At 70.3% G+C, this 461,373-nt stretch carries 363 protein-coding genes, 3 tRNA genes and 10 pseudogenes (1 of these 376 only partly in view); 165 read left to right on the top strand and 211 right to left on the bottom strand.

Annotated elements, in window-relative coordinates; all coding sequences use genetic code 11:
• Positions 1 to 19: 19 nt before the first annotated feature.
• Genes ACFYRY_RS31040 through ACFYRY_RS31020 form a run of 5 tightly spaced genes read right to left on the bottom strand, consistent with a single transcriptional unit; the run spans position 20 to position 5,486 of the window.
• On the bottom strand, positions 20 to 817 hold the full coding sequence (locus ACFYRY_RS31040; protein WP_389152855.1) for a type III pantothenate kinase: 798 nt from the start codon (positions 815 to 817) through the stop codon (positions 20 to 22).
• Between the two features lie 4 nt (positions 818 to 821).
• The gene (nadC, locus tag ACFYRY_RS31035; protein WP_389152852.1) at positions 822 to 1,808 is read right to left on the bottom strand and encodes a carboxylating nicotinate-nucleotide diphosphorylase; all 987 of its coding nucleotides are present in this window, start codon (positions 1,806 to 1,808) and stop codon (positions 822 to 824) included.
• 5 nt (positions 1,809 to 1,813) lie between these two features.
• On the bottom strand, positions 1,814 to 3,562 hold the full coding sequence (locus tag ACFYRY_RS31030) for an L-aspartate oxidase (RefSeq protein WP_389152849.1): 1,749 nt from the start codon (positions 3,560 to 3,562) through the stop codon (positions 1,814 to 1,816).
• Positions 3,559 to 4,551 (bottom strand): pantoate--beta-alanine ligase, encoded by a 993-nt coding sequence (gene panC / locus ACFYRY_RS31025; protein ID WP_389152846.1) that lies wholly within the window; start codon positions 4,549 to 4,551, stop codon positions 3,559 to 3,561. The genes ACFYRY_RS31030 and panC overlap by 4 nt, the downstream gene beginning before the upstream one ends.
• The gene (locus tag ACFYRY_RS31020) at positions 4,548 to 5,486 is read right to left on the bottom strand and encodes a Rossmann-like and DUF2520 domain-containing protein (protein WP_389152843.1); all 939 of its coding nucleotides are present in this window, start codon (positions 5,484 to 5,486) and stop codon (positions 4,548 to 4,550) included. The genes panC and ACFYRY_RS31020 overlap by 4 nt, the downstream gene beginning before the upstream one ends.
• A 183-nt stretch (positions 5,487 to 5,669) precedes the next feature.
• Here ACFYRY_RS31020 and ACFYRY_RS31015 point away from each other — a divergent pair, with 183 nt between their 5' ends.
• The gene (locus ACFYRY_RS31015; protein ID WP_389152840.1) at positions 5,670 to 6,896 is read left to right on the top strand and encodes a threonine aldolase family protein; all 1,227 of its coding nucleotides are present in this window, start codon (positions 5,670 to 5,672) and stop codon (positions 6,894 to 6,896) included.
• A 20-nt stretch (positions 6,897 to 6,916) separates the two neighbouring features.
• On the opposite strand, the gene ACFYRY_RS31010 is transcribed toward ACFYRY_RS31015, so the two are convergent.
• Complete coding sequence (locus ACFYRY_RS31010) at positions 6,917 to 7,132, bottom strand: hypothetical protein (RefSeq protein ID WP_389152838.1); 216 nt, start codon at positions 7,130 to 7,132, stop codon at positions 6,917 to 6,919.
• A gap of 163 nt (positions 7,133 to 7,295) precedes the next feature.
• On the opposite strand from ACFYRY_RS31010, the gene ACFYRY_RS31005 reads away from it, so the two are divergent.
• On the top strand, positions 7,296 to 8,402 hold the full coding sequence (locus ACFYRY_RS31005) for a DUF5937 family protein (RefSeq protein WP_389152835.1): 1,107 nt from the start codon (positions 7,296 to 7,298) through the stop codon (positions 8,400 to 8,402).
• Between the two features lie 32 nt (positions 8,403 to 8,434).
• Here the strand turns inward: ACFYRY_RS31005 and ACFYRY_RS31000 are convergent, their stop codons facing one another.
• Both ACFYRY_RS31000 and ACFYRY_RS30995 read right to left on the bottom strand, forming a co-directional pair.
• Positions 8,435 to 9,106, bottom strand: coding sequence for a response regulator (locus ACFYRY_RS31000; RefSeq protein ID WP_389152832.1), 672 nt, complete (start codon positions 9,104 to 9,106; stop codon positions 8,435 to 8,437).
• Between the two features lie 65 nt (positions 9,107 to 9,171).
• Positions 9,172 to 10,371, bottom strand: coding sequence for a sensor histidine kinase (locus tag ACFYRY_RS30995; RefSeq protein ID WP_389152829.1), 1,200 nt, complete (start codon positions 10,369 to 10,371; stop codon positions 9,172 to 9,174).
• Positions 10,372 to 10,489: 118 nt separating this feature from the next.
• Here ACFYRY_RS30995 and ACFYRY_RS30990 point away from each other — a divergent pair, with 118 nt between their 5' ends.
• On the top strand, positions 10,490 to 11,530 hold the full coding sequence (locus ACFYRY_RS30990) for an SAM-dependent methyltransferase (RefSeq protein WP_389152826.1): 1,041 nt from the start codon (positions 10,490 to 10,492) through the stop codon (positions 11,528 to 11,530).
• Here the strand turns inward: ACFYRY_RS30990 and ACFYRY_RS30985 are convergent.
• Complete coding sequence (locus tag ACFYRY_RS30985) at positions 11,495 to 12,646, bottom strand: NADH-quinone oxidoreductase subunit D (RefSeq protein WP_389152823.1); 1,152 nt, start codon at positions 12,644 to 12,646, stop codon at positions 11,495 to 11,497. The genes ACFYRY_RS30990 and ACFYRY_RS30985 overlap by 36 nt on opposite strands.
• Before the next feature lie 31 nt (positions 12,647 to 12,677).
• Between ACFYRY_RS30985 and ACFYRY_RS30980 the strand changes: the two genes are divergently transcribed.
• Together ACFYRY_RS30980 and ACFYRY_RS30975 are read left to right on the top strand one after the other, a co-directional pair.
• Positions 12,678 to 13,181 (top strand): PH domain-containing protein, encoded by a 504-nt coding sequence (locus ACFYRY_RS30980; protein WP_389152821.1) that lies wholly within the window; start codon positions 12,678 to 12,680, stop codon positions 13,179 to 13,181.
• The gene (locus ACFYRY_RS30975; RefSeq protein ID WP_389152818.1) at positions 13,178 to 14,515 is read left to right on the top strand and encodes a PH domain-containing protein; all 1,338 of its coding nucleotides are present in this window, start codon (positions 13,178 to 13,180) and stop codon (positions 14,513 to 14,515) included. Before ACFYRY_RS30980 ends, ACFYRY_RS30975 begins: the two co-directional genes overlap by 4 nt.
• Here ACFYRY_RS30975 and ACFYRY_RS30970 read toward each other — a convergent pair.
• On the bottom strand, positions 14,512 to 16,029 hold the full coding sequence (locus tag ACFYRY_RS30970) for a hypothetical protein (RefSeq protein WP_389152815.1): 1,518 nt from the start codon (positions 16,027 to 16,029) through the stop codon (positions 14,512 to 14,514). The two genes, ACFYRY_RS30975 and ACFYRY_RS30970, sit on opposite strands and share 4 nt — an antisense overlap.
• Positions 16,030 to 16,235: 206 nt before the next feature.
• Positions 16,236 to 17,363, bottom strand: a complete 1,128-nt coding sequence (locus ACFYRY_RS30965; protein WP_389152812.1) for an alpha/beta hydrolase — start codon at positions 17,361 to 17,363, stop codon at positions 16,236 to 16,238.
• Between the two features lie 172 nt (positions 17,364 to 17,535).
• On the opposite strand from ACFYRY_RS30965, the gene ACFYRY_RS30960 reads away from it, so the two are divergent.
• The 6 genes from ACFYRY_RS30960 (at position 17,536) to ACFYRY_RS30935 (ending at position 22,776) form a co-directional block, all read left to right on the top strand.
• Positions 17,536 to 19,347, top strand: coding sequence for a phosphatidylglycerol lysyltransferase domain-containing protein (locus ACFYRY_RS30960; RefSeq protein ID WP_389152809.1), 1,812 nt, complete (start codon positions 17,536 to 17,538; stop codon positions 19,345 to 19,347).
• Positions 19,348 to 19,583: 236 nt separating this feature from the next.
• Positions 19,584 to 20,474 (top strand): dihydropteroate synthase, encoded by an 891-nt coding sequence (gene folP, locus ACFYRY_RS30955; protein WP_389152806.1) that lies wholly within the window; start codon positions 19,584 to 19,586, stop codon positions 20,472 to 20,474.
• Positions 20,471 to 20,974 carry a nuclear transport factor 2 family protein gene (locus tag ACFYRY_RS30950; RefSeq protein ID WP_356765475.1) on the top strand — a complete coding sequence of 168 codons (504 nt, stop codon included), beginning with the start codon at positions 20,471 to 20,473 and terminating at the stop codon, positions 20,972 to 20,974. Before folP ends, ACFYRY_RS30950 begins: the two co-directional genes overlap by 4 nt.
• Positions 20,975 to 21,266: 292 nt before the next feature.
• Positions 21,267 to 21,626 (top strand): dihydroneopterin aldolase, encoded by a 360-nt coding sequence (gene folB / locus ACFYRY_RS30945; RefSeq protein WP_356765477.1) that lies wholly within the window; start codon positions 21,267 to 21,269, stop codon positions 21,624 to 21,626.
• Positions 21,623 to 22,234, top strand: a complete 612-nt coding sequence (gene folK / locus ACFYRY_RS30940) for a 2-amino-4-hydroxy-6-hydroxymethyldihydropteridine diphosphokinase (protein ID WP_389152803.1) — start codon at positions 21,623 to 21,625, stop codon at positions 22,232 to 22,234. Before folB ends, folK begins: the two co-directional genes overlap by 4 nt.
• Positions 22,235 to 22,290: 56 nt before the next feature.
• Complete coding sequence (locus tag ACFYRY_RS30935) at positions 22,291 to 22,776, top strand: DUF3180 domain-containing protein (protein ID WP_389152800.1); 486 nt, start codon at positions 22,291 to 22,293, stop codon at positions 22,774 to 22,776.
• A 33-nt stretch (positions 22,777 to 22,809) separates the two neighbouring features.
• On the opposite strand, the gene folE is transcribed toward ACFYRY_RS30935, so the two are convergent.
• From folE to dacB, 6 genes are all read right to left on the bottom strand, one after another.
• Positions 22,810 to 23,415, bottom strand: a complete 606-nt coding sequence (gene folE / locus ACFYRY_RS30930; protein WP_389152797.1) for a GTP cyclohydrolase I FolE — start codon at positions 23,413 to 23,415, stop codon at positions 22,810 to 22,812.
• Positions 23,416 to 23,572: 157 nt separating this feature from the next.
• Entirely contained in the window at positions 23,573 to 25,612 is a 2,040-nt protein-coding gene (ftsH, locus tag ACFYRY_RS30925) for an ATP-dependent zinc metalloprotease FtsH (RefSeq protein WP_389153006.1), read from the bottom strand.
• Between the two features lie 208 nt (positions 25,613 to 25,820).
• Entirely contained in the window at positions 25,821 to 26,381 is a 561-nt protein-coding gene (hpt, locus tag ACFYRY_RS30920; protein WP_389153003.1) for a hypoxanthine phosphoribosyltransferase, read from the bottom strand.
• 60 nt (positions 26,382 to 26,441) lie between these two features.
• Positions 26,442 to 27,473 (bottom strand): tRNA lysidine(34) synthetase TilS, encoded by a 1,032-nt coding sequence (gene tilS, locus ACFYRY_RS30915; RefSeq protein ID WP_389152794.1) that lies wholly within the window; start codon positions 27,471 to 27,473, stop codon positions 26,442 to 26,444.
• Positions 27,474 to 27,666: 193 nt separating this feature from the next.
• On the bottom strand, positions 27,667 to 28,806 hold the full coding sequence (locus tag ACFYRY_RS30910) for a zinc-dependent metalloprotease (RefSeq protein ID WP_389152791.1): 1,140 nt from the start codon (positions 28,804 to 28,806) through the stop codon (positions 27,667 to 27,669).
• Between the two features lie 77 nt (positions 28,807 to 28,883).
• Positions 28,884 to 30,545, bottom strand: a complete 1,662-nt coding sequence (gene dacB, locus ACFYRY_RS30905) for a D-alanyl-D-alanine carboxypeptidase/D-alanyl-D-alanine-endopeptidase (RefSeq protein WP_389152788.1) — start codon at positions 30,543 to 30,545, stop codon at positions 28,884 to 28,886.
• A 79-nt stretch (positions 30,546 to 30,624) separates the two neighbouring features.
• On the opposite strand from dacB, the gene ACFYRY_RS30900 reads away from it, so the two are divergent.
• Both ACFYRY_RS30900 and ACFYRY_RS30895 read left to right on the top strand, forming a co-directional pair.
• Positions 30,625 to 31,116 carry an inorganic diphosphatase gene (locus tag ACFYRY_RS30900; RefSeq protein ID WP_355780971.1) on the top strand — a complete coding sequence of 164 codons (492 nt, stop codon included), beginning with the start codon at positions 30,625 to 30,627 and terminating at the stop codon, positions 31,114 to 31,116.
• A 113-nt stretch (positions 31,117 to 31,229) separates the two neighbouring features.
• Complete coding sequence (locus tag ACFYRY_RS30895) at positions 31,230 to 32,903, top strand: threonine/serine exporter ThrE family protein (protein ID WP_389153000.1); 1,674 nt, start codon at positions 31,230 to 31,232, stop codon at positions 32,901 to 32,903.
• A 42-nt stretch (positions 32,904 to 32,945) separates the two neighbouring features.
• Here ACFYRY_RS30895 and ACFYRY_RS30890 read toward each other — a convergent pair whose 3' ends face one another.
• The gene (locus ACFYRY_RS30890; protein WP_389152785.1) at positions 32,946 to 33,986 is read right to left on the bottom strand and encodes a DedA family protein; all 1,041 of its coding nucleotides are present in this window, start codon (positions 33,984 to 33,986) and stop codon (positions 32,946 to 32,948) included.
• Positions 33,987 to 34,127: 141 nt separating this feature from the next.
• Here ACFYRY_RS30890 and ACFYRY_RS30885 point away from each other — a divergent pair, with 141 nt between their 5' ends.
• Entirely contained in the window at positions 34,128 to 34,493 is a 366-nt protein-coding gene (locus tag ACFYRY_RS30885) for a YbjQ family protein (protein WP_389152782.1), read from the top strand.
• Between the two features lie 31 nt (positions 34,494 to 34,524).
• Here the strand turns inward: ACFYRY_RS30885 and ACFYRY_RS30880 are convergent, their stop codons facing one another.
• Entirely contained in the window at positions 34,525 to 35,286 is a 762-nt protein-coding gene (locus tag ACFYRY_RS30880; RefSeq protein ID WP_389152779.1) for a MerR family transcriptional regulator, read from the bottom strand.
• Between the two features lie 124 nt (positions 35,287 to 35,410).
• Here ACFYRY_RS30880 and ACFYRY_RS30875 point away from each other — a divergent pair, with 124 nt between their 5' ends.
• Together ACFYRY_RS30875 and ACFYRY_RS30870 are read left to right on the top strand one after the other, a co-directional pair.
• Positions 35,411 to 36,691, top strand: a complete 1,281-nt coding sequence (locus ACFYRY_RS30875) for an ion channel protein (protein ID WP_389152776.1) — start codon at positions 35,411 to 35,413, stop codon at positions 36,689 to 36,691.
• A gap of 30 nt (positions 36,692 to 36,721) precedes the next feature.
• Positions 36,722 to 38,134 carry a glutamate decarboxylase gene (locus ACFYRY_RS30870; protein WP_389152774.1) on the top strand — a complete coding sequence of 471 codons (1,413 nt, stop codon included), beginning with the start codon at positions 36,722 to 36,724 and terminating at the stop codon, positions 38,132 to 38,134.
• 67 nt (positions 38,135 to 38,201) lie between these two features.
• Here ACFYRY_RS30870 and ACFYRY_RS30865 read toward each other — a convergent pair whose 3' ends face one another.
• The 3 genes from ACFYRY_RS30865 to ACFYRY_RS30855 form a co-directional block, all read right to left on the bottom strand.
• Positions 38,202 to 38,963 (bottom strand): ABC transporter permease, encoded by a 762-nt coding sequence (locus ACFYRY_RS30865; RefSeq protein ID WP_389152771.1) that lies wholly within the window; start codon positions 38,961 to 38,963, stop codon positions 38,202 to 38,204.
• Positions 38,960 to 39,913: an ATP-binding cassette domain-containing protein gene (locus tag ACFYRY_RS30860; RefSeq protein ID WP_389152768.1), complete on the bottom strand. Its 954-nt coding sequence runs from the start codon at positions 39,911 to 39,913 to the stop codon at positions 38,960 to 38,962. The genes ACFYRY_RS30865 and ACFYRY_RS30860 overlap by 4 nt, the downstream gene beginning before the upstream one ends.
• A 94-nt stretch (positions 39,914 to 40,007) precedes the next feature.
• On the bottom strand, positions 40,008 to 40,649 hold the full coding sequence (locus ACFYRY_RS30855; RefSeq protein WP_389152765.1) for a PadR family transcriptional regulator: 642 nt from the start codon (positions 40,647 to 40,649) through the stop codon (positions 40,008 to 40,010).
• Between the two features lie 101 nt (positions 40,650 to 40,750).
• On the opposite strand from ACFYRY_RS30855, the gene ACFYRY_RS30850 reads away from it, so the two are divergent.
• Positions 40,751 to 41,404 (top strand): methyltransferase domain-containing protein, encoded by a 654-nt coding sequence (locus ACFYRY_RS30850; protein WP_389152763.1) that lies wholly within the window; start codon positions 40,751 to 40,753, stop codon positions 41,402 to 41,404.
• Between the two features lie 51 nt (positions 41,405 to 41,455).
• Here ACFYRY_RS30850 and ACFYRY_RS30845 read toward each other — a convergent pair whose 3' ends face one another.
• The 4 genes from ACFYRY_RS30845 to ACFYRY_RS30830 form a co-directional block, all read right to left on the bottom strand.
• Positions 41,456 to 41,752, bottom strand: a complete 297-nt coding sequence (locus ACFYRY_RS30845) for a transposase (RefSeq protein ID WP_389152760.1) — start codon at positions 41,750 to 41,752, stop codon at positions 41,456 to 41,458.
• 70 nt (positions 41,753 to 41,822) lie between these two features.
• The gene (locus tag ACFYRY_RS30840; RefSeq protein ID WP_389152757.1) at positions 41,823 to 43,253 is read right to left on the bottom strand and encodes a sensor histidine kinase; all 1,431 of its coding nucleotides are present in this window, start codon (positions 43,251 to 43,253) and stop codon (positions 41,823 to 41,825) included.
• Positions 43,250 to 43,954 (bottom strand): response regulator transcription factor, encoded by a 705-nt coding sequence (locus tag ACFYRY_RS30835; RefSeq protein ID WP_389152755.1) that lies wholly within the window; start codon positions 43,952 to 43,954, stop codon positions 43,250 to 43,252. The genes ACFYRY_RS30840 and ACFYRY_RS30835 overlap by 4 nt, the downstream gene beginning before the upstream one ends.
• Positions 43,951 to 46,176, bottom strand: a complete 2,226-nt coding sequence (locus ACFYRY_RS30830) for an MMPL family transporter (RefSeq protein ID WP_389152752.1) — start codon at positions 46,174 to 46,176, stop codon at positions 43,951 to 43,953. Before ACFYRY_RS30830 ends, ACFYRY_RS30835 begins: the two co-directional genes overlap by 4 nt.
• A gap of 203 nt (positions 46,177 to 46,379) precedes the next feature.
• Between ACFYRY_RS30830 and ACFYRY_RS30825 the strand changes: the two genes are divergently transcribed.
• From ACFYRY_RS30825 to ACFYRY_RS30790, 8 genes are all read left to right on the top strand, one after another.
• Positions 46,380 to 47,477: an amidohydrolase family protein gene (locus ACFYRY_RS30825; RefSeq protein ID WP_389152749.1), complete on the top strand. Its 1,098-nt coding sequence runs from the start codon at positions 46,380 to 46,382 to the stop codon at positions 47,475 to 47,477.
• A 53-nt stretch (positions 47,478 to 47,530) separates the two neighbouring features.
• Complete coding sequence (locus ACFYRY_RS30820) at positions 47,531 to 48,718, top strand: glycosyltransferase (protein WP_389152746.1); 1,188 nt, start codon at positions 47,531 to 47,533, stop codon at positions 48,716 to 48,718.
• Between the two features lie 215 nt (positions 48,719 to 48,933).
• Positions 48,934 to 49,353 carry a MarR family winged helix-turn-helix transcriptional regulator gene (locus ACFYRY_RS30815; RefSeq protein ID WP_389152743.1) on the top strand — a complete coding sequence of 140 codons (420 nt, stop codon included), beginning with the start codon at positions 48,934 to 48,936 and terminating at the stop codon, positions 49,351 to 49,353.
• A 103-nt stretch (positions 49,354 to 49,456) separates the two neighbouring features.
• Positions 49,457 to 50,335 (top strand): NmrA/HSCARG family protein, encoded by an 879-nt coding sequence (locus tag ACFYRY_RS30810; RefSeq protein ID WP_389152740.1) that lies wholly within the window; start codon positions 49,457 to 49,459, stop codon positions 50,333 to 50,335.
• 96 nt (positions 50,336 to 50,431) lie between these two features.
• Positions 50,432 to 51,331, top strand: coding sequence for an NADP-dependent oxidoreductase (locus ACFYRY_RS30805; RefSeq protein WP_389152737.1), 900 nt, complete (start codon positions 50,432 to 50,434; stop codon positions 51,329 to 51,331).
• Positions 51,332 to 51,923: 592 nt separating this feature from the next.
• Entirely contained in the window at positions 51,924 to 52,727 is an 804-nt protein-coding gene (locus tag ACFYRY_RS30800; protein ID WP_389152735.1) for a M20/M25/M40 family metallo-hydrolase, read from the top strand.
• Positions 52,728 to 52,789: 62 nt separating this feature from the next.
• Positions 52,790 to 54,268, top strand: coding sequence for a M1 family metallopeptidase (locus ACFYRY_RS30795; protein ID WP_389152732.1), 1,479 nt, complete (start codon positions 52,790 to 52,792; stop codon positions 54,266 to 54,268).
• Positions 54,269 to 54,276: 8 nt separating this feature from the next.
• Complete coding sequence (locus ACFYRY_RS30790; protein ID WP_389152729.1) at positions 54,277 to 55,362, top strand: alpha/beta hydrolase; 1,086 nt, start codon at positions 54,277 to 54,279, stop codon at positions 55,360 to 55,362.
• Positions 55,363 to 55,503: 141 nt separating this feature from the next.
• Here the strand turns inward: ACFYRY_RS30790 and ACFYRY_RS30785 are convergent.
• The 3 genes and pseudogenes from ACFYRY_RS30785 to ACFYRY_RS30775 form a co-directional block, all read right to left on the bottom strand.
• Positions 55,504 to 55,739: pseudogene (locus ACFYRY_RS30785) on the bottom strand (transposase); the annotation flags it as partial.
• Positions 55,697 to 57,157, bottom strand: a complete 1,461-nt coding sequence (locus ACFYRY_RS30780) for an aldehyde dehydrogenase family protein (protein WP_389152726.1) — start codon at positions 57,155 to 57,157, stop codon at positions 55,697 to 55,699. The pseudogene ACFYRY_RS30785 and the gene ACFYRY_RS30780, both read right to left, overlap by 43 nt.
• A gap of 111 nt (positions 57,158 to 57,268) precedes the next feature.
• Positions 57,269 to 58,093, bottom strand: a complete 825-nt coding sequence (locus ACFYRY_RS30775; protein WP_389152997.1) for a helix-turn-helix domain-containing protein — start codon at positions 58,091 to 58,093, stop codon at positions 57,269 to 57,271.
• 346 nt (positions 58,094 to 58,439) lie between these two features.
• On the opposite strand from ACFYRY_RS30775, the gene ACFYRY_RS30770 reads away from it, so the two are divergent.
• Complete coding sequence (locus tag ACFYRY_RS30770; RefSeq protein ID WP_389152723.1) at positions 58,440 to 58,934, top strand: ATP-binding protein; 495 nt, start codon at positions 58,440 to 58,442, stop codon at positions 58,932 to 58,934.
• A 92-nt stretch (positions 58,935 to 59,026) separates the two neighbouring features.
• Here ACFYRY_RS30770 and ACFYRY_RS30765 read toward each other — a convergent pair whose 3' ends face one another.
• Positions 59,027 to 59,293 carry a DUF397 domain-containing protein gene (locus ACFYRY_RS30765; RefSeq protein WP_356765514.1) on the bottom strand — a complete coding sequence of 89 codons (267 nt, stop codon included), beginning with the start codon at positions 59,291 to 59,293 and terminating at the stop codon, positions 59,027 to 59,029.
• Positions 59,294 to 59,720: 427 nt separating this feature from the next.
• On the opposite strand from ACFYRY_RS30765, the gene ACFYRY_RS30760 reads away from it, so the two are divergent.
• A complete protein-coding gene (locus tag ACFYRY_RS30760) occupies positions 59,721 to 60,239 on the top strand; it encodes a hypothetical protein (protein ID WP_389152720.1) in 519 nt (172 codons plus the stop codon).
• A 121-nt stretch (positions 60,240 to 60,360) separates the two neighbouring features.
• Positions 60,361 to 60,891, top strand: a complete 531-nt coding sequence (locus ACFYRY_RS30755; RefSeq protein WP_389152718.1) for a DUF4232 domain-containing protein — start codon at positions 60,361 to 60,363, stop codon at positions 60,889 to 60,891.
• 33 nt (positions 60,892 to 60,924) lie between these two features.
• On the opposite strand, the gene ACFYRY_RS30750 is transcribed toward ACFYRY_RS30755, so the two are convergent.
• Complete coding sequence (locus ACFYRY_RS30750; RefSeq protein WP_389152715.1) at positions 60,925 to 62,121, bottom strand: DUF2786 domain-containing protein; 1,197 nt, start codon at positions 62,119 to 62,121, stop codon at positions 60,925 to 60,927.
• A gap of 79 nt (positions 62,122 to 62,200) precedes the next feature.
• Here ACFYRY_RS30750 and ACFYRY_RS30745 point away from each other — a divergent pair, with 79 nt between their 5' ends.
• Together ACFYRY_RS30745 and ACFYRY_RS30740 are read left to right on the top strand one after the other, a co-directional pair.
• Entirely contained in the window at positions 62,201 to 62,971 is a 771-nt protein-coding gene (locus tag ACFYRY_RS30745) for a Clp protease N-terminal domain-containing protein (RefSeq protein WP_389152712.1), read from the top strand.
• A gap of 35 nt (positions 62,972 to 63,006) precedes the next feature.
• Positions 63,007 to 64,692, top strand: coding sequence for a bifunctional 3'-5' exonuclease/DNA polymerase (locus ACFYRY_RS30740; RefSeq protein ID WP_389152709.1), 1,686 nt, complete (start codon positions 63,007 to 63,009; stop codon positions 64,690 to 64,692).
• Between the two features lie 72 nt (positions 64,693 to 64,764).
• Here ACFYRY_RS30740 and ACFYRY_RS30735 read toward each other — a convergent pair.
• From ACFYRY_RS30735 to ACFYRY_RS30700, 8 genes and pseudogenes are all read right to left on the bottom strand, one after another.
• A pseudogene (locus tag ACFYRY_RS30735) lies at positions 64,765 to 66,750 on the bottom strand (BTAD domain-containing putative transcriptional regulator); the annotation flags it as partial.
• Positions 66,751 to 67,119: 369 nt separating this feature from the next.
• The gene (locus tag ACFYRY_RS30730; RefSeq protein WP_389152706.1) at positions 67,120 to 68,013 is read right to left on the bottom strand and encodes a glycosyltransferase family 2 protein; all 894 of its coding nucleotides are present in this window, start codon (positions 68,011 to 68,013) and stop codon (positions 67,120 to 67,122) included.
• 236 nt (positions 68,014 to 68,249) lie between these two features.
• Complete coding sequence (locus tag ACFYRY_RS30725; protein ID WP_389152703.1) at positions 68,250 to 68,447, bottom strand: hypothetical protein; 198 nt, start codon at positions 68,445 to 68,447, stop codon at positions 68,250 to 68,252.
• A 92-nt stretch (positions 68,448 to 68,539) separates the two neighbouring features.
• A complete protein-coding gene (locus ACFYRY_RS30720) occupies positions 68,540 to 70,021 on the bottom strand; it encodes a hypothetical protein (protein ID WP_389152700.1) in 1,482 nt (493 codons plus the stop codon).
• Positions 70,018 to 71,886, bottom strand: a complete 1,869-nt coding sequence (locus ACFYRY_RS30715; RefSeq protein ID WP_389152697.1) for a hypothetical protein — start codon at positions 71,884 to 71,886, stop codon at positions 70,018 to 70,020. Before ACFYRY_RS30715 ends, ACFYRY_RS30720 begins: the two co-directional genes overlap by 4 nt.
• A 1-nt stretch (position 71,887) precedes the next feature.
• Positions 71,888 to 75,895 carry a hypothetical protein gene (locus ACFYRY_RS30710; protein WP_389152694.1) on the bottom strand — a complete coding sequence of 1,336 codons (4,008 nt, stop codon included), beginning with the start codon at positions 75,893 to 75,895 and terminating at the stop codon, positions 71,888 to 71,890.
• A gap of 177 nt (positions 75,896 to 76,072) precedes the next feature.
• Positions 76,073 to 77,209, bottom strand: coding sequence for a serine hydrolase domain-containing protein (locus ACFYRY_RS30705; RefSeq protein WP_389152691.1), 1,137 nt, complete (start codon positions 77,207 to 77,209; stop codon positions 76,073 to 76,075).
• 75 nt (positions 77,210 to 77,284) lie between these two features.
• Positions 77,285 to 78,343: a LacI family DNA-binding transcriptional regulator gene (locus ACFYRY_RS30700; RefSeq protein ID WP_389152688.1), complete on the bottom strand. Its 1,059-nt coding sequence runs from the start codon at positions 78,341 to 78,343 to the stop codon at positions 77,285 to 77,287.
• 148 nt (positions 78,344 to 78,491) lie between these two features.
• Between ACFYRY_RS30700 and ACFYRY_RS30695 the strand changes: the two genes are divergently transcribed.
• From ACFYRY_RS30695 to ACFYRY_RS30675, 5 genes are all read left to right on the top strand, one after another.
• Complete coding sequence (locus ACFYRY_RS30695; protein ID WP_389152685.1) at positions 78,492 to 79,622, top strand: substrate-binding domain-containing protein; 1,131 nt, start codon at positions 78,492 to 78,494, stop codon at positions 79,620 to 79,622.
• A gap of 107 nt (positions 79,623 to 79,729) precedes the next feature.
• Positions 79,730 to 80,764: an ABC transporter permease gene (locus ACFYRY_RS30690; protein WP_389152682.1), complete on the top strand. Its 1,035-nt coding sequence runs from the start codon at positions 79,730 to 79,732 to the stop codon at positions 80,762 to 80,764.
• On the top strand, positions 80,761 to 81,543 hold the full coding sequence (locus ACFYRY_RS30685) for an ATP-binding cassette domain-containing protein (protein ID WP_389152679.1): 783 nt from the start codon (positions 80,761 to 80,763) through the stop codon (positions 81,541 to 81,543). The genes ACFYRY_RS30690 and ACFYRY_RS30685 overlap by 4 nt, the downstream gene beginning before the upstream one ends.
• Positions 81,544 to 81,559: 16 nt before the next feature.
• The gene (locus ACFYRY_RS30680; RefSeq protein ID WP_389152677.1) at positions 81,560 to 82,579 is read left to right on the top strand and encodes an aldose 1-epimerase; all 1,020 of its coding nucleotides are present in this window, start codon (positions 81,560 to 81,562) and stop codon (positions 82,577 to 82,579) included.
• Positions 82,580 to 82,894: 315 nt separating this feature from the next.
• Positions 82,895 to 85,315, top strand: a complete 2,421-nt coding sequence (locus tag ACFYRY_RS30675) for a serine hydrolase (protein ID WP_389152674.1) — start codon at positions 82,895 to 82,897, stop codon at positions 85,313 to 85,315.
• Positions 85,316 to 85,380: 65 nt separating this feature from the next.
• Here ACFYRY_RS30675 and bla read toward each other — a convergent pair whose 3' ends face one another.
• The 8 genes from bla to ACFYRY_RS30635 form a co-directional block, all read right to left on the bottom strand.
• Positions 85,381 to 86,319, bottom strand: coding sequence for a class A beta-lactamase (gene bla, locus ACFYRY_RS30670; RefSeq protein ID WP_389152672.1), 939 nt, complete (start codon positions 86,317 to 86,319; stop codon positions 85,381 to 85,383).
• A 276-nt stretch (positions 86,320 to 86,595) separates the two neighbouring features.
• Entirely contained in the window at positions 86,596 to 87,558 is a 963-nt protein-coding gene (locus tag ACFYRY_RS30665; RefSeq protein WP_389152670.1) for a TauD/TfdA dioxygenase family protein, read from the bottom strand.
• Positions 87,559 to 87,613: 55 nt separating this feature from the next.
• Positions 87,614 to 88,735 (bottom strand): homoserine O-acetyltransferase, encoded by a 1,122-nt coding sequence (locus ACFYRY_RS30660; protein WP_389152667.1) that lies wholly within the window; start codon positions 88,733 to 88,735, stop codon positions 87,614 to 87,616.
• 53 nt (positions 88,736 to 88,788) lie between these two features.
• Entirely contained in the window at positions 88,789 to 90,393 is a 1,605-nt protein-coding gene (locus ACFYRY_RS30655) for a long-chain-fatty-acid--CoA ligase (protein WP_389152664.1), read from the bottom strand.
• A complete protein-coding gene (locus ACFYRY_RS30650) occupies positions 90,390 to 91,133 on the bottom strand; it encodes an O-methyltransferase (protein ID WP_389152661.1) in 744 nt (247 codons plus the stop codon). The genes ACFYRY_RS30655 and ACFYRY_RS30650 overlap by 4 nt, the downstream gene beginning before the upstream one ends.
• A gap of 83 nt (positions 91,134 to 91,216) precedes the next feature.
• Positions 91,217 to 92,176 carry a 2OG-Fe(II) oxygenase family protein gene (locus ACFYRY_RS30645; protein ID WP_389152658.1) on the bottom strand — a complete coding sequence of 320 codons (960 nt, stop codon included), beginning with the start codon at positions 92,174 to 92,176 and terminating at the stop codon, positions 91,217 to 91,219.
• A 21-nt stretch (positions 92,177 to 92,197) separates the two neighbouring features.
• On the bottom strand, positions 92,198 to 93,070 hold the full coding sequence (locus tag ACFYRY_RS30640) for a CmcJ/NvfI family oxidoreductase (RefSeq protein WP_389152655.1): 873 nt from the start codon (positions 93,068 to 93,070) through the stop codon (positions 92,198 to 92,200).
• A gap of 9 nt (positions 93,071 to 93,079) precedes the next feature.
• Positions 93,080 to 93,793: a CmcI family methyltransferase gene (locus ACFYRY_RS30635; protein ID WP_389152653.1), complete on the bottom strand. Its 714-nt coding sequence runs from the start codon at positions 93,791 to 93,793 to the stop codon at positions 93,080 to 93,082.
• A 280-nt stretch (positions 93,794 to 94,073) separates the two neighbouring features.
• On the opposite strand from ACFYRY_RS30635, the gene ACFYRY_RS30630 reads away from it, so the two are divergent.
• Positions 94,074 to 94,817 (top strand): sulfotransferase family protein, encoded by a 744-nt coding sequence (locus ACFYRY_RS30630; protein WP_389152650.1) that lies wholly within the window; start codon positions 94,074 to 94,076, stop codon positions 94,815 to 94,817.
• A 78-nt stretch (positions 94,818 to 94,895) separates the two neighbouring features.
• On the opposite strand, the gene ACFYRY_RS30625 is transcribed toward ACFYRY_RS30630, so the two are convergent.
• From ACFYRY_RS30625 to lat, 3 genes are all read right to left on the bottom strand, one after another.
• The gene (locus ACFYRY_RS30625; RefSeq protein WP_389152647.1) at positions 94,896 to 95,882 is read right to left on the bottom strand and encodes a 2OG-Fe(II) oxygenase family protein; all 987 of its coding nucleotides are present in this window, start codon (positions 95,880 to 95,882) and stop codon (positions 94,896 to 94,898) included.
• A gap of 85 nt (positions 95,883 to 95,967) precedes the next feature.
• On the bottom strand, positions 95,968 to 107,088 hold the full coding sequence (locus ACFYRY_RS30620) for an amino acid adenylation domain-containing protein (protein WP_389152644.1): 11,121 nt from the start codon (positions 107,086 to 107,088) through the stop codon (positions 95,968 to 95,970).
• A 256-nt stretch (positions 107,089 to 107,344) separates the two neighbouring features.
• Positions 107,345 to 108,712 (bottom strand): L-lysine 6-transaminase, encoded by a 1,368-nt coding sequence (lat, locus tag ACFYRY_RS30615; protein ID WP_389152642.1) that lies wholly within the window; start codon positions 108,710 to 108,712, stop codon positions 107,345 to 107,347.
• A gap of 269 nt (positions 108,713 to 108,981) precedes the next feature.
• Between lat and ACFYRY_RS30610 the strand changes: the two genes are divergently transcribed.
• The 3 genes from ACFYRY_RS30610 (at position 108,982) to ACFYRY_RS30600 (ending at position 112,719) form a co-directional block, all read left to right on the top strand.
• The gene (locus ACFYRY_RS30610; RefSeq protein WP_389152639.1) at positions 108,982 to 110,175 is read left to right on the top strand and encodes an aminotransferase class V-fold PLP-dependent enzyme; all 1,194 of its coding nucleotides are present in this window, start codon (positions 108,982 to 108,984) and stop codon (positions 110,173 to 110,175) included.
• A 63-nt stretch (positions 110,176 to 110,238) separates the two neighbouring features.
• On the top strand, positions 110,239 to 111,174 hold the full coding sequence (locus ACFYRY_RS30605) for a 2OG-Fe(II) oxygenase family protein (protein WP_389152636.1): 936 nt from the start codon (positions 110,239 to 110,241) through the stop codon (positions 111,172 to 111,174).
• A gap of 6 nt (positions 111,175 to 111,180) precedes the next feature.
• Entirely contained in the window at positions 111,181 to 112,719 is a 1,539-nt protein-coding gene (locus ACFYRY_RS30600) for an aldehyde dehydrogenase family protein (protein WP_389152633.1), read from the top strand.
• Between the two features lie 76 nt (positions 112,720 to 112,795).
• Here ACFYRY_RS30600 and ACFYRY_RS30595 read toward each other — a convergent pair whose 3' ends face one another.
• Positions 112,796 to 113,584, bottom strand: a complete 789-nt coding sequence (locus tag ACFYRY_RS30595) for a BTAD domain-containing putative transcriptional regulator (protein WP_389152630.1) — start codon at positions 113,582 to 113,584, stop codon at positions 112,796 to 112,798.
• Positions 113,585 to 114,090: 506 nt separating this feature from the next.
• Positions 114,091 to 115,743 carry a penicillin-binding transpeptidase domain-containing protein gene (locus ACFYRY_RS30590; RefSeq protein ID WP_389152628.1) on the bottom strand — a complete coding sequence of 551 codons (1,653 nt, stop codon included), beginning with the start codon at positions 115,741 to 115,743 and terminating at the stop codon, positions 114,091 to 114,093.
• A 622-nt stretch (positions 115,744 to 116,365) separates the two neighbouring features.
• On the opposite strand from ACFYRY_RS30590, the gene mrdA reads away from it, so the two are divergent.
• Positions 116,366 to 118,468 carry a penicillin-binding protein 2 gene (mrdA, locus tag ACFYRY_RS30585; RefSeq protein WP_389152625.1) on the top strand — a complete coding sequence of 701 codons (2,103 nt, stop codon included), beginning with the start codon at positions 116,366 to 116,368 and terminating at the stop codon, positions 118,466 to 118,468.
• Between the two features lie 23 nt (positions 118,469 to 118,491).
• On the opposite strand, the gene ACFYRY_RS30580 is transcribed toward mrdA, so the two are convergent.
• From ACFYRY_RS30580 to ACFYRY_RS30500, 17 genes are all read right to left on the bottom strand, one after another.
• On the bottom strand, positions 118,492 to 119,172 hold the full coding sequence (locus ACFYRY_RS30580; protein ID WP_389152623.1) for a 4'-phosphopantetheinyl transferase family protein: 681 nt from the start codon (positions 119,170 to 119,172) through the stop codon (positions 118,492 to 118,494).
• A 15-nt stretch (positions 119,173 to 119,187) separates the two neighbouring features.
• Positions 119,188 to 120,234 (bottom strand): C45 family autoproteolytic acyltransferase/hydolase, encoded by a 1,047-nt coding sequence (locus tag ACFYRY_RS30575; RefSeq protein WP_389152620.1) that lies wholly within the window; start codon positions 120,232 to 120,234, stop codon positions 119,188 to 119,190.
• Positions 120,231 to 120,845, bottom strand: a complete 615-nt coding sequence (locus tag ACFYRY_RS30570; RefSeq protein ID WP_389152617.1) for a GNAT family N-acetyltransferase — start codon at positions 120,843 to 120,845, stop codon at positions 120,231 to 120,233. Before ACFYRY_RS30570 ends, ACFYRY_RS30575 begins: the two co-directional genes overlap by 4 nt.
• Positions 120,846 to 120,847: 2 nt before the next feature.
• Positions 120,848 to 121,111 carry an acyl carrier protein gene (locus tag ACFYRY_RS30565; protein WP_389152614.1) on the bottom strand — a complete coding sequence of 88 codons (264 nt, stop codon included), beginning with the start codon at positions 121,109 to 121,111 and terminating at the stop codon, positions 120,848 to 120,850.
• Complete coding sequence (locus tag ACFYRY_RS30560) at positions 121,101 to 122,630, bottom strand: AMP-binding protein (RefSeq protein WP_389152611.1); 1,530 nt, start codon at positions 122,628 to 122,630, stop codon at positions 121,101 to 121,103. Before ACFYRY_RS30560 ends, ACFYRY_RS30565 begins: the two co-directional genes overlap by 11 nt.
• Positions 122,627 to 125,956, bottom strand: a complete 3,330-nt coding sequence (locus ACFYRY_RS30555) for an amino acid adenylation domain-containing protein (protein ID WP_389152608.1) — start codon at positions 125,954 to 125,956, stop codon at positions 122,627 to 122,629. Before ACFYRY_RS30555 ends, ACFYRY_RS30560 begins: the two co-directional genes overlap by 4 nt.
• Complete coding sequence (locus ACFYRY_RS30550; RefSeq protein ID WP_389152605.1) at positions 125,953 to 128,232, bottom strand: class I tRNA ligase family protein; 2,280 nt, start codon at positions 128,230 to 128,232, stop codon at positions 125,953 to 125,955. Before ACFYRY_RS30550 ends, ACFYRY_RS30555 begins: the two co-directional genes overlap by 4 nt.
• Complete coding sequence (locus ACFYRY_RS30545; RefSeq protein ID WP_389152602.1) at positions 128,229 to 129,305, bottom strand: NAD(P)/FAD-dependent oxidoreductase; 1,077 nt, start codon at positions 129,303 to 129,305, stop codon at positions 128,229 to 128,231. Before ACFYRY_RS30545 ends, ACFYRY_RS30550 begins: the two co-directional genes overlap by 4 nt.
• Positions 129,305 to 130,624, bottom strand: coding sequence for a lysine N(6)-hydroxylase/L-ornithine N(5)-oxygenase family protein (locus ACFYRY_RS30540; protein WP_389152600.1), 1,320 nt, complete (start codon positions 130,622 to 130,624; stop codon positions 129,305 to 129,307). The genes ACFYRY_RS30545 and ACFYRY_RS30540 overlap by 1 nt, the downstream gene beginning before the upstream one ends.
• A 387-nt stretch (positions 130,625 to 131,011) precedes the next feature.
• A complete protein-coding gene (locus tag ACFYRY_RS30535) occupies positions 131,012 to 132,217 on the bottom strand; it encodes a saccharopine dehydrogenase C-terminal domain-containing protein (protein WP_389152597.1) in 1,206 nt (401 codons plus the stop codon).
• On the bottom strand, positions 132,207 to 133,271 hold the full coding sequence (locus tag ACFYRY_RS30530) for a saccharopine dehydrogenase (protein WP_389152594.1): 1,065 nt from the start codon (positions 133,269 to 133,271) through the stop codon (positions 132,207 to 132,209). The genes ACFYRY_RS30535 and ACFYRY_RS30530 overlap by 11 nt, the downstream gene beginning before the upstream one ends.
• 58 nt (positions 133,272 to 133,329) lie before the next feature.
• Positions 133,330 to 134,463, bottom strand: coding sequence for a cytochrome P450 (locus ACFYRY_RS30525; RefSeq protein WP_389152591.1), 1,134 nt, complete (start codon positions 134,461 to 134,463; stop codon positions 133,330 to 133,332).
• A 34-nt stretch (positions 134,464 to 134,497) separates the two neighbouring features.
• The gene (locus ACFYRY_RS30520) at positions 134,498 to 135,706 is read right to left on the bottom strand and encodes an acyl-CoA dehydrogenase family protein (protein ID WP_389152588.1); all 1,209 of its coding nucleotides are present in this window, start codon (positions 135,704 to 135,706) and stop codon (positions 134,498 to 134,500) included.
• Between the two features lie 54 nt (positions 135,707 to 135,760).
• Entirely contained in the window at positions 135,761 to 138,016 is a 2,256-nt protein-coding gene (locus tag ACFYRY_RS30515) for an iron-containing redox enzyme family protein (RefSeq protein ID WP_389152585.1), read from the bottom strand.
• Positions 138,013 to 138,984, bottom strand: a complete 972-nt coding sequence (locus ACFYRY_RS30510; RefSeq protein WP_389152582.1) for a 3-oxoacyl-ACP synthase — start codon at positions 138,982 to 138,984, stop codon at positions 138,013 to 138,015. Before ACFYRY_RS30510 ends, ACFYRY_RS30515 begins: the two co-directional genes overlap by 4 nt.
• Positions 138,981 to 139,850 (bottom strand): isocitrate lyase/phosphoenolpyruvate mutase family protein, encoded by an 870-nt coding sequence (locus tag ACFYRY_RS30505; RefSeq protein WP_389152580.1) that lies wholly within the window; start codon positions 139,848 to 139,850, stop codon positions 138,981 to 138,983. Before ACFYRY_RS30505 ends, ACFYRY_RS30510 begins: the two co-directional genes overlap by 4 nt.
• Before the next feature lie 47 nt (positions 139,851 to 139,897).
• Positions 139,898 to 140,683 (bottom strand): thioesterase II family protein, encoded by a 786-nt coding sequence (locus ACFYRY_RS30500; protein WP_389152577.1) that lies wholly within the window; start codon positions 140,681 to 140,683, stop codon positions 139,898 to 139,900.
• A gap of 482 nt (positions 140,684 to 141,165) precedes the next feature.
• On the opposite strand from ACFYRY_RS30500, the gene ACFYRY_RS30495 reads away from it, so the two are divergent.
• On the top strand, positions 141,166 to 142,020 hold the full coding sequence (locus tag ACFYRY_RS30495; RefSeq protein WP_389152574.1) for a LuxR C-terminal-related transcriptional regulator: 855 nt from the start codon (positions 141,166 to 141,168) through the stop codon (positions 142,018 to 142,020).
• A 148-nt stretch (positions 142,021 to 142,168) separates the two neighbouring features.
• Here the strand turns inward: ACFYRY_RS30495 and ACFYRY_RS30490 are convergent, their stop codons facing one another.
• Both ACFYRY_RS30490 and ACFYRY_RS30485 read right to left on the bottom strand, forming a co-directional pair.
• The gene (locus tag ACFYRY_RS30490; protein WP_389152571.1) at positions 142,169 to 143,131 is read right to left on the bottom strand and encodes a DMT family transporter; all 963 of its coding nucleotides are present in this window, start codon (positions 143,129 to 143,131) and stop codon (positions 142,169 to 142,171) included.
• A gap of 190 nt (positions 143,132 to 143,321) precedes the next feature.
• On the bottom strand, positions 143,322 to 145,676 hold the full coding sequence (locus tag ACFYRY_RS30485; protein ID WP_389152568.1) for an MFS transporter: 2,355 nt from the start codon (positions 145,674 to 145,676) through the stop codon (positions 143,322 to 143,324).
• A gap of 299 nt (positions 145,677 to 145,975) precedes the next feature.
• Between ACFYRY_RS30485 and ACFYRY_RS30480 the strand changes: the two genes are divergently transcribed.
• Positions 145,976 to 146,167, top strand: a complete 192-nt coding sequence (locus ACFYRY_RS30480; protein WP_389152565.1) for a hypothetical protein — start codon at positions 145,976 to 145,978, stop codon at positions 146,165 to 146,167.
• A 116-nt stretch (positions 146,168 to 146,283) separates the two neighbouring features.
• Here the strand turns inward: ACFYRY_RS30480 and ACFYRY_RS30475 are convergent, their stop codons facing one another.
• The 5 genes from ACFYRY_RS30475 to ACFYRY_RS30455 all read right to left on the bottom strand — a co-directional run bounded on the left by ACFYRY_RS30475 (position 146,284) and on the right by ACFYRY_RS30455 (position 152,834).
• A complete protein-coding gene (locus tag ACFYRY_RS30475) occupies positions 146,284 to 147,147 on the bottom strand; it encodes an alpha/beta fold hydrolase (RefSeq protein WP_389152562.1) in 864 nt (287 codons plus the stop codon).
• A gap of 164 nt (positions 147,148 to 147,311) precedes the next feature.
• The gene (locus ACFYRY_RS30470; protein ID WP_389152559.1) at positions 147,312 to 148,136 is read right to left on the bottom strand and encodes an alpha/beta fold hydrolase; all 825 of its coding nucleotides are present in this window, start codon (positions 148,134 to 148,136) and stop codon (positions 147,312 to 147,314) included.
• 81 nt (positions 148,137 to 148,217) lie between these two features.
• Entirely contained in the window at positions 148,218 to 148,652 is a 435-nt protein-coding gene (locus ACFYRY_RS30465) for a VOC family protein (protein WP_389152556.1), read from the bottom strand.
• Between the two features lie 38 nt (positions 148,653 to 148,690).
• The gene (locus ACFYRY_RS30460; RefSeq protein ID WP_389152553.1) at positions 148,691 to 152,020 is read right to left on the bottom strand and encodes a BTAD domain-containing putative transcriptional regulator; all 3,330 of its coding nucleotides are present in this window, start codon (positions 152,018 to 152,020) and stop codon (positions 148,691 to 148,693) included.
• 412 nt (positions 152,021 to 152,432) lie between these two features.
• Positions 152,433 to 152,834 (bottom strand): cupin domain-containing protein, encoded by a 402-nt coding sequence (locus ACFYRY_RS30455; RefSeq protein WP_389152994.1) that lies wholly within the window; start codon positions 152,832 to 152,834, stop codon positions 152,433 to 152,435.
• Between the two features lie 441 nt (positions 152,835 to 153,275).
• On the opposite strand from ACFYRY_RS30455, the gene ACFYRY_RS30450 reads away from it, so the two are divergent.
• Both ACFYRY_RS30450 and ACFYRY_RS30445 read left to right on the top strand, forming a co-directional pair.
• Positions 153,276 to 154,499: an MFS transporter gene (locus tag ACFYRY_RS30450; RefSeq protein ID WP_389152550.1), complete on the top strand. Its 1,224-nt coding sequence runs from the start codon at positions 153,276 to 153,278 to the stop codon at positions 154,497 to 154,499.
• Positions 154,500 to 154,968: 469 nt separating this feature from the next.
• Complete coding sequence (locus ACFYRY_RS30445) at positions 154,969 to 155,196, top strand: hypothetical protein (RefSeq protein ID WP_389152547.1); 228 nt, start codon at positions 154,969 to 154,971, stop codon at positions 155,194 to 155,196.
• A 30-nt stretch (positions 155,197 to 155,226) separates the two neighbouring features.
• On the opposite strand, the gene ACFYRY_RS30440 is transcribed toward ACFYRY_RS30445, so the two are convergent.
• The 3 genes from ACFYRY_RS30440 to ACFYRY_RS30430 all read right to left on the bottom strand — a co-directional run bounded on the left by ACFYRY_RS30440 (position 155,227) and on the right by ACFYRY_RS30430 (position 167,007).
• Positions 155,227 to 155,619, bottom strand: a complete 393-nt coding sequence (locus ACFYRY_RS30440) for a hypothetical protein (RefSeq protein ID WP_389152545.1) — start codon at positions 155,617 to 155,619, stop codon at positions 155,227 to 155,229.
• Between the two features lie 113 nt (positions 155,620 to 155,732).
• Positions 155,733 to 162,608 carry an RHS repeat-associated core domain-containing protein gene (locus tag ACFYRY_RS30435; protein WP_389152542.1) on the bottom strand — a complete coding sequence of 2,292 codons (6,876 nt, stop codon included), beginning with the start codon at positions 162,606 to 162,608 and terminating at the stop codon, positions 155,733 to 155,735.
• Positions 162,609 to 162,738: 130 nt separating this feature from the next.
• Positions 162,739 to 167,007, bottom strand: coding sequence for a LamG-like jellyroll fold domain-containing protein (locus ACFYRY_RS30430; protein ID WP_389152539.1), 4,269 nt, complete (start codon positions 167,005 to 167,007; stop codon positions 162,739 to 162,741).
• Positions 167,008 to 167,395: 388 nt separating this feature from the next.
• Between ACFYRY_RS30430 and ACFYRY_RS30425 the strand changes: the two genes are divergently transcribed.
• Positions 167,396 to 167,980, top strand: a complete 585-nt coding sequence (locus ACFYRY_RS30425; protein ID WP_389152536.1) for an acyltransferase family protein — start codon at positions 167,396 to 167,398, stop codon at positions 167,978 to 167,980.
• Positions 167,981 to 168,392: 412 nt separating this feature from the next.
• On the opposite strand, the gene ACFYRY_RS30420 is transcribed toward ACFYRY_RS30425, so the two are convergent.
• From ACFYRY_RS30420 to bldG, 12 genes are all read right to left on the bottom strand, one after another.
• Positions 168,393 to 168,572, bottom strand: a complete 180-nt coding sequence (locus ACFYRY_RS30420; RefSeq protein WP_389152533.1) for a hypothetical protein — start codon at positions 168,570 to 168,572, stop codon at positions 168,393 to 168,395.
• A gap of 442 nt (positions 168,573 to 169,014) precedes the next feature.
• Positions 169,015 to 169,091: transfer RNA gene (locus ACFYRY_RS30415), tRNA-Thr, on the bottom strand.
• Between the two features lie 150 nt (positions 169,092 to 169,241).
• Positions 169,242 to 170,777 carry an alpha/beta hydrolase gene (locus ACFYRY_RS30410; RefSeq protein WP_389152991.1) on the bottom strand — a complete coding sequence of 512 codons (1,536 nt, stop codon included), beginning with the start codon at positions 170,775 to 170,777 and terminating at the stop codon, positions 169,242 to 169,244.
• A gap of 245 nt (positions 170,778 to 171,022) precedes the next feature.
• Positions 171,023 to 172,228, bottom strand: coding sequence for a DNA polymerase III subunit delta' (locus tag ACFYRY_RS30405; RefSeq protein ID WP_389152531.1), 1,206 nt, complete (start codon positions 172,226 to 172,228; stop codon positions 171,023 to 171,025).
• Positions 172,229 to 172,369: 141 nt separating this feature from the next.
• Positions 172,370 to 175,678, bottom strand: coding sequence for a dTMP kinase (gene tmk / locus ACFYRY_RS30400; RefSeq protein ID WP_389152527.1), 3,309 nt, complete (start codon positions 175,676 to 175,678; stop codon positions 172,370 to 172,372).
• A gap of 136 nt (positions 175,679 to 175,814) precedes the next feature.
• On the bottom strand, positions 175,815 to 178,670 hold the full coding sequence (gene topA / locus ACFYRY_RS30395; RefSeq protein WP_389152524.1) for a type I DNA topoisomerase: 2,856 nt from the start codon (positions 178,668 to 178,670) through the stop codon (positions 175,815 to 175,817).
• 246 nt (positions 178,671 to 178,916) lie between these two features.
• The gene (locus tag ACFYRY_RS30390; protein ID WP_389152521.1) at positions 178,917 to 179,114 is read right to left on the bottom strand and encodes a hypothetical protein; all 198 of its coding nucleotides are present in this window, start codon (positions 179,112 to 179,114) and stop codon (positions 178,917 to 178,919) included.
• Between the two features lie 296 nt (positions 179,115 to 179,410).
• A complete protein-coding gene (locus ACFYRY_RS30385; protein WP_389152518.1) occupies positions 179,411 to 180,949 on the bottom strand; it encodes a methyltransferase in 1,539 nt (512 codons plus the stop codon).
• A 66-nt stretch (positions 180,950 to 181,015) separates the two neighbouring features.
• Positions 181,016 to 181,606 (bottom strand): small secreted protein, encoded by a 591-nt coding sequence (locus ACFYRY_RS30380; RefSeq protein ID WP_389152516.1) that lies wholly within the window; start codon positions 181,604 to 181,606, stop codon positions 181,016 to 181,018.
• 195 nt (positions 181,607 to 181,801) lie between these two features.
• A complete protein-coding gene (locus ACFYRY_RS30375; RefSeq protein ID WP_389152514.1) occupies positions 181,802 to 184,207 on the bottom strand; it encodes a sodium-translocating pyrophosphatase in 2,406 nt (801 codons plus the stop codon).
• A 275-nt stretch (positions 184,208 to 184,482) separates the two neighbouring features.
• Complete coding sequence (locus ACFYRY_RS30370) at positions 184,483 to 184,914, bottom strand: ATP-binding protein (protein WP_389152511.1); 432 nt, start codon at positions 184,912 to 184,914, stop codon at positions 184,483 to 184,485.
• A gap of 119 nt (positions 184,915 to 185,033) precedes the next feature.
• Positions 185,034 to 185,375 (bottom strand): anti-sigma factor antagonist BldG, encoded by a 342-nt coding sequence (gene bldG / locus ACFYRY_RS30365; RefSeq protein WP_006132569.1) that lies wholly within the window; start codon positions 185,373 to 185,375, stop codon positions 185,034 to 185,036.
• Between the two features lie 82 nt (positions 185,376 to 185,457).
• Between bldG and ACFYRY_RS30360 the strand changes: the two genes are divergently transcribed.
• Entirely contained in the window at positions 185,458 to 187,980 is a 2,523-nt protein-coding gene (locus tag ACFYRY_RS30360; protein WP_389152508.1) for a DEAD/DEAH box helicase, read from the top strand.
• 59 nt (positions 187,981 to 188,039) lie between these two features.
• Here ACFYRY_RS30360 and ACFYRY_RS30355 read toward each other — a convergent pair whose 3' ends face one another.
• The 6 genes and pseudogenes from ACFYRY_RS30355 to ACFYRY_RS30330 form a co-directional block, all read right to left on the bottom strand.
• Complete coding sequence (locus ACFYRY_RS30355) at positions 188,040 to 188,489, bottom strand: Rv3654c family TadE-like protein (RefSeq protein ID WP_389152988.1); 450 nt, start codon at positions 188,487 to 188,489, stop codon at positions 188,040 to 188,042.
• Positions 188,490 to 188,545: 56 nt separating this feature from the next.
• Positions 188,546 to 188,911, bottom strand: a complete 366-nt coding sequence (locus ACFYRY_RS30350) for a TadE family type IV pilus minor pilin (protein WP_389152505.1) — start codon at positions 188,909 to 188,911, stop codon at positions 188,546 to 188,548.
• Positions 188,898 to 189,107, bottom strand: coding sequence for a DUF4244 domain-containing protein (locus ACFYRY_RS30345; protein WP_389152985.1), 210 nt, complete (start codon positions 189,105 to 189,107; stop codon positions 188,898 to 188,900). Before ACFYRY_RS30345 ends, ACFYRY_RS30350 begins: the two co-directional genes overlap by 14 nt.
• A gap of 113 nt (positions 189,108 to 189,220) precedes the next feature.
• Positions 189,221 to 190,018 carry a type II secretion system F family protein gene (locus tag ACFYRY_RS30340; RefSeq protein WP_389152502.1) on the bottom strand — a complete coding sequence of 266 codons (798 nt, stop codon included), beginning with the start codon at positions 190,016 to 190,018 and terminating at the stop codon, positions 189,221 to 189,223.
• Entirely contained in the window at positions 190,015 to 190,881 is an 867-nt protein-coding gene (locus ACFYRY_RS30335) for a type II secretion system F family protein (RefSeq protein ID WP_389152983.1), read from the bottom strand. The genes ACFYRY_RS30340 and ACFYRY_RS30335 overlap by 4 nt, the downstream gene beginning before the upstream one ends.
• Positions 190,874 to 191,215, bottom strand: a pseudogene (locus ACFYRY_RS30330) (ATPase, T2SS/T4P/T4SS family); the annotation flags it as partial. The pseudogene ACFYRY_RS30330 and the gene ACFYRY_RS30335, both read right to left, overlap by 8 nt.
• 45 nt (positions 191,216 to 191,260) lie before the next feature.
• Between ACFYRY_RS30330 and ACFYRY_RS30325 the strand changes: the two are divergent.
• The 5 genes from ACFYRY_RS30325 (at position 191,261) to ACFYRY_RS30305 (ending at position 195,860) form a co-directional block, all read left to right on the top strand.
• The gene (locus tag ACFYRY_RS30325; protein WP_389152499.1) at positions 191,261 to 192,823 is read left to right on the top strand and encodes a recombinase family protein; all 1,563 of its coding nucleotides are present in this window, start codon (positions 191,261 to 191,263) and stop codon (positions 192,821 to 192,823) included.
• Positions 192,824 to 192,905: 82 nt separating this feature from the next.
• The gene (locus ACFYRY_RS30320) at positions 192,906 to 193,118 is read left to right on the top strand and encodes a hypothetical protein (RefSeq protein WP_389152496.1); all 213 of its coding nucleotides are present in this window, start codon (positions 192,906 to 192,908) and stop codon (positions 193,116 to 193,118) included.
• 134 nt (positions 193,119 to 193,252) lie between these two features.
• Positions 193,253 to 193,441, top strand: a complete 189-nt coding sequence (locus tag ACFYRY_RS30315; protein WP_119989729.1) for a hypothetical protein — start codon at positions 193,253 to 193,255, stop codon at positions 193,439 to 193,441.
• A gap of 1,660 nt (positions 193,442 to 195,101) precedes the next feature.
• Positions 195,102 to 195,353, top strand: coding sequence for a hypothetical protein (locus ACFYRY_RS30310; protein WP_389152493.1), 252 nt, complete (start codon positions 195,102 to 195,104; stop codon positions 195,351 to 195,353).
• Positions 195,354 to 195,371: 18 nt separating this feature from the next.
• Positions 195,372 to 195,860, top strand: a complete 489-nt coding sequence (locus ACFYRY_RS30305; protein ID WP_389152491.1) for a hypothetical protein — start codon at positions 195,372 to 195,374, stop codon at positions 195,858 to 195,860.
• A gap of 489 nt (positions 195,861 to 196,349) precedes the next feature.
• On the opposite strand, the gene ACFYRY_RS30300 is transcribed toward ACFYRY_RS30305, so the two are convergent.
• Positions 196,350 to 196,889: a hypothetical protein gene (locus tag ACFYRY_RS30300; RefSeq protein WP_389152488.1), complete on the bottom strand. Its 540-nt coding sequence runs from the start codon at positions 196,887 to 196,889 to the stop codon at positions 196,350 to 196,352.
• Between the two features lie 243 nt (positions 196,890 to 197,132).
• Here ACFYRY_RS30300 and ACFYRY_RS30295 point away from each other — a divergent pair, with 243 nt between their 5' ends.
• Positions 197,133 to 197,426 carry a hypothetical protein gene (locus ACFYRY_RS30295; protein ID WP_389152485.1) on the top strand — a complete coding sequence of 98 codons (294 nt, stop codon included), beginning with the start codon at positions 197,133 to 197,135 and terminating at the stop codon, positions 197,424 to 197,426.
• Positions 197,427 to 197,971: 545 nt separating this feature from the next.
• On the opposite strand, the gene ACFYRY_RS30290 is transcribed toward ACFYRY_RS30295, so the two are convergent.
• Positions 197,972 to 198,742, bottom strand: a complete 771-nt coding sequence (locus tag ACFYRY_RS30290) for an HNH endonuclease (RefSeq protein WP_389152482.1) — start codon at positions 198,740 to 198,742, stop codon at positions 197,972 to 197,974.
• A gap of 219 nt (positions 198,743 to 198,961) precedes the next feature.
• On the opposite strand from ACFYRY_RS30290, the gene ACFYRY_RS30285 reads away from it, so the two are divergent.
• From ACFYRY_RS30285 to ACFYRY_RS30275, 3 genes are read left to right on the top strand one after another with little or no spacing between them, the layout of a single operon-like run.
• A complete protein-coding gene (locus ACFYRY_RS30285; protein WP_389152479.1) occupies positions 198,962 to 199,204 on the top strand; it encodes a hypothetical protein in 243 nt (80 codons plus the stop codon).
• Between the two features lie 5 nt (positions 199,205 to 199,209).
• Positions 199,210 to 199,725 (top strand): DUF6879 family protein, encoded by a 516-nt coding sequence (locus tag ACFYRY_RS30280; RefSeq protein ID WP_389152476.1) that lies wholly within the window; start codon positions 199,210 to 199,212, stop codon positions 199,723 to 199,725.
• Positions 199,726 to 199,737: 12 nt separating this feature from the next.
• Entirely contained in the window at positions 199,738 to 200,586 is an 849-nt protein-coding gene (locus tag ACFYRY_RS30275; RefSeq protein WP_389152473.1) for a helix-turn-helix domain-containing protein, read from the top strand.
• Between the two features lie 931 nt (positions 200,587 to 201,517).
• On the opposite strand, the pseudogene ACFYRY_RS30270 reads toward ACFYRY_RS30275, so the two are convergent.
• Together ACFYRY_RS30270 and ssd are read right to left on the bottom strand one after the other, a co-directional pair.
• Positions 201,518 to 202,393 (bottom strand): annotated as a pseudogene (locus ACFYRY_RS30270) (TadA family conjugal transfer-associated ATPase); the annotation flags it as partial.
• A 182-nt stretch (positions 202,394 to 202,575) separates the two neighbouring features.
• Positions 202,576 to 203,688 (bottom strand): septum site-determining protein Ssd, encoded by a 1,113-nt coding sequence (gene ssd / locus ACFYRY_RS30265; RefSeq protein ID WP_389152470.1) that lies wholly within the window; start codon positions 203,686 to 203,688, stop codon positions 202,576 to 202,578.
• Between the two features lie 642 nt (positions 203,689 to 204,330).
• On the opposite strand from ssd, the gene ACFYRY_RS30260 reads away from it, so the two are divergent.
• Entirely contained in the window at positions 204,331 to 205,164 is an 834-nt protein-coding gene (locus tag ACFYRY_RS30260) for an HAD family hydrolase (RefSeq protein WP_389152467.1), read from the top strand.
• Positions 205,165 to 205,516: 352 nt separating this feature from the next.
• Here ACFYRY_RS30260 and ACFYRY_RS30255 read toward each other — a convergent pair whose 3' ends face one another.
• Positions 205,517 to 206,341, bottom strand: coding sequence for an oxidoreductase (locus ACFYRY_RS30255; RefSeq protein WP_389152464.1), 825 nt, complete (start codon positions 206,339 to 206,341; stop codon positions 205,517 to 205,519).
• Positions 206,342 to 206,441: 100 nt separating this feature from the next.
• Between ACFYRY_RS30255 and ACFYRY_RS30250 the strand changes: the two genes are divergently transcribed.
• Positions 206,442 to 207,422, top strand: a complete 981-nt coding sequence (locus ACFYRY_RS30250) for an ATP-binding protein (protein ID WP_389152461.1) — start codon at positions 206,442 to 206,444, stop codon at positions 207,420 to 207,422.
• Positions 207,423 to 207,512: 90 nt separating this feature from the next.
• Here the strand turns inward: ACFYRY_RS30250 and ACFYRY_RS30245 are convergent, their stop codons facing one another.
• The gene (locus tag ACFYRY_RS30245; RefSeq protein WP_389152459.1) at positions 207,513 to 208,781 is read right to left on the bottom strand and encodes a hypothetical protein; all 1,269 of its coding nucleotides are present in this window, start codon (positions 208,779 to 208,781) and stop codon (positions 207,513 to 207,515) included.
• A 282-nt stretch (positions 208,782 to 209,063) separates the two neighbouring features.
• Here ACFYRY_RS30245 and ACFYRY_RS30240 point away from each other — a divergent pair, with 282 nt between their 5' ends.
• From ACFYRY_RS30240 to ACFYRY_RS30215, 6 genes and pseudogenes are all read left to right on the top strand, one after another.
• Positions 209,064 to 211,466 (top strand): bifunctional SulP family inorganic anion transporter/carbonic anhydrase, encoded by a 2,403-nt coding sequence (locus ACFYRY_RS30240; RefSeq protein ID WP_389152456.1) that lies wholly within the window; start codon positions 209,064 to 209,066, stop codon positions 211,464 to 211,466.
• A 253-nt stretch (positions 211,467 to 211,719) separates the two neighbouring features.
• Complete coding sequence (acs, locus tag ACFYRY_RS30235; protein ID WP_389152453.1) at positions 211,720 to 213,678, top strand: acetate--CoA ligase; 1,959 nt, start codon at positions 211,720 to 211,722, stop codon at positions 213,676 to 213,678.
• A 216-nt stretch (positions 213,679 to 213,894) separates the two neighbouring features.
• A pseudogene (gene nhaA / locus ACFYRY_RS30230) lies at positions 213,895 to 215,345 on the top strand (Na+/H+ antiporter NhaA).
• Positions 215,346 to 215,457: 112 nt separating this feature from the next.
• Positions 215,458 to 215,949, top strand: a complete 492-nt coding sequence (locus ACFYRY_RS30225; RefSeq protein ID WP_389152450.1) for a phage holin family protein — start codon at positions 215,458 to 215,460, stop codon at positions 215,947 to 215,949.
• Positions 215,946 to 216,896, top strand: coding sequence for an alpha/beta fold hydrolase (locus tag ACFYRY_RS30220; protein WP_389152447.1), 951 nt, complete (start codon positions 215,946 to 215,948; stop codon positions 216,894 to 216,896). The genes ACFYRY_RS30225 and ACFYRY_RS30220 overlap by 4 nt, the downstream gene beginning before the upstream one ends.
• Positions 216,897 to 217,023: 127 nt before the next feature.
• Complete coding sequence (locus ACFYRY_RS30215; protein WP_356765746.1) at positions 217,024 to 217,209, top strand: hypothetical protein; 186 nt, start codon at positions 217,024 to 217,026, stop codon at positions 217,207 to 217,209.
• A gap of 53 nt (positions 217,210 to 217,262) precedes the next feature.
• On the opposite strand, the gene ACFYRY_RS30210 is transcribed toward ACFYRY_RS30215, so the two are convergent.
• The 3 genes from ACFYRY_RS30210 to nth all read right to left on the bottom strand — a co-directional run bounded on the left by ACFYRY_RS30210 (position 217,263) and on the right by nth (position 220,254).
• Positions 217,263 to 218,462, bottom strand: a complete 1,200-nt coding sequence (locus ACFYRY_RS30210) for a MarP family serine protease (RefSeq protein ID WP_389152443.1) — start codon at positions 218,460 to 218,462, stop codon at positions 217,263 to 217,265.
• 48 nt (positions 218,463 to 218,510) lie between these two features.
• Positions 218,511 to 219,206, bottom strand: a complete 696-nt coding sequence (locus ACFYRY_RS30205) for an NUDIX hydrolase (protein WP_389152980.1) — start codon at positions 219,204 to 219,206, stop codon at positions 218,511 to 218,513.
• A gap of 88 nt (positions 219,207 to 219,294) precedes the next feature.
• The gene (gene nth / locus ACFYRY_RS30200) at positions 219,295 to 220,254 is read right to left on the bottom strand and encodes an endonuclease III (RefSeq protein ID WP_389152977.1); all 960 of its coding nucleotides are present in this window, start codon (positions 220,252 to 220,254) and stop codon (positions 219,295 to 219,297) included.
• Positions 220,255 to 220,590: 336 nt separating this feature from the next.
• Here nth and ACFYRY_RS30195 point away from each other — a divergent pair, with 336 nt between their 5' ends.
• The gene (locus ACFYRY_RS30195; RefSeq protein WP_356765753.1) at positions 220,591 to 221,265 is read left to right on the top strand and encodes a Crp/Fnr family transcriptional regulator; all 675 of its coding nucleotides are present in this window, start codon (positions 220,591 to 220,593) and stop codon (positions 221,263 to 221,265) included.
• Positions 221,266 to 221,354: 89 nt separating this feature from the next.
• On the opposite strand, the gene ACFYRY_RS30190 is transcribed toward ACFYRY_RS30195, so the two are convergent.
• From ACFYRY_RS30190 to ACFYRY_RS30175, 4 genes are all read right to left on the bottom strand, one after another.
• Positions 221,355 to 222,185: an MBL fold metallo-hydrolase gene (locus ACFYRY_RS30190; protein ID WP_389152440.1), complete on the bottom strand. Its 831-nt coding sequence runs from the start codon at positions 222,183 to 222,185 to the stop codon at positions 221,355 to 221,357.
• Complete coding sequence (locus ACFYRY_RS30185) at positions 222,182 to 223,063, bottom strand: NUDIX hydrolase (RefSeq protein ID WP_389152437.1); 882 nt, start codon at positions 223,061 to 223,063, stop codon at positions 222,182 to 222,184. Before ACFYRY_RS30185 ends, ACFYRY_RS30190 begins: the two co-directional genes overlap by 4 nt.
• A 375-nt stretch (positions 223,064 to 223,438) precedes the next feature.
• Positions 223,439 to 223,906, bottom strand: coding sequence for a RidA family protein (locus tag ACFYRY_RS30180; RefSeq protein ID WP_389152434.1), 468 nt, complete (start codon positions 223,904 to 223,906; stop codon positions 223,439 to 223,441).
• Complete coding sequence (locus tag ACFYRY_RS30175; RefSeq protein WP_003967454.1) at positions 223,903 to 224,061, bottom strand: DUF4177 domain-containing protein; 159 nt, start codon at positions 224,059 to 224,061, stop codon at positions 223,903 to 223,905. Before ACFYRY_RS30175 ends, ACFYRY_RS30180 begins: the two co-directional genes overlap by 4 nt.
• Before the next feature lie 96 nt (positions 224,062 to 224,157).
• On the opposite strand from ACFYRY_RS30175, the gene ACFYRY_RS30170 reads away from it, so the two are divergent.
• On the top strand, positions 224,158 to 225,135 hold the full coding sequence (locus ACFYRY_RS30170) for an ArsA-related P-loop ATPase (RefSeq protein WP_389152431.1): 978 nt from the start codon (positions 224,158 to 224,160) through the stop codon (positions 225,133 to 225,135).
• Positions 225,132 to 226,580 carry an ArsA family ATPase gene (locus tag ACFYRY_RS30165; RefSeq protein WP_389152428.1) on the top strand — a complete coding sequence of 483 codons (1,449 nt, stop codon included), beginning with the start codon at positions 225,132 to 225,134 and terminating at the stop codon, positions 226,578 to 226,580. Before ACFYRY_RS30170 ends, ACFYRY_RS30165 begins: the two co-directional genes overlap by 4 nt.
• An 11-nt stretch (positions 226,581 to 226,591) precedes the next feature.
• Here the strand turns inward: ACFYRY_RS30165 and wblA are convergent, their stop codons facing one another.
• A complete protein-coding gene (gene wblA, locus ACFYRY_RS30160) occupies positions 226,592 to 226,930 on the bottom strand; it encodes a transcriptional regulator WblA (protein WP_353692857.1) in 339 nt (112 codons plus the stop codon).
• 409 nt (positions 226,931 to 227,339) lie between these two features.
• Between wblA and ACFYRY_RS30155 the strand changes: the two genes are divergently transcribed.
• A complete protein-coding gene (locus ACFYRY_RS30155) occupies positions 227,340 to 229,604 on the top strand; it encodes a transglycosylase domain-containing protein (protein ID WP_389152425.1) in 2,265 nt (754 codons plus the stop codon).
• Positions 229,605 to 229,898: 294 nt separating this feature from the next.
• On the opposite strand, the gene ACFYRY_RS30150 is transcribed toward ACFYRY_RS30155, so the two are convergent.
• Positions 229,899 to 230,363, bottom strand: a complete 465-nt coding sequence (locus ACFYRY_RS30150; RefSeq protein WP_356768176.1) for a GatB/YqeY domain-containing protein — start codon at positions 230,361 to 230,363, stop codon at positions 229,899 to 229,901.
• 94 nt (positions 230,364 to 230,457) lie between these two features.
• Between ACFYRY_RS30150 and ACFYRY_RS30145 the strand changes: the two genes are divergently transcribed.
• Positions 230,458 to 231,384, top strand: coding sequence for a metallophosphoesterase (locus tag ACFYRY_RS30145; RefSeq protein WP_356768174.1), 927 nt, complete (start codon positions 230,458 to 230,460; stop codon positions 231,382 to 231,384).
• Positions 231,385 to 231,550: 166 nt separating this feature from the next.
• Positions 231,551 to 231,624 (top strand) — tRNA-Pro (locus ACFYRY_RS30140).
• Positions 231,625 to 231,801: 177 nt separating this feature from the next.
• Here ACFYRY_RS30140 and ACFYRY_RS30135 read toward each other — a convergent pair.
• The gene (locus tag ACFYRY_RS30135) at positions 231,802 to 232,923 is read right to left on the bottom strand and encodes an FAD-dependent oxidoreductase (RefSeq protein ID WP_389152422.1); all 1,122 of its coding nucleotides are present in this window, start codon (positions 232,921 to 232,923) and stop codon (positions 231,802 to 231,804) included.
• Positions 232,924 to 233,175: 252 nt separating this feature from the next.
• Here ACFYRY_RS30135 and ACFYRY_RS30130 point away from each other — a divergent pair.
• Positions 233,176 to 233,736, top strand: a pseudogene (locus ACFYRY_RS30130) (nucleotidyltransferase domain-containing protein).
• Between the two features lie 588 nt (positions 233,737 to 234,324).
• The gene (locus ACFYRY_RS30125; protein ID WP_389152419.1) at positions 234,325 to 234,732 is read left to right on the top strand and encodes an NUDIX domain-containing protein; all 408 of its coding nucleotides are present in this window, start codon (positions 234,325 to 234,327) and stop codon (positions 234,730 to 234,732) included.
• Positions 234,733 to 234,941: 209 nt separating this feature from the next.
• Here the strand turns inward: ACFYRY_RS30125 and ACFYRY_RS30120 are convergent, their stop codons facing one another.
• Positions 234,942 to 235,622, bottom strand: coding sequence for a DUF4232 domain-containing protein (locus ACFYRY_RS30120; protein ID WP_389152416.1), 681 nt, complete (start codon positions 235,620 to 235,622; stop codon positions 234,942 to 234,944).
• Between the two features lie 359 nt (positions 235,623 to 235,981).
• Between ACFYRY_RS30120 and ACFYRY_RS30115 the strand changes: the two genes are divergently transcribed.
• Positions 235,982 to 236,869, top strand: coding sequence for an alpha/beta fold hydrolase (locus ACFYRY_RS30115; RefSeq protein ID WP_389152413.1), 888 nt, complete (start codon positions 235,982 to 235,984; stop codon positions 236,867 to 236,869).
• A 45-nt stretch (positions 236,870 to 236,914) separates the two neighbouring features.
• On the opposite strand, the pseudogene ACFYRY_RS30110 reads toward ACFYRY_RS30115, so the two are convergent.
• Together ACFYRY_RS30110 and ACFYRY_RS30105 are read right to left on the bottom strand one after the other, a co-directional pair.
• Positions 236,915 to 237,287: pseudogene (locus ACFYRY_RS30110) on the bottom strand (alkene reductase); the annotation flags it as partial.
• A 57-nt stretch (positions 237,288 to 237,344) separates the two neighbouring features.
• On the bottom strand, positions 237,345 to 237,827 hold the full coding sequence (locus ACFYRY_RS30105) for an ATP-binding protein (protein WP_389152410.1): 483 nt from the start codon (positions 237,825 to 237,827) through the stop codon (positions 237,345 to 237,347).
• 176 nt (positions 237,828 to 238,003) lie between these two features.
• On the opposite strand from ACFYRY_RS30105, the gene ACFYRY_RS30100 reads away from it, so the two are divergent.
• The 3 genes from ACFYRY_RS30100 (at position 238,004) to ACFYRY_RS30090 (ending at position 240,102) form a co-directional block, all read left to right on the top strand.
• Complete coding sequence (locus ACFYRY_RS30100; protein WP_389152407.1) at positions 238,004 to 238,483, top strand: helix-turn-helix domain-containing protein; 480 nt, start codon at positions 238,004 to 238,006, stop codon at positions 238,481 to 238,483.
• Complete coding sequence (locus ACFYRY_RS30095) at positions 238,456 to 238,674, top strand: DUF397 domain-containing protein (RefSeq protein WP_389152404.1); 219 nt, start codon at positions 238,456 to 238,458, stop codon at positions 238,672 to 238,674. The genes ACFYRY_RS30100 and ACFYRY_RS30095 overlap by 28 nt, the downstream gene beginning before the upstream one ends.
• 414 nt (positions 238,675 to 239,088) lie before the next feature.
• Entirely contained in the window at positions 239,089 to 240,102 is a 1,014-nt protein-coding gene (locus ACFYRY_RS30090) for a carbon-nitrogen hydrolase family protein (protein WP_389152401.1), read from the top strand.
• A 178-nt stretch (positions 240,103 to 240,280) separates the two neighbouring features.
• Here the strand turns inward: ACFYRY_RS30090 and ACFYRY_RS30085 are convergent, their stop codons facing one another.
• Positions 240,281 to 240,943: a hypothetical protein gene (locus tag ACFYRY_RS30085; protein ID WP_389152398.1), complete on the bottom strand. Its 663-nt coding sequence runs from the start codon at positions 240,941 to 240,943 to the stop codon at positions 240,281 to 240,283.
• 122 nt (positions 240,944 to 241,065) lie between these two features.
• On the bottom strand, positions 241,066 to 242,523 hold the full coding sequence (locus ACFYRY_RS30080) for an aspartate ammonia-lyase (RefSeq protein ID WP_389152395.1): 1,458 nt from the start codon (positions 242,521 to 242,523) through the stop codon (positions 241,066 to 241,068).
• Positions 242,524 to 242,693: 170 nt separating this feature from the next.
• Between ACFYRY_RS30080 and ACFYRY_RS30075 the strand changes: the two genes are divergently transcribed.
• The 4 genes from ACFYRY_RS30075 to ACFYRY_RS30060 all read left to right on the top strand — a co-directional run bounded on the left by ACFYRY_RS30075 (position 242,694) and on the right by ACFYRY_RS30060 (position 250,198).
• Positions 242,694 to 244,103 carry a dicarboxylate/amino acid:cation symporter gene (locus ACFYRY_RS30075; RefSeq protein ID WP_389152392.1) on the top strand — a complete coding sequence of 470 codons (1,410 nt, stop codon included), beginning with the start codon at positions 242,694 to 242,696 and terminating at the stop codon, positions 244,101 to 244,103.
• A complete protein-coding gene (locus tag ACFYRY_RS30070; RefSeq protein WP_389152389.1) occupies positions 244,100 to 244,876 on the top strand; it encodes an aspartate/glutamate racemase family protein in 777 nt (258 codons plus the stop codon). The genes ACFYRY_RS30075 and ACFYRY_RS30070 overlap by 4 nt, the downstream gene beginning before the upstream one ends.
• A 48-nt stretch (positions 244,877 to 244,924) precedes the next feature.
• Complete coding sequence (locus tag ACFYRY_RS30065; protein WP_389152386.1) at positions 244,925 to 245,611, top strand: GntR family transcriptional regulator; 687 nt, start codon at positions 244,925 to 244,927, stop codon at positions 245,609 to 245,611.
• Positions 245,612 to 246,163: 552 nt separating this feature from the next.
• The gene (locus tag ACFYRY_RS30060; RefSeq protein ID WP_389152383.1) at positions 246,164 to 250,198 is read left to right on the top strand and encodes an AAA family ATPase; all 4,035 of its coding nucleotides are present in this window, start codon (positions 246,164 to 246,166) and stop codon (positions 250,196 to 250,198) included.
• Positions 250,199 to 250,385: 187 nt separating this feature from the next.
• On the opposite strand, the gene ACFYRY_RS30055 is transcribed toward ACFYRY_RS30060, so the two are convergent.
• A complete protein-coding gene (locus tag ACFYRY_RS30055; RefSeq protein WP_389152380.1) occupies positions 250,386 to 250,883 on the bottom strand; it encodes a hypothetical protein in 498 nt (165 codons plus the stop codon).
• Between the two features lie 236 nt (positions 250,884 to 251,119).
• On the opposite strand from ACFYRY_RS30055, the gene ACFYRY_RS30050 reads away from it, so the two are divergent.
• A complete protein-coding gene (locus ACFYRY_RS30050; RefSeq protein ID WP_389152377.1) occupies positions 251,120 to 252,505 on the top strand; it encodes a serine/threonine-protein kinase in 1,386 nt (461 codons plus the stop codon).
• A 106-nt stretch (positions 252,506 to 252,611) separates the two neighbouring features.
• Here the strand turns inward: ACFYRY_RS30050 and ACFYRY_RS30045 are convergent, their stop codons facing one another.
• Positions 252,612 to 253,367 carry a TIGR03943 family putative permease subunit gene (locus tag ACFYRY_RS30045; RefSeq protein WP_389152374.1) on the bottom strand — a complete coding sequence of 252 codons (756 nt, stop codon included), beginning with the start codon at positions 253,365 to 253,367 and terminating at the stop codon, positions 252,612 to 252,614.
• The gene (locus ACFYRY_RS30040) at positions 253,364 to 254,383 is read right to left on the bottom strand and encodes a permease (RefSeq protein ID WP_389152371.1); all 1,020 of its coding nucleotides are present in this window, start codon (positions 254,381 to 254,383) and stop codon (positions 253,364 to 253,366) included. Before ACFYRY_RS30040 ends, ACFYRY_RS30045 begins: the two co-directional genes overlap by 4 nt.
• Before the next feature lie 183 nt (positions 254,384 to 254,566).
• Between ACFYRY_RS30040 and ACFYRY_RS30035 the strand changes: the two genes are divergently transcribed.
• Complete coding sequence (locus ACFYRY_RS30035; protein ID WP_389152368.1) at positions 254,567 to 256,486, top strand: NAD-binding protein; 1,920 nt, start codon at positions 254,567 to 254,569, stop codon at positions 256,484 to 256,486.
• A 66-nt stretch (positions 256,487 to 256,552) separates the two neighbouring features.
• Here ACFYRY_RS30035 and ACFYRY_RS30030 read toward each other — a convergent pair whose 3' ends face one another.
• Positions 256,553 to 258,388 carry a prolyl oligopeptidase family serine peptidase gene (locus tag ACFYRY_RS30030; protein ID WP_389152365.1) on the bottom strand — a complete coding sequence of 612 codons (1,836 nt, stop codon included), beginning with the start codon at positions 258,386 to 258,388 and terminating at the stop codon, positions 256,553 to 256,555.
• A 166-nt stretch (positions 258,389 to 258,554) separates the two neighbouring features.
• On the opposite strand from ACFYRY_RS30030, the gene ACFYRY_RS30025 reads away from it, so the two are divergent.
• On the top strand, positions 258,555 to 259,346 hold the full coding sequence (locus ACFYRY_RS30025) for an SURF1 family protein (RefSeq protein WP_389152362.1): 792 nt from the start codon (positions 258,555 to 258,557) through the stop codon (positions 259,344 to 259,346).
• A 126-nt stretch (positions 259,347 to 259,472) separates the two neighbouring features.
• Here ACFYRY_RS30025 and ACFYRY_RS30020 read toward each other — a convergent pair whose 3' ends face one another.
• The 4 genes from ACFYRY_RS30020 to ACFYRY_RS30005 form a co-directional block, all read right to left on the bottom strand.
• A complete protein-coding gene (locus ACFYRY_RS30020; protein WP_389152973.1) occupies positions 259,473 to 260,519 on the bottom strand; it encodes a hypothetical protein in 1,047 nt (348 codons plus the stop codon).
• A 125-nt stretch (positions 260,520 to 260,644) separates the two neighbouring features.
• Positions 260,645 to 261,328, bottom strand: coding sequence for a SigE family RNA polymerase sigma factor (locus ACFYRY_RS30015; protein WP_389152359.1), 684 nt, complete (start codon positions 261,326 to 261,328; stop codon positions 260,645 to 260,647).
• 491 nt (positions 261,329 to 261,819) lie between these two features.
• Positions 261,820 to 262,872: an aspartate-semialdehyde dehydrogenase gene (locus tag ACFYRY_RS30010; RefSeq protein WP_389152356.1), complete on the bottom strand. Its 1,053-nt coding sequence runs from the start codon at positions 262,870 to 262,872 to the stop codon at positions 261,820 to 261,822.
• Complete coding sequence (locus ACFYRY_RS30005) at positions 262,869 to 264,146, bottom strand: aspartate kinase (RefSeq protein WP_389152353.1); 1,278 nt, start codon at positions 264,144 to 264,146, stop codon at positions 262,869 to 262,871. Before ACFYRY_RS30005 ends, ACFYRY_RS30010 begins: the two co-directional genes overlap by 4 nt.
• Before the next feature lie 222 nt (positions 264,147 to 264,368).
• On the opposite strand from ACFYRY_RS30005, the gene ACFYRY_RS30000 reads away from it, so the two are divergent.
• Both ACFYRY_RS30000 and ACFYRY_RS29995 read left to right on the top strand, forming a co-directional pair.
• Positions 264,369 to 265,079: a response regulator transcription factor gene (locus ACFYRY_RS30000; protein WP_389152350.1), complete on the top strand. Its 711-nt coding sequence runs from the start codon at positions 264,369 to 264,371 to the stop codon at positions 265,077 to 265,079.
• Positions 265,076 to 266,464 carry a sensor histidine kinase gene (locus ACFYRY_RS29995; protein ID WP_389152347.1) on the top strand — a complete coding sequence of 463 codons (1,389 nt, stop codon included), beginning with the start codon at positions 265,076 to 265,078 and terminating at the stop codon, positions 266,462 to 266,464. The genes ACFYRY_RS30000 and ACFYRY_RS29995 overlap by 4 nt, the downstream gene beginning before the upstream one ends.
• Positions 266,465 to 266,478: 14 nt before the next feature.
• Here ACFYRY_RS29995 and ACFYRY_RS29990 read toward each other — a convergent pair whose 3' ends face one another.
• Positions 266,479 to 266,979 (bottom strand): SgcJ/EcaC family oxidoreductase, encoded by a 501-nt coding sequence (locus tag ACFYRY_RS29990; protein WP_389152344.1) that lies wholly within the window; start codon positions 266,977 to 266,979, stop codon positions 266,479 to 266,481.
• Between the two features lie 230 nt (positions 266,980 to 267,209).
• Between ACFYRY_RS29990 and ACFYRY_RS29985 the strand changes: the two genes are divergently transcribed.
• From ACFYRY_RS29985 to ACFYRY_RS29970, 4 genes are all read left to right on the top strand, one after another.
• Entirely contained in the window at positions 267,210 to 268,049 is an 840-nt protein-coding gene (locus tag ACFYRY_RS29985; protein ID WP_389152341.1) for a PhzF family phenazine biosynthesis protein, read from the top strand.
• A 193-nt stretch (positions 268,050 to 268,242) separates the two neighbouring features.
• Entirely contained in the window at positions 268,243 to 268,842 is a 600-nt protein-coding gene (locus tag ACFYRY_RS29980; protein WP_389152338.1) for a hypothetical protein, read from the top strand.
• A 1-nt stretch (position 268,843) separates the two neighbouring features.
• Positions 268,844 to 269,791, top strand: coding sequence for a hypothetical protein (locus ACFYRY_RS29975; RefSeq protein WP_389152336.1), 948 nt, complete (start codon positions 268,844 to 268,846; stop codon positions 269,789 to 269,791).
• Positions 269,788 to 270,438, top strand: a complete 651-nt coding sequence (locus tag ACFYRY_RS29970; protein WP_389152333.1) for a response regulator — start codon at positions 269,788 to 269,790, stop codon at positions 270,436 to 270,438. Before ACFYRY_RS29975 ends, ACFYRY_RS29970 begins: the two co-directional genes overlap by 4 nt.
• Here ACFYRY_RS29970 and ACFYRY_RS29965 read toward each other — a convergent pair.
• The 3 genes from ACFYRY_RS29965 to ACFYRY_RS29955 all read right to left on the bottom strand — a co-directional run bounded on the left by ACFYRY_RS29965 (position 270,431) and on the right by ACFYRY_RS29955 (position 272,115).
• Positions 270,431 to 271,090 carry a DUF5063 domain-containing protein gene (locus ACFYRY_RS29965; RefSeq protein ID WP_389152330.1) on the bottom strand — a complete coding sequence of 220 codons (660 nt, stop codon included), beginning with the start codon at positions 271,088 to 271,090 and terminating at the stop codon, positions 270,431 to 270,433. The two genes, ACFYRY_RS29970 and ACFYRY_RS29965, sit on opposite strands and share 8 nt — an antisense overlap.
• On the bottom strand, positions 271,083 to 271,682 hold the full coding sequence (recR, locus tag ACFYRY_RS29960; RefSeq protein ID WP_356768087.1) for a recombination mediator RecR: 600 nt from the start codon (positions 271,680 to 271,682) through the stop codon (positions 271,083 to 271,085). Before recR ends, ACFYRY_RS29965 begins: the two co-directional genes overlap by 8 nt.
• An 88-nt stretch (positions 271,683 to 271,770) precedes the next feature.
• On the bottom strand, positions 271,771 to 272,115 hold the full coding sequence (locus ACFYRY_RS29955) for a YbaB/EbfC family nucleoid-associated protein (protein WP_389152325.1): 345 nt from the start codon (positions 272,113 to 272,115) through the stop codon (positions 271,771 to 271,773).
• Positions 272,116 to 272,361: 246 nt separating this feature from the next.
• Here ACFYRY_RS29955 and ACFYRY_RS29950 point away from each other — a divergent pair, with 246 nt between their 5' ends.
• Positions 272,362 to 273,108: an SLATT domain-containing protein gene (locus ACFYRY_RS29950; protein ID WP_389152321.1), complete on the top strand. Its 747-nt coding sequence runs from the start codon at positions 272,362 to 272,364 to the stop codon at positions 273,106 to 273,108.
• A 50-nt stretch (positions 273,109 to 273,158) separates the two neighbouring features.
• Here ACFYRY_RS29950 and ACFYRY_RS29945 read toward each other — a convergent pair whose 3' ends face one another.
• Positions 273,159 to 274,694, bottom strand: coding sequence for a substrate-binding domain-containing protein (locus ACFYRY_RS29945; RefSeq protein ID WP_389152318.1), 1,536 nt, complete (start codon positions 274,692 to 274,694; stop codon positions 273,159 to 273,161).
• A 128-nt stretch (positions 274,695 to 274,822) separates the two neighbouring features.
• Positions 274,823 to 276,817, bottom strand: a complete 1,995-nt coding sequence (locus ACFYRY_RS29940) for a protein kinase (RefSeq protein ID WP_389152315.1) — start codon at positions 276,815 to 276,817, stop codon at positions 274,823 to 274,825.
• A gap of 259 nt (positions 276,818 to 277,076) precedes the next feature.
• On the opposite strand from ACFYRY_RS29940, the gene ACFYRY_RS29935 reads away from it, so the two are divergent.
• The 3 genes from ACFYRY_RS29935 (at position 277,077) to ACFYRY_RS29925 (ending at position 280,229) form a co-directional block, all read left to right on the top strand.
• A complete protein-coding gene (locus ACFYRY_RS29935) occupies positions 277,077 to 278,435 on the top strand; it encodes an aspartate aminotransferase family protein (RefSeq protein WP_389152312.1) in 1,359 nt (452 codons plus the stop codon).
• Between the two features lie 125 nt (positions 278,436 to 278,560).
• On the top strand, positions 278,561 to 279,259 hold the full coding sequence (locus ACFYRY_RS29930) for a GntR family transcriptional regulator (protein WP_389152309.1): 699 nt from the start codon (positions 278,561 to 278,563) through the stop codon (positions 279,257 to 279,259).
• Between the two features lie 319 nt (positions 279,260 to 279,578).
• Positions 279,579 to 280,229 (top strand): hypothetical protein, encoded by a 651-nt coding sequence (locus ACFYRY_RS29925; RefSeq protein ID WP_389152306.1) that lies wholly within the window; start codon positions 279,579 to 279,581, stop codon positions 280,227 to 280,229.
• Between the two features lie 3 nt (positions 280,230 to 280,232).
• Here ACFYRY_RS29925 and ACFYRY_RS29920 read toward each other — a convergent pair whose 3' ends face one another.
• The 3 genes from ACFYRY_RS29920 to ACFYRY_RS29910 all read right to left on the bottom strand — a co-directional run bounded on the left by ACFYRY_RS29920 (position 280,233) and on the right by ACFYRY_RS29910 (position 282,308).
• The gene (locus ACFYRY_RS29920; protein ID WP_389152303.1) at positions 280,233 to 280,526 is read right to left on the bottom strand and encodes a hypothetical protein; all 294 of its coding nucleotides are present in this window, start codon (positions 280,524 to 280,526) and stop codon (positions 280,233 to 280,235) included.
• A 200-nt stretch (positions 280,527 to 280,726) separates the two neighbouring features.
• Entirely contained in the window at positions 280,727 to 281,074 is a 348-nt protein-coding gene (locus ACFYRY_RS29915) for a hypothetical protein (RefSeq protein ID WP_389152300.1), read from the bottom strand.
• 193 nt (positions 281,075 to 281,267) lie between these two features.
• Positions 281,268 to 282,308 (bottom strand): LacI family DNA-binding transcriptional regulator, encoded by a 1,041-nt coding sequence (locus ACFYRY_RS29910; protein ID WP_389152297.1) that lies wholly within the window; start codon positions 282,306 to 282,308, stop codon positions 281,268 to 281,270.
• Between the two features lie 366 nt (positions 282,309 to 282,674).
• Here ACFYRY_RS29910 and ACFYRY_RS29905 point away from each other — a divergent pair, with 366 nt between their 5' ends.
• The gene (locus tag ACFYRY_RS29905) at positions 282,675 to 284,414 is read left to right on the top strand and encodes an RICIN domain-containing protein (protein WP_389152294.1); all 1,740 of its coding nucleotides are present in this window, start codon (positions 282,675 to 282,677) and stop codon (positions 284,412 to 284,414) included.
• A gap of 109 nt (positions 284,415 to 284,523) precedes the next feature.
• Here ACFYRY_RS29905 and ACFYRY_RS29900 read toward each other — a convergent pair whose 3' ends face one another.
• Positions 284,524 to 285,807, bottom strand: coding sequence for an adenylosuccinate synthase (locus ACFYRY_RS29900; protein ID WP_389152291.1), 1,284 nt, complete (start codon positions 285,805 to 285,807; stop codon positions 284,524 to 284,526).
• 195 nt (positions 285,808 to 286,002) lie between these two features.
• On the opposite strand from ACFYRY_RS29900, the gene ACFYRY_RS29895 reads away from it, so the two are divergent.
• Entirely contained in the window at positions 286,003 to 286,890 is an 888-nt protein-coding gene (locus ACFYRY_RS29895; RefSeq protein ID WP_389152289.1) for a diacylglycerol kinase, read from the top strand.
• 85 nt (positions 286,891 to 286,975) lie between these two features.
• On the opposite strand, the gene eutC is transcribed toward ACFYRY_RS29895, so the two are convergent.
• On the bottom strand, positions 286,976 to 287,728 hold the full coding sequence (eutC, locus tag ACFYRY_RS29890) for an ethanolamine ammonia-lyase subunit EutC (RefSeq protein ID WP_389152286.1): 753 nt from the start codon (positions 287,726 to 287,728) through the stop codon (positions 286,976 to 286,978).
• Positions 287,725 to 289,125, bottom strand: a complete 1,401-nt coding sequence (locus ACFYRY_RS29885) for an ethanolamine ammonia-lyase subunit EutB (RefSeq protein WP_389152283.1) — start codon at positions 289,123 to 289,125, stop codon at positions 287,725 to 287,727. Before ACFYRY_RS29885 ends, eutC begins: the two co-directional genes overlap by 4 nt.
• Before the next feature lie 162 nt (positions 289,126 to 289,287).
• Here ACFYRY_RS29885 and ACFYRY_RS29880 point away from each other — a divergent pair, with 162 nt between their 5' ends.
• On the top strand, positions 289,288 to 290,799 hold the full coding sequence (locus ACFYRY_RS29880) for an APC family permease (protein ID WP_389152280.1): 1,512 nt from the start codon (positions 289,288 to 289,290) through the stop codon (positions 290,797 to 290,799).
• Between the two features lie 111 nt (positions 290,800 to 290,910).
• On the opposite strand, the gene ACFYRY_RS29875 is transcribed toward ACFYRY_RS29880, so the two are convergent.
• Entirely contained in the window at positions 290,911 to 291,426 is a 516-nt protein-coding gene (locus tag ACFYRY_RS29875; RefSeq protein WP_389152277.1) for a GbsR/MarR family transcriptional regulator, read from the bottom strand.
• 73 nt (positions 291,427 to 291,499) lie between these two features.
• On the opposite strand from ACFYRY_RS29875, the gene ACFYRY_RS29870 reads away from it, so the two are divergent.
• The 3 genes from ACFYRY_RS29870 to ACFYRY_RS29860 all read left to right on the top strand — a co-directional run bounded on the left by ACFYRY_RS29870 (position 291,500) and on the right by ACFYRY_RS29860 (position 294,392).
• On the top strand, positions 291,500 to 292,426 hold the full coding sequence (locus tag ACFYRY_RS29870) for an ATP-binding cassette domain-containing protein (RefSeq protein ID WP_389152274.1): 927 nt from the start codon (positions 291,500 to 291,502) through the stop codon (positions 292,424 to 292,426).
• A complete protein-coding gene (locus ACFYRY_RS29865; protein ID WP_389152272.1) occupies positions 292,423 to 294,057 on the top strand; it encodes an ABC transporter permease in 1,635 nt (544 codons plus the stop codon). The genes ACFYRY_RS29870 and ACFYRY_RS29865 overlap by 4 nt, the downstream gene beginning before the upstream one ends.
• 74 nt (positions 294,058 to 294,131) lie before the next feature.
• On the top strand, positions 294,132 to 294,392 hold the full coding sequence (locus tag ACFYRY_RS29860) for a hypothetical protein (RefSeq protein ID WP_389152270.1): 261 nt from the start codon (positions 294,132 to 294,134) through the stop codon (positions 294,390 to 294,392).
• Here the strand turns inward: ACFYRY_RS29860 and ACFYRY_RS29855 are convergent.
• From ACFYRY_RS29855 to ACFYRY_RS29765, 19 genes are all read right to left on the bottom strand, one after another.
• Positions 294,375 to 295,592: a cytochrome P450 gene (locus tag ACFYRY_RS29855; RefSeq protein ID WP_389152268.1), complete on the bottom strand. Its 1,218-nt coding sequence runs from the start codon at positions 295,590 to 295,592 to the stop codon at positions 294,375 to 294,377. The genes ACFYRY_RS29860 and ACFYRY_RS29855 overlap by 18 nt on opposite strands.
• Before the next feature lie 86 nt (positions 295,593 to 295,678).
• On the bottom strand, positions 295,679 to 296,344 hold the full coding sequence (locus ACFYRY_RS29850) for a response regulator transcription factor (protein WP_356768031.1): 666 nt from the start codon (positions 296,342 to 296,344) through the stop codon (positions 295,679 to 295,681).
• Positions 296,341 to 297,699 (bottom strand): sensor histidine kinase, encoded by a 1,359-nt coding sequence (locus tag ACFYRY_RS29845; protein ID WP_389152266.1) that lies wholly within the window; start codon positions 297,697 to 297,699, stop codon positions 296,341 to 296,343. The genes ACFYRY_RS29850 and ACFYRY_RS29845 overlap by 4 nt, the downstream gene beginning before the upstream one ends.
• 128 nt (positions 297,700 to 297,827) lie before the next feature.
• On the bottom strand, positions 297,828 to 298,502 hold the full coding sequence (locus ACFYRY_RS29840) for a response regulator (protein ID WP_389152264.1): 675 nt from the start codon (positions 298,500 to 298,502) through the stop codon (positions 297,828 to 297,830).
• On the bottom strand, positions 298,499 to 299,944 hold the full coding sequence (locus tag ACFYRY_RS29835) for a sensor histidine kinase (RefSeq protein WP_389152261.1): 1,446 nt from the start codon (positions 299,942 to 299,944) through the stop codon (positions 298,499 to 298,501). The genes ACFYRY_RS29840 and ACFYRY_RS29835 overlap by 4 nt, the downstream gene beginning before the upstream one ends.
• Complete coding sequence (locus tag ACFYRY_RS29830; RefSeq protein ID WP_389152258.1) at positions 299,937 to 301,151, bottom strand: acyltransferase; 1,215 nt, start codon at positions 301,149 to 301,151, stop codon at positions 299,937 to 299,939. The genes ACFYRY_RS29835 and ACFYRY_RS29830 overlap by 8 nt, the downstream gene beginning before the upstream one ends.
• Positions 301,144 to 302,112, bottom strand: a complete 969-nt coding sequence (locus ACFYRY_RS29825) for an alpha/beta hydrolase (RefSeq protein ID WP_389152255.1) — start codon at positions 302,110 to 302,112, stop codon at positions 301,144 to 301,146. Before ACFYRY_RS29825 ends, ACFYRY_RS29830 begins: the two co-directional genes overlap by 8 nt.
• Before the next feature lie 343 nt (positions 302,113 to 302,455).
• Positions 302,456 to 303,403: an alpha/beta hydrolase family protein gene (locus tag ACFYRY_RS29820; RefSeq protein ID WP_389152252.1), complete on the bottom strand. Its 948-nt coding sequence runs from the start codon at positions 303,401 to 303,403 to the stop codon at positions 302,456 to 302,458.
• A gap of 367 nt (positions 303,404 to 303,770) precedes the next feature.
• Positions 303,771 to 305,012 carry a kynureninase gene (gene kynU, locus ACFYRY_RS29815; protein ID WP_389152249.1) on the bottom strand — a complete coding sequence of 414 codons (1,242 nt, stop codon included), beginning with the start codon at positions 305,010 to 305,012 and terminating at the stop codon, positions 303,771 to 303,773.
• Entirely contained in the window at positions 305,005 to 305,844 is an 840-nt protein-coding gene (locus ACFYRY_RS29810) for a tryptophan 2,3-dioxygenase family protein (RefSeq protein ID WP_389152246.1), read from the bottom strand. Before ACFYRY_RS29810 ends, kynU begins: the two co-directional genes overlap by 8 nt.
• Before the next feature lie 150 nt (positions 305,845 to 305,994).
• Positions 305,995 to 306,408 (bottom strand): DUF3151 domain-containing protein, encoded by a 414-nt coding sequence (locus ACFYRY_RS29805; RefSeq protein ID WP_389152244.1) that lies wholly within the window; start codon positions 306,406 to 306,408, stop codon positions 305,995 to 305,997.
• Between the two features lie 111 nt (positions 306,409 to 306,519).
• Complete coding sequence (locus tag ACFYRY_RS29800) at positions 306,520 to 307,986, bottom strand: MFS transporter (RefSeq protein WP_389152241.1); 1,467 nt, start codon at positions 307,984 to 307,986, stop codon at positions 306,520 to 306,522.
• 111 nt (positions 307,987 to 308,097) lie between these two features.
• Entirely contained in the window at positions 308,098 to 309,129 is a 1,032-nt protein-coding gene (gene fbaA / locus ACFYRY_RS29795) for a class II fructose-bisphosphate aldolase (protein WP_389152238.1), read from the bottom strand.
• A 157-nt stretch (positions 309,130 to 309,286) separates the two neighbouring features.
• A complete protein-coding gene (gene pyrE / locus ACFYRY_RS29790; protein ID WP_389152235.1) occupies positions 309,287 to 309,835 on the bottom strand; it encodes an orotate phosphoribosyltransferase in 549 nt (182 codons plus the stop codon).
• Between the two features lie 20 nt (positions 309,836 to 309,855).
• Entirely contained in the window at positions 309,856 to 310,644 is a 789-nt protein-coding gene (locus ACFYRY_RS29785) for an aldose 1-epimerase (RefSeq protein ID WP_389152232.1), read from the bottom strand.
• A 33-nt stretch (positions 310,645 to 310,677) separates the two neighbouring features.
• Positions 310,678 to 311,442, bottom strand: coding sequence for an SRPBCC family protein (locus ACFYRY_RS29780; RefSeq protein ID WP_389152229.1), 765 nt, complete (start codon positions 311,440 to 311,442; stop codon positions 310,678 to 310,680).
• An 89-nt stretch (positions 311,443 to 311,531) separates the two neighbouring features.
• Positions 311,532 to 313,169, bottom strand: coding sequence for a polyamine aminopropyltransferase (locus tag ACFYRY_RS29775; protein ID WP_389152227.1), 1,638 nt, complete (start codon positions 313,167 to 313,169; stop codon positions 311,532 to 311,534).
• Between the two features lie 109 nt (positions 313,170 to 313,278).
• Positions 313,279 to 313,836 carry a DUF2617 family protein gene (locus ACFYRY_RS29770; protein ID WP_356768002.1) on the bottom strand — a complete coding sequence of 186 codons (558 nt, stop codon included), beginning with the start codon at positions 313,834 to 313,836 and terminating at the stop codon, positions 313,279 to 313,281.
• A gap of 439 nt (positions 313,837 to 314,275) precedes the next feature.
• Positions 314,276 to 314,602, bottom strand: coding sequence for a hypothetical protein (locus tag ACFYRY_RS29765; protein ID WP_389152224.1), 327 nt, complete (start codon positions 314,600 to 314,602; stop codon positions 314,276 to 314,278).
• Between the two features lie 129 nt (positions 314,603 to 314,731).
• Between ACFYRY_RS29765 and ACFYRY_RS29760 the strand changes: the two genes are divergently transcribed.
• Positions 314,732 to 315,922 carry a pyridoxal phosphate-dependent aminotransferase gene (locus tag ACFYRY_RS29760; protein ID WP_389152221.1) on the top strand — a complete coding sequence of 397 codons (1,191 nt, stop codon included), beginning with the start codon at positions 314,732 to 314,734 and terminating at the stop codon, positions 315,920 to 315,922.
• A 158-nt stretch (positions 315,923 to 316,080) separates the two neighbouring features.
• Here the strand turns inward: ACFYRY_RS29760 and ACFYRY_RS29755 are convergent, their stop codons facing one another.
• A complete protein-coding gene (locus ACFYRY_RS29755; RefSeq protein ID WP_389152218.1) occupies positions 316,081 to 318,339 on the bottom strand; it encodes a restriction endonuclease in 2,259 nt (752 codons plus the stop codon).
• A gap of 852 nt (positions 318,340 to 319,191) precedes the next feature.
• On the opposite strand from ACFYRY_RS29755, the gene ACFYRY_RS29750 reads away from it, so the two are divergent.
• The 3 genes from ACFYRY_RS29750 to ACFYRY_RS29740 are packed head-to-tail and all read left to right on the top strand — an operon-like array spanning position 319,192 to position 325,173.
• Positions 319,192 to 320,349: an RNA polymerase sigma factor RpoD/SigA gene (locus ACFYRY_RS29750; protein ID WP_389152215.1), complete on the top strand. Its 1,158-nt coding sequence runs from the start codon at positions 319,192 to 319,194 to the stop codon at positions 320,347 to 320,349.
• Positions 320,346 to 323,396, top strand: a complete 3,051-nt coding sequence (locus ACFYRY_RS29745; RefSeq protein WP_389152212.1) for a helicase C-terminal domain-containing protein — start codon at positions 320,346 to 320,348, stop codon at positions 323,394 to 323,396. The genes ACFYRY_RS29750 and ACFYRY_RS29745 overlap by 4 nt, the downstream gene beginning before the upstream one ends.
• 22 nt (positions 323,397 to 323,418) lie before the next feature.
• The gene (locus ACFYRY_RS29740) at positions 323,419 to 325,173 is read left to right on the top strand and encodes a hypothetical protein (RefSeq protein WP_389152209.1); all 1,755 of its coding nucleotides are present in this window, start codon (positions 323,419 to 323,421) and stop codon (positions 325,171 to 325,173) included.
• Positions 325,174 to 325,292: 119 nt separating this feature from the next.
• Here the strand turns inward: ACFYRY_RS29740 and ACFYRY_RS29735 are convergent, their stop codons facing one another.
• From ACFYRY_RS29735 to ACFYRY_RS29725, 3 genes are read right to left on the bottom strand one after another with little or no spacing between them, the layout of a single operon-like run.
• A complete protein-coding gene (locus tag ACFYRY_RS29735; protein WP_389152207.1) occupies positions 325,293 to 325,859 on the bottom strand; it encodes a hypothetical protein in 567 nt (188 codons plus the stop codon).
• Positions 325,860 to 325,915: 56 nt separating this feature from the next.
• Complete coding sequence (locus ACFYRY_RS29730) at positions 325,916 to 327,574, bottom strand: DEAD/DEAH box helicase (RefSeq protein ID WP_389152204.1); 1,659 nt, start codon at positions 327,572 to 327,574, stop codon at positions 325,916 to 325,918.
• A 14-nt stretch (positions 327,575 to 327,588) separates the two neighbouring features.
• Positions 327,589 to 329,922 carry an ATP-binding protein gene (locus ACFYRY_RS29725; RefSeq protein ID WP_389152201.1) on the bottom strand — a complete coding sequence of 778 codons (2,334 nt, stop codon included), beginning with the start codon at positions 329,920 to 329,922 and terminating at the stop codon, positions 327,589 to 327,591.
• Between the two features lie 188 nt (positions 329,923 to 330,110).
• On the opposite strand from ACFYRY_RS29725, the gene ACFYRY_RS29720 reads away from it, so the two are divergent.
• Positions 330,111 to 330,347 carry a hypothetical protein gene (locus ACFYRY_RS29720; RefSeq protein WP_389152199.1) on the top strand — a complete coding sequence of 79 codons (237 nt, stop codon included), beginning with the start codon at positions 330,111 to 330,113 and terminating at the stop codon, positions 330,345 to 330,347.
• Between the two features lie 90 nt (positions 330,348 to 330,437).
• On the opposite strand, the pseudogene ACFYRY_RS29715 reads toward ACFYRY_RS29720, so the two are convergent.
• The 4 genes and pseudogenes from ACFYRY_RS29715 to ACFYRY_RS29700 all read right to left on the bottom strand — a co-directional run.
• Positions 330,438 to 330,746 (bottom strand): annotated as a pseudogene (locus tag ACFYRY_RS29715) (very short patch repair endonuclease); the annotation flags it as partial.
• Positions 330,747 to 331,150: 404 nt separating this feature from the next.
• Complete coding sequence (locus tag ACFYRY_RS29710; protein WP_389152197.1) at positions 331,151 to 332,434, bottom strand: DNA cytosine methyltransferase; 1,284 nt, start codon at positions 332,432 to 332,434, stop codon at positions 331,151 to 331,153.
• Between the two features lie 242 nt (positions 332,435 to 332,676).
• Complete coding sequence (locus tag ACFYRY_RS29705) at positions 332,677 to 332,913, bottom strand: DUF397 domain-containing protein (protein WP_389152195.1); 237 nt, start codon at positions 332,911 to 332,913, stop codon at positions 332,677 to 332,679.
• Positions 332,910 to 333,791 carry a helix-turn-helix domain-containing protein gene (locus ACFYRY_RS29700; protein ID WP_389152193.1) on the bottom strand — a complete coding sequence of 294 codons (882 nt, stop codon included), beginning with the start codon at positions 333,789 to 333,791 and terminating at the stop codon, positions 332,910 to 332,912. Before ACFYRY_RS29700 ends, ACFYRY_RS29705 begins: the two co-directional genes overlap by 4 nt.
• 221 nt (positions 333,792 to 334,012) lie before the next feature.
• On the opposite strand from ACFYRY_RS29700, the gene ACFYRY_RS29695 reads away from it, so the two are divergent.
• Together ACFYRY_RS29695 and ACFYRY_RS29690 are read left to right on the top strand one after the other, a co-directional pair.
• Entirely contained in the window at positions 334,013 to 335,353 is a 1,341-nt protein-coding gene (locus tag ACFYRY_RS29695) for a tetratricopeptide repeat protein (RefSeq protein ID WP_389152190.1), read from the top strand.
• Positions 335,354 to 335,408: 55 nt separating this feature from the next.
• On the top strand, positions 335,409 to 336,113 hold the full coding sequence (locus tag ACFYRY_RS29690) for a 2'-5' RNA ligase family protein (protein ID WP_389152187.1): 705 nt from the start codon (positions 335,409 to 335,411) through the stop codon (positions 336,111 to 336,113).
• Here the strand turns inward: ACFYRY_RS29690 and ACFYRY_RS29685 are convergent.
• Complete coding sequence (locus ACFYRY_RS29685; RefSeq protein WP_389152184.1) at positions 336,009 to 336,497, bottom strand: ATP-binding protein; 489 nt, start codon at positions 336,495 to 336,497, stop codon at positions 336,009 to 336,011. The two genes, ACFYRY_RS29690 and ACFYRY_RS29685, sit on opposite strands and share 105 nt — an antisense overlap.
• A gap of 539 nt (positions 336,498 to 337,036) precedes the next feature.
• On the opposite strand from ACFYRY_RS29685, the gene ACFYRY_RS29680 reads away from it, so the two are divergent.
• The 6 genes from ACFYRY_RS29680 (at position 337,037) to fxlM (ending at position 343,364) form a co-directional block, all read left to right on the top strand.
• Positions 337,037 to 337,177 (top strand): hypothetical protein, encoded by a 141-nt coding sequence (locus ACFYRY_RS29680; RefSeq protein ID WP_389152181.1) that lies wholly within the window; start codon positions 337,037 to 337,039, stop codon positions 337,175 to 337,177.
• A gap of 32 nt (positions 337,178 to 337,209) precedes the next feature.
• Positions 337,210 to 337,353, top strand: coding sequence for a hypothetical protein (locus ACFYRY_RS29675; RefSeq protein ID WP_389152179.1), 144 nt, complete (start codon positions 337,210 to 337,212; stop codon positions 337,351 to 337,353).
• 188 nt (positions 337,354 to 337,541) lie between these two features.
• Positions 337,542 to 337,745, top strand: coding sequence for an FxLD family lanthipeptide (gene fxlA / locus ACFYRY_RS29670; RefSeq protein ID WP_389152176.1), 204 nt, complete (start codon positions 337,542 to 337,544; stop codon positions 337,743 to 337,745).
• Positions 337,746 to 337,827: 82 nt separating this feature from the next.
• On the top strand, positions 337,828 to 340,878 hold the full coding sequence (locus tag ACFYRY_RS29665) for a lantibiotic dehydratase (RefSeq protein WP_389152173.1): 3,051 nt from the start codon (positions 337,828 to 337,830) through the stop codon (positions 340,876 to 340,878).
• On the top strand, positions 340,878 to 342,053 hold the full coding sequence (locus ACFYRY_RS29660; RefSeq protein ID WP_389152171.1) for a lanthionine synthetase C family protein: 1,176 nt from the start codon (positions 340,878 to 340,880) through the stop codon (positions 342,051 to 342,053). Before ACFYRY_RS29665 ends, ACFYRY_RS29660 begins: the two co-directional genes overlap by 1 nt.
• 87 nt (positions 342,054 to 342,140) lie before the next feature.
• On the top strand, positions 342,141 to 343,364 hold the full coding sequence (gene fxlM / locus ACFYRY_RS29655) for a methyltransferase, FxLD system (protein ID WP_389152168.1): 1,224 nt from the start codon (positions 342,141 to 342,143) through the stop codon (positions 343,362 to 343,364).
• A 467-nt stretch (positions 343,365 to 343,831) separates the two neighbouring features.
• Here the strand turns inward: fxlM and haaN are convergent, their stop codons facing one another.
• The 9 genes from haaN to ACFYRY_RS29610 form a co-directional block, all read right to left on the bottom strand.
• The gene (gene haaN, locus ACFYRY_RS29650) at positions 343,832 to 344,311 is read right to left on the bottom strand and encodes a cyclophane-containing RiPP N-acetyltransferase HaaN (protein WP_389152166.1); all 480 of its coding nucleotides are present in this window, start codon (positions 344,309 to 344,311) and stop codon (positions 343,832 to 343,834) included.
• 91 nt (positions 344,312 to 344,402) lie between these two features.
• The gene (locus tag ACFYRY_RS29645) at positions 344,403 to 345,563 is read right to left on the bottom strand and encodes an FxsB family cyclophane-forming radical SAM/SPASM peptide maturase (protein WP_389152164.1); all 1,161 of its coding nucleotides are present in this window, start codon (positions 345,561 to 345,563) and stop codon (positions 344,403 to 344,405) included.
• A gap of 13 nt (positions 345,564 to 345,576) precedes the next feature.
• Positions 345,577 to 345,780 (bottom strand): HaaA family cyclophane-containing RiPP peptide, encoded by a 204-nt coding sequence (haaA, locus tag ACFYRY_RS29640; protein ID WP_389152161.1) that lies wholly within the window; start codon positions 345,778 to 345,780, stop codon positions 345,577 to 345,579.
• 127 nt (positions 345,781 to 345,907) lie between these two features.
• Positions 345,908 to 348,676, bottom strand: coding sequence for a cyclophane-containing RiPP biosynthesis TPR protein HaaT (gene haaT / locus ACFYRY_RS29635; RefSeq protein ID WP_389152158.1), 2,769 nt, complete (start codon positions 348,674 to 348,676; stop codon positions 345,908 to 345,910).
• A 274-nt stretch (positions 348,677 to 348,950) separates the two neighbouring features.
• Positions 348,951 to 349,835: a hypothetical protein gene (locus ACFYRY_RS29630; protein WP_389152155.1), complete on the bottom strand. Its 885-nt coding sequence runs from the start codon at positions 349,833 to 349,835 to the stop codon at positions 348,951 to 348,953.
• Between the two features lie 513 nt (positions 349,836 to 350,348).
• Complete coding sequence (locus tag ACFYRY_RS29625; protein WP_389152152.1) at positions 350,349 to 350,903, bottom strand: Uma2 family endonuclease; 555 nt, start codon at positions 350,901 to 350,903, stop codon at positions 350,349 to 350,351.
• Between the two features lie 201 nt (positions 350,904 to 351,104).
• Positions 351,105 to 351,635, bottom strand: coding sequence for a YbjN domain-containing protein (locus ACFYRY_RS29620; protein ID WP_389152149.1), 531 nt, complete (start codon positions 351,633 to 351,635; stop codon positions 351,105 to 351,107).
• Positions 351,636 to 351,761: 126 nt separating this feature from the next.
• Positions 351,762 to 354,359 (bottom strand): ATP-dependent chaperone ClpB, encoded by a 2,598-nt coding sequence (gene clpB / locus ACFYRY_RS29615; RefSeq protein WP_389152146.1) that lies wholly within the window; start codon positions 354,357 to 354,359, stop codon positions 351,762 to 351,764.
• A gap of 327 nt (positions 354,360 to 354,686) precedes the next feature.
• Positions 354,687 to 354,983, bottom strand: coding sequence for a (2Fe-2S)-binding protein (locus ACFYRY_RS29610; protein ID WP_389152970.1), 297 nt, complete (start codon positions 354,981 to 354,983; stop codon positions 354,687 to 354,689).
• 405 nt (positions 354,984 to 355,388) lie between these two features.
• Here ACFYRY_RS29610 and ACFYRY_RS29605 point away from each other — a divergent pair, with 405 nt between their 5' ends.
• Complete coding sequence (locus ACFYRY_RS29605; protein WP_389152144.1) at positions 355,389 to 356,333, top strand: helix-turn-helix transcriptional regulator; 945 nt, start codon at positions 355,389 to 355,391, stop codon at positions 356,331 to 356,333.
• Here ACFYRY_RS29605 and ACFYRY_RS29600 read toward each other — a convergent pair.
• On the bottom strand, positions 356,296 to 357,333 hold the full coding sequence (locus ACFYRY_RS29600) for a LuxR C-terminal-related transcriptional regulator (RefSeq protein ID WP_389152142.1): 1,038 nt from the start codon (positions 357,331 to 357,333) through the stop codon (positions 356,296 to 356,298). The genes ACFYRY_RS29605 and ACFYRY_RS29600 overlap by 38 nt on opposite strands.
• A 291-nt stretch (positions 357,334 to 357,624) precedes the next feature.
• On the opposite strand from ACFYRY_RS29600, the gene ACFYRY_RS29595 reads away from it, so the two are divergent.
• The 4 genes from ACFYRY_RS29595 to ACFYRY_RS29580 all read left to right on the top strand — a co-directional run bounded on the left by ACFYRY_RS29595 (position 357,625) and on the right by ACFYRY_RS29580 (position 361,630).
• The gene (locus tag ACFYRY_RS29595) at positions 357,625 to 359,169 is read left to right on the top strand and encodes a circularly permuted type 2 ATP-grasp protein (protein WP_389152139.1); all 1,545 of its coding nucleotides are present in this window, start codon (positions 357,625 to 357,627) and stop codon (positions 359,167 to 359,169) included.
• Positions 359,166 to 360,101: an alpha-E domain-containing protein gene (locus tag ACFYRY_RS29590; protein WP_389152137.1), complete on the top strand. Its 936-nt coding sequence runs from the start codon at positions 359,166 to 359,168 to the stop codon at positions 360,099 to 360,101. The genes ACFYRY_RS29595 and ACFYRY_RS29590 overlap by 4 nt, the downstream gene beginning before the upstream one ends.
• Position 360,102: 1 nt before the next feature.
• Positions 360,103 to 360,945 (top strand): transglutaminase domain-containing protein, encoded by an 843-nt coding sequence (locus ACFYRY_RS29585; RefSeq protein ID WP_389152134.1) that lies wholly within the window; start codon positions 360,103 to 360,105, stop codon positions 360,943 to 360,945.
• A 115-nt stretch (positions 360,946 to 361,060) separates the two neighbouring features.
• The gene (locus ACFYRY_RS29580) at positions 361,061 to 361,630 is read left to right on the top strand and encodes a TetR/AcrR family transcriptional regulator (protein WP_389152131.1); all 570 of its coding nucleotides are present in this window, start codon (positions 361,061 to 361,063) and stop codon (positions 361,628 to 361,630) included.
• Between the two features lie 36 nt (positions 361,631 to 361,666).
• Here ACFYRY_RS29580 and ACFYRY_RS29575 read toward each other — a convergent pair whose 3' ends face one another.
• A complete protein-coding gene (locus tag ACFYRY_RS29575) occupies positions 361,667 to 362,773 on the bottom strand; it encodes a sugar ABC transporter substrate-binding protein (RefSeq protein ID WP_389152967.1) in 1,107 nt (368 codons plus the stop codon).
• 270 nt (positions 362,774 to 363,043) lie between these two features.
• Here ACFYRY_RS29575 and ACFYRY_RS29570 point away from each other — a divergent pair.
• Both ACFYRY_RS29570 and ACFYRY_RS29565 read left to right on the top strand, forming a co-directional pair.
• Positions 363,044 to 365,465, top strand: a pseudogene (locus tag ACFYRY_RS29570) (PA14 domain-containing protein).
• A gap of 627 nt (positions 365,466 to 366,092) precedes the next feature.
• Positions 366,093 to 366,467 carry a hypothetical protein gene (locus tag ACFYRY_RS29565; RefSeq protein WP_389152129.1) on the top strand — a complete coding sequence of 125 codons (375 nt, stop codon included), beginning with the start codon at positions 366,093 to 366,095 and terminating at the stop codon, positions 366,465 to 366,467.
• Positions 366,468 to 366,521: 54 nt separating this feature from the next.
• Here the strand turns inward: ACFYRY_RS29565 and ACFYRY_RS29560 are convergent, their stop codons facing one another.
• The 5 genes from ACFYRY_RS29560 to ACFYRY_RS29540 all read right to left on the bottom strand — a co-directional run bounded on the left by ACFYRY_RS29560 (position 366,522) and on the right by ACFYRY_RS29540 (position 371,840).
• Positions 366,522 to 366,974 (bottom strand): heat shock protein transcriptional repressor HspR, encoded by a 453-nt coding sequence (locus tag ACFYRY_RS29560; protein WP_389152126.1) that lies wholly within the window; start codon positions 366,972 to 366,974, stop codon positions 366,522 to 366,524.
• A gap of 5 nt (positions 366,975 to 366,979) precedes the next feature.
• Complete coding sequence (gene dnaJ / locus ACFYRY_RS29555; RefSeq protein WP_389152123.1) at positions 366,980 to 368,161, bottom strand: molecular chaperone DnaJ; 1,182 nt, start codon at positions 368,159 to 368,161, stop codon at positions 366,980 to 366,982.
• A gap of 42 nt (positions 368,162 to 368,203) precedes the next feature.
• Positions 368,204 to 368,863 carry a nucleotide exchange factor GrpE gene (gene grpE / locus ACFYRY_RS29550; RefSeq protein WP_389152120.1) on the bottom strand — a complete coding sequence of 220 codons (660 nt, stop codon included), beginning with the start codon at positions 368,861 to 368,863 and terminating at the stop codon, positions 368,204 to 368,206.
• Positions 368,860 to 370,725, bottom strand: coding sequence for a molecular chaperone DnaK (gene dnaK / locus ACFYRY_RS29545; RefSeq protein ID WP_389152117.1), 1,866 nt, complete (start codon positions 370,723 to 370,725; stop codon positions 368,860 to 368,862). Before dnaK ends, grpE begins: the two co-directional genes overlap by 4 nt.
• Positions 370,726 to 370,820: 95 nt before the next feature.
• Positions 370,821 to 371,840, bottom strand: coding sequence for an MraY family glycosyltransferase (locus ACFYRY_RS29540; protein WP_389152114.1), 1,020 nt, complete (start codon positions 371,838 to 371,840; stop codon positions 370,821 to 370,823).
• A gap of 265 nt (positions 371,841 to 372,105) precedes the next feature.
• Between ACFYRY_RS29540 and ACFYRY_RS29535 the strand changes: the two genes are divergently transcribed.
• Positions 372,106 to 374,403, top strand: a complete 2,298-nt coding sequence (locus ACFYRY_RS29535) for a heterodisulfide reductase-related iron-sulfur binding cluster (RefSeq protein ID WP_389152112.1) — start codon at positions 372,106 to 372,108, stop codon at positions 374,401 to 374,403.
• A 97-nt stretch (positions 374,404 to 374,500) separates the two neighbouring features.
• On the opposite strand, the gene ACFYRY_RS29530 is transcribed toward ACFYRY_RS29535, so the two are convergent.
• Positions 374,501 to 375,547, bottom strand: coding sequence for a hypothetical protein (locus ACFYRY_RS29530; RefSeq protein WP_389152109.1), 1,047 nt, complete (start codon positions 375,545 to 375,547; stop codon positions 374,501 to 374,503).
• A gap of 251 nt (positions 375,548 to 375,798) precedes the next feature.
• On the opposite strand from ACFYRY_RS29530, the gene ACFYRY_RS29525 reads away from it, so the two are divergent.
• The 4 genes from ACFYRY_RS29525 to ACFYRY_RS29510 all read left to right on the top strand — a co-directional run bounded on the left by ACFYRY_RS29525 (position 375,799) and on the right by ACFYRY_RS29510 (position 381,320).
• On the top strand, positions 375,799 to 377,271 hold the full coding sequence (locus ACFYRY_RS29525; RefSeq protein ID WP_389152107.1) for a VCBS repeat-containing protein: 1,473 nt from the start codon (positions 375,799 to 375,801) through the stop codon (positions 377,269 to 377,271).
• Between the two features lie 85 nt (positions 377,272 to 377,356).
• Complete coding sequence (locus tag ACFYRY_RS29520; protein ID WP_389152104.1) at positions 377,357 to 378,796, top strand: FG-GAP-like repeat-containing protein; 1,440 nt, start codon at positions 377,357 to 377,359, stop codon at positions 378,794 to 378,796.
• Positions 378,793 to 380,241 (top strand): hypothetical protein, encoded by a 1,449-nt coding sequence (locus tag ACFYRY_RS29515; protein WP_389152102.1) that lies wholly within the window; start codon positions 378,793 to 378,795, stop codon positions 380,239 to 380,241. The genes ACFYRY_RS29520 and ACFYRY_RS29515 overlap by 4 nt, the downstream gene beginning before the upstream one ends.
• 59 nt (positions 380,242 to 380,300) lie before the next feature.
• On the top strand, positions 380,301 to 381,320 hold the full coding sequence (locus tag ACFYRY_RS29510; protein WP_389152099.1) for a Yip1 family protein: 1,020 nt from the start codon (positions 380,301 to 380,303) through the stop codon (positions 381,318 to 381,320).
• A gap of 76 nt (positions 381,321 to 381,396) precedes the next feature.
• Here ACFYRY_RS29510 and ACFYRY_RS29505 read toward each other — a convergent pair whose 3' ends face one another.
• Positions 381,397 to 381,894, bottom strand: a complete 498-nt coding sequence (locus tag ACFYRY_RS29505; RefSeq protein WP_389152097.1) for a phosphoribosyltransferase — start codon at positions 381,892 to 381,894, stop codon at positions 381,397 to 381,399.
• A gap of 17 nt (positions 381,895 to 381,911) precedes the next feature.
• Positions 381,912 to 382,487, bottom strand: coding sequence for a dCTP deaminase (dcd, locus tag ACFYRY_RS29500; protein ID WP_356767943.1), 576 nt, complete (start codon positions 382,485 to 382,487; stop codon positions 381,912 to 381,914).
• A gap of 598 nt (positions 382,488 to 383,085) precedes the next feature.
• On the opposite strand from dcd, the gene ACFYRY_RS29495 reads away from it, so the two are divergent.
• Positions 383,086 to 383,159, top strand: a tRNA-Gly gene (locus ACFYRY_RS29495).
• Here ACFYRY_RS29495 and ACFYRY_RS29490 read toward each other — a convergent pair.
• Positions 383,111 to 383,650: a transposase domain-containing protein gene (locus ACFYRY_RS29490; protein ID WP_389152965.1), complete on the bottom strand. Its 540-nt coding sequence runs from the start codon at positions 383,648 to 383,650 to the stop codon at positions 383,111 to 383,113. The two genes, ACFYRY_RS29495 and ACFYRY_RS29490, sit on opposite strands and share 49 nt — an antisense overlap.
• 374 nt (positions 383,651 to 384,024) lie before the next feature.
• On the opposite strand from ACFYRY_RS29490, the gene ACFYRY_RS29485 reads away from it, so the two are divergent.
• A complete protein-coding gene (locus tag ACFYRY_RS29485) occupies positions 384,025 to 384,270 on the top strand; it encodes a hypothetical protein (protein WP_389152094.1) in 246 nt (81 codons plus the stop codon).
• 12 nt (positions 384,271 to 384,282) lie between these two features.
• The gene (locus ACFYRY_RS29480; protein WP_389152092.1) at positions 384,283 to 385,386 is read left to right on the top strand and encodes an amidohydrolase family protein; all 1,104 of its coding nucleotides are present in this window, start codon (positions 384,283 to 384,285) and stop codon (positions 385,384 to 385,386) included.
• Between the two features lie 168 nt (positions 385,387 to 385,554).
• On the opposite strand, the pseudogene ACFYRY_RS29475 reads toward ACFYRY_RS29480, so the two are convergent.
• Positions 385,555 to 385,701 (bottom strand): annotated as a pseudogene (locus tag ACFYRY_RS29475) (IS5/IS1182 family transposase); the annotation flags it as partial.
• Between the two features lie 117 nt (positions 385,702 to 385,818).
• A complete protein-coding gene (locus ACFYRY_RS29470; RefSeq protein ID WP_389152089.1) occupies positions 385,819 to 386,472 on the bottom strand; it encodes a TetR/AcrR family transcriptional regulator C-terminal domain-containing protein in 654 nt (217 codons plus the stop codon).
• Between the two features lie 127 nt (positions 386,473 to 386,599).
• On the opposite strand from ACFYRY_RS29470, the gene ACFYRY_RS29465 reads away from it, so the two are divergent.
• The 3 genes from ACFYRY_RS29465 to ACFYRY_RS29455 all read left to right on the top strand — a co-directional run bounded on the left by ACFYRY_RS29465 (position 386,600) and on the right by ACFYRY_RS29455 (position 389,621).
• On the top strand, positions 386,600 to 388,117 hold the full coding sequence (locus tag ACFYRY_RS29465) for an FAD-dependent monooxygenase (protein ID WP_389152086.1): 1,518 nt from the start codon (positions 386,600 to 386,602) through the stop codon (positions 388,115 to 388,117).
• 167 nt (positions 388,118 to 388,284) lie between these two features.
• Positions 388,285 to 388,683: a nuclear transport factor 2 family protein gene (locus ACFYRY_RS29460; RefSeq protein WP_389152083.1), complete on the top strand. Its 399-nt coding sequence runs from the start codon at positions 388,285 to 388,287 to the stop codon at positions 388,681 to 388,683.
• 71 nt (positions 388,684 to 388,754) lie between these two features.
• The gene (locus ACFYRY_RS29455) at positions 388,755 to 389,621 is read left to right on the top strand and encodes an alpha/beta fold hydrolase (RefSeq protein ID WP_389152080.1); all 867 of its coding nucleotides are present in this window, start codon (positions 388,755 to 388,757) and stop codon (positions 389,619 to 389,621) included.
• 52 nt (positions 389,622 to 389,673) lie between these two features.
• Here ACFYRY_RS29455 and ACFYRY_RS29450 read toward each other — a convergent pair whose 3' ends face one another.
• Complete coding sequence (locus tag ACFYRY_RS29450) at positions 389,674 to 390,612, bottom strand: MBL fold metallo-hydrolase (RefSeq protein ID WP_389152078.1); 939 nt, start codon at positions 390,610 to 390,612, stop codon at positions 389,674 to 389,676.
• A gap of 315 nt (positions 390,613 to 390,927) precedes the next feature.
• Between ACFYRY_RS29450 and ACFYRY_RS29445 the strand changes: the two genes are divergently transcribed.
• The 13 genes from ACFYRY_RS29445 to ACFYRY_RS29385 all read left to right on the top strand — a co-directional run bounded on the left by ACFYRY_RS29445 (position 390,928) and on the right by ACFYRY_RS29385 (position 408,547).
• Entirely contained in the window at positions 390,928 to 391,137 is a 210-nt protein-coding gene (locus ACFYRY_RS29445) for a hypothetical protein (RefSeq protein WP_389152076.1), read from the top strand.
• Complete coding sequence (locus tag ACFYRY_RS29440) at positions 391,124 to 392,524, top strand: amidase (protein ID WP_389152073.1); 1,401 nt, start codon at positions 391,124 to 391,126, stop codon at positions 392,522 to 392,524. The genes ACFYRY_RS29445 and ACFYRY_RS29440 overlap by 14 nt, the downstream gene beginning before the upstream one ends.
• A gap of 157 nt (positions 392,525 to 392,681) precedes the next feature.
• Positions 392,682 to 393,248 carry a TetR/AcrR family transcriptional regulator gene (locus ACFYRY_RS29435; protein ID WP_389152070.1) on the top strand — a complete coding sequence of 189 codons (567 nt, stop codon included), beginning with the start codon at positions 392,682 to 392,684 and terminating at the stop codon, positions 393,246 to 393,248.
• A gap of 287 nt (positions 393,249 to 393,535) precedes the next feature.
• A complete protein-coding gene (locus tag ACFYRY_RS29430; RefSeq protein WP_389152067.1) occupies positions 393,536 to 395,716 on the top strand; it encodes a PQQ-binding-like beta-propeller repeat protein in 2,181 nt (726 codons plus the stop codon).
• Between the two features lie 192 nt (positions 395,717 to 395,908).
• On the top strand, positions 395,909 to 397,258 hold the full coding sequence (locus tag ACFYRY_RS29425; protein ID WP_389152064.1) for an alpha/beta hydrolase family protein: 1,350 nt from the start codon (positions 395,909 to 395,911) through the stop codon (positions 397,256 to 397,258).
• Between the two features lie 258 nt (positions 397,259 to 397,516).
• Entirely contained in the window at positions 397,517 to 399,796 is a 2,280-nt protein-coding gene (locus tag ACFYRY_RS29420; RefSeq protein ID WP_389152061.1) for a HAMP domain-containing protein, read from the top strand.
• A gap of 15 nt (positions 399,797 to 399,811) precedes the next feature.
• Positions 399,812 to 401,308, top strand: a complete 1,497-nt coding sequence (gene pgsB, locus ACFYRY_RS29415) for a poly-gamma-glutamate synthase PgsB (RefSeq protein WP_389152058.1) — start codon at positions 399,812 to 399,814, stop codon at positions 401,306 to 401,308.
• A complete protein-coding gene (locus ACFYRY_RS29410; RefSeq protein ID WP_389152055.1) occupies positions 401,305 to 401,787 on the top strand; it encodes a poly-gamma-glutamate biosynthesis protein PgsC/CapC in 483 nt (160 codons plus the stop codon). Before pgsB ends, ACFYRY_RS29410 begins: the two co-directional genes overlap by 4 nt.
• A gap of 44 nt (positions 401,788 to 401,831) precedes the next feature.
• Positions 401,832 to 402,917, top strand: a complete 1,086-nt coding sequence (locus tag ACFYRY_RS29405; protein ID WP_389152052.1) for an NlpC/P60 family protein — start codon at positions 401,832 to 401,834, stop codon at positions 402,915 to 402,917.
• A gap of 74 nt (positions 402,918 to 402,991) precedes the next feature.
• Positions 402,992 to 405,049, top strand: a complete 2,058-nt coding sequence (locus tag ACFYRY_RS29400; protein ID WP_389152050.1) for an ArnT family glycosyltransferase — start codon at positions 402,992 to 402,994, stop codon at positions 405,047 to 405,049.
• 105 nt (positions 405,050 to 405,154) lie between these two features.
• Positions 405,155 to 406,219, top strand: coding sequence for a Rieske 2Fe-2S domain-containing protein (locus tag ACFYRY_RS29395; RefSeq protein WP_389152047.1), 1,065 nt, complete (start codon positions 405,155 to 405,157; stop codon positions 406,217 to 406,219).
• A gap of 182 nt (positions 406,220 to 406,401) precedes the next feature.
• Entirely contained in the window at positions 406,402 to 407,901 is a 1,500-nt protein-coding gene (locus ACFYRY_RS29390) for an MFS transporter (RefSeq protein WP_389152045.1), read from the top strand.
• A gap of 76 nt (positions 407,902 to 407,977) precedes the next feature.
• On the top strand, positions 407,978 to 408,547 hold the full coding sequence (locus tag ACFYRY_RS29385; RefSeq protein ID WP_389152042.1) for a TetR/AcrR family transcriptional regulator: 570 nt from the start codon (positions 407,978 to 407,980) through the stop codon (positions 408,545 to 408,547).
• Between the two features lie 8 nt (positions 408,548 to 408,555).
• Here the strand turns inward: ACFYRY_RS29385 and ACFYRY_RS29380 are convergent, their stop codons facing one another.
• Positions 408,556 to 409,113 (bottom strand): TerD family protein, encoded by a 558-nt coding sequence (locus ACFYRY_RS29380; protein WP_389152040.1) that lies wholly within the window; start codon positions 409,111 to 409,113, stop codon positions 408,556 to 408,558.
• Between the two features lie 117 nt (positions 409,114 to 409,230).
• On the opposite strand from ACFYRY_RS29380, the gene ACFYRY_RS29375 reads away from it, so the two are divergent.
• Positions 409,231 to 409,524 carry a hypothetical protein gene (locus ACFYRY_RS29375; RefSeq protein ID WP_389152037.1) on the top strand — a complete coding sequence of 98 codons (294 nt, stop codon included), beginning with the start codon at positions 409,231 to 409,233 and terminating at the stop codon, positions 409,522 to 409,524.
• Positions 409,525 to 409,562: 38 nt separating this feature from the next.
• Here the strand turns inward: ACFYRY_RS29375 and ACFYRY_RS29370 are convergent, their stop codons facing one another.
• Complete coding sequence (locus tag ACFYRY_RS29370) at positions 409,563 to 410,441, bottom strand: alpha/beta fold hydrolase (RefSeq protein WP_389152035.1); 879 nt, start codon at positions 410,439 to 410,441, stop codon at positions 409,563 to 409,565.
• Positions 410,442 to 410,468: 27 nt separating this feature from the next.
• Positions 410,469 to 411,170: an SDR family oxidoreductase gene (locus ACFYRY_RS29365; RefSeq protein ID WP_389152032.1), complete on the bottom strand. Its 702-nt coding sequence runs from the start codon at positions 411,168 to 411,170 to the stop codon at positions 410,469 to 410,471.
• Between the two features lie 123 nt (positions 411,171 to 411,293).
• On the opposite strand from ACFYRY_RS29365, the gene ACFYRY_RS29360 reads away from it, so the two are divergent.
• From ACFYRY_RS29360 to ACFYRY_RS29350, 3 genes are all read left to right on the top strand, one after another.
• Entirely contained in the window at positions 411,294 to 411,551 is a 258-nt protein-coding gene (locus ACFYRY_RS29360; protein ID WP_389152030.1) for a hypothetical protein, read from the top strand.
• Positions 411,552 to 411,829: 278 nt separating this feature from the next.
• Positions 411,830 to 412,675: a hypothetical protein gene (locus ACFYRY_RS29355; RefSeq protein WP_389152027.1), complete on the top strand. Its 846-nt coding sequence runs from the start codon at positions 411,830 to 411,832 to the stop codon at positions 412,673 to 412,675.
• A gap of 136 nt (positions 412,676 to 412,811) precedes the next feature.
• The gene (locus ACFYRY_RS29350; protein ID WP_389152025.1) at positions 412,812 to 414,974 is read left to right on the top strand and encodes a SpoIIE family protein phosphatase; all 2,163 of its coding nucleotides are present in this window, start codon (positions 412,812 to 412,814) and stop codon (positions 414,972 to 414,974) included.
• Positions 414,975 to 414,992: 18 nt separating this feature from the next.
• Here the strand turns inward: ACFYRY_RS29350 and ACFYRY_RS29345 are convergent, their stop codons facing one another.
• From ACFYRY_RS29345 to ACFYRY_RS29335, 3 genes are all read right to left on the bottom strand, one after another.
• Positions 414,993 to 416,177 (bottom strand): type III polyketide synthase, encoded by a 1,185-nt coding sequence (locus ACFYRY_RS29345; RefSeq protein ID WP_389152022.1) that lies wholly within the window; start codon positions 416,175 to 416,177, stop codon positions 414,993 to 414,995.
• 332 nt (positions 416,178 to 416,509) lie between these two features.
• Positions 416,510 to 417,673, bottom strand: coding sequence for a cytochrome P450 (locus tag ACFYRY_RS29340; RefSeq protein WP_389152019.1), 1,164 nt, complete (start codon positions 417,671 to 417,673; stop codon positions 416,510 to 416,512).
• Between the two features lie 113 nt (positions 417,674 to 417,786).
• Positions 417,787 to 418,563, bottom strand: a complete 777-nt coding sequence (locus ACFYRY_RS29335; protein WP_389152016.1) for a hypothetical protein — start codon at positions 418,561 to 418,563, stop codon at positions 417,787 to 417,789.
• Positions 418,564 to 418,989: 426 nt separating this feature from the next.
• Between ACFYRY_RS29335 and ACFYRY_RS29330 the strand changes: the two genes are divergently transcribed.
• Together ACFYRY_RS29330 and ACFYRY_RS29325 are read left to right on the top strand one after the other, a co-directional pair.
• Complete coding sequence (locus ACFYRY_RS29330; protein WP_389152014.1) at positions 418,990 to 419,601, top strand: RNA polymerase sigma factor; 612 nt, start codon at positions 418,990 to 418,992, stop codon at positions 419,599 to 419,601.
• A gap of 232 nt (positions 419,602 to 419,833) precedes the next feature.
• Positions 419,834 to 420,622, top strand: coding sequence for a hypothetical protein (locus ACFYRY_RS29325; RefSeq protein WP_389152011.1), 789 nt, complete (start codon positions 419,834 to 419,836; stop codon positions 420,620 to 420,622).
• Positions 420,623 to 420,661: 39 nt separating this feature from the next.
• Here the strand turns inward: ACFYRY_RS29325 and ACFYRY_RS29320 are convergent, their stop codons facing one another.
• Positions 420,662 to 421,399 carry a flavodoxin family protein gene (locus ACFYRY_RS29320; RefSeq protein ID WP_389152009.1) on the bottom strand — a complete coding sequence of 246 codons (738 nt, stop codon included), beginning with the start codon at positions 421,397 to 421,399 and terminating at the stop codon, positions 420,662 to 420,664.
• A 166-nt stretch (positions 421,400 to 421,565) separates the two neighbouring features.
• Here ACFYRY_RS29320 and ACFYRY_RS29315 point away from each other — a divergent pair, with 166 nt between their 5' ends.
• On the top strand, positions 421,566 to 422,984 hold the full coding sequence (locus tag ACFYRY_RS29315) for an MFS transporter (protein ID WP_389152006.1): 1,419 nt from the start codon (positions 421,566 to 421,568) through the stop codon (positions 422,982 to 422,984).
• A gap of 173 nt (positions 422,985 to 423,157) precedes the next feature.
• Positions 423,158 to 428,332 (top strand): hypothetical protein, encoded by a 5,175-nt coding sequence (locus ACFYRY_RS29310; protein ID WP_389152003.1) that lies wholly within the window; start codon positions 423,158 to 423,160, stop codon positions 428,330 to 428,332.
• On the opposite strand, the gene ACFYRY_RS29305 is transcribed toward ACFYRY_RS29310, so the two are convergent.
• From ACFYRY_RS29305 to ACFYRY_RS29290, 4 genes are all read right to left on the bottom strand, one after another.
• On the bottom strand, positions 428,319 to 428,972 hold the full coding sequence (locus ACFYRY_RS29305) for a DUF2637 domain-containing protein (RefSeq protein WP_389152000.1): 654 nt from the start codon (positions 428,970 to 428,972) through the stop codon (positions 428,319 to 428,321). The two genes, ACFYRY_RS29310 and ACFYRY_RS29305, sit on opposite strands and share 14 nt — an antisense overlap.
• A gap of 138 nt (positions 428,973 to 429,110) precedes the next feature.
• Positions 429,111 to 429,323, bottom strand: a complete 213-nt coding sequence (locus ACFYRY_RS29300; RefSeq protein WP_389151998.1) for a hypothetical protein — start codon at positions 429,321 to 429,323, stop codon at positions 429,111 to 429,113.
• Between the two features lie 235 nt (positions 429,324 to 429,558).
• On the bottom strand, positions 429,559 to 430,347 hold the full coding sequence (locus ACFYRY_RS29295; protein ID WP_389151995.1) for an Fpg/Nei family DNA glycosylase: 789 nt from the start codon (positions 430,345 to 430,347) through the stop codon (positions 429,559 to 429,561).
• A gap of 162 nt (positions 430,348 to 430,509) precedes the next feature.
• Positions 430,510 to 430,911 carry a hypothetical protein gene (locus tag ACFYRY_RS29290; protein ID WP_389151992.1) on the bottom strand — a complete coding sequence of 134 codons (402 nt, stop codon included), beginning with the start codon at positions 430,909 to 430,911 and terminating at the stop codon, positions 430,510 to 430,512.
• A gap of 216 nt (positions 430,912 to 431,127) precedes the next feature.
• Here ACFYRY_RS29290 and ACFYRY_RS29285 point away from each other — a divergent pair, with 216 nt between their 5' ends.
• The 4 genes from ACFYRY_RS29285 to ACFYRY_RS29270 all read left to right on the top strand — a co-directional run bounded on the left by ACFYRY_RS29285 (position 431,128) and on the right by ACFYRY_RS29270 (position 437,110).
• Positions 431,128 to 432,264 (top strand): sugar ABC transporter substrate-binding protein, encoded by a 1,137-nt coding sequence (locus tag ACFYRY_RS29285; protein WP_389151989.1) that lies wholly within the window; start codon positions 431,128 to 431,130, stop codon positions 432,262 to 432,264.
• 30 nt (positions 432,265 to 432,294) lie between these two features.
• Positions 432,295 to 433,071 (top strand): ATP-binding cassette domain-containing protein, encoded by a 777-nt coding sequence (locus ACFYRY_RS29280; protein WP_389151987.1) that lies wholly within the window; start codon positions 432,295 to 432,297, stop codon positions 433,069 to 433,071.
• Positions 433,068 to 434,450: a sugar ABC transporter permease gene (locus tag ACFYRY_RS29275; RefSeq protein ID WP_389151983.1), complete on the top strand. Its 1,383-nt coding sequence runs from the start codon at positions 433,068 to 433,070 to the stop codon at positions 434,448 to 434,450. The genes ACFYRY_RS29280 and ACFYRY_RS29275 overlap by 4 nt, the downstream gene beginning before the upstream one ends.
• 299 nt (positions 434,451 to 434,749) lie before the next feature.
• Entirely contained in the window at positions 434,750 to 437,110 is a 2,361-nt protein-coding gene (locus ACFYRY_RS29270) for a SpoIIE family protein phosphatase (protein ID WP_389152962.1), read from the top strand.
• 39 nt (positions 437,111 to 437,149) lie between these two features.
• Here the strand turns inward: ACFYRY_RS29270 and ACFYRY_RS29265 are convergent, their stop codons facing one another.
• The 3 genes from ACFYRY_RS29265 to ACFYRY_RS29255 are packed head-to-tail and all read right to left on the bottom strand — an operon-like array spanning position 437,150 to position 440,627.
• Positions 437,150 to 439,702, bottom strand: coding sequence for an FtsX-like permease family protein (locus ACFYRY_RS29265; RefSeq protein WP_389151980.1), 2,553 nt, complete (start codon positions 439,700 to 439,702; stop codon positions 437,150 to 437,152).
• Positions 439,703 to 439,707: 5 nt separating this feature from the next.
• Entirely contained in the window at positions 439,708 to 440,424 is a 717-nt protein-coding gene (locus tag ACFYRY_RS29260) for an ABC transporter ATP-binding protein (RefSeq protein WP_389151977.1), read from the bottom strand.
• Positions 440,421 to 440,627 (bottom strand): hypothetical protein, encoded by a 207-nt coding sequence (locus ACFYRY_RS29255; RefSeq protein ID WP_389151974.1) that lies wholly within the window; start codon positions 440,625 to 440,627, stop codon positions 440,421 to 440,423. The genes ACFYRY_RS29260 and ACFYRY_RS29255 overlap by 4 nt, the downstream gene beginning before the upstream one ends.
• 221 nt (positions 440,628 to 440,848) lie before the next feature.
• On the opposite strand from ACFYRY_RS29255, the gene ACFYRY_RS29250 reads away from it, so the two are divergent.
• Both ACFYRY_RS29250 and ACFYRY_RS29245 read left to right on the top strand, forming a co-directional pair.
• On the top strand, positions 440,849 to 442,162 hold the full coding sequence (locus ACFYRY_RS29250) for a sensor histidine kinase (RefSeq protein WP_389151971.1): 1,314 nt from the start codon (positions 440,849 to 440,851) through the stop codon (positions 442,160 to 442,162).
• 10 nt (positions 442,163 to 442,172) lie between these two features.
• Positions 442,173 to 442,832 (top strand): response regulator transcription factor, encoded by a 660-nt coding sequence (locus ACFYRY_RS29245; RefSeq protein WP_389152959.1) that lies wholly within the window; start codon positions 442,173 to 442,175, stop codon positions 442,830 to 442,832.
• Positions 442,833 to 442,930: 98 nt separating this feature from the next.
• Here ACFYRY_RS29245 and ACFYRY_RS29240 read toward each other — a convergent pair whose 3' ends face one another.
• Both ACFYRY_RS29240 and ACFYRY_RS29235 read right to left on the bottom strand, forming a co-directional pair.
• Positions 442,931 to 443,470 (bottom strand): hypothetical protein, encoded by a 540-nt coding sequence (locus tag ACFYRY_RS29240; protein WP_389151968.1) that lies wholly within the window; start codon positions 443,468 to 443,470, stop codon positions 442,931 to 442,933.
• A 102-nt stretch (positions 443,471 to 443,572) separates the two neighbouring features.
• Positions 443,573 to 444,328 (bottom strand): DUF4232 domain-containing protein, encoded by a 756-nt coding sequence (locus ACFYRY_RS29235; RefSeq protein WP_389151966.1) that lies wholly within the window; start codon positions 444,326 to 444,328, stop codon positions 443,573 to 443,575.
• Between the two features lie 214 nt (positions 444,329 to 444,542).
• On the opposite strand from ACFYRY_RS29235, the gene ACFYRY_RS29230 reads away from it, so the two are divergent.
• Both ACFYRY_RS29230 and ACFYRY_RS29225 read left to right on the top strand, forming a co-directional pair.
• The gene (locus ACFYRY_RS29230; RefSeq protein WP_389151963.1) at positions 444,543 to 445,880 is read left to right on the top strand and encodes a helix-turn-helix domain-containing protein; all 1,338 of its coding nucleotides are present in this window, start codon (positions 444,543 to 444,545) and stop codon (positions 445,878 to 445,880) included.
• A gap of 72 nt (positions 445,881 to 445,952) precedes the next feature.
• A complete protein-coding gene (locus ACFYRY_RS29225; protein ID WP_389151960.1) occupies positions 445,953 to 446,441 on the top strand; it encodes a DUF5990 family protein in 489 nt (162 codons plus the stop codon).
• Between the two features lie 10 nt (positions 446,442 to 446,451).
• On the opposite strand, the gene ACFYRY_RS29220 is transcribed toward ACFYRY_RS29225, so the two are convergent.
• From ACFYRY_RS29220 to ACFYRY_RS29210, 3 genes are all read right to left on the bottom strand, one after another.
• A complete protein-coding gene (locus ACFYRY_RS29220; protein ID WP_389151957.1) occupies positions 446,452 to 447,132 on the bottom strand; it encodes a response regulator in 681 nt (226 codons plus the stop codon).
• A complete protein-coding gene (locus tag ACFYRY_RS29215; RefSeq protein WP_389151954.1) occupies positions 447,129 to 448,364 on the bottom strand; it encodes a sensor histidine kinase in 1,236 nt (411 codons plus the stop codon). The genes ACFYRY_RS29220 and ACFYRY_RS29215 overlap by 4 nt, the downstream gene beginning before the upstream one ends.
• A gap of 118 nt (positions 448,365 to 448,482) precedes the next feature.
• Positions 448,483 to 450,699 carry an MMPL family transporter gene (locus ACFYRY_RS29210; RefSeq protein WP_389151951.1) on the bottom strand — a complete coding sequence of 739 codons (2,217 nt, stop codon included), beginning with the start codon at positions 450,697 to 450,699 and terminating at the stop codon, positions 448,483 to 448,485.
• A 523-nt stretch (positions 450,700 to 451,222) separates the two neighbouring features.
• Here ACFYRY_RS29210 and ACFYRY_RS29205 point away from each other — a divergent pair.
• Together ACFYRY_RS29205 and ACFYRY_RS29200 are read left to right on the top strand one after the other, a co-directional pair.
• Positions 451,223 to 452,767, top strand: a complete 1,545-nt coding sequence (locus ACFYRY_RS29205; protein ID WP_389152957.1) for an alpha/beta hydrolase — start codon at positions 451,223 to 451,225, stop codon at positions 452,765 to 452,767.
• 179 nt (positions 452,768 to 452,946) lie between these two features.
• Positions 452,947 to 453,516 (top strand): hypothetical protein, encoded by a 570-nt coding sequence (locus ACFYRY_RS29200; protein WP_389151948.1) that lies wholly within the window; start codon positions 452,947 to 452,949, stop codon positions 453,514 to 453,516.
• A 34-nt stretch (positions 453,517 to 453,550) separates the two neighbouring features.
• Here the strand turns inward: ACFYRY_RS29200 and ACFYRY_RS29195 are convergent, their stop codons facing one another.
• Together ACFYRY_RS29195 and ACFYRY_RS29190 are read right to left on the bottom strand one after the other, a co-directional pair.
• Positions 453,551 to 454,804 (bottom strand): RNA-guided endonuclease InsQ/TnpB family protein, encoded by a 1,254-nt coding sequence (locus ACFYRY_RS29195; protein WP_389151945.1) that lies wholly within the window; start codon positions 454,802 to 454,804, stop codon positions 453,551 to 453,553.
• Positions 454,805 to 455,186: 382 nt separating this feature from the next.
• Positions 455,187 to 456,275 (bottom strand): MerR family transcriptional regulator, encoded by a 1,089-nt coding sequence (locus ACFYRY_RS29190; protein WP_389151942.1) that lies wholly within the window; start codon positions 456,273 to 456,275, stop codon positions 455,187 to 455,189.
• 256 nt (positions 456,276 to 456,531) lie between these two features.
• Between ACFYRY_RS29190 and ACFYRY_RS29185 the strand changes: the two genes are divergently transcribed.
• The 5 genes from ACFYRY_RS29185 to ACFYRY_RS29165 form a co-directional block, all read left to right on the top strand.
• Positions 456,532 to 459,528, top strand: coding sequence for a hypothetical protein (locus ACFYRY_RS29185; RefSeq protein ID WP_389151940.1), 2,997 nt, complete (start codon positions 456,532 to 456,534; stop codon positions 459,526 to 459,528).
• A gap of 202 nt (positions 459,529 to 459,730) precedes the next feature.
• Complete coding sequence (locus ACFYRY_RS29180; RefSeq protein WP_389151937.1) at positions 459,731 to 460,087, top strand: PRC-barrel domain-containing protein; 357 nt, start codon at positions 459,731 to 459,733, stop codon at positions 460,085 to 460,087.
• Positions 460,088 to 460,104: 17 nt separating this feature from the next.
• Positions 460,105 to 460,278, top strand: coding sequence for a hypothetical protein (locus ACFYRY_RS29175; protein ID WP_389153017.1), 174 nt, complete (start codon positions 460,105 to 460,107; stop codon positions 460,276 to 460,278).
• Positions 460,279 to 460,624: 346 nt separating this feature from the next.
• Positions 460,625 to 460,828 (top strand): cold-shock protein, encoded by a 204-nt coding sequence (locus tag ACFYRY_RS29170; protein WP_356773866.1) that lies wholly within the window; start codon positions 460,625 to 460,627, stop codon positions 460,826 to 460,828.
• 258 nt (positions 460,829 to 461,086) lie between these two features.
• Positions 461,087 to 461,373 carry the 5' portion of a DEAD/DEAH box helicase gene (locus tag ACFYRY_RS29165; protein ID WP_389151934.1) on the top strand. It continues 1,360 nt past the right edge of the window, so the window shows 287 of its 1,647 coding nt (coding positions 1-287); its start codon is at positions 461,087 to 461,089; its stop codon lies beyond the right edge, outside the window.

Below are 461,373 nucleotides of genomic sequence, written 5' to 3'. Positions count from 1 at the left end.
CGCCGGCCCGCACCGCGGGTCACATCCGGGAGACGTTCCGCTCGTACACCAGGCGCAGGCCGATCAGCGTCAGCCACGGCTCGTGCTCGTCGATCACCGAGGACTCGCCGAGGACCATGGGCGCGAGTCCGCCCGTCGCGATGACCGTCACGTCCTCCGGGTCGTCCGCCAGTTCCCGGGCCATCCGGTTCACCACTCCGTCGACCTGGCCCGCGAACCCGTAGATGATCCCGGACTGCATCGCCTCGACGGTGTTCTTGCCGATCACGCTCCGCGGGCGCGCCACCTCGATCTTCCGCAGCTGTGCCCCCTTCACGCCGAGGGCCTCCACGGAGATCTCGATACCGGGCGCGATGACACCGCCGACGTACTCCCCGCGCGCGGAGACCGCGTCGAAGGTCGTCGCCGTACCGAAGTCCACGACGACGGCGGGCCCGCCGTACAGCTCGACGGCGGCCACCGCGTTGATGATCCGGTCCGCGCCGACCTCCTTGGGGTGGTCGGTCAGGATCGGCACGCCCGTCTTCACGCCGGGTTCGACGAGCACCGCGGGCACGTCGCCGTAGTAGCGCCGGGTCACCTCGCGCAGCTCGTGCAGCACGGACGGCACGGTCGCGCAGATGGCGATGCCGTCGATGCCGTCCCCCAGCTCGTCACCGAGGAGCGGGTGCATGCCCATCAGGCCCTGCAGCAGCACCGCCAGCTCGTCGGCGGTGCGGCGGGCGTCCGTCGAGATCCGCCAGTGCTCGACGATGTCCTCGCCGTCGAACAGGCCCAGAACCGTGTGTGTGTTGCCCACGTCGATCGTGAGGAGCATGGCGCTACTCCGCCTCGCGCAGGTCCAGGCCGATGTCCAGGATCGGCGAGGAGTGGGTGAGGGCCCCTACGGCGAGGTAGTCGACCCCGGTGTCCGCGTAGGCCCTGGCGTTGTCGAGGGTGAGCCGCCCGGACGCCTCCAGGGCCGCGCGACCTTGCACCTGGGCCACCGCCTCCGCGCACTCGGCGGGCGTGAAGTTGTCCAGCAGGATCAGGTCGGCTCCGGCGTCCATGACCTCGCGCAGCTGGTCCAGGGTGTCGACCTCGACCTCGATCGGGACCTCGGGGAAGGCCTCCCGTACGGCCTTGAAGGCCTGCGCGACGCCGCCCGCGGCGACCACGTGGTTGTCCTTGACCAGGGCCGCGTCGGACAGCGACATGCGGTGGTTGACGCCGCCGCCGCAGCGCACCGCGTACTTCTCCAGGGAGCGCAGGCCGGGTGTCGTCTTGCGGGTGTCGCGCACGCGGGCCTTGGTGCCGTCCAGGGCGTCCGCCCAGGCGCGGGTGGCGGTCGCGATGCCCGACAGGCGGCACAGGAGGTTGAGCGCGCTGCGTTCGGCGGTCAGCAGGTCACGGGTCCGCGTGGTGACCGACAGGAGCTTCTGCCCGGCCTCGACGCGGTCGCCGTCCTCCACGTGCCGCTCGACCTCGAAGTCGTCCGTGCAGACCACCGAGACGACGGCCTCGGCGACCCTGAGGCCCGCGACCACGCCGGCCTCGCGGGCGGTGAAGTCGGCGGTGGCGACGGCGTCCTCGGGGATGGTCGCGACGGTCGTCACGTCCACGCCGTGGGCGAGGTCCTCCTGGATGGCGACGTTGGCGAGGTCCTCGACCTCCACGGGGTCGAGTCCGGCGTCGGCGAGGATCTGGGCGAGCGCGGGGTCGAGCCCGCACTCCAGGTACTCCGCGCCGTCGAGGCCGGCGTCGGCGCCGCAGGCACAGCCGTCGCCGCAGCCGCCGTTCTGGGCGAGGGGAAGGTCGGGGGTGGTCACTTCTGTCACTGCTCCTGGAGGCGCTGCTGGTGCTGCCGGGTCGGGGGGAAGTCTGCGGTATCGGTGGTGTGTACGGCGAGTGTGCGGTCCGGATTCAGCCGTACGACGATGTGGCGGCGCCACCTGGTGTCGTCGCGCTCGGCGTGGTCCTCGCGCCAGTGGCAGCCCCGGGTCTCTTCGCGCAGCCGCGCGGCGGCGACCAGGACGCGGGCCACGCACAGGAGGTTGGTGGCCTCCCAGGTGTCGACGCCGGGCTCGGCGGTCTTGCCGTTCTCGTCGAGGGCGCCCCGGGCGTCGGTGTGCAGGCGCTGCAGGGCGTCGGCGGCGGTGGCCAGGGACTCCTCGGAGCGCAGGACGCCCGCGCCGCGCGTCATGATCCGCTGGATCGTGAACCTGGACTCCGGGGCGAGCAGGGGGTGGGCGGGCTTCTCGGGGTGCGCGACCGGGGCGGGCACCGGCGCGGGCAGACCGTTCACGGCGTGGTTGGCCACGATGTCGGCGGCGATGCGCTCGGCGTAGACCAGCCCTTCCAGGAGGGAGTTCGACGCGAGCCGGTTCGCGCCGTGCACGCCGGTGCAGGCGACCTCGCCGCACGCGTAGAGGCCGGGAACGGTGGTGCGGCCGTGCGCGTCGGTGCGGACGCCGCCGGAGGCGTAGTGGGCGGCCGGGGCGACCGGGACGGGCTCGTGGACCGGGTCGATGCCGTGCGCGCGGCAGGCGGCGAGGATCGTCGGGAAGCGGTGCTCCCACATCTCGGCGCCGAAGTGGCGGGCGTCGAGGAACATGTGCGTGGCGTCCTGCTCCTCCATGCGGCGCGTGATGCCCTTGGCGACGATGTCCCGCGGAGCGAGTTCCGCCAGTTCGTGCTGGCCGACCATGAAGCGCACGCCCTGGGCGTCCACCAGGTGGGCGCCCTCGCCGCGGACCGCCTCGGAGACCAGGGGCTGCTGGCCCTCCGCGTCCGCGCCCAGGAACAGCACGGTCGGGTGGAACTGCACGAACTCGAGGTCGGAGACCTCCGCTCCCGCGCGCAGGGCGAGCGCCACGCCGTCGCCCGTGGAGACGGACGGGTTGGTGGTCGCCGAGAAGACCTGGCCCATGCCGCCGGTCGCGAGGACGACCGCGGGGGCGTGCACGGCGCCCACGCCGTCGTGCTGGCCCTCGCCCATGACGTGCAGGGTGACGCCGGCGGTGCGGCCGTCGGCGTCCGTGAGCAGGTCCAGGACGAGCGCGTTCTCGATGGTGCGCAGCCGCCGCGCGCCGGTGGCCTCGGGCATCGCCTCGTTGACCGCCTCGACGAGCGCCCGGGAGATCTCGGCGCCGGTCGCGTCGCCGCCGGCGTGCGCGATGCGACGGCGGTGGTGGCCGCCCTCGCGGGTGAGTGCCAGTCGCCCTTCGGCGGACTCGTCGAAGTGGGCGCCCGTCTCGATCAGCCGGCGGACGGCGTCGGGGCCCTCGGTGACGAGGATCCGTACGGCCTCCTCGTCACACAGGCCGACGCCGGCGACGAGCGTGTCGTCCAGGTGCTGTTCGGGGGTGTCGCCCTCGCCGAGGGCCGCGGCGATGCCGCCCTGCGCCCAGCGGGTGGAGCCGTCGTCGAGGCGTGCCTTGGTGACGACGACGGTGTTCAGGCCGGCGGCCTCGCAGCGCAGGGCCGCGGTGAGACCGGCGACTCCGGAGCCGACGACCACGACGTCCGCGGTGATGGACCACCCGGGGGCGGGCGCGTGCAGTCGTATGCCTGTGCTGGTCACGAGGCGGCTCCGAAGGTGAGAGGGATGTTGTCGATCAGCCGGGTCGTACCGACCCGGGCGGCGACGGCGAGCACGGCCTCGCCGGTGAAGTCGTCCTCGATCTCGGTGAAGTCGGACGGGTCGACGAGCGCCAGGTAGTCCAGCGCGAGCGGCGGGTCCAGGCGGGCGGCGTCGTCGAGGATCAGGCGGGCGGCCGCGCGGACGGTCGCGGGGCCGCCGGGGGCGGCCTTGGCGACGGCGTGGGTGTCGGCGGCGGCCCGGGACTCCCCTATGGCGCTCAGGGCCTCGGCACGCGCTCGGGTGGCGGGCACCTCACGGGCCCGGGCGCGCAGCGCCTCCTGCGCCGCGTGCCGGTCGCTGCCCGCGAACAGCGCGCGGGACAGCGCGAGGGCGGTGCGCCGTTCGGCCGGTGAGAGGTAGCGGTTGCGGCTGGACAGGGCCAGCCCGTCCTCCTCGCGCACGGTGGGCACGCCGACGATCTCGACGCCGAAGTTCAGGTCCCGCGCCATCCGGCGGATCAGGGCGAGCTGCTGGGCGTCCTTCTGGCCGTAGAGCGCCGCGTCGGGGCGGGTGAGGTGGAGCAGTTTGGCGACGACGGTGAGCATGCCGTCGAAGTGGCCGGGCCGTGAACCGCCCTCCAGGCGCTCCCCCATGGGTCCGGCGCTGATGCGGACCTGGGGTTCGCCGCCCGGGTAGACCTCGTCGACGGCGGGTGCGAACACGACGTCCGCGCCCGACTCCTCGGCGATCTTGAGGTCGGCGTCCAGGGTGCGCGGGTAGCGGTCGAGGTCCTCGCCGGCGCCGAACTGGAGCGGGTTGACGAAGACGGTGACGACGACCTCGCCGTCGGCTCCGGCGATCTCCCGCGCGGTGCGGATCAGGGTGGCGTGCCCCTCGTGCAGGGCGCCCATGGTCATCACGACGGCGCGGCGGCCCGCGCGGGTACGTGCGTGCAGTTCGTCGGCGGTGCGCAGCAGGACGGTGGTCATCGGGCGTCCCCCTCGGTGCCGTCGGCCCGGTCGGTCCCCTCGGCGAGTACCCCGAGCAGGTCCTGCGCGAATTCCGGTTTCAGCAGGCCGTGGGCGAGGGCGCGGTCGGCCGTCGCGCGCGCCATCGCCAGGTAGCCGGCGACGGCCTGCGGGGCGTGCTTGCGCAGCTGTTCGACGTGGGCGGCGACGGTGCCCGCGTCCCCGCGCGCGACGGGGCCGGTGAGGGCGGCGTCGCCGGAGCGCAGGGCGTTGTCGAGGGCGGCGCCGAGCAGCGGGCCGAGCATCCGGTCGGGTGCCTCGACACCGGACGCGCGCAGCAGCTCCAGGGACTGCGCGACCAGCGTGACCAGGTGGTTGGCGCCCAGCGCGAGCGCCGCGTGGTAGAGCGGCCGCATCTCCTCGGCGATCCACTCGGGTTCGCCGCCCATCTCGATGACGAGGGCCTCGGCCGCCAGCCGCAGTTCCTCGGGCGCGGTGACGCCGAAGGAGCATCCAGCCAGCCGCTGCACGTCCACGGGGGTGCCGGTGAAGGTCATCGCCGGGTGCAGGGCCAGCGGCAGCGCGCCCACCCGCAGGGCGGGGTCCAGGACCTTCGCGCCGTACCGTCCGGAGGTGTGCACCAGCAGCTGTCCCGGACGTACGGCACCGGTCTCGGCGAGGCCTTCGACGAGGCCGGGCAGGGTGTCGTCGGGGACGGTCAGCAGCACCAGGTCGGCGCGCTCCAGGACCTCGGCGGGCGGGACGAGGGGCACGTCGGGCAGCAGCTGCGCGGCCCGGCGCCGGGAGGCGTCCGAGACCCCGGAGACGGCCACCGGACGGTGCCCGGCGAGCTGGAGGGACGCGGCCAGTGCGGGGCCCACGCGGCCGGCGCCGACGACACCGACGGTGAGCCGGGCGGGGCGGTCCTGGGGGTCTGGCTGTTGGAATGTACTCACGCGACGGCGGCCTTCCCGTTCCAGTCCGCTCTGGGTACCGGACGATTTCTCGTCATGTTAACGCGATTGGTTCGAGGGGCGTTCGGTTGTCCACAGGCTGTGGGTTACCGCACGCCGGGTGCCCACTGACGGACCGGCCGAAATCCGGATGCCCGCGTGGAGGGCCGCGGGCATGATCCGGGCATGAGTGACACGGCGGAGCAGACACCAGACGCGCACGGGCGGGCCGACGGGAAGGAGAACGAGGAAGAGCGGGAGCCGGTCTCCGAGGCGGACCGGCGTACCCGGCGCAGGCAACGGCGTATCGCCGCCCTGCGAGTCGCTGAACGCGCGCTCGCACGCCTGGGCGTCCACGGCACGCTCCGGGACCGTCTGGCCCTGCTGGACGCGGCGCCGGAGGTGTACGACCTGGACGAGGGCTCGGACATGTACGGCAACGGCGTGGTCGAGGCCCTGGAGGAGAAGGTCGCGGGCCTGCTCGGCACGGAGGCCGCCGCGTTCTTCCCGACGGGCACGATGGCCCAGCAGGTCGCCCTGCGCTGCTGGGCGGGCCGCACCGGTGACACGACGGTCGCCCTGCATGGGCTGGCCCACCCTGCGGTGCATGAACGTGACGCGTTCAGCCAGGTCAGCGGGTTGCGTCCGGTCCGGGTGACGAGCGAGCCCCGGTTGCCGACCGCGGACGAGGTACGCGACCTCGACGAGCCCTTCGGGACGCTGATGCTCGAACTCCCCCTCCGGGACGCCGGTTTCGTGCTGCCTTCCTGGGAGGAACTCACCGAGGTCGTGGCGGCGGCCAGGGAACGCGATGCGGTGGTCCACTTCGACGGGGCCCGCCTGTGGGAGTCCACCGTGCACTTCGACCGCCCGTTGGCGGAGATCGCGGCCCTGGCGGACAGCGTCTACGTGTCGTTCTACAAGTCCCTCGACGGGTACGGCGGCGCGGCCCTGGCCGGCCCCAGGACGCTGGTCGAGGAGGCCAAGGCCTGGCGGCACCGGTACGGCGGCACGCTCTTCCAGCAGTTCCCGACCGCGCTGGCGGCGCTGATCGGCCTGGAGCGGGAGCTGCCCCGGCTGCCGGAGTACGTGGCCCACGCACGCGTGGTGGCCGAGGCGCTGCGCGAGGGGTTCGAGGCGGCGGGGGTGCCGTGGGCGCGCGTCCACCCCGAGGTGCCGCACACCCACGACTTCCAGGTCTGGCTGCCGTACGAGGTCGATGTCGTCTCGGAGGCCGCGATCCGGCAGGCCGAGGAGACGCGGACCGTGCTGTTCGGCAACCCCTGGGAGGCGAGGGGCCCCGGCCTGGCGTGCACGGAGGTGTACGTGCGGGCGGCCGGCCTGGAGTGGACCCGCGACGACGTGAGGTCGGCGGTCGCGGACTTCGTCTCCTGGCTGGCCGGTCCCCGCTGACCGGGGAGGACGGCGGGCGGTCAGCAGGTGGAACGGGACCGAGAGGGCAGCCACCGGCGCACGGCGAGGCGTATCCGCCCGCGGGCCGGGCGCTCGGCGAGGACCGCCCGGAACGCGCGACGGTCCCGCAGTTCGCGGACGACCTGCCAGTCGTGGGTACCGGGCGCGGGCGGCGCCGGTTCGCCGAGCCGTTCGGCGCGGTAGGTGTCGAGGAGGTACTGCTGCGTGATGCCCATGGCCGACTGCCCCTTCTCGGGTTCTCGGGCTTCTCCGGACTGGGATCGGGCTCCGCGGCTGCCCGTCCGACCAGGCTGCGCCGGTACGGCGGTGACGTCGCGTCGATTGACGGGCGCCGTCAATCGGGCCGGTGTTGTCAGTGGCGGGAGGCACGATGAGGTCATGAGCGTGCGTATCGACATCGCGGAGCTGCGGCCGGAGCAGGTCGCCTTCGTGCTCTCGCCGCTGGCCGAACTCGGCATGGCGCTCCACGCGTTGTCCGAGCCGGGGCACCATCCCGCCCTGCAGGGCTGGGTGACGGGAGTGACCGCCCGGCTCGACTCGCACCTGGCCGACCGGATGTGCGAGGCCGACTTCCTGTGGCGGTCGACGTTCTCGGACCTCTTCCTGCCGTTCGCCGGCGTCCCGGGCCGCCGCACCCTTCCGGGCGCGAGCCTCGCCGAGGACCTTGCTCTGCTGGACAAGCTGTCGGACGAACAGTTCGTGGACGCGGCCCTGGAGTTCTCCTGCGCGATGCCGTACTCCTCGCCGGCGCCCCCGGTCCTCTCCGACGAGGCGTCGCGGCGACTCGCCCTGGAGCTGGCCATGTCGCGCGGGCCGCAGCAGGTGCGGTTCACCAAGCGCCTGCTGGCCGACCCGCCGTGGGTCCGGGCCTGGTTCCGGCAGTTCGTGGAGGACTGCGACGAGGCGTTCTTCGCGGAGGCCTGGACCCGGCTGCGGCACCAGCTCGCGGCGGACGCCCGCCACAAGACGGACCTGCTGCGGCACAGAGGCCTGTCCGAGGCACTGGCCTCGGTGTCGACCGCGGTGACACTCGACGAGTCAGCGGCCCGGATCACCGTCGACAAGCTGGGCGAGGGCCATTCGGCCACCGGGGACGGCGGGCTTCTGCTCATCCCGACGAGCCTGGGCTGGCCGCACCTGAGCGTGCTGCACCGGTACGGCTGGCAGCCGGTGCTGCACTACCCCGTCCATTCACCCGAGTTCGCCGCGCCGCCGTCGGTGGACCAGCTGGCGCTGCGGATGACCGCGCTCTCGCACCCGGTCCGGATGCGGATGTGCCGCCATCTGGCCCGCAGCGCGTACACCACGAGCGAGCTGGCCCAGGCGCACGGCATGACGGCCCCCGAGATATCCCGGCACCTGGGCGTGCTGAAGAAGGCGGGCCTGATCACCACGCGCCGCCGCGGCCGGTACGTCCTGCACCAGCTGGACGTCACCGTGGTGGCCCGGCTGGGCAGCGACTTCCTGGAGGGGATCCTGCGCTGACCGCTGACCGCTGACCACCGAACCGCCGACCGCTACCCGTGCCCGCCCGCGCGCACCAGCCCCGTCTCGTACGCGAGGACGACCACCTGCACCCGGTCCCGCAGCCCCAACTTGGTCAGGATGCGGCCCACATGGGTCTTGACGGTCGCCTCGGACAGCACGAGCCGGGCTGCGATCTCACCGTTGGACAGGCCCTGCGCGACCAGGATCATGACCTCGCGCTCCCGCTCGGTGAGCCGCTCCAGCCCCTGGTGCTGGGGCTCCTTGCCGGTGCTCGGCAGCATCGGCGCGAAGCGGTCGAGCAGGCGGCGCGTGGTCGACGGCGCCACCACCGCGTCGCCGCTGTGCACCGCGCGGATGGCCGACAGCAGTTCACCCGGCGGCACGTCCTTGAGCATGAAGCCCGAGGCGCCCGCCTTGAGCCCGGAGAACGCGTACTCGTCGAGGTCGAAGGTGGTCAGGATCAGCACCTTCGGCGGGTCGGACTCCAGGCAGATGCGTCGGGTGGTCTCCACACCGTCCAGCTTCGGCATCCGGACGTCCATCAGCACGACGTCCACGGCGGTCGAACGCAGCACCTGAAGCGCCTCCACGCCGTCGCCCGCCTCCGCGACGACGTCCATGTCCGGCTGGGCTGCCAGCACCATCCGGAACCCGGTGCGCAACAGCACCTGGTCGTCGACGAGCATCACGCGGATCGTCATCGGGGCCTCTTCCGTTCTCTGTCCATCGGGGTCGTTACAGGTGTCAACACGGTGCGGATGTCGGCTCAGTGCGCTGCTTTGAGCGGGAGCAGGGCGCTGATGCGGAATCCTCCGCCGGGGCGCGGGCCCGCGTCGAGGGTGCCGCCGACCATGCCGATCCGCTCCCGCATGCCGATCAGTCCGTGCCCCCGGCCGTCGACACCGCCCTCCTCGTACAGCTCGTGCGGTGCGCCCTTGCCGTCGTCCTCGACGAGCAGGCCGAGCCCGTCGTCGAAATAGACCAGCCGGACGCTGGCGCCCGCGTTGGGCCCGCCGTGCTTACGGGTGTTGGTCAGGGCCTCCTGCACGATGCGGTACGCGGTGAGCTCGACGCCGCTGGGCAGCGGGCGCGCGGTGCCCTCGACCTTGAAATCGACCGGCAGTCCGGAGTCGCGGCACTGCTCGACGAGGTCCTCGATCTGCTCCACGTCGGGCTGCGGGACGTACTCGCCGCCCTCCTGGTGCTCGCCGGTGCGCAGCACGCCCAGCAGGCGGCGCATCTCGGCGAGGGCCTGGCGGCCGGTGGAGGAGATCGTCTCCAGGGCCTTCTTCGCCTGGTCGGGGGCGGCGTCGAGGACGTAGGCGGCGCCGTCCGCCTGGACCACCATGACCGACACGTTGTGCGCGACGACGTCGTGCAGCTCGCGGGCGATCCGGGCCCGCTCGGCGGCGACCGCGACCTTCGACTGGGCCTCGCGCTCCTTCTCCAGGCGGGCGGCCCGCTCCTCCAGCTGCGCGAAGTACGCGCGACGGGTGCGGATCGAGTCGCCGAGCACCCAGGCGAGGGCGAACGGCACCATCAGGAACACCATCTGCGCGACGTTGCTCAGGGCGCCCTCGTCGGTCGGCCACCGCAGCTGCGCCACGGGTGCCGCGCACAGTCCCGCGGCCAGCGCGAGCCGGGAGGCCCAGCGGGCGCCCGTCGCGGCCACCGTGTAGACGATCACCAGCAGCGCGAAGTCGGCGGCCAGCGTCTCGACGTCCAGCACGACCTGCGCCACGCCGATGCCGAGGGCCAGCAGCAGCATCTTCTCCGGCATCCGCCGGCGCAGCGCTGTCACCAGGCTCAGCAGGAGCACGATCGGCACGATCACATAGAGGGAATCGGTGCCCGGGGAGGCCCGGCGGGCCTCTTCTCCCGCCACGGAGACCCCGAGGAGGAAGACGGCCCAGAAGCTGTCGAACCAGGTCGGGTGTCTGCGGAGGAAGTCATAGAGGCGTTGCACGTAACCCAGCGTAGGGAAGCCAGATGCGTGCAGGGGTCAACCGGAGGACCGATCCGTAGCTCCCGCGCGTACTCCGCAAGGTGGAGGCTCGGTTCCCCTGGGCGCTTAGCCTGACGACGTGACGGAGGAAAACGCGGGGCTGGACACGGACGGTTGGCGCGGCTGGCGGGCCGCCGGCCAGGCGGCGCTGTACGGGCCGGAGGGGTTCTACCGCAGGCCGGAGGGGCCGGCCGGGCACTTCCGTACGTCCGTGCACGCGTCGCCGCTGTTCGCGCGGGCGGTGGCCCGTCTGCTGTGCCGGGTCGACGAGGCGCTCGGCCGGCCCGCCCGGCTCGACTTCGTCGACATGGCCGCGGGGCGCGGCGAGTTGGCCGCGGGCGTGCTCGCCGCGCTGCCCGCCGAGGTGGCCGCCCGCGTGCGCGGGTACGCCGTCGAGATCGCCGGGCGGCCCGCGGACCTCGATCACCGGATCGAGTGGCTGGCCGAGCCCCCGGAGGGGGTCACCGGGCTGCTGTTCGCCAACGAGTGGCTGGACAACGTGCCCGTGGAGGTCGTCGAGGTGGACGCCGCGGGCGTACCGCGGCTGGTGCGCGTGCGGGAGGACGGGCGGGAGCGGCTGGGCGAGCCGGCCCGCGGCCCGGCGGCCGAGTGGCTGGACCGGTGGTGGCCGCTGCCGGCCGAGGAGGGGCTGCGGGCCGAGATCGGGCTGCCCAGGGACGAGGCGTGGGCGGCGGCGGTCGCCACCGTGGAGCGGGGGCTCGCGGTGGCGGTGGACTACGCGCACACGGTGGACACGCGCCCCCCGTTCGGAACGCTCACCGGCTTCCGGAACGGGCGGGAGACGTCGCCCGTACCCGACGGCTCGTGCGACCTCACGGCACATGTCGCGCTGGACGCGTGCGCACTGCCCCAAGGGCGCGTCCTGACCCAGCGCACCGCCCTGCACGCCCTGGGCCTCACCGGCGCACGCCCCCCGCTCGCTCTGGCGTCCACGGAGCCGACGGCTTACGTGCGCGCCCTCGCGAGCGCCGGGGAGGCGGCCGAGCTCACCGCGACGGGCGGGCTCGGCGACTTCGGGTGGCTGCTCCAGCCGGTCGGCATTCCGCCCGCGCCCCTGGGGGACCTACTTGTCGATGTCCCCGACCACGAAGAACAGTGATCCCAGGATCGCCACCATGTCCGCCACCAGCGTGCCCGGCAGCAGCTCCACCAGCGCCTGGATGTTGTTGTACGACGCCGAGCGCAGCTTCAGCCGGTACGGGGTCTTCTCGCCCTTGCTGACCAGGTAGTAGCCGTTGATGCCGAGGGGGTTCTCGGTCCACGCGTAGGTGTGGCCCTCGGGCGCCTTGAGGACCTTGGGGAGCCGCTGGTTGATCGGCCCCGGCGGCAGGTCGGCGAGCCGGTCGAGACAGGCGTCGGCCAGGTCGAGGGCGTTGTGGGTCTGCTCCAGGAGGACCTCGAAGCGGGCCAGGCAGTCGCCCTGGGTCCGGGTCACCACCTTCAGGGTGTCCTGGAGCTCCCCGTACCCGAGATACGGCTCGTCCCTGCGCAGGTCGAAGTCGACGCCCGAGGCGCGCGCGATCGGCCCGCTCACGCCGTAGGCGTGCACGGCCTCCGGCGCGAGGACGCCCACGCCCCGCGTGCGCCCCCGGAAGATCTCGTTGCCGAGCACCAGGTCGTCAAACCGGTCCATACGGGAGCGCACGGCGGCGACGGCGGCACGCGCGCGGGTGGCCCATCCGGCCGGCAGGTCCTCCTTGAGGCCGCCGACACGGTTGAACATGTAGTGCATCCGGCCGCCGGAGACCTCCTCCATGACGTTCTGCAGGACCTCCCGCTCCCGGAACGCGTAGAAGACCGGCGTGATCCCGCCGAGTTCCAGCGGATACGACCCCAGGAACATCAGGTGGTTCAGCACCCGGTTCAGCTCGGCCAGCAGGGTGCGGGTCCACACCGCGCGCGGGGGCACCTCCATGCCGAGCATGCGCTCCACGCCGAGGACCACGCCCAGCTCGTTGGAGAACGCCGACAGCCAGTCGTGGCGGTTGGCGAGCATGATGATCTGGCGGTAGTCACGCGCCTCGAACAGCTTCTCCGCGCCGCGGTGCATATAGCCGATCACCGGCTCGGCGTGCTGGATCCGCTCGCCGTCCAGGACGAGCCTGAGGCGCAGCACACCGTGTGTGGACGGGTGCTGGGGGCCGATGTTGAGCACCATGTCGGTGCTCTCCGCGGCGCCGCCGATTCCGACCATGGTCTCCGTCGTGGGAGTCATGGACTCAGTCTCTCCTACGTACCCTGACGCCATGGAGACGGGGAGCGCGCCAGACACGGGGATCACAGGGGACGAGCCGGTGTGGACCGGGCTGCCGCCGAGGCTGCTGAGCATGCGGCGGCTTCTGCTGGTGGTGTGGCTGGGGCTGCTGGCCCTGGGGCTGGGCCTGCCGCTCGGGCTGGCCGTCGGGCCCGCCTGGGCGGCGTTCGCGCTGCTGCCGCTGGTGCTCATGGCGTGGGGGTGGGTGATGCTCGGCCGCAACTGGCGTTCCTGGCGCTACGCCGAACGCGCCGACGACCTGCTGATCAGCCGGGGTGTGCTGTGGCGGGAGGAGACCGTGGTGCCGTACGGGCGGATGCAGCTGGTGGAGGTCACCTCCGGGCCTGTGGCACGCCACTTCCGGCTGGCGAGCGTGCAGCTGCACACCGCGGCCGCGGCGAGCGACGCGACCATCCCGGGGCTCGACCCCGCCGAGGCGGAACGGCTGCGCGACCGGCTCACCGAGCTCGGCGAGGCCCGATCGGCGGGGCTGTGAGCGCGCCGGGCGTCGAGGACGACGTACGCGAGAAGCGGCCCCTGACCGAACGGAGGCTGCACCCCGTGACGCCGCTCAGACGGGCGTGGGCGCCGGTCGCGGTGCTCATCGGGTGGGCGGCGCACGACCCCGACCAGACGCAGCGCCAGCTGGCCAGGCTGACCACCACCATGCTGCTGGTCGCGCTGGCCGTACTCATACCGGCCGCCGCCCTCTACGGCTTCCTGACCTGGTGGTTCACCCATTTCGCGGTGACCGACAGCGAACTGCGCATACGGACCGGCCTGCTGTTCCGGCGCACCGCGCACATCCGGCTGGAGCGGATCCAGGCCGTCGACGTCACCCAGCCGCTGCTGGCGCGGATCGCGGGCGTCGCGAAACTCAAGCTCGACGTCGTCGGCACGGACAAGAAGGACGAACTGGCCTTCCTCGGCGAGGACGAGGCGCGTGCGCTGCGCGCCGAACTCCTCGCACGTGCCGCCGGTTTCGCGCCCGAGACGGCGCACGAGGTCGGTGAGGCGCCCTCCCGCGAGCTGCTGCGGGTGCCGCCGCGGGTGCTCGCCGTCTCCCTGGTGCTGACCGGCGCGACCTGGGGCGCGCTGGCCGCCGCGCTCGTCGTGCCGCCGGTGCTGTGGCTGGCCACCCACAGCGTGTGGACGGTCCTCGCGACCGGCGTGCCGCTGCTGGGCGCGGCGGGCGCGAGCAGTGTGGGGCGGTTCGTCGGCGAGTACGACTGGACGGTCGGCGAGTCCCCGGACGGGCTGCGCATCGACCACGGGCTGCTGGACCGCACGCACGAGACGGTGCCGCCGGGGCGCGTGCAGACCGTACGGATCGTGGAGCCGCTGCTGTGGCGGCGGCGCGGGTGGGTGCGGGTCGAGCTGGACGTGGCCGGGTCGTCCAACTCGGTGCTGGTACCGGTCGCTCCGCGCGAGGTCGCCGAATCGGTCGTCGCCCGCGTGCTGCCCGGGGCGACCGTGCCGCCCCGGTCGGCGCTGTCCCGGCCGCCCCGGCGGGCCGGGCGGTGCGCGCCGGTGTGGTGGCGGGGATACGGACTCGCCGTCGACGACAGCGTGTTCGCGGCGCGGCACGGACTGCTGCGCCGCAGGCTGTCGCTCGTCCCGCACGCGAAGGTGCAGAGCGTACGGCTCACCCAGGGCCCGTGGGAGCGCCTGTGGCGAGTCGCCGACGTCGAGGTGGACACGGGGGCCAACAAGACGGTGACAGCCCGGTTGCGGGACGCCGAGGAGGCCGCGGAGCTGCTGCGGGAGCAGGCGGAGAGATCACGGACGGGACGACGTGACGCGCGGCCCGACCGGTGGATGGCGCCCTAGGACAGCGCGCTCCGCAGGCCCTTCAGGTCGATCTGTTCCGTCTCGTCGTGGGCCGTCAGGTCGATCACCTGGCTGACCGGCGGCGCCTGCTCGTCCGGCGTCTTGAAGTCCGCCTCGGCCTCGGCCTTGTGGAGGGCGAGCGCCTCCTGACCGACCACGTCGGCGAGGTCCTCGTTCTGCACGGCCTCCAGGGCGGCCGGCTCGGCCCCCTGCTTCGTACCGAAGAAGTCGAAGCCGCCCTCGACCGGGTGGCGTCGCGCGGGAGCCGACGGTACGACCGCCACCGCGGTCGGCGCGACGAAGTGTCCGGAGGACTGCGGGGTGGGCTGAGCCGCCCTGGCCGTGGTGGTTGCGGCGGTCGCGCGCTGATGCCCGTCGACCGCCTCGGGCTTCCCCTGGGCCTCGTCCTCCGGCGCGGCCTCCGGCTTGCCGTTCCCGACGGCACCGGCGGCGGCCCCCTCTGCGGAGCCGGTCTTCACCGACCCGCCGTCCGAGGCCGTCTTCTGCTCGCCCTTGCGGGTGTCCTTCGCCTTGCCCTTGGCGAGGCTCTTGGGCGGGGTGTTCTTGGACGCGATGAGGTTGGACGCGATGGTTTTGGACGCGTCGCTCTTGGCCTCGGCGGCCGTGACGGGCTCGACGTCGATGACGGGATCGGCGTCCACGACCGGCTCCACGTCGGCTTCCGGATCGACGTCCGCAGCGTCGACATCCGTGGCGTCGGCGTCCGTCGCTTCGACGTCCGTCGCTTCGGCGATCTCGGACTCGGCGTCGGTCGACTCCGCGTCCTCCGCTTCGGCCTCCGCCGTACGGTCGCCCTCGTCGCCCGCGTCGCCCTCGTCGCCCTCGTCGCCGAAGCGCGCCAGCGCGCCCTTCGCCCGCAGGTACAGCTGGGAGGCCGACGGTGAGAAGGCCGCGGGAGCCCCGGGCTTCCCGTCCGCGTCTTCCGTAACCCGCGCACCCTCCGCCGTACCGTCGGCCGCCGGCTCGGCCGGGGCTGCCACAGCCCCCGCCGCCTCAGCGGACGCGGCCGGCGCCGGCAACAGCTCGCGGGTCGGTACCGCGGTCTCTATCTCCAGCAGCCGGCGGCCCTCCAGGGCGCTCGCCCGCTCCGTCTCCGCCGTGGCGTACCGCCGCAGCAGTGCCGCGTGTTCGTTGCGCAGCCCCGCCAGCTCCGACCGCTTGGCCCGCAGCCGCTGCTCCAGCTTGACCCGCAGCTCGCGCGACTCGTCCAGGTCGGTCTCCAGTTCGGCGACCCGCTCCTCGTACCGCCACTCGTCGCTCGCCCGCGCGCGCGTGAGCTCGGCGACCTGCTTGCCCGCCTGCGTGTCCCAGTGGCGCATCACGACGGCGCCGACGATCGCCGTCACCGCGGCGGCCGCGGCCAGCCCGCGGAGCATCATCGGCTGGGTGAACACCCAGGGGCCGAGCGCGCAGAGGAGGGAGACGCCAGCGATCGCCGACGGGGGCAGCAGCCTGTGCAAGGGCGGGGAATGGCGGTGACGTCCACGTGGCATGGCCAGAAACTTACCGCGCGTAGGTGAATCATGGAGCCCCGGGCCGTAAAAACACAGCCATCCCGCAGCCTTCACACGTCATCAGGAATCAGATCCGCCACTGAATTCGGCGAGATCGACGGGATCGACGGGATTGGCGGGACGGGACCGGCAAGAAGAGGCCGGCAGAAGGGCCGCCGAGAAGGGCGAGATCCGCAAGATCGTTTTCAGTTGTCGCCCAGTCGTCCGCTGATCCACTCAAGCGTCGGCGGAATCTCCCGCCGCCAGGTGTTGAAGTTGTGCCCGCCGCTTTCGAGGATGATCGACGAGATACGGGTCAGCCTCGTGGCCTTCGCCCGCTCTATGAACTTCAGCGTGTCCTGGTAGTTCGACTCCCCGACCTTGCTGCTGGTGACGAGCAGTGAGGTGTCGGACGGGGGCATGTGCGTGAGGTACCACTCCAGGTTCGCGCGGTCACGCAGTGCCCTGTCGCCGTGGAAGAGATCGCCCGTGGTGGCGTCCTTGGGCGCGTCGTAGTACGCCGACAGGCCCGCCCCGGCGGCGTACACCCCGGGGTGGTGCAGGGCGATTTTCAGCGCGCAATAGCCGCCCGTGGAGTCGCCGATGATGCCCCAGCTGCCCGGTTTCCTGCCCACCCGGTAGTGCGCCAGTACGGCGTCGGGCAGGTCCTTGGCGAAGAACGACTCGGTCTGCGGGCCCCCCGGGATGTCCACGCACTCCGTATCCCGCGGCGGCGCCACGGTCGGCCGGAGCATCACCAGGATCATCGGCTGCATACGGCCGTGCTCGGCGAGTTCCAAAGCCGTGCGCGGGTAGTGGAGTTTGCTCACCAGCGCCTGTGCCGTGCCCGGATAACCGGTGAGCACGACGGCCGCGGGAAAGGTCCGGGTCCGGTATCGCGGCTGGAAGTACTCGGGCGGCAGGTAGACATACGCGCGGGTGGCGATGTTTGTCGTACGGCCCACGATGTCGACCTTCTCGACCTGCCCGCCCGTCGACGGCCGGAGCCCGGTCGCACCCCGCACCCTTCCCGTATCGATCACCTGGAGAGGCCCGCCCGGGGAAGCGCCGGCGGCGTGGTCGACGACCACACCCTGAGCGGTCTCCCTGCCTAACAGGTCCGCCCAGGAGGCGTAGAACCCGAAAGCCTGGTTGGCGGCGAGGCCCACCGACACGAAGAGCACCAGCTGGGTCGCGAGCAGCAGTCCCACCCGCCCGCCCACGGCTCGCCAGGACCGCCGCGCCAGCCGCGGCCACAGCCACACCGTGCCGACGAACAGCACAAGAGCCGCCAGGACCGCCAGTGCCAGCGTGTTGTTGCTTGTGAGACCCATTGGTTGCTTCCGCTTTCCTCGTCCTTTGACCCAGCTTTGGAGAGATGAGTGAACCTCTCCGTGCAAGACACCGTCCTAGAGGGCGCAATGTCGCCGGATGCCCGAATCGGTACCGGATCCAAGGTCTCTCGCAGAACTACGGGATGCGATGTCTGTCAGGACAGATGAGGAAATGTCGGGCCGGGTTCCGGCCCGATCACACCAGGTGGGGCGCCTGTTCCAGGGTCCGCGCCCCGAAGCCGTACCGTCCCTCGTCGGCAGAGCGTGTGCCCTCGTAGGCCTGCTGGACATCGCCGCGGGCGTCTTCCCTCGCTTCCGGCACAGCCGTATGCACACCCTCGCCGAGGTGCTGCCGGGCGCGCTCGGGCCGTTCGCCGCCGCGCTCTCGCTCAGCACCGGCGTCCTGTTGCTGCTGCTCGCCCACGGGCTCAAGCGCCACAAGCGCCGGGCCTGGCGCGCGGCCGTGGTGCTGCTCCCGGCCGGCGCGGTGGCGCAGTTCACGTACCGGCACTCGCTGGTGGGCGTGCTCATCTCGCTCGCGCTGCTCGCGCCCCTGCTGCGCCACCGGGACCAGTTCGTGGCCCTGCCCGACCCGCGCAGCCGGTGGCGCGCGCTCGCCAACTTCGTCCTCATGGGCGCCGGTTCCCTCGTCCTCGGGCTGCTCATTGTCAGCGTCCACCCGGAACGCATGGTCGGCGACCCGAGCCTGGCCGATCGCATCACCCACGTGCTGTACGGCCTGTTCGGTTTCGAGGGCCCCGTCGACTACCAGGGCGACACCTCGTGGACGGTCGCCTTCTCCCTGGGCGCCCTGGGCCTGCTCACCGCCGTCACGACGATCTACCTGGCCTTCCGGCCCGAACACCCCGCCGCGCGGCTCACGGAGGAGGACGAGGCCCGGCTGCGCGCCCTGCTGGACAAGCACGGCGGCCGTGACTCGCTGGGGCACTTCGCGCTGCGCCGCGACAAGGCCGTGGTCTTCTCACCCAGCGGCAAGGCCGCCGTGACCTACCGGGTCGTCTCCGGCGTGATGCTCGCCAGCGGTGACCCGATCGGGGACGTGGAGGCCTGGCCGGGCGCCATCGAACGCTTCATGGACGAGGCCACGGCCCACTCCTGGACGCCCGCCGTGATGGGCTGTTCGGAGACCGGCGGCGAGGTCTGGACCCGGGAGACCGGCCTGGACGCCCTCGAACTGGGTGACGAGGCGGTGGTGGACGTCGCGGATTTCTCCCTCGCCGGCCGCGCGATGCGCAACGTGCGACAGATGGTCAAACGCATCGAGCGGGCCGGTTACGAGACCCGGGTACGGCGCGTGGCTGACCTCGGGGAGGCCGAGCTGGAGCGCGTCCGGCGCGCCGCCGAGGACTGGCGCGGGACCGACACCGAGCGGGGCTTCTCCATGGCCCTGGGCCGGATCGGCGACCCGGCGGACGGCGACTGTCTGATCGCCACCGCCCACAAGGCGGACGCCCATCCCGGTCCGTACGGCGATCTGAAGGCGATCCTGCACTTCGTGCCCTGGGGCACGGACGGCGTCTCCCTGGACCTGATGCGGCGCGACCGCTCGGCCGACCCCGGCATGAACGAGCTGCTGATCGTGGCCGCCCTCCAGGCCGCCCCCCGGCTGGGGATCACGCGTGTGTCGCTCAACTTCGCGATGTTCCGCGCGGCGCTCGCGCGCGGCGAGAAGATCGGCGCGGGCCCGGTGCTGCGTGCCTGGCGCGGGCTGCTGGTCTTCCTCTCGCGCTGGTTCCAGATCGAGTCCCTGTACAAGTTCAACGCCAAGTTCCAGCCACGCTGGGAGCCGCGCTTCGTGGTCTACCGCGCCTCCGGCGACCTGCCGCGCATCGGCTTCGCCGCGATGCAGGCAGAGGGCTTCGTCAACCTCGCCCTCCCCCTGCCGCGCTTCCTGCGCAACCGCACGCCCCAGGCGCACGCCTGCGCCCACGGCGCGGAACGGAGCGTCAGAGCGGCGATCTGACGACGACCGCGACTGGTCGCCCGGCGGCGACGTGGGCGCCGCCGGACGAAGACCGCGCGGCCCGCTGCCGGTGAGCGGGGCGCGCGGCCGGTGAACGGGGCCCGCGGCCGGTGAACGGGACCCGAGACTGCAAGCCCCCGCCCCTCCCCCAGCCCAGGGGGCTGCCGCTCCAGCCTCACCCTCGCGTCGGCCGGGCCCCGGCCCCCGTGATCCCGCCCGGGGCCTACGCTGAACGTATGAGCAAGCAGAGCGGACGCGGGCGCGTCGCGGGCCTTCCGGAATGGGGCCGCTGCGCGGTCATGGGAGTCGTGAACGTCACCCCCGATTCCTTCTCCGACGGCGGCCGCTTCTTCGACACCCTGGCCGCCGTCAAGCACGGCCTCGACCTCGTCACCGAGGGCGCCGACCTGGTGGACGTCGGTGGCGAGTCCACCCGCCCCGGCGCCAGCCGGGTCGACGAGGCCGAGGAGCTCAAGCGCGTCATCCCGGTCGTCCGCGGTCTCGCCTCCGAGGGCGTCACCGTCTCCGTGGACACCATGCGCGCCTCCGTCGCCGAACAGGCCCTGGCGGCCGGTGCCTCCCTCGTCAACGACGTCAGCGGCGGCCTCGCCGACCCCGCGATGATCCCGGTCGTCGCCGACGCGCAGGCCCCCTTCGTCGTCATGCACTGGCGGGGCTTCCTGCAGGGCGGCAACGTCAAGGGCGTGTACGCGGACGTCGTGGCCGACGTCGTGGACGAACTGCGGGCCCGTGTGGATGCCGTCCTCGCCGGCGGTGTCGCCCCCGACCGGGTCATCGTCGACCCCGGCCTCGGTTTCTCCAAGGACGCCGAACACGACCTCTCCCTCCTCGCCCACCTCGACCGCCTGCTCGCCCTCGGGCACCCCCTGCTCGTCGCCGCCTCCCGCAAGCGGTTCCTGGGCCGCGTCCTGGCCGGCCCCGAGAGCGCGCCGCCGCCCGCCCGCGAGCGGGACGCCGCCACCGCCGCCGTCTCCGCGCTCGCGGCGCACGCCGGCGCGTGGGCGGTCCGCGTGCACGAGGTGCGCGCGACCGCGGACGCGGTACGGGTCGCGCGCGCCATGGAGGGGGCGCGCACCGCGGGCAACGGCGCTGAAGGACTCCGGTGAGCGCCCCCCACACGGACGTGGAAGAGGTCGAACTCGCCAACACCGCCTTCTACGAGGCCATGGAGCGCGGCGACTTCGACACGGTGTCCTCGATCTGGCTCACCCCTTCCGACCTGGGCGTCGACGAGGAGTACCACGACCCCGCCGACGTCGGCGTCATCTCCTGCGTGCACCCCGGCTGGCCCGTACTCACCGGCCGCGGCGAGGTCCTGAGGTCGTACGCGCTGATCATGGCCAACACGGACTACATCCAGTTCTTCCTCACCGATGTGCACGTCTCCGTCAGCGCCGACACCGCCCTGGTGACCTGCACCGAGAACATCCTCAGCGGCGGCCCCGCCCCCGAGGGCGGAGAGGAGCTGGGCCCGCTCGTCGGCCAGCTGGTGGTCGCCACCAACGTGTTCCGCCGTACACCCGACGGCTGGAAACTCTGGTCCCACCACGCCTCACCCGTTCTGGCCGAAAGCGACGAGGACGAAAGCGACGACACCCCCGCCTGAGTGGGTAGGCGCCCCACAGAGCCACCCAGAACCCCGCGCGGGAGCCACCCGTGCGGCTTGGCCCGGGACCAGAAGTGGTTGGAATCACGAACCGCCGGGTATGGGCGGCTACCAGCCCGTGAGCCGCCGGGTTCCCCAGGGGAAACGCACGATGAAACCTCCTGGCTCCGGCGCGGGCCCGCGCCCCCGCGGCCGGGCCCTGTCAGTGCTCGCAGGTAGATTCATCTGAGGCCGGTGTGCCGCCGCACCAGGTACGGACCGGCCGTGACCGACGACAGCAGGAGTGATTCGCGTGGATCGTGTCGCGCTGCGCGGCCTGAAGGCCCGCGGGCACCACGGTGTGTTCCCCAAGGAGCGCGAGGAGGGCCAGACCTTCATCGTGGACCTCGTCCTGGGCCTGGACACCCGACCGGCCGCCGCCGACGACGACCTGACGAAGACCGTGCACTACGGCATCGTGGCGGAGGAGGTCGTGGCCGTCGTGGAGGGCGAGCCGGTCAACCTGATCGAGACACTCGCCGAGCGCATCGCCCAGACCTGTCTCAAGCACGAACGGGTCGAGGAGATCGAGGTCCGCGTCCACAAGCCCGACGCGCCGATCACCGTCCCCTTCGACGACGTGACCGTCACCATCACCCGGAGCCGAGTATGACCGCGTTCTTCACCGAGGGTCACAGCGACCCGACCGTACAGCCGGTACCCGCCTCCGTCGTCGAGAAGGTCGACGCCGCCGACACCACCCTCCACAACCCGAAACGGGCGGTGGTCTCCCTCGGCGCCAACCTCGGCAACCGCCTGGAGACACTCCAGGGCGCCATCGACGCCCTGGAGGACACCCCCGGCGTCCGCATCAAGGCGGTCTCCCCGGTGTACGAGACGGAGCCGTGGGGCGTGGAGCCCGGCAGCCAGCCCTCGTACTTCAACGCGGTCGTGGTCCTGAAGACGACCCTGCCCCCGTCCTCCCTCCTGGAGCGGGCGCACGCGGTCGAGGAGGCCTTCCACCGGGTCCGGGACGAACGCTGGGGCGCGCGCACCCTCGACGTCGACATCGTCGCGTACGCCGACGTCGTCATCGACGACCCGCACCTCACGCTCCCTCATCCCCGCGCCCACGAACGCGCCTTCGTCCTCGTCCCGTGGCACGACGTGGACCCCGAGGCCCAGCTGCCCGGCCGCGGCCCGGTCGCCGACCTGCTCGACGCGGTCACCCGCGAGGGCGTGGAAGTGCGCAAGGACCTGGAACTCCGGCTGCCCGAATAGCCGTTAAGGTCAAGACGGCCACAGTCCGTGGGACCTCGGGGAGCTGAAGGGACACCGTGAGAGAGCTGCGCATCAGGGTGCTGATCGGCGTCTTCGCCATCGCCGGGGTCTTGTCCTGGGCGGGCGCCCGCCTGTGGAACTCGGTCGGGACCCTGCCCAGCGTCCCCCTGGCGGCGCCCATCGTCCTCGGCCTGATCGCGGTGGTCCTCCTGGCCACGGCGCTCTCCATCCGTGCCCGCCTCAAGGCGCAGCGCGAGCGGCGCCCCGAGGCCAAGGGCGTCGACCCGTTGATGGCGGCCCGCGCGGTCGTCTTCGGTCAGGCCAGCGCCCTGGTCGCCGCCCTGGTCTCCGGCATGTACGGCGGCACCGGGGTCTTCCTGCTGGAGTCGCTGGACATCCCCGCCCGCCGCGACCAGGCCATCTACGCCGGCTTCTCGGTCCTGGCGGGCATCGGCGTCATAGTGGCGGCCATCTTCCTGGAGCGTGTCTGCCGACTCCCGGAGGACGACGACCACAACACGGGTGCGGCTTCGACAACGTGACGACGGCTGGGCCTTAGTGCGCCTCAGCCTGCCTCAGCGGGCCATGATGAGGCTCATCGCCTCATTGCGGGTGGCCGCGTCCCGCAGCTGGCCGCGCACGGCCGACGTCAGCGTCTTGGCACCGGGCTTGCGGATGCCGCGCATCGACATGCACATGTGCTCGCACTCCACGACGACGATGACACCGCGCGGCTCCAGTATCTCCATCAGGGAGTCCGCGATCTGCGTGGTGAGCCGTTCCTGCACCTGCGGGCGCCGAGCGTAGACGTCCACGAGACGGGCCAGCTTGGACAGGCCGGTGATCTTGCCGGTGGTGGCGGGGATGTAGCCGACATGGGCGACACCTCGGAACGGCACGAGATGGTGCTCACACGTCGAGTACACCTCGATGTCCTTCACCAGCACCAGCTCGTCGTGCCCCGCGTCGAACGTCGTGGTCAGCACATCCTCGGGCTTCTGCGTCAGCCCCGCGAATATCTCCTGATAGGCCCGCGCCACCCGCGCCGGCGTCTCCCTCAGGCCCTCCCGGTCGGGGTCCTCGCCGACCGCGATCAGCAGTTCGCGTACGGCGTTCTCGGCGCGCTTCTCGTCGAACGCGCCGATGGAGCCCTCGCCGTCCAGCGTCACGGGGTCGGTCATGTGTGGTGCCTCGTTCCTGTGCCTGTAGCGCGTGTGAACCACGCACTTCCATCCCTAGGCATACGAAATGCCGCGCCCCCCAGGCTAGAACCTGGGGGGCGCGGCAATCCATCCCGGGCCCGCGGTGAGGCCACCGGGGTCCGAAGGACCTGGAGGGTCAGTTCTCCGGGCGGTCCTCAGGGGCCGGCTCGGCCGCCGGAGCGGGCTCCGCCGCGGTGGACTTCACGGTGGAGATCGCCGGAGTCGCGCCGTTGGCGCCGTTCGTCAGTGCGAGCTCCTTGGGGGAGAGCACCGGCGGACGGGTCGACGGCGTACGCCGGGAGGATCCGGTCCAGGCCGGCCGCGGGGGACGCTTGACGATGGGAGCGAAGATCTCGGCGATCTGCTCCTTGTTCAGCGTCTCCTTCTCCAGCAACTGCAGGACCAGCTGGTCGAGGACGTCGCGGTTCTCGACCAGGATCTCCCAGGCCTCGTTGTGCGCCGTCTCGATGAGCTTCTTGACCTCCTCGTCGACCAGCGCGGCGACCTCTTCCGAGTAGTCACGCGGGTGCGACATCTCCCGGCCCAGGAACGGCTCGGTGTTGTCGCCACCGAACTTGATGGCACCGAGACGCTCGGTCATGCCGTACTGCGTGACCATCGCGCGGGCCGTCGCCGTGGCCTTCTCGATGTCGTTCGCGGCACCGGTGGTCGGGTCGTGGAAGACCAGTTCCTCGGCCGCGCGGCCGCCCAGCATGTAGGCCAGCTGGTCCAGCATCTCGTTGCGCGTGGTCGAGTACTTGTCCTCGTCCGGCAGAACCATCGTGTAGCCCAGAGCACGGCCTCTCGAGAGGATCGTGATCTTGTGGACCGGATCGGAGTTCGGAGAGGCCGCCGCGACCAGGGCGTGACCGCCCTCGTGGTACGCGGTGATCTTCTTTTCCTTGTCCGACATGATCCGGGTCCGCTTCTGCGGACCCGCCACGACGCGGTCGATCGCCTCGTCCAGCATGTGGTTGTCGATCAGCTTCTGGTTGCCGCGCGCCGTCAGGAGCGCCGCTTCGTTCAGCACGTTCGACAGGTCCGCGCCGGTGAAGCCGGGGGTGCGGCGGGCGACGGCCGACAGGTCGACGTCCGGTGCGACCGGCTTGCCCTTCTGGTGGACCTTGAGGATCTCCAGACGACCCTGCATGTCCGGGCGGTCCACCGCGATCTGGCGGTCGAAACGGCCGGGACGCAGCAGCGCCGGGTCGAGGATGTCCGGGCGGTTCGTGGCGGCGATGAGGATCACACCGCCCTTGACGTCGAACCCGTCCATCTCGACGAGCAGCTGGTTCAGGGTCTGCTCACGCTCGTCGTGACCACCGCCGAGGCCGGCGCCGCGATGGCGGCCGACCGCGTCGATCTCGTCGACGAAGACGATCGCCGGGGCGTTCGCCTTGGCCTGCTCGAACAGGTCACGGACTCGGGAGGCACCGACACCGACGAACATCTCGACGAAGTCGGAACCGGAGATCGAGTAGAACGGGACCCCGGCCTCGCCCGCGACGGCGCGCGCCAGCAGGGTCTTGCCGGTGCCGGGAGGGCCGTACAGCAGTACGCCCTTGGGGATCTTCGCCCCGACCGCCTGGAACTTCGCCGGTTCCTGCAGGAACTCCTTGATCTCGTGGAGCTCCTCCACGGCCTCGTCCGACCCGGCGACGTCCGAGAACGTCGTCTTCGGGGTGTCCTTGGTGATGAGTTTCGCCTTGGACTTCCCGAAGTTCATCACCCGGGAGCCGCCGCCCTGCATCTGATTCATCAGGAACAGGAAGACGACAACGATGAGGACGAAGGGGAGCAGGGAGAGCAGGATCCCGACGAAGGCGTTCTGCTTGGTCGGCGAGACCGTGTAGCCCTTGGGGATCTGCTTGTCCTGGTACTTGTTCTGCAAGGTGCCGGCGAGGGTCGCGCCCTGGTCGCCGATGTAGCTCGCCTGGATCTTCGAGCTGCCCTCGACTTTTGCGCCGTCCTTGAGCTCGACCTTGATGGTCTGCTCATCGCCGGTGGTCAGCTTGGCCGACTCGGCCCTGTTGTCATTGATCGCCTGGATCACCTGGCCGGTGTCCACCGTCTTGTAGCCACCGGACGAGCCGACGACCTGCATCAACACGACCACGGCAAGGACGGCCAGCACGATCCACATGACCGGCCCACGGAAGTATCGCTTCACGTCCATCCATACGGAGCGGTGCCGCCCCGTCCCTCCTGCCATAGTGAGTTTGATAAAGACAGTTCTTCTGACGGTACCCCAGCATTGTGGACCGAAGCCGCACGGGAGGGCTGTCGAACCCGTCTGCATGCTCCAACGGCGCGAAACCCGCTGGGGTTCCCGATCGTCTTACAGGGCTTGAGCCGTCTGGCTCAGCCGCTGTCCACGCGCCCGCTCAACCGCCGTACACGTGGGGCGCGAGCGTACCGACGAACGGGAGATTGCGGTACTTCTCGGCGTAGTCGAGGCCATAACCGACGACGAATTCGTTGGGAATGTCAAAGCCGACCCACTCCACGTCGATGGCGACCTTCGCGGCGTCGGGCTTGCGCAGCAGGGTGCACACCTTGAGGGAGGCGGGCTCACGCGAGCCGAGATTGGAGATCAGCCAGGACAGGGTCAGGCCGGAGTCGATGATGTCCTCGACGATCAGGACGTGCCTGCCCTTGATGTCGGTGTCGAGATCCTTGAGGATCCGCACCACACCGGAGGACTGGGTGCCCGCGCCGTAGGACGACACGGCCATCCAGTCCATGGTGACGGGGGTGGACAGCGCCCGTGCGAGGTCGGCCATGACCATCACCGCGCCCTTGAGGACACCGACGATGAGCAGGTCCTTGCCCGCGTACTCCGCGTCGATCTTCGCGGCCAGCTCGGCCAGCTTCGCGTCGATCTCTTCCTTGGTGATGAGCACCGACTGGAGGTCGGAACCCATGTCTTTCGCGTCCACCCGCATCACTTTCGGTCGTCCAACCGGCTGAGCGGCCCCTCCACAGAGTCCTCGGAGAGGACGGGATCAGCCTTGCCGGATCACCAGTCTGCCACCCTGCCGCCGGGCGACGACCTTGCCCGGGAGATTGATGGCTCCCTGGCCTCGCCAGCCGGTGATCAGACGGTCGACTTCCTCGATGTGGCGGGCGAAGAGCGACCCCGCGGGGGCGCCGGCCTCGATGGCCGCGCGGCGCAGGACGCGGCGGCGCACGGCGGGCGGCAGGGCGTAGAGCTTGGCGCACTCCAGGCCGCCGGCGGCGTCCCGTACGGCGGTCTCGGCCTGGCCGGCCCAGGCGTCCAGGGCGTCGGCGTCGTCGCGGGAGAGCTGGGCCGTGCGCGCGAGGGCCTCCACGACGCCTTTGCCGAGCGCTTTCTCCAGCGCGGGCAGACCCTCGTGACGCAGCCGGGAGCGGGTGTAGGCCGGGTCGGCGTTGTGCGGGTCGTCCCAGACCGGCAGGGACTGGACCATGCAGGCCTTGCGGACGGTCTGCCGGTCCAGTTGCAGGAAGGGGCGGCGGTAACGGCGGGCCGCCCCCGGCCCCCCGGACACCGCCGCCATTCCGGACAGGGAGCGGATGCCGGAGCCGCGGGCGAGGCCGAGCAGGACGGTTTCGGCCTGGTCGTCCCGGGTGTGGCCGAGCAGGACCGCGGTGGCGCCGTGGCGTTCGGCGGCGGCGTCCAGGGCGGCGTAGCGGGCGTCTCGGGCGGCCGCCTCGGGGCCGCCTTCGCGGCCGACGGTCACGGCGCTGGAGTCGACGGGGTCCAGGCCGAGTTCGCGCAGCCGTAGGACGACCTCGTCGGCGCGCTGGTCGGAGCCGGGCTGCAGGCCGTGGTCGACGGTGACGCCTCCGGCCCGGATGCCGAGCTTGGGGGCCTCGAACGCCAGGGCGGAGGCGAGGGCCATGGAGTCGGCGCCGCCCGAGCACGCCACGAGCACGAGCGGCGACGGCGGGCGCTCGTGCGAGCTGGGCTCGGAGGTCTGGTGGTCGTTGAGGATGTCGTGGAGGACGCGGCGGACCGCCAGGCGTATCGCCGCGACCGCAGGATGGGGACCCATGTCCGGTTCCCTTCATGAAGTTTTCGGGGGGTGAGCTCGGGTTCGGTCACTCAGAGTGTGTAGATGGTGACAGAACCGGGCCGTTCCCCGAGCATTGCACGCCTACCCTTCGCTCACGGTCCCTCGGACGGGTGATTGAAGGGGCGTTCGCCTGCCGTCGGCCGGATTCGTTTCGCGACCGCCGTACCCGCGTTCACGACTCGGCCTTGCGGTGCACCCGCGCGACCCAGTCCGCCGGTTTGGCGATCTCCGCCTTCGTGGGGAGGGTGTTCGGGGAGGTCCACACACGGTTGAAGCCGTCCACGCCGACCTGGTCGACGACGGCCCGCACGAAGCGTTCGCCGTCGCGGTACTGCCGGAGTTTGGCGTCCAGGCCCAGGAGCTTGCGCAGCGCGAGGTCCAGTCGGGAGGCGCCCTTGGCGCGTCGCTGCTGGAACTTCTCACGGATCTCGGCGACGGTCGGGACGACCTCGGGGCCCACTCCGTCCATGACGAAGTCGGCGTGGCCCTCCAGGAGGGACATCACCGCGGTGAGGCGGCCGAGGATCTCCCGCTGGGCGGGTGTCTGCACGATCTCCACGAGGGACCTGCCGCCCTCGTCCTCCTCGCCCTCCGGGCGCCCGCCCGCGAGGGACTGGGCGGCGTCCCGGACGCGTTCCAGGACGGTCATGGGGTCGACCTCGGTCTCCCCCAGGAACGACTGGATCTCGCCCTCCAGGTGGTCGCGCAGCCAGGGCACGGCCGTGAACTGCGTGCGGTGGGTCTCCTCGTGGAGGCACACCCACAGCCGGAAGTCGTGGGGCTCCACGTCGAGTTCGCGCTCCACGTGGACGATGTTCGGGGCGACCAGGAGCAGTCGGCCGCCGCCGCTCGACGCGTCGGGGGCGCCGCCGGACGGGAGGTCCCGGGTGGCCGGGGCGAAGGTCTCGTACTGGCCGAGGACGCGGGAGGACAGGAAGGACAGGAGCATGCCCAGTTCGACGCCGGTCACCTTGCCGCCGACGGCGCCCAGGACCGCACCGCCGGGGGTGCTGCCCCGTCGTTCCTGCATCTTGTCGAGGAGCGGCTTGAGGATCTCCCGGAACCCGGCGACGTTCGCCCGGACCCAGCCGGGGCGGTCGACGACGAGGACCGGAGTGTCGTGCGACTCCTCCGTCGCCATACGAGTGAAGCCCCGGACGTGTTCCTCCGAGGCCTTGGCATGCCGGCGCAGTTCCGCGACGACGGCCCTGGCCTCGTCGCGGCTCACGTCGGGGCCCGGCCGTACGAGCCGGGTCGCGGTCGCGACCGCGAGATTCCAGTCGACCATCTCGGCACCACCGATGCTCGTCATGCGTCAACCGTACGTGAGCGGTCCCTGTTGGGGCAGGCCGTGAGGTGGCGGACCCCTCAGTGCGCGCGGGCGCCCGGTCACCGGCAACCGCATGCCGCCAGGGCGGTGGCCGCCCGGTCCAACGCCGCCTGGGCCGCCACCGGATCCGTCGTGCCCGACGCCATGAACGCGAAGGCCAGCAGACGGCCGTCCTGGTCGACCACCGTGCCGGCCAGGGTGTTCACGCCGGTCAGGGTGCCCGTCTTCGCGCGTACGAGGCCGGCCGCGCCGTTCGCGTAACGGCTGGCCAGGGTGCCGCTGAAGCCCGCCACGGGCAGACCGGTGAGGACCGGACGCAGGTCGGGGCGGGACGGGTCGCCGGCCTCGGCGAGCAGGGAGGTGAGCGTGTCGGCGGTGAGCCGGTCGGCGCGGTCGAGGCCGCTGCCGTCCTGGAAGTCGGCGCCCGACAGCGGGAGCCGGAGTTTCCTCAGCTGGGCGGTGATCGCGCGGTCGGCGCCGTCGAAGTCGGCGCGTTCGCCGGTCGCGAGGGCGGTCTGCCGGGCGAGGGCCTCGGCGATGTCGTTGTCGCTGTTGGTCAGCATGCGTTCGACGAGGGCGGACAGCGGGGGTGAGGAGACCGTGGCGAGGGACTGCGCCCGGGCCGTCGCTCGACCGGGGCGGGGGGCGGTCGTCCTGATCCCGTGGTCCTCGAGGAACGCGGCGAACTGCCGGGTCGCGTCCTTCTGCGGGTCCGTCACGCGGAGCACGGGGCCGCTGGTGGAGTCGTCCGTGCGGCCCTCGTCGGCCATCAGGGCGGTGACGGGGGCGAGGTTCTCGTTGACTCCGATGGGGTGAAGTACGGGGCCGGCGTACAGGGTGGTGTCGTACGACAGCGTCACCGTGCGGATGTCCCGCTTCTTCAGGGCGGCGGCGGTCTCGGCGGCGAGGGTGCGCAGGCTCGCCCAGCCCTCGGCGTCCTGACGGGCGGTGAGGGTGGGGTCGCCGCCGCCGACGAGGACGAGGTCCCGGCCGCCGGGTTCGAGGGCGGCCCGGGTGGTGAGACGGTGGTCGGCGCCCAGCGCGGACAGCGCGGCCACGGCGGTGGCGATCTTCGTGGTCGAGGCGGGAGTCAGGGCCAGGCCGGCGCCCACGCCGTAGAGCCGCTTCTTGGAGGCGACGTCCACGACCACGGCCGCCCGGCGGTCGCCGAGCGCGGCGTCCTTCAGGAGCGGGGCCAGGGTGCTGGACATGCCCTGCCCGGTGGGCTCGGACCTGACGGTGCCCGAGGTGCCGCCGAGGGCGGCCAGCACGGAGGCGGCGCTGGGGGCGGGCCGCGGTGCCCCGCCCGGCACACCGGAGGCCTCGTCGTGATCTGCGCCACCCGTGTGTTCCCGGGCCGCCGCCCGGTCCCGCTCGGCCGTACGCTGACCGGTGGAGTCCCAGGGTCCTGCCACGGTCACCACCGAGGCGGCCAGCGCCAGCCCGGCGGTGGCGGCTGTCGCGGTGTACTGCCAGGTCTTGGCGGTCTTCGGCCCCGGGATCCGGGCGAGCTGTGGACCCGCGGCCCGTGCCAGCCGCACGACCTGCGGTTTCGCGGCCTTCGCGGCGCGGGCGAGGCGGGGCCGTAGGGTGTCCGCGGTTCGCGGAACTCCGGTTTGTACGGCGTTCCTGGCACGCGCCAGACGGGGTCGTACGGCGTTCGCGACCCGCGTCACATGCGGTTTCGCGGCTCGCCAAGGCCTCAGCTCTGGCACGACCACCAGCCCCTTTCGCGATCACACACCTGCGTGAGGGACACTTAACCACCAGAACTATGTGTTGATCATGGAGGAGCCACCGGTGGAGTTCGACGTCACGATCGAGATTCCGAAGGGTTCACGGAACAAGTACGAGGTGGACCACGAGACCGGTCGGATCCGCCTGGACCGTCGCCTCTTCACCTCGACCAGCTACCCGGCCGACTACGGCTTCGTCGAGAACACCCTCGGCGAGGACGGCGACCCGCTGGACGCGCTGGTCATCCTGGACGAGCCGACCTTCCCCGGCTGCCTCATCCAGTGCCGCACGATCGGCATGTTCCGGATGACGGACGAGGCCGGCGGCGACGACAAGCTGCTGTGCGTGCCCGCGCACGACCCGCGCGTGGAGCACCTGCGCGACATCCACCACGTCTCCGAGTTCGACCGCCTGGAGATCCAGCACTTCTTCGAGGTCTACAAGGACCTGGAGCCCGGCAAGTCCGTCGAGGGTGCCAACTGGGTGGGCCGCACGGACGCCGAGGCCGAGATCGAGCGGTCGTACAAGCGGTTCAAGGAGTCCGGCGGCCACTGATCGCCGCTGCGCCCCGCGGGCCGCGTGACCCCTTCCAGGGGTGGCGCGGCCCGTTCGTGTGCCGGTGCGCATACTGAGGAACGCCGAACGTGTCGTACAGGGAGCACTACGCAGTGACGTACGGGGAGGACCGCAAACCTCAGTCGGACGAGGCGAAGGGTGTCTTCGACTCGGAGATCACATCCGAGTTCGCCCTTCCCGACGGGCTCGCCGTGCCCAAGGCCGGAGCCGAGTCGGAGACCACCTCCGAGTTCGCCATGCCCGACGGGCTCGACGTGCCGCAGGCTCCCGCCGCGGAGCCGGAGGGGTCGGCGTTCAGCCGGCCGAGGACCTACAGCTCCAAGCACGCCCCGCCCGCGTTCACGCCGCCGAGCGGCATACCCGTGGTCAGTCTGACCAAGGACCTGCCCTGGCAGGACCGGATGCGCACGATGCTGCGGATGCCGGTGGCCGAGCGGCCCGCGCCGGAACCGGCGCACAAGGCGGAGGAGGAAGAGGGCCCGGCCGTCCCTCGCGTGCTCGACCTGACGCTGCGTATCGGCGAGTTGCTGCTGGCGGGCGGCGAGGGCGCGGAGGACGTCGAGGCGGCGATGTTCGCGGTCTGCCGGTCGTACGGGCTGGACCGCTGCGAGCCGAACGTCACCTTCACGCTGCTGGCGATCTCGTACCAGCCGTCCCTGGTGGACGACCCGGTGTCGGCCTCCCGGACCGTGCGCCGCCGGGGCACCGACTACACGCGTCTGGCGGCCGTGTACCAGCTGGTGGACGACCTCAGCGACCCGGAGACGGCGATCTCCCTGGAGGAGGCCTACCGGCGGCTCGCCGAGATCCGCCGTAACCGGCACCCGTACCCCGGCTGGGCGCTGACCGGGGCGAGCGGTCTGCTCGCGGGCGCGGCCTCCGTACTGGTCGGCGGTGACCTGCTGGTCTTCGTGGCGGCCGCGCTGGGCGCGATGCTCGGCGACCGGCTGGCGTGGTTGTGCGCCGGGCGCGGACTGCCGGAGTTCTACCAGTTCACCGTGGCCGCGATGCCGCCGGCCGCGATCGGGATCGCGCTGACCCTGGCGGACGTCGACGTGAAGGCGTCCGCGGTGATCACCGGTGGGCTGTTCGCGCTGCTGCCCGGGCGGGCTCTGGTGGCGGGCGTGCAGGACGGTCTGACGGGCTTCTACATCACCGCGTCCGCGCGTCTGCTGGAGGTCATGTACTTCTTCGTGGGCATCGTCGCCGGAGTGCTGGTGATGCTCTACGTCGGCGTGCAACTGGGCGCCCATCTCAACCCCGACGAGGCGCTGACCAACACGCCGCGGCCGCTGTGGCAGATCGGCGCGTCGATGCTGCTGTCGCTGGCCTTCGCGGTGCTGCTCCAGCAGGAACGATCCACCGTGCTGGCGGTGACGTTGAACGGCGGTGTCGCGTGGTCGGTGTACGGCGCGATGAACTCCGCCGGCGACATCTCGCCGGTCGCCTCGACGGCGGTGGCGGCGGGGCTGGTGGGGCTGTTCGGGCAACTGCTGTCCCGGTACCGGTTCGCGTCCGCGCTGCCCTACACGACCGCGGCGATCGGGCCCCTGCTGCCGGGTTCCGCGTCGTACTTCGGGCTGCTGTCGATCGCGCAGAACGACATCGACGGGGGGCTGGTGTCGCTGTCGAAGGCCGCGGCGCTCGCCATGGCCATCGCCATCGGGGTCAACCTCGGCTCGGAGATCTCACGGTTGTTCCTCCGGCTGCCGGGTGCCGAGAGCTCGGCGGGCCGCCGGGCGGCCAAGCGGACACGAGGGTTCTGAGCCGCCGGGGGCCTGCCCGCTCGGGGGGGCGCTTCAGTAGCCCTAGTTGTTGTGCGGGTACTGCTGGTTGTTGTTGCCCTGCTGGGTGCCGTACGGCGGCTGCTGGTGGCCCTGGTGGTGGGGGTGCTGCTGGGGGTGCTGCTGTGCGTACGGCTGCTGCTGCGGGGCCTGGCCGTACTGCTGGCCCTGGTCGCCGTAGCCGTACTGCTGACCGCCCTGGTCGCCATAGCCGTACTGCTGACCGCCCTGGTCGCCGTAGCCGTACTGCTGCTGGCCCTGGTCGCCGTAGCCGTACTGCTGACCCTGGTCGCCGTAGCCGTACTGCTGCCCGCCCTGATCGCCGTTGCCGTACTGCTGCTGGGGCTGGGGCTGGTCGGTCGGGGGGATGCGGCGGAGTTGGGTGGTCGCGTCGTCCATGACCGGGGGGTGCTGCTGGGTGGGGGCCTGGGGCGGGGTCTTGCCGGACTTGGAGCGGGCCCGCAGGAACTCGATCAGGATCGGGACCACCGAGACGAAGACGATCAGGATCAGGATGAGCTCGATGTGCTTGTTGACGAAGTCGATGTTGCCCAGCCAGGAGCCGAGCAGGGTGACACCGGCGCCCCACAGGACCCCGCCGAGGACGTTGAAGGCGACGAACGAGCGGTACCGCATGCCGCTGACGCCGGCGATGATCGGCGTGAACGTGCGCACGATGGGCACGAAGCGGGCCAGGACCAGGGACTTCGGGCCGTACTTCTCGAAGAACTCGTGTGCCTTGGTGACGTTCTCCTGCTTGAAGAGGCGGGAGTCCGGTCGGTTGAAGAGCGACGGGCCGACCTTCTTGCCGAACATGTAACCCGCCTGGTCGCCCAGGACCGCGGCGACGCAGATGAGGGCGATCGCCCCCCACAGCGGGAAGTTCAGCTTGCCCGAGGTGATCAGCAGGCCGGCGGTGAACAGCAGCGAGTCACCCGGCAGGAAGAAACCGATCAGCAGTCCGGACTCGGCGAAGACGATGAGCAGGAGGCCCCAGATGCTGTAGGTGTCCAGCAGATAGTTGGGGTCCAGCCAGCTCGGTCCGAGAGCAAGCGTCGTCGTCACGGTTCCGGGCTCCTGAGGGGTGGAGGAAGGTACGGCGTCCTGGGTGGGGCCGCACACAAGTATCAACGCCACGCGCCGGCCCCAGGTTCCACAAGCGGCTTCAGGATGCACTGTGCGCCGACTGCGGCAAAGCTGTGAGCCATGGGCATCGAAGAATACGGCGGCGGCCAGGGACCCGAACCGGACGTCCTGGTGGTGACGACGAACGACGCACCCGGCTATCGGGTCCAGGAGGTACTGGGCGAGGTCTTCGGGCTGACCGTGCGCTCCCGGCACCTCGGAAGCCAGATCGGCGCGGGCCTGAAATCGATGGTCGGGGGCGAGTTGAAGGGCCTCACCAAGACGCTCGTGGAGACCCGGACACAGGCCATGGGGCGGCTGGTGGAGCAGGCACGCGCACGGGGCGCCAACGGCGTCCTTGCGTTCCGCTTCGACGTGACGGAGGCGGCGGACGTGGGCACCGAGGTGTGCGCCTACGGGACGGCGGTGGTCCTGGCCCGGGAGTGAGCCACCTGTGGTGTTCCCCCGGGCCGGGACATCAGGAGGCGCGGCGGGCGGCGTTCGCCGTGATCGCGTCCCTGAGGTGTTCGGCGAGCCCCGGGCGCATGGAGTCGTAGAACGCCTTGAAACGGTCGTCGGAGACGTACATGTCGGCGAGGCCCTGGTGGAGTTCGTACGAGCATGCGTAGAACCAGGTGCTGATGTGCTGCCGGTGTTCCTCGGCCATGGCCATGGCCGCTTCACCGGCCGGTGGTTCACCGGCGTCCATCAGGGCGCCGTAGCGCTCGCTCCAGGCGTTGACCTCGGCCTGCATGCGCTTCCAGTCGTCCTTGGTGTACCGGGCGGCCCGGCGCTGTGACTCGGCGTACGTGTCCGTGCCGCCCCAGCGCTGTTCCGCCTCCTCGACGTACTGTTCGGGGTCCTTGTCGCCGAAGACCTCGAACTTCTCCTCGGGTGTCAGGTTGATGCCCATCGTGCGTGCCTCCATGGCGTGCTCCACGGCCGCGGCCATCTTCTGCAGCTTCTCGATCCGGGCGGTCAGCAGGTCGTGCTGGCGGCGCAGGTGCGCGCGCGGGTCCGCGTCCGGGTCGTCGAGCAGGGCGGCGACCTCGTCGAGCGGGAAGCCGAGCTCCCGGTAGAACAGGATCCGCTGCAGCCGGTCGAGGTCGTCGTCGCTGTAGCGGCGGTGACCCGCGTGGCTGCGCTCACTCGGGACGAGCAGGGCGATGTCGTCGTAGTGGTGCAGCGTGCGCACCGTGACTCCGGCGAAGCCGGCGACCTGTCCCACGGAGTAGCTCACTTCGTCCGCTCCCTTCTCGGTACGCGCTCCACGCTGAGGCCTCACGTGGCGTGAGGTGCAAGCCGGAGTCCGCGGGCGGTTCCCTCCGGATGTTCTGTCGGTTTTGTCCGCTTATGGTGAGCCAGTGGCCCAGGACACCGCGCAGGCACCCCTCGCACCGCCGGCTCCGGCCCGTGCCCTGCTGCCGTTGATCCTCCCCGCTCTGGTGGTGGGCGTGGGCGCGAGTCTGCTCCTGGTCGGGGTGAGCGAGGCGGCCGAGGAGCTCCAGAAGGTGCTCTGGCAGACCGTGCCGGACGCCCTGGGGGTCGGCAGGTACTCGGTGCTGTGGATGCTCGTCATGCTCACCGGGACGGGCGTGGCGGTCGGGCTTGTGGTGTGGAAGGTGCCCGGGCACGCCGGGCCCGACCCGGCCACCACCGGGCTCGACGCGCCCGTGCTGCCGCCCGTCGTGCTGCCCGGTCTCGTGCTGGCGACCGGGCTGACGCTCGCGGGCGGACCGAGCCTCGGGCCGGAGAACCCGATCATCGCCGTGAACGTGGGGCTCGCCTTCTGGCTGGGGAACCGGCTTTTCCGGCGGGCGCCCGGCACGCTGTGGGTGGTGCTGGCGGAAGCGGCGACGATCGGGGCGCTGTTCGGCACGCCGGTGGCGGCGGCCCTGGTCATCTCCGAGGCACTGGCCGGCAAGCCCATGCGGGGAGCGCTGTGGGACAGCGTCTTCGCGCCGCTGGTCGCCGCCGCGGCCGGGGCGCTGACGGCCACTCTGGTGGCCCGTCCGGCCTTCGACCTCCATCTGCCCGCCCTCGGCCCGCCCGGCTGGGCCGACCTGCTGGCCGCCCTGGTGGTCGCGCCGCTGGCGGCACTGCTCGGCATGACCGCCGTGTACGCCTTCCCGTACGTCCACGGGGCGTTCGCCCGGCTCGGCCACCCGATGCTGGCCCTGCCGGCCGGCGGGCTGGTGCTGGGGCTGCTGGCGGCCCTGGGCGGTCATCTGACGCTGTTCAAGGGACTGGACGAGATCGCTGAGCTGGCCCGCGATCCCGGCGGCTGGTCGGCGGGACAGTTCGCGACGATGACGGTGGTGAAGCTGGCCGCGCTGCTGGTCGCCGCGTCCTGCGGCTTCCGGGGCGGGCGGATCTTCCCGGCCGTGTTCGTCGGCACCGCCTTCGGTCTCGGCGCGCACGCCCTGGTGCCGGCCGTCCAGCCGGCGCTCGGGGTCGCCGCGGGCGTCCTGGGCGTGCTCCTCGCCATCACCCGGCAGGGCTGGGTGAGCCTGTTCACGGCCGCCGTGCTGGTGGTCTCCCCCACGATCCTCGCGCTGCTCTGCGTCGCCTCGCTGCCGGCCTGGCTGCTGGTGACGGGACGACCGCAGATGCAGCTGCGCACGGACGGAACTCCGCTCCGCTGACCGCCGTTGACCCTCACAGGAGGCACGCCCATGCCGTTGCACGAAGGTCCCCAGAAGCCCGACGAGCGCCCCAGGTCCATCAACCCGTTCTTCGGGGAGGCGAACCCGGTCAGCGGTATGACCGAGGCCCCGCCCACCCACCGGCTCCCGGACGCTCCGCTGCCGCCGACGACCGCCTACCAGCTGGTGCACGACGAGCTGATGCTGGACGGCAACTCGCGGCTGAACCTCGCCACCTTCGTCACCACCTGGATGGAGCCGCAGGCCGGCGTCCTGATGGGCGAGTGCCGGGACAAGAACATGATCGACAAGGACGAGTACCCGCGCACCGCCGAGCTGGAGCGGCGGTGTGTGGCCATGCTCGCCGACCTGTGGAACGCGCCCGACCCGTCGGCCGCCATGGGCTGCTCCACGACCGGGTCGAGCGAGGCGTGCATGCTCGCCGGCATGGCGCTCAAGCGACGGTGGGCGCGGCGCAACGCCGACCGCTACCCCGCGCGGGACGTCCGCCCGAACCTGGTGATGGGCGTCAACGTCCAGGTCTGCTGGGACAAGTTCTGCAACTTCTGGGAGGTGGAGGCCCGCCTGGTCCCCATGGAGGGCGACCGTTTCCACCTGGATCCGCAGGCCGCCGCAGACCTGTGCGACGAGAACACCATCGGGGTCGTCGGCATCCTCGGCTCCACCTTCGACGGCTCCTACGAACCGATCGCGGACCTGTGCGCCGCCCTCGACGCCCTCCAGGACCGGACCGGCCTGGACATCCCCGTGCACGTCGACGGGGCGTCCGGCGCGATGGTCGCCCCCTTCCTCGACGAGGACCTGGTGTGGGACTTCCGGCTGCCGAGGGTCGCCTCCATCAACACCTCGGGGCACAAGTACGGGCTGGTCTATCCCGGCGTCGGCTGGGCGCTGTGGCGCGACAAGGAGGCCCTCCCCGAGGAACTGGTCTTCCGGGTCAACTACCTGGGCGGGGACATGCCGACCTTCGCCCTGAACTTCTCCCGCCCGGGCGCTCAGGTGGTCGCGCAGTACTACACGTTCCTGCGGCTGGGCCGCGAGGGCTACCGCGCCGTGCAGCAGACCACCCGGGACGTGGCCCTCAGCCTCGCCGAACGCGTGGCGGCGCTCGGTGACTTCCAGCTGCTGACCCGGGGCGACCAGCTGCCGGTGTTCGCGTTCACGACCGCGCCGCACGTGCAGACGTACGACGTCTTCGACGTCTCCCGGCGGCTGCGGGAGCGGGGCTGGCTGGTGCCCGCGTACACCTTCCCGCCGAACCGTGAGGACCTGTCCGTCCTGCGGGTGGTGTGCCGCAACGGGTTCTCGGCCGACCTCGCCGAACTGTTCATGGAGGACCTGAGCGGCCTGCTGCCGGAGCTGCGCGCGCAGTCGCAGCCGTCCGTTCGGGACAAGGGGGCGGCTACGGGGTTCCATCACTGACGGGACCACGGCACCGACGGGGCGTGCTCACCGGGGCCTGCCCCTCGGGGCAGGCCCTCGGACCGAGCTACCTGCTCAACGCCCCGAACCGCCGTACCGCCAGCGGGAAGAACACCACCAGCAGCGCGACCGGCCACAGCACCGCCGCCCCCACGTGCCCCGGCTCCGCGCCCGGCGCGCCGAGCAGGTCCCGTACCGCTGTCGCCGTCTGGGACGGCGGGTTCCACTCGACCACCGAGGCCAGCCAGCCGGGCATGGAGTCGGGGGTCGCGAAGGCGTTGGAGAGGAAGCCGACCGGCCAGACCAGGATCTGCACGGCCTGGACCATTTCCGGCTTGCCCGCCACCATCGCGAGGTGGATGCCGATCCACAGCATGGCGAACCGGAACAGCAGCAGCAGCCCGACGGCGCCGAGGAAGCCGGCCACGCCGCCGTGCGCACGCCAGCCGAGGGCGACGGCGACGGCGATCATCACCGTCAGGCTCAGGGCGGACTGGAGCATGTCGGCGACCGAACGGCCCACCAGCACCGCGCCGTTGGCCATCGGCATGGACCGGAAGCGGTCGATGACCCCCTTGTTGAGGTCCTGGGTGACGGCGAGCATCGTGCTCTCCAGCCCGAACGCCATGGTGAGCGCGAGCATGCCCGGGACCAGGTAGTCGACGTACTCGCCCTCGACGCCCCGGCCGCCACCGACGAGGTAGCCGAACATCAGCAGCAGCATCACGGGAAAGACCAGGCCCACCAGGACCTGCACCGGCTGCCGTGCCCAGTGGGCGAGTTCGCGCCGGGTCATGGTCCAGGAATCGGTCAGCGCGTAGGTGCTCACACGGCCTCCTTCAGTCGGTGGTCGTCGCCGGTGAGTTGCAGGAACACCTCGTCCAGCGTCGGGCGGCGCAGGGACACGTCCTCCGCCTCGATGCCGGCCTCCTCCAGGGCCCGTACGACACCGGAGAGGGCCGCCATGCGGTCGGTGACCGGGGCGCTGAGCAGCCGGCGGTCGGCGTCGACCAAGACCCCGGCGGCGGCGACCGGCAACAGGGCCACCGCCGCGCCCAGTTGACCGGCGTCCCGCAGGACCACGTCGATGCGGTCGCCCCCGGTCGTCGCCTTCAGCTCGTCCGGCGTGCCGTCGGCGACGACCCGGCCCCGGTCGACGACCGAGACGCGGTCGGCGAGCTGGTCGGCCTCCTCCAGGTACTGGGTGGTCAGCAGGACGGTCGTACCGCCGCCGACGAGGGAGCGGACCGCGGCCCACACCTCGGCGCGGCCGCGCGGGTCGAGGCCGGTCGTCGGCTCGTCCAGGAAGAGCACCTCCGGCCGGGTGATCAGGGAGGCGGCCAGGTCCAGGCGCCGGCGCATGCCGCCGCTGTACGCGCTGACCGGTTTGCGGCCGGTGTCGGCGAGGCCGAAGCGCTCCAGGAGCTCGTCGGCGCGCTCGCGTGCCCGGCGGGCGCCCAGGTGGTGGAGGCGGCCGAACATGTCCAGGTTCTGCCGGCCGGACAGCTCCTCGTCCACGGCGGCGTGCTGGCCGAGCAGGCCGATCCGCAGGCGTACGTCGTAGGCCGCTCGGACCACGTCGTGGCCCGCCACCTCGGCGCGGCCCTCGTCCGGGGACAGCAGCGTGGTGAGGACCCGCACGGTGGTGGTCTTGCCGGCGCCGTTCGGGCCCAGCAGACCGTGCACGGTGCCGCGGGCCACGCGCAGGTCGAGGCCGTCCAGGGCCGCCTTGTCGCCGTACCGCTTGTGTAATCCCTCGGCGACGATCGCGTCGGTCATCGGGCTCCCTTCGAGTCGGGCGAGCAACGTAGTAAAACTTGACTACTGACTGCCGACGGAGGGTATGCCCCTGTGTGCTGTTAGTCAAACTTGATTAGCCGGCGTCCGCCTGAGACCGCTCCCCCGTCGCGTACGGGTTCTCCTCACCGTCCGCCAGCACGCCGACGAACGGTTCCCCCTCCCCCGCGAAGGTGTACGCGCCGCCCCGGATGCGCTCGATGAGACCCCGGGTCCACTCGGCGCCGGTGTCGGCCGAGTGGACCCAGAAGTTCATGATCTCGCCGATGTGACCGAGCTGACCGGGGCCCTCCTCGGGCGTGTAGTACTCGGTGACCGACTTGCGCCACGCCTCGATGCTGCGGACCCGTTCCTCCAGCAGGCCGAGGACCTCCTCGCGGCCCAGGTCGACCATGGTGCCCAGCGCGGCGGTGAGCATGTCGGGCCGCTGGTCGTAGGCGGTGAGGTACTGGCGCACCAGCGAGAGGTACTCCTCGGTGCCGGCCTCGGTGATCTCGTACTCCGTCCGCGGCGGCCCCCCGGCCGTGGACGGCGCGATCTCGTGCTCGTGCAACAGCCCTTGCTTCGCCATCTGTTTCAGGGCGTGGTAGATCGAGCCGGGCTTGGCGTTGGACCACTCGTGCGCGCCCCAGTACTCCAGGTCGTTGCGCACCTGGTAGCCGTGGGCCCGCCCGTGCTGACGGACGGCGCCGAGCACGAGGAGACGGATCGCTGACATGCGGTCCAGATTAGGCCGCCGCATGGACGCACCACGGGTCAGCCCCAGGACGATCAGTAATTCTCCGGCTCGCCCCGGCGTCAGGAACTACTGTCGCGCGCATGGCTGAACCCGATGCGCTCACCGCGACCCGCGAGGCTTACGACGACGCCGCCCCCACGTATGCGGAGCTGTTCAGCGACTCGCTGCGGGACAGACCCCTGGACCGCGCGATCCTGGGTGTCTTCGCCGAGGTGGTACGCGCGGGTGGGAACAGGCCGGTCGCGGACCTGGGGTGCGGTCCCGGCCACGTCACCGCTCATCTGGAGGAGCTGGGGCTGACGGCGTTCGGTATCGACGCCTCCCCCGCGATGATCGAGTTGGCCCGACAGGCCTGTCCTGGCCTGCGGTTCGAGGTGGGCTCGATGGCCGCGCTGGACATCGCCGACGGCGCGCTGGGCGGCGTACTCTCACGCTGGTCCGTCATCCACACCCCGCCGCCGGAACTCCCCGGCATCCTGGCGGAGTTCCACCGCGTGCTGGCACCCGGCGGCCACCTGCTGATCGGCTTCTCGGCCACCGCCGACCCGTCTCACCCGACGCAGGTCTTCGATCACGCCGTCGCGCCGGCCTATCGGTGGTGGCCCGATCACCTCGCCGCGATGCTGCGCACCGCCGGGTTGGCCGAGGTGGCCCGGATGGTCCGGGAACCTCAGCCCACCGACCGACGGCAGTTCCGGGAGATCCACCTGCTCGCCCGCAGATCCGAGTCGTGATCAGGGCTCACCGCCCGCCACTCGCCATGACCCCGAGTAGGGCCCAGCCACCTACGCCGCGTCGGCAGGCTGGGCCGACAGCGTGGTGGAGATCCCCACCACGTAGTTCAGGCCGCGCTCCTGCAGTCCGTGCCGGAACGCTGCGGCGTCGCCGTATCCGGCGTCCGCGACGGCCAGCGGCACCTCAAGCCCCCAGGAACGGGTCTCATCGATTCCTGATGCTCGCGTCGGCCAAGGTGCCGGGCCAGGGCCGCCGGTGATTCCGGTGCGTGTAGTCGTGCTCGACACGGGTGCGGCATGAGGAGTGTGCTGTGCGCTGCTGCTCGCCCAAGGCCCGGTAGCCGGCATCCGCGGGGATCTCCATGAAGGCCATCGGCCAGAAGCTGGGCCAGGCCCGGTTGCCGGGCCTGGGGTGATGTCAGTGCAACTGCCTGGCCGGGGCGGGGGCGAGCAGGGTGACGGTCACGGTGGTACCACTTCCCGCGACCGAGGTGATGTCCACGTTCCCGTCGTGGGCGTGCACCACGGAGCGGACGATCGACAGGCCGAGGCCGGAGCCGCCGGTGCGGCCACGGCTGGTTCCGCTGCGCCAGAACCGGTCGTACACGCGGGGCAGGTCCTCGGGTGGGATGCCCGGTCCGGAGTCGGTGACCCGCAGGACGGCCCGTCCGTCACGACCGCACGTGAGAGTGACGTAGATCGAGGCGTCGGCCGGGGTGTGCTGGATGGCGTTGCCGATCAGGTTGTTGAGGACCTGCTGCAGCCGAGGGGCGTCCCCGGTCACGTGCACGGGCTCGGGGGCGTGCAGCCGGATGTCCCGGCCGGGGGCGATGATCCGGGCGTCCTGGACGATGTCCTTGGCGAGTCGGCGCAGGTCGACCGGTTCGCTCGCCAGTGGGCGGCCGGCGTCGAGCCGGGCCAGCAGGGCGAGTTCCTCGACCAGCAGGCGCATCCGGCCGACCTCGCTGTCCACGCGTTCCAAGGCCCGCTCCAGCCGGGCCGGTTCTTCGAGGGCGCCTTGGTGGTACAGGTCGAGCCAGCCGGAGATGGTGGCCAGGGGGGTGCGCAGTTCGTGCGAGGCGTCGGCGGCGAAGTTGCGTATGTTCTCCTCCGCGCGCCTTTGGGCGTCGAAGGCGTCGTTGACCGCGACGGCGAGACGATCGGTCTCGTTGTGCCTGTCGTAGGTGGGCAGGCGCTCCTGACGGGCCCCGGAGGCAATCGAGTCGGCCGCGTCGGCCATCTGTGTCAGGGGCCGCAGGCCGAATCGCAGGATCAGCAGCGCGGTGACATAGGCGAGGGTCAGCGTGATGCCCACGCTGCCTGCCTGCCTGGACACATAGTCGGTGACGGTGATCCGGTCGGCGTCGGTGCGCACCGTGAGGATGACAGCGGTGGCCTCGATCGAGCCCATCGGTGAGGTGATGGTCAGGCCACTGGTGGGGATGCGCCGGACGATGAGGTCGGGGACGTCCGTGCGGTCCTCGAACACGATCACTTGGTCGAGCCGGTCGGCGGTCAGTGTGTTGACCGCCGTTGGCACGTCTTCGCCGAACTGGGCGGCGATCTCACCGTCCGGTCCGATCACGGTGACTCCGAGAACCGGCGCGACCAGGCTGGACATCTGCATCTGCTTGATGGTCTGCGGACCCTTCGCGAGCGCGCGGTGAACGCGGTCCCCGGCGTCCCGCAGGCCGTCCTGCGCCCGGTGTTCCAGGTAGGCGCGCAGGGTCAGGGCTCCGGCGACCGAGTTGCCGACGAGTCCGGTCGTCAGCAGGACCAGGACCCCCAGCAGTATGCGGGCCCGGATGGTGACCGGCCGCAGTCGCAGGGTGCGGTGTGTCCCGCTCACCGGGCGGTGCGGCGCAGGCTGTAGCCGATGCCGCGGATCGTCTGGATCAGCGGCTCACGTCCGTCACCGTCGAGTTTGCGCCGCAGGTTGGACACGAAGCGCTCCACGACGACGGAGTCACCGCCGAAGTCGTACTGCCACACGGCCTCCAGGATCTGGGAGCGGGTCATGACGTACTCGGCGTGCGAGAGCAAGTAGAGCAGCATCCGGTATTCGGTGGGTGACAGGCCGATGAGGGTGCCGCCGCGGGTGACGGTGTGTCGTTTGTCGTCCAGTTCGAGGTCGGCGTAACGCAGGAGGTGGCTGTCGGGAGCGGGGCCGGCGCTGGTGCGGGAGCGCCGGATCAGGGCTTGGAGGCGGGCGCCGACCTCGATGACGCTGAACGGCTTGGTGACGTAGTCGTCGCCACCGAGGCGCAGTCCACGGACACGGTCCTCCACGGCGTCCCGGGCGGTCAGGAACAGTACCGGTGTGGTGATGCCCCGTGCGCGGATCAGCTGCAGCACGTCGAACCCGTCGCCGCCGGGGAGCCCCACGTCCAGGACGATGACGTCCGGCAGGCCGCGGGCCAGGCTGGTCAGGGCCTGCGGTACGTCCTGGGCGAAGTGCACCTCGAAGCCGGAGAATTGCAGGGCCGAGGCCATCAGGTCACGGATGTTGTCGTCGTCCTCGACGACGAGGACCGTGTCCGGGGATTTCATGCGGTTATGTCCTGCTCGGTCTGGGGTGAAGGCGCCGTGGAGGCGGACGCCGGTCGGTCATGATCCAGTCGTGCCCCCTCAACATCCAGGTCGGGCAGGTGCTTGTCCAGTCGCTTCGGCAGCCACCAGGCCCGGTGGCCGAGCAGCGTCAGGACGGCCGGGACCAGGGTGAGCCGGACCAGGAACGCGTCGAGGGCGACGCCCACCGCCAGGGCCAGCGCGATCGGCATCAGCGCGGGGTCCTTCTCCAGCAGGAAGCTGGAGAAGACCGCCACCATGATCAGCGCGGCGGCGGCCACCACCCGGGTCGCGTGCCGGGCACCGCCGATGACGGCGGCCCGGGGCTGCCGGGCGCGGACGTACTCCTCGCGCACCGCGGAAACCATGAAGACCTCGTAGTCCATGGCCAGGCCGAACAGGATGGCCATCACGACGACGGGGACGAAACTGGACACCGGGCCGACGGAAGGCACCCCGAGACGGTCCGCGAGCCACCCCCACTGGAAGACCGCGACGGTCACGCCGAGCGCGGCACCCACTGACAAAAGGAACCCCGCGGTCGCCTTGACCGGGATCGCCACGGAACGGAACGCGGCCAGCAACAGCAGCAGCGACAGCCCCACGACCACCACGGCGAACGGCAGCAGGGCGGCACTGAGCTTCTCGGACACCTCGATGCTCACGGCGGTCTGGCCGGTGACGGCGATGTCGCTGCCACTGCGCTCGGACAGCGGCGCGAGCCGGTCCTGCATCGAGTTGACAAGGTCGGTGGTCTCCGCGTCCCGGGGACCGGTCTCAGGAACGACCTGGACCCGCGCGACCGCGCCGTCCTGTGAGTACTCGGCGGGGCTGAGCCGGGCGACGCCGTCGACCCCTTCGAGCTCGGCGGCGACCTGCTCACCGGTGCTCTTCAGGGTGCCGTCCGGCGCGTCGCTCACCAGCACCACCAACGGCCCGTTGGCACCGGGCCCGAAGGCGTCGGCGACCTTGTCGTAGCTCTGCCGGACGGCGGTCGAGGCGGCCTCGCCGCCGTCGTCGGGCAGGGCCAGCCGCAGCTGCGTGGCGGGCAGGGCGAGCGCGCCGAGCAACAGGACGACCGCGACGGTGGAACGCCAGGGGTGGCGCACGACAATCCCGGCCCAGCGCACCCCCATGGGCGGCTTGGCGGCGGGGACTTCGGCCTGCCTCTCGCGGCGGGCGGCTCGCGAGTCCGCCGAAGGGCGCAGCCGGCCGCCGACCGCGGACAGCAGCGCGGGCATCAGGAACAAGGACATGACCACCGACGTGGCGACCGTGAGAGCGGCGCTGAGTCCCATGGCGGTGAGCGCGGGCACCCCGGTGATCGACAGACCGGTCAGCGCGATGATCACGGTCAGGCCGGCGAACGCCACGGCGCTCCCGGCGGTCGCGGTGGCCCGCGCGGCGGACTCCCCCACGCCCCGGCCCGCCAGCAGTTCCGAGCGGTGGCGGGCGAGGATGAACAGGGCGTAGTCGATGCCGACCGCGAGGCCCAGCATGAGCGCCAGGGACGGCGCCTTCTCATAGATGTCGAACCTCGCAGCCAGGCCGGTCAGCGCGGCCAGGCTGGTGCCCACCGCGAGCACCGCCATCAGCAGCGGCATGCCGGCGCTCAGCAACTGCCCGAAGGTCACGGCCAGCACCAGCAGCGCCACCAGCAGGCCGAGCGCTTCGGCCGGTCCGCCCGGTGATCCGGACTCCCGATAGGCCTCACCGCCGAACAGGACGTCGATACCGGCCGCACGGCTGCTCTCCGCGGTGTCCTTCAGCGCGTCGAGGACGTCTTCCTCGATGGCCTCGTGCCGTGCCGCCCCGAACCAGACCTTCGCCACCGCCGTACGCCCGTCGGGCGACACCGTGCCGCTGGCGGTGGGGTCGGTGACCGAGGTGACGCCCGGCACGGTGGCCGCGGCGGTCAGGGACCTGCCCATCGCCTCGGCCATGGCCGGGTCCTTGAACGTGGCGTCCTCGGGCGTCTCGAAGACGATCTGGGCGCTCTGGTGCTCGGAGGAGGGAAAGTGTCGGTTCATCTCGGTGAGGGCGCTCTGCGCCTGCGAACCGGGAATGTCCGTCTCGGCGGTGAACTCACCGGCGGCCCGGACGCCCAGTGCGATGACCGCGGCCATCAGCACCAGCCAAGCGGCCAGCACCGCGCGCCGTCGGCGCGCCGCGAACACCCCCCATCGGTACAGCAGTACAGCCATGGTCAAAGCCCGTCTCTGTGGTCGCAACGATCAGCGAAAGACCATGGAAATCCGGGGAGTTGACGGAACACCCGCGCACTCCTTGACGGTTTCCTGACGGTTTCGCGGAACGGGCGGGCTGAGCTTCCGATCCGTTCACGCGCCGCCCTACTGTCGACCGGGCGGCGCCACACGGGCGCCCGGCCCCGTCAAGGAGAGAAGCAATGCCCGTACACAAGCGCAGACTCAGCCGTCGCTCGTTCGGCGTCGCCGCCGCGGCGGGTGCCTCCGCCACCGTGGCCGCCGGGGCAACCGCACTCGCCACGACGCGGGACACCGAGAAGGCGCGGGACCGGCGGAAGTTCGAGCTCTCCGACGCCATCGACGTACACGCCCACTACATCACCCCCGCCTACCGGCAGGCGCTGATCGACGCCGGTCAGGAACACCCCGACGGCATGCCGAGCATCCCTGACTGGAGTGCCGCCGATGCGCTGAAGTTCATGGACGCCGCGCACGTCAAGTCCGCGGTCCTGTCGGTGTCCTCGCCGGGTTTCGCCCTCGGCGACGAGGCCACGACACGCCGGCTCGTGCGCCAGGTCAACGAGGAGGGCGCCGCCCTCGTCCGCCGCCACCCGCGCCGTTTCGGGCTGTTCGCCTCACTGCCGCTGCCGGACACCGACGCGGCGCTGGCGGAGACCCGGCACGCCTTCGACGCGCTGGACGCGGACGGCGTCGTCTTGGAGACCAACTACGAGGGCACCTACCTGGTGGACGCGGTCGATGACACCCTCTTCGCGGAGCTGAACCGGCGCAAGGCCGTCGTCTTCCTGCACCCGACCTCCCCCGCCTGCTGGGAGTCGACCGCGCTCGGCCGGCCGCGCCCCGTCATCGAGTTCCTCTTCGACACCACCCGCGCCGTAATGCAGCTCATCTACGAGGGGGTGCTCAGCCGGTATCCCGACATCCGCTTCATCGTCCCGCACGCGGGTGCGGCACTCCCCGTACTCGCCGACCGGATCGCGTCGTTCGCGACCATGGAGGACATCCCCCCGAAGGACGTCATCGAAGCGCTGTCGAAGCTGCACTACGACGTCGCTGGGTTCGCGCTGCCCCGGGCCCTGCCGGCGCTGCTGAACCTCGTGTCGGCCGACCGGCTGCTCTACGGCAGCGACTACCCCTTCACGAGCGCACCCGTGGCCACCGCCCTCGGCGTGAAACTGGCCGCCACCGACACCCTGGGCTACACCGAGAAGCGCCAGATGTTCTCCGGCAACGCCGCACAGCTCTTCCCCCGGCTGACCGGGACGAAGAAGAACTGAGCAGGACCCCGCGCATCGCACCACCCTACGATCATGAGACATCGAGGACAATCATGAGATTCCTGTTCAGCGCGGTCCCGGCCCACGGACACATCCTGCCGCTCGTACCGCTGATGGAGGCCGCGGCCGAGGCCGGCCACAGCGTCGCCCTGCTGACCGCCGGGGCCATCCAGCACGACATCGCACCGGAACTGCCGCCCGGGGTGCTGTTCCTGGCCGCGGGCAGCATGCCGGGCGAGTTCTCAGCGGACGCCGCCCGCCGCACCGGAGCCGACGTGTTCCACCCGACTCCGGCGGTCATCGGGGAGATCTTCGGCGGCTCCCGGCTGGACCTGGGCGGTGCCGAGTCCGTCGCCCGCGCCCGAGCGTTCGCCCCGGACCTCGTCATCGCCGAGGCGTTCGACGCCGTCGGCCCGCTGCTGGCGGCCCACCTGGGCGTCCCCTGGCACCAGGCGGGCCTGGGACCGGCCCTGCCGACCGTGATCCGGGAGGCCATCACGGGCGTGGCCCGGACCCGGCACGAGGAGGCCGGGGTGCGGGTCACCGAGGCGGAGAGCTACCTCGACCCCTGCCCCCCGCTGCTGCAGGACCCCGAGTTCCACAGCACCCTCCCGGTCCGGCCGGTACGGGTCCGGGCCCACCGGCGGACGAAAGGCTCGGCGTCACTACCGGCCTTCCACGCCCCGGACAAGCCCACCGTGCTGGTCACCCTCGGCACCATCTTCTCCGACCCCGCGGTGCTCGCCTCGGTGGTCGACGCGGTGGCCGGCCATGACGTCAACGTGCTGGCCACCCTCGGCTCCGCCCTCACCCTCGACGACGACACGGCGCCGGAACACGGCCGGGCCGCGCCGGCCGACGGAGTCCGCCCCAGTGGCGCGGAGGTCCGCCACGTGCCGTTCGTCCCGCTCGACGAACTCCTAGCCACCGCTGATGTGGTCGTCGCCGCGGGCGGGGCGGGCACCGTCCTCGGCGCGCTGGCCCGCGGTGTCCCCATGGTGCTCTGGCCCCAGGGCGCGGACCAGCCCCTCAACGCCGGCCGCGCCGCCGCCTCCGGCACGGCGATCAACGTCGGATGCGCCGAGGCCGTCGCCCTGGTGCTGCCCAGACTGCTGGAACCCGACAGCAGCTACCACCGCCGCGCCCGTGAGGCCGCCACCGAGATCGCCCGACGCCCCGACTGGGCGCAGGTGGTGGAAGACCTCACTTCCGAGGCAGCCAAGGCCGACGCCGGCCACTGACGGGCGACCGTAACGGAAAAGGGGTACGAGGCCTGGTCCGAAGGCCGTGTCGGAGGCGCCACCTGAGGGTGACGGGACAGGGTAAGTCGATCAAAGTGGCTGGGGGAGGAGTGCCAGGCCGGCCTCGCGGAGGTGCGCATCTCCTGGTGAGTGGCGTGGTCTGCCGACCCGCGACGAGTAGGCTGGTCGTTCGTGATCGGACCGGGGAGGTCGGCGTGGACTATGGCGACAAGCTCTTCTGGCTCTCGGTTGTGATTCAGCGCAAGTACGCGCAGATCTGCGCCGAGTTCGACCTGACCCCCTCGCAGGCCACGCTGCTCTGCGCAATCAGGAACGAGCCGCGGCAGATGGCTGACCTCGCCGCGTCGTTGGGTATGAACAAGAACGCATTGAGCCAGCTGGTCGATCGCATCGCGCGGCGCGAGTTGGTCGGCCGGGCAAGCTCGGCGCAGGACCGACGGGTGGTCATGCTCAGTGCGACGCCCACAGGGAAGGTGCTCGCCGAGGCCATTTACGCCGAGGTCGCCAAGCGCCTGCCCGAGATCGCGAGGAACCTCGACGCCGACGACCAGCGCGACTTCGAGCGCGTGGCCACCGCCATCGTGGACACCTCGGACCTCTCTTCGCCCACCTGAATCAACCGATCACATCGTGAGGTCCCGCTACACCCGCATCTTGACGAAGTTCATGCCGTGAACTAATTTCGTTCACGCCATGAACTAGTGAAGGGTGGCAGCGATGAGCACACAGACGACCGGCACGATCGCAGTCTTCGGCGCGACGGGGCGACAGGGCGGGGCGGCGGTCGACGCGCTGCTGGACCACAAGGCCACGGTGCGGGCCCTGGTCCGCAACCCGCAATCCGACCGGGCTCAGGCGCTGGCCGCCCGCGGCGTCGAGCTGGCGGCCATCCGGACCGACGACCCGGCGTCGCTGGCCGCCGCGCTGACGGCGGTCGAGGCGTTCTACTTCATGACCCCGGAAGCGAACAGCCTCGAAGAGGTCGAGACGGAGATCCGCATCGGTACCGCGCTCGTCGACGCGGCGGTCGCGGCACGCGTCCCGCACGTCGTGTTCAACTCGGTCTTCGGCGCGGACCGGGAGCGGGGTGTGCCGCACCACGACTCCAAGCACTCGATCGAGGAGCACCTGAGGAAGTCCGGCCTGCGGGCCGCGATGGTTCGCCCGACCCCCTTCATGGAGGAGATGGCACCGAGCCTGGAGCACGGAGAGATCGTGCTGAGGCTGCCGCTGCCGGAGGACGTCGCCCTGAAGATGATCTCGGTCAAGGACGTCGGCCGGGTCGCCGCCGCGCTCCTGCTCGACACAGCGGAGGCACCCGGCGGAGCCGTCGAGCTCGTCGGCGACGAGCTGACGGGCCCCCAGATCGCCGCGGCGTTCGGCGCGCGCGCCGGGCTCCCGGCACGGTACGAGGCCCTCCCGTTGAGCGTGCTTCCCAGCGACCTCGACAGGGCGATGTTCCGCCAGTTCGCGAAGGCGGCGGAACACCCGTCGGATCTTGCGGTGGTGCGGGCGATCGAGCCGGCCACCCTCGACCTGGCCGAGTGGATCCGATCCACCGGCTGGACCGCGCCCACAAACGTGGCTGGTTCCTGAGCCTCCGAGCCGGAACTAGTCGAAGTGCCGGTGCGGCCGCCACCGGTCCCGGCCAAGTTGATCTTTCACCTAGAGCGACGAGCACTGGAGCATGACATGAAGGCGATCACCTACACCGAGTTCGGCGGCCCGGAAGTCCTCCGCCTCGAAGAGGTCGATGAGCCGCACGCCGGACCCGGACAGGTGCGGCTGAAGGTCATGGCGGCAGCGGTCAACCCGCTCGACCTCAAGATCCAAAACGGGTGGAGGCCGCAGATGACGCCGCCGTTCCCGGTGATCCCCGGCGTGGAGGCGGCCGGCGTCGTCGACGAGGTCGGCGAAGGCGTGACCGGCGTCGCGGTGGGTGACGAGGTCCTGGGCTGGACCGTCACCGGCGCGTACGCCGAGCACGCGCTGGCCGTCGACTTCGGCCCGAAGCCCGCGGACCTCGACTGGGACCTCGCCGCGGCACTGCCCGTCGCCGTCGAGACCTCGGTCCGCGTGCTCGACGCCCTCCGCGTCGGGGAAGGCGACACGCTCCTGCTGCACGGAGCCGCGGGTGTGTCCGGCGCCGTCGGTGTTCAGCTCGCGGTCACCCGCGGCGCCACGGTCATCGGCACCGCCTCCCCCGGCAACCACGACTACCTGCGCTCGCTGGGCGCGATCCCGGTCGCCTACGGCGCCGGCCTCGCCGACCGGGTCCGCGAGGCCGCACCGCAGGGCATCGACGCCGTGTACGACGCCGCGGGGGCGGGCGACCTGGAGGTGTCGATCGACCTGCGCGGCGGCACCGACCGGATCATCACCATCGCCGATCCGAAGGCCGCCGAGCTGGGCGTCACCTTCTCCGGCCCCGGCGCCCCGTTCGGTTCCCGCCTCGGCGAGTACGCCCGCCTCGCAGCCGACGGCAAGCTCACGGTGCGCCTCGCGCAGAGTCTTCCGCTGGAGGACGCCGCGAAGGCGCAGGAGCTGAGCGCGAGCGGTCACGCCGCCGGGAAGCTCATCCTGCGGCCGTAGCTCAGTCACCGGCCGGCTGGGGAGGCACGACGGCAGCCCACCGGCCGGTCGTCACGGTCCTGGCGAACCCGGCCAGCTCGTCCGCCTCCACCGGTCCTGCCTGCCGCAGGTGGCCGGATCCCGCTCGGCCCCAGCAGCTCCACCGTGACCTGGGGGTCAAGGACCTGGACCGAGCTCAGGAAGACGTCCTCGATCTGTCTCGTCCGGGACTGACAGCAGACAGGCCGCCGCGCGAGCGTCCGAGACCGTCGGCCTCGGGGCGACGCCGCCGGGCGGTTCCTTCTGCGGTGCGGCCGGATACAACTCCTGGCACTTTGCCATCTCTTTACAACACGGTGCGCGGCAACCCCGTCTCTCCATCCGGAGTCCAGGGCATCGCAACCGCCCTGTTCGTGGACTCCCGCGCCCGGCACCCGGGCGCACCCGCCATCAACCCCCCTCGGAGAGACGCGCACCGATGCACCCGATCAGCACGCCAGGTCACCGTACAGCCGGCCCCCGCACGCCCCGGCCCCGCACATCCTCCCGCCTCCGCCGCGCGACCGCGGTCCTCGGCCTGTCTGCCGCCGTCGTGGCCGGCGCCCCCGCCGCCATGGCCGAACCCATTACGGACGTCACCCCGCCCGTCGTCACCGCCGACCAGGTCATGCCGCACCTGGGCGCCTTGCAGCGGATCGCTGACCGCGACGGCGGCAACCGCGCCCACGGCACCCAGGGTTACCGCGACTCGGTGGCCTATGTGAAAGCCGCGCTGGACAAGGCCGGTTTCCGAACCAGCCTGCACCGCTTCACGCACAACGGCGCCACCGGCTACAACCTCATCGCGGACTGGCCCGGCGGCGACCCCGAACACATCGTGTTCGCCGGGGCGCACCTCGACAGCGTGGAGACCGGCCCCGGCATCAACGACAACGGCTCCGGCTCCGCCGCCCTGCTCGCTACCGCCCTTGAGGTGTCCAAATCCGGCCTCAAGCCCAACAATCATCTGCGTTTCGCCTGGTGGGGCGCTGAGGAGCCCGGAATGGTGGGATCCAGTGCCTATGTGCGGGAGTTGCCCGCCGCCGAACGCGACCGGATCGACGTCTACCTGAACGTCGACATGGCCGGCACCAAGAACAACCGGCCCTGGCTCGTCGTCCAGGACGACCCTGCGGCGGCCGAGGCCTTCAACGCGTACTTCGCGGCCCGAAATCTGCGCACGGTGAAGATCGGCATCGGCGGCAGCGACCATGTCTCGTTCGGTGACGCGGGCATCCCGGTGGGTGGCTTCGCCACAGGGCTCGACGACTGCACTCACCAGGCGTGCGACCGCGTCGAGAACGTGGACCCGGTGACCGAGACGACCAGCACCAACGCGTTCATCAGCACGGTCTGGCAGCTCGCCGCGCGCCCCTGACCCAGTCCCGGCCTCTCGACACCTCCCCCTGAACGCCCTGAACGCCTTGAAGGAGCTGACGCATGCCTGCCCGCTTGAAATATGGCCGCCGCACCACCACCCTGGCCACGGCCCTGGCCGCCGGAATCGTGCTCACCGCCCTGCCCGCCTCGGCTGCTCCCGGCGGCTCCGGCGTCGGTGACCCGTACTTCCCCGACGACGGCAACTCCGGCTACGACGTATCCGAGTACGACGTCCGCGTGAACTACGACCCGGCCCGCCCCCGCCATCTGGAGGGCGATACCACGGTGCGGGCCGTCGCGATACAGGACCTGGACCGCTTTCACCTCGACCTGGAAGGCTTCCAGGTCACCTCCGTCACCGTGGACGGCACACCCGCCCGCGTGGTCTCCCGCGAGGGAGCGCACGAGCTCGTCATCACCCCCGCCCGGCCAATCGCGAAGAACACGCGCTTCTCCGTACGCGTCCGCTACTCCGGCGAACCGGTCGGCGAAGGCTGGCACACCCTCGCCGACGGCGGCGCGAACGTGTCGGGCGAGCCGCACGCCGCCACGGCCTGGTACCCGGCCAACGACCACCCCTCGGACAAGGCGACCTTCCGGCTCACGGCCACGGTCCCCACCGGCTGGACGGTGGTCGGCAACGGGCAGCCCGGCGACACGACCACCCAGCAGGGCACGAGCACGTTCCGCTGGTACGAGGACCGGCCGATGGCCACATTCCTCAGCACCATCGCCATCGACAAGTTCACGATGCGCACCTCGAAGCTCATCGACGGCACCCCCGTCATCAACGCCTACAGCCCCGGGTCCCGCATCGAGCCGGAGAAGGAGGCGCAGCTGCCGGAGATCATCGACTTCCTGGCCTCGAAGTTCGGCCCGTATCCCTTCTCCTCGGCCGGGGCGATCGTCATCACCGGCAACGAAGACGACAACGGCCCACTCGCCCTGGAGACACAGAGCCGCCCGACGTACCACGGGGGGTTCTTCGACATCTCCATGGTCCACGAGAACACCCACGCGTGGTTCGGCAACAGCGTCTCCATCTCCGACTGGCGCGACGGCTGCCTGGCCGAGTGCTTCGCCCAGTACGCCGTCCAGCTGTGGTACGAGAAGGACGGGGACAATCTGGACGAGACCTTCTACCGCGGCATGGTGGAGGAGAGCGCGGCGGACCCCGAGTTCTGGACGACGAAGCTGTACGACCCCGGCCAGGGCCGTGAACTGGACGGCGCCCTCTACAGCAAGGGGTCCATGATGCTGCACGCCCTGCGCCGTACGGTCGGCGACGCGGCGTTCTTCGGCACCCTCAAGCGCTGGCAGCGCGACCACCGCTACGGCAACGCGTCCTGGCCGCAGTTCGAGGCGCTCATCGAGAAGGTCTCCGGCAAGGACCTCACCGGCTTCTTCAGCGCATGGGTGCATGGCACCACCGTTCCGGAGAAGAAATACCTCTTCCCGGGATCCCTCGGATCGCTCGACCCGGCAGCCGGACACGCCGGCGCAACGGCCACGGCGCGCACTACGTCGAGCGGGTCGTGAGATCACCCATGAGAAACACGATCCGTCTGGCCGCCGCGCTGCTGCTCGTCTCCGCCCTGCTGTCGGTGGGCGCACAAGTGCCCGCCACGGCGCAGGACAGTGGCGGCTCGGTCGCGCTCGCCGAGTACGACCTGGGTGACACGGCGTTCACCGATTCCGAGTCCGGCACGGTCAGCGAGGTGCGCGCGAGGGTGCACTATCCGCGGCACCTCACCGGCAGGCTCCCCCTGATCGTCATGGCACACGGCTCCTGGTGGGCCTGTGACTCCCAGGACGCCTTTGACTGGCCCTGCACGGAGGGCTCGCGCCCGTTCCCGAGTTACCGCGGCTACGACTATCTGGGCGCCGCGCTGGCCGCCCGCGGTTTCGTCGTGGTGTCGATCAGCGTGGACGCCATCAACCAGACGTCCTTCGACTACGGCGACCGTGCCCGGCTGGTCAACGAACACCTGAGGCTGTGGCAGCAGTTGGCCGCGGGCAAGGGCGGCCCGCTGGCAGGACACTTCGTCGATCCGTCCGGGCGGCCGGTCGCACCGGACTTCACGGGCCATGTCGACATGACCCGCGTCGGTACCCTGGGACACTCACGTGGCGGTAAAGGCGTGATGTGGCAGGCATCGGACAAGCACCGGCGCGAATGGCCGGCCGGTGTGCGCGTCCGTGCGGTCCTGGGGCTGGCTCCGGTCAAGTTCGACGACCCGGAGGGCGACCACAGCGACACGCTCATCACCAAGCTGCCGTTCGCGGTGGTCACCGGCTCCTGTGACGGCGCCGTCCGCGAGGGGGGCCAGGAGTACCTGGACGACGTCACCGGGCTGAACACCGCGACGGACTACTCGATTTCGCTGAAGGGCGCGAACCACAACTACTACAACACGACATGGACGCCGCCGTACCTGTTCGGTGAGGACGACAGCACCTGCCCTGCCCAGGAACTGGCCCCCTCCCGGCAGCAGGACGCACTGACCGCCTACGCGACCGCGTTCTTCCGCTATGAACTCCAGGGCGACCGGGACGGGTTGCCGGTACTGAGCGGCGAACGGGCCCTGCCGGGCGTGACCGGGACGACGCGGGTGGTGCCGGCTCGTCGGTAATGCCCCGGGCAAGCCGGACAGGACGCACCGCCGACCGGTCACCGCTCACCACCGGTCGGCGGTTGCACCGGCGATCCGGTCTCCGGCTGCTCGGCTCCGGCCACACCGGTGCCAACGCCGTCGTCACCGCGCGGAAACCGACTCCCTCCGCCAGGCGAGCCGGCCCGGACGTGCGCCGGGTCCCAGGGACTGGTGGTGATGAAGTCGGCCAGTGCCTGACGATTGCCGTCCTCCCCGGGGCGGGCGGCCAGCGGCTCGACCGACTTGCGCTGCCCATCGGTCAGCAGCCCCCGCAGACAGACCTGCCCCCACCGACGCTGATCCTTGCGCCCTACTAGAAGGGGAACCCGCTCCGCCCGTGCTGTACCGAGATCCACTTCACCGTGGTGAAGGCGTCCGCCGTCGTGTCGCCGTTCAGGCGGCCGATGCCGGAGTGCTTCTCGCCGCCGAAGGGGACGACGGGCTCGTCGTGGACCGTGCCGTCGTTCACGTGGAACATGCCGGTGTCGATCTGCTGGGCGAACGCGACGCCCCGCTCGATGTCACCGGTGTGGACGGCACCGCTCAGGCCGTACGGGGTGTCGTTGACGAGGCGGACGGCCTCCTCCGCGCCGTCGAAGGGGATGAGGAAGACGACCGGCCCGAAGACCTCCTGCTGGAGCAGGGCGGAGCCGGCCGGGACGTCGGTGAGGACCGAGGGCTCCACCAGGTTGTTCGTCTTGGTGCCGTGCACCAGCGCCGTGGCGCCCTCGGCGATCGCCTGCTCGACGACCCCTGAGACGGCGTCCGCCTGCGAGGAGTTGATCAGCGGGCCGATGACGGTCTCGGGGTCGCGTGGGTCACCGGACTTGAGGGTCCTGACCTTGGCGACGAACTTCTCGGTGAACTCGTCCGCGATCGAACGGTCCACCAGGACCCGGTTGGCGGCCATGCAGACCTGACCCTGGTGGACGAACCGGCTGAAGACCGCGGCGTCGACCGCGTAGTCGACGTCGGCGTCGTCGAGGACCACCAGCGCGCTGTTGCCGCCCAGTTCGAGGATCGAGCGCTTGAAGTTCGCGGCGCAGACGGTGGCGACATGACGGCCGACCGTGTCGGAGCCGGTGAAGGAGATGACCTTCGGGACCGGGTGCTCGATGAAGGCGTCACCGATCTCGGCGATGTCCGTGATGACGACGTTGAGCAGACCGCCGGGGAGCCCGGCGTCCTCGAAGATCTTCGCGACCAGGGAACCACCGACGATCGGGGTGTTCTGGTGCGGCTTGAGGACGACGCCGTTGCCGAGCGCGAGCGCCGGGGCGACCGACTTGATCGACAGCAGGAACGGGAAGTTGAAGGGGCTGATCACACCCACGACGCCGACCGGCAGGCGGTAGAGCCGGTTCTCCTTGCCGTCGACCGGCGACGGCAGGATCCGGCCCTCGGGGCGCAGCGCCAGGTGGATCGACTCGCGCAGGAACTCCTTGGCGAGGTGGAGCTCGAAGGCGGCCTTCAGCCGGGTGCCGCCGAGTTCGGCGACGATCACTTCGCTGATCTCCTGCTCGCGTTCCTCGATCAGGCTCAGCGCCTTCTCGAAGACCCCGCGGCGTGCGTACGGGTTGGTCGCGGCCCATTCCTTCTGGGCGCGGGCGGCCGCCCGGTACGCCTCGTCGACCTCGTCGACCGTGGCTATGGTGATCGACGCCAGCTTCTCGTCGTCGTACGGGTTGAAGTCGATGATGTCCCAGGAACCTGTCCCCGGGCGCCACTCACCGGCTATGTACTGCTGAGCCAGGTCGGTGAAGTAGGACGACATGTGATCCCCAAGTCACTAGCAACGCATGATCGATACCTCGGTCTGATCACACGTCATCGTACTTGTGTGCCATGCGAGTTGGGGACAGAGTGCAACCTTCTGGGGATAACTCTAGGAAAGCTGGAGGAGGCCCCGGAGGAGGTCCCGGCTCTCGTCCGGTCCGGGACTGTCCTGCTGGAGTTCCTTCAGCGCCTTCTCGTACTGGGCCACGTCCTCGTGTTTGTCCAGGTAGAGCGCGCTGGTGAGCTGCTCCAGGTAGACGACGTCCGAGAGGTCGGACTCCGGGAAGGACAGGATGGTGAACGCGCCGCTCTCGCCGGAGTGGCCGCCGAAGCCGAACGGCATGATCTGCAGCCGGACGTTGGGGCGTTCGGAGATCTCGATCAGATGCTGGAACTGGCCGCGCATCACCTCGCGGTCGCCGTAGGGGCGGCGCAGGGCCGCCTCGTCGAGGACGACGTGGAACTCGGGGGCGCGTTCGTCCAGGAGGCACTTCTGCCGCTCCAGGCGCAGCGCCACGCGCCGCTCGACGTCCTCCGTGCTCGCGCCCTTCATGCCGCGCCGCACGACCGCGCGGGCGTACGCCTCGGTCTGCACCAGGCCGTGCACGAACTGCACCTCGTACGCGCGGATCAGGGACGCCGCGCCCTCCAGGCCGACATAGGTGGGGAACCAGCTCGGCAGGACGTCCGAGTAACTGTGCCACCAGCCCGCGACATTGGCCTCCTTGGCGAGGGAGAGCAGCGAGGCGCGCTCCGCGTCGTCCGTGATGCCGTACAGCGTCAGCAGGTCCTCGACATCGCGTGTCTTGAAGCTCACCCGGCCCAGTTCCATCCGACTGATCTTGGACTCGGAGGCGCGGATGGAATATCCAGCCGCCTCGCGCGTGATGCCGCGTGCTTCACGCAGCCGCCTGAGTTGCGAGCCGAGCAGCATCCGCCGCACCACCGATCCGGGCTCTCCCGCGCTCACGTTCGCCAGCCTCCCCAACCGTCTTCAGGTGCCGCAGTCTGCCACTAAAACACTTCGAGCAGTACTCGTCCGATTACAGAGAAGGAAAGAACCCGAAGTTTCCGCATGGACGTGGGGCAGGTTCTGGGAGGAGAACGGACAGGAGAGAGGGATGAAGATGGCAGAAAAAATGGCCAACAAGCGGCACAGGAGGCCTCAATTCGGTCACGTGCACGTGCATCTGCACCTTGCATCTGCACCGCGCATCCGAAACCATGGTCGTGCGCCACCGCTGCATCGCAACGACCGCGAATTCCCGGGAGTGCCTCGCATGGGAACGAATGGATCGACCATGCTCAAGCCTTTACGGCAGGGCCTTCCGCCGCTGGATCCCGCGGCCGTGTCCGACGCCGCCTCCTGCGCCCTGCCCGCGCGCTACGAAGCGGTGCGCGAGGCACGGCGGTTCACCCGCGGAACACTGGACCAGTGGGACCTCGACGAGCGCTTCGACGACGTGTGCCTGGTCGTCTCCGAACTGGTCACCAACGCCCTGCGGCACGCGCTGCCGGCCAGCGTCCCGCGCGCCGAGCAGTGCCCGCCCGTGCGGCTGCACCTGATGCGGTGGACCGAGCGGCTGGTGTGCGCGGTGCGTGACCCCAGCCAGGAGAGCCCGGTCGCGCGCGACACCGACGACTTCTCGTCGGAGTCCGGCCGCGGCCTGTTCCTCGTCGACTCCTTCAGTGACAGCTGGGGCTGGCACCCGCTCGCGAGCACGGTGGGCGGCAAGGTCGTGTGGGCCCTGTTCCGGCTGCCCACCGCCGAATGAACCCTGGCGGCACATCCTGACGTGCGAGTTCTACGCGCGTTACGGTCCGTCAGGCACCGCACGCCCTCCGTCGCGGCGACGCGGGGCGCAGATCAGCCCGCTATCAGGTGGTCGAACTCGCCGTCCTTGATGCCCAGCAGCATCGCCTCGATCTCGGCGCGGGTGTAGACCAGCGCCGGACCGTCGGGAAAGCGCGAGTTGCGGACGGCCACGTCCCCGCCCGGCAGGCGGGCGAACTCCACGCAGGACCCCTGCGAGTTGCTGTGCCGGCTCTTCTGCCAGGCCACCCGCAGATGGGCGGCGGCCATACCGTTGTACACGCCGGACGCGTCGGCAACGTCGTACACGTCGTGGTCCACAGGTCGCTCCCCGGTGGTGCACTGGCTGGTGAGGCCATTGATGCAGGTGGTCAATTGACCCGGATCATAACCTTGTTCATGTGCAGACGCATGAACGGATGCACTTGCAGATGCACGTGCACGCGGGGTGTCCCCGTGGTTACAGCTTCGGCGGTCGCCTCGCCGGCTCGCTCCGCCGACGCCACGCGCGCCCGGGCCTGCCCCCGGAAAGTTCCCCCTGCTGGAAGAGACGTACGTTTCGGCGTTCCTGTTCCGCCCTCGGGGGAGATCGTCCGGAATGGACCATCTCTCGGACACCGGTCGGCGACTCGAGGGACGGCGGCAACCTGAGGGGCCGGGTGCGGGGCTCCGGGGCTGAAGGTGTCCTGGTAGCTTGCTGCGGTCCTCCCGGCCAGCCGGGCCGACCGCTACAGCTTGGGAGCCTCCAGTGACCTGGTCGACGTGGGACACACACCGGCGGACACGGGTCGCGGCCACGGCCGCCGCCCTGGTGGGCGCGCTCGCGCTGACCGCGTGCAGTGGCGACAGCGGATCCGAGGACGAGCCCTCCCCCGGCTCCGGCACGTCCGCCTCCGCCTCCGCCTCGGGTGGCGCCGACACCGGCGGCGACGGCGGGTCCGCGGGCAGTTCGGGCGAGCTCCAGGGGAGCTGGCTCGCCACCACCGGCGGCAAGGCCGTGGCGCTGGTGATCACCGGCGACCAGGCCGCGCTGTTCACCACCGGCGGCTCCGTGTGCAGCGGCATGGCGAAGAAGGCGTCGAGCGCCCGCACCATCCGTCTCAGCTGCACGGACGGCAACAAGGACCGGGCCTCGGGCGTGGTCGACGCGGTGACCGGCACGTCACTGAAGGTGACCTGGAAGAGCGGCCTCGGTACGGAGGAGTACACCCGGTCGGAGGGCGGAACGCTGCCGAGCGGGCTGCCGACGGCGAGCCTGGGCTCGTGAACCGGCGCGGGGGCGGCGACCGCGGCGCCCACCCGCGTACCTGGCGCCCCCTTCGTACGTGACGTTCCCCTCGTACGGGATGATCCTCGCGTACCGCCGTCTCGCCCCCAGAGGACCCCACATGCGCGCCACTCCCCTCGCCGTCACCGCCCTCACCGCGGCCCTCCTGCTGACCGCCTGCGACAGCGGCGGCAGCGACGACACCGGCAGCACCTCCGGCAAGGCCGGGGGCGCCTGCGAGGTCGGTCAGCTGGGCGTGGAGGTCGGTCCGGCGAACGCCGCTCCGGCCGCCGGGGACACGGGCAACATCCCGGTCTCCCTCACCAACCAGAGCGCGCCGTGCGCCCTGAACGGCGCCCCCGGGGTCACCCTGAAGGCCGGCGACACCGTCACGACCGTCCCCGCGGCGAGCGGCGCCAAGCCGGAGAAGCTGACCCTCGCCAAGGGCGAGATCGCGACCTTCACTCTCACCTACGTGCGCGGTGGCGCGGACGGCGCGAAGAGCCTCGCCGCCAAGAACCTGGAGGTCAGCCTGCCCGGGGACGCCGACACCACCAAGAGCTTCCGGTGGTCGTACGGCGCGGTCGCGCTGAAGGGCGGCGGCAAGGCGCCGGACGCCTCGGTGGGGCCGTTCACTCGTGCGGGTGACTGAGACGAGGAACCTTCCCGGCGACGCGCGTGGGTGTCACCGCAGTGGCCGCCGGGACCTGACCTGGGCACGGTCGGCGGCCCGGGCGCCCTCCGTCCAGCCCGCCTCGTCGCTCACGCCGCGCAGTCGGGTCGTGCTGGTCTTCGGGAACATGCGGTCGAGGCGGTCGGTGACCGCGACCTCGCGGGAGGCGAGGACCGGGAGCAGGTCCTCGCTCACCGGGGTGGCGGCGGCCTCGCGCAGGCGGACGCCGACGCGGTGGGCGTAGGCGGCGAGGAACGACTGCCGGAAGGTCTTGGTGCGCTTGCGGCCGCCGGCGCGCTGGGCCGCCTCCGCCTTCGTCATCGCGGTCTGCGCCTGCACCAGCAGTGAGGTGTGGAGGAGTTCGACCGCCTCCAGGTCCGATTCGAAGCCGACGACGGTGGAGAAGCCGAAGGGCTCGTTCCACACGGCCCGGCAGTGGTTGGCGGCGGCGACCGCGTCCAGCAGCACCGCCTTCGCCTGCTCGTACGGCGGCTCGACCCCGATCCGGCAGGCGCCTGGCGCGTCCGCCGCGCGGGTCCCGTCCCGGTCCGCGATCAGCGCCTCGTCGACGCTGTGCCGGGCCATCAGCTGCTGCGCCCGCTCGCTGAGCGCCTCGGCCTCCGCCGGGAAGTCGGTCGCCTCCGCCTTGGCGAGGAGCCCGCGGATGCGCGTGAGCATGCGGGACTCGATGCCGCGCCCGGAGCCCTGGCCTGCCCCTGAGTCCCGTCGCGGCTCGTCGAGGGGTTCCAGCGCGGGCAGCCGCAGGAGCAGGCGGTACAGCTCCAGTACGGCGGTGGCGTGCGCGAAGCGGTCCGGGCGGGGCTCGGTGGCGACGGTGTCCGGGGACCCGTGGAGCTGGGCGAGTTCGGCGAGTTGGGCGGTCCAGCGTCGGCCGCGGGGGCGGTCGTTTCGGGACTGCGTGTGGATCAGCCCGGCCGCCAGGCGTACGTGGACGTCGTCCAGTTCGCGGCCCACGATCCTTACGACATCCGCGGGCTGCCAGCCGCGGCGCCAGGCGGACGCCATGAACTCCTCGCCGCGCCGGACCAGTTCGGCGTCCGCCGCGGGGTCGGCCGCGAGCAGGGAGGCGCCGGTGTCGAGGGCGGTGTCGGAGTCGGCGTACAGGGCGGCTCGGAAGGCGCGTTCGACGGTGCCGGCCGTGGCGGTGGAGTCGTCGGCCCCGCGGTCCGCGTTGTTCGTGCTGCTCACTCGGCGATCGTCTCATTCCCCTCGACCCAGGTGTCAACCCGAGGTTGACATGGCAGAGGTGTCAACTTACGGTTGACACATGACGACGAATCCGAACCCCACGTCATCCGTCCGCCTCGACGACCTCATCTCGGCCATCAAGAAGGTCCACGCCGAGCCCCTCGAACAGCTCCAGGACGCGGTGATCGCCGCCGATCACCTCGGGGAGGTGGCCGACCATCTGATCGGGCACTTCGTGGACCAGGCCCGGCGCTCGGGCGCCTCCTGGACGGACATCGGCAAGAGCATGGGCGTCACCCGGCAGGCCGCGCAGAAGCGGTTCGTACCGAAGGAGTCCACCGACCTCGACCCCAGCGCGGGCTTCGCCCGGTACACCCCGCGCGCTCGCAACGTGGTGATGTCCGCCCACAACGAGGCCGTCGCCGCGCGCAACGCCGAGGGCCGCCCCGAGCACCTGGTCCTCGGCCTGCTGGCCGAACCGGAGGGCCTGGCGGCCAAGGCGATCACCGCGCAGGGCGTCCTCCTCGACGCCGTACGCCAGGCAGCCGGCGCCGCGCTGCCGCCCGCCGCCGATGAGGCACCGGAACTCGTCCCGTACGGCTCCGACGCCAAGAAGGTCCTGGAGCTCACCTTCCGCGAGGCCCTGCGGCTGGGGCACAACTACGTCGGCACCGAGCACATCCTGCTCGCCCTGCTGGAGTTCGAGAACGGCGAGGGTGTCCTGTCGGGCCTCGGCGTCACCAAGCCGGCGACGGAGGAGAACATCGCCGCGGCGCTCCAGAAGATCAAGGTCACCTTCGAGGAGCAGGGCGAAGAGTCGGGCGGCGAGCAGGGCGAAGAGCAGGGCTGAAGACCATTGTCAGACCCCCCTGCCACACTCCCACCATGACCGACCGATGGGCTCTCGCTCCGGCCGAGGACGGGGGCGTGGAGTTCGCCCCCCTCGGTCCCGGTGGGGTGCTCGCCGGGCCGGTGCGGCGGGCGGTGGACGCCGCCGAGGCCGTGCGCGGCCTGCCGGAGGTCACGCGCTGGGTGTGGCGGTCGACGGCCGAGACGTATCCGCGCCTGCTCGCCACGGGGGTGCGAGTGGAGCGGTGCTACGACGTGGAGGACGCGGAGCTTCTCCTCCTCGGTCACGAGGGTCGCTACGGCGAACCCCGGTCGGCGGCCGCCGCCCTGGCCCGGCTGCGCGGCGGCCCGGTCCCGCCCGATCCGCCGCAGCGGTCCGCGGCACCGGGCTCGCAGTCGCCGCTGTTCGAGCCCCAGGACGCGCCCGTACCGCTCACCGAACTCGTCGAGGTGTACGCCGACCAGCAGCGGCGGCACGACATGACCGCGCATCCCGACCGCATGCGGCTGCTGACCGCCGCCGAGTCCGCGGGCATGCTCGTGGCGGCCGAGATGAACCGGTCCGGGCTGCCCTGGAGCACCGACGTGCACCGCGCGGTGCTGCACGAACTGCTCGGCGAGCGGTACCCCGGCGGTGGCGAGCCCCGCCGCCTGGCCGAACTCGCCGACGAGGTGTCCGCCGCCTTCGGCCGCCGGGTCCGCCCCGACCTGCCGGCCGATGTCGTCAAGGCGTTCGCAGGCGCCGGGATCAAGGTCAAGTCGACTCGGCGCTGGGAGATCGAGTCGATCGACCATCCCGCCGTGAAACCGCTGATCGAGTACAAGAAGCTGTACCGCATCTGGGTCGCCCACGGCTGGTCCTGGCTCCAGGACTGGGTGCGGGAGGGCCGGTTCCGGCCCGAGTTCCTGGCCGGCGGGACGGTCACGGGCCGCTGGGTGACCAACGGCGGCGGCGCCCTGCAGATCCCCAAGGTGATCCGGCGGGCAGTGGTCGCCGACCCGGGCTGGCGGCTCGTCGTCGCCGACGCCGACCAGATGGAGCCGCGGGTACTGGCCGCCATCTCCCGCGACCCCGGGCTGATGGAGGTCGCCGGCCGCGAGAGCGACCTCTACCAGTCCGTGTCCGACCGCGCCTTCTCCGGCGACCGCGCCCAGGCCAAGCTCGCCGTGCTCGGCGCGGTCTACGGCCAGACCTCCGGCGACGGCCTCAAGAACCTCGCCGCGCTCAGACGCCGCTTCCCGCGCGCGGTGGCCTACGTCGACGACGCCGCCCGGGCCGGCGAGGAAGGGCGGCTCGTGCGCACCTGGCTGGGGCGGACCTGCCCGCCGGTGGCCGGGGCGGCCGAGGACTCGGCGGAGGAGGCGGGCATCCCCCTCGCCGAGGAGGACTCCGAGGACCGTCAGTGGGTGCCGGGGTACGCCTCCACCAACGCCCGCGCCCGCGGCCGGTTCGCGCGCAACTTCGTCGTCCAGGGCAGCGCCGCCGACTGGACCCTGCTGCTGCTCGCCGCGCTGCGCCGCACCTGCGCGGACATAGCGGCGGAGCTGGTCTTCTTCCAGCACGACGAGGTCATCGTGCACTGCCCGAAGGAGGAGGCGGAGACGATCGTGGCGGCGATCCGGGAGGCCGCGGACCTCGCGGGACGGCTGACGTTCGGCGAGACTCCGGTGCGGTTTCCGTTCAGCACGGCGGTGGTGGAGTGCTATGCGGAAGCGAAATGACCTCGTGCGGCCCCAGGTGGCGGGCGCCTTTCCACGTCCTCAGCGTGTACCCGGGCGCTTCTCGCCGTCCTCGGCGAGTTCGCGGGCGAAGTCGCGGACCAGGTCGTGGGGGGTGTAGCGGCGGTACGCCGTCTCCTCCAGGAGGGCCACGTCGACGAGGCGGTCGAGGGCTGCCTCGGCGCGCTGCTCGTCGGTGCCGAGGAGACGGGCGAGGAGCGGGGTGCCGTACGCGGGGAGGTCGAGGGCGCCGATGCGGGACAGGGCGAACGCCGCGTCCCGGTCGGCCCGCCGGTCGGAGGCGGCGAGCGCGTCGTGGGCGACGGCCAGGGAGCGGCGGACGCTCAGGTCGTCGTACTCCAGATGGTGCAACCGCCCTTCCGTGGCGGTGAGTTGACCGGCGAGCGCGTCGGGGGTGAGGGCGCGGCGCGCCGCAAGGCGGGCGGCGACGATGCGCAGGGCCAGGGGGAGACGGCCGGTGAGTTCGACGAGGGGGTGGGGAGCGTTCAGGGCGTTGCGACCGGAGGCCGCTCGCAGGAGGGCCGCGCTGTCCTCCGCGCTCAGCGGGGTGAGCGGGAAGCGGTGGGCGCCGCCGTCGAGGGCGGTGAGCGGCGAGCGGCTGGTGACGATCACCGCGCACCCGGAACCCGCGGGCAGCAGCGGCCGTACCTGTGCGGCGCTCGCGGCGCCGTCCAGCACCATCAACGTGCGGGTCGGCGCGAGCAGCGAACGCAGCAACGCGGCGGCCGCGTCCGGGTGTCCGGGGACGGCTCGGGGCTCCGTGCCGAGGTCGCGGAGCAGGGTGGCTAAGGCCTGGACCGGCGTACGGGGGGCCATGCCGGGGGTGGCGCCGTGCAGATTGACGTAGAGCTGACCGTCGGGGAAACCTTCCCGCAGCTCATGCGCGACGTGAAGGGCGAGGGCGGTCTTGCCGACGCCCGCCATACCGCTGATCACGGCGACGGCACCGGTGGGGGTGCCGGGGGCGGTGGAGTGGGGGTCGGGGGCGCCGGGGGCGAGGGCGCGGCGTATGTCTTCGAGTTCGGTGGCGCGGCCGGTGAAATGGGCGGGGGGAGGGGGGAGTTGAGCGGGGCGGGGCCGGGGCTGGGGTTGGGGCCGGGAGTGGTCTTCGCGCGTAGCGTTTGTTCCGTCGGCGGGGGTGTGCGTGGGGGCGTCGGCCTGGTCCGCCGAGGTGGGTTCCCGGTTCTCGTCCGCGTCAGGGTCGGCGTCGGCGTCGGCGGAGTCGCCGGCACCATCCGCAGGTGCGAGCCTCACCGCGCCCCGGAGGATCTCGACGTGCGCTTCCCGTACCGACGGGCCCGGTTCGATGCCGAGTTCCTCGATGAGGCGGGTGCGCAGGTCGCGGTGGACGGCGAGTGCTTCGGCCTGGCGGCCGACGCGGTGCAGGGCGAGCATCAGCTGGCGGTGATAGGTCTCCCGCAGCGGATGTTCGACGGTCAGTGCCGACAACTCCGGTACCAGCGCGCCGACTCGGGTGCCGCCGAGGGCGAGCTCGGCGTCGTAGCGCCACTCCAGGAGCAGCAGCCGCGCCTCCCGCAGGCGCTGCGCGAAGGCGTACCCGCCCAGCTCGGCGGGCAGTCCGCTCAGCGGCTCGCCCCGCCACAGTGCGAGTGCCGCCGCGCACTCGCGCACGACCCGCTCCCAGTTCCGGGCGGCGTACGCGCCGCGGGCGGCGGCGACACGGCGTTCGAAGACATGGACGTCCAGCTCCCCCTGCTCGACGCGCAGCAGATAGCCGGGCGGCACCGCGCGCAGCCGTCCGGGATCGTCGAGCAGTCGGCGCAGCCGGGTGACGTGGTTGTGCAGCGAGGCCTGCGCCGACGCGGGTGGGGCGTCACCCCACAGCGCGTCCTTGAGTGACTGGACGGAGACGACGCGGCCCGCTTCGAGCAGCAGCGCGGCGAGCAGGACCCGCGCCTTGGGGCTCCGGATCGCCCGGAGGTCGGTGTCGGTACCGGGGGCACCGTTGTCGCCGACGCCGCCCTGGCCGTCGTACAGGACAGGTTGACCCAGCAGTCCGAACCGCAGTCCGAACCGCAGCCCGCACGCCTTCACGCCCCCACTGCCTTCCCGCACGCCTCGTCCGCTCGCGTCCCCGGCGGAGCCCCCCGGCTGGAATCCGCCGCTGCTCAGCCGTCCCGCACCATCGTCCGACGACTTCACAGGGACCGGCGGACAGCTGAACGGCGAACCGTTGGCGACATGTTAGCGATTCGTTGGCGTGGCCTGATGTGATCCCTGCATCGGAGCTGGCCCGACGGCGCGCGCGTACGACGCGCAACTCGGGGGAGTGTCGCCGTCGCGGCCGGGTTCGAGGACGCGAAGCGGGTCCCGGTCGTCGGAGGTGAGCGGCCGGGATCCGCGTCCGTGTGCGCCGCGGCCGACCGGACGCATCCGGCCGAGGCGGCGTCAGATCACCGGCGGACGGCCCAGGCGGGTCAGCCGCCACACCGTCCCCCAGCGCATCGGCCGCCGCTCCCCGGCGGGTTCCCGCAGCCCCTCGACGAAGCCGCCGAACCAGGCCCGCAGCCCGTCCTTGGACCGCACCCGCAGCAGGGTGAGCAGCGTCCACACGCCCAGATGCACGGGGATGAGCGCCAGCGGAAGCCGGCGGCGGACCAGCCAGACCCGGTTGCGGGCGTTCACCCTGTAGTAGATGGCGTGCCGGGCGGGCGAGGTCTTCGGGTGCTGGAGCAGCAACTCGGGCGCGTAGAGGATCCGCCAGCCGTGGTCGGCGGCCCGCCAGGCCAGGTCGGTCTCCTCGTGGGCGAAGAAGAACGCGGCCGGCCAGTCGCCGATCTGGTCGAGCATCGTCATGCGGAAGGCGTGCCCGCCGCCGAGGAACCCGGTGACGTAGCCGCCCCGCAGGGGGTCGGAGGAGCCGACCCGGGGCACGTGCCGCTGCTGGGTCAGACCGTGCTCGTCGGCGATGCGGAAGCCGACGATGCCGAGGCGCGGGTCGGCCGTGAACAACTCCCCCGCGTGGCGCAGCACATCGGGGTCGACGAGCAGGCCGTCGTCGTCGAGCTCGACGACGACGTCGACGTCCGCGAACTCGCGGAGCCGGGCGAGCGCGACGTTCCGTCCGCCGGGGCAGCCGAGGTTCTCCTCGACCTCGATGGCGGTGACCTCGCCGGGCAACGAGAGCCGCCGGGCGAACTCGGGCAACCGGCAGCCGTTGCCGACGATCACGATCCGGGTGGGAGCGAGGTCCTGCTTGGCCACGGACTCCAGGAGCGCGTCGACCTCCGCCGGCCGGTTCCCCATGGTCACCACGGCTACGGCGACTCTCGGCTCCGCCACGTCCTCACCTCATCCCGCCCGCACCGATTGCGCCCGCGATGCTAGCCGTTCACAGTAAGGACTGTCTGAGTACGCCTGTTTGTCCATGGGCCGGGTCGGACACTGGTACGCGGGCACTGCGGGCACTGCGGGCGCATCGCCGCGGACATGACGACGGGGCCGCAGCCGACCCTTGTCGACCGCGGCCCCGTCCGGTGTTTCCCGTCGCGCCGGTGTTCTTCTCGTCGTGCCGGTTTCTACCGGCGGTGGGAGCGTCCGCCCCGCAGTACCCGCGCGATCTCCGCGATCTCCTTCAGCAGGTGACGTGGCAGCTTGTGCCCGGCCGCGACGGTGGACATCACCGCCCGCACGATGAGCACCGTGGCCGTCGCCACGATGAGAAGTCCTACGAGGGTGACGACCACCCCTGCTGCCACGATCAGCTCCGTCGACATCCTGCCAGCCTCCGCTCGGTCCCGCGCCGTCCAGCTCTCTCGTGCTGGACTCGCGTTCCCAAGCGGGTTCTTGGGAGCGGGAGGCAACGGCATCAGCGCCCGAAGTTGCGGCGCAGTCGCCCCCATTCCGCCAGGGTCGGCCGCCATTCGGCGGCGTGCAGGCGTGGCTGCGTCGGAGCGGGCGGGGTGGTGTCGTGCAGGCCCCGCAGCCGGTCGGCGAGGGTACGGGCGGCGGCGGCCAGCGGACGCATGCGCACGCTCAGCGGATCCTCGGGCGAGCGGGGGTGCAACGAGGTGTCCGCGTCGACCAGTTGCGCCCATTCCGCGAGGTCACGGGCCTCCCGGCGGGCGACGAACTCACGCAGTTCGCAGAGGTAACGCACGGCCTGCCGTTCGGTCTTGGCCCGTTCGGCGGCCTGACCGAGGCGGGCCGGTCCCGCGTGGTCCGGGTGGAAGACGTCCACCATCAGCTCGTCGGCGTCAGCGTCCGACAATCCGTTGAGCGTGGCGCTGCCGAGCCATTCGGTCCGAGTCGCCCCCCGTTCGGCCCGGAGGCCGCCGACCGCCACGGGGAGCGGACTGTCCGGGGCGTACACCCGGAAGGCCAGTCGCTGGTGGGCGGGCACGTCGAAGGCGGCCTCGGCCCGCACCGAGACGACCGGGCGGCCGTGCTCCTCCCGCCGGACGCGCCACCAGACGTTTCCCTCACCGCTGCTGAGCAGCCCGGGCGGCACCTGGGCCCAGTCGGTGTCCGCGCGCCGCCAGCCGACCCGGCCCGGGTGGCCGAGGACCGCGTGGGCGGGTCGCAGCAGCCGCCGCAACTGGGCGTCGAGATCCGCGGCGAGATCGTACGGACGTCGGTCCCTGCCACGGGCCCGGCCGGCGAGTTCCCGCAGCTGCCCGTGGAGCGGATGGCCGCCGAGCAGGTCGTCGGCGTGCTCCAGCGCCTCGGCGACGAGTTCGACGACCCACTCCTCCCCGGGCAGCGGCCGGTCACGCAGCACGGCGTGCGCGATCTGGACCAGCCGTGGGGCGCTGTGGGCCAGGTATGCGCGGGCGGTGTCGCAGGCGTCCTCGACGATGTCGTCGAGGTCCATCAGCAGCACCGACGCCTCGATGCCGAGCAGGTCGGTGTCGAGGGGCCGCGGGGACCACCGCGCCAGCCACAGCAGCGTGGCGAGGCGGGCGGCGGCGAGGTGGGCGGGGCCGGGCACGTACGGGGCATTCCGGCGGGCGAGGACGTGGTCGGCCGGTGCTCCCGGGGGAACGAGGGCGTGGCCGGCGTCGGCGAGGGCGTCCGCGGCGGCCTGGGTCGTGTCGTCGCCCAGGGTGAGCGGCAGGATCGCGCCGGTGCGGTCGGGGCCGTCCAGTTCGGCGTAGGGCGGCTGGTCGGGGGCGAAGGGGTCGAACACGAGCAGTCCGCTGAGTGCGGGCAGCGGGGCGCTGAAGGGCGCGGGCGCGGGCGGGGCGCCGACGCGCAGGGTGCCCACGGTGTCGACGGTGATCTCCGTCGAGGGGTGGTGCCCGTCGAGCCGCCGTGCGAAGGCGGTCGTCGGGGGGTTGACGTTCGTCATCGTGCCCCTCCCGGGCTGTGGAGTGTGCGGAACCGGACTACGAACTGACGTGCCTGGTCGAGAGAGACGGCGGGCATCGCGGGTGCGGTGCCGTACTGGTCCCGGTAGCCGTCGTAGAGCGACTGCCAGGTGTCGGCCGCCCAGGCGTGATGCCGTGGGTCGGTCAGTCGGTCGAGGTAGAGGTGGGCGGACTGGCCTCGCAGGCCCTGTTGTTCCAGGCCGCGCGCCAGTGCCTCGGCGACGGTGGCCCAGGGTTCGTTCGCGACGGCCGTGGCGGCGTCCTCCACCGAGGGGGCGGGGTCGGCGACCAGGTCCATGTCGGCGTCGCCGTCGATGACGGGGTCCGGGGAAGGCCTGCTCGGGTCGAGGACCGCTTTGACGACCGACGCCTGCCTCATGAGGAACTTCCACGAGGCGCTCATGATCAGGGTGTTCCACAGGTCTTCCGGCTCCACGGCCGTCCCGATCAGCTCCTGCTTGTGCAGTACGCCCCACAGGGCGGCGCCGAACTCACGATCGGGGTCCTCCAGCGCCGCGCGCACCGACGGGTGCTGGGCTGCGCCGAGCCGGAGTGTCTCGCGCACGTAGGGCTGGCGCAGGGCCTGGCGGGACAGCTGCCGCAGCCGACGCGGGACGGTGCCGTTCGGCCCCCCTCCCTTCCACTCGTACGCCGTCTCGGGGACGAGCGCGCCCGCGAACACCGGCCCCAGGCACAGGATCGCGCGCAGGACGTCGTCCTGGATGCCAAGGGGTTGGCAGGAACGGACGGCCTCCTCATGGGCGATCTGACGTGTCGTCCGGTGGGCGACGTGCGGATGCTTCTGCAACTGGCCGAGTGGGGAGTGCAGGCGTTCCCGCAAGGATCGGTCCAGGGGCGGGACCGACGGGAGCACGGCCTCCCGCCTCCGCTCGTCCCCGGTGGAGGTGGAGCGTCCGGTCGCGGCCGAGTCTCCGGTCGCGGTCGATTCACCGGTTGGGTTCGATTCCCCGGTCGAGGTCGAGGTGTCCTTCTTGGACCGCCAACCCGCCTCCACCGGACGGGGTTTGGGCGGCTCGGCGTGCCGGGACAGACCGAGTTCGTCGGCGTGGGCGAGGTACGTCCGCCAGGGCCGCGACTTGGCGTAGGCGTCCCAGAGTTTGCCCGACTCCGTGCTCCTGTACGGCTCGTCGAGCAGGGCCTGGACCAGGCTCTGGGGCGAGGGGGAGGGCGAGGACGCGGGCGCCGGTGTCACCGGCGTCACCGGCGGGTCGGTCGCGGGAGCCCACGTCTCGTCGATGATCGCCTGTAACTGGGCGACGGCCGCGGGGTCCAGGCACAGCGCCCGGAGGGCTGCCGGGGTCGGCGGTGGCGTGTCGGGGTCGCCGTGCAGGACGGTCGCCATGAGAGCCTCGCAGACCGCCTCGGTGACCTGACGGCCGTGGCGGGCGCTCGCTTCCCAGGCCAGCCGGTAGGTCCGCTCCCCGAGCGGGGCGAACTGGGAGTCGGCGTCCTTGCCGGTGCGCAGCCGCTGGTGCGCCGCACGCAGCCCCTGGTGCCAGTCGCCGGCCGTGTCGAGCCGTTCGGCCTGGGACAGGACGGCCTCCGCGACGGCGTCGGCCTGGTCGGGGGTGAGCAGCCCGCTCCCCGCCGAGGTCACGACCGGGGCGAGGTCCTCCCTGACCTCCAGGACGGTCAGCCGCAACAGGCTCTGCCACAGTCGCTTGGTCACCCGCTCGCACGGTGAGGTGCTGCCCGGCTTCTCGGCCAGCTTTCTGCGGGTGGCGAGCGGCAGCATCAGCCACGCCCGGGTCGCCGCTTCCTTGGCCGACTCGCCCTGCCCGGCCCGTCCGTCGCGACTCGTCGAGTCGCCGCGGTCTGCGCTCATCTCATGCCTCCTGTGGTGCCTCGGTCGCGGCGGCGCTCAGTCCTACCAACGCCCGCAGCGCTCCACGGACCTCCGCGAGGTAGCGGGTCGGGGTGAAGGGCTGGTGCAACGCCCCCTCGACGCGGGCCGGGTCGCCGCCGACGGTCTCGACGTGGACGCCGTAGGGCAGGCCGAGCCGGTGCAGGGCGGTGAAGTGCTGGCTGGGGGCGTAGATCGGGGTCGTGACGATCAACAGCCGGGCGCCCCTCGGCAGTTGTTCGAGGCGCTCGGCGAAGAACGCGTACGTGTCACCGGTGTGCGCGCGCCGGACGGCCGGGTCGGAGGAGGGGGCGGCGGCCACCCGGATGGCGAGCCCGTCGGGGCGCCGGTAGTGGTGTACGCCCCAGGTGCCGCCGATGTCGTCGTGCCGCTCGCCCTCGACGTGCTCCGGGGACTGAAGGTCGAAGGCAAGCCGGGTCCCCAGGTCGAGGGCCTCGTACTCCTCCGTCAGATGAGGGTGACCGATCTTGCGGGCGAGCAGGAACTCGTCCTCGCTCGGGTTCTTCTCCGACTTCTTGAAGGGACGGTGGGCGCCGAGCGCCACCACGCTCCCGGTGTGCACCGTGCCGCTGCTGAGAAGTTCCGCGGCGAAGGCGGGCCGGTTGAAGCAGGCGCGTACGAGACCGCCGAGCAGGAGGACGTGGTCGTAGTCGCGGTGCCGCGGGGGCGGGCAGCCGTGCAGTCCCAGTGCCCCGGTGGCGGCCAGCACGATGTCCCGCGCCTGGGCCGTCATGTCCAGCTCGAAGCCGTCGTTGCGCTCCTGCCCCTCGGGACGGTCCTCCCAGCGGGCGCTGAAGGCGTGCAGGCGGGTCACCCGCTCGGTGAGCGGCACGGACGGGTCGAGGAGGAACTTGTCGTCACCGTCGAAGGCGGTGACCAGGGTGCGCATGGCCTCGGAGCCGATCCACGCCTCGATGCCGGCGGAGACGTTCTGGACGGTGGGCAGCGGAACGGGAGGGAAGGACGGCAGGGGGGAGGACGGCGTGGACGGCTTGGAGGAGGACGGCATGGGGTTGGCCTTGTCTGTGAGCAGGTGGGGTGCCGCTTCGGGGAGCGGCTGAGGTGTGGCTTCCGGGACCGGGGGAGATGCCGCGTGGGAGAGAGGTCGGGTTGCGGCTTCTGCTTGTGCGTCTGCTTCCGCTTCTGCGTCTGCTTCGGTGCGCGGGTGGGGTGCCGCCGGCAGCAGGGTGCCGGTGTCGCGTTCCGTGCGGTACTGGCCGAACAGGGTGTCGGACCGGTCCGATGCCCGTCCGGTCGCGGCGGCCCGCAGGTCCAGGCGCGCCAGGGCGATCTTCGCGACCAGCGCCGCGGACTTGACGGTGTTGGGGCCGTCCGTCCGGCCCTCGACCTCCTGGCGCAGCCGCATGGCGTCATGGGCGTGGTCGGCCGCCTGGCGCAGCCAGTCGGAGCGCTGCTGGGTCGAGGCGGGCAGCAGCGTGGCGCGGTAGTAGAGGACGATGGCGAAGCCGTTGATGCAGGTGACGACCTCTTCCAGGTGGCGGGTGCGGTAGCGGGCCTCGCGGATGGCGAGGACCTCGGTGTAGACCTTCCAGGCCTCGTCGAGACAGGCGGAGCGCTGGTGCGGCTCGCTGGCCTTCGCCAACTCGATCTCCAGGCCGGCCAGGTTGAACCGGCTGCGGTCGACGTCGGGACTGTCCGTGCGTTCGCCGATGATGTCCAGCCGCTGGCGAGCGCTGGCCAGCAGGATCCGCTTGGCCTCCTGGAGCAGGCTCCGCCTGCGTCCGGTGTCCCGGTGCTGGAGTGCCCGCCTGCGCAGGAGCAGCCCGTACAGGGCCTCGGCCCGGGCCGAGGTGAGCAGGAAGGCCTCGCGCAGGGCCGGGACGTCCGGCGGGTCGGCGCACAGCCGGCGGCAGTACACCATCCAGTCCATCGCCTCTTCCAGCTGCTCGACGGTCGAGTCCCTGGTACGGAACACCGCACGGGCCTTGCCGCGCAGGCAGTTGACGATGATCAGGCGGAACGCCGGTGACACCGGCCGCTCGTGCGCCGACGTCCACTCCCCCGTCCGGTCGAGGACCGCGTCGTAGAGTCCGGCGGCCATGGTGTGGTCGTGCCGCTCCACCAGCCCGCCCAGGGCGTGCAGGGCCCGGGTGTCGTCGCGGGCGCGCAGCAGTTCGGCCATCACGTCGACGTCCTCGCGGCTGAGCGCGAGCGCGTGCGGGACGGCGACGGCCTGCGTGGTCGGGTCCACGTCCACCCGCCCCTGGCCGTCCGCGTACTGGATGTGCCGGCCCACGGTGTCGAGGCGGGCGAACAGGTCCTCGACGACCGCCTTGGCCACCTGGGCCGCGGTCTGCGGGCCGTGACGCCGTACGTCCGCGCGGACGGCGTCCCTGAACAGTCCGTGCAGGGTGATCCGCCCGTCCCGCAGATCCACCAGGCCCAGCCGGTGCAGGCGTTCCGCGGCCCGGCGGGTGGTCCCGTCCCCGGGGCGATCGGCGCCGTCGGTCTCCATCAGGGCGGCGGCGACGCCCCGGACCAGGTCGGCGTCCAGGTCCACCGACGGCAGCCACGCCAGCGCCTGGGCCACGTACCAGGCGGCTCGCCCCTCGGCGCCGCCCGCCTCCTCGACCGCCCGCCGGACGGCGGTCCAGAACGCGGTCGGGGCGTGGTCCACGCACCCGCGCGCCCACCAGTCCGCCCCGGTCTCCTCCCGGAACCTGCGGCTGGCGGCGACCAGGAGGGGGCGGCCGGCCAGCAGCGCGCTCGGGGCGTCGGCGTCCAGTTGCTCGGTGACGTCCTGGTCGGACAGCGCGGACAGCTCCACGCACTGCATGCCCGCGCGCCGGGCCCAGGCGCGGTTGGTCGTGGTGATCAGCAGCAACTGGCCCTTGTCGGCGGAGGGTTCGGGCCAGCCGCGCAGTTCCTCCGGTGACACCTCCACGTTGTCCAGGACCACCACCCACGAGCCGGGCGCCTCCCGCAGCCGGGCCAGCGCCAGTTGGGCGTGGTCGCCGGTCGTGACGGCCTCGGCGGCGGCCGGGTCGACGCCCGTCTCGGCGATCTCCGCCCGGCCCAGGGAGGTTTCCAGCACCCGCCGGTCGTGCGCGTCGAGGAACCAGCCCGAGCCGTACTGCGCACGGGCGGCGATCTCGTGGGCCAGCATCGACTTGCCGCTCCCGGGCTCTCCCAGGAGGACGACGGTGCCGACGGCCCCGGTCAGCCGTTCCATGACGTTCGCGCGGCTGGCGTACGACACGAACGGCGGCCGGGAGGGCAACCGGCGGCTGATGACCGGGCGTTCACCGACGGGCACCGGGGCGAACGGGGGCCACCCGTCCGCCTGCAGCGCCACCACGTCGATCAGCACACAGTCCCGGTAGTCGTCGCTGAGCAGCTGCGACCTCCCCTCGGCGCAGGCCTCGGCGAAGCCTCCCCCGCTGTGGTTGCCCTCCGTCCGGCAGGCGACGGTGACGTCCACCGCGACGGCGTCGCGCAGCAGCGACGCCCCCACCGGGGCCCGCTTGTACACATGCCGGGGCAGGGTCGGCGCGTCCATGCAGCGTACGGGCGGGTCGACACCGTCGCGTCCGGTGCCGGCCGCGAGGTCGACGAGCAGCACCGCGTGCTCGTCCCCGGCCCGCTTGAGGATCGCGAGGTAGGGGCGCAGTCCGGCGTGCAGGCACATCGAGGCGAAGAGCAGGCTGATGTCCAGGCAGGTCGCGCAACCGCGGTCGACCAGACCGGAGTCGCGCACGATCTGCTCCGGCCCCGCGTGCCAGGGCTGCACCTCGTAGAAGATCCGCCGGGCGCGCAGCGCCTCGTACAGGTTGCCCAGCAGGTCGCGCGGGTTCCGGTTGCGCTGCTCGAACGTGTCCTGGAACCAGAGCCTGAGCCGGATCAGTTCGGCGATCTCGGCGTTGGCGTACTGAGCGAGTCCCGGGTACCCGTGTTCGTCCAGCGACCACGGCCCCCACTGCGGCCCACTCCTCCACTCGGTGTCGTCCACAAGGCGTCCTTCCTCGCGTCCTCGTCCCCGGCACCCTGATGTCCCGCTCCCAAAAAGCGGCGTACGGCTCCCGGCGGGTCCCGGTTCCTGTTGCCTGTTCCTGGTGCCTGTTCAGGCCCGTCCCGATGCGGCGGCGCGGTGGGTGGTGAGGGGCCGGTGCCTGCCGTGTCCGCCCGGTCAGGTGCCGGGCGTCGTCCGTACGACGGTGTCGTCCCGGTGGCGCTGGAGCAGCGCCCAGGCGCGTGTGTGCAGGTCTTCCCGGGCCTCACGCAGGCGGGGTCGCGGCCTGCCCGCGTGTACGGCGTTGGAGAGGACGACCGTCCAGGCCCGCGAGACGGGATCGACCGCGATCGACGTTCCCGTGAAGCCGGTGTGGCTGCGTGAACTCGCCGGCCACGCCGTCCCGACGTGGTCCCACTGGGCGTCCCCGGCTGCCACCCACGCCAGGGCCCGGCGGCCCCCCTGCCCGTCGTGGGTGTGCAGGGCCATCGCCTCGGCGGCCAGCGGGTGGGGCAGCAGCAGCGGTGCGTGCTGGGACCACTGGGCCGCGTAGCGGGCGGTGTCCGAGAGGGTGACGAACAGGCCGGCGTGTCCGGCGACGCCGCCCATGGCCGCGGCGTTCTCGTCGTGCACGCTTCCCTGAAGCGCCACGCCGTCGACCACTTCGGTGGCGGCCACGTCGGGCTCCGGGCCGGGCAGGAACCCCGACCGGTCCATTCCCAGTCGCGCGAAAAGCCCGTCGGCCGCCTCCGCCAGGGACCGGCCGGTGCTCCGCCGCACCATCTCGCCCAGCAGGATGAACCCGAGGTCGGAATACCCGAACCGCTCTCCCGGCTCATGGACCAACGGTTCCGCGACGACCGCGGCCAGGACCTCCGCGTACGTTCCGCACCGCCGCCAGAACTCCCGGTGCGCGGGGAGTCCGGAGGTGTGCGTCAGCAGGTGGCGCACGGTGACGGCGGCCTTGTCGGCGCCCAGCTCCGGCAGCCGCTGCCGCACCGGCGAGTCGAGGTGTACGACGCCGCGGGCGTGCAGGGTCAGCACCAGCGGCAGGGTGACCATGACCTTGGTCAACGAGGCCGCGTCGAAGAGTGTGTCGCGCCCTAAGGCCCGCCGCGCGCCGCCGTACCGGCAGGCATCCCCCGTCCAGTGTTCGAAGACCACACGGTCCCCGACCCCGACGGCCATCGCCACCCCCGGCAACACGTCCCGCGCCGACCACCGATCCAAGGAAGCCCGCAGTCCCGCGACTTCCCCGCCGGTTCCAGGCAACGCCCGCTCCGCCAACGACATACCGAACTCCCCCCAGAGCACGAGGAGATGATGCTACTGGCCGAAACACGCCATTCGGGGCACATCGAAAAAACGGGAGAAGCAGAGCGGGCCCGTTCAGATGGGGCGAGAGCCCCCGGCCGCGATCTCGCCCGAGCCCCGCTGGATCAGCCGGGTCGGCACGGTGACGGTGCGGGTGGGGGACGGGTCGCCGTCCAGTCGGCGGAAGAGCATGTCGGCGGCTGTCCGGCCCAGTTGCTCGACGTTCTGGGCGATGACGGAGATGCCTGGGCTGAGGAGGTCGGCCAGGGGGAAGTCGTCGAAGCCGACGTGGGCGACGGTGTCCTGGAGGCCGAGGGCACGCAGGGCGCGCACCGCCCCAATGGTGACGAAGTTCTGGCTGGTGAACAGCGCGGTGGGCGGGTTGGGCAGGGACAGCAGCCGCTCGGTGGCGGCGATCGCGGACTCCTCGCTGGCCCCCGTGTGCCGGACGATGTCGTCGTCGTACTTGATGTGCGCCACTTCCAGGGCGTGCCGGTAGCCGTCGAAGCGCTGGGCGGCGGTGGGGATGGACGCCCGGTCGCCGAGGTAGGCGATGCGGCGGTGGCCGGTCGCCAGCAGGTGGTTGACGGCGGTGACGGCACCCTGGCGGTTGTCGGAGACGACGGCGTCCGCGTCGAACAGGCCCGCCTCGCGGTCGACGAAGACCATGCAGGTGCCGGACCGCTGCTCGCTGATCAGGTAGCTCTGGTCGCGTCCCGCCGGGACGATCACGAGTCCGTCGACCCGCCGGTCGATGAGCGCCCGGGTCAGCTCCCGCTCACGGGCCGGGTCCTCGTCGAGGCTGCCGACCAGCACCAGCACTCCGCGTTCCCGCGCCACGTTCTCTACGGTCCGGGTCAGGGCGGCGGAGAAGGGGTTCGCGGCGTCCTCGACGAGCATGCCGATGGTGGCCGTACGGCCGTCCCCGCGGCGCAGGCTGCTGGCGGTCAGGTTGGGCCGGTAGCCGAGTTGGTCCGCGGCCTCGCGGACCCTGGCGGCGATCGCCGGATCGACCGTGGGGACGCCGTTGACCACGCGCGAGACCGTCTTGATGGCCACTCCGGCCAGCGCGGCAACCTCGCGCATGGTGGGCCGGCTGCGGGGCGACCGTGAAGGCGGCTCGTCCTGAGTCATCGTTGTCTCCAAGCGGTTTCACGTTACCGACTCGTTGCGTGGCCATGTCTACCAGTGTCTTGACGCGCTCGTCCATGGGGGACCACTATCCCGTCAGTCAACGTTGTCTCGGCATCGGCCGACGACGGTCCCCGGAAGGGTTTCCAGCATGAACATGCCAATCAACCAGGTGCCGGGCCGCCGGAGTCGGCGTACCACCGCGGCGATGACGGTCGGTCTGACGGTCTGCCTCACGGCGGCCCTCGGGGCGTGCGGCTCCGGCTCATCCGGCAGCACCTCGTCCGCCTCGGGCGGCGGCGACAAGGTCGGCGTCTCGCTGATCCTGAAGACGCTCACCAACCCGTACTTCGTGAGCATGCAGAAGGACGCCAAGGCTCAGGCCGCCAAGGACAACGTGGGACTCACCGTGGCGGCGGGCAGTACCGACGGGGACACCCAGACCCAGATAACCGCCATCGACAACGCCATCTCGCGCGGCGACAAGGGCATCCTGATCACCACCAACGGCGACGCGGTGAACGCCGCGCTGAACCGCGCCAAGCAGGCCGGCCTGTTCGTGATCGCCCTGGACACCGCGCCGAACCCGGCGAGCGTCGCGGACATCACCTACGCCACCGACAACAAGCAGGCCGGCAAGCTGGACGGCCAGTACGCCGCTGCCGCCCTGAACGGCAAGCCCGCGGTCATCGCCATGCTCGACCTGTTCAACAACCAGGTCGTCTCCGTGGACATCGACCGCGACCACGGCTTCCTGGAGGGCATGGGCATCGCCCCCGGCAGCAAGACCGAGAACGGCAAGGAAGCCAAGAGCGGCAAGTACACCGGCGGCAAGGGCGGCACGTACACCATCGCCTGCCACCAGCCCACCCAGGGCGCCATCGACGGCGGACGCACCGCGATGGAGAACTGCCTGTCCGCCAACCCCAACATCAACGTCGTCTACGCCATCAACGAGCCCGCCGGCGAGGGCGCGTACAACGCGCTGAAGGCCGCCGGCAAGGAGAAGAGCGTCGCGATCTACGCGATCGACGGCAGCTGCTCCGGCCTGAAGAACGTCACCAGCGGCAAGTTCGCCGCCGACGCCGTCCAGTACCCGGGCAAGATGGCGTCCCTGGGCGTGAGTTCGATCGCCAAGCTGGCCCGCGGCGGCAGCAAGCCCAGCGTCACCAACGGCAAGACCTTCTACGACACCGGCACCGCCCTGGTGGCCGCCAAGTCCGTGGGCGGCCTGACCGTGCAGTCCCCGTCGCAGGCCGCCTCCGCCTGCTGGGGCAGCTGACACACCGATCGCGTGCGACGCCGGCCGCCGCCGCCCCGGCACCGGCGTCGCACCCGCACCGCACGAGCCCATGAGCCCGTACCAGGGAAGAAACCGGAAGGACCCCTGTGACCACTCACGTGGACAGTCAAGCCACACCGGCACCGGCGGAGGAGTTCCTCAACCGGCCCGCCACGCCAGCCCAGCGCATCCACTCGGTGCTGCACCGTCAGCCGGCCCTCAGCCCGGCCATCGTCCTGGTGCTCGCTGCCATCGTGTTCTCCCTGGTGAACGAGCGCTTCTACGCGTTGCAGAACCTCTCGCTGGTCGCCCAGCAGGTCGCCGTCATCGGCTCACTCGCCGTCGGACAGACGGTGATCATCCTGACCGCCGGTATCGACCTGTCCATCGGCGCCGTGATGGTGCTGGCCTCGCTGATGATGTCGAAGCTGGTCGCGGACAACGGCTGGCCCGGCGGGCTCGCCCTGCTGGCCGGGGCGGTCGTGGCGATCGTCGCCCAGGCCGTCAACGGGCTGCTGGTGACCAAGATCAAACTGCCGCCGTTCATCGTCACCCTCGGCACCCTCAGCGTCTTCACGGCGATCACCCTCATCTACGCCAAGGGCCAGACCGTGGCCCTGCAGCCGGGCAACATCCTCATGTGGAGCGGCCAGACCGTCTCCGTCGGGCAGTTGAGCCTGACCAACGGCGTCCTGATCATGATCGCCCTGTACGTGGTGGTCGGCTACGCACTGCGCTACACCGCGTGGGGGCGCCATCTGTACGCCGTCGGCGACGACATCGAGGCCGCCCGGCTGGCCGGCATCTCCGTCAACCGGGTCCTGCTCAGCGCCTACATGCTCGCCGGGTTCACCATCGCGGTGGGCGCCTGGATCCTGGTCGGCCGGGTCGGCGGCGGCGACCCCAACAGCGGTCTCAACGCCAACCTGCAGTCCATCACCGCCGTCGTCATCGGCGGCACCAGCCTGTTCGGCGGACGCGGGGTGGTCTTCGGCTCGCTGATCGGCGCGCTGATCGTGCAGGTCTTCGTCAACGGCCTCGCGCTGGCCGGCATCGACCCCAACTACCAAGTTCTCGCAGTCGGCGTCCTGGTGATCGCTGCTGTCTCCGTCGACCAGTGGATCCGGAGTGTGAAGTCGTGACGACCGCCACCGCCCCCGTTCTCGAGGCCAAGGGCCTGGTCAAGGTCTTCGGCCGGGTCGTCGGCCTGAACGACGTCGACCTCACCCTCCACCCCGGCGAGGTCCTCGCCGTGATCGGCGACAACGGCGCCGGCAAGTCCACCCTGATCAAGTGCCTCTCCGGGGCTCTCGTGCCGGACCAGGGCAGCATCCTGGTCGACGGCAAGGAGATCAACTTCAAGCGCCCGCAGGACGCCCGCGACGCCGGCATCGAGACGGTCTACCAGACGCTCGCCGTGGCCCCGGCGCTGGACATCGCCAGCAACCTCTTCCTCGCCCGCGAGATCCGCCGCAAGGGGATCCTCGGCTCGGTGTTCCGGATGCTCGACACCGGCGAGATGAAGAGGCAGGCCGCCGACCACATCAAGCGGCTCGGCATCGGCACGCTGCAGAACATCAACCAGGCGGTGGAGACGCTCTCCGGTGGCCAGCGCCAGTCCGTGGCCGTCGCCCGGACCGCGGCGTTCGGCGGCCGCGTGGTGATCCTCGACGAGCCCACCGCCGCCCTCGGCGTCCGCGAGACCGGACAGGTCCTCAGACTCATCCGCGACCTGCGCGACCAGGGCCTCGGCGTCATCCTCATCAGCCACAACATGCCCAACGTCTTCGAGGTCGCCGACCGTATCCACATCCAGCGCCTCGGCGCCTGCGCGGGCGTCATCACCCCGCAGTCGCACTCCATGGAGGACGCGGTGGCCATCATGACGGGGGCGAAGAAGCTCGCCCCCGAGGCGAGCTGAAGGGGACATCGGCTCGATGACCGCCGAGTACCGGATCGCCGAGGACCTCCTCGGCGGCGAACCCACCCTGGTCGTCTCCGCTCCGAACGGCGGCGTCCGCGTCGTCCTGGCCCTGCGCGGTGCGACGCTGCTGAGCTGGCAGGTCAGGCGCGGGGCGGCCGGGGACACCGGGGCGACGGAGCTGACGGACGGCTACCGCGACGAGAAGGAGCTGCTGTCCCAGGACGGCGTACGGGCGGGCCTGCTGGCCCCCTTCCCCAACCGCGTCGCCGACGGCCGCTACCGTTTCCGCGGAGACGACCACGACCTGCTGCCCGGTCGCCGCACGGACCGCCTGATCTACCACGGGTTCGCCCGCGAGGCACCGTTCGAGCTCGTCGACGCCACCACGACAGCCGACTCGGCGCGGCTGCTGCTGCACAGCACCGCCATCCGGCCGGGCCGTTACCCCGGCTACCCGTTCGCCGTCGACCTCACGGTCGAATACACCGTCGGCGACCGCGAGTTGAGCGTCGAGATCCGCGCGAGGAACGTGGGCGACACCCCCGCCCCGTACGCGGCCGGCTGGCACCCCTACTTCACGCTGTCCCGGCCCATCGACGACCTGGTCCTGCGCATCCCCGCCCAGACCCTGATCCACACAGACGCGTCCCTCATCCCGCTGCCCGGCGAGGCCGCCCTGCTCCCCCTCGACGACTCCCCCGGCATGGACTTCCGGACGCCGAGACGACTGGGCCCCGCCGTCATCGACGCCTGCTTCACGGACCTGGCCCCGGGCCCCGACGGCCGGGCCGAGACCGTACTGAGCGACCCGGCGAGCGGGGACGAGCTGCGGGTGTGGCAGTACGGCGGACACATGCACGTCTTCACCGGGGACACCCTGGCCCGCGACCGCCGCACCTCCATCGCCCTGGAACCCGTCGAGGCGACAACCGACGCCTTCAACCGCCCCGAACACGCCGCCGCCCTGTCCCTGGAACCCGGTGGGCAGCGCCGGTTCGGCTTCGGCGTCAGATACGCCTCCGCGGGAATCTGACACGCCCGGTCGCGCGGAACACCCGTACCGGACAGGGACGGTCACGCGGGGTGGTCACGTCCGGGATGCCGGTCAGGAGGTGGCCGGGCGGTGCCGGTGCCACGTCGGTTTCCAGTCACAGCCGGTAGTGCTCGGCGCCGTCCTCGAACGGTGATCGGTTACGCTGGCCGCGCCGCCGCGTGGCGACCACCGACCCGACCCCTGGGCCCGCGGATCGCCCGGCGAGAATCACCGGCATCTGCGTCGGGTCACGTGACGTGCCCGTCCGCCCGTCACGTCGGACGCATGTGCCGCGAGCGCACGAGGGAGACAGCGATGGCGGACCGAACACCCGACACGAGCGTCCTCGACCAGGACGACCCGCCGGCGGAGCCCTCCGGCGCAGAACACGATCCGGGCGCGGACTTAGCCGAGGATGACAGCGGGCAGCCGCCCGGCGAGCCGACGCCGGAACGGAAGTCGGCGTCGGAACGGGAACCGACGGAGCCGCGGGACGAGGGGGACGAGGGGGAGCCTGACGAGCGGGAGACTCCGGAACAGGCTCAAGAGCCGGATGAGCCGGATGAGCCGGATGAGCCGGATGAGCGGGACGAGCGGGAGACTCCGGAGCAGGCACAAAAGCCGGACCAGCCCGACGAGCAGGACGAGCAGGGGCCTCCGGAGCAGGCACAAGAGCCGGACCAGCCCGACGACCCGAACACCCCAGAACCCCCGGACGAGCCGAACGAGCGGGACGAGCCGGACGAGCCGAACGAGCCGAACGAGCCGGACGAGCCGAACGAGCCGGACGAGCCGGACGAGCCGGAGACTCCGGAGCAGACGCAGGGGTCGAGCGCCGGGGTCGACGCGGAGCAGACGCCCGAGCCCGCGGCCGCCGACGGCGAGGGCGCCCCACAGGGGCCACCCGCAGCTGAAGACGAAACCGTCACGGGTGGTGCGGGTGGGAACAAACCGGCCAAAGGCGAAGCCGAGGCCGCCGCCGACGCACCGGCAGAGGAGGCGGCTGAGGCGGACGACGCCGTTGCCGGTGCGGAACACGACGACGCCCCGGATCAGGACACCGACGCCCCCGCCGACGAAGCCCCGGACACCGAGGACGACGGCACGTCACCGGACGAGAACGCCGACTCACCCTCCGAGGACGGCGGCGCGTCATCGGACAAGGCGGGCGAGGCGTCCGCCGAGGACGAGCCCGAGGAAGCCGACGCCGCTGAGGCGTCCGAGAACACCCGGACGGTCGCCTTGCGGCCCCCGCAGGTCGCGGCCGAAGTCGACAAGACCATGGCGATCAACATCGCCGACCTGCCGAGCGCCGAGCCGACCGCTCCCCCGGCCTCGCCACAAAAGCCGCAGGGCGCGAAGGACACGAAGGACGCGGAGGACGGCGCGGAGAGCGCGGAGGCCGCCAAGGACACCCCGGCCGCCGCCCCTTCCCCGATCGACCTGCTCGCGCAACTCACCAACACCCCGCCGCCACGGACCACTTCGGTCCGCACGCTGCTGCGCAGGGTCAAGATCTGGTCACCTCTGGTGGTCCTCCTCGTACTGGTGGCCCTCGTCGTCCAGTTGTTCCGCCCGCTGCCCGAGCCGTCCGTCGCCCTCGTCGCGAGCGCGTCGTCCTTCACCATCGGCGGGGACTCGTTCACCATGCCGTGGCCCGAGGAGGGGCAGGCCGCGGTCATGGTCGTGGGCTCGGGCACCGTCGGGACGTTCGGGGAGCAGAAACCCGTCCCGACGGCGAGCGTCGCCAAGATCATGACGGCGTACGTGATCCTTCGCGAGCACCCCCTGAAGAGGGACGAGCCGGGCCCGAGCGTCACCGTCGACGCCCGGACCGTGAAGGAGGGCAAGTCCAAGGACGAGTCACGCATCGAGGGACTGCGGGTCGGCCAGAAGTTCGACCTCCAGGACATGCTGAAGATGCTGATGATCCCGTCGGGCAACAACGTGGCCCGGCTGCTGGCCCGGTGGGACACCAAGACCGGGGACGAGACCGCGTTCGTCCGCAAGATGAACGACGCGGCAAAGGCGCTCGGCATGAAGAACACGACGTACACCGACCCCAGCGGTCTGGACAAGGGAACCGTCAGCACCGCCGTCGACCAGCTCAAGCTGGCCGAGGCGGTCATGCGGTTCGAGTCCTTCCGCCCGGTCGTCGCCATGGCCAACGCCGACATCCCCGGGGTCGGGCGCATCTACAACAACAACGACCGGCTGATCGTGGCCGGCCTCAGTGTCCGAGGCATCAAGACCGGCTCCAACACCGCCGCGGGCGGCACGCTGTCCTGGGCCGCGTACAGGACCGTGGACGGCGGGGACCGACTGATCCTGGGCTCGATGATGGACCAGCACGCCACAGGTGCGGACCCCAACGGCTCGACCAGCCTGCGGCTGGTGCAGGACAACAGCAAGAAGGTCATCAAGGCCGTCCGGGAGGCGCTCACCTCGGCGACGGCGGTGAAGAAGGGCCAGGTCGTCGGACACGTCGACGACGGTCTGGGCGGCCGTACGCCGGTGGTGGCCAAGAAGGACCTGAAGGCGGTCGGGGTACCGGGGCAGAAGCTGACGCTCACCTTCCGCGACGCGGGCCGGAAGCTCGCCGCCGGGACGAAGGCCGGCACAGTCGTCGGTGAGCTGGCGCTGGGTGGCGGCGCGGGGGCACTGCGCGTGCCGGTGGCGCTGCGGTCGGAACTCGGGGAGCCGTCCCTCGGAACGAAGCTGACGCGGATCGGGTGAAGCGAGCGGGTGCGGTCGGGCGCCGGTCGCGCCCGACCGCCCACGGCTGCACCGGCGGGCCCGGGTCAGGTCAGTGCGCCGGCGATGTGTTCGGTGGCCTCGGCGATCAGCGCCTCGTTGGGATCGGCCGCGCGTTCGGAGCGCTCGGACATGACGGCCATCACGAGGGGGGCGGAGCGGGGCGGCCACACGAGGGCGATGTCGTTGGCGCGGCCGTAGGTGGCGGTACCGGTCTTGTCGGCGACCCGCCAGTCATCGGGGAGGCCGGCCCGGATGCGGTTGCCGCCGGTGGTGTTGCGTACCAGGAGATCGGTGAGCAGGGATCGCTTCTCGGCGGCGAGCGCGTCACCCAGGACGATCGTGCGGTAGTCGGCGGCGATCGCCCGGGGCGTGGTGGTGTCCTCCGGCTCCCCGGGGCGGGCCCGGTTGAGCTCGGGCTCGTAGTGGTCGAGGCGGCTGACCTTGTCGCCTAGCCCTCGCAGGTAGGCGGTCAGCCGCCGGGGGCCGCCGAGGTCGCGCAGCAGCAGGTTGGCGGCCGTGCCGTCGCTGTACCGGATGGCGGCGTCGCACAGCTCACCGACGGTCATGCCCTTGGTGACGTTCTTCCGGGTGATGGGTGAGATGGAGTTGATGTCGTCCCAGCCGTAGGTGACACGCTCGTCCAGGCGACTGAGCGGGTGGCGATCGAGGACGGCGGCGACGGCGGCGGGCTTGAACGTGGAGCAGAACGCGAAGCGTTCGTCCGCCCGGTGGGCGATGGTCGCTCCGGTACCGGTGTGGAGGGCGTACACGCCGAGCCGGGCGTCGTGTTTGCGCTCGAGTGCGCGGAGCGACGGGAGGTCCAGGGGTGTCGCGGAGGCGGTGGGCGAGGCCGAGGAGCCCGCCGGCGCCCGGGACGCCAGGGCCGCCGATCGGTCACCCGTGCCGCCGCAGCCCGTCAGAGGCAGGAGGACCGCCGCGGTGAGGAAGGCGCGGCGGGACGGGCCGGATCGGTCTGGGGACATGCGGATTACCTGCTTTCGAAGCCGAGTCGTACCCTGCCTCGGCCTGGCGCGCGAACGGGGTTCGTCGCTGTTCTACGCGCCCAGGTCGGCGGAGTCCAACTAGGCCATCCTGCCGTGTGATTGACTCGCGCAGGCGTGCGAGATCCGGTTGGGGTCAGGGACGCATTCGACCAAGCCGGCGGGCGGGACGTACCGCATGAGACGTCCGGACCGCCGCCCGACCCGCCATGCCGTCGGCTGCCTTCCCCCTCCCCCCTCCCCCCGGAACGGGTCCTGTCAGGCCTCCGGGAGCGCGCCCTCGGTGGAGGCGCCGGAGGCGATGCCGTACGCCGGGGCGGGCACCGACGTGGGCTCCAGGAGCGTGGAACGGCGGCCGTCCACGCTGACCGGGACGTCGCCGTCGATGGTCACGCGGCGCAGCACTCGGGTGTGGTCGCCGGAATCGTCGACACCGTAGTGCTGGGTGGCCCGGTTGTCCCAGAGGGCGACGTCGCCGACGCGCCACTGCCAGCGGACGGTGTTCTCCGGGCGCTCGATGTGCGACTGGAGCACAGCGATGATCGCGCGCGAGTCGGCGCCGCGCAGACCGACCAGTTTGTTGACGAAGTTACCCAGGAGCAGGGTGCGTTCGCCGGTCTCGGGGTGAACGCGTACCACCGGGTGCTCGGTGCGGAACCTGGTGGAATGGAACACCTCGAAGAACTGCTTGATTTCGGGGAAGTCCGACTCGGGGCGCACGGTCGCGTAGTCGTAGACGTTGGTGTGCTCGGCGCGCAGATTCTCGGCCAGCAGCTTGAGCGGGGCGGGGAGTTGGGCGTACGCGGCGGCCGTGTTGGCCCACAGGGTGTTGCCTCCGTAGGGCGTGACGACCTCGGCGCGCAGGATGGAGAAGGCGGGGTAGGCGGGCACGAAGGTGACATCGGTGTGCCACTGGTTGGCGCGGCCGCCGTGGTCGTTGTCGACGGCGAAGGTGTACCTGCCGTCGACGGCGGGAACGGTCGGGTGGGCGACGGGCTCGCCGAGCAGGCGGCCGAACGCCTCGTGGCTGTCGGCGTCGAGGTGTTGCTGGTCGCGGAAGAAGACGACCTTGTGTTCGAGCACGGCGGCGCGGATCGCGGCCACGGTCGCCGCGTCCAGACCGCCGCCCAGGCGGACGCCGGAGATCACCGCGCCGATGCGGCCGCCGACCTTCTCGACGGTGACGGTACCGGGGGTCGCTGCGGGTGCGTTGGAGGTCACGGGAAAGATCCCTTCGCCAGGTCGGTTGGTTGCTGTCCGAGTGGGATGAAATCCGCTATCCGAGGGTCCGGCGCAGATGCGGCTCCACCAGGTGGGGCGCGAGCATGAAGCCGTAGTGTCCGAGGTCCGACTCCATGATCTCGACCTGGGCTCCCCGGATGCCCGCCGCCAGCTCGCGCTGCGTCTCGGGGGGATAGGCGCGGTCGGTGGAGAAGCCGACGACGTGGGTGGGGGCGGTGATCCGGGCGAGCGCGTCGTCGATGCTTCCCCTGCCGCGGGCCACGGTGGCGCGCAGGGCCGTCTCGGAGAGGACCAGGTTGCAGTTCGCGTCGAAGCGCTCCCAGACCTTGTCGCCCTGGGCCAGCACGTATGCGCGGAACTCCTCGTGGCAGCCGTCCGAGTCGTGGTACCACGACTGTCCGCCGAACCGGTCCTGCCAATAGCTCTCCGTGCCGTAGCGGATGTGCGCGAAGCTGCGGGCGAGGGAGACGCCGGTACGGGGGCCGCAGCCCTCGGGCAGGTGGTAGAAGTCGCCTCCGTGGAAGTGCGGATCCCGCCGGATCAGCTCCAGTTCCACCTGGGTGTGGCCGGCCTGTTCGATCCGGGTGGCCGCGGCCACGGCGATGAGAAGGAGCCGGCCCACGCGGTCGGGGCGGGAGACGGCCCATTCCAGGGCCCGCGCTCCGCCTATGGACATGCCGATGACGGCGTGCCAGCGCTCGATGCCCAGCGCGTCGGCCAGTGCGGCCTCGGCGTTGACCTGGTCCGCGACATCGAGCGCGGGGAAGCGTGAGGCCCAGGGGTCTCCCTTCGGGTCGAGGCTCGTGGGCCCGGTGCTTCCGTCGCAGCCGCCGAGGTTGTTGGCGACGACCACGTGGAAACGGTCGGTGTCGATCGCCTTGCCGGGGCCCACCAGGCTGTCCCACCAGCCCTCCGCCTGGTGCCCCGGCCCGGCGGGTCCCGCCGCGTGGCTGGTCATGCTCAGCGGCGGCAGGATCAGCACCGCGTTGCTCCGGTCGGAGTCGAGGGTTCCCCAGGCCTCGTACGACATGGTCACCGGCCCCAGCGACCGGCCGGAGACCAGCGTGAGCGGCGCGTCGGCCGAGTGGGTGGTGACGAACCGCCGGTTTCCCGGGGGGTCGCCGGGCTGCCATGCTCCGGTGTTGTTCAGGCGCACGCGGGTTCCCTCCGTGGCTGGGCCTGGGGGGTGTCCCCCTGGGGTCTGCGGGGTCAGTGGTCGGCGTAGAGACTGCGCAGCAGCTTCTTGTCGAACTTGTTGGTGGCCGTCTTCGCGATCTCGGGGACGAACTCGAAGCGGTCCGGCACCCACCACTTGGGCAGCCGGCCACGCAGGAAGGACCGCAGCTCGTCGGCTGCCGCCGTGGCGCCGGACCGCGCCACCACGACGGCCAGCGGCCGTTCCTGCCACCGGGCGTCCGGCACGGCGACGACGGCGGCCTCCAGGACGGCGGGGTGGTCCATGAGCGCGGACTCGACCGCTATGGAACTGATCCACTCACCGCCCGACTTGATCAGGTCCTTGCTGCGGTCGGTGATGCGGACGTAGCCGTCCGGATCGATGGTCGCGATGTCGCCGCTGCGCAGCCAGCCGTCGTGGAACTTCTCGGCGTTGGCGTCGGCGTCGGCGTTCTCGTAGCTCGTCGCCCCCCACAGCGATCTGACTTCGAGTTCGCCCTGGGTCACCCCGTCGTGCGGCAGCAGCCGGTCCTCGTCGTCGACCAGCCGCAACTCGACACCCGGTACGGCCAGGCCCTGCGTGTGGTGCAGTTCCAGCTGCTTCTCGGGAGGCAGGGAGTCGAGGCCGCTGCGGACGTTCGTCAGGGCGACCGTCGCCATGTTCTCCGTCATGCCGAGCCCCTGCTGCATGGTCACGCCTCGGTCGGCGTACCGGTGCACCAGGCCCTGCGGAATCGCCGAGCCTCCGCAGACGATGCGTTCCAGGGAGGCGAACGCCTCTTTCGGGGGGTCCATCTCGTCCAGGGCGAGCCAGAAGGTGGGCACGCCGGCCGACAGGGTGACCTGCTCCCGCTCCAGGGTCTCCGCGATGGCCTCGGGTTCCAGGTGCGGCCCGGTGAACACCAGGCCCGCTCCCGCCAGGGCCGCCGCGTAGGGCAGCCCCCAGGCGGTGGCGTGGAACAGCGGCGTCAGCGGGAAGATGACGTCGCGTTCACGGACCGCGAAGGCGTCCGCCGCGCACATCCCGAGGGAGTGCAGGACGAGCGACCGGTGGGAGTGGGCGACGGCTTTGGGGTTGCCGGTGGTGCCGCCCGTGTAGCACAGACAGGCGGTGCGGTTCTCCGCCACGTCGCGCGGCTCGACCTCAGCGGCCTCGGCCAGCAGTTGCTCGTAGGAGAGCGCGTCGGCGAACGCGGGGTGCACCTCGCCCCCGTCGGGGATGACGATGAACTCGCGCACCGACCGCAGCCGGGGCAGCAGCCGTGCCAACTGCCCGGTGAGGGAGGCGTCGACCACCATCACCCGGGCGTTCGCGTGGGCGACGACCCATTCGATCTGGTCGTCGGAGAACCGGACGTTGACCGGCACCAGGACGGCGCCCGCCATCGGGACACCGAAGAACCACTCCAGGTGCCGGGTGCTGTTCCAGGCGAAGGTCGTCACCGCGGAGCCCTGGACGACACCGAGTCGTCGCAGGGCGTCGGTCAGCCGGCGGACGCGTTCCTGAAGGGCCGCCCAGGACGTTCCGCGGGGCTTGCCGGCGAGGTCGACCTCGCGGACCTCCTTGGTGGGTGCCACGGTGGCCGCCCGCCGCAGCAGCATGCCCACCGAGAGCCCGATTCCGCCCTGCCGGGTCATGATGCAAGCTGGACGAGGGTCATGCCGTCGTGGACGGTGAGCAGCGCGGCGCGCACCCGGGGGTCCGCGACGACGTGCTTGTTGAACCTGACCACGTCGTGCGCCCAGTTGGCGAACATGCGCTCCACCCATTCCTCGCCGGTGACGGCCTCGTCGGCGGGCGGCAGGGAGCGCGGGTCGAGGACTTCACCGCCCCACATCGTGTTGTCGACGACCAGCAGACCGCGAGGCCGCAGCAGGCCGCGATCGAGGATGGTCTCGAAGTACGAGATGTAGTTCGGCTTGTCCGCGTCCAGGAAGATGAGGTCGAAGTCGCCTTCGACGGTCTGGAGAACGGACAGGGCCTCCTCCAGCACGGGCTTGATCTTGTACCCGTGCGGACTGCGTTCGAAGGCCCGCGTGGCCACGTCCTGGGCCCGCTTGTCCGCGACGTAGGTGTCTACGGTGACGACCTCGCCGTCCTTCGGCAGGGCCTCGGCGAAGGCGATGGCGCCGTGGCCGGTGAAGGTGCCCACCTCCAGCACCCGGTTCATGCCGCCCGTGGTGATCAGCATCTGGAGGAAGGACGTCTGGATGTGCGCGGTCGATATGTCCGCCCACTCGGGGGTGGCCCTCGCGGTTTCCTCGGCGATGTTCCGCAGCTCGGGCGAGACGGGGGTGGAGAGTCGCTCCGCGTACTCGCGGATCCCGTCCCGGAAGATCGTGGGCTTCTTGAAGACGGCGTCGGACCTGTGTTCCATGGCTTCTTCTCTCGACGTGTGAGGGAGTGTGGGCACGTGGGTCGGCACAGAGTGCGGCGAGTGGGGGCACCTCCCACGCCGGCCTAGGACGTGGAAGTCGCGTGCATGGTGACGTAGTTGGTCCCGATCCAGTCCCCGAAGGTCGCGCTCTCGCCGTCGAGGGTGTCGACTTCGAGGCCGTAGCTACGGGCCTTGGGGACCGAGAAGCTGAAGTCGGTGGAGGGGCGCAGGAAGAAGACGCTCGACGTGCGGGCGCTGCCCTCGCGCAGGCCGGCTTCCGGGGACCTGACATGGTGCCGGGGTGCGGGGACCGCGCCCTGGGTGACCAGGGGGGCGATGGCGCCGCACAGCACGACCACGGCGTTCGGGATGTGCGGCAGGTCCACCAGTTCGCCGTCGATCTCGGCCTGGAGGCTGACGAACCCGTTGGCGCACGGCGTCTGGTGGATCAGGGTGATGATGGACAGGTCGTAGTGCGGGGCCATGCGCCGCGGTTCGTGCTCGGCGGCGCGGTGCTCGGGCACCTCGGGGAAGTACCGCAGCCGCAGCACGGGGTCGCAGTCCAGCAGGGTGTCGATGTCCCTGCCGTCCGAGCCGTCGTACGTGCCGGTGGCCTCCAGGACCGCCTGGGCGGTCTCCCGGGCGGCGGTGTAGAGGCCGACGAAGTAGTCGGTCCAGATCTCCTCGAAGCGCTGCGAGGGGAAGAGGTTGTCGGCGACCCCCATCGAGTACGACATCGAGTAGTCCGTGTAGGTGCCCGTTCTGGTCACCTGGGCCGTGCTCTCAGCCTCCAGCGCGGAGTAACCACGGCGCATGGTCGGGTTCTTCGTCGTCACGGCCTTCTTCTCCGAAGGCGTGCCGTGCGCGAAGAAGTCCGTGGCCGCGTCGGTGGCGAGCTTGTGGTCCTGCTCCGGCACTCCGCAGTCGGTGAGGTAGAAGACCCCCGCCTCGGTCACACACCTGCGGAACTCTTCCTGGTCAACGCCCTTCTTCAGCGAGGTGAGGCTGAAGATGGGCACTCGGGGCACCGCCGTGTCCGTCATGGTGGCCCGCTCCTTCCCGGATCAGTCGTAGAAAAGTACGGCGCGCGTTTCCAGAGACGTTCGCAAATGTCCGGTGTCGGGTCCTTCCTCGTCGTAGAACGCGGTGTGCGGGCACAGGCCGGCCACGTCGGCCAGCCCGGGTCGGTCCGCTCCGTCCGCCGCGAGCGCCAGACTGCGGCTCGCGCTGTCGTAGCACTTGAAGAGGAGGACCTCGTCGGGTGCGAGCGACCGCCAGTAGTGCCAGCGGTGACGGGAGTTGTGTTTCACGGAGTAGCTCTCGCGGTCCTTGAGCCACTCCGGGAACTCCAGCCGGGTCGCCACCAGGTCGGCACCGGGGTCCAGCGACCGGTAGTCGCACAGGGCGAGGGGGTAGTTGCGGACGGGCCGCAGCAGGGGTCGCCAGGTGTTGATGATCTGGAACCTGCCGAAGCGGCGTCGCTCCGGGCCGTGCAGGGCGGCCCGGACCCGGGCGCTGTTCGGGCTCTGGTCGACGTGGACCCGCTGGTGGGGCGCCTGGTGGGGCGTCGCGCCGGAGGGGTTGGCGTCCTGGTGTCTGAGGGTGGCGTCGAAGAACTCCACCGCGTCGGCCCCGGTGACGGACGTCAGCAGCTCAGCGGTCTCCTGCCGGTACCGTTCCAGGGCCGTTTCGGAGTTCTCCGCCAGGGCGCGCTGGTCGGCCCGGGTGGGGACCGCGGCCTTCTCGAACCCCATGGTGTCGAGGGTGGGCCGCACGGAGCTGTCGCGCAGGTCCGTGACGGTCGCCTCGTGCGGGACCATACGGAAGTTGAGGATCACCTCGGGCGGACGGGACAGGGCGTCGACGCACCAGTCGCCGTCCGGGGGGCCGGAGGCCAGCGGTGCGGCATAGTGCAGGACGGTCGATACGGCTGACACGGCGGCCGGCTAGCCCTTCGCCGCCGAGCGGCGGAAGACGCCCCGGTCCAGCTGCGGGCTGGCGTTGGCGTACACCATGTCCATGGTCAGCACATCGCGGAAGGACGCCAGGTACTGCTCCAGCAGGGCCGGGCTGTAACGGTGCCAGTAGGGGATCATGTCCTCGATGACGAAGTAGTCGCCCTCGTGCAGCAGATGGTCGACCGCCCACCGCATGACGTTGAACGTGTCCGCGTGCGCGTCGTCGACGAGCAGCAGCGGATGGGCGACGTCGCCGAGGAGCTTCTCCAGCGTCCCGAGGTCGGTGCAGTCGGCTTCGTGCAGAGCGATGTCCGACATCTCGGTGGAGGGGATCTGGCAGCGGGAGAGATCCCTGTCGACCCCGATGACCTGGCAGTCGGCGCCCATGAGCCGGGTCAGGTCGCGGAACCAGACCAGGGAACCGCCGCTGTACACCCCCAGTTCGACGATGGTGCGGGGGCGGAACTCCCACAGCAGGTCGTGGAAGGCCGCCTGGGCCTCCGGGTCCTTGAGCAGCCGCAGACCACGCCACTGATAGCGGGAGAAGTCCGGGTAGCCCAGGTCGCGCGGTGCTTCGGCCCACCGGTCAAGGGGCCAGTCACGCGGCCGGTCCGTCAGCACCGGAGGACGGTATACCGGGTCGTCGCCCAGCCCTCGGAATGCGTTCAGATCCAGGAAGTTCTCGCGAGAGTAGTCGTTCAATGAGTTCTCCCCTGAGTTTGCGCCGCATTTCGGCCCTGCAACGCTAACCGGCACTACTCTTGACCTTCTCTCTAGACTCTCTCCGGGGGCTCTCCTGAATAACGCACAAAAGTGATCCGGCGGAAAATTCACATAGCGAAACCGCGCTCCGCGACGAGAGCTTCACCGCAGGTGAGAGCCCATGTCCGGCCCGATGTGCAGGTACTGACCCACCCCGTATCACCCGCCGGATTCGGACTGCATGCTGTTTCCTGTGCGATAAACATCCGTCAGCGGGGTAGTGTCTCGCCCGCACGGGAAAATTCCATTGCGCAGAAGGGAAGGATCACCCTTGGACGTGATAGGCCCCGGATATGGCCGTACCGGTACGTTATCGATGCAGGCGGCACTTCAGAGGCTCGGGTTCGATCCCTGTCACCACATGAGCGAACTGATTGTGAATCTTCGGCAGATGCCGCTGTGGCAGGAGGCACTCGCCACCGACCCGGTGGACGTACGGCCGGTGTTCGAGGGATACCGGGCCACGGTGGACTTCCCCGGCTGTGTCTTCTGGCGCGAGCTGACGGACGCGTGGCCCAAGGCGAAGGTCGTGCTGACCGTGCGGGACCCGCACCGCTGGTACGCGAGCGCCCAGAAGACCATCTTCTCCCGGCACATGCAGCAGCCGGGGGACCCCGACCCGGACGCCGCCGAGTTCGGCCGTTTCATGACCGAGGAACTGCGTCCTCGCATCCTCGACGTGGGCGGCGACCGGCCGTTGAACGAGATGGACGAGCATGAGGCCGTCGAGGCCTTCAACCGGCACATCGCCGAGGTGAAGGCCACCGTGCCGGCTGATCGGCTCCTGGTCTTCCAGGTGAGCGAGGGGTGGGGCCCGCTCTGCGACTTCCTGGAAGTGCCGGTCCCCGACGAGGAGTTCCCGCACGTCAACGAGGCGGGCAGCTTCCATGAGCGCAACCGGGGGCTCTTCGAGAAGCGACGTCGGTCACTCGCCGCGATGCGGTCCGGGTCGGCCGAGAGCTGAGCCGGCCCCCTCGGGCGCACGGGCGCACCACGGCCCCAGGACCCACCGGGTCCTGGGGCCGTGGTGCGGAGTCGGTCCTCAGGTCTGGCCGTTCTTGGCGATGAGGGCGTGGAAGCCCTGTTGGAGGTAGTCGCCGTACATGACCGGCGGGTTCAGCTCCTTGCCGGTGTCCTCGGGGCTGAACGGCTCCATCACGGCGCTGTGCCCGGCGTGCAGGAAGAACGGCAGGGACAGTCGCTCCGCGTTGATGAACTTCACCCGGTGGTTCGGCGCCGGGAAGTAGTCGTTGGTGAGGTACCCCATGTAGGTGCCGCAGTTCACCAGGAAGTCGTCCCCGGACGTGGGCAGGTCCTGCCAGCCGTCCACCGTCTCGACCTGGAGGTTCTGCACCTCGGTCTGGAAGAGCACGGTGATCATCGACACGTCCAGGTGGTCCTCGAAGCTGAGCTTCGTGCCGTCCGGCCCCGTCTTGACCGGCGGATAGTCCTCCAGGTGGGGGTAGCGGATCAGCGACACGGCGGACAGCGTGTCGGCCTCCGAGAGCGGGCCGTCGAAGAAGTCCTCGGGCTTGCCCAGGGCCAGCGCGAACCCCCGCATCAGCGCCTTGGAGAGCCGGAACATGTCCCGGTAGTACTGCTCGCAGAACGGCCGGAACCGCTCGTGCCGCTTCTCGTCCGGCCAGATGTTCACCTCGTGCATCGGCGCCCCGGACCTGATCATCGGGTGGTCCTCGGTGAACGACGGGTTCAGATAGCACCAGGACTCCACGGCCTTCTTGCCCTCGACGGCCATGTAATAGCCGTTGCGGACATGCGGGTTGTCCTTGTTGTACGCGTTGATCGCCAGGGCGTGCTTCTCCTCGGCGGTCATGGTCCGGTGGAACTCGTTGACCACGTCCTGGAGCAGCCGGACGTCGATGCCGTGGTGGGAGGCGTAGAAGAAACCGGAGCCCCGGCACGCCTTGTTGATCTCCTGCGCGACGCGCGTCCTCGCGTCCGGATCGCCGCCGAGGAGCGGCGAGATGTCGATCGTCGGCACGTGCGCCGACGGCATCAGGATGGGCATGGAATCCTCCACTGGCTTGGCACCAGGCGCTGGTGCCTGGACATGAGGTGCGGATGCGTTCCGGACGGTCCCGCGGTGCGCGCGTTCATCCGGCGTCCCGCAGCGACGCCGAGATCCGCTCGCACATGTCGGCGACCAGGCGCTCGTTCCGTACCCACGAGTGGTGGGTCTCGCCGCGCAGTGCGTGGACCTCGATCGACTCGGCCGGCAGGAGGGTGTCGAGAGCGTTGTACGGCGTCCGCCGGTAAAACTCGAAGAGCCGGTGCTGCTGGTCGTCGCGGACGATCTCGTTCGGTTCCTCCGCCTTGAACATCACCAGCCTGCCGAGCCGGTCGTCCAGGCGGTCGAGGTCCTCCCGGCTCGGCGTGTAGTGGTAGTTGATGGGGTCGAGGAGGTCCTCGACCCCGGCCAGGCCGATCTCGGCCGTCGCGTGCCGCATGTTGAAGTACGAGTCGATGACGAACAGGTTGTCGATCGTGTCTCCCGCGCGTGCCAGCTGCGCCGACACCTCCAGGGCCACGATCCCGCCGAAGCTCCAGCCGAGCAGGTGGTACGGCCCGGTCGGCTGCACCTTCCGCATGTGGTCGAGGTAGTAGCGGGCGACGGCCTCGAACGACTCCTTGGGCGTGTGCAGGTGCACGTTGTTGAACAGCACCAGCCGGTGTCCGGGCAGCCGCTGCGCGATATTGCTCAGGTAGCTCTCGGCCCCGCCCTCGCCGGGCGGGAAGACGAACAGGGTGTGCGCCGCGTGCTCCTCGTCGACGAGGATGTACGGCTCGAAGTCGTCCTCGGTGACCGCCTGCCGGCCCGGCTGCGCGAGGCCGGTCCCGGAGCGGGCCACGTCCGCCGTGTGGGCGGCGAGCCGCTCGAGCCAGGAGCGCAGTTCGCTGGTGAACCGCCGGGTGGTGTCCTCGTCCAGCCGGCTGTCGACCACGGTGACCAGACGGTCGCCCGCACACCGCATGGTCACGTCGACGCCGAACTGGTCCGCTCCCCGGTTGCCGTCGGCGATGTGGCTGCCCGACATGGCCGAGTCGAGCTGCCAGCCCGCCTGCCGCTGTGGCCCCTGCCCCGCCCCGTCGGCGAACCGGCCGAGGTAGTTGAAGCTGACCGGGGCGAGCGGTGCGCGCTCGCCGCCGTACCGGCCGAAGAGGGCGCCGTAGCCGATGCCGTGGTGCGGCACCCGCCGGCAGGCCTGCCTGGTGCCGATCACACTGCGCCCCAGATCCTCGGGGTCGCTCTGAAGGGCCAGCGGGTACATGGTGGTGAACCAGCCGACCGTGTCACGGACGTCGGGCGCCCCGGCGAAGCGTTCGCGGCCGTGGCCCTCGACCGTGACGTGGTTGGTGGCCCGGCCGGTGATCGCCCGGAGGGCCAGTCCGGTCGCGGTCAGCAGCAGCTCGTGCAGGGTGGTGTCGTACGCCCAGTGGCTCTCGGTGAGCAGGGTGTGGGTCTCCGACGGGCTCAGCGCGAATTCCTCGCGGAGTGTGGCCGCGCCCGGAGCGGCCGACAACTCGCCGCGCGCCGCGGCCAGTCCGCCCTGGACGTCCTGCCACAGCCGGCGCTCGTCCTCCTCGGGGGTGTAGCCGCGCAGCGCCTCACCCCACTGCCGGTAGCTGCTCGTCTTCTTCTCCAGCTCACCGCCGTGGTACAGGATCTGGAGGTCCTGGGCGAGGATGTGCCAGCTGACGGAGTCGACGATCAGGTGGTGCAGGGCGAACCAGACGCGTGCGGTGCCGTCCTCGAACCCGCTCAGGTAGGCGGCGCACGCGGTCGGGCCCTGCTCCAGGTCGAAGTCGCTCTGCCATCGGGCGAGGTGCCCGCGGATCTCCTCGGGGCGCAGTCCGCTCACGTCGAGTTCGTGCAGGACGACGTCCGGGGCGTCCTCGGCGTAGGACTGGGTGACCTTGTCCGTGTCGTCGCCGGAGCCGCCGAAGCCGCCGTAGCGCAGCCGGAACGCGTCGTGGTGGTCGACCAGCCGGGCCAGGGACTCGCGCAGCCTCGCCACCTCCAGCGGTGGCGTCCGGACGGCGAAGTTGTGGTTCCAGTGCTCGCGGTGGGCGAGCGGTTTGGCGAGGAACCACTCCTGCACCGGCAGCAGCGGGCAGTTGCCGCGCAGCGGTCCCTGCTCCGGCTCCTCGTGCTCCTCGTCCGTGCCGTCCCCGTCGTCCGCCCTGGACAGGACGTTGTCGACGAGTTGCCTGACGGTCGGGAAGTCGAAGACGTCCTTGACGCCGATCCGGCGGCCGGTCTCCCGTTGCACCTGACTCGCCAGGTGCAGGGCGCTGATGCTGTCGCCACCCGAGCGGAAGAAGTCGTCGTCGATACCGACCGCGCCTCCCGGCAGCCCCGCGCTCCACAACTGGCACAGCCGGGCCTCGGTACGGCTGCGCGGGGCCGCGTAGACGGCTCGCCGTGCCGCGAAGTCCACCGCCGGCAGCGCCTTGGTGTCGAGCTTGCCGTTGACGGTCATCGGCAGCCGGTCCAGGCGTACCAGCGTCGACGGCACCATGCCCGGCATCAGCCTGGCCCGCAGTCCGGCGAAGATCTCGTCCTCGTCCACGGGCGTGTCGCGGTCGGCCACGTAATAGCCGACCAGCCTCCGGCCGGCCGGTGAGCGCTCGTCCCCGGCCGCGACGACGGCGCACTCCCGCACGTGCGGGCAGCCGGCGAGGACGGCCTCCACCTCGCCGAGTTCGATGCGCAGGCCGTTGATCTTGACCTGGGCGTCGTTGCGTCCGACGTACCGGATCTCGCCGTCGTGGCCGCGGCGCACCAGGTCGCCGGTGCGGTACAGCACCCCGTGGCGGCCGTCGCGGCACTCGTCCTCGGTCCGGAACGGGTTCGGCAGGAACCGCTCACCGGTCAGCTCAGGCTGGTTGAGATAGCCGTCCGTGACGCACTCGCCGGCCACGTACAGCTCACCCACCGCGCCCGGCGGCAGCAGCCGCAGGTGCTCGCCGAGCACGTACAGCCGACTGTTGCCGAGCGGCTGCCCGAGGGCGTTCGCGTAGGGGGCGCCGGGCTCGAAGCGCCGGACGGTGTTGTAGACGGCGGTCTCGGTGGTGCCGTAGGCGTTCATGAGGAGGCCGGAGAACTCGCCGCGGATCTTGTCGAAGTGGCGCTCGTGGAACGCCTCACCGGCGACCAGCACACACCGCAGGTGCGTCAGACGCGAGAGGTCGAACTGGGTGATCTGCGTCGGCGTGCCGCTCAGGTACGTCAGCCCCGCTCGGTTCGCGTGGTCGTAGAAGGCGTCGTCCTCGGCCGGCGAGGACGAGGGCACGAGCAGGGTGTGACCGCCGAGGACGGACAGCGCCAGCTGTTCGACGGAGAAGTCGAACACGTAGTTGGCGAGGAACAGCACGCCTTCGCGCGTGCCGCCGGTGTCCTGGAAGTGGTGTTCAAAGAGCTGCTCACGGAAGCTGTGCACGGCGCGGTGCGGCACCAGGACGGCCTTGGGCCGGCCGGTCGTGCCGGAGGTGTAGATGGCGTACGCCAGGTCGTCGGCCGAGACCTCGGTGACCGGGTTCTCGGTGCAGCGGTAGCCCATCGGCAGCCGGTCGGCCTCCACCAGCTCCGCCTGTGCCGCGGCGGACAGGGTGCGCAGCCGGTCCGCGTGGGTGTGCTGGGTCACCAGGAGCCGCGCCCCCGTGTCCTGGAGCATGAACTCGATCCGGTCGTCGGGGTAGCCCGGGTCGATCGGCACGTACGCCGCCCCGGCCTTCCACACCGCCAGGATCGCGGTGACCATCACATCGCTCTTGTCCAGCACCAGGGCGACCAGGTCGTTCGGCCGCACCTGCACGACGCACCGCAGGTAGTGCGCCAACTGGTTGGCCCGCTCGTTGAGCTGCCGGTACGTCAACCGCGTGTCGCCGTGCACCAGCGCGATCCGGTCCGGGAAGGCGGCGGCCGTCTCCTCGAAGACGGCGTGCAGCGTCCGGGCGGGTCGGTCGGCGATGAGTGCCGGACCGGCGTCGGCCAGCAGCTCCGTCCGGGCCTCGTCGTCCACGCCGGTGACCTCCACCAGCCGGGCCCGCTCGCCCGCCGCGGCGAGCCGGGTGAACTCGCGCAGGACATGCTGGAAGGTGGCGATGAATCCCTCGGCGCTGGCGTCCTCGAACAGGGACGCGGCGTAGGTCAGGTTGCCCGCCAGCCCTCCGCCCGGGGTCTCGGTGAGGGTGGCCGACAGGTCGAACTTGGTGGCCGTCCAGCCGCCGGTGTCCGGTTTGTGGTCGATCAGCACCGGGTCCTGGGCGGCCACCGACGGGGCGTCGGCGCGGTCCGTGACGTTCTGCAGGGTGAAGTTGACCTGCAGAACGGGGTGGCGGCTCGGGTCCTTCTCCACGTCGAGTTCCTTGACGAGCTGCTCGAACGGCAGCTCGCCGTGCACCTGCGCCGCGACCACGTGCTCACCGACCGAGCGGACGTACTCCACCAGCGTGGCCTGCTCGTCGATCCGGACCCGCAGTGCGAGCAGGTTCGCGAAGAAGCCGACCGTGCGGTCGAACTCCGGGCGCCCGCGGTTGGCGGAGGGGGTGCCCACCACGATGTCGTGCCGGCCGGTGTGCAGGGTCAGCATCAGGCACCAGGCGCCGAGCAGCACGCTGTACAGACTCACCCGCGCCGACCGGGCCAGCGCCCGCAGCGCCTGAACGGTCTCGTCGTCCAGCCCGAACTCGATCTCCCGGCCGCGGTAGTCGAATCGGGCGGGGCGCGGGCGGTCCAGGGGCAGGGGGACCGCCTCGAACCCGGCCAGCGCGTCCGTCCAGAACGCGGTCAGTTCCGCCAGCCGCCGGCCGGTCAGGTACTGCCGCTGCCACACGGCGAAGTCGGCGTAGTCGCCGCGGACCGTGCCGAGGTCCGCCGCGGGCACCCCGCGCAGCAGGGCCGCCAGCTCCTGACGGAAGACGTTCCACGACCAGCCGTCGAAGCAGGTGTGGTGGAGCACGAGGCTCAGGTACAGGCTGTCGCGTTCCGTTTCGAGTACGAACAGGTCGGCCCGCACGGGCAGTTCCTCGTGCAGACGGAACACGTGGCCCTCGCACCGCACGAGCCGCTCGTCGAGCTCGGCGGTCTTCTCGACCGTGTGCGTGTCCGGGTGGAACAGAGCCAACGCCTCCTCCGCCGGCAGCGTGTGCTGCCGGCGGACCCCGTCCTGGTCCGTCCTGAGCAGGGTGCGCAGCGCGGGATGGCGCCGCAGCAGGGTGCGCAGGGCCTGGACCACCGTCTCCCCCGACACCCCGCCGTGCGTCGGGATCCGCAGCGCGAACGGGATGTTGTAGGCGGCGGTACCGCCCTCGAACTCGTCGATGAACAGCAGGCGTTCCTGAGCGAGCGACACCGGCGGGCGGCCGGCCCCCGCCGCGGCGCGCCCGGCCGTCCGCTCGGGGTGCGCGTCGTCCGGCTGCGCGGCCGTCTCCCTGATGTGCCGTGCCTGGGCGCCGAGGGACGTGTGCTGGAGCACGGTCTGGACGCCGAGGCCACGGCCGAAGCCGGTCGTGATGGCCTGCGCCAGCGCCATGGCACGGATGCTGTCGCCGCCGAGCGAGAAGAAGTCGTCGTGCACCCCGATGCGGTCCGGGGCGACGCCGAGCACCGTGGCCCAGATGCCGCACAGCTTGACCTCGACGTCGTCGACGGGGGCGACGTACTCGGTGCCGTCGCCCGCCGCGAAGTCCGTCTCGGGCAGCCGCCGCGTGTCCAGCTTGCCGCTGGGGGTCACCGGGATGTCGGTGATCCGCAGGATGCGCGCGGGCACGATGGCCTCGGGCAGTTTCCCGCGCATCCACTCCCGCAGGTCCTGCTCGTCGTGCTCGCGGTCGCTGATGTAGAACGCGACCAGGTACTTCTGCGCCGCCGTGACCCCGGCGCCCTGATGTTCACGGGCGATCACCAGGGACCTGGTCACGCCGGGGTGGTCCGTGAGGACCGCCTCGACCTCGCCGAGTTCGACGCGCTGGCCGCGGATCTTGACCTGGAGGTCGGTGCGGCCCAGGCACTCCAGCTCGCCGTTGGGCAGCCACCGCACCAGATCGCCCGTCCGGTACAGACGCGCGTTGCGCCCCGACGCCCGCTCCTCGGGCGTCTGGAACGGGTTGTCGACGAACCGTTCCGCGGTCAGCTCGCCACGGTTGAGGTAGCCGCGGGTGACACCGACGTCGCCGATGTACAACTCGCCCATGCCGCCGACCGGCACCCGCTTCATCGACTTGTTGAGCACGTACGCCGTGGTGTTCGCCACCGGGTGGCCGATGCTCTTGGTCGCGCGCCGCTCGTCCACCGCGGGGTACGGGCGTTTGTGGCTGGTGATCGAGATCTCCGTCGGGCCGTACCCGTTGATGACGGTGCCCGAGAAGGTCCCGCGGATCTTGTTGAACACCGGCTCGGTGAAGTCCTCGCCGATCGCGTCGATGCGGGTCAGGGACGTCGTCGTCGAGTAGTCGTACAGCGACAGCACCGACGGGGTCCCGGAGAGGTAGGTGACCTTCTCGTCGTTGATGTACCGGTACAGGCGCTCGGCGTCCGTACGCATCGTGTCGTCGAGCACCACCAGTTTCTGCCCGTTGAGCAGCGCGTCGGTCATCTGCTCGACGAAGTGGTCGAAGACGTAGTTGGAGAACGACAGCAGCGCCTCGTCGCCCTCGCTCTTGTCCAGCGAGAACAGCTTCGCCAGGGAGACCTGGAGGTTGACGACGCCGCGGTGCTCGACCAGGACGGCCTTGGGGTTGCCGGTGGTGCCCGAGGTGTAGATGGCGTAGGCCAGGTCGGTGCTGGTGACCTCGGTGACCGGGTTCTCCGACGACCGGTACCCCATCGGCAGGTGGTCGACCTCCACCACCGGCAGCCCCACCGCGGCCGGCAGCCCGCGCAGCCGCTCACCGTGGGCCCGGTTGGTCACCACCAGCCCCGCCCGGGTGTCCTGGAGCATGAACGCGATCCGGTCGTCGGGATAGCCCGGGTCGATCGGCACATAGGCCGCCCCCGTCTTCCACACCGCGAGGATCGCGATGATCATCAGCTCGCTCTTGTCCACCACCAGGCCGACCAGGTCGTTCGGCCGCAGCTGGACGACCGACCGCAGGTAGTGCGCCAACTGGTTGGCCCGCTCGTTGAGCTGCCGGTACGTCAGCCTCGTGTCGCGGTAGACCACGGCGATCTCGTCCGGCCAGGCCGCCGCCTGCTCCTCGAACACACCGTGCAGGGTCTTGTCCGCCGGGAACTCGGCCGCGGTGCGGTTCCAGTCGTCGAAACGCTCGATCATCGCCGGCGACACGAGCTGAAGACCGTCGACGGGCTGGGTGACGTCCCGCGCCACCTGGGCGAACAGGACGCGGGTGACCTCGAGCAGGGTGTCGATCGTGGTGTCGTCGAAGAGTTCACCCGCGTACCACAGGGTGACCGTCAGCTCGTCGCCCTCCTCACGCGCCACGACGGCCAGGGGGTAGTCGACCTTGTCGGCGTCGTACGCCTTCTCGAAGCGGAGGAGCTCGTCGTGCTCCTCGGCCTCCTCCAGGAGCCGCGGGTAGTTCTCCAGCACCAGCAGCGTGTCGAACAGCCGGCGCTTCATCCCGCCGGTCTGCAGCCTGCCCAGCTCGACCGTGCTCCTGCCGTTCATCGTGTTCACGACGGACTGGATGGCGCCGATGGCCTCGCCCACGCTCCGCCCGGCCTGCTCGTCGTGGTCGACCACCAGGGGCAGGGTGTTGATGTACAGGCCCACCGAGTTCTCGATGGCGTCGACGTGCAGGTTGCGTCCGGAGACGATCGTCCCCACCACCGTGGTGTTCCCGCCGCCGATCGCGTACAGCACCTTGTGCCACACGAACTGCAGCACCGAGTGCAGGGTGACGGAGTTGCCGGCACACATCGACTTCAGCTCGGCGGTCAGGTCCGCGCCGAGACCGAGCTTCTTCGTCCGGTGCTCGTGCACATGGTCGTAGTCACTCAGGTCGACCTGGTAGCGGAGCTCCTCCTTGAGCAGTCCGTCGAAGTCACCGCGTTCGTCGATGCGCTCGATCTGCTGGAGCCAGTGGTCGACGTGGTCGTCACGGTGCTCCTCCCAGTACCGCTGGGCCGCCACGTAGGAGTGGTCCACGTCCGGCTCGATCTCGGCGCCGCGCAGCAGGCCCAGGTACACGCGGTGCACCTCGTCGTGCAGGACCGGCAGGCTCCAGCCGTCCAGGACGAGGTGGTGGCAGCTGAAGACCAGCGAGTACAGGTCCTCGCGCTGCCTGATCAGGTAGACCCGGAACATCCGGCCCTCGGCCGGCTCGTACGGCTCCATCCGGTCCTGTTCCTGCACCTCCCTGATCCGGGCGTCCTGTTCGGCGGGGTCCGCGACGTCGGTCAGGTCGACGAACCGCCAGTCCAGGGGCCGGTCGTCGGGGTCGATGATCTGGAGGGGCTCCTCGGCCCACTCGAAGCGCAGCCGCAGCGCGGGGTACTTGTGCTGCGCGTGCTGCCAGGCCCGCTGCATCAGGTCGGGGCGGATCGGACATCGGTAGCGGTGCACCGACTGCATGACGTAGGCGTCGTCGCCGTTCCTGCGCTTGAGGGCGTGGTACAGCAGGCCCTGCTGGAGGCCGTTCGCGCGCAGCCGGACCGGCTCGCCCTCGGCCACGGACGCTTCCTGGGCCGCGCCCAGTCCGGGCTCGGGCCGTCTGTCCCGCTGTTGGTCCAGATGGGCCGCGAGCTCGGCCAGGGTCCTCAGGGTGAACACGTCCTCGACGCCGACGAAGACCCCCAGCCGCTGCCGCACGCGTGCGATGAGCAGGATGCAGGAGATGCTCTGACCCCCGAGCCGGAAGAAGTCGTCCTGGTCCGCGATCCGGGCCGCCGGCACCGCGAGGACCTCGCCCCAGATCTCGCGCAGCTCCTCCAGGACACCGCCCGCCCCGCCGCGCGGGCGGCCGGCTCCGGCGGCGGACGCGGGCGAGGCACCCGCGTGGGCGAGGTCCACGGCGGGCAGGGCACGCCAGTCCACCTTGCCGTTGACGTTGACCGGGATGCCGTCGAGCCGGACCATCCGGGCCGGGACCATGATCCGGATGAGCCGCTGCTCGAGGAAGGACAGCAGCTCCTCCTCGGTCACCTCAACCGACGGCTCGGTCGTGTAGTACCCGACGAGATGACGGTCCCCGGCCCCGCGCGACCCCTCGCGGGCCACCACGGTGCACTTGCGGACGCCCGGGTACTCGGTCGCCTGCGCCTCGATCTCGCCCGGCTCCACGCGGACGCCGTTCAGCTTGAGCTGGAAGTCGCTGCGGCCCAGGAACTCGACCTCACCCGACGGCAGGAACCGTGCCAGGTCACCGGTCCGGTAGAGGCGGGCGTTGCGGCCCAGCAGCTTCTCCCGCTCCGACTGGTACGGGTTGGGCGTGAACCGCTCGGCGGTCAGGTCGTCGCGGTTGAGATAGCCCGGAGCGATACCGCGGCCGCCGATGTACAGCTCGCCGATGGCGCCGATCGGCAGTTGCTTCAGGTTCTGGCTCAGCACGTACCACTTCACGTTGCGCAACGGCCGGCCGATGCTGCGGTCCGGCCGGTCGGTCACGCCCGGCGCGAACTCCTTGACGGCGGTGACGAACGCCGCCTCGGTGAAGGCGTACTCGTTGATGACGAGTCCGGGGAACCTCTCGCGGAGCTGACGCAGCCCGGCCGCCGTCAGCTCCTCACCGACCAGCAGCAGCTTCTTCAAGCTCGTACAACGACTCAGGTCGAAGTGCTGCAGCACCGATCCGGTGGCGTTGAGATACGTCACCCCGTGCCGCTCGATGTACGCGGGGAACCGGTCCGGGTCCAGCCTGATCTCCTCCGGGACGATCACCAGCGTCTGGGAGTTGACGAGCGCGATCAGGGTCTGCCTCAGGTGCGGTTCGAAGACGTACGAGGCGAAGAGCGCGACCCGCTCCTCATGGGGCCGGCGCATCTCATAGCGCTCGGACAGGTCCGTGATGCTGTTCACGACGCTGTCGTGGTACTTGGGGACGCCCTTGGGGACGCCCGTGGTGCCCGAGGTGTACGTGACGTAGGCGAGATCGCCGCTGCCCAGGGACAGCCGGGGGCTCTCCCGCAGCGCGCGCCCGGCCAGGTCCTGCTGTGCGAGCACCGTCTCGATCTCGATGACGCGCACCTCGGCGTGTTCGGCGCCGAGGATCTCCCTGAGCCGTGCCGCGTGGTGCCGGTTGGTGACGACGCCCTTCAGCCCGGTGTCACCGACGATGAAACGGATCCGTTCCGACGGGTACGCGGGGTCGATCGGCACATACGCCGCACCGGCCTTCCACAGCCCCAGGGTGGCCACCACACCCAGGTCGCTCTTGTCGAGGTACATCCCGACCAGTTGCTGCGGCCGCACCCCCATCCCGGGCCCGAGCAGCCAGTGGGCGAGCTGGTTGGACCGCTCGTCGACCTCGCGATAGGTCAGCCCGGTGTCGCCGAAGACCACGGCCTCGCGGTCCGGTGACCGGCGCACGGCGTCCTCGAACAGGTCGTTGAGCCGCCTGCCCTCCGGGAAGTCGCCGTCGGTGGCGTTCCACTCGTGCAGTTGCCGGCGCTGTGCCTTGGACACCAGTTCCAGGTCGGCGACGCGCTGGGCGGGACGGCCGAGGAACTGGCCGAGCACCTCACGGACGACGTCGAGCACACCGGCGATGGTCCTGTCCTCGAACAGCTCGTCCGCGCAGACCATGGTCCACTGAAGGTGTCCGTCCGCCTCGACGTCCCGGACCACCACCAGGAGCGGGGAGGGCGGCAGGTCGGCCAGGGCCACGTCGTGGTCGGCGAGCACCAGCAGCGCGTCGAAGTGACCGCGCCCCAGCACCTCGTCCCCGGTGACGTAGGCGTCCTCACGGCGCACGGCCTCGCCGAGTTCCCGCACCGCCTCACGGCAGGTGAGCCGGGCCTGCTCGATGTGGTCGACGATGACCGGAAGGACCCGTGGCCGCCGTACGCCGTCGCCTCCCGTGGCGTCGACCAGTGCCGCCACCGTCCGGTTCCCATGACCGTAGGCGCGCATGACGCCGTGCAGCGCGGCCAGCGCGAACGCGGCGACGGACACCCCGCTGTCCTCGCGCAGCGCCTTCTTCAGGGCGGTGTAGTCCTGCCCGCCGACGCGCAGGTCCTGGCGCCTCGTCGCACGTACGGTGGGGTCGTCGTCCCGCACCGCGATCTTGTTGCGCCACTCGTCCTTGAGGAGCATCTCCAGATCGCAACGCTCGCTCGATACTGCTGCAATGCGGGCAGACCAGTCCGCGGCAGTCGTCGGGTACGGTGCTGACTTCATACGTAGGCTCTCCGTCGTACAGGATCCGTGCGACGCACGGCGGTGGCCGGGGCCGCCACAGGGCCGCGAGGGTCAGAGAACGTGTCGGGCCGGAAGGGGTCCCGCGGGCGGACGCGCGTGCCGGGGCCGGCGGCGCGGGCTCGATCCGAGGACACCCCCTACGCCCCGTGCATCAGGGGGCGGGCGTCCGGAGGCTGCCTGCCAGTGCCTCGAGAGCCCGGTCGATCTCGCTCTCGCTGATCGTCAGCGGCGGGCGGAAGCGGAGGCTGCGCTCGCCGCACGGCAGAGCGATGACGTGGTGCTCGCGGTACATCCTGCGCAGGACCTCGTCACGCCGGCGACCGTCCGGCAGGGTGACCGCGCACATCAGACCCCGGCCGCGGGCGTTGTCCACCATGTCCGGGTACTCGGTGGCCAGGGCTTCGAGGCCGTCGCGGAGGTACTTGCCCCGCTGCACGACGGCGTCGAGGAGCTGGGTGCGCTCCATCGTCTCCAGGATCCGGGTGGCCCGGACCATGTCGGCGAGGTTGCCGCCCCAGGTCGAGCTGATCCGGGACGAGACCGCGAAGACGTTGTCCGTGACCTCGTCGACGCGTCCACCGCCCATCACGCCGCACACCTGGGTCTTCTTGCCGAACGCCACCAGGTCGGGCTGGAGGCCCAGTTGCTGGTACGCCCAGGGGGTGCCGGTGATGCCGCCGCCGCTCTGGACCTCGTCGAGCACGAACAGGGCGTCGTGCTCGTGGCAGAGCCGCTGCATCGCCTGGAGGAAACCGGCGCTGAGATGGTTGTCCCCGCCCTCGCCCTGGATGGGTTCGACGACGAAGCAGGCGATCATCGAGTCCGCGGCGCGGAAGGCGGCCTCGGCGGCGCGCAGGGCCCGCTGTTCGGCGTCCTGGTTGGAGCGGGCGTGTGCGGTGGGCGGATGCCGCAGCGCGGGGGACGGGATCCGGGGCCAGTCGAACTTGGGGAAACGGGCTGTCTTCGCCGGGTCGGTGTTCGTCAGCGACATGGTGTAGCCGCTGCGCCCGTGGAACGACCGCTCCAGATGCAGCACCTGGAGGCGGTTCACGGCGTCCTCGTCGAGACCGAGCCGCTGCGCCTTCCAGTCGAAGGCGGCCTTCAGCGCGTTCTCGACGGCCAGCGCCCCACCGTCCACGAAGAACAGGTGCGGCAGCAGCGGGTCACCGAGCACCCGGGCGAACGTGTCGACGAACCTCGCGTACGGGACCGTGTAGAGGTCCGGGTTGGACGGCTTGTTGACGGCCGCCGCGGCTAGTTCCCGCATGAACGCCGGGTCGTCGGTAATGCACGACGGATTGATACCGAGCGGCGCCGAGGCGAAGAAGGAAAAAAGGTCGAGATAACGGTCGCCCGTGACAGCGTCGACCAACTCGGTACCCTGACTCGCGGACAGGTCGAGAACGAAGTCGTAGCCGTCCACGAGCACATGACGCTGCAACGCACGGTGCACGTCCCGAGCGTTCGGATTTTCCGTTTCCACGAAGCCTGATTCAGGACAACGTCCCTGTTCACACATGTGCGAAGACTCCTGTAAGGCAGGAAGACTGGCCGGAACTATCGAGCACCGAGCGTGCCGTGGCAGTGAACTGGATATTCTGGACCGCCCACGCTAACCGGCATCCCTCTTGAGCCCCTCTCTCAGCTCTCTCGCATATCTCTCCGCAAAACTTCGATGCATTCCCCGAAGAATTCTCTTTTCGCGGTCACGGCACAGCTGCTATTGTCCGACGCGTCGATCAAATTCCGGCGGTACCGATATTCTCCGAGTGCGCGGGAGATCACGACATGGCCTTTGCCGACTGGGCTGACGCCCGCGGCCGCATGCTGCTCGACCCCACCGTCGTCAACCTCAACACCGGCTCCGCCGGACCGCTGCCGCGCAGCACCTTCGAACGCGTCACCGACCTGCGCACCCGCCTCGCCGGCGCGCCGATGGACTTCCTGCTGCGTGAGCTCCCCCCGCTGCTGTGGCGGGCACGCGCACACCTGGCCGGCTTCCTGGGCGGGGAGCCGCACCGTCTGGCGCTCACCACCAACGTCACCGGGGCCGTCAACCTGGTGGCGTCGTCGCTGCGTCTGTCCGAGCCGGGCGAGATCCTGCTGACCGACCACGAGTACACGTCGATGCGCTGGTGCTGGGAGCGGATGGCCCAGCGGCAGGGCCTGACGATCCGGACGTTCCGGGTGCCGACGATGCCCGCCGATCCCGGTGAGATCGTCGACGCCGCCGTCGCCGCCATGGGCCCACGGACCCGGCTGCTGTCCTTCAGTCATGTGCTGGCGACGACCGGACTGGTCCTGCCCGCCCGGGAGTTGTGCGAACAGGCCCGCCGCCGCGGGATCGTCACCGTGGTCGACGGGGCGCACGCGCCCGCGTTCCTCGACCTGAACCTGGCCGACATCCCCTGCGACTTCTACGCGGGCAGCGGCCACAAGTGGCTCCTCGCCCCCACCGGCGTCGGGTTCCTGCACATCGGTCCGGGGCAGGAGGACAGCCTTGAGCCGGCGCAGGTGAGTTGGGCGTACCGGCCACCGGCGCTGAGCCCGCCGGACGAGCCCGACCAGTTCGGCAGCACCCCGCGCCTGCGCAGGCTGGAGTGCGAGGGCACCCGCGATCTCTGCCCCTGGCTCGCCGTACCGGAGTCGATCGACTTCCAGGCGCGGCTCGGGCACGACAGGATCCGCCTGCGCAGACGCGAACTGGCCGACCACGCCCGACAGCGCCTGACCGGCTGGCAGGGACTGGAGCCGGCCACGCCCGAGTCGCCGGACCTGTCGGGCGGCATGGTGGCGTTCCGCCTGCCCGCCACGACGAACGCGGACGAGCTGCGCCAAGGGCTCTGGCGGCGCTTCCGGATCGAGACGGCGGTGGCCGACCGGCCGGAGGGGCCGTTGCTGCGGATATCGGCGAACTTCTACACCACCGAAGTCGAGATCGAGTACTTGGCGGACGCCCTGAAGGAGCTCGCGGCCGGCTGAGCCGTGCGCGTGTTCCCTCCGCGTCATCGACCACCCGGGTTACGTAAGGAGAGTTGAGTGCTGATGGATACGACGGTCCCCACGTTCGGCCTGACCGACCTTCAGGCGGGACTCCACCAGGACGAGTTCCGCCGGTGCCTGGCGGAGAAGGGCGTCTTCTACCTGACCGACAGCGGCCTGTCGGAGAGCGACCTGGCGTCCTCCAAGGAGCTCGCCGTCGACTTCTTCGAGCACGGCACACCGGAGCAGAAGCGCGCCGTGACCGCCAAGGACCCCACCGTCCGGCGGGGGTTCACGGGACTGGAGTCCGAGAGCACCGCGAAGATCACCAACAGTGGCTCGTACACCGACTACTCGATGTGCTACTCCATGGGGACCTCGGGCAACCTCTTCCCCACGGCGGACTTCGAACGTGTCTGGACGGGCTACTTCGACCGCATGTACGACGCCTCCCGGGAGGTGGCGCGCCAGGTCCTGAAGACGACCGGTACCGAACCGGACGGCGGTGTCGAGTCCTTCGTCACCTGCGAACCGGTGCTGAGGTTCCGGTACTTCCCCGAGGTGCCCGAGCACCGCAGCGCCGAGGAGCAGCCCCTGCGGATGGCGCCGCACTACGACCTGTCGACGGTGACGCTGATCCAGCAGACACCGTGCCCCAACGGCTTCGTGAGCCTCCAGGTCGAGGTCGACGGCACCTTCGTGGACCTGCCGGCCAGGCCGGACCGGGTGCTCGTCTTCTGCGGAGCCGTCGCGACCCTCGCGACCGGCGGACAGGTGAAGGCCCCGCGGCACCATGTCGCGGCGCCGCGCCGGGACCAGATCGTGGGCAGCAGCCGTACCTCCAGCGTCTTCTTCCTGCGCCCCAACGCGGACTTCGCCTTCTCGGTCCCGATGGCCAAGCAGTGCGGATTCGACATCAGCCTGGACGGCGACACCGCGACCTTCCAGGACTGGATCGCGGGCAACTACGTCAACCTCCGTACGAAGAGCAAGGCGTAGGTGGCCATGAGCGCAACGCCCGTCAGCAGCACCCACGGCATACGCGTCACGGCTCAGGCCGCCCTGACGCGTTGCGGCGTCGAACTCGCCGCGTTCAAGGGGGACGCCCTCACCGCTCGTACGCCGGTCACCGGCGCCGGTCTGTTCGGCCTGCGCGCCGATGCCCCGGCGGACGTCGACCAGGCGGTCGACGCCGCGCGGCAGGCGTTCCTCGTCTGGCGGACCACTCCGGCACCGGTGCGGGGCGCGCTGGTCAAGCGGTTCGGTGAGCTGCTCACCGAGCACCGGCAGGATCTCGCCGACCTGGTCACCGTCGAGGCGGGCAAGATCCGCTCCGAGGCGCTCGGTGAAGTGCAGGAGATGATCGACATCTGCGACTTCGCGGTGGGTCTGTCCCGGCAGCTCTACGGCCGCACCATGCCCTCCGAGCGCCCCGGCCACCGGCTGATGGAGACCTGGCACCCGCTGGGCGTGGTCGGTGTGATCACCGCCTTCAACTTCCCGGTCGCGGTCTGGGCGTGGAACACCGCGGTGGCCTTGGTGTGCGGTGACACCGTGGTGTGGAAACCGTCCGAGCTGACTCCGCTCACGGCGCTGGCCTGCACCGCCCTCCTCGATCGCGCCGCCGCGGAGATGGGCGCCCCGGCACACCTGAACCAGGTCGTCCTCGGTGCGGCCGAGGTCGGCGAACGAGTCGTCGACGCGCCGGGCATACCGCTGATCAGCGCGACCGGCTCGACCCGGATGGGCCGCGCCGTCGGGGCCCGCGTCGCGGCCCGGTTCGGTCGCAGCCTCCTGGAGCTGGGCGGGAACAACGCCGCCGTGGTCACCCCGTCGGCGGACCTCGACCTCACCGTGGACGCCACCGTGTTCGCCGCCGCGGGCACGGCGGGCCAGCGCTGCACCACGCTGCGCCGGCTGATCGTGCACGAGGACGTCGCCGACGCCCTCGTCGAACGGCTCGCCCGGGCGTACGGCCGGCTGCCGGTCGGCGACCCGTTCCAGGACACCACCCTGGTCGGGCCCCTGGTGAACGAGAACGCCCACGCCAGGATGCGTGCAGCCGTCGACCGCGCCACCGCGGACGGCGGCACCCTGGTCGTCGGCGGTGAGCGGCAGCTCTCCGAAGCGGCCCCGGACGCCTACTACGTCCGGCCCGCCATCCTCCGGATGCCCGGCCAGACCGAGGTGGTGCGCGAGGAGACCTTCGCGCCGCTGCTGTACGTCCTGACGTACCGCGATCTCGACGAGGCGATCCGGCTGAACAACGAGGTGACGCAGGGGCTGTCGTCCGGGATCTTCACCAGTGACCAGCGCGAGGCGGAGCGGTATCTGGCCTCCGACGGCGCGGACTGCGGCATCGTCAACGTCAACATCGGCACGTCGGGCGCGGAGATCGGCGGCGCGTTCGGCGGCGAGAAGGAGACCGGCGGCGGACGCGAGTCCGGCTCCGACGCCTGGCGGGCGTACATGCGGCGGGCGACCAACACGGTGAACCACTCCGGGCGCCTGACGCTGGCCCAGCGTGTCGACTTCGCCCCGTAGCCGAGCCGGCTCGCGACGGTGGCTGCCCAGCGGGTGGCCGCCGTCGCGGGCCGGGCGTCGGCCCACGTCCGGTGGCTCAGGCGGGCGTACCGACCCGTAGGAACTGTTCGTCCTGGCGCAGGATGGCCTGCATCATCCGGGTCATCCCCGCCCCCGGGTTGATCCCGATGTGCTCCCGCAGTTGCCGTTTCGCCCGGTGGAAGACCTGGATCGCGTCGGCCTGCCGGCCCTCGGCGTAGTACGCCTTCATGAGGCTGACGTAGAGGTCCTCGCGGAGGGGGTCACGGTCGACCAGTTCCGACAGCCGGGCGATCGCCTCGCTGTAGTGCCCGAGGCCCACGTCGATCAGAGCACGCAGTTCGACCGCCGCTGTCCGCTCCTCCTCCAGGAACTCCCCCTTCAGCCGCAGTCGGCCGGAGGTGACGTCGGCGAACGCCGGTCCCTTCCACAGCGCCAGCGCGGCGTCGAGCAGCTCGGACGCGTCTGTGTGCTGTCCGCCCGCGGACAGCACCCGGACACTGCGCACCATCTCTCTGAAGACGAACAGGTCAACGGCCTCCGCAGGCACCCGCAGCTCGTAGCCGCTGTCGTGCGAGCCGACCGCGTCCCGTGAGAGCCCCGCCTTCTCCAGGGCCGTACGGACCATCCAGGCCGAGGTCTGCAGCTGTCCCGAGACGGTCAGGGGCGGCTCTCCGTCCCACGACTCCTCGCTGATCACGTCCTTGGAGATGACCTGCCCGGGCCGTAGGGCCAAACAGGAGAGGAAACGCTTCTGTCGTTGCCCGGGTATCGGAATCGGCATGGCGTTCTTCACGAGGGTCACGGGGCCGAGAAGGCGGATCGTCACACTGTTGCGAGTGGTCATGTCGGGTACCCCCTGTGGATGGTCCATGCCCGAGCGGGTGGGCATGGCGTGGATGGTGTCCCTGGATGCTGTCCCTGGCTGTTGCTGCCTGTGTGTGGTCAGGCCTGTCGCTTCATGCCCGGCGGACGTACGGTGCCGCGTCGAAGGAAGCAGGCCACGTCGGAGGTCAGGGGAATCGGCAGTGGTGACACTGCGTCGGATAGGGGCTGAGCCGCCACGTGACGGTGGTCGTGGCGGGTGCCGTGGCAGACGATGTCCGCCGAGGCGCGGCGTCGTGGGGGTCCCCCGCCCGGTGCGGCGAGTGGGAGCACCCCCCTTGAGGCGAGGGGACGCGTGCGAGGCGTCGTGACGGGCGAACATCGCCTGCCACGGCACTACGTGCCGGTCTTCCCGGAAGACCGGCACACCGAGTGGAACTCCTCGGCTTCTTCGGCTACTTCGGCTTCTTCAGATGAGTTCGGGGGCGTACTTCACGTCAGACGTGATACGTGTCAGTTCAGTTCAGCTCACCCCACGAGTTTCTTGAGGAACTTCGCCGCGATCGGGCCGGCGTCGGAACCGCCCGACCCGCCGTCCTCCAGAAGGACCGACCAGGCCAGGTCCCGGTCCCCCTGGTAGCCGATCATCCAGGCGTGCGTGCGGGGCGGGGTCTCGTTGCCGTACTCCGCCGTGCCCGTCTTGGCGTGCGGCTCGCCGGGAATGCCCTTCAGGGCCCAGCCCGCGCCGTCGGTCACGGTCGCGCGCATCATCTGGCGCAGCGCGTCGATGACGGGGGTGTCGAGCCGGGCGGGGGCCTCGTACTTCTTCTTCACGGCGTCGGGCACCAGGACGGGCTGCCGGAAGACGCCCGCCTTCGCCGTCGCCGCGACGGAGGCCATCACCAGGGGTGACGCCTGCACCCGGGCCTGCCCGATGGCCGAAGCGGCCTTGTCGTTGTCGCTGCTCGCGACCGGGACGCTGCCGTCGTACGTCGTGGTGCCCACGTCCCAGGCGCCCCCGATGCCGAACGCCTGCGCGGTGTCGTGCAGGGCGGAGGAGGACAGCTTGCCGCGGGAGTTGACGAAGAAGGTGTTGCAGGAGTGGGCGAAGTTGTCCTTGAACGTCGATCCGGACGGCAGTACGAACTGGTCCTGGTTCTCGAAGCGCTGGCCGTTGACCGTGGTGAACTTCGGGCACTCCCCCGGATCCGACGGCTTCATCCCCTGCTTCAGCAGAGCGGCGGCGGTCACCACCTTGAAGGTGGAGCCGGGCGGGTAACGGCCCTCCAGCGCGCGGTTCATGCCGGCGGGCATGTTGGCGGCGGCCAGAATGTGCCCGTCGGAAGGGTCGATGGCGACGATCGCCGCGTTCTTCTTCACCCCGGCCAGGGCTTCGGCGGCCGCTTCCTGCACCCGTGAATCAATGGTCGTCCGTACCGGCTTGCCCTGGCCCGCCCTGGTGCCGGTGAGCTTTTTCACCACCTGGCCGGACTCGCGGTCCACGACCACGACCGACTTCATCGGCCCCGGTCCGCCGGCGAGCTGTTTGTCGTAGCGGGCCTGGAGGCCCGACATGCCTTTGCCGGTCTTGGCGTCGACCATCCCGACGAGGGAGGCGGACCCCAGATCGTCGCCCTTCGTGTCGAGGATGGGCGCGCGATCCCTTGTCTTGAGGGCGAGCGTCTGTCCCGGAACCATCTCCGGGTGAATCATTTCGGTGTGGAACTTCACCTTCCACGTGCCGTCGGCCTTGATGACGTCGGCCTTCGAATCCCACGCGTAGTCGCCCGCTCCCGGAAGCGTCATCTTCACGTTGAACGGAATCTCCACTTCCCCTTCGGACTTCTTCTCGCCGTGGCCGGTACTGATCTCGGCCTTCGACGGATTGAGATTCGTCATGACGGACTTGATCAATGACTCGGCGTTGGCCGGACTGTCCGTCATCCGGCCCGCCCGCCCGGCATCGGCCGCCCGCCAGGCGTTCAGAAAGCTCTCCAGTTCAGCCGTGGCGTCCACCACCTGCGGATCGTCCGACCCGCCGTCGGCAACAAAGCTGGAGTAACCCCAGTAACCGACCCCGACGGTCACGGCGAGCGCGACACCCGTCGAAACGATCAACCGGCCGCGAGAACGGCCCCTTCGGGACTGGGGGTAATCACTGAGATTGCCGGGATGGGTCATGGGGCTCAGGTTAAGCATGCTCGCAGGCGCGCCGTCCGCTGCCATGCGGCATTCAGGACACCCCAGGCGTGAAAGAGGTGGCCCTGACGAACCGGACGGCGATTGCGCGCAGTCACTGGTTAGCCGAAGGTAAAGGGAGATTAAAGGATCATCATTACGAGATCACCACATCGCACACACGGGGTCGATGGTGTACGAACCGGACCATTCCTCCGCGAACATTGGACTAGAGCACTGAAGGAACCTGCTTCCGGCACCCATATTTGCGATGCAAAACTGGCTGAATCGAGACGCCCCGGCAGGCTCCGACAATTTCCTTGATCAAGCCGGGCGGCCGGTTTCGCCGGGGCGCGGAGAATCATGGCCGGATGACTCCCTTCTACGAACCGGCGGACTCCGAAAGTGACTTGATATTGGGCTGCCGACTCCGATGCGGTCACCTAGGCTCGCCTCGAAGCGACCCTTTGTCCCACGGCGAGAAACCTTCCGAAGCCGACTGCGCTTCTTCCTTTTCAGCGCACGTGCAAACGCCAGGAGAGCTCGGCTCGGTCGCTGCGGCACGTGCAGGCGGTGGGACGCCCCACCGGGTACCTGACGACGGCACACAGCAAAGGGACCACGCGTGACCAACATTCCCGAGACGGGCCGGACGCGGCGCGTCCAGATCCGGCTGGTCGGAATCCAAGTCCTCGTCCTCTCCCTCCTCGGCATCCTTTTCGGGCGCCTGTGGCACTTACAGATCCGTGAGGGCGACGCCCTTGCCGACAAGGCGTCCGGCAATCTCGTTCAGCAGGTCGTGCTGCCGGCGGTGCGCGGTTCGATCCTGGACGCGCGCGGCGTGCCGCTGGCGGACAACGAGACGCGGTTGGTGGTGTCCGCCTCCCGTACCGACCTGCTCAAGATGAGGGATGACGGCAAGGCGGTCCTGACCAGGCTGGCCGGTGTGCTGGGCATGGCTCCCGAGGCGGTGCGGGAGAAGGTCCGGCTGTGCGACGCGAAGACCCCGCAGCCCTGCTGGAACGGCTCGCCGTACCAGCCCATCCCCATCACCGATGAGGCCACCGCCCAGCAGGCCCTGCAGATCCGTGAGCGCGCCGAGGACTTCCCCGGCATCACCGCCGAGCCGCGGGCGGTGCGCCGCTATCCGAGCCCGAGTCGGGCCAACTCCGCGCACCTTCTGGGGTATCTCTCGCCGGTGACCGACAAGGAGATCCAGCAGGCCAAGGGGTCCGACTCGCCGTATCTGCGCTCGGACCCGGTGGGCCGCTCGGGTCTGGAGCGCCAGTACGACAAGGAGTTGCGCGGCAAGGCCGGCGTCACCCGCTACGAGGTCGACAACCTCGGCCGGGTCCTCGGCGAGGCCGAGGCCCACCCCGCGCGGCCCGGCTCCCACCTCGTCACCAGCATCGACGCCCGTGTCCAGCGGGTCGCCGAGTACGAGCTGAACGAGGCGATGAAGAAGGCCCGCACGCAGTGGGACCGCAACACCGGTGAGCGGTACAAGGCCGACTCGGGCGCGGTGGTGGTGATGGAGGCCGCGACCGGCCGCATCGTCGCCATGGCGTCCAACCCGACGTACGACCCGAACGCCTGGGTGGGCGGCGTCTCCGCCAAGGACTACGAGAAGCTCACCGGCAAGGCCTCCAACTATCCGCTGCTCAACCGCGCCATCCAAGGTCAGTCCGCGCCGGGCTCCATCTTCAAGGTCGTCTCGACCACGGCCGCGGTCAACGCCGGCTACTCCTTCGACGGCCCGTACCCGTGCACCAGCTCGTACTCCATCGGCCGCCAGGTCTTCACCAACTTCGAGTCGGAGGACCACGGACCGATCAGCCTGGGCCGTGCGCTGGAGGTCTCCTGCGACACCGTCTTCTACCGGCTGGCCCACCAGGAGTGGAAGCGCGACGGCGGCACCGAGCCGACGAAGAACGCCAAGGACTGGTTCTACCGGACGGCCCACCAGTTCGGCCTGGGAGCGGCAACCGGCATCGACCTACCCAACGAGGTCACCGGCCGGGTCCCCGACCGCCAGTGGAAGCAGGACTACTGGAAAGCCAACAAGGACGCCTGGTGCGAGCACGGCAGGAAAGCAGGCTCGTACGCCGAGCGCATCGCGTACGAGAACTGCCGGGAAGGCAACCGGATGCGCGCCGGTGACGCGGTCAACTACTCCATCGGACAGGGTGACACCCTGGTCACCCCCATCCAGATGGCCACCATCTACGCGGCCATCTCCAACGGCGGCACGCTGTACGACCCCACCGTCGGCAAGGCCGTCATCAGCGCGGACGGCACGTCCGTCAAGGAGATCGAGCCCACCTCGCACGGCAGGCTGCCGATGACGAAGCAGACCCGGGACGCCATCGACGACGCCCTCGCCGGTGTCGTGACCCGCGGTTCGGCCGACTGGCGCTTCGTCGGCTGGCCGCAGGACAGGATCCCGCTGCACGCCAAGACGAGTACGGCCGAGGTCTACGGCAAGCAGACGACCTCGTGGTTCGCCACGTACACCAAGGAGTACGCGGTCGTCATGACGATCTCCCAGAGCGGTACCGGTTCCGGCGCCTCCGCCCCGGCCGTCCGCAACATCTACAACGCGCTGTACGGCGTCCGGAAGGACGGCTCGATCGACGAGCGCGCGGCGCTGTTGCCGACGCCTCAGAAGAGCCTGCCCGCGGTCCGGGCGGACGGCACCGTCCGTCGTGGCGACGGGCCCCGCGACTGACGGACGTGCGGTGCGGCGGTGGCTCAGCGGACGGGTTCGCGCCGGTCCGTCCTGACGTAGGGCGCGATCGTCCCGGTCACCTCGCCCCGCACCACGACGGCCACCACAGCCGCGGGCGTGCCGCCCCGCGGGGGCAGCACCTCCGTACGGCCGGACCAGGCGTCCGGTCCTGGGCCGCGGATGCCGCGCAGGGTGACCTCGCCGGTGGCGTCGAAGCGGAGGTCGACATCGCGTGCGCCGCGGGACAGGCCGCGGCCGGTCGCCTTGACCGCCGCCTCCAGGAGCGTCCACGCCGGGAGGAACGACTCGGGGCGGGCGCCCGCCGGAAGATCCGGATAGACGGTGGCGAGGACACTCAGGGGGCTCGGCACCGTCCGCCGGCACTCGATGTCCACGCCGATGGGCCCGCTGCCGGACGCCCCGAGCAGCAGCAGGCCCTGCGAACGCGACCAGCTGATGTGCAGGCCCGCGTGGTCCGGCAGATACGGCTTGCCGTCCGGCAGGTGCGCGATGCGCAGCTCGGCCGGCGGCACGCCCAGCCGCTCCCCCAGCAGGTGGCGCACGGCCAGCCGGGAACGCAGGAATCGGCGGGCCGGGAGCGGGTGCGCGAACTGGGCGCCGCGCCACCGCTCCGCCTCCGTCAGGACGTCCTCGTCCGCCCGGTCCGGCTCGTCGGCGTCCAGGTCCACCAGCCACGTCCGCACGCGACCGCTCCCTCCCTACAGGCTGAACACCTGTGTCTGTGACAGTGCCGGGTCGCCGGGGCGTACGTGCAGCTCACCGCGGTCGGGCAGCATGACGACGGCGGCGACGGTGCGTTCGGCGCGGATGTCTCCCCGGTCCGGGACGCGGATCGGGGTCTGTGTCAGCAGGGCGAAGTGTTCCTCCGGGTCGGCGCCGGGGGGCAGTTCGCCGAGTCCGGCCGTGGCCGTCTTCAGTCTGCGGACCGAGGAGTTGCGGGCGAAGACGTTGATCTCGTCGGCCGGTACGAAATCGGGGTGCAGGAAGTGGTTCGTGTGGGCCACCTCCGTGTCCTCGATGGTCCTGAGCTCGTCCCCGAGGGCCTCCACGCACACGGCCCGGTCCCGGTCGCACAGCACCAGCGTGCGGGAGCTGGCCAGCGGCAGGGTGCGCAGGATCTCCAGGGCCTCGGTGACGTCCCGTGCCGTGTCCAGGAGATGACGGATCGCGAGGTAGGGCGGTACCCCCGGGCGCCACTCGCCGCCCAGGACCAGGTTGAGGCCGACCGCGAGGCCGTCGCTGTTGAGGCCCAGATAACCGAGCAGGCCACCGAAGCTGAGGACGAGCGAGCGGCGTCCCGAGTCCGCGCGGGCGACGTCCAGGACGGCGATGTAGTCGTCCAGGTCGCCGTTGAGGTCGATGGTCTGCGCGAGCACCGGAGCATCGCGGGCCGTGCGGGCATACGTCGTGCAGTCGCCCGCGGTGGGCACCTTGCGGTAGCCCATGATCTCCCGGCGCAGCTGGAGCAGCCATGCCTCGTCCTCGGTGATCCGGGCGCCGGAGGCGAGGCCCGCGATCTCCTCCGCCTGATCCGGCAGGGCCGCCGTGACCGCCGCCCGGTAGGCGGCGATCGACGGCAGCAGCGCGTCCTGGGTGACCGGCTCCGGCATGACCTTGTTCAGCCGGCCGAGCGAGTCGTCGAGGAAGGTGCGCAGCGGACCGGCGAGGGCCTCGCCATGAGCGCGTCCGACAGCGAAGGGGTCACCGGACGCGCGGATGAAGGGGATGCCCCCGCCCGCGGTCATGCGACGGTTTCCGGCTGGGAGACCTTCGGCTTGGTGGCCAGTTCCCGCTGCACGCGCGGCCATTCGGCGCGCAGCACGCTGTAGAAGATCGCGTCGCGGCGGCGGCCTCCGGGCATGTAGTTGAAGCTGCGCAGGGTGCCTTCCTCGACGGCCCCGATGTTGCGCAGGCCGCGGCGGGCCTGGGTGTTGAGGATGTCGGTCTTGAACTCGACCCGCTCCGCTCCGAGCGTGTCGAAGGCGTGTCGCAGCAGCAGGTACTTGGCCCAGCGGTTGATGCCCTGGCCGCGGAAGTCACGGCCCAGCCAGGACCAGCCGATCTCCAGGCGGGCGTCGGCCTCGGCCATGTTGCCGTAGCTCATGCTGCCCGCGACGCGGCCACTGGCCCGGTCGGTGATGATGTAGACGACGCGGCGGCCGGCCGCCTGGTCGGCGAGGCAGGTGTCGAAGAAGGTCTCGAAGTCGGCGTCGGTCTCCACGGCGGAGACGAAGTAGCGCCAGATGTCGGGGTCCATGGCCACGGCCCGGACGTTCTCGCGGTCGGCCTCGGTGACCGGCCGCAGCAGGACGTGTTCGTTCTCCAGGACCGCTGCCGCGTTCTGTGCCCAGGTCATGGTCAGGCCACCTTGGTCGTGTGTCGGGTCAGGGCCTCGGCGACGCTGCGCAGGGTGGTCATCTCGGCGAGGTCGTGTTCGGTGAAGTTGGCGAGGTCGACGTCGGTCGCCTCGCACACCTCGGTCAGGAAGAGGACCTTGTTGAGGGAGGTCAGGCCGTAGGTGCCGGCCATGTCCGCGTCGAGGTCGAGGTCGTCGGGGCCGACCGGCGGGGTGAGCACCGCGGAGAGGTTGTCCCTGGCCGCGCTTTCGATGTCAGATCGCATGAATGCCTTCCTTGCTGTTGTGGATCTCGGCCCGGTAGGCCTCGAGGATCTGCTTGCGTTTCGGCTTGTACTGGGAGGTGAGCAGGCCGCCTTCGATGCTGAACGGGGCCTCGGCCACGACCACCCTGCTGATCTGTTCGTCCTTGGTCAACGAGGCGTTGGTCAGGGCGAGCTGGGCCGCGATGGCGTCGCGGTCGGCGGGCACGGTGGCCGGGGAGACGACGGCGACCAGGTCGGTCTGCGCGGGGCAGAACAGGACGCACTCGGCGACGGCCGGGCTGGTGCGCATGCTCTCCTCGATCGGCCGGACGACGATCTTCTTGCCGTTGTCCAGGACGATGACGTCGTCGGCGCGGCCTCGGATGAAGAGGAAGCCGTCGTCGTCGAGGTACCCGAGGTCGCCGGTGCGTACGGTGCCGTCGGGGCCGAAGACCCGCTCGGAGTCGCCGGGGGCGGCGTACGCGTAGCCGTAGCCCACGGGGTGGTCGCTGCGGACGCTGACGACACCGTCCTCGCCGATCAGCACCTCCTTGCCCCGCAGGACCTGGCCGACGCTGCCCGCGCGGCTGGCGCCGGGGTGGTTCTTGGTGACGATGCAGGTCTCGTTGAGGCCGTAGCCCTCGTAGATGGGCAGGCCGGCCTCGGTGAAGAAGTCCAGCGTCGCCGCGGCGGCGGGCGCCGAGCCGGTCCACAGGTAGCGGACGCGGTCGCCGAACATGCGGGCGGCGGCCTCCTGGAGAGTCTGGGTGCCGTCCGAGCGGCGCAGCCGGGCCTCGATCTGGCGTTTGGCCGTCTCGTAGAAGGCGGGTACGCCCATGACGACGGTGGGCCGGGTGCGGCGCAGGGCCGCGAAGGCCGCCTCGTAGGTGCTGATGGTGACGTCGTGGCCGTGGGCGAGCGCGGAGTAGATCCAGTAGCGCTGCTGGAGCAGTGACAGCGGCAGGAAGACGAACAGGTCGTCCCCCGGCTTGTGTTCGAAGATCTCCTGCACCGCGGACAGGGAGCTGTCGATGCTGCCGGCGGTCGCACCCAGGCCCTTGGGGGTACCGGTGCTGCCCGAGGTGAACTTGATGGTCGTCACGTCCCGCGGTGCCCAGGTCACCGGGGGCAGGGGCTCGGTGTCCGCGTTGTCCGGTTCCTCGGCGAGGGCACGGACCTCGCTGATCGGCACGGTCCCCGGGGCGTCCGTCTCCCGGTCGGTGAACAGCAGCGTGACGTCGTAGCGCTTGGTGAGGCTGTCGTCGGGGTCGAACTTGCCGGGTTCGAAGCCCGCCGTCTCGGCCTTCAGGAGCAGCGCGGCGAGGTCGAGCAGCACCCACTCCAGGCTGTTGGCGGCCAGGATGCCGATCCGGTCGCCCGGTCCGATACCGCGGGCCCGCAGCCGTCGGGCCAGCCGGCCGGCCATCGCGTACAGCTCGGGCAGGTCGACGCTGTGGGTGCCGTCGAGCCGGGCGAAGGCGATCCGCCCGCCGACCGGTGGGTGGGAGACGATGTGGTTGATCGTCGAGTGGTCGGTCACTGGTCCTCCTGTCGGGGGGTGAGGGCGGCGGCCATGGCCCGGACGGTGTCCATGTCGGCGAACATGTCGAGCGGGATGGTCACCCCGAACCGCTTGCGGACGGCGGTGAGGATGCGGGCCGCGGCGATGGAGTCGCCGCCGAGGGCACCCAGGCTGTCGTGGACGCCGACCTGGGTGCCGCGCAGCACCTGGGACCAGATCTCGACGAGGGCCTTCTCGGTGTCCGTCGCGGGTTCGCCGCCGCCCGCCGGGTCGGCGGCCCGCGCGGTGTCCTCGACGGGGACGTCGGCGAGCTTGCCCCGGTCGACCTTGCCGTTCTTGGTCAGCGGCAGTTCGTCGTGCCAGATGACGGCGGTGGGCACCATGTAGTCGGGCAGGTCGCGGCGCAGGGCCTCGCGCAGTTCGGCCACGTCGGGCCGCCGCTCACCGGTCGGCACCAGGTGGGCCACCAGGCGGTCGCCCTGGGCGCCGGGGCGTCCGGCGACGACGGCCTTGGCCACGGCGTCGAGGGCGACCAGCCGGGTCTCGACCTCGCCGGCCTCGATGCGGTAGCCGTTGACCTTGATCTGGAAGTCGCTGCGGCCGAGGATCGCGATACTGCCGTCGGGCAGATAGCGGCCCAGGTCGCCGGTGCGGTAGAGGCGTTCGCCGCGGCGGCTGTCGTGGCCGAACCGCTCGGCGGTGCGCGCCTCGTCACCCCAGTAGCCGCGGGCCAGGCCGGTGCCCGCCGCGCAGATCTCGCCGGTCACCCAGTCGGGGCAGTCCTGCCCGTCCCGGTCGAGCACATAGGCGCGGTTGTTGGCGTTGGGGCGGCCGTAGGGAATGGACTCGCTGCCGTCCTCGTCGGGGCCGACGGGGTGCAGGATGTTCCAGATCGTCGTCTCGGTGGGCCCGCCGAGCGAGATCACGTCCACGTCGGGCTTCAGCCGGCGCAGCGCGGCCGGCAGGGCCGGCGGGACGCGGTCGCCGCTCATCATCACCAGGCGCAGCGCGGGCGGGACGGTGCCGTCGGCGAGGGCCTGGTCGTGGAGCAGGGAGACGATCGCGGGCACCGAGTTCCAGACGGTCACCCCGGCGCTCTCGCACAGTTCCAGCCAGTGGGCGGGGTCGACGGCCCGGTCCCGGTCGGGCATCACCAGGGCCGCGCCGGCCGACAGCGCGCCGAAGACGTCCCACACCGACAGGTCGAAGTTGAACGCGCTGATGGCGAAGAACCGGTCCTCGGGCGTGATGCCGAACCGCTTGTGGCAGTCGGCCACGACGTTGGCGACATTGCGGTGGCTGACCATGACGCCCTTGGGCTCACCCGTGGTGCCGGAGGTGTAGAGCACGTAAGCAAGGTCGTCGGGGTTGGCACCCGACAGCGGCGCAGGCAGCTCCGCCGGCGGGTCGGTGGCCTCGGCGGTGTCGCTCAGGTCGAGGTGCTGCACCTGTCGTTCGCCGTCGGTGTCCTGCCAGCCGGTGTTGGTGAGCACGTGGCGCACCCGGCCGTCGCGGAGCATGTAGTTCTGCCGCTCGGCGGGCAGTGCCGCGTCGACGGGCAGATAGGCGGCGCCGGCCAGCACGGTGGCGAGGATGCCGACGATCTGCTCGGGCCCCCGGCTCATCACCAGGCCGACCAGCTCGTCACGGCCGACGTTCCCGGCGCGCAGCCGGGCCGCCGCCGCGGTGGCGCGGCGCAGCAGTTCGCCGTAGCTGACCTCCCGTCCGGAGGTGATGACGGCGGGCGCGTGCGGGGTGCGTTCGGCCTGGGCGCGGAACGCGTCGCCGAGCATGGTCTCGGGCAGCGGCGCGGCGGTGTCGTTGGCCTCGCGGCGCCGCTCGCGCTGCGCCTCGGGCAGCAGGTCGAAGGTGTGGCGCTGCCAGGCGGCCTCGTCGAGGAGGGCGTCGAGGAGCGTGCGGTAGCCCTGGGCGAGGTCGTCGAGCAGGCCCTCGGGGAACAGCTCGTCGACGCCGTCGAGTTGGACGACGAGCCCGCCGTGCTGTTCCATCGCGAACGCGTTGAGCCACACCTGCGGGGTCTGGCTGACGGTGTACACCTCCGGCCCGAACAGCTCCAGCGCGGAGCCGTCGATGTCGCCGCCCACATGACCGATCGCGCTGTTGAACGTGAACGGCATCCGGGCGCCGGCCACGCCGCCGCGTCGTCGCGCCAGTTCCTGCATGACGTCGCTGCCGGAGAAGTGCCGGTGGTCGAGGTCGCGGCGCAGCCGGGTCTGCAGGGCGCGGGCCCGCTCCTCGAAGCTGCGGGCCCGGTCGACGTCGATCTCGACGAGCATGGTGTCGGAGAAGCTGCCGATGGCCTGGAAGGCGCGGGGGTGGATGGGCGGGCGGTTGGCCACCGTGGTGTTGATGGTGAACCGGGGACCGCCGCCCCAGGTGGCGAGGGTCTCGCCGTAGGCGGCGAGCAGCAGCGCCGACGGGGTGAGTCCGGCGTGCGCGGCCCGCTCCTTCAGCGCGGTCCACTCCCGCCCGTCCAGGCGCACCTGCCGCTGGGAGAAACGGGTGCGGGTGAGCGCGGACGGGCTGGTGCGCAGCGGCAGGTCCGGGTGCGGGGCGAGGTCGTCGATCCGCCCGAGCCAGTACTGGCGGGAGCGTTGGGCGGGCGCCCGGTCGCGCGCGGCCTCCAGCGCCGCGACGTACTCCGCGTACGGCAGCTCGGTGGGCGCGCTCTCGTCGGTGCCGTCGCGGTAGCGCTGCCACCAGGCCTGGAAGAACAGGAACATGCTGATGCCGTCCATGATCAGCCCGTCGTGGCTGACGTGCAGGACCATGCGGTCGTCGGCGAGGATGGTCACCTCGGCGACGACCAGCGGCACCTGGTCGGTGGCGAGCACCCGGTGCGAGCGTTCCTCGCGCAGTTCGCGGCGGATGCGGTGCTGTTCCTCGGGGCTCTCCCGGCGCAGGTCGAGGCGGGCGATCCGGGGCCGGTACTGGCAGAGCTCGGTGATCTGACGGTCGTCGCCGACGAAGCGGGAACGCAGGCCGCTGTGCGCGTCCACGACCGCTTCCAGCGCCGACTCCAGGCGATCGACGTCCCAGACGCCCTCGATCTCGTGGTAGACGTGGCTGGCCACGTCACCGATCTCGAAGATGCCGCTGCGGCCCAGCAGATAGGCGCGCTGGAGGTTGGTGAGCGGGAAACCGGGCCCGTGTCGCCGCTCCTCGGCGAGGTGAGCGATCAGTTCGTCCTTCACGCTCTTGACGCGGGCGATGAACGCGGGGTCCATGCGCTCACGGCCGCCCTGGAGCCGCAGGTCGTTGCCGGACAGGGCGACGGACAGGCCGCGGCTTTCGATCTCGTGCAGTACCTCGCGATAGCTCATCGGACGTTCGCCTCCGTGAGCGGTTCGACGGCGGCGGGCTCGGCGCGTTCCTCGATGATCGTGGCGAGGGTGTCGATGTCGTGGCTGCCCAGGAGTTCCTCGACGCTGAGGTCCACGTCGAGGGCTTCGAGGACCTGGTACTGGAGGGTGACCGCCTGCAGGGAGCTGGTGTTCAGCTGGCTGAGGCTGCGCTCGCGGACCGCCGCGTCGTCAGGGAGCTGCAGCACGGCCCGCACCAGGCCGCTCAGCCACGGCGCCAGCCGCGGGCCGGTCTGGGTGGAGGAGGCGGCCGCCGGGAGCGGCGTCGGGTGGAAGAAGGCGGCGTCCGTGAGGTGGATCTCGCTGCCGGGGGCGACGAGTTCGACGGTGCGCGGCCAGGTGCTCGGCTCGGGCATGCCGAGGGTGTCGGCGAGGTGCGCGGCGAAGCGCGGCATGACGGGGGCGGCGACGTGGGCGAGGAGCCGGGCGGCGGCCAGTTCCAGGGCTATGGCGGTGCGGGCCTCGTTCTCCCAGCCCGCGGTCTCGGCCAGGAGCGACTCCTGGCGGGAGAAGCGCAGGGTGTCCTTGACGATGCCGTCGAGTTCGGCGGCGGCCTGGTTGAGGGAGAAGCCGTCGGAGCCCAGGGCGCCGGTGACCGCGGCGAGGCGGGCGCCGAGCCGGCCGAGGAAGGCGGAGTGCTCGGGCGTCCAGTTGCCGGCGTCGGGGGCGGTGCCGCCGTAGTGCTTGGCGATCCGGGAGCCGAGGTCGTTCAGCCAGGTCTGCCAGGTGCCGATGAGGGTGTCGGTCAGGGCCGACTCGTAGGCCGCGCGCTGGAAGTTGGTGCGGGTGCCCTCGGGACGGGTGGCGGCGAGGAAGTAGCGGACGGAGTCGACGGAGTCGGGGCTGAGGATGTCCTTGCCCCAGACGGCGTGACGCCGGCTGGTGGAGAACTTGCTGCCTTCCAGCAGGTAGAACTCGTTGACGTGGTAGTCGATGTCCGGCGTCCAGCCCGGGAACGCGAGTTGGTACAGGGCCGGGTAGAGCACCGAGTGGTAGAAGCTGTTGTCGTAGCCGAAGAAGTGGACGATCTTCCAGTCCTGCTGGGGCTCGGCCGCCTGCCAGTTCTCGCCCAGGCGGGAGCCGAGGGCCTGGATGCCGTGCAGGAAGCCGTACGACATCTCCGGCCACACCCAGATGACCTGGCCGTCCACGTCCTTCTCGGCCGGGGGGACGCCCCAGGAGGAGGGGTGGGTGAGGGGGATGTTCATGCTGGGGCGGCTGAAGAGCCGGTCGGCGAGTTCCCGCAGTCGCGCCGGGACCCGGCCGAGGTGGTGGTGGGCGGCGATGTCGCCCTGGAAGGTGTGCAGGGGCAGCATCCACCGGGCCATCGGGCCGCGGCGGGGCGCCGCGGCCGACGCGGTGGACGCGGGCTCGGTGAGGTCCGTGACGGTGTTGGGCTCACCGCACTCCTCGCAGATGTTTCCGCTGGTGCCCGAACCGCAGCCGGGGCAGCCGCCCTTGACGTCGACCTCGTAGAGGTAGCGTCCGCTCTCCGCGTCGAAGAGCGCGTCGGCCTCGGTGACCTGGACCGTGCCGGAGGAGACGACCCGGGAGAAGAAGTCCTTCAGCCCGCCCCGGTAGTCGGGGTCGTCGTTGGTGACCGTGTACTGGTCGGGGGTGATGTCCATCAGCGCGAGGGTCGCGGCTATCTCGGCGCTGTAGTGGGCCGCGGTCTCGGCGGGTTCACGGCCCTCGGCGCGGGCGGCGGCCGGCACATAGCTCTGGTAGTCGTCGCTGCCGGTCAGGTGCCAGGCGTTGGTGCCGTTCATCCGCTGGTGCCGGACGAAGACGTCGGCGCCGAGGTAGGGGCCGGAGAGGTGACCGAGGTGGAGGTCGCCGTTGGGGGTGGGCGGGGTGGAGAAGACGAAGACCGGCCGGTCGCCGAAGTTCTTGCGCTCGGTGTTGCGCGCGGAGGCCAGGGCGCGTTCGGCGTCGCGCCAGTACTGGGTGAGGAAGACCAGGTCCTCGTCGCCGGTGTTCTCCAGGACGTGGGACTCGAAGGGCTCGAACAGCGCCACCGTGCCGGGGGCGGCCGGGTGGCGGCGCCCGTCGACGATGAACTCGCCGCGGCCCGCGACGATCACGAAGAACTCGGTCTCGTCGTGCTGATGGCTGTCGGAGGCCTGGCCGGGGGCGACCCGTCCCCAGCCGGCGCCCGTGCCGAGGCCCTCGATGGTGCTCATGTCGATGCCGAAGGCCTCGGAGAGTGCGGTGTCGTCGTACGTGTTGATGATCACGCCGCGTCCTTTCGCTGGGACGGAAGAGGGAGCAGATCGGCGGTCTGGGCCGCGATGGCGGGGCCCAGCCGGTAGCCGGAGCCGTTGGCGGCGCCCGCGAAGACCACGCGTCCGTCGTCGGTGAGCGCGCGGACCAGTGGCTCGAAGTCGGGCCCGTACGCGTCGCAGAAGACCCGGCCGGAGGCGCAGTGCTCCACCAGGTGGGGGGCGTACCGGCGCAGGGTGGCGAGGGCCTCGTCACGGTCGGTCGGCGACAGGGCGGCGGGCACCGTGTCCGGGTCGACGTCCCACTCCTGGCAGGTGTAGCTGAACAGCCAGTGGCCGCGCTCGTGGTACGGCAGCAGGAAGGCGTCCTCGTCCTGGAAGACCACGGCCTCGTCCTCGGCGGTCGGCACCGTCTCGATGTGCAGGGCCACGACCTTCTTCACCCGGGCGCCGAGCGGGGCGACGAGTCCCTTCCAGGCGGGGGCCGCGAGCCAGGGGCCGGGGGCGATCACGACGTGCCCGGCGGTGAGGGTGTCCCCGGTGCCGAGGTCCAGGCGCACCCCGTCCGCCGCCGGGGTCACCGCGGTGACCTGGGCTCCCTCACGGAACGTGGCGTTGGGGCGCAGCTCACGGGCCAGGAGTTGGCTGAGGGCGTAGACGTCCGCGTACTGGCAGCCGTCGCCCTCCCAGGCGCTCATGCCGTCGGGCAGCGCCGCGACGACCGCCGGGAGCGCCGCCGCGGGCCGCAGCCGCGCCTCGGGCAGGTAGACGCCGCGCAGCCGGGCCTCCTCCGGGGTGGGGGCGACGACCGTCATCCGCAGGCTGTGCACGGGCAGTTCCGGGCGGGCGGCCTTGAGCGCCGCGTACCACTGCTGGCTGTACGAGGCCATGCTGCGGACGCGGGGCGTGGAGCCGCGCGGGAAGTGCAGGCCGGCCGAGCGGCGGGTGGCGCCGCTGCCGATGGCGTCCCGCTCCAGCAGCGCCACCGAGGCGTGCGGGTCACGGGCGAGGATCTCCCGGACGATCAGGCAGCCGAGCACTCCGCCGCCGACCACCGCGTAGTCATGGTCGGTGTGCCGCGCCGTCATCACGCCCCCCACGGGGTCTTGGCGCCGGTCTTGGTCGACCATTCGATGAAGGACGCCAGCTGCTCGTCGCTGCGGACGCCGGACAGCCGGTCGGCGATGCGCTGGCTGCGCCAGGCGTTGAGGCTGAGGTTGGGGTCGGCGAGGCCGCGCTGGCCCCGGGCGGCGTTCTGCACGAAGATGCTGCGGTCGGCGGGGCCGTCCCAGCGCACCGCGTAGTCCTCGTCGATGCGCAGTTCGTCACCGTCGCGTTCGAGGCGGTCGGCGATCGGGGCGAGGAAGTCCATGGCGGCCGGCCGGAAACCGGTGGCCCACACGACGACGTCCGCCTCGAAGTGCTCCCGCGATCCGGGCTCGTCGTTGTGCCGGACGGTGATGTCCCAGCCGCCCGCCGCACCGGCCTCGACGCCGACCACCTCGCGGTTGGGGTGCAGCCCGACCAGGTCGGGGTTGCCCTCCACGAACCGGTGGACGTAGATGCGCTGGTAGATGTCGCGCAGCGTGGACTCGGAGATGCCGTCGCTGGTGAGGATGTGCTGGGCGTTGAACGCGGCGCGCACGTCGGTGCCCAGGTTGAAGAAGTAGTCGGAGTGGTCGGGCATGTAGTAGTCGTTGGTGAACGGCGAGTCGTCGATGGGGAAGTAGTTGCGGCGCCGCGATATCCAGGAGACCCGGCGCGGCAGTTCGGCTCCGGAGCGGGAGATCAGGTCCGAGAACGCCTCGGCGCCGGACTGGCCGCCGCCGACCACCACGACCCGCTTGCCGCCCAGGTTCTTGGCCGAGGTCATGAAGTCGTTGACGTGGAACTGGGTGGCGCCGAGGTGGGGGTGGCCGTGCTCCGGCACCCAGGGCTGGCTTCCGACACCGACGACGACGTTGTCGGCGGTGACGGTGCGGCGGTCGGTGCGGACGGTGAAGACCCCGTCGAAGCCGACCTCCTGGACCGTCTCGCCGAAGACGATGTTCTCGTTGCGCTGGCTCGCCCAGGCGAGGTAGTTGCGGAACTCCAGCCGCGGCACGTCGTCGAACTGGGCGTTGAGGAAGTGGTACACCCGGCCCTGGTCGTGCAGATAGGACAGGAAGGAGAACGGGGACTTGGGATCGGAGAGCGAGACCAGGTCCTTGAACATGGAGACCTGCAGGGTGGTGCCGGGGATCTGCTGGCCGTCGTGCCAGCCGAAGGACGGCTTGCGGTCGAGGAAGAGGTTGCGCACCTCCGTACGGCTGTGCAGCAGTGACGCGAGGCTCAGGTTGGCGGGTCCCACGCCGATCCCCAGGCAGCGGTAGTGCGTGGAGTCAGGCGTCGTTTTCTCGTACCCCATGGTCGGATCTCTCCTTCGGACAGGTGCCGGCGGCATGCCGACTCAGGACGTACTGAACATTGGTCGTGAAACATGACGAATCGAACGGCGAAGGGCATGCCTGGCTGCGGTGGCGGGTGTGGGTCACGACCCCTGGCGGGGGTCGTCGAGGATGAGCCGGGCGATTCAGGCCCTCGTGGGCTCGGTCGGGACCGGGCTTCGCCCCGGTCCGTCGGGCGGCGGTGGTGGTCGCGGCCCGGGTGCGGCGGCCGGTGCGCGGACACCGCCCGGACGGCGGTGCCGGGGCCGACCACGAACGGGAGGCCGGCGATGCGGCGGGGGCTCAGGTTCTCCGGGTCGGCGCCCGCCCGGCGGTCGAACTCCGCCGGGCCACCGGGTGCCGCGCGGTCACACCCCCTCTCCGCCGGGGGCGGGGGCACCGTCGGCGAACGCGCAGTGCAGCCCGGCCCCGTCCAGGAACTCCAGCCAGCGAGTGACCTCGTCGGCGGACTCCGCGGCCCGGTTCAAGCCGGCGGGCAGCGCCCCGGCCAGGATCCGGGTGATGCCGAAGGCGAGCGGCAGGGACACACAGCGCGCCATGGCGCTCTCGGTCTCGTCGCCGGTCAGGTCCAGCAGGCAGGAGCCCTGCCAGCGCACACCGCCGGCCGCACGGACGTCGAGCGCGACGGACAGCACGACGCGGTCGCGGTCGGCGTCGGTGGTGGGATGGCGGGCGGCCAGTTCCTTGGCCAGGGAACGGATCTGTTCCTGGTCGCCGGTGCTCACGGTGGCGAAGACATCGCTCCAGGCCTTCCCCCAGCCCGCGTTGCGCAGGGTGCCGCGGACGAAGGTGCGCAGCCGCCAGCCCTCCGGTATGCCGTACTGGGCCACGAACGGCACGCTGTCGCGGTTGGGGTAGACCTCGAAGTCCTCACCGCCGAGGCGGTGGGTGCGCAGCGCCTCCCAGGGGCGGGCCACTGTGCGCTCCACGCCCTGGTCGATGGTGCGGGCCGGGGAACCGAGGGCGGCCAGGACACCGTAGGGCGCCCAGCTGAAGCGGTAGCGGAAGTCGTTGGGCACGGCGGGAATGCCACCGCAGTACGAGGTGAAGTCGACCGACTCGGCCGTGTCGCCGACCGCCGCGCGGGCGCTCTCGACGAGCCGGTGGGCCATCAGGTGGTCGATGCCCGGGTCGAGTCCGGCCTCGGTGAGCACCACGACGCCCGCGTCCGCCGCGGCCGCGGCCTGTTCGGTGAGCTCGTCGGAGACGTAGCTGGTGCAGGCGAAGTGGGCCCGGCGGTCCAGGGCCAGCCGCAACAGGCGGGGGTGTTCGGCGGCGGGCAGCATGGAGACGATCACGTCGCCGGCGCCGACCGCGTTCTGGAGGGCGTCGTCGGTGAGCGCGCGGGCCTCGGCGCGGCCGGTCAGGCCGAGCGCGGTCAGGCGGTCCGCGGCGCGTTCGGCGGTACGGTCCCACAGCACCACGCGCTCGGCACGCTCGCACAGCAGGCCCAGGCCCGACGGGCCGGTGGACAGGCCGGTGCCTATCCAGTGGACGGTGCCGCTCGCGGGGGCCGGAGCGGCCGCCTCGGGGGTGTTTCGGCTAACTGGCACGGGTGCTTCCCTTGAGGTTGGTGGCGACCGCGGTCTCGAAGGCCAGCAGCGCGCGCTCCCAGGCCGTGCCGGAGTCGTTCAGACGCAGCAACTCGGGGTACAGCTCGGCCGAGAAGGCACGGCTGGACTCCACGGGCAGCAGCGAGGGCAGGTTGTCGATGGCGATGAGGTCGGCCGGCCGGGCGCCTTCGCGCAGCCGCCGGACCGGGTGCTCCCAGTCGGTGATCTCGTCGTAGACCGGCAGGACGTTGCACTCGGAGGTGACGTCGCAGGTGACATCCGCGATGAGGGACAGGCGCCGCTCGGGGTTGTCGAGGTCCGCGGACGTGAGGAAGGGCGGCACGGGCCGGGTGGTGAGCACGGTGTTGACCAGGATGTCGTGGTCGAGCAGTGCCGTCCGGTCCAGGTCGCGGGTCTCGGCCACGTCCCAGCGGGTGGGGGTGATGCCCGCCGTCTCCAGGGCGTCGCAGGCGCCGCGGCCGCTGCGGCCGAGCGCGCCGATCACCAGGGCCCTCTCGGTCGCCGGTGACTCGGTGGCGGCGAGCCGGGCGTCCAGCGCGGCCCGGTCCAGCGGCTGCAACGGGGCGCTGAGCAGCCCGCGGTGCTGGAGCACGGCCAGGGCGGCGCCGACGTATCCGGCCCAGTACCCGAACGCGGCCAGACGCCGGCCGTCCTCGTCCGTCAGGTACTCCAGGTCCAGCAGCGCGCCGCCGTCGGGCGCGAACCGGCCGAGCAGCTCCCGGGCACCGGTCTGGCCCTTGTAGGCGTGGCCGAAGTAGATGTGGCGGTGGACCAGGTGCCCGGGCTCGTCGGGCAGTTCCTTCAAGCCCAGGACGTAGTGGTCGCGCGGGGCCTCGGTCCAGCTGCCGGACGGCGCGGTGCGGCAGCCGGCCGCGACGTAGTCCGCCAGCGGGAAGGCACGCTGCGGCGCCTCCTCCACGGTGATCTCGACGCCCTGCGCGACGAGCCGCGCGGCGTCCTCGGGGACGAGCGGTGCCCGGCGCTCACCGGTACGGGACTCGTGCCGCATCCACAAGCGTGGCCTGTCCGACATCGGCTTCGTACTCTCTCTCTTTGTTCGTGCGGGGTGCTGTATGTGGCTCGCGCGACGGCTAGAGCACCGGGATGCGGGCGTTGGCCAACGGCCGGTACGTCACCTCGGCCGGCAGCTGAGCCGGGTCGAAACCCGCCGCGAGCAGCTCGCGGACGACCGCGACCGTCACGGTGACGGCCAGGGCCTGCCCGGGGCAGCGGTGGGCCGCGGCGCCGAAGGTGAAGACCGCCGGGTCCGGGCGGCCGGGCCGGAAGGTGTGCGGATCGGGGTTGGCGGCCGGGTCGCGGTTGGCGGCGGCGAGGACCACCAGCACCTGCTCGCCCGGGGCGATCTCGGCGTCGCCGTGGCGGAACGGCTCGGCGGCGAAGCGGCGGGTGTTCTGGATCGGCGCGTCATGGCGTACGACCTCGCGGACGAACGCCTCGGCTTCGGCGAGGCCGGAGGGCAGCCGCGCACCGCGCGCCAGCGCCACCAGGGTGTTGCCGATCAGACCGGCCGTGGCGTCGTAGGTCTGGGACAGGAAGCCGACCGCGTTGGCCAGCAGCGGGGCGGTGCGGGACCAGGAGGCGTGGCGTGCGGCCCGTACCAGGTCGGCGAGCAGGCCGGTGCCGTCCTCGCCCCGCTCGATGCCGGGGCCCAGCAGCTCCTGGAGCCGGCCGGCCGCGAGCGCCGCGGCCTTCTGCTGCTCGGGGGTGGCGGACGCGGGGATGCACTGGACGAAGTCGCCGATGAGCCGGGCGGCTTCGGCGTCCGTGCCCCGGTCGAGCCCGCAGAGGGCAGCCACGACCCGGGCGGGCACACCGAACATCAGCTCCTCGAAGGGCGGCCGGCCGCCTGCCGCGAGGACCTCGCGGGTCCGTACGGCGGCCAGGTCAGCCGCGCGCGCCGTGTCGACCTGCCCCAGCGCGTCGACGACCACCGCCTTCAGACGGTGCTGCGGTTCGCCGTCGGTCATCCGGACCAGGTCGCCGAAGACGTCACCGGCCGACGTTCCGACGATGCCCGCGGGCACCGGCTCGGCGGGCGGGCGCACCCTGAGGGCGGTGGCGTCCAGTACGGCTCGTACCGCCGCCGCGTCGCAGGCCACCCACGCGCCCACGGCCTCGTCGAAGGCCAGCGGACGCTCGGCCACCAGCGTCGCGTAGTAGGGGTACGGGTCCGGCTGCCGGACCGCTTCGATCGGGGTGGTCACCCGGGAACTCCTTGTCGGCTCGACGGTGGGGTGGTCACAGGTCGCGGGCGGCACGGTCGGCACGACGGGTGTCGAGGGTCCCCGCGATGGTCAGCCGCATGATCTCCGAGGTGCCCTCGTAGATGCGCAGGGACCGGATCTGCCGGTACAGGCGCTCGGTGACGCTGTCCTTCACCACACCGGAGGCACCGAGCAGTTGCACGGCGGTGTCGACGATGCGCTGGGCCTCCTCGGTGGCGTGCAGCTTGGCGATGCTGGAGTGGCGGGCGAAGCGCGGGTTGCCCCGGTCGGCCTCCCAGGCGGCCCGGGCCACCAGCAGGGCGGCCGCGTTGAGCTGGACGTCCATGTCGGCCAGGGACGCCTTGGTCAGCTGGTGGTCGATGAGCAGGCCGCCGCCGACCTGCCGGGTCCGGGCGCGTGCCAGGGCGGTGTCGGCGGCCCGGCGGGCGAAACCGAGTGCCGCCGCGCCCACGGTCATCCGGAAACGTTCGAGCAGGTCCATGGCGATGACGAAGCCCCTGCCGGGCTTGCCCAGCACGGCCTCGGCCGGCACCCGGCAGTCCTCGAAGGCGAGGTGGGCGAACGAGCGCGGGGCGATCGGGACGGGCCGGTCGCCGACCCGTACGCCGGGGGTGTCGGCGGGCACCAGGAAGGCCGTCAGTCCCAGCGGGCCGGGGCCTTCGCCGGTACGGGCGATGACGATGTACACATCAGCGATGGTGCCATTGGCGATCCACGCCTTGTGCCCGTTGAGGAGATAGCCGCCGTCATCGGTGCGTTCGGCGGTGAGGCCGACGGCGGCGACGTCGGAGCCCGCCTGTTCCTCCGAGACCGCGAAGGCGCCGACGAGTGAGCCCCGCGCCATGCCCGGCAGGTAGCGGAGCTTCTGGTCGTCGTTGCCGAAGCGGATCAGGGGCGTCGCGGCCAGTGCCTGGATGGAGAAGGCGAAGTCGGCCAGGTCCTCGGCGTACGCGAGCGCCTCACGCATGAGGCAGATGGCGCGGAAGTCGCCGGGTCGTTCCTCGGGGTCGGATCCGGGCTCCAGGAAGGCGAGCCAGCCGTCCTCCCCCAACTGCCGTACGAGGCTCAGACCGGCCTTGTCCGGATCCTCCGCGCGGACCTCGTCCCACAGGGCGGTGCGGTCGTCGCACCAGGTGCCGATGGCGTCGGCGAGGCGACGGTGCCGGTCGTCGTAGAAGGGGAGCGCCAGGATGTCCGGATCGAAGCTCGTGGTCGGGTCCAAGGTGGTTCTCCGTGCTGGGAAGAGGGGCGGAGGGCGGAGGTCGTGCACGGAAGGTCAGATGAGCAGGTCGACGTCGTCGCTCGGGGCGGTGGGCGCGGAAGCCGCCGGTGTCGTCTCCTGCGCCCGGATCTGCTTGACGAGTTGGTGCTCGACGAAGTAGGCGAAGGAGGCGTAGCCGCGCCAGATGCGGCGCCATTCCTGCTGGACGGCCGCGTCGCCGGAGTTGCGCCGCACGTCGTCGAGGTAGGAGACGATGATGTCGGCCGACTGCCGGGCGTGTCCGGCGGAGAAGTTGTCGATCGACAGATGGGCCTCCTCGTAGGAGACGTCGAGGTTGTACCGGCGCAGCTTCTGGATCTCGTGGAGCCGCATCTCCCCCAGGCCGAACATCTCGATGCCCAGGTTGTATCCGAGGATCTCGTTGTAGAGCGTGTCGGGGAAGAGCGACAGGCAGACCTGGTGGATGGAGAAGCCGTAGAGGTGGTCGGGGAGGTCGCCCTGCTCGAGGAACTCCGGCTGCCGGATGTGCGGCAGGTGGATGTCCATGCTGGCGAGGACCTGGTGGATGAGGGTGATGTGGTTCTTGGTGACGTCGCCGCGGCCCATTTCGTCGGCGTAGATCCCGAACAGCATGGCGTCGCTCTGCCGGTGGTTGCGGCCGAGGTTGCCGATGCGGTGGGCCCAGGTGCCGTCGATGAGGCTGCCGAGGGCGAAGGTCGTCTGCTCGAAGATGACCTCGTCGCGGTGCGGTATCTCGGTGAGCGGCTGGTAGGGGTCGACCAGCTTGTCCCAGTAGACGCGCTCGACCCGCTCCATCAGCGCCTCGGGCGTGTAGTCGAAGTACTCGGCGTCGGTGAGCCGTCCGCCGCCGCCGTGGGTGAAGAGGATCTCCGCGTCGGCCAGGCCCGCCTCGGCCCGGTCCCGGGCCACGGACAGGATGTGGGGGTACTGCTCGACGTTGACGACGCGGTGGAACAACCGCCGGTCGTCCAGCCCGCTGTCGGCGTCCGCGAGAACGATGTCATCGAGGTCCTCGGGTGCCCTGCCGCGCAGCGCCCGGGTCCACTCGTCGGCCCGGTCGTCCCCCGCGGTGTTGGGGGCGAAGTCGAGATCGGCGGGTTCGCCCGCTGCCACGGCCTGCGCCCACGCCGCGAAGGTGGCCGCCTCGCGCTCGTCGAAGATGCCGAACATCGGGCCGCCGAACTTGATGGACTTCAGGAACCGGCAGGTTCCGTCGCGGCCCGTCCTCAGCTGCCGGGAAGCGCGGAATTCGGCGACGAACGCGGCCAGGTCGACGGTGTCGCCGTCGAACCAGTCGGACAGCCGCCGGTCGCCCATGCGGACGCTGCGGTGCTGGCCGCCGGCGAACGGCGCGTGCCGGGCCACGATCTGCGCGACCCTGGCGTCCAGGGAGAGCCCCTCGTGCCAGGCGGCCAGTTCGGTGAGCAGGGCGGTGTGTTCCCGCTCCAGCCTGAGGACGAGGGCGATCGCGGTGAGCGTGCGGCGGCGGTCCTCGTCGCCGGTCGGCGACTGGTCGGTGAACGAGAGGTAGTCCGCGAGGACGGTACGGGCCCCGGTCTCCGGCAGGTGCGGCTCGGTGCCCAGCAGCAGGTCGTCGACGCCCAGCGCGGCCATGGCGTAGTGCACGCCGACGACTTCCGGCAGGAAGGAGGCCGGCAGCCGGGAGAGCGCGAGGTGGAAGGAGGCATGCAGGACGGTCAGCGGGCGGGCCGAGGCCTGCCGGAGGAAGTCCGCGGCCTCGATCTCGGGCAGGTGGACGCCCAGTTCGGTCAGGGCCCGCCGGCGCCGGGCCAGCTGCCCGCGCTGCGGGATGCCCTCACCCTGCAGCTGGAAGTACTGCCCGAAGAGGCGGTTGACGATGACGGAGGGCTGGGTGGCGGCCTGCGAGACGGTGTCGAGCCAGCAGCCGCCGAGCAGTGCGAGGGGGGCACGCTGACGCAGTACCAGCTCACGTGTCTCGGGGGCGGCCTCACGCAGCGCGAGGAGGTCCGGCGTGAGCTCGGTGCGGGTCCGCTCCACCCACGCGGCGATGGCGTCGGCGTCCGCGGGCTGCTGGGCCTCGGGCTGCGACGTTGACCGGGTGGCGGCGAGGAACGCGTCCAGGGCGTGCCGGGCGACGAGCAGCGTGGTCTCGCTCTCCTGGTCGCCGAGTAACTGCCGGAAGATTCCGTCCGGTTCCCCGGCGATGACCGCCGCGGCCTCCTCGGCAGCCTTGGGGCTGACGTGGAAGGGGGCGCGGGGCAGCGACGTGGTCAGGTCGGGAAGGGGGAATCCGGTCGGTGCGTTCATCGAAGCTCCCGGGTCTCGTTTGCCGCCGCCTCGGCGGTCGGTGCGGTCGGCAGTTTGCGCAGCAGCACGCCGACCCGGACGCCGGGCACGCTTGCCGCCAGCAGGTAGTGGCCGTCGTCCCGCAGCTGCCCGGCCGTGGCCCGGTCCGCGAGGTTGATGAGCGGGTCGGCGGCGAAGCAGTGTCCGATGCGCGGGATGTTGTCGAGGAACAACTGCTCCTTGGTGAACCCGGCCTGACGTTCCTTGAGCACGACGAGGGGCTTGTACAGGTTGAGGTGCAGGACACCGTCGATGTCGCCGATCTTCATGTCGGCGGCGGCCAGGATGCGTTCGTTGACCACCCGGGCGAGGTCGGAGCTGATCTCGTTGGTCCACTCCAGCGCCCGGGGGTCCTGCGCGGACGCCCCGGCCACGATCTCGTAGGCGTCCGGGCCCTGCGGAACGTCGCTCACCAGGGCGGCGGCGGCGCCGTCGCTGAACAGGGCGAAGTTCTCCATCCGCACCGCTTCGTCGGAGATCCGGTCGGTGCTGACGACCAGCACCGTGCGGTGGTGTCCGGCGGCCACCATCGCCTGTGCGGTGCGCAGGCCCACCAGGAGGTTGGTGCAGCGGTTGAGGGTGACGCCGGTGAACGCGGCGTTGTCCAGGCCGAGTCCGGACATCACCGTTTCCATGAACTTGCCATGGGTGCGCGGGCCGCCGGGGAAACGGGTCGAACACAGCACGAGACAGTCGACGGACGAGGGGTCGGTCCCGGCGGCGTTCAGCGCCGCCAGACCGCTGCGCACGGCCAGGGTCTCCAGGCTCTCGTTCGTGCGCCGGACGCTGCCCCAGCCCCACAGCGACGCCTTGGGGGGCATCCCGAACTCGCGGGCCTTGCGGGACAGGTCCTTGACGGTGGTGTGGTCGGCCTCGGTCTCACCTATGACGTAGCGGGGGGCGGACAGATATACCTGTGCGAGGTTCACGGTGCGGGATCACTCTCCGGGCCGGCCGGTGGGGCCGGCGCCATCATCGCGTTGGCATCGGGGTACGGGACGGCTTCCGCGCCGAACCCGAAGGTGCCGAGGTCACGGATCTCCGTCGCCGCGCGGACGACCGCGCCGAGCGCGGCCCGGGACATCGCGGAGCCGACGCTGATCCGGCGCACACCCAGGGCGCCCAGTTCGGCCACCGTCAGCGGCAGGGCGGGCGAGCCCATCAGGACGTTGACGGGGCGGGTGACGGCGGAGCACACCGCGCGGATCGCGTCGGCGTCCGGGAGTGCGGGCGCGTAGAGCACATCGGCGCCGGCCTCCTCGTACGCCTTCAGCCGGCGGAGCGTGTCCGGCAGGTCGGGCCTGCCCTGGAAGAAGTTCTCCGCCCGCGCGGTCACCGTGAAGGGGAAGTCGAGCTCCCTGGCCGCGGCGACGGCGGCGGCCACCCGCTCGACGGCCTCCTCCAGAGGGCGTACGGGGTCGTCGGCGCGGCCGGTGGAGTCCTCGATCGAGCCGCCGACCAGGCCCGCGGCGGCGGCAAGCCGGATGGTCTCGGCGACCTCCTCGGGCGTGTCACCGAATCCGCTCTCCAGGTCCGCCGTCACCGGCACCGTGGTCGCGGCGACGATCGACCGGGCGTTGTCGAGGATCTGCTCGCGGGTGAGGGAGCCGTCGGGCAGACCACAGACGTGGGCCAGACCCGCGCCGGTGGTGGCGAGCGCGGAGAAACCGAGCCCGGTCAGGACACGTGCGGTGCCCGCGTCCCACGGGTTGGGGACGACGAAGGGGTCGGGGCCCTCATGGAGCTTGTGGAAGGTGACGGCCCGTCGGTACTGGTCGGTGGCGGACTGGCTCATGCGCGAATCCCCTCTGCGGTGCTGGTGAGGCAGGTGTGAGGCACTGCTCAGATAACCTCAACATGCGTACCACCAGGTGGATTCACGCCAGGATCGGCGTCGAGGAGCGACCGCAGGACATCGGTGACGGCGCTGGGACGGCCGTCGAAGTAGAAGTGGCCGCCGTCGACCCAGTGCTGGGCCGGCTCGTCGGCGCATTCACGCGCCCACGGCTCGAGACCGGCCTCTTTCACGTGCGGGTCGTCCACCCCGTTGATGAGGGTGACGGGCACGGACAGGGGGGCGGCCGGCCGGTAGGTGTACTGGGCGACCATGCGGAAGTCGGCCTTCAGGTTCGGCAGCAGCAGCTCCTGCAAGGCCTCGTCGGCGACCACTTCGGGGGGCAGCCCGCCGAAGAAGCCCACGGCCTCGGTGAACGCGCGGCCCTCCAGGCGCGCGGTCTCCACCACGCGTGCGCTGGGCAGCAGCGCGGGCGCGGAGCAGCCGGAGGCGACCAGGTGGCGGCAGTCGGGCAGGCCGCCGAGACGGCGGGCGACCTCGAAGGCCAGGACCGCGCCGAAGCTGTGCCCGAACAGGACGAACGGCCGGTCGGCGGCGGCGACGATGGCGGCGGCCGCGCCGTCGGCGAGATCCATCACGTCAGTGGCGGAGGGTTCCTGGTATCGGGGGCCACGGCCCGGGGGGCACACTGCGACGATCTCGGCGTCGTCTCCCAGATCCCGCTGCCAGCCGAGGAACGAACGCGGGTTTCCGCCCGCGTGGGGGAAGCAGTAGATGCGGGCCGCGCGCTCGGGCGCCGCCGGGTCACGCAGAAACCACGGACTAGAACTCACAGGATTTTACCGATCTCTCGCGCCTTGGAACGGTCAGCCGGCCGTCCGGGGACCGGCCACATTCCAGCCGACGTCGCCGTCCGTGGCGGCTTCGACCCGGTGCTGCGAGTCCGAGTGCGGGAGTACACAGACTCCCAGTGTTCCCGTCAGCACAAGGGTGGCGACAGCGAATCCGACGCGGGCCCCGAACGAAGAACGTCCGGATATGCGGGAGAGTAAAGAACTCATCGACATGCACCCATACCTCTCTTGCCAAACACACATGCAGGAATCGAGGGGAATTTTTCAGAGGGTGGCAAGGGGGCTCGCCCGACACCAACCACTGAGGCGATCTGCGGCTCAAACTGACCACCTGGCTTCAGACTTCCTTGCCCCGGGCCCGGACTGAAGATTTAAGATGGCTCGGGTTTCCGCACCGCCGAAAGCCGAGGGATCCATTTCGTCGAAAAATCGTCGAAACCGGACACCAGGGGGGTATGGTCATGACGTCGATCGACCACGCAGACATGGACACATCAGAACGATTCGGGATCGAAACGGCTCCACCGCAGGAGGGGCCGGAGGGGGCGCTGCGAGCGATTGCCGAACAGTTGGCAACGCTGTCACGGCTAACCAGTGGCGGCCTCACTGACATCACCAGAACGAAGCAGTCAGTTAGCGTGTCGTTTTCCGAAGAATCCCGCATCGCATACCTGCACGGGCTGGACGCGATCAACTCCGCCATCGATGACGCCCTCAAGGGCGCGCGCAAGGAAATACTGACCGCGCAGCCCGACGGCCCCCGCCCGGGCCAGGTCCTGGACGACGCCCTGAAATCCGTACGGCGCCACATCGAGGCCGGCATCGCCATGCGAACGCTCTATCAGCACACCACGCGTTTCGATGAGGCGACGAAGAACTACGTACGGGCGGTCACGGATTACGGAGTAAGAGTCCGGACCCTGGCGGAATTCTTCGACCGCCTCATCATCATCGACGACTCCGTGGCGTTCATTTCCGCCAACGAGAGCCGAACCGTGGGACTGGCAATCAGGGAACCGGCGATCGTGCGCTTCCTCAAGGACATCTTCGAGCGCTCCTGGGACCGCGCGAAGTCCTTCCCGTTCGTCCCCCTGCACGCCGCGAAGGCCGCCGACGACGTCATCCCGTCGCTGCGCGAGTCGATCAGCGGGCTGCTCATCGGCGGCTACTCCGACAAGCGGATCGCACGCCGCCTCGGTATCAGCGAACGGTCTTTACAGGGTCATATCGCGGCGATGAAACAGCAGTTGGGGGCGAACACGCGGCTGCAGCTCGGCTATCTGCTGGGCAGGGACGAGACCACGCTCGTGCTGTGAGCGCCCCCGGAGTGCCGGGGGGTCCCAGGGGCGCTCACGCGTATTGCGAGGGGGGAAGTCGGGCGAGGACGGCCCATGCCCAGGTGCGCCTGGCACTCCCCCCAAGTCGTGCAGTCGTGCGCACCCCCCGCCCCCGTCTACGCCCAGGTCAGCGCGTCGGCTCCACCGAGGAGGCCGGAGTGTCCTCCTGGACCGGCGGGACCGCCGGCGGCGTCTGGGAGGCGCGGCTGGGGCGCAGCCGGGAGACGGCCACGCCGCCCAGGCAGATGGCACCGCCGAGGAGCGTGACCCAACCAGGCACCTCGTCCAGGGCGACCCAGGAGATGAGGATGACGATCGCCGGCACCGCGTAGGTGGTCGCGCCCAGCTTGCCCGCGGTGGTCCGCGACAGCGCGTAGGCCCAGGTGCTGAACGCCAGGGCGGTCGGGAACAGGCCCAGGTAGACGACGTTGAGGGTCGCCGAGAGCGGCGCGTCGGACAGATCCGAGACGAGCTGGCCGCTGAACGGCAGGCAGGCGACGGTGCCGATGAGGCATCCGAACGTCGTCACCTGCATCGGGGTGGCATGCCGCAGCGCGGGCTTCTGCGACACCACTCCGGCCCCGTAGACCAGGGCCGCCAGCAGGCACAGCCCCACACCCAGCACCGATGACGAACCGTCACCGGAGGTGGAGAAGCCCACCACGACCGCGCCCACGAAGGACACGCCCATACCGGCGAGCAGCAGGGGCGGGAACCCTTCCTTGAGCAGCCAGCCGCCCAGCAGCGCGATCACCATGGGGCCGATGTTGACGACCATGGAGGCGGTACCGGCGTCGACCTTCTGCTCGCCCCAGTTCAACGCCACCATGTAGCACCCGAACCAGAGCACTCCGGACATGATGATCCCGGGCCATGCCTTACGGGGCGGTATGCCTCCCCGCTTGACCAGGAGAACGCACACCAGCGCGAGGGAGCCCGTCGCGAGCCGCCCGAGGGCCAGGGCACCGGGGCCGAAATAGTCCGCCGAGGCACGGATGGACACAAAAGCCGAAGCCCATAAGAAGACGGTGACCGAGGCGGCAAGCAGGGCGCCACGGTCCATCTCGGAACGCTCACTCAGTGGATTCATGCGAGCGATCTAACCATGTGTAGGGGTCATCAAACGGAACGATGACGAGTGCCGCGATCAGTACGTGGACCTTCGCTCGCCGGTGCCGCCTCCGGACCGCTCTCCTGCCGACAGCGGCCGAACGCACGGCGCCCGCCGCCCGGTTCTCCGGAGCGGCGGACGCTGTCACGACCTTCTCGGTCACACTCCCCTAGACGGCCTTGTGGCCCAGCAGGATGTCGACGCCCTCCTGGCTGCCGCTCACGGTGACCTGCGTCGCCACCGGCGGGTAGCCACTGGCGATCACCGTGTACTGCTCGTTGGCGAGGTCGGTGAAGGCGTAGCTCCCGTCGACACTCGTGGTGCGCGTACCGACGACGTTGCCGGCGGCGTCGATCAGCGTGACCCGGGCGTCGTCCAGCGCACGTCCGTCCTGGTTGTGCACCGTGCCCTGCAGGGTCGCCGCGACGGAGAGCTGGATGTCGCAGCGGGGCGTCTCGGCGGAGACGGTGGCCGGCACAGCGGCCGGGCGGTGACCGGGCGCGCTGACACTGAGCGTGTAGTCGCCGGGCAGCAGGTCGCCGATCCGGTAACCGCCGTCCGTTCCGGTGGTGACGGAGGCCGTCACGTCACCGCGCTGGTCGGTGGCCACCACCAGCGCGGCGGGCAGGGCCTCGCCGTCCCCGCCGCGCACCGTACCGGCGAGGCCGCCCGGGCTGGGCAGGACCACGAGGTCGCGGGAGACGGGTTCGCCGTTCAGGCTCAGGGTGACGACCTGCGGCTGGTAACCGGGCGCCGAGCCGATGAGGACCAGGCTCCCCCGCTCGGACGTGTCCATGGCGTACGTACCGTCGGCACCGGAGACGGCGCGGGCCAACTGGTGACCCGAGCTGTCCAGCAGGGTGATCGCGGTGCGGGCTACGGGTGCACCCGCACCGTCCCTCACCTGCCCGCGGACGGCGGCCGCACGGTCCGCGTCCGCACGGTCCGCGTTCGCACGGACGGCGGCGACGGCCACCGGCGTGACCGGGTTCGCAGCCGTGTCCTCGACCCCGGCCTCGCCCCCCGCCTCGACCTCGGCCTCCGGCGCGGGCGCGCTCACCCTCTTCTTGGCGCGGAACAGCAGCGCCGTGATGATCGCGGCGAAGGCGAAGAAGCCCGCCGACCACCAGTAGGCGACGGTGTAACTGTGCAGCGCCGCGTTCGCCTTGACCAGCGGATCGGACAGATGGTCAGCCGCATAGGCGGTGGCGGCGCTGGCGGCCAGGGTGTTCAGCAGCGCGGTGCTGATCGAACCGCCCACCTGCTGCGTGGTGTTGACGGCCGCCGACGCCACGCCCTGGTCGTGGGCCTCCACACCCAGGGTCGCGTAGCTCATCGCCACCGGCATCGACATACCGAGCCCGGCGCCGAGCAGCAGCAGCGGCGGCAGCACATGGGTCGCGTAGTCACTGTGCAGGCCGAGGCGGGTCAGCCAGATCATGCCGCCCAGGGCGAGCAGCATGCCGACGGGCACCACGATCTTCGGCCCGATCTTCGGCACCAGCCAGTTGGTGGACAGCTGCGCCAGCACCATCAGCGCGCCCACCATCGGCAGGAAGGCCACGCCGTTCTTCACCGGCGAATAACCCAGCGTCGACTGCAGGTAGTAGGTGAGGAAGAGGAAGACGCCGAACATCCCGGCGGACGAGATGAGCACGGTCGCCAGCGCGCCGGCGCGGTCACGGTCGGCCAGGACCCTCAGCGGCAGCACCGGGTGCTTCGCACGGGTCTGCCACAGGAAGAACGCCACCAGCAGCACACCACCCGCGGCGAGGAAGCCCCAGGTCATCCAGTTGTCCCAGTCGTGCGTCTCCGCGTTGGCGAAGCCGTAGACGACGCCGAACAGACCGCCGGAGACCAGCACGGCACCGAAGATGTCCAACTTGGGCCGCTCGGCCGGGACGGAGCGCCCGATGAAGACGATCGCGCCGATCAGCGCGGGAATCGCGATCACGTCGTTGACGTACAGCGTCCAGCGCCAGTCCAGGTACTCGGTGAGCAGCCCGCCGAGGACCAGGCCGACCGCGGCGCCGGAACCGGCGATGGCCCCGAATATGCCGAACGCCTTGGCGCGTTCCTTGGCCTCGGTGAAGGTCGTGGTCAGCAGGGAGAGCGCCGCGGGCGCGAGCAGCGCGCCGAACAGCCCCTGCACCGCGCGCGCGATGACGAGCATGGTGAAGCCGTTGGCCGCACCGCCGACCGCGGAGGCGGCGGCGAAGCCGACGATGCCGACGATGAACGTCGTCTTGCGGCCGAACAGGTCGGCGAGCCGACCGCCGAGCAGCAGCAGACTGCCGAAGGCCAGGGAGTAGGCGGTGACGATCCACTGCCGCCCGTTGTTGTCGAAGCCCAGATCCTGCTGGGCGGACGGCAGCGCGATGTTCACGATGGTGGCGTCGAGTACGACCATCAGCTGGGCGAGGCCGATCACGGCCAGCGCCCACCACCGGTGCTTCGGCGGGACATGAGTGTGGCCGGACGGACCGGCCTGGACTGCGGCGGCGGCGGCCGGAATGGCTTCCACGATGGTGCTCCCCTCAAGGGGCTTGGATTGCCCGGACCTCCCACACCGGTCCGAAACCGTTTCGTACAGCAAACCTAGGTACTCGTACAGCGAAACTCAAACGTTTCGATCGCCCCCGGACATACTGTGGGGCACGTCACAAAAAGTGACGGACTGTCCTTACATTTCCTTCACCGAAACCGACCGATCGGTGCAGCCGACGGCCGAATTCGGGTCACGTCCGAGAGCCCACGGGACGTCAGATCACCGCCCCGCCTGAGACGATGACGCGGACCATGACATGAAATGGGGGGTCGAGCATGCTTGTGCTCATACTGGCGGTCGTCGTTCTGCTGGTCATCGGCGGCTGCGCCTGCGTCTACTGGGAGGCCCGGGGCGACGCCCCGCGCTGGGCACGTGTCGTGGCCAAGGCCACTCTGCTCGGCAGCGAGTTCGCCCGAAGCGCGAGCCGCACTTCCCGCTCACGGCGGAGCAGCATGGGGGACGATTAGCCGGCTGGCACGCTCCGGCGCCGCCACGGCATCCGCATCCGCATCCGCATCCGCTGAACGAAAAACCCAGCTCAGACACTGTCCGAGCTGGGTTGTGCAACAGGTTGACCCGCGGTTCAGAGGTTGGCTGTCAGGAAGCTGCGGATCAGTGCTGCCGCCTCGTCGAGTGCGCTCTCGAGGAGGAAGTGGCCGCCGTCGAGGAGGTGGATCTCGGCGTTCGGCAGGTCGCCCGTGAAGGCGAGCGCGCCTTCAGGGCCGAAGATCTCGTCGCCGCGTCCCCAGACGGCGAGCAGGGGCACCTGACTCTCGCGGAACCAGCGGTGCACAGCGGGGTAGAGCGGCACATTGGTGGCGTAGTCGAGGAACATCTTGAGCTGGACGAGGTCGTTGCCGGGGCGGGACAGCAGCGCGTAGTCGCGCTGCCAGGTAGCGGGATCGACCAGGGTTTCGTCGGTGACGCCGTTCAGGTACTGCCAGCGGGTGACCTCCGCGGTGAGCGCCTGACGGGCGCCCGCCTCGGTCTGAGGGGTCTGCTCGTTCCAGTAGTCCCGGACGGGCTTCCAGAACGACGCCACGAACCCTTCCTCGTAGGCGTTGCCGCTCTGGCTGATGACGGCGGTGACAGCCGCCGGGTCGCGCAGCGCGAGCCGCCAGCCGATCGGGGCCCCGTAGTCCTGTACGTACATCGCGTACCGGTCGACACCGAGCTGTCCGAGCAGGTCCTGGGTGAGGTCGGTGAGCGCGTCGAAGGTGTAGTCGAACTCGGTGACCGGCGGCGCGTCGGAGTGCCCGTACCCCAGGTGGTCGGGGGCTATCAGGTGCCACCGGTCGGCCAGCAGCGGGATCAGGTTGCGGAACATGGACGAGCTGGTCGGGAAGCCGTGCAGCAGGACGAGCGTGGGGGCGTCGGCCGGACCGGCTTCGCGGTAGAACAACCGCCGGCCGCGGACGTCGGCGTAACGATGGTGGATTTCTGCCATGGTTTTCTCCTCTGGTAGCGGGCTGGGCATTGGTCTTCTCGACCAGCGAGATCAGCTCGATCGCGGCCGGAGCGCGGGACGCCCGGTTCTGGGGGCCATCGGCCGTACGGATGGCCGCGGAAGCGCACGACCGGTCAGCGCACGACCGGTCAGCGCACGCCCGTTCAGGCCTGTATGAAGGCCAGCAGGTCGGCGTTGATCGTGTCGGCCTGCGTGGCCGGCATTCCGTGCGGGAAGCCCTCGTACGTCTTGAGCGTGCCGTTCTGCACCAGTTCGGCGGTCCGTGGCGCCGTGGCGGCGTAGGGAACGATCTGGTCGTCGTCGCCGTGCATCACCAGGACCGGGACACTGATCTTCTTGAGGTCCTCGGTGTAGTCCTCCTGCGCGAACGCCGAGACACAGTCGTACTGGGCCTTCGCGGCGCCCACCATGCCCTGGCGCCACCAGTTGTCGATCAGCGCCTCGGACGGCTCGACGCCCGGCCGGTTGAAGCCGTAGAACGGGCCGGATGCCACGCCACGGAAGAACTCGGCGCGGCCCGCGGCCAGTCCGGCCTGCAGGCCGTCGAAGGCTCCCTGCGGCAGGCCGTCAGGGTTGCCCGGCGTCTGCCGCATGGACGGCGTCACGGCGCTGATCAGGGCCACCTTCGCCACCCGAGCCTCGCCGTGGCGCCCGATGTGGCGTGCCACCTCGCCGCCTCCGGCGGAGTGCCCGACGTGGACGGCGTCCCGCAGGTCGAGCTGCTCGGTCAGGGCGGCCAGGTCGTCGGCGTAGTGGTCCATGTCGTGGCCTTCGCCGACCTGCGCCGACCGGCCGTGCCCGCGCCGGTCGTGGGCGATCACCCGGTAACCGTGACGCAGGAAGAACAGCATCTGGGTGTCCCAGTCGTCGGACGACAGCGGCCACCCGTGGCTGAAGACGATCGGCTGACCTGAACCCCAGTCCTTGAAGAAGATTTCCGTGCCGTCCGAGGTCGTGATCGTGGGCATGCCACACCTCACTCACTGATTGTTGGCGGAAGGATGTGCGGGTCATGGCGTGAACCCGCGGGACAGCCGGCTCACACCGGGTCAGATGTCGAGGGCGACGACTTCCAACTGAATGTTGTCGATGTCCCGGAAGACGATGGCCGAGAAGACGAACGGCTCTCTCCTGCTCTGAATGCCGGAGTGTGCGACGCCGATACTGTCCAGCCAGTCCGCCCACGCCTGAAGCCCTTCGCGCCCCTCCACCCGCAGCGAGACGTGGTCGAGTCCGGTACGCGCCTCGTCGAACTCCGCGTCGTTGTTGTTCTCGTTGTGGTGCAGGCTGATGGTCAGGCCCGTGTGCGGCTCGACGACCAGACGCGCGAACCCCGTCCACTCGCGGCCGAAGTGCGGCAGGTCCCCGGCGACGAGAGTGGCCTGGAAGACTTTCCGATACCAGGCGACACTTGCCTGGAGGTCCCGGACGGTGAAAGCGAAGTGGTGCAGCCCGCTGATGGGCGGAGCGGTCGCATCACCCATTTCCGACCTCCTTCCCTTACAAGGCGGAAAATCCGCGGCTACGAAATGCGGCGGTTCGCATTCGCAGTCTCGTGGTTCACGTTAGGGATATCCACTTGATTGCGAGTGAGCGCTTTGTGGATCGACGACTGAATATTCTGTGGCTCCGGGACGGGCTTTCCCATCTCCGCCAGGAACGTTTCGGCACGGCGAGCGAACAGGTGAGCCCCGCGTTCGGCGGACAACTCCCGGGCCTTTTCGGCGGTGGCCCGGACCACGGCGGCCGGTTCCCCGCGAGCCTGCAGCAGCCGCGCCCGCAACAGAAGGATCAGGCCCTCCGGATAGCGCTGGCCACGGGTTTCGAGGAACAGGTCGGCCCGGTCGAGTGCGGCGGCGGCCTCGTCTGTCGCCCCACCCGCCAACCACATCTCACCGAGCAGGCCGTACCACGTGGCGACACAAGAACGCGGCGGGTTGAGGAGGTTCGCCGTGATGATCCGCTGGGCCTCCACCGCGGCGCCGACCGGATCGTCGCCGGTCATGGCCAGCGCCCAGCAACGGGCCAGCCGTTGGTAGGTGCCGAGGAAGACGAAGGAGAAGTCGGGGTCCACGGCGATCCCCCGTTCCGCCCCGCGTAGCGCCTGAAACGGATCACCGACGTTCGCTGCGATCCTCGCCGCGAAGGTGGCCCAGATCGTGATCATGTACGGATCCTCGCCCGCGGCGTCCTCCAGCACGTCGAGCAGAGCCCGCGCCCCCTCGACGTCACCGTGCAGCGCGGTCACCTCCGCGATCATCCCGGTCATGAGCAACTGGAGGTCGTGCCGGACCGGATTCTCCTCGCGCTGGGCGAGATCGAGGGCCACGGCCCTGGACCGGTTGAGGTACCCGAATGCCTCCTCGATGTTGCCGACGTCCCATTGGTGGATGCCCCATGCCTGCAGGCCACAGGCGAGCACGAACGGATCGGAGGACGCCTCGCCCTGCTCCAGCAGCCGGCGCGCGAGCGGACCGCTGCGGTCGAGCTCGATGGCCTGGGCGTGGGCGGCCCAGCGGGAATAGAGGAAGCCTGCCGCCTCTGCCTCCCGGCCGAGGCCACGGGCCAGATGCTCGGCTCGCTCCAGCAGATCGAGCGACGAGAAGCCGTACATCGACCGCATCCCGACAACCGCGGTGAGCTGCGACAGGGCCGTCAGCTCCCACTCCGTGAGGCCCGCCGTCCGCGCCACGTGCGCGGCCGACCGCAACCGGCGCTCGGCGGCCTCCAGCGCGGATTTGCCCGCCGCGCGCCGCCCCGCACGCACCAGTGTGGCCGCGGTGCGGGCGGGGTCAGCGAGCGGTCCGGCAGCCCACAGGTGGTGGGCGAGGCGCTCGGCGACGGACTCGCCGTCGGGGCCTGTCGCGTCCAGAGCGTCCGAGACGCGCAGGTGCAGCCGGGTTGCCCGCGATGGCGACGTCGTCGCGGAGACAGCCTCACGGACGAGGTCGTGTGCGAACCGGAACGCGAACGGATTGTCCGGCCTGGACTCGAGCAGGCCGAGTGCTTCCACGGGCTCAAGGCGTTCCAGGCAGCTCTCGACGTCGAGACCGGCAACGCGGACGAGCAGGCCGAGTTCGACGTCGCTGCCGATGAGCGCGGCGATCTGCAAGAGGTCCCTGGCGTCGCCGTCGAGGCCGGCCATCCGGTCGAGGACGACATCTCGCACGGTGGCCGGCACCCCGGCGCGGGCTGCGGCGTCGTCGGTGAGCGCGCCGCCGTCGGCGAGCAGCCTGGACAGTTCCCGGACGAAGAAGGGGTTGCCCGCGGTGCGCGTGTAGATGCTCTGAGCAGCGCTGCGGCCGGTCTTCCGGCCGGTCTCGCGGCGGACCAGTTCGGCCACCTCGTCGGGGCTGAGGGGGCCGAGCCGGAACCGTCGGTGGCCGGGGACCCGGCTGACCGCGGCGAGCATCCGGGACAGCTCCGAGCCGGGTGCCGGTGCGCGGTCGCGCAGCGCGCCGAGGACCACGGTGTTGGCCGGTAGCCGGGCCGCCAGGTGCCCGAACAGGTGCAGAGAGGCACCGTCCGCCCACTGGAGATCGTCGATCACGAGCACCACCGGCCGCTGGGCCGAGGCCTGGCCGATGAGGGCGACGACCCGCTCGAACAGGCGGAACCGGAAGCCACTGTCCGGCAGCACGGGTGCGGCAAGGACGTCATCGCGCGGTTCGAGGAGGCGGCCGAGCTCGCCGGCGAGCCACTCCTCCCGGGCAGGGGAGGGCAGGCCGTCGAGGACCGTGCCGATCGCCCGCACCCACGGCCACATCGAGGGTGTCCCGTCGCCGTCCAGGCAGCGGCCCCAGACGACGAGCGCCCCGCGCCGTTCCGCCTCAGCGGTGACCTCCTCCAGCAGGCGGGTCTTGCCGACGCCCGGCTCGCCCTCGACGACGCCGATCGCTGTGCCGCCGGTGAACGCCGGCTCCATGGTCTGCCGCAGCACCGTGAGTTCCTCGGCCCGGCCGACCAGGCTGCCCGCCGCACTCGTCTGCGCGCCGCCGCCGGTGTTGTCCGTACCCGTCACGGCCGCCGACGGCTCAGTGGGCATCAACACCCGCCGATGTGCGGCCTGAAGCGCTGGACCGGGGTCGATGCCGAGATCTTCGGCGAGACGTGCACGGACCGCGCTGAACAACGACAGTGCCTCCGCCTGCTGCCCGGCCGCGGCAAGGGCGGAGATGAGGGCGGCCTGGACGGGTTCGTGCAGGGGCGTCATCGACGCGGCCAGGTGCAACGCGGGGAGCACCCGCTCGGGACGGGCCAGCGACACCGCGAGGTCAGCCGCTGCCGCGCACGCGTCGTACAACTCGGCGTCGAGGGCGGCGAAGATGGGTATCGCGGTGTGTCCGTGGGTCATGCCGTCGCCGGCGGGACCATGCCATAGATCCAGCGCTTCCACGTAGTTGTCGAGCGCCACTTCGTGGTGCCGCTGTGCGAGGGCGGTCTTGGCCCTCGCCACGCACTCTCGGAAGGTGACCAGGTCGAGCATCCCGAGGCCGGCGGTGAACAGGTAACCGTTGCCGCGGCGATGAAGGTACGAGCCGGTGCCGCGGACAGGAAGTCCGGGTTCGAGGAGGCGCCGTAGGGCGCCGACGTATTTGTGGATGACGTTGAGGGCACTGGCCGGAACGCCGTCGTCCCACATCAGGTCGATCAGCTCGGTGGTGCTGACCGGCCGGCCCGCGCGGGCGAGAAGCAGGGCGAGCAGGTAAGCCTGCTGTCGCGGGCCCGCGTCCAGTTCGACACCGCCGCGCCAGGCCCGTAACGGACCAAGGATCTGCAGACGTAGGGAAACGTCATCAGTCGGCCGGTCGTCGCCGCCGCCGGACAGAACAGAACGGATTGCCACAGTCACGCCTACAGCCCCCGGGTACACCGATACAGATGTGTTTACCGTGCGGAGTGCGTCTGCTCGAGACCTGTGCAGGCCAGAGCTCGCACGCGAGGATCGATTCAGCGGAGCCGTCGCCCCTCAGCCGGCTGGAGGCCTGGTGTGAGGGTGTGGCGCATCGCGCCGGAACGGCTGGACCGCTGCCTGACCAAGGCAACCGGTTGGGTGTCTACGGCGCGTTGACGGATCGTTGACGTCACGCTTCGACGCACGACGGACAGGACGAGGAACCCGAGGCGGCTCCTGCGGCGGGCGCCGCCCGCCGCGGACGGGAACGATCTCTGAATCGTCGTGACGGACGCGCGCCGGTCCGGCGGCGCCGAACCGACGCGCGTCTCTTTCATCGGGCCCGGATCAGCTCATGCGAGGCGGCCGATCACTGGAATCCGCACCCGGGATTCCCCGCGTCGACCGACAACGGGGAGCCGGTCGGCAGGACGTAGAGGACCTCGAGCACTACCGGCGTGGAACCGCGGTTGATGCCTATGTGTACGTGATCCGCACCGCTCGGCTCCTGGATGAGGCTGCCGCGCGGATAGACCCCGTCAGACGTGCACGTCGCGTCGAAGTGGCTCAGCGTGCCTTGCTTGACCCGGCCGTAGAGGGTGCCGGTGTGATAGTGCCACCCGGTGGCCTGACCTGCCGGGATCGTTATCTCGCGCAGGATGTAGTCGGTGTCGCCGACCGTCTTCTGGGCGATGATCGTGCCGACCACGCCGGGTCCTGGCGGCGTCGCCTGCGCGGGCGCGGCAAGCACCAGCGATGCGCCGGCCGTCATCGTGGCGACGGCGGCACCGATCGCCTTCCGTTTACTGAACAAGGACTTCCTTTCGCTCTTTCGATCACGCACGGCCGGCCGAGGCTGCCTGCAGAGACGTCCGATCGGAGAACAACCTCGGCCGCACCGATCACCGGTGTCACCAGTCAGGGGACTTCGTCATGATTCACCTCCCTCGCGATCGGAGAACAACCTCGGCCGCACCGATCACCGGTGTCACCAGTCAGCGAGCTTCGTCATGATTCACCTCCCTGACGATCGGACACATAAAGGAGCCAGGGTGAAAGCGTCAGAACGACTCGAAATCCTGGCGTCCACCCGAACCGCGTTCCATTGAACAGGCCGCGACTTCCCTCCGACTGGATCAAAAACTGTCGTCAGTGAATACATGACGAGCGGCCGGAACTGGATTTTCACTTCGTTGTGGAACCGTTCGAACCCATGTCGCTGATGGGCAATAGAGAATTTCGCGCGATCGCGGTGGCCGAGACGCTGTCGGTGGTAGGCGACCAACTGTCGCGGGTGGCGCTCGCGCTGCTGGTCTTCGAGCGGACCCGGTCCGCAGGACTCAGCGGACTGACGTACGCACTGACCTACCTGCCCACCGTCGCCGGAGGATTTCTGCTCTCCCCGCTGGCCGACCGGCGGCCGCGGCGCGAGGTCTCCATCACGATCGACGCGGTGCGGGCGGCGATCGTCCTGGCTATGGCTGTTCCCGGTGCCCCGTTCGGCGCGTTGTGCTGCCTGGTCGCCGTGTCATCGTTCCTGAGCGGGCCCTACACCGCCGCGCGCCTGGCTCTCCTGCGCGACGTCCTGCCACACGAGCAGTACGGCGCCGGCATGGCCGTGCGGCAGTCGCTGTCCCAAGGCGGGCAGCTCGTCGGGTTCTGCGTCGGCGGTTTCATCGCCACGGCGTTCGATCCGGCCATCTGTCTGGTCGTCGACGGGCTCACCTTCGGGGCGGCGGCGCTGGTGGTGCGGTTGTTCGTGCGGTCGCGCCCGCCCGTGGCGACCGCCTCGGCCGCCGGCAGCGCGGCTTCGACGTTCGGGTTCATCTGGCGGTCGCCGGCGCGGCGCGCGATCCTGCTGTCCACCGTCACCGGCGTGTTCCTCACCGCGCCCAAGGCACTCGCCGCGCCACTGGTGTTCGAGCTGGGGCTCGGCGGCGGCTGGGCCGGGCTGTTCATGGCTTCGGAGGGTCTGTTCTCCGTCGTCGCGCTGGCGGTATTCGCCAGATACGTGACCCCGGATCGGTACGCGCGGATCTTCCCGGTGGCCTGCCTGGCGCCGTGCGTACCGTTGCTGCCGGTCTTCACAGCGAGCGACCCCCTTCTGATCATCCTGGCCTTCGGCTTCAGCGGAGCCCTGTGGGCCGTGCTGACCGTGGTCGCGGCGTCCTCCTTCGTCGACCTGCTCCCCGGCGACCAGCGCGGCCGCGGCATGGGAATCGCCGGATCGATGAACGCGACGGCGCAGGGCGTGGGAGCGTTCCTGGCCGGGGTGGCCGCGGACCGGTTCGGCGCCGGCCGGTCCATCAGCCTCCTCGGCCTGGCCGGCATCCTCTTCGCACTGCTTCCCGCGTTCCTGTGGCGTTCCGCCCCCGTGGCGGACGGTCAGCTGAACGGGGTCCAGGTCTCCACCACACGGAGTCGTACCGACTCGTAGAGCGGACGACTCCCAACCTGCTCGCCGCGGCAGCCCGAATACCAAGGTCAATCAAAAAGAAAACCCCAGGTCATTAGTCTTGACCTGGGGTTCACTCCGGAGCCGCCTTCGGGATTCGAACCCGAGACCTACGCATTACGAGACCGTGAGGCATCGTGTTACGGAATGCCTCGTCGTGCTGTCCAGTGACGTCCTACCTGATCAGAGCACATGCAACAGGTTGACCCGTGCTACCCCGTGATGCACCGTCCAAAGGCGTCTGTCCACCGACTGTCCACCGGAGAGGTTGTCGCCAGCCTGCCAGCGCGACCGACGCCGGGCTGTCAGCGATGCTGCGTCTGATCGGAGAGACGGGCGAGGGCACTGTAAAGGTCCTACAAGCCATCCACCGAACGGTTCCTCTGCGACGGCCCATGGCGGGGTCACCCGCACGGCCTGGGCGGCCCGGTCCAGGAGCCCGACAGCGAGGATGAGCGCGGCGCGGAGCTGGATCAGGTTGACCCGGTTGTTGGAACCGGGCGTCGACCTTGTCGTCATCAAGGAACTCCTCGGCCACGCCCACATCGGCGTCACCGCCGGCGTCTACGCCCACGTACGACTCCGCCTCCAGCGCCAGGCCATCGACACCCTGGGCGATGTACTGGCTGAGGGCAGCGACTCCGAAGAGCCGCCACCCTCAGCGGTGGTCGTCCGCTGACGTTGCCGTCAGCGTTGCCGTCAAACGGCGTTACGCAGGACTCTGGCCATAGACTTCCACAGGAATACGGGCCACGGTCACTACGCCAGAGAAAGAACTCTCCACCACAATGCGGCCGCCGGGTGAATAGATCCAGAGTTCCGGTACCGATTCCATGATGTCCGGCAGGTAAGAGATAGAGGATTCGAGCCCTATCTCTACACTCGGGACCGCCAGGCTCTCCCAGAAGAAGATTAGGCTGCTAGCTTTCGGGGCGAACTGTTGGATTACGGTGCTCAGCTCGATGGAACCCGATTCCATCGAGCTGAGCACCAAACCATCAGCCACCGCACCCCACACAATCGCACCGTCAGAGCTACGCGGATAATGACTGAGGCTTTCGCGCTCATACTGGAGATGCTGATCCAGGTTCAGCAACTGCACACCCGGCCGCCCAACCCAAGTTAGCCGTCGGTCACCCTGTTGATCTGCACGAACCACTCGAACCATAGACCGGGGCAGGAGGTCCGGCCTGGTTCCGTATACACCGTCGAGTGTCACGAATTACCGCCAAGCATTCTCGCAAAATCGTCTTCTGTGCCATTCCATGGCACTGCCCATTTACGTGCAGAGTCGCCCTTACCGACTTCCACGTTGATATGGGGACCCTTCACCGGATCGTAATCCATTCTGAACCTCTTGAATTCGCCGTTCACCCGAGTAGTGAATCCCACTACCTTGCCGTAGGTCGTCGGCGCAGATTCGAGACGGCCGATGTACGGCTGCCGAGTAGCTGGATCGACCTCACCCAGCAGATCGAGCGCCTTGTTGCGAGCTTGCTCGAAACTGCCAGAGCTAGGCAGGGTTACTTCCTTGCACGCCCCTCCGGAATTGTGAACCAGAACCGGAGTCTGCCCCGCCAGCACATAGTACGTGTGCACGTCACTGACGGTCAGATTGTGAACGGTGGCCGTCGGCGCCGTCCAACGTTTGACCGCAGTGATCTGGACTCGCGTTCCCGCGCCGGTGCTCAGCCATTCGCCCGGCTCAAGACCGGTGGCCCGAACCCATACCCCGAGTTCCGGGACCCAGAACGGATGCCCGTCGGTCGCGGTGACCGATGCCGTCCTGGCCCCCTTCTTGCCGTCGATGTCAACGGTGACCTTGACGAGGTGCTTGAGCCCTGTGCCCTTGATTTCGGCAGTGACCGTCTCAGTCTTGGTCTCGCCGGTCTCCGGATCGGTGGCGAGGACCTCGTCCCCTATGTCGACGTCCTCGATGGGCTTGGTGGTGCCGTCGGCCATGAGGACTTCGGTGCCGGGGACGAAACTGTTCCGGCAAGCGCCGGCCGCCTTGCTCTCGGCTCCCACGGCACCGCCGAGATACCCTAGGAACGCCTCGTTGATGTAGCCCTCGATGGTCTTGCCTCTGGCGACTTCCTTGGCCTCGTCCGCGCATTGCTCGGCGTGATAGACGCAGTAGGTGGCCGCGATTTCCTTGGCCTTGTCGACATCCTTGCCGCCGTGTAGCACGTACAGGTAGGCCTGCCGGCAACCCTCGCGCCCGTAGCAGGCGGAGCCCTCCACGGACGACTCGTAGACTGGGTTGTACCAGAAGTCGTCCGTGAACTCCCCGTTCATGCGGGGGGACCAGTACTGGTCGGCCAGCTTGTCGATGTCCGTGGTCACCGGGGTATTCGCCGCCACCCACGTGGCCCGGACGTGGCCGGGTGTATTGGTGGGGGTGCTGCCCGAGCCGGCATAGTCGCGCATCGCCGCCTCGGTGCTGGCTTTGTCGCCTGGGGTGGCGTTGAGGCAGGAGGGGCAGTTGCGGGTTGGGCAGTTGAGCTCTGCGCACAGCCCGGAGGGGTCGCTGTAAGTGATGGGGTTGTTCTTGGCGTAGGTGTAGCCGTGCATCTGCTGCGGGTCGCCCGCCGTGAAGACCGGGTCGACCGACAGGAAGCGGCCGGTGGCGGGGTCGTACTCGCGCGCACTGAGGTGCGTGAGGCCCGTTGCGGTGTCGGTTGTACCGCCGACGAAACCCTTGGTGCCGGTCCAGGTGGCCGGCTCGGTGCCACGCAGTCCGCCGAACGGCAGGGTGCGGCGCTGGGTGATCGCCTGGGTGGCCGCGTTGACGGACAGCTGAGCTGTGCCATTGTGGTCGGCCAGAGTGAAGGAGATGGTTCCGTCGTTGGCCTGGACGGCCTGGTGCCCGCCACCGACGTCGAAGTAGCGGGTGCCCTTGGTGGTCGTGGCGCCCTTCGCCAGAGTGATCTCAGTGGCGCCCAGGTAGAGCGTGGTCTCCGTGGTGGTACGGCCGATCAGGCGGTTGCCGTCGGCGTCGTACAGATACTCGGTGACCTTGTCGCTGCCGCCTTCCACCGGCTGGGTGACCTTGGCCAGATGGCCTTCGGCATCCCAGTCCAGGGTCTGCGAGGTGCCGTTGCCCAGCTGCCTGGTGTGGGTGTAGCCGCCGGCGTCGTAGGTGAAGCTGTCCTTGGACTTGACCGTGCCGGTGGTGGTGTCGACCGAGTCCAGAGTGTGCGGACGGACCGCGCCCGGGTCGGGGTAGTGGTAGCTCCGCTTGGTGTCCGAGGCACCGGTCGTGGTGGCGTGCTGGCTCTCGCTCAGCCGGTTGCCGACCACGTCATAGGTGTAGGAGGACCAGTACGGGGCCGGGCCGCCCAGCGCGGCGGTGGTCGGGGTGGTGGCACAGCCGGCCATCGACTGCGCCCAGGCCTCCGTCAGCCGGCCAAGGTAGTCGTAGGTGAAGCACTGGTTGTCGGTGCCGGAGCGGGAGGTGTCCGAGACGGACATGACGTTGCCCGCCTCGTCGTAGGCGTAGGTGTTGTACTGGTCGACGCCCGAGACGTCCTGGCGGTCCACCCGTGAGGTGGCCAGCCGCTGGGTGCCCCACTGGTAGGTGTTGGTCTCGTATGTCACCTTCCCGCCGTTCGCGGCCAGCGAGTACTGCAGCGGCTTGCCGGTCGGGCTGTAGCTGGTGCTACCGGTCAGGTTCAGCGGGCCACTCACCCCGATGGGCCGCAGGGTGCCGTCCTCGTAGGTGTACGCGACGGTGTTGGCGGCCAGATCGCCCGCCTTGGGATAGCCAGCGCCCTGCACGGTGCCCGAGGCGTTGTAGGTGGTCGTCGACGGGTAGGTGCCGGCGAGCGCGCCCTCGTTCGACGGGATCGTCACCGAGGTGCGCAGCGGCCGGTACAGCCGGTCGTAGGCGACGACGCTCGTCTTGTACTCCTGGCCGCCGCTGTAGCGCGAGCTGGACGCGAGCTGCCCCTTGGCGCCGCTGATCGTGTCGTAGACCCACTTCGCGCGCAGTGTCCCGGTCGAAGAGGTGTCTCGCAGCTCTGTCTTGCGGCCGAGACCGTCGTAGACGGCAGCGAGGACGGTACCGCGGGCGTCCTTGCTGCTTGTCAGCAGGGAACGGTCGTCGTACTCGTTGTGCCCGGCGCCCTTGTCAGGGTCCGTCGTGTCGGTGAGACGGCCCATCAGGTCGAACGTCCAGGTCCAGACGTTGCCTGCCGGGTCGGTGACCTTGGTCTGCTCACCGCGTGCGCTGTAGCCGTACGACGTGGTGTCGTAGTCGGCTTCGGCGGCACGGGCGTGCAGCAGGCGCAGTTCGGTGGTGCGGCCGCGGGCGTCGGTGACGGTGGTCTGCGCGGTGCCGCCGACCGGCGGGATGACCGTCGTGCGGTCGCCGCCGTAGATGGTCTTCGTGACGCCGAGGACCGCTCCACCGTCACCGTTGCCGGCGATCTGCTTCAGCTCGGTGACCCGGCCCAGGCCGTCGTAGGTGTAACGGTTCTGGGTCTCCACGCTCAGCGCCTTCGCGGGCTTGAACAAAGTGGTGGAGGGGGCGGTGGTGTCGGTGTAGTAGGTGGCGAACTCCTTGGCGGTCAGACCACGTTCGTCGTAGAAGGTGTCCGCCAGCAGCGTTCCGCCCTTCGGGCCGGGTGCCTGCGTCTGGCGGGCTCGCAGGAAGCCGTCGTAGAAGGCGTACGAGGTGTCCTGCGCACCCGAGTTGCCGATGGTCTTCGTCCCCACGGCGATCGGCTTACCGTCGGTGATGGTGTACGTGAACTCGTAGGTCGGGGTCTGACCGGTGGTCCGGTCGGCCAGCCACACCTTGGTGTTGCGGCCCAACGCGTCGTACGCGTAGGTGATGACCTTCCCGTTGGTGTCGGTCTCCGTGAGCGGCAGCCCGCGCAGCGCCTCGTAGGCCGTGGTCGACGTCTGTGCGGTGGTGCTGTCTCCCACCGTCGCGGGCGGGGTGGTTACCGAACTGCTCGTCGCAAAGCCCGTGGTCGGGGTGTACGCGGTGGTCGTGGTCCGTCCGTCGCTGCGGGCGCTCCTGGTGAGCGCGCCAGCGGCGGTGACCGTGACGTCGGCGGTCAGGTCGGTGGTCGTCAGCGCCCGTCCGTAGCCGTCGTAGGTGGAGGTGGACTCCAGATAGATCGCGCTGGAGCCGCTGTACTTCTTGAGTTTGGCGGTTCTGGTGGCGTCGCCCTTCGTCGCCGCGGCGCCGTACGCCCCTCCGTCGTAGGCGGTGCGGACGTCGGACATGACGTCGGCCGGGCGGTTGGTGGTGGCGTCACATGCCTTGGCCACCGTCTCGACCCGTGCGGGGGCGTCCACGGGGACGCTGCCGGAGACGTAGGTGGTGCGGGTGCACTGGTCGTCGGCCGAGGTCGTCGTGTCGCCCAGGTCCTCGGTCTGGGTGACCAGGCCGGTGGTGGCGTCATGGGTGTCGGACGTCGAGGTCGTCTGCCACTTGGCACCGGCGCCGTCGTCCAGAGAGACCCACGACTTGCTCGAGGAGGTGCCGGTGAAGTTGGCGGTGACAGTGCCCCAGTCGCGGACCTTCTTCGCGGTCTCCTTGTACCAGGGCTGGCTCACCGTCTTGGAGAGCACCTTGCCGCCGGGGCCGGAGTAGTTGACGGTCTTGTACGCGAAGCCGGCCTGCGACTCGTGGTCGGTGATCGGGTCGCCCTCACCCGAGTCGAGGGTGACCGACACGCTCTTGGTGCCGCCCGAGGACGTCTTGCGGTCGCCGTCCATGCCGCGCAGGAAGTAGCTGTCGGTCTGCGACTTCATCGCCGCCGCGCCGCCCTGACCGCCCGTGCGCACCTTGACGTGGCCGTAACCGCGCCACTGCGACCAAGTCTTGGACTTCTTCTTGGTCATGCCGTCGTCATCGTCGTAGTGCCAGGCCGCGCCGTCCAGGTAGTCGTACATGGTGACCTGGTCGGGCGCGCCGCCGGTGCGGTCGGTCGAGGTGACCGTGTCGACGACGTACTTGTTGAACCACTGCAGGTCCGGGTCGTCGGTCGTGCTGCCGCCGATGTACTGCGGGAAGCAACGGGTGGTGTTCGTCTCCGGTGTGGGCAGCGCGGCGGCGTCACACACCGGTGCGGAGTAACCGACGTCGAACTGGCCCCCCGACTCGTCCGAGACGGTGGACAGCCGGGACTTGATGTACGGGGCGTAGCCGTCGCCGATCTTGTCGAGGCGGTTGGCGAGGTCGGTGTAGGCGAAGGTGACCTTCGGCAGGGTGATCGAGGCCGTGCCGCTGTAGCCGGTGTGTTCGACGGAGTCAAGCAGCAGCTGGTAGTCGGTGTCCGCCATGCCCCACCGGTGGGTGAGCTTCCAGCCGTCGACGTTGCTGTAGGCACCGGACACCAGCACCTGTGTGGTGACACTCGTCAGCCGCTTGCGGGTGAAGAACACGGGGGACAAGCGACCGTTGTCGCAGTCGGTGCCCGCTTCGCAGTTCAGGTCCCATGGAGTGTCGTACCAGTACTGGGAACCCGTGGAAATGGACGAGCACGTGGTCGAGCTGTCGGGGATGCACCGCTCGCTGTTGGTGAAGTTGACCTTGGCCAGGGCCTTCGTCGAGTACATGGCTGTGGACTTCAGTCCGTACTCGATACGGTCCAGGGTGCCGCCGCGCACATACGGGGTGTCGTCGGCCGCCTTGAGGTTACGGCCGTAGGAGTTGGTCTCCTTGTCGTAGTAGTACGCGACCGCGTTGCCGTGCGGATCGACGACATAGTCCAGGTTCCATCGCCAGCCCTGCTGGCACCAGGACGCCTCGAACGTCGAGGCGTTGCACGGTTCGTCGGCGTTGTTGCCGAAGACCGGCGCCGTCCACGTCGAGTCGGTGGTCTCTTTGCCGCTCGCCCAGCCCGGCAGCCGGTTGTAGCCGAAGAAGTACTGCGCACCGTCGGGGGTCGTCACCCGCCAGTACTCGTCATTGCGCGCGCCGTTGGACCGCACGTCGGACGAGGAGCCGTAGATCCGGTCGATCTTCGTACCGTCGTCGTTCTGGAGTTTCCAGGAGTTGGTGCCGTTGGGCACCAGTTCCCCGCCCGAGCCGTTCAGCGACAGAGTGGCGTTGTCGTACGCCCAGCACAGATCTCCCGGCTTGTTCCCGTCTGCGTTGGTTACACCGTCCTCCTCGCACCCCTTGTAACTGCGCTCGATGAAACCGGGCGCCAGGTCGAAGCCGTCCCCTACCCACGACGCCTGGTTGTTGGTGTTCCCGGTCCGGCCGTCGACACCGCCGGAGGAGTACGACAGCCCGACCTGCGGCGTCAGCCCGCCGGGCACCTGCGGCACCGCCATGTCGTACGACCACGCGAACGAGCCGCTGCTCAGATCCGTGTTCCAGGTCGAGGAGGCGGACAGAGACGTGGCCTTGTAGTCGCCCTTGTCGCTACCGGCGGAAGCAGTGACCGCCAGTACCGTCGCGGTCTTGGCACTGAGGGTGACCGAGTCCGTGGTCAGCGTCTGCTTCTCGGCGTCGTTGACGGTCTCCACGGGCTGAGTCGTACGGCACTGGGCCTTCTGCGGTGTCGTCAGCGCGCACGTCGGCAGTCGCACCATGGTCAGCCGGTCCGCGTAGCCGCCGCCGTACAGGTCTGCGAACGAGGAGTAGTCCAGGCCCGCTCGCACTTTGCCGCCGCGCTGTGTGGCGCCCTGAGGGGACGTCAATGTGAAGACCGGCCCGTCGACACCCATTTTTCGCGCCGCCGAGCGGGACAACGTGCTGACGGTGTACGTGCCGGAGGCCGCCTCAGCGGACCGCTTGACCCGCGTGTCCACGGTGAGCGGTAGCCCCTTGACCCGGGGCGCCTCCTGCCGCAGCGTCACCGCCGACACACTCGCCTTCGGCCAGCTGATCGCGGGCGCCTTTGCGGGTGTACGGGGTCCCTTCGTCACCTTGCGGGGCACCGACTTGCCCGCCGGGCCGCCGGCGACTGGCGACTCGGCCTGTGGCAGCGCGGGCTTGCGCCAGCCCTGGGCGACGGCGGGCACGCCCGACGCCTGTAAGAGGGTCGCGGTCAGGACGGCCGCGGTGGCCACGGCCACCCGGCGCCAGGGCCGGCCCGTTCTTGTGCGTGGTCTGGTCTTCATGCTGGTGTGTCTTCCTCCCGTTGAACGCTCCGCGGGCAGCGGTGAACCGGACACCGCGGAGTGGAGCGAAGGGCCCGGGGAAGGGTCGGCCGCACGCGGCGGCCGGCCCGTTCCCCCTTGGCTGTGCCGATCAGTCGCCGCTGGGGACGGTGGTCTCCACGTCCGGCATACCGACGGCGAGGTGATCGATCTGGGTCTCGTTCAGCGCGCCCTGGAAGACCCAGACGTCGGAAAGCGAACCGGGGAAGTACTGGCTGGACTTGGGCCCGGTCGTGTCGCGGCCGAGCTGCAGGGTCTTCACAGCCTTGTAGGTCAGTACGTCGTCGGACCACGAGACGGTGTCGGTGCAGCTCGCATCGTCCTGTACCCCGTCCTCGTCGGCGTCGGCGCAGGCGGTCTCCTGCAACTCACCGTTTACATAAAGGCGGATCTCTTTGGAGAAGCCGTCGTAGACGAGTGCCACGTGGTTCCAGTCGGTGGGGCTGTAGAACGTGCCGTTGCCGACGTCGGCGACGGTGGCGGAGTCGCTGTCGGAGTCGGCCGTGGCGATCCGCCAGCGGCCCGGATCGGTGGCCGGGGTGGCACTGGGTTCGTAGCGCACTGCGAACGCGCTCTTCTTGGCCCCGGGAGCGCTCATGACGGTGACCGGCCCCGTCGGGGTGGCGGCCGTCTGGACGTAGGCGCTGACGGTGAAGCTGGCGCTGGTGTCGACCGGCACCACGGGGGCCGCGGCGTAGTCGTTCGTGCCGTCGAGGACGACGGCGCCGTCGACCCAGCCCTCGCCCGTCTTAGCGCCGTTGTAGAGGGTCATGGCGTTGCCGGAGGATGAGTCGTCGGGCGAGGTCAGCGGGGAACCGGTGGAGGTCTTGAACTTCCAGCGGCCCTTGACCACCGCGCGCTGCTTGAACAGCTGTTGCACCTCGCCGGCGGACACCGGCCGGTCGAAGAGCCGTACATCGTCGATCTGACCGGGGAAGAACGAGGTGGCCGTGCTCTCGAACGCGCTGGCGCCTATCTGCACCCCGCCCCCGGCGTACCAGCTCGTGGAGGTGGCCGCGGTACCGGCCAGAGTCCCGTTGACGTACAGCGAGAGCTTGTCGGCCTCGGTGTCCTGCACGCCGACCAGGTGCGTCCACTCACCGCCGTACGCGGTGGTGCCCTCGGGCTGCATGGCCCGCACCACCGTGGAGTCGGCGGTGTCGGCGCTGTGCTGGTTGAACACCCACCTGTCGTTGGAACTGGAGTAGTACAGCTCCGGTCCCGCCACCGTGGTGCCGATCTGGGAGACGACGGTTGCGGCATGGTTCGGTTTGGTCTTGGACAGCTTCACCCAGGCCGAGACGGCGTAGCTGTACGCGGTGTTGATGTGTGGGCCACCGGTGGTGGCGTAGTCGCCGGTCCCGTCCAGGGTGAGCGCGTTGCCGTCCACCCCGGCCGCGCCCGTCGTGGCGCCGCCCTTGAGGACTGCGGGATTCACATCGGCTCGGCCGCTCAGCGCGGTCGCGTCCGTAGCGTCGTCCATGTGGAAGACCGCGCGGGCCGGACGGCCGGAGCCGATGGTGTTCGAGCTGTACAGGCTCGAAACCTCCTCTGCCGACAGCGGCTTCTCGAAGGTTTTCACCTCGTCGATGACGCCCGGGAACGGCGACACCGTCGTGCCGTTGAGGAAACTGCCGCCGATCAGCAGGCCGCGCCGCGCGTTCCAGCCCGTGGAGTAGGCCGTGGACCCGGCGAGCGCGCCATTGACGTAAAGCTTCAGCAGCTTCTCACCGGCGGCGTACATGCCGACCAGGTGCGTCCACTCCCCCGCCTTGGCCCCGCCCGCGGCGGCCTGCATGGCCCGGACGGGGGTGCCGTCTGCGGTGTCGGCGGTGTACTGGTTGAACACCCACCGGTCGTACCCCTTGGAGTAGTACAGCTCGAAGCCTGGTGCGTTGTTGCCCCGTTGGGAGGCTACGACGGCTGCTCCGGGCGGCATGGCGGCCAGCTTCACCCAGGCCGACACCGAGAAGCTGACGTCGGTGTTGATGGTGGCGATGTCGGTGGCCGCGTAGTCGTCGACACCGTCGAACTGCACCGCCTTGCCGAACCTGCCTTCCACGTTCGGCGTCGGTCCGTTGTGGAGAGCCGCGGTCTGCTCGGGTGCGCTGCCCGCCACCTGGGTGGCGCCGGCGGCCTCGTCCATGGCCCAGTCGGCCCGTTCGAGCTGCCCAGACTTGACCCGGAACTGGTAGGTGCGGATCTCGGAGCCGTTTCCGGCGGCGTCGAAGGACCGTGCCGTGAAGGTGTTGAGCCCCGGCTTGACCGGCAGCACCGGCACCGTCTTGGCCGCTCCACCCGAGGTGGTGACCGAGTTGGCGGAGACCGGGTCACCGTTGAGGCCGAACCAGTACTTCGTCACGTCGGAGACGGCTCCGGTGATCACGAAGTCGCCGTACTGGCCCACTCCGTCGTACCAGGGATCCTCGGGGTCGTCGGGGTTCGAGGCCGGGTAGATGGCGGACGAGATGGTCGGCGCCTTCGGCACGCTCGTGTCGTACACGAAGTAGCAGCCGGTCGGATCACCCGTGTAGGACCACGGTGAGTACTGCGCCCCGTCGTAGGAATGGACGTACCAGTTCACTGTCTTGTTGGCGGGGATGGAGGACGGCAGGCTGATCGCGAAGTCCGAGCCGGACTTCTTCGCCGTCGTCCGGCCGGACTTCCAGCGGGTGACGACGCCCTTGCCGTCACCGGTGTCCCAGCTCGCCCGGAACTCCACGGAGACGGAGTCGCCGTCAGGATCGGTCACGTCGTTCGCGTAGATCTTGCCCAGCGTGCGCACCCGCGGCGCGCTCGCGGGCTTTTTGCACGAGCCGCCGTACTCCATCGTCAGCTGCGACATCTTGACCTGCGGTGGCGGGCGGTTGTACCGCACGCGCAGATAGGCGTCGTCCGAGAATCGCTTCCAGCCGTACTCGTCGGACTCACTCGACGCCTTCAAGCCGAACGTCATCGTCGACCACTTCTTGTCCGCCGCCTGCTGCACCGCGGACTTCACGTCGAACTCGGCGTCCTTGGCAGCACAGCCGGTGAACCCGTAGGCGAAGGACTCCGTCTTGAGGTGATCGATCCAGAACCCGTCCGCTTTCTGCGAGTTCCATGTCGTCGAGGAAGAGATGTCCTTGGTGCGCCACAGCTCCACGCTCCGCGCCGAGCAGGACGCCGACCAGGTGTTTCGGACCACGAACTCCGCCGAGAGCACGGTCCGGCCTGCGAACTTCGAGGTCGGAATACGGTAGAAGAGCCGCTTGGTGTCGTACGGCGCGCAGTATGACCAGTAGCAGTACCCCATGCCCGCGTCCGGGTCACCGTTGAACTTCCACTGCGGCGACGACGCCCAGTACTTGGAGGCCATCGTCCACGCCGTGGCCTTCGGCGAGTACCACTGCGGATCGATGAACACGGGGTACACCGTGTCCTTGCCTCTGAGCACCCCGCTGTCCGGCGTCAGCACCAGTGCGTTCTGCTCAGCGGCAACGTCCACACCGACCGGCGCCATGTTGGCGGACTCAGCGGCGGAAGTCAGCGTGCCGGTGCTCTCGCCAGCAGTGGTGGCCTTCAGCGCGACAGCCGCTGCGGTGGCGGAGTCGGCCTTCATCGCGGTATCGGTGTCGGACGAGGTATCGGTCTTCGTCGCGGTGCCGGGTGCCTCAGTGCTGGAGTCCCACATCATCGGGCGGGGGGCCTCGAAGACGGCGCTTCCGGCGCCCTCGTCGAGCGCCGCCAGGCCGCCATCCGCGGTCTCCTTCACCTGCATGCCATCTGCATCCAACTTCAGTCGCAGAGTGCTCAGTTCATCGCTCGCGGCGGCATCGGCCGACTTGACGACCAGGAGTTGCGTGAATCCGTCCTGCTGGGCCGTCATCCGCAGGTCGACACCGGGCAGCACATCCGGATAGGTGACAGTGTTGCCGTTCAGTTCCGGGGAGGGTAACTCTGCGGGCCAGGACAGAGCGAGTTCACGGCCGTTCTTCGCCATGCGTACCAGTGGAGCCGAGCCTCCACCGGAAAAGGTCAGACCTACCGTGGTCGCTTTGGGGACCACCGTCCCATCGGCGGCCTGGGTCAGGGTGGTGTCGATGTCCCGCCACTCGCCGTCCACCCGGGTTCGTACAGGACGTAAATGCTCCCGCGCCTCGAAGTGCCCCTCCGGCGTGGCGAACACCTCGCTGCTCTCCCCGCGTAACGAGGTGACCTCGACGGACTTGCCGGTGCGCGCGGCCTCGGCCAACGCCTTCGTGTCCTCGCCCGCCCCGTCATCGCCGCTGGCCTCAGCGGCCTCACCGGCTTCGGCGGCCCCCACCGTCTTGGCGGCATCGGCGGCTGAGGTGTCGGCTCTCGCGTGGGCCACTGCCATGGAGCCGTTAGATGCGCTCACCGCCAGGGCTAAGGCTGCGGAGAGCACCGCGCCAGCTGTGCGCAGCCGACGTCTCCCCCCGTTTGTATTCATTTGAACCGCTCCCCCACCAAACCACATTGGGCTATGCCTGGATTTGTTCGACCAATCGATCAGGTCGCAACATACGGGCACCTGAAGCGGTTTAACCATAGACTCACAAATAGACAAAACACACAAGATCCACCAACCAAGCGAAGGCGGGACGTGAAATGCCTCACGTTTACTTCATGAATTCGCCATGATTCAGCACGGGTGCCCTGGTTTGTCATGCGCGCTCTGCTGGCTCGCACCTCCGCTGTCACCCAAGGTGGCCGACCATCGCCAACTGATTCAGACAACAAGATAAGTGCATGCAAGAACGACACCGAACGGCGCGTTCTGGTCGATCGGAGTAGAGGCCGAGCTCTATCTCTTCTTCCCTCTTCTCCTGTTCGTTCGAAGACGTTGGGGCGCGACGGTCCTGGTCGCGTGCGTTGCACTTCCAGTGATAGCCCGTGGGCTGATGGCGCCAGGTGCAAACCCTACGGAGGGCGACAACTGGCTCACTCCACATCTCGCTCCCGCGTTCGTGGCAGGCATGGTAGGCGCAGGAATCATCGTCACGTCGGACCGAGTGCGACGGCTCCTATGGGGATGGTTCGCCGTGCTGGCCGTCATGCCCGTCCTGGTCCTGGGAGTAACCCAAGGTTCCGTCTGGACGGTGAACCACTACTTCTGGATCGATCTCGCCGCCACCCCCGCCATGACGATGCTGCTCACCACAGTCGCCACCGGCAGACCCGCCATCCTCATACGCCTCCTGACCGCACGCCCCATTCAGAGGCTCGGCAGCTTCTCTTACAGTCTCTACCTGATCCATCTGCCGATCGTAATGGCTGTAATTCGTCGAGTCGCCCCGCATTTCATATCCCCCGGCATGCCCACTTTCTGATTCACGATTGTCGTTTCCCTGCCGGTTTCCCTGCTTTGGGCATGGATTTTTTCCCAGATCTTCGAGATGCCCTTCAAGCGGAACAGGTCCTGGAAATCCATGATCGCACTGGGTCATTCCTACTGGGCCGGTAGGAGTGTGAGGGACCGTCAACGGCTTCACGAAGGACAACCTCGCGAGAACTGACGATACGAAGGGGCGCAGACTAAGCACCCGGCTGTCATGTCGGGTGTGCGCCGCGCTCCATGGCTCCGGCAGGGCCAGTACGGGCCGCAGGGATGAGAGATTGCTGGTCAACCGGGATTGCGCTACGCCGCGAAGCCCCGCCCCTTGAAGCGCCGCCAGGCATCCAGCACCTGGGCGGTGGTCTCGCTCGTGCACACAGCAGCAACCCGAAGACGGCCGACTCCGGTCAGCAGATCGGCCAGGGTGGGGTGGCGGCAGCCTGCCGCCGTTCAGGGACATGGCGTGCCACTTGCGGGCCAGTTCGTACCAGCCACGCCGTCTTTTCGGCCGCCGAGAGCGCGACGAGCGGCGCACCGCCGAGCACCAGCCAACCCGGCAGGCGCTGAGTCACCTCCTCGTCCGCCACCGACGCTGTCACCTCCACCGACCCACCTGCCGGTCCTCCCAGGGAGGGGAGTCCGGTCCGTGGGCAACTCAGCTGCGAAACCCTCACCGATGCATATCGCCCCTCGGGAGCCAGAGTTACCCCCAGCCTGTCGGAACAGCACAAAGACCTACGCGACCGCCCACCATTCCGAAGGCACTCGAAACCCTCGGCTCCCAGCGAGGCGGTTCTGGCGAGCCGTCACGCACACTTGTCCACCGACCGTCCACCGGAGCGTTCGACCGCACGGCCTACAGAAGGATTCAGTGCAGCAAAGTCGCTGGTCAGAGCCTCGCTGGCAACTGAGAGCGGACCTACGACCAACGCATTGCGATGCACAGACCGCATGCGCCCGATATGCCCGAATTCCAAGGTTAACGAAAACAAGAAACCCCAAGTCAAAGGCATGACCTGGGGTTTACCGTGGAGCCGCCTTCGGGATTCGAACCCGAGACCTACGCATTACGAGTGCGTTGCTCTGGCCATCTGAGCTAAGGCGGCGCGCTGTCCGCACCATGGTGCGATCAGCAACGCGGGTAAGTCTACACAGTTTCCGAGGGTGCTCTGAACCAGCCCCGGAGGCGGGGCCCACAGGGCCGGCAGAGGCGACAGGCAGGGGTCAGCCCGCCTCGGGCAAGGGCGTCCTCGGGGCTATGAACAGCGCTTTCCGTTCGCTGGAGGGGTGCCGCGGAGCAGGTACGTGTTGATGGCGGAGTCGATGCAGGCGCTCCCGCGGCCGTATGCGGTGTGACCGTCGCCCTCGTAGGTGAGGAGGCGGGCCGAGGAGAGCTGGGCGGCCAGGGCGCGGGCCCAGCGGTACGGGGTCGCCGGGTCGCGGGTGGTGCCGACCACGACGATCGGGGCGGCGCCCTTCGCCTCGATGCGGTGCGGCTCGCCGGTCGCCCGCACCGGCCAGTACGCGCAGTTCAGGGACGCCCAGGCGAGGCCCTCACCGAAGACGGGGGACGCCTTCTCGAAGGCGGGCAGTGCCCCGCGCACCTCGTCGGGGGTGTCGAAGGCCGCTGGGAGGTCCAGGCAGTTCACGGCGGCGTTGGCGAACATCAGGTTGGTGTAGCCGCCGCCGGCGTCACGGTCGTAGTAGGTGTCGGAGAGGGCCAGCAGGCCCGCGCCGTCGTTCCCCTTCATCGCCGCGGTCAGCGCCTCGCGCAACTGCTCCCACGACCCGTCGTCGTACATCGCGGCGATCACACCGGCGGTGGCGAGGGCCTCGCCGAGGCTGCGGTCGTCCGCGTCGCCGCTCGGGATCGGGTGCCTGTCCAGCTTCCGGAAGAAGGCCTTGAGGTTCCGGCCGACCTCGGCGGTCGTGGTGCCCTTGGCGCCCAGCGGGCAGTCCCGCCGCCGTACGCAGTCCTTCGCGAAGGACTGGAACGCCGTCTCGAAGCCCGCCGTTTGGTCGAGGTTCAACCGTCGGGCCGGGAGCGACGGGTCCATCGCGCCGTCCAGGACCAGTCGGCCCGCCCGGTCGGGGAAGAGGCCCGCGTACGTCGCCCCGAGGAACGTCCCGTACGAGGCGCCCACGTAGTTCAGCTTGGTGTCGCCGAGCGCCGCCCGCACGATGTCCATGTCCCGGGCCGTCTCGACGGTCGACACGTGCCGCAGCAGCTTCGGCGAGTCCGCCCCGCAGCCCTCGGCGAACTTCCGGTACGCGTCGACGAGTTGGGTGGTCTCCCGCTGGTCGTCGGGTGTGCTGTCCGTCTGCGTGTACGTGTCCATGTCCCGCCCGCTGAGGCACGTCACGGGCTCGCTGCGGGCGACGCCGCGCGGATCGACCGCGACCATGTCGTAGCGGGCCCGGACCCGCGCCGGGTAGCCGATCCCCGCGTACGCCTGGAGGTAGTCGATCGCCGAGCCGCCCGGGCCTCCGGGGTTGACGAGCAGCGAACCGAGCCGCTTGCCCGGACCCGTGGCCTTCTTGCGGGCGACCGCGAGCCGGACGTCGCCGTCGGCGGGCTTCGCGTAGTCCAGCGGCGCCTTCAGCGTGGCGCACTGGAAGCCGGGGACCTGGCAGGAGTGCCAGTTCGGTTTCTGGTCGTAGTACGTGGCCAGGACGGTCGGGGTGGCCCGCGGCAGCGCGGCGAGTGCCGCCTGGGCGGCCGCACCGGCGGTCGTCGTACTCCCCGCGGAACAGGCCGAACTGGCGGAGAGCAGGATCGCGGCGACAGCCATGAGAACGCCGCCGGTGCGTGCTCCGCGCGTGCGGGTGCGGGCTCGGCGCGCGCTGGTGAGAGCTGTGTGCCGTGGGAGATGCGGGCCGGGCGGGTCGGTCCGGTCCGCTGTCGTGCCGGGGCGAGGGCTGCGCCTGATGTACATCGACCGAGCGTAACTCTGTGCGGTGAATCAGACGCGTTCCGTACACGCCATGCCTCGTACGAGGGACGTCGTCAACCTCCACTCGTCGGACCGTCGGCGGCTCAGCCCGCTCTGAGGGTCAGCGTCATCGCCTCCACCGCCAGCAGCGGGGGCACATTGCGGTCGAGGGCATCGCGGCAGGCGGCGATCGCTTCTATACGGCGAAGGGTGGATTCCGGGGAGCTGCCGCGGGCGATCCGCTCCAGGGCGTCCTCGGCGTCCGCGTTGGCGATCGCCAGGCGGGAGCCGAGTTGCAGGGCGAGGACGTCGCGGTAGAAGGAGGTGAGGTCGGCGAGCGCGAGGTCCAGGCTGTCGCGCTGGGTGCGGGTCCTGCGGCGCTTCTGCCTGTCCTCCAGGTCCTTCATCACGCCGGCCGTGCCGCGCGGCATGCGGCCCCCCTGGGGCGCGCCCATCGCCGCTTTCAGCTCCTCGGTCTCCTTGCCGTCCCGCTCCTCGGCGAGCTGCTTGGCGTCCTCGGCCGCCGCGTCGACCAGTTCCTGCGCGGCCTTGAGACACCCGCCCACGTCGTCGATGCGCAGGGGCAGCTTGAGGACCGCTGACCGGCGCTCGCGGGCGGCCGGGTCGGTGGCCAGGCGGCGGGCACGGTCGACATGGCCCTGGGTGGCGCGGGCGGCGGCCATCGCGGCGGCCGGCTCGACACCCTCCCGTCGTACGAGCATGTCGGCGACCGCGTCGACGGACGGGGTGCTCAGGTTCAGATGGCGGCAGCGGGAGCGGATGGTCGGCAGGACGTCCTCGATGGAGGGGGCGCACAGCATCCACACCGTGCGGGAAGCGGGCTCTTCCACCGCCTTGAGGACGGCGTTGGCGGACTTCTCGTTCAGCCGCTCCGCGTCCTCGACGAGGATGATCTGCCAGCGACCGTTGGCGGGCGAGGTGAACGACTTGCGGACGGTGTCACGCATGTCGTCCGCCAGGATCTGCGAGCCGACGGCGGCGACGGAGCTGACGTCGGCGTGGGTTCCGACGAGCGCCGTGTGACAGCCGTCGCAGAACCCGCAGCCGGGGGATCCGCCGGGGGCCCGGTCGGGGCTGACGCACTGCAGCGCGGCGGCGAAGGCCCGCGCCGCCTGGTTCCGCCCCGCTCCGGGCGGTCCCGTGAACAGCCAGGCGTGCGTCATCTTGGACGCCTCGGGCGGCGGCGCGTCCGCGGCGGCCGCGGTGACCAGGGCGTCGGCGTCCCGGGCAGCGGCGGCGAGCTGCTCGCTCACCTTCTCCTGGCCGACCAGGTCGTCCCAGACGGTCATGCGTCACCCCGCCCTTTCGTCACGTTCGCTGTACGGGGTCCATTGTGGGGGCGACCACTGACAACGAGCGCCGACAGCGGGGTGGCGCGGGCGCGACGGCACCTGCGCCACCCCGGCGGCCTCGGCCCGGGCGGGCGGAGCTCAGCCCCGCCGCCCCCGGCCGCGTCGGCCACGTCCCTGGTCGGGCTCCTCGTCGTCGCGGGGACCCAGCAGTTCGTCCGCCAACGTCGGCAGGTCGTCCAGCGGCGTCTCCTCGGCCCAGTCCGACCTGGCCCGCCGACGAGGCACCCCGTCCTCGTCGAGCTGCGGCAACTCGCGCGTACGGTCGTCGCCGGCGTCCGGCCGTGCTGTGCCCTGCTCGTCCCGGAAGAAGCCCGGCGGCACCCGGTCCGACGGAGTGTCGTCCTGGACGGGAGGCAGTACGGCCGTCTCGTCCGAAGCGCCCGGCACCGGAGGCAGCACCGCCGTCTCGTCCGCGGCGCCCGGCGGGACCGGCGGTTGCGGCAACTCGGCCGTCACCTCGGAGTCGGGGCCACCCGACTCGGTGCCGTGATCACCAGCGCTCTTGTCGTCCCGCACCCGCGGCAGGACCGCCGTCTCGTCCACCGGTCCGCCCGAGGCGTTCGTCGGTGTCACCATCGGCGTCGCCACGGTCGCCTCGTCGGGCCCGGCGGTCGGCGCCGGCCGCCGCGACTGCCCCGAGCGATCCGAACGCTCAGACCGATCCGAACGCCCGAACCGATCCGACGGCCCGGCCTGCCCCGACGGCCCAGGCGTGTCCGCTCCCGTGTCCGTTCCCGCGGCGCCACCCTGCGGCGTGGCCGTCCGGGGCCCCGCCTCCGCCGCGGCCGCCGCCTGCTCGGCCAGGCGTCGCGCCTCCTCGGCCCGCAGCAGCGCCTCCTCGGCCTTCTGCTGCTTCTCCAGCCGCCGCGCCTCGGCCTCGGCCCGCAGCCGGGCCTCTTCCTCGGCCTGCTTGCGGCGCCGCTCCTCGTCGGCCTTCCGCCGGGCCTCTTCCTCGGCCCGCGCCTTCTCCTCGGCGAGCAGCCGCTGCCGCTCCTCCTCGGCACGGCGATGCGCTTCCTCGGCCCGCAGCCGCGCCTCCTCCGCCTGCCGCTCGGCCTCGCGCCGCTGTGCCTCCTCCAGCTCGCGCCGCTTGCGCTCCTCCTCCTCGGCGCGCAGCCGTTCGAGCTGCTCCTGGCGCTCCCGCTCCAGGCGCTCCTCCTCGGCCTTGCGGGCGGCCTCTTCCTCGGCCTTCCGGCGGGCCTCCTCCTCGGCCTTCTTGCGTGCCTCCTCCTGGGCCTTCACCTCGGCCTCGGACAGCGGCAGCATCTGGTCGAGCCGGTGCCGGACGACGGTCGTGACGGCCTCGGGCTCCTGGCCCGCGTCCACCACCAGGTAACGCCCGGGGTCGGCGGCGGCCAGCGTCAGGAACCCGGAGCGAACCCGCGCGTGGAACTCGGCCGGCTCCGACTCCAGCCGGTCCGGCGCCTCGGTGAAACGCTCGCGGGCGATCTCCGGCGAGACGTCCAGCAGCACCGTCAGATGAGGTACCAGTCCGTTCGTCGCCCAGCGGTTGATGCGGGCGACCTCGGTCGGGGACAGGTCACGGCCCGCCCCCTGGTAGGCGACGGAGGAGTCGACGTACCGGTCGGAGACCACGACCGCGCCCCGCTCCAGGGCGGGCCGCACCACCGTGTCCACGTGCTCCGCGCGGTCCGCCGCGTACAGCAGCGCCTCCGCGCGGTGCGAGAGCCCGGCGCTCGACACGTCCAGCAGGATCGACCGCAGCCGCTTGCCGACCGGTGTCGCTCCCGGCTCGCGGGTGACGACGACCTCGTGGCCCTTGGCCCGGATCCACTCGGCGAGCGCCTCGGCCTGGGTGGACTTCCCGGCTCCGTCGCCGCCCTCCAGGGCGATGAAGAAACCGGCCGAGGCGGGCGCCGTCTCCGGGTCGTCACCGCCGAGCAGCGCGTCCCGCAGGTCGTGGCGCAGCGGGACACCGGAACGGTCGTCGACCTTGGCCAGGACCAGCGCGGCCACCGGCAGCAGCAGCGCGCCGACCAGCATCAGGGTGAAGGCCGCGCCGCCGTGCGCGAAGAGGAACTTGCCGCTCTCCAGGCGGTGCGGGCCGATCGCCGCGGCCACCAGCGGCGCGACCACCACGCCGAGCGCCACGCAGACGCGGACGACCGCGTGCAGGTGCTCGGTCGTCCGGGCCCGCCGGTACTCCTCGGTCTCCTGGTCCAGCAGGGTGTGCCCGGTGTTGGCGGCCACGCCCGCGCCGGCTCCCGCCAGCACGAGGATCAGCAGCACGGTGGTGACATCGGGGACGAGTCCCGCGGCCAGCAGGGCGACCCCGGTGAAGGCGATCGCGAGCGCCAGCAGCCGGCGCCGCGACAGCGTCGGCAGCAGCGCGGGTGCCGTGCGGATGCCGACGACCACTCCACTGGTCAGGGCGCCCACCAGCAGGCCGTAGAGCACGGGGCCGCCGCCCAGGTCCTTGGCGTGCAGTACGGCGACGCCCACGGCGGCCGAGATCGCTCCCGCGATGGCCGCGCAGGCCGGCACCAGCAGCGGGATCGCGCCAGTGCGGCCCTTGTCGACGCCGGTGCCCGTCTTGGGGCGGCGCAGTCCCTCCAACGGCGAACGCGCCCGCGGGGTGTGCGTGTCGGGCAGTTCCAGGTAGGTCAGCACCGACAGGGAGGCGGCGAACAGACCGGCCGCCACGTACGACGCGAGGGCCGCCTGGTGCTGGGCGAACCAGTCGATCCCCGAGCCCAGCAGGTTGTTGATCAGACCGGCGACGACCAGCACGGCGGCCGCGAGCGGGATCGCCACGAAGGTCGTCCGCAGCGACAGGCGGCGCAGGGCGTCCATGTGGTCCGGCAGCGGTCGTACCGTCGCGCCCTCCGGCGGCGGGGCCGGCAGCAGGGCGGGCGCCGCGCTCTCCCGGCACACCGTCCAGAAGCGCTCGGCGACACCGGTCACGAAGGCGGTGACCAGGAGGATCGCCAGCGCGTTCTTCGGCGTCCAGTCGATCCACAGGGGCGCCACGATGAGCACCGCGGCACGCAGGCCGTCCGCGCCGACCATCGTCCAGCGCCGGTCGAGCGGGCCGTCCTGGGAGGTGAGTGAGGTGAGCGGGCCGAGCAGCACGGCTCCGAAGAGCAGCGTCGCCAGGACACGCACCCCGAAAACGGTCGCCACTGCGAACGCCACGCCCCGGTAGCCACCGCCGAACGAGCCCTCGGCGATGGCTGCCTGGAGGGCGAGAACGACGAGGACCAGAAGCGCGAGGGTGTCCCCGACACCGCCCACGAGTTGCGCGCTCCACAGCCGTTTCAGCTGCGGTCGGCGCAGCAGGGCGCGGACGGCGCGCTCGCGGGAGTCCGCGACCAGGGCGTCGTCGGGGGCCGGGTGAGGGGCCGTTGGCTGCTCGGCTTGGGTCATGCTTTCAGCCTATCGGGACGTACCGACAGCCCGGCGTACCCGTCCGAACGTACGCGCGCCCCGACACCAAAGTGATGCCGGGGCGCGTTCGTTTCGCGAAGCCTCGGTGAAGGAACGCGGGAGATCCGAGGCTGGCTCAGTCCTCCGTGGCCGTCTTCGAAGCCGTGGCCTTCTTGGCCGTCGTCTTCTTGGCGGTCGTCGTCGTCTTCTTCGCGGTCGTCTTCTTCGCGGCGGTCGTGGTCTTCTTCGCCGCGGTCTTCTTCGTCGCCGCCGCCTTCTTGGCCGGGGCCTTCTTCGCGGGCGCCTTCTTCGCCGTCTTCTTGACGGGCCCCTTCGCCCGCTTCTCGGCGAGCAGTTCGAAGCCGCGCTCCGGGGTGATCTCCTCGACGCTGTCGCCGGAGCGCAGGGTCGCGTTGGTCTCCCCGTCGGTGACGTACGGCCCGAAGCGGCCGTCCTTCACCACGACCGGCTTCTGGCTGACCGGGTCCTCGCCCAGCTCCTTCAGCGGCGGCTTGGCGGCGGCCCGGCCCCGCTGCTTGGGCTGGGAGTAGATCTCCAGCGCCTCTTCGAGGGTGATCGTGAAGAGCTGGTCCTCGGCCTGCAGCGACCGCGAGTCCGTGCCCTTCTTCAGGTACGGGCCGTAGCGGCCGTTCTGCGCGGTGATCTCCACACCCTCGGCGTCCTTGCCGACGACGCGCGGCAGCGACATCAGCTTGAGGGCGTCCTGAAGGGTCACGGTGTCGAGGGACATCGACTTGAACAGTGAGGCGGTACGCGGCTTGACGGCGTTCTTGCCGGTCTTCGGGGTGCCCTCGGGGAGCACCTCGGTGACGTAGGGGCCGTAGCGGCCGTCCTTGGCGATGATCTGGTGGCCGGTCAGCGGGTCGGCACCGAGTTCGAAGTCACCGCTCGGCTTGGCGAGCAGTTCCTCCGCCAACTCGACGGACAGCTCGTCCGGGGCGAGATCCTCGGGAACGTCCGCGCGCTGGTGGTTCTCGGAGTCCTTCTCACCGCGCTCGACGTACGGGCCGTAGCGCCCGACCCGCAGCACGATGTCGCCGCCCACCGGGAACGAGGACACCTCACGCGCGTCGATCGCGCCCAGGTCGGTCACCAGTTCCTTGAGGCCGCCGAGGTGGTCCCCGTCGCCGTTGCCGGCGTCGGCGGCACGGCCAGCGGCCGCCCCTTCGCCCTCACCCTCGCCGAAGTAGAAGCGCCTGAGCCACGGCACGGACTGCGCCTCACCGCGGGCGATGCGGTCGAGGTCGTCCTCCATCTTGGCGGTGAAGTCGTAGTCGACGAGCCGCCCGAAGTGCTTCTCCAGGAGGTTGACCACGGCGAAGGACAAGAAGGACGGCACCAGGGCGGTGCCCTTCTTGAAGACGTAGCCGCGGTCCAGGATCGTGCCGATGATCGACGCGTACGTCGACGGGCGGCCGATCTCGCGCTCCTCGAGCTCCTTGACCAGGCTGGCCTCGGTGTAGCGGGCCGGGGGCTTGGTGGCGTGCCCGTCGACCGTGATCTCCTCGGCGCTCAGCGGGTCGCCCTCGCCGACCTGGGGCAGTCGGCGCTCGCGGTCGTCCAGCTCGGCGTTCGGGTCGTCGGCGCCCTCGACGTACGCCTTCAGGAAGCCGTGGAAGGTGATCGTCTTGCCGGAGGCGCTGAACTCGACGTCCCGGCCGTCGGCGGCGGCGCCACCGATCTTCACCGTGACGGAGTTGCCGGTGGCGTCCTTCATCTGGGAGGCGACGGTCCGCTTCCAGATCAGTTCGTAGAGCTTGAACTGGTCGCCGGTGAGGCCCGTCTCGGCCGGGGTGCGGAAACGATCACCCGAGGGGCGGATCGCCTCGTGCGCCTCCTGCGCGTTCTTGACCTTCCCGGCGTACGTGCGCGGCGAGGCCGGCAGGTAGTCGGCGCCGTACAGCTGCGTGACCTGGGCGCGGGCGGCGGTGACCGCCGTGTCGGACAGCGTCGTGGAGTCCGTACGCATGTAGGTGATGAAGCCGTTCTCGTACAGCTTCTGGGCCACCTGCATGGTCGCCTTCGCGCCGAAGCCGAGCTTGCGCGAGGCTTCCTGCTGGAGCGTCGTCGTACGGAACGGGGCGTACGGCGAGCGGCGGTACGGCTTCGACTCGACCGAGCGGACGGCGAACCGCGTCTGCTCCAGGGCGGCGGCCAGCGCGCGGGCGTTCGCCTCGTCGAGGTGGAGGGTGTTCGCGCTCTTGATCTGTCCCAGCGAGTCGAAGTCGCGGCCCTGCGCGACCCGCCTGCCGTCGACGGTCTGGAGGCGGGCGACCAGCGACGACGGATCCGACGAGTCCCCGGCGCGGCCGGTCGCGAAGGTACCCGTCAGGTCCCAGTACTCGGCAGAACGAAACGCGATGCGCTCGCGTTCCCGCTCCACCACGAGTCGGGTGGCGACCGACTGGACACGGCCGGCCGACAGGCGCGGCATGACCTTCTTCCACAGGACCGGCGAGACCTCGTAGCCGTAGAGACGGTCGAGGATGCGGCGGGTCTCCTGGGCGTCGACCAGCTTCTGGTTCAGCTCGCGCGGGTTGGCGACGGCGGCCTGGATCGCGGCCTTGGTGATCTCGTGGAAGACCATCCGCTTGACCGGGACCTTGGGCTTGAGCACCTCCTGGAGATGCCAGGCGATCGCCTCGCCCTCGCGGTCCTCATCGGTGGCGAGGAAGAGCTCGTCGGAGTCCTTCAGCAGGTCCTTGAGCTTCTTGACCTGGGCCTTCTTGTCGGCGTTGACGACATAGACGGGCTGGAAGTCATGGTCGACGTCCACGCCGAGGCGTCGGACCTCGCCGGTGTACTTCTCGGGCACCTCCGCGGCGCCGTTGGGGAGGTCGCGGATGTGCCCGACGCTCGCTTCGACGACGTAGCCGGGGCCGAGATAGCCCTTGATCGTCTTCGCCTTGGCAGGCGACTCGACGATGACGAGTCGGCGGCCGCCCTGTGCGGTCTCGCTGGTCGGGGACAACTTCGCTCTTCTCTCCGGTCGACGCTGGGGTCTCTCCCCAGGGCTTGGTCCCGGGGTCGGGTCGTGCTGACGCTGCGGAGTGTGACGGTACATCCCGCCCCCGTGTCAAACGGGAAAAGCCCGCAACGGCCACTCGAACGGTAACCCGACTACCGCCATTCCTGCCGCCCGGAGTGCCCACCGGCCTTTCCGGACCTATCCGGAGGGTGATCCCTCAATTACTGGTGCCGCCGTGGCAACGGGCGTTCACAGCTGGGTGAAGCACCACGTTCCGAGGGCGAGCGCGAGCAGGCCGACGACGCTCGCGAGGGTCACCGATGCGACCGGACTCACACCGTGGGCGACCGGTTCCCGACGTCGCACCCGGGTCGCGGTCCACACCAGCAGTCCGCCTCCGAACAGGGCGAACACCACTCCGACGAAGATCGCCGGTCCGCTCTCCATGGCTACCCGGTGCCCCTTTTCAGTCCGCGCGTGTCCAGCCCGTGGAGGCTGACACGCGTGGACGGCGCACAGGCGAACCCCGGGTGAACGCGGGGACGACACGGCTGCGGGCTCCTGGTCTCCCGCCGCTCGTGGGGGGCTGTGAACCGCAGAAGGGGCGCGGATAATTTTCTGTCGCGCTCCTGCCGCGCTCCTGCCGCGCTCCTGCCGCGCTCCGGCTGCCCTCCTGCCGTCGGAGGCGGCTCCCCCGTCATGTTTTCCGCCGTCCGGAAAGAGCGCCGGCCTGCCCAAGCAGGTCACGCCGGTTCGATGAACCCCTGCTCCACCAGCAGCCGGATCTGGGCCGGCGTACGGTCACGCAGCAACACCGGATCCTCGCCGACCAGCTGGGCGATCGCGTCCAGGATGCGGCCCGCGCTCAACGAGCCGTCGCACACACCCGCGAAGCCCGCGCCGACCGTGTCGACCTTGGTGGCCCGGCGCATCCCACGGTTCTGCCGCAGCACGACATGCTCGGGATCCTCGGCGCCGGGCAGCCCGACCTGCTCCTGGACGATCTCGGTGGTCAGCTTGAAATGGCCCGCGAGCAGGGCCGCGTCGTCGTGCGCCCGCAGGTAGTCGAGACGGCCGAAGTGTGCCCGGACGGTGTCGCCGAGCGGCTGCTCGACCGGGTGCGGCCACTCCTCGACGGTGACGGAGGGCACCGGCGCCCCGGTCTTGCGCAGGCTGATCCAGCCGAAGCCGACGGCCTTCACCTTGCGCGCCTCGAACTCGTCCAGCCAGGCGTCGTACCGCGCCTGGTACTCGGCCGGGTCACCGCGGTGGTCACCGGCGTCCCTGAGCCACAACTCGGCGTACTGCGTGACGTCCTGCACCTCGCGCTGCACGATCCAGGCGTCGCAGCCGCGCGGCACCCACGACCTGATCCTGTCCTGCCAGTCCTCCCCCTCGACGTGCTGCCAGTTGGCGAGGAACTGCGCGAAACCGCCCTCCCGCAGTCGTTCCCCCGCCCCCTGAACGAGCGAGCGGCACAGATCGTCCCCGCCCATGGCGCCGTCCCGGTAGGTGAGCCGGGCGCCCGGCGAGATCACGAAGGGCGGGTTGGAGACGATCAGGTCGAAGGTCTCGTCGTCCCGGACCGGCTCGAACAGCGAGCCCTCGCGCAGGTCGGCGGCGGGCGCCCCGGACAGGGCCAGCGTGAGCGCGGTGATGTGCAGCGCGCGCGGGTTGAGGTCGGTCGCCGTCACCCGCGTGGCGTGCTGGGCGGCGTGCAGCGCCTGGATCCCGGAGCCGGTGCCGAGGTCGAGGGCGGCGTGCACGGGCGTACGGATCGTGATGCCGGCGAGAGTCGTGGACGCGCCGCCCACGCCGAGGACGACGCCCTCGTCCTTGCTGCCGATGCCGCCTGCCCCGCCGACCGCGCATCCCAGGTCGGACACGATGAACCAGTCCTCGCCGGCGGGTCCGCCGTACGGCCGTACGTCCACGGCCGCGGCGAGGTCACCGGCGAGCGGGCCGTCGCCCTCCCCGCCGACCCGGACCAGCCACCCGCTCTCCAGGCAGGCCTCGACGGGGAGCACGGCCTCCACACGCGCGTGCGGCACGGGCTGCTGCAACAGGAACAGCCGTACGAGCGTCTCCAGTGGCGTGTCCCCGCGTGTCGCGCGGAGCGCGGGCACCGTCTCGCTGCGGGCCAGCGCCGCGTACGCGGGGGCGCCGAGCAGTTCGAGCAGGCCGTCGGCGGTGAAGGAGGCCCCTAGCAGGGCTTCCCGCAGCCGGGCGGTGACATCGGGACGGTCGGACGCGGGCAGGGCGGGCAGGCCGGAGATACTCACGCCCCCATTGTGACCCTGGGCGCCCGCGGATCTCAGCTCGTCGTGCCCCGCGGACGCCGATGCGCGTCAGCCCGTGGGCGCCGAAGCCGGGGAGGGCGCCGCCTTGCAGCTCTGCTGCTCAGCCATCGCCGTGCCGACGTCGCCCTCCTCAAGGGTCTTCAGCGCGTCGTTCCCGCTCTTGCTGAGCTTGGCCAGCTCGGTCGCGATGTCCTTGAGACCGTCCGCGAACTTCGCCTGGTCCTTGGTGTCGAGCTCGTCGACCTGCTTCTGCAGGTCCCCGTACGACGTGGACGTGTCGTTGAGTTCCTTGACCGCGTCCTGCTGCTTCTTCTGGCCGTTGTCGACGTCCGGCGGCCCGGCCTTGGTCACGGCGGCCCCGATCGCCTTGTAGGCGTCCGACATGTCCTGGAAGGCCTGGGCGTCGGTCTTCTGGACCTCTTCCGGCGTGCTGTTGTCCGAGGTCTGCTTCTGGATCGCGGCGTTGGCGGTCTCGATCTTCTTGGCCTGCGGCTGTACGGCGTCGCAGACCTCCTTCGCCCAGGTGTTCAGCTTGTCGTTGCCGTCGTCGCTGCTGCATCCCGACAGCGCGAGCACCAGTACCGCACCGCCGGACAGTGCGGCCGCGAGCTTCTTGTTCACCGGATTGGTCCCTTCCATGGCTCTCGGCCCCGGAACATACACGCCAAGTGGGCGACGCTCATATACCGAACATCCTTTATGACCGTTATTTAAGTATTTGCACCGGCGAGAGAAGGCTCACGGGAAGGGAGCGCGCCCACGCAAAGGGCGGGCGGGCGGCACGTGAACACGCGCCGCCCGCCCGCCCTTTGAGCTGGGACTGACCAAGTCCGGCTACGAAACCACCGCCGGATCGGCCGACTTGGGCGACTCGTCGGCGTTGTCTTCGTCACCCATGGCGATCCCACGCCGCTTGGAGATGTAGACCGAGCCCGCGATCACCACGAACGCCATGATCGCGATCGCGATCCGTACGCCGACGTTCGCGTCGTCGCCGTAGCTGAACTTGATGACCGCGGGCGCGATGAGCAGAGCGACCAGGTTCATCACCTTCAACAAAGGGTTGATCGCCGGACCGGCGGTGTCCTTGAAGGGGTCACCGACCGTGTCGCCGATCACCGTCGCGGCGTGGGCCTCGCTGCCCTTGCCGCCGTGGTGGCCGTCCTCGACGAGTTTCTTGGCGTTGTCCCAGGCGCCGCCGGAGTTGGCGAGGAACACCGCCATCAGGGTGCCCGCGCCGATCGCTCCGGCGAGGAAAGAACCGAGGGCGCCGATCCCGAGCGTGAACCCGATGAAGATGGGCGCCAGCACGGCGAGCAGTCCGGGGGTGGCGAGTTCGCGCAGGGCGTCCCGGGTACAGATGTCGACGACCTTGCCGTACTGCGGCTGCTCGCTGTAGTCCATGATCCCGGGCCGCTCACGGAACTGCCGCCGCACCTCGTAGACGACGGAGCCCGCCGACCGCGACACGGCGTTGATGGCGAGTCCCGAGAAGAGGAAGACGACCGCGGCGCCGGCGATGAGTCCGACGAGGTTGTTGGGCTGGGAGATGTCCATCATCAGACTCATCGGCGCCCCGGCACCGGACAGCTTCTCGCCCACGTCCTGTGCGCCGGTGGTGATGGCGTCGCGGTACGACCCGAAGAGCGCCGACGCCGCCAGGACGGCGGTGGCGATGGCGATCCCCTTGGTGATGGCCTTGGTGGTGTTGCCGACCGCGTCCAGGTTGGTGAGCACCTGGGCGCCCGCGCCCTCGACGTCGCCGGACATCTCGGCGATGCCCTGCGCGTTGTCGGAGACGGGCCCGAAGGTGTCCATCGCGACGATCACGCCGACCGTGGTGAGCAGGCCGGTGCCGGCCAGCGCCACCGCGAACAGCGCCAGCATGATGGACGTGCCGCCCAGGAGGAACGCCCCGTAGACGCCGAGGCCGATCAGCAGGGCGGTGTAGACGGCCGACTCCAGGCCGACGGAGATTCCGGCGAGGACGACCGTGGCCGGGCCGGTGAGCGATGACTTGCCGATGTCCATGACCGGACGGCGGTTGGTCTCGGTGAAGTAGCCCGTCAGCTGCTGGATCACGGCCGCGAGCAGGATGCCGACCGCCACCGCGACCAGGGCGAGGACCCGCGGGTCGCCGTTCCTGCCCAGGATCGCCGGGTCGGTGACACCGTCCAGGTCGGAGTACTTCCCGGGGAGATAGACGAAGACGGCCACCGCCACCAGCACCAGCGAGATCACCGCGGAGATGAAGAACCCGCGGTTGATCGCGGACATGCCGCTGCGGTCGGCGCGGCGCGGGGCGACCGCGAAGATGCCGATCATCGCCGTGATCACGCCGATCGCGGGGACGAGCAGCGGGAAGCCGAGCCCGGCGTCGCCGAAGGCGGCCTTGCCCAGGATCAGCGCGGCGACCAGCGTCACGGCGTACGACTCGAAGAGGTCCGCCGCCATGCCCGCGCAGTCGCCGACGTTGTCGCCCACGTTGTCGGCGATGGTCGCGGCATTGCGCGGATCGTCCTCCGGAATGCCCTGCTCCACCTTGCCGACCAGGTCGGCGCCGACGTCGGCGGCCTTGGTGAAGATGCCTCCGCCGACCCTCATGAACATCGCGATGAGTGCCGCGCCGAGACCGAAGCCCTCGAGGACCTTCGGCGCGTCGGCCGCGTACACCAGCACCACGCAGGAGGCGCCCAGCAGACCGAGCCCCACCGTGAACATGCCGACGACGCCGCCGGTACGGAAAGCGATCTTCATGGCTTTGTGCGAGACGGCGGTGAGATCCTTTTCCGGTTCACCCTTCGCCGGGGTCGCCTCGCGCGCGGCGGCGGCCACCCGCACATTGCTCCGTACGGCGAGCCACATGCCGATATAGCCGGTGGCGGCCGAGAAACCCGCGCCGATCAAGAAGAACACCGACCGTCCGGCGCGCTGATTCCAGTCGTCCGCGGGCAGCAGCATGAGCAGGAAGAACACGACGACGGCGAATACGCCGAGCGTGCGCAACTGCCGGGCCAGATAGGCGTTCGCTCCTTCCTGGATCGCCGTCGCGATCTTCTTCATGCTGTCGGTGCCCTCACCCGCCGCGAGTACCTGGCGTACCAGGATGCCCGCCACCACGAGGGCGGCCAGGGCCACGACGCCGATGATCGACACCATGACCCGGTTGCCGTCGGTCAGAACCGCTGCCGCGAGGGCTGTGGAGTGGTTCAGCTGATCTGGGGAAGAAAGCCCCGCCATTCGTCCTCCTTGACGCTGGGGCTGAGCTCAAGATGTGGACGGATTCTAGAGATCTGTTCCTGATCAAAACAGTACGCGGTAAACGGAATCTGCCACAGGTCGCCGACACGCGGTAACGCCTCGAAAGCATTTTCATCAGATTCAATGATCGGAAATTGATCGTGAATTCTTTCACGAATTCAAAACGCTCTTGGAAAACAACCAAGGGGCCCTGCTCAGCAGGGCCCCTCGGTAGTGATTCGGGGTGCGTCGGTGACGTCGGCTGACGTCTGTCGTCAGGGAAGCACCGCGACGGAAGGTGTGCTCGGCCACGTCATACGAATGGCCCCGCCGTGCTCGCCGGCGGTGACCTCCACGTCGTCGACCAGGCCGCTGATGACCGCGAGGCCCATCTCGTCCTCGTCGGCCTCGGCGTCGTCACCCGCACTGCCGGGTGCCCGGTCGCCGGGGGCGTGCCGCGGTGCCTCGTCGCCGACCTCGATGGAGAACTGTTTCTCCTCCTCGATCAGCAGCACCTTCACCGGCGCCGTGATGCCGCCGTTCTGGTGCAGTCCGACGGCACGGGAACAGGCCTCGCCGACCGCGAGTCTGACCTCGTCGAGTACGGCCTCGTCCACTCCGGCCCTGCGCGCCACCGCTGCCGCCACCAGTCGGGCGGTCCTGACGTGCTCGGGCAGCGCACTGAAGCGGAGTTCAACGGTGGCCATGCATCCCCCTCGGAACTACGGGCGTGCGGTGGGGGGACCGGGCGATGGAGAGCCCGGACCCCTCGTTCAACGTCGGCCGTGCCGGGCGCGGACCCTTCGAGTCCCGCCCGGACCGGTCGTCAGTCGGTCGCCGCAACCGCTTCCTCGACCGAGGTGTGGATCGGGAACACCTTGGTGAGGCCGGTGATACGGAAAATCTTCAGAATGCGCTCCTGGTTGCAGACCAGGCGCAGCGAGCCCTCATGGGCACGCACCCGCTTCAGGCCGCCGACCAGCACGCCGAGACCGGTGGAGTCGAGGAAGTCCACGCCCTCCATGTCGACGACAAGGTGGAAACTGCCGTCATTCACCAGCTCGACCAACTGCTCGCGCAGCTTGGGCGCGGTATATACGTCGATTTCGCCACCGACCCTGACGATCGTGCGATCGCCGACGGTTTCGGTCGACAGGGACAGGTCCACGGATCCTCCAGCACCTTGCTATCGAGCGGTCGCCCCTCGGGACACCTCGGCTTGAAGCCCCCAGGACGGTTCGCCAGCCGCGATGGCATTCAATCACTTACCGGCAGGCGTGCACGACGCCTTGGTCCCATTGTCCGTCACGCCAGTGACACACTCGGTCCCGATGGCCAAGAATCACCGATCCGATCGACCCTCGGCCCAGCCCGCCGCCCGGCTCTCGCCGAGCACCATCCTGGACCGGCTCGCCGCAGGGCCGAGCCGGACTTCGCGCATCACTCATACGGAGCACTTGCCCCCACGTGAGGGCCGCCATGCCCGCTGGCCGGACCGGATCCGCTCCGAGGTCATCGCCGCCGTGCGGGCCTGTGGCATCGAACACCCCTGGGCCCATCAGGCGACCGCCGCCGAGCACGCCCTGGACGGCGAATCGGTGGTCGTCGCCACCGGCACGGCGTCCGGCAAGTCCCTGGCGTATCTGGTCCCTGTCCTCTCGACGCTCCTGGACGGCTCCGAGGCACCGAACGGCCGCGGCGCCACCGCCCTCTACCTGGCCCCCACGAAGGCACTCGCGGCGGATCAGTGCCGCTCCGTGAAGGAATTTTCACAACCTCTGGGTCATTCGGTACGTCCCGCGGTGTACGACGGCGACACGCCGGTGGAAGAACGCGAATGGGTGCGCCAGTACGCGAACTACGTTCTGACCAACCCGGACATGCTGCATCGCGGCATCCTCCCGTCCCACCCCCGCTGGTCCTCCTTCCTGCGCGCCCTGAAGTACGTCGTGATCGACGAGTGCCACACCTACCGCGGCGTGTTCGGCTCGCACGTCGCCCAGGTGCTGCGCCGCCTGCGCCGTCTCTGCGCCCGCTACGGAGCCTCTCCCGTGTTCCTGCTGGCCTCCGCGACCGCCGCGCAGCCCTCCCAGGCCGCGGGGCGTCTCACGGGCCTCCGGGTGGTCGAGGTCGCCGACGATGCCTCCCCTCGCGGTGAACTGGTGTTCGCCCTCTGGGAGCCGCCGCTCACCGAGATGCAGGGCGAGAAGGGCGCGCCGGTCCGCCGCACGGCCACCGCCGAGACGGCCGACCTGCTGACCGACCTCACCGTGCAGGGCGTGCGCTCGGTCGCCTTCGTACGCTCCCGGCGCGGCGCCGAGCTGATCTCGGTGATCGCCCAGGAACGCCTCGCCGAGGTCGACCGCTCCCTGGCCCGGCGTGTCGCGGCGTACCGCGGCGGCTACCTCCCCGAGGAGCGCCGCGCCCTCGAGCAGGCGCTGCACTCCGGCGAACTCCTCGGCCTCGCCGCGACGACCGCGCTGGAACTCGGCATCGACGTCTCGGGCCTCGACGCCGTCCTGATCGCCGGCTATCCGGGCACCCGCGCCTCGCTGTGGCAGCAGGCAGGCCGCGCCGGCCGCTCCGGCCAGGGCGCCCTCGCCGTCCTGATCGCCCGCGACGACCCGCTGGACACCTTCCTCGTCCACCATCCCGAGGCTCTCTTCGACCAGCCCGTGGAGTCCACGGTCCTCGACCCCGACAACCCGTACGTACTGGCCCCGCACCTGTGCGCGGCCGCCGCCGAACTGCCTTTGACGGAAGACGACTTGGAGTTGTTCGGTCCGGCGTGCGAGGAGCTGCTCCCCCAGTTGGAGGCCGCGAAGCTGCTGCGCCGCCGCACGAAGGCCTGGCACTGGACCCGCCGGGAGCGGGCCGCCGACCTCACCGACATCCGCGGGGAGGGCGGCCGGCCGGTCCAGGTCGTCGAGGCCGGCACAGGCCGCCTGCTGGGCACGGTCGACGAGGGCGCCGCGCACTCGACGGTGCACGAGGGCGCGGTCCACCTGCATCAGGGCCGCACCTACCTGGTGCGCTCACTCGACCTGGAGGACTCGGTCGCCCTGGTCGAGCAGGCCAGCCCCACGTACGCCACGGTCGCCCGCGACACCACGGCCATCTCCGTCCTGGAGACCGACGTCGAGATCCCCTGGGGGGACGGCCGCCTGTGCCTCGGCTCCGTCGAGGTCACCAACCAAGTGGTCTCCTTTCTGCGTCGACGGCTCATCACCGGTGAAGTGCTGGGCGAGACGAAGCTCGACCTCCCTCCTCGTACGCTGCGCACCCGCGCGGTGTGGTGGACGGTCACCGAGGACCAGTTGGACGAGGCCCGGATCAATCCGGAGATCCTCGGCGGCGCCCTGCACGCCGCCGAGCACGCGTCGATCGGCATGCTGCCCCTCTTCGCCACCTGCGACCGCTGGGACATCGGCGGCGTGTCCGTCCCGCTGCACCCCGACACGTTGCTGCCCACGGTCTTCGTCTACGACGGCCATCCCGGCGGCGCGGGCTTCGCGGAGCGCGCCTTCCACACCGCCCGTGCCTGGCTCACCGCGACCCACCAGGCCATCGCCTCCTGCGAGTGCGAGGCCGGCTGCCCGTCCTGCATCCAGTCCCCCAAGTGCGGCAACGGCAACGACCCACTGCACAAGCGGGGGGCGGTACGGCTGCTCACGGTGCTGCTGCGGGGGGCGCCGGAGGAGCAGGCGGGAGAGGCGGAGGCGGGGCCTGTTGCGGGAGGACCTCCGCCTCGGCCGGGGGAGCAACTGGCGTAGGCGCCGCCTGAAGGTCCACCCCGGCGGGGTTGGCGCAGGCTCGGGGCTTGCGCTGCGGGTTACGGATCCTGAGCCGGGGCCGGAGCCGAGGCCCGCCCAGGATCCGGATCAGGCACAGGCACAGGCACAGGCTCCGCCTCCGCGGGCCCCGCCCGCGCCCTGACCTCCGCCGCGAACGGCCCCCGTCCCGATGCCGCCGACACGTCGGAGATATCACCCACGAGCACGCACCTCACCAGCCGGGCACGCTGCGCCCGAGCCACGCGGTCCGCCCGGGCGCAGGCCGCCGTACCGCCGTCCGCCCAGTGGTCCGCCGCCGCGAGCGCCGCGAGATCGGCACCGCCGGCCGCGCGATGCCGGGCCACGACGGCCTGCCCCATCGCCAGCACCACCCCGACCACCACACACAGCACGGCGATCGCGGCGACGCTCCACACGGTGGCGGAGCCTTGATCCCGGCCCCTGCCTCGACCGACCGCACGCAGGGCGGACACGAGCCGGGCGGTCATGAGCCGGGCGGTCACGTGCCGGACTGCTCCCCGCACGCGGCCCGAACAGGCGGCGCTCACCTCCCCTCCCCCACGGTCTCCTCCACCGACGCCACGGCCTCCTCCCGGACTTCGAAGGGCAGGCCGTGCAGTGCCGGTGGCCTCGCCACGACCGCGACACGGACCTGATCGCCCTCCCGAGTGACCGTGACCTTCGCGTCGCGCGGCGCCACCCCTCGGGCCACTGCGACGACCGCGTCGGCCGAGTCCTGACGAGCCGCCGCGCGAGCACCCGACCGTGCCGCGTCCACACACTGGATCTGCGCGGCGACGGCCAGCAGCACCCACACCAACGCCATCGCGAACATCACCAGCACCGGAAGCACCACGGCCGCCTCCGCCGTGACGAACCCCCTGTCCGCCCCTCGTTCACATCTGCGCATCGAGGGCCCGCTTCACGATGCCCTGCAACTCCGCGCTGACCTCTCCGCTGGAGAGCACCTTGTAGAGAACCACCGCGAACGCCACCGCTGCGACGATTCCCATCGCGTACTCCGAGGTGACCATTCCCGCGTCCCTCCGCGCCGCCCGCGCCCTGGACACCAGGGCGCCCATCCGCGCCCGTACCGCCTTGCACATCCCAACCGCGTACATCTCAACCCCCGTGAGGATCAGTTCCGTTGCTTACCTGCCGTTCGGCGCCGACTGACGACGTGTGTCAGTGGCTGCCTGTCACCACGCCCCGCGTCCCCTCATCCATCACCCCCTCCCAGCGCCCCGCCCGCCAGTCCGATCACCACGGGCAGGACTCCGACCGTGATGAACGCGGGGAGGAAGCACAGCCCCACCGGCGCGGTGACCATCACCGCCGCGCGTCTGGCCCGTGCCGTCGCGGTGCGCGTCCAGTCGGCGCGGGCGTCGGCGGCGAGTCTGGCGACCGGTGCGGCGGCCGGCAGCCCGCAGACGTCGGCCCGTTCCAGCAGCCGAGCCAGGGCCCCCGCGCCCGGTGTCGCGGCGAGCCGTCGCCAGGCCTCGCCCGGTTCACCGCCGAGCCGTACCTCCGCCGCACCGCGCGCCAGGGATTCCCCGACCGGGCCGCCGAGAGCCTCACCGACGGCCTGCGCCGCGATCACCGGCCCGGCGCCCGCCGCGATGCAGGCCGCCAACAGGTCAGCGGCGAGCGGCAGTTGTCGAGCCGCTTCACGAGCGTCGCCGTCCGCCCCGCCGGCCGCGACGACAGTCGCCTGCCGAAGACGCCACCGCCACAGTCCCGCCCCGACAGCCACCCCGATCACGGCACCCGCGACGCCGCCGACCAGCACCCACACGGCGCCCGCCACGCCCGTCACGGGAAGCCACCGTCGCGCGGACTCCCGCACGTCGACGCGCGATCCGACGGACGCGGTTCTCCCCGCGCCGGGCAACACCGCGGCCAGCCGCCGCCGTACCGTCCGCTCGCGCCGCACCGCCCCCGCCCAACGTGCCAGCCAGACGAGAGCAAGCACCGCCCCCACCAGCACCCCCAGGCTGTGGACAACGTCCGCACTCACGTCGCCTCCGCCCGTCGTACGATCCGCGTCGCCCACCACATCCCCACGCCCTCCAGCACCGCACCGACCAGCAGGCACCCCAGGCCGGGCCCCGTGTGCAGCAGCACGTGGAGCGGGTCGGCGCCAAGAGCGGCGCCCAGGAGGAGACCCAGGGCCGGCAGGCCCGCGAGCATCACCGCCGTCGACCGGGCGCCCGCCAACTGGGCGCGCAGGTCGGCGCGTTGGTCCCGGTCGGCACGCAACGCGCCTTCGAGTCGGTCGAGTCCGTCCGCGAGGCCCGCCCCCTGGTCCACGGCCACCCGCCAGCACGCGGCGAGTCCACGCAGTCCCTCGGCGCCCGGTTGCCGCGCCGCCGTCGCGAGGGCGCCCGGGACATCCCCGCCGAACCTCGCCGCCGCCAGTACCGCGGCCTGCGCGCCGCCGAACCCACCGGAGTCGTGGACGGCCCGCAGCAACGCCTCGCCCGGTTGCCTGCCCGAGCGAACCTCCCCGGCCAGCGCCCCGCACAGTGCGATCACCGCGTCCCCCCGGAGCTCCCGCGTCCGCCTCGCCTCCCGGGCCAGCCGCAGCCGCCTCAGCAACGGCACCCCGGCCAGTCCCGCGGCCACCGGCAGCACCGAGGCGCCCAGCAACGACAGCACCAGTCCGACGACCGCCGACCACCACTCGGCCCGCAGCCGCTCACGGATCCGCCGCAGTTCACCCACGAGGTTCCGCCACGAGGGCGGCCCGACGCCGTCCGCTTCGCCGCCGATGAGCAGCAACCGCGCCCGCCGCGCCCCGGAGTGCCGTTCTCCCATCAGCCAGACAGCCGCCCCGGCACACACCGCGGCCACCACCACCGGCATCTCCGCCTCACCCATCCCGCTCACCAGGCCGTCCCTCGCCGAAAGACTCGGTACGAAGCAGCCCCCGTAGGCGCTCCCAGCCCCGCTCGTACGCGAACGCCTCCGCGCCCCACCTCAGCGCCGGCACCGTCCGCACCAGCCCCGACGGGTCCCGCTCCAACACGTGCACCTCGGCGATCCGTCGCCGTCCGGCCCGGTCGCGGACGAGATGCAGCACGACCGCCAGGGCGGCCGCCACCTGACTGTGCAGGGCGGACCGATCGAGGCCCGCGGCCGTGCCGAGCGCTTCCAGCCGGGCCGGTACGTCAGCCGCCGCGTTGGCGTGCACGGTTCCGCACCCGCCCGGGTGTCTCGCCTAGCACTACATAGGCATTCGACTCACTCAGGGGAGCCTGTGAGCCAACCCACCTGTGTCATCTATGACCGCCTGTCGCGCCTCTTCGCCGAGGAAGCCCCTGACCACCGAATCGCAGCCTGTAAGGCATACGCGGAACAGCGCGGGTGGAAGGTCGTACACGTCGCCACAGACACCAACGTCAGCGGAGCAAGCAAGCTCGAAGACCGCCCCGGAATGCGCGAAGTGCTTTCCTGGCTTCCGCGTGTTGACTTCGTCGTTGCCGCGAAGCTCGACCGGTACGCGCGGAGCGTGCTGGAGTTTCAGCGACTCCTGGACGCTGCCAAATCGACTAAAACAACGATCATCACGGCTGACGGAGTTGTCAGCCCGGAGAACGCAAGCATCATCATCAACGTCCTTGCCGCATTCGCTGAATACGAGCGGGACATGATCAAAGCCCGCATCACGGACAGCAAGAAGCACTTTCGCTCAAAGGGAAACCATCTTGGCGGACTGGCCCCGTACGGCTACGCAGTCAGCGGACCGATCAACAACAAGCGATGGGTCATTGACGAATCAGCGGCGAGTGTCTTGCGTGACTGCGCTGACAAGCTCATCAATCACGGCGCGTCACTGGCTGGTCTTGTCCGCGAACTGAATGAACGCGGAATCCTGCCCCCGGCGGATCATGCACGCCAGCGGGATGGACGCAACTTGCGTAACCAGCGCTGGCACATCACCACGTTGCGGGACGCCCTATACACCCCTGCCCTTCGCGGCTGGCTTGTGCAAGCCGTGCCCGACGAAAAGCGGAGCGCGCTCAACAACCAGCCTGTACTAGACGCCGAAGGAAAACCCGTATCGGCCGGACCGGAAATCCTTAATGGAGAGACCTGGTCCGCAGTTCGCGCGATTCTTGACGGCAAGGCGAAAGGGCGCGGCAGCGAGCGAATCGGTAAAACGCTTCTGTTGCACGTGGCGCGCTGTTCAGAATGTAACGGCCCCCTGTACAAGCAACGGCGCACAGTGAGGGGCAAGGACTACAGCCCGTACGTGTGCCGTCGCGGGGTCGGAAAACTGGGCTCCCACAAGCCCAACGTCATTACTGCCCCACTTCTTGACGAACTGGTGACCGGCGATTTCCTCAAACGGTTCGGAAGTTTCGAAGTGATGCGCTGGGCTGAGCCTGACGGCAGCGCGGTACTGCAACTCTCCGAAGTCACGGGCCAGATTGAGCGCCTTGCAGGAAACCTTGCCCAACTGGACCCGAACGGAACTGCGGCAAGGGTGGTAATCCGTCAGCTCACAGCGCTGGAAAAGCGACAGGCTGAGCTACTGGCGGAAGCCAACCACGCCGAAGGCCGCTGGGTAACCACTGGCAAGACGATTGCTGACGAATGGGAACAGCGGGACGACGAAGGGCGGAGGGGCTTGCTAACCGACCTAGGGGCGCGCGTAGTGATTCGCCCTGTAACACCCGGAGCACCTAGGCGCTTCGACCCGCAGCGAGCGACGGTGACCTATGCAGGTCCGGCCTGGTGGCAAGACCTCAACCCGGCAGAAGCCGCGCTAGTCGACATTGCCAGGGAAGAGGAGTTGTCCGACCAATTTGCCGTCTGATCTAACGGAATCGAACGGGGCCGGTCAGGCCACGACTTGGCGGAAGAGACCTGACCGGCTTCCCTCTTAAAGGGAAGGCACCATGATGTCACGCGAAGATTGGGAAGCGGCGCAGGAAGCCGAAGAGGCAGCGTTCTACCGTGAAGTGGAGTGGAAGCGCATTGCCCGCACCCTGGAAGCCCTGTACGGCGCTGTGAGGGCCGGGGAGGGCACGGAGTACACCCGACAGCGCGTCAGCCGCCTTGAGGCTCTGCAACAGGCGCTCATGGGCTTCCCGGAGGCTCTTGCCGCGTAGCACCACCAGGCCCCGTCAGGCAGCAATGCCCGGCGGGGCTCTTTCATGATCCCAAACCTGACGCTCCGTCAGATTGCGGCTGGCATTCGACCCCCTAGACCCATTCTGAGAGCGCAACGCGGAGGAGAGACCACATGAGCGCTGACAAGTTTTGGGCACAGATCATGTCTTGGGCCGAAGAGGAATCCCACAGGGGCCGCCTGGTGCGCGCCTTTCGGGACAACCTTGGGAACAGCGCGGAGCTACAGGCTCAGCGCATCGGTCTTCTGTCCGTCTATATGGAACGGGAAGCGCAGAGCCGTAAAGGTCTCGCGCTGGTTTGAGGGTTAAGCCGTCCGGTTACGTGACCGGGCGGCTTTTCCTTGGCCTCATTTCGTCTCGTTTCGTCGCACGCCCCGGCTATTCCGTCCCCGTTCCGTCCCTTCGGATTGGGGATTCCGTCTCATTACGTCCCTAGGAAGTACACATGACCACCGACCTTATGACTGCACTGCGTAACGCCGAATCGCTAGCGTGGGGTGCCATAACGAAGCCTGACAGCGATAAGGCCACGGCCGTGCACCAGGCCATTGCGGCAGCGCTCCGCCTTGCTGAGGCTCAGGCGACTGGTCCCCGCTGTGAAGCGCCTAGCTGTGACAACGCCATTGAGTACAGCGGGATAGGGCGTCACCGGCGCTTCTGCTCTGACCGTTGCCGGAAGGCCGCTCACAGGGCTAGTCGGCAGGGCTAGACAGCGCGAAGGACTCAACAGCTAACTACTCTCTGTTAGTTGTTCCTAATTCAATATGTAATGTTCTCACTCATCCAAACAACTCCCATATACCTAGCAACAAATGGGAGACCCGTAACCCTGCATTCGAGATAAGGAACACCCCATGACTGAGCGACGGTACGACTGCATGGGCTGTGGCGCTGACCTCCCCGAAGGTGCCCGCTCTGACCGGCTGTACTGCTCTGCCCGCTGCCGTACGAGCGCCTATAGGGCTGCCAGAGCGCCGAAGTCTGCCGACATGACCTGTGAGCTGTGCGGAGCGCCGTTCCGGCCGCTGAGGGGCAAACAGCGGGTCTGTGCCGTGCCTGAGCAGTCCAGCGCCACGTGTCGGGACATGCAGGCGGAGCGCGAACGGCAGCGAACGGCGGTCAGGCTTGCGCTGGACGAAGAGCGCTGGGAAAAGGCTTGCGAGCACTGCGGGGGAAACACGGGTTGGGAAGGTGCTGGCCGACCACGCCGGTTCTGCTCTTCTCGCTGTAAGACTGCCTTTTACCGGGCAGCCAAGAAAGTGTAACGGTCGAATAACGAATACCCCGAGCCGGCTCGAATATCACGGATTTTCGTTCTTTCCGGCCTTCGACTCACTAGACCCATCTTGAGGGCAGCGTTAAGCGCGTCCCCATTGTTCGGGTAGGCGGCAAACCTTTCCCCGAGCACCACTCATAGACCAGCCCCCGGCTAGCGCCGGTTCTCTTCGCTGCGGGAATTGCCGCCTACGCAGTGAGAGGCAACGCTAGCCGGGGGCTTTTCCATGCCCGGAGGGAACCCAATGCAACCGATAGACACCAGGCAGGCGCTTCACATTCTGGAAACTCACGCGATTGTGCCCAGGGATGAGCGTTCGCGCACTGAGCTGTTTGCGGCGCTGGCCGTGCTGCGCATACTCGCGCTAGGTGGTAACCGTGCCGAGTCTGACTGACACGAACGGAATACCCGAGCATGAGCGCCAGTACATCCCGCATGTCTATGACGCGATTCGCGCGCTGACTGTCGACGAACCAGGCGCACACCTGAACCGCGACAAGCTAGGCGAAGCCGTTTGCCGCTGGCTCATTCAACGTAACCGGCCAGTGGTGCCGAAGGGTGCTCTTAACCGCATCATGCGGCGTGCTGGCTACCCGCGCCATGGACACCACTTCCGGCACATCCAGCTACGCCCGTAGCCACCTCCGAAATTTCGGAAGTGATCAAACAGAAAGAGGAAATAATCAGTGACTGACAACACTCCGTGGTACATGGTTGCGGACGCTACCGACACCACTTCAGAGGACAAGGGAAGCCCGGAGCGCAACCGGCAGCACATCGAATCCATTGCAGCGGGGGCCAGTGAAGAGGCTGACGCCGTTGCCGCCCATCTGCGGAACGCTGAGGCTCAGGGTGTTGCCATTAGCCCCGGTCAGCGAATGGCCATGGGTTACGCGGCAAACGCTCGCAAGGCTGCCACTCAGCTAAACGCCAACTGATCCGGAGGGATAACACACATGACTGAGAACGCCGTTGAGAAGGCGCGTAAGGCTGCTGAGGCGGCTGCCGTGAAGTTGGCTGAGGCTGAGGCCGCTGAGGATGCGCGGCAGGCTCAGATTGCCGCTGAGCGCGCTGAGCGTGCCCGTGAGTATGACCGGGCCCTTCTTTCCCGATGGACGGATATTGCCGCTGAGGCGCGCGACTCTGAGGGATATGAGCCTCTTGAGTACGACCCGAACACGATGCCATTCCTTGAGGGGCTGATTCGTTTTGCTGCGGCTCGTGAAAAGCGTCGCATCGTGGTGCAGGCGGCTCAGAATGCCGAGTCTGCGCTAGAGGTTCCAGTTTCGCAGCGCACCGTTCCTGTGGGGGATCGTGTCTACTCGGTGGATGTTGCCGCTGAGCTGACCAGGATTGTTGAGAGTGAGGCCAACCGCCGGGTTGCCGAGTTTTCGGAAGCCTTTGAGGCGAAGCGCAACCGGGCCATCAACGGTGAGGTTGAGTAATGGCCCATGACCTACTCGACCCGGGGCCGGACTACAACGGCCAGCCTGCATATCTGGTCTGGCCCCGGGACGCGAATGGAGCCCCGTGCTTTGCCGACACGCACACTTTCGCTGATGTCGTCTTCCCTCAGCCTGGTGCAGCGCCGGTAACGCGAGGCACGGTTCGTCAGCGGGGCACCCTGGTTGATCTCACGCACTATGGCGCTGACGGTAACCCGCTGGTGCCCCCGACCATTCCGCTAGACGTGCTGCGGCAGATGCGGACGGACCACTATGGCTGATAGCCCGTTCTGTGAACTGTGTACGGAAGACGGTCTAGGCGTGCCAGCGGATGTGAGCTGTTTCTATCCGCTGACGCGCTCTCAGCTTGTTGCCCGGGGCGTTTCCTGGCCGGACTCTCCGGGATACCGGAAGTCAATGTGTCTGGCTTGCTACCGGGCATGGAAGCGCCGTTGATATAGGTGCCCTGTTTCCACCGGCTCAGGGCACCTATCTCAGGCTTCCGTCGTCATCCAATGCGGCTTGAGCCGTATCAATGAATTTGTCGAGCAACTCAGTCAATTGCACGGAACTTCCTGCGATAGCTGTCTGCTCTTCGATCTTACGTTGCTCGCTTCCCTGATCAATGAACCACTGCAATCGATTTACCTGGAGGGCTGATTTCCGCCCCAGTTGTTCGATCACCTTACTGGAAGCGGAAACATCCCCAGGACCTACTAGGCCAACTTCTACCCATTTCCCTTGGAGAACCTTGGCCGTGTCGTTGTATCGCTTCACCGTCTCGTCAGTGACCGAATTCGGATACAAGTCAAAGTTTGCGAATATATCCAATTGTTCTCGTAATTGTGAAGCGTGCGCAATGAATTCCTTATAGACGCCGTGGCGCGGTTCCCGACGTTGACGCTGATGTTCAGCACGTGCGGCAAATCGGGCTGTTTCTCTCTGTGACCTATTAGCGGCTATCGCTGCGCTGATCGTCGCTATTGAACCCGCCAATGCGCCGAGCACTGCGGCCAATCCTGCATCCATGGCGTCATGTTCGGGGCAGCGGGCACAGCCAGTCAAGGGTGCGCCAGTCCCGCGCAAACTGTTCAATTAGCCATGGCAGCTTCTCCCCTCCCTGCCGGTCAATGCCTGAGGGGAAGGGGTGTCTCCCCGGGGTGTGCTGCCGCAACCAGGCACCCTCAGCCGGCTGAAATCCCCACGTTTTCTGACCTGCGCCTTTGGTGCGCTGCAACTTCGCTGGCGCGTGTGCTGGCGTGAAGGAGTCCCATGCTCGCTGATGACTGCGCACCCTCACATGCCGTTTCGCTGGCCGAAGCCCTGAGCTATGCGCACAGCTATGCGGAATCGCTAAGCCGCATGGTCGCTGAGGGAAAGCCGGATGCCGATAAGGCGGCGCACCTGGCGCAAGGAATCCGGAACATGCTGTGTGCTGCGGCTGATGACCTAGACGCGCTGGACGACACGCAAGAGGTCATAGACGCCGTGGCAGATATCCAGTCGCTCAGCGATGCTCAGCTATTCAGCGTCATTACCGACACCCCCACCTCCGAAATTTCGTAGGTGGCCCCCATGCCATCGGAGTACGGGTATTCCAAGGGAACCTAGAACGCCGTGCAGTCAGCCGGGGTGCAGTGAGCTGACCAGTGGTGGCCCATGCCCTGAGCACAAGGCACAGCGCGAAGAGCAGAGAGGCAACGCGAGTAAGCGCGGTTATGACGTTGGCTGGCAGCGCAGGCGTAAGGCTTATCTGTACGCCAATCCGTGGTGTGTGTTGTGCAGTCGACCGGCAACCGTTGCCGACCATTGGCCGTTGAGTCGGAAGCAATTGAAGGCAAGGCATGAGCCGAACCCGGATGCACCAAAGCACTTGAGGCCGTTGTGTAAGCCGTGCCATGACAGCGAGACCGCGAAGAACCAGCCTGGTGGTTGGGCAGCCGAGAATGTGAAGCCTCAGCCGCCTAAGCCTGACGACGTTCCGCCGTTCTGATTCCCGCTGATGCCTACCCGGGTGGGGGATGACCCCCTTCCCCCTCAGAGATTGACCGGCAGGGAGGGAAAAAGCTAGCGCCGCAACTCAGAGCGTTTGCGCGGGGCGAACCCTTCGCTTAGGTCGCTGCCTGCCGGGGATACGGAGTGCCATTTTCGTCTGTGACCTCTGCCGACGTTGCGGGCTGCACTTCGACGCGGAGCATGGGCCAGGGAGTTGGACCCTCAGCGCTCCCACCCGTCAAAAGCATGTGGCGGACAAAGGCACCTACCAGGAATTCGCGCTCAGCTAGACGGTTGATGTATTGCTGAAGGGTCTTCTCTGCATCCCGATTCTCTCGGACGCTTACAAGTTCCCCGGCTATGTCGAGGTAATCACGCAACAGATCCATGAATTCGATGATCAAATCTTCGTCGTCGTCATTCAGATGATCCGGCAGGGCGTACTCAAACGTGACGCTTTCCTTAACCATGTTCCAGAGCGGGTTTCCCCGCGTAATTAGCTGCAACACCTTGGGCTGAGGGAACAACGGATCAGGCACCAGCCTCATGCGGGTTTCTTCGGCTTCCACCCTGGAACGCACCCACGCCTCATGCGCCGTTTTGATCAGCCGGAGCCGCTCTACAGTGAAGTGGTTCGGCTGATCATCCACCCGCTTATGATCCTTGCTGCACAAGAGAATCAGATTCGAATGGTGGTTAATCAGTTCCTCTGCGATTCCTCCTGCCCGGGGGCCGCCCTCTGAGCGTGCGACGATGTGCGCTTCCTCGCCAAATACCGAAGGGTCATCCGATGCCGTCCCGGGTGTGATCACCTGCGCTTTGCAGATGGCGCAGAGACCACCAGCCTGAACCCATAGAATCTTCCGGGTCTTCTCGGAAACGCTCATGTTCCAACCTCGCAAGAAAATAGATCTCTACTTGGCCCCGTGCCCGCTGCCTTCCTGGTAGCCGGTACGGGGCTTCTCGCTTTTCTGACGGGCCGTCAGGTTAGCTGGTGCGCGTCCGCGCGTGGTCAAGTGTTGTGCATACATGCCCTCTTGACGTGATCCGTCGGGCGGGTGATGGTCGTGCAATCGGGCGCAATCGCATCGACGGAGGGACATGACATGCCGCTACGGTTCTTGGGGATCATCCCGAACACGCCTGACACGGACTCCCCAACCATCTGGCTGGACGAAGAGACGGGAGACCTGTTGATCCAGTCGTACAAGGCCACTGAGGAGGAGGTGAAGGCGTGTCAGGAGATCGGTTCGATTCCGGGCCACTCCACAGACGTGCCGGATCACGAGACGATCATCAGGCTTCCGAAGGTCATGCTTCAGTACATCCCCCACCCCGACAGCGAGTAGCAACGATGACGAACCCCGTACTTGAGGGTCTGGCGAAGGCGCGTCACTCAGCCGTTCACTTGGAAATGCGCGACGCGTACCAGCCGAATGACCCTGAGTTCATCGCGTGGCAGAACGGGAAGCGCCTTGACTATGCCGCTGACCGATCGGCGTGGTGGCGTCCGTTTCTCGACGTAGTTACGGAGACAACAGCGCGTGGTGTCGTTATGCGCCGTGCTCGGATTGTCTCGGAGCCAGTGACGGACTACATCAAGTACGAGCACGACGTGACTTTCCCGAACGTGGTTGCTGGCGAGTTGGTCAGGTGGCTTCCGCGCCGCAAGGCAGCCGATATCCCTCTACCCGGAACCGACCTTTGGATGTTCGACAACTCAGCCGTGCTGTTTACCTACTTCTCTGGAATCGGGGAGGTGGTTGACCGCGAGTGGTGCACCGAACCGGCGGTCGTAGCGCTGGTGAGTACGGCATTCGAAACGGTCTGGGAACGGGCCACGTCCCATGAGGAGTACAAGCCGGTCTAACCGGCCCGTGCCATGCCCGCATCAGGATCATCAAGTGTTCAAGCCGCCCGGAAAGTCCTTGCCGATCGCCTTCGGGAGTTGTGCAAGGACGCCGGGTTGGACGGTAAGCGGCTCGCTGAGGCGTGCGGGTGGCATCCTGCGAAGGTCTCTCGGATCTCGTCCGCTAAAACGTCACCTTCCGCTGAGGACATCCGCGCGTGGTGTCGCGCTTGCGGCGCAGAGGACCAGACAGAGGACCTGATTGCCTCTCTGCGCGCCGTAGAAGGCATGTGGGTGGAATGGCGACGTATGGAGCGTGCGGGGCTTCGACAGGCGCAGGAAGCACGCTTGCCGCTATACGAACGAACGCGCTGGTTTCGCTGTTACTCGCCGGGGCTTGTCCCTGGTTTGATCCAGACCTACGGCTATACCGAAGACGTATTGCGTGCCGTACAGCGTCGCCGGGTTGAGGTTGATGACGTTGCTGATGCCGTGGCCGCACGTATGGAGCGTCAGCGGGTGCTGTTTGAGGGGCAGCGCCGTTTCGCGTTCCTGATAGAAGAGTCAGTTCTAAGGAACGCACTCGGTGAGCCGGATACACAGGTTGAGCAACTAGAGCATTTGCTCACGGTCTCAGCGCTGCCCAACGTCAGTTTGGGGGTGGTGCGCACGAAGATTGGCCGGGCACGAATGCCGGTTGAGGGGTTCTGGATATTCGACACGGCACAGGTAAATGTCGAGTTGGTGTCTGGATACCTGACGATCACTCAGCCAAGAGAAGTGGCCACCTACGCCGACACGTTCGCCGCATTGGCTGACGTTGCTGTGTACGGCGCGAAGGCCCATGCTCTGATCCGGGCGGCTGTCGCCTCGCTGGGGTGATTGGCGTGCAATCTCGTGCAATCGGCTGTGAGTTGGGGTGTCGGAGTTCCTAGCGTGGTTGCCTCGGACCACGCGAGGGGACAGCGGACATGGCCAGTCAGACGACGAAGACGAACGCCACAGACGCGCGACAGCATGAGTACACGACCTACGCGCCCCCTGGTGAGAAGTGCCGGAAGTGCCGTAAGCCGTTCAAGTCGTTGGAGACATGCCGACGCGTGGCCAATGAACCGGCGTCCGGGGGTTCTTCTGCTGACCGGTACGAGCACCACGAGTGCCCGGCATGACCGCCCCCGCGAAACGCGTCAGCGTCCGCCTGAGCGCCTTACCGGAGCCGGAACTAGTCAGCCTCATAGGTGACCCGTCAGGGCCGTACGCGAACTCTCCTGACGGCTGGTGGATGGAAGCGGGGGGAGCACTCGACTCGGCTTCCGGGGTTCTCTACTTCCCGCCTACCGGTCAGCTTCCCGCCTGCCCGTTCCCGTGTTCCACCTGCCGCGCCAAAGGGAGGCAGCGTTGAGGGATGTTGACCGCTGGCTGAGAGAACCCCGGCGCGGGCCGGTCGATCCAGAGGCATGCATTGTGTGCGCGTCGCTTCGCGGACAAGTCAGGGCAGCCGCCCGTACAGAAGATCCGTTGTTGACTCTGGCCACGCTCTCAGCGATGCGGGTGCATCGGGAATTCGGTCACCAGGACGGGGTGCAGGAACCACAGACCGCCGAGCAATCCGCATGACCCGTGCAGTGTCCGCCTAGGTCCCTCACTGTCGGCACAGCACCCCGGCAGAGAGGTTGAGTGGCCCCGTCCATGCGTCTCCCCCGGCGTACTGGGCGGGGCTTCGTCACGTGCGCCAACTTGGCTGTGACCTGGGGCGTTGCTCGCTTCGGCTGTCTCTGGCTGAGCCCTGTCTCTGCATGTACGCTTAGACCAGGCACCCGCCCTGGTGGCCCGTGTTCAACGCGGCCAGCAGATGCACCACTTCGGGCCCGCGCACCTCGCCCACGACCAGCCGGTCCGGCCGCATCCGCAACGCCTGCCGCACCAGGTCCTGGAGGGTGACGAGCCCGGCGCCCTCCTGGTTGGCGGGTCTGCTCTCCAGCCGTACGACGTGTGGATGCTCCGGCTTGAGCTCCGCGGAGTCCTCGGCGAGCACGATCCGCTCATCCGGCCCGACCAGCCCCAGCAGCGCGCTCAGCAAGGTCGTCTTGCCACTGCCCGTACCACCGCTGATCAGGAAGGACAGCCGTGCGTCGATCAGTGCGCGCAGCACCCGGTCGCCACCCGGCGGCACCGTGCCCGCCGTCACCAACTCGTCGAGCGTGAAGGCCCGCGGCCGTACGACCCGCAGGGACAGACAGGCACAGCCGACGGCTACCGGCGGGAGTACCGCGTGCAGCCGGGTCCCGTCCGGCAGCCGGGCGTCCACCCAGGGCCGTGCGTCGTCGAGCCGACGTCCGGCCACCGCGGCCAGGCGCTGCGCCAACCGTCGTACCGCGGCGGGGTCCGTGAAGGAGACGGCGGTCAGTTCCAGCCCGCCACCCCGGTCCACCCAGACCCGGTCCGGGGCGGACACCAGCACGTCGGTCACGGACGGATCGGCGAGCAGCGGATCCAGCGGGCCGCTGCCGATCAGCTCGGACCGCAACTGCTCCGCCGCGCCGAGGACTTCGGCGTCCCCGAGCACCCGGCCCTGTTCGCGCAACGCCTGCGCCACGCGCGCGGGTGTCGGTTCTCCCCCGCTCTCGGCGAGCCACTGCCGGACACCGTCGAGCAGCCCCGGCGTCGTCTCCGCACCGGGCACCGGCACGAGGGCGGCACCCCCGGACGGCCAACGTGGTGACGGCCCGGCCCCAGCGTTCCATCCCTCGCCCGCGACCACTTCACTCACCACGCCCACGCCCTGCTCCCCGATCGCACCGATCGCACCGACCTCCCCGCCCGGTCCGAACGCTCCGCCCCGCTCACCCCGCCACAGCCCGGCATACGTGCTCACGCCGCCCTCACCTCCAGCAACGCCCGCTCCCAGAACTCCTTGCAGAAGCGGGCGAGTGGCCCTCGTCCGACCGCGCCTGGGGGTGTCCGGCCTCCGTGCGGACGCAGCAGCGCGGACTCCACGGGCACCTCGCCGGCCAGCGGCAGCCCCAGGAGCCGGGCCACCTCACGGTCGTCGAGTCCGGGTGCGTACGGGCCGCGTACCGCCACCCGCAGGTCGCGCAGGACCATGCCGACTGCGGAGGCCATCCGGCCGGCGGCCGCGACCGCGCGCAGTTCGGCCGGGACCACGAGGAGTCCCACGTCGAGCTGGGCGAGGACCTCGGCGACCGAGTCGTCCATCCGGCGGGGCAGATCGACGACGACCGTGCCGCCCCGGCGTCGGGCCGCGGCCAGCACCGCCCGGACCGCCTGGGGCGGGACGGCGACGCAGTCACCGCGGTCCCAGCTGAGCACCCGCAGCGAGTGCAGTTCGGGCAGGGACTCCTCCAGGGCGCCACCGCCGACCCTCCCGCGCGAGGCGGCGAAGGCGGGCCAGCGCAGCCCCCCGGCCGTCTCGCCGCCGAGCAGGACGTCGAGTCCGCCGCCCAACGGATCGGCGTCCACGAGGAGGGTGCGCAGCCCTTCGCGTGCGGAGGTCACGGCGAGGGCGCAGGCGAGTGTGGACGCTCCCGCGCCGCCTCGGCCACCGATGACGCCGACGGTGAGGGCGGGCCGGCCGACGCCTTCGGCCACGTCGGCGATGCGGTCGACCAGCCACTGTTCACCGTCGGGCAGCATCAGGACGTGGTCGGCGCCGATCTCGACGGCCCGCCGCCAGACCCCGGGGTCGTCCTGGTCGCGACCGACCAGCACCACTCCGTTCCTGCGGGCGGCCCCGCGCACCCGCCGTACGGCGTCGTCGCCGACCAGGACGAGCGGAGCGGACTCCCAGCCGCCCCTGCGCTCCGGTACCCCGTGATGGACATCGGGCGTGACCCCGGCCGCCGCGCACAGGCGCAGCAGGTCGTCGAGCAGATCGGTGTCCTCCGTGACGATCAACGGTTTGCCGTGCCGCCCTCCGGCGGCGGACGGTGGTTCGTGTGTGACGGCTGCGGCCACGGTCCTCATCCCCCTTCGCGGCGTCTCCCGCGCGGCCCAAGGGCCCCGGGATGCGCCTCTGTTCGGGGCCACCGCGGCCCCGCGATCGGTCTGACGCGCGGCCCCTGCGGCCCCGCGATTCCACGCCATGTGAAGAACCGGCAACCGGTCTCCATATGAACGGCCGATACGAACCGGCCAAAACCCGCCCGCCTAACCGGAACCAGCTCATGAAGTCGGCGCGAGCGGGACGCGTTGGAATCACGGTGCAGCGATCCCGGAAATCGTGTGGATCTTGGTCGATAACTGTGGACAACTCAACGGTTGTGAATATCGCCGCCACCCGTACCGGTGACCCCTGTACCACCCCCTGTGCGACTTCCGCAGAGCAGCGCAACGACTACACACAGTGATGAATCATGGGCATGCAAAAGGGGCGGCCGCAGCCGCCCCGGTCCGGCCTCACAGCCGTGCACACAAGAGGAAAACCCACCCGGACATGCGACGACCCCCGCCGGGGGGGAGAGCGGGGGTCGCCTTCACGGCCGACTCGGGGGGGGAGGAGCCGGACCGCGTTAGCACGGTCGCGAACGATCCGTGACTTCCATGGTGTACCCGAGAGCCTTCCCAGGCAAACCAACGCGCCCACCTTACGCCGAATGGGCTGCGCCTATGCTCGGGGTCGTGGAAAACCACTCCTTGCCCCGCACAGCGGCCTTCTTTGACCTGGACAAGACGGTCATTGCGAAGTCGAGCACGCTCACCTTCAGCAAGTCCTTCTACCAAGGCGGACTGATCAACCGCAGGGCCGCCCTGCGCACCGCCTATGCCCAGTTCGTCTTCCTCGTGGGCGGTATGGACCACGACCAGATGGAACGCACCCGCGAGTATCTGTCCGCGCTGGTGCGCGGCTGGAACGTCCAGCAGGTCAAGGAGATCGTCGCCGAGACCCTGCACGACCTCATCGACCCGATCATCTACGACGAGGCCGCCTCCCTCATCGAGGAGCACCACACGGCCGGCCGTGACGTCGTGATCGTGTCCACGTCGGGCACCGAGGTGGTCGAGCCGATCGGCGAACTGCTCGGCGCGGACCGCGTGGTGGCGACCCGCATGGTGGTGGGCGACGACGGCTGCTTCACCGGCGAGGTGGAGTACTACGCATACGGCCCGACCAAGGCCGAGGCGGTCAAGGAGCTGGCCGAGTCCGAGGGGTACGACCTCGACCGCTGCTACGCCTACAGCGACTCGGCGACCGACCTGCCGATGCTGGAGGCGGTCGGCCACCCCCACGCGGTGAACCCGGACCGCGCGCTGCGCCGCGAAGCACTCGCGCGCGAGTGGCCGATTCTGGATTTCCACCGGCCGGTCCGGCTCAAGCAGCGGTTCCCCACGTTCTCCGTACCGCCCCGCCCGGCTCTGGTCGCGGTCGCCGCGATAGGTGCCGCGGCCGCCACCGCGGGACTCGTCTGGTACGCGAACCGGCGCCGTGCGGCACCGGCCTGAGCGCGCGAGCGGGCACATTCATGCCCAATTGATGGGTTTTTCGACCCTAGAGTAAAGAACCACAGTCAGGGCTTCCGCTTGCTCCGGCCCAGGAGTACAAAGAAGTTAACGGCCCGCGAGACCAAGGACATCCGAGAGGATCACCTTCAAACACGCACACGGCCCCACGGACCGAGCATGGACACCGAGCACCCACGCGACGTCGACCCGTCGATTACGGGCCAGCCACACCAGGTGACGGGCAATGTTCCCGACCTGATGGGCACTACATCGAGGACGCTTGGTACCCCGGTGAACATGCCAGCGGCGGTACGAACTCTCGTACCGCCGCACCCCTTTTCCTGGACTCTCCCTACGCCGCCCCGCGTTGCAGTGCCTCGCACACCGCCGTCGACTCACGCGCGCCCAGCTCGATCGACCGGCCGCAGTGGGCGATCCAGGCGGCCATGCCCTCCGGAGTTCCGGAGACATAGCCGTCGAGCGCCGCGACGTAGGCGGCGCGCCCCTGTTCGGCGTGGCCCACCTCCGCCGGACACACCGACTTGGGATCCAGTCCACTGCCGACCAGGACGATGCGCTCGGCCGCGCGCGCGACCAGACCGTTGTGCGAGGTGAAGGGCCTGAGCGCGAGGAGTTCACCGTGCACGACGGCGGCTGTGACCAGCGCGGGGGCCGAACCACCCGCGATGATCAGCTCGGCGAGCCCCTCCAGACGGCCGGAGACCTCCGCCGCACTCGGCGGCGGCAGCTCGATGAGCGGCTCGTCGACCGGCTCACCCTCCTGCCGCGGACGCCCGACCTCGTCGCCCTTCGTGGCGGCCGCCACCAGGTGCAGCCGGGCCAGCACCCGCAGCGGCGACTGCCGCCAGATGGACAGCAGCTGACCCGCCTCGGCCGTCAGCCGCAGGGCCGCGCCCACGACGCGCGCCTCGTCGTCACCACTGAAGTCGGTGCGCCGGCGCACCTCTTCGAGGGCCCAGTCCGCGCCGGACAGCGCCGCCGAACCGCGGGCTCCACGCAGGGCCGCCTCGGAGGTGACCGCATTGCTGCGGCGCCGCATGACCCGGTGTCCGTAGACCCGGTCCACGGACTTGCGCACGGATTCCACGGATTCGTCCACACCGGGCAGCGTGCCCAGGGCCGCGAGCGGATCGGCGGCCGCGCCTGTCGTACTCATAAGTACGACCCTACGCATCCCAGCCTCACACGCCACGAATGAGTGGTCTTCTTCACGCTCCCAGACACATACAGCTATCTCGCCACTACTCTTGGTGAACATGAAAATTGCTTTCGTCGGGAAGGGCGGCAGCGGCAAGACCACTCTGTCCTCCCTGTTCATCCGCCACCTCGCGACCGCGGGCGCGCCGGTCCTCGCCGTGGACGCCGACATCAACCAGCATCTGGGGCCGGCCCTCGGCCTCGACGAGGCGCAGGCCGCGGCGCTGCCCGCCATGGGCGAGCGACTGCCTCTGATCAAGGACTACCTGCGCGGCTCGAACCCGCGCATCGCCTCCGCCGACACGATGATCAAGACGACCCCGCCCGGCGAAGGCTCCCGGCTGCTGCGGGTGGGTGAGGACAATCCGGTCTACGACTTGTGCGCGCGGCCGGTGGAACTCGACGGTGACGCCGTCCGTTTGATGGTCACGGGCCCCTTCACGGACGCCGACCTGGGGGTCGCCTGCTACCACTCCAAGACGGGAGCGGTGGAGCTGTTCCTGAACCACCTGGTGGACGGCCCCGACGAGTACGTCGTGGTCGACATGACGGCCGGCTCGGACTCCTTCGCCTCCGGCATGTTCACCCGCTTCGACATCACGTTCCTCGTCGCCGAGCCGACCCGGAAGGGGGTCTCCGTCTATCGCCAGTACAAGGAGTACGCCCGCGACTTCGGCGTCGTACTGAAGGTCGTCGGCAACAAGGTTCAGGGCCAGGACGACCTCGACTTCCTCCGCGCCGAAGTCGGGGACGACCTGCTCGTGACGGTCGGGCACTCGGACTGGGTGCGCGCGCTGGAGAAGGGCCGGCCGCCCCGGTTCGAGCTCCTGGAGGACGTCAACCGCCGCGCCCTGCACCGACTGCGGACGGCCGCCGACGCGACGTACGAACTGCGCGACTGGGAGCGCTACACGCGCCAGATGGTGCACTTCCACCTGAAGAACGCCCAGTCGTGGGGCAACGAGCGCACCGGGATCGACCTGGCGGCGCAGGTCGATTCCTCCTTCGTGCTCGGCGAGAGTCTCGCGGCGGCGGTCTGACGGCACACCGCCACTGGTGACGACGGCCGGAATGCTCACCGGCACCGGCGGCCGTTGCCGGCAGGTGTGACAACTGCCGGACCGCTGCCGCTACTTGGCTGCCGACGCCTCGGGTACGCCCCTCGGAGCCGGGGCTGGGCGGCCCGACAGGAAGGACGCCCAGCCTTGTTTCGGGGCCTCGCCGACGTTCAGGGCGCGCAACTGGTGAAGGGTCTGCGGGTCCTGGGCGTCCAGCCAGTCGGCGAGTTGCCGGAAGGACACACAGCGCACGTCCGGCTTGTTGCACACCCGCTCGACGACCTCCTCGACGGCCCGCATGTAGGTGCCGCCGTTCCAGGACTCGAAGTGGTTGCCGATGATCAGGGGCGCGCGGTTGCCGTCGTAGGCCCGGCTGAAGCCCATGAGCAGTCCGTCGCGCATCTGGTCGCCCCAGAAACCGTACTTGGCGGGGTCCCCCTGGGTCCTGGTGCCGGACTGGTTGACCATGAAGTTGTAGTCCATGGTCAACGTCTCGTAGGAGTGGCCGGGGAAGGGCACCAGCTGCATCGACAGATCCCACAGGCCGTTTCTCTTCTTCGGCCAGACCTGGTTGTCGACACCGCTGGTGTCGTAACGGAATCCCAGGTCGCGGGCCGCCTTCATGAAGTTCTCCTGGCCCTCCAGACAGGGCGTGCGGGCGCCGACGAGTTCCTTGTCGTAGTCGAAGGGCAGCGGCGAGGCCTTCTTCATGCCGGTGTTGGTCTTCCAGGACTTCACGAACTGCTTCGCCTGCGCGATCTCGTCCTTCCAGTCGTCCACCGACCACTCGCCGACTCCGCCGCCGCTGCCGCAGAAGTGCCCGTTGAAGTGGGTGCCGATCTCGTTGCCCTCCAACCACGCCAGGCGCAACTGCTTCACGGTGTCGGCGATGCCCTGCTCGTCGTTGAAGCCGATGTCCGAGCGGCCCGGGGAATGCTGTGGGGGCCGGTAGAGGTCGCGCTTCTCCGTCGGCAGCATGTACACACCGCTGAGGAAGTAGGTCATCGTCGCGTCGTTCGCCTTGGCGACCTGGCGGAAGTGGGAGAACAGCCGCTGGCTGTCCTCGCCGGCGCCGTCCCAGGAGAACACCACGAACTGCGGCGGCTTCTCGCCGGGCTTGAGGCGTTCGGGTCTGGGCAGGTGCGGCTGCGCCCCGGTGTACGCGGTGGAACCGTCGCCGATCAGGCGGACCATGCTCTTCGGCGCCTGGGCCGGCTTCGCCTTCTGCCCGCCCTGCGCCGCCGGCTCGGCGTCGTCGGTACCGAGCGCGCAGCCGGCGAGCGAAGCGGCACAGGCCGTGGCTGCCACGGTCCCCGCGATGATCCTCTGGGTGACGGCCATGTCCGCCCACCTTCTTCCTTCTCGGACCGACGCCGATGAGGGCGCGTGCGGTGTGGTGCGCCGTCAAGGTCGCACGGGAGGAAAAAGGAATTAATACGACAAGCCGATAAAAAGACCGGTTCACTCATTGAGGTGATTCAGTACCCCATTTGCCGCTAAAGTTCATGCTTGACCTTTACTCTGCATTACGATTCGTTTACCAAGAGTTGATCCATCCCGCCGCTGTACGTCGTGCCCCACGGCCGCACACCGCGACCGCGCCGCCCCGGAGGAGACGGGAACATGTCAGCCTGCGTCCCCACCCGCACCACAGACCCGAGTCGTACGAAGCACGTCCACCCACCCCACAGCCCACCGCCGCCCCCACCACGCCGCTTCCGCATCGAGGGAGCCGACGTGTCGGCCTGCGTCGCGGTCTTCCTGATCGCCCTCCCGCTGTCCCTCGGTATCGCCCTCGCCACCGGCGCGCCCCTCCAGGCCGGTCTCGTCGCCGCCGCCGTCGGCGGGATCGTCGCCGGACGGTTCGGAGGCTCACCGCTCCAGGTCAGCGGGCCCGCCGCCGGGCTCACCGTGGTCACCGCCGACCTCATCCACCGCTACGGCTGGCGGACGACCTGCGCCATCACCGTGCTCGCCGGTGTCGCCCAACTCGGCCTCGGCTGCCTGCGCGTGGCCCGCACGGCCCTGGCCGTCAGCCCCGCCATCGTGCACGGCATGCTCGCCGGCATCGGCGTCACCATCGCCGTCGCCCAACTGCACATCGTCCTCGGCGGCACTCCGCAGAGCGCCGTCCTCGACAACGTCCGCGCGCTGCCCGCCCAGTTGGCGAACCTGCGTCCGGCCGCCGCGTCGGTGAGCGCGCTGACCCTGGCCCTGTTGCTGCTCTGGCCGCGGATTCCCGGCCGCGCGGGGTCGGTGCTGCGCAAGGTTCCCGCCGCGCTCGTCGCCGTCAGCGGGGCCACCGTCACCGCGTACCTCGCCGGCTTCGCGCTGCCCAGGGTCGACCTGCCGTCCTGGAGCAGCCACGCACTGGCCGGGCTGCCCGAGGGTCCGGCGCTCGGGCTGGTCGCCGCCGTACTCACCACCACGCTGGTGTGCAGCGTGCAGTCGCTGCTCGGTGCGGTCGCCGTGGACAAGCTGGTGGCCGGCCGCCCCGGCCTGCCCGCCCGTGTCGGTCGCTCCCGCCTGGACCGCGAACTGCTCGGACAGGGCGCCGCCAACATCGTCTCCGGCTCGCTCGGCGGACTTCCGGTCGCCGGGGTCGCCGTCCGGAGCTCCGCGAACGTGCGGGCCGGTGCGGTCAGCCGGAACTCCACGATGCTGCACGGCGTTCTCGTAGTGGTCGCCGCGCTGCTGTTGGTCCCGATCCTGGAACGCATCCCGCTCGCCTCGCTCGCCGCCCTGGTGATGGCCGTCGGCATCCAGATGGTGTCCCTGCACCACATCCGCACGGTGACCCGCCACCGAGAAGTGCTGGTGTACGCCGTCACCACACTCGGCGTGGTCGTGCTCGGCGTTCTGGCGGGCGTGCTGCTCGGCGTCGCCGTCGCTGTCGCCGTCGCCCTGCACCGCCTGACCCGCACCCGCATCGCACACGACGAGAAGGAAGGAGTCCACCACGTCCACGTACGAGGGCAGTTGACGTTCCTCGCGGTCCCCCGGCTCAGTCGGGCCCTGCATCTCGTCCCCCAAGGCACCCACGCCGTCGTGGAGTTGGACGGGTCGTTCATGGACCACGCGGCCTACGAGTCACTGCAGGACTGGCAGAAGACGCACATCGCGCAGGGTGGCACCGTCGACATCACCGGCCGCCGCGCCGACGTACGGATCGGCGAGCCCGGAAGCAGGACCGGTCAGCTCATCGAGGACGGGAGCGCCGGGGCGGCGACCAGCTCCGCCGGGTGCCGCTGCCGTCCATGGACCCCCTGGCGAAACCACCAGTGCGACCGCCCGCGGGCCGCCTCCTCGCCGACCCATGACGGACACCCGGGTGGGCCGGGCGTGTTCACCGAGCCGAGCGGGCACGACCTGGCGCGCGGCATCAGCACGTTCCAGCGCAACACCGCGCCGCTGGTGCGGGGCGAGCTGGCCCGGCTGGCACGCGAGGGGCAGCGGCCGTCCCAGCTGTTCCTCACCTGCGCCGACTCACGGCTGGTCACCTCGATGATCACCTCCAGCGGCCCCGGCGACCTGTTCGTGGTGCGCAACGTGGGCAACCTCGTCCCCCTGCCCGGCGAGGAGAGCGGGGACGACTCGGTGGCGGCCGCGATCGAGTACGCGGTGGATGTGCTGCAGGTGCGGTCCATCACGGTGTGCGGGCACTCCGGGTGCGGGGCCATGCAGGCGCTGATCAACTCCGAGCCAGGCGGTGCCCGGACCCCGCTCAAGCGGTGGCTGCGGCACGGGCTGCCGAGCCTGGAACGCATGGTCGACGCCACCCGGTCGGGGGCCCGGCTCGCCGGACGGTCACCCGCGGACGCGGTGGAACAGCTCTGCCTGACCAACGTGGTGCAGCAGTTGGAACATCTGCGCACCCATGAGTCGGTGGCCCGGGCTCTGCGGGACGGGGCGCTGGAACTGCACGGGATGTATTTCCACGTGGGCGAGGCGCAGGCGTATCTGCTCACCGGGGCGGACGAGGACGGCGTCTTCCACCATGTGCGGGCGGCGGACCTGTCGGTGTGAGGTGAACCGGGGTGGCCGTGACCGTCGCCGCGGTCACGGCCACCTCATGTTCTGGTCACCCAGTCGAGTGTGAAGCGCGTTACAGGCGCTGAACTCCGCCTGGTCGGCGTCCGTGGGTACGAATGACCCGGGCATCGAAAATCGCCGCCCAACAGGTCTAAACCAATTGTTCGTCGGGCCTTGTCACCGGCCCCCGGGGTCTGATGAGCTGTGGCCCGGGACACAACGGACAACCCTGCGAAAGGGAGAAGTCGTGAGCAACGAAAGCCTGGCCAACCTGTTGCGTGAGGAGCGCAGGTTCGCGCCCCCCGCCGACCTGGCCGCGAACGCCAACGTCACCGCGGAGGCGTATGAGCAGGCCAAGGCTGACAGGCTGGGCTTCTGGGCCGAGCAGGCCCGTCGGCTGACCTGGGCCAAGGAGCCGACCGAAACACTGGACTGGTCGAACCCGCCGTTCGCCAAGTGGTTCAAGGACGGCGAGCTCAACGTCGCGTACAACTGCGTGGACCGGCACGTGGAGGCCGGAAACGGCGACCGGGTCGCCATCCACTTCGAGGGGGAGCCCGGCGACAGCCGCGCGATCACCTACGCCGAGCTCAAGGACGAGGTCTCCAAGGCCGCGAACGCCCTGCTGGAGCTGGGAGTCCAGAAGGGCGACCGGGTCGCCGTCTACATGCCGATGATCCCCGAGACGGCCGTCGCGATGCTCGCGTGCGCCCGGATCGGCGCCGCGCACTCCGTCGTCTTCGGCGGCTTCTCGGCGGACGCCCTCGCCAAGCGCATCCAGGACGCCGACGCCAAGGTCGTCATCACCACCGACGGCGGCTGGCGGCGCGGCAAGCCGTCCGCGCTGAAGCCGGCCGTGGACGACGCGGTCGAGCGGGCCGGCAACGTGGACCACGTGCTGGTGGTCCGCCGTACCGGCCAGGAGGTCGCCTGGAACGACAGCCACGACGTCTGGTGGCACGAGATCGTCGGGCGGCAGTCCGCCGAGCACACGCCCGAGGCGTTCGGGGCCGAGCACCCGCTGTTCATCCTGTACACGTCCGGTACGACGGGTAAGCCGAAGGGCATCCTGCACACCTCCGGCGGCTACCTCACCCAGACCGCCTACACCCACCACGCCGTCTTCGACCTGAAGCCGGAGACCGACGTCTACTGGTGCACCGCCGACGTCGGCTGGGTCACCGGGCACTCGTACATCGTCTACGGCCCGCTGGCCAACGGCGCGACCCAGGTCATGTACGAGGGCACCCCGGACACCCCGCACCAGGGCCGCTTCTGGGAGATCGTGCAGAAGTACGGGGTCACCATCCTGTACACCGCGCCGACCGCGATCCGTACGTTCATGAAGTGGGGCGACGACATCCCCGCGAAGTTCGACCTCAGCAGCCTCAGGGTGCTCGGCTCGGTCGGCGAGCCCATCAACCCCGAGGCCTGGATCTGGTACCGCAAGCACATCGGCGCCGACCGGACCCCGATCGTCGACACCTGGTGGCAGACCGAGACCGGCGCGATGATGATCTCGCCGCTGCCCGGTGTCACCACGACCAAGCCCGGCTCCGCGCAGACCCCGCTGCCCGGCATCTCCGCGACCGTCGTCGACGACGAGGCGAACGAAGTGCCCGACGGCGGCGGTGGCTACCTCGTGCTCACCGAGCCGTGGCCGTCGATGCTGCGCACCATCTGGGGCGACGACCAGCGGTTCCTCGACACGTACTGGTCACGCTTCGAGGGCAAGTACTTCGCCGGTGACGGCGCGAAGAAGGACGACGACGGCGACATCTGGCTGCTGGGCCGGGTGGACGACGTGATGCTCGTGTCCGGGCACAACATCTCCACCACCGAGGTCGAGTCGGCACTGGTGTCCCACCCGTCGGTCGCCGAGGCGGCCGTGGTCGGGGCGGCGGACGAGACCACCGGCCAGGCGATCGTCGCCTTCGTCATCCTGCGCGGCACCGCCGACGCCGATGACCAGGGTCTCGTCGCCGACCTGCGCAACCATGTCGGCACCGCCCTCGGCCCGATCGCCAAGCCGAAGCGGATCCTGCCGGTCGCGGAGCTGCCGAAGACCCGCTCCGGCAAGATCATGCGCCGACTGCTGCGGGATGTCGCCGAGAACCGCCAGCTCGGAGACGTGACGACCCTGACGGACTCGACGGTCATGGACCTCATCCAGGACAAGCTCCCGGCCGCGCCCAGCGAGGACTGAGCAGTCGTACCGCGCACAGCCAGGGCGCGGGCCCACAGCGCATAGGTACGGCGATGAGGGGCACCTGGTGACCAGTACGCCAGGTGCCCCTTTCGCGCCTAATGTGAGAATCGCCGTGTTCCTCCTCACGCATCGTAGGTAGGCTGACCACATAGGTGCGCCGGGAAGTCTGGTCGGCAAGTGTTCCGTCCTGCCCGCCGACCGGAGGTCTTTCTCGTGGCCGCGCCCCGCACCAGCCCCGCCCGCAAGGTTCTCGGACGTCTGTCCCTGCCCGAGCGGAACTACGTGGCGGACGCGCTGCGCACCGAGACCGTCGGAGGCGTACTGCTGCTCATCGCCACCGTCGCCGCACTGACCTGGGCGAACGTCCCGGCGCTGCAGGACAGTTACGCGAGCGTCAGCCACTTCCACCTCGGCCCCGCGGCCCTCGGCCTGAACCTCTCGATCGCGCACTGGGCCGCCGACGGACTCCTCGCGGTCTTCTTCTTCGTGGCCGGCATCGAACTCAAGCGCGAGCTGGTCGCCGGTGACCTCCGCGACCCCAAGGCGGCCGCCCTGCCTGTCGTGGCGGCCCTGTGCGGGATGGCCGTACCGGCGCTGGTCTACACGCTCACCAACATCACCGGCGGCGGCTCGCTCCAGGGCTGGGCCGTCCCCACCGCCACCGACATCGCCTTCGCGCTGGCGGTACTCGCCGTCATCGGCACGAACCTGCCGAGCGCCCTGCGCGCGTTCCTGCTGACGCTCGCCGTCGTCGACGACCTCTTCGCCATTCTGATCATCGCCGTCTTCTTCACCGACACGATCGACTTCGTCGCACTCGGCGGCGCCGCCGTCGGCCTCGCCGTCTTCTGGCTGCTGCTGAGGCTGGGCGTGCGCGGGTGGTACGTGTATGTCCCGCTCGCGCTCGTCAACTGGGCGCTCATGTACAACAGCGGAGTCCACGCCACCATCGCGGGCGTCGCGATGGGACTGATGCTGCGCTGCACGACCCGCGAGGGCGAGGCGCACTCACCCGGCGGGCACATCGAGCATCTCGTGCGGCCGCTGTCGGCGGGCCTGGCCGTGCCGCTGTTCGCGCTGTTCAGCGCGGGTGTCGCCCTCTCCGGCGGGGCGCTGGGCGACGTGTTCGGCCGGCCGGAGACGCTCGGTGTGGTCCTCGGGCTGGTCGCCGGCAAGACGGTCGGCATCTTCGGGGGGACCTGGCTGACGGCCCGCTTCACCCGGGCCTCGCTCAGCGACGACCTCCAGTGGGCGGACCTGTTCGCGGTGGCGACCCTGGCCGGCATCGGCTTCACCGTGTCCCTGCTCATCGGGGAGCTGGCCTTCGAGGGCGACGCGGCGCTGACCGACGAGGTCAAGGCCGCCGTCCTGACCGGATCACTCATCGCGGCCCTGCTGGCGACGGTGCTGCTGAAGATACGGAACGCCAAGTACCGCAGGCTGTGCGAGGCCGAGGAGCGCGACGACGACCTCGACGGCATCCCGGACATCTACGAGGAGGACGACCCGGCCTACCACCTGCGGATGGCCGACATCTACGACCGCAAGGCCGCCGAGCACCGACGGATCGCCGAACAGAAGGCCGCGGAACGGACGGCCGCCGGGCGAGCGGACGTGCCGAAGTGATGGGCGGGGCAGGCGAGGAGAACGACCGTCCGGCATGATCTGACGGGACGGTACAAAAGGACCGTGCAGAAGGACCGTACACAGCAGGCACACGCCGGATGGAGGTCGGGCACCAGCCCGGCGGACGTCAGGCAGAAGAGGGAGATCGCGATGAGTGCACCCGACGGCAGCCCGGTCGGCGCCGAACGCAGCATCGGCCAACTGTTCGCCTCGGCGACGACCGAGATGTCCGCGCTGGTGCACGACGAGATCGCACTGGCGAAGGCGCAGCTCAAGCATGACGTCAAGCGCGGCGCGACCAGTGGTGGCGCCTTCATGGTGGCCGGCGCGGTGCTGGTGTTCTCGCTGCCGATGCTGAACTTCGCGCTGGCGTACGGCATCCGGACCTGGAGCGGGTGGAACCTCTCGGTCTGCTTCCTGCTGTCCTTCGCGGCCAACGTGCTCGTGGCCGGCCTGCTCGCGCTGATCGGCGTGGTCTTCGCGAAGAAGGCCAAGAAGAGCCAGGGACCGCAGAAGGTCGCCGCGTCGATGAAGGAGACGGCGGGCGTCCTGCAGAACGCCAAACCGCACCCGCGGCCGGCCCTGGCGGACCGGGTCCCGGACGCGAAGGCCATCGAGGCTGTGGCACGCTCGTCCTCATGACGGACCCCGCCGGCTCTTCGGCGCAACCAGCCTCGGTCGTACGTGTCGACATCCCCGGCGGGCGAGAGGTGATCCACCGGGACGTCGCCGCCAACGGCGCGCGCTTCCACATCGCCGAGCTGGGTGACGGGCCGCTGGTGCTGCTGCTGCACGGCTTCCCCCAGTTCTGGTGGACCTGGCGGCACCAGCTGACCGCCCTCGCCGACGCGGGCTACCGGGCCGTCGCCATGGACCTGCGGGGTGTCGGCGGCAGCGACCGGACCCCGCGTGGCTACGACCCGGCCAACCTCGCCCTGGACGTCACTGGCGTGATCCGCTCCCTCGGCGAGCCGGACGCCGCGCTGGTCGGCCATGACCTCGGCGGCTATCTGGCGTGGACGGCGGCCGCGATGCGCCCGAAACTCGTACGGCGGCTCGCGGTCTCCTCGATGCCGCACCCGCGGCGCTGGCGCTCGGCGATGCTCGCCGACGTCAAGCAGACCCGGGCCGGCTCCTACATCTGGGGGTTCCAGCGCCCCTGGGTCCCCGAGCGGCAGCTCACCGCGGACGACGGCGCGCTCGTCGCCCGTCTCATCCGGGACTGGTCGGGGCCGAGGCTGCCGGACGACGAGGCGGTGGAGACGTATCGCCGCGCGATCTGCATTCCGTCGACCGCGCACTGTTCGATCGAGCCGTACCGCTGGATGGTCCGCTCCCTGGCCCGCCCGGACGGCATTCAGTTCAACCGGCGCATGAAGCGGCCGGTGCGGGTGCCCACGCTGCATCTGCACGGGTCCCTCGACCCCGTGATGCGGACGCGCAGCGCCGCCGGGTCCGGGGCGTACGTGGAAGCGCCGTACCGTTGGCGGCTGTTCGACGGGCTGGGCCACTTCCCGCACGAGGAGGATCCGGTCGCCTTCTCCACCGAACTGGTCAACTGGCTGAAGGATCCCGAACCCGATCGGTGACCGGGCCGCTGCAACCGGTGTCCGGAACTGAACACCTGTCCGACGAACAGCCAATTGCCTGGCGCATAGGCCAATTGGGGGCCCTGGGGGCGGTTATCGACCTTGGGGTGGGGGCAGACGTCGGGGTATGGGCTGGACGCACGACTACGGTGACGCAGCACGCAATCGACGCTCGGCCTCGGGCCTGAGCTCTCACCTGCGAGGCGGTGCTCCGGCGATGCCGGACGGCACGGATCTCCGAGTGGGCATTCCGCGCATCCTGCGCCGCCGGGCCCGCTGGGTCTCGGTACGCCTGCGCCATCCGCGAGGCTGACGCCCCGCCTTTTCCACGCTCCCACTGCCGGCCGGGCTCCTCGAAATCCGGCCTCAGAGTGCGCAGCTGTCGCTGTCCACCTGCTGGTTCGCGGTACGCCCCTTGTCGATGTCCTGTCGGATCTCGTCGGCGGTGAGCGCGTAACCCGTCTGGGCGCTGTCCAGGGACTTCGCGAACACCACGCCGTACACCTTCCCCTCGGGGGTGAGCAGCGGGCCGCCGGAGTTGCCCTGGCGGACGGTCGCGAAGAGGGAGTAGACATCGCGGCGGACGGTGCCGCGGTGGTAGATGTCCGGGCCGTTGGCCGTGATGCGCCCGCGCACGCGCGCGGCCCGGATGTCGTACGCCCCGTTCTCCGGGAAGCCCGCCACGATCGCCCCGTCCCCGCGACCGGCGTCCTGCGAGGTGAACCGCAGCGCGGGCGCGCTCAGCTCCGGTACGTCGAGTACGGCGATGTCGCGCTCCCAGTCGTACAGGACCACCGTGGCGTCGTACCTCCTGCCCTCACCGCCTATCTGGACGGTGGGCTCGTCGACGCCTCCGACCACGTGCGCGTTGGTCATGACGCGGCGGTCGCCGAAGACGAAGCCGGTGCCCTCCAGGACCTTGCCGCAGCTCTCGGCGGTGCCCATGACCTTCACGATGGAACGCTGGGCGCGGAAGGCGACCGGGCTGCGTGCGAGGGCCGGGTCGGGTGGCTTCACCTCGGGGATCTGCTCGTCCGAGAACGGGCTGAAGACCTGCGGGAAGCCGTTCTGCGCGAGGACCGAGGAGAAGTCCGCGAACCAGGTGTCCGCCTCGTCGGGCAGCGCCTGGGCGACCCCGAGGAGCACCTTGGAGCTGCGGACCTCCTTGCCCACCGTCGGCAGCGTGGTGCCGGCCAGGGCGGAGCCGATCAGCCAGGCGACCAGCAGCATCGCGACCACGTTGACCAGGGAGCCGCCGGTGGCGTCGAGGGCGCGGGCCGGGGACCAGGTGATGTACCGGCGCAGCTTGTTGCCGAGGTGCGTCGTCAGGGCCTGGCCGACGGAGGCGCAGACGATGACGACGACGACCGCGACGACGGCGGCGGTGGTGCCGACCTCGGCGTTGTCGGTCAGCGCGTCCCAGCCGACGGGGAGCAGGTAGACCGCGACGAGACCGCCGCCCAGAAAGCCGATCACCGACAGGATGCCGACGACGAAGCCCTGGCGATAGCCGACGATCGCGAACCACACGGCGGCGACCAGCAACAGGATGTCCAGCGCGTTCACCGGTTAGAGCCTCGCCTCATCACTTTGCACAGCACGGCAGACACAGTGTCATGCACGCCAGTCGAGAGGGACCTGCTTGTCCCGGTCCCAGGGGCGCTCCCAGCCCGCGTAGTGCAGCAGGCGGTCGATGATTCCGGCGGTGAAACCCCACACCAGGGCCGATTCGACCAGAAATGCCGGGCCCGCGTGCCCTCGGGGGTGAACGGCCGTGGCCCGGTTGCCGGGGTCAGTGAGATCCGCCACGGGGACGGTGAAGACCCTCGCCGTCTCGTTCGGGTCGACCACTCCCACCGGGGACGGCTCGCGCCACCAGCCCATCACGGGCGTGACGACGAAGCCGCTGACCGGGATGTACAGCCGGGGCAGCACGCCGAAGAGCTGGACTCCGGATGGATCGAGCCCCGTCTCCTCCTCGGCCTCGCGCAGCGCCGCCCGCAGGGGGCCGTCGCCCTTCGGGTCGCCGTCCTCCGGATCCAGCGCGCCGCCGGGGAAGGACGGCTGCCCGGCGTGCGACCGCAGCGAGCTCGCCCGCTCCATGAGCAGCAGCTCGGGGCCTCGCTCGCCCTCACCGAACAGGATCAGGACGGCGGACTGCCGCCCCGCGCCGTCCGCCGGCGGCAGGAAGCGGCTGAGCTGCGGTGGCTCGACCGTCTCCACGGCGTGCACCACCGGATCCAGCCAGCCCGGCAGGCCTTCCTTGCTGACCGTCACCGGGCCGCCCCGCGTATTGCTCGCGCGCGTCATCGCCACCCCCGTCGTCCTGCTCGGTCCAACGCCCGACGGCGCCGAGATCGTTCCTGGCCACGTGCACAAGGGTCGAGCCGGCGCCGGGTCATCCGGCCCCCAGCGGCGGGGCGGGTTTGCCGCCGGCGTCCAGGTAGGCCTGCGGGGGCTTCAGTCGCTGGCCCGGGAAGCCGCCCTTCTCGTACTTGAGCAGTTTCCTGGCCTTCTCCGGGTCCGTCTCGCCCTCGCCGTACGCCGGGCAGAGCGGGGCGATGGGGCAGGCGCCGCAGGCGGGCTTGCGGGCGTGGCAGATACGGCGGCCGTGGAAGATCACGTGGTGCGACAGCATCGTCCAGTCACTCTTGGGGAAGAGCGCACCGACGGCGGCCTCGATCTTGTCGGGGTCGGTCTCGGCGGTCCACTGCCAGCGCCGCACCAGCCGCTGGAAGTGCGTGTCCACGGTGACGCCGGGCCGCCCGAAGGCGTTGCCGAGCACCACGAAGGCGGTCTTGCGGCCCACGCCGGGCAGCTTGACGAGGTCTTCCAGCCGTCCGGGGACCTCTCCCCCGAAGTCCTCCACGAGGGCCTTGGACAGCCCTATGACCGACCTGGTCTTGGCCCGGAAGAAGCCGGTGGGCCGGAGGATCTCCTCGACCTCCTCCGGGTTTCCGGCGGCCAGGTCCTCCGGTGTGGGGTACTTGGCGAAGAGGGCGGGAGTCGTCTGATTGACTCTCAGATCGGTGGTCTGGGCGGACAGCACGGTGGCGACGATCAGCTGGAAGGGATTCTCGAAGTCCAGCTCCGGGTGCGCGTACGGATAGACCTCGGCGAGCTCGCGGTTGATCCGGCGGGCCCGGCGCACCAGGGCGGTGCGCGACTCACCGCTCGGCGGCTGGGCGGCGACGGTCTTCGCCGCAGCCGCCTTCTTGACCGGGACGGCGGCCTTCCCGGGCGCGACGGTCGCCTTCTTCAGCGAGGCACCCTGCTTCAGCGGGGCGGCCTTTTTGGCCGGGGCAGCTTTCTTGGCCGGGGCAGCTGTCTTGGACGACACCTTCTTCACCTTCTCCACCGGAGCCCTCTTTGTCGTATTTGCCGTTTTAATACCGCCGCCGGAGTTCTGTTCGCCCACAGCGGAATCCTGCCGCTCCGCCACCCGTCCAGCCCCCTTGACCTGTGCTCCCACCGGCTATTTGGACACCCGGCCAGACTAGAGCCCGACACTGACATACGCCCCGGCCCCAGAAGATCGGCCTCCAATTGGACCCCTGCCGCATACCCCGGCACACCTGTGCGGCATCCTTGTGACAGATCACACTGTTTGGACCGTCCGGCAAAATGGGGAACCCGGTCCCCTGGTAGACAGGGGGAGCAAGATCCCCTGAGCAGGTCGACAAGGAGAGAACTCGTGGACGACGTCCTGCGGCGCAACCCGCTCTTCGCGGCTCTCGACGACGAGCAGGCCGCCGAGCTCCGCGCCTCCATGAGCGAGGTGACCCTCGCTCGCGGTGACTCGCTGTTCCACGAAGGCGACCCCGGAGACCGGCTCTATGTCGTCACCGAGGGCAAGGTCAAGCTTCACCGCACCTCCCCCGACGGCCGCGAGAACATGCTGGCCGTGGTCGGCCCCGGCGAGCTCATCGGCGAGCTGTCCCTCTTCGACCCGGGCCCGCGCACGGCGACCGCCACCGCGCTGACCGAGGTCAAGCTGCTCGGCCTCGGCCACGGCGACCTCCAGCCCTGGCTGAACGTGCGTCCCGAGGTGGCCGGCGCCCTCCTGCGCGCCGTGGCCCGCCGTCTGCGCCGCACCAACGACGCGATGTCCGACCTGGTCTTCTCGGATGTCCCCGGCCGTGTCGCCCGCGCGCTGCTCGACCTCTCCCGCCGCTTCGGCGTGCAGTCCGAGGAGGGCATCCACGTCGTCCACGACCTCACGCAGGAGGAGCTGGCCCAGCTGGTCGGCGCGTCCCGCGAGACCGTGAACAAGGCGCTGGCCGACTTCGCGGGCCGCGGCTGGCTGCGCCTGGAGGCGCGGGCCGTGATCCTGCTGGACGTGGAGCGGCTCGCCAAGCGCTCGCGCTGACACCTTTCCTGACCGTACGTCGACGAGGTCCCGTCTCCTGATGAGACGGGACCTCGTCGTAGTCCCCGGCCCTGAGGACTGTGGGCGCCTCAGATGAGCCCGTGCTCCTCCAGGTACTCCAGCTGTGCCCGCACCGACAGCTCGGCCGCCGGCCACAGGGACCGGTCCACATCGGCGTACACATGGGCGACCACCTCCGCGGGGGCCGCGTAGCCGTCCTCCACGGCCGTCTCGACCTGGGCGAGGCGGTGGGCGCGGTGGGCGAGATAGAACTCGACGGCACCCTGGGCGTCCTCCAGGACCGGCCCGTGGCCCGGCAGCACCGTGTGCACCCCGTCGTCGACGGTGAGGGACCTGAGCCGCCGCAGGGAGTCCAGGTAGTCCCCGAGACGGCCGTCGGGGTGCGCCACGACGGTCGTACCGCGCCCCAGGACGGTGTCGCCGGTCAGGACGGCTTGGTCGGCCGGGAGATGGAAGCACAGGGAGTCCGCGGTGTGCCCGGGTGTCCCTACGACCCTCAGCTCCAGACCGCCGACCTCGACCACGTCACCGGCGCCCAGCCCCTCCTCCCCCAGCCGCAGCGCCGGGTCCAGCGCCCGCACCTTGGTGCCGGTCAGCTCGGCGAAGAGGGCGGCGCCCTCGGCGTGGTCCGGGTGGCCGTGGGTGAGGAGAGTGAGGGCGATCCGCTTGCCGGCCGTCGCGGCGGCGTCGACGACGGTGCGCAGGTGCCCTTCGTCCAGCGGCCCCGGATCGACCACCACGGCCAGCTCGGAGCCGGGCTCGGACAGGACCCAGGTGTTCGTCCCGTCCAGCGTCATCGCGGAGGCGTTGGGCGCGAGGACGTTGACGGCCCGCGGGGTGGCGGGCCCGGAGAGGACCCCGCCCCGTGGCTGGCCGGGAAGGGCTGCTGCGTCCGTCATGCGGTGGCTCCACCGGTCGGCAGGTCGGTCGGGATGTGCTTGGTGAACTCGTCATGCCCCGGCCAGGACAGCACCACCTCGCCGTCCGCCAGACGCGCCTGGGCCAGAACGGGCGTCAGGTCACGCTCGGGCGCCGCATCGAGCGCCTCGGCAGCTATGGCGTACCCCGCCAGCTGACGCAGGGTCGCGATGGTGGGCGGCATCATCAGCAGCTCGCCCTTGTCGTACGACGCCGCCGCCTCCGCCGGTCGGATCCACACCGTCCGGTCCGCCTCCGTGGAGGCGTTCCGGGTGCGCTGGCCCTCGGGGAGCGCGGCCACGAAAAACCAGGTGTCGTACCGGCGCGGCTCGAACTCCGGGGTGATCCACCGGGTCCAGGCACCCAGCAGGTCCGAGCGGAGGACCAGCCCGCGGCGCTCCAGGAACTCCGCGAAGGAGAGGTCCCGGGCGACCAGGGCGGCACGGTCGGCCTCCCACTCCGGGCCCGTGGTGTCGCCGACCACGGAATCGGAGGCCGGACCGGCGAGCAGGACGCCCGCCTCCTCGTACGTCTCCCGTACGGCCGCGCAGACGATCGCCTGGGCCTCACTCTCCGCCACGCCCAGCCTGTCCGCCCACCACGCCCGCGTGGGCCCCGCCCAGTGGACCTGGTGCTCGTCGTCACGGGGGTCCACACCACCGCCCGGGTACGCGTACGCACCCCCCGCGAAGGCCATGGACGCGCGTCTGCGCAGCATGTGGACGGCGGGGCCGCTCTCCGCGTCCTTCAGGAGCATCACGGTGGCCGCGCGCCTGGGGGTGACCGGAGTGAGCGTGCCGTCCGCGAGCGAGCGGATACGGTCAGGCCAGTCCCGCGGGTACCACTGCCCGTTTGCCATGGCCGGAGGCTATCTCCTGACGCGCGGATGTTCGAGCGGTCCCGCTGCCCTGAGCTGGAGCCGCCCACCGGCCCCGTTGTCCATCCAGCACCCTGCGCCGATGCGAGCGCCCCGGGGGCTCCGCCCCCAGACCCCCGCTTCTCACCCACGACACCCACCCACGGTGGGTCAAGAAGTGGGCCTCTGGCCCGGGAAAGTGGTCGCCGGTTGTCGCACTCGCGGACGGCGAGAAGGGGACGGGTCGGGGGTGTCCGCCCGCAGCGGTTGTCGCGTCAACACCGTCCAGTCGCCGAGAGACCGATTCCGCGACGTTCCGAGGACGGACACCCCCGACCCGGCCCCGACCCCCCACCGAACCGCAGGCGCCGCAGGCACCTACACCCCGGTCAACTCCACCTGCACCTCAACCTCCACCGGCGCATCCAACGGCAGCACCGCCACCCCCACCGCACTCCGCGCGTGCACGCCCTTGTCGCCCAGCACGTCACCCAGCAACTCACTCGCGCCGTTCACCACACCCGGCTGCCCCGTGAAGTCCGACGCCGAGGCCACGAACCCGACCACCTTCACGACACGCGCGACACGGTCGAGGTCACCGGCCACGGACTTCACCGCGGCCAGCGCGTTCAGCGCACACGTACGCGCGAGCTCTTTCGCCTCCTCGGCCGTAACCTCCGCACCCACCTTGCCGGTGACCGGAAGCTTGCCGTCCACCATCGGCAGCTGGCCGGACGTGTACACGTACACACCCGACTGCACGGCCGGCTGGTACGCGGCGAGCGGCGGCACGACAGCCGGAAGACGAAGGCCCAGCTCGGCCAACCGCGCCTCTACCGCGCTCACGCCTTCTCCCGCTTCAGGTAGGCCACCAACTGCTCGGGGTTGTTCGGCCCGGGCACGACCTGGACAAGCTCCCAGCCGTCCTCGCCCCAGGTGTCCAGAATCTGCTTCGTGGCGTGGACGAGCAGTGGCACGGTTGCATATTCCCACTTGGTCATGCGGCCGACTGTAGCCGCTGCCCGCTCCGCATCCGCAGCCACGTTTGTCCACAGCCTCCGGCGTAGCCCGCGCGCGGACTGGTTAGGCTCGAATACGTGAGCAGGCTCCAGGTCGTCAGCGGCAAGGGCGGGACCGGAAAGACCACGGTCGCCGCAGCCCTAGCGCTGGCCCTCGCCACCGAGGGGAAGCGGACGCTTCTCGTCGAGGTCGAGGGTCGGCAGGGCATCGCGCAGCTCTTCGAGACGGAAGCGCTTCCTTACGAGGAGCGCAAGATCGCCGTCGCGCCCGGGGGCGGGGAGGTGTATGCCCTGGCCATAGACCCCGAACTGGCCCTTCTGGACTACCTCCAGATGTTCTACAAACTGGGCGGCGCGGGCCGAGCCCTGAAGAAGCTCGGCGCGATCGACTTCGCCACCACCGTCGCGCCCGGCCTGAGAGACGTACTCCTCACAGGCAAGGCCTGCGAGGCAGTACGCCGCAAGGACAAGAGCGGCCGGTTCGCCTACGACTACGTCGTGATGGACGCACCCCCCACCGGCCGTATCACCCGCTTCCTCAACGTCAACGACGAGGTCGCGGGACTCGCCAAGATCGGCCCGATACACAATCAGGCGCAGGCCGTGATGCGGGTGCTGAAGTCGGCGGAGACGTCGGTGCACCTGGTGACGCTGCTGGAGGAGATGCCCGTCCAGGAGACGGTGGACGGGATCGCCGAGCTGCGGTCCGCGAGGCTGCCGGTGGGGCGGATCATCGTGAACATGGTGCGGCCGGAGGTGTTGGACGCGGCCGACCTGGAACTCGTACGGAAGGCCCCGCGGACGGCCGTCGCCCGCTCACTGTCGGCGGCCGGGCTCGGCGGGGCGCGACGTGGCGGGAACGCCGAGCGGCTGATCGATCCGCTGGTGGCGCAGGCCGACGAGTACGCCGAACGGTACGCGCTGGAGCACGAGCAGCGTGCGGTGCTCGGCGAGCTGGACCTGCCACTGCACGAACTGCCACTGTTCGCCGAGGGAATGGACTTGGCGGGCCTGTACGAACTGGCCACCGACCTGCGGGAACAGGGGATGTCATGAGCCCGAACCAGCCCCACTCCCAGGACACGCCCCCACAGAACACCCCCCACCCACCGCACCCTCATGACACCCCCCGCCACCACCTCTCCCCCACCCGCGTCCTCGACATCGACCCCCTCCTCGACGACCCGGAGACCCGCATCGTGGTGTGCTGCGGCTCCGGCGGGGTCGGAAAGACCACCACCGCGGCCGCGCTCGGCCTCAGAGCGGCCGAGCGCGGCCGGAAGGTCGTGGTGCTCACCATCGACCCGGCCCGTCGGCTCGCCCAGTCGATGGGCATCGACTCGCTCGACAACGTCCCCCGCCGAGTGAAGGGCGTCAACGACGCCGCGAGCGGCGAACTGCACGCGATGATGCTGGACATGAAGCGCACCTTCGACGAGATCGTCGAGGCGCACGCGGATCCGGAGCGGGCCACCGCGATCCTGAACAACCCCTTCTACCAGTCGCTCTCGGCGGGCTTCGCGGGCACGCAGGAGTACATGGCGATGGAGAAGCTGGGGCAGCTGCGCTCCAGGGACGCCTGGGACCTGATCGTCGTCGACACGCCCCCGTCCCGTTCGGCGCTCGACTTCCTGGACGCCCCGAAGCGCCTGGGGTCCTTCCTGGACGGCCGGCTGATCCGGCTGCTGACGGCCCCGGCGAAGCTGGGCGGCCGTGCCGGGATGAAGTTCCTGAACGTCGGAATGTCGATGATGACCGGCACCCTCGGCAAGCTGCTCGGCGGACAGCTCCTCAAGGACGTCCAGACGTTCGTGGCCGCGATGGACACCACCTTCGGCGGCTTCCGCACGCGCGCGGACGCGACGTACAAGCTGCTCCAGGCGCCCGGGACGGCGTTCCTGGTGGTCGCGGCGCCGGAGCGGGACGCGCTGCGGGAGGCCGCGTACTTCGTGGAGCGGCTGGCCGCCGAGGACATGCCACTGGCCGGCCTGGTACTCAACCGTGTCCACGGCAGCGGCGCCGCCCACCTGTCGGCCGAGCGGGCACTCGCCGCCGCGGAAAATCTTGAAGAGCCTCGCATTGTGGATCAGGGGGACGGGAAAGCAGTTCGTAACTCTCCCGACACGTACGGCAGTTCAGAACCTCCTGCTCCCGACGAAGGCTCCCCCACAGCCACGGACCAGGACGACACGGAGCTGGCCGCCACGGTTCAGGAAGCCCCAGCGCAAAAACCCGCACCACAGGACCACCCGAAGCATGACCAGGAACGATCCGTCGAACAACTGACCGCAGGCCTGCTGAGGCTGCACGCCGAGCGCATGCGACTGCTCTCCCGCGAGCAGCGCACACGTGACCGCTTCACCGCACGCCACCCGGAGGTGGCGGTGGCCGAAGTGGCCGCACTGCCCGGCGACGTCCACGACCTCGCGGGGCTGCGGGACATCGGCGACAGACTCGCGGCCAAGCGGCCGGAACTGCCCGAGACCGGGGCAGACGCCTGAGGCGCCGCCCCTCAGCTCACCGCCGCGTAGTGCTCGTAGACCTCGTCGTCGTCGAGAGGCAGGATGCCCGCCCCCCGCTCGTACTCCGTACGCGCGGTCTCCAGCAGCCGGCGCCAGGAGGTCACGGTCGGTCGCCTGCGCAGCAGTGCGCGGCGCTCCCGCTCCGTCATCCCTCCCCACACACCGAACTCGACGCGATTGTCGAGCGCGTCGGCCAGGCACTCCGTACGCACCGGGCATCCGGTGCATACCGCCTTGGCCCTGTTCTGCGCCGCTCCCTGAACAAACAGTTCATCCGGATCGGTAGTGCGGCAGGCCGCCTGCGCACTCCAGTCGACTACCCAGCCCATACCGGCGCCGTCCTCTCCCGAATCGAGGCTCCCCCACGGCGGCAGCGGCATATTCACCGCAGCCAGTTGAGGACGTTACGGAAGGTGGGCACAGCGCAACACCCCCTTCGGGCCCAATCTTGAATGGCCCGAACGGACTATGGGTAAGCGGCAGATCACCCGGGGGAGTGAGCTGACGACATACGTGACTATCCCGGCGAAACCAGGACAGTTATGTTGCGTCACAACGGGCACCAGGTGACACACAAGGCGGATTCGGACACGCCCCCGCCAAAAAAGTTGGGGAACCTCCGGAACGATTCGGGGTCGCCGGACGTATTGATACGTAGCCCTACAGCTGTGACAGTTGAGAGCAGCTTAGGCCAAGGCCTAGACGCGTGTCCGGCGAATGAGAACGTAGGCTGCCCCCATGCCAAAGAAGCGTTCGGGCGGTGGTCTGTCCTCCACGCAGCAGGCCGCGAAGTTCCTCGGTGTCAGTGTTCTCGCGGGAGCCGTGATGGCAGGCATCGCGCTGCCCGCGGCGGGTGCACTGGGGCTCGCCGCCAAGGGGTCGGTGGAGAGCTTCGACGAACTCCCGGCCAACCTGAAGACACCGCCGCTGAGCCAGCGCACCACGATCCTCGACGCCGACGGCGGCCAGATCGCCACGGTCTACTCGCGCGACCGCACGGTGGTCGGGCTCAAGGACGTCTCGCCGTACATGCAGAAGGCGATCGTCGCGATCGAGGACTCGCGTTTCTACCAGCACGGCGCGGTCGACCTGAAGGGCGTGCTGCGCGCGCTGAACAAGAACGCGCAGAGCGGCGGCGTCTCGGAGGGTGCCTCGACGCTCACCCAGCAGTACGTGAAGAACGTCTTCGTGGAGGAGGCAGGTGACGACCCGACGAAGGTCGCGCAGGCCACCCAGCAGACGCTCGGCCGCAAGATCAAGGAGCTGAAGTACGCGATCCAGGTGGAGGAGGAGCTCGGCAAGAAGAAGATCCTCGAGAACTACCTGAACATCACGTTCTTCGGCCAGCAGGCCTACGGCGTCGAGGCCGCCTCCCAGCGCTACTTCTCCAAGCACGCCAAGGACCTGACTCTCTCCGAGTCGGCGCTGCTGGCCGGCATCGTGCAGTCGCCGAGCCGTTACGACCCGATCAACGACGAGGCCGAGGCCACCAAGCGGCGCAACACCGTGCTGCGGCGCATGGCCGAGGTCGGCGACGTCCCCCGGGCCGAGGCCGACAAGGCGATGAAGGAGCCGCTGAGCCTGAAGGTCAGCCAGCCCAGGAACGGCTGCATCACGGCCGTGCGGGGCGCCAGCTTCTTCTGCAAGTACATCGGGAAGGTGTTCCTCAGCGACCCGGCCTTCGGCAAGACCAAGGAGGCGCGGGCCAAGCTCTGGAACCAGGGCGGTCTGACCATACGGACAACGCTCGACCCCAAGGCGCAGGACTCGGTCGAGAAGTCGATCAAGGACCACGTCTACAAGAGCGACAAGGTCGCCGCGGCCTCCACGCTGGTCGAGCCCGGTACCGGCAAGATCCTCGCGATGGGCCAGTCGAAGCCCTTCGGCTACGGCAAGAACGAGACGGAGTACAACTTCTCGGTCAACGCTGCGATGGGCGGCTCCAACTTCGGGTTCCCGACGGGTTCGACGTTCAAGCCGTTCCTGGCCGCGGCGGCGTTGGAGGACGGCAAACCTCCGACGCAGATCTACCCCGCGCCGTACCAGATGCCGTACCCGGCAAAGGTCCAGTCGTGCAGCGGGAAGCCCTGGGTCAACGACAAGGGCTACAAGCTCGAGAACGAGAACGAGAGCGAGGTCGGTCCTTACGCGCTGAAGGACGCCATGGCCAAGTCGGTCAACACCTACTTCGTGGAGATGCTCGCCGAGATCGGCATGTGCCCGGTGGTGAAGATGACCGACGCGCTCGGCGTGGTGCAGGGCAACGGCACCAAGGTCCCCGAGGTGCCCTCATCGATGACTCTGGGTTCGACGGGCCTGTCGCCGCTGACGATGGCGAGCGCCTACGCGGCCTTCGCCAGCCGGGGCATGTACTGCACCCCGGTCGCGATCGAGTCGATCACCCAGACCGTCGCCGGTGACAAGAAGTCGCTGGCGGTGCCCAAGTCGACGTGCTCGCGCGCGATGAGCGAGAAGACCGCGGACACCATAAACACGCTGCTGCGCGGCGTGGTCGACTCCGGTACCGGCAAGGAGGCCGGGCTGTCGGGCCGGGAGAGCGCCGGCAAGACGGGTACGACGGACTTGCGGAAGAACGCCTGGTTCGTCGGCTACACCCCGAACATGTCGGGCGCCGTCTGGGTCGGCAGCGCCACCCAGAAGGTCGAGATGACCGACATCACCATCGGCGGTTCCTACCATGCCGAGGTCTACGGCGGTGACACCCCCGGCCCGATCTGGCGGGACGCCATGGTCGGCGCGTTGGACGGCAAGCCGGTGGAGACCTTCAACCTCGTCAACATCCCGGATCCCAAGAAGGACAACGGCGACAAGGGAGACAAGGGCAAGGGGAACGGGAACGGCGACGGTGACAACGGTGACGGCAACGGCATCATCGGCGGCCTGACCGACGGCGGCACGAACGGCGGCGGCAAGCCGACGCCCACCTTCAGCTTCCCGGACGGCTTCTTCCAGGGCAACGGCAACGGCGGAAGGCGCGGCTGACAGATCCTCGCGCCCCGACCCGTTCTCACCGGGGCGACATGAGAAGGGGCCCGGCAGATGCCGGGCCCCTTCTCATGTCAGGGCCTCACGAGTACTCACCCACCCACGCCCGGCTGACGACGGGAGTTCCCTCGGGACGGATCGGGTCAGGCGGAGACGACGTCGCTGCAAGGGTGGACGTGTCGCCGGAGCAGACGCCATGACGCCCCGCTCCCCCCCCTGTACGCCTTTACGGAAAGCGAGCGGGCCCGTCCACCTTCTGCCGCCTCCCCTGCGGGAGCGAGCGGACTGCTCTCAGCCGGCCAGCAGCTTCTTGACCGCGGCGGCCACGCGGCCGCCCTCCGCCAGGCCGGCCACCTTCGGGTTCACGATCTTCATGACCGCGCCCATGGCCCGCGGCCCCTCGGCACCAGCCGCCTTCGCCTCCGAGACGGCCTGGGCGACGATCTCGTGCAGCTCCTCGTCGGACAGCTGCTTGGGTAGGTACGCGGCGAGGACCTCGCCCTCCGCCTTCTCCCGCTCGGCGCTCTCCGGGCGGCCACCCTGCGCGAAGGCGTCCGCGGCCTCGCGACGCTTCTTCGCCTCGCGGGTGATCACCTTCTGCACCTCGTCGTCGGAGAGTTCGCGCTTGGTCTTGCCGGCGACCTCCTCCTTGGTGATCGCGGCGAGCGTCAGCCGGAGCGTCGAGGAGCGGAGCTCGTCGCGCTCCTTGATGGCGGAGTTGAGATCGTCCTGCAGCTTCGACTTGAGCGTGGTCATGGGTTTGATTGTCGCAGGTGTCGCGGCCCGCACGCCCGCTCATTTAAGGGGCGTAGGCGCACGGGGCCCGGTCGGGGTCTGACACGATGGACGTATGCGAGCGCGATACGGAGTACCTCTGTCGATCGCGGCGGCCGGCGCCGCCGGTCTGGTGTACGCGGCGGGCTTTGAGGCCCGCTCATTCCGCCTCCGACGAGTGACGGTCCCCGTCCTCCCGTCCGGAATGCGCCCCCTGCGCGTCCTCCAGGTCTCCGACATCCACATGGTCGGCGGCCAGCGCAAGAAGCAGCGGTGGCTGCGTTCGCTGGCGGGCCTGCGCCCCGACTTCGTGATCAACACCGGGGACAACCTCTCCGACCCGGAGGGCGTGCCGGAGGTCCTGGACGCCCTCGGCCCGCTGATGGAGTTCCCGGGGGCGTACGTCTTCGGCTCCAACGACTACTACGGCCCCAAACTCCGCAACCCCGCACGGTACTTGTTCGAGAAGGCGCAGGGCCGGCACGGACTGAACGGCAACGCTCCCGCCGTCAACGCCGTCCACAACCCGTGGGAGGACCTGCGTGACGGCTTCGACGCGGCGGGCTGGCAGAACCTGACCAACACCCGCGGCGCGCTGAAGATCGAGGGCGTGTCGATCGAGCTGACGGGCCTGGACGACCCGCACATCAAACGGGACCGCTACCCCGAGGTGGCCGGCGGCCCGTCCGGCACCGCCGACTTCTCGATGGGCGTCGTCCACGCCCCCTACCTGCGGGTCCTGGACTCGTTCACGGCGGACGGCTATCCGCTGATCTTGGCCGGCCACACCCACGGGGGCCAGCTGTGCCTCCCCTTCTACGGCGCGTTCGTCACCAACTGCGACCTGGACGTGGACCGAGTGAAGGGCCTGTCGAAGCACGCGGCCCAGGGCCGTACGGCCTACCTCCACGTCTCGGCGGGCTGCGGCACCAACCGCTACACACCGGTCCGCTTCGCCTGCCCACCGGAGGTCACGCTGCTGACGCTGGTGGGGCGGGAGTAGTCGGCGGGGCGGTGCCGGGCCCCCGCCCCCGTCGCCCGGGCCCCCCGGGCCTGTCGCCCTGGACCAGCCCGCCCGAGCCCCACCCGTCCCCCCACGAAAACCGGATTTCGTCTCCAGCCACCAGTGGGCTAAAGTAAACGACGTCGCCGCGACGAGCAGCGACAATCGGGGTGTAGCGCAGCTTGGCAGCGCGCTTCGTTCGGGACGAAGAGGTCGTGGGTTCAAATCCCGCCACCCCGACAGCTGAGTAGCAGGTCAGAGGGCCCTTACCGGGTAGGTAAGGGCCCTCTGGCGTTGCTGCGTGTCCATCTGTGTGTGACTACCGCTCCAGAGCGCTTGAAGATGCTCGGTCACAGCCGTGCCGGATGCCCACGGGTCACGTCAGGAAACGGTGGCCGGACTACTGAACGACCCGGCTCATTGGCCCTTCCCGCTGAACCAGTCGATCAGGCCCTGGGCCGTGTTGTGGGGGGAGTCGATCCCGGGCATCTCGTCGATGACGGTCTCGGCGCTGCGGGGGAACATGACCTGCTCGTACTCGGTGAGCGCCGTCTCGATGTCGCCGGGGTGCGCGGCGAGGGCTTCACCGAGTTCGGCGCCGTCGAGCATGGCCAGGTTGGCGCCCTCGCCGTTGGGGGCCGCGAGGTGGGCGGCGTCGCCGAGCAGGGTCACCCCTGGCACCCGGTCCCACCGGTGCCCGGGCGGCAGGGTGTAGAGGGGGCGCAGGACCGGCGGGACGTCGCTGCCGGTGATCAGCGCGGTGAGCTCCGGCGCCCAGCCGTCGAATTCCTGCGCGATCCGCGCGGTGGCCGTGGCGGCGTCGGCGAAATCGATGGCGGCGAACCAGTCCTGCGGCTCGGACAGCCCCACGTAGGCGTGCAGAGTGTCGCCCTTTTCCCGGTGAGCGAAGATCTCCCTGCCGGGCGAAGGAGCGATCAGCATCCCGCCACCCACCGCTTTCGCGGCAGCCGGGTGCCGGGTGTCGGCGTCGAACAGGTGGGTCTCCACGACGGATTTGCCGATGTACTCGGGGGTGGCGGTGGACAGCAGCGGCCGGACCCGTGACCACGCGCCGTCCGCGCCGACCAGCAGGCTGGTGACGACGGTGGCGCCGTCGGCGAACGTCACCTCGTGGCGACCCTCGCCGAGGGCACGGGTACGACTGACCTTGTGCCCCCACCGCACGGTCCCTGCCGGGAGTGAGTCGAGCAGAACCTGTCGCAGGTCGCCCCGTGGCACCTCGGGGCGTCCGCCCGCGCCGTCGTCGGCTTGGTCGAGCAGCACAGTCCCGTCCCGGTCGAGGATCCGCAGCGCCTCGCGGCCCTCCAGGACGATGGCGTGGAACTCGTCCAACAGGCCGGCCGCCTTGAGTGCGAGCTGCCCGTTGTAGTCGTGGATGTCGAGCAGTCCGCCCTGTGCGCGCGCCGAGGGGGAGGACTCCGCCTCGTAGACCGTGACCGGGACGCCGTGGACGTGCAGGACGCGGGCCAGCGTGAGTCCGCCGAGTCCGGCGCCGATGATCGTGACAGGGGTGTGCATGGTGGCTCCTTCGGGATCGGGCCGGCCGGTGAGCTCCGGCCGGCCTTCACTGGAAAGGTGCCAACTCCCGCCTGCGAGCCACCGACATCCGACCGACAGCCCCGACAGTGCTCCGACATGGCGCCGACACCTCAGATCAGCCGGATGTCAGGACAGCGAGCTTGGCGTCGAGCAACAAGAGCGCGCCGAGGGCGGCTTCCTGGTCGTAGTAAGCGTGCGTCCGCCCCCGCGAGAGGAGGTGCGCGGCCGGCGCTGTATCGGGCAAGCTTCCGGCACGATGACTGGCCGGTGGAGCTGTTCGTGCACACCGAGGAGAGCTGGTACGCGTACGTCGACCGGGACATACGTACGCGCCGGTCGCCCCTCCTGTGGATGTGTGCTGACGGGCTGCTGCTCTTCGACACCGACGGAGTCGGGACGCGCCTCAACGACGAAGCCCGGAGGCTGGCCGCGGCAGGACCGCCGCCTGTGCCGGATGACGAGGTCGAGGACCGCCGTTACGCGATCACCGACCTCCTCGACGATCTCTCGGGGACTGCCGACCAGAGCGAGCGGCTGTTCATCGCCACTGAACTGGTCCGGTGAACAGGGGAGTTGGCGCTGGTCCTGGGCGGGTCTTGGGGTGGAGGCGGGAAGTGGCTGGCACGGCGCCTGGAGTCCACGGCGCCGGGGCTCGGCACGCGTCTGCACCTCGCCGTTCGTGAGGTGCTGAAGGGGCGGGATGATTCCCTCGTCGGCGTGGTGGACGAGGTGCTGGAGCAGGCCGGCGGCCGGTTGTGGGAGGGCTACGAGCGCGGTGGCGGGATGCCGTGAACGGGCACGGCACGGCTGCGACTCCGGCACGGTTCACAACTGCGCCGCCTGACGGTATCCGCGTGCAGATGGTAGGAGGTCTCGAAGGGTGGCACCCGTGGACGTGAACGAGACGCGGGACGAGTATGTCGAGCGCTTCAAGACCGCCCTGTACATCGAACACCTGAGGGAACGGATCCTCACCGGCCGCTACCAGGCGGGGGGCGGCCCCGGCGGCCGACATCGAGATCTAGCTCAACCGTGGACGCCCCCTGCGCCACTTCACGCTCGGTGACCTGCGCAACCGGGGCTCCACCCGTCGACATCGGTCTTACCTTCGACCGAGAACGCAACCGCTACCGATTCACCTGGAACGGGGAGCAAGCCGAGCCGGGCCAGGGGTGATCTGGTCGTCGTACGGGAAGGGCAGGGCCGATCGTGCGGGCAACCACACGGAGGGCTGACGGGGACCAAGTGGACGGCCAGTCAGGTCCCGCCGCTCCTCCGCCGCAGATCAGTCCTGCAGATGCCGCCAGAAGACCAAGCTTCCCTAGTTCAGTGTGCGAACGGTGCTGACGCAGGCGATGCTCTCCGATACGGTCCTGGCCCGTGACCAATGGCGACGGTGTGCCGGAGAAGGTGGCGTGGGTTCTGGTTCGGGACGACCGGGTGTTGGTGACGCGTAGTCACGGCAGAGATCGCTTCTACTTCCCGGGCGGTCATCGTGAGCCAGGCGAGTCCGACGGCGAGACCCTGGTGCGGGAGATCGACGAGGAACTGAGGGCGGCGATCGACCCCGGTTCCATGGTGCACTTCGGCACTTTCGAGATCGGTGAGGATCATCCGGAGCACGGCCCGTTCCGGATGATCTGTTACACCGCCGATCATCACGGTGAGCTGACCCCGTCGCGGGAGATCGCCGAGAAGGCGTGGTTCCGCTACGCCGACCGGGACCGGGTCTCGGCCGTCGACGAGCTGGTCTTCGACGCCCTCCACGAGGCCGGGCGGCTTTCCTGATCCCTCGACCGCTGGCGCTGTACCGCAGTGAGGTACAGGAACCACCGCAACCGCGGTCGGACGGCTTCACCCGCTCCGGCAGGTTCCAGCCGGTCCTCTGGCAGTTGTCCCGGTGCCAAGCGTCGCTGACACGGGCCGGCTACACGCTGGATAACCATGATCTTGGCGGTGCGGCGGTCAGCCCCCAGGGCTGACCGCGGTCACCGCCCCTACTTTGTCGTGTGCGTGGGGTAGACCTCTACGTCGGTGTAGGCGCCCTTGATTGCTCCCGCGGCCGCGGGCCACTTCAGGGTCACGGTGTGAGTCTCGTTCGGGGGCGTCACCAGGATGTTGGTCGGGGACGAGAGGCTGTCGCCGCTGCTGTCGATGTCGTATGCGAGGTTGAAGACAGCGGCGTCGCCAGGCTTCAGGGTGGTGACACGCGGCTGTGCGGGGCCGCGCTCGATCGGGTTCGAGGTGTTGTCGGCGTCCTTGATGTCGACGCCCGCGAAGCCCGTCGCCGAGCAGGTGGTCGAACCCCGGTTGATCATGGTGATGTTGATCCTGCCGGTGGTCTCGTCGGGCGCGGCGTCCACGGCGTCGATGGCCAGGTCCTCCGTCTTGCAGAACGTGACTTTGCTGCCGGTCTGCGTCGCGCCGTTCGCGGCCGCCTCTGCCTCGGTGTTTTCAGCGGAGCCCGACTTCGCGTTGCCGGCCTGCGCGCCGCCGGAGCCCGAGCCGCCCTCCGACTGCGAGCCCTCGTCCGAGGACGAAGAGGCCGAGGGCGAGGCCGAGGGCGAGGAGCCCTTGGAGGACGAGTCCTGCCCGGAATCGCCGTTGCCGCAGGCGGTGAGCGAGAGGGTGGCGGCGACGCCGATGGCGGCGAGAGCAGTGATACGAGTGGACTTCACGATGTTCCCCCAAAGAAGCGCGGTGCATGTGGTGAGAAGTATTTGTATCCCGCATCGAGTTACAGGGGGTTCTCCGCGATGTCTTCGTTCTGTCACTGGGGTATTGATCTCACGGTCCGCCAAGGCGCACCGGACGGTCAGCAGCCTGGCCCAAACGAGACCACCCAGGACCTTGCGCCGGTCCGGGCAGTGGAACGTGGCCCAGGTGGCCGGCTGCGAGGGTTTGATCTTGGTGGCGTCGGCAAGGTGAGCGACCGGGGCCGTGGGGTGAACTCGGCGACTGTCGAAGGGCCTTCGGGGTATCGCCTTTTATTTGACGGCCCGTCATAAGAGATTTCCCGTGTATGGAGGAGTAACTGATGAGCACGATCGGGCAGACGGTCGAGATCCCCCATCTGGGCGGGTCGACCGTCGGGTACACCTTCGCCAAGCCGTACGACCCCGCACTCCCGACGCTGGTCCTGATCAACTCGTACACCACCTCGGCCGATCTGTACCGGCCGCAGTTCGCCGACCCGGCGCTCGGGGCCGCGGGCAACCTGCTCGCCCTGGAGCCCTATGGGCACGGCCGCACGAGGGCTTCGTACCAGCACTTCACCTACTGGGACAGCGCGATCGCGAACCTGCAGGCACTGGAGGCACTCGGGATCCGCGAGGCCTTCGTGCTGGGGACCTCGCAAGGCGGCTGGGTGGCGGTCCGCATGGCGCTGCTCGCCCCGAACGTCGTGAAGGGCCTCATCACACTCGGCACGTCGATGGACTTCGAGAGCCCTCGCAGCCGCGACCTGGGGTGCTGGGACGGGGTCGAGTTCAACACGCCGCTGGTCGACGCCCTCGCCGACCCGGTCGGCGAGGACTGGGTCGTGCCGGAGGAGGTCGTGGACACCGTGCTCGACACCGCCCTGGGCGGCGTCTCGGCCGAGGAACGTGAGTTCTGGCTCGCCACCTACCGTGCGAACTACGCCGGTGACGCCGGGCGCCACCGCCTGCGCCTCAGCACGGTGAACCTGCGCGACCGCGACGGGCTCCACGGCAGGCTCGACGAGGTCCGCTGCCCCGTCCTGTGGTTGCACGGAACCGCGGACCAGGTGTACTCCGTGGCCAACGCCCAAGAGGAGATACGGATGTTCACCCACTCCCCCGAGGCGCGTCTGAAGATCATCGAGGGCGGACAGCACTTCCTGAGCGCCTCGCACCCCGCGGAGGTCGACTCCGCGGCGATCGATTTCGTGAACCGCTGGGTCTGAGCTGAGCAAGAGCAAGTACGGCCGAAGAACGAGTTGAACCGTTTCCCCTCTGCCCCGCCAATGTGCGTATGGACTTCTTTCTCCTCCGAGGTGCCTGGACCCGCACGCGACGAGGGTGCCCGGCCATGCTCGCCGCAGGGCGACGAATACCTCCTCGTCGGTGGTGGCTTCGAGGTGCACGTATGCCAGTCCGAGGGGGGCCAGTTCGGTCAGCAGGGCGGTGTAGAGGTCCAGGACGTCGGCCTCCTCGACGCTCCAGAACGTCCCGCCCGGTGAGAGACGGATGCCGGTCCTGTCCCCCGCCGACGGCCTCGACGGTGGCGGTGACGGACTCGACGGCGAACCTGATCCGGTTGGCGATCGGGCCTCCGTAGCGGTCCGTGCGCAGGTTGGCGTTGGACGAGAGGAACTGTGCGATGCCACGGTCGGCCGACTCGGTGAGATGCGGGGCAGTTCGCCGGCCGGTTGTCAGAAGTCATCGGTCCAGCAGGCCGGTTGAGGCGCCCGTCGCCACCTCCGCCCAGACCGTCTTGCCCACGAGGTCACGAGGCGTCGTACCCCAGCGCACCGCCAGGACGTCCACCAGGAGCAGGCCGCGGCCCGATTCGCCGTCGGGACACGACGAGGGCGTAGCGGCAGGCGGGCGTTTCGCGGCGGCGGCGTCGGCGACCTCGATCCGCACCAGGCCGGCAACCTCGTCCAGGCCGAGCCGGACACCGAAGTCGCGCCCCGCGACGCGGCCGTGCTGCACGGCGTTCGCCGCCAGCTCGCCGACTACGAGGGCGACCGAGCACGACACGTCCGACTCCGGCGGGTACCCCCACTCCTCCATACGCCGTACGGCGCGGAGCCGGGCGAGTCTCGCGCCTCTGGGTGACGAGACGAACTGCGCCGTGAAGGCGGGGTGCCCGGTGCTCCTTCGAGGGCCTTCGTCCGAGGTGGTCGTACGTGTCAGCACAGCGTGTCCGTCCTTGCCTGTCGAGCTTGGGACGTCCCGCGCCGCGCACGAGTCGTCACGTTCCGTACTCAAGCATCGGCAGACAGCCCTACCCTCGAAAGGTGACGCCGCCTTATCTTTCGGGTCGTAAGGACGGAAGTGACGCCTTGGCCAACGGAATTGACCCCAGTACGTCGATGGCGGCGCTGTTCGGGTCGCGGGTGCGCAGACTCCGTACGGCGGCCGGAATGACCCAGGAGGAAGTCGGTCAGAAAACACACGTGGTGAGCACCCGGATCACGCAGATCGAGCGGGCCTCCGGGGCGAAACCGACACTGGAACTCGCACGGGCGCTCGACGCCGTGCTCGGCGCGGACAATCTGCTGGTCGAGTTGTGGCCGTACGTATACCGGGAGACGTTTCCGGACTGGTCGCGGAAGTTCATCGCGTACTCGGAGCGGGCGGTGGTCATCCAGCAGTACGCCGCTCACGTGGTGGCCTACACAGAGGGCGCGGACTACGGCCAACTCATCCAAGAACCGGCCATCGTCAGCCGTTACAAGGTGATTTACGATCGGCTCCGGGCAGCAGCTCTGCCCCCCGCTCATGTCCCTCGACATGATCCGGTCCGTGATGGAGGGCGACCACCGTGGCACGAGCATCCCGTCCCGAACTGAACGGCGCCGCCTGGCGCAGGAGCAGCTACAGCAATCAAGCGGGGGGCGATTGCGTGGAGGTGGCCGACGGATTCACGGGCGTCGTGCCCGTCCGTGACAGCAAGGCCCCACACGGTCCCGCGCTGTGCTTCGGCGCCGCCTCCTGGGGCGCCTTCATGGGTGAGGTGAAGGCGGGGCGTCACCGTCCCTGAGCTGGTTGCCTGGCACCTCCTGACACGGCGCTGACAGCTCTCGACGACCCCTGTCAGCGCCGCGTCCGGGGTCTGTCAGCGAGGCCCGGCATCGTCACGGTGATCGAGCACGACGCATACCCGACGAGGAGCATCCGCAGCCGGACGCCGCCCACCCCTGGTAAAGGGTTTCGGGTTCGGGACGGCAGCTCGGCGTGCGGTAGCGACGCGCCGACGGCCGTCACGGGATGTTGACGGCCCCTCCGGGCGACGGCATGATGACCGACTGCGTGGCCTACGCCGAACCTCCCGCGACCGTCCCCAGCACGGTCTCCCGTCGGAGGCAAAGGGACCAGCGTCTCAGGTCGTTGTCGCAGCCCGATCGCCTCGGGCGAGGTTGCTGGGGAGCCGTCGCTCAAGGCGTGGAAGGCCGCGATGACAGCCCGTAGGAACTTCAAACGCCAGGTGCGTGCCCGTGCCGCCAAGACCGGCGAGTCCTACACGTCCGCCCTCCGGCACTTCCGTCCGACTCCATCAGGAGACGTCATGCCGGAAGCAAGGAATCCCCTGAGCGTGCGGCTCGCCGTCGCGCAGACCCTCGTACGCGAGGATCCCCGAGACGTTGAAGCGCTGCGCGAAAGCGGGCGTGAGGTCCGCGCTCTGATGCGCGAGGCTCGTGCTCAGGGAGCGAGGATCGTGCACTTCCCGGAAGGCGCGATCTGCTTTCCCAGCAAGCTCGTCATGTCCGTCGACGGCCCGGACGCGGTCGGCCCGGCGGACTGGGACCGGTGCCAGTGGCCGGTGCTCCGATCGGAGTTGGCCGCGATCGCCGAGTCGGCCCGCGAGTTGCGGTTGTGGACGGTGATCCCCTCGGTGCACCGCTTGAGCGGCCCGAACCGCCCGCACAACAGCCTGTACGTCATCTCCGATCGCGGCGAGATCGTCACGCGTTATGACGAGCGCCTGCTGTCGAAGACGAAGGTCTCGTACATGTACTCGCCGGGCGTCTCGCCGGTGACCTTCGAGGTCGACGGTGTGCGCTTCGGCCTGCTGCTCGGCATGGAGATCCACTACCCGGAGCTGTTCGCGGAATACGAGAAGCTGGACGTCGACTGCGTTCTGTTCTCCACCAGCGGCACCCCGGGCAACACCGCCGCCCAGGCCCAGGGCCACGCCACGGTCAACAGCTACTGGGTCAGCCTGTCAGGGCCGACGCAGGACAGCGCCACCGCACCGTCCGGAATCGTCGCTCCCAACGGCGACTGGCTCGCGCGGTGCCCCGCGGACGACTCGCCATCGGTGGCCGTGGCGAACCTCGACGACAGTTCCGAGGCCGCCGCCGACGCGGTGACCTACGGGCGCCCCTGGCGTCGTGAGGCGCGCTCGGGCATCTACACCGAGCACCAGGTGACCGACCCGCGCAGCGAAGACCGGACGGCGGCCTTCTAGTTCGGTGTTCCAGGGCATCACGGTCACCGCGAGGGCTGGTCGGCACCGCACCTGAGCCGACCAGGTCACGGCCCGCCCTCCAGGTCCGCCGGATCCTTGCCCGCGAGGCCCGGCGGGCCGCTGGCCTCCGGGGAGAGTTCTGGCACTGCTCGCGCTGACAGTCCGCAGGGCCTGCCCCCTACTGGTCGTTCACCGTCGCCCAGGTGTAGCTGTCCATGCCGTCGTGAGGGCCGATCCTGGAGAGTTCCGAGCCGTCGCGCCTCGCGGCCACGATGAGCGGTCGTGTTCCCCCGGAGCCTGTGGACGGGGACGTCCAGACGACGATGCGGCTGCCGTTCGCGGGCACCTCGACCCGTCGCTCGCCGAGGAGGAGGTGGTCCACCTCCGCGGCGATCTGGAGCTGGTTGGACCCGACCCAGGGGGCCGTTCTGATGGACTCCGGATCCGGATGCCGCAGGCGGTGAGCGCGGCTCAGAACACCTGCGCCTCCGCTGAGCTCGATCATGCCGATCTGCCCGGGCCCGCCCGCCGCCGATCTTCCCGGCGGCAGCTCGCCGTCTGATGCGATGCCGCCGCCCGTGTACCGCCACTGCTCACCGCAGAGTTCCATGAGCGCGGTGTGCGTCTCGGCTTTCGCGGACCCAGGGCGCGACACCAGCCAGACGGCGCCGATGCCCGCGTCGAGGTCGACGTCACCCGACACCACGGTCAGCCAGCGGCGAGGCAGCCAACCTGGCTGCGGCTCACGGCCGTTGACCACGCGCCGGAACACCCTCGGCAGGATGAAGTCCATCCAGCGTTGGTTTGGGCACATCCGACGCGGCTTCGCGGGCGTGGCCATGTTCGTACGGTACCCAGGGTGGGCGAGGACCGAATCCGACGTCCGGGCAGCTCGCGTTCACCCCGCCTGCCGGGTCGTACGGAGCGTCAGGTTCCGCTCGGCCCGCGGACCGGCCCTCCGAGTCACGACGTCGCCCCGGTCGGTCGCGGAGCCTGACCCGTGAGGGATTCGGGCCGCAGGAGCACGTCCAGTTGTTCCGGGGTGAGGAGGCCGGCTTCGGCGGCGAGGGTCTTGATGGGGCGGCCGGTGGCCAGGGCCTGGCGGGCGAGGGTGGTGCTGGCGGCGTAGCCGATGTGCGGGGCGAGGGCGGTGACCAGGCCGATGGAGCGGTGGACGCTGTCGTGGAGGTGGTCGCGGTTGGCGGTGATGCCGGGGACGCAGCGGGTGGCGAGGGTGTCGCAGGCGGCGCGCAGGTGGGTGAGGGAGCGCAACAGGCTGTAGGCGATGACGGGTTCGAAGGCGTTCAGCTGGAGCTGGCCGGCTTCGGCGGCCATCGTGACGGTCAGGTCGTTGCCGATGACCTCGAAGGCGACCTGGTTGACGACCTCGGGGATGACCGGGTTGACCTTGCCGGGCATGATCGACGATCCGGCCTGCACCGGGGGCAGGTTGATCTCGCCCAGTCCGGCGGTGGGGCCGGATGAGGTCAGGCGCAGGTCGTTGCAGGTCTTGGAGAGCTTCACGGCGACCCGTTTGAGGACGCCGGAGACCTGGACGAAGGCGCCGCAGTCCTGGGTGGCCTCGATGAAGTCGCCCGCGGGCTGGACGGGTTCGCCGCTGATCTCGGCGAGGTGGGCACAGGCGAGTGCGGCGTAGCGGGGGTGACCGTTGATGCCGGTGCCGATCGCGGTGCCGCCGAGGTTGGACTCCAGCAGCAGGGCAGCGGCCTCGGTGAGGCGTTGGCGGTCCTCTTCGATCATGACGGCGTAGGTGGTGAACTCCTGGCCGAGGGTCATGGGGACGGCGTCCTGGAGCTGGGTGCGTCCCATCTTCAGTACGTCGCTGAACTCCGCCGCCTTGGCGGAGAAGCTGTCGGCCAGGGCCCGCAGCGAGTCGCAGAGCCGTCGTAGTGCGGTGACCAGGGCGAGGCGGACGGCGGTGGGGTAGACGTCGTTGGTGCTCTGGCCCAGGTTGACGTGGTCGAGGGGATGGACGACCTCGTAGCAGCCGCGGGGATGGCCGAGGAGTTCCAGGGCCCGGTTGGCGATGACCTCGTTGGCGTTCATGTTCGTCGAGGTGCCGGCGCCGCCCTGGACGGGGTCGACGACGAACTGGTCGGCGAGGTGCCCGCCGCCGATCTCCTGGCACGCCGTGATGATCGCCCCGGCGATGTCCGGGGGCAGCAGGCCGAGGTCGCGGTTGGCGGTCGCGGCGGCCTGTTTGACCGCGGCCAGCGAGGCGATCAGGTCGGGGAACTGGGCGATGGTCGACCCGGTGATCGCGAAGTTCTCCACGGCCCGCACCGTGTGCACGCCGTAGTAGGCGTCGGCCGGGACCTCCTTGTCGCCCACCAGATCGTGCTCGACGCGCGTGGCCCGTCCCGTGCCCGGCCCGCGTGATTCCTGTGCTGTCTGTGTCATCTGTGCTGCTCGCTCCTCGTCGTCAATCGTCGGCCGCCGGCTTCGGCGGATGTGCCGTCGGAGTCCGGTACGGCGGTGCGGGACCCCTTGACAGGGCGCCGCCGTGAGGCCCAGTCTTACGGCCCAATACGCAGAGCGCAATATATTGGAGCCGCTAGGAGGCACCACCAGTGAACGCATCACCCACCCCGGACGCCGGCCCGTACACCCGCTCCGGACCTCGACCAGGGCTCCTGCGGCGAGTGCTGCGGCGATGTCTGCGGACGCCGATCGGCGTTCAGTCGATCATCGCCGTCGGCCTCGGAGCCCTGATCGGCACCCTCGCGCCGAACGCCGGCGAGCAGATGAAGATCCTCGGGGACGTCTTCCTCAACCTGGTGCAGGTCGTCGTCCTGCCGCTGGTGTTCCCGCTCATCGTGCTGGGCATCGCCCGCATGGAGTCGGTCAAGAAGGTCGGCCGGATCGCCGGCAAGGCCATCCTCTACTTCGAGCTCGTCACGACCGCCGTGCTGCTGATCGCGGTGGGCCTGGCCAAGTTCACCGGCATCGGCAAGGGCGCCCCCGTCCACGGGACCGACGCCAAGGACCTGGAGGGCCTGAGCCAGGGCGTCGACTTCCACGAGCTGGTGCTGCACGCCGTACCGAAGAACATCTTCGAGGCGTTCGGCGAGGGCAACCTGCTCGGCGCGATCACCTTCGCCCTGCTGGTGGGCGTGGCCATGGCCGCGATCGGGGAGAAGGCGGAACCCTTCGCCTCCGTACTGGAGTCCGTCGCCGCGGTGATGTTCAAGGTCGTCGGCTACGTCATCCGCGTCGCGCCCCTCGGCGTGCTCGGCTTCATCTCCTACGACGTCGCCCACTACGGCTTCGGCAACCTCCGCAGCCTCGCCGGCTTCATCGCCGTGGTCTACGCGGGCCTGGCCATCGTGGTCGGCGTGCTCTTCCCGCTCATCGCCACGATCTACCGCATCCGCTACGTCGAGCTGCTGAAGTCGATCGCCAACCTGGCCGGGATCGCCTTCGTCACCCGCAGCTCCGAGTCCGTCCTGGCCCCGCTGATGGTCAAGCTGGAAGCCTTCGGGCTCAGCCGGTCGACGACCTCGTTCGTCGTCCCTCTGGGCTACTCCTTCAACACCGACGGCTCGGTGCTGTACCAGGCCGCCGCCCTGGTCTTCCTCGCCAACGCGTACGGTGCCGACACCTCCCTGCCCGCCCTGCTGATCATGGTCGGCGTGCTGGTCATCCTCTCCAAGGGCATGGCCGGTGTCGCCTCCGCGTCCATCGTCGTCCTGATAGCGGCCGGCAACAGCATCGGTCTGCCCGCCGAGGGCATCGCCCTGCTGCTCGGCGTGGACTTCATCGTCGACATGGCCCGTACCGGCGTGAACGTCGTCGGCAACTCGCTCGCCGCCGCGGTCGTCGACAGTTCCGAGAAACGCCGCGAGGCCAAACGGGGCCCCGGCGAGGTCGCCCGCGACGCCGACGGGACGGCCGCACACGGTGACGGCACCCAGGCGAACGCCACCACCCGCCCCGAGCCGCCGCTCGAACACGCCCTCCAGAAGGGCACCGCGCAGTGACCAGCCCGACCGGCACCACGGAGATCATCGGCATCCTGGGCGGCATGGGACCGGCGGCCACCGCCGACTTCTACGCCAAGCTGGTGTCGATGACTCCGGGCCACCACGACCAGGACCACCTCAGGACGGTCATCTGGTCCGACCCCACCATCCCCGACCGCACCGAGGCCCTCCTCGGCAACGGCCCCGACCCCACCCCGTGGCTCCTCAACGGCGCCCGCGTCCTGCGCGAGGCAGGCGCCACCGTCATCGCCATTCCCTGCAACACCGCACACGCCTTCGTGCCGCGCATCGCCGACCACGTCGGCCTGCCGATCGTCCACATGATCGGGGAGGTCGCCCGCCATCTCACCGCCCTGCGGCCTGCCGTCCGCACCGCCGGACTGCTGGCCACCACCGGGACCGTCCACGCGGGCCTGTACCAGGAATGGCTCGACCGCTACGGCATCCGCCTCGCCCTGCCCGACCCGGTCCGTCAGCAGCCCGAGGTCATGGCCGCCGTCCGCGCCGTCAAGGCCGGCGACCACGGCGCGGCGGCCGCACCCCTGGCCGCCGCCGCACGGCAGCTCACCGGACAGGGCGCGCAGGCGGTCATCGCGGGCTGCACCGAGATCCCCCTGGGCCTCCCCGCCGACGCCGTCGACGTACCCCTCATCGACCCGGCCGTCATCCTGGCCCGGGCCCTGGTCCGCCGGGCTCTGGTCAGCGGGGCCCTGGTCGACGAGGCCCTCGTCCGCCGGGCCCGTGCGGACGTACCGCATGATGCGGCATGAGACCGGATCGCGCGGACCGGGATCGGGGCGCAATGTATCGTACGCAATATGTCACTCGACAGCCCTGTCTCCCGTCGCCTCCTCAGTGACGAGGTCTTCCAGCGTCTGCGCGACTCCATCGTGCTAGGCGAACTCGTCCCCGGGGAGAAGGTGAAGGACAGCGAGCTCGCCGAGCGTCTCGGGCTCAGCCGTACCCCGGTGCGCGAGGCGCTCGCCCGGCTCGCCGACATCGGCCTGGTCGAGGCGAAGCCCGGCGTCTACACCCGCGTCACCACCCTCAACCGCCGTGACGTCGAGAAGACGCTCGCCGTGCTGCGCTCCCTGGACCAGCTCGCCGTGGAGACCGCGGTACCGGTCATGACCGAGCAGGACCTGCGGCAGATGCGCGAGGCCAACCGCGACTTCGAACGCGCCGTCGCCGCCAACGACACCACGGCCGCCCTGGCCGCCGACGACCGCTTCCACGCGGTCCCCATCACGGCCGCGGACAACCCCGTGCTCAGCCGGATCGTCGGACAGCTGCACCCCCAGATCCACCGCATCCTCTACCGCAAGTTCTCCACGCTGCTCGGTGGCCGCAACACCATCGAGCATCACGACCAACTCATCGAGGTCTGCGCCGGCGGCGACGCCCGCGCCGCCGCCGATCTCTCCGGACAGCACTGGTCCGAACTCGGCGGACACATCAACCAGCTCTTCGACACGAACCAGTTCACCGAGTCGACGGACGATTGAGGCCAAGCACCTGAGGCCAAGCACCTGAGGCCAAGCACCTGAGGCCAAGCACCTGAGACCACGCCCCGATCGCCGGCTCTCCCTGAAACGGACGCCGCGCCCGATGCGTTGTGCGGGGTCGGGTCGGGAATGACTCGGGGATGACTCGGAACGGATCACGGGGGCGCGGCGCGTCGTCCGGCGCCGGTCCCTCCCCTCGTGGGGACCGGTGCCGGACGGTGCGGACGCGTCCATCCCTGCCGTGCGGGCGTGGATGGTGGACCAGTGCCGGACCCTTGTGGATCCCTCTCGCTCGGACGGAGAGACCGGCGGCGCTGTTCCGTGACGGCGGCGGAGGCCGACGGGGAACGCGCCGAGCGGTGGGGTGTCTCTCGGTCGAGCGCTGAGCTGGCCGGTCCTGGTGACGTCCGGTTGCCGCGCTGTTACGGGGTGATCCTGCCAGTTCCGGCCCCGCGCGAGGAGGTTCCGGCAGCCCTCCGGCATCATATCCGCAGGTCAGACATATAAAGTGAGTTTTCCGGTCCGGATGTTCAGGTGCGAACGAAGTGAGGGGTGAAGGCCTTGAGTGCCGATTCAGGGGCACGCACGGCCTTCGCGGAGCGTCTCGCGCTGTTGTACAAGGAGGCCGGTAACCCTCCCCTCAAGAGCGTCGCCGAGGCGGTCGTACGACTGCAGCGCGTCGACGAGCGGGGGCGGCCGGTGCGGGTGTCCGCCCAGCGGATCAGCGACTGGCGGCGGGCCAAGAACGTGCCGGCCCAGTTCGCCGCTCTCGCGGCCGTGCTGCACGTGCTGATACCCCAGGCCCGGCGGGCGCGGCCCGCCCCGGTGTCCAACGGGCTGTACGACATGGGGCATTGGCAGCGGCTGTGGGAACGGGCGGTGGCCGATCCGGTCGGTGACCGTCCGGCCTCCGAGACGGAGACGGGCGAGGAGCAGCGGGCCCGGGGCGACGCCTCACCCGTGGCCGGTGGGGTGTGTCCGTACCGGGGGCTGGCCTCCTACCGGCAGCAGGACGCCGGGTGGTTCTTCGGGCGGGAGCGGTGCACGGCCGCACTCGTCGCGCAGCTGCGGGCGACCGAGTCGACCGGCGGTCTGGTGATGCTCGTGGGCGCGTCGGGGGCGGGGAAGTCGTCCCTGTTGAACGCCGGTCTGGTCACCGCGGTACGGGACGGGGCGCTCGGCGACGGGAGCGGTCCGGCACGTCCCGTGCTCCAACTCGTCCCGGGTTCCGATCCGTTCAGGGAGCTGACCCGCCGGGTTCCCGAACTGGCCGACGTCGACCTGGACACGGCGGGGTCCGAGGCGTTCGCCGGGTCGGTGCGGGAGGCCTTCGCCGGGTGGGCGCGGCGCGCGGCGCCGGCCGGCGGGCGTCCCGTTGTCATCGTGGACCAGTTCGAGGAGGCGTTCACCCTCTGCTCGGACGAGGCCGAACGGCGGGCCTTCGTCCAGGCCCTGCATGCCGCGTCCACGCCCGCCCCGTCCATGCCCGCGCCCTCCATACGCTCGGCCTCCGCGCCCGGCGACGGTCCGGCCCCCGCGCTCGTGGTCCTCGGGATCCGTGCCGACTTCTACGAGCAGTGCCTCGGACATCCCGAACTGGCCGACGCGCTCCAGCACCGTCACATGGTGCTCGGCCCCCTCACCGCGGCGGAGTTGAGGGAGGCGGTGACCGGACCGGCCAGGGCGGTGGGGCTGGAGTTGGAGCCCGGCCTCGCGGAGCTGATCGTGCGGGAGGTGAGCGCCGACAGTCCGCGCGGGGCGCACGACGCGGGGGCGCTGCCGCTGCTGTCGCACGCGCTGCTCGCCACCTGGCAGCGGCGCAAGGCGGGACGGCTGACGCTGGCCGGGTACCGGGCGGCGGGCGGGATCCAGGGCGCGGTGGCCGCGACCGCCGAGCGGGCCTGGTCGGGGCTGGACCCGGCGGCGCGCACGGCCGCCCGGCTGCTGCTGCTGCGGCTGGTCCGGCTGGGCGAGGACACCCAGGCCACCCGGCGGCGCGGGACGTGGCGGCTGTTGTCGGAGGAGTCGACTGACCCCGGCAAGACGGAGGAGTCGCTCGAAGCGCTGGTGCGGGCCCGGCTGGTGACCCTGGACGCCGAGACCGTCGAGATCACCCATGAGGCGCTGCTGCACGCGTGGCCCCGGCTACGTGACTGGATCGACGAGAACCGCGGCGATCACCTGCTGCGCCAGCGGCTGGAGGAGGACGGCCGGTCCTGGGAGGGCTCCCACCGTGACACGTCGCTGCTCTACCGGGGTTCACGTCTGGAGCAGGCCCAGAGCTGGGCGAAGACCGCCGGTGACACGGTCCTGACCCGCAGTGCGGTGGACTTCCTGGCCGCTTCGGTCAGGCTGCGTCGGCGGACCGTGTGGATCGGCCGCGGCGCGGTGTCGGCGCTGGTCGTCCTGGCCATGCTGGCCGTGGGCGCGGCGGTGCTCGCCTGGCAGCAGCGCAACGAGGCGGTGTTCGAGCAGGTGGTCGCCGAGGCCGACCGCGTCCAGTACACCGATCCGTCGCTGTCCGCCCAGCTCGACCTGGTGGCACACGACTTGCGGCCCGACGACGAGGACACGAACAACCGGCTGGTCTCGATCGTGAACGCGCCGCTGGCCACACCGATGCCGGGCCACACCGGCGCCGTCTACCTCACCTCGTTCAGCCCGGACGGGCGGACCCTGGCCACCGCCAGCAACGACCGCACCGTACGGCTGTGGGACGTGAGCGACCCGACCCGGCCTCAGCCGCTGGGCAAGCCCCTCACCGGCCACACGAGTTGGGTGAGCAGCGCCGTCTTCAGCCCGGACGGCGACACCCTCGCGAGCGCCTCGGACGACGGCACCGTTCGGCTGTGGAACGTACGGGATCCCAGCCACCCGCGGCCGCTCGGCGCACCCCTGACCGGCCATGCCGGCACGATCTACCTGGTCGCCTTCAGCCCGGACGGGCGGACGCTGGCCTCCGCCGGGGATGATCGGACCGTCCGCCTGTGGAATGTGGGCGACCCGAGCCGGCCGAAGGCGATCGGTGCGCTGACCAGTCCCACCGACGCCGTGCGTGCCGTGGCGTTCAGTCCTGACGGGCGGACGCTGGCCGCCGGTGGCGACGACGACACGATCAGGCTGTGGGACACCAGCGATCCGCGTCGTCCGGTGCCGATCGACAGGGCGCTGACCGGCCACACCGGCCTGGTGCACTCCGTGGCGTTCAGCCCCGACGGCACGACCCTCGCCAGTGGCGGCGCGGACAACACCGTCCGGCTGTGGAATGTCGCCGACCCCCGTCGCGGGGCGCCGCTCGGCACGCCGCTCGCCGGGCACACCGGTCCCATCTGGTCGGTGGCGTTCAGCCCTGACGGAAGCAGGCTCGCCGCCGCCAGCGAGGACAGTACGGCCAGCCTGTGGAACGTCAGTGATCCGGCGTACCCGTCGCAGGTCGGCGAGCCGCTCGCGGGGAGCAACGGCGAGATGTACGCCCTGGGCTTCAGCCCGGACGGCCGGACCCTCGCCACCGGGAGCGGCGACAACACGGTCCGCCTGTGGTCGATACCGACGTCGGACATGATCGGCCGCACCGGAGCGTTCCGCCCGGACGGGCGGGTGCTCGTCACGGTCGCGCGCGACGGAAGGATCCGGTTGTGGAACGTGCGCGATCCCCACCGGCCCGTGTTGCTGGGCGAACCCTTCAAGCCGGGGGAGGGTGAGGTGAGTGTGCTGGCTTTCTCCCCCGACGGTCACACCCTCGCGGTGCAGACCGGAAGGCGCTCGGTGCGGCTGTGGAACGTCACCGACCCGGCACGGCCCGTCGCCTACGGTCCGCCCATCACGCTGCGGACCCGGATCGTGGCCGCGCTGGCCTTCAGCCCGGACGGGCGCACACTGGCAACCGCCCATGACGAACGCACCATCCAGCTGTGGAACGTCAGCGACCCGTCCCGTCCGCGTCCGCTCGGCAAGCCTCTCTCCGGTCACACGGGCTACGTCAACTCCCTCGTCTTCAGCCCGGACAGCCGCACGCTGGCCAGCTCCGGCGCTGACGGCACCATCCGGCTGTGGAACGTCGCCGACCCACGTCATGCCGCCCGTCTCGGCGCGCCGCTCAGGGGGCACCGCGGCCCCATCAACGTGCTCGCCTACAGTCCGGACGGCCATACGGTGGCCAGCGGCAGCGACGACGGCACAGTTCGGCTCTGGGACGTGACCGACCCCCGGAAGGTGACCCGGCCCAGTTCCCCCCTCACCGGCCACACCGAGGCGATCGTCTCGCTGACGTTCAGCCAGGACGGCCACAGGCTGGCCAGCGGCGGCAACGACAACACGGTGCGGCTCTGGAACGTGGCCCGCCCCTCCGACGCCTCGCCCATCGGCCAGTCGATGAGCCCGAACGCCAAGACCGGCGGTTTCCTGTCCTTCAGTCCGAAGACCGGCATGCTCGGAGTGTCGAGCGGGACCGACACCGTCCGGCTCTGGAATCTGGAGGCGGACGACGCCATACGCCGTATCTGCTCGACCACGCGGGGCGTACTGACGTCGGCGAAATGGCACGAGTACCTGCCACGCCTCTCGTACGACCCCCCATGTGACACGTGATCCCGCTCACAACTTCTCGGTCCGCCTCAGCAGTCGGCTCCCACCGGACATGCGGCGTTGTTAGTCTTGGCCATAGCCCGATCGCTGGTGCATCCCCCGTCGCCAGCGGTCGGGCCTTTTCGTGTCCTGCGGAGTGCGGTCCGTGTCCCGCGGAGTTCGGTCGGCCGCCGCTCCGGAGGGATATCCCCTAGCGTTCCGCCGCGGTGGCGAGCCAGTCGGCGACGGTACGGACGGTCGTCTCGTCCAGCCGGTCCACGAGGGTCTGTACGGCGGTCACGTCGTCCGGCGCGAGATCGTAGCGGCCCGCCTTGCTCAGGCCCGCCATGAGGACCTGGTGCCGACGGTCGTGCAGGCGCTCGGCGAGCTTGGTGGGTTCCGCGGAGACCGAGGGAGTCGAAGTGGCCGAGGGGACCGAAGCGGTCGGGGTGACGGGCGTGACGGGCGTGACGGGCGTGGCGGAGGCGTCGTAGCGGTGCCAGTCCTCGTCCTTCGGGCCCCACAGCGCGACGGTCACCTCGTCGCCGCGGGCCCGGAGGGTCTGCGTCATCTCGCCCAGCGCGTAGAGGACGGGTGAGCGGTCCGGCGACTCCGCGCCGAGCTGCCAGGAGGCCGTGTCCGGCCGGTAGAACAGCGCGACCCAGCGGGGAGTCCCCTGCGGTCGCGCGCACTCGGGTCGGGTCTCCATGGCACTCACCCCTTCGCCTGGGCAGGTCTTCCGTCGACGCCGCGCGGCGCGGCAAGGTCCCGCGGGGGGACCATAACTGACGGATCGTCAGATCTCCAGATCGGCGGTCACGACAGGGCCGCCACAGCCGGTACTCTGAGTCGGCTGCGGCACTCCCCACGCTCACCACCCCACGCCACGAGGTGAGTTCGGCCCGCGGCCGTCGACACGTCTCACGGCATGAGGATGACGAACAGGTGCTGATTGCGGGCCGATACCGGCTGCAGGATTCGATCGGTCGCGGTGCGATGGGGGAGGTCTGGCGGGGCTTCGACGAGACGCTCGGCCGGGCGGTGGCTGTCAAGCTGCTCCTCCCCCACGACTCCGACCCCACGGCCACCTCCCGTTTCCGACTGGAGGCCCAGACCGCGGGACGGCTCAACCACCCGTACGTGGTGGGGATGTACGACTTCGGCGAGTACGACGGCCGACTCTTCCTGGTGATGGAACTGGTCCAGGGCGACAGCCTCGACCGCCGCCTCCACCAGGGCGGACCGCTGCCCGCCGAGCAGGTGGCCCGGATCGCCGCCCAGGCCGCCGCCGGGCTCGCCGCCGCCCATGAACAGGGCATCGTGCACCGCGACATCAAGCCCGCGAACCTGTTAATGGATGCCGAAGGCACCCTGAAGATCGGCGACTTCGGCATCGCCCGCTTCATGGACGACCCGTCCGGCGCGCTCACCGCCACCGGGCAGATCGTCGGCACCAGCCTCTACCTCGCACCCGAACGGGCCCTCGGCCGGCCCGCCGGACCGGCCTGCGACATGTACGCGCTGGGCTGTGTGCTGTACCAACTCCTCACCGGTCGCCCGCCGTTCCACGCCGACAGCGCGGTCGCGATCCTGCACCATCACCTCGACTCCGCGCCCGTGCCGCCGCGGCAACTCGGCGTGCCCCTGCCGCCCGCCTTCGAGAACTACCTGCTCGGACTGCTCGCCAAGCAGCCCGAGGACCGGCCGACCGCGCAACAGGCCGCCGAGTGGTTCAGCGGCGGGGCGTGGCAGGGACGGGCCGAACCGCTGCCCGAGCCCGCGCCCACCCGGATGTCGGCACCGAGTCACACGCCGACGTCCCGGCACCTGCCCACGTCCGACGGGCCCCCTACGACGTACGCGCTGCCGACGGCCACCCGGCGGGCGGACCGGCGGACGCGGCGGACGAACAAGGGCGGACTGATCGCGGGGGCGGCGGTGTTCCTGGCCGCGATGATCGCCGGCATGCTCTGGTTCGCGCCGGGCCGCAGCAGCGCGGAGAGCCCGGCCGACGACACTGCGGGCACGTCGGCCCCCGCCGTCACTCCGGCATCGACGCCGAGCGCCGCCCCGGCCACCAGCGCCGCCCCGGCGGAGGCCGCGCAGCCCGACGTACCGGAGCCCGCGCCGACCGAGCCTTCGCCCACCGTGTCCTCGCCCGTGTCCTCGCCCACCGCGTCCTTCCCCACGGAGCCCTCCCCCGACGTGCCGGTGGAGGGAGAGGAGAAGGGCGAGAAGACACCACGTGAGCGGAACCCGGGCCCGGGCCCGGGCGCAGGCGCGGGCGCGGGCAGCGGAGAGGAAGAGGAAGACGGGCCGGGCGAGGACTGAGGAACAGGACTGAGGAACGGGACTGAGGAACTGAGGCCCGGGGCACCCGTCGGGCCTTCCAGCTCTCGTCAGTGGTTCCAGCTCTCGGCAGTGGTTCCAGGAATCGTCAGTTGTTCCAGGACTCGTCGTACGGGTCGTGCGGCGCCGGGACCGGCCTGGCGGCCGTGACGTCGAGGTACGGGATCGGTCCGTGGTTGACCGGGTCCTTGGCGCGGCGGGCGGTGTAGGTGCCGGTGACCTCCAGCCACGCGTCCGGTTGCAGGACCGGGGGGATCTTGCCGGTCAGGCCGATCTTCACCGGCTGCGCGTCGGCGGCACAGCAGTTGAGGGCCATCCGGACCAGGTAGGGCGCGCCGGAGTGGTCCAGGGCGACGAAGCCGGTGACTTTGACCTGCCGGCCCGCCAGGGAACCGCGGTCGTAGATCGCGCGGCCCGCGTAGTCGACCAGGTTGAGGCGCAGGGTGCCGTCGGCCGGGAGATCCGCGTAGCCGTACGGCTGTTGCAGGGCCGTACCGGCGCGCAGGGCGCTGTAGGAGCCGAGGGCGGGCGGTGCGACCAGGATCAGGGCGAGGAGCGGGAGGACGAGGAGCCAGGAGACCCGGGGCTCGCGGTGGACGTGCCCCGCGTGCCCGGCATCTTCCCCGTGCTCCCCGTGCTCCCCAAGCTCCCCGGGGCTCTCCTTCTTCGCCCGCCACTCGTACCAGACCGTCGCCAGGGCCGCCGCGATCAGTACGACGCCGGAGGCCAGCAGCATCGGGCGCAGGCCTGCCTTGACGTAGCGCAGGTAGAGGTCGGTGAAGCCCGCGTGCAGGAGGGACGCGCCGAGCAGGAACAGGACCGCCGCCTGTGCCTGGCGGTTCACAGCAGCACCGCCCCGGTCAGGACCGCCACGGTGATGCCCAGGACGAAGGTGGTGGGCGCGAAACGCAGGGCGAAGCCGCGGCCGAAGGTGCCCGCCTGCATCGCGAACAGCTTCAGGTCGACCATCGGGCCGACCACCAGGAACGCCAGCCGCGCGGTGAGCGAGAACTGCGACAGTGAGGCGGCCACGAACGCGTCCGCCTCCGAGCAGATCGACAGCAGCACGGCCAGCACCGCGAGGGCCAGCACGGACACCACCGGGTTACCGGCCGCCATCCGCAGCCACTCCTCCGGGACGACGGCCTTGAGGGTGGCCGCGGCCATCGCGCCGACCACCAGGAATCCCCCGGCGTGCATCACGTCATGGCGGACCGAGCCCCAGAACGCGGCCCCCTTGCTCTGGCCGTCGTAGGCCGCGCGGTCCGGCGGGCGCAGCCAGTCGGCGCGGCCGACGCGCTGCCACAGCCAGCCCATCGCGCAGGCCACCAGCAGACTCGCGACGAAACGGGCGAGGACCATCTCGGGGTCGTTGGGGAAGGCGACGGCGGTCGCGGTCAGCACGATCGGGTTGATCGCCGGGGCGGACAGCAGGAACGCGAGCGCGGCGGCCGGGGTGACACCCCGGCGTACCAGCGCCCCGGCCACCGGCACGGACGCACACTCGCAGCCGGGCAGCACCGCGCCCGCCATGCCCGCCACCGGAACCGCCAGCGCGGGCCGCCTCGGCAGCGCGCGGGCGAAGAAGGACGGCGGCACGAACACCGCGATGGCCGCCGACAGCAGCACCCCCAGCACCAGGAAGGGCAGCGCCTGCACGATCACCGCGACGAACACGGTCATCCAGCTCTGCATCACCGGGGCGGACAGCGCCCGCCGGATCGGGCCCTGAGCGAGCACCAGGAGGACGAGCAACAGGGTGAGCGTGAGCGGCGAGTCGAGGCGGCGCGAGCCCTCCGGGTCCGGCGCCCGACCGGTGTCCGCCCCGCTGTCCCGCGGGGCTGCTTTGGTGACGGCCACGGCCGAGGTACCTCCGGTGGTGCGGAAGGGCGCGGGTTCGCTCCCCTCTCATACGGCCGACGAGCCGTGCCCGTTCAGTAAATGCCTGAACCACCTGCTGGAACCACCTGTCCCGGTGAGGCAGTCTTGCCCCTTGTGGCAACCGTTCCGAATCAGAGTCCGTCGGATGACGCGCGTACGCACATGGTGGTGTGCGGCGACGACGGGCTCGCGCACCGGCTGGCCGCCGAGCTGCGCGGGGTGTACGGCGAGCGGGTCACGCTCGTCGTACCGCCGTCCGAACGCGGCGTACGGCCCCCGGTGGTGGGACGGGCCCGTACCGCGTCGGCGCTGCTCGACCGGGTGGTGAACGCGGCCGTGGGCCGGGGCGGGGGCACCGCCGCCGCCGAGCCGCCCGCCCCCGAGGCCCGGGTGGTGGAGGCCGCCGAGCCGGCCGAGACGGTCCTCGCCGAGGCGGGCGTTGAACGGGCGGCGGCCCTCGCGCTCGTGTACGACGACGACGAGACCAACATCCGGGCCGCCCTCACCGCCCGCCGTCTCAACCCGCGGCTGCGGCTGGTGTTGCGGCTGTACAACCGGCGGCTCGGCCAGCACATCGAGGAACTCCTCGACCAGGCGGCGGCGTTGGCGACGGGCGGTACGACGGGACCGGCCGCGGTGTTCGACGCGTCCACGACCGTGATGTCCGACGCCGACACGGCCGCACCCGCGCTGGCCGCCTCCGCGATCGTCGGCACCAGCAAGGTCGTGCAGACCGACGGGCTGTTGCTGCGCGCGGTGGAACGGCCGCCGCCGGGGCCCGGCCGGGTGGCCGACCCGGGGCTGGCCACCCTCGCGTTGCTGTCCGCGACCGGCAACGACCCGGCGGGCGCGGACGGTTCCGACAACGGCGACGACCAGGGTCCCCGGCTGCTGCCGGACGCGGCGACGGTACGGGCCGCCGCGGGGCGCGGGACCGTCGTACTGGAACAGGTCTCGTACTCCGGGCCTGCGCTGCCCGCGGGGCGCGGGATCGTGCCGCCGTTCGCGTCGCTGTTCTCTCGGCGACTGCGCTGGTCGCTGGCGGGCTCGGTGGGGTGCGTGATCGCGCTGGCGGTGGCGTTGTGGCTGGTCACACCCCATATGCATCCGCTGGCCGCGTTCTATCTGACCTTGCTCGATCTCTTCGCCATCGACGACCCGGCCATCGGGGCGTCGACCGGACGGCAGATCCTGCAACTCCTGTCCGGGCTGGTCGGGTTGCTGCTTCTGCCGGTGCTGCTGGCCGCGGTGCTCGAAGCGCTGGGTACGTTCCGCAGCGCGTCCGCGTTGCGGAAGCCGCCGCGTGGGCTCGGCGGGCATGTGGTGCTGCTCGGGCTCGGCAAGATCGGCACGCGGGTGCTGACGCGGCTGCGTGAGCTGAACATCCCCGTGGTGTGCGTCGAATCCGATCCCGACGCGCGCGGACTGGCGACGGCACGCCGGCTGCGGGTGCCGGTGATCCTCGGTGACGTCACCCAGGAGGGCGTCCTGGAATCCGCCAAGATCCATCGCGCGCAGACGCTGCTCGCGGTGACCAGCGCGGACACGACGAACCTGGAGGCCGTGCTGTACGCCCGATCCGTACGGCCCGACCTGCGGGTCGTCCTTCGCCTGTACGACGACGACTTCGCGACCGCGGTGTACCGCACCCTGCGGGCCGCGCACCCGTCGGCGTCCACGCGCAGCCGGAGTGTGTCGCACCTGGCGGCGCCCGCGTTCGCCGGGGCGATGATGGGGCGGCAGATCCTGGGGGCGATCCCGGTCGAGCGGCGGGTGCTGTTGTTCGCGGCGCTGGAGGTGGGCGGGCACCCGCAGTTGGAGGGCAGGACGGTCGGGGAGGCGTTCCGGGCCGGGTCCTGGCGGGTGCTGGCGCTGGACACGGGGCCCCTGGACGGCCGGCGGGAGGAGCCGGCCGCGGAGGAGGCCTATGACGACGTACGGCCGTCGGGGGGCTCGGGGCTGGTGTGGGACCTCCCGGACACCTATGTCCTGCGCGGCACGGACCGGGTGGTCCTCGCCGCCACTCGCCGAGGGCTGGCGGAGTTGCTGGGACGGCATAGCCGGGAGCGGGCGGGCACGTAGGGGGTGTTTCGAAAGTCCCGCGCCCACCCGCCGCCCGGCTCCCTCGAGGAGGCCTGTCGGGCAGGCCTAGCCCGCCAGGTGCCGGGCCGCGAAGTCCAGTTCCAGCCGCACCTGCTTGATGCGCTCGTCCACCACCAGGGAACCGTGTCCCGCGTCGTAGCGGTACACCTCGTGCACCGCTCCCCTGCTCTCCAGCCGCTTGACGTAGTTGTCGATCTGGCGGATGGGGCAGCGCGGGTCGTTGACGCCGGCCGAGATGTAGACGGGGGCCTTGACCTGGTCGACGTAGGTCAGGGGTGAGGATGCCTCGAAGCGCTCCGGGACCTCTTCCGGGGTGCCGCCGAGCAGGGTGCGGTCCATGGCCTTCAGGGCTTCCATCTCGTCGTGGTACGCCGTGACGTAGTCGGCGACCGGGACCGCCGCGATGCCCAGCGTCCACGCGTCGGGCTGGACGCCGAGGCCGAGGAGGGTGAGGTAGCCGCCCCAGGAGCCGCCGGTGAGGACGAGGCGGGCGGGGTCGGCCAGGCCCGAGGTGATCGCCCATTCCCGGACCGCCGCGATGTCCTCCAGCTCGATCAGGCCGACCCGGTGCTTCAGGGCGTCGGTCCAGGCGCGGCCGTAGCCCGTGGAGCCGCGGTAGTTGACCCGGATCACCGCGTACCCGTGGTCGACCCAGGCCGCCGGGGCGGCCGCGAAGGCGTCGCTGTCGTGCCAGGTGGGGCCGCCGTGAATGTCGAAGACCGTGGGCAGCGGGCCGGTGCTGCCCGCCGGTTTCTGGACCAGAGCGTGGATGCGGCCGCCGGGGCCCTCCACCCACACGTCCTCCACGGCGACGGATCCCGGGGACTTCATTCCGGGCGGGTCGAGGACGGACCGGCCCGTCGTCGAGCGGACGGTCGGCGGTTCGGCGGCCGAGGACCACAGGTACTCCACGCTGCCGTCCGGGCGGGCCGTCGCTCCGGAGACGGTGCCCGGCGGGGTCGGGATCCTGACCTGCTCCCGGGTCGCCAGGTCGTAGCGGAAGAGCTCGCTGCGGGCCTCGAAGCTGTGCGCGATCAGCAGGCCGGTGCCGTCCGGGTACCACTCGGCGCCGACGTCACCGGGCAGGTCCAGGGCGAGGTCGGTCTCCTCGCCGGTCGCCACGTCCCACACCAGGGGCTCCCAGCGGCCCCGGCGCTGGTGGCCGATCAACAGCCGGGTGTCGCCGTCCACCGGGGCGAAGCCGAGGACCTCAAGGCCGAGTTCCTCCGTGCCGCCCCGGGTGTCGTCGAGGTCGGCGACCGGTGTGCCGTCGGGGCGCAGGACGCGCAGCGCCGAGTGCATCGCGTCGCCGTGCTCGGTGTGCTCGACGGCGATCAGCGAGCCGTCGTGGGAGAGGTCGCCGACGCCCGCCGACTCGCGGTGGCGGTAGATCTGCACCGGTTCCTCGCCGACGCGGGCGACATGGATCGTCGTGCCGTCCTCGTCGGTGGAGCGGCCCACGACCGCGGTGCGGCCGTCCCGGGCGAGGGCCAGACCCGCCGGGTACGACGCCTCCAGGCCCGGCGTGGCGAGGTCGTCGGGCCCGCCCTCGAAGGGCTGGCGGCGCCAGACTCCGAACTCGTCGCCGTCCTTGTCGTCGAACCACCACACCCACCGGCCGTCCGGGGAGAGCACGCCGTCCGTCGTGCCGTTCGGCCGGTCGGTCACCTGGCGTTGCTCGCCCGTCGAACGGTCCCAGGCGTACAACTCGTAGGTCCCCGTCGCGTTCGACACGAACAGGGAGCGGTCCGGCGCGTCCTCAGCCCAGTCGGGCAGCGACACCCTTGGCGCCCGGAAGCGCTTCTCCCAGTCCGGCATGTCCGGCAGGTCGGACATCTCGTCGTTCCGCTCGGGCGGGGCGGACCCGTTGCTCTCAGTCATGACCCCATAGTGCCCGCCCCGACCGACAACGCGCAGGCCAGACCCCCAGCCTGTGGATAACTTCGGCCGGGCCCCGTCCGGAGCCCCTGCTCTCCCGGTCGGCGGGTGGGCCCGGCAGGCCACCCCGCGGCCCGGGCCGGTGCGGGAGCCCCGTACCGTGGAGGGTGTGTACCGGTTTCTGCTGACGCCCCGTTGGTGGGGGATCAACGTTTTCGTGCTGCTCGCCATCCCCTTCTGCGTCTTCATGGGGTCGTGGCAGCTGAGCCGCTTCGAGGGCCGGATGCAGGACCAGCGCAGCGCCGAGACACAGGCCGCGACCAGCGCGCGGGAGGCTGCCCGTCCGCTGTCCGAGATGCTGCCGGTGGACAAGGCGACCTCCGGCCGACAGGTCACCGCGACTGGACGGTACGGCAAGCAGCTGCTCATCCCTGGCCGCGAGCTGGACGACCGCGACGGCTACTACGTGCTGACCTTGCTGCGCGTCGACGGGGGCAAGGCCCTGCCCGTCGTCCGGGGATGGCTGCCGGGCTCCCCCGACCCGGCGAAGGTGCCCGCCGCGCCGCGCGGTGAGGTCACCGTCACCGGGGCGTTGCAGGCGTCCGAGACGCCCGGGGACAACGGGGTCAGCGCGCAGGGAGGCCTCCCGGCGGGACAGACCGCGGCGATCAGCGCGGCGTCGCTGGTGAACCTGGTGCCGTACGACGTCTACGACGCGTGGGTCACGCTGACCCGCGCGGACTCCGGGATGACGGCCGTGCCGGCGGCGGCGCCCGCCGACACCGGGCTGGATCTGAAGGCGTTCCAGAACCTGGGGTACACCGGGGAGTGGTTCGTCTTCGCCGGGTTCGTGGTGTTCATGTGGTTCCGGCTGCTGCGGCGCGAGGTGGAGTTCCTGCGGGACGCGGAACTGGGCCTGGTGCCGGAGCCCGATGGTGACCAGGAGCGGGTGGCCGTCTGAGGAGGCCGCCTCATGGGCCTCCCCATGAGGCCTCCTCATGGGCCCGCGAGCGACGACGTCGCCCAAGCCCCAACCTCAATCCCCAAGCCCTGAGCCCTAAGCCCTGAGCCCCGGGTCGGGCAGGCCCTACGACCCGGCCAGTACGCCCGTCCAGTACACCGTCCCGGCGCACGCGTTGGACACGACCGCCGAGACCGACGGTGCGCCACCCTCTGCCGTGTTGGTGACGGTCACGCTGCCGTCGGCCGTGGTGCCGTCCGCGGCCAGCTGGGGCGAGGTGCCGGTGTCGCCACTCGTGGTGCTGCCGCCGTCCGTGGTGGGGCCCTCGCTCGTGGGCGACGGGTCGGGTGACGGGCTGCCCGTCTCGCCGCCGGCATTGTCGCCGCCGGTCGTGGGGCAGGTCTCGGAGGGCACCCAGGCGAACTGCACCTGGTACGAGGAACCCGGCTGGAGCAGCATCGAGGTGACCTCCAGGGACGGGTCGGGCAGCGCGGCCGCCGCGTCCCCGGCGACATGCCGGACCGTGTTGATCTTGGTGGCGTCCGCGGCGCCCTGCGGCGACGGAGTCACCGAACCCGGCCCGCTGACCGTACAGGCGGTGCCGGAGACGTTGGTGAAGCGGAAGGTGCCGTAGACCGCGCCGACGGAGTCGGGGGCGTTGACCGTCTGGGTGGGCGAGCCGATCTCGGTGGCCGTGCACGCCGAGACGCCGGCCGGACTGGTGGGCGGGGCGCCCGCGCCGGTGGTCGATCCGGTGGCGCTGCCGGTGGCCTTGCCCTTGCCGTGTTCCTTCTCCGGGGCCTTGCCCTTGTCCTCGGTCTTGCCCGTGGTCCCGCCGGAGCTGGTCTCTCCGCCTTCCGGACCCTTGCCCTGACCGGCCCCGCCCTGCGCCATCGAGCCGTGTCCGGCGATGGAGGGGTCGGCGCTGAGGCCGTGGGAGTTTGACACGTGCCACAGGGCCGGGATGGCGGTGCCGACGAAGAGCGCGGCGGCCGCCATGCCGACGAGGGCCTGCCGCTTGCGGGCCCGTCGGGCGGGCACCGCCTTACGCAGGTGGTCCAGCGTGCCGTCGCGCGGCTCGACCTCCTGGACCGCCTGGTGCAGCAACCTGCGCAGGACCAGCTCTTCCGAGTCGAGCCCCATGGAGCTCTGGTCGTCGGGGCCGTGGTTCACAGTTCCGTTCCCAGCGTGCGATTGGTTCGGCTCTTCGGTGCCCGTCGGGTCTGTTGGCTCGTGCCACTCGTACGGCTCGTGCTCGTGGGTGACGTGCAGATGACGCCGCCCGTCGTGCTCGCGGCTCATGCCGGGGTCTCCATGGCGACCCGCAGGGCCGCGATACCGCGTGAACCGTACGCCTTCACGGAGCCCAGCGATATCCCGAGCGTCTCGGCGACCTGCGCCTCGGTCATGTCCGCGAAGTAGCGCAGCACCAGGACCTCGCGCTGGCGACGCTGCAGACCCTTCATCGCGTTGATCAGCGAGTCGCGTTCCAGCAGGTCGTAGGCCCCCTCCTCGGCGCTCGCCATGTCCGGCATCGGCTTGGAGAGCAGCTTCAGGCCGAGTATTCGGCGGCGCAGGGCGGAGCGGGAGAGGTTGACGACCGTCTGCCGCAGGTACGCGAGCGTCTTCTCCGGGTCACGGACGCGTTTGCGTGCGGAGTGGACGCGGATGAACGCCTCCTGGACGACGTCCTCGCAGGAAGCGGTGTCGTCGAGGAGGAGCGCCGCGAGGCCCAGCAGCGAGCGGTAGTGCGCGCGGTAGGTCTCGGTGAGGTGGTCGACGGTGGTTCCGGCCGCCACCGTGTCCTCGACGTACTCGGCTCCGTCACGCTGGTTCGGTATGCGGGTGGGTCGCGCTGCGGGCATGGGCGCGATCACCGGCAGGCCACCGGACGTGCCGGCCATGCGGGGTCGTAGGGCCGCACGGGGCGGCCGGAGAGCCGGGCCGCGCGGGACCGCGATGAATTCGAGAACCTCTGCCACGCCTGTTGGACACGCTTCACCCCATCAGGGTTGTACGAGACCGACCGTCTTCTGTCAGGCAGCACAACTGACCGTGCGTCAAACGCGCTCATGCCCTACCCGCTCTTCCCCTGTGTCCTGAATGACCGGAGCGTCCCCACGCTCCGAAAAACGTCCCCGCGCCCGCCGAAGGGCGTCCGCAAAGACGCTCCCCGCCCTCCGCGCGGTTGCGGAGGGCGGGGAGTCAAATCTTCGGACGCCGAGCAGGCTCGGTTCAAGTGGTCCGGACCATTATCCCGCACCACATGTCATCCACAGATCCTACAAATGAATGCGGTTTCAGCCACGACTTTTCCGGCAGTAATGCCGTGCAGCGCCACGTGTCGCTCGTAACACCAAGGGTTCGTGAAGGCGCTTCCATCAGGACAGATCAGCTAGGAAGGGGCAGTCGGGTCGGGAGGGACCAGTCGGTCCAGGACGGGACGGACTGGCCAGATCGGACCGGACCGGACTCAGCCGAACTCGGCCGCGACCAGCTCCGCGATCTGCACGGCGTTGAGGGCCGCGCCTTTGCGCAGGTTGTCCCCGCACACGAAGAGTTCCAGCGCGGTGGGGTCGTCCAGTGCCCTGCGCACCCGGCCCACCCACGTGGGGTCCGTGCCCACGACATCGGCGGGCGTGGGGAACTCCCCCGCGGCCGGATCGTCGAAGAGGACCACCCCGGGGGCCGTGGCGAGGATCTCGCGCGCCTTGCCGACGGTGACCTCGCCCTCGAAGCGGGCGTGGACGGTCAGCGAGTGGGTGGTGACGACCGGCACCCGCACGCACGTCACCGCGACCGGAAGCTTCGGCAGGGAGAGGATCTTGCGCGACTCGTCGCGCACCTTCATCTCCTCGGAGGACCAGCCGTCCTCACGCAGCGAGCCTGCCCACGGTACGACGTTCAGCGCGACCGGCTCCGGGAACGGTCCGGTGTTGTCGCCGACCGCCCGCCGCACGTCTCCGGGGCTGGTCCCCAGTTCCGTGCCGGCGACCAGGGACAACTGCTGGCGCAGGGTCTCCACCCCGGCCCGGCCCGCCCCGCTCACCGCCTGGTAGGAGGAGACGACCAGCTCGCGCAGCCCGAACTCGGCGTGCAGCGCGCCCAGGGCCACGATCATGGAGAGGGTCGTGCAGTTGGGGTTCGCGATGATGCCCCGCGGCCTGACGCGGACCGCGTGCGGATTGACCTCGGGCACCACCAGGGGCACCTCCCGGTCCATCCGGAAGGCGCCCGAGTTGTCCACCACCACCGCGCCCTTGGCGGCGGCGATCGGCGCCCACCGGGCGGCGACCTCGTCGGGGACGTCGAACATGGCGACGTCGACCCCGTCGAGGGCGTCCTCGGTGAGCGCCACCACCTCGACCTGCTCACCGCGCACGGCCAGCTTGCGGCCGGCCGAGCGCGGGGAGGCGATGAGTCGGATCTCGCCCCAGATGTCCGCGTGCTGCGAAAGGATCTGGAGCATGACCGAGCCGACGGCTCCGGTCGCTCCCACGACCGCGAGCGTCGGTCCTGCGGTCATCGCCCGGTGCCTCCGTAGACGACGGCCTCGTCGCTGTCGGAGTCGAGCCCGAAGGCGGAGTGGACCGCGCGCACGGCCTCGGTCACGTCGTCGGCACGGGTGACCACCGAGATACGGATCTCGGAGGTCGAGATCAGCTCGATGTTCACCCCCGCGTCGGACAGCGCCTCGAAGAAGGCGGCCGTGACGCCCGGGTTGGTCTTCATGCCGGCGCCGACGAGGGAGATCTTGCCGATCTGGTCGTCGTAGCGCAGCGAGTCGAAGCCGATGCCGCCCTTGTTCCGCTCCAGCGCGTCGATGGCCTTGCGGCCCTCGGTCTTCGGCAGCGTGAAGGAGATGTCCGTCAGGCCGGTGGACGCGGCGGACACGTTCTGCACGATCATGTCGATGTTGATCTCGGCGTCGGAGATCGCACGGAAGATCGCGGCGGCCTCACCCGGCTTGTCCGGCACACCGACGACCGTGACCTTGGCCTCGGAGGTGTCGTGCGCGACACCGGAGATGATGGCCTTCTCCACCTTCTTGTCCCCTTGCTCGATCGGCTCACTGCTGACCCACGTGCCCCGCAGCCCGCTGAAGGACGAGCGGACGTGGATCGGGATGTTGTAGCGGCGCGCGTACTCCACGCACCGGTGAAGCAGCACCTTCGACCCGGAGGCGGCGAGCTCCAGCATGTCCTCGAAGGAGATCCAGTCGATCTTCTTCGCCTTCTTCACCACCCGCGGGTCCGCGGTGAACACGCCGTCGACGTCGGTGTAGATCTCACACACCTCGGCGTCGAGGGCGGCCGCGAGCGCGACGGCCGTGGTGTCGGAACCGCCACGACCGAGCGTGGTGATGTCCTTCTTGTCCTGGCTGACGCCCTGGAAACCGGCGACGATGGCGATGTTGCCCTCGTCCAGCGCGGTCCGGATCCGGCCGGGCGTGACGTCGATGATCCGCGCTTTGTTGTGGACCGAGTCGGTGATCACGCCCGCCTGGCTGCCGGTGAACGACTGGGCGCTGTGGCCCAGGTTCTTGATCGCCATCGCCAGCAGGGCCATGGAGATCCGCTCTCCGGCGGTCAGCAGCATGTCGAATTCCCGGCCGCTGGGCATCGGAGATACCTGCTCGGCGAGATCGATCAGCTCGTCCGTCGTGTCGCCCATCGCGGAAACGACGACGACCACCTGGTGGCCGTTCCGCTTCGCTTCCACGATCCGCTTGGCGACGCGCTTGATGCCCTCGGCATCGGCTACGGAGGAGCCTCCGTACTTCTGCACGACAAGGCCCACGTGCGCTCCTCGCTCACTCAGTCTGTGTATCCGCAGTCCACACATACGCACATGTCCTGCGGTCGGCTCAGTCTATCGAGCGCCCGAAAAACGCCTCCGCGGTATCGCATGCTGAGACTTCGACGCCCAGGTCAGCGCATGCCCACATCGAGGCCTTCGGAAAAGTGCCAAGTGTCACAGGGGGAGATGGTGAATTAAGTTTCAAGCACTAGGGTTCGGCCTGTGCACGTACTTCTGGTGGAAGACGACGAGCCAGTCGCCCAGTCCCTGCGCCGCGGCCTGACCCGCTACGGGTTCGAGGTCGACTGGGTCGCCACGGGCGCGGCCGCGCTGGCCCACCCGGCCCCCTACGACGTCGTACTCCTCGATCTCGGCCTGCCCGACACCGACGGCCTCGACGTCTGCAGGGCGCTGCGGGAGCGCGGCGATGTGCCGATCATCGTGATCAGTGCGCGCAGCGACGAGACGGACCGGGTGGTGGGGCTGGAGCTCGGCGCCGACGACTACGTGTCCAAGCCGTTCGGGGTCCGGGAGGTCATCGCGCGGATACGGGCCGTGATGCGCCGCACGCAGCTCCGCACGGAGCCCTCCGCGGGCGGTGGCGCGCCCGGGCCCGACCGGTACGGCTCCCGGCTGACGGTCGACCGCAAGGCGGCCCGGGTCCGGCTGGACGGCGACGAGGTGGCGCTGACGCCCAAGGAGTACGACCTGCTGGCCTTCCTCACCGAGGAGCCGGGCGCGCTGATGTCGCGCGAGCAGATCATGGAAGCCGTCTGGGACGCGAACTGGTTCGGCCCGACGAAGACGCTGGACGTGCATGTGGCGGCACTGCGGCGGAAGCTGGCGGGCGCGATCACGATGGAGGCGGTCCGCGGGGTGGGCTTCCGGCTGGAGATCGTCACCGGCGGCGGTGAGGCCGGCGGGATCTCGTGAACAGCCAGCTCATCCGCAGCTACATCCTGCTCGTCGCGGTCGCCATCTTCCTGTTCACGGTCCCGGTCGCCTTCACCCTCACCAAGCAGCTGCGTGACGACACCGGGGTGTCCGTCGAGCGCGAGGCCGCCACCATGGCGCTGCTGCTGGGCAACGGCGACCGGACCTCGTGCGACGCCCTGGAGAAGGTGGCCACGGCGTACGACCGTGAGACACCCGGCACGGTCCAGGTGACCGCCACCGGCAGCTGCGCCCCGAACCTGCCGAGGCCCGCGGCGGACGAGGCCCTGACCCGGGCCGTGCGGGACGACGACTCCACGACCGACTGGGGCTCCGACTTCATCTGGGGCGAGCACCTGGTGGTCACCGTCCCCGCGCACGAGCCGGCGCCCGAGGGGGCGTCGGGCCGGGGCCGAGCCGTGGGCGCGGTCCGGATCGAGTACGCGACCGGGGACATGACGTCCCGGCTCTGGCAGATCTGGGGCTTCCGGGCGGCGCTGGCCGTGCTGGTGCTGGCGGCGGCGGCCGCGATCGGCGCGTTCGCCGCCGGCCGGATCACCCGGCCGCTGCGTGAACTCAACGACATGGCGAGCAAGTTCAGCGACGGTGACCTGACCGCGCGCTCCCCCGTGACCGGCCCGCCGGAGACGCAGACGCTGGCACGCACCCTCAACCAGGGCGCGGAACGCCTGGACACGTTGGTCGCCTCGCAGCGGATCTTCGTGGCGGACGCCTCCCACCAGCTCCGCACCCCTCTCACGGCGTTGCGCCTGTCGCTGGACAACATCGCGGACGGCGTGGACGACGAGTTCGTACGGGAGGACGTGGAGCAGGCGACCGCCGAGGTGGTCCGGATGAGCCGGCTGGTCAGCGGCCTGCTGGTGCTGGCACGGGCCGAGGCGAAGGTGACCGCGGCGGAACCGCTGCCCCTGCTGGACATCGTGGACGAGCGTCTGACGGTGTGGAGGCCGGCCGCCGACGAGCGCGGAGTCACCGTCGCGCTCAGGGGGAGTATCGACGACCGGCCGCTGGTGTTGGCCAGCCCCGGCGCTCTGGAGCAGGTGCTGGACAACGTGCTTTCGAACGCTCTGGAGGTGTCGCCGGACGGCGGCACGATCACGGTGCGGGCTCAGTCACTAGGTGACGAGGTGGTGCTGTCGGTGCTCGACGAGGGCCCCGGCATGTCGGACGCCGAGAAGTCCCGCGCCTTCGACCGGTTCTGGCGCGGCCAGGGACTGACCGGCCGGTCCGGCTCCGGGCTCGGCCTCGCCGTCGTCAAGCAGTTGCTGACCGACGACGGCGGGACCGTGACGCTCCGGGACGCTCCCGGCGGCGGGCTGTGCGTGGAGATCCGCCTGCGGGCGGCGCCCAGGAGCGTCGGCTGAGCGCCGGCTGAGGGTCAGCCCTCCGGCATCGCCGAGGAGTGGTGGTTGATGATCTTCCACTGGCCGTCGACCTTCTCGTAGGCGTACGTGTAGCGGGCCTTGACCAGGCGCTTCTCACCGGTGTCGTGGTCGGTGAGCGTGAACTCGTAGACACCGGTGTCGATCGCGGAGTCCCTGTCGATGACCTTGACGACCGTCTGGATCTTCTTGCCGACCGGCTTGTTCCGCAGGAAGTGCTCGAAGTAGTCGACGATTCCGGCGCGGTCCGTTCTGACCTTGTTGGAGACGGTGGGCAGCAGGACCGCGTCCTTCGCGTACAGGTCGGCCACCTTCTGCGGGTCCCGGGTCTGCAGGGCGGCGTTCCAGCCGTCGAACAGCGAGGCGACCTGCTTCGTGGTGGGCTTCGCCGGAGCCTTCGAGCCCGCCAGGCTGACACCGGCGGTGACGGTGCCGACGGCGACCAGGGCGGTGGCGGTGACGATGGCTGCGCGCTTGGTCATGGAACGACGGGTCATCGCTGTCTCCTGCGGTTCGAGGCGGGTCCTGCTCCCTCCGCGTTCGCTGCGGTGTGGAGTGACTCCAGACTCGCTTTCCGCTGGTTAGCGCCCATGCAGCCGACGTACAGGGCCGAGACAAGACACATCCAAGGTTCGGTGCCTGGCCGCTTGACCACGCGACGAGCGGCTTCCGCCGCGGGTGACGCCAATTCCCCTCACTAGCGCGCCTGTTCGGATACGGTCTGTCGATGGACGTATTGCGCTACGTGGCCTTCACCACCGACCCCGCGGGCGGCAACCCGGCGGGTGTGGTGCTCGACGCCACCGGAATCGACGACGCCACGATGCTCAAGACCGCGGCGGAGGTGGGGTACTCCGAGACGGCGTTCCTCGTTCCGGGCGACGACGGATCCCTGGACATCCGCTACTTCAGCCCGCTCGCCGAGGTGTCGTTCTGCGGCCACGCGACCATCGCGACCGCGGTCGCGCACGCCCAGCGTCACGGTGCCGGGTCGCTGCGGCTGCGGACGAAGGCGGGCGAGGTCACCGTCTCCACCGCCGCGGCCGAGGACGGCTCCATGACCGCCACCCTGGTGAGCGTGGAGCCCCGCTCGGTCCCCCTCGCCGACGCGCCCCTGGCCGAGTTGCTGGCGGCCCTGCGCTGGTCCCCCGACGACCTCGACCCCGCGCTGCCGCCCCGGGTGGCCTACGGCGGCGCCTGGCACCCGGTGATCGCGGCCAACAGCCGGGCCCGGCTGGCCGACCTGGCCTACGACATGACCGCGCTGTCCGCGCTCATGAGCCGCGAGGACTGGACCACCGTCGACCTGGTCTGGCGGGAGTCACCGACCGTGTTCCACGCCCGCAACCCGTTCCCTCCCGGCGGTGTCGTCGAGGACCCGGCCACCGGCGCCGCGGCCGCCGCGCTCGGCGGTTACCTGCGCGAACTCGACCTCGTGCCGCTGCCGACGACGGTGACGATCCATCAGGGAGTGGACATGGGACGCCCCAGCACCATCACGGTGACGGTTCCGCGCGAGCCGGGCAGCGGGATCGGGGTCTCGGGGGCCGCGGTCCAGATCTCCTGAGACCACCTACGAGGAGCATGCCGGACGGACGGGGCAGGTCCCAAGTCCCCGGGCCTTGAGGGGTGCTGGACCGGGAACGCATGATCGAGGCAGCCAACTCTCTGGCCAGGGCTGAAAGTTGCCCTACCCTGAAAAGTCAGCACGGATGTGGCATCGGGGGGCCGGCATGATCGTCCAGTGGTGTGTCAAAGGGATGTCCCTTCCCAGTGACGAGGTCGCCAGGCGACTGATCGACAGCGAGCTTGGGATCACCTGCCGCTGGTGGCAGCGGAACAATCCGCTGCCAGGAAACATGGTCGCGTCGAAACTCACCGCGCAGAACCTGAATCTGCACGTCAACCATTTCGAGTCCATCGACCCGGCCACGGGACTCCCCTTCTGCGAGGAGACCCCGTTCATCTCCCTGTCGTGCGGGACCGTCGAGCGGGACACGGTCGCGAAGACCAACTTCGTTCACACCGCCCGGCACACCGCCCTGTGGTTCGGTACGCAGTTCGGCAAGGTGCCGGTCGCCTACCTCTACGTCTGCTGGGTGGTCCTGGCGCCCCGTTCAGCGGTGGCCGTGCAGGGGGTCGCCGAGGAGATCCGGGACCTGAACACCTACCGCAGGTATTCGCCGTATCAGACCGAGGGCGAGGTGGCGGCGAAGATCCTCCTGCCTGCGAATCAGATCAGCCAGTGCGAGCGATGGGAATGGGACCGCGAGGCCAAGACGATCCGGCGGGCATGGGTCTACCGCAACTCCGGTTTCGTGGCACCCGAAGCACTGAGCAACGTCAGGGAGATGATCTGAGATGACCTCCCCTCCGCACAACCCGTTGCAACTCGACGAGGACCAGGTGAGGACCGCGGCCGACTTCCACGAGTCCTACGCGACATCAGTGCTACGGGGCGCGGAAGCCGCCGACGACCCCACGGCCGCCCTCATGGAGGCCGCGTCGGCCTACCGGCTCGCGGGCCAGTGGCGGTTGTTGCTCGAGGGCGATGTGAACGACGCCCGGGCCGTGTTGCTCCGCGCCGCCGGGCTGTTCACCCGCGTCGGGCTCGCGTACGGCGCGTACCTCGAAGCCTCACTGGCACCGGACAGGGTTGGTGACCGGCGGCGCGAGGCCTGGATGGACCGGCTTCTGCGCACCGGCGGACCACGGTACGCCGAACGCGGGCCCGAGTCGGACGAGCCCCGGCCGGATCAGTTCCTCGACCACGTCCAGCAGCAGACCTACCTGCTGTTGGCCTGCGCCGCGCTGACCACGCCCGGCACAGCTGACGCGGCGGAGCTCAGGTCCTTCGCGGCCCGCTCGCCGCACCGGGAGGGCGTCGTTCCCATGGGGTCGATGGCCATGCCGGTCCGGACGTTCTGGGGCCTGGCGCTGAGCATGCTCTCCCCCGAGGACGAGTCGACCGCCTACGCGCTCACGCTCACCGAGATGTCCCGCGCCTACGCCAGGACGGTGGACCTCGCCATGGCCAACACCCGGACCTGGTTCAACGCAGCGGCCCCCATCGACGTGGCGGACCTGGACGTGACCGGCACGATGGCGATGGCCGTACGACGCTTCGGCCCGGCCCGGATGCGGAGACTGCTGCGCGCGGACACCACCGGGCTGTCGGCCGTCGCCCGGGTCCCGCTGAACCTCGGCATGAGGGTGGCGGGGGGACCGGAAGGACCGGACCTGGAGGGACCGGCGCCGAGGGGGCCGGGAGGGCTGGGAGGACCAGAGGGAGCGGGGGGACTGCGGTGAACGACGCAACGCAACTGATCCGGGCACTGACCGGGATCGCCTGGCCGGTCTTGGCCGCGTGGGTGGTGTGGAAGCTGTTTCCGGAGATTCGGCACATCCTGGAGAAGCGGAGCTTCAGCCTCAAGGTGGGCAACAACGAGCTGACGGTGCAGCAGTTCACTGACAAGGTCGTGGAAACCACCGCGGAACTCCAACAGCAGCTCGCGGCACAGGCCGGTCAGGGGCAGGCCGGGCAACAGCCTCAGCCGCAGGGCGTGATCCACAGGGTCCTGTGGGTCGACGACGCGCCCTCCAACAACGCCTACGAAGCAGGGCAGTTGCAGGCGATGGGTGTACAGGTCGTCCAGGCCGAGTCCACGGACGAAGGCCTGCGGGCCCTGCAGGGAGCGCAGCAGCCCTTCGACGTGGTGATCTCTGACATGGGCCGCTCCGAACCCGCCGGGTTCGACCCCGACGCCGGCCTCAGGCTGATCGAGAGGATCCGCGAGACGGGCAGCACGACACCGGTGTTCATCTACGGAGGCACCGGGGCTATGGCCCGCCGGGACCAGGTGGCGAACGCCGGCGGCAACGGCGTCACACAGTCACCGACGGAGCTGTTCGCCCTGCTGGGGCAGGTGGGCCGGTTCCCGAGGACCGCTACTTGACCGGCCGCACTCCCAGCGGCGTCCCGATCTCCTCCGCCATCACGCGACCCGCCTCGAACTCCAGGGTCTCGTCACCCATGGACTGGTCCGTGTCGAGGCCGTCGAGTTCCGCCAGGGGCTGGTTCAGGCGGACGTGGGCGACGACCGACTGGAGTGCGCGCAGGGCCGCCGACGCGGTGGAGCCCCAGTTGGAGAAGTAGGAGAACTGCCACCACCACATGGCCTCCGTGGTGCGGCCTGCGCGGTAGTGGGCCATGCCGTGGCGGAGGTCGGTGATGACGTCCGTGAGGTCGTCGGAGATCCGGGCCGGGACCGGTGCCTTGCGGGGCTCGTAGGGGTCGAAGACCTCGGAGTAGACGTCGATCGGCTCCAGGAGGCGGGCGAGGTTCTCGCGGAGGTCGTCCACGTCCGGCTCCGGGCCCAGGTCGGGCTCGTAGCGCTCGTCGGGGACGATGTCCTCGTGGGCGCCCAGGCGTCCGCCGGCCAGGAGGAGCTGGGAGACCTCCAGGAGGAGGAAGGGTACCGCCGAATCCGGCTCGTCGCCCTTCGCGACCTCCGTGACGGCCACCAGGAAGCTCCCCACCTGGTCCGCGATCTGGACCGCGAAGTCGTCGGGGTTCTGGCTGGTCGCGTGCAGCGTGGCGTCAGACATCTAGGAGTCGTCTCCCCTCGAAGGCGCGGCCGAGGGTCACCTCGTCCGCGTATTCCAGGTCGCCGCCCACCGGGAGGCCGCTGGCCAGGCGGGTGACCTTGAGGCCCATGGGCTTGATCATGCGGGCGAGGTACGTGGCCGTCGCCTCGCCTTCGAGATTCGGGTCGGTGGCCAGGATCAGTTCCGTGACCGTGCCGTCCGCCAGACGGGCCAGGAGCTCCCTGACGCGGAGGTCGTCGGGGCCGACACCCTCGATCGGGCTGATCGCGCCGCCCAGGACGTGGTACTTGCCCCGGAACTCACGCGTGCGCTCGATCGCGACGACGTCCTTCGGTTCCTCCACCACGCAGATCACCGAGAGGTCGCGGCGGGTGTCGCGGCAGATGTTGCACAGCTCCTCCTGCGCGACGTTGCCGCAGGTCGCGCAGAAGCGGACCTTCGCCTTGACCTCCATCAGGCACTGCGCGAGGCGCCGTACGTCCGTCGGTTCCGCCTGCAGGATGTGGAAGGCGATCCGCTGCGCGCTCTTGGGACCGACGCCGGGCAACCGCCCCAACTCGTCGATGAGGTCCTGGACCACGCCTTCGTACAACGGAGTGCCCTTCCTTCCCTGCTTGTTGAGGGTCCTTCTGTCCGTACGGTAGTTGGCCGATGCCCGTCTTAGAAAGACGGGCCGGGAATCAGAACGGCAGGCCCGGGATACCGCTGCCGCCGCCGAGGCCCTGGGCCAGCGGGCCGAGCTTCTGCTGCTGGAGCGCCTGCGCGTTCTCGTTGGCCGCCTGGACGGCCGCCACGACGAGGTCGGCGAGGGTCTCGGTGTCGTCAGGGTCCACCGCCTTGGGGTCGATCTTCAGCGCGCGCAGCTCGCCGGCGCCGGTGACCGTCGCCTTCACCAGCCCGCCGCCGGCCTGGCCCTCGACCTCGGTCCGCGCCAGTTCCTCCTGGGCGTTCGCCAGGTCCTGCTGCATCTTCTGGGCCTGCTGCAGCAACTGCTGCATGTTGGGCTGGCCACCACCGGGGATCACGATCAGCTCTCCTTGGTCGGTACGGGTTTTCCCGTTCAGCACGAGCCTACGTGGTCTGTCCGGCCGCCGCCCCAGCACTCTTTCGAGTGAGTCGACCGTGAGTCCTATACCTGGCCAAGGACCCCTTCCGGGCGGAAAAGAGACGAAACCCGGCTCTTCGCCACCCTTGAGCGGTAGTAAGGGTGCGGCACATCAGCATCAGCCGTCACGTAGCGTGATCGGCCGGGATCAGGTAGGGAGTGCCGGGTGGGTCAGCCGGAGATGCAGCCCGAGGGTCCCCCTCAGGACGGTCGGGGTGAGGGGGAGCTTCGGGCGGGCGATCTGACGGGGCGGGCGTTTCCGCACGGCGACTGGGGCGAGCCCGCCGTACGGCTGGACGAGCTGTACCGGTGGGTCGAGCGCGGGGCGATGGAGACGGCGTCGTGGTATCTCGCGGACCGGGTGTGGAAACGGCGGGGCGCGCGGATGCTGCGGGTGGGCGCGGCGGGCGGCACGGTGGCGGGGGCGGCGTTGCCGCTGCTGGACCTGACGGGCGCGGTGGGCGGGGTGGCGCCCTGGGGGTATCTGGCGCTGCTGCTGGGGGTGGCCTGCGTGGTCGGGGACCGGTTCTTCGGGGTGACGTCCGGGTGGATGAGGGACGTGGCCACGGCTCAGGCCGTGCAGCGACGGCTTCAAGCGCTGCAGTTCGACTGGGCCTCGGAGAGCGTGCGGGAGGTTCTGGGCCCGGCGGACGGGACGGCGAGCGAGGCGGCGGAGCGGTGCCTGGGGGTGCTGCGGCGGTTCTCGGAGGACGTGACGGAGCTGGTGCGGGCGGAGACAGCGGACTGGATGGTGGAGTTCCGGACGGGAGCGGCCCAGTTCGGGACCCGGCCGGTGGGGACCGCGGGGCAGCGACACGAAGCGGGGGCGCCGGGATCGGGGCGGTTCACCTCACCGCCGGGGGCTGGCGCCCGGCCGAACATGCCCCGCCAGCGGCCGCCGGAGCCTAGGTGAGAGGTGCGGGGGGAGTCATACAGGGGGAGGTCGTACAGGACCGCCTGCGCCTAGTCCTCCGCGCAGATGCGCAGGCCCTCCGGGGTCGCGCACGGGATGTGGCCGTGGACGCGGATCACGTCCTGGCCGTTTCCGCGGGCGAGGTAGGTCAGGAAACTGGAGGCCAGGGAGTCGGCCGGGGGGCGGCCGTAGGTGTAGGCGTACTCGATCTCGCGGTACGGGTAGGGGTTGGTGCCGTGCTCGATGGCGTCCACGGAAGGGGTGTGGCCGTCGAGGCGGAGCAGGTGCAGGCCCTTGGATCGGGTGGCCGCGTTGAGCTCGCTGTAGCCGATCGCGCCGGGGAGGCCGGCGACCGTTGTCAGGACCTGATCGGTGGAGTCGAGTTCACAGCGGATGGCGGTCGCCGTGACGTCGTCCTTGTGGACGCAGTCGACGGATGAGTTCGCGATCTCGCCCCGCCCCAGTACCCGACGTTGGAACACCTGTCTCGTGCCCGAGTTGGCGTCCCGGCTGACCAGGTGCACGGGCAGGTCGGGGCCGCCCAGCTGCCGCCAGTTCCTGATCTCGCCCCGGTAGAGGCGTCGTACGTCCCGCGTCGACAGGTTCGTCAGTCGTACGTCGTCGTTGACCACCAGCGCGAACACCGACACCGCCACCCGGGTCTCGCGCAGCTCCGGCAGACCGCTCGGCTTGGGGCCGTCCGACAGGGCCACGATCGGTGGGGATCCCTTCGCGCCCGGCTTGGTGCCGGCCGCCGCCAACTCCCGTACGCCCGCCGTCGACCCGTGCGGATCCACCTCGATGGTCGCGCCCTCGCAGTCCCGCTCGTACTTCTTCGCCACCTCCGAAAGGACGGGCGCGAACGCCGTCGAGCCGGTGAGGGTCAGCGAGCCGGTCGCGCAGCCGATCGGGGGACGGGTGTCGTCACGGGTGACGACGATCGTGGCGAGGGTCAGGACGCTGGCCGTCAGCATGATGGTGATCAGGCGGGCCGCCCGGCTGAACAGGGGCGGCTTCTCGTCGGGCGTGGCGCTGCGGTTGGGGTGGACCTCGCCCTCCCGGATGCCGCCACTGAGCCGGATCTCGCTGCCGACGTCGCCGCCGGCGAGCATCACGAGCAGCTTGAAGTGGTCGCCCCGGTTGAGCGGGACGCGCGGGACGCGCAGCGTGTTGCCGTCGTAGCCGAAGCCTCTCGTGGGGGTGAAGTGGTCCATCAGGTGATCGGTGTCGGACGGCTGGGTGACGGAGACGCCACGGATGGTCCGGTCGGTGAACACGACGGTGAGACCGTGGACTTCGGGGCTCGTGTAGTCGTCGCGGTCGATGCCCTGCGAACCGTCGTTCTCGATGCGGAGCAGCACGAGGGTCGCGTCCGACATGCCCGGCGCCTCGTCGAACACGCCCATGCGGACATTGGCCCGGCCGCTGCGGACGTCGTCGCCGATCGGGTTGTCCATCTGGACGCGGTAGCCGATCCGCTTGCGGCGCGGCACCCGGCGTTCGTACCAGACCATCACCCCGGACGCGGCGATACCGAGCAGCGCGGTACCCACGGCGACGATGTTCTCTGCGCTCAGAAATTCCACCGTGGGTGCCCCCGCTACTCCCCGGAGAAGAAATGTGGGGTCACCGTACGACCGTGCGCGCGCGAATCGCGGTGTGGTCGGCGGAAGTTCGCCGGACGTTCAACGACGGCGTCGGGACGGCGCCCGGGTCAACGGCGGGTGTAGGTCAGTTTCTTGTCCGTGCCGGCGTTGGTGCGTTGCAGCCTGCCGTCCGGCAGCAGGCTGATCTCGCTCGCCGCGCCCGGCGAACAGGAGGAGCGCGGCTCGCCGGTCGTGACCGTGGAGGGACCGATCCGCAACGGGCCGCCCGCGCTGGGCGCTTCGGCCAGGTCGGCCTGGAACACGCAGTGGTAGCTGCCGTTCGCGGTGGGACCGTCGGCGACGAGGGAGAGCACCGGGTCGCCCTTCTCGCCCTGCTGGAGGGTGAGTTCTCGGGTGTGCGGGCCGTCGGCGCTGTCGATCGTCGCGTCCCAGGTGCCGAGGTAGTCGGCCGGGACGGTGCCGTCCGACGGCGGTGCGGGGGTGGTGGGCTGCGAGGAGGCCGGGGGCGACTGTCCGGTGGTGACCTGGCCTCCCGGGGTGGTGGGGGCCGTCGTCGAGGGGGTGGGCGTGCCGCCTGCCCGGTCGTCGTCGCCGCCGTTCATCAGCGCGTACACCGAGCCGCCGGCCGCCAGCGCGACGACCAGGGCGACGAGGACGAGCACGGCGGTGGAGCGGGAGGTGCTCCGGGGGTCCTGGGGGGCGGCGGGGCCGTAGGGCGGAGTGGGCGCGGTGGGCGGGCCGTAGGGCGGGGTCTGGCCGAGGCCGCCGTTCTGGTGGTACGGCGGTGGCGTGCCGGGGCCCGCCGTCCAGGCCGCGGGGGCGCCGGGCTGCTGCGGATGGCCGTACGCCGAGGGCTGCGGGTGGGGTTGCGGGTAGCCGTAGGCGGGGTGGGCGGGCGCGCTTCCGGGCGGGGGCGTCTGTCCGTTCTGGCCCGCGAGGACGGTGGGCAGGTGGTCCACGCGCTGCCCCGGCACCGGCGGACCGGGCGGAGCGTCGGGGGCGGGAGTGGAGGCCGGGGTCTCGGGCTGGGCCTGGGGCTGGTTGGGGGTCGGGGGCTGGTTCGGGGTCGCGGCCGGAGAGGAGTCGGCGGCGGCGCCGTGCTCGGGAGGCACCTCGGCGTCCACGGCCGCACCCTGCCCGGGGCCCGCGGCTGCACCGGCCCCGGCGCCACCCCCCGCCCCCTCCGGGTCCTCCGTGTCCAGCAACCGCACCGCGTGCCGTCCCAGTTGGGCGACGAGGGCGCTCGGCAGCCACGGATCCCTCGACCGGCCGCCCACGACCGTGTCCTCCGCGCCGGTGCGGTCCAGGACCTGGTGCAGTGTCGGGCGCGCCCCCGGGTCCTTGCGCAGACAGTCGCGGACGAGGTCGGCGATGCCCTCGGGGACGCCCGTCAGGTCGGGGTCCTCCTGGGCGATGCGGAACATCAGGGCGTGGACCCCGCTGTTGGCCGTACCGAAGGGGAGTTTGCCGGTGGCGGCGTACGCGAGGACCGAGCCCAGGCAGAACACGTCGCAGGCCGGGGTGATCCGGTCGCCCCGCACCTGCTCCGGGGCCATGAAGCCGGGCGAGCCGACGAGGGCGCCGGTGCGGGTGAGCCCGCCGTCGGTGACCGTCTCCAGGGCCCGCGCGATACCGAAGTCGATGACCCGCGGCCCGTCGATCGTGATCAGCACGTTGGACGGCTTGAGGTCGCGGTGGACGATCCCCGCCGCGTGGATGTCCCCCAGCGCGTGGGCGAGCCCGGCGGCGAGGATACGGACCGTGCGTTCGGGCAGGGCGCCGTGGTCGTGGCCGACGATCTGCTGGAGGCTGGGCCCGGCGACGTACCCCGTGGCGACCCAGGGCACCGCGGCCTCGGTGTCCGCGTCCAGCACGGGCGCCGTCCAGTACCCGCCGACCTGCCGCGCGGCCTGCACCTCCTGCCGGAACCGCGCCCGGAACTCGTCCTGCGCGGCCAGTTCCTCCCGTACGAGTTTGACGGCGACCGTCCGGCCACGGTCGGACCTGGCCAGATACACCTGCCCCATCCCACCGGCACCGAGGCGCGCCAACAGCCGGTACGCACCGATCAGTTGCGGATCCCCGGACCCCAGATTCTCCATCGTCGCGTCGCCTTCCCCCGCCCCGCACGTGAGCAACAGATCGAGGATAGTGCGGCCCACCCCCGCGATGAGCTGGGCTTTGTCTACGGTTCCGTAACAGGCGGGCCCACCTGTTCGAGCGCTGTGGACAGCCGTTCCAGCGCCCGTACCGGGGCCCCGTCCGACGATTCCGGTCTTCGACAACCTGTCGTGGATCGCCCCGTACCGCAGACAGGACGCCCATACCGCTTCCGGTCCGCGGACATCTACCCTCGGGCCCATGACCCCACAGCCAAATCCCGAGGCCGGCGCCGGCGTGAAGGCCGCGGACCGTGCCCATGTGTTCCACTCCTGGTCCGCGCAGGAACTCATCGACCCGCTCGCCGTCGCCGGTGCGGAGGGGTCGTACTTCTGGGACTACGACGGCAAGCGCTACCTGGACTTCTCCAGCGGGCTCGTCTACACGAACATCGGCTACCAGCACCCGAAGGTCGTCGCCGCGATCCAGGAGCAGGCCGCGAGCATGACCACGTTCGCGCCCGCGTTCGCGATCGAGGCGCGGTCGGAGGCGGCGCGGCTGATCGCCGAGCGGACGCCCGGGGACCTGGACAAGATCTTCTTCACCAACGCCGGAGCGGAAGCCGTAGAGCACGCCGTGCGCATGGCCCGGCTGCACACGGGCCGCAGGAAGGTGCTGTCGACGTACCGCTCGTACCACGGCGGCACCCAGCAGGCCGTGAACCTCACCGGCGACCCGCGCCGCTGGGCGTCGGACAGCGCCGCGGACGGGGTCGTGCACTTCTGGGCGCCCTACCTGTACCGCTCCCGCTTCTACGCCGAGACCGAGGAGCAGGAGTGCGCGCGGGCGCTCGAGCACCTGGAGACGACGATCGCCTTCGAGGGGCCGGGAACGGTCGCCGCGATCATCCTGGAGACGATCCCGGGGACCGCCGGGATCATGATCCCGCCGCCGGGTTACCTCGCCGGTGTCCGGGAGATCTGCGACAAGTACGGGATCGTCTTCATCCTGGACGAGGTCATGGCCGGGTTCGGGCGGACCGGTGAGTGGTTCGCCGCCGACCTGTTCGACGTCGTACCGGACCTGATGACCTTCGCCAAGGGCGTGAACTCCGGCTATGTGCCGCTGGGCGGAGTGGCCATCTCCGGGGCGATCGCGGAGACCTTCGCCAGGCGGCCCTATCCGGGCGGGCTGACGTACTCGGGGCATCCGCTGGCGTGCGCGGCGGCCGTCGCGACGATCAACGTCATGGCCGAGGAGGGGGTCGTCGAGAACGCGGCCCGGCTCGGGACGGACGTCGTCGGGCCCGCGCTGCGGGAGCTGGCCGGGCGGCATCCGTCGGTGGGCGAGGTGCGGGGCGTCGGCATGTTCTGGGCCGTGGAGCTGGTGCGCGACCGGGAGACGCGTGAGCCGCTCGTTCCGTACAACGCGGCGGGCGAGGCGAACGCCGCCATGGCCGCGTTCGGGGCCGCCGCGAAGAAGCAGGGGCTGTGGCCGTTCATCAACATGAACCGGACCCATGTGGTGCCGCCGTGCAACGTGAGTGAGGCGGAGTTGAAGGAGGGGCTGGCGGTACTGGACGCCGCGCTGTCGGTGGCGGACGAGTACACCACGGGGTGACGCGGCGGCTGCCGACGGCCGGGGTGTAACTACCAAGTATCCGGGCGTCTCGAACGCGTAAGGTGGCGTGCTCGTAGAGATGTACGAGCACGTCACCGCCACGCGACGAGGGAGACGCCCTGACCATGCCCGCCAGCAGCGGCAACGGCACCGTGACCCGCAGCACCCTGCGGCGGCAGATCGCCGACGCGCTTCGCGACGAGGTGCTGGCCGGGAGACTGCAGGCGGGGCAGGTGTTCACGGTGAAGGAGATCGCCGAGCAGTACGGCGTCTCCGCGACCCCGGTCCGTGAGGCGCTGGTCGACCTCTCCGCGCAGGGGCTTCTCGACGCCGACCAGCACCGGGGCTTCCGGGTGCACGAGTACACGGTCGAGGACTTCCGCGGGATGATCGAGGCCCGCAGCCTGGTCACCGACGGGATGTTCCAGGCCCTCGACGGTCACCAGGGGTACCGGGAGCTCGGCGACCCGCGCGCCGCGGCCGCCGTCTCGGGCCTGCGGCGACGGGGCGAGGAGGCACGGCGCGCCGCCGACGCCGGTGACCTCACCATCCTGATCGGCTACGACCTGCGCTTCTGGCGGGAGCTGAGTGTCCTCTTCGGCAACCCCTATCTCGCCGACTTCCTGCACCGGCTGCGCGTGCAGACCTGGGTGTGCACCGTGCAGCACCTGCGCCGGGTGACCGATCTGCGCGGCCGGCTGTGGTCCGGCCACACCGAGGTGATCACCGCCCTCGCCGAACAGGACACCAAGACCGCCCGGACGATGGTGGCGGCGTACAACGCGCACTCGCTGGGGCTGGTGGAGGGGTTGGCGCAGGACTGAGGGGCGGGGTGGGGCAGGGCTGGGTGGCCGGTTGGGGCCGGGCTGAGGGGCGGGTAGGGCTCGCCCCGAGGCGAGCCCCGGGCCGACGGCCGGGCTGCCGCGCAGGCGGGAATCCGCCGACCCGCGCCGCCCCTGGGTGAGCCGGACGGGGCCGGGTAGGGAACGTGCACGAGCCGAGCGGCGCGCCGCTCGGGAACCGTACGCGGGGAGCCGACCGGTGGCCGCACCGACTACCCTGCCTTGACCACCGTGCGACCACCACCGTTCGCCGCGCGTAACCGACGCGGGTACGCGACGCGAGTAGCAGAGGAGCTGTCTTTTGGCCTGTGACCTGTGGCTGGTGCCCCTTGTCGACGTGTTGTGCCACACCCCGGACAACCCGTTCGCCGAGGAACTCGCGCAATACAACAAGGTGCTCGCCGAGGCCGGGTTGCCGCCGGTGCCGGTGTACCAGTACATGCCGGGCCTGTCCGGCGACGTCGCCCCGGTGGCCGGGTTCGACTACGACGCCCTGCACTTCCTGCGCCGCGCCTACCTGCTCCAGGTCTGCGGACTGCCGGTGACCCCGGTGGACGAACTGGGCGGCGACTACGAGCAGTTGCTGGAGATGTTCGAGGCGACAGCCAAGCAGTCGCACCTGGTCTGGCACTACGACCACGCGGGCGCGTACGTCCCCGTCGACTTCCCGCACCCCCTCGCCAACGACGAACTCCTCGCGTCCGGCGGCCCGTTGGGCTCCGCGCAGAGCCTGTTGCGGGAGCTGGAGCTCGTGGCCCAGAGCATCGGCATCGACCCCGCCAACCCGCCGGCGCCCCCTGAACCTCCCCTCGCCCCGACGGAGTTGGAGGAGCCCGCCGTACCGGCTCCCTACGACCCCAGCCCGTTCGCCCGTGAGCGCCACGTCTGGCTCGGACTGCACGCGGCGGCGACCCGGAGCCTGGCCCAGGGGTCGATGATCATCTTCAGCTGAGGATCAGCGCCCCAGCTGGGCGAGGCCCGTCTGCACGCCCTCCATGTCCATCACCGGGGTATAGGTGATCTTGGCGCCCAGATTGAGGAAGAACGGTTCGCTGAGCACCGGCATCTGGGAGCTGTCCTGCATGTCGAAGACGATGTACGCGGTGCGTTCGCCGTTGTCGGTGGTGAAGTAGGCCGCTTCGGGCTTGATCTGTTCCATCGACTCCTGGATCAGTTTCCCCAGGGAGCCGTTGCGGATGGCCTCGTTCGCCCTCTCCGTGTCCATGCATGCCTTGAGCAGTACGCGCATCACACTCACCTTCTTCTGGTCGGCAGACGTTGATGCACGTTCCAAGGATATGCCCGTATGCGGCTTTTATCCCTAGCTGTTACGGCCGCTGCGGCGGTTGCCACGGCGGGAGAAGCCGGTCCGCCTCCCCCGGAGGGCGACGCCGGGTCGAGCCCGGTGGACCGAGGCCCACCGGGCTCAACTCGCCGGATGACCCGCCGTTACCGGATGGTCCAGCCCACGCCGCCGACGCCCGTGCTGTAGATCGCGCAGACGCCGGAGGACTCGCCGTACTGGCCCGGCGCCAGCGTCACCCACTGGCCGGAGACGTCGGGGGCCCAGCCGCAGACGACCTCGGCGCGGAAGGTGATGGTGTGGTCGGTGTTGTTCTCGCAGCCGGCGATGCCGTGGTCCGGGTTGTTGTTGTGCACCCAGCCGTCACAGTCGACGGTTCCCTGGGCTCCGGCCGGGGCGGCCTGGGCCGGGACGGCCACGGCGCCGACGGTCAGGGCCAGGGCCGAGACCGTGGTGGCCAGGCCGGCGGTGAGGATGCTCTTCCTGCGGTTCACTGGTGCCCCCGTGAGGTTGCGGTTTACTTGCCGACCTCAGTGAAGGGCACCCGGACCCGCGCGTGAACCTGAGACTTGTCAGGGTGACCGGCTGACCTGGGGCAGGGGGGCCGTCAGGACACCGCCACGCCCTTCAACGGCAGGCGCCCTGGCAACCACGGGACCCAAGGCACCGACCGGCGACCGACCACCCTCACGTCGACTCCCGCACCACCAGCCGACACGGCACCGTGTGCACCCCCGGCGCCGGGTCGGACGTCTCGATCGCCTCCAGCAACCGCAGTGCCGCGATGCGCCCGATCTCCGTGAGGTTGACGTCGATCGTGGTGAGGGGCGGGCGGGAGGCCAGCGCCATGGTGTCCCAGTTGTCGTAGCCGACGACGGCGACGTCGCCGGGGACGCCGATGCCGCGCTCCCGCAGGGTGTCCGCGACGCCCCGGGCGATCTGGTCGTTGCCGCAGAAGAAGGCGTCCGTGTCGGGGGCCGTGCGCAGGACCGCGTCGGCGGCGCTGCGGCCCCACGACTCGCTCCACTCGCCGAAGTGGACCCGCCCGGTGGACAGGGCGAACCCGGCGCTCTCCAGTTGCTCCACACCGTGCCGGGCCCGGTCGCGGGCGGCCGCGTGGTGTTCGGGTCCGGTGACATGGGCGATCCGGGTGCGGCCGGTGGACAGCAGGTGCTCGACGGCGAGCCGGGCGCCGCCCCTGTCGTCGGAGACGACCGAGGTGTGGACGGGGTCCGTGGAGGGGGAGAGCGCGTACACCACGGAGACCGACTCCAGGCCGTTGATGCCGGTCAGCGGCGGGCGTGGGTCGGTGCGGCGGCCGGTGACGATGATGCCGTCCACCCGGCGGTCCATGAGGTTGCGCAGATGGTGCTGCTCCCGGATGGCGTCGCCCCGGGTGTCGCACAGCAGGACCGAGATCTTGCCGGCGCCGAGCGCGTCCTCGGCGCCCAGCAGCACGGGGGTGCTGAAACGGCCGATGCCGTCCGTGGTCATCAGGCCGACCGTCCAACTGCGGCCGGTGTGCAGACTCTGGGCGTGCTGGTTGGGCCGGAACCCGAGCTCCGCCACGGCGTCGAGGACCCGCTGGCGGGTCTCCGGACGCATCCGGCCCCCGCCGTTGAGCGCCTTCGAGGCCGTTCCCACGCTGACGCCCGCGAGCGCGGCGACGTCGGCGAGCTTCGCCCGGTCGGCGTGGGGAGAGCCTGGAGCACCTGCGGCAGGGGGCACGAGTAAACCTTTTCCTTGATGACGCTGCTGGAGACTGTTCGGCGCCGTTCGGCATGGTTGCGTCGCCTGCCCCTGCCCGTACTGCCTGACGACCTGGGACCGCAACGTGCCCACCATCGTGACATCGGGCCGAGTCTAGTTCCAGCCCATGCGCCACCCGAAAAATCTGCCGCCGCGCCTCTTGACCCGACTTCCCCTCTCCCCCTCTACTTTCTCGTCAGGAAAACGATTGCTCATTTGTCGCCGCCAGCCGGCCCAGCACTGATCTTGACGCCCTCTCCCCCCTTCATGTCCTCTCCGCCTTCATGCCCTCCCCGCCGTCATGCCCTCTCCCCCATCCCGTTCCCCTGAGGAGCACCCCCTGCCATGAGCCGCACAAGACCGCTGACCGCCGTCCTCGGCGTCACCGTCCTGGCCGCCACCGCGGCCCTCGCCACCGGAGCCCCGGCCGAGGCGGTGCCCACCTCCGCCACCACCCTGGTGGTCAACGCCAACCAGACCCTGCGTTCGGTCACCCATGTCGGCACCGGCAGCCTCTACGGCCTCGCCGACGACAGCACCCCCGCCGACAGCCTGGTCACCCCGCTGAAGCCGAACACGTTCGTGCAGATGGCCCCGGGCGGCTCCCAGCTGCCCAACGGTGAGCCGCGCCCCGCCGGTGACGCGCTGGTCGTCGCGCCGAAGGCGGCCCGGGCGGGCGCGAAGGTGGTCGTACGGATGCCTGACTGGTATCCGAACTTCCCCTACAAGTGGGTGAGTTGGAGTGACTGGCTGTCGGCGGTCGACAAGCAGGTCGCCTCCGTGAAGTCCTCCGGCGCCACCGACATCGCCTCCTACGAGCTGTGGAACGAGCCCGACTGGACGTGGGACACCACCAACGCCGGCGCCTTCGACGCGGGGTGGACGCGCACGTTCAAGGAGGTGCGCACGAAGGACACCACGACCCCGATCCAGGGCCCGAGCTACTCGGCCTGGAACCAGTCCTGGATGAGCACCTTCCTCACCGACGCCAAGGCCGCCGGCACCGTCCCCGACGTCATCGCCTGGCACGAGCTACAGGGCAGCAAGGACATCGCCGCGCACGTCTCGGCGTACCGCGCACTGGAGTCCGGCCTCGGCATCAGCCCGCGGCCGATCTCCATCGAGGAGTACGCCACGCCCGACGAGATGGGCGTACCGGGTGCGCTCATCGGCTACGTCGCCAAGTTCGAGCGGGCGGGTGTGCACGACGCCGAACTCGCCTTCTGGAACCACTACGGCACCCTCGGCGACACCCTGACCGACACCGGCGGCTCACCGAACGGCTCGTACTGGATGTACAAGTGGTACGGCGACATGTCCGGGAACATGCTGGTCACCACGCCCCCGGCGCAGACCGGGATCGACGGCATCGCCTCCCTCAACGGCTCGGGCAACCAGCTCAGCGTCATCGCGGGCGGCTGCACCGGCTCCTGCGCGGTCACCGTCAACGGCCTGTCCTCGCTGCCGGCCTTCGGCTCCACGGTCCACGTGAAGCTGGAGTACACCCCCAACACCGGCCGGACGACCGCCTCCCCCGGCCCGATCACCGTCTCCGACGCCGATTACCCCGTCTCGGGCGGCTCCATCACCGTGCCGGTGACGATGAACGCCTCCGACAGCTACCACCTGGTCGTCACCCCGAGCGGCACCAACTCCTCGCTGGCCGGGCGCTACCAGGTCACCAACAAGAACAGCGGTCTCGCCCTGGACACCCTCAACGCGGGCAGCGCTCAGGGCACCTCGGTCGTCCAGGCGACCTCGACGACGGGCACGGACCAGAACTGGACCCTGGTGGCCGCCGGTTCGGGCCTGTACAAGATCGTCAACCAGAAGAGCGGTCTGCTGCTCGGCATCACCAACATGGGCACCAGCGACGGCAACACCGCCCTGATCTGGGGCGACAACGGCACCGCCGACCACCTCTGGCAGCTCATCCCGGCCCGCGACGGCTACTACAAGATCGCCAACTACAACAGCGGGCGTCTGCTCGGAGTGGACCAGATGAGCACCTCGTCCGGCGCCCAGGTCCTCCAGTGGACCGACAACGGCACCGCGGACCACTTGTGGAGGCTGACGGCACGCTAGGGGTGTTGCGAAAGCCCCAGGGAACACCTGTGCCCCTGGCCGATGTCGGCGGCCAGGGGCACGGGCGTGCTCAGACCCCGCGTCTGCGGCGTGATCCAAACGACAGACCCTAGATGAACGAGTTGACCTCGATCGTCTCGTCCCGGCCCGGCCCCACGCCGATCGCGGAGATCGGGGCGCCGGACATGTCCTCCAGTGCCTTGACGTAGTTCTGGGCGTTCTTCGGCAGGTCGGAGAAGGACTTCGCCTTGGTGATGTCCTCGGACCAGCCCGGGAGGTTCTCGTATATCGGCTTCGCGTGGTGGAAGTCGCTCTGCGAGTACGGGAGTTCCTCGACGCGCTTGCCGTCGATCTCGTACGCCACGCAGACCGGGATCTGCTCCCAGCCGGTCAGGACGTCCAGCTTGGTGAGGAAGAAGTCCGTCAGGCCGTTCACGCGGGTGGCGTAACGGGCGATCACCGCGTCGAACCAGCCGCAGCGGCGGTCGCGGCCGGTGGTCACGCCCTTCTCGCCGCCGATGCGGCGCAGCGCCTCGCCGTCCTCGTCGAACAGCTCGGTCGGGAAGGGGCCCGCGCCGACGCGGGTCGTGTACGCCTTCAGGATGCCGATGACCCGGCTGATCTTCGTCGGGCCGACGCCGGCGCCCGTGCAGGCACCGCCGGCGGTGGGGTTGCTGGAGGTGACGAAGGGGTACGTGCCGTGGTCGATGTCGAGGAGCGTGCCCTGGCCGCCCTCGAAGAGCACGACCTTGTCCTGCTCCAGGGCCTGGTTGAGCACCAGAACCGTGTCGGCGACGTACGGCGCGAGCTTGTCGGCGTAGGTCAGCAGCTCCTCGACCACCTGGTCGACGGCGATCGCGCGCCGGTTGTAGAGCTTGGTGAGGACCTGGTTCTTGACGTCGAGGGCCGCCTCCACCTTCTGGGTGAGGATCGACTCGTCGTACAGGTCCTGGACGCGGATACCGACGCGGTTGATCTTGTCGGCGTAGGTCGGGCCGATGCCCCGACCGGTGGTGCCGATCTTCCGCTTGCCGAGGAAGCGTTCCGTCACCTTGTCCACCGTCACGTGGTACGGCGTGATGATGTGCGCGTTTCCGCTGATGAGGAGCTTCGACGTGTCGACGCCACGCGCGTTCAGTCCGTTCAGCTCGGAGAACAGGACCGACGGGTCGACGACGACTCCGTTACCGATGACCGGGGTGCACCCCGGCGAGAGGATTCCGGAAGGGAGGAGGTGGAGGGCGTACTTCTGATCGCCCACGACTACCGTGTGGCCGGCGTTGTTGCCGCCCTGGTAGCGCACCACATAGTCCACCGAGCCACCGAGCAGGTCGGTAGCCTTTCCCTTGCCTTCGTCACCCCACTGAGCACCGAGCAGCACAAGTGCGGGCACGCGCGTACACCCCTTCCGGGCGGGGCATGTCCAAGGTCAGGGGGTACGCGGCACGGTTGCCTCGTACTCCGGCGGCCTTCGTTGGCCGCGACCCGTCGGACCGGATGCCCCGGAATAGACGAAGCCCCTGGCGCAATAGCGCAAGGGGCTCTTGCACAAAGATGCTACCCGAGAAGGCGAGGCAGGACCGAGGTGGTGACTTTCGCGACGTCCGACCAGCTGCTGGTGGTCATCGATCCGGTCGCCCGGAGGATGGACGGAGAGTCGGTACGGATCGCGAAAGACGTGCTCAGCGCGGGTGCGCCGAGCATGAAGGTGTGTCTGCCGGAAGGGCCGGAGGAGTTCGCCCGGGTGCTGACGCGGCGCGGATCGCGGCGGCCGGTGGTCATAGGCGATGACCGTTCGCTGGTCCGGACGGTGTCCCTGCTGCACCGGCGGCGGGAGCTGGCGGACTGCGCGCTGTCCGTGGTGCCGGTGGGCGGGTCGCTGTCGCTGGCCGGCTCCCTGGGCCTGCCCACCGGGGCGGTGGCGGCGGCGCGGGCCGTGCTGGACGGGGCCGAGCGGCGCCTGGACCTGTTGGTGGACGACAGCGACGGGGTGGTGCTGGGCGCGCTGCGGATACCGCCGCTCGCCGCGCGGGAGGAAACCGGGGCGGACGCGGGGCTGCGTGCGGGGCTGGAGTCGGCGGTGGCGTCGGGAGAGCCCACGCATCCCTGGCTGCGGACCTGCCAGTCGCTCGTCCGCACCCTGGTACCGGCCCGGCCTACGCGCCCCACCCCGCTCGACCCCGCGCCCGGTCCCTCGCGGCTGCGCGTCGAGGTGGACGGCGAGACCCTTGTCGACCTGGACCAGCCGGTGGAGGCGGTCTCCGTGACCCCGGGCGGCTCCGGAGCCGCGGCCGTGGAGGTCCGGCCGGCGTCGGTGGGCGCGGAGGCGTCCCCGCTGCTGGCCCGGGGGCGCCGGGTGACCGTCACGGGCGCGGATTTCCGCTACCGCGCGGACGCGACGGTCGCGGGACCGGTACGCAGGCGGACGTGGACGGTGTGGGAGGGGGCGCTGGGGCTCACGTTGCCGGAGGGGTGAGGCGACGCGGGCAACCAGGTGCCGCGCGGTGGCCTTCTGGCCGGCGTTCGCGCGCGCATCTCCGACCCGCCGTATGCCGGTATGACTACCCAGGCAGCGCGTCCGCCTCGTCCTTCAGGTCCACCCCGCTCCGCCCCAGCTCCCGCGCCCCGCGCAACAGCGCGGCCAGCTTCAGGGCCGCCCTCTCGTACGTCAGGCCCCTCGGGGGGCGGATGTTGGAGAGGCAGTTGCGGGCGGCGTCGGTCGTCTCCCCGGGCTTCGGGCCGTAGGTGAGGTACGCGCCCAGCGAGTTCGCCGCGGACATGCCGGGACGTTCGCCGACCAGGACCACCACGGACGCGGCGCCCATGGCGTGCGCGATGTCGTCGCCGAGGGCCACGCGGGCCTGCTCGGCGAGAACGACCGGGGCCACGCCGGTGCCGGGCGGCAGCACCGCGGTCGTCGCCCGCACCATCTCCGCCGCGTGCTCGTGCACCGCCCGGCTGGACAGCCCGTCCGCGATCACGAACACCACGTCCCATGCCCCCGTCGGCAGATGCGCCCGGTCGGTCGGGTGAAGCCGGCGGCCCAGGTCGGGGCGCTGGAGGTAGGTCAGCCGGTCGGGGGCGGCGCTGCGGACCCGTACCGTCGGCACACCGGTGAGCGCCGCGGCGATCAGGTCCGGGTCGAACGGCGAGTGCACGGCGTCCCGGGCAGCCGCGTGCGCGGCCTGGAGTTCCAGCCGGTGCCGGGTGGGCAGTCCTGAGCCGGCCCGGCCGAGGCCGATGCGGGCCTGGGTGTGGCGGCGCAGGGCCGACCAGAGGGCCAGGTCGCCGGTGCGAGCGGGTGGTTGGGTCATGCCGCCAGTTCCCTTCCGATCGCCGTCAGGGGATGCGCCCCCGCCGTATGGGACACGTCCCGGATCGCTCCCTGCTCGTCCAGCAGCCCCATCGATTCCAGCCATGCCTCGAACTCCGGTGCCGGGCGCAGGCCCAGCACCTCCCGCAGGTACAAGGCGTCGTGGTACGAGGCCGACTGGTAGTTGAGCATGATGTCGTCGCCGCCCGGCGTGCAGATCACGAACGAGGCGCCCGCGACGCCCAGCATGGTCAGCATGGTCGCCACGTCGTCGTCATCGGCGTCCGCGTGGTTGGTGTAGCAGATGTCGAGGCCCATCGGCAGGCCGAGGAGCTTGCCGCAGAAGTGGTCCTCCAGGGCGGCGCGGAGGATCTGCCGGCCGTCGTAGAGGTACTCGGGGCCGATGAACCCGACGACCGTGTTGACCAGCAGCGGTTGATACCGCCGTGCGACGGCGTACGCCCTCGCCTCCACTGTCTGCTGGTCCACCCCGTGGTGCGCGTCCGCCGACAGGGCGCTGCCCTGCCCGGTCTCGAAGTACATGACGTTCCGGCCCACCGTGCCCCGATCAAGCGCCAGGGCGGCCTCGTACGCCTCGTCCAGCAGCCCCAGCGTGACCCCGAAGGACGTGTTCGCCGCCTGCGTCCCCGCGATGGACTGGAAGACCAGGTCGACGGGGGCCCCGCGGGCCATGAGGTCCACGCTCGTCGTCACATGGCTCAGGACGCACGACTGGGTCGGGATCCCGTACCGGGTGATCACTCCGTCGAGCAGTTCCAGCAGGTCCCGTACGGCCTTCGGGCTGTCGGTCGCCGGGTTGATGCCGATCACCGCGTCGCCGGAACCCAGCAGCAGGCCGTCCAGCAGCGCCGCCGCCACGCCCGCGGGATCGTCGGTGGGGTGGTTCGGCTGGAGACGGGTCGCCAACCGCCCCGGCAGGCCGATGGTCGACCGGAACGCTGTCACCACGCGCGCCTTCCGCGCGACGGCCACCAGATCCGCGTTCCCCATCAGCTTGGAGACCGCCGCCACCATCTCCGGCGTCAGCCCGGGCGCCAGAGCGGCCAGCGCCGGCGCGTCGGCCGCCTCCGACAGCAGCCACTCCCGGAGCTCCCCGACCGTCATCCCGGCCACCGGAGCGAAGGCGGAGGGGGCGTGGGTGTCGAGGATCAGCCGGGTCACCTCGTCGGTCTCGTACGGGACGACCGGCTCGGTGAGGAAGGCCGTGAGCGGCACCTCGGCCAGCGCCCAGCGCGCGGCGACCCGCTCCCGTGCCGACGACGCGGCGAGGCCGGCCAGCCGGTCGCCGGAGCGCTCGGGGCTCGCGGCGGCGAGCAGCCGGGCGAGGGAGTCGAAGCGATGGCGCTCGCCGCTGACGGTGGAGGTGTAGGCGGTCATGACGGTGACCGTACGAGCCGCGTGTTGCCGTCAGATTTCTAAAGGTCTGATTGACAAACATTTAACGCGGCGAAACCCTTGCCCGACTCATTCGGGCCTCAGAGTTCCACCCCAGTGGCAGTGCGCGGAGCGCGAACACGGCAACCAGGAAGGGGCCACCCGATGGCAGTACAGGAGGGCGTCGCCCCCAACGCGGACACCGCCGGCGAGGAAACCGTCCATCGCCTCAAACCCAACGCCATCGGCCTGCTCGGCGTGGTCTTCATGGCCGTCGCGACCGCAGCGCCGATCACCGCGATGACCGGGAACGTGCCCTTCATGGTGTCGTCCGGCAACGGCATCGGCGCCCCGGCGAGCTATCTCGTCGCAATGGTCGTCCTGGCAATCTTTTCCGTCGGTTTCACGTCGATGGCGAAGCACATCACCTCCACCGGCGCCTTCTACGGCTTCATCTCCTTCGGCCTGGGCCGCACGGCCGGCCTCGCCTCCGGACTCCTCGCGACCTTCGCGTACGTCGTCTTCGAGCCTGCCCTCATCGGCATCTTCTCGACCTTCGCGACGACGACCCTCAAGGACCAGACGGGACTGCACGTCCCGTGGTGGGTGTTCGCGATCCTGATGCTCGCCGTCAACGCGATGGGCACCTGGTTCGGTGTCTCGGTCGCCGAGAAGCTGCTCGTCGTGCTCCTGGGCACCGAGGTGACGATCCTCGCGGCGATGGCGATCTCGGTCGCCCTGCACGGCGGCGGGCCACACGGCTTCACCTTCGGCCCGGTCAACGCGGTCAACGCGTTCCGGGGCACGAGTGCCGGCCTCGGCCTGTTCTTCGCCTTCTGGTCGTGGGTCGGCTTCGAGTCGACCGCGATGTACGGCGAGGAGTCCCGCGACCCGAAGAAGATCATCCCCAAGGCGACGATGATCTCGGTGCTGGGCGTCGGCGTCTTCTACGTCCTCGTCTCCTGGATGGCCATCACCGGCAACGGCGAGAAGGAGGCCGTGGCCGCCGCCTCGTCCGCGAACCCCCTCGCGCTGTTCTTCAACCCCACCGAGCAGTACGTCGGCCACTGGGCGGTCGTCGTCATGCAATGGCTGATGATCAGCGGCTCGCTGGCCTGCGGCATGGCCTTCCACAACTGCGCGGCCCGCTACATGTACGCGCTGGGCCGCGAGGGTGTCCTGCCGTCCCTGAAGCACACCATCGGCCGCACCCACGCCCGGCACGGCTCCCCGCACATCGCGGGCCTCGTCCAGACCATCGTGAGCGCCGTACTGATCGCGGCGTTCTGGATCGCGGGCAAGGACCCGTACGCCGGCCTGTACGTCCTCCTCGCCATCCTCGGCACCATGGCGATCCTCGTCGTCCAGGCCGTGTGCTCCTTCGCGGTGCTGGCGTACTTCCGATCCCACCACCCCGAGAGCCGACACTGGTTCAGGACCTTCACCGCCCCGCTCGTCGGTGGCCTCGCGATGCTCGCGGTCGTGGTGCTGCTGGTGTCCAACATGGGCGTGGCGGCCGGCTCGGAGTCCGGCTCGCTGGTCCTGAAGGCGACTCCGTGGCTGGTCGCCCTGGTCGCGGCGACGGGCATCGGGTACGCGCAGTACCTGAAGCGGCGGGACCCGTCCCGCTACGCGCTGCTGGGGCGGACGGTGTTGGAGGAGACGAAGGAGCGTTAAGGAGCGTTAGGGCCCTCTGACGGATGTTCGTGGAGAAGGAGCGGTGGTCGGCGCGTGCGATCGGCGGGTGGCCGGCGGGCGGGCCGAACGCCGCGACGCCGCGGAGATCCGTCAGAAGGACCCTGGCGCCTGGGAAGAGCCGAACGTTCGGTCCCGGTGGACGCGCCAGCGGTCCATCATGGCCGCGACCTCGCCCTCGAGGAACTCGAAGAAGGCGAGCGTCTCGGCCATCCGGCGGCCCGCGGGGGTCTGCGCGCCGAGGCTGGTGACGCCTTCGCGCAGGGCGCCCTCCCACCGCTTGAGGACTGCCTCGCGGTTGGTCAGGGCCTCGTACCACTGGTCGCCGCGCACCCGGTAGCGCTCCCGGCGCGAGCCGGGCTCCCGCTCGCGCGACACCATGTGCGTCTGGGCCAGGTAGCGCACCGCCCCGGACACCGCCGCGGGGCTGATCTTCAGCTGTTCCCCCAGCTCGGCGGAGGTCATCACGCCCTCGTCGGAGGCGAGCAGCGCGGCGAAGACCCGAGCCGCCATGCGCTGCATCCCCGCCTCGACGAGGTGCGCCGCGAACGACTCGACGAACCTCGACACGGCCTCCTCGTCCCGCCCGGCCCCGGCTGATTCCGTCATGGGTTCATCCTATGCGGGCTTTACGCAGTTCCTTAATTTCACAAATTTATGAACTCAGCGTAAGTTCCAAAACATGACGAAGGCAATCAGCGTCTCCGGGCTGCACAAGTCGTTCGGCGGGACGCGCGCGCTCGACGGCCTCGACCTGGACGTCGAATCCGGTGAGGTCCACGGTTTCCTCGGCCCGAACGGGGCCGGAAAGTCCACCACCATCCGTGTCCTGCTCGGCCTGCTGCGCGCCGACTCGGGCGCCGCGCAGGTCCTCGGCCGCGACCCGTGGGCGGACGCGGTGGGGCTGCACCGCCGGATCGCGTACGTGCCCGGCGATGTGACGCTGTGGCGCAACCTCTCCGGCGGTGAGGTCATCGACCTCTACGGCAGGCTGCGTGGCGGTCTCCACGCCGGGCGCCGCGCCGAGCTGATCGAGCGGTTCGAGCTGGACCCGACGAAGAAGGGCCGGACGTACTCGAAGGGCAACCGGCAGAAGGTCGCCCTCGTCGCCGCGTTCGCCTCGGACGTCGACCTGCTGATCCTGGACGAGCCGACCTCCGGTCTCGACCCCCTGATGGAGGAGGTCTTCCAGCGGTGCGTGGAGGAGGAACGGGACCGTGGCCGCACCGTCCTGCTCTCCTCGCACATCCTGAGCGAGGTCGAGGAACTCTGCGACCGGGTCAGCATCATCCGCCGGGGACAGACCGTCGAGACCGGCTCGCTGGCCGAGCTGCGGCACCTCACCCGCACCAGCGTGACCGCCGAACTCGCCGGTCCGCCGGGCGGGTTGGCGGGGCTGCCGGGCGTGCACGATCTGGACGCCCAGTCGACGGAAGGGGGCCGGGGGTGCCGGGTCCGCCTCCAGGTGGACACCGACAAGCTCGACGCCGTACTGCGCTCGCTCAGCGAGTCCGGCGTGCGGTCGCTGACGTCGACGCCGCCGACGCTGGAGGAGCTGTTCCTGCGGCACTACCAGGAGGACGTGGTCGCTCAGGGGGTGACCCGATGACCGCGACCGCCTTCGACCCACGGCCCACCGACGCGCGGCCCACCCGCTCACCGGCCACCTCCTCGCGCCAACTGGCCGGAACCGGCGTCCTGTTGCGTTTCGCGTTGCGCCGGGACCGCGTGATGATCCCGGTCTGGGTCGCGGTGAACGCGCTCATGGTCCTGTCCATGCCGAACACGCTGGAGGGCCTCTACGCCACCCCCGCCGAACGCGCCGACCTGTTCACGCAGATGTCGACCAACTCGTCGCTGCGCGCGATGGTCGGCCCGGTCTTCGACGACTCGATCGGTGCGCTGACCGCCTGGCGGGTCGGCGTGTACGCGGGCGCGCTGGCCGCCGTGACGAGCCTGCTCGTCGTGGTCCGGCACACCCGGGACGAGGAGGAGAGCGGCCGTCAGGAGCTGGTGGCCTCGGGCATGGTGGGCCGCCGGGCCTCCCTCACCGCGGCCCTGCTGGCGGCGGTGGTCGCCAACGGACTGCTGGCCCTGCTGGTCGTGGCCGGGCTGGCCGCCCGGGGAACCACCGGCGCGGTGGCGCTCGGGACCGGGATCGCGGGCGCCGGCATGGTCTTCGCCACGATGGCGGCGATCGTCGCGCAGCTCACGGAGAGCGCGCGGCTCGCCCGCGGACTGACCGCGGCGGTCCTCGGCGCCGCCTTCGTCCTGCGCGCGGCGGGCGACTCGGCCACCGACGACGGTTCCTCGGCGCTGACCTGGCTGTCCCCTCTCGGCTGGCTGGAGAACCTACGGCCGTACGCGGACGAACGCTGGTGGGTCCTGCTCCTGTTCGCGGCGGCTGTCGCCGGGCAGGCGGCGGTGGCGTACGCGCTCGCCGGGCGGCGGGACGTCGGCCTGAGCTTCCTGCCCACCCGGCCGGGGCCGGCGTCCGGCCGCCTGGCTTCGGCGGCGGCGCTGGCCTGGCGGCTGCAGCGCGGCAGCGTGCTCGGCTGGAGCGTCGGCTTCTTCCTCGCCGGCCTGGTCTACGGCGGCATGACCGAGGGCGCGGCCGACCTCGTCGGCGACAACGACAACGCCCGCCAGATCATCGAACGGATGGGCGGGCAGGCCGGCCTGACGGACGCGTTCCTGTCGGCGATGGTCGGCATGCTGGGCCTGGTCGCCGCGCTCTACGTCGTCGCCTCCGTCCTACGGCTGCACGGCGAGGAGACCTCCGGGCGCGCGGAACCGGTGCTGGCGAACGCGGTGGGGCGGCTGCGGTGGGCCGCCGGGCATCTGGTGATCGCCTTCGGCGGGGCCGCGCTGATCATGCTGCTCGCCGGAGTGGGCTTCGCCCTCGGCTACGGCAAGGAGGCCGGGCCGATCCTGGGCGCCTGCCTCGTGCAGGTGGCCGGCGTCTGGGTGGTCGGCGGTGTGGCGGTGCTGCTGCACGGGGTGGTGCCCCGGGCGGCGATGGCGGCCTGGGGTGTGGCCGGGGCGGTCCTGCTGATCGGCTGGGTCGGCCCCGCGCTGGACGTTCCGCGGAAGGTCCTGGACCTGTCCCCGTTCGGCCACCTCCCGAAGCTGCCGGGCGGGGAGATGGAGTGGGGGCCGGTAGTGGTGCTGCTGCTGGTGGCCCTCGCGCTGACGGGGGTGGGGCTGGCGGGGCTTCGGCGGCGGGACATGACGTCGTGACGTCGTCTTGGTCGTGGGGTGTGTTGTCGGGCGTGCGTGCGAACCGGGTGGGGGCGGCACGCGTCCTCCTGGGCATGAACCGGAATGCCATGGGGTGCGGTGGCTGTCTGCTGTCGATGGTGGGCGCGGTGACGGCGACAGGGCTGTGGCTCTCCTCCGCCCGCACCCGCGTCCACCTCGGCAAGGGCTTCGAGAACGAGGGCATGGACCTGAGTGTCCTGTTCACCGAGCTTCCCCTGGTGTTCCTCGCGGGAGCCGCCCTGCCGGCCCTCGTCCACGCCCTGCTCGCACGGGCGCTGGGCGGCAGAAGGGGCGCCTCAGACGACCACCGGTAGGCTCTCCAGGCCCCGGATCACGAAGTTCGGTTTCCGCTGCGGCTCCGCCGCCAGGCTCAGCGTGGGGGCCTTCTCCAGGAGTGCCGTCATGGAGGCCGCGAACTCGATGCGGGCCAAGGGGGCGCCGATGCAGTAGTGGATGCCCGCGCTGAAGGAGATGTGCGGGTTGTCCTCCCGGGTCAGATCGAGCCGCTCGGGGTCATGGAAGACCGCCGGGTCGTGGTTGGCGGACCCGAAGAGCATGGCGATCTCGGCGCCCCGGGGAATCACCGTGCCGTCGATCTCGATGTCGTCCAGCACCCAGCGTTCGAAGAGCTGCAGCGGGGTGTCGTAACGCATCAGCTCCTCCACGGCGGACGGGACCAGACGGTGGTCGGCGCGGAGGGCGGCGAGCTGGTCGGGGTTGCGGAACAGGGCCCACCAGCCGTTCACCGTGGCGTTGACCGTCGCCTCGTGGCCGGCGTTCAGCAGCAGCACGGCGGTGGAGATCATCTCCTGCTCGGTCAGACGGTCGCCCTCGTCGTGCGCCGCGATCAGCCCCGAGATGAGGTCGTCGCCGGGCTCCTTACGGCGCGCGGCGATCAGGTCCCGCAGGTAGTCCGAGAACTCGACGGACGCCCTGACCGCTCTCGCCGCCGTCCCGCTCGACGGGTTCAGCTCGTACATCCCGCAGATGTCCGCCGACCAGGGCCGCAGCGGTGCCCGGTCCGCCTCCGGGATCCCCAGCATCTCCGCGATCACCGCGACCGGCAGCGGTTCCGCCACGTCCGCCAGCAGATCACCGCCGCCGGCCTCCACCAGCGCGGACACCAGCTCACCGGCGAGCCCGTGCACATACGGCCGCAGCCGCTCCACCGTCCGCGGGGTGAACGCCTTCGACACCAGCCGCCGGATCCGGGTGTGGTCCGGCGGCTCCAGGTCGAGCATGCCGTGGTCGTTGAGCGTGTGGAACGGCTCGTGCTCCGGCGGCGGCGCCGTCCGCCCGAAGTCCTCGTGCGTGAACCGGTGCTGATACGTCCGCCCCAGCCGACGGTCCCGCAACAGCGCCGAGACGTCCGCGTGGTGCGACACCAGCCACTGATCGGTGGGCTCGTAGTACAGCACGCGGCCACGCTCCCGCAGGTGTGCGTAGCCCGGGTACGGGTGAGCGAGGAACGCCGGGTCCCAGGGGTCGAACGCGAGGTCAAAAGCAGCTGCCATGCCCGGACGCTAGCCCGCCGTCCCACCGTCTGACCAGGGGTGTCGACTCGGCGGCGCCGACGAGGCCCACGAGCGGCGGGTCCTCCTCAGCCCGGAGTGACCAGCCTGGCCTCGTACGCGAACACCGCCGCCTGGGTACGGTCCCGCAGGCCCAGCTTCACCAGGATCCGGCTCACATGCGTCTTGATGGTCGACTCGGCCACCACCAGCCGCTCCGCTATCTCCGAGTTCGACAGGCCCTGCGCGATCTGCACCAGCACCTCCGTCTCCCGTTCGGTCAGGTCGCCGTAGGCCGCCTGCGCGGAGGGCGCGAGACGTGGGGCGGCGGACAGCTTGGAGAACTCGGTGATCAGCCGCCTGGTCACCGAGGGCGCCAGCAGGGCCTCCCCGGACGCCACCACCCGTACCGCGTCCGCGAGTTGACGGGCCGAGGCGTCCTTGAGCAGGAAGCCGGAGGCTCCCGCCCGGAGCGCCTGGTACACGTACTCGTCCAGGTCGAAGGTGGTCAGCACCAGCACCTTCGTCGCGCCGTCCGCGGCGACTATCTCCCGGGTCGCCTCTATGCCGTTCAGCTCGGGCATGCGGATGTCCATCAGCACCACGTCCGGGGCGAGTTCACGGACCCGGTCGACCGCCTCCCGTCCGTTGACCGCCTCGCCGACGACCTCGATGTCCGGCATCGCGTTCAGCAGGACCGAGAAGCCCTCACGGACCATCATCTGATCGTCCGCGATCAGGACGCGGATGGTCATGCGTCACCCTCGCTCACCGGGGTCACCGAGGCCACCGGCAGGAACACCGTCACCTCATAGCCTCCGTCCTCCGACGGGCCCGCCGTCATCTCGCCGTTCAGCATGGAGACCCGCTCCCGCATACCGGTGATGCCGTGCCCCGCTCCGGGAGAGGGCTTCACCAGGGACGGCTCGGGCGGCGGGCCGTTGACTATCCGCAGGCCCAGCCCGCCAAGGACGTACCCGATCTCCACCCGGGCGCCGGCCCCCGGCGCGTGCCGCAGGCTGTTGCTCAGCGCCTCCTGCACGATCCGGTACGCCGACAGCTCCACGCCCTGCGGCAGTTCGCGCACCGCTCCGGTCACCGTCTTGTCGACGCTCAGTCCCGTGTCCCGCACATTGGCGAGCAGCAGGTCCAGGTCGGCGAGGGTGGGTTGCGGGGCGTCCGGGGCCTCGTAGTCCTCGGCGCGGACCACGCCCAGCACCCGGCGCAGTTCGGTGAGGGCCGCCACCGCGTTCTCCCTGATCGTGACGAAGGCCCGCTCCAGCTCCGGCGGCGGGTTCTCCACCCGGTAGGGGGCGGCCTCCGCCTGGATGGCGACGACGGACATGTGGTGCGCGACCACGTCGTGCAGCTCGCGGGCGATCGTCGTGCGCTCCTCCAGCAGGGTGCGACGGGAACGCTCGTGTTCGGTCACGGTCTGCTGGGCCGTCACCTCCTTCTCGGCCGTCCGGCGGGTGTGCCAGACGGCGACGACGAGGAGGATCAGCGCGGAGACGACCAGCATGGGCCCGGTGTTCGAGGAGTAGTGGCCTGCGCCGAGGATGAACTCCAACCCGATGCCGTAGGCCCCGGTCATGATCCACATCCAGGCAGCCGTGCGGGGCCCGGTCCGGACGGCGGCGACCGTCAGGACGACCAGGTGGGAGACGAAGCTGCCGGCCGGCCACGGCCAGTCGTCGTAGCTGTTGCCGAGCACCGCGGCGAACGGGGTGACCGCGATCGAGATCCAGAACGCGCCGGTCGGACGCAGCAGCACCAGCAGGATCGGGAACAGGGCCAGCAACGCGGTCAGCCCGCCAAGGGCTCCGCTGCCGTCGGCCGCGGAGGCGGAGGCGGCGATGATCGCCGCCAGCAGTCCGGCGAACGCCACCACGGCGTGCGGGGTCCAGGCCGCGTAGTCCCGCAGGCGGCCCGGCAGCCGCCTGGTCACGGGGCCGTCGACGCGCATACGGGGCAGCGGGTCGTACGCGAAGGCGTCGGTGAACAGCTCCTGTCGCAGGCCGCGCAGGGCGTCCGCGGCCAGCCGGTACTCAGGGCTGCGTGCTCTGGTTCCGCCCTGCGGCGTGGGGTGCGTCTGGGTCGTCTCGGTCACATACAGAACGGTAGGTGGAGGACGGGGTCGCGGTCGTCACCAGTGAGAGGGGTCCTTCGGGGTCCCTCTCAGGTACTACGAACACCGGCTGCCCTCACCGGCGCGGGGTCGCCGGCGCAGGTCAGCGTTCAGTACCCGGCGGGACGCACCAGTCCCGACTCGTACGCGAACACCGCCGCCTGTGTGCGGTCGCGCAGGTTCAGCTTCACCAGGATGCGGCCCACGTGCGTCTTCACCGTCTGCTCGGCGACCACCAGACTCTCGGCGATCTCCGCGTTGGACAGGCCCCGCGCGATCAGCGCCAGCACCTCCGTCTCCCGTTCGGTCAGACCTCCGACGCGTTCCTTGAGCGGGGCGCGGGGCCGGTCGCCCAGGCGGGAGAACTCGGCGATCAGCCGCCGGGTGATGCCCGGCGCGAGCAGTGCGTCGCCGGCCGCCACCACCCGTACCGCCTCCGCGAGTTGGTCCGCGGACGCGTCCTTCAGCAGGAACCCGGACGCGCCGGCTCTGAGCGCCTCGTACACGTACTCGTCGAGGTCGAAGGTGGTGAGCACCAGCACTCTGATGCCGGGCCGTTCGACGGTGATCCGGCGGGTCGCCTCGATGCCGCCGAGTTCCGGCATCCGGATGTCCATGAGGACGACGTCCGGGGCGAGTTCGGCGACCTGGGCGATCGCGTCCAGGCCGTCGACCGCCTGGCCGATCACCTCGATGTCGGGCTGGGTGTTCAGCAGCACCGTGAAGCCCTGCCGGACCATCTGCTGGTCGTCCGCGATCACTACGCGGATGGTGCCGCTCGTCATACGGTGTCGCCCTTCGGGTCGGTGGCCGGGTCCACGTACACGATGTAGCCCCGTGCCTCGTGGGGAGAGGCTTCCGTCGCACCGGGCGCCCGGTGAGCGTAGGCCAGGCCGTCGGCGAGGGTGGCCACCGGGATGAACGCGAACACCTCGTAACTGCCGTCGCGTCCCCTGGGCTCCGCGAACACGGCGCCGCCGAGCATGGTGGCCCGCTCCCGCATGCCGAGCAGCCCGTGCCCGGCGCCCTGCGACGGCGGCGCGGGCCTGGTGGGCGGCGAGTTGACCACTCTCACGGTCACGCCCGTCGCCGCGTAGTCGAGGCGGACGCGGGCGGTCGCGCCGGGCGCGTGGCGCAGTACGTTGCTCAGTGCCTCCTGGACGATCCGGTACACCGACAACTCCACGCCGGGCGGCAGGACCCGCCGTTTGCCGACGACGTCGAGAGTCACGGTCAGACCGGCGGCCCGGGTGTTCTCCACCAGCGCGGGGAGCCGGTCCAGGGTGGGCTGCGGGGCGTGCGGGGCGGTGTCGGTGTCGGCCTGGTCGGGCAGCCCCGGCCGGTCGGGGTGCTCCGCGCGCAGCACACCCAGGACCCGGCGCAACTCGGTCAGCGCGTCCAGCGCGTTCTGCCGGATGCCGGCGAGATTCTCCTTGAGTTCGTCCGGCGGGTTCTCGACGAGGTGCGGGGCGACCTGTGCCTGGATCGAGATGACGGACATGTGGTGGGCCACCACGTCGTGCAGTTCGCGAGCGATGCGGTTGCGCTCCTCCAGCAGGGTGCGCCGCGCTCGCTCCTCGGCGGTCATCGTGGTCTGCCGGCCGAGTTCCGCGCGTGCCTCGCGGCGGCCACGCACCGCGATGCCGAGCACGACGACGACCGCGAACAGGATGACCGCGAGCACCCCGGTGGGCTGGTAGTCGGCGGCGCCCCACAGGCCCTGTATCGCGTAGGTGAGAAGCGTGGTCACACCGAGCGCCTCGATGGACACCCGGGTGGGCACGCGCAGCGCGAGCAGCAGCAGCACGGCCATCTGCCCGATGATCCCGGCCGCCGTCCAGGGCCAGGTGAAGTCGTGGGCGCCACCGGCCAGCAGCTGTCGGCGCACCTCGACCGCGCCGCCGACCATGGCCGCCGTGGCGAGCAACCAGGCGGGGACGGGCCGCCACAGCGCGAACAACACCGCACCGCCCTGGGCGAGCCCGAGCAGGAAGGCGAGCTGCGTGCCCACTCCCCCGTTGTCCGCGAGCTGCGCCACGGCCCCCAACGTGACCCCGAACGCAACGACGCAGAGCAACCCGTGCGGCAGCCAGCGCACCCATACGGAGGGCGGCAGCGGGTGCGCCCGGACAGTGAGCAGATCGTCGCGGAGCACACGCAACCAACGCAGGACATACCGCCGGAGCATGTGCTCCACCCCCTCGGTCACGCGATCCAGCCTAGACATGACGCGCCCCCGCGCGTGGGGACGTCCGGTGCAGGCGGACCACCCGCGAGCGACCTGGGTACGCGGAACGCCGGCGGCCGCCCTGCTCGTGATGGCGGAACGCCGTCCAACACACCGCAAGCGCCAGGGTCAGCACCGGCAGCCAGGCCAGGCGGGCCGCGACCCAGTCCAGGCCGTCGGGGGCGGTGTGCAGGCCGGGCAGCCGGCCGACCAGGAGTCCGGTGGCCGTGGTGGCCATGAGGGCCGTCTGGTGCCAGAGGAATATCGTCATCGCGGAGAGGTTGACCAGCGCCACCGCCGCCCAGACCATCGGGCGCCGCATGGTCCGGCGCAGTCGGTCGCGCAGGAGCAGGGCCAGGCCGCACTGGGCGACACCGAAGGTGACCACGGCCAGCGTCGGCGGATACAGGTTGGAGACCTCGGCGCCGGGCACGCCGACCATCGACGCCGGGTAGCCGGCGAACGCGACCAGCAGCGCCGTCGTCACCGCGCCGCCCGCCAGCAGCAGCCCGCCCGCGCGACGACTGTCCAACTCGCCCCGCGTCCAGGCCGCGCCCAGGGTGTAGGGCACCAGCCAGCCCGCCGCCACGTTCACCCAGCCGAGCCAGGACGGGCCGCCGAGACCGAAGCGCAGAAGGTCCACATGGAGAACGACGGCCAGCGGCCAGAGCGGGTTGAGCCGTCGCACGAGCGGGGTCGCCGCGGTGAGGACGGCGAAGACCAGCAGGAACCACAGCGGGGACAGCGCCAGCTTCACCAGCGTGCGCACGGTCCCGAACTCGGCGCCCGTCAGGAGGAGGGCGGTCGCCGTCACCGTCCACAGGGTGAGGACGGCCGTGACGGGCCTGAGCAGGCGGGCCAGCCGGGCCGCCAGCCACTGGCCGTACGTCGTGCCGCGGGCGCGGGCCGAGGTGTAGCCGCGGGTCGCCACATGACCGCCCACCAGGAAGAACACGGCGAGTGTCTGGAAGGCCCAGGAGATCGGGGCCAGCCAGGGCATGTGCTGGAGCGGGCTCGCGGTGCGCAGTCGACCACCGTGGGAGACCAGGGCGGTCACCAGCCAGTGCCCGAGCACCACGCCGAGTATCGCGAGGGCGCGCAGCGCGTCGACGGCGCGGTCCCGCTCGGCGGGGGTGGCCGCGTCGACCCGGTCGGCGCCCTGTCGTATGCGCGCCCACACGCGGTGCGGGGTCTTCGTCTCAGGCACGGGTGACCTCCGAGGCCGCTCCGAGGACGATCCGGGCCAGGTTGGTCAGCGAGACCGATCCGGGTGCGAAGTAGTCGCTGTGACCGCCGTCGCCTGCGGCGAAGACGCGGGCCCCGAACGACGGGGAGGTCGGGTCGGTGCCGAAGCCGACGGTGGTGCCGAACAGGTCGGTTTTGACGTGCGGCACCTCGCCCACCCAGTCGTCGGCGCCGCGGGCCGCCCATACCCGGGCCCGGGTGCGCAGGCCGGCCGCGGTGTCGGCGCCGGTGCCGGGGCTGCCGACCAGGGCGATGTCGTCCACGTCCAGGCCGGCGGCGGCACGCCCGCAGACCACCGAGCCGTACGAGTGGCACAGCAGGGACAGCCGGGCCTTCTCCCCGACGATGCCGCGCAGTTGCCGTATGAACTCCCGCAGCCGCGGGGCGGCTTGTTCGGCGCGGCCGCTGGTGGCGACGGTGAGGCTGACGGTGGCCGGTGTCTCGTAACCGAGCCAGGCCACGACCGCGGTGCGGTGCCCGGTCCCCGTCCCGGTCCCGGTAGCGGTCCCGGTCCTGGTCCTGGTCCTGGTCCTGGTAGCCGTGCTCTCCGCGGTCTGTCGGTTCAGCTCCGTCCGCAGGTGGGTGGCCGTCGCGCGGAAGCGGTCGTAGGTGTCGAGTGAGGTGTCGGAGCCGGGGACCAGGACCGCGACGCGGTCGGCGTGCGCCAGGTCGCCGAGGACCTCCGCCGTACGACCGGCACCGCGGCCGTCGAAGGTGAGGAAGTGACGGGAGAGTGCGGCCATCGCACGGTCCGTCGCGGCGCGCGCCCTGTCGTCGTGGGCGTCGGCCATCCGGGACGCCCGCTCGGCGTTGGCCCGGTTCGCCGCGTACGCGTCCTCCAGGGTGGTCGCCGTCACCTTGCCCAGGGCGGCGGGAGCAGGCGCGGGGATCGCGGGTCGGGCGGCGCCGGAGAGGGGAACCACGACGGCCGCGGTGACGAGGACGGCGAGAAGACCACGCCGCCACCTCTGCGCACGGCGCCCGCCCCCGACCCCGTCTCGTGCCCCTGCCCCTGCCCCTGCCCCTGCCCCTGCCCCTGCCCCTGCCCGCGAACCAAGCCCCACCGTCGCGTTCCTTCCAGTCCGCCCGGTCATCGGGCTTGTATGGAAGGGAAGTTACGGATCCGTGCTCGTCGTCCGCGTCACGCCCGGGAGCTCACCTGCGAGGTAGCTCTCAAGTACTACGGGTACGACCGGGACCGGGACCGGGACGGGTCAGGGATTAGCCCGGCGAGGGCACCGGGCCGGACCACGGCACCCGCGCAGGTCACCACGCCAACTGCGCGATCTCCTCCGCCACCACCGCGCACGCGTCGGCGGCCGGGTCGATCAGCGGGAAGTGGCCGACGTCCGCCAGCATCGTCATGCCTACGACCTCGCCCGCCTTCGCCGCCGCGTCGGCGTACGCCTCGGCGACCGCCTCCGGGACGACCTCGTCCGCGCGGCCCTGGACGATGGTCGTCGCGATGCCGGTGGGGAGCAGGAGCGCCGGGTCGGCGTAGGGGCGGCGTTCGGTGAACTGCGCGTCGCCGCCCAGCAGTTGGCGGCAGGCGCCACCGCACACGTCCAGCTTGTCCGCGACCGCGAAGTCGGCGATCGGGGCGAGCGCGACCACGCCCCGCAGCGGGGCCGGACGGTCGATGCGCCACGGGGCGTCGGCGGGCAGGAGGTGCCGGGCCGCCGCCCACAGGGCGAGGTGGCCGCCCGCCGAGTGGCCGGTGACCACCATGCGGCGCGGGTCGGTCTGCGGGAGGGACGCCCGGGCCAGGGCGGGCAGCGCGTCCAGCGCGGCGGCGACGTCGTCGAAGGTGTCCGGCCAGCGGCCCGCGACCGGCCCGGCCTCGCCCTCGTTCCCACCCCCACGCGCGTCTTCCTCGCCCGCACCTCCGCGCGGATCCTCCGCACTGTCGCCCCCGCGCCGGTACTCCACGCTCGCCACGCCGAACCCCCGACGCGCCAGGTAGTCCGCGAACGGGGAGATGTGGCGGCGGTCGTACGGCGCCCGCCAGGCGCCTCCGTGCAGCACGACGACCAGCGGCACCGGACCGCCCGGACCCACTCCCTCGTGCGGGGCGTAGAAGTCGATCACCTGGTCGGGGTGATCGCCGTACGCCGCGGTGGTGTCGGGGTCGACCGCCGGGTGCGAGCAGGCCGACTCCTCTTCGGCTGCGGCACGGGCAGCTTCTCCATCGCGAGCTGCGGCGTCGTCCGGCATGCTCCAACCTCTCAGCGGCGAAACGTATGTGACGGACCGGGAAAGATCCCCAGGAGAGAATTCGGCCGTTGGCGGGGACGGTATCAGGCCCATGACGTGCACGGACACGGGGATGTCACGCTCGGTGAGGCTCGGACGGTCCTACTTCCGCGTCGCGCCGAAGGGGCCGCCCGCCCGGGAGACCGGCCCGTTGCACCATGCCGACCATTATGTCCGCCGCGTCCGACACCGTGCGTCCCGGAAGACGTACCGGCTGTGTCCGTACGGTCGTGCGCGGTACCGCAGTACCGCAGTACCGGGTACCGCCGTCCCGCCGTCCCGCCGCACGGAAACAGCCGGTAGACCTGGGCAGGCCCAAGTAGTCCCGTCAGCCGCCCCCGCCCCCCAGGATCCCCGCAAGCACCCCCGCCGCCCGCTCCACATCCGCGAACCCGACGTACAGCGGTGTGAACCCGAAGCGCAGCACGTCCGGGTGCCGGAAGTCCCCGACGACGCCCTGGTGGATCAGCCGCTCCATGACCTGGCCGGCGTCCGCGCAGCGCAGCGCGACCTGGCTGCCCCGCTCCCCGTGGGGCACCGGAGTCAGCGACTCCACGCGGCCCGCCGGAACGTACCGGGCCACGCACTCCAGGAAGAAGTCCGTCAGCGCGAGGGACTTGGTGCGGACGCTCTCGATCGAGACGCCGTCCCACACCTCGAGGGCCGCCTCCAGGGCGAGCATGGAGAGGATGTCGGGCGTGCCGACGCGTCCACGCGGGGCGCCGGCGGCCGGTGTGTAGTCCGGACGCATGCCGAAGGGGTCGGCGTGCGAGTTCCAGCCGGGCAGCGGGGAGTCGAAACGGTCCTGCAGGTCGCCGCGTACGTACAGGTACGCCGGTGCACCCGGGCCCCCGTTCAGATACTTGTAGGTGCAGCCCACCGCCAGATCGACCCCGTGCTCGTCGAGCCCGACCGGCAGGGCGCCCGCGCTGTGGCACAGGTCCCAGACGGCGATCGCGCCCGCCGCGTGCACGGCGGCCGTCAGACCGGGCAGGTCGTGCAGCCGGCCGGTGCGGTAGTCGACGTGGTTCAGCAGCACGGCGGCGGTACGGTCGCCCAACACCCCCGGGATCTCCGCCGGTGTCACCGGGCGCAGGGTGCAGCCCGTCATCCGGGCCGCCGACCCGGCGATGTACCCGTCGGTCGGAAACGTGGTCGCGTCGACGACGATCTCGTCACGACCGTCGCGACCGTCGCCCCCGCCCCCGTCGGCGAGCCGCGCCAGCCGCACCGCCCCCACAAGTGCCTTGAACACGTTGACACTCGTGGAGTCGCCGACCACGATCTGTCCGGCCGCCGCGCCGACCAGCGGGGCGATCCGGTCGCCGATCCGCTCGGGCGCGGTCCACCAGCCGCTCTCCTCCCAGGAACGGATGCGCAGCTCGCCCCACTGCCGCCGTACGACATCCTCGACGCGCCCGGGGACGGCCGTCGGCAGCGCGCCGAGCGAGTTCCCGTCCAGGTACACGGCCTCGTCCAGGACGAACCGCGCACGCACCCCCGCCAGTTCGTCACCGGCGTCCAACTCACGTGCCTTGACGCCGATTTCAGACAAGGGGAGTTCAGACATGGGAGCGCGCCGTCCACAGCTCCGGGAACACGTTCTTCCGGGCGCGCTTCTCCAGCCAGGCGACCCCGGCGGAGCCGCCCGTGCCGGCCTTGGAGCCCATCGCGCGGCGGGTGGCGACCAGGTGGTCGTTGCGCCAGCGCCACACCAGCTCGGCCACGTCGGTCAAGGCCTCGCCGAGGCGGGCGAGTTCGTCGCTCTCGTCACCGGAGTAGAGGGCCGTCCAGACGGCCTCGACCTGGTCGGACGGCTCGTACCGCTGTGAGACGTCACGCCGCAGCACCTCCCCGGGCACGGCGTGCCCGCGCCGGGCCAGCAGCCGCAGCACCTCGTCGTACAGGCTCGGCTCGTGCAGTGCCTTCTCCAGCTCCGCGTGCACCCGGGGCGCGCTGCGGTGCGGGACCAGCATGGAGGCGGACTTCTCGCCGAGCAGGAACTCCATCCGGCGGTACATCGCCGACTGGAAGCCGGAGCCTTCCCCGAGGGCGCTGCGGTACGCGTTGAACTGGGCCGGGGTGAGCTGTCCGAGCGGCCGCCAGGAGGCGTTCAGCGCCTCCAGCTCCCGTACCGAACGCTTCAGCGCGGCGACCGCCACCGGTACGTCGTCCTCGCGCAGGGCCCGCGACGCGGTCTCCCACTCGTGGACGATGACGGTGAACCACAACTCCATCACCTGGGTCGTGACCAGGAAGACCATCTCTCCGGGATCGTCGGAGAGGGTGTGCTGGAGGTGGGTGAGCACGTCCGCCTGTACGTAGTCCTCGTACGGGGTCGTGCCGTGGAAGTCGAGATGCGGGGTCTCGGGCTCCTGCGTTTCCTGAGCCTCGTGGGACATCGCTGTCTCCTGTTGTGTACTCCGGGTAGCGGTCCGCCCCTGCCGTTACCGACACGGGGGCCCCGGTCCCCGCCGGGCATCTTCTTCGATGGTCCGCCGAAAAGGCAAGGCCCGCCTGATCACGCAGGCGGGCCCGGAAGGGAGGACGACTCAGCCCAGGGTCTGGGCGGCCGCCGGGGAGGAGTCCTTCAGGAACTGGGAGCAGCGCTCGTACTCCTCCTGCTCGCCGATCGCCTGCGCGGCGCGGGCGAGGGCGTGCAGGGCACGCAGGAAGCCCCGGTTCGGCTCGTGCTCCCAGGGGACCGGCCCGTGGCCCTTCCAGCCGCTGCGGCGCAACGCGTCCAGGCCGCGGTGGTAGCCCGTACGGGCATAGGCGTACGACTCCACGACACTGCCCCGCTCGTAGGCCTCGTCGGCCAGCTGGGCCCAGGCCAGCGAGGAGGTCGGGTACTTCGCGGCCACATCGGTGGGTGCGGTACCGCCGGCGAGCAGCTCCCGCGGCTCGGGGTCGTCGGGGAGGTGGGTCGGGGGCGGGCCCCCGAGAAGGTTCTCGTGAATGGACATGGGACAAGTCTCCTCCATCCGGGGCGCGACAGCCCGCCGCCGTACTCCGTGGACCGCCACCGTCGTCGCCCGTCCCCCTACGACCACCGTCCAAGCCTCAGCCCCAGCCCCCTACGACAACCGCCCCCGAGCCCGCTCCCCCTCCAGCGGCGGCGCCGTCACGGACCCGTGCGTCAGGCACTCCGGCGTACGGCAGCCCGGCGGGGGCTTCCGTACCTTCGCGAAGGCCACCGCCGACCCGACCGCCAGCACCGCCGCGCACACCACCATGGCCCGCCCGAACGCGGCGTCGAAGGCCTGCGGCGACCGGTACGACTCCTCCCCCATCCCGGTGATCAGCGGCAGCGCGGCCACCGCGATCAGCCCCGCCGCCCGGGCCGCCGCGTTGTTGATGCCGCTGGCCAGCCCGGCCCGCGCGGTGTCCACGGACCCGAGGACGGTCGCCGTGAGCGGAGCGACCAGGGTCACCATCCCCAGCCCCAGCACCAGCAGCGCGGGCAGCACATCGGTGACGTACGAGGCCCCCGGCCCGACCCGCAGCATCAGCAGCATCCCGGCGGCGCACAGCAGCGGCCCCACCGTCAGCGGGATCCGCGGCCCGATCCGGGTCGCCAGCTCACCGGAGCGCGCGGACAGCAGCAGCATCAGGGCGGTCGTCGGCAGCAGGGCCGTACCGGCGCCGAGGGCCGTGTAGCCGACCGTCACCTGGAGCTGGAGCGCGGCGAGGAAGAAGAACCCGCCGAAGGCCGCGTACACGCACAGCGTGACCAGGTTGACCGCGGTGAACTGGCGGGACGCATAGATGTCGAGCGGCATCATCGGATCGGGTCGGCGCTTCTCGACGTTCACGAACGCCACCGCGGCGGCCAGACCGGCGACGGCCGAGACCACGACGACCAGGGTTCCCGAGCGGGCCTCGATCAGCGCGTACGTGACCAGCGCGAGCGCCGCCGCGCCGAGGACCGCGCCGAGCACGTCGAAGCGGCCGTGGGTACGGCTGTCCGCCGACTCGGGAACATGCCGTACGGCGATCGGGGCGCACAGCAGCGCCAGCGGCACGTTGAGCAGGAACACCCACCGCCAGCCGGGCCCGTCGACCAGCCAGCCCCCGACGAACGGTCCGACGGCCGCCCCGACCCCGCCGAACCCCGACCACAGGCCGACGGCGCGCCCCCGGTCGTCGGGGTGGAAGGAGGCCTGGATGAGGGCGAGGGAGCCGGGGGTGAGGAGTGCGCCGCCGACCCCTTGCAGGGCACGGGCGGCGACCAGCACCCCGACGTTCGGGGCCATGCCGCACAGCAGGGAAGCCGCGGCGAACCAGACGACACCGACGACGAAGACCTTGCGGCGTCCGAGGCGGTCGCCCAGGGAGCCGCCGAGCAGGATCAGCCCGGCCAGCGTCAGTGTGTACGCGTTGATCGTCCACTGGAGGGCGGCGAGGTCGGCGTCGAGGTCACGGCCGATGCGGGGCAGGGCGACGTTGACGACGGTCGAGTCCAGCAGCGCCATGCTGGAGCCGAGGACGGTGGTGAGCAGGATCCACTTGCCCTGCGGGGAGGCCAGCCGGACATCGGGCATGCCCCAGGTATACAGCGAGCCCGGTGCCGTGGCACCGGGCTCACCTCAAGCCGCCGTAAAAGGCCGCCATAATCGGCCGCCGCAGAAGGCGCCGTGAAGGAAAGGAAAGAGCTACTTGATCTTCGTGCCCGCCGAGCGCAGGTTCTGCGTCGCCTCGACGACACGCGCGGCCATGCCCGCCTCCGCCAGCTTGCCCCAGGTGCGGGGGTCGTAGGTCTTCTTGGAGCCGACCTCGCCGTCGACCTTCAGGACACCGTCGTAGTTGCGGAACATGTGGTCGGCGACCGGACGCGTGAAGGCGTACTGGGTGTCGGTGTCGATGTTCATCTTGACCACGCCGTTCTCCAGCGCGGTGGCGATCTCCTCCGCGGAGGAGCCGGAGCCGCCGTGGAAGACGAAGTCGAACGGCTGGGAGCCGGCCGGCTTGCCGTACTTCGCGGCCACACCGTCGTTCAGCTGCTTCAGGAGCTCGGGACGCAGCACCACGTTGCCCGGCTTGTACACGCCGTGGACGTTGCCGAAGGAGGCGGCCAGCAGGTAGCGGCCCTTCTCACCCAGGCCCAGCGCCTCGGCCGTACGCACCGCGTCGTCGACCGTCGTGTACAGGGAGTCGTTGATCTCGTGCGAGACGCCGTCCTCCTCGCCGCCGGTCGGGGTGATCTCCACCTCGAGGATGATCTTGGCGGCGCGGGCCTTCTCCAGCAGCTCCTGCGCGATGGCCAGGTTGTCCGCCAGGGTCTCCGCGGAACCGTCCCACATGTGGGACTGGAACAGCGGGCCCAGACCGGCCTGGACGCGCTTCTCGGAGATCGCGATCAGCGGCCGGACGTACGTGTCGAGCTTGTCCTTGGGGCAGTGGTCCGTGTGCAGGGCGACCGTGACCGGGTACTTCTCGGCGACGATGTGGGCGAACTCGGCGAGCGCGACCGCGCCCGTCACCATGTCCTTGCTGTACTGACCGCCCAGGAACTCGGCGCCACCCGTGGAGATCTGGATGATGCCGTCGCTCTCGGCCTCCGCGAAGCCGCGCAGCGCAGCGTGCAGGGTCTGGGTCGAGGTCACGTTGATGGCCGGGTAGGCGAACTTGCCTGCCTTCGCCCGGTCGAGCATCTCGTTGTAGACCTCGGGGGTTGCGATGGGCATCTGTCCGCTCCTTGGTATGTGCGGTTGGCGTTCTGCGTCCTACGGCCCTGACCTAGACCTTGGGGGTGACGTCATCGTCGGCCCCATCTTTCCAGACTTGACCGGATGGGCCCTCCCAGGTGTCCAAGGTGTGGATAACCCGGCACCTGTGGACACCTCAGTCCAGGCCCAAGTCGTCCTTGGAGTAGGCGAAGAGGTACGGCACACCCGCACCCTCCTGGATCTTCTCGGCGGCGCCGGTCGCCCGGTCGACGATGGTGGCGACGGCGACGACCTCGGCACCCGCCTCGCGCACGGCCTCGACGGCGGCGAGCGGGGAGCCACCGGTGGTGGAGGTGTCCTCGACGACCAGGACCCGGCGGCCCGCGATCTCCGGCCCCTCCACCCGGCGCTGCAGCCCGTGCGCCTTGGCCGCCTTGCGTACGACGAAGGCGTCCAGCTTCCGGCCACGGGCGGCGGCCGCGTGCAGCATGGCACCGGCCACCGGGTCGGCGCCCATGGTCAGCCCGCCCACCGCGTCGAACTCCAGGTCGGCGGTCACGTCCAGCAGCACCTGTCCCACCAGCGGGGCGGCCTCGCCGTCGAGGGTGATGCGTCGCAGGTCGACGTAGTAGTCGGCCTCCAGACCCGACGACAGGGTCACCTTGCCGTGCACGACGGCCTTGTCCTTGATCTGCTGCAGCAGCGCGCCGCGAACGTCAGTCATGCCTGTCAGCTTAGGGGCCCTCAGAGGCGACGCCACGTCCACGTGGTGGTGGCTTCGAGCGGCTCCAGCGGTGTGACCAGTCGCGGCAGAGTGTTCAGTCCGTCGGGCGGTCCGGTCTGCGGCTCCACGCACACGGCCGCCTCCTGCTCGTCGTACACGACGACCCACTGTTCGGGGCTGGTGACCCGCAGCTCCAGCCACCCCGGCCATGTCAGCGTGACGTCGACGCCGTCCGGCATGCCGAAGCAGTCGTCCCAGGGGCCGGGCTTCGGGTCGAGACGGTTGCCGGTCGGCAGGTGGTCGTCGCCGCGCTCCTCCTGCCAGGCGGCCGAGAAGTCGAGCGTGACGTCCTCCCGCCCCAGGTTCCGGTTGAACCAGGGGTGCCAGCCGATCTGGGCCGGGAAGGAGGAGTCGTACGTCTCCACGGCCATGGTCAGGGTCAGCGCGTCCCCGGTCAGGCCGACCACCTGTGTGACCCGGCCCGGGTAGGGCCAGGGCTCGACCAGGTCGTACGTGATGACCGCCTCGTCGTCGGTGACGCGGGCGGTGCGCCAGGCACCGTCGCGGGCGGTGCCGTGGATGGCGTGCGGCGGGGAGTTGAGCGGCATCTGGTGGACGGAGCCGCCGTCCCTGAACCGGCCGTCCCTGGTCCGGCCGCACCAGGGGACCATCGGGAAGCAGCCGAAGCGCTCGCCCTGCCTCAGGAGCTCGACCCCGTCGACCCGGAGCCCTCCGATACGGCCACCATTGCCCGGCTGCACGGTCACTTCCGCGTCGCCCGCGGTCAGCGTGATGTCTTCGTTACTCACGGGACGACCCTACTGGGGTGATCAAGGGGGCGGTCACCGGCGTTTGCGCAGCACTCTGGTCACGACGATCGCCGAGGCCAGCGCCGCCGCGGCCATCGGCGCGGCCCAGCGGAGGGTCTGGTTGGGGGAGATCGTCTGCGGGGCCGGAACGGGGGCGTAGCGGCCGCGCGGCGGCGCGTGGTCGACCTCCTCCGCGCTGCGACCGATCATCGTCCGGCGCGCGTGTGCCGCCTCGGCGGGCGGTCCACCGGCGTCCTCGAAGCGCTCGGGGAGGGACGACGGGGGGACCTCCGGAGGGGTGGGTGGGGTGGGCGGGGTGGGAAGCTCGGCGGCCTGGGGATCCTCGGGCTCCTGCCCGCCCGGCGTCTCCCCCGGGCCCTCCACGGCGCCCAGGTGCTCCGCGAACCGGCTGAGCAGACGGGTGGCGGCCGAGGCGACCGCGTCCGGCGGCAGTTCCGTGACCCGGCCGTCCGCGGCGGCGGTCCCCGAGAAGGTCACCGTGCAGCCGCCGTCCGCGTCCCGCACGGTGATCGTGAGCGTCAGCTTCACCGTGCCGGTGCCGCGAGCCTCGGTCGCGTCGCCCTCGACGGCGTACGAACCGTCGTCCCGCCCGGAGATCCGCAGCGAGCCGCGGTAGGTGATGGAGTGACTGCCGACGCGCACCTTCAGCCGCCCGGTGACGGGCTCGGCGCCGGCGTCCTGCTGGAGCCCCGGAACCGCCCGGGCGACCCGCGCGGGGTCGGCCAGTGCCTCCCTGAGCCGCTCGGCCGGAACCGGAACGAACACCTCATGCTCCATATCAGCGGACTCTACCCAGTAGGCGCCGTCGTGCACCTTCTTTGGCCCAAAGCGACCGCGCCTTGCCGCGCGGGACGTGGCGCCGGACGTCAGTACCTCGGATGCACCAGCGTCGACGCCGGCAGCCCCGTGATCCTCGTCCCCGCCGCGGACCGCGCGTCCGCCGTCAGGGACGCCTGGGTCAGGGTGCGCGGGCGCGGTCCGTCGGGGGCGAGCCGCAGGGGCGGTCGGGGCGCGGCGGACGCGAGGACGAAACCCCAGTCGCGCGGGGCCCGTTCCGGGCCGGCCGTGCGGTCGGGGCCCGCGGTGAAGCCGGAGTCACGGCCACCGACGCGGTAGGGCACGGTGTGCAGTCCGGCCGCCCGGACCGTCGTGTCCACCGTCCAGAACACCCGGCGGCGGGAGGCGACCGGCCCGGCGTGCACCACCAGTCGGCCGTCGTCGGCCAGGACGCGGCGCGCGAGGTCGTAGAACTCCCGCGAGTACAGCTTCGTGCTCGCGGTGATGCCCGGGTCGGGCAGGTCCGCGATCACCACGTCGTACGCCGCCGAGGGCGCCCGGCGCAGCCAGCCGAAGGCGTCCGCCGTGCGCACACGGACGCGCGCGTCGCCGTACACATGGCCGTTGAGCCGCGCCAGCGCCGGGTCCTGACGGGCCAGCCGGACGACGTCCGCGTCGATCTCGACGATGTCGACACGGCGTACGTCGGGGTAGCGCAGCGCCTCCCGCGCGGCCAGTCCGTCGCCGCCGCCGAGGACGAGTACGCGGGCGTGCGGGCCGTTCATCGCGGGGTGCACCAGCGCCTCGTGGTAGCGGTGTTCGTCCCGGCCGCTGACCCGGAGCCGGCCGTCGAGAAAGAGGCCGACGGGACGGCCGTCGGTGCCGCCGGTGAGGACGACCTCCTGGATGTCCGTCTGCACCGCCACCCGTACGTCGTCGCCGTACACCGCCTGCCGTGCGGCCCGTTCGAAGTCGTCGACGAGTACGGCGGCCGTGGCCAGCAGGGCGAGGACGGCGAGGTTGGCCGCCAGGAGCAGGCAGCGGGCCCGGCAGGTCAGGTCGCGGCGGAACAGACCGAGGACGAGCACGGCGCCGGCGACCGCGTTGACCGTGCCGGTGAGCAGGGCGCCGGTCAGCTGGCCCAGGCGCGGCAGCAGCAGGAAGGGGAAGGCCAGGCCGCCGACCAGGGCACCGACGTAGTCCGCGGCGAACAGGTCGGCGACCGCGCCGCCCGCGTCCTGGCGGCGGATGCGCTGGATCAACTCCATGAGGAGGGGGACTTCGGCGCCGATCAGCAGGCCGATGGCGAGGGAGAAGGCGACCAGGAGACAGCGCGGGCCGCTCGCCCACAGGCCGCCCCAGGCGCCGGTCCAGGCGAACACCGCGTACAGGGCCATCGCGCTGCATCCGCCGACCAGGGCGAGCGCGGCCTCCAAGGCGCCGAACGCGGCCGCCGCGTGCCAGCGCAGGCGCTTCGCGGCGAGCGAGCCGATGCCCATCGCGAAGACCATCACGGACAGGACGACGGAGGCCTGGGTGACCGAGTCGCCGATCAGATACGAGGCCAGGGCGACGAGTTCGAGTTCGTACACCAGCCCGCAGGCCGCACAGACGAAGACGCAGGCGAGGACGAAGAACCTGCCGGTGTCCGGGCGGACGGGCAGCCGCGCGGGGCCTGCCCTGGGCGGCCTGGTGCCGGGCGGGGCGGGCGCGTGCGGTTCGATCACGCTGAGACGTTACGTCACAGAAACGGCACGCTTCGTCACCCACACGTGTGAAACTCCGGGTCAACCGGGCGCCCGGTGTTTGAGCGGGCTCCCGGTTGACCGTCGGGGCTCAGACGCCGGACGGGCTGAGACGACTCTGCCGAGGGACGGTCTGAGCCGCCGTCACCCGGGCCCCGACCTTCGTCCGGGTGGCCACCAACTGGCCGTCCTGCGGGTACGCGTGCCAGGTACGCCAGTGCACCTGGCCCTCGTGACGGTGGGCCAGCAACGCGGTGAAGGCGTGCGGGCTGCCGGGGAAGACGCCCGCGAGGCCGTTGGGGTGGTCGGCGACCAGGGCCAGCAACTCCTGGGCGCGCGCCGCGAACTGGACCGGTGAGAGGACCTCGACGCGGGCGGCGAACTCGTACTCCCATTCGCCGACGCGCTTGGCCACGCCCAGCGGGAGGGGTGTGCTGCTGCCCGGGATGCATGCCACGGTCTCCGAACAGGTGCCCCGTGCCTCTTCCAGAAGCACCTGGTGGGATGCGCCGAGGAGTCTCAACTGGAGCGTGGACCCGGACAGTTCGAGGTCGAGCGTGGCCAGTGCGGGAAGCGGCTCGCGCCCCAGGGCCCAGGCGAGATCGGCCGCCTGCGTGTCGGTGTAGGAGGTGTTCAGGGTCGTGAGCATGGATCGGCTCCGCTAGCACGCAAAGAAAGGGAGGTGTGGGTCCGGCGCACCCAGGTCGACACCCGGAATGCGGCCACGGCCCAGTCGGAGTGTCAGGGAGGGTTCCGCGGGAGGTCCGAGGGCCGCTTTGGCGTTTTAGAGGGAATCATGAACTGTGGCGCCGCCACAGTGTTTTTACCCAACTTCGTGGGGTTTCCATCCCTCAGAGGGCTCCACAGCTCAACTGTTCACCCCGGCGTACGCCGAGGCGACGGGAGCGTGCGCCGGAGCAGTTCTACGCCCGCCGGGAGCGGTACCCGGCGGGCGTAGGGAATGAGTGACGCGGCGTGCGGTGGGTGACGACGGGCGGGGGGCCCGGTGACGTACCCGCTTCCCCCGCCGGGAGCTCAGCTGCCCCGTGTCAGCTGCCTCCCGTGGCGGCCGCCTCACCCGGGCCCTTTCAGCCGCCGCCGCCCCCGCATCCTCCCCCGCCGCCCCCGCAGGACGAACCCCCTCCGCAGGACGAACCTCCACCGCAGGACGAGCCGCCACCGCAGGAGTGGCCGCCGTGGTGCCCGCCCGAGGAGCCCGAGCCGCTGTCACCGGCGACCCCCGCGCCCCCCGCGGCCCACCAGCTGCCGTCTCCGGACCCGCTGCCCGACGAACGGCGGACCCGGCCGCCGCGCCCTCCCGCTCGCACCGCGCTCTGCCGGCGGTTCCTGGCCGTGGCGCGGAACGCGCCGATCAGGACGATGCAGACAACCGCCAGGATGATGCCGATGACCATGGCGTCACCCTCCTTCCGATTCCCCCGAAGCGACCCCCCGTGGGCGCCCCGCTGGGTGCGTGCCGAGGTGATGCCCCTCCGTCGCACGGGCCAAAGCAGAGTTGAGGAACTCCAGAGCTTGGGCGCAGGATGACCGGCATGACCTCCAGCGCACGCCCCCTCCTCAACCGCCGGCTCGCCGAGTTCGGGACGACGATCTTCGCCGAGATGTCCGCCCTGGCCGTGAGCACCGGGGCGATCAACCTGGGCCAGGGCTTCCCCGACACGGACGGCCCCGAGGAGGTCAGGGAGGCGGCGGTACGGGCCCTGCGGGACGGCCGCGGCAACCAGTACCCGCCGGGCCCGGGCGTGCCCGAGCTGCGTACGGCGATCGCCGCCCACCAGGAGCGGCGGTACGGGCTGTCGTACGACCCGGACACCGAGGTGCTCGTCACCGCGGGTGCGACGGAGGCGATCGCCGCCGCGCTGCTCGCCCTGGTCGAGCCCGGGGACGAGGTCGTCGCCCTGGAGCCGTACTACGACTCGTACGCGGCCGGCATCGCCATGGCGGGCGGCACGCGAGTGCCGGTCACCCTGCGCGCGCACGAGGGCGGCTTCCGGCTCGATCTCGACGAGCTGCGCGCCGCGGTCACCGACCGCACCCGGGTACTGCTGATCAACACGCCGCACAACCCCACCGGCACCGTCCTCACCCGCGAGGAGCTGACCGCGATCGCCGAGCTGGCCGTGGAGCGGGATCTGCTCGTGATCACGGACGAGGTGTACGAGCACCTGGTCTTCGACGAGGCCGAGCACGTGCCGCTGGCGACCTTCCCGGGGATGCGGGAGCGGACGGTCACCGTGTCGAGTGCTGGCAAGACCTTCTCGTTCACCGGTTGGAAGGTGGGCTGGGTGACGGCGGCCCCGGGGCTGGTCAGCGCCGTGCGGTCGGCGAAGCAGTACCTCACGTACGTCTCGGCGGGCCCCTTCCAGTACGCGATCGCCGAGGCGCTGGCCCTGCCGGACTCGTACTTCGCCGCCTTCCGCGCCGACATGCTGGCCAAGCGGGACCTGCTGGCGACGGGGCTCGCCGAGGCGGGCTTCAAGGTGTTCCGGCCCGCGGGCACCTACTTCGTCACCACCGACATCCGCCCCCTCGGCGAGTCCGACGGCCTCACGTTCTGCCGCGCTCTCCCCGAGCGCGCGGGCGTCGTCGCCGTCCCGAACGCGGTCTTCTACGACCACAAGGAGGCGGGGGCGCCCTATGTCCGGTTCGCGTTCTGCAAGCGTGACGACGTCCTCACCGAGGCCACCCGCCGCCTGCGAACCCTGGCGTCCTGAACCAGCGACCCCTTCGTCCCGAATGAGGTTCGGTTACTGATCTTGCCAGCGCGGATGACGTTTGCCCTGTTCAGAGGGTCGGGTTGTCGTGGCCTCGGGCGGTCTAGAAGGGACTCAGGGAGCGGGTTGGCTCCCAGATGGCTCCCAGCGGGGAGGGGTCAGCGTGCGTCGTCGAGCTTGCGCATCAGTTCGGTGACCAGCGCGCGATCACGTGCCGTGTCAGAACGCCCGGCGGAGTTCCACTGCTCCTGATCCTGCCGGAGCCGCTCGTCTCGCTCAGCTGCCCGAGCTGCGGCCACACGCTCGGTCCGCTCCTGCACGAGGGCGAACTCCTTCGGCAGCTCGTCCTCGGCACCCTGCTCCCAGAGGAAGTCCAGCAGCTCCTCCATCGAATCCGGGTACGCGTCGAGCGGTTCTCGCTCGTCCGCTCGCCGGCGCAGCTCGTCCAGGGCACATCGGACAAGGACTTGGGTCAACGGCTCACGGACCACCGCGGACGGTATCGCGTGCAGTTGGTGATTCAGCTCGATGCACCGGTACCAGTCGCCGGCTTCGGCGCTCTCCAGCAGCTCGGTGTGGATCACATCGGCAACCCCTTCCCGGAACTGCTCCGCGTGCTCCTGCGGCACCAGTGGGCTGGCGTCGAGCGCGTTGGCCAGGCTCACCAGGTGGGAGAGGGGGACGAAGTGGATGAACGGGAGACGCGTTCCCCTCGTCACGTAGCTGGCCAGAGCGGGGGAGCCCAGTAGCTCTGCCGTCTCCAAGGCCCACTCAAGATGGGTCGACAGGCTCTCGTCTCCATATGCTGGCCCGGCCTCCAGATCCTCTTCCATCTCACGGACGGCGGCGATCAAGGCTGGCTCGTTCTCCCGGAGTCCGGCTAGGATCCCCGCGCCGTCGGCCAAGCGGGCCGCTGCGACGAGCCGGTGCAGCTGTTCCCCGTGAATGACGGCACCGATCAACTCCGGGAAGCGGGTCCGACCGGCATCGAGGTGGAAGCGGACGTAGTCCTCGATCGAGGGGTTGTGGAACGCCACTCGCCCTTGTGCCACGGAGACCATCGTGCCGTCCAGTAGCTGCAGTGCCCTGCGGAACGTCCGGCCATCCACCGTTAGGCCCATTCCCTCGCGGTACCAGCGCCAGGACTCCTCTAGGTCCTCCAGAGCGGCGGCGCCGAAAGTGAATAGGATCTCCAGCATGTGGACGGCCTCGTCCGTCAGCTCGTTCTCCACGATGCGTTCCCAGACGCGGCGCGGATCGTCCAAGTTTTCCAACATCGCTGCGGTGACGTCTTGCCCCCGGCGCGAGGACAACCGGAGGGTCTCCTCGACCAGTCGCGGATTGAAATTCTTGTGCTGGACTACCGGACGCCAGACCGCCGGATCGGCGAACCGGCGCTTGTCGTCCGGCGGCAGGGAAGAACGGTGGACGTGGTTGTAGAGGATCTGGCCCCGTACGCGCAGATCCAGATCGGTCAGCTGGATCACGCTGACCGCGTCCGACACGTCCGGCTCCGCTAGCCGCTCGTGCCGGAGACGGGCGTGTTCCAGCAGGTAGCCACGGGTCGTCATCACGAGCGCTTTACACGGTGTCTTTTGGATCTCCCGAATCACCGACAGCAGGCGATTGTCCTCGTTCTTGTTCAACGCCGCGTCCAGGGTCGTACTCCCCAGGAAGTCGTCGTAGAGGAACGCCTGTCGGGTGTCGTCGCGCCACACGGTGCCGATCTCGTCGACGTCCTGGGAGATTTCGTGCACCTCGTAACCGTTGCCCATCAGCCAGGCCGTGAGCATCAGCGCCACTGTCGTCTTGCCCACCCCGGGGATGCCCGCGATGACACAGACTTGCTGGGTGTCCAGAAGCTGCTTGGCTCGTTCGAAGCCCTCATGCGGGACGAAGGTGTCGGCGACGCTGGGCAGCCGTTTCTGAAGCCACGACGAGCGCAGGTACTGGTCCTGGTTCAGCACGGTCTGAAGGACGGCGGTACTGCTCAGCCAGAGCCGGAAGTGTCGTCGGACCACGTCCGGGTGGCGCAGCAGCTCGGCAACGATCTCGTCCACGCCGTACAGGTCGCCGGTGCTACGTATGTATGGGGCGAAGGCGCTGCGGAGCTCGTCCTTGCCGCCAACGGTCAGACCGACCGTCGTGGCGACGATGTAGCGGTCGGGTGCAAGTGCGCGAACCTTGGGCAGTTCATCCTTGATCAGGCGTCCGATCAGCGTCTTCTGGGTCGCGCGCGGCCAGTGCTTGCACTGCACGACGGTTGTCCCGGCGGGACCAGTGTGCCGCAGGTCGATGCCGCGGTCTCGGCCGCGCGGGAAAATTTCCAGCGGTATACCGAGGACATCACTGAACAGATCACGGCAGACCACCTCAAAATCATGATCCGTCAACCGCCCCAACTCGAAAGAGTCCATGTCGTGTTCGCCTCTGGATGCCGACTAGCCTCCAGTCTCCCGCAGCAGTCCGGGCGCTGGCCAATGCAGGTCAGGGCCTTCTCGTGGATTGTCTCCGCAAGACGTCTGGGCGTACGCCGCGAAGAGCTGACCCTGCTGTCTTGGGACGGGGAAAGCATAGGCGGGAGTCGATGGCACCCGCCGTGCGAGGTATCTCCGCCATCAGAGTGTCTCGGATTCCCGTTATGGCGATGTCGACAACCGGGATCTGAATCTGTAGTCGTCCAATTCGCTGCTACTGCAGCTGGATTTGCTGCCATGACCTAGAGATTATCGACTGCGTTGCTCAGGGCCGAGGGCGCGTCGAACTTGAGCCCATCGGGAACACCCCAGCCGCTTTTCCCGCTCGCACGACCACCTCACCAGCACCTCGAGTCTCCAAGTTGCCAGCTTGATTGTTTACGGGCGATTTCTCAAAGCGACGAGCCTCGCGTGGCGCGCGTGCCATCAATATTTGTCAATCATTTCCGACCGTGGCTATGAAGGTCCCCAAGGGCATAGACGACTTGCCTGGATGGGCGAGGGTCACGGGAGTCGGCTGCGCCGCCGCTGAAAGGAGTTTTAGCCTGTGCGGCAAACCTAGCGCCCACGGTGTGGCGAGTCAACGAGTCGGACTTAGCGCCCAAATTGACGCTCGCGCGTCGCGTCTTCGGCCCTTATCGATTACCGCTCCGTATGTCAATTAATCGGGCTTTCGCTTGCGCTCGGCTGATCTGTCGCCCTAGCTTTTCCCCACTGGATCGAGGGAAGGCCAACGGCATCGCTCGAGGTCCAGGTAATTCACTTTTCAATCCAGGGGGAGGCGTCTTCGAAGTGGAAGACGTGATCGAAGCCTGCGTCGAGGCGCTCATGGAGGACAGCGAGCGTCTGGGCCGGCTTGAGCGTGCTCACGTGGTTCAGGTTGCGAGCCGTCGAGGCATCGATCCGCAGCAGGTGGGGCGCGTCATCACGGTGCTGCGCGAGTACGGGGTGCTGAGCGAAGAACCGGGGGGCGAGGGTGCGGATCGCGGTGGGATCAGGACGGACACCGGGCCGACGGCGTCCAGTGGCGACAACCAGTCAGATGCCTACCCGGGACGGATCGGGCGCCACCGCATCTTGACGGCCGAGGAGGAAGTGGCATTGGGCCGACGCATCCAGATGGGACTACGGGCAGCGGAGTCTGCGGAGGGTGGTGAGGCGTCGGATGAAGTGGCTGAGCTGGTACGTGACGGTGAGGCGGCCCGCAGGGTGCTCGTTCGGCACAACGTGCGCCTGGCTATCGATATCGCGAGGCGGTACTTGCCAAGCGCGGGCGACCTGGAGCTTGACGACCTGATCCAGGACGGAGTCCTGGGGCTCAACCGTGCGGCGGAGAAGTTCGATCCGACGCGGGGCTACAAGTTCTCGACGTACGCCAGCTGGTGGGTGCGGCAATCGGTAAGCCGGGCCATCGCGAACACTAGCTCCGCAGTCCGCTTGCCGGTGCACGTCCGCGACGACCTGCGGCGTGTGCAGCAGTACGCGCGCCGTTTCGAGGAGCGCAACGGACGATCCGCGACCGTGGCGGAGCTGGCCGAGGGACTGAGTGAGAAGCGAGAGGAGATCCAGGCTCTGTTGGACTACTCCGCCCCCATCATCCACCTGGATGTCCCAGTGGACGAGGAAGGCGGTGCCACTCTCGGCGATCTGGTGCTTGCCGCCAAGGCGGAACGGCCGGAAGACGAGATCATCCGCCGGCTCTTGAAGGAGCAGATCCTCACGACCATCAGCACTCTGCTCGACGGCACCGACCCACGTCTGGCGCGGTTGTTGGAGGGCCGCTTCGGACTGGATGGCGAGGATCCCATGACGCTGGACGCGTTGGGCAAGGAGTTTGGCTGCACCCGCGAGTGGGTGCGGCAACTGGAGAAGAAGTTGCTTGAGCGGCTGCGGGATAACTGCAGCCTCAGGCAGCTAACGCTGGAATTCTTGGCGATGGAGGCGGCGTGACGCAGGACGTGGTGGAGGCGCAGAGCCGGTTCGTGGACTGGCTCGACAGCCAGGTAACCGCAGAAGGGCGAGGGGACCGGGATAACGTCTTGGACGCGGACCCGGCCGGGGTGTACTGGTTGGGCCGGCTGGCTCCGGAAAGTGAAGCGGCCGCCGTACGTAGAGAGCGGCGTATGGACCCGTGCGCGATTGGCCTGCGAGTGCGGCCCGAGGTCGAGGGGCCATGGACACTGCGGGCACGCCTGCGCGCGCTGGCCTGGAACCAGGTGCGCGGTTCGGAGGGGCGAGGCGAGAAGTGGGAGAAGACGGCGTCGATCGACGTAGTGGTACCGATCGAAGTCCCATTGGGTGCCGCAGGAGTGGCCTTCGGCAGGCGTCAGATCGCCGAGGCCCTGGACGTGGCGGGTGCGGTGGGCTCGTGCGCGGAGGTGCGCGTAACGGACGAGTCTTGGCGCGGCAGCCCTGAGCTCGTGGTGGAACTCGTCAACACCACGCCTGAGGGCTCGCGTCAGCGAGGCGAGCGCCATCTCTTCGAAGTGGAGCTGACGGTCCTGGACCTGCGGACCGCCCCTTTCCTGCTGGAATCCCTGCCCGAGAGCTTCCGCTACGACCGGCGTTTGCCGGCCATCGGCATCAACTGCGGTGTTGCTTTCCGGGGCGCCAATGAACTTGTTACCACCGATCAGGTGGTTGTCGATCGATATCGCCCTGAATACACCTTTGAGCGGACCGACGCCGGGGTGTTGCCGCTGAGCTTCGAGCATCTGGCCCAAGAACCGGTGGCCACCCTCGCGCGGCTGGTGGAGGCGTATGAGGCTTGGGGACTCGAGCACTGGTCCTCGGAAGCCTTGCAACGCTGCGCCACAGAGGAGTCTTGGAAGCCGGAGATGCTCCAAGAAGCCATGGGAGCCGCTGCGGAGCACACGGCCGAACTCCAACGGCTACGTGCAGGCGTGGCCGTTCTGGAACGGGACGCCGATCTACGTCAAGCCTTCCAGCTCATGAATCGCGCCATGCTCCGCGCGGCCCGCGGGCGCTACGCGGGCTGGCGCCCGTTCCAGATCGGTTTCATTCTCTCAGTGCTGCCCTCCTTGGTGAATGAGGGCGAAGATTGGCAGCAGGTCGAGATCGTGTGGTTCGCCACCGGCGGTGGCAAGACCGAGACGTATCTCGGTCTACTCGTCCTAGCCGCCTTTCATGATCGACTGCGCGGGAAGCTCGCGGGCATCACGGCCTGGAGTCGATTCCCGCTACGAATGCTGTCCCTTCAACAGACCCAGCGCTTCGCGGACGCCCTAGCCGCAGCCGAGCTGGTGCGTCGTGAACACGCGATCGGGGGGGAGCCTATTTCTTTGGGGTACTTCATCGGCGCGGGCGCGACCCCCAACGAAATTCCTATCGCGCCCACCGAATACAACCCCATCGACGTGGACGAGCCTCGTATGGCGGACCGCTACCAGGTTCTTACCGCCTGCCCATTCTGCGGGTCGAAGGAGATCCGCATGAAGTTCCACCGCGGTGACTGGACCCTGCGTCATCTGTGTGAGGCACCTGGGTGCCCCAGCGATGGCAAGCCGCTGCCGGTGTACGTCGTCGACCAGGAGATCTACCGCTTCCTGCCCACCGTCGTTATCGGCACTCTGGACAAGGCCGCACTGATTGCCATGCAGGGAGGCATGCGGGGCTTCTTCGAGGGACCGGCCGGACGCTGCTCACGCCCCGGCCATGGATTCACGTACGCGAAGCGCGCTAAGCGGCCAACCGGCTGCCTGGTCCCCGATTGCCCCGGCGAGACCACGCCGCTGGCACCTAGGGACCGCGCGCGATTCGCCCCCTCCTTCCGGCTGCAAGACGAACTGCACCTGCTACGTGACTCCCTGGGCGCGGTGGACTCCCACTACGAGTCATTGCTGGACGCCCTGCAGACGGAGCTCACCGGTAGAGCCCCGAAAATTATTGCCTCGTCGGCGACTCTGACGGGATTCGAGCGTCAGGTAGATGTTCTGTACAACCGACGCGGCCGGGTATTCCCGGTTCCTGGTCCCTCTGCTCGCGAGTCCTTTTGGTCTCGTGAGACGGATCGACTGCTCCGCAGGTTTGTCGCGGTGTGGCCGCGCGGCGTCACACTTGAGTGGGTCTCAGACCGGACCACGACCATCCTCCAGCAGTCTGTGCGCCGTCTACACGACGAGCCCCAGGCCGTATGTGCCGAGGCAGGCGTCGACCCCGTCCACGTGCCCATGCTTCTGAACCTCTATGGCACTCATGTGGTGTACGGCAACACTGTGCGTGATGTTGAGGCCGCCAGGCGCTCCCTCGGAACGCAGGTCCCCGTCACGCCCCTCAACGCCGCCCAACTCACCGGTCAAACCCCATTCGAGGAAGTGCGCGAGACCTTGCAACGCCTCTTGCGTCCTGAGGCGAATTTCCTTGACCGCCTGCACGTGATCACCGCGTCCTCGATGATCTCGCACGGCGTGGACGTCGACAGGCTGAATGTGATGACTGTGCTCGGCGTGCCGCTGACAACTGCGGAGTTCATTCAGGCCACGGCCCGCGTGGGACGCGCCCATCCCGGCTTGGTGTATGTCATCCACAAGATCGGCCGCGAACGGGATTCCGCCGTCTTCTCCCAGTTCAGGCCCTTCATCGAGCAGGGCGACCGCTTCGTGGAACCCATTCCCATCACCCGCGCCAGCCGTCGTGTGCTGAAGCTAACCACCAGCGCCGCAATCGAGTCCCGCCGTCTGTTCGTCCACGAACCGCGTTCGGCTGGCAGACGGCTGACCACCGTGGACCTGCTCCGGAAGTACACCGCCCAGACGGGCTTGACCGCTGAGGAGGAGGCGCGGGCCTGCACCGCCGCCCTGGGCGTGGATGAAGAACACCATCTGGCCTTCACCGACGTGACCGGTCAGCTCGAGACGTACTTCATGCGCCTGGAGAACCCTGGAGACGGAGCCAAGTGGCCCAATCAACTGCTCGCACGCGCACCCATGCGTTCCTTGCGTGATGTCGAAGCCCAGATCCCCGTAAGCGACGACTAACCAAACCAGGGAAGGCACAGCGATGAAGGACGAGCGCAGCGGATCCCAGATCCTCTACAGCTTCCTCCCACAGCAGACCGCTGACCTCAAAGGCGGAATCTGGCGCACCACTGAGTGGAAAGACCCGCGCCCCGTCGATGTCGAGGATTCGATCATTAGGGGTCGCCTGATCTCCGAACTCGAAGGCTGGGTAGGCCGCGGCCTGGACGCCACCGCCGTAAATTATCTGCGCGCAGGCGGCCCGGTCGAAGTCGTGGGGGTTAACCCCGAACGAGGCGTACGCGTCGAGCGCTTTCCCCTGGTATGGGTGTGCCGGGGGTGCCGACGTGTGGAGACCGGCGCCGTTAAGACCTGTCAGTGCGGGAGCAACCACTGGAGGCAGCTGCACTTCGTCGGGTTCCATGACTGCGGACTGCTGGAACAACCCCCGATTCCTCTATGCCGGGAGCACCGACAGGTCCGCATGCCTCACCAGTCGAGCATGGATGCCGCACGCATCCGTTTCGAGTGTCCGGTATGCCAGAAGGAGATCCAGAAGGGCTTCGCATGGCGTAAGTGTTCCTGCGGGCGCCGATACTCAGAGGCCAAGAACGCGGAGTACCTGCGCTACAACGTCCACCGATCTGCCAGTGTCTACACGCCCCAGACCTTCACACAGATCAACCCAGCCAGCCGCGCCGCGATGCGCCGCGTCACCGAGTCTGGCGGACCGCGTCGTGCTCTACTTTGGGCCTTGGGCGGCTTTGAGGACTCCGAGCCTGGTGCAGGCCGCCAGACCCAGACCTCCCTGGTCGACCAGCTCGTCGCTTCCGGACTAACCCGCGCGGTTGCCGAGCAGATGGCCGCCGTGGCCGGCGCAGCAGGAGAATTGGGTACCGAGGAAGACCTCGGCGAGCTGGCTAATGCCCACAGCCTGCAAATCGAAGCCGCTGAACGGGAGGCCGTAGACGTCGCCTTGGCAGCTACCGAGAAGGGCTCCCGCCAGCGCGTTGCCGACCTCGTCACTGCTGCTACCCCGCCCGCTGTTCAGACCCGCTACCAAGTCCACTATCCCGCCGCTCTGCAGCGCGCAGGACTAGCTGGGGTGGACCTGTTCACAGACTTCCCCGTCCTCAAGGCCGTATATGGGTACACGCGAGGCGGCGGTGAGCCTGGCACCTCCCGCCTGAGCCTGTTCACGGGTAAAAGCGGACGACGGATCTATGCCGATCTGCGATCCACGGAGGCCCTGTTTTTCCGCCTCGACCCCCTCCTGGTCCACACCGCCTTGAGTCAACGCGGGCATGTACTACCGCCAGCAGACGACGCGCGCTCCGCCCGCGCCGTTCTCGCCGCTCGTGTCACCCCGCCTTCTCGCTTCAGCGACCCGGATGACGCGTCGCCCGTCGGCCGGGATATTCTCACCCTCATCCACTCCTACGCACACCGGGCCATCCGCCAACTCGCTGTCTTCGCTGGTGTCGACCGCGAGGGATTGGGCGAATACCTCATCCCTCGGCACAACGGCTTCTTCGTCTTCGCAGCCAGTCGAGGTGATTTTGTCCTTGGTGGCCTGCAAGCTGTATTTGAGAACGACCTGCACATCCTGCTCGCGAGCATCGCCGGCGCCGAGTCCCGGTGTGCTATGGATCCCGCCTGTGAACGTAACGGCGGCGCTTGCCCCGCCTGTTTGCATCTAGGCGAACCGGCTTGTGACCACTTCAATCGCTATCTGAATCGCACGGCCCTTTTCGGCCCCGACGGCTTCCTCGCCACCTCCGCACACCAAAAGCCGTAGCTTCGAACGCCATGCTCCCGGCGCTCGCCCAACCAACCAGGTCAGGCGAGCGCTCGCCCCCTCCACCACAACTTGGCCCGCAGAAGTGGGCGGCCACGGAATATCCGAAGAATCGCGTTCTAGGGCATCGTGATGAGCTCCGGGTTATCGATCATGGTTCGGTGTAGATGACTCAGGTCGACGCCGCAGTGATTCGCGAGCCGAACGTGACGCTCACGCGCGTGCTGGGGAATCGTTTCACCGTCCCTGGTGGTGATCACGATACCGGGGCGGGTGGACGAGTCGGTGGCCTCGTTCAGCGCTGCCCAGATGAGGTCTTTCAAGACTCCGGCCTTACCCCAACAGATGTAACGCTTCGCGTTCCCATCTGTGGCAAGGCAGTGGTTGGGCTTGCCCTCCACCGAGTCCGGGACCACCGACCAACCAGGTCCGCAGAAAAACTGGACGATCTCGTCCGCCCCGCGAAAACGGCGGCGGACGTACGGGACGAAATTTCCGATACCCTCCTGGGCCCGGGCGTACTCCTTCATCGGCACGTCCTTGATCCACACCCGGACGTCCTGGTCGCTGGCGAAGTCTCGGAGCTCCCCGCCAATTTCTGAGTCATCGAACCATCGGCGGTACTGAGCGGTCTTCCCAGGATTGCTCAGGAACTCCCAGTCCAGCTCGTCGGCGGTGCGGTACATGCTGAGGAGGATGCGGCGGCGGAGAGCTTCGGGAAGGTTGAGCTGGGGCAAGGCGACTACTCCAGGGCGGCGAGGGCGGACGGGAACTGTAGGCGGTGCTCGTCGTACGCGGTTTCGAGGCTGGCCGCGTCCTTGATCCACTCTTCCATAAGGGTCGCGACTCGTTGGTCGTTGAACTCAATGCGTGATGGGGCGACTTGGTCCAGGGTCTCCACCTCACCGCCCTCCAAGCTGCGCTTGATGTTGAGGGCCGCCGCGATCCGCCGCAGATCGCTGACGAAGTCGAGCACCGTCACGCGTTCCTTGCCCGTCCTGAGCCGGAGCCCCCGCCCCAACTGCTGGACGAAGATCCGGCGGGAGTGAGTCACCCTGGCGAAGCAGAGGATGTTGACGTCGGGGACGTCGACACCCTCATTGAGGATGTCGACAGAGGTGAGGATGGGGACCTCGCCGCTGCGGAAGGCGAGAAGGCGGCTCTGCCTCTCGCGCTTGGCCAGGCCCGCGTGCAAGGCCAAGGCTCCGGACCAAAGGGGGGTTCGACGCAGGAGTTCGGCCAGTCGTTCGGCGTGCTCAACCGTGCGGCAGAACACGATGGCGCGGGGGTTGGCGGTGGCCGCCCATGCCGCAGCTAGCTCATCACGGATGGACTCGTCACGCTGCGGCAGGAAGAGGTGGGAGTTGAGGTCCCCCAGGCCGTATTCATGCTCGCTGGCCGCTTTCACGACATCCCAGTCGACGTTATCGACGAACAACCGGTAGTCCACCTGCGCCAGGTAGCCCCGACGCATTCCCTCCTCGATGCCGAGTGTGAAACTCGCCGGCCCAAAATGGTGGCCGATGTCATGTGCGTCGCCTCGCCAAGGCGTGGCTGTGACCCCGAACTGCCTGGAAGCAGACAGAACTTCCAGCAGTTCGTCGTACTGCCCGTCCGCACCGACGTGGTGCGCCTCGTCAACCATGACAAGCGCCGGCCGGTAACCGAAGCGGGCGGCGGGCAGAGCGGAACCGACGGTGGCGCAGGTGACTCCGGACAGGTCGTCCGGGCGGGTGTCCCCGGTGAGCAGGCGGGTGGGGACTTCCCTGGGTAGGTGCCGCCATAGAGCGCGTTCGAGTTGCTGGACCAGATCCTTGGCGTGCGCCACTACAAGAACCTGATCCGTGGGGTGACGGCGGAGGTGCGCCGCGATGACCTCACCCCCCACCACGGTCTTGCCGAGCCCCGTCGCCAGGATGAGGAGGGCGCGTCCGTGGGAGTCCAGGTCCTTGTCCAGGGCCCAGAGCGCCTCGGCCTGGTAGGGCCGTGGTGTCACCTCCCCGAAGCGGGGTGCGATCCCCTTGAAACTGCGGGCGAGGTGACCGCCCTCCCAGAGGTGGATGCTCGGGCGGATGCGAGACAGTACGTCGACCCGGCGCCGGGCGTCCGAGCTAAAGCGGCTGTTGGTCACTACGACGGCCTGATGCGCGCTGTAGTGGTCCCGCGCGTTGTCGACCTCGTCCACGGCGTCAGCGCTGACGACTCCGCGCCGCTTCCACTTGCACTGGAAGACCCACAGCTCTCCGCGCCGGCGCGCGAGGACGTCACCACCCTCGTCGCCGGAGCCGTCGATGACGGCGACATCTGTGAAGCCGAGATGCCACAGGAGCCGCTCGACGCGCCTAGGGAACTGCAGTGGCCCGGCGTCGAGAAGCGGGCCTGGTTCCAGGAAGCTGTGCATCGCCTCTCCGATCCTCAGCTGTCGTCCGCGAGGTCACGGGCGATCAGGCGGCAGCTGACACGGATACGACCCAGCTCCTCGGGCGTGACCTTGGGTCGGTGCTGGGCGAGGAGCGCCAGGTCGCTCAGGGGGTTCATCAAGCGTTCCACCATCAAGTCACGCGCGTCCGAGGCCGACAGCGCGGCGTACGAGCGCCGGAAGACCTTCCCGTCCATGAAGAGCGCCGGAGACTCGCTGAGGACGCGCAGAATGGCGCTGGCGGGCGCGAAGCGGATGAAGTCACCGTTGTTAACAGCCTCGTTCCAGTCGAGACCGGGTTCGGATTCCAGGGCGAACCGCTCCTCGGCGGCCTCCCTTTCCTCTGCACGCAGTTGCAACCAGTGAACGGCCGGCGTCTCCGCGATCACTGGGGCCATCAGCGTGCGAATCCGCTCCAGGAGCCGCTCAGCTTCGTCGGCCATCGCGGTCGGCGTCAGCCGGGGGCTGGAGGAGCGCTCCTTGAACAGGAGCAGCAGCTGGGTCAGTGGCGTGGAGTTGTTGTTCTTCCGGACGCGCATGTACTCGGCCGCCTCCAGCAGCGCGACGTCACGCATGTCCACCCCGTGCTCGCGATAGAGCTGGTGATCGGAGTCGACGAAGACCTCCAGCTGTGGGGACCGCACCATGATGGCGAAGGCCGGGGTCTCCTGGTCCTTGGCGTTGGTGAGCCGCTGGTCCCGCACGGCCCAGACTCTCAGTTCGACTCGCCCCATCTCGGGGATCAAGTACTCCCCGGCGAGGTCGGGGAACTGGTCCGCGCTGTCACGGTAGCGTTGCAGCCGTTGCTCGAAGGTCTCTGCCGGTTCCGGATCCTCTCTTGTCGGCGGAACGTCATCGGTTGCAGGGGCCTCCTGGTCCTCGTCCTCCGCGGGCGACGCGGGTCCGAGACCGGGCAGAAGCTCGTCTACGTCGCTGCCGGTGCCAGGGTCTGGCTCATCCTGAACCGGGTGATCGTTGCTGTAGGCCGCCTCGTACCAGATCTCGTCGCTCTGGTAGTCGGGGTGTCCGTCCCGGAACAGCTTCGCCCATTGGACGGTCCTCTCGTGGATGGCCTCCTTGCCGTTTCCGGGTACCAAGTAGTTCAGGCCCGCGTCTTGGCGGCGGAAGCCTGAGTACAGGAGGGCGAGCGGACTCTCGTTCTCAGGCAGCCCTCGCCGCTTTGCGATCTCCGGACGCAGCGGGCTCTCGCCACGGATGGCTCGGAGCACCTGGTGCCACTCGGCGGTCTCGAACTCGAAGGCCGTCTTCTGGTAGTTCGGGGTGACGTGATCGCAATGGATCTCTCCGACGATGCGGCCCGTGGCCGCCTTGGAGTCGATCGGGTACTCCAATTCCGGCTCTCCGAGGCCGTCCTCGTCGGTCCAGTAGAAGACCCGCTTGTCCTTGAGTAGAATCTTGCGGCCGTTGCGGAGGAAGTCGATGCCGTAATCCGTGCGGTGCACGTAGCGCTGGACTCCGAGCCAACCCCAGATGCGACGGGAACGGACCTCAAGACGGTCCTGATCACACTCTCGGCAGCGTTCGACGTCCAGCGGGTTCCAGTACCCGCAAGCCATGCACGCCTTCTTGTCGGTGAGAGCGACGTCTATGCGCTGGACGGCGTTGATCTCCACGCCCCGTCGGGTGACGGTGCGCTTCTCGTCCCAGACACAGGGCTTCCGAGGGGGCAGCTTCTTGCCGTTGATCGTGAGCAGGAAGCCACGCTCCGTGAGGAGGTAGCTGTACACGTCGCTCAGCTTCTCCCTGATCACCTTCAGGGCGTTCGCACGACGAAGCGCCTCGAACTGCTCACCCTTGAGGTCGCTGATGGTGATGACGGTCCCGTGCTCCGAGGGACTCACTTTGGGCACCTGGCGGTGCGGCGCTTGGTACTCCTCCGACGCTTCGATCTCCGGAAGATCGAGCGTGACCTCCGTCCAGTAGGAGTCGCCGGCACGTCCCGTGCGTACGACGGTCTTGCGCCCGAGCCGGGCGGTCGCGATGTTGAAGCCCATGCCGAACAGGCCCAGGGCGCCGTGTCGGCCGTTGCCGCTCCAGCCGGCGCTGATCGCGTTGCGCACCTCGTCGAGACTCATGCCCCGGCCGTTGTCCTGGACGAGCACCTCAGCCGTGAACCGCGAGTCCTGAGCGGTCGGCAGTGAGATGCTCACGGTGGGCCTCTCGCTCCCCTTCTCGGGGGAGGACTGGAACGCGTCGAATGCGTTGTCCACGAGTTCGGCGAGGCACTGCCAGGCCGCGAACTCGATGTCACCCAGGACACCGAGGATGCGGGGGTGCGGCATCACGTTGATGTACTGGCCCTCAGACATAAGTTGTGGCTCCCCGGGCCCCGTGTACCGCGTCGTACTGGATGTAGTGCCTTGGACCGGCGGGGTGTGAGTCTCGCGTCGTCCGCGACTCGCCCCCCGAGATACCTCGCGTCAGCATGCATTCACTCTACTGACGCCCACTGACAACCGGTCCGGAATCAGCGGGATCCCGCCTGCCATCAGGAGTGATGCGCATCGCCGACGATCTTTCCTTAGTGCGTGCCAGACTGGCCCTCATGATCCGAGAGCCCGCCGAGGTAATCATCGACGAGAACGGTCGGGTCGAGCTGCCCATGGGGCTACTAGCAGAGGCCGGCCTCGGTTGCGGCAGCCGTCTGCTCGCCTACAGTGCGGGCGACGGTCGCATCGTGCTGCGCCGTGCCGAGGACGCCATCGCCGACCTTCTGGGGGATGGCAACTTGTGAGCCAGCGTGCCCAGGGGCCGCAGTACGGCGCCTTGCCCTAACGAGCGCGATGATCTTTTCGGCGGCCACCGATGGGTCCTCGTGCTCCCATACCCGCACAGGCAGCCAGCCCGACTCCTCCAACACACGGTTCGTCTCGGCGTCCCGTGTGCGGTTCCCCTCGATCTTGTTCCGCCAGAAATCCCCGTTCGTTGCTGGCCACCGACAATGGTCCGGGCAACCGTGCCAGAAGCATCCATCCACGAACACGGCCACCCTCACACCTGGGAAGGCAACGTCTGCGGTTCTCCGCAGGCTGCGCAGAGGGCGGTGGGAGACGCGGTACCGCACGCCCCGCTCGTGCAGGTGCTTACGCAGGAGCTTCTCCGGAGCCGTGTCGCGCGACCGGTTACCCTGCATCGATGCGCGAACCGAATGGCTCGCCGCCCATGAGGACGCCGACGCCTCCTCCTGGGGGCGCTGCACAAGGCCGCGATCGATGGCCCGGCGCCACGCCTCGGCGAGATTCTCGCGCCGAGTCTCGTGTTCGACCTCTCCGAGGTAAACGGGTCTACGGGTGGTCCCCTTGTCGGACCAGCGCAAATAGGCCCGGATCCGGCGGGTCTTGGTCAGTACCTTCAGCTCGACGGAGGCGCGGGCTCGGCGCCCCTCGCCCAAGTCCACCCAGCGCCGGTCAGGTCCGCCCGCGGCTTTGTCCTGCTCCGCCGACGCTTGGGCCCTTGTCCTACCGGACCGCCCTTTCCACGCCTTCTCGGGGGGCTGTTTGTCCTTCCAACAGCCCTGACGTGGAGCTTTCGCGGTCGTCACCGCGTGCTCCCCGCCTTGTCCAGGGCGTTGGCCACCGCCTTCGCGAAGAACTCGCCCAACAGAACGGGAACAGCGTTCCCGAGCTGGCGCATCTGCTCTCCGCGGGGGCCCTCCAACACCCAGTTGTCCGGAAACGTCATGACGCGGGCCGTCTCTCGCACGGTCATGTACCGGTGCTTGTACCTCCAACCCCCTGGAGTGGAAGGGTCACGCTCGCGTTCGTCGGTCAACATCACCGACTCCCCGCCAGGGACTCCGTGGACGCCCGCCTTAACTGTCTTCGCCGGACGGTCCAGCTCGTTCGGGGTGTGCCCCTTGTAGATACGCGCGCCAGGCCAGCCGATGTGGTTGGTCACGCTGCCCAGGTAGCGCTCCTGGCGGTCGAGATGGCCCCAAGGGACGGGTGGTAGGGGTGGCTCACCGTTCAGGCCGGCCAGTGCATCGCGGAACGTCCGCCACGGGAGGAGTGACGCTTCTTCCGTGTCATTCCGCTTCGGGAGCCCAGCCATAACTCGATCATGAACGTGGTCCGGGACCTGGTGCCGAACCCAGTAATCGCCCTTCGCCATTGAGCGGACCAGAGCGTCATACGAGTGGGTGGGCCTCACGCTCCGCTTGAACGCCTCGACGTCCACGCCGAGGTCTCGACGGAACGCAACGATGATCACCCGGTTCCTCACCTGCGGTACGCCGTAGTCCGCCGCGTTCACGGTCGTTGCCACTACGTCGTAGAGCTCATAGCCCCCGGACGGGTCGGAGGCACGGCCGGCCCGCAGCGCGGCGTCATACGTCTGCAAGAGGGCGTCGTGTTCCTGCCACGTGGTGTCCGGGTCGCGTTTCAGGTAGGGATACGACAGCTCGTTGAGGATGTACTGGAAGTACGGCTCGAAGGACTTCCTGCGAAGTCCGACGACGTTCTCGCAGATCACGGCCTTGGGTTGGATCTCGCGAACGGCCCGGAACATCTCCGGGAACATGTTCCGCTTGTCCTCGTCCCCCTTGGCGATGCCTCCGAGACTGAAAGGCTGGCACGGCGGCCCGCCGGCCAACACATCCACCTTGCCGCAGAGGTAGCGCATATCGAGCTCGCGGACATCCCCCGAGACGAGCGGCACAGGTCCACCGGGTTCGGGGATCCACTCCTCCTCGCCCCGCTCCTTGGCGCCGTTCGCCTCCAGCGTCTCGCAGGCGCGTTTGGCGACCTCGCTGACGAGGAGCGGTCGGAAGCCCGCTCGCCCGACGGCCATGGCCAGGCCGCCGCCGCCGGCGAACAGTTCCACCGCTGTACGGTCGGGCGATCGGTCTTCTTGCTGCTCAGGCATTACAAAACCATACCGCGGAGTACGTCTCGTTGGAAAGTGGAACACACAGATTCAGCAACTGAGTCAAGAGCGCACGGGGATGTATGGGGGCACGGGGCCGCGATACCTAGACCGCTGAGTCATGCACACGTACGGGTGGTGAGCCGTAGAGCTAACGCGGTCGGCGGCGGGGTCTCTTCTCAGCCCCGACACTCACCGATTTACCCGCCGGCAATCCCGCTGACCAGCGCGCGCATCGCCGGCTTCGAGAAGAGCAACGGCCCCCGGCTGATGTCCTTGGAATCGCGCACTGCGGCGTGGTCGCCTAGTGCGGCGACTTCCACGCAGTCGTTCGCGCCCCCGCTGTACGAGCTCTTCTGCCACCGCGCCTGCGCGACATCGACGTCGTACGAAACTGTCGTGACATCGTGCGGGGCGGGCATGCGGGGCGTGCTCACTCTTCGAGCTCCTTGCTGATGCGTGCGATGCGAGTGCGAGTCTCCGACGGGTCGAGGGCGCTGTCCCTCAACTGGTCGAAGATTTCCAAGTAGTTGTTCACGTCCCCCAGGGACTCGAGATACACGGAGTTCTTGGGGTTCTCCAACCACACCAGATCTGGCGTGGGGTCCGGAAAGGTCAGGATGACGAACGGACCGTACAGCCCGGGGTGCGCTCCGAGCGAGAACGGCAGCAGCTGCACGGTGACGTTCGGCCACTCGCTCGCCTCCACCAACTTCCGCATCTGGTCGCGCATCACGTCAACGGAGCCGACCGTCCTGCGCAGCACGGCTTCGTCGAGGATCGCCCGGAGTCTGGCGGGGGCCTCACCACCCAGGCGGTTGTTCTGCCGCTCCATGCGGACCCTGACCAGGGACTCGACCTGCGGCGGGGACAGGTCCTTCCTCATCTGGGAGATCACGGCGCGGGCGTAGTCCTCGGTCTGGAGCAGTCCCGGCACGAGCATCGGCTGGTAGCTGGCGAGGTGTGTCGCGCCGGCCTCCAGCGCGAGGTAACCGTCGTAGCGGGTCGGGCTGAGCACCGTCGAGTACTTCCGCCACCAGGGCTTCTGCTGCTCCTTGTCCGCCCGTACGAGATCTAGCACGTCGGCGCGCCGGTCTTCGTCCCTGACGCCGTACAGGTCCAGCAGTGCCCGGACGAGGACCGGCGTCGTGCCGCGTTCGCCGTTCTCGATCCGGCTCAGCGACCCCTGGTTGACCTCCAGTTGGTCGGCGACCTCGGTGAGGGTGAGCCCGGTCGCGTCACGCAGTTCCTTCAGCCGTGCCGCGAGCTGTCGCCGGTACACCGACTGCGGGACCAGGCTTCTCTTCAAGGCCATGCCAGAAGTCTCTCCGTACCGGCGACACCTCTACAACCCATACGGGTCAACTTCACCAGACATATTGCCTAGTTGGTGATTGCGTCGGCATGCTGTCAGGAGTCACGGCGCGCGTTCGTACGGGCATGCGCCGCAGCCGACCGATGGGCGAGCAGGCCACGACCTCGCTACCCGCACGCGCCTTCGCGTCGGTCCTGCACGCCGCACCAGGAGGGTGGGCCATGCCACGGACAACGCTGCTTCGGCAGCTGCTCCAGCAACGGCATCTGACGACGCACGAAGCTTTCTCCGCCCAGTACGAGCGGGCCGCCGCCCGGCTGGCAGAGCTCGACCGAGACCCCCGCCTGGCGTCCCTCCAGGTCTCTCCACGCCAGTTCGACCGCTGGTACAGCGGGGAGTTGCTGACCCTGCCCCGTCCTGACGCCTGCCGGGTTCTGGAGCACATGCTGGGCAGGCCCGTGTCCCAGCTGTTCTCCACGGCGTACGACGACGACTCCGCGCACGACCGCGACGAGGAGTCGAGCACGGTCCAGCAGGTGACGAGTGCGTCTCCGCCACGCGAGGACGACGAGAACCCACTGGACATCGTCACCCGGACCCGGCAGCTCACGGCCAGCAACACCGACGACGCGACGCTCGCCTTCCTCGGCTCCTCGCTGGAGGGCATCGCCAGCCGGTACGAACAGGACGGGCCGTACCTCCTCCGTCCCCAGGCCCGCCAGGTGCGGCAGCTCGCCCACACCCTGCTCGACGGCCGCCAGCCCCCACGCACGCGCCGGGAGCTCTTCCGCCTCGCCGCCCGCGCCTCCAGCCTGCTCGGCTACATGGCGGTGAACACTGGCGACTTCGCACTCGCAGAGGCGTACTGCACCGAAGCCCGGGAACTCAGCCGTGAGATCGGCGACCTGGACACCGACCTCTGGGCGTGCGGCACCCTCTCCTTCAGCCTCTACTACGCCGGCCGGTACGACGAAGCAGACACCTGCGCCGCCGCGGCCGTCGATCGAGCCCCACGCCACGCCCAGTCCATCCGCCTGCTCGCCAACGGCCGGGCCCGGGCCCTCGGTAAGACCGGCGACCGGCGTGCCGTCGAGCAGGCCATCGGACAGGCACTCCGCCTCTCCGACCTCCACGAGGTACCCGTCCGGCTGACCTCCTGCATCTCCTTCGAACCGTACGGACGAGCCCGGACGCTGGCCAACGCGGTCACGTCACACGTGGCGCTGCGCAACACGGCCCAGGTACTGCGCGACGCCGAGCACATCGACGATCTGGTGGAGCACTCGGCCTCCTCCTGGAGCCGTTCGCTCGTACGCCTCGACGTCGCCACCGCGCTGCTGCACCAGCGCACGCCCGACATCGAACAGGCGATGGCGCTGGGCCGTGAGGCCCTGCGGTTGTGCGCAGAGACACCGATCAGCTCCGTCTACCAGCGCTCCCGTGACCTGCATGAGCAGGCCGGGCCGTGGCGTGATCACCCGGCGGTGCGCGATTATGGCGAGGAGTTCCGGACCTGGAGCTCGCAGCCAGCGGCCCTGGCCATGGCGTCATCCGCGTCGTAGGCGCCGTGGGTGTCGTCGTACTCCGGGGCAGTGTGAAGCCGAAGGAGTACGTCGGGTGCCCCTGCTCAGCGCCGATCCCGCCGCGTTCCCCGCCGAGCCCCCCGCCGAGACGGACGACCCGGCGGTCACCGCGGCCCACGACTGGGCGGCGTTCAGCGCACTCGACGAGATGACCGACCACTGGGCACGCCCGGGCTGGTCGGACGGCAGCCGCGCGTACTACTGGATGCTGACCTTCCCGGATGATCAGCGGCTCGCGACTCTCGCCCAACACTGCCAGGAGGAGCTGGCCCCCCTCGCCCTCGACCCGGTGCCGACGGACGGACTGCACATCACCCTCGCCCGAGTCGGAACGCCGGGTGTCGTCACCCCCGGCCAGCTGGACAGCCTGGCGCGCGACGCCGAGGCGCTGCTGCCCTCCGCGTTCTCCGTACGCGCCATGCCGCTGGCCGGCTCCCGCGGCGCCGTCCGGCTGTCCCTCGGACCCTGGGAACCCCTGCTCCAGCTGCACCACTCGCTGGCCAAGGCGGGGAGCAGCGTCGGTCTGGCCCCGAAGAAGCCGACGTCCGCTTTCCGGCCGCACCTGAGCCTCGCGTACAACAACCGTCGGCGCCCCGCCGCGCCCGTTGTGGAGACGGTCTCAGGGCTTCGCGCTCTACCGGCTATCGAACTCTTCGTGCCCGCCGTCCAGTTGGTGGAACTCCGCCGTGAGGGGAGGACGTACCGCTGGGATGTACGGAAGAGCGTCCCGCTCGGATAGCCCACCGGCGTCCAGGGCGAGCACCACGACCACTTCCTTGCCGATCGCGGTCGGCCGGACCGACCACTCGGAGGCCAACTCCCCGACGAGCAGCAGTCCGAGACCACTGCCCGTCAGCTCATCCAGCGACTTCTCCGCGGAGCGTGCCCGGACCCTGGAGACATGCCGTTCCGCGTCGTGGACCCGCAGTACCGCCATGTCCCGGTAGACCTCCACACACATGCAGTCCGGTCCGCCGGCTGTGTGTCTGAGCGCGTTGCCCACGAGCTCCGAGGCGATCAGAACGGCGTCGTCGACCCGCTCCGGCGCGGCACGCCCCTCGAGGGACCCGCGTACATGTCTGCGCGCGAGGCCCGCAGGCTCGGTGCAATCGGCCAGCTTCACCCAATGACGCCGTACTGGTGTCCGCCTGCAGAGGCGCTCTTCGTTCACCGACTCCATCGCCGCTTCTCGTTTTCGGTAGGCACTGGACCGATCAGCCTCCCCATGCGTGAGCCGCGGCGGTACGCCGCGCCTCCGCCGCTTCGCGCGCCGCTGGAAGGCGGACGAACGGCGTGCTGACGGCGTACCGCCGCCGACTGCCCCCGGCGAGGCTCTTTGTCGAGGCGCCGGTCCTTGGCGTCTCGGCTCACCTGGCTGGAGGTAACGCGGAATGAGCAGCAGTGCGAGGCAGATCGCACCACACGAGGTGCCCCCAGGCACACGCCTGGTGCTGTACGCCTGCCTGCCCGCGTCGCTCGGTGAGGCAGCCGACCACAGCGTGGCCGGCGCACAGCGGTACGTCGACGATGCCGGCTGGGAGGCGGTGGAGACGTACGTCGAGCGGGCGGCACCGTTCGAGAGCCGCGTTCTGTGTGAGGGCTGGCACAACGCATTGGCCGTGGTCGAGCAAGGGAGGGAGGGCGGCCGGGATCGTCACCCCCTTGCTCGTAACGCCGGGCTATCTGGAGGAGGACAGGACGAACCTCGCTGCCTGGCAGGTCCGTGCCGAGGCGCTGATCACGATGCTGTGGGCGGTCGTCGACGCTGCCAAGGCCACGGCCCCACGGCGGTCGGCAGCGTGATGACCACCATGCGTCGGGGGTTTCTCCGGCAGATGCTGAGCCAGGTCGGATGGGTGCTGAGGCATCCGGCGAAGTACGTGGGCCGGTTCGGCTTCGACGCCTTCCAGGTGCTGTTCCTGCCCGTCCTGGTGACCGGCACAACGTTGACCACGCTCTACGCGGGCCAGTTCCGGTAGCCCCGGCCCGTGTCCTCGACCCCCCTCTCCGGATGCTCCGGATCCATGTCCCCCACGGAATCCGGTCAACTGGAGAGGGGCCGCACCCAAGGTGCGAATGCAGAAAACCGGCCCTGCGGCACTCCATAAGCAGGCGGCCGGGCAGCACGACGAACCGTTCGGATCCTTCCGAGAGAAGAGGAACTGCGATGACCGCAGCCACGCTCAGCCCGATCACAACGGCCACCACCGAGGCGTCCGTCACGACAGCCGCGCCCAAGGCGCCCGCCGACCCGTTCGACATCGACCTGACCGTCGTCACGGAGATCGGCGCCGACCTGCTCCCCAAGGCGTGCGGCACCGGTGACGGGTGCGCGGCGTCCTGTGCCTCGTCCTGCGCCAGCGCCGTCTGACGACGGCTCGTGCACGGGGTCGGGGGCGCTGCCGCTCCCGACCCCACTACTCGTTCACAGCATTGATGGCGGAGGCATGGGGATGGGAAGCGACGGAAAGCTCTACCAGCACGCGGGCGCAGCGCTGCTCCGAGCCGCCGCGATGCCGCTGACGGGTCTGCCGGGATGGTGGCCTGATCCGTCCGACACGGATGCGTGTGGCAGGTGGCTGAAGCAGGTGTGGGCCGATGCGCGGTTCGCCGGCGCCGTACGGCAGGCGAGCGGTGATCTCGCCACGCGGGTCGACGCGATCTGTGGCGGGCAGCCGGCACGCTCCAAGCAGGTCCGGCGCGCCGCCATGGCCACCGTCCGCTACTTGTTGCGCGCCACCGGGCGGCCGACCCCGTTCGGCCTTTTCGCGGGAGTCACCGCGGTCAGCGTGGGCTCGACGCCGCACGTGAGGTGGGGGGACGCCCACCGGGCCGTGGCCCGAGTGGACACTGAGTGGCTGGACGACGTCATCGTCCGCCTGGAGGCATGCCCGGCCCTGCTGGAGCGCCTGGATGTCGTCCTGAACAACCTGGCGGCGCGCCGCGGCGGACGCCTGCACGTCCCCCACGGCGGACCGATGGGCGCCACCGTCCGGCGCACCAGCGCGGTAGGTGTGATCGAGGACCTGGCACGCCGGCCGGTCCACTTCACCGCCCTTGCCGAGCAGTTGGCCGCCTCCTTCCGCTCAGCCGAGCCGCAGAACATCCGCACACTGCTCGGCGCGCTGGTACGCGAGAAGTTCCTGATCACCAGTTTGCGCGCGCCGATGACCAGCACCGATCCACTGTCCCACCTGATCGAACGGCTGCACGGTGCAGGCGCGGGAACGGTGCCGGAAGTCGCGCAGGTCCTGCACGAGCTGGAAGCGGTTCAACTCGCCGTACACGAGCACAACCGACGCCCTGCGAGCGTGCAAGGGCCGGCTCGGGAGGAACTCACGGGTCGGCTGCGTCGGCTCTCCGACGCGGGTCGAAGTCCTTTGGCCGTCGACCTGCGGCTGGACGCCGAGGTACGCATCCCCGAGAGCGTCGCGCAGGAGATGGAGAGGGCTGCCGACGCCCTACTGCGGCTCACGCGCCGACCGGCGGGCCAGGGTGTGTGGAAGGAGTATCAGGTCGCGTTCTGGGAACGGTACGGCACCGGCACGCTCGTGCCCGTGAAGGATGTCGTCGACCCGGCGTCCGGGCTCGGCTATCCCGCCGAGTACCCCGGCAGCCGCATGACCGCTCCGCCCCCGACAGTCTCCGAGCGGGACGAGCGGCTGCTGGCCCTGGCCTGGCAGGCACTCGCCGACGGCAGCAGAGAGATCGTCCTCACCGACCACCTGATCGACAGCCTGGCCGGCGAACCGCTGACCGGGCAGGAGGCACCACCCCACGTGGAGATGTGTGCGCGCCTGCACGCTGACAGCCTGTCCGCCCTGGAGCACGGGGACTTCACGCTCACGGTGACACCGGCCCGAGCCGCGGGAACGCTCACCTCCCGGTTCACTCCGGTCGCCATCGGTACGGGACTCGACGAGATCTACCGCCAAGTTCCCACGGGCGTCGAGAACGCCCTGACCGCGCAGCTCTCCTTCCCGCCCCTGTACCCGCACACGGAGAACGTCGCCCGTATCCCCGCTTATCTCCCACACGTGATCTCGTTGGGCGAGCACCGCAGCCCCGACGACACCTCGCCGACGCTCATCGACGTGGACGACCTCGCGGTCACGGCCACGCACACCCGCCTGTACCTGGTCAGCATCTCCCGCCGTCGCCTGGTGGACCCGCAGGTCTTCCACGCCATGGCGCTGGACAAGCAACCCCCGCCCCTGGCCCGGTTCCTGGCGCACCTGACCCGCTCCTTCGGTCCTGCCTGGACCGGCTTCGACTGGGGGCCGCACGGCGCACGGCTGCCGTTCCTGCCGCGCGTCCGCTACGGGCGCATGGTCCTCTCCCCCAGTCGCTGGAACCTGACAGCTGACGACCTTCCAAGCCGCGGCGCGGACATGCGGGAGTGGGCTGACGCCCTGGGCCGGTGGCGGAAGCGGTGGCATTGCCATGGTGCCGTCGAGCTGCGGGAGGACGACCGGACACGGCGGCTCCAACTCGACGTCCCCGCACACGCCATCGTCCTGCGCGCTCACCTGGACCGGGGAGCCCATGCCGCGCTCACGGAAGCGCCGGCCGAGGAGAGCTACGGCTGGATCGGCGGCCACGTCCACGAGATCGCCCTGCCGATGACCAGCACCCGCCCGCCGATACCCGACCCGCTGTCCGGCTTCCTTCCCGTGCTCACCAACGGCACCCTCGGACCCGTACCGGGGGCGGTGCAGGCACCCTGGCTGAACGCCAAGATCTACAGCCACCCCGAACAGTTCGAGGAGCTGATCGGCACCCACCTCGCGCGCCTCGTGGCCCAACTCCCAGGCACACCCGAGTGGTGGTTCGTCCGCTACCGGTCCCCGCGCGATCTCGACCACCTGCGCCTGCGCATCCGCACGCGCAGCCCCGGCCAGTATGCCGCCTGCACCGAGCTCGTCGCCGGATGGGCAGCCGGCCTGCGCCGCGAAGGGCTCAGCAGCAGGCTCGTGTTCGACACGTACACCCCGGAGACCGGCCGCTACGGCCCCGGCGCCGCCCTGCGCTGTGCCGAGGCGGTGTTCACGGCCGACTCGGCTCATGCCCTCGCCGCCCTGCAGAGCCTGGGAGCCGACGGCGTCGACGGACGCGCGCTGGCCGCGATCGGCATGGTGGACATCGCCTGCGGCTTGCTCGGCCCTGACGAGGGCATGCGGTGGCTGACTAACCGCCCCGCGCCTCCGGCTCGCGTTGGGCGAGGCGTCAGCGACCAGGCCATCTCGCTCGTTCGCCACAGCACGCCTCGGGCCCGCGGCTGGGGCGAAGCGCTCGCCCAGGCTTGGCACCGCCGCGGCGCGGCCCTGGCGCTGTATCGCGAGCGCCTCGCCGAGGGCATGGACCTCGACGCCGTCCTGGAATCCTTGCTGCACATGCATCACAACCGTCTGCGCGGCGCGGACCGGGAGGACGAGGGGATCTGCCGCCGCCTTGCCCGTCAGTCCGCCGTCGCACGGGCCGCCTGGCCGGGGGAGAGCCGCTGATGAACTACGACGTGGCGCCCACACCCACCGGGCCCGGCTGGGGGCAGTCGCTGTACTCCGGCGCGGCGGGGGTCGCCTTGCTGCACGCCGTCATGGCCCGCAGCGGCGAGGACGACAGGGACGCGCTCCGGCCGTGGGCCGCCGCCATGGTCAAGGACCCGATCCAGGCCGCTCCCGAGACATGCGGTCTGTACGAGGGCGCCCCGGCCGTCGCGTACGTGCTCAGCTTCACGCGCACGAACACCGCCACACGCGCCCTGGCGACCCTGGACACACACCTCGCCGACGTCACACGCCAACGACTCAAGCGGGCGCACGCCCGCATCGATCGCGGTGCGTTGCCCACCCTGGGCGAGTTCGACCTCATCAGCGGACTGACCGGGCTGGGCGTGTACCACCTGCACCGCGGCCACCAGACGGAACTTCAGGACGTCCTCGCCTACCTGGTGCGGCTGACGGAACCGGTCCTCATCGAAGCGCAACGTCTGCCCGGCTGGTGGACCAGCGACAGCCCTGATCTACGGCCGTCGCCGCGATGGCCCGGCGGACACGGCAACTTCGGCCTCGCCCACGGCATCGCCGGACCGCTGGCGCTGCTGGCCACGGCACTGCGCCACGGCCACACGGTGCCCGGGCATACGCAAGCCGTCGCCCGGATCTGCGACTGGCTCGACCAGTGGCGCAACGGCACCGGCTCGCGCGCCTGGTGGCCGGACCTGATCACCCGAGCCGAACACCGACACGGCGAGCTCCAGCGTCCAGGGCCGAGACGTCCGTCCTGGTGCTACGGCACCCCCGGCATCGCCCGCGCCCAGCAACTCGCCGGCCTCGCCTTCGGCGAACGTGACCGGCAGCGTCAGGCCGAGCAGGCCCTGGCTGGATGCCTGGCTGACGAGCAGCAGCTCGCCCAGCTCACCGACGCATCCCTCTGCCACGGCTGGGCGGGGCTCATGCAGACCGTCTCCCGTGCCGCCGTCGACGCCGTCGACGCCGAACTCACGTCGCATCTACCCCGCCTGAACGCCCGGCTCAACAAGCACCTGGACCACCACGGACCGCCGGACGGCGCCGGCCTGATGGGCGGCACGGCAGGCATCCACCTGGTCCGTCTCACCGACTCTGTCAACACGGCGGCCACCGCCCCCTGGGACCGCTGTCTGCTCCTGACGGGATGAAGCCGCGACCCGCACCCGCGCACCAGAACGAGTAAGTACGATCTGCCCCTGCCGCACGCACGGCCGGGCACCTTCCGGAAGGACGCGATGAACACCACCACTGGCGCCTCCCCCGAGGACCTGCGCAGCCACCTGGTCGACGCCATCTTGAAGGAGGACATCTCCGGCCTCCGCGACGCACGCGTCGAGACCGCCATGCGGGCCGTACCCCGCCACGCCTTCCTCCCCGACGCACCCATCGAGGAGGCGTACGCCAACAAGAGCGTGACGATCAAGGAGAACCCCGACGAGGACGCCCTCCCGCTGAGCTGCGCCTCCCAGCCCGACGTCGTGCACTTCATGCTGGTCCAGCTCGCCGTCCGCGAAGGCGGCAACGTCTTCGAGATCGGGGCCGGCACCGGCTACAACGCCGCCCTGCTCAAGCACCTCACCGGGCAGTCCGGACAGGTCACCACATGCGACGTCGACCCCGACGTGACCGCCTACGCCCGCCGGACGCTGGACGCCAACGGATACGACGACGTTCGCATCGTCACGAGGGACGGCGCCCTCGGCGCCCCGGAGTTCAGTCCGTACGACCGAATGATCGCCACGGTCGGCATGTGGGACCTCCCCGGCGCCTGGTGGGACCAGCTCGCCGTTGGCGGACGCCTCGTGGTCCCGCTGCGGTGGCGCGGGCTCTCCAGGGCCGTGGCCTTCCAACGTGAGGAGGGGCGGATGCGGTCCGACTCCGTGAAGATGTGTGGCTTCCTCCCGGTGATCGGCCAGGACGGGGAGCGGAACGGCTACATCGACGACGACCGGCTCGTCAGGCTCTACTGGGACGAGGACCAGTCCATCGCCTTGGACCTCCTGCGTGACGTCCTCACCCAACCGAAGTCGGTCGCTTGGACCGATGTGACGGTCGGACCCGTCGAGTCGTTCGACGGCGTCTGGCTACGGCTGAGCGCCACGGAGCGAGCGACGTGCCGCATCACCGTCAAGCCCGAAGCGATGGAGGCAGGTCTCCACCGCCCCGCCTCGCCCGCCCTGAGCCCCGCCCTCGTCGAGGGCGACTCCATCGCGTACCTCACCCTGGAGCGGACCGCCGAAGTCCCGGGAGCAGAGCCCCGGTTCCGGCTGGGAGCCGTCGGCTACGGCCCGGCCGGCGCCGATCTCGCCGAGCGGATCTGCGCGCAGATCCGCTCCTGGAGCCCGGCCCGGACCGCCGAACCCGTCGTCACGGCCTACCCTGCGGACACACCGGACAGCGACCTCGCCGACGGAGCCGTGATCGACCGGCCCTCCGTGCGGCTCGTCATCAGCTACTGATCTTGACGCAGGCGTGTGCGGCCGTTGCCAGGTGCGGCCGCGCCCACCGAAACGAGAACAGGGCGGCGTGGGAGCACAGTGGTCAGCGCTGCACGAGGTTCGCCTCACAGTCGGTGCACCGCCGCACAGCCCGTCGCCTCGGGTTGCCCGCGGTCGCGGTCGCGGGAGAAGCACTGCTCAACCGCTCCCAGAGCCCAGGTGGAGGATTTGGGATCCATCCCCACCGCGGGGGTCGTACGTCGTCCTCGGTCATGTGGTCGCACCAGCCGGGCCTGTGCGCGCACTGCGTCGGGGAGATCAGGATCGTGTCATCCGGGTGAGTACGCCACTCCCTCTTCACGAACGTACCTACGGAACGCGTGGGCGCCGACGCCGACGAGCCCGGCGGACACTCGCATCCGAGCCCGATGACGATCTTGCCGCCGCACTCGTCGCAGCGCTCTACTTCCACTGACCTCGTACCACCCTCACGCCGTGCCGGAGTCGACCCGGTAGACGATCTTGCCATCGGACTCGGTGAACCCGCGCGACTCGTAGAAGGCCCGTGCGCCTGGGTTGTCGCGGTCAGCCATCCATTCCACCCGGCTGCACCCGGGGCGTGCGGCAGCTAGGGCGCGGAGTTCGTCCATGAGGCGAGCACCGATGCCCTGCCGACGGAGGGTGTCGCGGACGTAGAGCTCCTTCAAGAACAGGGAGTGCGAGGAGCCGGCAGCCGGCCAGAGGAAGGAATAGGCGGCGAGTCCGACGATGTCACCGGTCTCGTCCTCGACGAGCAGGGCGGAAGCCAGCGGTGGCACGCCGAAGAGGGCTTCTTCCACCTGGAGGCGGCGCTCCTCGATCGGCTGGATATCTGTCTCGGTCGCCCCGTAGAACCGCTCGATCTCCTCGATCAGCTCGGCCACGGCGGGGACGTCCCGCTTCTCCGCGGGACGAATCGTCACGGTCATCGGCGCCTCCTGTCCTTCCTCGATTGCTCGGTCGCTGCTGCACTCGTTGGTTCCAACGCGTGATCCCCTCCTGGCGGTACGGCACACGCGTCTACGGCGACGAGGCGGCCCGCGCGTACGGGTTCCAGCCGTGCTGCCGCAGGGAGCCCTGGACGTGTCGGATGAGGTACTCCAGGTCCGTGCAGTAGACAGAGGGGTTCCGGTAGCCCTGGGCTTCGCTGAAGCGGTGTGGGAGGTAGCCACCGCCGCACACGTCCACGAGCGGGCAGGCGCGGCACTGCTCGGCGAGCGCATCCTTGCCGTGCTGCCGGTGCAGCAGTTTCGGATGCGACAGCGCCTCGTCGAAGGAGTGGCGGAGGACGTCGAGCCCGAGCCAGGAGGCGCCCTCCTCGACCGACCGCAGGGTGTCCACCGCTTCGATGGAGCCGTCGGACTCGATCACGACGCTCGTCGGCGGGGCCAGGCCGAGCGTCTCTACCGAGCCGCGCACGCCAGAGCTGAGGGCCACGATGTCCTCCAGCATCCGGACGCTGTGCCCGTACTCGGGCTGCGCGAGCCAGGCGTCGTACACCCTGCTCATCCACAGCCCGTACTCGGGCACGCTCGGGTCGGCGCGGTGCGGCGGGTCGTCGTGGGTGGCGTGCGGCAGCCCGAAGTCGATCACGGGCGGTTCGAACGCCGCCAGGTAGTCGTGGACCTCCACGGGGTCGTTGGCCAGGTCCACGACGGCAAGCAGCCCCGCGAACAGGTGTGGCCGTGACCGCAGTTGTTCGATGCCGCGCACGGCGGAGACGGCGCTCGACCGCCCGGCGTGGGTCAGCCGGTGCCGGTCATTCGCACGCGGCGGTCCGTCGAGGCTGATGCCGACCGCGACCTCGTACCGTTCGAAGAGGTCCAGCCACGCACCGGACAGAAGAGTCCCGTTGGTCTGGAGCTCGAAGAGGACCCGGGTCCCGGCCGGCGCGGCGTCCCGGACGGCCTCCAGCAGACCGGCCATGTGCCCGACGCCGACGAGAAGCGGCTCCCCGCCGTGCAGTACCACGTGGATGGTCCGAAGGCCGTGTGCGGTGGTGTGCTCACCGATCCGCCGGGCTGCGGCCCGGGCCACGGCGAGGTCCATTCGGGCGGGCAGGCGCCGCGCCGCCTGGTCCCTGGAATTGAAGACGAAGCAGTAGTCGCAGTCGATGTTGCAGCGGTTGGCGACCTTCAGGATGAACGTCCGGAAAGGAACCGCGCCTTCGGGTTCTGTCATCGAGCGGATGTGCTTACAGCGGCCACGGCCAGATGAGCGAGGCCGCGTGGGCACCGTCACCGACCCGGCTCGTCGCGCCTTCCTCGACCTCCAGCCGCTGCCGGACACGGGCGGCCACGCGGTCCAGGACGGCGGTGCCGGCCGCCGTCGGCTCCGCGGACGCCGGGCCGACGGGCGTGATGGTGCGTGGCGCGGTGACGGACGCGGGTGACGGCATTCGACGCTCCTCGTGAGGTACGTGCCGGAGGCGGCACGGTGCGACGGGGCTGAAGCGACAGATCAGCCGGAAACGTAGCATCCTCAACCACTCACCCGGCACAGGAAATTCGGCCACATGGTCGACGTCAACCGAACCGCGGCACCAGCAACCGTTCGATGTCTTCCACGGCCGCGCTCACTCCCAATCGCCGGTACACGGCCACGGCGGCTCGCAGCGAGTCCACTCCGTGACCAGGCCCGTCAATCGTCCAGTCGCAGCGGCCGATGCCCTCCAGCGCCCGTGCCTCCTCCAACCGGCAGTTGATGTCCCGCGCGAGCGTGAGCGCCTGCTCGAAGTGCCGACGGGCGGTAGGCGATTCATCGGAGGTGAACAGCAGCATCCCCCAGTGGTTGAGTACCTCTGCCTCGCCGCACCGGTCGCCCAGGTCCCGCAGGATCTCCAAACCGAGTCGGAACGCTTCAATCGCGTCCTCCCGCTCACCGACGATGCCGCGCGCCACGCCCATCTCGCTCAGCGAGGCGGCCTCACCCCCGCGGCTGCCGAGCTCGCGGTAGGCGTCCAGCGCCTCCTCCAATATCCGGATCGCCTCTGTCGCATCCCCCGTCACGCGCTCCACGACGCCAAGGTGACGGACGCTGGTCGCGCGGCCGAACCGTTCACCGAGCTCGGTGAAGTGCGTCAGGGCCTGGCCGTGTGCCGTCCGCGCTCCCTCGATGTCCCCGGTCAGCCGTCGGACGACGCCCAATTCGTTCAGCGCGTAAGCCTGGTGCACACGGTCGTCCAGCTCCAGGTAGATGTCGAACGCTTCCTGGTGATGCCTCGCGGCCAGGTCGTACGCGCCCATGAGGCAGTGCGCGACACCCAGGTCCCGCAGGGAATTCGCCTCCCCGTACCGGTCACCGAGTTCCCGGTAGATCGCCAGGGCCTCACTCTGCGCCTCTACCGCGGCGTCGAACCGGCTCAACTGCCGTTGTGTCATGCCGAGATCCGCGAGCGCGTTCGCCTGTCCGAACCGGTTCCCCAGCTCGCGGTAGAGGGCGAGGGCCTCGGTCTGGGCGCGGGCCGCGTCCTCGTTGTCCGCGGTCAGGTACCAGACGATGCCGAGCTGGTTGAGCGCGTCCGCCTTGCCGCGCCGGTCGTCGACCGCTTCGTACGCCGTCACGGCGTCGTTCAGGGCCTCGATCGCCTGTGGGTAGGCGGCCATGAAGCGGCGTACGACACCCAGCTCGGCGAGAGCGTCGCCCCGTGCCCGCTGGTCGCCTGTGTGGCGGGTGGCCTCGGCGGCGGTCCGGTGGAGCCCTACGGCCTGGTCCCAGGGGCCGGCCTGGCGCAGGAAGGGCGCCATGGCCGCGGCGAGCCGGACCACGAGGTCGTACAGGGCGAGGCCGTTCGCCCGACGGACGCAGGCCAGGATGTTGGCCCGCTCGGTCTCCAGCCAGCTCAGGGCATCGGCCCGCGACTCCAAGGCCGGGGCCTCCACCCGCGAGGCGTCGTCCGGCGCCGATGGCACCGCGGCGCCGCTGCGGACGATGTGCCCGTTCGCGACGACGAGAGCGGCCAGGTAGTAGGTGCACACACGCTGGACGGCCTGTACGTGGTCCATGCTGTCTCCCTCGCCGGCGAGACCGCGAGCGTAGTCGCGCAGGAGATCGTGCAGCCGGTAGCGACTCCCCGGTTGCTCGTCGATCAGGTGGTCGTCGTAGAGCGCCTCAAGATGCCGACGGGCCACCACGACCGAGACCTCACCAAGAGCCGCGCCGACGTGCGGGTCGAGATCGGTTCCGGGGAAGGAGCCGAGCTGTCGGAAGAAGCGCTGCCGCTCCGGCGCGAGATCCCGGTAGGAGAGATCGAACGTCGCGGTGACAGCGCGTTCCCCGGCGCGCAGCTCTCCCAACCTGTCCCGCGCCGCCACCAGCCGCCCGCGCAGGTCCTCGGCGCTCCAGGACGGATGGTGCCGCAGCCGTGCCGCGAGAAGCGACACCCCCAGCGGCAGACACCCGCACAGCCGCACCAACTCGTCCACCACATCACGGCCGAGAGCGTCGGCCGGCCGCCCACTTAGCCGTACGAAGAGGTCGACAGCGTGATCCGGCGGCAGCGCGTCCACCGACATGACCACCTCCTCGTTCGCCACCAGCCGCTTACGGCTGGTCACCAACACCAGGCACCCGCTTCCGCCGGGGAGCAATGGCTCCAGCTGCCGGTAGCTGGCCGCGTTGTCGAGAATCAGCAGCGCCTTCTTGTCCGCGAGCCTGCTCCGCCACATGGCGGCCCGAGCCTCCGTGACCGCTCCGACGTCGTCACCGACGGGAATCTGCTGCGTCGGTACGCCGGCGGCCGCGAGAAGCGAGGCGAGCGCCTCGCCTGCCTGTACCGGAGTTCGCCCCGGCGTGTGCCCGTTGAGATTCACGAAGAGCTGTCCGTCGGGGAACCGCTCCGAGAGCAGGTGGCCGGCGTGCACGGCGAAGGTGGTCTTCCCGACGCCGGGCATGCCGTCGATCACATGAACGGGCAGCCCCTCGCCACGTTCCTGTGAGACCCGCACCGACCCCACCAGCCGCTCCAGCTCCGCGGCACGGTCGGTGAACGCTGCGGTGTCGCGCGGCAACGAACGCAGCACCTGGGCGGCCCCCGGTGGCCCCACTCCATCCTCCGGTCGCCCGAGCGGGGTGGGAGGCCGCGTCTCGGAGAGCCCGGCGAGCAGGGCCGTCAGCCCTGCCATCGTCACGCCCAACACGACGAAAGAGAACCAGGCGTGCTCCTGTAACCACCCCAGCCAGCCGGGCCACCGCGACTCATCGGACACGGCGTTCGTGACGAGCCCGACCAGCATTGTGGTCACGGCGCCGCCTCCGGCGACGGCGGCGATCGCGATCCCGCGCCGGAGTCTCATACGGATGCCCCAGCAGCCCAAGAAGCGGCCGATTCCCCCTTGGTACCACTGACGAGACACCACACACTGCCAACCGACCTGGTCACGAAGGCAACCCCCGAGTACGACGCCCCAACCTCCCTAACGGAACAGTCCTACTAGACCTTGGTCAAGGGCGCCTGTGAGCCACGGCGTGCACCACGAAAGCCCCTGGCGGTCACACGCCGAAGCTGCGTGGAAGCGGCAGCACATCAAGGCCCCCACCCAAGGGCCGACAGCACGCCCGCCCACCGGCTCAGCCGGCCGCACGCAGAAGGTCCCCGGCGAGGCGGTCCCGGCACTCCCGGCAGTGTCCGGGCTCCGGTGCGCGGAAGGCGCGCTCACAGCCGTCGCAGGTGTGGAAGGGCAGCACGGCCGGGCGGTCGGCGATCGGTGGGCGGGGTGCCGGGGGCGGCGCGGGCAGAGGTGTTTCCCGGAGGCGGAAGGCGAGGATGCCCGCCGGGCGGGTCAGGAAGTGGTCGGGGAGGCGTGCGGTCAGCAGCGCGGTGATCTGGGAGGGCGCGACATCAGCCGCGAGCCACTGGGCGACGGCGGGCGCCAGCCGTACGGCCTCCTGCTCGGACAGGACGAGACGTGGATCGACGCGGCGGAGCGAGGTCAGAACGGCGACTGCCTGAGGGTCGGCGCCGGAGAGCGACGCCGGTTTCTGCCGATCCTGAGTGGGAGTGGGTGTCGCTTCGGTGCTGGTCGTCGAAGCGGGCGTGAGGTTCGCGGCTGCGGGCGACTTCCGGGGCCGGGGTGGCTTCGGCGGCCCGGACAGGCCTCCGTCGCCGCAGGGGACGTCGTAGAAGTACGTCCGGGTACGGATCTGCCCGGTGGACAGTCGCTCTCGGCGGCGCTCCAGGTATCCGGCCGCTTCGAGTTCCCTGAGTGCCCGCGAGATGAGGATCTCGCCCTCGGTGAAGTGCTCGCACAGGGCGGTGATGGTCACGGGGGTGCCGGTGGGCAGGGAGAGGATGTACACCGCGACGCCGACCGTGACCGCGCTGCCGCGTCGCTGGGCGAGGGCGTTGGAGATCACGGTGAAGTCGGCCGTCAGCCGGGTGCGGACGTGGATCACGCCGGTAGTCGGAGCTCCGGCGTCGGCGCGCAGGCGCGCGTTAGACTGCGGGTCAGCCATCGGGAAGTGGTGCTTCTTCCTGGTTGGTCAGGCCCTCGTTCGGGATTGCCGTCCCGGCCGGGGGCCGTATCTGTTTGCGGTTGTCGCGGCGAACGTAACCGCGCGCATCCCGCGCCTGCAAGCCGGTCACTCGGACGGGTGACAGGCGCCGCGCGGCCGGGGAGGGTGGGTGGGCGGGTGGTTCTTTCCCCCGGTTCTTCAAGGAGGTCAGTGGCCCGCCGGACCCCCGCGGACGAGGGACCGGTGTACCCGGGACACGGACGGCTGCCGGGGCCCGGCCGCTCCAGGGACGGTGGTGCCCGGCGGCGGCGCAGCGGCTGAAGACGCCGGCGGGCTGATCACACCGGGAGCGGTGCGGACGTGAGGGAGAGCCCGGCCCGGCACGCGACCTGGTTGGTCGGTTTCTGCAAGCGTGACGACGTCCTCACCGAGGCCACCCGCCGCCTGCGAACCCTGGCGTCCTGAACCAGCGACCCCTTTGCCCGACGACGCGGCCGCACCGTGAGTGCTGCTTCAGCGAGCGTTCGCCTCGGGCTCCGGGCGCGGAAGCTCGTCGAGGTCGAGGGTGAAGGTGCGGCCGTCGGCCAGCGGGATGGGGAGTTTCCCCGTGCCGTACTTGTGGGTGTGTGCCGCGATGTAACCGGTGGCGGTCGGCTCGGTGTGCAGGACGACTTCCTGGGCGTAGGGGTCCACGACCAGGTAGACCGGGATGCCGTAGCGGCCGTACTTCGCGGTGCAGTCGTCGTAGTCCTTGCGTGCGGATGAGGTCGAGACGACCTCGGAGATCAGCAGGACGTCCTCGAAGCCGTAGCGCTTGCCTTCGCGGCGGGCGTCCTCGCGAAGGATCGCCAGATCGGGGGCGGAGTTCTCATCGGCGGGGAAGTCGATGTAGACGTCGGAGGTGACCTTCGCGTGGCGTCCGAGGGACACGATCGTGTCGTACTGCATCGACTTGATCGTGCTGGAGTGCTCGAAGCTCTGCGGAGTCATGATCACCTTTCCGTCAGCTCCGAACAGGACCGTGTACCCCTTGGGGAACTCGGTGCGCACGATCGCGTCGACGCTCATGGACGGCTCCTTCCCGTGTGTGGTCAGGATACGACGGACAGTGCCGCGTCACCGAGGCTCTTCGAGTCCGAGCCCCGCGAACGGCGAGAGCCCGGCCCCGGCACGCGACCTCCGTGGTCGGTGCCCTGGCCGGGCTCTCCCTCGCGTTCGGCGGGTATCCGGTGGTACGCGCCGGACGCCGGTGCGGTGACGGGTCGAGGGCTACTCCTCGTCGTCCTCCGGCTTCTCAGCGTCGTTGATCTCCTCTTCCAGGCCGAGCTGTTCCACGAGCCACTTGTCGAACTCGATGGCGGCTCGTACCCAGCTGACCGTGGAGGAGACGAAGTGCTCCAGGCTCACCCCGGTGCCGATCAGCATCTGCGCCTCGCCGATGAGGCGGACGGTGCCGTCGTCGTGGGTGTGGCTGTAGACCTTGGGCCACAGGGTCCGCCGGTTCCAGTCGTCGATGGACTCCAGCAGCAGCGGCTTCTCGTCGATCTTGTGGGGCCGGTCGTAGAACGTCCGCACGGAGAAGACCTGCTGGTCCTCCTCGCCGCGGAACATGAAGTACGTACGGAACTGCTCCCACGGCGCCGCGAGGTCACCCTCGTCGTCGACGACGTACTTGAGCTCCATCTGGTCGAGGAGCTGCTTCACAAGATCCTGATCCGGGACGACGGGGCCCGCCGGTCCTTGCGGCTGCGGCTCGGGCTGGCCCCCGAAGTTCGGAATCGAGGACGGGTCGATGGTCACCGTGATTTTCCCTTCGTACGGATCCCGCCATCCTCCCCCATGCGGGGAGGGGGGTGGCAAGCCCCGACGGGGCCTGTCAGCCCTCGGCTGACAGGATCCGGTCGGTGCGGACGTACCGCGGACGTACTACAGAGTCTTCCCCGTTACCGGGCCCACGATCAGTCCCTCCCCGAAGGCGTCCACCCGGACCGTGTCGCCGTCCTTGATCTCGCCGGAGAGGATCTCCTTGGCGAGGCGGTCGCCGATGGCGGTCTGGACCAGGCGGCGCAGCGGTCGGGCGCCGTAGGCCGGGTCGTTGCCCTCGTCGGCGAGCCAGGTGAGGGCCTCGTCGGTGATCTCCAGGGACAGGCGGCGTTCGGCGAGTCGCCGGGCCAGACGGTCGACCTGGAGGCGGGCGATCCGGCTCAGCTCGTCCTTGGTGAGCGCCGAGAAGACGACCAGGTCGTCGAGCCGGTTGAGGAACTCCGGCTTGAAAGAGGCGCGGACCACCTCCAGCACCTGTTCCTTCTTCTCCTGCTCGCTGGTGAGCGGGTCCACCAGGAAATGGCTGCCCAGGTTGGACGTCAGCACCAGGATGGTGTTGCGGAAGTCGACCGTGCGGCCCTGGCCGTCCGTCAGGCGTCCGTCGTCCAGCACCTGGAGGAGGATGTCGAAGACCTCCGGGTGGGCCTTCTCCACCTCGTCAAGGAGCACCACGCTGTACGGGCGGCGGCGCACCGCCTCGGTCAGCTGGCCGCCCTCCTCGTAGCCGATGTAGCCGGGCGGGGCGCCGACCAGGCGGGCCACGGAGTGCTTCTCGCCGTACTCCGACATGTCGATGCGGATCATCGCCCGCTCGTCGTCGAAGAGGAAGTCGGCGAGCGCCTTGGCGAGTTCGGTCTTGCCGACGCCGGTGGGGCCCAGGAAGAGGAACGAGCCGGTCGGGCGGTCCGGGTCGGCGATGCCGGCGCGGGTGCGGCGGACGGCGTCGGACACGGCCCGCACGGCCTCGCCCTGGCCGATCAGGCGCCTCCCCAGCTCCTCCTCCATCCGCAGCAACTTCTGCGTCTCGCCCTCCAGGAGGCGGCCGGCCGGGATGCCGGTCCAGGCGGCGACGGTGTCGGCGATGTCGTCGGCGCCGACCTCGTCCTTGACCATGGTGTCCCTGGCGGCCTCCTCCTCGGCCTCCGAGGCGGCCTCCAGGTCCCGCTCCAGGGCCGGGATCTCGCCGTAGAGCAGCTTGGAGGCGGTGTCGAAGTCGCCGTCGCGCTGGGCGCGTTCGGCCTGGCCGCGCAGCTCGTCCAGCTTCTCCTTCAGGGCACCGACCCGGTTGAGGGACTGCTTCTCCTTGTCCCAGCGGGCGGTGAGGCCGCGCAGCTCCTCCTCCTTGTCGGCGAGGTCGCGGCGCAGCTTGTCCAGACGGTCGCGGGAGGCGGGGTCGGTCTCCTTGCTGAGGGCCAGCTCCTCCATCTTCAACCGGTCGACGGCCCGCTGGAGTTCGTCGATCTCGACGGGCGAGGAGTCGATCTCCATGCGCAGGCGGGAGGCCGCCTCGTCGACCAGGTCGATGGCCTTGTCGGGGAGGAAGCGGGAGGTGATGTACCGGTCGGAGAGGGTGGCCGCGGCGACCAGCGCGCTGTCCGCGATCTGCACCTTGTGGTGGGCCTCGTAGCGGCCCTTGAGACCGCGCAGGATGGCGATGGTGTCCTCGACGGTCGGCTCGGCGACCAGCACCTGCTGGAAGCGCCGCTCCAGCGCCGGGTCCTTCTCGATCCGCTCGCGGTACTCGTCGAGGGTCGTCGCGCCGACCATGCGCAGCTCACCGCGGGCCAGCATCGGCTTGAGCATGTTGCCCGCGTCCATGGCGGAGTCCCCGCCGGCGCCCGCGCCGACCACGGTGTGCAGCTCGTCGATGAAGGTGATGATCTGCCCGTCGGAGTCCTTGATCTCCGCGAGGACGGTCTTCAGCCGCTCCTCGAACTCGCCCCGGTACTTCGCCCCGGCGACCATCGCGCCCAGGTCCAGCGCGACCAGCCGCTTGTCCTTGAGGGACTCGGGCACGTCGCCCTTCACGATCCGCTGGGCCAGCCCCTCGACCACGGCGGTCTTGCCGACGCCGGGCTCGCCGATGAGCACCGGGTTGTTCTTGGTGCGGCGGGACAGCACCTGCACGACCCGCCGGATCTCCTGGTCCCGCCCGATGACGGGGTCGAGCTTGCCCTCGCGGGCGGCGGCGGTGAAATCCGTCCCGAACTTCTCCAGGGCCTTGTACTGGCCCTCGGGGTCTGCTGTGGTCACCCGGCGTCCTCCCCTTGCTTTCCGGAAGGCCTCCAGCAGCTTCTTCGCCGTGGCGCCCTGACCGGAGAGTACGTCGCCGGCCGCGCCGCCCTTCGCGGCGATGCCGATGAGCAGGTGCTCGGTGGAGAGGTACTCGTCCCCGAGCTCGGTGGCCCGCTCATTGGCGTCCGCGATCACCGCGAGCAGCTCACGGTTGGGCTGCGGGGGCGCGACGGTGGACCCGGTCACGCTGGGCAGGCCGGCCAGCACCCGCTCGACACCGGAGCGTACGGCTACCTGGTCGGCGTCGACCGCGGCGAGCAGGTCGGTGATGTTCTCGTTCTCCTGGCCCTGGAGCAGGGCCAGCAGCAGATGGGCGGGGGTGAGGTCCGGGTGCCCGTCGGACAGGGCTCGGTTTCCGGCCGCGTTGATCGCGTCCCGGCTCCGGTTGGTCAGCTCGGCGTCCACGTTCGCGTTCTCCTCCTGGCGTCATACCCGTGCCGGACTCAGCTCGCCGGCTCAGCTTGCTGACTCAGGTAGCGTACACAAACTTGAGTCTATTCCACTCAAGGCACGGGGAGGGCGAGATCCGCCCAGGAGGCGGGTACCCCAGAAGGAAAGCGCACGAGCGGTCGGTAAGAACGCGTCGGCGATCGGCCGGTTCCAGCCACTACGGGGTTCGGTCCAGATCACGAAATATCCCGTAAAACTGCAGCGGCGTCACCGTGTTCAGGTCACGGTGACGCCGCTGCGGGGGGAAGTACCTGAGCGATCTGTTACGACGGGGGAATCGCGTCAGGCACTGCGGGGGGTGGCTGAAATGGTTTGCAGGTCGGGTACGTCCGGCTCCGCCAGACGGTGATCCCGCTGATCCAGGTTCACAAAGATCATTCCGTACCGGATGGCACACCGGACGGGCTGTGGCGCGCCACGGGGCTTGCGCAGGCACCGGTACGCCCGTACGTCCTCGTCGTCGTCCCGCGTCACGACGACCGGCTCACCGAACACGGTCACCATCAACGAGTCACCGGCGTGGGGGATCGCGGTGGCCAGGTCGATGAAGTGCCAGCCCGAGCGGTAGGCGGTCGCCATCTCGCGGCGGAAGGAGCGGTCGTCCGGTGGAGTGGTCACGTCAGCTCCCGGCTTCTTCTGCCACAGAACCCGCCTCACTGGTGGCACCCGGGACATCGGCGTTCACGGCCACCGACGGCCAGCTGCTGTTCGCCCGAACGTCGTCCTTCCCACCGGTCGCACCAGCCAGTGCTCCTAGGGCCACAACGGCGGAGAAGGCGGCGACAAGTACCGAGCGAAGCATTTTATTACGCATAGTCGGCTTCGTCCTCACTTGAAAGTCCCCTTATCCCCCGTCGAGTACGACGATGGCTCATTCGGGCACGTCATGGCCACACAATCGATGCATCATGTTCCTGCACGTTCAGGACCCTGGGGGGTGGAGATTTGGCAACGAATCGCACTAAAGGCACACATCCCCATGCGATGACGGAGTTGTGCGAGGAAGGCGGTCGCCTTTACGCCACCGCTCTGCGCGTCGGCCGCATCGCCCGTGCCGACGCCGAAGCCGCCCCGTGCCTCATGGAGTTCGCCCTCCTGCACCCCGATCCGGACGACCCCGAACTCCTGCGTCCGGTGCCCCCGGCGGTGGCGCTGGCGCAGCGACTCAACCCCCTGGAACGCGAGATCAGCGAGCGCCGGCGCCGCTCCGTCCAACTCTCCGACACCTTCGAGCCGTTCATGGCGCTGAGCACGCAGGTGACGACGACGAGCGACTCCCTCACGGTCCTGGAGGGCGGCGACCGGATCAACGCGGCGCTCAACATGGCCACGGCCCAGTGCCAGTCGGAGATGCTCACGGTCCAGCCCAGCGACCGCATGTCCGAGGCCAGCCTGCTGCAGGGGATGGAACGCGACCGGCCGCTGATCGAGCGGGGCGTGCGGATCCGCACGCTGTACCAGCACACGGCCCGCTACAGCCAGGAGAAGCTGGCGTACGCCTCCCACCTCGCCGACGGCAAGGCGGAGTACCGCACCATCGACGAGCTGGTGGAACGCCTGATCATCTGCGACGAGACCGTCGCCTTCATCCCCACCAGGGACGACCAGCAGGTCGCCCTGGAGCTTCGTCACCCCGGCCTGGTGCGTTACCTGATCAAGGTCTTCGCGTACCTGTGGGACCGTGCCGTCCCGCTGAGCACCGGGGCGCCCTACGAGACCGCTCCCGACGGCATCACGGAGATCCAGCACTCCATCGCCAAGCTTCTCGTCGAAGGCCACGTCGACGAGGCGATCGCCCGCCGCCTCGGCATGAACGTGCGCACCTGCCGCGCCCACATCGCCAAACTCGCCAGCGCTCTGGGCAGCGGCAGCCGCGCCCAACTCGGCTACCTCATCGCCCAGTCCGGGATCCTTGATCGGGAAGAGTGACACGGGTCGCCTCCGGCTGCGGCGGCCCGTCGAGGCCCACCTGGGCGATCCGGACGCCGAGTTGGGTGCGGCTGGCCGCGCCCAGGGTCTCCGACAGCCGCGCGATGTGGGCCCGGCAGGTGCGGACGCTTATCCCCAGCCGTTCCGCTATCACCGCGTCCTGGTGGCCCTCCGCCAGCAGGGCCGCGATGGACTGCTCACGGTGCGAGATCCCCTCGATGCCGGTGTCGGGCAGCGGGGCGGTGAGCGGGATCGCCAGGCGCCAGAGGCGTTCGAAGACGGTGCCCAGATAGCCGACGAGGGCCGGGTGACGTAGTTCCAGGGCCAGCGTGCGGTCCGCGTTCGCCGGGATGAAGGCGACGGTGCGGTCGAACAGGATGAGGCGTTCGATCACCTCGTCCAGGCTGCGCGCCTGGACCGCGCCGCCCATCAACTCCAGGTAGGTGAGCAGGCCCTGACCGTGCCGGGCCACGTGGGTGTACAGGTCGCGCATGCGCACGCCCCGGGCGCGCAGGGCCAGCGCCCGGTGCAGGCCCTCCGTCAGCTCGTGCTCCGGGCGGATGCCGCCGGGCTGCACGCTGAGGACCTCGTTCGTGCACGCCTCGGTCGCCTCGTCCATCGCGGCCTGGATGCGGGACAGTCCGTCCAGGACCCGGATCGCGCTGCCCTCGGCGGCTGCCGCCTGCGGTCGCCGGCCGCCGAGCCCGGCGTACCACTCGAAGGCCGCGACCGCCGAACCCACCCGCCGCTGGCTCGTGCTGACCTCGTCGTACAGCCCGCGCAGCAGGCGTGTCATGACCTCCTGCGGCGCGGTCGGCACCAGCCAGTCCATGTCGTCGGGGTCCGGGTGCAGCAGGGCGAGGTCCAGCAGACAGGGCACCGGTTCCGCGTCGCGGCGCGGCACCCGGCCCCGCCGTACGGCCCGGGAGTACAAGCGGTCGCCGGCCTCGCACAGTCGGTCGGCGCCGTGTGGATGCTGCTCCGCCGCGTGCCCGGTCATCGCCCCGTTCACCCCCCGGTTCCAGCGTCTTCCGCAGCGCAACTATGCGCGGACCGGTCCGGCTCCGCAACACGGCTCTCCGCGCCACGGGCGCCGAAAAGTGGCTGTTCGACCCGTTATTCCCGGGCCCTCGACGGGCTCGCCGCAACCGGCTGACGGTGGTCCCACGCACCCGTGCAAAGCCCGAGGAACCCGTCCGTACGGGCACCCTCGGACCCACGCGTTCCGCACGTGAACTGCCGGAAACGAAGCAGTGATCAGCGTGTTACCCACCGCGCTTAGCGTCTGGTCATGGCGGACATATTTGACGCATACGCGCTGGCCGACGCGTGGGACGAGATGTTCGAGCGGCCGGGTGAGGTCAGGGCCGCCTATGAGCCGGTGCTGGCGGCGCTGCAACCGATCGAACCGAGTGAGCTGCGTTTCCGGGCGGACCAGATGGCCCGGGCGTTCACCGACCGGGGCGTGACGTACGCCTTCGCGGGCGAGGAACGGCCATGGCCACTGGACCTGGTGCCCAGGATCCTCGACGCCCTGGAGTGGGATCTCATCCAACGCGGGGTGAGCCAGAGAGTCAGGGCCCTGGAGGCCTACCTCGCCGACGCCTACGGTCCCGCCCGCGCCTTCGAGGACGGTGTCGTGCCCTGGCGGCTGCTCCTCAGCTCCCCCCACTTCCACCGCGCGGCCCACGGCGTCGAGCCTCCCGGAGGGGTACGCATCCATGTCGCCGGCATCGATCTCGTACGGGACGAGGCCGGGGACTTCAGGGTGCTGGAGGACAACGTGCGGGTGCCCAGCGGGGTCTCGTACGTCATCGAGAACCGCCGGGCGATGACCCGGATCTTCCCCTCCCTCTTCGCCGAGCAGCACGTCCTGCCGGTCGACGGCTACTGCCACCGGCTGCTCGCCGCCCTGCGCGCCGCCGCGCCCGACGGCATCCGGGATCCGCGCGTCGTGGTCCTGACCCCCGGTCCGAACAACGCCGCCTACTTCGAGCACGCCCTGCTCGCCCGGCTGATGGGCGTGCAACTGGTCGAGGGGCACGACCTGGTCTGCCGGGGCAACCGGGTATGGATGCGGACCACGCGGGGGGAGGTACCCGTCCATGTCGTATACCGGCGTCTCGACGACGACTTCCTCGACCCGCTGCACTGCCGCCCGGATTCGGTGATCGGCTGCCCCGGCATCATGGGCGCGTCCCTGGCGGGCAATGTCACCCTGGCCAACGCGGTCGGCAACGGCATCGCCGACGACAAGCTGTTGTACACGTACGTCCCGGACCTGATCCGCTACTACCTCTCCGAGGAACCGGTTCTCCCCAACGTGGAGTCCTTCCGGCCCGACGAACCGGGCCAGTTGGAAGCGGTCCTCGACCAGATCGACCAGCTGGTCATCAAGCCCGTCGACGGTGCCGGCGGCCAGGGCATCGTCATCGGGCCGAAGGCCGACCGCGAGACGCTGGAGCGCACCCGCGAGGCCGTCATCGCCGACCCGCGCGGCTTCATCGCCCAGCGCCCGGTCGCCCTGTCCACCTCGCCCACCCTCGCGGGTGAACACATGGCGCCTCGCCACATCGACCTGCGGCCCTTCGCCGTCAACGACGGCAACGACGTCTGGGTGCTGCCCGGCGGCCTCACCCGGGTCGCCCTCCAGGAGGGCAACCTGATCGTCAACTCCAGCCAGGGCGGCGGCTCCAAGGACACCTGGGTGCTCGCCGAAGGTCCCGCCGCGCGGCCTGTTCCGGTCAGCGCCGGCTCGCTGCCCGCCGTGGCCCCCCGCCAGCTCGGACCCGACGGCACCCCCACCGTCGTACAGGAAGGGGCGCAACAACAGTGAGCGACGACGTGATCCTCTCCCGGATAGCCGAGGCCCTGACCTGGACCGGCCGGTATGTCGAGCGGGCCGACAACACCGGCCGCATCCTCGACGCCTATCTGCACCGCATGCTGGAGGACCCCTGGCGCGACGAGGACATGGCCTGCCGGTCGTTGTACGCGATCCTCGGCGTCGACGCGGGCGACGAGCGCGTCCACATGCAGCGGGTGCTGGACCAACTGGCCTTCGACGCCCTGTCCACCTGTTCCATCGAGGGCGGGCTGGGCGCCGCCCGGCTCAACGCCCGCAGCGCCCGTGAGGCGATCTCCTCGGAGATGTGGGAGTGCCTCAACTCCACCTGGCACGCCCTCGCCGACCAGCGTATGGCGGCCCGCCGTACAGGCCCCTACGGCTATCTCGAACTCGTACGCAGCCGGGCCGCCCTCTTCTTCGGACTCGCGGACTCCACCATGAGCCGGGACGACAGTTGGCGTTTCGTCGTCCTGGGCCGCAGCCTGGAGCGGGTGGACATGACCGTGCGGCTGCTGTCGGTGCGGGTCCTGGACGCCGCCCACGCTCCCGACTGGCCGACGCTGCTCAGCGCGTCCGGCGCCGACGAGGCGTACGCCCGTGTGTACGGCGGTTTCGGCGACAGCCCGCGAGTGGCCGAATTCCTGCTGCTGGACCGCGACTTCCCGCGCTCGGCACTGCACGCGCTGACCACCGCCGAGGAGTGCCTGTCCGCCCTCGGCCGCCCTCGCCAGGACCCGGCGCGCCGCCCGATCGGCCGGATGCGCACCCGTCTGGAGTATCTCGACTCGCAGGCCCTTCAGGACCAGCTGCCGAGCCTCCTGCGGGATCTGCAGCAGTCCTGCATGACCTCCGCCGACGGAGTGGCCGAGCGGTTCTTCCCCTACCGGGGGCCCGTCGAGTGGGCCCAGGAAGGAGCCTGAGATGGCTCGTCGTCTCCGCATCCGGCATGTCACCCGGGTCTCCTACGCCCAGGCCGCAGTCTCCTCCCACAACGAGGTCCGCATGACCCCGCTGACCCTGCCGGGGCAGACCACGCTGGACTCCCGGGTCGCCATCAGCCCGACGGCCACCACCTGGTCGTACTGGGACTACTGGGGCACCCAGGTCACCGGCTTCGACCTGATGGACCCACACGCCGACCTCACGATCACCGCCTCCAGCCTGGTGGAGACCAGCGCTCCGAACCCGCTCCCTCGGGCACCCGACTGGCCGGAAATCGCCGAACACACCTCCCGTTCCCGGCTGCTGGAGTTCGCGGGCGACACCCCCCGTACGAAGCTCTCCGCCGAGTTGCTGGAGCAGGCGAGAGAGGCGGCGGCCCGCCTCGACCCGCACGAGACCGCCGCCGTCGTGTCGTCCCTGGTCGCCGACCGGGTCTCCTATCTTCCCGGCTCGACCGGCGTGACCACGTCCGCCGCCGAGGCGTGGGAGCAGGGCGCGGGCGTCTGCCAGGACATCGCCCATGTCACTCTCGCCCTGCTGCGGGGACTGGGCCTGCCGACGCGGTACGTCTCCGGTTACCTCCACCCCGAGCGGGAGGCGGAACTGCACCGGCCGGTCGCCGGGCAGAGTCACGCCTGGGTTGAGTACTGGGCGGGCGACTGGTGCGGCTACGACCCGACCAACCGCACCCGCCCCGACGAGTCCCACGTGGTCGTGGGCCGGGGCCGCGACTACGACGACGTCACCCCGCACAAGGGCATCTACCGAGGCGTGGCCGGCGGGCCTCCGGAGGTGACGGTGGAGTTCACGCGGGTGGCCTGAAGCCGTTCTCCGTCCGCGCTTCGTCGTTCACCTTTCGCCTATCGCGATCTCCTCCCCTGTTGCCTAAAGTCTCTAGGGAGATACACAATCGCTTCCCGCAAACAGGAGGAAGCTTATGGCGCGCGTGGGGCTGACCCCCGAGCGGCTGACCCGGGCGGGGGCCGAGCTGGCCGACGAGGTCGGGTTCGAGCAGGTGACCGTCTCGGAGCTGGCACGACGGTTCGAGGTCAAGGTCGCGAGCCTGTACTCGCATGTCCGCAACTCCGACGACCTGAAGACGCGGATCGCGCTGCTCGCCCTGGAGGAGCTCGCCGACCGGGGCGCCGCCGCACTCGCCGGACGGGCCAGCAGGGACGCGCTGACCGCGCTGGCGGACGTCTACCGCGACTACGCCCGCGAGCACCCCGGCCGTTACGCGGCGGCCCAGTACCGGCTCTCCCCCGAGGCGGCCGCCGCGAGCGCGGGCGGACGGCACAACGCGATGACGCGGGCCATCCTGCGCGGCTACGACCTCACCGAACCGGACCAGACCCACGCGGTCCGGCTCCTCGGCAGCGTCTTCCACGGTTACGTCAGCCTGGAACTGGCGGGTGGTTTCAGCCACAGCGCCCCGGACAGTCAGGAGAGCTGGACGCGGATCCTGGACGCCCTCGACAGCCTGCTGCGGAACTGGCCCCCGTCCTGACCCCGCTCCACACCGCCTGGGGCTGTGCCCGTGCGGCTACTCCAGCCCGACGGCGGCGCAGGCGCTCTGGAACTTGCCGGCGCAGATCTCGGACACCTTGTAGAAGCCGTCCTGGACCAGCGTGCTCTTGATGTTGCCCTTCGTCAGGGCGACCACGGGGACCAGCTGCGCGGGGATGTCCTTCTCGGTGGGGCTGTCGACCCGGTCCGAGGCGAGGGCGTCGAACTCGATGTCCTTGCCCTGGATCTTCGCCACCGCCATCTCCGCGGCGAACTCGGCCTCCTGCGGGTACGACTTGTACACGCTCATGTACTGGTCGCCCGTCAGGATCCGCTGCACGGCGGGCAGTTCGGCGTCCTGCCCGGTGATCGGCGGCAGCTTGGTCACGCCCGCGGCCTTCAGGGCGTCGATGATCCCGCCGGCCATGCCGTCGTTGGCGGAGTAGACGGCGGCGATGTTGCCCGCGCCGATCGCGTCGATCGCCTTCTCCATGTTGGCCTTGGCGTTCTCCGGCTTCCAGTCCACGGTGTCGTACGACTTGGCGACCGTCACCTTGCCCCCCAGCTGGGAGAGCGCGCCCGCCTTGAACTGCTTGGCGTTCGGGTCGGTGGACGAGCCGTTCATCATGACGATCTTGTCCGAGGTGTCCCGGCGCGAGCCCAGGGCGTCGATGACGGAGCGGCCCTGCACCTCGCCGACCAGCTCGTTGTCGAAGGAGATGTACGCGTCGATCGGACCCTCGGTGAGCCGGTCGTAGGCGATGACGGGGATGCCCTCGTCCTTCGCCTTCTTCACACCGTCGGCGATGGCGTGCGAGTCGACGGCGTCCAGCACGATCACGTCGACCTTGTCGTCGATCATCCGCTGCAGCTGCTCGGTCTGCCGTCTCGCGCTCGCGTCGGCGTTGGCGTAGTCGACCTTGCCCTGCTTCCTGGTGAGTTCGGCGACCTTGGCCTCGAAGAACGGGTGGTCGAACTTCTCGTACCGGGTGTTCGCCTTCTCCGGCAGCAACAGGCCCACCGTGATGTCGTTCCCCTTGGTGGGGCTGGCCTCGGTACTGCTCCCGGCTACTCCCAGCGCCCCGCAGGCGGACAGGGAGAGCGTGAGGGAACCTGCGGCCACTGCTATGCCGCTACGACGCATACGGGTGTTCACTGCGCTTGCCTTCCGAACGAGGGTGCTGTCGCGACCCAGGTGAAGAAAGCCAACGCGGCCTTCACAGAGTCGTCAAGAAGCAATCACTTATCGAGATGGCAACGTTAATACGTGGGGTTCCTGTGAAGGCGTGGGGGACCCTGGGCGACCTTGAGGTACGAGCGCGGCCAAAAAAGTCACGTACAACCAATCTCCACCATCGTCAGTCCTGATCATCAACGCTCTGCCTGCCGTTGCTGATCAGGACTGAAGGACCGAATGACCCCAGTCAGACGCACGACCGCCGCGACCTCGGCCGCCGTCGTGCTCGCCACCGCGGGCGGCCTGCTCACCGCCGTCGCCACGCCCGCGTCCGCCGCCACGACCTGCGCCTCCCCCGTGTTCAAGCGGCAGTTCTTCGCGAACACCAGCTTCTCCGGCACACCCAAGAAGACCGACTGCGACAGCGCGATCGACCAGAACTGGGGCACCGGCGCCCCCGCCTCCGGCCTGCCGCGCGACAACTTCGGCGTCCGCTGGAGCGTGACCCGCGACTTCGGCTCCGGCGGACCCTTCGCCTTCACCGCCGCGGTCCAGGACGGCATCCGCGTCTACGTCGACGGCGTCCGCAAGGTCGACGCGTGGAAGAACGTCTCGACGACCGTGAAGAAGACCGCCAACGTCACCATCCCCTCCGGCAGCCACACCCTCCGCGTCGACTTCGCCAACTGGACCGGGGCGGCCAGCGTCAAGTTCGGCTACACGCCGCGCACTTCGGCGTCCGTCGACAAGGTCAAGCCACTCGCCCCGACGGCAGCCACGGTCACGTACGACAAGGCCACCGGGAAGGCGAAGGTCACCTGGGCGAAGAACAAGGAGATGGACCTCGCCGGGTACCGCCTCTACCGGCGCCTGAAGGGCACGGCCTTCCCCGCCAAGGCGCTCGGGACCACCACCTCCACGTCGTACACCGACGCGAGTGTGCCGCAGACCGGCAAGACGTACTACTACGAGGTCCGCGCCCACGACACGGCGGGCAACGAGTCGGCGGGCAGCGCCGACCAGCCCGTCACCACCGTCGACCGGACACCGCCGGCCGCCCCGTTCGTGGAGTGGGACGCCTGCCCGGTCGACCAGCCCTACGCGGCCCCGCAGCTCATCACCACCGCGGAGAACAAGGCCGACATCTCCTGGTACGAGATGCAGCGACTCGACCCCACCGGGTGGATCACCGTGTACTCCGGTGCGAAGGGCGCGATCTGCGACACCGGGTACCCCGCCGACGGCAGCAAGGTCACCTATCGCGGGCGGGCGCGTGACGCGGCCGGGAACTGGTCGGCGTACTCGGCCGCCACCACGTTCACCACGTCCGACCTGACCCCGCCGCCGCCCGTGGCGGAGGTCGATGTCGCGTACGAGTCGGGCCTTCCGCACCTGACGTGGTCCCCGGTCGCCGGGGCCTCGTCGTACCAGGTCGTCCAGTACGACCCGGCGACCGGGGGGCTACGTCGACGCCCTGCCCGGCAAGGGCACCACCGACCGGACTGATGTCGTACCCCGCCAGCAGGCCGCGGTCGCCGACAGCTACCGGTACGCGGTGCGCTCGGTGGACGCGAAGGGCAACGCCGCCGCCCCGGCGGAGATCACGCTGAAGATGGCCGACCGCCCCGAGGCGATCCCCGCGTTCCAGACCAGCGCGAGCCGGTTCGACGAGGGGGTGATGATCGAGTGGAGCAGCGCCGACCCATGGACCTTCGACGAGGGCCCGCTGCTCACGTACAAGATCGTCCGCACCGACACGGCCACCGGCGAGAGCAGCACGGTGGACAAGTGCAAGCCGAACAGTTCGCTCGAGCTGCCGCTGGAGGACCCCAGGACGTACTGGTCCTGGGCCGGTGACGACGCTCCCGCCTACGCCGGCCGCAAGCAGATCAACGGCGTCTGCTGGGACGTCTCGGGCGCGTCCGAGACGACGTACGAGTACCGGATCATGACCGTCGACCCGTACGGGAACGTGTCGCGGCCCGGCCCGGGCGCCACGGCGACCACACCGGACACCGAGCGTCCGGCCCCGGTCGAGAACCTGACCGCTGAGCGGATCCCGCTGGGTGTCCGCCTGACTTGGACGCCGCCCGCCGACGACGACGTCACCGGTTACCGCGTGTGGCAGGGCGTCACCGACCCGGACAGCGGGGAGACGGTCTGGAAGGACAACTGCTGGAACGGCAGTTCCCTGGCCCGCACCGAGATCCTCTGCCCGACGGTCCCCGACGGAGCCACCCACGTCTACAAGGTGGCCGCCACTGACGGCTCCCCCCTGGTCGACAGGGACGCCGGCCCCGAGGCCTTCCACCCCGCCGAGGTCTCGGTCGCCATGCCCGACACCCGGCCGTCGGGCTGGACGTCGACGGAGGTCCAGGAGGACCAGTACCCGGAGCTGTACGTCCGCTGCGGCGTGACCGTCTTCGACAGACCGTGCGAGGACTACACGGACTACCGCTGGGAGAAGTGGGATCCGGCCGCCGGCTCCTGGGCCCCGTTCGCCACGGGCAAGGTCGACCACCCACAGTTCCACATGGACAGGACGGTGAACGAGGACCGGCTCGGGCTGTACTACTACCGAGCCGTCTACATCGACCCCGCGGGCAACGAGAAGGTCGTCGAGCAGGAGGCCTACGGCATCTGGGACTACTGGCTCTGACCAACCGCCTCAGCCCTGCCTCAGCCCCGCTTCGGGCCCGTGATCCCCTCGCCGATCACGAAGCCCTTGGCGGGGCCTTCGGGCAAAGGCCCCGCCGTCCTCATCCAAACCCTCAGGAGGCGCCCAGCGCCACGCATTCCGCTGCGACCCAGCCATCACGACCATTGAGTCGGACGGTTTTCCAGTAGCTGGACGTGCCACCACACGCCGTGTACTTCTGTCCGACTACGTCGCCTTCTCCGAGGCTCCCACAGGGGAGCTTTCCGCCGGCGGCGATCGTTCCCACGACCGAATATCTGGTTCCGGCTCCGCCTCGCACGTTCAAGGTCTCTCCGGACCGGTTGTGGGCGTAGCAGCTGACCGCGGTCACGGATGCCTTCTCCGCGAAGCCGATCGCAGGTGCGGCGCTGACAGGGCTGACCGCAGCGCCTACCACCCCAAGTGCGGAAAAGGCGACAGCTGCGGCTTTCAGAGGCACACGCATGTATCTTCCCATCTTCATCTGGCTAGCAGCCCAGCCAAACCCAATGGCACCATCACAGCAAGATCATTTTTAGCCATCGCCCCGAGCTGCGCGAGCGACACCCCTCTATCGTCTGCATGTACGGACGCAGCGGAGGGAGTGCCATGCGGGTGCAGGTCAGGGTCGCGGCAGATGACGGTGGTGAGACGCTCACCGATCTGTACCGCTGGTTCCGCGAGGACGGCGACCTCCGAGACCATGCCGAGGTACGGATACGGACACCCCGCCAGACCGGCGGCCAGCTGGGCGTCGTCGAGATCATCGACGTGATTCTCAGCAACGCCATCGGCGGGGGCGGCCTGGCCCTCTCCTACGCCGCGTGGCGCCGGGCGCGCCCCGGGGCGGCCCGGGAGGTGACGTTCACGGTCGACGACGTCGAGGTCACCGTACGAAACGGCGACGACGACTCGGTGAGACGCATCGTGGAGTTGCTCCGCCCACAGGTCGATGAGACACCGGAAGCACCGGGAGACGACTGAGGGGCCCGGAGGTTCAGGTGAACCTCCGGGCCCCTCAAGTCAGTCGACCAGGCGTCAGTCCGACGCCCCCTGGCGCTTCGGGCGCCACACCACCAGCGCGCTGGTCTGCTGGACCTCCTGGTACGGGACCAGGTCGCGGCGGTACGACGCGTGCACCGCCGCCTCGCGCTGCTGCATCGCGGCCGCCGCGCCCTCCAGGGCCCCCTGCAGTTCCGCGACGCGGGACTGCAGGGCGACGACCTGGTTCTCCAGTTCGATGATCCGTTTGATGCCGGCCAGGTTGATGCCCTCGTCCTGCGACAACTGCTGGACGGTACGCAGCAGTTCGATGTCGCGGGCCGAGTAGCGCCGGCCCCGGCCGGGGGTGCGGTCGGGGGAGACCAGGCCGAGACGGTCGTACTGGCGCAGGGTCTGCGGGTGCAGGCCGGAGAGCTGGGCCGCCACCGAGATGACGTAGACCGGGGTTTCCTCGGTCAGTTCATACGGATTGCGTCGACGACCGTCCATCTCACTCATGCTCCCTTCGCGGCCTGGAACAGCTCCGCCCGCGGGTCCTCACCCGCGGTCGCCTCGCGATACGCCTCCAGCGCGTCACGAGCCTTCCCCGTCACGTCCCTCGGAACACTCACCTCGACGGTGACCAGAAGATCGCCGCGGGTGCCGTCCTTACGGACCGCGCCCTTGCCGCGGGCGCGCATGGTGCGGCCGTTGGGTGTGCCCGGCGGCAGCTTCAGCGTCACCGGCGGGCCGCCCAGGGTGGGCACCCTGACCTCGCCGCCGAGGGCCGCCTCCGCGAACGTGACCGGGACGCTCACCGTGAGGTTGTCGCCCTTGCGGCCGAAGACCGGGTGGGCGTCGACGTGCACCGTGACGTACAGGTCGCCGTTCGGGCCGCCCCGTTCGCCGGGTGCTCCCTTGGCGCGCAGGCGGATGCGCTGGCCGTCCAGGACCCCCGCGGGGATGCGGACCTGCATGGTCCGCGACGACTTGGCCCGTCCGCTGCCGTGGCAGATCTCGCAGGGGTCCTCGGAGATCAGGCCGCGGCCCTTGCAGTCCGGGCAGGGGTCCGTCAGCGAGAAACCGCCGCCCGAGCCCCTGGCGACCTGCCCGGTTCCGACGCAGGTCGGGCACACCCGCGGGTTGCCGTTCTTGTCGCCGGTGCCGGAACACGCCTTGCAGGGCTGCTGCGAGGACATCCGCAGCGGGACCGTCGCGCCCTCGATCGCCTCGGTGAAGCTGAGGGTGACCTCGGACTCGATGTCCTGGCCGCGCCGGGGCTGGGTACGCGTCCCCGCGCCCGCGCCGCCCCGGTTGAACAGGCCCCCGAAGACGTCACCGATCCCGCCGCCGAAACCGCCGGCGCTCCCCCCGCCCGGGGCTCCGCCTCCGAAGAGGTCACCCAGGTCGAAGTTGAAGGAGCCGCCCTGGCCGGCCGGCCCCGGACGGTAGCCACCGCTACCGAACAGGGCGCGCGCCTCGTCGTACTCCTTGCGCTTCTTCGGGTCGCCGAGGATGTCGTTCGCCTCGGAGACCTCCTTGAAGCGGTCCTCCGCCTTGGCGTTCCCCTTGTTGGCGTCCGGGTGGAACTCGCGGGCGAGCTTCCGGTAGGCCTTCTTGATCTCGGCCTCGGTGGCGTCCTTGGGGACGCCGAGAACCTTGTAGTAGTCCTTCTCGATGAAGTCCTTGGTGCTCATCCTCGACGCCCCTCCTTCCTACTTGTCCTTCTCGGTTCCAGCTCAGCCCTCGTCCGGGCCACCGGTCTCCTTGTCGTCGGCCGTCTCCGCGGACTCGTCCGCCTTGACGGTCTGCGCCCCGGGCTGAGGTTCGGCGACGGCCACCCGCGCGGGGCGGATGGTGCGTTCGCCGAATCGGTACCCGGGCTGGAGAATCGCCACGCACGTCGTCTCGGTGACGTCCGGCGCGTAGCTGTGCATCAGGGCCTCGTGGATCGTCGGGTCGAAGGGCTCGCCCTCCTTGCCGAACTGCTGCAGGCCCATCTTCGCCGCGACCGACTCCAGCGACTCGGCGACGGACTTGAACCCGCCGAGGAGTTCGCCGTGGTCCCGCGCGCGGCCGATGTCGTCGAGCACGGGCAGAAGCTCGGTCAGGAGGTTCGCGATGGCGATCTCCTTGACCGTGATCCGGTCCCGCTCGACCCGGCGGCGGTAGTTCTGGAACTCGGCCTGGAGCCGCTGGAGGTCGCCGGTGCGCTCGTCGAGCGCCGTGCGTACCTGGTCCAGCTGGGCCGTCAGGCCTGCGATCTGTGCTGCTGCGTCCCCGGCCGGGGCCGCCGCCTCCCCCGAGGAGGGGGCGGCGGCCTGCGGCTCGGCGTCGTCGGGGGTGGCGCCGGAAGGGACGTCAGGCTTCTCGTCGAAGCCCGGGGTCTCCTCCGTCACGCGGCACCGTCCTTGCGCTCGTCGTCCACGATCTCGGCGTCCACGACGTCGTCGTCGGCCTTCGCGTCACCGTCGGCGGCACCCTCGGAGGCGCCACCCGCGGCCTGACCGGCCTGGGCGTCGGCGTACATGGCCTGGCCGAGCTTCTGCGAGACGGCCGCGACCTTCTCGGTGGCGGTACGGATCTCGGCGGTGTTGTCGGCCTCGGCGGACTCGTTCTTGAGCGCGTCCTTCAGCTCGCCGACCGCGGCCTCGACCTCGGTCTTGATCTCGCCCGGGACCTTCTCCTCGTTGTCCTTGAGGAACTTCTCGGTCTGGTAGACGAGCTGCTCGCCCTGGTTGCGGGTCTCGGCGGCCTCGCGGCGGCGGTGGTCCTCCTCCGCGTACTGCTCGGCCTCCTGGCGCATCCGGTCGACCTCGTCCTTCGGCAGCGAGGAGCCGCCGGTGACGGTCATCTTCTGCTCCTTGCCCGTGCCGAGGTCCTTCGCGGTCACGTGCATGATGCCGTTGGCGTCGATGTCGAACGACACCTGGATCTGCGGGACGCCACGCGGCGCCGGCGGCAGACCGGTCAGCTCGAACATGCCGAGCTTCTTGTTGTACGCCGCGATCTCGCGCTCGCCCTGGTAGACCTGGATCTGCACGGACGGCTGGTTGTCCTCGGCCGTGGTGAAGATCTCGGAGCGCTCGGTCGGAATCGTGGTGTTCCGGTCGATGAGCTTGGTCATGATGCCGCCCTTGGTCTCGATACCCAGGGACAGCGGGGTCACGTCGAGGAGCAGGACGTCCTTGACCTCACCCTTGAGGACACCGGCCTGCAGGGCGGCGCCGATGGCGACGACCTCGTCCGGGTTGACGCCCTTGTTGGCCTCCTTGCCGCCGGTCAGCTCCTTGACGAGCTCGGCGACGGCGGGCATCCGGGTGGAGCCACCGACGAGGACGACGTGGTCGATCTCGTTGATGGAGATGCCGGCGTCCTTGATGACGTTGTGGAACGGCGTCTTGCAGCGCTCCAGCAGGTCGGCCGTCAGCTGCTGGAACTGAGCCCGGGTGAGCTTCTCGTCCAGGTGCAGCGGGCCCTCGGCGGACGCGGTGATGTAGGGCAGGTTGATCGAGGTCTCGGTGGACGAGGACAGCTCGATCTTGGCCTTCTCCGCCGCCTCACGCAGACGCTGGAGAGCCATCTTGTCCTTGGCCAGGTCCACGCCGTGGCCCGACTTGAACTGCTGGACCAGGTAGTCGACGACCCGCTGGTCCCAGTCGTCGCCGCCGAGGTGGTTGTCACCGTTGGTGGCCTTCACCTCGACCAGGCCCTCGTCGATGTCGAGCAGCGACACGTCGAAGGTGCCACCGCCGAGGTCGAAGACGAGGATCGTCTGCTCTTCCTTGTCCAGGCCGTACGCCAGCGCGGCCGCGGTGGGCTCGTTGACGATGCGCAGGACGTTGAGACCGGCGATCTCGCCGGCTTCCTTCGTCGCCTGACGCTCGGAGTCGTTGAAGTACGCCGGGACGGTGATGACCGCGTCCGTGACCTTCTCGCCCAGGTACGACTCGGCGTCGCGCTTGAGCTTCTGCAGGATGAACGCGGAGATCTGCTGCGGGTTGAAGGGCTTCCCGTCGAGCTCGATGTTCCAGTCCGTGCCCATGTGGCGCTTCACGGAGCGGATGGTCCGGTCCACGTTCGTGACCGCCTGGCGCTTGGCGACCTCGCCGACGAGCACCTCACCGTTCTTGGCGAAGGCGACGACGGACGGCGTGGTCCTGGCACCCTCGGCGTTGGTGATGACGGTGGGCTCGCCGCCCTCCAGAACGCTGACGACGGAGTTAGTCGTGCCCAGGTCGATGCCGACCGCACGTGCCATGGTGATCTTCCTCCAGCTGACTTGAGTGGAACGGGCTCAAGTGTGCACGACGCCCGGCCTGCGGTCAACAGACCTGAGTCGGGAGGGCTCAACTCTTATCCGTTCCTTACACGCAACTGGGCTCCGACCTGCGCTTTCATCGGGCGGCGCGGCCCGTACGGCCGCACTCGAAGGAGTCCCAGGACGAGCACCAGAACGCCCGCCGCCACCCAGTACACCCCTGACCCGGCAATCCACCCCAGATGCGCGAAGACCGCGACGAGTACCCCGCAGGACGCCCCCACACCGAGCACCACCGTCGCCCCGCAGGAGGTGAGCCCGAGCCGCCGGAGCCGGTGCGCGAGGTGGTCCGGGCCGCTGCGCAGCAGGGGCCGCCCGGCCAGCCGGCGGGAGAGCAGCACGAGGATCACATCGGCGGCCGCGACCGCCGTCAGCGCGAACAACACCCCCGCGCTGGACGCCGGTTCGTACCCGGCGCGGGTGACCACGGCCGCCGACGCGAGCACGAACCCCGCGAACAGCGCCCCGCAGGATCCGAGCCCCGCCCGCGCGGGGGGACGGTTGTGCATCAGGAACCCGGTCAGGGCTGCGGCCAGCACGCTCAGCAGGGCGGCCGGCCCGTCCATCATCTCGGCCGCCGCCAGGGCCCCCACCCCGAAGGCGGTCACCACGGCCACGGTTCCGGCCAGCGCGTCCGCGTGATCGAGCGCCTTGAAGCCGACGGCCACGAACACGATCCAGCCGGCCGCCAACACCCCGCCGACGATGCCGAGTTCGCTGTACGGCACCACCCAGGCCGCCGCCACCGCCGTACCGCCCACCAGCAGCCGGGCCTTGACCCGCCGCACGTCGGCGACCAGCCCGAGCACGGCGACCGCGGCCCCGGCCTCGAGCAGTTCGCGGACCTGGCCGTCGAGCGGCGCGATGCCGGTCCACTCACCGGCGGCCGTGACCAGGCAGGTGGCGAGCGCGACGGCGATCCCGCCGCAGAGCGGAACGGCCCGCTGGCGCCGCCGGTCGACGATCCCGAGCCGCCGGGCCGGGGCCCGGAGCAGAGCGGTGAGCACGACGGCGAGGAGCAGGGCGGTGGTGGCGGCGACGATCCCGTAGAGCACGGAACTAAGTTAGGGGTGAATATACCAATTTGGCATGAATAACACGATCGGATCGCCAGGGATCTTTAAGGTGACCCTCAGCGACACAGATCACCGCACGGCTGACTACAGTGCGACGGAAGATGGGGGTAGTCTCAAACCGACTGGGTAAGTTACCGCTTAGTAATACCCCTTAGTAATGACGAGGACCTCCGAGGACTCCCCTCGAGGACCCCCCTCGAAGAGTCCCCCGCAAGATCCCCTCGCAGGCCCGAGGAGCCCCGAAATGCAACTCGCCGCGATCATCGTGTCGCTGGTGCTGACCGTGGTCGGCGTTGCGCTGCTCGCACGCGCCATCGGCCAGTTCGTCCGGTACTTCAAACTGGGCCAGCCGGTGCCCGCCGGCAGCCGCACCGACGACCCCTACTCGCGCAGTGTGACGCTGGTACGGGAGTTCCTCGGCCACACGCGGATGAACCGCTGGGGCATCGTGGGCTTCGCCCACTGGTTCGTGGCCATCGGCTTCCTGACGCTGCCGCCGACCATCATCACCGCCTACGGCCAGCTCTTCCAGGCCGACTGGACGCTGCCGGTGATCGGCGGCTTCCTGCCGTACGAGCTGTACATCGAGTTCATCGCCGCGATGACCACCCTCGGCATCGTCACGCTGATGGTCATCCGGCTGCTGAACCTGCCCTCCCGCCCCGGACGCAAGTCGCGCTTCGCGGGCTCCAAGATGGGCCAGGCGTACTTCGTCGAGTACGTCATCCTCACCATCGGTCTGGCCATCTACGTCCTGCGCGGCCTCGAGGGCGCGCTGCACCACGTGGACCACTTCGAGGCCGCGTACTTCGCCTCGTACCCGCTGATCCTGGCCTTCAAGGGACTGAGCGTCGCGACGCTGCAGAACCTCGTCTACCTCACCGCCATGATCAAGCTCGGCACCACCATGATCTGGATGATCACGGTCAGCCTGAACACCAACATGGGTGTGGCCTGGCACCGCTTCCTCGCCTTCCCGAACATCTGGTTCAAGCGCGAGGCGAAGGGCGGGACCGCGCTCGGCGGGCTCCAGCCGATGACCTCCGGCGGCGAGCCGATCGACTTCACCGACCCGGGCGACGACGACGTCTTCGGCGTCTCCCAGGTCGAGCAGTTCTCCTGGAAGGGCCTTCTCGACTTCTCCACCTGCACCGAGTGCGGGCGTTGCCAGTCGCAGTGCCCCGCCTGGAACACCGGCAAGCCGCTCTCCCCCAAGCTGCTGATCATGTCCCTGCGGGACCACGCGCACGCCAAGGCGCCCTACCTGCTCGCGGGTGGCGGCAAGACCATGGAGGGCGAGGAGAAGGCCTCCGAGGAGCAGCTCGCCTCGGTGCCCGCGGCAGCGCTGGCCGAGGCCGAGCGCCCGCTGATCGGCACCGTCGAGGAGAACGGCGTCATCGACCCGGACGTCCTGTGGTCCTGCACCACCTGCGGCGCCTGCGTCGAGCAGTGCCCCGTCGACATCGAGCACGTCGACCACATCGTCGACATGCGCCGCTACCAGGTGATGATCGAGAGCGCGTTCCCGTCCGAGGCGGGCACCATGCTCAAGAACCTGGAGAAGAAGGGCAACCCCTGGGGCCTCGCCAAGAAGCAGCGCCTGGAGTGGCTCAAGGAAGTCGACTTCGAGGTGCCGGTCGTCGGCAAGGACATCGAGGACCTGTCCGAGGTCGAGTACCTGTACTGGGTCGGCTGCGCCGGCGCCCTGGAGGACCGCGCCAAGAAGACCACCAAGGCCTTCGCCGAGCTGCTCCACATGGCGGGCGTCAAGTTCGCGATCATGGGCGGCGACGAGAAGTGCACGGGTGACTCGGCGCGGCGGCTGGGCAACGAGCCCCTCTTCCAGGAGCTCGGCATGGAGAACGTCATGGCGCTGAACATGGCGTTCGGCGAGGAGACGGACGACGAGGGCAAGGTCCTGCCCGAGTCGGCGAAGCCCAAGTCCGCGAAGAAGATCGTCGCGACCTGCCCGCACTGCCTCAACACCCTCGGCAACGAGTACCCGCAGCTCGGCGGCGACTACGAGGTCATCCACCACACCCAGCTGCTCCAGCACCTGGTGGACGAGGGCAAGCTGGTCCCGGTCACCCCGGTCGAGGGCATCATCACGTACCACGACCCCTGCTACCTGGGCCGCCACAACAAGATCTACACGCCGCCGCGCGAGATCATCGCGGGCGTCCCGGGCCTGCGCAACGAGGAGATGCACCGCCACAAGGAGCGCGGCTTCTGCTGTGGCGCCGGTGGCGCGCGGATGTGGATGGAGGAGCGGATCGGCAAGCGCATCAACAACGAGCGTGTCGATGAGGCCCTGTCGTTGAACCCCGACATCGTCTCCACCGCCTGCCCGTTCTGCCTGGTCATGCTCACGGACTCCGTGAACGGCAAGAAGAACGAGGGCAAGGCCAAGGAGTCCGTCCAGGTCGTCGACGTGGCCCAGCTCCTGCTTCAGTCCGTCAAGACCCCTGTCTCCGACTCCGACGAGCCCCCGGCGGGCACGTCCGAGTCGGAGAACGAGCCGGAGCCGCAGCCGGTGAAGTAGCCGTAGATCTACGGCCGTTCGGCGCCCCCATGTCCCGTTCTGGGCATGGGGGCGTCGTCGTGTCCCGTCCTGGGCATGGGCGCCGTGTCCGCGACCGTCATCCCAGGCTGCGGACGGACCCGAGGAAGTACGCCAGGAAGACGAGGACGAAGCCGCCCCCGGCGAAGAGCGCTTCCACGAGGTGGGGGTCCTCCCCCAGCAGCAGCGGGCGCCAGCCCAGGAACACGGCGGCGGCCACCGCGGCTCGTACCGTCTGCACCCACGGGGACCAGGCCACCTCCTGGAGGTCGTCGGCGTCCGGCACCAGGCTGAAGACGGGCGCCAGGATCCCCCCGAAGAGCATCAGGACGATGAACGCGACCAGCGCCCCGCTGCCCAGATCGCCGTCCGGGAACGCCTTCCAGCGGCGCTCGGCGATCGCCGGCAGGTCCTGGGTCTCGTTGACGTATCCGCCGAGCCGCTGCGCGGACCGGGCCCACAGGACGTCGACCTCGGCCCCCTCGCGAGGCTTCTCCTCCGTGTACGCGCCCTTCACGGTGAGGCGCGCGGGCCCTCCGGGCACGGAGACGACCAGCCGCGACGAGTACCCCTGCACGGCGTCCTCGTCGTCCACGTCCGCCCGTACCGCCTCCGGCGCCCGCATGACCGTCGCGACACTGACCTCGGCGCCCGCGTCCCGCAGGCCCTCGACCCGGTCGTCCCAGTCCGGGGAGGTCAGAATGCCGACGAAGAACGCGCCCGAGGCGAACGCCACCAGCAGCCAGACGGCACCCGTGCGGAGCTTGGCCCAGACCTCCCAGCCGTGGAAGGAGAGGTCGTGCGGGTCGCCCCAGTCGAGTTCCCAGTCGTCCCAGCGGTCCCAACGACCCCCGCCGTCCCCCTGCTTCTCCTTGCTCAGGGAGACGCCCGGTGAGTCGCCGCCCCGCCGCCGACGCCGCCGGGCCACCCCGACCACCACCCGCGGTACCCACAGCAGCAGCGCCCGCGCCACCGCGCACGCCACCGCGACGGCCCCCCACACCAAGGGCCCCTCCCACGGCTTGGGCGTGGGCGCCACACCGAGCAGCCACGTACACGCGACCGCCGTCGCCACCCACCCCACCAGCCCGCACAGCCGCACGGCCCAGACCAGCACCCAGCGCATGAGTTCCCCCCGTCCCCGTTCCCCGTCCGGGCGTCACACGCGGCCCCTGCCCGACCAGCGCGGACTCCGAACGACCTTTCAAAAAGTTACCGAACTCACGTACAACCCTTACCGATCTCCGCAGGTCTCCTGATCGCCGACCGCCCCGTGCACCCGGCCCGGACCTCTGGAACCGAACACGGACGGCGGACGCTCACCATTGACTGCGGATGCCCCGCCAGGCATCCCCCGCATGCCGCAGGAGACCCCGCATGCACAAGCGCTTCAGACTGACCTTCGCGACGGCCACCGCCGCCGCGTTGACGGGCGGTCTGCTCACCTTCTCGGCCGCGACGGCGACGGCCGCGGACTCCACGACCGTCCCGCAGGCCGACTTCAACGGCGACGGCAGGGGCGACGTCGCCTTCTCGGCCTCCCTCTCCCACGTCAACGGCAAGAAGGAAGCCGGTCAGCTCGTCGCCCTCTACGGCACCAGCACCGGCGTGTCCTCCGCCAAGCGCACCACCATCAGCCAGAACACCTCCGGCACCCCGGGCACCGCCGAGACCGGCGACCACTTCGCCAACGACACGGCGTACGCCGACTTCAACGGCGACGGCTACGACGACCTCGCGGTCGGCTCCGCGGGCGAGGACGTCGGCAGCGACGTCGACGGCGGCGGCGTCGCCATCCTGTGGGGCTCGGCGTCCGGCATCACCGGCAAGGGCGTCTCGGTCGCCGACCCGGCCCCCGGCTCACACGACTTCTGGGGCCGCAGCCTCGCCGCCGGCGACTTCGACGGCGACGGCAAGGCCGACCTGGCCGTCGGCAGCACCGGGGCCGCCGTCTACGTCTACAAGGGCGGCTTCGCCTCCTCCGGCACGGCCGGCGGCCGCTACACGATCAAGCCTCCCATCATGGGCACCGACGGCCAGGGCCCGCTCAACCTCACCGCCGGCGACGTCAACGGCGACGGCCGCACCGACCTGGTGGTCGACGGCTACGAGACGGCCACCCCGTACGGCTGGAACCGCAACTACTTCGTCCCCGGCACCGCGAACGGCCTGAGCATGGCGTCCGCCAAGACCCTCAAGCCCGGCACGATCACCGCGATCGGAGACATCGACGCCGACGGCTACGGCGACATCGTCAGCGGCGCCTACTGGAACACCACCACCAGCGACGGCACGACCATCCCGGACTCCGCCAAGGGCGGCAAGGTGTGGGTGACGAACGGCTCGGCGAGCGGCCCCGGCAAGGTCACCGGCATCACCCAGGACACCGGCAACGTCCCCGGCGCCTCCGAGGCCAACGACTACTTCGGCTACGAGCTCGATCTCGGCGACGTCAACGGCGACAGGTACCTCGACCTCGTCGTCGGCGTGGCCGGCGAGAACATCGGCAGCTACGCGAACACCGGCGCGGTCACGGTCCTCTACGGCACGGCGAGCGGCCTGAACACCAGCTCCGGCGCCCAGTCCCTCGCCCAGAGCACCGCGGGCGTGCCCGGCGGCGACGAGAAGGACGACATGTTCGGCATGGACGTCAAGCTCGACGACGTCACCGGCGACGGCAAGGCCGACCTGCTCGTGGGCTCCGCCGAGAACGCGGGCGACGGTGCGCTGACCTACCTGCCGTCCAACGGCACGAAGATCACCACCACCGGCTCCCGCACGGTCTCCCCGAGCGCCTCGGGCGTCTCGACGACGGGCACGCCGTACTTCGCCGCCAACTTCGCCGACTGACCGCGCCGACCGCCCCTCACCCATTCGGCACCGGCCGGGCCCGCAACCCGCGCGCCCGGCCTCACCCCCTTCCGGAGACCCCGCCTTGCGCAAGCGCACACTCCTCGTCGCCACCACCCTCGCCACCGGCCTGCTCACCGCGGTGCCCGTCAGCCCGGCCGCCGCCGCGCCCTCCCGGCTCGCCGGGGACTTCAACGGCGACGGCTACCGGGACGTCGCCATCGGCGCCATGAGCGCCGACGTCGGTTCGGTGCAGGGCGCGGGCGCCGTCGTCGTGCTGTACGGCTCGTCGTCCGGGGTCTCCGCCGCCAGGAAGACGGTGATCACGCAGAACTCCACCGGCGTCCCCGGCACCGCCGAGTCCGGCGACCGCTTCGGCAACAGCCTCGCCGCCGGCGACCTGAACGCCGACGGCTACGCCGACCTGGTCGTCGGCTCCCAGTACGAGAGCATCGGCGACCGCGACGGCGTCGGCTCGGTCACCGTCATCTGGGGCGGCACCTCCGGCCTCACCGGCGGCTCCTCCCTGCCCGCGCCGTCGTCCCAGCTCAACGAGTGGGGCGGCTACGGCTCCGGCGTCGCGACCGGTGACTTCGACGGCGACGGCAAGACGGACGTCACCGTCACCGGCCAGAGCTACACCGGCATGTACAAGGGCCCCTTCACCCGCACCGGCACCCCGGTGAGCCAGACCGGCGTCTACGAGGTCGGCTCGACGTACGACGTGATCGCGGGCGACCTGAACGGCGACAAGAACGCCGAGCGCGTCTACCCGTACACCGTCGCCGGCGACCACGGCGGCGTCATCGGCTACCTCGGCTACGACCCCGCGGGCTGGGAGTCCCACCCCGAGTCGGACTACCGCGAGACCCCCCTGCCGAAGGCCGACGGCGCCCTCGGCTCGGTCGGCGACATCAACGGCGACGGCTACGGCGACCTCGTCCTCGGCGACTACGAGGACCCGCGCGCCGACAAGCCCGGCGGCCACAAGGGCGGCCAGATCACCGTCTGGTACGGCGGCCCGAACGGCCCCGACCCGGCGCAGAAGCCGACCGTCATTCACCAGGACACGGCAGGGGTGCCCGGCGCGGGCGAGTCTGAGGACCGGTTCGGCTCGGCGGTGAACGTCGGCGACGTCAACGGCGACAAGTTCGCCGACGTCGCGGTCGGCGCCTCGGGCGAGGACAACGGCACGGCCAGGGACTCGGGTTCGGTGACCATCCTGTTCGGCTCGGCCACCGGTCTTAAGGGCTCCGGCGCGAAGTCGTACACGCAGAACACCGCGGGCGTCCCCGGCGCCAACGAGAACGACGACGCCTTCGGCATGTCGGTCCGCCTGGTCGACCTCGACAAGAACGGCAAGGCCGACCTGGTCACCGGCTCCGGCTACGAGAACGGCTACGGCGCGATCACCGTCCTGCGCGGCTCCGCCTCCGGCCTCACCACCACCGGCGCCACGTCCTTCACCGCCCGCGGTGTCTCCCTCAAGGGCGGCGCGGACTTCGGCTGGGTGATCGGCCAGTGACGTACCGCCGACTGGCCGTCCTGCTCGCGGCCTCCCTCACCCCGCTCGCTCTGTCCGCCCCCGCCGCTCACGCGGCGTCGCCCGCCGCCCCGTTCGACTTCAACGGCGACGGCCGGGCCGACCTGGCGATCGGCGCCCCCGGCGCCACCGTCGGCGGCAAGGCGAAGGCGGGCGCCGTCTCCGTCGTCTACGGCAGCTCGACTGGCCTCAAGAGCTCCACGTACCAGCTGATCACCCAGAACACGACAGGCATCCCCGGCGCCGCCGAGACCGACGACGCCTTCGGCTCCGCGCTCGCCTCCGCCGACCTGGACCGCGACGGTTACGCCGACCTCGTCGTCGGCACCCCCGGCGAGGACCTCGACGGCGACACCAACGACGGCATGGTGGCCATCGTCTGGGGCTCGAAGACCGGCCTGTCCGGCGGCCGTGAGCTACGCAACGACAACCACCGCGAGAACGACCGCTACGGCAAGGCCCTGGCCGCTGGCGACTTCAACGGCGACGGAGTGCCCGAGGTCGCGACCGGATCGACCGGCGGGTTCGAGCTCAACTTCGTGTACGGCCCGTTCACCAGGACCGGCGTCTTCGGCGGCGGCAAGGGCGGGTCCATGTCCGGCGGCTCCCACCCGTTCTCCCCGTCGTACGGCGTCGAACACCTCTCCTCCGGGGACGTCATGAAGCGGGGCTTCCCGCAGCTGATCGCCCACGGCCGTCTCGACGGCACCGACGACGCCGTCACCACCCTGGTGGACGGCAGCATCGACAACTTCAACGACTGGCTGGTGAACCTGCCCGCCGGTCACGTCTCCGCCGTCGGCGACATCGACCACGACGGCTACGCGGACATCGCCGTCGGCAACCAGCGCGAGACGTCCGCCGACCCGGCGGGCGCGAAGGGCGGCAAGGTCACCCTCTGGTACGGCGGCCCGGACGGCCACGACTCCGGCCGCGCCCCGCTCGTCATCACCCAGGACACGGCGGGCGTGCCCGGCGCCGCCGAGACCGGCGACGCCTTCGGCTCCGCCGTCTCCCTCGGCGACATCAACGGCGACACCTACGCCGACCTGGCGATCGGCGCGTCCGGCGAGTCCACCGGCGCCGCGACCAGCACCGGATCGGTCACCGTCCTGTACGGCTCGGCCTTGGGCCTGACCGCCAAGGGCGCCACGTCGTACACCCAGGACACCGCGGGCATCCCCGGCGCCGCCGAGAAGTCCGACCACTTCGGCGGCCGCACCAGCCTGCTGGACCACTCCGGCGACCGCCGCGCCGATCTCTCCGTCTCCGCGCCGGGCGAGAACGCGGGCGACGGCGCGGTCTGGGCCCTGCGCTCCACGGCGGCAGGGCCCACCACCAGCGGCGCGACCAGCTTCGGCCCCTCGACGACGGGCATGTCCACGACGGGCAGCCCCGGCTACGGCTCGACTCTGGGCAACCGCTGACAAACCCCTGAGTGAACCCTGAGCGATCCCCGAGCAATCTGTGCGTCTCCCCTTAGGGGATGTCACAGCTCGGCCGCAAAGCCGGGTCCGGAACGCCGGGCCCGGCACGTGACTCTCCGAGAACAGGTACGTTCGAAGACGTGGCTGGATTCAGGATCGGACGCGGCCGGGACAACGGCGCTCCTCAAGCGCGACCGCAACAACCTCCGTACGGGCAACAGCAATCGCCCCGCGGGCAGGGGCAGCAGGCGCCCCGGGGACAGACGTACGGCACGCCCCAGGGGCGTCCGTCGTACGGCTACCCACCGGCGCCGCAGCCCCACCCCGGGCAGCAGCCGTACGGGGGCGGCGGCACCCAGGCCGGTGGCTATGACGAACCGGAGTACTTCGGCGACGGCGGCGCCTACCCGCCGCAGCCCGGCCCGGACCCGTACGCCGCCAACAACCCGGGCAGCACCCAGGCGTTCTCGGTCGGCGACGACCCGTACAACCAGGGCGACACCTACCGCGCGGGCTCGGCTCCGGCCGGACCGATCGGGCCGCGTCTGCACTGGAAGGACCTGCTGAGGGGCATCTTCCTGTCCCCCGACCAGACCTTCCTCCAGATGCGCGACTACACGATGTGGGGCCCCGCCCTCATCGTGACCTTCCTCTACGGCCTGCTGGCGGTCTTCGGCTTCGACGGCGCCCGCGAGGACGCGATAAACGCCACCCTCTCGAACGCCGTTCCCATCGTCCTGGTCACCGCCGTGGCGATGGCCCTCTCGGCCTTCATCCTGGGCGTGGTCACCCACACCCTGGCCCGCCAGCTCGGCGGCGACGGCGCCTGGCAGCCGACGGTCGGCCTGTCGATGCTGATCATGTCCCTCACGGACGCCCCCCGCCTGGTCTTCGCCATGTTCCTCGGCGGCGACGCGCCCTTCGTGCAGATCCTGGGCTGGGCCACCTGGATCGCGGCCGGCGCCCTGCTGACCCTGATGGTCCGCCGCTCCCACGACCTGCCGTGGCCGAAGGCCCTGGGCGCGTCGGCGATCCAGCTGATCGCCCTGCTGTCGATCGTGAAGCTGGGGACGTTCTAGTCGGGCTCGGTGGTAGGTGGTAGGTGGTACGGAAAAGGGCTCCCGGTGCGTACGCCGGGAGCCCTTCTCTCGTCCCTCAGGCGTCGAGAACCTGGCCCTTGCGACGGGCGACGGGCGGCTGGACGGACCACGGGAAGTTGATCCACGCCTCGGTCCGCCTCCACACGTACTCGCACTTCACGAGCGACTGCGACTTCTCGTAGATCACGGCGCTGCGGACCTCGGCGACGGTCTCGAGACAGAAGTCACGCACCAGCTTGAGCGTCCTGCCGGTGTCGGCGACGTCGTCCGTGATCAGGACCTTCTTGTCGGAGAAGTCGATGACGTCGGGCACCGGAGCGAGCATGACGGGCATCTCGAGGGTGGTCCCCACACCGGTGTAGAACTCGACGTTCACGAGGGAGATGTTCTTGCAGTCGAGCGCGTAGGCGAGCCCGCCGGCGACGAAGACACCCCCGCGGGCGATGCTGAGCACGACGTCGGGCTCGTACCCGTCGTCCGCGATGGTCTGCGCGAGCTCACGCACGGCGACACCGAAGAGCTCGTAGGTCAGGTTCTCCCGCACGTCGCTCACGCCGCCGCCCCCGTCCGTCACACCTGGGTCCGATGGAAGTTGAGGAAGGACCGGGAGGCGGTGGGCCCCCGCTGTCCCTGGTACCGCGATCCGTACCGCTCACTCCCGTAGGGGGACTCGGCGGGCGAGGTGAGCCGGAACATGCACAGCTGGCCGATCTTCATGCCGGGCCAGAGCTTGATGGGGAGCGTGGCGAGGTTGGACAGCTCGAGGGTGACGTGCCCGGAGAAACCGGGGTCGATGAACCCGGCGGTGGAGTGGGTGACCAGCCCGAGCCGCCCGAGGGAACTCTTCCCCTCGAGCCGCGAGGCGAGATCGTCGGGGAGTGAGACGACCTCGTACGTCGAGGCGAGAACGAACTCCCCGGGGTGGAGGATGAACGGTTCGTCCCCCTCCGGCTCCACGAGCCGGGTCAGGTCCACCTGCTCGACGGATGGATCGATGTGGGGGTACCGGTGGTTCTCGAACACCCGGAAATACCGATCAAGCCGTACATCGATGCTGGACGGCTGCACCATGGATTCGTCGTAGGGATCGATCCGTACCCGTCCGGCGTCGATCTCGGCCCGGATGTCCTTGTCTGAGAGAAGCACGCCCCGAGGATACGCAAGGCGCGCGGACCGACCACAATCGGACGCCGCGCGCCTGCGCTCCTGCCTGTACGTCTGCTCTCTACTGCGCCCTACTGCTTGCCGACGCTTCTGTCCTTCTGTTCAGCGGCTGTGGCCGCTGCTTCCGGATGCTGCCTCCGACCGCTGCCGCTGGTTCTCCAAGGCCACCGGCACCACACTGCGGAGCCGGGCACACCGTGGACACCGGAGGAGCCGACCGGGGCCGAGCCGCTCGGCCTGCTGCATCGGGAACTGAGCGGTACTGAAGACGTGCCCATCGGCACATCGGACGACGGTGCGCTCCATCAAGTCCTAGAGTCCCTTCCCCAAGAGCGTCGTCGGGCTACTGCTCGCCTGACAACAAATGCGACGTTACGGGATCAAGGGGGCGACTCTACAGGCGGCACCACGGCCTCGCCCGGACCCCCTCCCACACCTCCACCGTACGCCCCAACTTCCGTGCCCCGCAGCCCCGTCCCACCCCCGGAAACGTGTCCGGCCCCCACTGCTTCAGCACCGGGGGCCGGACATGAGGTAAAGTGACAGCGCGTACTGACACCGGCCCTGACCGGCGTCTTTCGCGGGTGTAGTTTAGTGGTAGAACATCAGCTTCCCAAGCTGAGAGTGCGAGTTCGATTCTCGTCACCCGCTCCAACACGAACCCCCAGGTCGTCGACCCGGGGGTTGTTTGTTGTCCGGACCGGCGGGCGGGGCGCGCGCCGCATCCGCACCATCAGGGCGAAGCTTGCTGCCCTTGCGCTTCTCATCATGATGCGCAGGGTCGTGATCATTGCCCTTGTGGCGCTTCGCACGCTCGGCGCGGACCATGCCGTCGAGCCTCGCCGCCAGATCCCGCTGCCAACGGCGCGGGAGCCTCGTGCGTTGCGCACACCACCGGCGTCACCCGATCGATGGCCGAACTGAAAACGCTCAGTGTTCTGCGCCAACTCTGACCGGCCCGGCCCCGTGAGTTGCTCTGCCACATCGTCGTAGGAGTCCTGGTGGAAGAGCGCAAGCGCGAGTGTGAAGTGGACTATGAACCCCGCCGGCAACGCTCCCGGCCGATGGTCCCGTTTGCGGCACTCCGACAGGACCTCGTCCACCAACTCGGGCGTAACCCACTGCGTGATCAAGCCCAGCCGCACTCGCTCAGACACCCCGCTCCGCGGATGCACACTCTCCGTATAGCGGCGCGACGCTCAGTCCGTCACTGCCAACTCAAATGGACCTTGAAACAACGGCACCGTTGGAGCTTCCGGCGCCGGCGGTGACCAGCAGGCGGGAAGCTCGCAGAAACCGAGGAGTTATTGTTCGGCAGCCTCTTGGACTTCGGGTCCAGTTGCGACGGGCTTTGATTGTCGTGCGGGTGTCGAACGGCGCTCCGGAGAGTACTCCCGTCGGAGTAACGTCGTACCGCCTGTCTCCCGAGGGATGACGACCGCAGTATGACGAAACAGAACGAAATTGGGCCTAGCGTTGAGGCTATCCCGGAACCTGAAGTCCACTGCGGAGGTTCGGGGTGGCCACCATGGCGCTGGCGGCGGCGTTCGCTGTCGGCGCCGGCGGGCTGTTCGTCGACCTGAAGACGGCCGAAGCCTGCGGCGTCGGCTGGCAATGTTTCGGCGGGACCGGCGTGAAAGGCGCCGAAGTAGAAGAGGGGGAAGCGGCGTGGGTGGACACCTGGAGGCGCCTGGTAACGACGAAGGGCCGATCTGAAGTAATGCAGACGGATGCCGCACGGATACCGCACCACACAAACACCTGAAGAGAGACTGACATGAATTCCATGGGACGCCGCAGTTTTCTATCCGCCACGGCAGTTGGCATTGGTGCCGGCTTGTCCACGCCTGCCATTGTCTCCTGCGCGGCAGCGAACGAGAACGAGACTTCGGACATTTCACAGCGAGACAAGGATCTGCCCTTCATCGGCACGGAAGAGACCTTTTCCACCCGTGAGTTGATGGTGCTGAACGACAGGCTGTTCCTCGAAGATACTGGTCTTGCCGAGATCGGCCCGCGCCGCATCGGTGCAATGGATGAGGCGGGGCTCAACGTTCAAATCCTCTCCGCACATACGCCAGGTGTGCAGAACGTCCCAGGTCAGAAGGGCATCGATTTTGCGTATCGTCTCAACAAGATGCTCGTTGATGGACCGATGGTCACCTATCCGGGGCGGTTTGAGGCATTTGCAACCTTGCCGCTGCAGAGTCCGGAAGCCTCGGCAGACGAACTGGAACGCGCAGTTCGGGAAGATGGATTCCTGGGATGTTTAACCAATGGAATCATCGGCAAGAAATTCCTCGACCATCCCGACTTTGAGCCCGTGCTGGCGCGCGCCGAAGCCCTTGATGTGCCGATATACATCCATCCGGGCCTGCCGCCTGACGAGGTTTTCCAAATCTACTACAGCAATATGCGGCCGGAATATCAGAAGGAGTTCCAGGACCAGGTTCTCAGCATCTCTGCATATGGATGGCACCAGGAAGTCGTTACTCAGTGCCTCCGAATGATCACCTCAGGGGTATTCGACAGGCATCCCACGCTCCAGATTATCATCGGCCATATGGGAGAGGGCCTCCCGTTCTTCTACAAGCGCGTTGTGGAGAAGATGAGCGAAGTGACCAAGAGGAGCCTGGACAAGCCGTTCGAGCAGTATTTCCATGACAATTTCTGGTTCACAACCAGCGCATTCTTCCAGGATGACCTGCTCGATCTCCTACTGAAGTACATAAGCGTGGATCGAGTGATGTTTGCAACCGACTACCCGTTTGCAAATATGAAGGAGGGAACCGACTGGTTCCGGGCAGTCGATTTGCCACGCGAAGCCAAGGAAAAAATTTCGTTCCGAAATGCGGAAAAACTGTTCGGAATAAAAGTCTGACACGTCCCGACGGGCAGAATGACGCCCGTGAAGTGATGCGCCAGCGTCGGCAGAGGTGGAGAATGTTTTGGCTGTAAGGCGAGAGTACAGCCAAAGCATGCGATGCGCGGCTGCCGCATCACGCGGTCTTCGGCGGCTTCATGGATGTCGGCTCGGCGTTCCCAACGGATCGTGGTCGCAGCCGCGGTCGGCGAACAGCGAATCGGGTTTGCGGCGTGGTCGGCCGACACGGCCGCGGACGGGTGGGATCGCGTCGAGCAGGGGCAGGAGCTAAGTGACGTCGTTGCGGTTGCCGCCGGTCAACAGGGCAGCCAGCGCTGGCCGAACGCTCAACTCCCGTCACAGACACGGCCATCAGCGCCCATCCACCTCTGGTCGACGTCAGGGCATGAAGGAAGGGCCTCTTGGTAGCTCGCGGTTGCCCGCCCCGGGTCAGCCGCGCTCCCGCTCCTCCCTGGCGGCGCGCAGACCGAGAACGACGATGCGGAGCCCGTATTCGAAGCCGACGTCGCCGTCCATGCCGAGCAGGTCGCTCGACGCCTGGGCGGTGAGGGGGAAGCGTTCGGCATCGATCATCGCGGCGAGCCGCTCGGGGGCGTAGGGGTTGTCGTCGCCGTACGCCGCGCTGGTGTGGGCCTGCTCCTCGATGGTGTGGCCGATGGTGTAGTGCAGGACCGCCGGGAAACCGCGTGCCGCCTCGCTGAGGGTGAAGCCGGCATCCCGCAGGGTTCGCAGGTTCAGCTCCACCGCCCGGTGCACGGCCTCGTGGTTCACGTAGGTGCCGGCGAGGACGCGTGCTCCGTCCCGATGGCTCAGCATCGCCTGACGCAGGTGGCGGGCCCAGTCGGCGAGCCATTCCTCCCAGGAGGAGCCGTCGCGGGGTGGCTCCAGCTTCTCGGCCGCCTCGACGTACACCAGGGTGGCCATGGCGTCGAGCAGCTCCTGCTTGTTCTTGATGTGCCAGTAGAGCGTGGGGGCTCGTACGCCGAGGTCCTGGGCGATGAGGCGCATGGTGAGCCCGTCGAGGCCGACGTCGTCGAGCAGTCGCAACGCCGTCCGGGCGATCACCTCGGAGTTGATCTTCATCCCGCTCCCTCCTTCCTGGGCACTTGACACCCTAACACCGTTAGGGGCACTCTCTAACGACGTTAGGGGCTCTAACGCCGTTAGAGACGGTGGGCTGGAAGCCGAACCGGAACAGGGGGACATGCAGATGACCGACACAACGACGGACACGGATGTGGTGATCGCGGGCGCCGGGCCGACGGGCCTGGTACTCGCCTGCGAACTACGGCTGGCGGGGGTCGACGTGGTGGTGGCCGACCGGCTCGCCGCGCGGACCGGTGAGTCGCGGGCCGGCGGGATGCACGCCCGGACCATGGAAGTGCTGGACCAGCGGGGCGTCCTGGACCGCTTCCTGGCGGCCGGCACAACGCGCCCGATAGGGCACTTCGCGGGGCTGTGGCTGGACTTCGACCAGTTCGCGACCAGGCATCCCCGGTCGCTGGTGCTCCTGCAGTCCCATATCGAGCGGTTGCTTGAGGAGTGGGCCACCGAACTCGGTGTACGGGTGCGCTGGTCGTCCGAGGTGACCGGGATCCGACAGCACGACTGTGATGTCGAGGTCGAAGTAGGCGGACCGGAGGGCTTACGTTCGACACTGCGCGCCCGCTACGTCGTGGGCTGCGACGGCGGGCGCAGCGCGGTGCGCAAGCTCGCCGGAATCGGCTTCCCCGGCACCCCGGCGACAGTGACCGCGCTGCTCGGCGACGTCGAACTCGCCGATCCGCCCGCCGAATCGCTCTTCATGCAGCGGCGAACGGGCGGTGACTTCTCGGTGTTCGCCTTTGAGCCGGGCTGGTACCGGGTGATCACCACGGAGTACGACCGTGTCGCCGGCCAGGGGGAACCGGTGACGTTCGAGGAGCTGCGGGAGTCACTGCTGAGGATCGCGGGCACCGACTTCGGCATGCACAGCCCCCGTTGGGTCTCCCGGTTCGGCGACGCGGCCCGGCAAGCCGAGCGGTACCGGGAAGGCCGGGTGCTGCTGGCGGGCGACGCGGCTCACATCCACTTCCCGGCAGGTGGCCAGGGACTCAATCTGGGGGTCCAGGACGCGGTCAACCTCGGCTGGAAACTCGCCTCGGTGGTGCACGGCCGGGCGCCGGAGAGCCTGCTGGACAGCTACCACGCCGAGCGGTATCCCGTCGCGGAACGGGTGCTGCACAACACCCGGGCACAGACGGCGCTGACGCGTCCGGGCCCGCAGACCGACGCGCTGCGCGACGTACTCCGTTCGCTCATCGAATACGACGACGTCAACCGGCACCTGGGTGGCATGATCACCGCGATGGACCTTCGCTACCCCATGAGCGACGGCCACCCGCTGACCGGCCGCCGGGTCCCCGACGTCGATCTGAAGACCGGTGACGGCCGGCGTCGCGTCTTCGAACTGCTGCGCACCGCGCGCCCTGTGCTGCTCGACCTCCGCGGTGACACCGCACTGGCGGCCACGGCCGAGGGCTGGGCCGATCGCGTCGACCTCGTCGAGGCCCGGTCCACGGCCGACCGCTGGCCCGTCTGGCCGGTCGACGAGACCCCCGCCCCCGCCGCGCTCCTCATCCGCCCCGACGGCCACGTCGCCTGGACCGCACCCGCCGGCACCACCCCCGACCCCGCCGCCCTCCGGACCGCCCTCACCGCCTGGTTCGGCCCCGCCACGGCCGACTGAACCGAGGCGTCCAGTTCCGGACGAAGGAGGTATGCCGGAAGGGCGCACCCCTCTCGCTAGGGATGGCTTCTGAGGTCCCCGCCGGACGGCGGTGTTCAGATCGGCAGGGGTGGGCAGGCGCGGGTGGCAAGGGTCGTGCGCCGGAGACCGATCAGGAAGTTCACACCATGGCTCACACCGCACAAGCGACAGCCGTCCCCGGCTGGGTCCTGAAGTTCATGGACGCCATCGACACCCTGGAGTTCGGCAAGGGCTTCGCACCACTGACCGACAACACCGACATGTACTTCGGCACCGCGCACATCCACGGCGTCGAGGCCATCAAGGAGTTCTTCGTCAAGATCGACGCGCCGCTGGTCATCAGCCATGAGGTCATGGAGTTCTGGACCGCGGGCGACGGCGTCCGTCTGCTGCGCGGTGAGGCGGTCATGGCCAAGAAGAGCGAACCGGAGCGGGTGGTGCGCGCCCCCTTCATGCACATCTTCTACCTCGACCAGGAAGAGCCGGTGCGCATCCGGACGCTCCGTGTCACCGCCGGCCCACTGCAGACAGACGCTGTGATGTGACCCGGCTCAGGGCAAGGCCCCCGCGAGGTCAACAGAACTCACTCCCGCTCAGTTGTTAGGAACGGTCAGACATGAACTCGGTGCACCACCGGACCGCCACTGTCGACGGCTATGAGATCTTCTACCGCGAAGCCGGCCCCGCCGACGCCCCCGTGATCGTCCTGCTGCACGGCTACCCGACCAGCTCGTTCATGTTCCGCGAACTCATCCCGCTGCTGGCCGACGACTACCACGTCATCGCGCCGGACCACCTCGGCTTCGGCCACTCCGACGCCCCCCTCGTAGGGGAGTTCACCTACACCTTCGACGCCCTCACGAAACTCACCTCCGGACTGCTCGACCAACTGGGCCTGCAGCGCTACGCCCTCTACGTCCAGGACTACGGCGCCCCCATCGGATGGCGGCTCGCGCTCCAGCACCCCGAACGGATCTCGGCCCTCGTCACCCAGAACGGCAACGGCTACGAGGACGGTTTCGTCGAGTCGTTCTGGGCCGACGTGTGGGCCTACGGGGCGAACCCCGGCCCCGACACCGAACCCGCCGTCCGCGCCGCGCTGGGCGTCGACGCCATCCGCTGGCAGTACCTGCACGGCGTGCCCGACCCGAGCCTGGTCAGCCCGGACACCTGGGAGCACGACGTCGCCCTCGTCTCCCGCGAGGGCAACGACGAGGTCCAGTTGGCGCTGTTCCGGGACTACCAGAACAACCGCCCGCTCTACCCGCTGCTGCACGAATTCCTACGCACCAGCGAGGTCCCGGTGCTCGCCGTGTGGGGCCGCAACGACGAAATCTTCGGCCCGGCGGGCGCGCTGGCCTTCGCCCGCGACGCCAAGGACGCGGAGGTGCACCTGATCAACGGCGGCCACTTCCTGCTGGAGAGCCACCTGGACATCGTCGCGGGTTACCTGCGCGGCTTCCTCGGGCGGGTGCTGGGATAGCCAGGGTCGGGCATATGAGTTCCTCTCACGGCAGACCGCGGGGTCCAGGAGGTCAGCCTGTCAGGTCGCAGGGACGGGCAGCAGGGACGGGCAGCAGCCGGTAGGCGTCCCCGTGTGTGATCACTCGGCCGGCGGTGGGCGGCGGGAAGTGCGTGCCCAGCAGGAGGGTGCCCGTGTCGGCGAGCGAGCTGAGCAGCTCGCGGCGCGACTCCTCGGACTGTGCCGGATCGATGTCGACGCAGGAGCCGATGGCCGGGTGGGCGAACTGGACGGGGTGGTGGATGCAGTCGCCGGTGATCAGCGCCGTTTCCCCGCGGCCGGTCAGCTGGACGGCGATGTGGCCAGGGGTGTGGCCGGGAGTGGGCAGCAGGCGCAGGCCGGGGGCGATGTCGGTGCCCTCGGGCGGCACGTCGACGAGATCGAGCAGGCCTGCCTCCTCGACCGGGATCACGGAGTCGTTGAACATGTCCTGCCGCGGCTCGTCCATGTCATAGCCGGCCCAGAAGTCCCGTTCGGTACGGGAGGTGACGTAGCGGGCGTGGGGGAAGGTGGGTACCCACTCGCCGTTCACCTCGACGGTGTTCCAGCCGACATGGTCGGTGTGCAGGTGGGTGAGGATGACCAGGTCGACGGAGTCCGGGGGGAATCCGGCGGCGGCGAGGTGCTCGAGGTAGCCGGTCCGCAGGTTGTGCCAGGCCGGGTTCGCCCGCGTCTTGCCGTTGCCGATGCCGGTGTCGACGAGAACGCGCAGGCCGCCCGTTTCGAAGGCGAAGCCATGGCTGTCGAGGTGCAGGACACCCTCGTGGTCCGCGAAGTCGGGGCGTAGCCAGGCCTGTTGCGAGACCACGTCGGTGGTGGCGTCGGGCAGTAGCCAGGTCCCGGTCGCGGGCGGCAGGAGGACTTCGTCGATGCGGTGGACCGTGATGTCGCCCACCGTCCAGGTGGGGACGGAGGCCGGGAGATGGGCTTCGTTGGCCGATGGGGTGTGCATGGTCCGTCGTTTCCCTTGTCTGTCGGATACCTGTGGGACGTCTGGAAACTTCCGGCTGTGTGGCGGTCATGTGGAACGCCAGTCGAGCAGGATGGCGGCCGCGGCGTACGCAGTGGGACGCGGTCCGCAGCCGTACAGGTGGGTGGCGGCGCCTGCGTCGATGGCACGCCGAGCATGCCTCTCTCTAAACGCAACTGATTTGCTTTAGTGCGACGGTAGGCCCTACCGTCGCACTAAAGCAAACGATGAGCTTTTAGGTCGGTCGCTCCGCTGCTCCGGCCCGAGCACAAAGACCCGATCAGGGGAGAGAAGCCCATGTCCACCGATGACCTCACGCCGCCGGAGGCCGCCCGCTGGGCCGCCTGGGCCGGACTGCCCCTGGACGACGCCCGCCACGCCGAGGTGGCGGCCACCGCCCAGCACATCCGCTCCGTCGTCTCCGTCCTGCGGGAGCTGGACTTCGGCGCCACCCCGCCCGCCCCCACCTACCGTGTGGGAGAGGAGAAGCACGATGCAGCCGTTTGAGCTGTCCCTCGCCGCCGCCGCGGACGCGATACGGCAGCGGCGGGTCTCCCCCGTCGAGCTGGTGGACTCCGTCCTCGACCGCGTCGAGCAGGTGGAGCCACGGGTCGGGGCCTACGTCACGGTCACGGCGGAGCAGGCACGCCGGTCCGCTCTCGAAGCCGAGCGCGAAGCTGCGTCCGGCCGTTTCCGGGGCCCGCTGCACGGGATCCCCATGGGATTGAAGGACCTGATCGATGTCGCGGGCGTGCCGACGACGGCCAGCTCCCGCGTCCGGGCCGACCACCGCGCCGACTCCGACAGCACGGTGACCGCCCGCCTGGCCGCGTCCGGCGCGATCCTGGTCGGCAAGACCCACACCCACGAGTTCGCCTACGGGCTGACCACACCGCAGACACGCAACAGCTGGGACCGGGAGCGGGTCGCGGGCGGCTCCAGTGGCGGGTCGGCCGTCGCCGTGGCGGCCGGCGCCGCGACCTTCGCCCTGGGCACCGACACCGGCGGCTCGATCCGGGTGCCCGCCGCGCTCAACGGGGTCGTCGGCCTGAAGCCGACGTTCGGACTCGTCCCCCGCCACGGGGTGACGTCACTGTCCTGGTCGCTGGACCATGTCGGCCCTCTCACCCGTACCGTGGCGGACGCGGCCGTGGTCCTGTCCGTCCTGGCCGGACACGACCCCCGCGACCCTGCCTCCCTGCCCCTCCCCGCCGGGGACCACCGACCGGACGGACCGGACGCGAGCGCGGACCTGACCGGGCTGCGCGTCGGAGTACCCCGCAATTACTACTTCGACCATGTCGACCCGCAGGTGGAGGCTGCGGTCCGGCGCGCCATCGACCAACTGGAGGCGCTCGGCGCACGACTCGTCGAGGTCGAGATCCCGATGACGCGCTACATCCAGGCGACGCAGTGGGGCCTGATGGTTCCCGAGGCCACCGCCTACCACGAGCGGACTCTGCGCACGGTCCCCGACCTGTACGGCGCGGACGTCCGCGTTCTCCTCGAAGCCGGCGAGCTGATGCCCGCCGGGGACTATCTGCGCGCCCAGCGCGCCCAGGCGCTGATGCGGCAGGAGTGGGCGCGCATGCTGGAGCAGGTCGACGTGATCGCCGCCCCGACGGTCCCGATGACCGCGGTACCGGCCGGGCTGCAGGCGATGACCTGGTCCGACGGTACCGTCGAGAGCGTCTCCGACGCCTACGTACGCCTCTCGGCCCCCGCCAACATCACCGGAGTGCCCTCGCTGTCCGTACCGGTCGGCCACGACCGCGCGGGGATGCCGATCGGCATGCAGCTCCTCGGGCGTCCTCTGGGGGAGGCCGTGCTCCTGCGGGTCGGTCATGCGTACGAGCAGTTCGCACCTGCCCGCGAGATCGCACCCGCGGCCTGACGATGAGCGTGGGCCCGGCCTGAGGACACTGAGGGCACTGAGGAACTAAAGCCAAGATTTTGCTTTAGCGGGCTACAATGCTTTGCGCGCCGCTGAGGGCACAAGCATTCTCAGAACACGGTGCACGACAACGAGAAACTCGCTTCGAGGTGGAGTCATGGGTCGCAGACAGATGGTGCGCCCGGGCGGGCGCAGCGCCCGGGTGCAGGCATCGGTCCACGCCGCGGTACTCGCTCTCGAGTCCGAGGTGGGGCGCGACGCCCTGACGGTGCCGCTCGTCGCCCAGCGCGCGGGAGTGACGGCGTCGACGATCTACCGTCGCTGGGGCGACCTGAAGGAACTGCTGTCGGACGTCGCCGTCGAGCGTCTGCGCCCGGAGGCGGCGCCGGAGGACCATGGTGACCTGCTGTCCGACCTGGCCTCCTGGGCCGAGCAGTTCCTGGACGAGATGGCCTCACCCACGGGCCGCGCCTATATCCGCGACGCCCTGCTCGGCGACCCGGAGGGCAGCAACGCCGGCCAGTGTTCGGCGTACGCGGCCGAGCAGATCGGCGTCATCCTCGGCCGTGCGATCGACCGCGGGGATGACGCTCCCGACGTCGAGACGGTCATCGACCGCGTCGTCGCCCCTCTGATGTACCGCATCCTCTTCCGCCCTGACGGGCTCGATGCCGCCTACGCCCGTCGCCTCACGGCAGGGGCCCTCGGCGCGATCGGCACTTGATGGGTTGAGCAACACGGGGAGTGGATCTTCACGGGCCCGGCGTGACCGGTCCGACGGCCTCGCGGACAGGGCCCGGTCTCGAACCACCGCGGGCGAGGGCCTCGGTGACACGTCGTCAGTGGACGCGGCCGCGGTGAACGGGACCGAGGCGGTAGCCGTCCGTCGACGCCTTCACCCCTCGCACGGCTCAGGGGCGCCGCTGCGCGAATGCGCGGCTCCGTTTCCGGGGCGGCAGGCCCTACTCTGATCCCCGTGAGGCAGGCCGGCGCGGGGGAGGATGATCGGCGATGACGCCCCTGAGCACCGGGGACCCGGAGTCCATAGGCGGGTACACCCTTCTCGGTCGGCTCGGGGCGGGCGGCATGGGAGTCGTCTATCTGGGAGTCTCCGCTTCGGGACGGCAGGTCGCGGTCAAGCTCGTACGCGGGCCGTATTCCCAGGAGGAGGAGCTCCGGACGCGCTTCCGACAGGAGATCGCGGCGGCGCGCAGAGTGAGCGGCGCCTTCACCGCCCCTGTCGTGGACGCCGACCCGGACGCCGACCGGCCGTGGATGGCGACGCTCTACGTGCCGGGGCTCACCCTTTCCGAAGTTGTGGAGAAGGACGGCCCGTTGAGCGGTCGGGACCTGCGCGCGCTGGGGCTGGGGCTCGTCGAGGCGCTGCGCGACATCCACCGGGTGGGCCTGGTGCACCGGGACCTCAAACCGGGCAACGTCCTGATGACCGAGAACGGGCCGCGCGTCATCGACTTCGGCATATCGCGCGCTTCCGAGAACCAGAGCCTCACCACGACCGGGCGGATGATCGGCACTCCGCCCTTCATGTCGCCGGAACAACTGGCCTCTCCCCGAGAGGTCACCCCGGCCTCGGACGTGTTCTCGCTGGGGTCACTGCTGGTGTTCGCGGCCGTCGGCACGGGACCGTTCGACGCCGACAGCCCGTACATCACCGGTTATCAGGTGGTGCACGGGACCCCGGACCTCGGCGGGGTGCCCGAAGGGCTCCTGGGCATTGTCGAGCGCTGCCTGGACAAGGACCCGGCCGCACGGCCGGAACTGACGGACCTTCACCGCATGCTCCAGACACTGCCGGAATCCGACGCCATCGCGTCTCCGAGGACCGGGCAGTCCGCGAACTCCTGGCGCCACCCCACTTCTCCGAGCGCGGCCACCACCTCCGCGGGCGCCGCGACCGGCACCAGCACCAGCACCGGCACCGGCATCCGCGAGGGACGTCGGACCCGGATGCTGCTCACCGGCCTCGGCGCGGCGCTGGCCGTCGCGAGCCTGGGTATCGGGGTGAGCGTCCTCGTGTCCGGTCCGGACGCCACCACCGCCTCCGGGACCGCCGCCTCCGACGCCACGGCCACCACCCGTGCCGCCTCACTGCCCGGCGGCTGGCGGCCGTGGCGCACGAAGCTGCGGTACGACGTGAAGGGTGCTCCTCTCGACTACAACAACCCTGGATGCGTGACGGAGGAGAATGCCCTGTTCTGTGGCGGTACGGGCTTCACGGTCGCCAGGATCGACGCGGCCTCCGGCCGCATCCTGTGGCGGACCGGCACCCGCCCTCAGGGGGTGCAGCCGATCGGCGTCCGCGACGGGCTGGTCTACGCGTACGAGGAGCCGGACGACACGACCAGGCGCGTGGTGGCCCTCGACGCCGCCACCGGGCACCGGCGCTGGCAACGTGACATCAACAAGTCCCAGGACGCGGTCCTGTACGACGGCGGACTGCTGACCATGTCCCCCGACTACTCGTCGTTCGTGACCTACGGGCCGTCCGGAAAGGAACTGTGGCGGGCGTCCTCACTGGACGAGGTCTGCACTCCGTCCGCGCTGGGAGGCGCCCCCTACGCCCTGTGCTCGGCCGGCAACGAGCCCGGTCAGGCCCCGATCGAGCTGATGAAGCTCGGCCCCGGCAGCCTGACCGAGATCGCCACCCTGCCCAAGAAGGCGGAAGCGCTCGGCGCGGTCGGCGGGCAGCCCCTGTTCCTCGCCCCTCAGACCGCGAAGGACGTGTACGAAGCCGGGTACGAACGGCCGTACAACGCGCTGCTGCGGGTGGCCTCGGACACCGGGCAGGTCAGACGGATACCGCTGGCACATCCGCTGACCGGCGCGGCCACCCTCGTGGACGGCGTCGTCTACTTCGTCCGGTCCGACGGGTCGGTCACCGCGGTGTCGGCGGACAGCGGCAGACAACTCTGGCAGAAGGTGACGGACGTGGAGAGTCTGTCCGCGCCCGCGGTGTCGGCGACGTACCAGCGAGTCTATTTCTCCAACCGCTTCGGCCGTCTGCTGGCACTGGACAGCCGCACCGGAGCAGAGGTCTGGCGCACCTCCGCGCTGGACGCCCCCGGGGACAAGGCGCAGAACTACCCGCCGCGCGTGCTGCTCGTCAAGGACGCGCTGGTGGCGACGGCCGGCGACACGGCCTTCTCCCGGAGCCCGGACGGACCCACCTGACCGGCCGAGGCGATCGCCACGAGCGGGGTCCGGGGCGGCCGACGCGTCATCGGGCCGTGGCAGTGCTCATACCCGGTACGTGAGGTCACGTTGGCGAGATCCGGGGAGCGCGAGTACGCCCGTCGCCGCGGCGGTACGGTATGCGGCAGTCGATCGCGCGTTCTACGATCGCTGACCAACATTGGGGGTTTCATGAAGCACCGCCGCCCGCACCACCGTCGAAGAGGGATCGCCAGAGCGGTCGGCTCGGCGGGTGTGCTGGCCCTCGCGCTGGGTGTGGGGATGACACCGGCGTCGGCCGCCGGGAAGACGTCCGACAAGCCGGCGGCCACCGGGTCCCCGGCCGGCCAGCCCGCCCCGAAGACGCCCTGGGCGCCCGAGAACGACGAGCTGCCGCAGCAGCTCAAGTCCGCAATCCCCGAGGGGCTCGCGTCCGCCCGCACGGCCACGGCAGCCCAGCAGCTCACCATGCCCGCGCCGACCGGGGCACACAGCGTGGGCATGGTCGGCCTGCACCTCGTCGACAAGTCCCGTACGGACCCGTACGTGCCCGGCAACAAGCCGCGCGAAGTGATGGTGTCGCTCTGGTATCCGGCCACCTCCACGTCCGGGCACTACCAGGCACCGTGGATGCCGTCGATCTCCGGCTCCCACTTCCTCGGCACGCGCAGGCTGACGCCGCAGCAGGTGACCCTGCCGAAGACCGCGGGCCACGTCCTCGCCCCGGTGAAGACCTCGCTCGGCAAGCTGCCCGTCCTGCTGTACTCGAGCGGGCTGCACTCGGACCGCGCGATGGGCACCGCGCTCGCCCAGGATCTCGCCAGCCGCGGCTACCTCGTCGTCACCGTCGACCACACCCACGACGCCAACGAGGTGCAGTTCCCGGCCAACCGGCTCGAGGTCAGAACGATGCCGTCGACCGCCCACTCCTCCGACACGCTCAAGGTGCGCGCGGCCGACATCAAGTTCGTCATCGACGCGCTCGGCAAGATCAGCAGTGGCGGCAACCCGGACGCCGGCCGCGCGACGCTGCCCTCCGGGCTGTCGAAGTCGGTGGACACCTCCCGTATCGGGATGTTCGGCTGGTCGCTGGGCGGCGGGGCGGTCGCCACCGCCATGCAGCTCGACAAGCGGATCGACGCCGGTGCCAACCTGGACGGCCAGTTCTTCGGAACGGCTCAGAACAAGGACCTGGACCGGCCCTTCATGCTCTTCAGCTCCGGCAACCACAACCGCAACAACGACGGTTCGTGGCGGAACATGTGGTCGCACCTGAAGGGATACCGGGTCGACATCAAGCTCAAGGGCGCGGCGCACCTGTCGTTCAGCGACAACGAGTATCTGGTGCCGCAGTGGGCGCGCCTGACCGGGACCTCCCAGGCCACGATCCAGGAGCAGTACGGCACGATCGCCCCGAACCGGGCGGTCCTGATCCAGCGCGTCTACCTCGCCGCCTTCTTCGACCAGCAGGTGCGTAAGAAGTCCGGCACCCTGCTCAACGGGCCCAGCACCAAGTACCCGGAGATCTCTTTCGTCCGCTGACCGGACATCCGAGGGGCCGGACCTGTTCGCGGGTCCGGCCCTTCGGCGCGTGGTGGCCCGTATGTGTCGCCGCCGGGCAGCGTCCCGTTGTCGCGTACGACACATGGGGGGAACCTGTGATAGCCATGTGATGATGAGGCGCTAGAATGTTTGCCTTGTCGAACATTTGGGCGCTCGGCGCCAGTTGAGGAAGGATAAGCTCTCCTGTCCTCCGCACCTCGGGCGCCGCGACGCCACCGCATCCGTCGCCGCGCCGATATGCCAATACTTGGCGGGGTCCGCCCGCCGATAGCCTCACTCGTCGTACTCCTGCTGATGGTCGCCGCCCTGACCGTGATCGGCCTCGACGGCATCCACACCGCGGGTGTCCCCCAGGCCGTGCTGAACGGGGAGCAGCAGATCGCCGCGGACACCGCGCTGTCGATGCGCTCCGCGATCGACGCCGAGGCGAGCGCGGTACGCCGTACGGCCGACGCGTACCCGGCGACGAGCGCATCGACCCCCACGACCACGCTCAAAGCGCTGACCGCTGCCAGGAAGGCGGCCCTCGGCAGTGCGCTGCTCGACCAGCGCAACGGCAAACTGCTGGCGGCCGGCGGCAAGACGGTGCCGCTGACCGGGGTGGACGTCGCCAGGACGGCGTCCGGGCCCGAAGCGGTCCCGCCCCGGCTGGTGACGTCGGGCGGCACCCGGCAGCTGCTGTACTTCGCGAAGGTCACACTGCCCGCGCAGGACGATCCCGACCAGGACCAGTACCAGGCCCCGACGCGGCCCGACCGGCAGTTGCTGCTGGTGGTCTCCGAAGCGCTCCCCGCCCTCACGGCGTACGGCGAGGGACGCACCGCCGAAGTGCTGGACGCGAGCGGCAAGGCGCTGGCCACCGCAGTCGGTGGCACGGCGTCCGGGACCGCCGCCCACAGCGGTCTGTCCGCGGCGGCGGCCCGCGCGGCGAACGGGTCGAGTAGTGGGACCGACGCCTCGGGATCCCTGCTGGGCTCTACCACGGGCAGCCGGCGCACCGTGGCCGGCTGGGCCCAGGTCGCCTCGGCGACGGGTTCGGGCGCGACCGACGACCTCGGCCTGGTGGTGCTCACCTCCCGCGCGGCGCCCGCCACGGCCCCCGCCGCCGACTACTCGCGCTTCGCACTCGGGACAGCCGGGACGCTGGCCGTGGTCGCGCTGTTGCTGGGGCTGGCGCTGTACTTCTCCGTGCAGCGGCCGCTGCTGCGGCTGTATCTGTCCGCCGGCCGCCTGGCCCGGGGCGTGACCGGGGGTGGGCCGGCCGGTGGCCCGGCCGCGGCGGCGGAGCTGTCCCGGCCGGTTCCGGTGCACGGCTTCGGTGAACTGGCCCGGATCGGGCGGGCCCTGGACTCACTGCGCGGGCAACTGCTCGGCGAGAGCGGCCCGCAGCAGTTCCCGGCCCGGCGCGGGCCGGGCTACCGGGCTCTGGCCGCGGTCGGCGTGCTGGTGGTGGCCTGCTGGGCGGTACCGATGATCTTCCTGCTGAACCGGGCGGACGCCGCGACCGCGGTTCCGGCTCCGGTCCTCGCCGACCAGCAGGCGCGCACCGAGATCGCGACGCAGCGGATCCGGCAGTCCCTGGACCAGTCGTACACCGACCTGAGCGAAGCGGCCGCGAGTCTGCCGGGCAGGAGCCGGGCCGCCCAGACCGAGGTCCTGCGGCAGTCCCTCGCCGACCACAAGCAGTACCGCTCGTTGTATCTCCTGGACCGCTCGGGCGGCATCACGCTGCGGGTGGGCGGCACACCCCTGCGCACCCTCGTCCACGTGCCCGGCGGCGGTGGGATCACCACCGTCAACACCTCGGGCCGGATACCGGCGATCGCCGCCTACGCGCAGGTCCGGTCCGGCAAGGGCCAGGCCCCGGCGGCCGGGGTGGTCCTGTTCGGCGAGATCGACGTGAAGGCGCTCAACTCCATTCTGTCCAGGCCGAAGCTGGGCAAGGTCTGGGTGACGGACGGCGACGAGAAGGTGCTGGCATCGAGCGTGGGCTACCGCGCCTTCCAGTCGCTGCCCGACGCCGGCCTGACCCGTCTCGCCAACGCCACCCAGGGCGCCCCGGGGACCGCGGGCACCGCGACCTCGGCGGTGCACAACACGTCCTCCGGACCGTCGGTCGACGCCGCCGCTCCGCTGGCGCAGAGCGGCCCGACGGCCCGTCTCGGCTGGCACGTGGTGACCGCGGAGCCCGCGGCGGCGCTCCAGATCCCCGCGGTGCAGGCCGAGCAGCGCACCATGCTCGCCGGCATCCTGGGCCTCGCCGTGAGCGCGGCCTGCCTGGGCTGGCTGTACGTCGTGGTGATCCGGCCGCTGCGCGCGGTCGCCGTGCTCGTCGAGCGGCTCGCCGGCGGGGACCGCCGCACCGTGCTGCATCCGGTCAACCACGACGAGATCGGCTCGGTCACCCGCAGCCTGGAGCTGGTGCGCCAGGTCCTGGCGGAACGCGACCGGGCGGCCAGATCCGGCCAGGCCGCCGGGCGCTCCCGGCCCCCGCGTGCGAACACCCACCAGCGGTAGAAGGACGGAATCGGCGTGCTCTTCCTCTATGTCATCGTCCTGCTGTGCTGCACCACGCTGTGGATCGCCGGAATCCTGGAGCAGCGGCGGCACTTCGCCTCGCTGGAGCAGATACCTACGCGGGTGCTGGTCAACGGCATCCGCGGCAAGAGTTCGATCACCCGGCTGTGCGCGGGCGCGCTGCGCGGCGGCGGCCTGGTCACGGTGGCCAAGACCACCGGCACCGCCGCCCGGTTCATCCATCCGGATGCCACCGAGGAGCCGGTGTACCGCAAGCTCAACATCGCCAACATCGTCGAGCAGATCGGCATCGTACGGCGGGCGGCGACCTACCGGCCGGACGCGCTGGTGATCGAGTGCATGGCGGTGATGCCCGCGCTCCAGGAGATCAACCAGGAGAAGCTGATCCGTTCCACGATCGGCGTGCTGTGCAATGTCCGCGAGGACCATCTGGAGGAGATGGGCCCGACGCTGGACGACGTCGCCCGCTCGCTCTCCCGCTCGATGCCGGTGGGCGGGGTGTGCGTGACGGCGGAGAAGGACCGGCTGCACATCCTCCAGGAGGAGGCCGACAAGCGGAACTGCCGGCTGATCGCGGTCGATCCGGAGTCGGTGACCGACGCCGAACTGCGCGGCTTCAGCTGGTTCACCTTCAAGGAGAACGTGGCGATCGCGCTCGCCGTCGCCGAACTGCTCGGCGTGGAGCGGGACACCGCGATGCAGGGCATGTGGGACGCGCCGCCCGACCCGGGCGTGCTGTCCGTGGAGCGCTATGTCACCCCCGAGGGCAAGCGGCTGCGGTTCGCGAACGTCTTCGCGGCCAACGATCCCGAGTCGACGCTGATGAACGTCAAGCAGCTGGAGGAGCTGGGCGCGATCAGAGGGCCGATCGGCGTGGTCATCAACTGCCGCCCGGACCGGGTGGAGCGCAACGGCCAGATGGGCACGATCGTCCCCGACCTCGCCGCCGAGACGGTGTTCCTGATCGGCCACCCGACCAAGAGCGCCCGCGACGCGATTCCGGCGGGCTTCACCGGGCGGGTGGTGGATCTCGGCGGCGACCGCCGGGACCCCGAGGAACTGACCGCGGCGATCCTCGCCGAACTCGGCCCGGATTCCTCGCTGGTGGCGATCGGCAACATCCACGGCCAGGGCGAGCTGTTCCTTGAATGCCTCGCCGAGCTGCCGCTGGACGACTCCGAGGACCTGCTCGACGTCGTCACCGGCGACGGCCTGGACCAGGAGACGATCCAGATAGCCGTACCCCGACCGCGTGTCTCGGTGGCCCGCCCGCCCGAGCCGGAGCCGTACAGCTGGGTGGCACCGCTGGAGACACCGACGTACGCCTTCCGCATCCCGGAACAACGCGACCTCGCCCGCCGGGCCGCCGCCCGCCAGGAGCGGCCCGACGAATGGAACACCGCGGGCGACCCGAACCCCGCCCGCGACCCGAACCCCACCCACGATCAGTACCACGCCTACGATCCGCCCCAGTCCATGAGGAACCCGTGATCCCCCCCGACCTCAACGCACAGACCGCCGCACTCGGGATCGCCCTCGGGCTGGTCTTCTCGCTCGTCTGCTACCTGACCACCAACCTCTCGCCCGGGGGAATGATCACCCCGGGCTGGATCGCCCTCACCCTCGTCACCGACGTGTGGTTGGCCGGGCTGATGGTCGGTGTGGCGACGCTCACCTACTTCTTGACGAAGCTGTTGCAGCGCACGGTGATTCTCTACGGCAAGCGGCTGTTCGCCGCCGTGGTGCTGTGCGCGGTGCTGACGCAGACCACTGTGATGCTCGCCCTGAGTCATGAGTTTCCGCTGCTGTACACGTCCCAGACCCTCGGCTTCATCGTCCCCGGCCTGGTCTCGTACCAGATGGTCCGCCAGCCCATGGCGGCCACGGTCATCTCGACCACGGCGGTGACGCTGGCCACGTACGTCGTGCTGGTCTCCGGCCTGTTGATGGGCGCCCTGCCCACCGGCTGACCTGTCCGGCACCCTCTCACCTGACACTTCCAGGAGGATCGGTCATGCACTCCACACCAGTCGGAAGAGGCAACAACCCGACCCGCCGCGCCGTGTTCCGTACGATCGCCGGCGTGGCGGTGGCCGGGGCGGCGGGCGGGCTCGCCTGGGACCGCTTCGGGCGGGGCAGCGACGACGATGCCGGTACGACCGCCGACGGCACGGGCTCCGGCCCGAGCGCCCGGTCCGCCGGGCCCCACACCTACGAGCGGCTGTCCGCCCCCGGCCGCACCGTGGTCCGTGCCGCCGACGGCGGCACGCTCGCCACGTTCACCGACGGCGCCCGTACGGCCGTACTGACCGGTCCCGCCCGCACCTTCAGCGAGCCGCGGACCACCGAGGCCACGGTGACCACGGACGCCTGGGTGCGCGTGCTGCCGCACGCGTGGCAGCAGGGCATGGAGAAGTCCGCGTGGTTCAAGGGCTGGTTCCCCAAGACACTCGGCGCCAAGAGCCCGGACGTCTTCGCGGTGGCGTTCCAGTACAGCAGTGCCGGGGCGCGCGACAAGAAGAACGCCGACGGGGTCCGCTACGCGGGCACCGCGCACTTCGGCCCGCGCAACGCCGCGGTCAAAAACCCGTTGGACTTCGCCTACTACGACGAGAAGTCCGACTTCTACGACTATCTGGGCATCGACTGGGACTTCCCGGACGGCACACGCGCGCAGCCGGAGACCGACCGCTACGGCTGTGTCGACTGCTCCGGCTTCCAGCGTCTGGTGTGGGGCTACCGCATGGGCGTCCCCCTGCACAACACCAACACCAAGGGCACCGGTCTGCCGCGCCGCGCCTACGCCATCGCCGCCTACGGTCCCGGCCGCAAGGTGATTGAGCACACCGGCACGCGGCAGGCCACCGACCTGGACGTCCTGCAACCCGGTGATCTGGTCTTCTTCGCCATCATCAAGGACCGGCCGGACTTCATCGACCACGTCGGCATTTACATGGGCCTCGACGACAAGGGCCGGCACCGCTTCTACTCCAGCCGCTCCGCCGCCAACGGCCCGACCCTGGGTGACCTGTCGGGCCACGCGCTGCTGGACGGCACCGACTTCTACGCCCGCGGCTTCCGGGCGGCCCGCCGACTGTGAGGTGACTCCACGAGGTGACTCCACCGCCGACGCATCGCCGCTTGACCTGACCTGCTGATCCGAGGACCACCGCCATGACAGCCATCCCCGCCGTCCAGCCCACCGGCGCGCGCCGAGGCCGCAAGGCGGCGAACCGCCGCTTCAGCCTGCCGGAAGACGCCCCGCGCTGGGAGCGCCCGGCGCTCGCCGCGGTGCTCGCCGTCGCCACGGTGCTGTACTCCTGGGGCATCGGGCAGGCCGCGCTCCACCCCTTCTACGGTGCGGCGATACGGTCGATGGCGGGCAGCTGGCGGGCGTTCTTCTTCGGCGGGCTGGACGCCGGCGGTTCGATCAGCATCGACAAGCTGCCCGGCGCCTTCTGGCCCGACGCGGTCTCCGTCTGGCTGTTCGGCCCGCACACCTGGGCGGCCGCGCTTCCGCAGGTCGTCGAAGGCGTGCTCACCGTATGGCTGTTGCACCGGATCGTACGGGCCTGGGCCGGTCCGTTCGCCGCGCTGATCGCCGCGCTGGTGCTCACCGTCACCCCGGTCACCGTGGCGCTCAACCGTGCCACCATCCCGGACACCACGCTCACTCTGCTCCTGGTGGCGGCCGCCGGAGCGCTGCAGAAGGCGGTACGCACCGAGCGGCTGCTGCCGCTGATCACCTGCGGGGTCTGGGTCGGGCTCGCCTTCCAGGCGAAGATGCTGCAGGCGTGGCTGGTGCTGCCGGTCTTCGCCGCCGTGTACCAACTCGTCGCGCCCGGCGCGCCGTTGAAGCGGGCCCTGCGTCTCCTGCTGGGCGGGGCGGTCGCGTTGGCGGTCTCCTGCTTCTGGATACTGATCGCCTGGGTGACACCGGCCGCCAACCGGCCGTACCTCGACGGAACGTCCGACAACAATCCGTTCGCCCTGGTCTTCGGCTACAACGGTCTCAGCCGCTTCAGCAGCGATTCCACCGCGTTCGGCGCCGTCGCGGGCACCGCCGCCAGCCGCACCACCGGCAACACCGGCTGGGACATGCTGATCAACGAAACGGTCGGCCCGCAGATCGCCTGGTTCCTGCCGCTCGCCGTGCTGGCCGCGGTCCTGGGCGTGGCCCGGCGCGCCGGCCGGCCGCGAACCGACCTGACGCGCGCGGGATTCCTGTTGTGGGGCGGCTGGCTGGCCATGCACGCCCTGGTGTTCAGCGTCTCCAACGGCAACCACGCCTACTACACGGCCGTCATCGCCCCGGCGCTCGCCGCGCTGGCCGGTGGCGGCCTCGCGCTCTTCCACTCGGAGTACGAGGCGAAGTACTCGGCGAACGAGGCGAAGCCGGAGCCCGGGGACAAACCGAAGCAGGAACCGGAACCGGGGTACGAGCAGGAGACCTGGTACCAGCTGGGGTGGGACCCGAGATACGACCCGGAACCGGAACCCGAGCCGGAGCAGGCGGCGGAGCACGAGGCGGTCGGCCGACGGCACTTGGTGCTGCCGGCGGCGATCGCGCTGACGGCGGCGTGGGCGCTGGTGCTGGACTGGCCGACCCGATTCGTCTCCTGGCTGCTGCCGGTCGCCGTGATGCTCGCGCTGTGCGGCGTGGTGGGCCTGTGGAGCCGTGGGCCGCGCACTTCCCCGCGGATGGTCCACGCCGCCCTGGCCGCCGGGATCGCGGCCACCCTGGTCGTACCGGCCGGCTGGGCCGTCTCCGGCCTCGACCCGCTCTACGCGGGCGCCACCGCCTCGCCGATGGCCGGTCCGGTCGGCAAGTCGTACCTCGAGCATCCCCATCGCGCTCCGCGCAGGAGAGGGCTCGATCAGCCCAGCGCCCGCGACGCCGCCCTGCTCGACTACCTCACCACCCACCGCAAGGGCGAGAAGTACCTGCTCGCCGCCCAGGCCGCCTACGCCGCCGAACCCCTGCTGCGCGCGAAGTCCGAGCCCATCCTCGTCATGGGCGGCTTCACCGGCAGCACCCCCTTCCCGACCGCCCAGCAGCTCGGCAGCCTCGTCACCGCCCGCCAGCTGCGCTATGCGCTGCTCACCACCGAGCGTCCCACCACTCCCACCACCACCTGGGTGAAGTCCCACTGCACCCGCATCCCGCCCACCGCCTACGGCCTCCGCACCGACGGCAGCTTCACCCTCTACGACTGCGCCGCCAAGAGGTGAAGTGATGCCGGAGACACGAAACGTCGTCGCGGCGACACGGAGGTCGGTGAGCTGAGATCGGGGCTCCCCTTCGCGCCGGCCGCCGGCTGTCACTACCATCCGCCCATGCCTCTTCGTCGGCGCCATGACAATCTCGCCGCCTTACCGCGCGATCCGCGAGCTGACGTCTACCCGATGCCGGCCGTCCCCTACGGGTGGTACGCCGTGCTCCGCAGCGTCGAGTTACGCCCGGGCGAGATCGTCAGCCTCCACTACTTCGGACGGGCGCTCATCGCTTTCCGGGGGGCCGATGGCCGACCAGCCGTACGGGACGCGCACTGCCCCCACTACGGCGCGCACCTCGGCACCGGCGGCAAGGTCGTGGAGGGCACCGTCGAATGTCCGTTCCACGGTTGGCGGTTCGGCCCGGACGGGCGGTGCGTGCTGGCCCCGTTCGCGCCCCGGACCCCGAAGGTCTCCCTCGGCGGCTTCGCGGTCCGTGAGCACAGTGGGCTCATCTTCGTCCACAGCGGACCGGACGAGCCGTCATGGGAGGTGCCGGAGATCCCGGAAGCGGGAACCAGGCAATTCGCCCAGCCGATCGACGACACCTGCCGCGCGCGCATCCACGTCCAGGAGATGCGCGAGAACATCGTCGACGAGTCCCACTTCCACTTCATTCACGGCCAGAGCGAACCGCTCGTACAGGAATGGCGGTCGAACGGCCCCTTCGCCGAGGCCCGCGGCCGGATCAGCCGGCGCATCCTCGGGTGGGACATCGACAACACCTTCGACGCGTTCATGTACGGACCGGGCGTCATGGTGGTCCGCACCCACGGCTCCGCCCTCTCGGTGACGGCTGTCGCCCTCACCACCCCTGTCGACGACCGTACGAGCGAGATGCGGATGCTGTACTACATCCGCAAACCGGCCCGGCTCCCGTTCCTGACGCCCGCGCTCAAACTCGCCTTCCGGGCGGTAGCCCTGGGCGAGGTGCGCGAGGAGGTCCGTATCTGGGATCACAAGGTCCACCAACCGCGTCCGGTCCTGCTCCCCCACGCAAAGGGCATCAAGGCGTTGCGTCGCTGGTACGCGCAGTTCTATCCGCCCGGCCCCCTCGCGCAGTCGGGCGACCCCACCTCGCCCGCGGGGACCCGGAGCAACGACCGGACGAGCGGCGACCAGGGGTGAGCTGAAGTGCGCCCCTTCGTGCGCGTCCCGGACCTCTAGGGCGTGTTGCGGCTGTCGCCGTCTCCATGGCCCAGGGCGCGCCGGCCGCCCACTTGCGTCGAGGAAACCGATCTGTTTTCCTGAATGGAAACAGATCGGTTTCCGGCCGATGGTCGGACCATGCCCGGCGACTAAGGGGAAATGTGAGTACCACCTTCGACCGCGGAGCGCCCGCCTCCAGGAGTACAGACCCGGGCCGCCGCGGCTCACATGCCGTGCGCTGGTGGGTGCTCGTCGTGCTGGGCGTGGCACAACTCATGGTCACGCTCGACGCGACCGTCGTGAACATCGCACTGCCCGAAGCGCAACATGACCTCGGTTTCAGCGACGGCAGCCGCCAGTGGGTCATCACGGGGTACGCCTTGGCGTTCGGCAGCCTGCTGCTGCTCGGGGGCCGACTCGGTGACCTGTTCGGCCGGCGCACGACCTTCGTGACCGGCCTGATCGGTTTCGCGACCGCATCCGTCGTCGGCGGCGCGGCCGGCAGCTTCGACATACTCGTCGCGGCACGCGTGGCCCAGGGCCTCTTCGCCGCGCTGCTCGCGCCCGCGGCGCTCTCCCTGCTCAGCGTGACCTTCACCGACCCGTCCGAAAGGCCGAAAGCCTTCGGCATCTTCAGTGCGTTGTCCGGTGCGGGCGCCGCGGTCGGGCTCCTGCTCGGCGGCATGCTCACCGAATGGGCTTCGTGGCGCTGGGTGATGTACGTGAACGTCGTCTTCGCGGGCGTCGCGCTGGCCGGTGCGCTGCTGTTGCTGGCCAAGCCCGTGGTCACCGAACGACCCAAGATCGACCTTCCTGGCACCGTCGTGGTGAGCGCCGCGCTGTTCGGCATCGTCTACGGGTTCGCGCACGTCGAATCCACCAGTTGGACCGACCCGGTCGCCCTCGGCTCCATGCTCAGCGGCCTGGTGCTGCTCGCGGTGTTCGCCTGGCTGGAGCTCAGGGTCGCGCATCCACTGCTGCCGCTGCGCGTCGTGCTGGACCGGACCCGAGGGGGTTCGTTCCTGGCCGTGTTCGTGCTGGGCATGGGGATGTTCTCGATCTTCCTGTTCCTGACCTACTACCTGGAGGCCAGCATCGGGTACTCGCCGATCGAGGCCGGTCTGTCCTTCCTGCCGATGGTCGGCGGCATCGTCGCCGCGTCGACCACGGTGCCTTCACTGCTGCTGCCCAGGGTCGGCCCCAAGGTCGTGGTCAGCGCCGGCTTCCTGGTCTCCGCATCCGGTATGGCCCTGCTGACCCGGCTCACACTGGACAGCACCTACGTCGCCCACATCATGCCGGGCATGATCCTCTTGGGTGTCGGTATCGGCGGGGTGATGACCACCGCGTTCCAGGGTGCGACCGCAGGCGTGCACCACGAGGACGCGGGCGTCGCGTCGGCGCTGATCAACACCAGCCAGCAGGTGGGCGGCTCGATCAGCACCGCACTGCTGACCACCGTCGCCTCGTCGGCCGCGACCGACTACCTGTCCTCGCACAAGCCGGGCGCGCTGACCGTGGCCCAGGCCGGGGTCGAGAGCTACACGGCCACCCTGGCGTGGGGAGCCGGGATCTTCGTGGTCGGTGCGATGCTCACGGCGTTCCTGATGCCGAACGCGGCTCTGGCGCCGTCGGAGGGCGAGCCTGTGATCGCCCACTGAGTCCCGCGGCCGACGAAGCCTGAATATCGTAAACCGATCGGTTTCAAACGGGCCGGAATCGAGTTAACCTCGCATTATGACCACCGAGGCGAAGTCAAGCTCCCGAGAGCGGCTGCTGGAGGCAGCGGCCACGCTCACCTACCAGGACGGCGTCAGCATCGGCGTCGACGCGCTGTGCAAGGCGGCAGGGGTGTCGAAACGCTCCATGTACCAGCTGTTCGAGAGCAAGGACGAACTGCTGGCGGCAAGCCTGGAGGAACGTGTCTCCGCCTTTGTGACGACCCTCCTTCCCGCGGCGGACGACCACCGTCCACCCCGCGAGCGGATCCTGCACGTCTTCGCGCAGATGGAGTCACAGGCCGGCGCTCCCGACTTCCAGGGCTGCCGGTACCTCGCCGTGCAGATCGAGCTCAAAGACCCGAGCCACCCCGCGAGCCAGGTGGCCCACCGGGTCAAGGCGAACCTGACCGGCTTCTTCCGCACCGAGGCCGAACAGGGCGGGGCGCGCGACCCGGACCTGCTGGCCCGTCAGCTGATCCTGGTCTTCGACGGCGCCAGCGCCCGCGCGGGAATCCAAGCCGACAACCTCGCCGGGCTCATCGCACCCACGGTGACCACCCTGCTGGACACGGCAGGCGTGCGCTGACGGTCCCGTCACCCGCTCCCGCCCATTTCCGAGGTGAAGACCAACGGGTCGCTGTCGAAGCCCCGGATCAGCTCGTGGAACTCCCAGGTACCGGAGCCGTCCCTGGTGAACTCCGCGACCGTCGTGGCGGTCGAGTCGGCGACCGCGGTGAAGTCGTGTGCCAGCAGCTCCTTGTACCCCTCGACGACCAGCACACCCGCGTTCACCATGTCGCCGAAGGTGCGGGGCCCGCCGTCCTGATGGATGGCGACCCCCACCACGACCCGGCCGTAGGTGGGTGCCAGTCGGTCGAACTCCAGGGTCATGACCTCGACGTAGCCGAAGCCCATGCCGGTCCGGCTGTGCCGGGACATGTTGATCGTGCCGTCGGGTGACCGGCTGTCGTAGTGGACGACATAGACCGGCCGCCCGTGGAGGTCGTCCGCGGAGTAGGTCGTGGCGATGATGTCGAGATGCCGAGGCGGTTCACCCAAGGGACTCGGATCCCACTTGAGTCGCACCTCGACCTTCCCGAGTCCCTTGCCCGAGTTGCTCACCGGACACCACCCTCCCCCGCATCGAACCATCCCGCGGCCGCCTGGCCCCTACTCGTGAAGTATGGACTGTGACCAGCCAGTTGATGCTTCCTTGGCGCCCTCCGGGCCGAGCCGAGCGGCGACGGGAGCGCGCGGGGCCGCCTCTTCATGGCGGCCGCCCGCGGTCCGAGAGCGCTCCACGGCGGTCTCTCCCTCGGCGGCGAGTCCGTCAGGCTGGTCACCGACGACAGTGACCAGGTGACTCCCCTGGTCGGGGACTGGTGGGACAACGGCATGCACGGAGCCATGGCGGAACTGCTCACGGCCGTCCACGAGCGCCGCACGCCCTCGAACGCCGCCCGGTCGGCACTGCCCGGCCTGGCGCTCTGCTTCGCGGGCCTCGAATCGGCACGGACCGGCCGCCCCGTCGACCCCCGGACCATCACCCGCATACCGGAGTGATCAGGACCGCTGCCCGCGGCAGTCCGCGGTCCCGGGGGTCAGACCGTGGTGTTCAACAGGTCGGCAAGGACGTCGGGCCGTTCCAGGGCGATGAAGTGGCCGGCCTTCGGCACCTGCGTGACATCGGCGGCCGGCAGCAGCCGCATGTTGGCCTCGCGGTCCGAGGGGCGGGACCAGTCCTTCTCGCCGTAGACGAGGTGGACGGGGGCCTTGACCTCGGGGTAGCGCGAGCGTGCGGCGATGAGGCTGGGCAGGGCCTGGTACACCGCCCGGGCGACGGTCGGGTAGCCGGGGCGGCCGCCCACCTGGAGGAGTTCGTCCAGGTAGTCCGCCCGCAGCGCGCTCTTGTCGCCGAGGCCGCCCTGAAAGATCCTGCGGAGGGCGGGCTTGGGCTCCACCCCGGCGATCACCGGGCCCACTCCGGGGGCGAGGACACCGCTGACCACCACGCGGGCGAGGAGAGAGGACCGGGCGATGCCGCCGCGGAAGTCGTACGTGTTCACCGCGACGACGCGCCGGACTCGCTCCGGGAGGTCGGCCGCGGTGGTCAGGGCGAGCACCGCCCCCATGGACTCCCCCACCAACGTCACGTCGCGGAGGTCGAGTTCGGTGAGGAGCCGCTCGACGCCCGCGCGCATGGCCGGCTCGTCGTACGACGCACCGGGCACGATCTCGGAGTAGCCCATCCCCGGCAGGTCGAGGGCGTACACGGTGTACCGGTCCGCGATCAACGGGATGAGGTGGCGGAAGTGCTCGGCCTGGGTGCGCACGGTGTGCAGCAGGACCAGGGGAGCGCCGGAGCCCGCCTTGAGGTAGCGCAGTGTTCCCGCACGGCTGCCGCGTCCCGCGCGCGGGGCGATGGTGTGGCTGGTGGTCCCCGGGATGTGGATCGTGGGACGTGACTCGTGGCTGGGCATCTCAACGACTCCTTGGATGTGAAGGCGTTACTTCGCCAGCTGGGCGTACAGCCCCGCCAGGTCGCCGGCCAGGCCCGCCTTGACCTGCCGTGAGATGTCGTCGGCGAGCACCTCGTACGCTCCCGCCTCCACGCCGTCGAGGGCGAGTACGGCGACGTCACGGGGGTCGGACTTGGGGGCGTCGACACCCGCCGCCAGGTCCGTGTCCACGTATCCCATGTGCAGTCCGGTGACGGAGATGCCGCGCGGCTGGAGCTCCAGGCGCAGGGAGTTGGTCTGCGACCACAGGGCGGCCTTGGAGGCGCTGTAGGAGCCGCCGAGCGCGATCCAGGAGAGTACGGAGTGCGCGTTGACGAGGTGGCCGCCTCCGTTGCGCTCGATGACCGGCACGAAGGCGCGGGTGACCAGCAGCGGGCCGTAGAAGTTGGTCTCGAACTCGCGGCGGACGTCGTCGAGCGGGGAGTCGAGGAAGGACGCGCCGACCGAGGCACCGGCGTTGTTGATCAGCACGGTGACGTCTTCCGCCTGTGCGGCGGCGGCCGCCACGGAGGCCGGGTCGGTGACCTCAAGCGCCACCGGGACGGCGTCCGGGTGCGTCACGGAGCGCGGGTCACGGGCCGTGGCGTAGACCTTGCCGGCGCCGCGTGCGTACAGCTCCTCCACCAGCGCCTTGCCGATGCCGCGGCTGCCGCCGGTGACGAGGACGTTCGCGCCCTTCAATGCGGTCATGACTACCTCCGAGAATGGGAAACTGGTCGGTTTCCACCATCACCGTAAACCGGTCGGTTTCCCTGCGCAAGCCCCGACAGGACCCGCGAACCCTCGGCGGGTGACGTCACGAGCCCGCCGAACGTGATCGACGCGGCCTGGCTGCGGGAACTGTGTCTGGCGGCCGGCGCGGACGACGCGGCCGCGGTCAGCCTGGACCACCCCGACCTGGCCGGCGAGCGTGAATACGCGCAGTCCGCGCTGTCCGGCACCCGCACCCTGATCGCGATGTCGGTCCGGATGAACCGCGACAACTGCCGCTCACCGGCCCGCAGCGTGGCCAACCAGGAGTTCCACCAGGCCGGCTCCGCTTCCACCGACGGGGACACACGTACGTCATGAGTGGCGTGCGCTCCTTCCGCGTCCTGCGCGCCGCCCGGTCGTCGCCGACCGGCCGGCGGATGATCACCGCGCCGCGGGGCCGGTGCAAGGCGGCGCGTCGACCAACCGGCGTCCACCGCTGAGGTGTTGCTGTGTCACAGCTGTGCCACGGCGGCGTCCTGAAGGGACGACTGGCGTGACCTGCGGGCCCCTGAACCCCTCATGATCAGTACAGAGCGGGGAAGCGGCGGAGAACGCCGCCGCTTCCCCATCGCCCGCCTTGGAAGGAACCTCCCTTGATGAACCGCCACCTGCGCAAGGCCGTCGTCGCCACCGCCGCGATCACCGCCGGGCTGCTGATGACGGCGTGCCAGAGCGGCACCGACAACTCGTCCGGCACGAGCGGATCGGACGCGGCGGCGGTCGCGGAGAAGGTGTCGGGCTCCAAGAAGTCGAAGGGCGTCAGCGGTTCGTTCGAGAACGGCAAGGTCACCTATCTCGCCCCGGGCAAGTTCATCGTGACCGTACCGGGCAAGGGCGACCAGCAGTTCCTGGTGGCCGACGACACCGAGGTCTACGGCGTCGGCACGATATGCGGCGAGGCCGGGTCCAAGGTGGACGCGCCCTGCACGCTGGACGAGCTGGAGGCGGCCGCCAAGAAGGGCGCCGTGAACGCCGACGTGAAGATGAAGAACGGCATCGCGACGCTGGTGAGCGAGCGGCGTGCCGCCCAGCAGGGGGCCGGGGCGGGGTCCGCGTCTGGGTCTGGGTCCGCCAGTGGGGCTGGAACCGGGTCCGGTTCCGGTTCCGGTTCCGGTTCCGGTTCCGGTTCCGGCGAGACCGTCGTCGAGGGCATCAACAAGGGCAAGGGGGTCAGCGGGACCTGGTTCGGCAACGTCTCCTACCTGGCGCCCGGCAAGTACACGGTCTCCGACATGAAGGGCGTGGAGCAGCAGTTCTTCACGGCCGAGGACACCAAGATCTGGGGCTACGACGACATCTGCGACGCCGTGAACACGGGCCCCGGCGGCGAGGGCGGCACCGAGTGCACCGAGGCCCAACTGGAGACGGCCGCCAAGAAGGGCTTCAGCGCCGAGGTCGTGATCAGCAACGGCATCGCGACCAGCATCCGCGACGACCACTGAGACCGCTGATGTGGGCGAAGCCGCCCGCGGTGTTATTCAATGAGGTGTGCGGTCAGGAATCTCGGTACCCCGTCGCACAGGCTCGGGTCCGGCCCCGGCACTGTGCCGGGGTTGGCGAGCGAGCTGAGGGAGCCGCATGGACTCCACACCTTCGCCCTCGTCTCCGTCGCCGTTCGACCTGGTCAGCAGCGCCCTGGGACGCTACATCCCGCAGGGCCCGGCGGCAGCGGCCGGCGGTTCGGCCTGCCCGCAGGGCGACCCCACCGCACCCCAAGGTGGCCGCACCGCCCCGACGCCAGGCCGTCAGGAGCAGATCCTCGGCGCGGTCAATCTGGACTGTGACCTGAGAATCACCCGCTGCAATCTGGACGCCCCCGTCTTCGCGGGCCTCGACGCGGTGACCGGGAGTTCCTTCCTCGACCTTCTGCCTCCCGGGGACGTACCGACGGTCACCCGGCGGTTGCGGCAGGTCCTCGAGACCGGTGAGGCGCATGTCGCCCGGGTCCAGCGCCTGCGGCGTCGCGACGGGTCGGAGCTGGTGGTCTCGATGAGCATCCTGGCCGCCGCGACGCCCCAGGAGGGCCTCACCGTCTCCCTGATCGCCATAGCCAGGAGGCTGCACCTGTACGCCGCCGAGACCGCGATCGGCACCTCGCTGGACATCGGCGAGACCGCGCAGTCGCTGGCGGAGTCCCTGCTGGCCTGGGGAGACGTGGCCGCGATCGATCTCGACTTCGCCGTGTGGACGGGCGAGGTGGTCCCCGAGCAGCCGCAGGGGCGGATCCGGCTGCGGCGGGCGGCCCTGGTCCCGGACCGGGCGTGGCCCGACGGCTACGTGACTCCGGGCGACGATCTTCCCAGCGACGCCAGTCTCCTGCTGTCGCAAGCGATACTGCGTGACGATGCGGCGCAGGCCATCGTCATACCCGACCGGGAGACGATCGAGCGGGTACTCGGCAGTCCGCGGCTGGCGCGTGCCCTGGAACCCGGTGACCAGGTGTCGGGCGTGGCATGCATCCCGCTGGTCCTGGCCGGTGCGCCGCCCGTCGTGCTGGGCGTGGCGGAGGTCTGGCGGCGGGCGGACCGGCCCTTCCACGACAGTGAGCTGCTCGACCTCCAGGAACTGGTGGACAGGACCTCTCATCACGTCGACCTGGCCCGTCAGCACCAGCGCGAGCACCGGCAGGTGCTGGCGTTGCAGCGTCGACTGCTGCCGCGGACCGGCGGCGACACCGTCGAGACCGCCAGCGTCTACCAGCCCGCCACTCCCGACAGCGCGGGCGTCGGCGGTGACTGGGTGAACAGTTTTCCGCTGGCGGACGGACGTACCGCACTGATGGTCGGTGACGTCGTCGGGCACGGCCTGGGAGCCGCGGCGACCATGGGACAGCTGAGCATGGAGGCCCGCGCGCTGCTGTCCGCGGGGCTGGCGCCCGACGAGGTGCTGGAGCACCTGGACGAGACCGTGTCGCTGCTGGACGACGCGGACTCTGGGCTGGCGGCCGGCTACAGCGCCCTCGGGTCGACCTGCTGCATCGCCGTGTACGACCCGGTCAGCCACCAGATGGCGCTGTCCAGCGCCGGCCATCTCCCCCCGGTTCTGCTTCCCCCCGACGGGCCCGCCGGACCGCTCGCCGTCCGCCCCCACCCCGGCCTGGGCGCCGAGTTCGCGCTGCGGGAACCGTTCGACGTGCACACCTTCGCCGCGCCCCCGGGCTCGCTGCTCGCCCTCTACACCGACGGCCTGGTGGAGGATCCCTCCCTGTCGATCGACGAGGGCATCGACAGGCTGGCGGACGCCGTGTCCACGGTGCACCCCTGGGACGCCCTGCCGCAGGCCGCGCGGCGCCTGGTCTCCACGCTGGCGCCCGTGCACCGGCGTGACGACGTGACGCTGCTGCTCGCGCGCATGATCGGCTACCGCAAGGGGGACACCGCGACCTGGCGTCTGCCCGCCCGCGCCGACGCGGCCGCCCGGGCCCGCACGCTGGTCCGCGCGCTGCTGGGGCAGTGGCAGACCAGGGACGACATCCGGGACGACGTGCTGCTGGTGCTCAGCGAACTGGTCACCAACGCGGTCCGCTTCGCCCGCGGACCCCTCACGGTACGGCTGATCAGGTCCGGTCACGGGCTGCTGTGCGAGGTGGGAGACACCGGCAACGGCAGGCCGCGGCTGGGCCGCCCCGCGCTCCTCGACGACGGTGGCCGCGGCCTGCACGTCGTGCACGGGCTCACCACCCGGTGGGGGGTGCGGTGGACGGACACCGGCAAGGTGGTCTGGTCGGCCTTCGCGGTGTGACGGTGGCGAAGGCTCGCGCTACAGCCACTCGCCCGCCATCGAGGTGGCCGTGAGGCCCGGGGCCGCCGCGTACAGGACGGCACGACTGCCCGGTTCCTGACCGGAGTCGTGTGCCCTGCGCAGGATGTCGAAGACGGCGGCGCCGCCGCGGTTGCCGCTGGTGTAACTGTCCCGGCTGTAGTCCAGCAGCCCCGACGGCCACGTGTCGGGCATGGTCTGCTCCATGTACTCCAGCACGCGGGTCCCGCCGGGGTGCGCGAGCAGGACGTCGGGGTGCCAGGAGTCGGGGTCGTCCTGGTAGTGGACGCGCAACCACTCCCACATCGCGGTGACCGTCTCCTGCACGGCGCGCGGCCCGCGCCGGTCCATCACGAAGTGGGTGCCGTCCGCCCGTGTCTCCAGGCGGTGCAGGTCCTGGGTGCCGGGCAGGGTGTGGTGCCAGGCGGCGTCAAGGCGCAGCGCCGACTCGGGTCTCGGGCGGCCCGTGACCACCGCGGCGACCGCGGTGTCCGCGAACAGCAACCGGACGATCAAGGATTCCAGGGTGTCGTCCGCGGGCTGGTAGGTCGTGCTCAACGCCTCCGCGATCACGACCAGGACCACCCGGTCGGGATCCGCGGCCACGAGATCCGCGGCCAGTGCCAGGGACCGGGTGCCGGCGACGCAGGCCCACTGTGTGGCGGGCAGCAGCATCACGTCGCCCCGGAGCGGGAGCGCGTCGGCCAGGGCTATGTCCAAGCCCGGCAGCGCCGGGGTGGTGGAGTGACTGGTGATCAAGCAGTCGACGTCCGCGGTGTCCAGCCCGGCTGTCTGCAGGGCCCCGCGCGCCGCACGCTCCCCGTAGGACCGCACGGCCTCCCAGGCCGGCGCGGTGCGCTCCTGGACGGTCTGCGGCGCGGGTATCGCCTCGAGGGCGGCGATCACGCGGTCCACGTCCTGCTCGGTGAACCCGTCGCGGGCCAGCGCCTCTCGGGCCGGGCCGATACCGGCGGCGGGCAGGCCGCTCCCGTTGCCGGGCGCGACGGCGGTCTCCAGCGGCAGCATCCACCCGCGGGTCTCGATGCCGGTACTGGCCGCGATGTGGTCGATCCGCGGCGCCCACGCCGCGTGCGGGTGCCGGTCGCGCACTTCCGCCACGATCTGACTGGTCTTCACGGGGTGCTCGCCGTGGATCACGGCAGGAGGGCACAGGTAAGCAGGCACAGTTGCACCTTTCTATGGAAAAAGGGACATAACACCGCAAGTGCCGCTCTGTGGACTCTTGCCGCATTCCACGTCCAATTCGATGCCGATACGCCCCGTTTGGGCATTGGCGTCCGGTTGAGCATGGACGCTAAATGGACATTTCCGCTGTGACCCAGGCAACGTGGACTGGCTTTGGAGTGCGTGAGACGGCACACACCGCTGGACAAGGGGTCAAGGGGATCAAGAGCCGGGTCGCCGTAGAACTGCACGGCGGTGCGCCCTTCTTGGCGGACGCTCAGACGCTCGGCTGAAGGCAGGCACGGGGAGTACGGCGGGTGCGGGGGGTGCGGCTACCACCGCACGTGCAGGGTGGGCGGCTTGCGGAAGACCAGGCCGTGCGGGGCGGCGGGGTGGTCCGGGTCCAGGCGCAGGGCGGGCAGCCGGGCGAGGAGACGCTGGAGGGCGATGCGGGTCTCGAGCCGGGCGAGATGCGCGGCGATGCAGTGGTGCGGGCCGTGCGCGAAGGCCAGCTGGAGACGGGCGTTCTCGCGGCGGACGTCGAACCGGTCGGGGTCGGGGAAGACGGCCGGGTCGCGGTTGGCCCCGGTCAGGGAGACGGTGACGCGGTCACCCCGGCGGATCGTGGCGGGGCCGAGGGCGGTGTCGCGGGTGGCGTAGCGGTCCACGACCGCCGCGCCGGGTTCGAGACGCAGTGATTCCTCGATCGCGCCGTCCAGCAGATCGTCGTCGGCCTTTACGAGGGCGAGCTGGTCGGGGTGTCGCAACAGGTGCAACAGGGCGTTGACGATCATCGCCTCGGTGGTCTCGATGCCGCCGAACATCAGTACCGCGGCGTTGGACGCCACCTCGGGCAGCGTCAGCCGCTCGGCGGCGGCGCCGAGAAGGGAGGAACGGCCGGGTTCGGCGACGGTCGCCTCCACGGCGGTCCGCAGCCCCGCGTACGCCGTGGCACCGCGGGGATCCTCCGGCCGTCCGGAGCTGATCTCCGAGACGGACTGCACGATGGCGTCGTACCAGGACAGCACCGTGGCCGCGGTGACGCCCTCCAGCCCCAGTGCCTCCGTGACGACGGCGACCGCGAGCGGACCGGCGAAGGCACGCCGCAACTCGGCGGCGCCCGCCGCTTCCAGACCGGTGATCAGCCGGTCGGTCTCCCGCTCGATGAACGCGGCGAAGCCGTCACGCACCGCCCGGGGCCGGAAGGGAGCGTTGAACGGGCCACGGTGACGGGCGTGCCGGTCGCCGTCCAGGGACAGCATGCTCGGCCCGACGACCTGCGCGGTGGAGAACCTGGGGTCGTCGACGGTGAAGGTCGCGGCATCACGCATCACGTCCAGCGCGAGGTCGCGGCGGGTCACCAGCCAGCCGTCCAGTTCGGGCAGCCAGGACACCGGCTCATGAGCCCGGAGCAGCGCCAGTCGTGGGTGCGGATCCCGGGCGAGTTCGGCGAGCGTGGTCGCGGCACCGAGCGGGAACGAGTCGACGTCTTTCATCGCGAACCGCCGGGCCTCGGGAAACCGATCACGGTCGAGGATAACCACCGCCGCTCACAGCGAGGGTGGACACAGGGAGTGGTTTTCGTGGGGACCCACCACACCTTGCCGTCTCACTTCACGGGCTTGTGGGACGACCCGAGGGCGCGTCCCCTCGCGGAGGGGGTGAGGGTGGCGGCCGGGGTCGGGGACGTGGTCCGAGTGGGCTCGGCGGTGGGCTCGGACGTGGTCGTGGGGGCGGTGGGGGACGTCGAACCGTCGGTGGGACCGGACGTGTCGGCGGGGGCGGTGGGGGATGTCGAGCCGTCGGTGGTCCCGGAAGCCTTCCGCGCTCCTGGGCGGGAGTCCGTGTCCGTCTGCGCCGTGGTGGGGCTGGGGCTCCCAGTGGAGGGGCCCGTGCCGGAGGCGGAGTCGGGCGGGGAGTCCGGCGCGGAGTCGGGTGCTGTCGCGCGGGGCGCGCCCGGGTGCGTGGACTCCGGCTGCGGGGCCAAGGGAGAGCTGATGCCGGGTCCGCCCAGCATCGCGCTGATCAGCAGGGCGACGTAGCCGCCGGCCGGAATCAGCAGCAGCCTGGTGGCCCGGAGCAGACTGCGTGGGCGGCGATGGCGTCGCCCCGGGGATTCGGAAGCGACGGGCCGCCCCGACTCGCTCGCCGACACGTCCGGCTCCGTCACGGGAGGGCCGAGTGGGTCGAACTCCGGAAACGGCACGGTGAGGACGTCACCGTGGGGAGAGTCCCACGGTGCGGGGTCCCACGGTGCGGGGTCCCACGGTGACGTGGCGGTGCGGGCGGCGCCGCTGTACTCGTAGCCGTGGGCATACGCGTACTCGGCGCCGTCGTAGGACGGAACCTCGCCGTACCCGCCGCCGATGTCGTTCGTCCCCTGCACGAGTCGTGACCCCCTGTCCCGGCCGACCGACGCGGTCGCCCACATGGACAGAGCGCACTCGGCCGGAAGTGTTACACCTCGGGCCGGGGAGCGGCCGGAACCCCGTGCAGTGGGCGGGGCTCCGGCCGCTCCGTCCCTCTCCGTGGCGCTCCCGGGGGGACGGAGGAGCCAAGGAGAGGGGTCCGAGGGAGGGTGGACGCGGTGCCTGAGTCCGCCCGGACGGTCGTCCTGGCTTTCCCGCACGGGCCCTGGCCCTCCAGACAGCGCGGGGCCGGCGGGAAACGTCACCCGGCCGGACCACGTGAAGGACAACGGCGGATTGTGACACTTCGGTGAGTACGGACGCTGGTCATGGTGGGGCCGTCGAAGCGACCGGAGCGCGGCGGACGACATGAACGCCATGAACCGGTGTGAACGAGGACGGTCTTGGGCCAGGTGCGGCAAACCCGGCGCGTACAGGCGTACGACGGGGAGTTGGGCGCGGCCGTCGCGCGGGCCCAGGACGGTGACGAGACCGCCTTCGCGGTCGCGTACCGGATCGTGCAGCCGGGCCTGCTCGGCTACCTGCACGGACTCGTCGGTGACGACGCGGAGGATGTCGCGTCCGACGCCTGGCTGGAGATCGCTCGCGACCTCGGGCGGTTCAAGGGTGACGGGGCCGGGTTCCGCGGCTGGAGCGCGACGATCGCCCGGCACCGGGCACTGGACCATCTGCGCCGCCAGCGGGTGCGGCCCCGGGCGGGCGGGACCGAACAGGACGTACTGAACCTGCCCTGGCCGCACAGCACCCACGAACAGGCCCTGGAGTCCCTGTCCACCGAACGGGCCCTGGAACTGGTCCGCAGCCTGCCGCAGGACCAGGCCGAGGCGGTGCTCCTGCGAGTCGTCGTCGGCCTGGACGGCCCCGCCGCCGCACGCGTCCTGGGCAAGCGCCCGGGAGCGGTGCGCACGGCCGCCCACCGGGGGCTGAAAAGCCTCGCCCGTCAGCTGGGTGTCGGGAGCGGGGCGGGCGAGGGTGTGACGGATGAGGCTTCCTGAACGCTGGGTGAGTCGAAATGAACGACGACGGCACATGAACGACGACGGCGACCGTGGGCACACCGGTCGGCGTTCGGCGGTCGGCGGTCGGCGGTCGGACCCCGGGATCCGGCGCCCCCAACGAATCGAACCCGTCGGACCGGAACGCCAGTGGACAGGAATGGAAGCGGACATGGGTGAACGGATGAACGGCGGCGCAGTTCCGGGCCGTCGGCACGTGCACCCTGGCGGCGTGCCGGGTCCGCGGGACGGACGTGACGCCGCCGCGCTGGAGACGATGCTGGGCGCCGCCATCCGCGCGGTCGAGCCCGACCCTGCGGCCGAACAGCGGGCCGTGGCCGCCTTCCGGACCGCCCACGGCGCGGGCGCGCACCGGGCGCGCACCCGACGCCGGGACGACTGGCGGCTGCCCGCGGAGCGGCGTTCCTGGCACCCGATGAGGATGACGTTCGGCGTGGTGTTCGCCAGCCTCACCCTGGGGGGTGTCGCGGTCGCGGCCATCGGCGCGGTCGGCTCCTCCAAGGACGATGCCGGTGCCGACCGGGAGACCAGGTATCCGTCGGCGGCCGCCCCGGACCAGCCGGGCGGAAAGGCCTCGTCGCCGACGTCCTCCGCGGGCCCCGGATCGACGGGCGGGCCGGCCGCCGCTCAGGACACCGAGGCCCACTGCCGCGCCTACGAGAAGGTCAAGGACCGCGGCAAGGCGCTCGACGCGACGGCCTGGCAGCGGCTCGTCGCGGCCGCCGGCGGCTCGGCCAAGGTCGAGGGGTACTGCTCCGAGCAGCTGCCCCGGGCGAAAGCCGCGCCGAGCACACCGGCCGGCACGGACGGACCCAGCGGCGGCGACCCGAACGTCGACAACCCGACGGCGGGCCACACCGGCACGGCGGGCAACGGCACGGCGGGCCACACCGGCACGTCCGGCGACGACGCGTCCGGCGACAAACCCGGCGGCACGGACAACGCGGCCGGGAACGGCGGCCAAGCGAGCGGCGGCCAGGGCAGCGGGAAGCACCGGTAGCCTCCGCGCACCCGATCGCCACCCCAGCGACCGCTCTCCCTACCGGTGTTCGGGGTTCTCGAAGTCGTCTCGGCAGCCGGCGTCCCAGGCGGTGCGCTGGTTGCCGTAGGCCGGAATGCCGCCCAGGTCCTTCAGCGCCCGTGCGAGATGCAGAAGGTTCCAGGTCATGAAGGTGGTGTTGCGGTTGGTGAAGTCGTTCGCCGGGCCGCCCGAGCCGGGGTCGAGGTAGGAGGGGCCGGGGCCCGCCTCGCCGATCCAACCGGCGTCCGCCTGCGGCGGGATGGTGTAGCCGAGATGCTGCAGGCTGTAGAGGACGTTCATGGCGCAGTGCTTCACACCGTCCTCGTTGCCGGTGATCAGACAGCCGCCGACCCGGCCGTAGTAGGCGTACTGCCCGGCGTCGTTGAGCAGGCTGGAGCACGAGTAGAGGCGCTCGATGACCTGCTTCATCACGGAACTGTTGTCGCCGAGCCAGATGGGGCCGGCCAGCACGAGGATGTCGGCCGCGAGGACCTGCCGGTACAGCTCCGGCCAGACGTCGCGCTCCCAGCCGTGTTCCCTCATGTCCGGCCAGACGCCGGTCGCGATGTCGTGGTCCACCGCCCGCAGGACGTCGACCCGCACTCCCTGCGCGTCCATGATGGCGGTGCTGCGGTCGATCAGCCCCTGGGTGTTGCTGGTCGCCGGCGAGCGCTTGAGGGTGCAGTTGATCACCAGGGCGCGCAGGTCGTCGTACCGGGCGGGTGGTGCGTCGGTGGCGGGCGACGAAGCAGTCACGAAGTCCTCCCAGAGGGTGCCACCAGGACACGTCCGGACGGCCCTGGCTGGTGCGTGCGCGAGATGGGACACGGATGACCGCCACCGTACGATCCTGAATACCCTTTATGCCCCTTATTGTGGCGTTTGGTGTGTCGTGTCCGGTGGATGGGATGGAGTGGGGGCCGTGGCGTTCGCGGAGCCGGCCGGCGGCGGTGGGTCCACGCCTCCTCCCGCGTCGGACCCCGAGCCCGAGCGAAGGTCCTGGGCACCGCTGCTGGCGGTGTGCGCCGGGTACTTCATGGTGATCCTGGACGTGACCGCCATCAACGTCGCGGTGCCGGTGATCGGCCGGGAACTGTCGGCCTCGCTCACCGGCATCCAGTGGATCACCGACGGGTACACGCTGGTCTTCGCCGGGTTCCTGCTGACCGGTGGCGCGCTGGGCGACCGGCTGGGCAACCGTCGGGTCTTCTGCTCGGGCGTGGCGGTGTTCACCCTGTCCTCGGCCGCGTGCGCCCTCGCGCCGACCGCTCCCTTTCTGACCGCGGCCCGGCTGGTGGAGGGGCTCGGGGCGGCCCTCATCGTGCCCGGTTCCCTGGCCCTGCTCCAGCAGGCCTACCCGGCGCCCGCCGCACGCTCGCGGGCCTTCGGGCTGTGGGGTTCGATGGCGGGCATCGCGGCCGCCGCCGGACCGCTGCTCGGTGGGCTGCTCGTCTCCACCGTGGGCTGGCGCTGGGTGTTCCTCATCAACCTGCCCGTCGGCGCCGCCTGCCTGGTGCTGACGCTGCGGCACGTGGCCCGCTCGCCCCGGCGCGCCGACCGGGCCCTGGACTGGCCGGCGCAGTGCGCGGTCGTGGCGGCGGTGGCGCTGCTGACCGCGGCGCTCAACGAGGCGGGCCGGCGGGGCTGGTCCGATCCGGCCGTTCTCGCCGGGGTGGGTCTGGCCGTGCTGGCCACCGCCGCGTTCGCGGTGCGTGAGCGGCTGGCCCGGTCTCCTGTCCTTCCGCCGAGCCTGCTGCGGTCCCGGGCGATGAGCGGTGGAGCCGTCATCGGCCTGCTGTTCAACTTCGGTTTCTACGGCATGGTGTTCACCGCCAGCCTGGAATTCCAGCACCAGCGCGGCTTCAGCGCCCTCGGTACCGGGCTGGCGCTGTTCCCGGCGGTGGCGATGACCATGTTCGCCTCCGTGCTGTCGGGACGGCTGACCCGCCGCACCGGTGACCGTCCGCTGGTGATCTCCGGCATGCTGCTGGCCGCCCTGGGGCTGGCCGGCTGGGCCGCGGCGGGAGCCGACCCGGCCTACCCGCTGCTGGTGGCGCCGATGATGGCCGCCGGATTCGGTACCTCCTTCGCCCTCACCGGCTCGACCGCCACCGTGATGGGTGCCGCGCCGCAGGCGTACTCGGGCGCCGCCTCAGCCCTGTTCAACACCACCCGCCAGATCGGCAGCGCCACCGGCGTCGCGCTGGGCGGCAGCCTGCTCGCCACAGCCACCGACTTCACCACCGGTCTGCGCACCAGCATGGCCATCGGCGCGCTCGCCTACCTGGCCGCCGCGGGCCTGGCGTGGCTGTGCGTGCCGGCGGCACCGAAGAAGACCTAGTGCCGCGGCAGGCAACATTCGCCCCGTCGCGACGCCCGGCACACACCGCCGCTGAAGCGGTAAACAACCCCTGGATGTACGGGAGTTGGCGTCACGGTGTTGCACGAGCGACGAATGGGGCGGCAGTTGGCGTACGGGCCTGCACCGGCCCCGTCCGTGCGTAGCGTGAACCCGTGCGGACGCAGCGGCAGGCAGGGGACGGCAGAACCGACGCCTCTCAGGAGGGCCCCCGGTCACCTCGTACCGGCAGGCCGCCCGGGTCCACGACCGGCCTCACGCCGCCCGCCCTGCTCGCCCTGCAGCGGTCCGCGGGGAACGCGGCCACCGCGCGGGCACTGCGGCGCGGGGAAGAGGGCACCCGGCAGCCGGCCGGACGACGACAGCTCTCCGCGCCGCCGCCCCGCATCGACGAGGAGCGCACCGAGCCGGGGCTCGTCCTGCCGCCGTACCTGATGGCCCTGGAGGCGGCCGGTCTGTCCACGGCGTACGGGCTGACCGGGCACGAGTTCGTCCGGAACGCGGTGGCCGCCGTCGTCGGGCACGGCGACGGCACGGTCGCCGACATCGGCGCCGAACTGGCCGGACGGCCGGAGTCCTTCTTCGGCCAGGGCCGCGCCTTCGGGGTCCAGGGCAAGGACGGCAAGGAGTGGTTCGACGTCACCGTCACCATCTCCCCCGCCCCCGAGGACCGGCCGCCCGTCTTCCACCCCGAGAGCACACTCGCGAACACGATGCCGGACCCGGGCGGGGCGCCGCTCGCCGCGGTGGACGAGGCCGAGGGCAAGGAGACCAAGGTCGACGCCCAGCACAACACCGCCACCACCGTGGCGACGACCGCCGGCGGTTCGTCGACCAGAGGCCTGGGCGGCATGGCCTTCGGGCTGGCGCCCGTCGTCCCCGGGTTCTGGGCGGGCGCCGCGGCCACGGCCAACGTGCAGCCCTGGCAGTCCTCGCGGGAGTCCCGCAGCCAGCGCAACGTGGCCGAACCGCGCGTGCTGCGCAGCGACAAGGGCTCGGTCGAGGTGCCACGCGCGGTGCGTTACGGCGTACGGATCGCCCGACGCGGCACCGAGGACGCACGGACCTTCGGCGGCTCGGGCACCCTCACCCAACGCGTGCCGACCGAACACCTGGTCCTGGCCGGCACACCGGCTCCCCCCGTGCCGCTGCCCGTCGGGGCCGACACCGCCCGGCGTGTCCCGCTCGCCGACTCCCTGGCGCCGGTCGCCGTCACCGACACCGCCGCCCCGCACCAGGGTGGCGGCGGGCTCTTCGACACGGTCGCCTCCGTCCTGCACCCCTCGCTCACCGCGCCCGGAGCGCCCGGCCGCGTCCGGCTGTACGAGGCGACGTCCACGACGACCGTCCTGGAGGACCTGCCCCGGCTGCTGGGCGACGGCGTCGTCGGTGAGGACCTGCGGTCCAAGGACGGCAGCAGCGTGGGCAGTTACCGCATGCGCGCCGCGATCACCGGCCTGTCGCCCGCCTGGAGCACCGGCGCAACCCAGCTGCGCACCCATCAGCAGACCCAGCACACGGTCACCGAGAGCGCGGGCAAGGGGCGCGCCGTCGCGGGCGGCGCGGGCCCGGCGATCGGCGTCGGAGCGGCCGCGAACGCCGCCGCCGTCCGGGCCACGGCCATGCCGGTCGCGGCGGCCCGCAAGGCACGGTTCACCGTGGCCGAGCAGACCGTGTCTAGCCGGCAGGGCGCGGAGGTCCGGGGCGACAAGGTGCTCTACCTCGGGACCGCGACGTTCACCGTGGAGGGTACGGGTCCCCGGTCGGCGCAGATGATCCTGCGCCCCGGCACCCGCAGCGCCGAGCACTCGATGACGGTGTGGATCAGCCTGCGGGCCGACGAGGCGCGGTCCCTCGGGCTGCCGTTGCCGCCGGGCGTCACGGCCGGGGAGTTCATCGAGAAGCCGAAGCGGACCGATGCGGACGGCAACGAGGCGGACGTCGAGCGTCATCTCCCCTTCGGCGCCATGGGCAACAGCGTCACGCTCAGCCAACTCGACACCGGGCCCATGGTGAAGGCCGTGACCGAGCTGTTCGCGACCGATCCCCGGCTGGCCGGCTATCTGCCCACCTTCGGCGCGACCCCGCCCGCCGCGCCCGTCGGCAAGGCGGAGGCCGAGGTGCAGCGGCGCAACTACCGCGAACTGATGGCCGTCCTGTCGGAGACCAACCTCCGCGTCAACAAGGACCAGTTGCTGTCCACCGGCATCCGGGTGCGGCTGCGCCGCAAGACCACGATGCACGCGCACGACGTGCAGATCCGGGTCAAGGGCGCGCTCCGCGAGACCGGCTACCTCGGCGACACCGACGACTGGCTGGTCCGCAGCCACTCCGGTGTCGCCGCCAACACGCAGAGCGGACGCAGCAGTTCGCGTTCCGTCGGCGGCCTGGTCCTCGCCCAGGCCAGGCTGGTCCCCGGCGCCCTCACCGGCTCGGCCCGCTACGAGAGGCACAGCGTGGGCACTCGCCGCAACCAGGCCGGGCCCACCACCCGTACGGACGTCCTGACCAACGGCTCCGAGAAGGCCGGCGTCTTCGGCGCTGCCCTGCGCCTCGACGTGGACGTCACCATGACGTCCCGGCAGCGCAAGCTCACCCGCGGTCTCACCCCCGGATCCCCGGGCCGGGACGCGCCGGAGGCGAGGCTGGTGGGCGGGTTGCACCTGGAGGAACAGGACGTACGGCTCGTCACGCCGACGGAGTTCACCCTCGACGAGGAAGGCAGGCAGCGGCATGACGCGGTGATCGACAAGCGCGCGGCACGGGCCGCGCGGCCCGACCACGCCGTCACCGCCGAGGGCATCGGCGACCTGGCCACGCTCACCCCCCGGCCGTCCACCGGGCGGGCGCTGCGGGACTGGCAGCTGGTGGAGACCGTCGGTGACGGCCAGGCCGTCCGGGATCTCGCCTTCCAGCTGCTGTCCCGGGCCGCCGCCCGCACCAAGGGCGTCCGTGAGGATCCCGCGCTGGGGACGGAGGGGCTCGCGCCGCGGCTGGCGATCGAGGAGCGGTTCAGCCCGCAGGCCATCACGGCGTCGCTCCGGCAGGCCGCGTCCTCCGGGTGGGTGGTGAAGAACCTGCGCCACCCGCGCCGGCTCGCCGCGCTGAACGGCGCGGTCGGCACCCGGCTCACGCTGGCCAACCCGACGTTCGTGCACCGGGGTGCGGGCCCCGGCACCGAGACCTTCGTGCTCGGTGGCCACCAGGCCTCCGGACAGCAGGGGCACGGCACCATCCGTACAGCGCAGGCGGGGGCCGTCGGCTCGCAGAACGGGCCCGAGTGGCGGCTCGGCGAGGGCCTGTCCGCGAGCCGCACCGCCGGCACGGGCGACGCCCGGTCCGCCGCCCTGTCCGGCACGGTCGAGCGCAACGCCCACACTCCGAGAAAGGCACCGCTCTACCTGGTCCGGTGCGACCTGCTGGTCACCATGGTCGCCGAGGTCGAGGTCACCGGCGGCGGGCCCTACGTGGCGAAGGCCGCCCGGACCCTGCCGGGCGAAGCGGCGGTGTGGCTGACGGAGGAGCAACTGCCGGCACCGATACGGCGGCAGCTGAAGCTCGACGCCGATCCGGGCGTGATGTCGTCTCCCCGGAAGGGGGAACCGTCGTCGTCCCGGAACGGGGAGCTGTCGTCCCGGTCGAAGGGAGAGACCGGGGCGGAGAGTTCGCGGGTGGGCGCCGGGCGCGAGGCCGGGGAGTCGGCCCGGGCCTCGGACACGGGTGGTTCCTCCCCGGCTGCCTCGTCCGCGCGGGTCCACTCCGGCCCGTCCTTCGACCGCGGGCTGCCCCTGGGCTTCGGCATGATCGAGAACCTGCCGAACTTCGTACCGCTGCTGGAGCGGCTGCGGACGCGCCTCGCGGAGAGCGGGCAGCGGGCTCTCGCCGACGACCTGCTGCCCAGGCGGCAGTTGGAGGACCGCAACGACAACGTGCAGCGGCTGCTGCGCGTCCTGGACCGGGACGGTGCCGCCGGGCTGCTGTCCGGCGCGATGGACGGCGGGGTCACCGTCGAGCTGTTCGACGGCCGCAGGACTCCGTACTGGGCGGTGTTCAAGGTCAACCGCCAGGGCGACGGCACGTCGGAAGGGGCGGCGGGCGACGGCCGGGACATGGAGTACATCACCGCGGCCGTCGCCCAGCAGGGCACGTCCCACGACGAGAGCGTGACCACCGGCGCGGAGGGCGTCCTCGCCGGTTCCGGCAAACCGGACGGCGGGGCAGGGCCGTTGAAGAGCACGGGCGGCTCGACCGGGCTCGGCGTCGGCTCGAGCGACTCGCGGCGCACCGGTTCGGCCGGCCGCGGCCAGCTCGGCATGAAGACGGTCGCGGAGGCCAAGACCGCGAAGTCGACGAAGATGCGGGTACCGATCGAGGCGACCCTGGAACTGCACCGGGGCGGCCGCCGGCTGGCACTTGTCTCCCTGGGCCGTCAGGCGCTGACCCACCGCGTCCTGGAGAAGGACCTCGCGGCCCTCGGCAAGGTGGCCGTGGAGCGGGCAAGCGCGCCCGCTGCCGCCCCCGGCCCGCGGGACAACCGTTCCGCCGGGCTCGGCGCCTGGCGCTCCGCGGGCGTGAAGCTTCCGATGGAAGCGCAGGTCAACGGTTTCCAAGGGGCGCCACAGGTACGGGAGTTGGTCAACTCCGCGATCCGGGACGCGGGCGGCGGGGACCGCTTCAGACAGCAGGGTCAGGCGGCCGCGTACACCCTGAACGAGGCGGTCTCCACCGAGTGGCTGATCGCGGCGCTGCCGCTGCTGACCTCGGCGGGTGCGGAGCTGCCGCCGGTACACGCCTCCGGTGCCGAGGGCCAGGACCTGCGCGCGTCACTGCACGCGCGGCTGCGTGCCGGGCGGGTCCTGGGCGTGGGCGACAAGATGACCTTCGAGACGGTGGGCCAGAGCCACCTGGACGCGCCCCGGCCCACCCAGACGGACGGTCAGAGCTCCGCCGACCACGGCAGGTCGGCGCAGGGTCTGGCGGGCGCGGGGCTGCTCAACGCGGACCAGTTCCGTCTCAACCAGCTGATGGGCAACGCCGGCGGCGCGGGCGGCACGTCCGACGCGGCGGTGAACGCCTCCGGCACGATGCCGCTGCACAAACCCAAGATGGAGTCGGCCCTCGTCCAGTTCACCCTGGACGTACGGGTGGTGGCCCGGGTGACCAACCGGGTGCGCCCCAGTCGTACCGGGACCGCCGTACGGGAGCTGACCCTGCGGCGGCCGGTCGTGATCCGCATGCCCGCACCCGTGGTCCGGCGCATGCTGGTGACTCAGGGGGCGCAACTCCGGGACCCGGACGGCCACTTGCAGCGCTCTGTCAGCTCGCCCTAGGGCGGTGGCGGGAGGTGCTCTGTCGCGGCGGCAGGGTCAAGGTGATCTGCCGGACCAGTTGCTGGAAGCAGGCCAGGGACGCGAGGGCCGGCAGGGCGGCTCCGGCGATTCCGGTGAACGTCCGCTCGGCCTGGGTGACGCACAGCGCCATGGCCACGGAGGAGAACATCAGAACGACGAACCAGGAGTGCAGAGCCCGGCGTCGGTGCAGGGCGGCGCGCAGGATGGACAGCGAGGCGACGACCCAGGGGCCGTACACGAGAAGGGGCCACCAGGAAACCGTGCCGCCCTTCGCACCGGACGTGACGTGCTGGAGGGGCGCGTAGGCCACCACGCCGCCGAAGACGCTGACCATCGCCACGATGACGGCGACGAACGCGACGATCACGAAGCTGCCGGTCTGCAACCACCTGAAGCGGAGTTTGCGGTCCGGGATCTTCCGGTGCCCGGACGAACGCCGGATGGGCGGCAACTGCGCCGTGATCTGTGCGAGATTCTCCAACGGGTCGGTGAAGTCGGCGCCCGGCAACGGCTCGTTGCGCGGCGGTGGTACGACGGCGGCCCGTTCCGCCGGCACGGCGTCCTGTAGGAGATGGGCGAGTTCCTCGACCGGGTCCCACCCCGCATCGGGGGGTTCCAACGGGGTTCCCGAGTGCAGGGCGTCGACCGGACTGCCGTGCCAGCTGGTACCCGCCCCGAAAGGGTATGCGTCGGGGTACCACTCACGTTGGGTGAAAGCGAGATCCGCGTAATCGTGATTCATGATGATTCGCCTACGTCAGATGCGGTCCGTATGGCAGTCGGAGTTTCGCTGTCCGCTCCATCGCCGGTTGAGATCCGCCTGGGCGGCGTCCAGCAGTGTGAGGAACTCGGTGAGCAGCGACTCGGTAACCCGGTTCTCGACCCGGACACCGTCCCCGAGCAGAGTGCTGCGGGCGTCGAGTGCCGAATATGCCGTACCAGCCGTGTAAGAGTATTTCCCAACGGTCATATCGCTGTCCGCGGAATGATTCTGCGTTCGCGCACCGCGGCGGGGCAAGCCGAAGGGCATTGGTTTCGTCATGTCCCGCTAACGGCCCGCCCACTCCTCCAGTTGCGCGGCAAATGAGTGACCGTGGCGTCGGTGAAACGTTGATGAGAGCGTTTTTTCATTTGTGTAATCCGCGCTTCGTTCAGCACGTGATGAGTTGAGCGGCTTGTCTTCAAAGCGGGGGCGGAACCGGATCTCAGGATCCGTTTCCCTGGCACTGCGGGCACCACACCGTGCCGCGGCCTGCCGTACGGGACCGGCGCAGCGGGGTACCGCAGCGCGGGCAGGTCGGATCGGGGCGGTCGCGGTGGCCGGTGAGCCAGGAGTCACGCGGTGGGACGCGGCCGGCGGAGACGGCGGAGCGCAGCGTGCGGCGCATCTGGGTGTACAGGCGACGCCGGTCGGCCTCGGTGAGGTCGCTCGCCCGGGTCGTGGGGCGCAGCCCGGCGCGCCACAGGATCTCGTCGGCCAGCAGGTTGCCGAGTCCGGCCAGCACGGACTGGTCGATGAGGGCGGTCTTGACGCTGCCGCGGCGGGCGGAGAGCGCGGAGTCGAACTCCTCGCGGTCCACGGCCAGCGCGTCGGGACCCTGGCGGTCCAGCAGCCGTGCGGTATCGCGGTCGTCGTCGGCGAGCCAGAGTCCCTGGAGCTTGCGCTGGTCGCGGTAGCGGAGCTGACGGTCGCCGCCCACCGTGAACAGGACGCGGTCGTGGGTCTCGTACGCGTCGTCGGGCCGGGCGCAGACCAGTTGACCGGTCATGCCGAAGTGCAGGACGAGGGTGGGGCCGCCGGTGCGGGCGAGCAGCCACTTGCCGTGCCGCTCCGGCTCGGTGAACCGCCGGCCTTCCAGAGCGTCGCGCAGCCGCCGCGCGCTCACCCCGTGCAGGACACCCGGGTCGCGCACGTCGACGTGTCGGATGACCCTGCCCCGCGCGCAGGACCTGAGCACCTCGCGGAATCCTTCGACGTCCGGCAGCTCGGGCATGGGGTACGTCCTCTCGGGCGAGGATCCGCGCGCTCGGCGTGCGGGCCGTGGCCTCCTCCAGGACATGGTGACTCCTGGGCGGCCGGCGCGCACCACCACCCGCGAACGGGAGAGAGCACCACCACCCGCGACCGGGAGAGGCCCATCCGGCAGCGGGCGCCCTCACGATCCGTCCGCTGCGGCCCCCGCCACAGACGCGGTCACGGCGGACGCGGCGGCGGTCGCGAGGAGGGTCCCCAGCATGACCATCGCCACGCCGACCACCCAGAGGCCGCTGGAGTCGTCCGACCAGTCGTAACCGGCGGCGGCGGTCAGGCCGACGGTGGTCCCGAGCACGGCTGCCGCGAAGTGACGCCGGTAGGCCGCCCCGCACACGGTCAGCAGCAGGGTCAGCACCAGGCCGATCACCTGCCACGCCTCGTAGGGGCCGGTCGTCGATCCATCGGGGTGCACGTCGCGATGCTGGTCCCAGCCCAGCCAGGCGGCCCAGGCGGCCAGTGACACCGCGGCCGACACGAGGATCCCCAACAGGTGGAGAAGTGGTTTCGACAGTTTTGATCGCATGTACCCAGCGTTTCGGCTCGCCCGGTCATCGACCAGAGCGCTCGTACTCAGTTCCACCCGAGTACCTCAGCGGCCGTGGTTCCCCGCCCGGTGCGGTCGGCGGGGCGGGGCGGGCCGCGCCGGGCCTTGAGGGGACTGGACCAGCTCCTTGGCTACTCTTGGTACGAAACACTTATTACCCAGCAATCTCGGACAAACTCCCCTAAGGAACCGACGATGGGTCTCGGTGTCAGCCTTCCGGCCTTGAAGCGCAGGTCCGCCACGCCCGCCTCCCGCGCCTCCCGAGCCGCCGCGGCGGTCGTGCTGGCGGCCGGCCTGGCCCTGACCGGGGCCTGCGGCGGCGGCAGCGGAAGCGGCAGTGGAGGCGACGACATCACCGTCGGGGTGCTGCTCCCGGGGGGCGGCGCCTCCCGGTTCGGGCAGTTCGACAAGCCCCTGATGGAGAAGCAGCTGAAGCGGCTGTGCCCGCACTGCCCGCCGGCGGCGGTCGCCGCCACGGGTGAGCCGGCGGTCCAGCGACAGCAGCTCGAAGCCATGATCACCAGGGGGGTGGACGTCCTGATCGTCGCCGCCGTCGACCCCGAGGCGCTGCAGTCGTCGGTCCAGTCCGCGCACCAGGCCGGCATCCCGGTCATCGCCTATGACCGGCTCGCGCAGGGCCCCATCTCCGGTTACGTCACCTTCGACGGCGCGACGGTGGGCAGACTCCAGGGCGAGGCCCTCCTGAAAGGCATGGGAACGAAGGCCGACGGCCGCCAGATCGTCATGATGAACGGCGCCACGATCGACCCCAACGCCGGCTGGTTCAAGCGGGGAGCGCTCTCCGTCCTCAAGGGCAAGGTCGACATCGGCAAGTCGTACGACACCGTCGGATGGCGGCCGGAGAACGCCTACGTCAACATGACCGGCGCCATCGCCGCCCTGGGCGCGGGCAACATCGACGGCGTGCTGGCCGCCAACGACAGCCTCGCCGGAGCCGTCATCTCCGCCCTCAAGGCCAGCGCGGTCAGGCCGCTGCCCCCGGTCACCGGCCAGGACGCCGACCTCGATGCCGTGCAGCGCATCGTCCAGGGCGACCAGTACATGACCGTCTACAAGCCGTACAAGGCGGCCGCCGACGCCGCCGTCGAGATGGCCCTCGCCCTGGGCCGCGGCGAGTCGGTCGACTCCATCGCCAGCACCACCGTCGACAGCGTCACCACCAAGGACATCCCTGCGGTCCTGCTGCCGTCGGTCACGGTGATGGCCGACAACATCAAGAACACTCTGGTGAAGGACGGTATCTACACCATTGACCAGATCTGTACCCCTAAGCTCCGGTCCGCCTGCGACAAGGCCGGACTCACCGGATGAGCGTTCCCCGAAGGCGGAAGGAGGTGGCCCGTGGTTCAGCCCCTGCTGGCGTTGCGCGGCGTCTCCAAGCGCTTCGCCGCCGTCCAGGCCCTCGTGGACATCGAGCTGGAGATCAGGGCGGGGGAGGTGGTCGCCCTGGTGGGCGACAACGCCGCCGGCAAGTCCACCCTGGTCAAGGTGATCTCGGGGGTCGGTCCCGCGGACAAGGGTGTCATCGAGTGGGAGGGCAGGGCCGTCCAGATCAAGCGCCCCCAGGACGCCCAGCTCCTCGGGATCGCGACCGTCTACCAGGACCTCGCGATGTGCGGGAACCTCGATGTCGTCGGCAATCTCTACCTCGGCCGGGAACTCCACCGGTTCGGCGTCCTCGACGAGGTGGAGATGGAGCGCCGGACCCGCGAGCTGCTGAAAACCCTCTCTGTCCGCATCCCCGACGTGCGGGCGCCGCTCGCCACCCTGTCCGGCGGCCAGCGGCAGGTCGTCGCGATCACCCGCTCGTTCCTCAGCGCGCCCAGGCTGCTGCTGCTGGACGAGCCCACCGCCTCCCTGGGCCTGGAACAGACCAACCAGCTGCTCGACCTCATCGAGGAGCTGCGCGACCAGGGCGCCGGGGTGCTCCTGATCAGCCACAACATGGGTGACATCAAGGCCGTCGCCGACCGGGTCGCCGTCCTGCGCCTCGGCCGGAACAACGGCTTCTTCGACGTGAACACCACCTCGCAGGAACAGATCATCTCCTCCGTCACCGGCGCGGTGGACAACACCGTGCCCCGCCGCCCGCCGAGCCCGGAGGAGGTATGGCCGTGAGATGGAGGGGAGGGTGGAACGGCAGGTGGAAGGGGATCCGGTCGCGCTCCACCGACGCCACGTCCGCCGCCGACGCCCCACCCGACGACGACCCGCCCGCCGCCGACACCGCGCACGATGCCGCACCCGACGACGCCGCGTGCGACGCCCCGTCCGGCGCCGACCGGCCCGGCGACGGACACCGTCGGCCCACCGGACACCTCCGGGCCTGGGCGGGTGCCGCACGCCGCAGACTGCACGACGGTGAACTGGGCCCCACCGCGCCGCTGCTCGCTCTCGCCGTGACCTGGATCGTCTTCCAGTCCCTCAACGACAACTTCCTCTCGCCGCGCAACCTGTCGATCCTCAGCGTGGACATCGTCGGCACCGGCATGGTCGCGATCGGTGTCGTCTTCGTGCTGCTGATCGGCGAGCTCGACCTGTCGGTGGGCTCGCTCGCGGGCCTGTCGGGCGCCATGTTCGCGGCGCTGAACGTGAACCTCGGCATGGCGGAATGGCTCGCCGTGATCATCGCGGTGCTCGTCGGTGCGGCGGCCGGGGGATTCCAGGGGCTGGTCTTCACCAAGATCGGCGTACCCGCGTTCGTCGTCACCCTCGCGGGCCTGCTGGCCTGGAACGGCCTGATGCTCTACCTGCTGGGGCCGGAGAGCTCCATCGGTTTCAGCGAGGACGGGCTGGTCTCCATGCTGACCAGCCACTACTTCAGCACCGTCGTCGTCACCTACGGCCTGGCGACCCTCGGCACGGCCGCCTACTTCCTCGTCTCCTACGCCGACCGCAGGCGGCGCAGCGCCGCCGGGATGCCGCACCGGCCGGTGGGCGAGATCTGGGCGCGGACGGCTCTGCTCGCGGCGGTCGCGTTCACCACCGTCTACGTGCTGGGCCGGTTCGAGGGCCTGCCGCTCGCGCTGCTGATCTTCATCGGCGCCCTCGTCGCCTCCGACCTCTTTCTGCGTCGTACGCCCTACGGCCGCCAGGTCCTCGCGCTGGGCGGCGGCGTGGAGGCGGCCCGGCGGTCCGGCCTCCATGTGGCACGGGTGCGGATCTGGGTGTTCCTGGCGTCGGGAACCATGGCCGCGGTCGGCGGCCTGTTCGTCGCGTCGCGGCTCTCCTCGGCGACCACCGTCCCGGGCTCCGGCTCGCTGCTGATCAACGCCATCGCCGCCGCCGTCATCGGTGGCACCAGCCTGTTCGGCGGACGGGGCTCGACCTGGTCCGCGCTGCTGGGGGTGCTCATCATCCAGTCGATCGCCTCGGGCATGGCGCTGCTGGGGGTGGAGCCCGCGGTCCAGTTCATGATCACCGGTGGGGTGCTGCTCACCGCGGTGGTCTTCGACTCGCTGGCGCGACGCGCCGCGGAGTCGCGCGGGCGGGCCTGAGGGAAACCGGTCGGCCACCGGCCGGGACGGTGACGGTCGGGTCCATGCGGGCGCCCGTCCCGCCCCGGTAGTGCGGTTTCCCCGTGCCTGGTGTTCAGGAGCGGTCGCGCTGCCGCGGAGTCGTCGTCCCGCTGCCAGACTGGTGGGGACGAGAGGGCCCCGGCCACCGCGACTCCTACCGGTCGGGTGGGAGCAAGGCGAAGAAGCCCGTGGCAGCGTGGCCGTCACATTCCGGAGGCATCGTGTCCGTACGCGTACCGGAGGACTTCGCGGTCGTCATCGACGCCGGTGGAGCGGTCATGGTGTGGAGCCCCGGGGCTCAGCGGCTGCTCGGACACGAACCCGCCGAGATCGTGGGCCGGCCGGCCGCCGGACTCCTGGCCGCCGGGCTGCCCGCGTCCGCGCTGCGACACCTGGCCGACGGCGACCCGGTGACCAGCGAGGTGGCGCTCCGGCACCGGGACGGCGAGCGGTTCGTGGTGCGGCTGCAGGGGACGCCGCTCGCGGACGCGGGCAGCGGCCGCCCCTGGCTCGTGACGGGAGCCGCGCAGACGAGCGTGGCGGGACGGGCCGAGCCGGGCGCGGAGGCCCTGTGGGACCTCACGCTCACGCAGCTCCCCCTGCCGGTGGCGGTCTACAACCGCGAGGCCCGGCTGGTGGGCGCCAACGCGGTCATGGCGCAGGTGATGGGCATGACCGTGGCGGAGATGCGGGGGAAAACGCTGTGGGAGATCCAGCCCACCCAGCCTTTCGACGAGTACGACCGCCTCCAGCGGCAGGTCCTGCGCACCGGGGAGACGGTGTTCCACGAGGACCACGCCAAGGCGCCCGGAGAGACCCGGGAGCACGCCTGGTCGATGTTCATCTTTCCGTTGCAGGACGAGAGCGGCACGGTCCAGGGACTGGCCTCGGCCGTCTTCGACACCACGGAGCAGTACTGGGCCCGCCGCCGCCTCGTGGTCCTCAACGACGCGGGGCTGCGCATCGGCAGCACCCTGGACGTGACCAGGACGGCCGAGGAACTGGCCGAGGTGGCCGTGGACGGGTTCGCGGACTTCGTCACCGTGGACCTGCTGGACTCCGTCGCCCTGGGTGACGAACCGGCACCGGTACCGCCGGGCAAGCCGGTCACCGTGCGCCGCACGGCCCAGCGGTCGGTGCTGGAGGGCGTCCCCGAGTCGGTGGTCGCCTCGGGGGACACGACCGTCTACCCGGTGGGGACACCGCCGATGCAGACGCTGATCGCCGCCCGGGGCACCCGGCACGCGGCGGGAGAACCGGGGATGCAGGAGTGGATCAGGTCCCTCGAGGCCCGCGCCAGGATCGTGACCACGTTCATGATCCACTCGGTGATGCTGGTGCCGCTGCGTGCCCGCGGAGTGACCTTGGGTCTGGTGCACTTCCTGCGGCACCGGACCGCGGAGTCCTTCACCGACGACGACCTCCTGCTCGCGGAGGAGATCGTCGCCAGAGCGGCGGTGAGTGTGGACAACGCCCGCCGCTACACCGGTGAGCGCCGGACGGCGCTGGCACTCCAGCGCAGCCTCCTGCCCGACCAGCCGCGGGACCTGGCGGCGCTGGAGGTGGCCTACCGCTATCTGCCCGCCGGTTCCGGCGTGGACGTGGGCGGGGACTGGTTCGACGTGATTCCGCTGTCCGGCGCCCGGGTCGCCCTGGTCGTGGGCGACGTGGTGGGCCACGGCGTTCACGCGTCGGCCACGATGGGCCGGCTGCGGACCGCCGTACGGACGCTCGCGGACGTCGACCTGGCTCCGGACGAGCTCCTCACCCAGCTGGACGATGTCGTCCTCAGGCTCGACCGGGAGGAGGGGCCCGAGGCACGCGGGCTTTCCCAGGACACGTCGGGGGAGGTCGGGGCCACGTGCGTGTACGCCGTGTACGACCCCGTGTCCCGGCGCTGCACCATGGCCCGCGCCGGACATCCACCGCCCGCCCTGGTGCACCCCGACGGCGGCGTGCGGTTCCTGGAGCTGCCCGCCGGGCCCCCGCTCGGCCTCGGCGGCCTGCCGTTCGAGGCGGTGGAGGTCGAGTTGGACGAGGGCAGCCTGCTCGCCTTCTACACCGACGGTCTGGTCGAGGCGGCCGACCGCGACATCGACGTCGGTCTCGCCCTGCTGCACCAGGCGTTGAGCGACCCGTCCGCTCCGCTGGAGGAGACCTGCGACCAGGTGCTGCGCGCCGTGCCGCGCGACCGTCCCGGCGACGACATCGTGCTGATGCTGGCTCGCACAGCCGCGCTCGACTCCGGAAAGGTACGCACCTGGCAGCTGTCGCGGGACCCGGCGGCCGTGGCCGGGGCCCGCAGGATGGTAGGTGGGCAGCTGGCCGCCTGGGGGCTGACGGAGGCGGCGTTCGCCACCGAACTCATCGTCAGCGAGCTGGTCACGAACGCCGTCCGGTACGGCGCCGACCCGGTCGTGCTCCGGCTCATTCGCGACTCGACACTGATCTGCGAGGTGTCCGACGGCAGCAGCACCGCCCCGCACCTGCGGCGGGCCCGCGTCTTCGACGAGGGCGGCCGCGGGCTGATGCTGGTCGCCCAGATCGCCGACCGCTGGGGCACCCGCCAGACCCCCACCGGCAAGACCATCTGGGCGGAACAGGCACTGCCCACCGAGACGCTCGTGGACCCGCCCTGAGACGCGGTCACCCACCACCGGCTCCCGGCCGCCGGGAGCTCACTGGGCGCGGATGGCGTCGGCGGGTGGGGTGCGCAGGGCACGGCGGGTGGGGAGTTCGGTGGTGAGGAAGGCCGTGGCGGTGACCGTGAGGGCGAGGGCGGGCAGGAGCCAGACCGGGCCGGACGGCCACGGGCGGCCGAGGAAGCCCTGGCCCAGCAGGGCGAGGGGGAGAGCGGACAGGAGCAGGGCCGTGACGAGGGCGGTGGCGGCGGTGACCGCGGCCTCCCGGCGCATCATCGCGCGGATCTGGCGTGGGGTGGTGCCGTTGAGTCGGAGGGCGCCCATCTCGACGCCACGCTGGGCGGTGGCGGCGACGAGCTTGTTGGCGATGCTGAGCAGCAGGTAGACCAGCAGGACCACGATGGTGGCCAGGTTGATCCACACCTCGGGCGGGGCGTCCTTCAGGCCGCCCACGGAAGCGGGGTGCGTGTCCTCGAGGGTCAGGCCGGGGCGGGACGCGGCCAGGGCGGTGAGGTGCCGGCGGGCGGTGTCCGTGCCGTCGGTGCGGACCAGGACGGACTGGTCGAGTCCGGTCGTGGTGTGTCCGGCGGCCAGGTCGTGGGAGAGGGCGACCGTGCCGAAGCCGAGGCCGCGGCCGTACACGGCGACGACCTTCGCGTCGACCCGGGCACCGTCGCCCAGGACCAGGCTCACCCTGCTGCCGAGCCCGGCCCCGCGGGAGCGGGCGGCATCGTCGCTGACGGCGACGGTGGCGCCGGTGAGACCGCGGAGGCTGCCGTCCCGCACGTCGAGGTCGAGGACGTCCGCCGCGTCCGGGGTGAGGATCATCGCGGAGCCCGCCTCGGTCGTCGGCTCGCCGAACTCCTCGTACGTCCACGCGACGGTGGTCTCACCGACGGGGGCCGCCGCCCGTACGCCGCGGGTCTCGCGTACGGCGGCCAGGGTGCCGTCGGGCAGGCCGCCCAGGTCCGGGGCGCTCAGGCGCTGCTGGGCGAGGGTGCCGGCCCGGGTGTCGTTCGCGGTGGCGGCCAGCACGGTGGTCTGGGCGAAGGTGTAGGTCAGGACGAACATGACCGCCATGGCCAGGGCGCTGACGATCCCGGCGTTGCGCAGGGCGTAGGCGCGGACGTTGGACATCGCCAGCCAGGTCGGGGCGGAGGTGCCGGAGCGGGTACGACGGGACGCGGCGGCTCCGACGCCCCGGACCAGGGCCGGGCCGGCCAGCGCCAGGCCGATCGCACCGACGATGCCCGCCATGGAGGTGCCGGTGGCGCCGATGACGGTGCGGGAGAACAGCGGCAGGACCGACATGGTGATCGCGGCGAGGATGACCAGCAGTCCGGCGCGGGTACGGGCCTTCGACGGGTCACGGGGTTCGCTGCGGGATTCCGCGACCGCCTCGGTGGCCGGCCTGCGGGAGATCCGCCAGGCGGCGCCCCGGGCCGACAGCTGCACGGCCAGCGCCGTCAGCAGGATCGTCGCGAGGGCGGGCAACGGGCTGTAGGTGAGGGGCAGTTCGGGCGGGACGACACCCCGGTTCGCCAGCAGCTCGCGGAACTGCCCGGCCAGCGGGTAGCCCAGCGCCACACCCGGTACCAGCGCCACGGCCGCGATGACCGTGGCCTGGGCGGCGGCCAGCCGGCGGATCTGCCGCCCGGTCGCCCCGACGGCCCGCATCAGCGCCAGGTCCCGGCGCTGCCCGCCGACCGACACGGCCAAGGCGCTCGCCGTCACGAACCCGGTGATCAGCAGGACGATCCCGGCGAGGGAGGAGGCGAGCAGGATCAGCAGTGAGCGGGACGCGCCCGCGCCGGGTGCGACCAGGTCTCCGCGGTCCGCGCCGGTGACCGCCACCAGCCCGGCGCCCTTCGTGAGCTTCGTACGGACCTCCGCGGCGACCTTCTCCGCGGCGCCCGGCGCGGTACGCAGGCCGATCAGGTCGACGGTGTCGGCCCGCGTCCCGGCGTCGCCGCTCGCCCGGCCGGACAGTCGCCGGGCCGTCGGGTCGGCGAAGAGGATCCCGGCGCCCGGGGCGTCGACCACCGCCGAGACCCGGTAGCGGGCGGCGGGCCGGGCGCCCACGACGACCTCGACCCGGTCGCCGACCCGGACCCCCGCCGCGGTGGCGGTGGCGGAGTCCACGGCGACCTCGCCGGAACCGGTGGGCTCGCTTCCGTCGATCCCCGGGGCTTCCAGCAGGCCGGTCGAGGACCAGCCGTGCCCGGCGGAGGCGGGGTCCTCGGCCGGTACGACCCGGCCGCGGGCGTCGACGAGGGCGGCGGGGAAGCCGAGGTCGCCGACCGTGGCCTCCACCCCCGGCAGCCCGGACAGTTCGGAGACGAGGCGGGCGGGGACCCTGCGGCGCTCCGGGAGCGCGATCGGCAGGTCGCCGCTCGGGTGGATCACCTGGTCGGCGGCGACGACGACGTCCGCGCCGGCCAGGCGGCCGGCCGGCAGGTGGGAGCGCAGACCCGACTCGGCCAGTACTCCGGTGCCGGTGATCAGGGCGGCGCCGCCGAGGACCGCGCAGGCGACCGCGATCAGCGCGGTGATCCGGTGCCCGGCCATGCGTATCGCGAGCGGGAACATGACGCTCACACCTCTCCCAATTCGACGAGACGGTGGGCCAGTTCGGGGGCGGTCGGTTTGTCGAGGGCCTCCACCACCCGGCCGTCGGCCATCACCAGCACCTGGTGGGCGCGGGCCGCGGCGGCCGGATCGTGGGTGACCATCACCACCGTCTGGTCCAGGTCGTCGACCAGGTCCCGCAGCAGGTCGAGGACCTCGTGGGCGGAGCGCAGGTCCAGCGCGCCGGTCGGCTCGTCGGCGAACACCACGGCCGGCTTGGTCACCAACGCCCGTACGACCGCCGCGCGTTGCTGCTGGCCGCCGGAGAGCTCGGTGGGCCGGTGGGTCAGCCGGTCGGTGAGACCGACCCGCCGCACCAGGGCCCGCAGCCAGTCCTGGTCGGGCGCGCGTCCCGCCAGCCGCAGCGGCAGGGTGATGTTGTCCTCGACGCTGAGCGACGGGATCAGGTTGTAGGCCTGGAACACGAACCCGACGCGTTCCCTGCGCAGTTCGGTACGGCGGGTCTCGTTCATTCCGCCGATCTCCCGGCCGTCGACGCGGATGCTCCCGGAGGTCGGGGTGTCCAGCCCGGCGGCGCAGTGCATCAGCGTGCTCTTGCCGGAGCCCGACGGCCCCATCACGGCGAGGAACGTGCCGCGGTCCACGGTCAGGGACACGTGGTCCAGGGCGCGTACGCCTCCCGGGTACTCCTTGCTGACGTCCGTGAGGGCGATGGCGCTCATCGACGGCCCCGCAGGCTGCGCACGACGAGGGCCCCGCCGCAGAGCACGGTGAGGGCACCGAAGGCCAGGTGCACCCAGGTGTTCGCGCCGCCGAACGACGCGGCCATGTTGGTGACGGCGCTGACCACGACCACGATCCACAGGAGCGTGCGGGCGACGTCCCCCCGGGTGAGGCGGTCGGACTCGGCGGATGTGTTCGTCATGGGGTCTCCCGTGCTCTGGGCGGTCCTGGTCCGGTCCGCGTTCGGTGCGTGTGCGGTCCTCGCTGTCGTCACCGACGCTATGGATCAGCACCCCTCGCGGCCGATCCCGCAGCCGACCCGGTTCAGGTACAGCAGGCTGTACTTCCCGGCCGCTCAGCCACCCGCCAACCGGGCGCCGACGTAGGGTCGTTCGCGACCGAGGGAGAACCGAGGGGGAGTGGATGGCATCTCACGAGGACACCACTGTCACCGCCGCCACCGACCGGGGCGCGGACGTCAAGGACATCGCCGTACGCACCCTGAGCGCCGCCGGCACCGCGATCGGACAGCTCGCGTCCGGACTCAACACGGCGCTGCTCGCCCTGCTGGTGCTGCTCTGCACGGCCGTCGCCGCCGTGACGAGCCTGGCCGGGGTGGGGCTGCTCCTGGCGCCCGCCGTGCTGCGCGCGCTGCACGCCCTCGCCGGACGGGAACGCGTACGGCTGGCCCGCTGGGGCCCGGAGGTCGTCGCCCCGCAGCCCCCGCCGACCCGGCTGCGTCCCGCCCTGGTCGACCCGACCACTCGACGGGAACTGCGCTGGCTGGCGCGGCACGCGACCCTGGGGTTCCCGCTGGGGCTGCTCGGTGTCCTGCTGCCGATCCTGGCGGTGCGGGACAGCGCCTTTCCGCTGTACTGGAAGCTCCTGCCCGGGGACACGACCGCCACCTCCCTGGGGATGGGCTCCGCGCACTCCTGGCCGGACGCCCTCGCGGTGGCGCTGCTGGGCCTGAGCTGGGTCATCATCATCCTCGGGCTGGCGCCCGGCATGGCCCGGCTGCAGGCCCGGCCCGGCAGGCAGCTCCTCGCCGCCGGTCCCGACGTCGATCTCTCCCTGCGGGTCGCGGAGTTGACGGCGACCAGGGCCGCCGCGCTCGACGCCCACGCCACCGAACTGCGCCGTATCGAGCGCTCGTTGCACGACGGCACCCAGAACCGCATCGTCAGCGTCACCGTTCTGCTGGGCGCGGCCCGACGCATGGTGGCCCGTGACCCCGCCGGTGCCGACGAACTCCTCGAACGCGCCCAGTCCGCCGCCGAACAGGCCCTCGCGGAGCTGCGTACCGTCTCCCGGAGCATCCTGCCCCCGGTGCTGGCCGATCGCGGACTGGCCGGCGCGCTGTCCGGCCTGGCCGTGAACTGCGCGGTGCCCTGCCAGGTCGACGTGGACGTACCCACGCGGTGTGCCGCCTCCGTCGAGGCGACCGCCTACTTCGTGGTGGCCGAGGCCCTCACCAACATCGCCAAGCACAGCGGCGCCGCCCACGCCACCGTCACCGCCCGCAGCAGCGGAGGCCGACTGCGCCTGCGCGTACAGGACGACGGCCGGGGCGGCGCTGGGGGCACCTCCCAGGCCATGGGCACTGGGGGAGAGGACGGCGGTTCCGGGCTCACCGGAATCCGCCGCCGGGTCGCGGCGCTCGACGGTAGCCTCACCCTGGCCAGCCCGCCGGGCGGCCCGACAACCCTTGAAGTGGACCTTCCCTGTGGATCGTGACGCTCGTGTCCTGCGGATCGTGATAGCCGAGGACGACCCGTTGCTGCGTGAGGGGCTCGCCCTGCTGCTGCGGGCCGAGGGCCTCGACGTGGTGGCCACCGCCGGTACCCCGGACGGGGTGCTGGACGCCATCGACGTACACAAGCCGGACGTCGCCATCCTCGACGTACGGATGCCGCCGACGCACACCGACGAGGGGATCGTCGCGGCGGTCGAGGCCCGGCGCCGACGGCCCGACCTGGCCGTCCTGGTGCTGTCCGCGTACGTCGAGCAGAGCTTCGCCACCGAGTTGCTCGGCGGCGGTGTCACCGGCCTCGGCTATCTGCTCAAGGAGCGCGTCGGGCGGGTGGAGGAATTCCTGGACGCCCTGCACCGGGTGGCGGACGGCGGCACCGCCATCGACCCCGAGGTCGTCGCGCAGCTGTTCACCCGCTCCCGCCAGGACCCCCGGCTGGAACGGCTCAGCCCGCGCGAGCGGGACGTACTGGCCCTGATGGCCGAGGGGTTGGGCAACACGGCCATCGCCGAACGCCTCGTCGTCACCGACGGAGCCGTCCACAAACACATCCGCAGCATCTTCGCCAAGCTCGACCTGTCCCCCACCGACCAGATGGACCGCCGGGTCGCCGCGGTGCTTCGGTATCTGGAGGACGTCCGTCGCCTGGGGTGAGCGGCGGCTGGGCCCTTATGGCGGATTAGGGGCTGTTTCACGTGAAACAGCCCCTCTCGCCGGCGTCGTCGACTGAGCGGCCCGACCCGGTGCGGAACTCACGCCACCCGTTCGTTCTGGTTCTGCAGGGCTGAGCGCATGTCGCAGAGGAGCCTCAGGGCGCGGCGGTGGGTCCAGAGGACCCCGTAGCAGAACCCGGCCGTGGCGACCGCGAAGACGATCGGGAAGGTCAGCGAATCGGTGAAGGCCCCGAGGACGACCAGGCCGAGCGCCACCAGGCCCATGAATCCCAGCCAGTACGGCAGCCAGCGGCGGCCCCGCTCAATCTGCCCCAGTTGCTCGGCGACCAGCCGTCGCATGGTCGCCCGCTCCTCGGGATCCCTGGGTACCTCGCGGTGCCGGATCTTGCGGTTGAGTTCGGCGACACCGTCCGCGTCGGTGCCGGCCGCACGGCTGGTCCTGCGGCGCCGTGCGGCCACGAACGCGATGGCGATGCCGGCGTAGATCACTGCCTGGATCACCCACAGGACGGGATGGTCGTCCCGGCGGAGCAGGGCGCTGAGCCCCAGGCACAGCAGGAAGAGCAGGACGGCTTGCGCGGTCAGACTTCGGTCGAGCCAGCGCTTGAAGGCGCGCACGGCACGTACCTCCTCGGAATCGGCGGATCACCCGCGGTTACTGCGCGGGTACCCCGCCGATCCCGGACTACGAGCGCCAGGCCCGACCGATCTGACCGTGCGTCACCAGGCCAGGGCGTCGTCCATGGTGTACTGCCAGTACGTGACGCTGATCGAGTCGTCGACGTACACGCCCTTCGCCGGAAGCGACGGCTTGGCGGTCCCCGCGTCGCCGTTGAAGTAGACCGCGAGGGTCTTCGCCGTGTAGCCGTTGGAGCCGCTGCCGTCCGCTGCCGCGAGACGGACGCCCGCGTACCCCGACTCACCGGGCGCCAGCGTGACCACGGCCTGCGGCTTGGAGTCCTCGAACACCGGCGGGACGGACTGCGCCGGGCCGAACTGGACGGCCGGGAAGCCGCGGAGGTCACAGTTCTTCGAGCCGGTGTTGGTGACGGTGAGAAGCAGGTGGTTCAGCGGGCGGGAGACCGGCGTGGCGGTCATCCTGACGGAGGCGCTGGTGCAGGGGGCGGAGAGGGACTTCGAGCTGCCCGAGCCGGAGGAGCCCTTCGCGGCCGAGGTGCCCTTGGAGCCCGAGGCGCCGGTGGAACCGGAGGAGCCGGAGGCCTTGGTGGAGCCGGAGGTGCCGGTGGAACCGGTGGTCCCCTTCGAGCCGGCGGCGGCGACCTGCTCCGCCCCCGTGGACGTCCCCCTGCTCTGGGACGAGCCCGAGGCGGATGCCGTGGACGACGAGATGGATGTGGACGTCGAAGCGCCCTCGTCGCGGGTGCCCTGTCCGTCGCTGCACGCCGTCAGAGTCAGAGTGAAGGCCGTGAGTGCGACGGCGGCGAGCGTGCGGTTGCGACGGGTACGTGCGGACATGTGATCCCCCTGATGCGGTACGGGTGTTGGCGTGGGCCGCCCGGCCGGGTGCCGGGAGCGGCGTGCTTGGATGACCAGAGCTTGAGCGGTGATCCGTCCCGGCCGCCACAACTGGCGGGACATCCGGAACGCTGGAACACCTGCGATAGCGCTGACCTGGGGGAATGACCATCTCCTGGAACGAAGGTCCGGGACGCGGGGAGAGGGAGGAACGATGGCCGGGGGTGAGTTCTCGGAGCTGTTGGGCCAGTTGAAGGAACGGTCCGGGCTCAGTTACGGGGTACTCGGGAAGCGGCTGCACACGAGTGCGTCCACGCTTCACCGGTACGTCAACGGGGACGCCGTACCGACGGACTACGCGCCCGTGGAGCGGTTCGCGCGCGTGTGCAAGGCGACGCCCGAGGAACTGGTGGAGCTGCATCGGCGGTGGATCCTCGCGGACGCCCTGCGGGGGCAGAAGGCGGCCGGGGCTCCCGCGGAAGCAGCGGCTGAGGGGGTTCCCGAGGGCGAGCGCGGGGCCGGCGAACGCGAGGTGGACGTACCCGACCAACGCGGGGCTGACGAGCCCGGTGGCGACGAGCCTCGTGACGAGGAGCTAGCCCTCCCGGCCACCGCTCCCGTGCCCCGGCGCCGACGTGCCGTCATCCTGGCCACCGCCGCCGTGGTCGCCGTCGGCGTCTCGGTCGCGCTCGTGGTGAACCTCGTGCCCGGCAAGGGCGAGGACGACCGGAGCGGGAAACAGTCCGTGGGGGCCGCCGCCTTACCGACCGCCGCGAAGGGCCACTCGGTCTCACCGTCCGCCTCACGCAGCGCCCGCCCGAAGGCCTCCGCCTCCGCATCCGCCTCCACCGCCGCGTCCGCCTCGTCCTCCCCCTCCGTCTCCGCCTCCCGGAGCGGCGGGGCCCAGACGGCGCGGGACGGCGGTTTCACGGACGGGGCCACGGCGCCCGCGGTCGCCGTCAATCCGTACAAGTGGGACAGCCCGTGCAGCCAGCACTACCTGATCAACCAGAAGCCCGAGCAGGTGCCGCCGCCGCCGACCGAGCCGGACGCACGCGGGTGGGTCACCGCGCTCGGCGGGGTCGCCGGCGGGCAGCAGATGCTCGCGCTGACCGTGCAGGGCAAGGGGAAGGCGACCGTCGTCCTGGAGGCACTGCACGTGCGGGTGGTGGAGAAGAGCGCTCCCCTGGCCTGGAACGACTTCTCGATGGGCGTCGGGTGCGGCGGCGGCGTGGAGACCACGTCCTTCGGCGTCAACCTCGACGCCGGGCGGCCCGCCACCTCCCCCAAGGCCGGGCAGCGCGACTTCCCGTACAAGGTGAGCGAGTCCGACCCCGAGGTCTTCTACGTCTTCGCGGACGCACGCGCGCACAACGTGAGCTGGTACCTGGAACTCGACTGGTCCAGCGGCGACAAGCAGGGCACCATACGCGTCGACGACAACGGCAAGCCCTTCCGGACCAGCGGGAACGTGGGACGCCCCGCGTACGACTACCCGCTCGGTGACACCGAGTGGGGGCGGAACGAGTACGAGCCCGACGTTCCCGAGTGAAGCGGAGTCGGGGGCCGGACGGCGGGCGAGGGCGACGAGACCGAAGACCGAAGACCGGCGGATGATGAGGCCATGCGCATCCGTATCGACGCGACCGACCTGCCCGGCCGCACCTGCCGGGCCCCCGCCCCGTCCGCCGACCCCGACGCCGACGCCCCGGCGTACGGCAACGTCCACGTCGCCGTACAACGCCGGGACCGTCCGGCCGAGTTGCTCGCACCGCAGCCCGGCGACGCGGCGTCCGCGACCTGGACGCTGGAATGCACCGCGGACTCCTCGCCGACGGGCACGGACGTCCGCGGCCCCTACGTGCAGGACCGGCTGGGCCGCAGGTTCATCTACCTCTCGTGGGGCACGGTCGACGACGCGGGCGTCTTCACCATGTTCCGCCGCGCCAAGCTCATGCTCGACGTCATCCCCGCCGAGGTGCTCGCCGCCGCCGCCCGCCACGGTCTGCTGGTCGGACGCCTCGGCCTGACCGACTCCTTTGGCAACCCCGTGTGCGCACGGGTGGAACCCCCGCGGATCACCTGGACCGCCGAAGCCGCCGAGACCCCCTAGCGGGTCCCGGTCAGGAGCCGGGCGGGGCCGCCCGTACCAGGCCGGTCTGGTAGGCGATGACGACCAGTTGCGCCCGGTCGCGGGCGGCCAGTTTCGTCATGGCCCGGTGGATGTGGGTGCGTACCGTCAGCGGGCTGAGCGTGAGGTCCTCGGCGATCTCGGTGTTGGAGAGGCCCTCCGCGGCCAGGGCCATCACCTCGCGTTCGCGGACCGTGAGGTCGGCCAGGCGCTCCGGGGGCGCCAGCTGGGTGCCGGGGGCGGGGGAGGTGAGGAAGCGGGTGATCAGGGTGCGGGTGGCGCCGGGTGACAGGAGCGCCTCGCCGGAGGCGACGGTGCGCAGACCGGCGAGCAGGGTGTCGGCGGTGACGTCCTTGCCGAGGAAGCCGCTGGCACCGGCGCGCAGCGCCTGGGCGACGTAGTCCTCGGTCTCGAAGGTGGTCAGGATGAGGACGCGGGTGTCGGCCAGTTCCGGGTCGGCGCAGATCGCGGAGGTCGCGGCGAGACCGTCCGTGCCCGGCATGCGGATGTCCATGAGGACGATGTCGGGGTGGTGGGCGTGGGCGAGCTCGACGGCCTCCTTGCCGTCGGACGCCTCCCCGACCACCTCCATGTCGTCGCAGGAGTCGATCAGGATCCGGAAGGTGGCCCGCAGCAGGGCCTGGTCGTCGGCGAGCAGTACCCGGACGGTCATGGTGTGTCGCTTTCTCGGACGGCGGAGGGCTGGAGCGGCAGCGCGGTGGTGACCTCGAAGCCGCCCTCGGGGCGGGGGCCCGCGCACAGCTCACCGCCGATGGAGTGGGCGCGTTCGCGCATGCCGATGACGCCGAAGCCGGAGCCCTTCCGGAGGGCGGGGGCGGGGGTGACGGCGGGGCCGTCGTTGCTGACGGTGATCTGCAGCCGGGAGTCCGCGTAGGCCAGCCGCACGTGTGCGGTCTCCGTCGCGGCGTGCTTGGAGACGTTGGTCAGCGCCTCCTGCACGATCCGGAAGGCCGTCAGATCCACGCCGGGGGACAGCGGCTGCGGCTCCCCGTCCGTGGTGACCGCGACGGTGAGCCCCGCGGACGCACACGCCGAGACCAGCTCCGGCAGACGGGCGAGGCCGGGGGACGGCTCCAGCGACACGGACTCCGGGTCGTCGCTCTGCCGCAGCAGCCCGAGGGTGGCCTTCAGCTCGCGCAGCGCGGCGGACGTGGTGCCGGTCAGGTCGGTGAGGATCTTCTTGGTCTGCCCCGGATCGGCGAGCGCCAGGTGGGCGGCGGTGCCCGCCTGGGCGTTGGCGAGGGCCATGTGGTGGGCGACGACGTCGTGCAGCTCGCGGGCGATGCGCATGCGTTCCTCGGTGACGCGCAGCCGGGCCTCCTCCTCGCGGGTGCGTTCGGCGTGCTCGGCACGGGCCTGCACGGACCGCAGATAGGCGCGCCGCAGTTGCGTCATGGTGCCGGCGGCCAGGGGCAGCATCAGCCAGAAGAAGGGGCCGATCGCCCGGAGCACCAGGGACAGGTGATCCATCGAGTCGGCGAACACGGCCGCCAGCGTCAGGGACAACGTGGTGACGATGCCGTAGACGCGGATGGTCTTGCGGTCGGTGAGGGTGGCCATCCAGTAGAGGGCCGCCATGACGGGGCCCAGCAGCAGGGGGGTGAGCAGGTACCCCAGCGAGATCGCGATCACCGTGCAGACGGCGGTCACGACGACGGCGACGCGCGGATGGGTGCGGTACCTCAGGAGGGCGAGACAGGACACCGCCATGAGGATGGTGGCGGCCCCGTCCTGGTCGGGCGGGTCGGCACCGGGCATGGTGAGCGAGCTGCCGAGGGTCGCGCAGCCCATCAACGCCAAGACCACCGCGACGTCGATGACGAGGGTGTGGCGCTCCGCGTACCGCTCGAAGCGGTCGGTGTAGCGCTCCAGGCTGGTGCTCATCGTGCTCTCCGGTGGGGTGGACTGGTTCCATCGTGGACGCTTCCGGGCGGGAACCGCCGACGGGGCCGCCCGTGTCCTTCGTCACGGGCGGCCCCTGGTGGGGGGTGGGGCGGTGGTGTCAGGCGCGGGCCGGGGCCGGCTCGGCGGTTTCGGACGGCGTGGGGTGCGGGTCCGTCTCGGGGCGGCGGCTCAGCGCCTCGCCCTCGACGTCGACGCGGGGCAGCAGCCGGTCCAGCCAGCCGGGCAGCCACCAGGCCTTGTCTCCGAGCAGGGCGAGCACGGCGGGCACGATCGCCATCCGGACCACGAAGGCGTCGAAGAGGACGGCGCCGGCCAGCCCGAACCCGATCATCTTGATCATGGAGTCGCTCTCGCCGATGAATCCGGCGAACACCGCGATCATGATCATCGCGGCGGCCACGACGACCCGGGCGCTGTGCCGGAAACCGCTGGTGACCGCCTCGGCGGGCGAGTCGCCGTGGACGTACGCCTCCCGCATCCGGGAGACCAGGAACACCTCGTAGTCCATGGCCAGGCCGAAGACGATACCCACCAGGAAGATCGGCATCAGGCTCATGATCGGCCCGGTCTGCTCCACGCCGAGGAGTTCGGCGCCGTGGCCCTGCTGGAAGACCAGCACGACCACGCCGAGGGAGGCCAGCACCGACAGCAGGAAGCCGAGGGCGGCCTTCAGCGGGACGAGCAGCGACCGGAAGACCACCAGCAGGAGCACGATCGCCAGGCCGACCACCACGATCAGGTACGGGACCAGCGCCGACTGGACCTTCTCGGCGATGTCGATGTTCAGCGCGGTGGTGCCGGTGACCTCGAAGGTCGCCCCGGTCTTCGACTCGACCGCGGGACGCTCGCCGCGGATCGTCGTCACCAGGTTCTTGGTCTTCTCGTCGGTCGGCGCGGTGGTGGGCACCACCGAGAAGACCGCCGTGTCACCGGCCTTGTTGAACCGCGCCGGGGAGACGGACACGACACCCTCGGTGGCGCCGATCTCCTTGGCGACCGTGTCCGCGGCGCCCTTCGGGTCGGAGTCGCCCTTGGCGTCCACGACGACGGTCAGCGGACCGTTGAAGCCCGGCCCGAAGCCCTCGGCGAGCGCGTCGTAGGCGCGGCGTTCGGTGGTGGAGGTCGACTTCGCCTCGTCGCCGGGCATGCCCAGCTGCAGGCCGGTCACCGGTATCGCGAGGGCCCCGAGGCCGACCACGCCGAGCAGCAGGATCGGCAGCGGCCGGCGCAGCACGAACCGCGCCCAGCGGGTGCCCCCGTTGTCCTGAGAGGCCTGCTCGATCTGGCCGCTCCGGCGGGCCCGGCGGGTGAGCACGGCGTTCGGCCAGAAACCAAGCAACGCCGGGACCAGCGTCAGCGCGATCAGTACGGCGACGACGACCGCGCCGGCCGCGGCCAGGCCCATCTTGGTGAGCATCGGGATGCCGACCACCGAGAGCCCGGCGAGCGCGATGACGACGGTGAGCCCGGCGAAGACGACCGCGGATCCGGCCGTGCCGACCGCCAGGCCGGTCGCCTCCTGCGGGGTACGGCCCTTGGCGCGCTCCTCGCGGTAGCGGGAGACCACGAACAGGGCGTAGTCGATGCCGACCGCGAGGCCCAGCATCATCGCCAGGGTGCCGGTCGTGGTGGACAGGCCGAGCGTGCTGGCCAAGGTCAGGATCGTGGCCATGCTCACGCCGACACCGATGACGGCGGTCAGCAGCGGCAGCCCGGCCGCGGCGAGGGAACCGAAGGTGATCAGCAGGACCACGGCGGCCACCGAGATACCGATGATCTCGGCGGTGCCGCCCGCCCCGCCGCCGTCGGACATCGCGCTCCCGCCGGCGTCGACGGTCAGTCCGGAGTCCCGCGCCTCGTCCAGGGCCTTGGTCAGCGCGCTCTTGCTGGCGTCGGTGAGGTCGTCGGCGGCGACCTTGTAGGTAACGGTCGCGTACGCCGTCGTGCCGTCCTTGCTGACCGACTTCGCCTGGAAGGGGTTGACGGCGCCCGCGACCTGCGAACCGTCGCCCAGCTCGGTCACGGTCCGCTCGACGATCCGCTTGTTCTCGGCGGCGGTGACCTTCTCGCCGCTCGGCGCGACGAACACGACCCTGGCGGTCGCGCCGTCGGCGGTGGCGCCGGGGAAGCGCTGTTCCATCAGGTCGAACGCCCTCTGGGACTCGATGCCCGGCATGGAGAACCCCTCGTCGGCGCCTGCCGGGGCCTTGACGGCGCCCAGGCCGACGGCGGCCAGGACGGCCGCCCAGACCAGGGCGACGTACCAGCGCCGCCGGAAGGCCAGGCGGCCCACTCGATACAGGAAAGTAGCCACGTCAGGGGGTCTCCACATCTGGTGCCGAAGGTGCCCCCAGGCTGTCCGGTGCGGGGCCGTCCTGTCGTCGTGCGGCTGCCGACACTCCGCGCTACTCAGAACGCAGTAGGGACCGGCCGCCGGGTCAACCGCTGGTACTAGGGGGCGGGCTCCGGTGTCGGAACGAGGTCTCCTCGGACCGGTGACATGACGAGCGCGGTAACTACCGCCGGGTAGTGCAGAGATCCGGTAGAAACCTGGGCGTGAATGTTCACCGGGGGCCGTTTCCCCTCCGATCACGCTCGGGTTGGGCTAGACATTCCCCGAACGCACCGTCACCGGTGGGTTCTTGGCGGCACACCGGCCCGAGGAGAAACACGCAGTGACTACGCCAGATCATGTCCCCGCCGAGGGCGGCAGACGCCCGGCGCGCCGGTTCGGGCGCGGGTCCGGTTCGCGGGCGCGGAAGGGGTTCACCCGCCTGCGGATCGCCCTGGCCGCGGCGAGCGCGCTGATCGTCGCCGCCGGGACGGGGGTGCAGGTGATGGCCGCCCAGGCATCCCCGGTGTCCTCGTCCCCCGAACCGCCCGTGCCGACCCTGACCTGGTCGGACTGCCAGGGCGGCTTCGAGTGCGCGAACGCCCAGGTGCCGCTCGACTACCGCGACCCGAAGGGCCGCACCCTCACCCTGGCGGTGATACGCAGGAAGGCCACGGACCCGTCGAAGCGCAAGGGGACCCTCTTCCTGCAACCCGGCGGGCCGGGCAACTCCGGCGTGGACTTCGTCCGCGGCAACTACGCCAGCCTGCCGGCCGCCCTGCGCGACTCCTTCGACGTCTTCGGTTACGACGTACGCGGTGTCGGCCGCAGCTCACAGATCCAGTGCTGGGACGACCCGACGTACACCCAGGCCGTCACCGCGGCCAAGGGCGTGCCCGGCCCGGACGCCTACGAACCGGCCGTGCGGCAGGCCGCCGAGTTCGACCAGGCCTGCCAGGACAACGCGGGCGACCTGCTGCCGTACGTGGGCACCGAGTACGTCGCCCGCGACATCGACCTGCTGCGCCAGGCCCTCGGTGAGGACCAACTGACGTACTACGGGCGGTCGTTCGGCAGTTACATCGGCACCGTGTACGCGGCCCTGTTCCCGAAGCGGGTGCGTGCCCTGGCACTCGACGGCGCGTACGACCCGGAGCACTACTCCTACCAGCCGTACAAGTACGACCGGCCCCAGTACCTCGCCCTGGACGGCGCGATGAGCCGCTTCCTCGACTGGTGCAAGGCCGACCAGGCCACCTGCGGGTTCGGCGACGGCGACCCCCGGGCGGCGTTCGAGAAGCTCAAGGCCGACCTGGACGCCAACCCGGTGCCGACCGCGAACGGCGGACAGGCCAACGGCTACACCCTCGTCTACCGCCTGATGTTCAACATCAACGAGGGCAAGGTCATCTGGCCCTCGTTCGGCGAGGCCCTGCGCAAGGCCCAGCAGCGCGACAACACGTCCTTCCTGCTGCGGCCGCCGTCCCCGGCCAGCTTCGACTTCCTGAACCCGAACGTGGTCGTGGAGTGCGTCGACAAGGACTACCCGAGTGACCCGGCCCTGCTGAAGCGACAGGTCACCACCAACGCCAGGCTGGCGCCGCTGCTCGGTCCGGCCATGGCGTACGGCCCGCCGACCTACGACCACCAGCACGCCACCGCCTGCGCCCAGTGGAAGGGCGAGCACCCCAGCCGCTACGACGGCTCCTACCGCGCGAAGGGCTCGGCACCGATCCTCGTCGTCGGCAACACCGGTGACCCGGACACCCCGTACCAGGACGCGGTGGCGCTGTCCCGGGAGCTCGACAACGGCCGTCTGCTCACGTTCAAGGCCGAGGGGCACACCGCGTTCGGCCGCAGCGTCTGCGCTTCGGACGCGGTCACGAGCTACCTGGTGGACCTGAAGGTCCCGGCCCGCGGCACGACCTGCGCGGACGAGGCCCAACCGCCGTCCTCCACGCCCACGGTGGCCCCGTCCGGCACCACGCTCGGCGAACTCCGCCACGGCGTCGACGACCGCCTCGACCGCATCGGCGTCGCGCGCCGCTGACCCGTAACACCCGGCATCGACCGGCCGCTCCACCCCGGCACCCGAGGCGCCGGGCCCTCCCCGGGCCCGGCGCCTCACGCGTGAAAAACCCTTTCTCCACGGCGTGCAACCTTCCGGGATACCCGGTCGTCTCACCCCATAGCAGCTTTACCTGGCCCAGTATCACCAAGGGGGACAAAATGCGACGAATAGGAGCCGCAGTCGCGGCGCTCGCCCTCGCGGGCGGCCTGCTGGCGGCCGGAGCCGCCACCGCGGGCGCCTCACCGTCGGCCACCACATCCGCCTCCGCCTGCCCGACGGGCTGGGGCAGCGGCGCCAAGGGCGGATTCACCGCCGGCGCCGTACCGCTGAAGAACATCAGGACCGGACAGCACGACTGCTACGACCGCATGGTCTTCGACGTCCCCGGCGGCGGCACCGTCGGCTACTCCGTGCACTACGTCGACAAGCTCTACCAGGACCCGTCCGGGGCCTACATCCCGGTGAGCGGCGGGGCCATCCTCGAAATCCGGGTCGCCGCGCCCAGCTACGACCCGGAGAGCGGCCAGGTCGCCTACCCGGGCCGGGTGGCTCAGCCGCTGCCCGGTGTGAACATCAGCGGATACCGCACCTTCAGGGACACCCGGTTCGCCGGCAGCTTCGAGGGCGACACCCAGATCGGCCTCGGCGTCCGCGCCCGGCTGCCGTTCCGGGTGATCCAGCTGCCCGACCAGCTGGTGGTCGACGTGGCCCACAGCTGGACCGCTTGAATCCTCACTTCCCTGAAGGGAGGTGATTCCTGGCTCAGGCTGCCTCCTGGAGCAGCGCTCCAGGAGGTCTTCTGCCATCAGTACCAGCCGGGTTGAGACCAGCCCGGACGAGCATCACGCGTGCGGAGTTCTTGTCCCGTGGGGACACGACTCCACATGCGGTGCAGGTGTAGGTGCGCTCACCCAGCGGCTGGGGGTCCTCCCACGCCCTTGAGGCAGTGGGGGAGCGATGCTTGGCTCTCGCATCGCAGTGCCCGCAGTCCATCGTGGTGTGCGCGGGGTGTACGAGGCGGATGTCCCGCCCGTGTTTGCGGCCCATCTCGGTCAGGGCCGTCTTGGTGGCGCCGATGGCGGCGTCAGCAGCCTTGCGGGCCATGGTGGTCCTGGCGAGGCACTTCGGGCGGAAGTCCTCGACAGCGATGGCGTCGTGGTCGCGGACCACTTTCTTGGCCCACTTGCGGCCGGTGTCCGCACGCTGCCTGGCCACCTTCTTGTGCGCCTTGGCCCGTAGTTTCTTCGCCTCGCGGTAGCCCTTCGATGCGGGTTGGCCCTTCTTCGGTTTGCGGCGGGCCATCATCCGGTCGTACCGGGTCAGCTTCTTCTGCGCCTTCTGGCCGTGTCCGGCGTGCGGCAGGTCGTGCGCGTCGGACGTGGTGGTCGCGGTCTCCTTCACACCCCAGTCGACGCCCAGGACCCGACCGGTCTCCGGCAGCGGCTGGACCTGGGCGGGGACGACGAAGGAGGCGTACCAATGCCCGAGGCTGTCCTGGTACACGCGCACCGAGGACGGCTCCCCCGCCAGGTCACGCGACCACACCACAGTCAGGATGATGCCCCCGGCCAGGTGCAGCCGGCCGTCCTTCAACCGGAACCCGCGCCGGGTGTAGTTGAGGGTCGGCAGCGCCTCGCGCTTGGATTTCCACTTCGGCATCCCCGCCCGGCGCGCCATGGGCAGGCGGTCCCAGATGTCCTTGTGCGCCTTGCCACGGGAGCGGCCGAAGTCACGGATGACCTGCTGCTGGACAACCGACGAGCCCTCACGCAGCCACGGCGTACGGGCGCGGGCCTCGGTCAGCATCCTGTCGAGCTGCGCCGGACCGCACGTCTGGTTCTCGCCGGTCGCCTTGTTGTGCAGATGCACGGCCCTCGACTTGGCGACACACTCGTTCCACACCCACCGGCACCGGTCCCACTCCGCCACCAGAGCGGTGCGAGCGGTGGACGACACACGCAGCCGGAAGGTGTATCGGGCATGCCCATCCTGCGCCACGACCCCCGCCTGCGCCATCTCGCCCCCTCACCATGTCCCGGCCAGGACGACATGCCGCCCCGAACCCTGCGTAGGACCATACGTACGACCACCGCACACACATCCCCCAATCCCACAGTCACCACCCCGACCAGCGACCACAGGAGCACGCGTTCGCATCACGACAGCGGTACCAGCGCTCCGCGCCTGAACCCGATGCGGCGACGACTGGCGTCGCGACACCGGATGCGATTCCTCCCCGGCGTGAACGCCGGGGCCTCCTCGCAAGAAACAGGTGAAGCCCTGCACCGGGCGGGCTTCTCGGCCGCGACGACTGCACCTGCCACGCGGGCGTCCCAGGTCAGCGGGGCACGAGGCACTGACGGCCGCGGGCCTCGATCGGCCGGCCCCCGTCCAGTGGTCAGTGCTCCAGGCGCACAGGCATCAGGATCGAGAAGGTGTCCTCACTGTCGGTCCGGCGAATCGCCACGGGCGCCGCGGGGCCGCCGAACTCCAGGATCAGCTGGTCCCGGGCTCCGGCGGCCAGCGCGTCCACAAGGAACTCACGGTTGACGGCGACCTGGCCGGGGTCGTCGTCGCCCTCATCGCAGACGGTGACGCCGCCGGCGGCCGGCTTGAGCACGGTGAGGTCACCGGAGGCACCGTCCTGCCGTGCCTCGCTCGCCCGGACGGGGCCGTTCTCCACCGCCTCCCGGAGGGCCCTGACGTCGATGAGGGCACGGTGCCCGGCCGGCAGGTGAAGCAGGCGACGGTAATCAGGGAAGTCGTGATCGAGGCACTGGCCGGCCGCCTGCCGGTCCCCCGCCTCCAGGACCACGCGGTCACCGTCCACGGTGAGCTGGACGGACGCGTCGTCGCTCGACAGCGCCCGCATCGCGTCGGCGAGCGGGGACGGCACGATGACCTGTACCCGGGGTCCGCCGTGCCCGGTGGTGCCGACGTGTGCGACAGCCATCCGGTACCGGTCGGTGGCCACGACCTGGAGCGCCTCGCCCTCGATGTCGAACAGGACACCGCCGAGCATCGGCAGTTCCGGGTCGGTACCGGCGGCGAAGCGGACCGCGTCCAACGCGGCGGCCAGCTCGGGCGCGGAGACGGCCAGCCGGACGGCGGCGGTGCGGAGCATGGTCATGGGTCTCTCCCTGCGTTCGAGTAGTGCTCGGAGCGTGGAGAACTCACCGCGGGCATCGGACAGCCCCCGTTCAAGACGGCGCAGATGTGCCTCGAGCAGCTTCAGGACCAGGTCGGTGTCCGCGCTCGACCAGCCGGCCAGTACCAGCCGGATGTCCGCCAACGGCATGCCCGCCCGTCGCAGCCGGGCCAGCAACCGTGCCTCGTCCACCTGTTCGCCTTCGTACCAGCGGTAGCCGCTCACCGGATCCACCCAGGCCGGGATCAGCACACCGGCACGGTCGTAGAAGCGCAGCGCGCTCACGCTCAGTCCACTGTCCCGGGCCATCCCGCCGATACCGCGCATCTCGCTCTCCACACCCAGGACTCTGCGCCCTCAACCAGGTCGAGGGTCAACGGCTGACTGAGGAGTTCCCTTTCATCCAGGTGGACATTGTGTGGATACCTCTCGGTAGCGCTCCTGCCGTACCCGCAACGGCCAATTCGGACTGATAACTTCCGCTTCTCCGGCTCGGGGGAACCATCGAAGCCGGTAGCAGACCCCCACAAGTGAATCTGGACGGAACGCCTTGCGTACCTCTCGTAACGACCCCCAGGGAAGACACCGTTGGCGGGTGCCGAGGAACCGACGCGGTCGCATACTCCTGGCCGGCGCGACCTCCGTACTGGCGCTGGCGCTCGTCGCGCCACTCGCCTCGGCGGCACTGACCGACTCGCCCACCCCCACCGCCCCGCCCCCGGCCGACCGGGTCACCGACACCTCTCAACTGCCGTCCGGCTGGCGGCAGTCCGACGACCGGATCGTCACCTACGACGGGGACGCCACCGGCCTGCACGTCCTGGTCGCCGACGCCTCGCGGGCCTACGCCTGGCGCACCGCGGCCACCCTCACCGAACCGGGCGTCGACACCGACCAGTGGATCGGCCAGAGCTGTGTCACGGCCTCGGGCGACCGTGCCGTGGTGGTCTACGCGCCCCGGCAGGCGGTCAACGACCAACAGGGCTTCCAGCAGGGCGGCTTCGCGGCCGTGGTCGACCTCGCGGACGGCACGGTGACCAAACTGCCGCGGCTGGTGTCCCTCGCCTACTTCAACCCCGGCTGCGGCGACGGCGAACAGGCCGTGCTGTCCGTGCCGCAGGGTGACCGCACGGAACTGCTGACCGTCGACGCGCAGAAGGGAAAACTGACCCGTGACCAGACCGTCCCGGGCCAGCTGAGTTCCGCGGTGCCCTTCGGCGACGGCATCGCGGCGGCCACCGGGAACTCCGTGGTCTCGGTGGACGGCCGAGGACACCTGCGCACCCTGGCCCGTACGGCGAGGACGCCGTTCCGGCTGGTGCCGGACGCCCACGACGGCCTCGCCTACCAGGTCCCTGACGAGGGTACGAAGGTGCAGGTCCGCCGGGTCACCGAGGACGGCCCCGACCGGCTGCTCGGCTCCGGCGCGCTGGGCGCCCTGGCGGTGCACGGCACCGGCGGCCGGGTCTTCGTCACCGGGCCGCACGCGAGCAAGGCCGTCCCGGGCTCCGCCCTCCCGAAGAGCTGGCGGGCCCTCGACGTCCCGGCCTCCTCCGAGGTCTCCACCACCGGCGCCCTCGCCCTGACCGGCGTCGGCACCGGCACCGAGGCGGCCGGCCGCAGGACCGTCGACGTCCTCCCCGCCCCCGGCACCGCCACCGACACCGCACAGCCGGTCGGCATCCACGCCCTGTCGACGGGCACCGACGCGGCCTTCGACTTCCGTGTGAAGCCCGCCGCACCGCAGCGGGAACAGGGCACCGAGCAGTCCCCGGCGCTGTCCGCAGGCACCCCGGGCGGCGACGGCGAGAGCCCGTCGCCCGGCATGCGGCTGGACAGCGTCGACGACGACCCCGCGCACACCACCACCGACCCCGACCGGGCCTGCGCCGTGTCCCGCAACGACCCCGGGCTCCAGTCGCTCCAGCCGTCCCCCGCGATGGTCGAGTGGGCGGCCGACCTCGCCGTACAGGGACGCCTCGACGTCCGCCGCCGCAGCGGATGGAACGGCACCGACCTGGCGTCGTACACCCCGCAGGGGCTGTTCCCGCCGGTCGCGCTCAAGGGTGGTGGCCGGGTGCCCGCGCAGGTCCTGCTCGGCGTGCTCAGCCAGGAGTCCAACCTGCTGCAAAGCACCTCCAGGGCGTCCGCCGGGGAGAGCGGCAACTTCATCCAGGGCGGCTACTACGGCAACGCGGGCAGCGTCCACACCGTCGACTGGTCCGCCGCCGACTGCGGTTACGGCATCGGCCAGGTGACCAGCGGCATGGCCCGCACCGACACCACCTACACCGCCGAGCAGCAGCGGGCGATCACCGTGGACTACGCGGCCAACATCGCGGCGAGTGTGCGGATCCTCCAGGACAAGTGGAACCAGCTGTACGAGCGGGGCATCCTCGCCAACGGCGGTGACCCCCGGTACCTGGAGAACTGGTGGTTCGCGCTGTGGGCGTACAACAGCGGCTTCAACGAGCCGAACGCTTCGGACGCCACCGCCCCCTGGGGCGTGGGCTGGTTCAACAACCCGGCCAACGGGCTCTACCCGCCGGACCGCACGATGTTCCTGTCGTCCGGCGCCGACGACGCCCGCAACCCCAACCTGTGGACGTACCCGGAGCGGGTCCTCGGCTGGGCGGCGTACTCCCAGCAGAAGACCGACCCGGCGACCGGTACCGCCTCCGCGGCCTTCGCCGTCGGCAGTTGGCCGGCCGGCGGGGCGCCGGAGGCCCAGCCGCCGCACGACGCGTTCTGCTCCCCCGAGGTCAACGAGTGCGACACCTCCAAGCCGCGCCAGGTGGAGGGTTCGAGCCAGCCCGCGGGGCCGTGCCAGCGGGACGACTTCAAGTGCTGGTGGCACGAGCCGTCGACCTGGACGGACTGCGCCACCACCTGCGGTACGGAGGTGCTGACGTACCGGGCGACCGATCCGGAGCCGAAGGTCACCGCGCCGCACCCGGCGTCCTGCTCGTCCTCGCTGCCGTCGAACGCGCTGATCGTGGACGACGTGCCGAACACGGTGAAGTTCCGGGTGGGCGACACCAATCCCTGTGCCGGCAAGCACAACTGGACCAGCCGGGGCACGCTGTCGTTCACCTTCGGCTCGGCGGTGCGGGACGGTACGACCGTCTACCCCTCGAAGATCGACTTCCATCAGCTCGGTTCGGGCTTCGGCGGTCACTTCTGGTTCACCCACACCCGGGTGCCGAGCCTCACCGACTCGGTCGTCACCGGGACCTGGACGCCGGACCGGTCGGTCGAGGGCTGGGCGCGGGTCATGGTGCACCTGCCCGACCACGAGGCCGACACCGACCAGGCCACGTACCGGGTCGACCTCGGTGACGGCACCGTCCTGGAGAAGACGATCTCCCAGGACACCGGGGGCGAGAACACCTGGGTGTCCCTGGGGTCGTACGAGTTCCACGGCACTCCGAGCGTCTCGCTGAGCTCGGACACCGCGGACGGCACCGGCGACGACTCGATCGCCTGGGACGCCCTGGCCTTCGAGCCGTTGCCCGACAGGCCCTCGGACGCCGTCACGGCGTCACCGTCAGCGACTCCGGCCCCGTCCCCGTCCCCCGCGCCGCAGCCGTAGAGCGCCGGGGCGCATCCCCGCTCGGCCCCGGACAGGCACCCCTGTCCGGGGCCGAGCCGGTCGAGGGCACGGTGTCGAGGGCGCGATGTCGAGCACGCGTCGCCCGCGACGGCGTTTCGCCCCGATTGACCTGGAATTCCCGATGCCGGACGGGTCGCGCGGTTCTACGATGACAAGTGGGCCGGCAGACAGGGAGCCAGGCATGATCCGTTCAGCCGACATCCGCGAGTGGCGCAACCACGACGTGGTCGATCCCAGGGGCCGCAAGATCGGCATGCTCGAAGCGGTCTATGTGGACACGGCGACGGACCAGCCCGCGGTGGCCACGGTCCGCACCGGGCTTCCCACCCGCCAGCGACTGATCTTCGTCCCGCTCGACGAGGCCGTCCTCGGTCCCGACTACGTGCGGGTCTCCTACGCCAAGACGGCGGTGCGCAAGGCCCCTTCGATCGGGACGGACGACGTACTGCCCGCCGGACGGGAGAAATCGATCTTCCAGTACTACGGAATGGCGTATGAGCCGGGCGTCAACGGGGAACGCCGGCTCGCCCGCCGCTGACCCGGGAGGTGTTCGCAATGATGGTGGCCTTCCTGCTGCTCGTCCTCGTGGCCGTCGCCCTGGGCATCATCGGCGCGGCGGCGGACGGTCTGGGGTACCTGCTGGCCATCGGCATCGTGGTGTTCATCGCCGCTGTGGTCTTCATCACGGTACGAGGGACACGGCGGGTCCGGCGGCGGCCCGTCCGCTGACGAGGTCGGCGGCACACCGACCCCCGCAGACCCGCACATTTGCTGGTGGGAGCAGGGCCGGGCGCGGCGACCGAACGCGCCCGGCTGCGACGTTGCGGTCCGGGCGGAGCAATATCTGTGGCCATGAAGTGAGAATTCGACGCGACGCGCGATGAGTATTCCCGGACCGGCGACCTGATCCTCTCCGGATCCGAATTACCCGCCCGACGCAGCCGATCACGCCATGCTACTGTCGTTCCCAGTTGCAGTTGTGGTGGCCAGAAGGTTTTTTCCGACGGGCTGATCATCACGGCGACCGGAGTTGGGCATACCGCGAACTCCGAACACCGTACCGAAGGAGATTGACATGGCTACCGGAACCGTGAAGTGGTTCAACGCTGAAAAGGGCTTCGGCTTCATCGAGCAGGACGGCGGCGGCGCCGACGTCTTCGCCCACTACTCGAACATCTCCGCCTCTGGCTTCCGCGAGCTGCTGGAAGGCCAGAAGGTGAGCTTCGACATCGCCCAGGGTCAGAAGGGCCCGACGGCCGAGAACATCGTCGTCGCCTGATTTGGCCACTGACGCCTGATCGCAGCTGGGGCCCGCACCTTGGGGTGCGGGCCCCAGCTCGCTGCATTTCAGAGAACCTCGGAGATGCTCCGCGTATCTCCGTGAATCCCCAGACACATACCGGGGATTCTGCACCCCCCGTATTCATCGCTCTCGGTGTGTGAAACACCAGAGCCCCCGGCTCGTTCTTGCGATTCCCTGCGCCGCTCATTCACCGCGGGAATTCCTTGATACGTGCCATATCAAGGAAGGTTCCGCATGAACCGCGCACGAACGAACGACCGATACGCCCGCAAGCGCACCGGGACGGCGTCGGCCTCCGGGAACTCCGGCTACGGCGGCGGCAACCGCTCCGGCGGCCCCCGCCGCTCCAGGGGCCAGGGAAGCCGGCCGGCCGCCCTCCAGGGCGAGTTCGCCCCGCCGAAGACGATCACCCCGGCGCTGCCCGCCGTCGAGTCGTTCGCCGAACTCGACATGCCGGCCCGGCTGTTGACCGCGCTCGGCCACGAGGGTGTGAGCACGCCGTTCCCGATCCAGGCGGCGAC

Source organism: Streptomyces sp. NPDC005263 (assembly GCF_042872365.1).
Lineage (GTDB): Bacteria > Actinomycetota > Actinomycetes > Streptomycetales > Streptomycetaceae > Streptomyces.
The sequence above is the reverse complement of the archived record's forward strand: the minus strand, read 5'-3'. Positions and strand labels throughout refer to the sequence as shown.

Bases quoted from the DNA above. Each gene is read 5' to 3' on its own strand.
- ACFYRY_RS30370 (WP_389152511.1), bottom strand. From the start codon at position 184,914: ATGGCCACCGTTGAACTCCGCTTCAGTGCGCTGCCCGAGCACGTCAGG.
- ACFYRY_RS30165 (WP_389152428.1), top strand. From the start codon at position 225,132: ATGAGCCCGAACCAGCCCCACTCCCAGGACACGCCCCCACAGAACACC.
- ACFYRY_RS29480 (WP_389152092.1), top strand. From the start codon at position 384,283: ATGAATTCCATGGGACGCCGCAGTTTTCTATCCGCCACGGCAGTTGGC.
- folE (WP_389152797.1), bottom strand. From the start codon at position 23,415: ATGACCGACCCCGTGACGCTGGACGGCGAGGGCTCCATCGGCGCGTTC.
- ACFYRY_RS29805 (WP_389152244.1), bottom strand. From the start codon at position 306,408: ATGTCCATTCACGAGAACCTTCTCGGGGGCCCGCCCCCGACCCACCTC.
- ACFYRY_RS29510 (WP_389152099.1), top strand. From the start codon at position 380,301: ATGTCACAGCTCGGCCGCAAAGCCGGGTCCGGAACGCCGGGCCCGGCA.
- ACFYRY_RS29700 (WP_389152193.1), bottom strand. From the start codon at position 333,791: ATGGCCTTGAAGAGAAGCCTGGTCCCGCAGTCGGTGTACCGGCGACAG.
- folK (WP_389152803.1), top strand. From the start codon at position 21,623: ATGACCGCGTTCTTCACCGAGGGTCACAGCGACCCGACCGTACAGCCG.
- ACFYRY_RS30305 (WP_389152491.1), top strand. From the start codon at position 195,372: ATGACTGAGAACGCCGTTGAGAAGGCGCGTAAGGCTGCTGAGGCGGCT.
- ACFYRY_RS29990 (WP_389152344.1), bottom strand. From the start codon at position 266,979: ATGACCCGTCGTTCCATGACCAAGCGCGCAGCCATCGTCACCGCCACC.
- ACFYRY_RS29525 (WP_389152107.1), top strand. From the start codon at position 375,799: ATGCACAAGCGCTTCAGACTGACCTTCGCGACGGCCACCGCCGCCGCG.
- ACFYRY_RS30820 (WP_389152746.1), top strand. From the start codon at position 47,531: ATGAGATTCCTGTTCAGCGCGGTCCCGGCCCACGGACACATCCTGCCG.
- ACFYRY_RS29625 (WP_389152152.1), bottom strand. From the start codon at position 350,903: ATGAGCGTCGACGCGATCGTGCGCACCGAGTTCCCCAAGGGGTACACG.
- ACFYRY_RS29355 (WP_389152027.1), top strand. From the start codon at position 411,830: ATGAACCGCCACCTGCGCAAGGCCGTCGTCGCCACCGCCGCGATCACC.
- ACFYRY_RS29575 (WP_389152967.1), bottom strand. From the start codon at position 362,773: ATGCGTCGTAGCGGCATAGCAGTGGCCGCAGGTTCCCTCACGCTCTCC.
- kynU (WP_389152249.1), bottom strand. From the start codon at position 305,012: ATGTCTGAACTCCCCTTGTCTGAAATCGGCGTCAAGGCACGTGAGTTG.
- ACFYRY_RS29560 (WP_389152126.1), bottom strand. From the start codon at position 366,974: ATGGACGGTCGTCGACGCAATCCGTATGAACTGACCGAGGAAACCCCG.
- ACFYRY_RS29770 (WP_356768002.1), bottom strand. From the start codon at position 313,836: ATGCTCACGACCCTGAACACCTCCTACACCGACACGCAGGCGGCCGAT.
- ACFYRY_RS30780 (WP_389152726.1), bottom strand. From the start codon at position 57,157: ATGTCGTCCTACTTCACCGACCTGGCTCAGCAGTACATAGCCGGTGAG.
- ACFYRY_RS30320 (WP_389152496.1), top strand. From the start codon at position 192,906: ATGATGTCACGCGAAGATTGGGAAGCGGCGCAGGAAGCCGAAGAGGCA.
- ACFYRY_RS30360 (WP_389152508.1), top strand. From the start codon at position 185,458: ATGGCATTCAATCACTTACCGGCAGGCGTGCACGACGCCTTGGTCCCA.
- ACFYRY_RS30505 (WP_389152580.1), bottom strand. From the start codon at position 139,850: ATGAGCCAGTCCGCCACCGACCAGTACCGACGGGCCGTCACCTTCCAC.
- ACFYRY_RS29760 (WP_389152221.1), top strand. From the start codon at position 314,732: ATGACCGGCATGACCTCCAGCGCACGCCCCCTCCTCAACCGCCGGCTC.
- ACFYRY_RS30825 (WP_389152749.1), top strand. From the start codon at position 46,380: ATGCCCGTACACAAGCGCAGACTCAGCCGTCGCTCGTTCGGCGTCGCC.
- ACFYRY_RS30545 (WP_389152602.1), bottom strand. From the start codon at position 129,305: ATGACGGCGCGGCACACCGACCATGACTACGCGGTGGTCGGCGGCGGA.
- ACFYRY_RS30145 (WP_356768174.1), top strand. From the start codon at position 230,458: ATGCGAGCGCGATACGGAGTACCTCTGTCGATCGCGGCGGCCGGCGCC.
- ACFYRY_RS30600 (WP_389152633.1), top strand. From the start codon at position 111,181: ATGAGCGCAACGCCCGTCAGCAGCACCCACGGCATACGCGTCACGGCT.
- eutC (WP_389152286.1), bottom strand. From the start codon at position 287,728: ATGACCCAACCACCCGCTCGCACCGGCGACCTGGCCCTCTGGTCGGCC.
- ACFYRY_RS30715 (WP_389152697.1), bottom strand. From the start codon at position 71,886: ATGAGCGCAGACCGCGGCGACTCGACGAGTCGCGACGGACGGGCCGGG.
- ACFYRY_RS30190 (WP_389152440.1), bottom strand. From the start codon at position 222,185: ATGACGGACGCAGCAGCCCTTCCCGGCCAGCCACGGGGCGGGGTCCTC.
- pyrE (WP_389152235.1), bottom strand. From the start codon at position 309,835: ATGACTGACGTTCGCGGCGCGCTGCTGCAGCAGATCAAGGACAAGGCC.
- ACFYRY_RS30215 (WP_356765746.1), top strand. From the start codon at position 217,024: ATGGGCTGGACGCACGACTACGGTGACGCAGCACGCAATCGACGCTCG.
- ACFYRY_RS30290 (WP_389152482.1), bottom strand. From the start codon at position 198,742: ATGAGCGTTTCCGAGAAGACCCGGAAGATTCTATGGGTTCAGGCTGGT.
- dnaK (WP_389152117.1), bottom strand. From the start codon at position 370,725: ATGGCACGTGCGGTCGGCATCGACCTGGGCACGACTAACTCCGTCGTC.
- ACFYRY_RS30380 (WP_389152516.1), bottom strand. From the start codon at position 181,606: ATGGAAGGGACCAATCCGGTGAACAAGAAGCTCGCGGCCGCACTGTCC.
- ACFYRY_RS30375 (WP_389152514.1), bottom strand. From the start codon at position 184,207: ATGGCGGGGCTTTCTTCCCCAGATCAGCTGAACCACTCCACAGCCCTC.
- ACFYRY_RS30555 (WP_389152608.1), bottom strand. From the start codon at position 125,956: ATGAGCTATCGCGAGGTACTGCACGAGATCGAAAGCCGCGGCCTGTCC.
- ACFYRY_RS30680 (WP_389152677.1), top strand. From the start codon at position 81,560: ATGACCGCCGAGTACCGGATCGCCGAGGACCTCCTCGGCGGCGAACCC.
- ACFYRY_RS30445 (WP_389152547.1), top strand. From the start codon at position 154,969: ATGAGCGCGGCGCGGAGCTGGATCAGGTTGACCCGGTTGTTGGAACCG.
- ACFYRY_RS29425 (WP_389152064.1), top strand. From the start codon at position 395,909: ATGAAGCACCGCCGCCCGCACCACCGTCGAAGAGGGATCGCCAGAGCG.
- ACFYRY_RS30770 (WP_389152723.1), top strand. From the start codon at position 58,440: ATGGGAACGAATGGATCGACCATGCTCAAGCCTTTACGGCAGGGCCTT.
- ACFYRY_RS29720 (WP_389152199.1), top strand. From the start codon at position 330,111: ATGCGCATCGCCGACGATCTTTCCTTAGTGCGTGCCAGACTGGCCCTC.
- ACFYRY_RS29600 (WP_389152142.1), bottom strand. From the start codon at position 357,333: ATGACCGGGCACGCGGCGGAGCAGCATCCACACGGCGCCGACCGACTG.
- ACFYRY_RS30965 (WP_389152812.1), bottom strand. From the start codon at position 17,363: ATGGGTCTCACAAGCAACAACACGCTGGCACTGGCGGTCCTGGCGGCT.
- ACFYRY_RS29675 (WP_389152179.1), top strand. From the start codon at position 337,210: ATGCTGAGCCAGGTCGGATGGGTGCTGAGGCATCCGGCGAAGTACGTG.
- ACFYRY_RS30805 (WP_389152737.1), top strand. From the start codon at position 50,432: ATGAAGGCGATCACCTACACCGAGTTCGGCGGCCCGGAAGTCCTCCGC.
- ACFYRY_RS29735 (WP_389152207.1), bottom strand. From the start codon at position 325,859: ATGTACCGCACCGCCGACGAGCTGGACTGGGAGTTCCTGAGCAATCCT.
- ACFYRY_RS30240 (WP_389152456.1), top strand. From the start codon at position 209,064: ATGTCAGCCTGCGTCCCCACCCGCACCACAGACCCGAGTCGTACGAAG.
- ACFYRY_RS30065 (WP_389152386.1), top strand. From the start codon at position 244,925: ATGTCACTCGACAGCCCTGTCTCCCGTCGCCTCCTCAGTGACGAGGTC.
- ACFYRY_RS29580 (WP_389152131.1), top strand. From the start codon at position 361,061: ATGGCGCGCGTGGGGCTGACCCCCGAGCGGCTGACCCGGGCGGGGGCC.
- ACFYRY_RS30590 (WP_389152628.1), bottom strand. From the start codon at position 115,743: ATGACCCATCCCGGCAATCTCAGTGATTACCCCCAGTCCCGAAGGGGC.
- ACFYRY_RS30150 (WP_356768176.1), bottom strand. From the start codon at position 230,363: ATGACCACGCTCAAGTCGAAGCTGCAGGACGATCTCAACTCCGCCATC.
- fxlA (WP_389152176.1), top strand. From the start codon at position 337,542: ATGACCGCAGCCACGCTCAGCCCGATCACAACGGCCACCACCGAGGCG.
- ACFYRY_RS29450 (WP_389152078.1), bottom strand. From the start codon at position 390,612: ATGCACACCCCATCGGCCAACGAAGCCCATCTCCCGGCCTCCGTCCCC.
- ACFYRY_RS30655 (WP_389152664.1), bottom strand. From the start codon at position 90,393: ATGACCCGGCAGGGCGGAATCGGGCTCTCGGTGGGCATGCTGCTGCGG.
- ACFYRY_RS30260 (WP_389152467.1), top strand. From the start codon at position 204,331: ATGCTCGGGGTCGTGGAAAACCACTCCTTGCCCCGCACAGCGGCCTTC.
- ACFYRY_RS30575 (WP_389152620.1), bottom strand. From the start codon at position 120,234: ATGACCGCGGGCGGGGGCATCCCCTTCATCCGCGCGTCCGGTGACCCC.
- ACFYRY_RS29975 (WP_389152336.1), top strand. From the start codon at position 268,844: ATGACCTCCCCTCCGCACAACCCGTTGCAACTCGACGAGGACCAGGTG.
- ACFYRY_RS29175 (WP_389153017.1), top strand. From the start codon at position 460,105: ATGATGGTGGCCTTCCTGCTGCTCGTCCTCGTGGCCGTCGCCCTGGGC.
- ACFYRY_RS30695 (WP_389152685.1), top strand. From the start codon at position 78,492: ATGAACATGCCAATCAACCAGGTGCCGGGCCGCCGGAGTCGGCGTACC.
- ACFYRY_RS30540 (WP_389152600.1), bottom strand. From the start codon at position 130,624: ATGGGGTACGAGAAAACGACGCCTGACTCCACGCACTACCGCTGCCTG.
- ACFYRY_RS29180 (WP_389151937.1), top strand. From the start codon at position 459,731: ATGATCCGTTCAGCCGACATCCGCGAGTGGCGCAACCACGACGTGGTC.
- ACFYRY_RS30450 (WP_389152550.1), top strand. From the start codon at position 153,276: ATGTCGCTGATGGGCAATAGAGAATTTCGCGCGATCGCGGTGGCCGAG.
- ACFYRY_RS30115 (WP_389152413.1), top strand. From the start codon at position 235,982: ATGAGCACGATCGGGCAGACGGTCGAGATCCCCCATCTGGGCGGGTCG.
- ACFYRY_RS29380 (WP_389152040.1), bottom strand. From the start codon at position 409,113: ATGGTTCGATGCGGGGGAGGGTGGTGTCCGGTGAGCAACTCGGGCAAG.
- ACFYRY_RS29260 (WP_389151977.1), bottom strand. From the start codon at position 440,424: ATGAGCGCCATCGCCCTCACGGACGTCAGCAAGGAGTACCCGGGAGGC.
- ACFYRY_RS30225 (WP_389152450.1), top strand. From the start codon at position 215,458: ATGAGTGCACCCGACGGCAGCCCGGTCGGCGCCGAACGCAGCATCGGC.
- ACFYRY_RS29610 (WP_389152970.1), bottom strand. From the start codon at position 354,983: ATGGCGACCGCCTACCGCTCGGGCTGGCACTTCATCGACCTGGCCACC.
- ACFYRY_RS30055 (WP_389152380.1), bottom strand. From the start codon at position 250,883: ATGGAGACCCGACCCGAGTGCGCGCGACCGCAGGGGACTCCCCGCTGG.
- ACFYRY_RS29365 (WP_389152032.1), bottom strand. From the start codon at position 411,170: ATGACCGCATTGAAGGGCGCGAACGTCCTCGTCACCGGCGGCAGCCGC.
- ACFYRY_RS30135 (WP_389152422.1), bottom strand. From the start codon at position 232,923: ATGCACACCCCTGTCACGATCATCGGCGCCGGACTCGGCGGACTCACG.
- ACFYRY_RS30700 (WP_389152688.1), bottom strand. From the start codon at position 78,343: ATGACTCAGGACGAGCCGCCTTCACGGTCGCCCCGCAGCCGGCCCACC.
- ACFYRY_RS30275 (WP_389152473.1), top strand. From the start codon at position 199,738: ATGCCCGCATCAGGATCATCAAGTGTTCAAGCCGCCCGGAAAGTCCTT.
- ACFYRY_RS30030 (WP_389152365.1), bottom strand. From the start codon at position 258,388: ATGACTGAGAGCAACGGGTCCGCCCCGCCCGAGCGGAACGACGAGATG.
- ACFYRY_RS30795 (WP_389152732.1), top strand. From the start codon at position 52,790: ATGCCTGCCCGCTTGAAATATGGCCGCCGCACCACCACCCTGGCCACG.
- ACFYRY_RS29605 (WP_389152144.1), top strand. From the start codon at position 355,389: ATGACGGAGTTGTGCGAGGAAGGCGGTCGCCTTTACGCCACCGCTCTG.
- ACFYRY_RS30800 (WP_389152735.1), top strand. From the start codon at position 51,924: ATGGCCGAACCCATTACGGACGTCACCCCGCCCGTCGTCACCGCCGAC.
- ACFYRY_RS29235 (WP_389151966.1), bottom strand. From the start codon at position 444,328: ATGTCCGCACGTACCCGTCGCAACCGCACGCTCGCCGCCGTCGCACTC.
- ACFYRY_RS29440 (WP_389152073.1), top strand. From the start codon at position 391,124: ATGCAGCCGTTTGAGCTGTCCCTCGCCGCCGCCGCGGACGCGATACGG.
- ACFYRY_RS30010 (WP_389152356.1), bottom strand. From the start codon at position 262,872: ATGACCGCAGGACCGACGCTCGCGGTCGTGGGAGCGACCGGAGCCGTC.
- ACFYRY_RS30175 (WP_003967454.1), bottom strand. From the start codon at position 224,061: ATGACCAAGTGGGAATATGCAACCGTGCCACTGCTCGTCCACGCCACG.
- ACFYRY_RS30620 (WP_389152644.1), bottom strand. From the start codon at position 107,088: ATGCTCCTCAAGGACGAGTGGCGCAACAAGATCGCGGTGCGGGACGAC.
- ACFYRY_RS30100 (WP_389152407.1), top strand. From the start codon at position 238,004: ATGGCGGCGCTGTTCGGGTCGCGGGTGCGCAGACTCCGTACGGCGGCC.
- ACFYRY_RS29585 (WP_389152134.1), top strand. From the start codon at position 360,103: ATGGCTCGTCGTCTCCGCATCCGGCATGTCACCCGGGTCTCCTACGCC.
- dnaJ (WP_389152123.1), bottom strand. From the start codon at position 368,161: ATGAGCACCAAGGACTTCATCGAGAAGGACTACTACAAGGTTCTCGGC.
- lat (WP_389152642.1), bottom strand. From the start codon at position 108,712: ATGTGTGAACAGGGACGTTGTCCTGAATCAGGCTTCGTGGAAACGGAA.
- ACFYRY_RS29470 (WP_389152089.1), bottom strand. From the start codon at position 386,472: ATGAAGATCAACTCCGAGGTGATCGCCCGGACGGCGTTGCGACTGCTC.
- tilS (WP_389152794.1), bottom strand. From the start codon at position 27,473: ATGGGTCCCCATCCTGCGGTCGCGGCGATACGCCTGGCGGTCCGCCGC.
- ACFYRY_RS30740 (WP_389152709.1), top strand. From the start codon at position 63,007: ATGACCGACCGATGGGCTCTCGCTCCGGCCGAGGACGGGGGCGTGGAG.
- ACFYRY_RS29920 (WP_389152303.1), bottom strand. From the start codon at position 280,526: ATGCGCGTACTGCTCAAGGCATGCATGGACACGGAGAGGGCGAACGAG.
- ACFYRY_RS30980 (WP_389152821.1), top strand. From the start codon at position 12,678: ATGGAGACGGGGAGCGCGCCAGACACGGGGATCACAGGGGACGAGCCG.
- ACFYRY_RS30515 (WP_389152585.1), bottom strand. From the start codon at position 138,016: ATGAACGCACCGACCGGATTCCCCCTTCCCGACCTGACCACGTCGCTG.
- ACFYRY_RS29840 (WP_389152264.1), bottom strand. From the start codon at position 298,502: ATGACGAGCGGCACCATCCGCGTAGTGATCGCGGACGACCAGCAGATG.
- ACFYRY_RS29300 (WP_389151998.1), bottom strand. From the start codon at position 429,323: ATGACCGTTGGGAAATACTCTTACACGGCTGGTACGGCATATTCGGCA.
- folP (WP_389152806.1), top strand. From the start codon at position 19,584: ATGAGCAAGCAGAGCGGACGCGGGCGCGTCGCGGGCCTTCCGGAATGG.
- ACFYRY_RS29740 (WP_389152209.1), top strand. From the start codon at position 323,419: ATGAAGGACGAGCGCAGCGGATCCCAGATCCTCTACAGCTTCCTCCCA.
- ACFYRY_RS29400 (WP_389152050.1), top strand. From the start codon at position 402,992: ATGACAGCCATCCCCGCCGTCCAGCCCACCGGCGCGCGCCGAGGCCGC.
- ACFYRY_RS30250 (WP_389152461.1), top strand. From the start codon at position 206,442: ATGAAAATTGCTTTCGTCGGGAAGGGCGGCAGCGGCAAGACCACTCTG.
- ACFYRY_RS30205 (WP_389152980.1), bottom strand. From the start codon at position 219,206: ATGACGCGCGCGAGCAATACGCGGGGCGGCCCGGTGACGGTCAGCAAG.
- ACFYRY_RS30830 (WP_389152752.1), bottom strand. From the start codon at position 46,176: ATGGCTGTACTGCTGTACCGATGGGGGGTGTTCGCGGCGCGCCGACGG.
- haaT (WP_389152158.1), bottom strand. From the start codon at position 348,676: ATGAGACTCCGGCGCGGGATCGCGATCGCCGCCGTCGCCGGAGGCGGC.
- ACFYRY_RS29940 (WP_389152315.1), bottom strand. From the start codon at position 276,817: ATGGAGAATCTGGGGTCCGGGGATCCGCAACTGATCGGTGCGTACCGG.
- ACFYRY_RS30455 (WP_389152994.1), bottom strand. From the start codon at position 152,834: ATGACGGCCGGCGCATCGCTGGTGCTTGCCGCGCCCGCGCAGGCGACG.
- ACFYRY_RS29965 (WP_389152330.1), bottom strand. From the start codon at position 271,090: ATGTCTGACGCCACGCTGCACGCGACCAGCCAGAACCCCGACGACTTC.
- ACFYRY_RS29435 (WP_389152070.1), top strand. From the start codon at position 392,682: ATGGGTCGCAGACAGATGGTGCGCCCGGGCGGGCGCAGCGCCCGGGTG.
- ACFYRY_RS30645 (WP_389152658.1), bottom strand. From the start codon at position 92,176: ATGACGGACACGGCGGTGCCCCGAGTGCCCATCTTCAGCCTCACCTCG.
- ACFYRY_RS30245 (WP_389152459.1), bottom strand. From the start codon at position 208,781: ATGGCCGTCACCCAGAGGATCATCGCGGGGACCGTGGCAGCCACGGCC.
- ACFYRY_RS30220 (WP_389152447.1), top strand. From the start codon at position 215,946: ATGACGGACCCCGCCGGCTCTTCGGCGCAACCAGCCTCGGTCGTACGT.
- haaA (WP_389152161.1), bottom strand. From the start codon at position 345,780: ATGCCGTCACCCGCGTCCGTCACCGCGCCACGCACCATCACGCCCGTC.
- ACFYRY_RS29695 (WP_389152190.1), top strand. From the start codon at position 334,013: ATGCCACGGACAACGCTGCTTCGGCAGCTGCTCCAGCAACGGCATCTG.
- ACFYRY_RS29755 (WP_389152218.1), bottom strand. From the start codon at position 318,339: ATGGACTCTTTCGAGTTGGGGCGGTTGACGGATCATGATTTTGAGGTG.
- ACFYRY_RS29385 (WP_389152042.1), top strand. From the start codon at position 407,978: ATGACCACCGAGGCGAAGTCAAGCTCCCGAGAGCGGCTGCTGGAGGCA.
- ACFYRY_RS30720 (WP_389152700.1), bottom strand. From the start codon at position 70,021: ATGACGAACGTCAACCCCCCGACGACCGCCTTCGCACGGCGGCTCGAC.
- ACFYRY_RS29850 (WP_356768031.1), bottom strand. From the start codon at position 296,344: ATGACCATCCGCGTCCTGATCGCGGACGATCAGATGATGGTCCGTGAG.
- ACFYRY_RS31005 (WP_389152835.1), top strand. From the start codon at position 7,296: ATGAGCGTGCGTATCGACATCGCGGAGCTGCGGCCGGAGCAGGTCGCC.
- ACFYRY_RS30480 (WP_389152565.1), top strand. From the start codon at position 145,976: ATGCTTGTGCTCATACTGGCGGTCGTCGTTCTGCTGGTCATCGGCGGC.
- ACFYRY_RS30985 (WP_389152823.1), bottom strand. From the start codon at position 12,646: ATGACTCCCACGACGGAGACCATGGTCGGAATCGGCGGCGCCGCGGAG.
- ACFYRY_RS29350 (WP_389152025.1), top strand. From the start codon at position 412,812: ATGGACTCCACACCTTCGCCCTCGTCTCCGTCGCCGTTCGACCTGGTC.
- ACFYRY_RS29780 (WP_389152229.1), bottom strand. From the start codon at position 311,442: ATGGAGCATGAGGTGTTCGTTCCGGTTCCGGCCGAGCGGCTCAGGGAG.
- ACFYRY_RS29905 (WP_389152294.1), top strand. From the start codon at position 282,675: ATGAGCCGCACAAGACCGCTGACCGCCGTCCTCGGCGTCACCGTCCTG.
- ACFYRY_RS30725 (WP_389152703.1), bottom strand. From the start codon at position 68,447: ATGTCGACGGAGCTGATCGTGGCAGCAGGGGTGGTCGTCACCCTCGTA.
- ACFYRY_RS29885 (WP_389152283.1), bottom strand. From the start codon at position 289,125: ATGACCGCCTACACCTCCACCGTCAGCGGCGAGCGCCATCGCTTCGAC.
- ACFYRY_RS29290 (WP_389151992.1), bottom strand. From the start codon at position 430,911: ATGCGATCAAAACTGTCGAAACCACTTCTCCACCTGTTGGGGATCCTC.
- ACFYRY_RS30475 (WP_389152562.1), bottom strand. From the start codon at position 147,147: ATGGCAGAAATCCACCATCGTTACGCCGACGTCCGCGGCCGGCGGTTG.
- ACFYRY_RS30910 (WP_389152791.1), bottom strand. From the start codon at position 28,806: ATGACGAGCATCGGTGGTGCCGAGATGGTCGACTGGAATCTCGCGGTC.
- ACFYRY_RS31010 (WP_389152838.1), bottom strand. From the start codon at position 7,132: ATGGGCATCACGCAGCAGTACCTCCTCGACACCTACCGCGCCGAACGG.
- ACFYRY_RS30280 (WP_389152476.1), top strand. From the start codon at position 199,210: ATGACGAACCCCGTACTTGAGGGTCTGGCGAAGGCGCGTCACTCAGCC.
- ACFYRY_RS30335 (WP_389152983.1), bottom strand. From the start codon at position 190,881: ATGGGTGAGGCGGAGATGCCGGTGGTGGTGGCCGCGGTGTGTGCCGGG.
- ACFYRY_RS30810 (WP_389152740.1), top strand. From the start codon at position 49,457: ATGAGCACACAGACGACCGGCACGATCGCAGTCTTCGGCGCGACGGGG.
- bla (WP_389152672.1), bottom strand. From the start codon at position 86,319: ATGTCCCCAGACCGATCCGGCCCGTCCCGCCGCGCCTTCCTCACCGCG.
- ACFYRY_RS30155 (WP_389152425.1), top strand. From the start codon at position 227,340: ATGCCAAAGAAGCGTTCGGGCGGTGGTCTGTCCTCCACGCAGCAGGCC.
- ACFYRY_RS29295 (WP_389151995.1), bottom strand. From the start codon at position 430,347: ATGCCCGAGCTGCCGGACGTCGAAGGATTCCGCGAGGTGCTCAGGTCC.
- ACFYRY_RS29430 (WP_389152067.1), top strand. From the start codon at position 393,536: ATGACGCCCCTGAGCACCGGGGACCCGGAGTCCATAGGCGGGTACACC.
- ACFYRY_RS30355 (WP_389152988.1), bottom strand. From the start codon at position 188,489: ATGACCGCCCGGCTCGTGTCCGCCCTGCGTGCGGTCGGTCGAGGCAGG.
- ACFYRY_RS29460 (WP_389152083.1), top strand. From the start codon at position 388,285: ATGGCTCACACCGCACAAGCGACAGCCGTCCCCGGCTGGGTCCTGAAG.
- ACFYRY_RS30465 (WP_389152556.1), bottom strand. From the start codon at position 148,652: ATGGGTGATGCGACCGCTCCGCCCATCAGCGGGCTGCACCACTTCGCT.
- ACFYRY_RS30315 (WP_119989729.1), top strand. From the start codon at position 193,253: ATGAGCGCTGACAAGTTTTGGGCACAGATCATGTCTTGGGCCGAAGAG.
- hpt (WP_389153003.1), bottom strand. From the start codon at position 26,381: ATGCGGGTGGACGCGAAAGACATGGGTTCCGACCTCCAGTCGGTGCTC.
- ACFYRY_RS30350 (WP_389152505.1), bottom strand. From the start codon at position 188,911: ATGCGCAGATGTGAACGAGGGGCGGACAGGGGGTTCGTCACGGCGGAG.
- ACFYRY_RS30960 (WP_389152809.1), top strand. From the start codon at position 17,536: ATGTCGGGCCGGGTTCCGGCCCGATCACACCAGGTGGGGCGCCTGTTC.
- ACFYRY_RS30085 (WP_389152398.1), bottom strand. From the start codon at position 240,943: ATGGCCACGCCCGCGAAGCCGCGTCGGATGTGCCCAAACCAACGCTGG.
- ACFYRY_RS30605 (WP_389152636.1), top strand. From the start codon at position 110,239: ATGGATACGACGGTCCCCACGTTCGGCCTGACCGACCTTCAGGCGGGA.
- ACFYRY_RS30775 (WP_389152997.1), bottom strand. From the start codon at position 58,093: ATGCTGCTCGGCTCGCAACTCAGGCGGCTGCGTGAAGCACGCGGCATC.
- ACFYRY_RS29375 (WP_389152037.1), top strand. From the start codon at position 409,231: ATGGCGGCCGCCCGCGGTCCGAGAGCGCTCCACGGCGGTCTCTCCCTC.
- fxlM (WP_389152168.1), top strand. From the start codon at position 342,141: ATGAACACCACCACTGGCGCCTCCCCCGAGGACCTGCGCAGCCACCTG.
- ACFYRY_RS30870 (WP_389152774.1), top strand. From the start codon at position 36,722: ATGCCGTTGCACGAAGGTCCCCAGAAGCCCGACGAGCGCCCCAGGTCC.
- ACFYRY_RS29985 (WP_389152341.1), top strand. From the start codon at position 267,210: ATGGACGTATTGCGCTACGTGGCCTTCACCACCGACCCCGCGGGCGGC.
- ACFYRY_RS29865 (WP_389152272.1), top strand. From the start codon at position 292,423: ATGACCGCGACCGCCTTCGACCCACGGCCCACCGACGCGCGGCCCACC.
- ACFYRY_RS29565 (WP_389152129.1), top strand. From the start codon at position 366,093: ATGCGGGTGCAGGTCAGGGTCGCGGCAGATGACGGTGGTGAGACGCTC.
- ACFYRY_RS29215 (WP_389151954.1), bottom strand. From the start codon at position 448,364: ATGAGCACCAGCCTGGAGCGCTACACCGACCGCTTCGAGCGGTACGCG.
- panC (WP_389152846.1), bottom strand. From the start codon at position 4,551: ATGACCACCGTCCTGCTGCGCACCGCCGACGAACTGCACGCACGTACC.
- ACFYRY_RS30745 (WP_389152712.1), top strand. From the start codon at position 62,201: ATGACGACGAATCCGAACCCCACGTCATCCGTCCGCCTCGACGACCTC.
- ACFYRY_RS29930 (WP_389152309.1), top strand. From the start codon at position 278,561: ATGCCCGCCAGCAGCGGCAACGGCACCGTGACCCGCAGCACCCTGCGG.
- ACFYRY_RS29405 (WP_389152052.1), top strand. From the start codon at position 401,832: ATGCACTCCACACCAGTCGGAAGAGGCAACAACCCGACCCGCCGCGCC.
- ACFYRY_RS31015 (WP_389152840.1), top strand. From the start codon at position 5,670: ATGAGTGACACGGCGGAGCAGACACCAGACGCGCACGGGCGGGCCGAC.
- ACFYRY_RS29980 (WP_389152338.1), top strand. From the start codon at position 268,243: ATGTCCCTTCCCAGTGACGAGGTCGCCAGGCGACTGATCGACAGCGAG.
- ACFYRY_RS29645 (WP_389152164.1), bottom strand. From the start codon at position 345,563: ATGACAGAACCCGAAGGCGCGGTTCCTTTCCGGACGTTCATCCTGAAG.
- ACFYRY_RS29255 (WP_389151974.1), bottom strand. From the start codon at position 440,627: ATGACGAACACATCCGCCGAGTCCGACCGCCTCACCCGGGGGGACGTC.
- ACFYRY_RS29445 (WP_389152076.1), top strand. From the start codon at position 390,928: ATGTCCACCGATGACCTCACGCCGCCGGAGGCCGCCCGCTGGGCCGCC.
- ACFYRY_RS30080 (WP_389152395.1), bottom strand. From the start codon at position 242,523: ATGACACAGACAGCACAGGAATCACGCGGGCCGGGCACGGGACGGGCC.
- fbaA (WP_389152238.1), bottom strand. From the start codon at position 309,129: ATGCCCATCGCAACCCCCGAGGTCTACAACGAGATGCTCGACCGGGCG.
- ACFYRY_RS29195 (WP_389151945.1), bottom strand. From the start codon at position 454,804: ATGGCGCAGGCGGGGGTCGTGGCGCAGGATGGGCATGCCCGATACACC.
- ACFYRY_RS29455 (WP_389152080.1), top strand. From the start codon at position 388,755: ATGAACTCGGTGCACCACCGGACCGCCACTGTCGACGGCTATGAGATC.
- ACFYRY_RS29595 (WP_389152139.1), top strand. From the start codon at position 357,625: ATGGCGGACATATTTGACGCATACGCGCTGGCCGACGCGTGGGACGAG.
- ACFYRY_RS30490 (WP_389152571.1), bottom strand. From the start codon at position 143,131: ATGAATCCACTGAGTGAGCGTTCCGAGATGGACCGTGGCGCCCTGCTT.
- ACFYRY_RS30435 (WP_389152542.1), bottom strand. From the start codon at position 162,608: ATGAAGACCAGACCACGCACAAGAACGGGCCGGCCCTGGCGCCGGGTG.
- ACFYRY_RS30595 (WP_389152630.1), bottom strand. From the start codon at position 113,584: ATGACCACTCGCAACAGTGTGACGATCCGCCTTCTCGGCCCCGTGACC.
- ACFYRY_RS30295 (WP_389152485.1), top strand. From the start codon at position 197,133: ATGCTCGCTGATGACTGCGCACCCTCACATGCCGTTTCGCTGGCCGAA.
- ACFYRY_RS29170 (WP_356773866.1), top strand. From the start codon at position 460,625: ATGGCTACCGGAACCGTGAAGTGGTTCAACGCTGAAAAGGGCTTCGGC.
- ACFYRY_RS30410 (WP_389152991.1), bottom strand. From the start codon at position 170,777: ATGGCTGTCGCCGCGATCCTGCTCTCCGCCAGTTCGGCCTGTTCCGCG.
- ACFYRY_RS29205 (WP_389152957.1), top strand. From the start codon at position 451,223: ATGGCCGCCCAGGCATCCCCGGTGTCCTCGTCCCCCGAACCGCCCGTG.
- ACFYRY_RS29810 (WP_389152246.1), bottom strand. From the start codon at position 305,844: ATGTCCCACGAGGCTCAGGAAACGCAGGAGCCCGAGACCCCGCATCTC.
- ACFYRY_RS31000 (WP_389152832.1), bottom strand. From the start codon at position 9,106: ATGACGATCCGCGTGATGCTCGTCGACGACCAGGTGCTGTTGCGCACC.
- ssd (WP_389152470.1), bottom strand. From the start codon at position 203,688: ATGAGGACCGTGGCCGCAGCCGTCACACACGAACCACCGTCCGCCGCC.
- ACFYRY_RS29935 (WP_389152312.1), top strand. From the start codon at position 277,077: ATGACCCCACAGCCAAATCCCGAGGCCGGCGCCGGCGTGAAGGCCGCG.
- ACFYRY_RS29665 (WP_389152173.1), top strand. From the start codon at position 337,828: ATGGGAAGCGACGGAAAGCTCTACCAGCACGCGGGCGCAGCGCTGCTC.
- ACFYRY_RS30470 (WP_389152559.1), bottom strand. From the start codon at position 148,136: ATGCCCACGATCACGACCTCGGACGGCACGGAAATCTTCTTCAAGGAC.
- ACFYRY_RS29265 (WP_389151980.1), bottom strand. From the start codon at position 439,702: ATGTTCCCGCTCGCGATACGCATGGCCGGGCACCGGATCACCGCGCTG.
- ACFYRY_RS29220 (WP_389151957.1), bottom strand. From the start codon at position 447,132: ATGACCGTCCGGGTACTGCTCGCCGACGACCAGGCCCTGCTGCGGGCC.
- ACFYRY_RS30855 (WP_389152765.1), bottom strand. From the start codon at position 40,649: ATGTCAGCGATCCGTCTCCTCGTGCTCGGCGCCGTCCGTCAGCACGGG.
- ACFYRY_RS29835 (WP_389152261.1), bottom strand. From the start codon at position 299,944: ATGTCTAGGCTGGATCGCGTGACCGAGGGGGTGGAGCACATGCTCCGG.
- ACFYRY_RS29420 (WP_389152061.1), top strand. From the start codon at position 397,517: ATGCCAATACTTGGCGGGGTCCGCCCGCCGATAGCCTCACTCGTCGTA.
- ACFYRY_RS29465 (WP_389152086.1), top strand. From the start codon at position 386,600: ATGACCGACACAACGACGGACACGGATGTGGTGATCGCGGGCGCCGGG.
- ACFYRY_RS29765 (WP_389152224.1), bottom strand. From the start codon at position 314,602: ATGGTCATCGGCATCATCCTGGCGGTTGTCTGCATCGTCCTGATCGGC.
- ACFYRY_RS30430 (WP_389152539.1), bottom strand. From the start codon at position 167,007: ATGGCAGTGGCCCACGCGAGAGCCGACACCTCAGCCGCCGATGCCGCC.
- ACFYRY_RS30255 (WP_389152464.1), bottom strand. From the start codon at position 206,341: ATGAGTACGACAGGCGCGGCCGCCGATCCGCTCGCGGCCCTGGGCACG.
- ACFYRY_RS29535 (WP_389152112.1), top strand. From the start codon at position 372,106: ATGCAACTCGCCGCGATCATCGTGTCGCTGGTGCTGACCGTGGTCGGC.
- ACFYRY_RS30625 (WP_389152647.1), bottom strand. From the start codon at position 95,882: ATGCCCATCCTGATGCCGTCGGCGCACGTGCCGACGATCGACATCTCG.
- ACFYRY_RS30300 (WP_389152488.1), bottom strand. From the start codon at position 196,889: ATGGATGCAGGATTGGCCGCAGTGCTCGGCGCATTGGCGGGTTCAATA.
- ACFYRY_RS30390 (WP_389152521.1), bottom strand. From the start codon at position 179,114: ATGGAGAGCGGACCGGCGATCTTCGTCGGAGTGGTGTTCGCCCTGTTC.
- ACFYRY_RS30495 (WP_389152574.1), top strand. From the start codon at position 141,166: ATGACGTCGATCGACCACGCAGACATGGACACATCAGAACGATTCGGG.
- ACFYRY_RS29725 (WP_389152201.1), bottom strand. From the start codon at position 329,922: ATGTCTGAGGGCCAGTACATCAACGTGATGCCGCACCCCCGCATCCTC.
- ACFYRY_RS30035 (WP_389152368.1), top strand. From the start codon at position 254,567: ATGGTGGTGTGCGGCGACGACGGGCTCGCGCACCGGCTGGCCGCCGAG.
- ACFYRY_RS29250 (WP_389151971.1), top strand. From the start codon at position 440,849: ATGGCATCTCACGAGGACACCACTGTCACCGCCGCCACCGACCGGGGC.
- ACFYRY_RS29530 (WP_389152109.1), bottom strand. From the start codon at position 375,547: ATGCGCTGGGTGCTGGTCTGGGCCGTGCGGCTGTGCGGGCTGGTGGGG.
- ACFYRY_RS30790 (WP_389152729.1), top strand. From the start codon at position 54,277: ATGAGAAACACGATCCGTCTGGCCGCCGCGCTGCTGCTCGTCTCCGCC.
- ACFYRY_RS31040 (WP_389152855.1), bottom strand. From the start codon at position 817: ATGCTCCTCACGATCGACGTGGGCAACACACACACGGTTCTGGGCCTG.
- ACFYRY_RS29870 (WP_389152274.1), top strand. From the start codon at position 291,500: ATGACGAAGGCAATCAGCGTCTCCGGGCTGCACAAGTCGTTCGGCGGG.
- ACFYRY_RS29225 (WP_389151960.1), top strand. From the start codon at position 445,953: ATGCGCATCCGTATCGACGCGACCGACCTGCCCGGCCGCACCTGCCGG.
- ACFYRY_RS30090 (WP_389152401.1), top strand. From the start codon at position 239,089: ATGACAGCCCGTAGGAACTTCAAACGCCAGGTGCGTGCCCGTGCCGCC.
- ACFYRY_RS30345 (WP_389152985.1), bottom strand. From the start codon at position 189,107: ATGTGCAAGGCGGTACGGGCGCGGATGGGCGCCCTGGTGTCCAGGGCG.
- ACFYRY_RS30845 (WP_389152760.1), bottom strand. From the start codon at position 41,752: ATGCCGGCTACCGGGCCTTGGGCGAGCAGCAGCGCACAGCACACTCCT.
- ACFYRY_RS30755 (WP_389152718.1), top strand. From the start codon at position 60,361: ATGCGCGCCACTCCCCTCGCCGTCACCGCCCTCACCGCGGCCCTCCTG.
- ACFYRY_RS30405 (WP_389152531.1), bottom strand. From the start codon at position 172,228: ATGACCGTCTGGGACGACCTGGTCGGCCAGGAGAAGGTGAGCGAGCAG.
- ACFYRY_RS30650 (WP_389152661.1), bottom strand. From the start codon at position 91,133: ATGGAACACAGGTCCGACGCCGTCTTCAAGAAGCCCACGATCTTCCGG.
- ACFYRY_RS29800 (WP_389152241.1), bottom strand. From the start codon at position 307,986: ATGCCCGATGTCCGGCTGGCCTCCCCGCAGGGCAAGTGGATCCTGCTC.
- ACFYRY_RS29855 (WP_389152268.1), bottom strand. From the start codon at position 295,592: ATGGCAGCTGCTTTTGACCTCGCGTTCGACCCCTGGGACCCGGCGTTC.
- ACFYRY_RS30835 (WP_389152755.1), bottom strand. From the start codon at position 43,954: ATGAAATCCCCGGACACGGTCCTCGTCGTCGAGGACGACGACAACATC.
- ACFYRY_RS30970 (WP_389152815.1), bottom strand. From the start codon at position 16,029: ATGCCACGTGGACGTCACCGCCATTCCCCGCCCTTGCACAGGCTGCTG.
- ACFYRY_RS30285 (WP_389152479.1), top strand. From the start codon at position 198,962: ATGCCGCTACGGTTCTTGGGGATCATCCCGAACACGCCTGACACGGAC.
- ACFYRY_RS29340 (WP_389152019.1), bottom strand. From the start codon at position 417,673: ATGAAAGACGTCGACTCGTTCCCGCTCGGTGCCGCGACCACGCTCGCC.
- ACFYRY_RS30565 (WP_389152614.1), bottom strand. From the start codon at position 121,111: ATGCGATCTGACATCGAAAGCGCGGCCAGGGACAACCTCTCCGCGGTG.
- ACFYRY_RS29860 (WP_389152270.1), top strand. From the start codon at position 294,132: ATGAACCGGAATGCCATGGGGTGCGGTGGCTGTCTGCTGTCGATGGTG.
- tmk (WP_389152527.1), bottom strand. From the start codon at position 175,678: ATGACCCAAGCCGAGCAGCCAACGGCCCCTCACCCGGCCCCCGACGAC.
- ACFYRY_RS30530 (WP_389152594.1), bottom strand. From the start codon at position 133,271: ATGTCGGACAGGCCACGCTTGTGGATGCGGCACGAGTCCCGTACCGGT.
- ftsH (WP_389153006.1), bottom strand. From the start codon at position 25,612: ATGGACGTGAAGCGATACTTCCGTGGGCCGGTCATGTGGATCGTGCTG.
- ACFYRY_RS29875 (WP_389152277.1), bottom strand. From the start codon at position 291,426: ATGACGGAATCAGCCGGGGCCGGGCGGGACGAGGAGGCCGTGTCGAGG.
- ACFYRY_RS30850 (WP_389152763.1), top strand. From the start codon at position 40,751: ATGGCTGAACCCGATGCGCTCACCGCGACCCGCGAGGCTTACGACGAC.
- ACFYRY_RS30860 (WP_389152768.1), bottom strand. From the start codon at position 39,913: ATGACCGACGCGATCGTCGCCGAGGGATTACACAAGCGGTACGGCGAC.
- wblA (WP_353692857.1), bottom strand. From the start codon at position 226,930: ATGGGCTGGGTAGTCGACTGGAGTGCGCAGGCGGCCTGCCGCACTACC.
- ACFYRY_RS30570 (WP_389152617.1), bottom strand. From the start codon at position 120,845: ATGACCTGGGCACAGAACGCGGCAGCGGTCCTGGAGAACGAACACGTC.
- ACFYRY_RS29200 (WP_389151948.1), top strand. From the start codon at position 452,947: ATGCGACGAATAGGAGCCGCAGTCGCGGCGCTCGCCCTCGCGGGCGGC.
- ACFYRY_RS29730 (WP_389152204.1), bottom strand. From the start codon at position 327,574: ATGCACAGCTTCCTGGAACCAGGCCCGCTTCTCGACGCCGGGCCACTG.
- ACFYRY_RS29820 (WP_389152252.1), bottom strand. From the start codon at position 303,403: ATGCCGGACGACGCCGCAGCTCGCGATGGAGAAGCTGCCCGTGCCGCA.
- ACFYRY_RS29230 (WP_389151963.1), top strand. From the start codon at position 444,543: ATGGCCGGGGGTGAGTTCTCGGAGCTGTTGGGCCAGTTGAAGGAACGG.
- ACFYRY_RS29660 (WP_389152171.1), top strand. From the start codon at position 340,878: ATGAACTACGACGTGGCGCCCACACCCACCGGGCCCGGCTGGGGGCAG.
- haaN (WP_389152166.1), bottom strand. From the start codon at position 344,311: ATGACCGTGACGATTCGTCCCGCGGAGAAGCGGGACGTCCCCGCCGTG.
- ACFYRY_RS29285 (WP_389151989.1), top strand. From the start codon at position 431,128: ATGGGTCTCGGTGTCAGCCTTCCGGCCTTGAAGCGCAGGTCCGCCACG.
- ACFYRY_RS29395 (WP_389152047.1), top strand. From the start codon at position 405,155: ATGCCTCTTCGTCGGCGCCATGACAATCTCGCCGCCTTACCGCGCGAT.
- ACFYRY_RS30885 (WP_389152782.1), top strand. From the start codon at position 34,128: ATGGGCATCGAAGAATACGGCGGCGGCCAGGGACCCGAACCGGACGTC.
- ACFYRY_RS30675 (WP_389152674.1), top strand. From the start codon at position 82,895: ATGGCGGACCGAACACCCGACACGAGCGTCCTCGACCAGGACGACCCG.
- ACFYRY_RS29370 (WP_389152035.1), bottom strand. From the start codon at position 410,441: ATGCCCAGCCACGAGTCACGTCCCACGATCCACATCCCGGGGACCACC.
- ACFYRY_RS30610 (WP_389152639.1), top strand. From the start codon at position 108,982: ATGGCCTTTGCCGACTGGGCTGACGCCCGCGGCCGCATGCTGCTCGAC.
- ACFYRY_RS30185 (WP_389152437.1), bottom strand. From the start codon at position 223,063: ATGGCAAACGGGCAGTGGTACCCGCGGGACTGGCCTGACCGTATCCGC.
- ACFYRY_RS29880 (WP_389152280.1), top strand. From the start codon at position 289,288: ATGGCAGTACAGGAGGGCGTCGCCCCCAACGCGGACACCGCCGGCGAG.
- ACFYRY_RS29270 (WP_389152962.1), top strand. From the start codon at position 434,750: ATGGTGTGGAGCCCCGGGGCTCAGCGGCTGCTCGGACACGAACCCGCC.
- ACFYRY_RS29630 (WP_389152155.1), bottom strand. From the start codon at position 349,835: ATGGCTGACCCGCAGTCTAACGCGCGCCTGCGCGCCGACGCCGGAGCT.